Here is a 453,921-nt window from a genome sequence, read left to right on the forward strand (position 1 = left end):
GCCAGCGCTCTATGCCATTCTTGAGGATCTGGGCTGGGCCCGGAATAACGGGTCCTGACGCAAAAGGCCGGGTTCAATGCCCCGGCCTTTTGATATTGCTCAGGCGCCTACCAAATCCATCCCCGGCTTGCCATACCAATACCCATTACACGGCGGCGCTTCCACCAGCTGCAGCGGGTCGGTGGCTGGCACTTCCCCCCGGCGTACCTGGTCAAAGCGTCTGACTACCTCATCCATGCCCTGATGCTCCGGACTCAGGCGCACGGTGCTCACCCCCATGCGCTCCATATCCGGCAACTCCCTCATCAGGTCATAGCGGGAGCCAGACAAGGTAGAAATGCCGTTCAGGCGGAACAACTCCTGGCTTTCCCGGGAGCGCAGCTCCATACCATCGGGGTGCTCCAGGCAACGGAACTCACAGTTGTCCTTGGGCAGGTTGTAATGGCGGGCAGTGAAGCAACGGGACGACCAGGCCAGCGGCAGGAAGCCCCAGGAGAATACCTCGGCGGGCAGATCCAGGCCTTCGGCCTTCAACTCCCTGATCAGCTGTTCCAGGGTTTCCTTACCAAGCTCCACCGGCAGGTTCCAGCCTTGCAGTCCCTGTCTGGCCAGGATTTTCAGGGTGGCGGTGTTGTAGATGTTCATGGAGGGGCCGGTCACAAACGGAATGTTGTTGCGGATGGCCACCTGCAGGGCGCTCTGGTCGTTTGCCTCCACACGGAATTCATCCTGTTCGCAGAACCGGCGCAGGCGGCGCAGGTCGGCTTCGGATTCGATCAGCGTGAGGGTAGAAAGCACCACGTTCTTGCCGCAGGCTTTCAGGTCGCGGGCCAGGTCAAGCCAGTCATCCGGCTTCAGTTCCCGGCGACGGGAACAGACCACCTCGCCAAGATAAATGGTCTCTACCGGCCATTCAGCGGCCTTGGCGTAGAAGTCGAACACGGACTGCTTGGTCCAGAACCACAGAATCGGGCCAAGGGATAGTTTCATCATAATCAGCTGAACCTTATTTCCACTTGCGGTGATAGGCGCCAATGGTGGTCAGGCCACCTTCGGAAAGCCCGGCCAGCGTCTGATTCCACTGGCTCTCTACGGAAAACACGCCCGGTGTTGCTTCCAGCCGATCCAGCGCCTGGCGCCAGGTGCGGGCCACGTCGGCAATGTAGGCGGGGCTGCGTTGGCGCCCCTCGATCTTCACCGCGCTGATACCCAGCTCTTTTAGCTCTGGCAGCAGGTCCAGGGTATTGAGGCTGACCGGCTCTTCAATGGCGTGATAGACACTGCCCTCCACTTCAAAACGGCCCTTGCACAGGGTCGGGTAACCGGCCGACTCGCCCTGGCCATAACGGTCGATCAAGACATCGTTCAGGCGGGATTCGAGACCTTGCGGGGTTTCCTGCCAGCGCACGGCTTTGGCGGGCGAGCAGGCGCCTCGTGTGTTGGGAGACTCATCGGTGAGATAGGAAGACAGGTAACAACGGCCCTCCGCCATGATGCACAGACTGCCGAAGGCGAACACTTCCAGCTCCACCGGGCTGTGTTTGGCAACGCCCCTCACCTGATCAATGGACAGTACACGGGGCAGAACCGCCCGGCGGATATCGAAGTTGTCTTTATAGAACGAGAGGGCTTCGTGGCTGGTGGCAGAGCCCTGTACCGACAAATGGCGAGGGGTGTCCGGATATTTGCTGGCGGCGTACTCCAGCAGGCCCATATCGGCCAGGATGATGGCGTCCACACCCAGGTTCGCGGCGCGGTCCACCGCACCCTTCCATTGTTCCCAGCCATCAGGCTGCGGATAGGTATTGATGGCACAGAATACCCGGCTGCCCTTGGAGTGGGCGTATTCAATGCCCTCCCCTGCGCGCTTTTCGTTGAAGTTCAGACCAGCAAACTGGCGGGCATTGGTGCTGTCGCGAAAGCCGAAGTACACCGCATCGGCGCCGTTATCGACGGCGGTTTTCAGTGCGGGAAGGCTACCGGCGGGGCAGACAAGTTCCATGGTTTTCTCCGCTGAAAGACGTGCCGGCACCATACCCGCCATGCCACTAAGGCACCTTGACCTTTGTCAGCGGAGCGGGCGATAACCGCCTTCTACCCCAAAAGCAGTACTCTACGCAGTTGCCCGTACAGGACCATTTTTTCTAACCAGGCCATACAGATAGCATTACTTTACAGGCACTTACAAAGCCCAACCTACCCCATCAGCTACCCCGCTTCGTGAATACCCTCGGCTGCTACACTTGCCCACAATGGACGAATTAATTCAGTGAAGGGGATCTTCCATGTCATTCCTTAATAACCTCTCCATGCGGGGCAAGCTCATTACCCTGGTACTTCCGGCCCTGCTGGTCATCGTTTTCTTTGCCGCTTTCAGTATCAGCCGTAACGCGGATGAGCTAGGCAACATGCGCCAGTTGCAGGCCATGGTGAACCTGGCAGAGCTGGCTGATCCTTTGATTGAGTCCCTGCAAAAGGAGCGCGGCCGCTCGGCCGTTCTGCTGTCGAGCGCGACAGGTTCCAGCGGCGAGCAACAGTCAAAGCGCGACCTGGATGCCCAGCGCCAGGATACAGACCGAAGCCTTCGAACCTATCGCGACGGGCTCCGAGTCCTGGTGTCTGACACCGAATTTGATGGCGTGATCAAAGCCAGTATTGACCGCCTTGAACAGCAACTGTCCGGCCTTGGCAGGCTTCGCCAGGGCATCGACAACCGCAACATCAATAGTGCCGACTCTGCCAGCCAGTACACCACGATGATCATGGAAATGGTTGACCGGGTTCCCCTGCTGGTACGCCGCTCAACCGACGCCGACCTGAGCCGCCAGATCAACGGCTATTTTGCATTGGCGGGAGCTGTGGAAATGGCCGGGCGGGAGCGCGCTAACGGCGCGGCGCTCATTCGATCCGGGGACTTTGACCTGCCAACGCTCGGGCGGGTAACCGGCATGAGCGGTCAGCAGGATGCCTACCTGAATTCGGCCATCAGTATGTTGCCGGGCGATTCGGAACTGCGGGGAGACATCACACAGCTGGCAAACCTGCCGGTAAGCCGGGAATTTCGGAACCAGCGTGAAACCCTGCTGAGCAGTCCGTCTGGCATGTATGCCCTGGACCCCGGCGAGTGGTTCACCGCAGCAACCAGACGAATTGAAGCCATCAACCGTATCCGCAGCCAGATGCTGGCCCAAGTGGAAGCCGCGGCTACCGAAGCGGTAGGTGATGCCCGCAAGGCACTTATTGGCGCCTCTACGATTGCAGGCGGTGCCATCATTATCGTGATCTTGCTGATGCTGGTGATCATCCACGCCATCCATAACCAGGTAGCCGCATTGTTGTCTGGCGTTCGTTATGCCATGGACAACAAAGACCTGACACGGCATATCCCGGTGTCCAGCCAGGACGAAACCGGCACTATTGCCAAGGCGGTCAACGAACTTTTCGGCCGGTTCAGCGAAGCCCTGATGCAGATCGATAAGGCCAGCGTGCAACTGGCCACCGCCACCGAGGAAACCAGCTCCACCGCGGGCCAGAATTCCGGCCAGATCAAGAACCAGCAACAGCAGATTGAGCAGGTTGCTGCCGCCACCGAAGAAATGTCCGCCACCTCGGAGGAAATCTCCCAAAACACCCAACAGGTTGCGGACGCTTCCAACAGTGCCATGGAGAAGAGCCGGACCGGTGAGCAGGTACTGCACTCAAGCGTTGAGCAAATCCGCACCCTGGCGCAATCGGTTCAGGAAGTGAATCAGGTGATCGAAGAACTGGAGGAACGCAGCGGCACCATCAGTGAAGTGGTGGATGTCATACGTAAAGTGGCGGACCAGACCAACCTTCTGGCTCTGAATGCTGCCATCGAGGCGGCACGGGCTGGCGAGCACGGTCGCGGCTTTGCAGTGGTGGCCGATGAGGTACGGACCCTGGCCCAACAAACTCATCAATCGACTACCCAGATTGAAGACATCATCAACGGCTTCAAGAACATTACCGACAGCGCCAGCCGATCCATTGTTGCCAGCCACAAGCTCGCCAACCAGACCAGCGAACAGGCCTCTGAGATGGAAAAAACCTTCGCGGACATCCTGACGGACGTAAATAGCATCTCCGACATGGCCACCCAGATTGCCACTGCATCGGAACAGCAAGTCGCGGTGACACGTGAACTGGCAGGCAGTATGGAGACGGTCAGCGAAGCGGCCATTCTGACGCTGACCGGATCAGAGGAGATTAATCAAGTGACTCAAGAGCAGGCCAGGCTTGCCCGCAAACTCCAGGACCTGGCCAACGAGTTCAAAGTGGCTAGCTAATTCATCGAGTCAAACCAACAAGGGCTGCCATTTGGCAGCCCTTGTTGGTTCTGTTTATGGGAAATCAGATCAGATAATCCGCGAGAACCGCTGGCTGGCACCTTCCTTGCGGTACATATCGAAGATCTGGCAAATCGCCCGGATCAACAACCGGCCGGCAGGTTGAACTTGCAGCACGCCGCCATCGTCGCCAATCAGTTCATCCTGGATCATCGGCTTCAGGCGGTTCAGTTCATCCGCGAAGTACCGATCGAAGTCTTCGCTCCATTTGTCTGCAAACAGTTTGCGATCCAGGCGGAACTGGCAGATCAGCTGGCCGATCACCCACCGGCGAATCCGGTCATCCCGGCTCAGGCCCACGCCACGAACGATCGCCAGTTGCCCCGCATCAATGGAAGCTTCCCAGGACGGCAAATCATGGTTGTTCTGGAAATAGGCATCGTCAGTCTGGCCGATGGCAGACACTCCCAGAGACACCAAATCGCAATCCGAATGCGTGGTGTAGCCCTGGAAGTTCCGGTGCAGCCGGCCTTCCCGCTGGGCCACGGCCAGGCTGTCGTCCGGCTTGGCGAAGTGGTCCATGCCGATGTATTCGTAACCGGCTTCCAGCAGGCGGTTGATGGTGTTATGCAGAATGGTCAGCTTCTGCTGCGGGCTTGGCAGAGTGTCGGCCTGAATCCGGGTTTGCGGGTAGAAGCGGTCCGGCAGGTGCGCGTAGCTGAACACGGAGAGCCTGTCCGGGGACATCTCGATCACCGATTCCAGGGTTTGTGCAAAACTTTCCGGGGTCTGGTACGGCAGGCCGTAGATCAGGTCCAGGTTAATGGAACGGAAACCAATGCGACGGGCTTCGTTCAAAACCGCCTCGGTCATGTCCTTGGGCTGAATACGGTTAACCGCCTTTTGCACTTCCGGGTTTACGTCCTGAACGCCGAGGCTGATGCGATTAAAGCCCAGCTCCCACAGGGTCGACAGGGTATCCTGGTCCACTTCCCGAGGGTCAATCTCGACGCTGTAATCCCGCTCATCGCCAGACTGCAGGTTAAACAGATCAGCGTATCCGGCCATCAGGTGCTGCATCACATCCCGGGGCAAGAACGTTGGCGTGCCGCCGCCCCAATGCAACTGTTGCACCGGGCGGTCCGCCCCGAACAGTTTTGACTGGATAGCAGCTTCTTTCAGCACTCGCTCCACGTAAGGCATGGCCTTATCGCGCTTTTTGGTGATCACCTTGTTGCAGGCACAGTAGTAACAAAGGTGCGCGCAGAACGGCAGGTGCGTGTACAAAGAGATAGGGCCACCAGACGCCTTGCTACGGCCGGCCGCTTTCACCATGTCTTCTATGCCGTACTTCTGGGTGAACTCGACCGCCGTGGGGTAGGACGTATAGCGGGGACCACTGAGGTCGTAGCGGCGTATCAGTGCCTCATCCCAGATGAAGGCGGGCAGGTTGTTTTCTGCAGCGTTGTTGGAAGCCATAGTTAAAACTCTGTCGTCAGAAAAGGTCGGCAAGCCGGAAAGCATCCATTATGCCCTATCGGCCCCGAGCATCAGTTGATGCGTATCATCTGGAGTCTATCAGCATAGCCACTGAACCACCCTTGCGCCCATGGCGTATTCAGCCTACCCCTTTGGGATAATGCCTACACCGGAGCCGATGCCATGGCCAACCTGATTCTGATTCTCGGCGACCAGCTGAGCCACCAGCTTTCTGCACTCGAAGGCGCAGATAAAGACAACGATCGGGTGGTGATGGCGGAAGTCCATGACGAGGCCAGCTACACCAATCACCACAAGAAAAAGCTGGTGTATATCTTCAGCGCCATGCGCCACTTCGCCGGGGAACTGAAGCAGCAAGGCTGGCAAGTGCATTACCAGCGCTACCATCCGGATAACCCGGAAAAATCCCTGGAAGCGGTCATTTCAAAGCTCGCCGCAGAGCACAAGCCCGAGAGACTGATCACCACCGAGTGCGGTGAATGGCGGCTGCACTCGCAGATCAGCCAGTGGCACGAACACCTGGGTATTCCAGTGGAGATTCGGCCAGACACCCGCTTTGCGTGCCGCAAACAGGAGTTCGCCGACTGGGCCAAGGGTCGCAAACAACTGCGCATGGAATTCTTCTACCGGGAAATGCGCAAGAAAACCGGCCTGCTGATGACGCCTGAAGGCAAACCGGAGGGCGGCCAGTGGAATTTCGATTCCGACAATCGGAAGAAATGGTCCGGCAAACCGCCCGCGCCGGCACCGTTTCGCGTGGAGCCAGATTCGGTTACCCGAGAGGTAATCCAGGTGGTAGAGGAGTACTTTCCCGACCATTTCGGCACCTCAGAGGACTTCCATTTTGCCGTCACGGCGGACCAGGCCCAGGCAGCTCTGGAACACTTTATCGACTTCGCCCTGCCCTGTTTCGGTGACTATCAGGATGCGCTGTCCGACCACGAAGACTGGTTGTTCCATTCCATCCTGTCCCCCTATCTGAACACCGGATTACTGGACCCGACGGACGTTTGCCAGGCGGTGGCACAAGCGTGGTATTCCGGGCGGGCGCCACTGAACGCGGTAGAGGGGTTTATCCGCCAGATCATCGGCTGGCGCGAGTTTGTTCGCGGCATTTACTGGCTTCTGATGCCGGGTTACGCCAAAGAGAACCGGCTGAACAACCAGCGCAGCCTGCCCTGGTTCTACTGGACCGGTGAAACCAAAATGCGCTGTATGCACAAAGCCATTGATGCCACCGCCAGAAACGCCTACGCCCATCACATCCAGCGCCTGATGGTGACCGGCAACTTCGCCCTGCTGGCCGGCATACATCCGGAGGACATCTGTGACTGGTACCTGGCAGTCTACATCGATGCCTTCGACTGGGTAGAACTGCCTAATACACTGGGCATGGTGATGCACGCCGATGGCGGCTATCTGGGCTCCAAACCCTACGCCGCCAGTGGCAAATACATCCAGCGCATGTCGGACCACTGCCAGAACTGCCATTACCGGGTGCAGGATGCCACCGGGGAGAGGGCCTGCCCGTTCAACGCCCTGTACTGGCATTTTATCGACCGCCATCGGGATGACTTTGCCAACAATCCGCGCATGGCCATGATGTATCGGAACTGGGATAAACAGCCAGATGAGCGGCGCCGTGCCATTCTCAGCCGCGGGGAGTGGCTGCTTGCCAACCTGGAGCATCTGTAATCTGACTCAGCTAAACGGCTAAGGGATAATCGGCCGATTGGCTGCTATGCTGTAACATCAGTAAATTGTCAGCAACAAGGACGCTGGAGAGCGGCATGTCTATCAGGCCCCTGACAACAGCACTTTTTCTCGCCTTGATCCCCCTGGGCGTTTTTGCTGATCATGAAACCTTCAGCCTGTATACCTTTGATTCCCCACCCTATCAGCAGGCAAGCGCGTCACCCGGGGGCCAGGAAGTTACCGGCGAAACCGTCGATACCGTCCGATGCGCTATGGTGCATGCCGGCGCCCAGGTGCATGTTCGCTTGATGCCCCAGAATCGCGCCCGCTTTGCTCTCCAACGCCATCTGGTTGACGGCTACTTCGCCGTGGACCCATCACAGGAGCTGGATGAAGCAGCCGTGATCAGTCACCCGGTGGCGCTGGAAAAATGGTACTGGTTTTACCTTGGCACACGCCCTGACCCAGCAACCGCAAAAATAGGCGTTGTCAGCGGCAGCAACGAAGAGGTCTGGCTTAAACAAAATGGCTTTGAGCCCTTTGTCACTGTGAGCTCCACAGAACAGCTGCCCGCCTTGCTTAAACGCCAACGGATTGACATAGCACTGATGGACCAGCGGGTGATGGAGATTCTACAAACCGAAACCCCGGCACTCGGCCAAACCTTGAGCCGGGAGTTCCTCCGCTACGCGCCGCTGCATTTGTATCTGAACCCCAGATTCGTCAGTCAGCATCCGGGATTTCTGGCCCGCTTCAACCAGCAGCTGCCAGAGTGCATGGACCAGCACACACTCTTATCTGACGACGAGTATCAACACATCGCTGTGCAAGCGCGCAGGTTGATCGCCTCGCTCGGTCAGCGTATTAACCTGGCCCAGGCCATTCACCAGGGACCGAGGTTTGACACCTTCACGGAAATTCTGACTCAAGACACCCTCTGGCAGGCGCTGGCACCGGAGCAGGAAACGCCCTTGGCCTCCGAGATTCAGGCTTTGCCCGCCTCACAGGCATTGAAGCAGTGGAAAGTTGAGCAAGACGGGCTGGTCACGGAACTTCTGTTAACGGACAACCGAGGCGCTCTGGTTGCCATGAGCCAGCTGTCCTCCGATTACTGGCAAGGCGACGAACCGAAGTATCAGGAAATAGCTGAAGAAACGGAACATGGCGTGAAGCGGAAATCCGATTTGTGGATATCACCCATTCGCTACGATGCGTCTACCCGCCAGTTCCAGATTACGGTCAGCGTACCCATTCCTCTGCAGGAACCGAACAATGGCCTCGAGGGCATTCTGGCCATTGGCCTCGCCATCGAGAAGGCCTTGCACAACTACGAGCGACTGGCGCGGGCACGCTGGGAGACAATCCCCTTTGAGTTACCCGCAGAGGAGTAACACCCTCAGGCCGGACCCACCTCGCACGCCAGCACCAGCGCCCAGAACTCGGAAAAGTCATTCACCACCACGTCCGGTTTGTCCGGGTGTTTGTGAGTGCCCGGAAAAATCCGGTTCAGCCAGGGCAAGTCCCACTGGGCACCGTTGAAGAACACCGACGTCATACCTGCCCGCTTCGCGGCAATCACATCGGTAGTAGAATCTCCCACGTACCACACACTCGGGTCCGGCGGGTAATCCAGTTTCTGCACCGCCAGCAGCAGCTGGTCCGGATGCGGTTTTCTGAGCGGGGTATCATCGCCGCAAACATCCACATCGAACAGGTGGGTCCAACCGGTGTCTTCCACGGCGGCCAGCTCGTGTTCAAAGAACTCCCTATCCCGGTTGGTGATCACGCCCACCTGCATACCCAGTCGTCGCAGCCCCTCCAATACTTCCCGGACTTTCGGCTCGAAGGCCTTCACCGTGCCGTAGTGATTTCGGTAGTGATGGTTAAACGCCTTGTGGGCAACCTGCTTGGCTTGCTGATCGTCCCCAAACAGCACCTCGAAAATATCGGTGCGGGAGATTTTCCGGTCTGCCTTTACTTTCGGATGCAGTTTGGCGAATTCACGAACGTAAGCCACCAGGCGGGCATCTTCCGGAGTTTTACTGTCTTCCGGCGCCACCATACGGCTCATCAGCCCCAGAGTATGGAAATCCGGCAGCATATCGTCCACCGCGTGGTACATGGCATCCAGGGTGTCCACCAGGGTGGCATGCCAGTCGAACAACACCACCGCCGGGCGAATCAGCTTCACCAACGCCGGGTGCCAGTCCGGCTCAATGCGTGGCTCTGGCCGCTCGGGTGGCGGGAAGGGCTTCGGGCGCACTTCCGCAGGGCTGGCGGCGAACGCCTCAGGCTGTTCCCGCTCCAGCAACGCCAGCAAATCCATCAGGTCTTCAAAACTGTCGAGCACCGCCGCCGGTGCATCCCGGGAGGTGAACCAGCTCGAAATCCGGTCCGGCTCCCAGCAGGCACCGTTATAGAACACGCCGGACACACCGGCACTGTGGGCGGTGAGCATATCCACGTAGCTATCGCCCACATACCAGGCCCGGGCATCGGCCCGCAGCCCCAGCTTCTCCAGGGTTTTGAGAATCACCTGCGGGTCGGGCTTGTATTCGGTCACATCATCCGCGCATACCGTTGCATCGAACAGATGATGCCATCGGCCCTCATCCACCGTTTGAAGTTCCTTGTCCAGAAACTCCCGGTTGCGGTTGGTCGATACCGCCAGCTTGATGCCCATGGCTTTCAGCGCGCACAGGTACTCATAGGCGCCGGGCTGAAAGGGTTTCACCTGGCCAAAATATTTCCGGTAAGCGTTGTTGTAGGCTTTGTGGGCAACCAGCTTGGCCGCTTTGTTATCACCGAAGATGGCGTTGAAGATGTCGGTTCTGGACACCCGCCGCTCCGCAAGAATCCTCGGATGCAGGCGCCGGAAGATACGGATGTAACGCACCAGCCGGGCATCGTCCTGCGTGCGGCATTGCTCCTCAGGCAGCAACTTTTCCACCAGCCCCAGATCTTCCAGCTGCGGCAACATGTCTTCCATGGCGCTGAACATGGCATCGTGGGTGTCTACCAAAGTGCCGTGCCAGTCAAAGATCAGAACCGAGGGGGGTTGAATGCCTTCGTTCAGTGTGGTCATAACAAAACCTTCGCCGTTTCAGTCACGTATATCTGCCCACATTCATTCAGTTAAAACCAAAAGTCGCGAATGCACAAAAAACCACACTTGCCCGAGAAAACCTGCCCGGTGTGCCAGCGCCCTTTCAACTGGCGCAAGAAATGGGCAAAAGACTGGGACCAGGTTCGCTATTGCAGCGAACGGTGCCGCCGTAACCGGAGCCCGCAGCCATGACCACCGTGGTCTGGTTCAAACGGGATTTGCGCACCCGCGATCACGCCCCATTGGTGGCTGCCGCCAATCTGGGGGAGCCGGTTATTGCACTGTACGTGATTGAAGACGACTACTGGCAGCAACCGGATACCAGCGGGCGGCAATGGTGTTTTATCCAGGATTCCCTGGATGACCTCGATAAGCAGCTGCGCAAAGCGGGCAACCAACTGGTGGTCCTGCGAGGGTCCGTCATCGCAGCCCTGAGAGAGCTCAAGGCAAGCCATGCCATTGAGCGTGTGTTTTGCCATCAGGAAACCGGCGGGCAATGGACCTTCGAGCGCGACAAAGCGGTTATCCAGTGGTGCTCCGACAACCAGATAGAGTTCAGGGAGTGGAACCAGTTCGGGGTGGTACGCCGGCTCAAAGACCGGGACATATGGGACAAAGCCTGGACAGAACTGATGCGGCAGCCCGTACTTGAGGCACCTGGCTCCGTGCCGTTTGCCGGCGCCATCCAAGGTGTAGCCTGGCGCGGTATCGAACCCGGCACCACCGCAGCAGACCGGTGCCCGGATCGACAAACCGGCGGCAGCATTCGCGGCGAAGCGTTACTGGCGTCGTTTCTGGAGCGCCGCTGCGTGGGTTACCAGTACAATATTTCCAGCCCCAATACCGCCGTGCGCGCCTGCTCCCGGCTGAGCCCTCATATCGCCTATGGCACGGTCAGCCTCCGAGAAATTTACCAACAGGCCAAGGCTGCCGGCCATCACCGTAATACCCTGCCCCGGAAACAGAAAAGCCTGACCAGCTTTCGCTCGCGGTTGCACTGGCATTGTCATTTTATCCAGAAACTCGAAGACGAACCGGAGCTGGAATTCCGCGCCATGCACCGGGAACTGGAGGGCATGAAAACCGGGCCGAACGATTCCGAACGGCTGCAGCGCTGGCAGCAAGGGCAAACCGGTTGGCCTCTGGTGGATGCCTGCATGCGCAGCCTGCAACACACCGGCTGGCTCAATTTCCGAATGCGGGCAATGCTGATGGCGGTAGCCAGCTACCAACTGTGGTTGCACTGGCGTGAACCTGCCCTTCACCTGGCGCGACTGTTTACCGATTTCGAGCCGGGCATTCACTATTCCCAGACCCAGATGCAATCCGGCCTGACCGGCATCAACGCCCTGCGCATCTACAATCCGGTACTGCAAAGCCAGAAGCTGGACCCGCACGGCGAGTTTATCCGCCGCTGGATTCCGGAACTGGCCGGGGTTCCCGCTGAAATGATCCACACCCCCTGGTTAATGACGCCCGCCCAGAAAGCGAAGTTCGGTGGCAACACCTACATTGCGCCGGTATGCGATCACGAACAGGCCGCCCGGGCGGCGCGCAAAGCGGTGGGAGACTTCCGAAAACAACACGTCAGCCGGGAAGAGACTGGCCGGGTACTGCAGCGCCACGGCAGCCGCAAGGGGCCGCATCAAACACGGCCGAAACCGGCAAGCCAGCCGCCGCCGGACAACCAGCTATCGCTATTTGACTGAACGCCAGGCCAGCGCCGCGATAACCGTGGCCGCCAGAATGGGCCAGAACAGGCTCCAGGCCTCATGAACCATGGTGGCTAGCCAGGCTTTATCCGGCACGGCCCCGGGCCAGGGCAACCACCAGAACAGTACCAGGCTGCCAGCCGTGGCCAGGCCCCAACCCAGACACATAAACGCAGGATTGCTGCCAACACTGGCAGCTGCCCGCTGCACCCACAAAAAACGCCATACCAGCAACATGGTGGCCACAGCCCCCGCGCTCATCAGCATGGGCAGGTAGGGCGCCATCGCAAACTCGAAGTTGCCCGGCTTGAGCAGTTCCTTCATGGCCAGCTTGCTGGCAGCGCCACTGGTAAACGGCAGCCCCGCCAGCGACAGCCCCGGCAACGCGATCAACAGCCACAACAGCCATTGACCACCCCGTCCCGCCGGCAACGCCATGGCAGTAGAGAGGAACAAGCTACCTTTGGCCAGGCCATGATGCAGCACGTACAGCGCCATCACCGCAAACAGCGGGCCCGCATACTCGGTATTGGCCAGCGCTGCGCCCACCATCAGTGTCATCAGGCCCATCTGGCTAATGCTGGAATAGGCCAACACGGTTTTCGGGCGCCGCTGGCGCACACCCAGCACAGCACCACCCAGGGAACCGACAGCGCCCAGGATCACCAGCGCATTGCCCCAATCCGGCAAAGACACCTCACCAAACGGCAAAGTGACCAGCCAACCCAACAGGCCGGCTTTGATCATGGCGCCACTGAGCACCGCACTGGCTGGCGTCGGCGCGACCGGGTGCGCCAGGGGCAACCAGAAATGCAGCAGTGGCAGGCCCGCCTTCACCCCGAATCCCGCCAACAACAGGAACATGATCAACCAGCGCCGGTCGGCCTCCGCCACGGCGGCCGGCAGATCGGCCAACAAGCCACTACCGGCCTGTTGTGCGGCCATCAGAAGGCCCGACAGAATGGCCATTTCACCCACCACCGCCATGGCCAGGTAGACGCGCCCCGCGTGGTTGGCCTCTCCCGTTCCCTCGTGCACCACCAGGCCATAACCGGCAAAGGTCATCAGGGCGAAGAAGCTATAGAAGCTGGCAATATCCTGGGCCATCACCAGCCCCAGATTGCCGGCCAGGGTGAGCGCCCAGAACACACAGAAACGCCGCAGGTAATGTACCTTCAGATAGCCGACGGCGAAGACACCGGCCACCAGCCAAAGCGTTGCCGTCAGAACCAGGAATACCTGGCGCAGCTCATCCAGCCCCCACAGGCCGCCTAACAGCAGCCCAGGCAATTCAAGGGACGCGTCTGGCCCCAATGTCAGGCCCGCCAACAAGGCGGGCAAGGGCAACAAGGGCAAACAGTAACGATAAGCCTGCTGCCAATCGGGTCGCAGCGCCAGTAACAACGAGGCCAGCGGCAGGATAATCGCCAACAACAGCAAGAGGTTTGACGCAAACATCACAGCGCCACCTCCCTTGCCACAATCAACTCAGCCCAACTCAGGGGGCTGAATGGCAGGTTGGCAATCAGCCCGGCTACCAGCATAAGAGCGGCAGTAATCAACGGCGGCCATAGCAGCCAGGCGCTGGTTTCAAGGCGTCCCCAACGGCGCTCGTGGGGCCACGGCTCGCACTGTTCGGCAAACCAGAGCCGGTGCAGTATCGGGAGAAAATACGCCGCATTGAGCAGGCTGCTGATCACCAACACCGCTACTACCCAATCCATACCGACCGCGAGTGCACCGCTGCCCATGGTCCATTTGGTAATAAACCCCGCCAACGGTGGGGCACCAATCATGCCAAAGGCGCCCAGTGTAAACGCCACCGAAGTGCCCGGCATGCGTTTGCCTGCGCCGTCCAGTTCATCGATGCGGTGCACTCCGAGAGTTTCAGCGTAATTCCCGGCGCAGAAAAACAGGGTGATCTTCATGATGCCCTGATGCACCAGATGCACCAGGCCACCGGCCACGCCCACGGGCCCGAACAGGCACAGCCCCAGCACGATGTAGGACACCTGGCTGACCGTTGAAAACGCCAGTCGACGTTTCAGGTCAACCTGGTACAGGGCACGGGTGGAGCCATAGATAATGGTGAAGGCTGCCACGACCGAAAGCCCGGCCAGCAGCCCCATGTCTTTGGCCGCTTCCAACCCGTAGATCTCAAAGACCACGCGGATAATGCCAAAGGCACCAGCTTTCACCACCGCCACGGCATGCAACAGGGCACTGACCGGTGCCGGCGCTACCATTGCCTGGGGCAGCCAGCCGTGGAATGGCACCAGGGCTGCTTTTACCCCCAGTCCGACAATCATTAGCACGAAAATGATCGTCAGAGGCCCCTGCATGGATGGGTCAATGTCTGAGAAGTAGCCCCCTTCCTGGAACCTGAGATCCCCCACCAGTCCGTGCAGCCAGGCAATGGCAAACAGCAAAACCGCACCACCGGTCAGGGTGTAGATGATGTAGTTACGCCCGGCTCGTAGCGCTTTGGTCGTGCCACGATGGACCACCAGCGGATAGGTGGACAGGGTGAGCATTTCGTAGAACAGAAAGAAGGTGAACAGGTTGCCCGCCAGGGCAATACCCATGGTGCTGGCCACACACAGACTGAAAAACCCGAAGAACCGGCTCCGGTTCGGGGAGTCCTCCAGATAACCCACAGCATAGATGGTGGTCAGTAACCACAGCAGGGCAGACAACCCGGCAAACAACATTGACAGCGCATCGGCCCTCAGCACGAATTCCACACCGGGTACCATGGTGAACGCGGCCTCGTACTCGCGCCCCTGGGCCACACCCCAGATCATCACACCCACCAGGGCAATCTTCAGAATGGCGGCTGCCAGGTTAATGATGGTTCTCAGACGATGCCCTTTCTCCGGCAGTGCGAACAGAACCACCGACGCCAGCAACGAAGTCATCAGCGCAAAAACCGGCATTAATACACTCAGGGTCATCGGCTGCCCCCCTCAAACGGCAAGGACATCACCGACAACACCGGCTCCGCCACCAGGCCAAGGCCAAGCGACAGCAACGCAAGAATCATCGGTATCACCTCCAGGCTCCTGGACGGGTGATAGAACTGGTCCGTGTCTGTCGCTTCAATGAACGACGCCCGGTAAACCCGGAAGACATAGGCGGCAGAAAGCAAGCCGCCGGCCAGCAGAACCCCCAGCCACCACCATTGGCCACTGGCCAGGCTGGCCTGGAGGAGCAACCACTTCGCAGCAAAGCCCCCGGTAGGCGGCAGCCCCATCAACGACACCCCGGCCAGCCCGAAAGAAAACAGCGAGAACGGCAGGAACCGGCTGACACCCGCCAGGGCATCCACCCGGTTGCTGCCTACCGACATGATCAGATTGCCGGCGGCCAGGAACATCGCGGCCTTGGCCAGGGCATGGCTGACCACCTGCAGGGTAATGCCCTGTTGCGCCTGCTGGGATATGGCATCGGTGACGCCCCAGGTGAGCGGGAACAGCAAAAACAGATAGCCAATCTGCGCCACGGAGGAATAGGCAACCACCTGTTTCAGTTTGGCCTGCCGGAACGCCAGCCAGCTACCCCAGATAACCGCCAAACTACCCAACACGCCTATCAACTGAGCCAGGGCGTAGCCACCCAGGTCGCCTCCCAGGTCCAGCCAAAGCCTGGCGGCAATGTAGAACGAGGCTTTGACCACTAACGCAGACAACAGCGCACTGACCGGCGACTTGGCGATGCCATGGGCCGGCGGCAACCAGCCGTGCATCGGGAACAGCGCGGTTTTCAGGGCCAGGCCCAGCAGCATCAGAATCAGCGGGAAGGTCAGGCCCGACTGAACATCACCGCTATTCATCAGCTCGGTCACGCCTGCCAGCGACAGCGTGCCAAACTGGCCGTAAATCAGGGCCACACCAAGCAGGTACGCCAGGGAACCCAGCAAAGCCGCCATCAGGTAGCGAATGGCAGCCCTGAGTGCATCCGCCTGGCCGCCCAACGCCACCAGCCCCACGGCGGCAAGGCTGATCAGCTCCAGCCCCACATACAGATTGAACAGATCGCCGCCCAACCAGACCGCATTCAGCCCGGCCCACAGAAACCAGAACAGCGGCCAGAAATATCGGTGCCACGGCTTGCCAGGGTCCAGGTAGATGCTGGCGTGCCAGCCGCAAGCGGCCGCGACCAGGGCCGTCAGCAACACAAAGGTTACCGCCAGGCCATCCACCCGCAGCTCAATGCCCAGGGGCGCCTGCCAACCGCCAAGCAGGTAAAGAAACCCGCCGTCGCTGGCCACGGCGGCCCACAAGCCCAGAGACACCAACACCTGCACCAGGATTCCAAGCCAGGTCACCACCCGGCCTTTGCTGAAATCCAGCAACAGGGTCAGCACCGCCCAGGCCAGGGGTGTGAACAACAATCCCGCCATTAACCACAAGGTCATTCGGGAGCACCCTCCCGGTTCACAGCCCGAGCCTTGGGCCTGGCATTTTGCCGGGCCGGCTCAGCCAGCGTAGTCTGGCCTGACAAATGGTAGTACCGGCGGATTAACACCACAGCCAGTGCCGTCGCTGCAATAGCCACCACAATGCCCGTGAGCACCAGGGCCTGGGGCACAGGATCTGGCTGACCGTTGCGCTGGGCGAGACCCACCATGATCAGGAAGACGCCGGAACCGATCAGGTTAAACGCCATCAACTTGCGCAGCAGGTGCTTCAGGCGCAGAAACCCGAACAGGCCAATACCACACAAGGCAACGCCAGCGAATGCATACAACAGGGCCGAGGTCATCCGCGCCCCCCTTCTTCCGGCTCTACAGCGCCGTTTACCGGTGCCGACACAAACAGAGCCAGCAATACCATCGCAATGGAGAAGGTCAGCACGGTTTCGATGACCAGAATCAAGGGTTTGTTAAAGGCTTCCGGGTACGCCAGGAACGCATCGCCGGCCAGGGCACTGGCCACCGCCACCAGAAGGAATACGGAAAAGCCCAGGGCCAGCCCCAAACGCAACAACACGCCGGGGCGCAGAAACTCCATCGGGATCCCGCCAAGGCGCATCATCACGCCCGATGCCGCCAACACGGCTCCGGCCTGGAACGCTCCCCCGGGGCGGTCGGAACCCGCCCACAACAGGTAGCCGGCAAGTACCAGCATCAGCGGCACAAACCAGCGCTGCAGGGCATACAACAAGGAATCTGAAGTGCGCAGGAGAGGATCTTCCAGGGACGTCGTTTTCGCCATGGAGATACCCGCAATCCCGGCGATGACCAACACGCCGATCTCAAGCAGCGTGTCGTAACTGCGAAAGTTCAACAGCACAGCGGTGATCGGATGCTCTACCCCACTGGCCTCCAGGTTCTCCACCAGCAGTCCGGGCAGGTCGACCGGCGCCTGGGTACCGGAAATGTGCCAGACCGTGATCATCAGGGCACCGGCAAAGGCCAGACACACGGCGGCGAGGATGGTAACGCCAAAAAAACGCCTCATCCCGACGCCCCGCCCTGGTCATTGCCTTCACCACCGCAACGCCGGTTGTAGCCCAAATGCCTGGCCGCATCCAGCAGCAACACGCCGGTCAGGCCGGCACCGATGGCGGCTTCTGCCAGGGCAATGTCCGGGGCCTGAAGGCGAACCCAGGCCAGTGCCATCAGCAGGCCAAAGGCGATAAACATCACCACCGCCCGAAACAGGTTTGCAGACCACAACACCCCGATCGCGGTCGACAACAGCGCCAGCACCAAGATGGAGTCCACCAGCCAGTCAATCATCAGCTGCCTCCTGAACCGCGGAATGCTTCGGGCGCACATGAACGGCGCGGGCAATCAGGTGCGCAGACGTTGCGCTGGCAGCCAGAGCTGCGGCCCAGATCAATACCATTTTTACGCCACCCGCCAGCGACGGCGCCAGTGGCAAAAGCGCCAGCACAATAAAGCCCAACCCGAGGTTGTCCACCTTGGTCAGGGCATGGATACGAGTCAGGGTGTCGGAGAATCGGAACAGGCCGAGGGTGCCCACGGCAAAAAACAGACAACCGAGAACCAACAACACCACCTGAACCGCAATCACGGCAGAATCAATCATGGCGGCCTCCGTCATCATCCACGGGCTGTTCGATGCGCACCACCCGGGTCACAAACGCCACGATCGCGAGTACCGACAACACCGCCAGTGTCAGCGCCACATCCATCAGTGCGGGCATGGATTGGGCATAGGACAGCACCAGTAACATGGCCACGCCGGTTGTGCCAAACAGTTGTGATGCCAACATCCGGTCCGCCGGCTCCGGCCCCCGCCAGATGCGGATCAGAGCAATCAACAGGGTCAGCAACAGGAAGGCCGCAACGGCATTGAGTATCAGCGTCACTGCACCGCCCTCCCGATGTCGTTCAGGGAGAGCCCGAAAACCCGCGCCACCTGCCGCTCAGTCTCCCGCACGTCCTGCTCTACTGGCTCTCGGGTATCCAGGCAGTGCAGGGTCAATTGATCGCCCTCAAGCAAAGCGCTCAGGGTGCCGGGCATAAGGGACAGGGTGTTGGCCAGCAGCCAGCGAGGGCTGCCCTCGGGCAAGTAAAGGGTCAGGGTGATTTCACCGGGGTGAACCGGCAAGGCCGGTGACAGCAAACGCCGGGTGACATCCAGACCGGCCACCACCGAGCGGCTGAGAAAATAGCCGAGAAACAACATCAGCCCGAGGGGCCGGAGGTGATAACCGGATGGGGGAAACAGGCGTACCGACAGCCAGGCCACGAGGGCGGTCACCCCCAGGCCAAAACCCAGGGCAGACGTTTCACCGAGCGTTAGCGCCCACCAAACCACCAATAACGCAGCGCCACGAAGCAACAAACTGAGGGCGGGTAACGATGGCGCTGACTGCATAGGGTCTCCTGTCCCGGGGTTCAACAGGGTCTTGGTTCGCTAACTCCCTGTTAAAGTTCCCAAAAGCCTAACACAGTCTGCCCGCCGGCCAGAAAACAAGCCCCGCAGGTAGCCCAGTCACCTGTCCACTACCGCCGGCTTACCAGCTGTAGACGCCCCGGTTCAGACCATCACGAAAAGCACTGATCACCTTGGCACCACGAAGCGTTGCGCCGGTGTAGCCGTCAATATCATCCACCACGTTCTCTGGCTCATACAACCGGAAAATCGCCTCCATCGGCTCGCCTTCCAGGCGCTCCGTGATCTGCTGATACTGACGCAACACCGGGTAAAGCTCGGCGGAACTGTCCATCTTCAAATAGTCTTCATCCCGATAGAACAGGTGGCGGTAGGACATCCCCTTGATTCGCCCGCCTTCAAGCCGGAACTGCAGGCTTACCTGAATCAGCCCACGGTCGATAAAGTTGCCACGGTAGGTGCCATCCAGATAATTACCCGGTGCTAAACCCAGCAGCATTCGGCCAAGGCGGTCGTCGCCAGTGGCGGGCTTTGTGGCCGAATCTGCGGTTTCAACCGGCGCTGGTGCCGGGGCGCCGCCTTCAATCACGCCTATACGATAATCCTCCAGCCGGGCAGCGGCCCGTGGGCTGTGGGGCCGGCCGTTGCCCTTATCGAGCCAGGCCGACGTTGCTTCTTTGCCGCACCAGCGGGTGAAGACCTCTTCCTCCGTGGGGTGATTCGGCAGGTACTCGGTGAGGTCGTATACCACACCGTCAATCACCTTCCAGCAGCTGCCGGCATGATTGTGTTCAGCCACATCATCGAGCCGGAAAACCGACTCACCATTTGCGTTCTCAGCGGTACCACCTGCTGTGGGTTCGGGGTTGCCCTGAACCAGGTTAACCACCACCAATGTCAGCACCACGCTGACAAAGGCAACAAATCCTGTATAGGCAATTCGGTTGCTGGTCATAGGAAATCAAACGCCTCCGTGTGAATGCGATGGGCGGGCACTCGTTCGTGCCTGAGCAGGGTTTGCAGGTGGTTGATCATACCCGGCGGCCCGCACAGGTAGATGTCCCGCGCGGCGAAATCCGGGCAGCGTTCGGCCAGATAATCCCGGGTGATCACACCGTGTTCGTTCATGTAGTGCGTGTGAACCTCAAAGCCATCACAGGCCTCGGCAATGCGGACCAGCTCGTCCAGGTAATAGGCTCGTTCCGGCCGGTTGGCCAGGTAGAACAAACAGGCATCTGGCCCCTGAGCCACAGTGTTCCCGACCCTGTCCCGGGCGCCAGCAACAAACGGCGTAATGCCGATACCGCCGGCCAACCACAGTTGCTTGCGCGGCTCACCTGGCAGGCCAGTACCCTTCTGCGCCAAAGCCGCATTCTCAAAAAAGGTCCCGTAAGGGCCTTCGATTCGCACCTCTGCCCCCGGCTTGATGTCCAGCAACGCCCGAGTGGCATCGCCGACCGCTTTAATGCCGATTTTTAGTTCATCATCCCCGGAGCCCGAGGCGATGGTGTAAGGGTGTTCTTCCCCATAACCGGCCAACAGCGAGCGGTCCATCGGTGTCAGATACACAAACTGACCAGCCCGCCAGCGAATCCCCTTGCCCTTCGGGCGCAGGCGAAGCTCCACCACATCCCGGGCAAGTTTGTCGATGCCGTCTACCACATAGGGTTTCCTGGCCAGCCGGGGTGACAATAACTTACGCCAGGCGATGGCCGCCAAAGCCAGGGCCGAGAGCAACCACCAGACCCAGGCTGTAGCTGAAAGCATCAGGGTATGCACCAACGCCAGCACCAGTGCCGGCGCCGACAGCAGGTGCAGGCGTTTCCAGTTTTGATAGTGCAGAGTGCCAAAGAACCCCAGCGTGGGCGCGATGAAAACCAACATGGTGAGGAAGGCGGCCCAGCCAACCCAGACCTCCCAATGACTCAGGGGCGGGAACAGCGTGGCAACGCTGGCGCCAACAGACGCCGGCAAGATGGCCAGTGCCAACAACAACACATGAGCCATCACCAGCATAAAGGCCGAGAACCCTAGCCAGCGGTGAATGGTCCATAGCCGCACCAGGCCACCAAACCAGGGATCCATACCGGGAACACGGGCCGACAAGATACCCGCCAGCAGAAACGCTGACAGGGCAAACACCCCGGCTAGCTCCGCCAGCGAATACAGCCAGCCCTGACTGCCCCAGGGCAACGCCGGAGCAACAACAACGACAGGCAGTAAAAAGAGCCCCAGCAACAACAGATCGCCAGGGTATTTTCTAAGGGTCATAAACGCTCCATGTCAGTGAGCTATTTAACGTCCTCTCTGGCCCTGCGCCTGGTGCTCCAGCATTTGCTCCATCATCATCTGCATATGCTCCAGGCGCTGTTCCATCATTTCCATTCGCTGTTCCGGCTCCATACCCGCGCCACCCGAACGAGGCCCTTTGCCGCCGGACTGACCTTTCGGCTGGTTACCCATGCCCTGGCCACCGCCCATCTGGCCCTGGTGCTGCCCCATCATGCCCTGCCCTTGGCCCTGGCCCATGCCCTGCCCCATCATGCCACCACGCATCATCTGCATGTGCTGCTGCATGGACTCCATGTGCTTCTCACGAATACGCTGGCGCTCCGCATCCGACTTGGCGTTGCGCATTTCCTGCATCATTTCCTGCATCTGCGACATGTTCTGTTGCATCTGCTGCATTTGTTCCTGGTTCATCATGCCACCCCGCGGCATTTGCCCGGAGTTGCCCTGGGCAAACACCAGAAGGGGTGCGGAAACGAGAACGGAACATGCGATTAACCTTGTAAACCTGTTCATGACATTCTCCTTTTCATCACAGTTGATGAGTGTCTACTACAGTTAAGACCATAAAACTGAATCGAACCTGAAATAGCGGCCAAACCTACAACCTCTCTTGGCAAGAATTGACGCAGGTCATCGGTGCGCAAGGCCCCTTCGTTTCCAGAGGTAGAACAATACGGGAATGACCAACAATGCCAGCAGCATAGCACTGACCATACCACCCACCATCGGGGCTGCGATGCGCCCCATTACTTCCGAGCCCGTCCCGGTGCCGAACATGATGGGTAACAGCCCAATGATGATGGAACTTCCGGTCATCATGATCGGCCGAACCCGCAACCCGGCACCATGCAGAACGGCATGCCGGAGAGTTTCACGCCTGGGCTCAAGACCTTTTTGCTCGCAACTCTCAAGCATCGCCTGGTAAGACTGGTTAAGGTACACCAGCATGATGACCCCGATCTCTACGGCAACCCCCGCCAGGGCAATGAATCCCACTCCAACGGCAACCGAAAAGTTGTAACCCAATAGATACATAAACCAGACTGCGCCCACCAGAGCAAACGGCAGTGTGCCCAGGATCATCGCCACCTCAGCAATGCGGCGGAAGCTCATAAACAACAGTATGACAATGATCGCCAGGGTCAGCGGGACCACATAGGTCAGCCTTTCCTTGGCCCGGAGCATGTATTCATATTGGCCGGACCAGGCCACGGAGTAGCCTGCCGGCAGCTGCAGTTCATCATTTACAGCCGCCATGGCCTGTCCTACGTAGCTGCCAACATCAACACCCTCGATGTCCACAAAGGTCCAGCCATTAAGCCGGGCATTCTCACTTTTTATTGCTGGAGGGCCGTCCTCAATCCGAATGTCGGCCACATCCGCCAAGGCAATGCGTTGGCCGGATGGTGTCACGATCGGCAGCTGCCGGAGCTTCTCGGGGGAATCGCGGTAATCCTGAGGGTAACGAACATTGATAGGGTATCTTTCCAGCCCCTCGATGGTTTGAGACACGTTAATCCCGCCCACCGCCGAAGCGATCACCTGCTGAACATCGGCAATGTTGAGGCCATACCTCGCCGCCCGTAATCGGTCGATATCAGCCTGAACATAACGGCCACCGGCAACGCGCTCCGAATACACAGATGCCGTACCGGGAACCTCCGAAAGAATGGCTTCCAGTTGCTTGCCCACTGCCTCGATGGTTGCCAGCTCAGGCCCGGCCACCTTGATGCCAACCGGCGTTTTTATCCCGGTCGCCAGCATGTCAATCCGGGTAATGATCGGCATCACCCAGGCGTTGGTAACGCCGGGAAATTGGATAAGGGCGTTCAATTCCTGCTTCAGTTTTTCGGTGGTCATGCCCTCACGCCACTGGTCGCGTGGTTTGAGTTGAATAAACGTTTCAATCATCGTCAACGGGGCAGGATCTGTCGCGGTCTCTGCCCGGCCAACCTTGCCAAACACCGTTTCCACTTCCGGTAGCGAGGCAATCAATCGATCGGTCTGTTGCAGCAACTCCCGAGCCTTGCCGATGGAAATGCCCGGGTAGGTGGTTGGCATGTACATCAGGTCACCCTCATCCAGAGGCGGGATGAATTCGCTGCCTATCCTGGAGGCAGGCCACAGCCCTACCGCCAGAATCAGAACCACCGCGACCAGGGTTGTCGACGGATACTTAAGAACGCCCTTCAGCATTGGCAGATAACCCGCCACCAAGAACCGGTTCACCGGGTTCTTGTGTTCCGACAGCACCTTGCCACGGATGAAGTAACCCATGAGCACTGGCACCAGCGTGACCGCCAGAGCGGCACTGGCCGCCATGGCATAGGTTTTGGTGTAGGCCAGCGGCGAGAACATTCGGCCTTCCTGGGCTTCCAGCACGAACACCGGGACAAAGCTGACGGTAATGATCAGTAATGAGAAAAACAGCGCCGGCCCCACTTCGGCCGATGCCTTTGCCACCACCTGCCAGCGGTTTTCACGGGTCAGCGGTGTACGCTCCATGTGTTTGTGCATGTTCTCGATCATCACGATGGCACCGTCAATCATGGTGCCTATGGCAATGGCGATACCACCCAACGACATGATGTTGGCATTGATGCCCTGCCAGTACATTACGATGAAGGCTGTCAGGATGCCGACTGGCAGGCTGACCATCACCACCAGTGACGAACGCACGTGGAACAGGAAGATCACGCACACCAGCCCCACAACGAGAAGTTCTTCCAGTAATTTGTTCCAGAGGTTGGTCACAGCGCGATCGATCAACCCGGAGCGGTCATACACCGTGACCACCTCGACGCCGTCCGGCAGGCTGCTCTGCAAAGACTCCAGTTTGGCTTTCACCCCCCTTATGGTCTCCTGGGCGTTTTCACCAAAACGCATCACAATAACGCCGCCGACCGTTTCGCCCTCGCCATTCAACTCGGCAATGCCCCTGCGCATCTGCGGCCCAACTTCTACGCTGGCCACATCCTTTAACAAAACGGGCGTGCCGTTGTCGTCGAGCCCCAGCGGGATCGAGAGCAAATCTTCCCGGGACTGGATATAGCCCGAGGCCCGCACCATGTACTCGGCCTCTGCCATCTCAATCACCGAAGCCCCCACTTCCTGATTGCCGCGTTTTATGGCGGTTTCAATGTGGGACAAGGGAATCCCCAGGGTACGCAGCTTTTCCGGGCTCACCTGTACCTGGTATTGCTTGACCATGCCACCCACAGTGGCCACTTCCGAAACGCCGGGTACCGTCTGCAGCTCATACTTCAGGAACCAGTCCTGAAGGCTTCGGAGCTGGCTCAGGTCGTGCTGCCCAGTGCGGTCTACCAACGCGTACAGGTACACCCAGCCCACACCGGTAGCGTCAGGCCCCAATTGCGGCCGGGCCTGCTCCGGCAGGTTCGGCGCCACCTGCGACAGGTATTCGAGCACCCGTGAGCGGGCCCAGTACATATCGGTGTTTTCGTCAAAGATCACATAAACGTAGGAGTCACCGAAGAACGAATAGCCTCGAACGGTTTGCGCCCCCGGCACCGAAAGCATGGCGGTGGTCATCGGGTAGGTAACCTGATCTTCCACCACCTGAGGCGCCTGCCCCGGGTAGCTGGTTTTAATGATGACCTGGACATCCGACAGGTCCGGCAGTGCATCCACTGGCGTGTTCTTCAGGGAGTACAGTCCCAGACCGGTCAGCAGCAGTGCTGCCATGACAACCAGAAAACGGTTACGAACCGACCAGTAAATCAGCGACGCGATCATCAGTGGCCCCCTTCATGCTGCATGCCATGGGCGCTGTGATCCATCTCCGTCGGTCGGGGCGACATACGCAGAAAGTCAGAGGTTTTGCTGGATTCTGAATCGATCAGAAACTGCGCCGAGGTGACCACCGTGTCGCCGGGGCTTACCCCCTGCAGAATTTCCACATACTCCTCACCTACGCGCCCAACATCGACGTTAACCGATTTGAACGCTCCTTTTTCCAGAGCCAGCACCAAACGGTCACTCTGGCCGGTACGGATCACGGATTCCCGGGGCACTAACATTCGCCGGTCACCACGCTCTCCCTGTATGTTCAGCCGGGCGAACATACCCGGGCGCAAGGCACCGTCGGTGTTATCAAAGCGCAGTCTGACCCGGGCCGTGCGGGTTGTTGTGTTGATCTCCGGATAGACGTAATCCACCTGCCCCCGCCACTGCCGGTCCGGCATATAATCCAATGTCATCACCGCCCGATCACCGGGCTTAACTGCGGCAATCTGGCTCTCGAACATCTCGCCCAGAACCCAGACCTCGTCCAGCGAGGCAATGGTCACCACCTGGTCGCCGGGTTTGATGAACATCCCTTCGCGCACATTGAGACTCTCGATAACCCCGGTCGCCGGTGCGTAGACCGTCAGTGTACGGCGCACTTCGCGGGTATCCTTCAGGCTCCGTACCAGGCTGGTTGGAACATTCAGCGCCAATAGACGCTGCTCTGCAGCACGGACCAGATTCTCGTTGCCCCGGTTCAACGCCAGAACCAGTTCCTCCTGAGCGTTAACCAGGGTGGGCGAATACAACGAGTACAAGGCCTTGCCCTGTTCAACCGGCTCCCCCTCCGCCTTCACATACAGCGCCTCAATCCAGCCCTCAACACGGGGATGCACATGGGCCATGGCGTCCTCGTTATACTGGACGTGCCCGACGGTGGTGATGTTTAGTGGCAGGCGCCCCTGGATAACCGTGCCGGTCCTCACACCCAGGTTGTTGGTCACGGCGGGCGATATCCGGACGGTGCCCGCTGGGTCATCCGCGGCTCCGCCGTCCGCATAAACCGGCACAAGGTCCATCCCCATGGGCGACTTGCCCGGTTTGTCCCTTCTGAAATCAGGGTCCATGGGGGCCACCCAGTAAAGCGGCTCCTGGGCCTGTGAATGTGCAGGATCAGCGGTGTGATCCATGCTTGCGCCAGCCGCCAGCCACCAGCTAATGCCGGCACCGGCAAAACCACCCAGCACGAGAAAGCCCAGAGGGCGAATGAAATTGGCCATAGTTGTCAGTCCTGATAACGAGTTGATGAAATGAGGGGGGCGTTATCCGCGCCGGCGGTGACGTAATCGAAACTGGCTTGCGACCTGGCGCGCTCGGCCACCATCTGAACCAGCTCGATGCGGGCATTCAGCTCGGCAATACGCGCACGCACGGCTTCGGCAAAATCACCATCGTCAGAGTTGTAAGCACTCAGGGCGGCTTCGGCCTGCTGCTCCATCTGAGGCAGCAGGGTTTCCCGGTAACGTGTAATGCGCTCATCCAGGCGCTCAATGCGCGCCAGTGCACTGCGGGCTGACGCCTGCAACTGGCGCAGCTGCAGCATACGTTCGGTTTTAACGGTCTCTGCCCGGGCCACGGAGGCTTTGAGGTTCCGGTCTTGGCGGTTACTGGTGAATAGTGGGAGATCAACACTGATACCGACGGAGAAAAGGTCGGCCCTGTCCTGGCCATTGGGGGCTCTATCGCGGTATCCGTACTGTGCAGACAGTGACCATTCCGGTTTGTAGGCCTGTCTCGCCAGGTCCACCTCCAGAGTCCGCACCTCAATCAGTTCATCCGTGGCACGAATCATCGGGTGGTCGATCGCCAGTGCGCTATCGACCTTCGGACTGCCGTTCGCAGACAGTGCTGTCAAATACGGCGGTATGGTGTCGTCAACAGCGAGGAGGTCGGCACGGATTCCAGCTTTTTCGTCAACCCATGCTCCCACCCACTCCGCCAGCGCCTCACGGCTGGAACTGAGCTCTGCTGACAGCGCGGTTAGCCGGTCGTCCAGCCGGGTCAGCTCGACGGATGCGCGAATCACGTCCTGCTGCCGAGCGCTCATTGTGGCCGAGCGGTAGCCCGCCTGGGCAACGTCTTCCAACTGCTCGAACAGGCCACGACTGCTCTCGATCAGCTGCACACTTTGCTGGGCGCGCCAGACATCGAGCCACAGGTGGGTGACTGTTTCGGTCACCTTGAGTTCACGATTGTCTCGCTGGCGGGGTTGTATTGACGCCATCTGCAGTACCCTGGCTTTGGCAATCCGGCGGCTGTCCCCCCGGGGAAAGCGCTGGGTAATGCCAACGGTGGTCTGGGTCATTGCCTCTTGCCCGAGATCGAAAGTGTCTGTGGGCAGGTTTGCCAGCCCGAGCGTCAAGCGGGGGTCAGGCAGCGAGCCCTGTGCCACCGCTTCTTCCCTGAGGGCCTGTTCCTGATAAACGCTGCCTTGCAGCCAGGGGTCATTCTGTATGGCGATTTCAATGGCCGACGTCAGGCCCAGCTCCTGCTGGGCCACTGCAGGCAAGGCTGAGATGGCCAGCATTGTGGCCATGCCCAGTTTTGGAAGGTGTCTGAGATAACGCAAAGTGAATTCTCCGCAAAAGGCTGTTATGCGGAGAATGCTAGAGGGGCAACCTGAACTGTGACTGAAAGATTTATCCTAAATAATGGATTTTTTGATCTCGCTCAAAACAATCAGACACGTGCTCTGATCTGGCTATTGAATTTACATCAAACCAACGCCGAATCGTTTCATTACAAATGCCAGGGAAACAAAACAGATCATAGTCAGCACGGCACTGACCGCCAGCGACAACCAGAATCCCAAACGGGGTAACAGGAACGGAAACAACAAGAACATCGGCAAGGTGGGCAGCACATACCAGAAAGTGTACCAGGCATGGTTGGCAATCTTGTCTACCGGCTGATGCTCAACATACATCCAGACCATAGCCAGCACAGTCACCATGGGCAGCGCGGCAATCAGTGCGCCGAGTTTATCGCTGCGCTTGGCGACTTCCGAAATCAGTACCACCAGGGCGGCGGTGATGGCGTATTTGGTTATGAGCCATGTCATTGCAGTTATCTCCTTTATTACCCGCCGAGAGGCCAAATAGCCAGAACCAAACTACCGCGACAGTGAACATTTTTCACATTTAATTTCCAATCAGGAAAGCGAGCAAGGTATGGTCTTCGACCGTCGAATCAAGCCGCACAAACAAAAAGGCAAATCACAGGAGTCACTATGTGCTCAACCTTACTTGCTGATCGCAAGCATGTGCTCAGAGCTTCCCCCACATACCGTCTGTTCTGGATTTTTCTGACCTTCGGGCTGTTCGGCATGAGCGCCGATGTGCTCGCACATGCCGTCGCCGAAGGCGATAAAGGCTATATCCAGGAGATCACCGGGGTTAACCTGATAGCCTTCATGTATCTGGGGGCCAAGCACATGGTCACCGGCTATGACCACCTGCTGTTCCTGCTGGGTGTCATCTTCTTCCTCTACCAGATGAAACACATCGCGATCTATGTGAGCCTGTTTGCGGTAGGGCACTCCACCACCATGCTGCTGGGGGTGTATTTCAACATTGGCATCAACAGTTACATCATTGATGCCATTATCGGTCTGTCCATCGTGTACAAGGCGCTGGACAACATCGGTGCCTATCAACGGTGGTTTGGTTTTCAGCCGAACACCAAGGCCGCCACGCTAATCTTCGGGTTCTTCCACGGCTTTGGCCTGTCTTCAAAAATCATCGAATACGACATCTCACCGGACGGCCTGGTGCCAAACCTGCTGGCGTTTAACGTCGGGGTGGAAATTGGCCAGCTCATCGCCCTGGCCATGATCCTGATCGCCATCAGCTTCTGGCGTAAAACCGACGGCTTTTTCCGCCACGCCTACACCACCAATGTAGCCATGATGAGCGCGGGCTTCCTGCTCTTCGGTTATCAGCTCACCGGTTATTTTGTCGCCTAATTCTGGAGATTCGTTATGTACAACACCGATAGACCAAACCGTGAAGAACTACCCTCCACCGCCAAACTGGTTCGATCAACCATCATCGCCGCTATTGTTGCACTGGTGCTGCTGGTGACGGTGGTCATGCCCGCCGAGTATGCGCTGGACCCGACCGGTGCCGGCCGGGTTCTGGGCCTGACCGAAATGGGTGAAATAAAGCAACAGCTGGCCGAAGAAGCGGCCGCCGATGCCGCCGCGCAAATGGTGGCAGTGCAAACCCAGACAGAAGCGCCAGCGCCAGCATCGGTTGAGCCCGCCGCCACTGCCGAAGCAGCTCCGGAAGCCGAGCCTGCGCCGGAAGAGCCGGCTCCAGCAACCGCCGACGAATCCGAATGGAAAGATGAGGTTCGTTTTGTGCTGACGCCGGGCCAGGGTACGGAGTTCAAGCTCACCATGAATGAGGGTGCCATCGCCCGGTTTTCCTGGGAATCCGAAGGTGGCCCGGTTAACTTTGACACCCATGGCGATGGTGGCGGCCGGTCCATCTCTTACGAAAAGGGCCGGGGCGTTCCGGAGGATGAAGGCGAACTTGAGGCCGCCTTTACCGGCAACCATGGCTGGTTCTTTCGGAACCGCAACAACAACGATGTGACCGTGGTACTGCGCACCGGCGGTGATTACGGTGAACTGAAGAAAATGCTGTAAAAGTACGCACCACTGCGACAGCCTCAGGGACGAGGCACAAATAAACGATATTGAATAATGTAATCAAGGAAAAGGGCTAATGAGTGAAGTTTCTTTCAGGGAAGCGCTGATAGTCTGGATTAGGATCGGTCTTCTCAGCTTCGGCGGCCCGGCAGGGCAGATCGCGTTAATGCACCGGATTATTGTAGACGAGAAGAAGTGGCTGGATGAGTCTCGATTTCTACACGCCCTGAACTATTGCATGCTGTTACCCGGGCCTGAGGCTCAGCAACTTGCCACCTACATCGGTTGGCTAATGCATGGTGTGAGGGGCGGGGTTATTGCAGGCCTGCTGTTTATCATTCCTGGGGCCCTGGCAATTTTCCTTTTGTCCTGGGCGTATGTCACCATCGGTGACCTGACTCTTGTTGAAGGTGTTTTTTTCGGCCTGAAAGCGGCGGTGCTCGCGATTGTTGTTCAGGCCCTGATACGAATCGGCAAACGAGCACTCAAGGGCACTTTGAGGCCGTTCCTCGCCGTTGCCGGTTTTCTGGCTTTGTTTGTTTTCAGCGTACCGTTTCCGATCGTGGTTCTGACGGCGGGCATTGCGGGCTACCTGGTAGCACGTAGACTTGGGCCGGACAATACGGAGGCCAATCATTCGTTGGTCACCACAGAAACCGTTGTACGCCCCGGCACCCGGCGTGCAGCCCTAACCTGCCTGGTACTTTGGGCACTGACCGTGTTCGGGTTGCTGGCCGCCCTGGGCTACGGCCATGTGTATTCGCAGATTGCCGTGTTTTTCTCAAAGATGGCGACAGTCACCTTTGGCGGCGCCTACGCAGTGCTGTCTTACGTGGCCCAGCAAGGGGTTGAGAACTATCAGTGGCTCCAGCCCGGTGAAATGTTGGAGGGCCTCGGCCTGGCGGAGACAACGCCAGGGCCCCTTATTCTGGTCACACAGTTCGTTGGATTTCTCGCAGCCTACCGCGATGCTGCCGGCGAGTCTGCGCTCCTCTTCGCCTCTATTGGCGCCCTGCTGACCACATGGGTGACGTTTCTGCCCTGCTTTCTGTGGATCTTTGCCGGTGCGCCCTACGTGGAGAAACTACGCGCAAACCAAGCCATTTCTTCCGCCCTTGGGGCCGTCACTGCCGTCGTCGTTGGAGTGATTGCCAACCTGGCACTTTGGTTTGCGATCAGCGCACTGTTCGCCGAGCAATTCCTCTTCTCGGAGTATGGTGTCAACATGCAACTGCCCCATCTTGCCAGCGTAGATGTGCCGATGCTGACACTCTCAGCCGTGGCGTTTCTCTGTGCGTTCCAGTTCAAAATGGGGGTTATCCCCCTGGTGAGCACATTGGCCAGCCTTGGGGCCGTCTGGATGCTGATGGCGGGCTAACCCAAGCTCGCTGCTGACAACGACAGCGGACGCCCCGGTGCAGCCTCCGGACGGAACCTGTTCAAAGGAATCCATAACGATGTGACTGTGCAGCGTCATCGTAAACGCATCGCCTTTATGATCACGAGGACAGAGAACAGAAATAAGCGAACACAAAGTCCCTATGTACTTCCGATAGGTCAGTTCAAGCCCCTTACTTCGTATTGTTCGGCGACACAGCCTATTTAACAATAAAATAATTATATCCGCATACCCCTCGCACAACCCAATCAATTTTCGGCCGTTGACAAATATCAAAAATATATTTTTTATATTTCAGCTTCATTTCAGAAACTAATGATTAACTGCATTCACCAACCAAACAGGAGGTGTAATTATGAAAAAATTATTTGTGTTTGCAGCAGCAGTTACTTTTTCAACATCCGTACTTTCAGGCAACATGTCAGACAATAAGGATATGAAGGCCACGCACAACCAAATGATGGATACAAAATCCGTTGAAAACATTCTTCAGAATGAAGATATGCAGCGTTTGCACAGGGACATGACGCGCCATGCTATGTCCGAGGTTGGTATGGAGGCTCGCCTGAAAATGATGACGAAAGAGGGTCGTGCCTATCATAAGGCACTAGAACAAAGGGAGAAAAACACCGCAGGGTAACCCCTGCGGGAAAGTCAACTCGCGGAGACACAAGCACCGGCTAACTCAAATGTTGAGCAGTCGATGCCCTGATCGCGGACAAGTAAAACACACAAACCTGAAACCGAGCTGAATTACTGAGCCTGTTTATGGCAAGAAAGGAAAATATCATGAAGAAAGCAATTATCGCTGCTGCAGTCACTGCCTTATTTTCAACCATGGCTACTGCCAACTCGGGCTTGGCGGATCGTATCAATGAAGCACGCAGTTACCCGAACAAAACAATCAGTGCAGAAAAACCTAAAATGATCTGCACACAAAACAAAACCAATCACCGGAATATTAGTGAATCAGCTGTGAAATACGAAGAAAGTGAATCAGGCAACAAAGACATGGATCACACTCATTCTTGAATGAAATTTCAGAATTAGCAAGTCAAACAAATAGTCGACCACTTATTATAAAAGGTGGCCGACTATTTATTGCGCATTAAATATATAAAAATTTGCTTCCCCATCTCACCATTATCACTCTTTCATTTGTCTCTCAAGATCAACCATCCAAGAAACATCCATTTGACAACCAATACTGTTAACAACGGCAAGAAAACCCATTGGGCGAGAGGCAGTACATCGGTGCCTGTCCATGTGACCACCGGCATTAACTGGCAACCATGGCTGGTTTTTTCGCAACCGCAACAATAATGATGTGACCGTGGTGCTGCGCACCGGTGGTGATTATGGTGAGCTGAAAAAGATGCTTTGAGCAGGCCCTGAGCTGTAGAGGAGTAGCCTGAAAAAGTGGAAAACCTCCCGGCAACAGCATCCGGGAGGTTTTTAACGTTTCAGATCGCCTGAACAACCTCAGAAAGCATATCCCTGACCTTGCCGGCAACCTGCTTGAGTTCGTCATTATCAATGGCGGACATGGACACCACGGGGTCGATTGCGCTGACCTCCACACCCTCCGACACCTCACGGAGAGTTAGGAATATCGAGATTCTTTGTTTTTTTATTAAAATTCAGGGTCATTTCAGAAACCGATGTTTCAATAGAGCCATCAAACAACCCGGAGGTGTAATAATGAAAACGTTATTTGTATTTGCAGCAGCCGTCACGATTTCAACATCCGTACTTGCAGGCAACATGTCAGACAATAAGAACATGAAGGCCATGCACAGCCAAATGATGAACACCGAGTCCGTTGAAAAGATTCTTCAGAATGACGATATGCGGCGTTTGCACAGGGACATGACGCGCCATGCCATTTCCGAGGTAGGTATGGAGGCTCGCCTGCAAATGATGACGAAAGAGGGTCGCGCCTATCATAAGGCATTGGAGAAAAAGCAAAAAAATACCGCAGGGTAAACCATGCGGCAAAGTCAGCTCGCGGAGACGCAGGCACCGCCTGACTCGAATGCTGAGCAGCCGGCGTTCTAACGCCAGCAAGTAAACCATACCAACCTGAACCTGACTTGAATTACCGAGTCAGCTTATAGAAAGAGAGATCAACATTATGAAAAAACTAATTATCGTTACTGCAATCATGGCTGCATTTTCAACCATGGCCACGGCCGGCGGCTTGGCCGATCGCATCAATGAAGAACGCAGTTACCCTAACAAAACAGAGCGTACTAAAAGCATGCACATGCACTGTATGCATGAGAAACAAAACCATGGGATGGTAAAAAAATCTCAGGCAAACCAGGATGAATCACGCGAAGTTAATTACGGAAAAGAACAATCAGAGAGAGCGCCTATTAACCATAATCATCACTAAATCGGTGCAGCGAACATCATGTTAAAACATAGCCGGTCATCTTACGAAAAGATCATCGGCTATTTATCATATAATTCCTAACTATATGTTCAGAAAAACCATTGTAACTCCATTAGCCCGACCGGCTCTAATCTCCCATATTCGCTGTCGTCGTCACCTCCGAACCACTGGGCTCCTGCCGTGAGATAAATTTCCCGTTTGAATGGCAGCGTCCATGTGGACCGGGGGTAAAGTACCCAACTGGCATCATCGGCATTGCGGATGACCACCACGCGATACTGCCAGAACGGATTTATATCCTGCCATGCCAGCAGCCCGATATAATGGCGCCCGGTATACAGTGGGCGGGTGGAAACCAGCCTCAAAAGGTCCAGGTTTCCGGGCCGTGCGGGCTGACCGTTGTAGAAATACTCCAATGCCAGGTTAAAGCCGTTGCGATACGCCCAGTTCAGATCTGCCACGCCCTGCCAGTAACCATCGCCAGTATCTGCTTCGCTCCAGACGAGTTCAGTACGCCAACCGGTGCCGGCCACTGAGCTACTGCCGCTGACACCCGCTTTGGTCGTGCCTGCAAAATCGCCGATCATCACACTGGCATCGACCCCGGCAACAAAACGCTTGGCCCTCGCCGCCGTGCTGGCCTCCTTGTCACTGTGTTGCAGTGCATGAACAGCGCTGATTCGGCCGGTTGCCCCCCAGGGGCTGTCCCATAACACGGCGTCCACGCCAATCCGTTCATCAGGTTCAAGGTTGAGGGGGCTGACAGGATTGAGAATGTCCATGGGGTTCCAGACGCAGGCGGGTAAGGTTCGAGAAGTAACGATCCTCATCAACCAGCGAGCGCGACCCGGCACTGAGATTCTTGAGCGATCCGGAATGGCTGAAATCAGCCGCAGCGTTCGAAGCCAGCATCAGCCAGGCCAGGCCCACCGCCACCAGTGGAGTGCGATCAACCATGCCGAATGGCCTCAACCGGGTCCAGTCGTGAGGCCCGCCACGCCGGGTACAGCGCTACCAGCACGGAGCACAGGAACAACAGCAGGCTGGGAAGCCAGACATGATCGAAAATCAACACCGGATAGATGCGGTCGATGATACCGGGGATGGCTTCCAGAGAGCGACTGACCGAGGACAGATCAATACCGGTCTGGCCAAGCCAGAACACAAGCAGGCCGCCAACCACCGTTCCTGCCACCATACCCAACACCGCAAGAAAGAATGCCTCAAACAGAATCGTCAGCTGTAATTGTCCACCTCTCGTACCCAGTGCCAGCATGACGCCCAGTTCCGGGGTACGCTCCATCACCGACATCACCATGGTGTTCATGACGCCAATCGCGACCACCACAAAGACCACCGACAGAATGAGGTAGAAATCCACCTGGCTCATTTGCACCATCTGCACAACCACCGGCAGCAAGGTTTCCCAGTCCTGGGCCACCAGCCCGTGGTTGGTCAGAGGCGACGACTGGTTCAGGGTCTGTGCCAGGGCCACACTGTCTGAGCGATCTGACAGCCTCAGCACGATCCGTGAAACTTCGTCCTCCTGCAGGCCGCCCAGTGTTCGGGCTGTATTGATATCGATGAATGCATACTCTGTGTCGAACAGGTCACTGCCGGTGCGGTAGATGCCGCGAATGGTCTGGGCGCTGGAGGCAAGATCTCCACCAGCCAGCCCAGGACCTCCACATTGCGTTCCTGCAGCTGCTTCCGCAGGCTTCCAACCACCGCTTCGAGCTGGTCAGAGTCCTCTACGCGGGCCGCAATCTCGGTAAACCGACCTTCAAAGGCATACAGCGTCTGGGCGGATGCCAGGGGCATCTGGGCTACAAATCCATCAATACGTTTGATGCCGGTTTCGAAAACACCCACCACCTCGAACCGGTCTGCGCCAATGGAGCCGTCCGCTGCCTGAACCACCAGCACCAGCTCATCTCCCGGGGAGGTACTCAGGGCACTGGCGGCGTCCACGCCCATAACGATCTCATTGTCCCCCTCCAGATAGCGGCCGCGGATGATCGACCGATCAAGCCGGGTTACCTGCGGCTCTGTTGTGCTGTCGACCCCCATCACCTGCAAGGCCCGTGACTGGTCGGCATGGCTGGCCAACGCATTGCCCGTCACCCTGGGAGTGGTCGCCGCGACACCGCTTACGGAGGACATTTCCTGAGCAAGGTTCCAATGCTCGGCAACGGCAATGTTCATTTCCCGGTCGTCGTGAAATCCGCGCTGGTGCACTTTCAGGTCGCCGGTTACATAACCGGTCATGTTGTTGATCATCTGGGCATTGATGCCATCGATAAAAGCCCAGAGAAACACCAGACCTCCGACGCCCACGGCCACCGACAGCAGCGTGATGCCGGTACGCCGACGATTGACCCGAAGATTGCCGAACGCCAGTCGCAGCCACGCGATCACGGTCGCAGCTCCTCACGCTCGACACCGCCATCCCGCAGATGAATCACCCGGCGCGCTCGCTCCATCACCATCGGATCGTGGGTGGAAAACACAAAGGTAATACCGTGCTCCGAGTTCAGACCCCGCATCAGGTCCAGCAGGGCCGCACCGGTTGCGGAGTCGAGATTGGCGGTTGGCTCATCGGCCAGGACAATCGCAGGCTTACTGACGATGGCCCTGGCCACCGCGACACGTTGTTGCTGGCCGCCGGAGAGTTCATGGGGCAGACGCTGTTCCATCCCCTGCAGCCCGACCTCCGCGAGAATGCGCCGGGCCTCGGCCCGTCGTTCCCGAAACGGAATGCCGCGAAGCATCAGCACATACTCCACATTCTCCTGAGCCGACAAGACGCCGATAAGGTTGTATTCCTGAAACACAAAACCGATTTTCCACAACCGCAGAATGGTGCGCTTCTTGCGGCTGAGCCCGGTGATTTCCTCACCCGCCACCTGAATGCGCCCCGTATCCGGTTCGTCCAGGGCCCCGATCTGGTTCAGTAGGGTAGTCTTGCCCGAACCCGACGGCCCCACCAGCGTTGTGAACTCACCGGGCTCGATCACCACGGATACATCGTTCAGCGCCTTGACGGCGATTGAGTCCTGCTGATAAATCCGCGACACGTTCTGCACATTGACGATGCTCATAGCGGGGTCTCATTCCGGGTTGCGCAGGCGACGCAATGAGAAAAGCGCCTCGTCTACAGGAATATCGAATTCGATGGATTCAATGCGGATGACCGTGCGGGATGCAGGATTATCCGCGCCAACCATCGTCCAGCGAGTAGGGATCCGGCGCCCGCCCAAGGTTTTGACCTGGTCATAGGTCAACCGTTTGACGACTTGATCCCGCTCCCCGTGGTAGGCCACCGACACGGGAATAGCATCCGCGCGAATTTGGAATTCAAGCTGACTCCAGACAACCGGCGCGTCGGGCCGTGGCGTTGAGACGACCCGGTACACCGGCACCTCGCCAGAATCATCTACCCCGGCAACCTCATGGGTGTAGTCGTCGACAAATGAACTTTCCTTGACCAGATCATCGTTGCTGAAGTTGGACCCCATCCATGGCTGTAGCATCATTGACGGTGGAATCTTGATCGTGCGATCAACTTTGGGAAGGTAATTCCACATGGCATCGCCAATTCTCAGCGAACCAACTCCAGCCTCTTTCTTGGGCGAGTGGATCCGGATCAAGGTGTGATCCGGCCGATCCATCCAGGCTTCCAGCTGCAGTTCCCGAGTCCAGTAGTCACTCTCGATACGCATGGTGGAGCGGCCGTGACTTGAGGTGGACCAAAGCAACTGCTCCATGCGTTCAATTAAAGAAACCGCCGAAGGCGTGCTCGCCAGAAGAGGGGCAGAAAACAAAACAATTAGAAGAAAGCAGGAAAGCCTGTAATGAATCACAGATCGTCCATCCGTCCTATTTGCCGGGCCAGGCGCATAGACTCGTTCGTTTCCATCTCCAGTAGTCCTTCCAGCAACTCTCGAGCTTCCGGGATTTCCGCTTTACCCAAAAGATTCTTGTACAGATTCATGACTTGCTCATGGAAATCCATAACCTCGCGGTAGATTCCCTGGAAATCCAGTTTGGCGTATGGCTCGTCGCAGGTGCGGTGTGTTTCTATCGGATTGTGTCTGAGGTAGTCATAGACCCGTGTTTCCAGTGTGTTACTGGCACTCTGACCCTCAAACTCTTCGACGATCCGTGCAAGTTCCGATTCGTGAGATGCAAGATACTCCAATAACGCTCCTGCCCTTTCCTCCTCATGCTGCGTGGCGCAGTGCCCGAGACACTGGGCCAGATGCGTGTGCAGGTCTCGGGTCCACTCGATCAACTCACCAAAGCTTTTGATATCCATGATGGCTTACTCTCCTTAAGTTGAACGCACGTCGTTGCGATGCCAATTCAGCGCCCTGGCCATGAAGCTAAATCCGTTGTCGAAAATCCCGGAAACTTGGGATAAACCGTGGTGTTTTAGCCGCATAGTCGCGCCACGCCTCCCCAAACTCTTTCTCGATATCTTTCTCCTCATGAATGGACAAACGTGAGTACATCCATAGGAGTACCGGAAACATTGCCAGGGTAAGCAGCGTCGGCCATTGCAGGAGAAAGCCAAACATGATCAGTGCAAACCCGACATATTGCGGATGACGAACCCAGGCATAAAGCTCACTGGTGGCGAGTTTGCTCTCTTTCTGAGCGGTGTACAGTGTGCGCCAACCGGCCGCGATCAGATAAAATCCACCCGCAATGAAAGCGGTACTCAGCAAATGGAATGGCCCGAAGTGGGGAGAACCCTGCCACCCAAACAACATTTCCAGTAAATGCCCGCTGTCATGGGAAAACCAGTCAACATCTGGGTAGCTGCTTTGTAACCAGCCCGCAAGGAAGTAAATAGTTAACGGGAAACCGTACATTTCAGTAAACAACGCGACCAGAAACGCACTAAAGGCACCAAACGAGCGCCAGTCGCGCTTAGTTTTAGGCTTGAAAAAGCTGAACGCAAAAAAGATAAAAACAGCAGAGTTCAGGACGACGAGACTCCAGAGCCCGTAGTCAGTTGCTTCATTGCTCATGGTGATCTTCCTTTTTCGGACCATGTTGATGTCCGGAATGGCCTCCGTGCATAAATATATGCATTAGCGGGCACAGCAGGAGAATCAACCACGGCAGTGCGCCGAGAATATGAACCTTGTGCTCGCCCCAAAGGAGAACCAGAGCAATCACACCGAAGAAAGAAAGCGTAATCCAATATCGACGGCTAAATTCCATAACGAATTCTCCTGAAGCTGTGACAAGCAATTTTTACTTACCAGCTCCTAAACCCAAGTGATAAGTCTAGGTAATCACAGAAGTCTGAATTCAAACTGAACACTTCAGTCAGCTTGGAAAAAGAGTTGATCTCAATCAATTCCTGGACGAACTTCGCGCACCCTCCCGCCTTCGCCCGGTGCTTTCATGACGATAATCAGACCAATAATTGTGATACTAATGCCGGTGATTTCCACAACAGTGAAGGTTTCCCCAAACCACAGTAGCCCGATAACAACACCTATGGCCGGCGTAAGAAAGGTAAACGAATTGAGACTGTTCAAAGGAGCGCTTGCCAGCAGGGCATACCACAACACGACCATCAGTGCCGTAGCGGGAATGGACAGCATTAAAGCAGCGGTGGCAAACGACCAGGTCCAGTTAATGTCCATGCCTTCGCCCAGGATGACAGAAGCAAAACCCAGAAAAACTGAACCAATTACAAGCTGAATGCCCATTGACCAGTAGATATCATCGCTGCCGGCCTGGTATTTAAGCAGTACGTTTCCAATGGCAGTACCAACGGCGCCACCAAGAATATAAACCGATCCTATGAATCTGGAGTTACTTACTTCCATGTCAGGCGCTGCGAGCACCACAACACCGATAAAGCCAATGAGTAATCCGGCAAACAGACGCCCGCTCACAACTTCCCTGATGAAAAAATAGGACAACACAGCTGCAAAAAGTGGTTGTGCGTTTGCCAAAACGGTTGCAAGCCCGGGGCCCAATTCTCCGGCTCCGAGAAACATCCCGCCAAGCCCCATACCCGTGTAACTGAAGCCGATAGCCGTCAACAAAAAAAACCGTCGGGGGGAGTATCGGACGCGACCGCCCCTTGCAAGGGCGATCAGAACCAGGCAGATACCCGCCAGCAATGCCCGTAACGCCGCAAAAAGCAAGGGTGGCGCGTCTGGAAGACCCACCACGATAAAGGGAAAGCAGATTGCCCATAACACCGTGACAAGCAACATGCCGACAATTGATCGTATCGACATCAACTGACCCGACGCCAACCACGGTTCACCATGTTAGCGGCGCACTTTATCGTAACGCCGACGCAGCAACATCGAATTACCAATGACGGACAGCGAGCTGGCGGTCATTGCCACCACACCGATCATCGGGTGCAACAGCCCCGCCGCGGCGATAGGAATAGCCGCAGCGTTGTATCCACTGGCCCATAGGAGGTTCTCAACGATCTTTTTGAAGGTCGCACGTGACAGCACCATGGCGTCAACAACACCAGATAATTCGCCACGGACCAGGGTAACGTCAGCAGCTTCGATAGCCACATCCGCACCAGCGCCTATGGCAATGCCTACGTTAGCCTGTTTGAGTGCCGGGGCGTCGTTAATGCCATCACCCACCATGGCAACATGATTGCCGTACTTTTCCTGCAGTTCCCGAATGGCATCCACCTTGCCTTCCGGCAACACCCCGGCGCGAACCTCGTCAATGCCCACTTCACGGGCAACGGCGTTGGCTGCACGCTCGTTGTCACCAGTAATCATCACAACATACAGTCCTTGCTCGTGCATGGCCCGAATGGCGGCCACCGATTCGTCCTTGAGCGTGTCGGCTACCGCGACAATGCCGCAGGCCTGACCGTCGCGGGCGACAATGACGGCGGTTCTGCCCTTGCCCTCCAGGTCCTGAAGCGCCTGGTCCAGGGCGTCCAGCCCTTGCACACCGCTTTCTTCCAATAGCAGACGGTTACCGATCAGCACCGTCTGACCCGCCACGGTTCCGGACACGCCCCGGGCACCGGTGGAGCGGAAGTCAGATACATCACCGGGCTTTACGCCCCGCTCCCGGGCGCCGTCGACGATCGCTCGGGCGATGGGGTGTTCAGAGGCATTCTCTACCGCAGCCGCAAGCTCCAGCAGTTCGGTTTCCGTTATCCCCGTGGCGACGACGGTTTCCGTGAGTTTTGGCTCTCCCCGGGTAATTGTTCCGGTTTTATCCAACACCATGACCTTGATGTCCTTGAAGGTCTGGATAGCCTCTCCCGAGCGAATCAGGATGCCGCGCTCGGCACCAATACCTGACCCCACCATCAGGGCCGTTGGCGTTGCCAGTCCCAGGGCGCACGGGCAGGCAATCACCAACACCGCAATAGCCGCCAGGATAGCCAGCACCGGCGTGGCCGCCGTCGGGTCCACCCACGGCAGGAAAGCGGCGCCCCATTCAAGGATTGGTCGGAGTGTATCGCCTGCAAACAGCCAGACCACAAGACTGCCCAGGGCAATAACAAGAACCAGCGGCACGAAGCGACCGGTCATGCGGTCAGCAAACTCCTGGATTGGCACCCTGGAGCCCTGAGCCTCGTCGATCAGTTTCACCACCTGGGCCAGGAAGGTATCACCACCAACACGGGTAGCCTTGACTCTCAGGCGACCTTCCTTGTTGATGGTGGCACCAATAACCGTGTCTCCCGTGCTTTTGTATACCGGGACAGACTCGCCAGTGGCAATGGATTCATCCAGATGACTCTCACCATCCACCACTTCACCATCAGTGGGCACCTTGTCACCGGGCCGGACAATCATGATGTCGCCTGGAGCCAAATCCTTCACGGGAATTTCGACCTCTTCCCCTTCCCGTTCCACGCGCGCGGTCTTAGCGCCGAGGGTGAGCAATTTCCGGATGGCCTCCGAGGCCTTGCCCTTGGCTTTTGCTTCCAGGTACCGACCAAGCACATGGAAGGTCATGATGGTGGCAGCCATCTCGATGAAGGAGGTCATCGGATAGACAAAGCCCACCAGGCCAATGATGAACGGTGGCAGGCTGCCCATGGATATCAGCACATCCATGTTGAAGGTGCCGTTCTTCAGGGAGCGCCAGGACGCCTTATGGGTAGCGGCACCGCCGAAGAGAAACACCACGGGGAATGCCAGCACGACGACAATCGCCAGATAGCCCGGGATGGGCTGCCAGAACATATGCGGCATCATCAGCAGCATGATCAGCGTGGTCGGTACCGCAGCAATCCAGAGCCTTCGCAAGGCAAGCTTGAGGTAAGCCTCCTCGACGGCTGAGTCTTCTTCCTGGTTGGTGTCTCCCTCCAGCGCAACAGCGGCAACGTCGTATCCGGCGCCCTCGATCAGCTTCTTCAGCTCCTGCTCTGCAGGACCCGCCGGGCCGACCACCACGCTTACGGTGTGGTTGGCGATATTGGTTGAAATGGTCTGCACGCCGTCGTGTCGCCCAAGTGTGCTTTTGATGATGCCTGCGCAGTGATCAGACCCCATCCCCGGAACAGTCACCTTGAACGTTCTGGTGCCAACCTCTCTGACGGAAGCCACATCGTAGCCAGCCCCCTCCACTGCCTTTCTTACAGCATCTCCGTCAGGGCCCGACGCAAGGGAGCGAACACTCACCTTATGTTTGGCAATGTTAGTCTCTATCTGGTCGATTCCGTCCAAGCGGCCAATCGTTTTGTTGATAATGCCGGCGCAGTGGTCTGACCCCATTCCCGGCACAATCAGCTCAAGGTCCCTTTGCCTTTGCGGTGCCTGTGTTTTCGTACTGTTCATCAAGATCTCCCGTCATTGTTTCTGTTGCTTGGCCAGTCACTGAACGCAATGAAATAAAGTAATACGAGATTGACGATGGGAATCAGTATCAGGATGCCCATCCAGCCCGGATATCCCGTGCGCTGGCAAATGCGCCAGGCCGGAATGACAACAACGATGGCAATCACCAGCATCCACAGCCAATGCCCTGCCCACATGGTGTGGCCAAACATATTATCTTCCATCATGGTCCTGCCCTCCTCGTTGTATCCTGGTTATTAGTGGTTATGTTCATGAGGCTTCTCATGTCCCGATTGCCGGGAATTCTCAGACTTTTTCAGGAAGATCTGCTCGACTACCGCGATTGCAATCATGGTGACAACTGCCACGCCGATAACGAACGGATCGGTATTCAGTTTGACCCAGACAAAGCCTCCAAGGACGAGCAAATCCAGCAAAATGGCGATAGCTGGCACCCACGCTTTGGCCTGCACATCTTCGCGCAAATAGCGAAGTACGCCCCAATGGATGGCTATGTCCATGATCAGATAGAACACAATGCCCAGCGCCGCGATGCGGGAGAGGTCAAAGAATGCGGTCAGAATCAGCCCCAGAGCTACAGTGTAGACCAGTGTGTGCTTCTGGATGCTACCCGGCATGCCGAAATGCCGGTGAGGAACCAGTTTCATTTCCGTCAGCATCGCGAGCATCCGGGATACCGCGAAAATGCTGGCCAGAATACCTCCGGCGGTAGCCATCATGGCAATGGCAACGGTGAACCAGACAGCGTATTCCCCCAGTGCCGGGCGCGCGGCAGCGGCAAGGGAGTAGTCTCGCGTTTCGATAATTTCAGCCAATGACAGGTTGCTGGCGACAGCAAATCCGACCAGCGTGTAAATCACCACGCAGGCCGCAATGGAAATAACAATGGCGCGCCCCACGTTTCGCTTCGGGTCTTTAACTTCCGAGCCACTGTTGGTGATGGTGGTGAAACCCTTGAAAGCCAGAATCCCGAGCGCAGTAGCTCCCAGAAAATTACCAGCAGCTCCAGCGTCGCCCGGGCTCGAGAAATCGACCGAAATGCTGTCGGCAATCCACAAACCAACCAACCCAAAAATCAATATGCCGCCGATTTTCAGGACCCCGATAAAGGAAGCCACGCCCTGAATCATCCGGTTGCCCTGAAGATTGACAAGAAATGCCACCAGAATCAGTGATACCCCCAAAATGGGAACCATTCCCCCGCTTTCATCGCCTCCGAAAAGCTGCATGGTGTAGGAGCCAAACGTGCGCGCGAGAAAGCTCTGGGCAATCACCATGGAAAAATACATCAGCAAGGCATTAAACGCGGTTGGCAGCCGATTGCCGTAGGCCTTGTGCAAGTACATGCCAATACCGCCCGCAGACGGCCAGGTATTGGAGATTTTAATATAGGAGTAGGCGCTGAAGCTGACAATCACCGCCGCTGCAAGGAACGCGAGCGGGAACAGAGCACCCGTCATTTGTGCCATTTGCCCGGTCAATGCAAAAATACCGGCGCCAATCATGACACCGGTACCCAGCATGACCGTACCCGCCAGCGTGAGGCTGCCTTTTTTGTAGCGAGTGACTCTGTCCTGTTCCTTGCTCATTTAGCCTCCGGTCACTTTTTCATCGGTGGCATTTTCGAACAGCAGACAGGTACATGCTTGGCATTGGCCCGGACGTTTTCATCTGTAAAACGATATCCAGCCAGTTTCCGGCGAGTCCACCACCCGGGCTTCAGGCCGCCGCCATGAGCCCCAATCAACTCAATCAACTCGTCAGTAGAGTAATGTGTGCCATCATAGGTGACATGCAACTGGTTGCCGGATTTGCGCTCGGCAAAATCGACGCCGGGGTTATTGTTGAGCTCTTGGATGAGCTCTTCCCACTGCCGCTCGCCAAGGCCTTGTACTGTCAGTTTCCTGTGCATCAGAAACTGTTCTTGACTGGTTGCTTTGTGTGTTTTTGTCATCGGGCTGCACCTCTACACCAGGTTAATTCCTTTTATTACAGCACCCCAACCTGAACTAAAACTGAAAAGAGACGAAGGATTTCGATGGAACTGACATACATCAAATAGTAGATGGAAAACGGGCTCCAGGAATTCCCGGAGCCCGTTAAAACGGTGATCAGAAGGCCAGTCTCGCCCCAACCACCGCGAACCAGTCTTCGGTACCTCCGCCACTGGCGCGAGCGAAATCGGCGGTGTCGCCGTATTTACGCTCATGGACCACGCCCACATAAGGCGAGAAAGAGCGGTCGATCAGGTCGTAACTCAGACGCAAACCGACTTCTGTCGAGTTGATCCCTTTACCCACGCCGATTTCCCGGTCTTCAGAGAACGCCAGCAGGGTTTCAAAGGTAGCGGAGACAATCCAGTAATTGGTGATCAGCAGCTCGTACTCAGCCTCAAAATCCACCGAGGCGTCGCCTTCATCACTGACATACAGGTTGGTGTCGATCTCGAACCAGTACGGCGCCAAACCAGTGAGCCCGATCACACCGTAGACCCGGTCCGGGCCTTCCGGTGTATCGATGCGAATACCGGCCTTGGCATCCCAGAACTCACTGATCGGTGTCTGGGCCAGAAACTGGTTTTCCAGAGTTTCCCAGGCGTTGTGGGCTTCCTCCCACTCCCCCGTGAACTGCCACCGAAACTTCAGTTCGTCGCTGCCATACCAGGCATCGGATTCAATCACTGCCAGTTTTTCATCAGAGTCGCTGTAGCGGTACTCGAATTTTTCAGCACTGACACCCCAGAACGTGTTAACGCTGTTCGCATCAATCGCCTCGTCTGCCAACACGACGGCAGGCCCCATCAGCGTCAAAGCAGAAATCCGGGCGAGCCATTGGTTACGCGTTGTCATACGTCACCTCCCTTGGCCCGTGCATCGCCAGAGGCGACTTCTTCATCCGGACCGCCCTCAACCACAATCTTGCGGAACATGCCTGCCGCTGCGTGATAGGACAGATGGCAATGGAACGCCCACTCACCCGGTGCATCCACCTCGGTTTCCATATACACCGTGGTTGCCGGCGCCACGCTGATCACGTGCTTGATCGGATTCCACTTACCGGCCCCGACATCGAGGATCGACCACATGCCGTGCAGGTGCATCGGGTGTGTCATCATGGTTTCGTTCACAAACTTGAACCGGACCCGCTCTCCGTATTGCAGCACGACCGGGTCGGCGTCTTTGTATTTCACGCCATTGATGCTCCACTCGAAGCGCTCCATATTTCCGGTCAGGCGCATTTCAATTTCGCGGGTCGGCTCACGCTCCTCATAGAGCGGGCTTTGAGCCCGCAGATCGGAGTAAGACAGGAACTTACCGCCATTGCTGGCCGTTGGCAGCAAGCCACTGCCGCTTGCGTAGAAGGGGTCTTCCGGCATGCCAGCACCGTGGGCCGAATGATCCATGCCACCCTGACTCATGGAGTCGTGGTTCATGGACCCGTGATCCATGCTCCCGTGATTCATGTTGCCGTGGTTCATGTTGCCATGATTCATGCTGCTGTGATCCATCGCCCCATCGCTCATATTGCCATGGTCCATACCGCCATGATTCATCGAGCCGTGGTCCATATCGCCATGGTCCATGTGGCCAGGCATGTCTGCCATGGTCAGCATCGGCGCTTTGCGCAGTTCCGGCACTTCAGCCACCATGCCCTCGCGGGGTGCCAGCGTGCCACGGGCATAGCCGGAGCGGCCCATGGACTCGGCGAAGATGGTATAGGCCTGCTCATCACGGATGTGCACAATCACATCGTAGGTTTCTGCCACACCAATCCGGAACTCGTCCACATTCACCGGCTGGACGTTATTACCATCGGCCTGGACCACCGTCATCTTCAAGCCCGGAATGCGGATGTCAAAGTAGGTCATGGCAGAGGAATTGATAAACCTCAGGCGCACCCGTTCACCGGGCTTGAACAGCCCCGTCCAGTTCTGTTCCGGCCCCTTACCATTGATCAGGCCGGTGAAGCCCTGCACTTCGTCAATATCCGCTTTCATCATGCGCATCTGCCCCCACATCATTCGATCACGCAGGGTTGCCATAAAGCCTTGCTCACGGGATTCGGTAAAGAAATCCATCACCGTTTGCTGTTGGCGATTGTAGTAGTCAGGCGACGACTTCAGGTTCCGCATAATGCGATCACCGGAATGCGGGTGTTTATCGGTCAGTTGCACCACGTACTCGCGGTCATATCGGAACGGCTCCCGACCTTCGGGCTCTATGATGATGGCCCCGTAGGCGCCATTCGGTTCCTGGAAACCGGAGTGGCTGTGGTACCAGTAGGTGCCCGCCTGCACCACCGGGAATCGGTAGGTAAAGGTTTCACCCGGCTTGATGCCGGGAAAACTGATGCCCGGCACACCGTCCTGCTCAAACGGCAGGATCAGGCCGTGCCAGTGTATCGAGGTTGTCTCTTTCAGGTTGTTGGTGACGTTGATCACCACGTCCTCGCCCTCCTTGAACCGGAGGGTCGGGCCCGGCGAGCTGCCGTTGTAGCCAATGCCTTCCTTAACGAAGTCGCCGGTATCAATTTTGACCCGGTCAACCGTCAGGTCATACTCCCCTGCCATACCGATGGCTGGCAAAACCAGCGCCAGGGCGACCGCTATCAGACGTCTCGTCATATCTCTACTCCTGTTACTGTTGGAACCTTACATCACCGTACATGCCTGCCTGGTAATGGCCGGGCACGTTGCAGGCGAACTCCAGGGTGGTGTCACCGGAAAAGCGCCAGATCAGTTCACCGCTCTGGCCCGGCTCCAGCAGTACGCTGTTCGGATCGTCATGCTTCATGGAGTGCCCGCCCCCCATATCCATTTCCATCATCTGGTGGTTGATGGTTCCACCCTGGATAACCCCGTGCTCCACCATCATGACCATTTCTTGCTGATGGGCTTCGTGCATATCGGCCGTTCCGATGTTGAACTCGTGCACCAACTGGCCGTGATTTTCCACCACGAAACGCACCACCTCACCTTTCTGAATGTCGAGGGTTTCCGGCTCGTAGTAGTTGTCATACATAGCCACCGTGACGGTGCGAGTGGCTTCCGAAGCGTTTGCCGGTTCACCAATGGCAGCGCCAGAGCCGTGTCCATGCCCGTGGCTGTGCCCATGGGCGCCGGCGCCAAAGGCGGTAGCAGAAAGTGACAAGGCGGCCGCCGCAGTAATGAACTTTGTTATTCTCATCAGAGTGTCTCCTGTATTGTGACTGGTGGAATGCGTGCCGATAGTGCGCAACATTCCGATGCAGAGTGAACAGGCGATACCATGGCCCACCAACCTGAATTCTTTCTGAAAAAGCCGATGAATTGCTGTTCAGGCTGAATTCAGGCTACTGCGGCATAGTACTTCGGGGTACAACAGGAACCGCTGCAAACGAGGCGAGTGAGATGAGATTACTGTTGGTAGAGGATGACCGCTTATTGGCTGATGGCCTTTCACGTCAGCTCGAAAAATCAGGCTTCAGTGTCGATACCGCGCAAACAGCGAAAGAGGCTGGCATTCTCGGCTCACAGGAGAGCTATCGCGTGTGTGTGCTGGATCTGGGCCTGCCAGATGGCAATGGTTTGACGGTGCTCAAACAATGGCGCGCTCACCGCATCAATTTTCCAGTGCTGATTCTGACCGCCAGAGGCGATTGGCAAGATAAGGTTGACGGCCTGAAAGCCGGTGCCGATGACTACCTGGCCAAGCCGTTCCAGACGGAAGAGCTGGTCGCCCGCCTTAATGCAATTATCCGGCGCGGCGATGGACGTGTTTCCTCTACCGTTAAAGCTGGCCGGTTTGAGCTGGATGAAAACCGTCAGAGCCTGAAAATGCAGGATGGCACCGAACACTCGCTCACGGGTACCGAGTTCCGCCTGCTCCGATGCCTGATGAACCGCCCGGGGCATGTCTTTTCCAAAGACCAGCTCATGGAACAACTCTACAGCCTTAACGACAACCCGAGTGACAACGTCATCGAAGCCTACATCCGCCGATTGAGGAAACTGGTGGGCGCTGAAACCATTGCGACCCGGCGGGGCCAGGGATATCTTTTCAATGATGCCGATCACTAAACCCCTGTCCGTCAGGACCACCCTGCTGACGCTCCTGTTGCCATCAGGCATTGTGTTGATGGCACTGGCATGGATAGTCCATGGCTTGCTGTTAGACCGTATGTCGCGGGATTTCGTGGAGGGCAGATTGCACGACGAAGTTGCCTTCCTGGAACTGCAGGTGCGTCAATCCGGAGGCCAACTGGACGCCCTGCAGACCGGGGACTATTTCGAGGAAGTTTTCCACCATGCGTTCGCGCTTCATTCCCCCACCGTAACCACAATTTCTCCGGAATCCTGGCGCCCTTTACTGGAGCCTCTACTGGAGACCGAGCAGCAAGGGAGCATCCGGGTTCAGGGCTCCGGAGCCGCCGGTGCACCATCAGACATACTTGCTTATCGCCGACAGATTGCGGTTGATGGCGTGCCCTATGTCATCATCGTGTCAGAAGACATGGACGCGCTCAGGTCCAGCCAGGCGGAGTTACACGCATGGACGGCCATCGTATCGATTCTGCTCATTCTGTTACTGGTTGCCGTCATCTGGGTTGGTATCGCGCTTGCCCTGAGGCCAGTGGCCTCGCTGCAGTCTGCGCTGACACAATTGCAGGGTGGCACCATTTCACGCATTGATGTTCGGGCGCCAGAAGAATTCCGGCCCCTGGTAAACCAACTGAACCAGCTGTTAGATTCGCTGGATCAGCGCCTGGAGCGCTCCCGGGACGCCCTGGCCAACCTCTCCCACAGTGTCAAAACCCCCATTGCTGCGGTCCGCCAAATACTTGAGGACGACAGCCGCCCCCTGGATACGGCCTTAAGGGACGAAATGGCGCGCCGGCTCAGCCACATCGACAAGCAGCTTGAAACCGAGATGCGCCGGAGTCAGTTTGCCGGGCCGCAGGTCGGAAAAAGTGCATTACCCGTCAAGCAGGCCAGGGATTTGTTGTGGATGCTGGGCCGCTTGTATCCTGAAAAATCGTTTGAGCTGACGACGGATTTAACAGACGAACACCGTTGGCCGGTTGAAGAGCATGACCTGAACGAAGTGTTCGGCAACCTGCTCGATAATGCCGGTAAATGGGCCACTCACAGCATAGAGCTGTCGCTCGGTGAGTCAGCAAACACCGTGAGGATGGTTGTGACCGATGATGGCCCGGGGGTCGCTGCGGAAAACCTGGATCACCTTGGCAGCCGAGGGCTCAGGCTGGATGAGCAAACACCCGGCCATGGTCTGGGGCTGGCCATTGTCCGAGATATCGTGCAGCGCTACGGTGGCCGGATAAACTTCAGCGATGGCACAAAAGGCGGCCTGCGCGTTGAGGTTGATCTGCCACGTAAATCCTAGGGGGCTGAAATTGAAAATAGGTGAACTATCAAAGACAGCGGGCCTGCCGGTAGAAACCATCCGCTATTATGAAAAGATCGGCCTGATGCCGAGCCCTGAGCGCAGCGCCAGCGGCTATCGCCAGTACCGCTCTGATCATCGTGACCGCCTGTTGTTCATCAAACGCTGCCGCAATCTGGACATGACCCAGGACGAAATCCGGGAGCTGATCCAGCTTGCCAACCAACCAGAGGCAGACTGCTCAGAGGTAGACGCCTTGCTTGCCCGACATCTGAACCATGTGCGCGAGCGTCTCGCGGAACTGGCCCGGTTGGAGAAGACGCTGGAGCGATTACAAAAGGCCTGCTCCCGGGGGAGAAGCGTCAGCGAATGCGGGATTCTGGATGGTCTGAACTCAGAGATCGGGCAGCTTGAGGGTACCCATCACGCTAACCACGTTCCCGGCACCCACGGAAAATAATCTCGCCTGAAGCGTTGACCCTGTAGTAGCTTCAGGCTTTTAAATAGAGACAACCTGATTCAAAGGAGGTCTCTGATGGCATGCAGCTGTTCCGCACCGGAACCCCAAGGCCCGGCTCCGGGCTTTCGCAAAGCGCTCTGGATTGCCCTGTGGGTGAATCTCGCCATGTTCTTCGTGGAAGGCCTGGCAAGCCTTCAGTCTGGCTCCGTGGCACTCATGGCGGATGCCATCGACTTCTTCGGCGACAGCGCCAACTATCTGCTTTCCCTGACCGTTCTCAGCATGGGCATGCTCTGGCGTGGGCGGGCAGCTTTGGTCAAAGGATTAACCATGGCCACCTTTGGGCTAGTAGTCTGGGGCCGTGCCATCTGGGTGCTCCAGAGCGGCGTGACACCAGAGCCACTGACCATGGGGCTTGTCGGGTTGCTGGCCCTGGCGGCCAACGTGGGTGTGGCGGTTATGCTGTTCAAGTTCCGGGAAGGCGACTCTGATATGCGCTCAGTCTGGCTCTGCAGCCGCAACGATGCCATCGGCAACCTGGCGGTGATGGGCGCAGCGCTGGGGGTGTTTGGCACCGGCTCCGCGTGGCCGGACTTGGTCGTGGCGGGCATCATGGGCACCCTGGCCCTGACCGCCGGTATCAGCGTGGTTCGGCATGCCCGGTCTGACATCGCCAATGCCCGGGCCGCGAACCGGCTGGTCGCCCAGGAAAACTGAGTCGATCAGTAGGCCTGGAAGTCGGTCAGCCGATAGGAAAATTCATCATCAGCGATGAACGGGCTATAGTCGACTTCCAGCGATGCCGGAAAGCCATAGTGCGGGTCATATTCCACCAACAGTTTGTCGGCACTGCCCCGGGCCTGCTCTACCAGGTCCAGCAAACCTTCGATGGTGAGCCTGCGCTCATCCAGAATGTCCGGGTGGTTGAGGGGTTGCTGCAGCCCCTCAATGTCGATCACCTTGCCCTCCCTGACCGTCACGCGCATCGGTTGCAGCAGGTCTGGCGGGCAGAAACAGGTTTGTTCGATGGTGACTTCGTAACCCTTAACCCCCTGGGCCTGCCAAAGCGATTTTGCCTCCTCAATGCTGCTTGCAGGACTGGCGTCTTTGCCCGCACCCGCACAACCCGCCAACAACACGGATAGAATTACTGCGACAACGATCGGTTTCATGCCATCCTCCCGCGCTGGCGCCATTTCAGAGCACCGGCTGCTGCGGCCAGAACCAGCCAGCCAAGCCCCATGCTGCCACCACCGCTGCTGCCGCCAGAATTTACTGAGGCGTTATTACCTGTCTGGTCCGGGTCGGCACGAACGATTGTGCCGCCGTCACCCGTTTGCTCACCGCCGCTATCCGGCTCTGATTCAGTCGCTGGTTCCACGGTGAATCGGGTCTCAAGCCGGTTATTCTCCGGGCGGACATCCAGCACCTCGCCGTTCAGGCTGATGAGGGCTACCCGCTGGGAAATCACCAGCTCCCCACCGGTGCCGGACACGCCCTGAATAACCAAAGCCATGTCGCTGGTGCCGGGAATAATGTCTTTGCAAAGATACGTGCTGCCGTCCGTTTCACAGGCAGCGCCATCAATGCTCACCAGTTCAAACGCCGCACCGTCGCCCTCGATCTCGCCGGAGACTTCCAGCCAATCCGCGGATTGGGAGGCTTGCTCGTAGGCCACCTCAAAGTAGGTAACAAAGTTCTCGGAGGCGGCCAAAGCCTCAGGATTCGATTCGCTCTCCGCCATGGATGCATCGGCCGGGAAATTGAAGCACTGCTCGAGTGCGGTGCGATTGTTGATGGTGGATATAAAGCTGGATTCTGAGCAGGAAGAAAAACTCGTGGCGTTCTTATTGGCCCAGGAACTCATGATGTAGCCGCCCTCACAACTGTTGCCGTCACCGTCATGACCAGAACCCAGGTTGTGTCCAAGTTCATGGGCCACCACCACGGCCGTCAGCACATTCGAGTCAAAGGCATTGGTCACCCCGGTTCCATAGCCATGGGCGCTGCACAAGGTGCCGACCCAGGCCAAACCAGCCGTAGAGCCATCGAAATCGCGGCCACTGATCAGATGAAACAACGCCCGGCGGTTCTGCTGAAAAGGCAGACTACCCTCAGCAACCTTGGCCTGAACATCAGTCAATAGTTCGTTGGCGCTGGTTGAGGTCGTGAACACTTCCGACTGCAGAAACGTCATGCTAAGGGTATCCAGCCCAATTCCCAGTTGCTCGAAATAGAACCCCTCTACCATGTTCAGAATGCTGAGCGCGCGGTCCTGGTAATCCCCAGGGAACCGGTCCTGAAACTGCCGATCAAATGCCACTTCCAGCTCGAGCAGCAGGCAGGCGCCCGCCACCCGGTTTTCACACAGGCTGTCGTAACTGGCAGACACCGCCTGCGCCATCATCGGCGACATGATCGAGTCCGGGGAGATTTCCGCCTCGGTGTGGGCGTGGTCCAGGCCGCACTGGGGAACGCTCTGGAAGCTGAAGCTCTGGTTCGCCAGCTGGTTACGGGCGGAGTCACCGCCAACCGCGTGCATTCGCCCGAAGACATAGGCCAACCCCTCCCAGCCGCCGTCGAGGCGGGAGACCCGAACCCAGCTTTGCGGGTCTTCGGCCACCTGCCCCCGATAGTGATGCCCTTTGGTCTGCTGCGCCAGAGCCGAGGCCAGCCGCTCATTGCTGGTCAGGGCCACATCGTAGCTCTGGCCATCAATCCACAATTGCAGTGAATCGGTTGATTCTGCATTGGCCGGCAAGGCCATCAGCAGGAGCACCATGGTGGTCATCAAACGGAACTTACGTATCACGGGGAGGATCCCTTTCTGTTCAGACTTCAAGATTTCGCGCAAACTAGAGACAGTAGACCCGGCAGGCCAGCCAGTTACCGTAACGGTCTGTATTTATGAGGAGTGTGTCCCACTTGGGGTATCGAACGGTTAACAAGCCCGCACTGGCACTGATGGCCCTGCTGGCCATTCTGTTCCTTGCGCCGGCCAGCTGCCTTGAGTGGCAGCCAGACGTGGCTCATTCCGGCGAATGGTGGCGACTGGTCACCGGCCATCTGGCTCACCTGAATGGCTGGCACCTGGTGCTCAACCTTGCGGGGCTTGCCGTGGTGCTGGCCCTCTACCCGCGCTTTCTGCCACTGTTAACCCTGTCCATCGCCCTGATCTGGCTGGCACTTTTTATTTCCCTGGGGCTCCTCGTTCTGCTACCGGAGCAGCCCGGCTACCGGGGCTTTTCCGGCTGCCTGCACGGGCTGGCTGCGATCCTTGCTATCCGTGGTTTCAGGGAAGATCGGGTGTTGTCGGCCAGCATTCTTGTCTTGCTGGCCGGCAAACTGGTGATGGAGTCCGCCGGGCTAGGCCTTGCCGATACCGCCAGCTTCATCGGGGGGCCGGTGGTCTGGCAGGCTCATGCCCTGGGTTTCGCTGGCGGGATAGTATTCGCTGGGCTTAGCCTGCTTACGCCCCGAACACCAAGGCAATCATCACCGGAATAAAACCGAGCGCAAACAGCGTACTGAGCAGGGTCGTACCGGCCGCCTGTCTTGGGGCTGCATCCAGTAAAGTCGCAATCACTACCGTGTTTGCGGCAATCGGGGTGATGGAAATCAGGAAAATAGCCTGGTGCACCGCCAGGTCGTAAATGCCCAGCACCTGGGCATCCAGCCACCAGAAGGCCAGCGCCAGCGCCGGCCAGCTGACGAACTTGCCAAAAAAGGCCAGGCCAGTGAACACCGGATTGCCGGCCAGGCCCCGGAAACTCAGAATGCCCATCCCGATGATCATCATGCCCAGAATGCTGTAGGCGCCGCGCAGATTATCGAACAACGGCACAAACGCCTCCGGAATCGACACTCCAGACAGATTCAACGCCACTGCCGCGGCAAAAGCATACACCGACGGCAGTCGTGCCACGCGCACCAGTGCGTCGCGAATGCTGTACTTGCCCCTTGCCGCCAGATAGAAGCCCACCGAATTCTCGAACAGCGTGGTGCCCAGCATGCACACGATATAGAGGGCCAGCCCCTGCTCTCCAAACAACAGCAAAGCCACAGGAATACCGAAGTAACCCGTGTTGCCGGTACCCACCGATAACGGGATAACGGATGCACTGCCGTCGGTCAGTAGTTTGCGGGCAATGGCCAGGTGAATCAGGGCAATCAGGGTGCAGAAACCGAATACCAGGGCGGGCAACAGAATGACCTGAGGCGTCAGCGGTGCAGCCATGACTCCTGAGAACACGACCGAGGGCGTCACGATGTAAAGCATGATCCCGGCGATATGTTTTCCACTGGCCTCCAGGTAGCGCCCGGCAACCCAGCCCAGAGCAACGGTGACATACAGGGGAAGGAGTTTTACAAACAAAACCAACGCGGCCGCCATGGCGCCTCCAAAAGACAATCTTTCACCTCAAGCGCAGCAGTCTAACACCTACCCATGAAGAGGTAACTCCCCGGCGCAATGGAGAAATCGGCGATCTTCTTTGATAATCATCAATAGCATTATTAATACATCTTTATATCCTAGCAGGGCAGTCAGGTATTCCAACAAGCAAGGAGTGAGACCAATGGCCGAGCGCTTTACCAAAAGCATGGCCAGGAACATCTATCTGGGAGGAAGTGCATTCTTCGTCCTGTTGTTCCTGGCCCTGACTTTTGACACACAGGTCCGGGCTATGCCCGAGCGGGATAACCGCGATCAGCTCACCGAAGAGGTGGTGCGCGGTAAACACATTTGGGAGAACAACAACTGCGTGGGTTGTCACTCCATCATGGGCGAAGGTGCCTATTTTGCTCCGGAACTGGCCAACGTGTTTGACCGCCGTGGCGCGGGAGATACCGAGGTCTTCAAGTCCTACATGCGGGCGTGGATGAACGCCATGCCTACCAACATCCCGGGCCGCCGCCAGATGCCGAACTTCAATCTGAGCGATGAAGATATCGATGCGCTGTCTGCCTTCCTGGAGTGGACATCCAAGATCGACGACAACAACTGGCCACCCAACATCGAAGGCTGAGGGAACAAGCATGAAATACGAATCGCAATGGGTGTCCATGCCCTACTTCATCTTTGCCCTGATCCTGTTTGTCGGCCAGATTGTGTTCGGCCTGGTTCTGGGGCTCCAATACGTAGTCGGTGATTTCCTGTTTCCGGAAATCCCCTTCAACGTGGCCAGGATGGTTCATACCAACCTGCTGATTGTCTGGCTGTTGTTCGGCTTCATGGGCGCCACCTACTACATGGTGCCGGAAGAAGCACAAACCGAACTGCACAGCCCGTTGCTTGCCTGGATACTGTTCTGGGTGTTTGCCGCTGCCGGCACCCTGACCATTCTTGGCTACCTATTCGTGGACTATGCCCGCCTCGCTGAGCTGACCTTCAACGAATACTTCCCCACCATGGGGCGGGAGTTTCTGGAGCAGCCCACGCTCACCAAGATAGGCCTGCTGCTGGTGATCCTTGGCTTCCTTTATAACGTCATCATGACGGCTCTCAAGGGCCGCAAGACCGTGGTCAATATCATCCTGATCACCGGCCTTATCGGCCTGGCCGTGCTGTGGCTGTTCGCATTCTACAACCCCAGCAACCTGGCCACCGACAAGTACTTCTGGTGGTTTGTCATTCACCTTTGGGTAGAAGGCGTGTGGGAACTGATCATGGGCGCCATCCTCGCCTACGTGCTGATCAAACTGACCGGTGTAGACCGTGAAGTGATCGAGAAGTGGCTGTACGTGATCGTTGCCATGGCGCTGATTACCGGCATCATCGGCACCGGCCACCACTTCTTCTGGATCGGGCCGCCGGAGTACTGGCTGTGGCTGGGTTCGGTGTTCTCGGCACTGGAACCGCTGCCATTCTTCATGATGGTGGTGTTCGCCTTCAACATGATCAACCGTCGTCGCCGAAATCACCCGAACAAGGCCGCTATGCTCTGGGCCATGGGCACCACCGTGATGGCGTTCCTGGGCGCGGGCGTGTGGGGCTTCCTGCATACCCTGGCACCGGTGAACTACTTCACCCACGGCAGCCAGATTACTGCAGCCCACGGCCATATGGCCTTCTACGGCGCCTATGTGATGATCGTACTGACCATCATTTCCTACGCGGTGCCCATCATGCGTGGCCGTCCCTACGGCAACAGCAACACCGCGCAGGTGGTGGAAATGTGGGGCTTCTGGCTGATGACCATCTCCATGGTGTTCATCACCCTGTTCCTGACCGCCGCAGGCGTATTGCAGGTGTGGCTGCAACGCATACCCGAAAGCGGTGCTGCGCTGTCCTTCATGGCCGGCCAGGATCAGATTGCCCTGTTCTACTGGATGCGATTCGTCGCTGGCGCCTTCTTCATGGCAGGCCTGGTCGTGTACCTCGGCAGCTTCTTCATCAAGGGCCAGGCAAGCCCGGAAGAGGAAGTGCGCGGTCCTGCTACGGCTGACGCCTGACCAAGGCTGATCGCCGGGGCCTTCGGGCCCCGGCAAATCCTCCGAACCCCTGGACAACCCAAGTGCATGCGCAAACCGTCAATCCCATAGACACCCTTCAGCAGAAGCGGCTGATCACCCGCACCGCCTTTTTCCTGCTGTTCCTGCTTGCGCCTGCCCTGAACATTTTCCGATACGACCTGACCGAAACCCGGTTTATTCTGCTGGGCTTTCCCCTGTCGTTTAACCTGAATCTTGATTGGGTGGCCCAAAGCACCCCGGCCGAAGTGGCTGGTCAGATCCTGTTCTGGTTTGTGCTGCCCATACTGACCCTGGTACCTCTGGTACTCTGGATTTCCCTGAAGTGGGGGCGAATTTACTGCGGCTGGCTTTGCCCGCATTTCTCGGTGGTTGAAATCATCAACAAAAGGATGACTAGGATTACCGGCCGCCCTACCCTCTGGGAAGCCCTGAAAAAAGGCAACACCGGCAAAGCCCTGCACTGGGCGGGCCTGACTCTGGTGTGTGCCGCCATCGGCTTCTCCTGGGCCTTGGCCCTGCTGTCTTACCTGTTACCGCCGATCCCTTTGTACCTGGACCTGATAACCGGCCAACTGAGCCTGTACCCGGCCATCTTCCTGGCGGTTGCCACCGCCATCTTCACCTTTGATTTTCTCTTCGCCCGGCACCTGTTCTGCAAATACGGCTGTGCTTTCGGGTTGATTCAAAGCATTGCCTGGATGGCCAACGGCAAAGGGCGGGTGGTGACTTTCGATACCGAAAGGGCCGCCGCCTGCCGGGATTGCACCAAGGCCTGCGATGAAGCCTGCCCCATGCGCCTGCCTACCCGCAGCCACAAGCGAGCCAAGTTCTCCTGCACTCAGTGCCTGCAATGTGTGAGCGCCTGCCGTGAGGTGCAAAAAGACAACCCGCAAGGTTCCCTGCTGACCTGGGAACCCGGAACCCCTGGCAAACAAACCGTGCTGATTCCGGTACGCCAGATACATTCCCCTCCGCGCCAATCCCGCGCCTGATTCAGGAGTCGATATGGAAGAGTGGGTCGGATTAAAGTGGCACGAATACGTAACCCGCCAGGCCATGGGCGAGTTCCCCGAACACACTGTGCACCTGAAAGACGAAGCACGCACCCTGGGCGTGCTGTTCCGCGCCCTGGGCGGCGACCCGGCCCTGAGCCTGGTGACAGCCGAGCCCCGGCATTTCCAGATTCGCCGGCGGTTCGTGCAGAAACTGGCCGGCACCCACCGCAAGTTTGAACTGGCCTGGCGGGATGAAGAAAGCCTGCGCCTGCCGGAACAACTGGCCCTGTTTCCATCCCGAAAGATCAATCGGGAACTGTACCTGTGGCTTGCCGCCCTGGCCTCACTCGGAGAAATCCATCACCACAGCTGGCTGCAGGGCAACCAGGCCATGGTTCAACAATTACTTGGCCAATGGCCGGGGCTGGAACCCATGTACCAGCGGCTGGTTCGCCACACCCTACACTGGCGACCTCGCCCGGACACACTCCGGGGCAACGAAGCGGAGCGTGAAAAAGCTATTCGCCAGGCCCTGATTCATCCCGGCAGCGTGACCGACCTGCCCGATGCCCTCACCGACCCATGGCCGGTGGTGCTTTGGCTATACCCGATACTGGGGCGCGGCAAACTGAAAGGCCAGATCAGTGGCGACGACAACACCCAGTCCAAATCCGGTGGCCTGGCCAAGAAACGCAAGCGCCGCCGGGCCGAACGGGTGGATGCCTTTGATAAAGACCAGGGCATCATGCTGTTCCGGCTTGAAAGCCTGTTCTCCTGGTCCGAGTTCATACCCGTGGACCGCGCCGGGGACGACAGCGAGGAAGACGATGCGGAGTCCGTGGCCGATGACATGGACATGATCTCCATTTCCATGGACCGCCGGGAAGCGTCTTCTGCCATCAAATTTGACCTGGACCTGCCGTCTGAGGAAAACGACGACTTGTTTCTGGGCCCGGGCATCCACCTGCCCGAGTGGGACTGGCGCCGTCAGGGTTTCCGGGAAAAGTTTTGCTGCCTGCAGCCCATGCTAAGCAGAGAAGCAGTGCCCTCGCCCCTGCCCGAGCGCCTGAAAAATCCGGCGCAAACCCTGCGTCGGCAGTTCAGCGCCCTGAAACCCCTGCGCCAATGGGAACGACGGCAACGGGAAGGCGAAGAGCTCGACCTGGATGCCTGCCTGGAGCGGGTGGTCCAGCAACGGCGCGGGGCCGGCGACCTGGACCAGAAGCTGTTCCGCCAGTGCAAACAAAACCAGCGCGACCTCGCGTGCCTGGTACTGGCCGACATATCCCTGTCGACCGACACCTACATCAACAACAATCAACGGGTGATCGACATCGCCCGGGATGGCCTGCAATTACTCAGCGAAGCCCTCACCGCCAGCCGTGATCCCTTTGCACTGTTTGCGTTCTCCTCACGGCGACGGGACCACATCCGCTTCCATCACATCAAAAGCTTTGATGAGCCCTACAACGACACCAGCCGCGGGCGCATACAGGCCCTGGAGCCGGGTTATTACACCCGAATGGGGGCTGCTATCCGCCAGTCCACCAAACTGCTGCAAGCAAGACCAGAACACCAGAAGATCCTGCTGTTGCTGACCGACGGTAAACCCAACGACCTGGACCTGTACGAAGGCCGATATGGCGTGGAAGACACCCGAATGGCAGTACAGGAAGCCCACAAAGCCGGCCTGACCCCGTTCTGCGTCACCATTGACGAAGAGGCCAACGAGTACCTGCCCTACGTGTTCGGCAGCACCAACTACGTGGTCATCAAAGACCCGACCCAACTGCCCGCACAGCTGCCCAAGCTGTACCTGAACCTGACCCGATAACGGAGGATTTGATGGCTCGCAGTCAGGCCGCCCGATCACCGCACCTGCCCGGCGACCTCGCCGCGTGGTTCTTCATCTTCGCGGAACTGGCCGTGTTCGGCATTCTGTTCATCGGCTACGGCGTCGCCCGCAGCCTCGACCCGGCCACCTTCGCCGCCGGCAAAGAAGCCCTGCACCCCTGGACCGGCCTGATCAACACCATCGGCCTGATCACCGCCAGCTACTTGGTTGCCCTGGCCGTTCACCGCCTGCGAGACCGAAAACCCGGCGTAGCCGGGCTGCTGTGGGCCGGCATCGCCGCCTCCTGCATCTACACCTTCTTCCACTTCATGCACGTGGTTCTGGGCCAGATCGTCCTGGTGGTATTGGCGGTAAAAGTGAAAAAAGGCGAGTACAACGGCGACGACATGAATGGCATGGAATCCGGCGCATCCTACTGGCATATGGTCGACCTGGTATGGCTGGTGCTGTTCCCCATGTTGTACGTGTTGGCGTAAGGAGACCAAACCATGTTCGCGGTTTACATCATCCTGATGGTTTGCACCATGGCACCGGTGATCGCCATGCAGATGGGCGCTGATGTCTCAGCTCTGGTTTGGCTGGTTTTCGCGTTGGTACTTGTCAAAGCGCTGTTACTGGTTGATCACTTTATGGAGATGAAGCACGCGCCCTTCGGGTGGCGATTGGCGTCGCAGGGCTGGGCGGTTGTGGTTGTTGCGGTGCTTGCGGGGATTCATTTTGTTGCGTGAATTTCGTTGAACTTTCGAGGAAGCCTCAGGCCGGTGGGATAGACTTTCCAAAACACGCTGTGACTGCGCGGAATACCATGAAAATGTTGACAGGAGCGGCCGGGTAGGCCTTTCCAAAACTGTGCGGAGCCATGGATGGCGGAGCCCAAGCGCCACATGGATGTGCCGCAAGGAGCGTGTTTTGGAAAGGCCTACCCGGCTGCGACTCGCTCCAAACCTAGATCTTCACAACAGGCGCCGCGGAAAATAAGGCGGCTTATCACCAATAGCCTGCGCCAAAGCAATCATCCCCCAAAGTACAAACGATGTGTGGAGAACGATGGCCCAGACGATGGCGAAGGTCCAGAAGCTGCCGGTATTGCCGTGTATCAGCCAGGCAATCAGGACACCAGAGCTGATCAGCACGGCGCCCAGTATGGACATATAGACACCCGCCTTGCTGTGAGCACGACGTACCGGATTATCTTCCCCGGACTTCATCGCAATCGAAAGCAACACTAGAAAACCAATAACCGGCAACGCCAGCAAATTCAGCAGGTACCAGATCACCGGGGCCACCGCCCCCGGGGTTTCACTCTTCTGACTGGCCGAATAAGGCATACACCACCTCCATGAGTGCATTGACAGTCACCGCGTCGTCCGACAACGGTTCGATGAGACCGGCGCGGCAGGCTTCAACAGCCGGCACGCCGGAGCGGATCAGATAGGCCGTGTGGATCAACAACCGGGTCGACGCCGCCTCCTCCAGGTCGTGATCTTTCAGCTTGCGCAGAGACGCCGCCAGGCTCACCAGCTGCTTCGCCAGATCAGCGTCACAGCCGGCTTCTTCCTGCACAATCGTCTGCTCAATTTCAGGCTTCGGATAATCAAAACTCATGGACACAAACCGCTGCCGGGTGCTCGGTTTCATGCCCTTGAGCAGGCTCTGGTAGCCCGGGTTGTAGGACACCACCAGCATGAAGCCTGGCGCTGCCTGCAGCAGTTCACCGGTGCGTTCAATGGGCAGTTCCCGGCGATCATCGGCCAGCGGGTGCAACACCACGGTGGTGTCTTTTCGGGCCTCCACCACTTCATCAAGGTAGCAGATGCCACCTTCTCGCACCGCCCGGGTCAGGGGGCCGTCCTGCCAGTAGGTGCCGTCCGGGCCGATCAGATGTCGGCCCACCAGGTCTGAGGCGGTGAGGTCGTCATGGCAGGCGACGGTGTACACCGGCCGGCCCAGTTTTTCGGCCATGTAACGGACAAAGCGTGTTTTACCGCAGCCCGTCGGGCCTTTAATCAGAACCGGTAAGCCATTATCGGCAGCGGCTCTGAACAGTTCCACTTCATTGCCTACTGGCTGGTAGAAAGTCATGGAGCACTATCCTTTTCTTGCGTGGATTCGGGTGGCACAAAACCGGACACCCATTCCGGGAATAACTGAAACATCTGCCTGTCATCGGATCTCTGTATCCGGGTCAGCGCCGCCAGGCAAAGATCGAGCTGGCTAGCCGATCCCTCCAATGCCGATTGATACCAGCCGGCACCCTCTACAGGTTGGCCTTGCCAGGTAACCGCCAACCCTTGCGATTCCAACAACCCCGACACAAACCCCAGTTCCGAAACCGCCGCATGGGTGTTGTTGTGCAGCAACAGGCCAAGGGCGGAACTGTAATCTGCCGCAACATAACGCTGGCCCCGGGTGGGCGTAACGCCCTGGCCCGCCAACGCCTGTATAGCTGCGGTTCCGCCGACCGGATCCGCGCCCGCCACCAGGGATACATCCCGACCCTGCAGTTCTGCCAGCGAGCGGACTCCCGACGTTTTCCGGGTTACCCACACCGGCACCGGGCTTTGCCCTATCGGGTTGACAGCCTTGAGGACCCGTTCACCCCCAACAGACTGTGCGGAGAAAACCAGCTCTGGGCGCAGGGCCCAATCCTCGAATTCTGCTCCCGGCGCGGGCTCGCCCAACTCAACGTTTATGCTTGCCTCGCACCCTTGCCGGTCGAGATATGCCTGCAAACGCTTTTGCGCCACGGTGTACGACGCCAACTCCGAATGCACTCGCAACTCCAGCGCTTCAGCGCCCAAAGCAGGTGCCACAGGCACAAAGCCGGCGGCGACCAACGCCGCGCACCAGCCCCATTGGAATTTACAGCCCCAGCGCATGGGCCCGACTGGTAAAGAAAATACCCGACGGCTTACGGGCCGGCAGGGTGGCCACTTCCTCCAGCGTGCGGGTGCTGTAAACGGTTATCCGGTCGCTGTCCCGGGACGACACCCAGACTTCCTCACCACGGGGCGTGAACTCCATGTGCAGAACAGACTTTCCGGGTTCCAGGCTTCGAATGATCTCCCGTGTCTGGGCGTCAATCACCTGCACCACATCGTTATCCGGATGGGCAAAGCTGACCCAGATCTGGCGGTTGTCCGGGCTCGCCATCACAAACACTGGCTGACCTTGCACCGGAATGCGTTGCACCATGCTCCAGTCATCCATTGTCGCCACCAGCACTTCATGGCGACCAACCGCCGGCACAAACGCGTGGCCATCGGCGATGGCCCAGCCTTCCAGGTGGGGCATCTTGTACACCGGCAGGCGCTGTTCGCCCTTGCCATAATCCGGCAGAATGCTTCGCACGCCCTGCTCCGGTGCCCAAAGGTCCATCATGGACAAGCCGTCTTCACCAAACAGGCCGGCAATGTAGTAACGGCCATCGGGAGTGATCAAAGCATCGTAGGGTTGTTTGCCCGCCGGGTGGCGGGAGACGACCGGCGGCTGCGAAACCATATCCACCGTCCAGATTTCGCCGGCTTCAAACAAGCTGAAAACAAACTGATTGCCCGGTGCGTCCACCAACCCTACGGTTTTGGACTGGTCCTGCTCACCGCTGGCGTTGGTATAGGTTGCCGGCAGGGTCAGTACGTTCTCCAGGGTGCGGCTATCAAAAATGTTCACGCCGCCAGGTTCGTAATTAGACACCGCCACATAACGGCCATCCTGTGAAATGGCGCCGCCGATGCTGTTGCCAGACTGAATCACCCGGTTGACGATGGTCTGGGTCAGCAGGTCGACTTTGGTGAGCCCACCATCGCGACCGAACACATAGCCATAACGGGCATCACGGGAATACACCACCGAGGCATGGGACAAATCACCCAAACCCTCAACCCGGCCGAGAATTTCGTACTCGGAATGGTCAATGACCAGAACGGAGCCTGTGGCCCGTTCAATGATCAGGCCCAGGTCACCAGTGCCCCGCAGATTGTCCGCCGGTGCGGTGGCCACAGACTGGCAACCGGTCAGCACGGCCAACATCAGCAGCGGGAGCGTTAAACGAAACAATGCTTTCATGGCAGTTCCTTGGTTAGTGACGAAGGGCGGTTTCGCGCTTCGTCAGTCACTCAGTAAAGCACCTGACTTCAGCTGCTGGCTTATCCAGTCAATCTCATCGTCCGTCAACAGGGCTTTCCAGGGCGGCATTGCCGTGCCGGGCACCCCTTCGCGGATGATGGCGGCAATCGCAGCTTCCGGCAGCTGGCTCAGATCTTCCGGCCGTAACGGAGGGCCCAGGCCTCCACGCATGGTCAGGCCGTGGCAGGATCCGCAATCCTGAATGACAAAGTTGGTCAACTCCTCCTCGCTGGCGGGCTGCGCGACAGCAACCGGAAGCGCCAACCAGAGGAGCACGGCAACCGGCACTTTCCTCACCCCCGAGGGCCACAAGCTGTTCATCTCGACATCTCCTGTAACCAGGCCTTCATGCTGCGGATACGCCTCATTCATAACCTTGATATTGATTAAACTTTTAACTCACTGCCAGAGATCTTTGGGCATACCCACCTAGGGGTACTCTCTTGAAAAGATGTAAACCCGTGACATTAATCAATGTTCAGAAACAGCAACAAGAGAAACCTAGTAAGCACTCTTGAATACCAAGGAGAGAACCTGATGAGAGTGACCGACATGATGATCAAACCTCTGGCCGTTGCCGTGGCCATTACGTCTATGGGCGTGATGACCGTGCAGGCACAGCCACACAAGAACGTTGATGAAGCCTCCGTAGCCTACGAGGGCACCCCAAGCTCAATCGATGCCGCGTCTGCCAAAGTCGTCCGCACCCCTGGCGCGCCTGACCTGACCGACGAAGAGTTCGCCCGCGCCAAGCAGATTTACTTCGAGCGCTGCGCCGGTTGTCACGGTGTGTTGCGCAAAGGTGCCACGGGCAAGCCGCTGACCACCGACATCACCCAGGAACGGGGCATGGATTACCTGAAAGCCCTGATCAGCTATGGCTCCCCAGCCGGCATGCCGAACTGGCTCACCTCCGGTGACTTCGACGAAGAAACCGTCGAGCTGATGGCCAAGTACATCATGCACGAGCCACCCCAGCCTCCCGAGTTCGGCCTGGCCGACATGAAGGCCACCTGGGAAGTGGTGATCCCGCCCGAGAAGCGCCCCACCAAGCAGATGAACAAGCTGAACCTGGAAAACCTGTTCAGCGTGACCCTGCGTGATGCCGGTGAGATTGCCCTGATCGATGGCGACACCCATGAAATCGCCAAAATCATCAAGACCGGTTACGCCGTGCACATTTCCCGCATGGGTGCTTCAGGACGCTATCTGTTCGTGATCGGCCGTGACGCCCTGGTGAACATGATTGACCTGTGGATGGAAGAGCCGGAAACCGTCGCCAAGATCAAGGTCGGCATGGAAGCTCGCTCGGTTGAAACCTCCAAGTTCAAAGGCTGGGAAGACAAGTACGCCATCGCCGGCACCTACTGGCCACCCCAGTTCGTGATCATGGACGGTGAAACCCTGGAACCCAGGAAAATTGTCGGCACCCGGGGCATGACCGTGGGCGACCAGGAATACCATCCGGAACCCCGTGTTGCCGCTATCGTGGCCTCCCACGCGCATCCAGAGTTCATTATCAACGTCAAGGAAACCGGCAAGATCCTGCTAGCCAACTACGAAGACCTGGACAACATGACCATCACCTCTATCGATGCGGCCAAGTACCTGCACGACGGAGGCTGGGACGCCAGCATGCGTTACTTCCTGACCGCCGCCAACAACTCCGACAAGATCGCCGTTGTGGATGCCCAGGACCGTAACCTGGAGGCTATCGTGGACGTTGGCAAAATCCCCCACCCGGGCCGTGGCGCCAACTTCGTGGATACCGAGCATGGCCCGGTCTGGGCGACCTCTCACCTGGGTGACCCGACCATTCAGTTGATCGGCACTGACCCGAAAAACCATCCAGACAAAGCCTGGAAAGTGGTTCGCACGGTCAACGGCCAGGGCGGTGGTTCCCTGTTCGTGAAAACCCATCCCAAGTCCAAGAACCTCTGGGTAGATACCGCCCTGCACCCGCTGGAAAGCATCAGCCAGAGCGTGGCGGTGTTCGACATCAACAACTTTGATGCCGGCTACGAAGTGCTGCCCATTGCCGAATGGGCAAATCTGGGTGAAGGACCAAAGCGGGTGGTTCAGCCTGAGTACAACGTGAAGGGTGACGAGGTGTGGTTCTCTGTCTGGAATACCCAGGACAAGAAATCCGCCATCGTGGTGGTCGATGACAAGACCCGCAAGCTGAAGAAAGTCATAGACGACGAACGCCTGGTCACACCAACCGGCAAGTTCAACGTCTACAACACCCAGCACGACGTGTACTGATCCCGGCCCCGGCCCGGAGGAGCTATCTGATGAGACTGGACACGGCAGACAGACAACTGATCGACAGGTACCAGCGTGACCTGCCCGTCAGTGAACGCCCCTACGAGGACATGGCCCGAGCACTGGGCCTGACCGAAGAAGAGGTTATCGAAAGACTGTCTGCCCTGCAGGAACAGCAGGTGCTCAGCCGGGTTGGACCGGTGTTTGAGCACAGCCAGGCGGGCGCCAGCCTGCTGGCTGCCGTGGCGGCACCCGATGAACAGATGGATCTGGTGGCCGCCCGGATCAACCGTGCCCCGGGGGTAAACCACAACTATGCCCGGGAGCACACCTACAATCTCTGGTTCGTGATGACAGCACCCAATGACGACATTCTGGAAGAGCGTCTGGACGAACTGGAACACCATTTGAAGCTACCCATGCTAAGACTTCCAATGGTTGAGGGTTATCACATTGATCTTGGCTTCGATATCGACTGGGAGGCGCTGCCATGAACCTGCCCGCCACCCGCCAGGATCAGAACTACCTGTTTGACACCCAGTCCATCAGCGCCTGGGGCTTACTCAGGCTCCGGGAGCAACTGGAAAACGGTCTGCCATTGACCCCAAGACCTTACCTGACCCTGGCCGAGCGCACCGGCCTGACCGAACAGCAAGTTATGCTGGCCGTCAGCCAATGGCAGCAACAAGGACTGATCAAACGCCTTGGCCTTGTGGTGAAACACCGCACCCTGGGGTACCGCGCCAATGCCATGGCCGTCTGGAATGTACCAGACGAACGGGTATCCGAACTGGGCAAAGCACTGGCCGCCTCACCGATCGTTACCCTGTGCTATCAGCGCCCACGGCGCCTGCCAGACTGGCCCTACAACCTGTTTTGCATGATTCACGGCATTGACCGAAACCGTGTTCAAAGCCAGCTCGAACAGCTTGTTCTCGAGCACGGTCTGGAAGGCATCCCCCATGCCGTTCTGTTCAGCAACAAAGCCTACCTCCAGCGCGGAGGACGCTATGTCAGCGACCGCTGAGCAACGCAGCCCTATCGAAGTCCCGGATTTCACGCCGGTCGAGAGGGCAATCATCAACCGACTGCAAACGGGGCTGCCGTTAACCAGAACGCCCTATAAAGACGTGGCCGAGGAAATCGGCATGACCGAACAGGACTTGCTGGACCACCTCAAGGCTCTGCTCGCCAACGGCACCCTGACCCGCTTTGGCCCCATGTTCCATGCCGGCGAAATGGGGGGCGGCCTGACCCTCGCCGCCATGCGCATTCCCGAACAGGACTTTGAACGGGTAACGGAGCAGGTAAACCGCTTTGACGAAGTGGCCCACAACTACCGGCGGGAGCATGAGCTGAATATGTGGTTTGTACTGGCCACCGAAACTCCGGAAGCGATTGCCGACACCATCAGCCAGATTGAAGACCTCACCGGCTACCCGGTTTACAACATGCCCAAGGAGCAGGAATTCCATGTCCACCTCCACTTCCCGATCTGATCACCAACTCTGTGACCGGGATCGGGAACTGATCCTGGCCACCCAGGGCGGGCTGCCTCTGGTGCCCGACCCCTGGGCCGAACTCGGGCACCAGCTCGCTATGCCCGCCGACGAAGTGCTTGCCCGATTCCAGCGTATGCAGGAAACCGGAATTATTCGCCGGGTGGCAGCTGTGCCAGACCATTACAAACTCGGATACCGTTTCAACGGCATGACCGTATGGGATGTCCGCGACGAGGCCATCACTGAACTCGGTGAAAAAGTGGGCGAGTTGCCGTTTGTCAGCCACTGCTACCGGCGCCCCAGGCACCTGCCCTACTGGAGCTATAACCTGTTTGCCATGGTCCACGGCACCAGCCGGGATGAAGTGGAAAACAAAGCACAGCAGATTCGGGAACTACTCGGGGCAAGCTGTTCGGGCCACACCATTCTCTACAGCTCCGCCATCCTGAAAAAAACCGGATTGCGGTTGAGGAAATAGGGAGCAACACCATGTTTCGCATGACCCGCTACATCAAGAGCCTGATGAACCCGGCACCGGTGCGCCCGCTGCCCAAACCCAGTGGCCCGGTGGTGATCTGGAACCTGATCCGCCGCTGCAACCTCACCTGCAAACACTGCTACTCGATCTCTGCCGATATCGATTTCAAGGGCGAGCTGAGCACCCGGGAAGTCTACGCCGTGATGGACGACCTCAAAGCGTTTGGGGTGCCCGTGCTGATTCTCTCTGGCGGTGAGCCCCTGATGCGCCCGGATATTTTCGACATCTCCCATCGCGCCAAGGAAATGGGGTTCTATGTGGGCCTGTCCACCAACGGCACCCTGATTACCGAAGAGAACATTGGCAAGATCAAAGACGTGGGTTACGACTATGTGGGCATCAGCATCGATGGTCTGGAGGCCACCCACGACGAATTCCGCCAGAAAAAGGGTGCCTTCAGGGAATCCATGCACGCCGTGGCCCTGTGCAAGCAGGTTGGCATCAAGGTAGGCCTGCGCTTCACCCTGACCCAGGACAACTACCCGGAATTGCCGGCCATGCTGGAGATGCTCGACGAGCACCAGATCGACAAATTCTACCTGTCGCACCTGAACTACTCCGGCCGCGGCGGTCGCAACAAGAAGCGCGACGCCTGGTACGACATGACCCGCGACGCCATGAACCTGCTGTTCAACCATTGCCACGACGAACTCAAGCGGGGCATCGAGCGGGAATACGTCACCGGCAACAACGACGCCGACGGCCCCTTCCTGATCGAATGGGCCAAGGAACACTACCCGGACCAGGTGGCTGCCCTCACCCAGCGGCTGACCAACTGGGGTGGCAACTCCGCCGGCGTGAACATTTCCAACATCGACAACCTGGGCGTGGTACACCCGGACACCTTCTGGTGGGACCACAACCTGGGCAACGTGCGCCAGACTCCGTTCTCAAAGATCTGGTCTGAAACCACCGACCCGCTGATGCAGGGCTTCCGCCAGCACCCGCGCCCGGTGAAAGGCCGCTGCGCAGACTGCAAATACCTGAACATCTGCAACGGTAACACCCGGGTACGGGCCTATAACGTGTCCGGCGACTTCTGGGAGGAAGACCCCGGCTGCTACCTCACCAATGACGAAATTGGTGTGGTTGGAGACCTGCCACGAAGAGTGGCCGCACCGATTGTCGAAATCCCGGTTCACAACCTGTAAGGAACACGCCATGAACACACATCCACGGAAAAAATGCCTGGTGGAATTCCAGCTGGCGGAACAACCCTTGCGGGCGGGCGAAGTGGCCATTGTCGGCGCCGGCCCCGGTGATCCGGGACTGCTGACCTTGCGGGCCCTGATGCTGATCCAACAGGCCGATGCCATCGTCTACGACCGGCTGGTCTCACCCCAGATCATGGAACTGGTCAACCCCCGGGCCGAACGTATCCATGTGGGTAAGGCCAGTGGTTGCCACTACGTGCCCCAGGAAGAAACCAACGAATTGCTGGTGCAACTGGCCATGAAACAGCGTCGGGTGGTTCGCCTGAAAGGTGGCGACCCCTACATCTTCGGCCGCGGGGGCGAAGAGGCCGAGTTCCTGGTGGAGAACGACATCGACTTCCAGGTTGTGCCCGGCATTACCTCGGCAGCTGGCTGTGCCTCCTACTGCGGCATTCCCCTGACCCACCGGGACTATTCCCAGAGCGTGACTTTTGTCACCGGCCACCGCAAGGCCGACCATAGCCTGGAGCTGAACTGGCAGGTACTGGCTGCGCCGGGCCAAACCCGGGTGTTCTACATGGGGTTGCACAACGCCCCCACCATTGTCCGGGAACTGACCGCCCACGGACTGTCCGGGCAGTGCCCGGTGGCCCTGGTAGAACGGGGTACGACTCCGCTTCAGCACATGACCGTCACCACCCTGGACAACCTGGTGGAGACCATTGCCCGGGAAGACTTCCAACCACCCACGCTGATTATAGTAGGGGAAGTGGTACAGCTGGCGGAAAAACTGGCCCGCCCGGCGCAAGCCGGCTGGAACAGCGCCCTGACCGGCCCGGCGGCAACCGTCGCCCGCCGGCCGGCCTGAGCACCTTATTCTGAACAATCTGGACCGGGAGCCGTTGCTGGTGAATCTCAACAAACCGCGCATTCAACTGACCAAAGCACTGGTGATTGCCGCCGCTCTGATAGCAGGCCCGGCGGCCAGCGACACCGTGGATACAGACACCCTGTACCTGCAACACTGCGCCGCCTGCCATGGTACCGACCGCCTCGGCGGCATGGGCCCGGCCCTGTTGCCGGATAATTTGTCCCGGCTCAGAAAAGCTGACGCCGAAAACGTCATTCGCAAGGGCCGGGCCGCCACCCAGATGATGGGCTATGAAACCGTCCTGAACGACCAGCAGATCACCGCTCTGACCGAGTTCATGTACCAGGCGCCAACACACCCGCTGAAATGGGGCGAAGCCGAAATCCGCAATAGCCGGGAGGTTATCCACCCTGAAGGCGCCTTACCCGACGACCCGGTATTCGAAGCCGACCTGATGAACCTGTTCCTGGTAGTAGAAATCGGCGACCACCACGTCACCCTGCTGGATGGCGACAGCATGGAACCGATTCACCGCTTCCCCAGCCGCTTTGCCTTGCACGGCGGCCCCAAATACAGCCCGGATGGCCGCTACGTGTACTTTGGTTCACGGGATGGCTGGATCACCAAATACGACATCTACAACCTGAAAGTGGTGGCGGAAGTCCGCGCTGGAATCAACATGCGCAACATCGCTGTCTCGGCTGACGGCAACTACGTGATGGCCGCCAACTACCTTCCTCACACCCTGGTATTGTTTGATGCCGCCAATCTGGACATGCTGGATCTCATCCCCGTCGACAACGACGCCGGTGAAACCTCCCGGGTCAGCGCCGTCTACACCGCGCCACCACGCGGCAGCTTCATCGCCGCCCTGAAAGACATACCCGAAGCCTGGGAAATCACCGTTGAAAACCGCAAGGCCAACGTGCGCCGGATGACCACCGACACCCTGCTGGATGACTTCTTCTTCGACCCCGGCTACCAACACCTCATTGGCGCCGCCCGCGACGGCAAGCACGGCGTAGTCATCGACCTGGACACCGGCAACACCACCGCCGAACTGCCACTACCGGGCATGCCCCACCTGGGCTCCGGCATCACCTGGGAACACGAAGGCCACCGCGTAATGGCCACCCCCCACTTCCGGGCCGGCGCCATCGCCATCATCGACATGGACACCTGGCAGGTGATCAAAACCCTGGACACCGAAGGCCCGGGCTTCTTCATGCGCAGCCATGAAAACTCCCGCTACGCCTGGGCAGACGTATTCTTCGGCCCCAACGCCGACAAGGTCCACATCATCGACAAACAAACCCTGGAAATCGCCAAAACCCTGCAGCCGGAACCCGGCAAAGTCGCCGCCCACGTGGAATTCGACCGCCATGGTGAGAAACTGCTACTAAGCATCTGGGACGACGACGGCGCCATCATTGTTTACGACGCCGACACGCTCGAAGAAGAAAAGCGCATTCCAATGAAAAAGCCGTCCGGTAAGTACAACGTGTGGAACAAGATTAATTACGAGGAGGGAACCAGCCACTAAGTGGCTCGCTAATTACCTAGCCTTCAAGGTTGTGCCTTTGCCACAGGTGGGGAGGCTCTTTCCGAAACACGCTCCTTGCGGCACATCCATGTGTCGCTTGGGCTCCGCCATCCCTGGCTCCGCACAGTTTCGGAAAGAGCCTCCCCACCTGTGGCATCCAGCATCGGCAATATACTTATCGATTTCATCAAATAAGCTTAATTATATAAGTCATTTTGGATGTTTGTTTTATGGTAGGATAATTGACCTACGCCAATGTCGCGAAGGTTAGATTATGAACAGCAGTTTCAGGCCACCCATGGCCTCCGCACCCTGCTTGCTGGGGGATGAAACCAACGACATCATCCGCTACGACACCGCCCCTGCGGAAGTGGCCCTGCTGAACGGCCTGAGCCATGCGTTCGGGATCTGCCTGAATGAAAAACAGGACACCCCCGAAGCCCTGTTCCTGAGTGACCTCGCCCGCCTGTTCCACCAAAAACGCATCGACGCCGAAACACCACTGGAAAAACACGACCGTCCCTGGGCCAACGTGTACCTCATCCAGTACGGCATCCTCCGACTGTTCAGGGAATCCCCGACCGGCAAAGTGGCCATTCATCACTTCTTCACCGAAGGCGACCTGATCTGGCCGGTGTTCGGGCGCAGCCGCACCGTGCGCAATACCCTGTGCCTTACCAGCGTGCTGCCCGCCACCGTTTGGGTTGCCGATTTCGCGGCTTTCCGGTCAGCTATTCAGAGCCACGGCGACGGATTGTGGGCCAGATTTGCCCTGGTACTGACCGAGGAAATGGCAGAGCTCACCAGTATGCGGGAATATCGCAAGCACACTATGTCTGCCAAAGAACGCTACGCCCTTCTGGTGGACGAATACCCGGAACTGATCAAACGGGTACCGGATAACCAGCTTGCCTCGTGGCTTGGTGTTGTACCCGCCACTTTCTCCCGACTGAAAACTGCAGCAAAGGCTTGAACCGGCCAATTTGAGACATCACGCACAAAGCTGCCCAATGACCGCCATGCCAAGGGCCTGAGACCCGTCAACGTGCAAATTATGCCATTTTGACGCGGCCCTTTGCTGATCAGGCCAATAAACCTCTCCGCCACATACGTAACATCCTGTTCCGTTCCGTAAACAAATACGAAAAGTCGTAACATGGGGTGTTGCACAATGAAGTTGCAGTCAAGCCGTCTGCCGGTTGCTTCGATGAAAGGATTACTGGCAAGTTCCATTGCCATCATGCTGACCGGGTGCCTGAGCACAGGAGGTGAAGCCACCTCCAACGATGCCACAGGCGCCGGCAACGGTTCCGACGGTCAGGATGGGCGCGCGTTTTCCACAGTGAACGTGGCCTTCGACCCGGCGAACCAGGTTCTGCCGTTTCCCACCAACCTGCTGTTCGAAGCAGATGCCAGTGCGCCGAAAGACGGCACCATCAACGCGCCGGTAGCAGACCCGGAAGCCTCCTCTGCCGCACTGGTTCAAGGACTGAACGAGCTGGATGGCTTCTCCACCATCGCTCCCTGGCGCGTCGCCTTTACCGGTGATGTGGATGCGGCCAGCTTGCAGGCAGGCAACACAGTTCGCGTGTTCCGGATGACCACGGCCGCCAACACCTACCCGGAGCGGGTTCAACCCACCGCCGTCGACCGCGAGCTGGTACCGGAAACCGATTACCGTGTGCAGTACAACGCTGAAGCCCGCGAGCTGTTGATCGTTCCCACCCGCGCCCTGGAGAAAGGCACCAGCTATACCGCCGTCATTACCAAAGGCGTGCTGGACCCTGACGGCGCGTTGGTTGGCAGCCCGTTGCAATGGTCCATTGCCAAAGGCACTAACCTGCTGGACCAGTGCGACAGCCCGGACCGCTCCGACCCAGCCCTGTTGCAGTGCACCACCAACCCGGCCATCGCACCGTTGGTGGAGGACAGCCGTTTCGGCCTGAGCCGGGATGATCTGTTGCTGGGCTGGGGTGTGACCACGCAGCAACAGGACGACACCTTCCTGGCAGCCGCCCAGGCCATCAAGAACAACCAGCTTTCGATGCCCGGCAATGGCAGCACAACCTGCCAGACGGCCATCTGTTTTCTGACCATCGGCTCGCTACTAGGCCAGGATGCTCCGAAGGCTCCGGGCGACAAAGCCATCATCTACCCGGGAACTATCCAGCTGCCATCGTTTATCGCAACACCTGATAACGTGGATATCTGGGGCAACAGCCCGGCGACGGACGAGGTTGTACTTTCAACCAAGTGGACCTGTGAAGCTGGAAGCTGCAACTCGGACGATGCCCGCGGCCTAAGCAACGGTGGTGAAGCCCAGATGCCCCAACTGACAACCTGGAACACCGTTCCCGTGGTACTTGCCGTGCCAGACCCGAGCGCGTCCGGGGTGCCCGCGCGCCCTGCGGGTGGTTATCCCCTGGTGATTTTCCAACACGCCATCCAGCAGGACAGAACCAATGCCCTGGCCATTGCCTCCGAGCTTGCCCGGAAAGGATTCGCAGTGATTGCCATCGACATGCCCCTGCACGGACTGGTGCGCAGCCAGTTACCGACCGACGACAGCCGGTTGGCCCTGCACGCGGCCAACCTGAACGACCAGCTCTATAACTCATCGCTGAACGCCGCAAGGGACATCATTCCCCTGAAAATCGAGCGCACCTATTATCTGGACCTCGTTGGCGGTGACGACGATACTTCCGATGGCATCATCGACGGCTCCGGCGCGCACTTCCTGAACCCGTCACAACCACTCACCCAGCGCGACACCTTGCGCCAGGGCGGCCTGGATCTGGTTTCGCTTGCCCATTACATTCGCAGTGGCCAGATGAGCCAGTGCGGTATGGCCGACGCCCTGTTCGGCGAGGCGGGTTTGCTGAAAACCTGCAATGCCAGCCGCTTTAACATCAATCTGTTCAATCACGTCAACTTCAACGAACTCCACTTCCTCGGCCATTCCGTGGGCAACATCGTTGCCGCACCGTTCCTGGCCCAGGCCCCGGACATTCGTTCCGTTGCCATGCTGACCCCCACAGGCGGCATCATGGAAACCCTGGCGGCCTCTGACACCATCGGGCCACAACTGGCTTCAGGCTTGGCGGAATCCGGCGTGTTTCCGGGCACCGAGGACTACTTCCGATTCTTTGCGGTGGTGCAGGCCGCCATTGATTCGGTGGACCCGCTCAATCACGCACAGGCCATCGCCAACCCGGTGGATGCCAATGGAGAGAGTTTCGCCCGCCCGGTATATCTCTCGCAGGTAGTCGGCAATGATGGCACCGAGGCCAGCCCGTCTGACCTGGTGTTGCCACCCTCGGTGGGCCAGAACGCACCGCTTGCCGGCAGCACCCCGCTGGCTAACGCCATGGGGCTGGAGTTTGTCCGCCAGGGCAACCTGGACAACGGCAAGGTAACTCCCTCAACCCAAGCCGACGGCACCACGCCACAGGGCCTGCAAATTGCCGTGCCTTTCCGCTTCGGCGCGCATTCCTCGCCGCTGCTGCCAGACACCCTGGTAGACGACCCTCGCAGCGATGAACCCGATGCCACCGTGGCGCTGCCAAACGGAGAAGAAGTCCACTTTGAAATGCAGATGCAGGTGGCGGATTTCTTCAGCACCCCTTCTGAACTCACCGTTATCGAAGAATTTATCGACGTTCGTCTGTGACCCGTTAACAGGACAGTATTATGTTTTCTGCAAACACTCCGCTGCGGGCATGGCTGCCCGTAGCCATCATGGCTGCCTCATCGACTGCACACGGCGCCGGTCTGGAACTGACCCAGCACGGCACCAAGGAAACAGGCCATGGCTTTGCCGGCACTGCGGCCCTGCTGGAAGACGCTTCGGTGGTTGCCCACAACCCGGCAGGCCTGCTGCGCTTGAGCGGCACCCAGACCAGTCTTGGCGTGAGCGCCATCTACGCCGACCTGAACTACAACGTGCGCGTGCAGCGGGAAAAAATCGAGCTGCCCTATGGCCTGGATCCAACACCGGTGAGTGGTCCGGGCAACGCCACCAGTAAGGAAGTGTCCATCGCGCCACATCTTTACCTCGCCCACAGGATCAGCGACGACGCCGCTGTGGGCGTCGGCATCTATGCACCGTTTGCCTCGGGCAGTGACTTCCCCACAGGTTGGGCTGGCCGTTATCACTCCGAGGAAACCTCCCAGACTACAGTGAACATCAATCCGGTGTTCGCGTTCCGCGTTACCGACACGGTGACGGTTGGTTTTGGTGGTTTCATCCAGATGTACGACGCCAAGCTCACCAACCAGATTGATACCGGTTATCTGGTTGCGGAAGCCCTGGTGGATCGAGTTCGGGAACAGGAAGGCGAAGCCGCTGCCCGCGCCACGGCGGAAGATGCCGTCGCCCGCATTGGCTCACAGTTCGATATCGAGAACGACATTGAAATTGACAGCATGGCCTTCGGCCTGAGCTTTGGCTTGTTGTGGGAATACAGCGACCGAACCCGTTTCGGGCTGAATTACCGCAGCCGCACCGAGCACGTGGCCACCGGCCAGGCCACGCGAAAAGAAGTGTTTGACCCGGAGTTCCGGGAACGCCTGGTACAAACAGTTCAGGGCTTCGCCAACATCACCGAGGAAGATGCCCGGGATGCCGTTGCCTCCGCGTTCGATGAGCGTGGCGCCCTGGGCGGCGACCTGGAATCCACCATCACCCTGCCCGATGTACTGACGCTGAGCGCCTTCCATCAGTGGACAGACCGCATAGCGGTGATGGGCAGCGTCACCTACACCAACTGGAGTGTGTATGACGAACTGCGTTTATCGTACGTAGACACCTCTGCCCGGGGTGGCTCAGACATTACCGAAAGCGGTGACGATGTGCGCCGGCGCGACCTGGTTCAACCTCTGAAATTCGAGGACAGCTATCGCGTTGGCGTGGGTGCCAGCTATGCCTGGGATGACCGCCTGACCCTCAGGACCGGCGCCAGCTTTGACCAGAGCCCCCTGCGCAACTCGGATTTCCGCACCCCGAGGGGGCCGGATAACGACCGTTACATCGTCGGCCTGGGGGCCAGCTATCAGTGGTGGGACAACCTGTCGGTTGATCTGGCCTACTCCTGGATTCGAATCACTGAGGGTGATGTAACCGCAGTGGAGAACCCGGCGGGCAGCAACCATCGGGCTATTGGCACCAGTGAGGGCACACTGCACAACCTGGCGGCCCAGGTGAACTATCGGTTCTGATGGCGCCGCAATAAAAACCGACAGAAACAACAAGGGCAGAGGTCACCCCCTGCCCTTGTTCGCGTTTAACGAATCACAAATCCGTCAATCAGCCATGCAGCTTTACTGCCAGCTCCGCCACATGCTTGCCCTGATAGCGGGCAATGTTGAGTTCTTTTTCACTGGGCTGGCGTGAACCATCACCACCAGCAATGGTGGAGGCGCCATAGGGCGTGCCGCCATTAACTTCGGAGATATCGAAGAAGTCCGGAATGCCGTAACCAAGAGGCACGATCACCATGCCGTGGTGCGCCAGCGTAGTCCAGAAGGAGCTGATCGTGTGCTCCTGCCCGCCACCGGTGCCGGTTGAGGTAAACACACTCGCCACTTTTCCGTGCAGCTTGCCTTCGGCCCACAAGCCGCCGGTCTGGTCCAGGAAGGTGCGCATCTGGCCGGCCATATTACCGAACCGGGTCGGGGTGCCGAAAATGATGGCGTCATAATCCGCCAGCTCAGCCGGCGTGGCCACCGGGGCCGCCTGATCGGCCTTGCCGCCGGCATTCAGGAATGTCTGGTCTGCCATGGTCTCCGGCACCCGCTTCACCACCACATCGGCACCTGAAACACTTTTTGCACCCTCAGCCACGGTGTTCGCCATGGTTTCCATGTGGCCATACATTGAGTAATAAAGAACCAGTACTTTTGCCATCGGATAATCTCCTTGTTCGCTATGAATGATCACAGCGTAACGGGCCGGGGCAAATGGTTAAAACGGAAGATTTCCGACAGGTCATTCAGTTTTTCTGAACATGGTCACAGGATGTTCATGGCATTTATTTGCGTACACGTGTACGCTGAGCTGCATTATACTTTCCGTTCGTACAGACAACCGCAGATGAACATCCCGATGAACCAGGCCCAGACCACCGCAGAATCCCTCCACAACCGCATCGAGGAATGGATTAACAGCGCTACCCACGGCCTTGGCGCTGTTCTCAGCGTTATCGGAACGGTCGCCCTGATAGTCGGTGCCAGCCAGATGGGGGATGTCTGGAAGATTGTCAGCTTCAGCGTGTTCGGGGCCTCCCTGATTCTGCTGTATATGGCCTCTGCGCTTTACCACGGCACCCGCCATCCAAAACTGAAAACCGCATTCAAAACCCTGGATCACTGCGCCATCTTTCTGTTGATCGCTGGCACCTACACACCTTTCCTTCTGGTCAATCTGCGCGGCACCACCGGCTGGACTTTATTTGCAGTCATCTGGTCCCTGGCGCTGACCGGGGTGGTGCTGAAAGTAATCTTCAAGAACCGATTCAAGCTGGCCAGGGTGGGCATTTACGTGGCCATGGGCTGGCTGATCATCTTCGCCTCATCCGATCTGGTTGCCAATCTCAGCCAGACCGCGCTGTATCTGACCATTGCCGGGGGCATTGTCTACACCGCCGGCGTGGCGTTCTATCTGGCTGACCGTATTCCCTACATGCACGCCATCTGGCACCTGTTTGTCATCGGCGGCAGTGCCTGCCATTTCAGCGCCATCTATTTCGGTGTTCTGCCTCATACAGTCTGAGTTGATCCAGCTGCGGTGGCACCATCTATCAGAATGCCCAGACGAGTGCCATCAGAATTCCCCAGGCCAAAACAGATGCCGCCATGATCGTGTAAGTCGCCGACATGGTGACCACATCATTGTCGCCACGATGGCACAACGAGCGCACGCCCTGATAGACCAAGGCACAGGACAAGAACAATCCAGCCATCACCGCCACAACGCTGACCGCCAACACTGGCACCAGTAGTGCCAGTGAAGACAACCACAGAGGCAAAGGCGCTATGGCGGCAAGCAGGTACGCATCCTGATACTCGATATCAAGCTTGTGGCCATGAAGAACCGACCGGATCAACCACCCCATCACGAAAAAGGTGAGCAACTCCGCCAAAAACAGAATCGTTGTAATAAAGCGCCACTCTTTTTCGGCAAATCCACTGATGAAGCTGTCGCCATAATGGGTACCGGCGTAGTACAGCAACACCGGGGGCAAAAACGACATCGGAACAACAATTACCCACGCCAGAAAAGGCACAGACAGGTCCATTCGTTTCAAATCCTGCCAAACTCCGTTACCGGAGAATGGCAAACTCAGAAGCTGGGTTATGTTCATGGCACCCCTCATGTCCTGAACGATTTTAATAACATTTAATACCCCAATCCTCGCCGGGCATAGTCAGGCTCATGACCTGGATCATCTTCCAGAAGTGCCAACCAAGGTTAAGCTACCGGCACAACCGTTCTCCAACACCCACTAGACGCCCACCGCATGAATGCTTCTCAAAGACACAAGCCAATGCATGCTTTCTGGCTTTTCTTTCCCGCTGCCGCATTATGGGCAGCCCTGGTTGTACCGCTGTCGCTTTTTTCAGTCTTGTCCGGAACCGGCTGGCCACCGGGCCTGTTGGGCGCCGGCCATGGGCACGAACTGATTTTTGGCTTTGCCCTGGCTTTGATTGCCGGTTATACCCTCGGCCCGCAACCCTGGAGAATACTCGCGCCGCTGTTCGGTCTCTGGCTGGCTGCCCGGCTCAGCTGGCTGCTTGTTCCAGAGTGGCTGGTCAGCCAGCTGCTTAGCCCGGCCTTTGCCCTGTTGCTGGCCTGGCAGGTAGTGCCGCGCTTTCAGGCTGCCAAGAAATGGCGCAACAAAATGGCCGGACCACTGATTCTGGCTCTGTGCCTGCTGGCATTGGCCTATGCCTTGGCTGAGTGGATGCCAGTGGCGCTGAACCAAAGAAGCCTGATGGAAGTCGCCATTCTGGGCCTGCTGTTGCTGATGACATTCATGGGGGGCCGAATCATCGCGCCGGCGGTGGCTGGCACGCTGGAGAAACAGGGCATTCCTCTGGAAGCCAGGGTCCAGCCAAAGATTGAAGGCGCTTTGCTGATCGTGCTCCCCGTGGCCATGGTTTGCCTGCCGTTTCCGGGCACCCGGCCGGTTTCCGGCGCCCTGCTGTTGCTGGCCTCTGTGCTGATCCTTGTCCGAACTGTCCGGTGGAAGCTCTGGCACTGCACCGGCAGGCCGGATCTTCTGATACTGGCTCTCGGCTACCTCTGGCTGGCCGTGGGGGCCGGCGTTACCGGGGCACACCTGCTTGCTGGACGTTCATTAGTTCCAGCCCTGCACCTGATCACCGTTGGCGCCCTGGGCACCCTGTCTGGCAGCGTCATGCTGAGGCTGGCCTGGCAACGGGCATGCCGTACCTTCCCCCCAGCCTGGCAGGTACTGGCGCTGGCGGGTGCCATGGCACTCGCCGCCATCAGCCGCTATCTCACCGGCGACGCGCCCTATGGTCACCCGGTTTTGCTGTGGCTGGCCAGCGGCGTCTGGGCCCTGGCTTTTTCCGGTTTGGCTTATCAGTTACTGATGCTATTCCAACGCAGTAAACACAAGGCAAACCACGCCTGACAAGGCCTGGAAATGATTGGCTACCTCTACTGCACCAATTGCCTCCGGGCCTACCACCGATGAAGTACTACCACCCCAACCCTCTGTTTTTAATAAATTTATAGAGGGCCCAAACATCATCAACACAGGGGCGATTTTCAAAGCACTCGCGCGGCATATTTTCCCTGACATTTATCAAGAATGGTTCCACGCCTTCGTTTGCACAATAGGCGCATCGCCCGTAAACCACGACGACCGTGGCTCCGGCATGTTGTCACCAAGGAGCAAACACCATGGCAAAAACCAACGCAGACATTGAACACTGGGATGTCGAAAACGAGGAATTCTGGGAACGGGAAGGCAAGAAAGTCGCCTCCCGTAACCTGTGGATCTCCATTCCCAGCCTTTTGATGGGCTTCGCCATCTGGCTGATGTGGGGCATGATCACCACGCAGATGGCCAACCTGGGCTTTTCTTTCTCCACCGATCAGCTTTTCCAGTTAACGGCAGTGGCCGGTCTGGCAGGGGCTACCCTGCGTATTCCCGCCTCATTCATGATCAAGATCGCCGGCGGCCGTAACACCATTTTCCTGACCACCGCATTGCTGATGATTCCGGCTTTCGGTACCGGTGTCGCCCTGATGAATCCAGACACTCCGTTCATCGTCTTCCAGGCGCTGGCACTGCTATCCGGCATTGGTGGCGGTAACTTTGCCTGCTCCATGAGTAACATCAGCTCGTTTTACCCGAAGAGCAAGCAAGGCTATGGCCTGGGCATGAATGCCGGCCTGGGTAACTTCGGCGTAACCACTATGCAAATCCTGATTCCGCTGGTAATGACGGTTGGCGTCTTCGGCGCCCTCGCCGGCGGCCCACTGGAACTTCAAAGCGCCAGCGGCACCCTGATCGGCCGTATTGAGGCAGGTACCGAAACCTGGATTCAGAACGCGGGCTTCATCTGGCTGGTCTTCCTGATCCCGCTCGCCTTTGCCGGCTGGTTTGGCATGAACAACCTGAAAGTCGTCACACCGAATCCCGGCTCACCCATTTCAGCGTTCGGCAAGATTCTCGGGTTGTATGGCGTTGGCATCCTGACGTCCATCGTTGGCGTCTGGGCACTGTCCATCATGAGCATGTGGGTCGCGTTGCCTCTAACCATCGTCCTCACTGTTGTGCTTCTGCGTCTGATCCCGGGCGACATCAAGCCCAACATCAAAAACCAGTTTGCCATTTTCAGCAACAAGCACACCTGGTCCATGACCGTGCTGTACATCCTGACCTTCGGCTCATTCATCGGCTTCTCAGCGGCCTTACCGCTGTCGATCAGCATTATTTTCGGTAACATGATGGAAGTGGCGGCCGACGGCACGGTTACCCGGGTAAGCAATCCTGACGGTCCCAGCGCCCTGACCTGGGCCTGGATGGGCCCATTTGTTGGCGCTTTGATTCGACCGGTTGGCGGCTGGATTTCTGACAAGATGGGCGGTTCTATTGTTACCCAGATCATCTCTGTGATCATGGTGGTCGCGTCCGTTGCTACCGGCTATGTGATGATGCTGGCTTACAACTCAACGGATCCCAACGCTTACTTCCCGCTGTTTCTGGGCCTGTTCATTCTGCTGTTTGCCGCCTCCGGCATCGGTAATGGTTCTACCTTCCGCAGCATTGGCTTTATCTTCAATCAGCAGCAGAAGGGCCCGGTTCTGGGCTGGACCTCAGCGGTTGCCGCCTATGGTGCGTTCATCGCTCCGATTGTAATGGGTCAGCAAATCAAGGCCGGCACACCCGAAGTCGCCATGTACGGTTTCGCCGTGTTCTATGCCGTATGCCTGGTGGTTAACTGGTGGTTCTACCTGCGCAAGAACGCCTACATCAAGAACCCGTAATTGCACCAACCAACGCGTTAGACCTCTGCTTGCCGGCCCCACAAGGGCCGGCTTTTTTGGTGCGCCCATGCCGGGCGCACCAAAAAAGCCCGCCAGGATTGCTCCGTGGCGGGCTTGGCTTGCTCCAGTTTTAAGGCGTTACTTTGCCCCAAGCAGTGCCGCTCTCTGGCGCTCTTCCTCTTCAATCTGAAGGTCCACAGAAGACACATGGTACTCATCAGAAAACGCGCTCTCAGGCTCCTTCAGCCAGAGGATACACAGCACCCAGCTGATGAACGCCCCGGCAGAGATAATGAAGAAAAACTGAGACGGTGTCACGAAGGTGAAGATGGTCAGGTAGACCACCGCCCCAACGTTACCGTAGGCCCCGGCCATACCAGAAATCTGCCCCGTCAGGCGGCGCTTGATGGACGGAATGATACCGAAGGTGGCGCCCTCTGCACCCTGTACGAAGAAGGAGGTGAATACGGTGATTCCCACAGCGATAATCAGCGGCCAGTTGGAGTTGAGCAACCCCATCAAGGCAAAGCCCAGACCAATACCAAACATATAGCTGAGCATGACAAACCGCCGATTGCCCATACGGTCAGACACCAAACCACCCATCGGGCGAGCCAGCAGGTTTACGAAGGCAAATGAGGCAGCAATCAGGCCAGCGGCCGTCGCACTCAGGCTCCAGGTTTCCTCGAAGAACATTGGCAGCATGGAGACCACCGCCAGCTCGGCACCGAAGTTAGCGAAGTAGGTACTGTTCAGGGCAGCCACGCTGCTGAACGGGTATTTATCGTCTTCCGGAACACCTTTTTTCAGGATCGGAATGTTAACCCGCAGAATCTGAATGATCTGATAGCAAACAATGGCGAAGATCACGGCGTAGCAGATAGCGGCACCCATGGGGCTCAGGTAGCCCAGGTTCTGGATGCGCCACACCAGGATGGCCAGCACGCCGATCAGTGGAATAGTCCACAGGATCAGTTTAACCAGGTCTCCCCAGCTACTGACTTCCATGGCAGACGCCTTGCGGGGCTTGCGGTGCACGGTGCCTTCCGGACCATCGGTAATGGCAAACCAATACCAGATGCCGTAACCGGCCATCACAATGGCACTCTGGGCAATCGCCCAGCGCCAGCCATCATCGCCACCGTACATGGTGATGGCGATGGTCGGCAGAGACATCGCCGCCGCCGCAGAACCGAAGTTACCCCAGCCGGCGTAAAAGCCTTCGGCAAAGCCGATGTCTTTGGGCTTGAACCACATGGCAGTCATGTGGATACCCACCACAAAGCTGGCACCGATAGAGCTCAGCACCAGACGACTGATCAGCAGCTGAGCCATGGTGTTACCGAAGGCAAACACCAGGGCAGGAATGGCCATCAACACCATCAGCACCGAGAACACCCGGCGCGGCCCAAAGCGGTCCAGCGCCATGCCGACGATGATCCGGGCCGGAATCGTCAACGCGACGTTACAGATGGCAAACAGGCGCAGGTCGTCTTTGGTCAGCCAGTCGACGCTTTTGAGCATACTGGATGCCAGGGGCGCCATGTTGAACCAGACATAAAAGGTAATGAAGAATGCAATCCAGGTCAGGTGCAGGGCCCTGATCTCCGGATTGCGGACGCGGAAGACGTCAGCGACTTTCATTTTGAGCCTCCGGGGCTAGCAACAAGGGGAAAAATAATCCCAGCCACTTCAGCGGCTGGGTAGAATCAGGAGTGGGCACTGGACACGGCGAGCCAGGAAGGAGCTGACGCTGCCGAAGGTCATGTAGTCCAGTTCGTCCACGAAATAGGTCAGGGAGCGGGCGATAAAGCCGCCGTCGGGTTCATGGCTGTGGCGGGCCAGCACCAGCATGTCCGGCCGTACTTTTTTCTCGGCGGCGAACAGCAGCATCTTGCGGGCATCGCCATCCAGCAGCATGGTTTCTGCTTCCACGCCCTGGCTCTGGCATACTTCCAGGGCCTCCTTGAGGTGGCCCTTGAGCTCACTCACCTCTTCCTGGAACAGGTCTTCGTTACTGGATGTGATATCCCGGGGATTTTCTGCCACCGCCACCAGAGTCAGCCTGGGGGACAGTGCGCGAAACATGGTGATGGTCTGGGCCAGGGCCAGCCTGGCGTTTCTGGAACCATCGTAGGCAATCATGATGTTCATGGGGTTCTCCGAGGCATTTGCTGCCGGCGGCACCCGGCAAGACTTTGACTTTCCTCAGCATTACCCCACAGCGCGCGGGCCCCATAATTGACGTACATCAAGAGGCTCTGCGGGTACCCCACCAGAGAAACCCCGCAGCTATCCCCTTCCGCGTTATAGCCCCGGAACCCGTACCACCACTGCACCCAGCAGGAGGTACCTCCAATGCACCAGAAGCCAAACCAACATATTTGATATCGTTTACCTGAAGCCATTCACACCGTTCGAGAGCGGCCATGACCACCACTCCGACACCCAAAGACCAGTACCGGGCGCTGGGTTTATCCACCTTTGCGTTCACCCTCTGCTTTGCGGTCTGGACCATCTTCTCCATCATCGGCATCCGTATCAGCGAAGAGCTGGGCCTGACTGACACCCAGCTTGGCCTGCTGATGGCCACCCCGATTCTGACCGGCTCTATCAGCCGTCTTTTTCTGGGCATCTGGACAGACCGTTACGGTGGGCGCTGGGTATTCGGCATTTTGATGCTGACAACAGCGGCCTGTGTTTACCTGCTCACCTTTGCCACCACCTACCCGATGATGCTGCTCGGCGCCCTGGGCGTGGGCCTCGCCGGCGGCGCGTTTATCGTGGGGGTCGCCTACACCGCTGCCTGGTTCGAGTCCTCCAGGCAAGGCACGGCACTGGGCATATTCGGTGCGGGTAATGTGGGGTCGGCGGTTACCAACTTTGGTGCGCCTTTCTTACTGGTTGCCTTCGGCTGGGAAAAAACCGCCCAGATCTACGCCCTGGTACTGGCGCTGATGGGTGTGTTTTTTATTGTGTTCGCAAAAACGGATCCGCTGGCCCAGGCACGGGCCAATGCCGAGCAAAAATCCTTTGCTGAACAGATGGCACCGTTGAAAGAGCTCAGGGTCTGGCGTTTCGCGCTCTACTACTTCTTTGTATTTGGCGCCTTTGTCGCGCTTGCGCTCTGGCTGCCCCACTACCTGATTGGCGTTTATGGGCTGAACATCCAGACCGCCGGCATGATTGCTGCCATGTACACGGTGCCCGCCTCCCTGTTCCGCATCCTCGGCGGCTGGCTATCTGACCGCTACGGCGCCCGCCGGGTGATGTACTGGACCTTCACGGCCTCAGTGATATGCACCTTCCTGCTCAGCTACCCGCCAACGGAGTACGTTATCCACGGCATCGAGGGCGACATCCGCTTCAGTTTCGAGATCACTCTGGCGGTGTTCGTTGTGCTGACCTTTGTGCTCGGTTTCTTCATGTCTTTAGGCAAGGCGGCTGTGTATAAACACATCCCGGTGTACTACCCTATGCACGTTGGCGCGGTTGGTGGCGTGGTCGGTATGATAGGCGGGATTGGCGGCTTCCTGCTGCCGCTGGCGTTCGGTGTGTTGAACGACATAACCGGCATCTGGCAGAGCAGTTTCATGCTGATGTTCATCATTGTTGCAACAGCCCTGGCCTGGATGCACTATGCCATCCGCAAGGCCGAGAGGGCCGAGTGGGCCGCCCATGAAGAACGCACAGACCTGCCGGAACTGGCATCGCCGCAACTGTTCTACCCACTCAGCCGGCAGCACCAGGAAACACCACTGGTGAAGCCGCCACAGCAGCCCTGACAACGAGAGACCTTGCCCATGGCCAAGTGGCTGGTAAAAACGGAACCTTCAGAATGCAGTATTGACGACTTTGCTGCCAAGTCCGGCGGCAGCATTCCGTGGGATGGCGTTCGGAACTACCAGGCACGCAATTTCATGGCACAGATGGCAGAAGGTGATGAGGTGTTTATCTATCACTCCAGCTGCAAGCACATTGGTATTGCCGGCATCGTGACCATCACCCGGAGCGCTTACCCAGACCCCAGTCAGTTTGACCCGAAATCGCCCTACCACGACAGCAAAAGCACGCAGGAGAAACCCCGCTGGAAGGCAGTGGATATGGCCTTTGAGCGTAAACTACCGCGCCTGATCCCACTGGATGAACTGAAAGACCTGCCGGGGCTCGACAACCTGCCGCTGGTGAAGAAAGGCAGCAGATTGTCGGTCATGCCGGTCAGTGATGAGGAGTGGCAGATCATTCTGCAACAGGTGGCGTAGCCACCTGTTGCAGTGAATGGCCGTTCCTCACTCGTCGTGAGGAATTGGGTCCGGGCTTCTGTCCCAGCCCACCAATGCCAGGGTAGCCACAACACCCAGAAGCAGGCCTTGCCAGGGCTCAAAGAACGCCAGGGCCGCGCCAATCAGCACTACGGTACCCCGTGAGGCGTTATCCCTCGGGATCGACATGGCAATGTAAGCACAGGCGAAGCCGGTGAGCACCAGCGTCAGGGACAGCGCCACACCCAACAGGGGCTTGAGCCCGGTCAGTAATGGCAACAGGAAGTAAATGAACGGCAGCCCCATCAGGTAATAAGACGCCAGCCCACTGTGCAGGCTGTTCATGGACTTGGGGCCCTGCTTCCATCGCTGGACCACGATAACGTGCACCCCGGTCCACACAGCACCCTGAGTCGGGAAGAACGGCGCCACAATGCCCATAATGGCGTTGCGAATCGACAGGGAGAAGTGAGTACGGTTGAGGTTAATGTCAATGTGCTCGTCCTTGCGGACTTTCAGGCCTTCCCGCAGTACTTCGTTACCGGTGACCAGGTCACCGAACAGGATGATGTAGGCAATCAGGGCCAGCGGAATACTCTGGATGATCATCTCTTGTGACGGCCAGCCATTCACCAGCGGCGATGCCTTGGCCAGTGCCTCTCCCAAAGGCGGCACCACAAAGCCCCACTGGATATCAAAGCTCACCTCACCCACCAGCGGCCCGATAATCGCGGCTGCCAGAAAGCCCGGCAACAGCCCCAGCGCACCCAGGATGAAGAAGAACCGGCTTCGCGCCTTCAGTTTTTGCATCGGCACCGAGAAGGTGAAAATCAGGCAAATGGCACAAGCCAGGCCAGTAGCAATCGGCTGCTCCAGCAGGAAACGTTCGGCATCATCCACGAACACCCGTTTGAGTGCGGCGATGGACGCACCCAGAATAATGCCTGCTTTCAAGGTATCCGGCAGCCAGATGATGAATCGCCGACCCAACCCGGTAATGCCCAACATCAGAACCAGAGCGGCAAACACCAGGCTCAGCGCGGTCATGGCCTGAAACCGGCTGACCGGGTCGTCGTAGCCACCAATCACAAATGCAAGAATTAACGGCAAGGCAGGCGTAATCCAACCGCCGGCGTAGGGTTCGCCGAAAACGATGACTGCCGAAGCAATCAACGAAGCGTGAATCATGGAAAGCGCAACCGCCTCCTCAAAACTCAAACCGAAGAAGGCTGTCATCACCGGTATCAAAGCCAGGCCGGTCGCCGCAGAGACAAAGAGCCCCTGCAGAAACTCCGACCAGCATAACCGGGTATGGTAGAACGGCACGCGGAAGGTAAACGGGCCCCAGCGCCAGCCGGCTAACTCAGGTCTTTCTGCCATGGGAAGTCACTCTCTTGTATTTGTTGTGAGTCACCTGATTATGGAAACCCTTTCCTCATAGCACGAATGAATAATTCTGATCATGTGAAATAAGCACTGTTTATAAAATGCACGCATCCCCCCACATGCCATTGCTGATCAACATTCAGGCTACCCAATACCCTCTCAGCGCTTTAGAATCCGGCTCCTCGCGAATTTTCTGGAGTCTTTGTCTGCCATGTCCTCCGAACTAAGCCCTGTTTCCGGTTTTGAACAACTGCGCCGCATTGAGTCCAGCAAACTCTTTCAGGGCGCGGTGATTGCCATCATTATCCTTTCAGCGCTGACCATCGGTGCCAAAACCTACGATGTCCCGCCACTGGTGGAGCGAAGCCTGAGCGTGCTGGACAATGCCATCACCCTGTTCTTCCTGGTGGAGATCCTGTTCCGCTTTGGCGTCTGTCAGAACAAAAAACGCTTCCTGTTCGATGGCTGGAACCTGTTTGATACCCTGGTGGTGATCGGCAGCCTGATTCCGCTGGATAACGCCGAAGCGGTGCTGCTGGGCCGCCTGCTGCGAGTGTTCCGGGTGCTGCGACTGGTTTCAGTGGTGCCTGAGCTGCGCTTTTTGATCAATTCTTTGCTCAAAGCCATCCCCCGCATGGGCTACATCGCCCTGCTGATGTTCATCATCTTTTACATCTATGCGGCCATGGGCTCCATGTTCTTTGCCGATATTGACGAGTTCCTGTGGGGGGATGTGTCCATTGCCATGCTAACCCTGTTCCGGGTAGCCACCTTTGAAGACTGGACAGACGTGATGTACGACACCATGGAGGTGTATCCATTAAGCTGGATTTACTACCTCACCTTCATATTCCTGACGGCGTTTGTGTTTCTGAACATGATGATCGGGGCAATACTGGAAGTGATGGGCGAAGAACAGAATGCCAAGGAAGCCGAGAAAGCCCACGACGAGCGAGACGAAATCGCCCGCCAGCTCCAGGCTGTCCAACAACAGCTCCAGGAACTGACCAGGCAGATCAGCGAGAGGAAATAAGGCGTTTTAGCCGAAGAACGGTTTGGCCATGGCCAGGTGGAGAATGGCGAGCACCTGGGCCAGGGCCACAACAGAAGCGACAATCCGCACCGGCTTGGCCACGGTGGTTTTCAAGGCAAACACGCCGGCAATGATGTAACCAATCAGCAGCACGATCTTGGCGATCAGCCAGCCCGGCATGGCGTGGATGTAACCAACCACAAACAACAGGGAGATGGCAGACACCAGCAAAATGGTGTCGTTGATGTGCGGAATGAAACGCAACGGAGTTTGACGCCAGCCCGGTCGACCCGCCGCATCAAGAACCAACCGCAGGGCGAACAGAATAATCGTCAGGTAGGCGGTGGCCATGTGCAGCATCTTCAGCAATACGTAGGCACTCATAGAACATTCCTTTCCTAATCAAAATGATGCCTGCATTGTACGCAAAATACCCCCAAGCAGGTATGGTTTCTCAACCTCATCAGCTTTAACATATACTGCATATACATGTATTTGGGAGATTAGTTATGCAGTCCATTCCAACCTCTCCTGAGCGCGCCTCCGCCAGCGTCAGCCAGCTCTTCAGTTACCCGTTCCGGATTTTCTTTCTGTCTATGACCGTACTGGCTATTGTCGCCATCCCCCTTTGGGTGCTGGAAGTGACCGGTACGGTACGACTGCCCCTGGCCATGCCGGGCCTGTTCTGGCATCAGCATGAAATGCTGTTCGGTTTCCTGTCTGCTGCCATTGCTGGCTTCTTGCTGACCGCCGTGTGTGTCTGGACCCAAACCGACCGAACCCACGGAGCGCTTCTGGCAGGGCTTTGGGGCGTCTGGCTGGCTGGCCGCCTGCTCCTGGCCTTTGGCGGCAACCTGCCGGAGTGGCTGGTACAGGGCGTTAACCTCGCCTTCCTGCCACTGGTGATGATCGATGCCGGCTGGCGCGTATGGAAAGCCCGGCAGAAACGGCAGGTGATGATTCTGGTAGTACTGGGGCTGCTCTGGCTGATGCAGATCGGCTTCGTAACCCGGCTGGATATGGCCTTCAGCTATGGCGCACTGATCATGGCCATGGCCCTGATCAGCATCATTGGCGGGCGCATCACACCAGCCTTTTCCGCCGGCTGGCTGCGCCAGAGAGGAGGCAACGCCGAGGCCGTCAAAATGATTCCGGCCCTGGATATGGCGGCGGTGTTCTCCATGATCCTGTTGATGGTTTCGCTGGTTACCGGGTGGCAAACGGTAACCGCCATACTGGCGGTGGTGGCTGCCGTGCTGATGCTGGTTCGCCTGGCAAACTGGAAAGGCTGGCTGGTGCGCAGTGAACCCTTGTTGTGGATACTGCACCTGTCCATTCTCTGGGTACCGGTGGCCTTGCTGTTACTCGCTGGTTCTTTGCTGGCAGGCTGGCCAAGCAATGCCTGGACCCACGCCGCGGGTACCGGCGCCGTTGGCTGCCTGATTCTGGGCGTGATCGCCCGGGTCTCCCTGGGTCACACCGGCCGCCCACTGATTTTACCCAAAGGCATGGTTCTGGCTTTTGTGGCGGTTCAACTGGCGGCGGTTATTCGAGTTATCACGGCTTTCGATGTCATTCCCTGGCACCCGGGCATCGGCACCAGTACCGCGCTGTGGGTGATCGCCTACGCTATCTTCCTGATTCGCTACACCGGTGTACTGGCAAGCCCCAGGGCCGACGGTCGCGAAGGTTAATTCCGGCAATCCTCACCAAACAACAAAAGCAGGCCCGGGCCTCCGTCCCGGGCCTGCTTCTTAAATTATTTACGAACCTGGGGGAACTTCACGCCGACCATCATCCACTAAAGGTCAATAGCTCTTCTGGCGATAGGCGCTAAAGTAGAAGAAATGATTCTGCAACAGAGACACAGGCAATATGTATCCTGATCACTTTGACAAAGAAGACCTGATCCGCTGCGGTCACGGCGAGTTGTTCCCGGGCGACATGCGCCTGCCCATCGATGAGATGCTGATGGTAGACCGCATCACCCACATTGCGGCAGACGACGGTGAATTCGGCAAAGGCAGCCTGGTGGCCGAACTGGACATCAACCCGGACCTCTGGTTCTTCAAAGTGCATTTTCAGGGCGACCCGGTGATGCCCGGCTGCCTGGGCCTGGACGCCATGTGGCAGCTGGTGGGGTTCTTTCTGGCCTGGACCGGTGGCGAAGGCAAAGGCCGCGCCCTGGGTGCCGGCGAAGTGAAATTCTTTGGCCAGGTGTTGCCGACCAACAAAAAGGTTACTTACCGCCTGGACATCAAACGCCTCATCCGCCGTAAGCTGACCATGGCAATTGCGGATGCCCGTATGGAAGTCGACGGCCGGGAAATCTACACCGCCAAAGACCTTCGGGTTGGCCTGTTCACATCTACTGATGACTTTTAGGAGTTAGCACGATGCGTCGCGTTGTTGTAACCGGCATGGGGATTGTCTCCAGCCTCGGAACCAACCAGAAAGAAGTAGCCCAGTCCCTTCGGGAATCCCGCTCCGGCATCGCCTTCAGCGAAGAGGCCAGGGACAACGGCTTGCGCAGCCACGTTGCGGGCAAGATCGACCTCAACCTGTCGGAACTGATCGACCGCAAGATCTGGCGCTTCATGTCGCCGGCGGCTGGCTACTGCTACCTGTCAGCCAAAGAAGCCATCGAACAGGCAGGCCTGACCGACGAACAGATTCGTGCCAACAGCACCGGTGCGGTATTTGGTACTGGCGGCGCCTCCACCGTGGAGCTTCTGGACGCCATCGACACCCATCGCGACAAAGGCATTCGCCGGGTTGGCCCTTATCGGGTGCCCCGCACCATGGGTAGCGCGATCAACGCATCCATTACCACCGCGTTCGGTATTACCGGCATCAACTACGGCATCACCTCTGCCTGCGCCACCAGTGCCCACTGCATTGGCCACGCGGCAGATCAAATCGCCCTGGGCCGTCAGGAAGTCATGCTGGCTGGTGGTGGTGAGGACATTCACTGGACTCTGAGCCTGATGTTCGACGCCATGGGCGCGCTATCCACCAAGTACAACGACACACCGGAACAGGCCTCACGCACCTACGATGCGGACCGCGACGGCTTCGTTATTTCCGGCGGTGGCGGTGCCTTGGTACTGGAATCCCTGGAGCACGCAGAAGCCCGCGGCGCCACCATCCTGGCGGAACTGGTTGGCTTTGGCGCCACCTCAGACGGCGCCGACATGGTCGCCCCGAGCGGTGAAGGTGCGGTTCGCTGCATGAAGCAGGCCATGGCGCAGGCCGGCGGTGAGATCAAATACATCAACACCCACGGTACCAGCACCCCGGCCGGTGACATCACCGAGCTGAAAGCCCTGAAGGACACCTTTGGTGACAAGATTCCGCCACTGAGCTCCACCAAACCCCTGTGTGGCCATGCCCTGGGTGCCGCTGGCGTGCACGAAGCCATCTACACCCTGATCATGCAACGGGAAGGCTTTATTGCTCCGTCTGCCAACATCCAGAACCTGGACGAAGGCGCCGAAGGCTACCCCATCGTCCGGGAACGCCAGGACAACCAGAATCTGGACCTGGTGATGAGTAACAGCTTCGGCTTTGGCGGCACCAACGCCACCCTGATCTTCAAAAAAGTCTGATCAGGACAGCCTGAGCGAGCGATATTCAGCCGGCGGAGTGCCCATCCAGCGCTTGAACGCCCGGCTGAATGCGCTGAGTTCCGAGAAACCAAGCTGTTCGGCAATCTCCACCAGCGGCTTGGTTTTATCTTTCATGTAGGTAATGGCCTGCTCACGGCGCACCTGCTCCAGCAGCGACGCAAACGTCAACCCCTCTTGCCGCAGCTTCTTGTGCAACGTGTAGCGGCTCATATTCAGCTGCCCTGCCACCGTCTCCACACCCACCTTGCCACGCGCCAACTGAAGCCGGATCAGCACACTGACCCGATTACTCAACGAACGCTTTGAAACCTCAGGCCCCAGAGGCTCCGATGCCATGCCAATTCCCCCTGCCATTCTGTTTTAATCCACTGTGAAAGTTTGTCAGCGTACACATGTTAGCCGAGATCAATCAATACGACCTTTGAGCAAGATCAATGGCGCTGCACTCAGTTTGGGGCAAAATCCACATTTTTCATGATGCCCTTCCTGCAACCACTGATTACCAGAACCACCCGGAGCCCCCATGACCACCCCGGAACTGCTCGCGCCTGCCGGCACCCCCGAACACCTTGAAACCGCTTTCGCGTACGGCGCCGATGCCGTCTATGCCGGCCAACCACGGTACTCGCTGAGAGTAAGGAACAACAGTTTCAAAGACATTGCAGCCCTTGGCGCGGGCATTGAACGGGCTCAAGAACTGGGCAAACAGTTCTATCTGGTCTCCAACATTGCCCCCCACAACGACAAGGTACGCAGCTACCTGCGAGACCTGGCGCCAGTGCTGGAACATAAGCCCGACGCCCTGATCATGTCCGACCCGGGCCTGATCATGCTGGTGCGGGAACACTGGCCGGACCAACCGATCCATCTTTCAGTCCAGGCCAACGCCGTCAACTGGGCCACCGTCGAATTCTGGCGCCGCCAGGGCATCAACCGGGTCATCCTGTCCCGGGAACTGGCCCTGAACGAAATCCGCGAAATCCGTGAAAAAGTCCCCGAAATGGAACTCGAAGTCTTCGTACACGGCGCGTTATGCATGGCCTACTCCGGCCGCTGCCTGCTGTCCGGCTACATGAACCACCGCGACGCCAACCAGGGCGCCTGCACCAACGCCTGCCGCTGGAACTACAAACCGGTACAACACAGCCACGACCAGACCGGCGACCTGATCGCCACCTCCGCCAACGCCGTGGAAACATACGAACCCAAAGAAATCCTCCTGGAAGAACCCAACCGCCCCGGCGGCTTCATCCCCGCCTACGAGGATGAACACGGCACCTACATCATGAACTCCAAAGACCTCCGCGCCGTCCAGCACGTCGCCGAACTGGTCAACATGGGCGTCCACTCCCTGAAAATCGAAGGCCGAACCAAAAGCACCTACTACGTGGCCCGCACCACCCAGGTCTACCGCCAGGCCATCAACGACGCCCTCGCCGGCAAACCTTTCGACATGCACATGATGAACGAACTCGAAGCCCTCTCGAACCGCGGCTACACCGAAGGCTTCCTCCGCCGCCACGCACCCCAGGAATACCAGACCTACGAACAGGGCTCCTCCTACCTCGGCACCCAGCAGGTGGTAGGCACCATTACCGATGCGGATGACCGATGGCTCACCATCGACGTCAAAAACAAATTCGCCCCCGGCGACCAACTCGAACTCATCACCCCGGCCGGCAACCTGCGCTTCAGCGCCAACACCATGGAAAACCGCCACGGCGAAACCATGGACTACGCCCCGGGTAGCGGCCACATCGTTAAAATCCCCAGGCCAGATAACTTGCCGGAGAAGCTGGACTTCACTTACCTGACCAAGATTTTCCCTGATAGCCCAGCGAGTTAAAGGTAAGCGTAGTGGCGATCCGAATAATGTCGACGGAGTCGGGCGGGTAGGGCCTCCCAAAACCTTGCGGAGCCAGGGATGGCGGAGCAGAGCGTACAAGGACGTATTCACAGCGTGTTTTGGGAGGCCCTACCCGCCCGACGCCCTGCACCACAAAAGCAGGCCAGCAGCGCCACTCTCCAGCACCAAAGTCTATCAAGGCAATAACCGCCCCCTTAGTGCCCCGAGGGCCGATTAAGGTATAATCCCTACACAACCGATTTAATACCTGACTAAATTACTCTGGTATTGTATAATCGCTCGCCAGAAGCAACGGGAAAACGGCCAAAGAAGCCCACCCCTTCATCCAAAAACCGATTGCAGGGCGTACTCAAGGACACGAGCGACCACTGCAACGCCAGCAAACAGATGACATCCGCCGACACCACCCAGCCAAAGGTATGCTCGGCGAAACACAGGGCACCATGCCCAAGATGAGAGAATTACGGAGCGACGATCATGGCGACCACCGACAACGAGGTGAAAGAGCTGATCAAACGGGAATACGAGCACGGATTCGTCACTGAAATTGAATCCGACACCTTCGAACCCGGCCTCAATGAAGATGTAATCCGCCGCCTGTCTGAAATCAAACAGGAACCGGAATTCATGCTCGAATGGCGCCTGAAAGCCTATCGTCGCTGGCTGGAAATGGACGAGCCGGAATGGGCCCACGTAGATTTCCCGAAAGTGGACTACGATTCCATCTCCTATTATTCCGCGCCCAAGAAAAAAGAAGACATGCCCCAGAGCCTGGACGACGTTGATCCGGAGCTGCTGCGCACCTACGAAAAACTGGGCATCCCCCTGCACGAACGGGCCAAGCTGGCCGGCGTTGCGGTTGATGCCGTGTTCGATTCCGTCTCAGTAGCCACCACCTTCAAAGAACCGCTGGAAAAAGCCGGCGTGATCTTCTGCCCCATCTCCGAAGCGGTGCAGAAATACCCGGAACTGGTGAAAAAATACCTGGGCAGCGTTGTCCCGGCTGGCGACAACTACTTCGCCGCCCTCAACTCCGCCGTGTTCTCCGATGGCTCCTTCGTGTACATCCCGAAGGGCGTTCGCTGCCCCATGGAACTGTCTACCTACTTCCGGATCAACGCCGCCAACACCGGTCAGTTCGAACGCACCCTGATCATCGCCGAAGAAGGCAGCTACGTGAGCTACCTGGAAGGCTGCACCGCCCCCATGCGGGATGAGAACCAGCTGCACGCAGCAGTGGTGGAACTGGTCGCCCTGGACGACGCCCAGATTAAATACTCCACCGTACAGAACTGGTACCCGGGCGACGAAAACGGCAAAGGCGGCATCTACAACTTCGTCACCAAGCGCGGCGCCTGCATCGGCAAAAACTCCAAGATCTCCTGGACCCAGGTAGAAACCGGCTCTGCCATCACCTGGAAATACCCGAGCTGTGTGCTGCGTGGTGAGAACAGCGTCGGCGAGTTCTACTCCGTCGCCCTCACCCACAACTACCAGCAGGCCGACACCGGCACCAAGATGATCCACCTTGGCAAGAACACCAAGAGCACCATCATCTCCAAGGGCATTTCCGCCGGCCGCAGCTCCAACGCCTACCGCGGCCTGGTGAAATTCGGCCCGGGTGCAGAAGGTGCCCGTAACTTTACCCAGTGCGACTCGCTGCTGATCGGCGACCGCTGTGGCGCCCACACCTTCCCGTACATCGAAAGCAAGAACAAATCGGCCATCGTGGAACACGAAGCCACCACCTCCAAGGTCAGCGACGAGCAGATGTTCCTGTGCCGTCAGCGTGGTATCGACCCGGAGCAGGCAGTGTCCATGATCGTGAACGGCTTCTGTAAGGAAGTGTTCAAAGAGCTGCCGATGGAGTTTGCGGTGGAAGCCGGCAAGCTTCTGGAAGTCAGTCTTGAGGGTTCTGTGGGCTAATCTTTATGGCCCCGCTGGCCTTGGTGGGGGTCAGCAAGCCGGGTGGTACTTTCCGGGACACGCTGTGAATACGTCCCTGTACGCTCCGCAAAAACATCCATGTTTTTGAGGGTCCCGGAAAGTACCACCCGGCTCGCTGCCGCAGACATCAGGCGGGCACTACGACAATTAAAGCAGTTGAAGTTAGGTAGGACGGCAAATAAACAAGTTTCGCGGAAGCCCTCGGGCAAGCCCTTCCGGGATCGTCAAAATCATGGATGATTTTGACGAGCGATGACCGCCAGGGATGGCGGGAATGCAGATTTGGCAGGAGCATTAATCTGCCAGGGACGTATTCACAGCGTATCCCGGAAGGGCCTGCCCAACGGCTGACTCACCCATGGTCAGGGCTACCGTGAGAGGGTGGGGCAAAGAATTCAGACAGTTAAAAAGAGAGAAGCGTACAAATGCTGAGCATCAAAAACCTGCACGCCTCCGTTGAGGGCAAAGAAATCCTCAAAGGCATCAACCTGGAGATCAAAGCCGGGGAAGTTCACGCCATTATGGGCCCGAACGGTTCCGGTAAGAGTACCCTGTCACAGGTTCTGGCAGGCAACGACGCATTTGAAGTTACCAGCGGCGAAGTCACCCTCAATGGCGACAACCTGCTGGACCTGGAAACCGAAGAACGCGCCCGCGAAGGCATCTTCCTGGCATTCCAGTACCCGGTGGAAATCCCCGGCGTAAGCAACCTTCAGTTCCTGCGCACCGCCGTAAACGCCATGCGCAAGCACCGGGGCGAAGAAGAAATGAACGCTGCCGAGTTCATGAAGCTGGCGAAGGAAGTCTCCAAGCAGGTAGACCTGGACCCGGCTTTCCTGAAGCGCGGCGTGAACGAAGGCTTCTCCGGTGGCGAGAAAAAGCGCAACGAAATCATGCAGGCGCTGCTGCTGCAGCCGAAACTGGCCATTCTGGACGAAACCGACTCCGGCCTGGACATCGACGCCCTGAAAGTGGTGTCCGATGGTGTTAACGCCCTACGCTCAGAAGATCGCGCCATTTTGATGGTGACCCACTACCAGCGCCTGCTGAACCACATTGTGCCCGACTACGTGCACGTGCTGGCCGGCGGCAAGATCATCAAGTCCGGCGGCCGTGAGCTCGCCCTGGAACTGGAAGAGAAAGGTTACGGCTGGCTGGGCATCAAAGACGAAGACACCAGCAACTGATCAGGAGGTCGCGGAATGAAATCAGTACCCACGCTTTCCAGCGCCTTCCTGCACCCGGCCGGGCAATCTTTGCCGGAGCCGTTGCTGGCGCTGCGTAAACAACGGGCCAGCGCACTGGTGGACATGCCACTGCCGACCCGAAAAACCGAGAACTGGAAGTATTCCAGCAAGTACCTGAAGCTGGCCGACGATATGGCCATCTCGTTGCCCGCTGAAGGCAAAGGCGGCAACAGCCTCGCGGTGCCGGGTTACAAGGTTGTTTTCAATAACGGTGTAATGATCCCGGAAGCCAGTGAGTATCCGGACCTGAACGGCATAATCATCCAGAGTTTCAGTGACCTGGATGAAGACGATGCCAAGGCGGTGTCACTGCAATTAGGCAGCACCCTGGACCACGATCAGGCGCAGTTTGCCCGCGTGAACGGCGCCCGTTTTGAGGACGGCCTGTTGATTCGCCTGAAGCCGGGTGCCGTGCTCGACCAGCCGCTGTTTGTGATCCATGAAACCACCGCTGATGCCAGTGGTTCGGCCTATCCGCGCATCTACGTGGAAGCCGGCGCCAACAGCCAGATGACGCTGGTGGAAGAATACATTTCCAGTGGTGACGCAAGCGCCCTGGTTAACACCGTTACCGAATTCAACCTGGCCGATGGCGCCAACATCACCAGCATTCGCCTGAACATGGAAGGCGAAAACGTTCAGCACATTGGCGCTACCGGCGTTCTGCAGCAACGCAGCTCCCGGTTCGAAAGCCACTGCGTGGGCTTCGGCGGCCCACTGCGTCGGCACGACCTGCAGGTTCGCCTGGAAGGTGAAGGGGCCGAAACCAAGCTTAATGGTGTGGTGGTTACCCAAGGCAAACAGCATTACGACAACCACACATCCATTGACCATGTGGCTGCCCACTGCAACAGCGAAGAGACCTACCGCAATATTGCTGCGGACCAATCCCACGCTATCTTCAACGGCCGGATTCATATCCACCAGGACGCCCAGAAGTCCAACGCGGATATGAACAACAAAAACCTGCTGCTGTCTAACGGTGCAGAGATCGATACAAAGCCGGAACTGGAGATCTATGCGGACGACGTCAAGTGCGCACACGGCGCCACCATTGGCCAGCTGGATGAAACCTCGGTGTTCTATCTGGTATCCCGCGGCATTGGCCGCCGGCAGGCCAACGTGTTGTTGACCATGGCGTTTATCAATGAGCTGGTGCAGCAGATTCCGGTGGAAGCCGTGCGCGAAACTGCCCAGGCGCGGCTCAACGATTTCTTTGAGCAAACCTTTCAGGAGGCCTGAGGGCATGACTGACCTGTCCGTGGTAAAGAACACCAACTCCCTGGCGTTTGATGTAGAAGCCATCCGCCGAGACTTCCCGATCCTGGCACAGGAAATCAACGGGAAGCCGCTGGTGTATCTGGACAACGGCGCTTCGGCCCAGAAGCCGCAGGCGGTGTTGGATGCCATGGATCGTTACTACAGGGAAATGCACTCGAACGTGCACCGTGGCGCCCATACCCTGGGGGACCGCGCCACAACGGCTTTCGAAGGCGCCCGGGAAATCGTGCGACACTTCCTGAACGCTCCCAGCACCAAAGAAATCATCTGGACCCGGGGCACCACGGAGGCCATCAACCTGGTGGCCAACGGCCTGGCTCCGCGCCTGAAAGCCGGCGATGAGATCCTGGTCAGTCATATGGAACACCACGCCAACATCGTGCCGTGGCAGATGATCGCCGAGCGCACCGGCGCCAAAGTGGTCCCTGTGCAGGTTACCCCCGAAGGCGAGCTTGACCTTGATTCATTCAACAGCCTGCTGAACGAGCGCACCCGAGTATTGGCCCTTACCCACGTGTCCAACGTGCTGGGCACAGTAAACCCGGTGGCGCCACTGATCGAACAGGCGAAGAAACAGGGCGTGATCACACTGATTGACGGCGCCCAGGCCGTGCCCCACTTCAAGCCGGATGTGCAGGCGCTGGGTTGCGATTTCTACGTGTTTTCATCCCACAAACTGTTCGGCCCCACCGGCATCGGTGTGCTGTATGGCCGTGCAGAACTGCTGGAAGAAATGCCTCCCTATCAGGGTGGAGGCGAGATGATTGAGCGGGTGTCGTTCGAGCGCACCACCTGGAACGTTCTGCCCTACAAGTTTGAAGCTGGCACCCCGGCAATTGCCGAAGCCGTCGGCCTCGCGGCTGCGATAGACTACCTGGACAGGCTGGACCGCCAGGCCATGGAAGCGGCAGAAAATGCCCTGCTTATCCGTGCCAACGAGCTGGTAGAGATGGTTCCGGGCATGGAGATTATCGGCACCGCGAGGCAGAAAGTACCGGTAATGTCCTTCAAGATTGCCGGCCTGCACCCAAGCGACATCGGCACCCTGCTGGACCAGCAAGGCATTGCCATCCGCACGGGTCACCACTGCGCGATGCCATTGATGGATTTCTACGGAGTACCCGGTACAGCCCGGGCTTCATTTGCGTTCTACAATACGCTGGAAGAGGTCGAGAAACTGTTTACCGGCCTGCAAAAGATCCAGCGCCTGTTTGCCTGAGGAGGTGGAAACATGTCAGCCGAAGTCTTCACCCCAAATGATGTGAACGTGACCATGACTCCGACGGCGGTCAAACACGTTCGCAAACAACTGGATAAAAAACCGGAAGCCAAGGGCATTCGCCTGGCCATCAAAAAGAGTGGCTGCTCCGGCTTCAAGTATGAAACCCAGTGGGTGGAAACCCCGGAATCCGACGACCGTATTTTTACCATCGACGGCGTGGATGTATTCGTAAAACAGGAACACCTGCCCCTGGTAAACGGCATTGAAATCGACTTTGTTACCGAGGGCGTGAACTCCCTGTTCCGCTTCCGCAACCCCAACGCGACAGCGGAGTGTGGTTGTGGTGAGAGTTTTACGGTGGCATAAACAGAGGTCTTACAGAGCATGCAAGAACGGGAAGTTGTTCTAACCAAGCGCGAAGTGGAGGCCCGGCTGGTGCCTTCCGGTACGGAAATCATGATTCCGTCGGACACCTTCGTGACCATCACTCAGTCCCTCGGTGGCACCTTTACCGTCGCGGTGAACGGCAACCTGGCTCGCATTGAAGGTCACGACGCAGACGCCTTGGGCAAACAGCCCCTGGAAAGCAGCTTTGAGACCCCGGAAGACGGCACCATCAACGAAAACCAGGTGTGGGAAGCCTTGCGCAACTGCTACGACCCGGAAATCCCGGTGAACGTGGTGGACCTGGGCCTGATCTACAACTGCAAAATCGAGAACGGCACCGAAGACGGCAACCACATTCACATCACCATGACCCTCACCGCCGCTGGCTGCGGCATGGGCCCCGTCATCACCAACGATGTGCAAACCAAGGTGGAGCATGTCCCCAATGTCGACAAGGTAACGGTAGAGCTCACCTTTGATCCGCCCTGGAACAACGATATGCTCACCGACGAAGCCAAACTCGAACTGGGAATGCTATGACCGCCAGCAAGGAACAATTTCTCGACAACCCTCTGGGGGTAAAAACCACCCTGGAAGACGTTCTGGATGCCTTTGAGTTTCTGGACGACTGGGAAGAGCGCTACGCCTACATCGTGGACCTGGGCAAACAGTTGCCGGCGTTCCCGGATGACGAGCGGACAGAAGAGAATTATGTGCATGGCTGCCAGAGCCAGGTGTGGCTGGTTCACCATCACGACGAGGACAGCGGCAAACTGTTCCTGCTGATCGACTCAGACGCCATCATCGTGCGCGGTCTGGCGGCCATTATTCTGGTAGCCCTGAACGGCAAGACACCCCGGGAATTGCTGGCCACCGACATAGATGAACTGTTCGAACAGCTGGATCTGTTCCGCCATATCTCCCCGACACGGGGTAACGGCCTGCGGGCTATGGTCGGGAAGATCCGGGACATCGCGGCGGCCGAAGCCGCCTGATCTCACCAGATTATAGCAATATCGTCCCTCTGGATATTCGCCTGGCCACCGGTCACCGGCAGGCGACCGGTGCTGAAATCCGGGTGGACGTTATCCAGGGTAATGGACACCTTCGCATCCGTCAGCTCGGGTGTACCATCCAGTGAATCGAAATAACGCTGACTACGGTAGATATTGAGCTCGTCGCCCGGCCGCAATCCGGCTGTCGCGCCGGAAGCCAGGGTCACACGATTGCTCTCCACACGGGTCACCCGGGCCATGAACGGTTGGCACGCCAACGCACTGTTAACGGCTACAGCCATATCATCAATCACGCCAGTCACCGCCTGCCCCCACTCCGATTTTTCAAAGCCGGCCGAAGCAAAGCCACCAGTGCCTGCGCCTTTCGGATCCCAGCGAGCAGAGGTTTCAAAGCGCTGACGAAACACCGGGGAACCGCTGAAGCCATCGAACACCATCACTTCTGCTTCAAACCGGCGACTGGTATCCACCAGCCCGATCCCCCGCTGCATTCGGTTCACGATGGAACTGCCCCAGGCATTAGGGTCAGCCACACCGATATCCCTGATGACGCCAGACACCACAAACTGCGCGCCGAGCTCCCGGGCCAGTTGGACCACATTGGTCAGATGATTCGCCGCCAGATTCTGGCGCGAGGTCGGGGCGTCTGGCAAATCGCTGAAAAGTTGCAACGAGGTAGAGCCCAACACCTGCATTCTGCCCTGGGACTGCAGGCGGGCAATCAGTGCCTGCGGCAGTTTCTCGCCGGCATCATCAAGCCCCGGGTTACCTCCCTGCTGTGGCCGGACAATCGGAAATCCTGTCACCGCAACTCGCTTGCGCAGCCCGGAGGCTTCCCCGGCCTTACAGCTTTCGGTACCGGAAGCATCCGCCATCTCGGCCCGCACCACCACCCGCAAAAGGTTGCCGCTGCGGTATTCATCCACGATGGTGGCGTTACGTAACTGGGCGGTGGCCGAAAGCCGCGTTCGGGACTGGGTCAGCTCACCGTTTTCAAGCGTATCCTGGGTGCTTACGCTGGCCTCATACTGCAAGGCGAGATCACGCATGGCCGCCTGCCGGGCCTCGGCGCGGGCCTGGTCCAGATTGTTCTCCCGGATATTGGCATGGCCCACCCCCTCAAGCACGGCAGCACTGACCACGCCCGAGCAGGCCCACAGCAACAATAGAACAATGGCTTTCATACTTCTCCCGCATTCCGCCAAGGCATCAGCGGATTAATCCAGATAATAGAGTGACTGGGTGCGCCGGGTTTCCACATCCCCTACCCGGTCGTTCTGACGCGGCATGGGGATCATGCATTGATCCCGAACCTGATCATCCACCACCCGTGAAACGCACTCGCGAAACCTTGGTTCCAGCTTGAGCTCCATCACTGTCTCAATCACACCATCGCTGTGCTCGTTCACCGCCACCATCCGTGCACCGCGTATATAACTGTCTACATAGGTGCGGAAGTTGTCATTGTTAACGACAAAATCATTCACCGTGGAGCTGCCGTAAATCACCGTACCGTATACCCGCTCAGCCAGGTTCCGATAGGCATCCAGCTGCGAAGCACGCCTGGCCATCAACCGCTTTCGAGGATTTATGCGGTCCTCACGAACATCCTGGTAGGTGCCAAAACCACTGACCCGAACGGTGATGGGTTCAAATTCGGTACGGGTATCCTGCGAGCTGTTCTGATAGCTGCCCACCGGCGCGCAGGCTGCCAATGTAAAAACCAGAACAGGCACGAGAGTCCATCGCAGTGTCATTATCTTGTCTCCGGAAAACACTTTTGCAGTATCCATGAAAAAATCACGCCAGCATCAGCAACCCAATGATGTTACTTGCTTTTTCAAAATCAACGATCTCTCTCCCTTGGGAAAGCGGCAACAGTCTGCCTTCGTTTACAGTTCGGGAACAAACCGTTACCCGTTGTGAGCTGCTTCACGGATTAAACTCGTCTAACCTTTCAAGTACTTAATTGTTTGTACCTGCATATAACAACTCAGGACTGTTCATGAAAACAAACCGCCTTTGCAAATTGTCCCTGGCCATCAGCCTTTCCATTGCCACCACCTCTGCCCTTGCGAGCCCGCAGGCACCCATGTCTGCGCGCTCCTTCGCCATGGGCGGGACTGGCGTCGCCGTAGCACATCCCTCTGCTGCCCCCTTGGCCAACCCGGCCATGATGGCGGCACCCCAGCACGACTGGGCGGATGATTTCGGCCTGATGCTGCCTTCGGTCAATGCACGATTTGCGGATGAAGAAGAAGTTGTTGATCAGATTGATGATATTCAGGACACAATTGACGAACTCGAGCAATCCATCAACAGCCTGAATCAGGGATCTGCCCAGGATAATGCCGGAAAGCTGCGTGAGCAGCTTCAGAATTTCGACCGTGATACTGTCCGAGTGAATGCCGGTCTCGGGTTGGCCGTTGCTCTTCCCGGGCCTAGCCTGTCGGTTGGAGTGATGGCGAACGGCAACCTAACCGCAACAGTTCGAGGCGAGTACAGCGAAAACGATGACGCCCGATTGGCAGCTGTCGAAGCCGGAATCCTGACACCTGGCATTACCGACGAACTGGAGTCCAGAGGCAGCATCCTTGCCTCTGCAGTTGCAGAGGTTGGTTTGAGTTTCGCCAGATCCTTCGAGCTCAATAACGGCGAGCAGCTTCAGCTAGGCATAACCCCCAAATACATCGAACTCCGAACCTTCCAATACACCGAACGAGTCTCAAGATTTGACGACGATGATTTCGACGGTGACGAGTTCGAAACCGACAAAAGCGGCTTCAATCTGGACATTGGTGCCGCCTATGCCTTCGGCGAAAACCGCGAGTGGAATGCGGGCATTGTTGCCAGAAACCTGATACCCATGGAGCTGGACTCTGCCCAAGCTCGAGGTGAAGAGAAACGCACCCTCGAACTCAACCCCATGGTTACCGCCGCCATCGCCCACAAGAGCGACTACCACGTAGTCACCGCCGAACTGGACCTGACCAAGAAAAAGGCCTTCGGCTTTGAAGACGATACCCAATGGCTGGCGGTCGGTGCCGAATTCGACGCCTGGCGCTACGCCCAGCTGCGCGCCGGTATCCGCCACAACCTGGCCAGCAACAGCGACAACGACGGTATTGAAGAAGATACCCAATTCACCGCTGGTCTGGGACTGAACGTTCTCGGCGCGCGTCTGGATATTGGCGCCCTGTACAGCAGCGCTGATGTGGGTGCCGCGATCGAGCTTGGCACCTCCTTCTGATATCGCCGTAGTTCCAGAGCCCGGCCTGCCCCGCAAGCCGGGCTTTTTTTCTGCCTCACCGCGTCCTTGCCGCTCAAAGTCACGGTTGGGGTTTGCCTACGGCAGACTGTGGCCGGATAATCTACCGATCTGCACCCACACACCAAAGGAAACCCCAGCTCCATGCAAACCTATCTGGTAGGCGGCGCCGTTCGGGACAAACTGCTCGGCCTTGAGGTAAAAGACCGTGACTGGGTGGTGGTCGGCAGCACACCAGATGAAATGCGAGCGAAGGGTTTCAAACAGGTAGGGGCCGATTTCCCGGTTTTCCTGCACCCGAAAACCGGCGAGGAATACGCCCTGGCCCGCACCGAACGCAAGCAGGGCCGGGGCTACCATGGGTTTACCGTATACAGCGCCCCGGATGTCACCCTGGAGCAGGATCTGAAGCGCCGGGACCTGACCATCAACGCCATGGCAGAAACCGAAGATGGCGAGTTGGTCGATCCTTTCCACGGTCACGGCGACCTCGAGCAGAAAAAGCTTCGTCATGTGTCCGAAGCCTTTGCGGAAGACCCCCTGCGCATCCTGAGAACCGCACGGTTTGCCGCACGCCTGCAACCCATGGGTTTTACCGTATGCCACGAAACCAGGGCCCTGATGCAACAGATGGTCCGTGAGGGCGAACTGGAGGATCTTGTCCCGGAGCGCGTATGGCAGGAGGTTCAGCGAGCACTGCATGAGAAAGCGCCCGGTGTCTTTTTCGATGTGCTCAAAGACATTGGCGCCCTTGAGGTTCTAATTCCAGAGCTCGCCAGCCCGGGCATTCTCCAGCACGGGCTTCAGGCACTGCATTGCGTGCACCGGAAAAACGGCAACACGGCCCAGCGCTTCGCCGCATTGCTGTGCGCCGTGCCGGAACCCGCCGCTGTCGCTCGCGCAAAAGCCATGAAAAGCCCGAATGACTGCAAAGACATGGTCCACCTGGTCTGCCTTTATATGGAGCACCTGGGCGATCAGGGCCCGAAGGCCCTTGCGCCGGAGCAAGCGTTGGAGCTGCTGGAGAAAGCCGACCTCTCGCGCCGCCCGGAGCGTTTTCTCCACTTGCAGGAAACCCTTGCCTGCGCCGTCAAACCCGGCCAGTCAGACAGACTTGACCGGCTCAACCTGGCCGCACGACACGCCTCAGCGGTCAACCCGCAAGACCTGATCAAACAGGGCCACAAAGGAAAAGCCCTGGGCGATGCAATCCGCAACGAGCGGCTGGCACGTATCAAACAGGCATTGACCAACTGACCAGAGGAATTCTTTATGGCAGCTCCTGTTGTTCTGATCACCGGCGCCGCCCACCGTCTCGGCGCCCGTACCGCGGAGGTCCTGCACGCCCGGGGCTGGAATGTGGTCATCCACTATCGTTCGAGGGCGGACCAAGCGGCCGAACTGATGGAAAAACTGAACCGGGAACGGTCTGACTCAGCCACCTCGATACAGGCAGACCTGACAGACATGGAACAGGTTGCCAGGCTGGCCAAAACCGCCTGCCAACATTGGGAGCGGCTGGATGGCCTGGTCAACAACGCCTCAGTCTTCTATCCCAGAACCACCGAAGACTCCGGTGAAGACGACTGGAACGCCATCATGGGCGCCAACCTGAAAGCGCCATTCTTTTTGCTCAAACACTGCCTGCCTGAGTTGAAGAAGAACAATGGGGCCGTGATAAATCTGATCGACATCTACAGTGAGAAACCGCTGAACGATCACCCCCTGTACTGCGCCAGCAAAGCGGGCTTGGCCGCCCTCACCCGATCCTGGGCCAAAGATCATGCCCCAGAGATCAAGGTAAACGGTGTATCGCCTGGCGCTATCCTCTGGCCAGAGGGCGATGCCGCGATTGATCCAACTTATCAGCAGGCCATTCTGGACAAAACACCCCTGGCCCGTACCGGCAACCCCGACGACATTGCCGGTGCCATCGCCTACCTGCTGTGTGATGCGCCCTTTGTGACCGGTCAGATTCTCTCCGTCGACGGCGGTCGCAGTCTGAATATGTAAATCACTCCCGGCAGGCTGAATCAACCCATACCTTGGTTGTTTTGGCCGAGCCAGGCTTTCCCGCTACAATGCTTGCCATCTTGTATTCACACGCCGGCAGGCATCGTCCTGATCCTGCCCTTTGCAACGGAGAATTCCCATGCGTGATGTCGTGATTGTTGCCGCAAAACGTACTGCTGTTGGCAGCTTCGGTGGCGGTTTGTCCACCCTGCGGGCCGACCAACTCGGTTCCGCCGTGATCAAGGCGCTGATGGAAGAAACCGGCGTGGCCGGCGAGCAGATCAATGAAGTCATCCTGGGCCAGGTACTGACTGCCGGTTGCGGTCAGAACCCTGCCCGCCAGGCAGCCATCAATGCCGGCCTGCCAAGCTCCACACCAGCGATCACCATCAACAAGGTATGTGGTTCCGGCCTGAAAGCGGTTCATATGGCGGTGCAAGCCATTCAGTGCGGTGATGCCGAGATGATTGTCGCTGGTGGCCAGGAAAGCATGAGCCAGGCGCCACACGTTCTGCCCAACAGCCGTAATGGCCAGCGCATGGGCAACTGGAGCATGGTCGACACCATGGTGAACGATGGCCTGTGGGATGCCTTCAACGATTATCACATGGGCATCACCGCCGAAAACATCGTGGAGAAGTACGGTATCAGCCGGGACGAGCAGGACGAATTCGCCGCTGCCTCCCAGCAAAAAGCCGTAGCGGCCCAGAACGCCGGCTATTTTGACGGCCAGATTGTTCCGATCACCATTCCCCAGCGCAAAGGCGACCCGCTGGTGATCAGCAAAGACGAATGCCCCCGCGACGGCGTGACCGGAGACAGCCTTGGCAAACTGCGCCCGGCGTTCAAGAAAGACGGTTCCGTGACCGCGGGCAACGCTTCATCCCTGAACGACGGTGCCGCCGCCGTGATGGTGTGCAGTGCCGAAAAGGCCAAAGAACTGGGGCTGACCCCGCTGGCCACCATCAAGGCCCACGCCAATGCTGGTGTTGACCCCACCATCATGGGTACCGGCCCGATTCCCGCCAGCCAGCGCTGCCTTGAGCGGGCCGGCTGGACGGCCGCAGAGCTGGACCTGATCGAAGCCAACGAAGCCTTCGCGGCCCAGGCCATCTCGGTCAACCGGGACATGGGCTGGGATACCAGCAAGGTCAACGTTAATGGCGGCGCCATTGCCATTGGCCACCCGATCGGCGCTTCCGGCTGCCGTATTCTGGTTACCCTGCTGCACGAAATGTCACGCCGCGACGCCAAGAAAGGCCTGGCGACTTTGTGCATCGGTGGCGGCATGGGCGTTGCCCTGGCAGTGGAACGCTAAGCCCGGTGCTGCACGTTGTACTCTATGAGCCGGAGATACCGCCCAATACCGGCAATATCATCCGGCTCTGCGCCAACACCGGCTGTCAGCTACACCTGATTGAACCGCTGGGGTTTTCCCTGGAGGACAAACAGATGCGCAGGGCCGGGTTGGATTACAGCGAGTACGCCACCGTGAAGATCCACCCGGATTACGCCAGCTTTCTGGAAACCGAGCAGCCTGCGCGACTGTTCGGGCTCACCACGAAAGGCAGCCGTCATTATCACGAGGCCGCTTTCCAGGATGGCGACTACCTGATGTTCGGGCCAGAAACCCGAGGGCTGCCGGCAGACGTTCGGGAAGCCTTGCCAGAACAGAATCGGCTGCGGGTACCCATGCGCCCGGAGAGCCGAAGCCTGAACCTGTCCAATACCGCCGCCCTGGTGGTTTACGAGGCCTGGCGGCAGACCGGATTCAACGGCGCAGTCTGAGCACTCCCGCTGGCAAGGGGAATGACCAGCGGATAGCCCTCAGGGAGTTGAATAACCCGAGTCCGATAGCCGTAAACCGCTTTCAATAGTGACGGCGTCAGGACCTCACTGGAGCCCCCTTCATGAAAGCAGCGGCCAGACTTCATGACCACCATTCGGTCTGCAAACTGAGCCGCAAGATTGAGGTCGTGGACGATGGCCAGCACGGCCACCCCGTGCTCCCTGGCCATTGCGCCTACCAGCTCCAACACCATCTGTTGGTGCGCGGGGTCCAGCGCCGACGTACACTCGTCCAGCAATAACAGTCGATCCTGTCGGGTATCCCATATCTGCCCCAGCACTCTTGCCAGCTGCAACCTCTGCTGTTCCCCGCCGGACAATCCCGGCACCAGTCGATGCCGCAAATGCTTGATCTCCAGGGCTTCCATCAGGATTTCTGCCCCGGAATCCGCGCATCGGCGGGTTGCGGCCGGACGACCAAGGGCCACCACTTCCTCCACCGTTAGTGGGAAGTTAACCTCAACACTCTGAGGCATAATCGCCCGATGGCGTGCCAGCTCACCCGGGCACCAGCCACCAAGTTCGCGGCCGGCAAGTCGGATCCGGCCCCGGTACGGCAATTCTCCAGCCAGTGCTTTCATAAGCGTTGACTTACCCGCACCATTCGGCCCCAGCAGCATCAATACTTCACCAGCAGACACCGTCAGATTGATATCGCTGACAATCTCCGTTCCCGCTAGAGATACACTCAAGTTCTGAATTTCCAGGACCATCACATCACCTTTCTCCGCATGAGCAAACCCAGAAAAAACGGACCTCCGATCAGAGACATCATCAGCCCGATGGGCAACTCGGCGGGTGCAACAACAACTCGCGCGATGGCATCAGCCGCAACCAACAGGGTTCCCCCCATCAGCGCACTGACTGGCAACACCACTCGATGACTCGCTCCCAGCAGCTGCCTTACCAGGTGCGGCACAACCAATCCGACAAAGCCGATCAGTCCGCTTACGGCCACGGCTGCGCCAACACCTAGCCCGACAACCAGTATCGCAACCTTCTTAACGGTGGCTGTTCGATACCCCAAGTGGCCCACTACCGATTCGCCCAACAAAAACGCGTCCAGCGGTCTGGCCAGCCAGGGTGCTGCCAGTAAAGCCAGGATCATGAAAGGTGCGCCCAAAACAAGATCGTCCCAGGCAGCGTGGCCAAGGCTCCCCATTGTCCAGAACGTCAGGGATCGTAACTCCTCATCGCTTGCGTAGAACGTCAGCAAACCGGTTGCTGCGCCCGCCACTGCGTTGATGGCAATACCCGCCAATAGAAGCGTTGCCACAGCGGTCTGGCCAGCACGACTGGCAATCCGCCAGGCCAGAATGACGGTGCCACTGCCGCCGGCAAATGCAGCCAGAGGTAACGCCCACTGTCCCGCCAGGGTCACCCAACCACCAAGGGCCGTCCCGCCAAGAACGATAACGGCAATGGCTGCCAGTGACGCACCAGCAGAGACACCAATCAGGCCAGGATCTGCCAGGGGGTTTCGGAAAAGCCCCTGTAGGATCGCGCCGGAAACCCCCAATACAGCTCCAACCAGAAAGCCGAGCAGAAACCGGGGTAACCGGACTTCCAACACAACCATAGCCGCTACCGGATCCGAAGCTTCCCGGCCAGCAACCACCTTGAGAATATCCATCAGTGCAAGGTCGTAGGCACCACTACCTATCGATGCCAGGGCCGCAACCGCCAGGAGAGCTCCCAGCAACAAGAGCGCCGGCGCCAACGGCAAACGACCGGAATGGTCACGGATCATTGGCGGCTATTTCCCTTTGGCCGGGCAAGGCATCGTTAAGCGCCGCCATAGCTTCCGGCAAGCGAGGGCCGAAGCCGAGCAGGAACATACTGTCGGCCACCAGCCGATGCCCGGACTGCCATGCTTCAAGGCGCTCAACCTCTGGCCACCCCGCAATGTCGAACTGGCCCGGAGTGGATTCCGCAATCACCACCGCATCGGGGCGGGAAGCAAGAATCGCCTCCCGGTTGGCCGGTTTGTACCCTTTAATACCCTGGGCAGCATTTTCGGCCCCGATCAGTTCAACCAGCGCATTCGCTGCAGTATCCGACCCGGCCAACATGACCGAGTGGTTGCCCGCAGCGAGGATGAACAGAATTCTGGGCTGGTAATCACGGTTTCCGGTGTTCTGTTGAATCCGGCGGATATCCGCCTCTACGCCAGCCACCAGAGCCCGCGCTTCCTCGGTTGCCCCGAGCAGCTCGCCAACAGACAATATGCGCTCCAGCGCTGCCTCCGCGGTCCACCGCGACGGCAGTTGCGCAACCCGAACCCCGGCGCGCGCGAGGCGCTCAAGATTCCTGGCGGGCGCAGCCTGCTCTGAGGTAATCAGCATATCCGGCTTCAGTGCCAGAACGCCCTCGAAAGGCAAAGCGCGCAGATAACCAACTTTGGGCAACTCAGCCGTTTGCTCCGGATAACCGCTGGTGGTATCCACTCCAACCAGGCGCGACTCCTGCCCAAGGCGATAGACGATTTCGGTGATGGCTCCGTCTGCAGTCACCAGACGGCTCGGTTCGGCAAACACCGAGCCCGATGCCAGCGACAATCCAATCAGAATGAACAGGAGCCACCGCAGCCTCATGACAAAGCCTCAAGCGTTGCGACCTGTTCACGCCAGAGTTCGGATTCCGGAATGCCGGGTTTACGTTCACCAAAAACCGTCAGAACCAGTTCTCCGTCTCCATTGAAAGCTTCCACAGAGGTGATCAGGCCATCGGTGGACGGACGTCGTACCAACCACCAGCGTTTGATACCGTCGGTGTTAGCGTGCAGATTGAAGCCCGGATCCAGTACGTTCATCCAGGGGCCAGTGCGGCGAACATTTGTGACACCCCCGGTAAAGATCTGGACAATCCCGGGATTGCCGACAAAGAACATCGCCGGGCATTGGTTGTCTCTCAGCAATCCCAGCAACCGATCCAGCACATTCTGATCCCCTGACTGGAGCTCCGTGGCCCACTCACCACGCACCAGCTCGAGCGCTGTCAGGCGGTCAGCACCGGCACGCTTTAACAGGGCTCCAAAATGATGGACATCCTTGAGTTTCTCCCAGCCGGTGCGCAGCGCATCAACATCCACGGTTTCCGGGGACGAACGCTTCAATGTCTCTCGCCGGCCTACCGGTTTAAAGGCTTCCTGGCGGGCTGCTGTAAAGCGTTCGACCATGTTTTCCCAGGCATCAGCATCGGTCGTGTCCACTCGATAAATCTTGTGAATGGCCGTGCCGTACTGGTCGAAAAACTGAAGGCTCTCCCGTAGCCCAGACCGCACCTGCTCCAGTACCCGGTAGCCCCAGGCCCAGTGTTTGAAAAACACCCGTATGTCAATCTCTCCAACCGCCAGCCCCATAGCTCCAGAGCCGCCGACCGTGAAGTCTCTGAAGCAACCGGTAACTTCATGAACTACCTCGTTGTTGCGGGCAAGAATCATCACCGGTCCGACCTGCTCCAGGGCCCCAAGGATCTGACTAAACTCATTTATGAGTGGAACGACGGCATCACGCTCCCGGAGCCGTACAAGCTCCATTTCGCTGACCCCAAGCCGGTCTGCGACCTGGCGGATCCTGAGATTTGGCTCCTGTTGTCTTATGGCTTCCCATCGTGCCGGCAGGTTGTCCGGCACACCTACTGAATCGGTTATTGCCTGTTGCATGACTTACTCCTCGGCTTGCTGAAGTTCCACCGGCAACCAACGCACCGTAGGCTGTCCGCTGGTTCCGTTCTGGTCGTAGTATCCGACGATCTGCAACGCCCAGACCGTGGACTCAGGATCATCAGCCTCAGCCTTGATCAGGAAGGTTCGGAAGTTGGGCCAGATCTTGTGTTGGTTGGTCAGGTTGTAGGCGTACCAGGTGTTATCCGTGAATACCCCGCCGGTTGAGTCCGTGTTGTAGAGCTGGGGTACACCTGGATCGCTGTCATTGGCGGCAAGTTCGCTCCAGGTCATCGGGTCGGAGGCCCCGCCTTTCCCGGCGCCAGACACACCGCTGTTGGATTTCAGGTACCAGTCCCGACCAGAGAAGCCGACCTGGACATCCCAGTTGTCGCTGGTATCACAATCAACAACGGCGTCTGAGTCAAAATCGAAGCATACGTCGCCGCCTTCATAGCCTGCAGGGGGCGTGAAAGTGACTGGTGTGGCACTGAATTGCGACGCGCCAGAGGCCTGCACGTCAAACTCCAGTGTGAAATCTTCAATACCTTGTCCTTCGCGGGTCGGGAAATTGAAGTCGACAACCCGCATTCGGGCATAGCTATTTCCCTCGGCAGAACGCACCAGATAACCAACATCGTCTGCCTCGCTGATCACGCCCGTGGCGAAATCATATTGAGACCAGGTATCTGAGGCCCCAAATGCACTGGCAAAGGCATCCTCCTGCCAGCTAGCCGGCTCTTCAAGAATGCCCAGCAAGTGCTCCTGCTCTGAGTTGGCGGTGGCGTTGATGAACACATTCGCGATGGGGTCGCCATTACCATCGTAAAAATCGTCCTGGGCAATAGCCAGAGCGCCGACAACGCTTCCGCTTCCGGAAGCACCGCTGTTCACCTTGAAGCTCAAGCGGTTGGCGGCAATGTGCCAGTCGCCACCGTCTTCCACCATCGCTCCGGTTTCCAGATTGAGGTAGACGGTCTCCGTTGCCGCGGGCAGCAACTGCTCGGAAAAATTGCTGACATTATCTGTATCGTCCTCCGCGATGGAGTTGTCACTACCTCCACCGCAGGCCGTCAGAGCCAGGGTGGCCAGCACAACGGCCAGAGGCCTGTTATCGAAAATTTCCATGGATGTCTCCTTCATATGTTTTTCGGGTGTTCGGGCATCATTGGCCAAAGGAAACCGTCAGCCCGGCGTAGAGGAAACGCCCGGCAACCGGTCTGAAATCTTCACTGGCATTGGAAAAATCACGCTGTTCGCCGGTGATGTTCTCGGCACCGGCGAACAATCGAAGCTGGTCGGAGAACCGGTAGTTCAGCTTCAGGTCGGCCGTTGTATACCCCGGGGACTCGGTTCCCGAGGCCGCATTCACGAACTCTTCACTCTGGTACCGAAGCCTCGCACTCCAGGACAGTCCGGGCAGCCGAAACGGACCATCCAGCCCGAGGCGCGCCTGATGCCTTGGGTGGCGATTAAGCTCATCGCCTGTTGCCACGTCTTCGGTTCTGGTCAGTGTATAGCCGGCGGTGAGTCGCCAGTGCTCGGAGGGTTCCCAGCCAGCCGTGGTCTCGAATCCCCAGGTCCTTGCCTCGGCAAGGTTTTCATAGGAGAAAACCTGAACTCCGTCGTTCCGCGCCTCGGTAGCCTCGGCATCCGGCGAGGTCTGGATCAGTTGCTCGATATCATTAAAGAAGGCGTTCGCTTCCAGCCATGCAGACCTGTTCCAGGACAGGCCTCCTCCAAACTGGTAGCTGACGGATTGCTCCGGCTCCAGATCAGGAGTCCCCTGCACGATGTAGCCAAGCTGGCTGTGGTCAAAAGTGAAGTGTCTCTCCTTGAGATTCGGCACCCGATATCCGGCGCCAACGCCACCTCGGAGGAAGCCGGTCAGGGAATCGGTCCGGATCAGGTCGTAGCGTGCATTGATCTTCGGGGCGGTGTGGGTTCCGAAATCGGAGTCATTCTGGAAACGGACGCCGGGCACCAACTCAAGATTCGCGGTGGGCATCCAGGTGTCCTGAACCCAGACCTCCTGGCTCCCACGCTGTCGGCGAGGCTCAGCACCCAGCTCGGAAGCGCCGTCCTTGGTCTGCTTGAGGGTTTCGCGGTTAACATCGACACCAGCCTGCAAGTGATGACTGAGCCCCACCGGCTTGCCCAAATGGGCCGAAAAACGGGACAGAGTAGATTCGGCACGACGGTCATCAAAGACACTGCTGGCCGTGTATTTCAAGGTATCGTCGTTGAGGGTCTCATGGACAGCGGCCCAACCGGCACGCAGATCTGAATCGCGACCATGGTCGCCAGCCAGGGTATAGCGGGTGCGAGTGACCGTTTCATCCTTACCCTGATTGATAACAAAAGGCGGGTTGCGTTCGGTAAACCGTGACCCGGACTCCTCTTCGAATCGGGCGACCGCAGCGCTCAGCCGGTGGTTGCTGTTTGGAGACCAGTCGGTGCGGAAGCTGAGATCGGTTCGGTCGTATTCATCGCCCGGTCGGGCCCAGGTCTCTGGCTGCGGGTCGATGCCATCGGAATGCTGGTGTGATGCGGATAACCGAAGGGCCAGCTGTTCATTGCCACCCTGAACCGAGGCTCGGGCCGAATAGCGCGCGGGGTCGGCGTCACTCCCAGAAGGGTTCTGATCGCCATAGCTACCGGCGTCGGCGGTGAAATGACCGGAGAACCCGGACACCGGCGGACGGGTGATGATGTTAACCACCCCACCGATACCGGCACTGCCGTATTGAGCAGACACAGCTCCCTTGACTACTTCGACACGCTCGATATCAAGGACTGCCAACTGACTGACATCAACGGATGAACCCGTCGTCGCCGTCATCGGCATACCATCGATCAGCACCAGAACCCGGTCAGCCTCAACTCCCTGCAACCAAACCTCATACCCGGGTTTCCCGTGAACCTCCCTCAGCTGAACCCCGGGCACGTTCTCCAGCGCTTCTTTCATGCTCCGGGCGTGAGTTCTCTCAAGCTCCTTCGCGGTGACAACCTCGGTGCGCACAGGAGTGTCCAGCAACTGACGCTCCGTTCTTGTTCCAGTGACAACCAGCTCATCCAGGTAAAAGGCCTCGGCAACCGTGTTACCGGAACCTCCCAAAAGCAAAAGGAACAGCGACCACCGCTGGAGATCAGCTTTCGAATTCAACATATCACTCACCAATAATCGTAATGCGAACGATTATTATTTTGTTTACATAAAAGATCAACCCTTCAATTGATGAATATCAAGCGCGCACAAAAAAACCGGCCTCAGCCGGTTTTTTTAATCTCTTCAGAAAACCAAACGATTAGTGAGTCTGCTCTTCCTTGGCTTCGCCTGCCGCCTCTTCCTGCTTGCGCTTCAGCGCCTGGGCATAGATGGCGTCAAAGTTCACCGGCGCCAGCATAAGGGCCGGGAAGCTGCCCTTGTTGACGATGCCGTCGATGGCTTCGCGGGCGTAGGGGAACAGAATCGTCGGGCAGTACGCGCCCAGCATCTGACCCAGCTGCGGGCCTTCAATACCAGACACCATGAATACGCCGGCCTGCTGGATTTCAACGATGTAGGCAACTTTCTCGCCCACCTTGGCAGTAACGGTCAGCGACAGAACAACTTCATACTGATTATCACTGATCTTGTTATGGGCGGTATTCAGATCCAGGTTCACCTGCGGCTTCCACTGCTCCTGAAACACCAGGGGAGCATTCGGGGACTCAAAAGACAGGTCCTTCACATAAATGCGCTGAAGGGCAAACTGGGGTTGGTTCTGGTTTTCGGTGCCTGCGGCTTGCTGATTCTCAGCCATGATCAGTCCTTTCGTTCTGGTAAAAAGGGCAACAGCCCGTTGTTATGGTCACGTGAGCCGAAACAGTCTACTGCGTGGTCCCGGCAGGTAATGTGAAACAGTGCGACAGATCGGCAATCAGATCAAGCCCTGTTACTTTTTCACCAGCGGCAGATTGCTGGCTCTCCAATCGGTGATACCTCCATTCAGGCGCACCACATTGGCGTAGCCCTCAGCATTCAGCTGCTTGACCGCCATGGCCGAATGCTGGCCCATTTTGTCCGCCACAATAATCTGCTTGTCTTTGAACTTGCTTAACTCATTGGCGCGGCTCTTGAGGCTGTTCAACGGGATATTGATGGAGCCGGTAATGCGACCTTCGCCAAATTCCTTGCGATCCCGGATATCCACCACTACCGCCTCATCCTTGTTGATCAAAGTAACGGCACCCTGAGCCGAAATTTTGGTGCCACCCCGCCGGGATTCCAACACCAGAATGGCCACCAGGAATGCCACGAACAGTGATACCAGAATGTAATGATTGACTACGAATTCAAACAAGCGGTCCATGAAACTACCCTGAAAATTTGATTTGGCGGGATTATACACACCCGTAACGACTCAAAGAAGGCAAGCGTCTTCGCCGGCAGGCTGCAAGCCCCGAGCCTCAAACCATAGTGCCAATGCATGATACCGATGTGCGCCCTTACGTGGCCTGCGCAAATGAAAACGGTTACAATCTGACCCACTTCAAATCCGTTACTTTCGCAATCAACCGGACGAAATGATGACCGAGACGCGCAAGCCCACTGCACTGATTATTCTCGACGGCTGGGGCCACCGGGACCCGGCTGAAGACAATGCCATTTCCAACGCCCAGACTCCGTTCTGGGACAAGCTCTGGCAGAATCAGCCCAAGGCCCTGATCAACACCTCAGGGATGTTTGTGGGCCTGCCCCAGGGCCAGATGGGCAACTCCGAAGTAGGCCACATGAACCTGGGTGCCGGCCGAGTGGTCTATCAAAGCCTGACGCGTATCGACAAAGACCTTGAAGACGGCAAGTTCCAGAGCAACGACGCCCTGTGCAACGCCATTGATAAAGCCGTAGCCAATGGCAAGGCCGTTCACATCATGGGCCTGTTGTCCCCCGGCGGCGTACACAGCCACGAGGACCATATGCTGGCTGCCGCAGAGGTTGCCGCGGCCCGTGGTGCCAAAGAGGTGTACATTCATGCGTTCCTGGACGGCCGCGACATGCCCCCGCGCAGTGCTCGCCCGTCCCTGGAAAAAGCCGCAACCAAAATGAAAGCCCTGGGCGTTGGCCGGGTGGCGACTATCGTGGGCCGCTACTTTGCCATGGACCGCGACAACCGCTGGGATCGGGTGGAAGCCGCTTACAACGCCATGACGTTGGGCGAGGCGGAATTCACGTTTGAAGATCCGCTCACCGCGCTGGATCAAGCCTATGAGCGGGGCGAAAACGACGAGTTCGTAAAAGCCACTCACATTCGCGCCGAAGGCCAGCCGGAAGGCACCATCAACGACGGCGATTCGGTACTGTTCATGAACTTCCGGGCCGACCGCGCACGGGAAATGACCCGCACCTTCGTGGAACAGGACTTCGACGGCTTTGACCGCCGAAAGCACCCGGCACTGGCCGACTTTGTCATGCTGACCGAGTACGCGGCAGACATCAAAACCTCCTGCGCCTACCCGCCGGAGCAGCTGAGCAACGGCCTGGGTGAATATATGGCCGCGCTTGGCAAGACCCAGTTGCGCATCGCTGAAACCGAAAAGTACGCCCACGTCACCTTCTTCTTCAACGGCGGCCTGGAAACCCCGTTTGAAGGCGAAGACCGCATTCTGGTGCCGTCCCCGAAAGTCGCCACCTACGACCTGCAGCCGGAAATGAGCGCACCGGAAGTCACCGACAAGCTGGTCGAAGCCATCAAGAGCGGCAAGTACGACCTGATCGTATGCAACTACGCCAACGGCGACATGGTTGGCCATACCGGCAAACTGGACGCCGCCATCAAAGCCGCTGAGTGCCTGGACCAGTGCGTGCAGCGGGTGGTGGAAGCTTTGGACGAGGTGGGCGGTGAAGCGCTGATTACCGCCGACCACGGCAACTGTGAGCAGATGACCGACCCGAACTCAGGCCAGCTGCACACCTCCCACACCATCGGCCCGGTGCCGCTGGTTTATACCGGCCACCGCAAGGTCACTCTCAAGGATGACGGCAGCCTGTGCGATATTGCACCGACCTTGCTCGCCCTGATGGGCGACGAAAAGCCAAAGGAAATGTCCGGGCACAGCCTGGTCGATTTCAGCTGATCCGGCTGCCGGAATACGTGTTCACGCGGCTCGCCATACTGGTAGTGGCCCTCATGCTGGGGGTCACGCCACTGCACGCCCAGCAGGAGGTCACGCCGGCCCAGGTCGAAGCGCTTAAAAAGCGTATCGCCACTATCGACAAATGGCTGGTCAGCGCCGAGAAGAACCGGTCCGACCTTGAAAAGCAGCTGGTTGCCACCGAACGCAGAATCAGCGACCTGACCCGTGAGCGCCGCGAACTTCGGGCCCGGGCGGATGAACAGCAGCAACGGCTTGGCGAACTGCAGACGCAGGAAAACGAACTGGCCGAGACCCTCGACAAACAACGGGACAGCCTGAAGAAACAAATACGCGCCGCCTGGATGGAAGGCGATGCACCAGCCCTGAAAGTTCTTCTTAATGAAATCGAGCCGGGCATGATCGCCCGCACCCTGACCTACTACGAATATCTCAGCAAAGATACCGTTGAACGGCTTGAAGCCTTCCTGGCCAGTCTTCAGGAACTCAAAGCCGCCCGCGCGGCTGTCCAGGCCAGCCGGGTGGAATTGGCGAAAACCGAAAGCAACCTTGAGCAGCGCCAGAAGCAACTGGCGGACACCCGCAAGGAGCGCGAGCAAACCCTGGCGGCCCTGAATGCCGACATCCGCACCCGCCGCGGCGAGCGGGATGATCTGGAGGCAGACCGCAAACGTCTGGAGCGGCTGCTGGAAGAGGTTCAGGAAGCCATTGCCAGCATTCCCGCCCCCAACGAGTCGCGCCCCTTCAAATCACTGCGTAACCGCCTGCCATGGCCGGTCCAGGGCCGGGTTGTGAGTAACTACGGTGCAACCTACGCCGATGGCAAGCTTCGCCGTAATGGCCTCATCATGAACACCTCGGAAGAAGCCGAGGTCAAAGCCGTGCACTACGGCCGCGTCGTTTTCGCCAACTGGCTTCGCGGTTTTGGTCTGATGACCATCATCGACCACGGCGACGGATATATGACATTGTATGGTCATAGCAGCAGCCTGTTCACCGCCCCCGGGGACTGGGTAGGTGCTGGCGAAACCATTGCCCTGGCCGGGCGCACCGGAGGCACGGAAGATCCGGCGGTGTATTTTGAAGTGCGCCAGAACGGCAAACCGGTCAACCCCCGCAGCTGGCTTGGCAAACCCTGAACCAAAGGGCTGACAAACACCGCGCCGGGCGCCATACTGTCGGGAGCCTAGCTGGTCCAACTTGCGGAAACACAACAGGATATGTGAATGAAACGGGTTAGAAGTACTCTCCAGATCTCACCACTACGCGCCATCGCACTTGCGACCTGTTGTCTGGCCGCCCCCGGACTGGCCCTGGCACAAGACCAGGAAGCCCAGACCCAGCAGATTCTGGAAGGCATCCAGAACGGCGAGCGGGTACAGATTCAGCTCCCTGACCCGGAAGAACAACTGCCCCTGGATGACCTGAGGAAGTTCACCGAAGTCTTCAGCCGCATTAAAGCCGCCTACGTGGAAGAAGTGTCAGACCGCAAACTCCTCGAAAGCGCCATCAAAGGCATGCTGTCTGACCTGGACCCCCACTCCACCTACCTTGCCCCCAAGGATTACGAGGAACTGGAAGAAAGCACCTCCGGTGAGTTTGGCGGTCTGGGCATTGAAGTGGGTATGGAAAACGGCTTTGTAAAAGTCATTGCACCCATTGACGACACCCCCGCTCACAAAGCCGGCGTACTGGCAGGTGACCTGATCATCAAACTGGACGAAAAGCCGGTCAAAGGCATGTCGCTTGAGGAAGCCGTGAAACTCATGCGCGGCAAACCGGGCACGGTACTGACCCTGACCATCATGCGGGAAGGCGAGAGCGCCCCGATCGAGATCGACGTTACCCGCGATGTCATCAAGGTAACCAGCGTTAAATCCCGGATGATTGAAAACGGTTACGGCTATGTGCGGATTACCCAGTTCCAGGCCGAAACAGGACGGCAGTTCCGCCAGGCCCTGACCAAACTGGAAGAAGAATATGGCGGCGACCTGGATGGCCTGATTATCGACGTTCGCAACAATCCCGGCGGCGTATTGCAGGCAGCCGTCGAAACCGCAGACGCCTTGCTGGATGAAGGGCTGATTGTTTACACCGAGGGGCGCATCCAGAGCTCGCGGCTTCGCTTCAGCGCCAAAGCCGGCGACATTATGGAAGGCACCCCCATCGTTGTTCTGATCAACGGTGGCTCGGCCTCCGCCTCCGAGATCCTGGCCGGTGCGCTGCAGGACCACGGCCGTGCGGTGATTATGGGCACCAAGTCGTTCGGCAAGGGCAGCGTGCAAACCGTTATCCCGCTGGACGAAACCCACGCTATCAAGATGACCACCGCCCGCTACTACACACCGGAAGGCCGCTCGATCCAGGCCACCGGCATCAAGCCAGACATCGAAGTTCGCCCCGCCGAGCTGACCGAACTTGACGGACGTCCCTTCTTTACCGAGGCAGACCTGAGCGGCCACCTGCAAGGTCAGGATGAAGAACAGGAACGCCTGGAACGGCAACAGCAAGCCGAAACTCCGGCTTCTGCAGCTGAGCGCGATTACCAGCTGCGTTCCGCGCTGAACCTACTGAAAGGCATGAACATTCTCAACCGGCGGGATCAGGGCAAAAATCAGTGAGGCTATTGAAAACCGTTATTCTGCTGGCCGGCTTGATGGTCGGGCCGGCAGTCTTTGCCGCGAGCCCCGGGGGAGATCAGTATCCCCCGACGATTGCTATTATCATCGATGATATGGGCCATAACCTGTACGAAGGGCAGCGGCTGGCGCAGATGGAACAGCCGCTGACACTGGCCTTCCTGCCCTTCCGCAAACACACTACCTCTCTCGCCAAGCTCGCCTATCAGCAGAACAAGGAAATCATGCTGCATGCGCCGATGGCCAATACCCGGCACTTTGGGCTGGGGCCCGGGGGGCTGACACCGGATATGGACGAAGCGACCCTGACCAAAACTCTGAGGCGCTCGCTGCAGTCCATTCCCCATGTCAGCGGGGTGAACAACCACATGGGCAGCCTGCTTACCCAGCAATTGCAGCCTATGGACTGGGTGATGAAGGAGCTTTACCGATACCCGGTGTATTTTGTTGACAGCCGTACCATCGCCAACTCAATCGCAGGGCAAGTGGCACAGGCCTACCAGATTCCCAGCCTGACCCGGGACGTATTCCTGGACCACGAACAAACCGAAGAGTTTGTGGACCAGCAGTTCCAGCTTCTGATCAAAACCGCCAAAGAAAAAGGCACGGCCATCGGCATCGGCCACCCTCACAAAGTGACTGTGGATTATCTGGAGAAGCACTTGCCGAAACTGGATGAACAGGGCATAGCCGTCGCGACCGTGAGCGGCATCTGGGCCATGCGTAATGGCAACCGGGAGATGTTTGCGGAAGGCGAGAAGCAGGCCATTCGGCCTGCCTACGCTAAAGGGGATTAATCCCGAACTTCGATACCCTGTGCCTTCATAAAGGCCTTGGCCTCGGGAATGGTGTGCTGACCGAAGTGGAAGATGGAGGCTGCCAGTACCGCATCGGCACCACCCTGAGTAACACCATCCGCCAGATGCTGCAGCTCACCCACACCACCTGAGGCAATCACCGGCACCGCCACGGCATCACTGATGGCTCGTGTCAGCCCCAGATCAAAACCGATCTTGGTGCCGTCGCGGTCCATGCTGGTCAGCAGCAGTTCACCCGCCCCCAGATCCACCATCTTTTTGGCCCATTCAACGGCATCCAGGCCGGTGGGCTTGCGGCCACCGTGGGTGAAGATTTCCCAGCGGGGTTCTTCGCCTTCTGCACTCACGCGCTTGGCGTCAATGGCGACCACGATGCACTGGCGACCAAAACGCTCGGCAGCTTCTTTCACGAATTCCGGATTGAAGACCGCAGCCGTGTTGATGGACACCTTGTCGGCACCAGCATTCAGCAGCTTGCGTATGTCGTCTACGGTGCGCACGCCGCCGCCCACGGTCAGCGGGATAAACACTTCTGCGGCCATGCGCTCTACGGTTTCGTAGGTGGTGTCGCGGCTTTCACTGCTGGCGGTGATGTCCAGGAAGGTGATTTCGTCCGCGCCCTGTTCGTTGTAGCGTCGGGCCACTTCAACAGGATCGCCGGCATCGCGGATATCCACGAAGTTGACGCCTTTAACCACGCGGCCTTTGTCGACGTCCAGGCAGGGAATGATGCGTTTTGCCAGTGCCATGATCTGTCCTCAGTTTTTCAGGCTGTCGCAGTAGGCTTGCGCTTCGGCCACATCCAGGGTGCCTTCGTAGATGGCACGGCCGGTGATGGCGCCGATCACGCCTTTGTCCGCTACGGTGGCCAGGCGCTTGAGGTCGTCCATGTTGGTGACGCCGCCGGAGGCGATCACCGGGATGCCGCCCTCTTCCGCCAGTTTGGCGGTGGCTTCCACATTCACGCCCTGCATCATGCCGTCGCGGGCGATGTCGGTATAAACAATGGAGGATACGCCGTCGTTGGCGAAGCGCTTGGCGAGGTCTACCGCCATGACTTCGGAGACTTCAGCCCAGCCGTCGGTGGCGACGCGGCCGTCTTTGGCGTCCAGGCCGACGATGATGTGGCCCGGGAATTCTTTGCACATTTCGGTGACGAATTCGGGCTCTTTAACGGCCTTGGTGCCGATGATGACCCACTGCACGCCGGCCTTGAGGTAGGCTTCGATGGTTTCGGCGGAGCGGATACCGCCGCCGATCTGGATGGGCAGGTTCGGGTATTTTACGGCAATGGCTTTGACAATTTCGCCGTTGACGGGTTCGCCGGCGAAAGCGCCGTTCAGGTCGACCAGGTGCAGGCGGCGGGCGCCGGCGTTGACCCATTTGGTGGCCATGTCTACGGGGTCGTCACCGAATACGGTGGAGTCTTCCATGCGGCCCTGGCGCAGTCTTACGCATTTGCCGTCTTTTAGATCGATAGCGGGGATGATTAGCATTTTGTTCTTCCTAATTAGAAAGCTGGACAAGGAGTTTGGCGCTCGCACTCTGGAGCAGGAAGGCCTTTCAGGGACACGCTGTGAATACATCCCTGTACGCTTGACTGCAGCATCCCTGCTGCAGACAGTCCCTGAAAGGCCTCCCTGCCCCAGAGCGCTACTATGTGCTTGCCTGCTTACTTTCCAGTCCAGTTCGTGAAGTTTTCCAGCAACTGCAGACCCGCCCGGGCGCTTTTTTCCGGGTGGAACTGCACTGCAAATATATTGTCTCTCGCCACCGCTGCCGCCAGGTCGACACCGTAACGGGTGCGGCCGGCCATGTCGGCGTTGCCTTCGGCTTCGGCGTAGTAGCTGTGTACAAAGTAGAAGCGGTCGCCGTCCGGGATGTTGTGCCAGAGCGGGTGGTCTACGGTGTGGTACACCTGGTTCCAGCCCATGTGGGGCACTTTCAGGCGTTCGCCGCTTTCGGTGAGGTTGTCACCGAAGTAGCGGACCTCGGACGGGAACAGGCCGATGCCTTCTACGCCGCCATTTTCTTCGCTGCGGGCCATCAGGGCCTGCATGCCGACGCAAATGCCGAGGAACGGACGGTCCTGAGAGACTTCTCTGACAAGCTCAACCACGCCCAAACGGTGCATTTCGGCCATGCAGTCACGGATGGCGCCAACGCCGGGCAGGATTACCCGGTCGGCTTCGCGGATTTTGGCGGCATCGTCTGTGACCAGTACGGTGCAGTCCGGGGCCACGTGCTCAACGGCTTTGCGCGCGGAGTGCAGATTGCCCATGCCGTAGTCGATGATGGCGACGGTCTTCATGGTGTGTCTGTTCCTTACGATGACCGTTTACAGGGAGCCTTTGGTAGACGGGGTGATGCCCGCCATGCGCTCGTCCATTTCAATCGCCATGCGCAGTGCGCGGCCGAAGGCTTTGAACACGGTTTCGATCTGGTGATGGGTGTTCTTGCCCTTCAGGTTGTCGATGTGCAGGGTCACCAAGGAATGGTTGACGAAGCCCTGGAAGAACTCTGCAAACAGGTCTACGTCAAAGCCACCCACGCTGGCGCGGGTGTAGGGTACATCCATAAGTAAACCGGGACGGCCCGACAGGTCGATCACCACGCGGGACAATGCTTCGTCCAGTGGCACGTAGGCATGGCCGTAGCGACGGATGCCTTTTTTGTCGCCAACAGCTTGTTTGAAAGCCTGACCAAGGGTGATGCCAATGTCTTCCACGGTGTGGTGGTCGTCGATGTGCAGGTCGCCCTTGCAGGTGATGTCCAGGTCTACCAGGCCGTGGCGGGCAATCTGGTCCATCATGTGCTCAAGGAAAGGCACACCGGTGTCAAAGTTGGCTTTGCCGGTGCCGTCGAGATTAATCTCGACAGTAATCTGGGTTTCAAGGGTATTGCGCTCTACCCGTGCCTTGCGTTCGGCCATGGAGACTCCGTCTAGAAAACAGGCTTGCTACTGTGAAAGTTCAATCCGCAGATTATACCCGTTAACACAGCCGGAGTCCCGCAACCGCGTCAATCGTCCTGATAGCTCAGAACGCCTTCTTCAGGTTAGCCATATAGGTGTCTACAAGGCTGTTAAACTCGTGCTTGATGACCGGGCTGATGGCCAGTTTGAGCAGGCTGGGCAGGGGCACCGTCAGCTGGGCGCTGGTCTGGAAGCGCACTTTGGTCGAGTTGTCGCCGTTGGCAGTGAGTGTCCAGGCACCGCTGACCACGCCGTTGCCTTCGCCTTTTACCGGCTCCCAGGTGATCTTGCCGTTGTCTTTGTCTGCGTGATAGGTACAGGCATACACAGACTGTATGGCATGCTTGTCGACACCCACTTTTTCCATTTCCCAGCGGTAGGCGTTACCACCGAGATCAACCAGCTTATCTACTTTCGGGAAGTGGCTGGCAGATTTGGGGACGTCTGCCAACAGATCGAATACTTCGTTATAGCCTGCCGGAATCTCCAGGTCCCGGTTCAGCTCAATCGATACGGTAATGGCCACAGCCGACTCCTTCTTGTGCTTATTTATCTGCCGGGCGTTCGCGCCGGCCTCGGAAAAGAGGGTATTTTGAACCAAGACTAACGCATTGTCATATTCCTGCACTGTTAATTTACTAACCCTGCGTTATCCTTTGGGTTATTCATCCGTAATAGTCAGGTACCACACCCTGCCGGGAAGACAAGGAACTCGTACCATGAAAGTTATTCGCTATGCGCTTTATGCCGTGATCGCCCTGATTGTGCTGGCGGTCGCCGCTGTTGCCATTGCCGTTGCCGTCATCAATCCGAATGATTACAAGCCCCAGATTGAGGCTGCGGTTGAGAAACACACCAACCTGGATCTAATTCTGGAAGGCGACATTGGCTGGTCTTTCATTCCTCTGGGCCTTGAGCTGAACGATGTCGAGGCCACTCTGGAAGGCGAGCGGCTGGTTGCGCTGGAGCGATTGGTTGCCCAGATCGATTTCTGGTCGCTGATTGCCATGGCGCCGCGGGTGAATACCTTCCTGCTGGACGGCCTGGATGCGCGACTGGTGGTGAACGAACAGGGCGAGGGTAACTGGACGCGAATCATGCCCGAAGGTGAACCCGCCGAGGCGCCTGAACCGGCGGCAGCGGAGCCAGACACAGCATCCGAGGAAGCCGCGGGCGGCGAGATGCTCGACTTCAACGTTGAAAACATCGAAATCACCAACGCCCGGATTCACTACAACGACCTGGGCACCGGCCAGTCTGTGACCCTGGAAGATTTCACGGTTTCCGCCAGCAACATCACCCTGGGCTCCGAATTCCCCCTCGATATTCGCTTCAAGGTCGAAACCGCCCAACCGCAATTTGCCGTTGATGGCAGTATCAGTGCCCGTGTGAATGCCAATCAGGCCCTGAACGAATTTGCGGTATCCGGCCTCAAAGCCGTCTTTGACATGAACGGCGAACCGTTCGGCGGCAAATCCGTGAAGGCGGAAGTGGCCGGCTCTCTGCAGGCTAACCTGGAGGAAGAAACCGCCTCTCTGAACGATTTCACTGCCAGCCTGGCTAACCTGAAGCTGAGCACCAACCTGAATATCAGGGGTTTCGGCGATCAGCCAGCACTGAATGGCCGCCTGGACATTGCCAGCTTCTCGCTCAAGCAACTCATGAGCAATCTGGGCCAGCCGGCAATAGAAACCGAAGATCCGGATGTGCTCAAAGCCATTGCACTGACCACCAACCTGGGCGGCCAGCCGGGCACCGTTGCCCTGAGCGACCTGAAAATCACCCTGGATGACACCACCTTCAACGGCGGCGGCAGCTACAACCTGACCAACGGCGGGCTGACCTTCAACCTGCAGGGCGACAAGATCAACGCCGACCGCTACCTCCCGCCAGCTACCGATGAAGATGAAGCGGCACCGCAGCAAACCGCCGAAGCGGGCCCGGAAGGCGACCTTCTGCCACTGGAAACCCTTCGTGACCTGCTGCTGGATATCGATTTTGGCCTGGGCGAGCTGATCATCAGCAACCTGACCATCAACGAGATCAAGGCCAGCACCACCGCCAAAGACGGCCTGCTGCAAGTGGATGAGTTCAGCGGCAAACTCTATGACGGCAGCTTCGGCGCCAACGTCACCATCGATGCCCGCACAGACAATCCGAAATGGCGGGTTCGTTCTAATGTGACCAATGTCAAAACCTTGCCGTTGCTTACCGACCTTGCCGAAGTAGACATGCTGTCCGGCGCGGCCAACCTGAAAGTGGCTGTCGACACCAACGGCAACCGCGTCTCTACCATGCGCAACAACGCCAAGGGCGAGATCAGCTTTAATCTGGCCGAGGGCATGCTGCGCAACATGAACCTGACACGCATGGCCTGCCAGGGCATTGCTCTGGCCAACCAGGAAACCCTGGGCACCACCGACTGGGGCACCCACACACCCTTCAACGATATGCGCGGCACCCTGAAAATTGATGGCAACACCCTGAACAACACCGACCTGGTTGCCGCACTCGCCGGTATGCACCTGGAAGGCGATGGCACGGTAGACATGGAGCAGAGCCAGCTGGATTACGAACTGGGACTCAGAATTGTCGGCGAGATTCACCGTGACAATGCCTGCCGGGTTACCGAATACGTTCAGAACGTGGTGATTCCGGTTGAATGCCGCGGCAATTTCGTTGAGAACCCCGCAGGCCTGTGCTCATTCGACGGTTCACGTTTCCGTGACACCCTCAAAGACATCGCCGCCAATGCGGCCCGAGCAAAGGTTCGGGAAGAGACCGATCGCGCCAAGCAGCGGGCCGAGGAGAAGGCTCGCGAGGAAATCGACAAGCGCCTGGGCGAAGATGGTGAGCGTGTGCGGGATGCCGTTCGGGGGCTGTTCAACCGATGAGCGACCGGTTCGCCGACCAGCTACTGGCGTGGTACGACCAACACGGCAGGCACAACCTCCCGTGGCACCATAACCGCAACGCCTACCGGGTGTGGGTCTCTGAGATCATGCTTCAGCAGACCCAGGTCACCACTGTCATCCCCTACTTCGAAGCTTTCATGGCGAGCTTTCCGGACGTGCATGCCCTGGCCGCCGCGCCAGAGGACGATGTGCTCAGCCACTGGTCCGGCCTGGGCTACTATGCCCGCGCCCGCAACCTGCACAAAGCCGCCAAACAGGTGGTTGAGGAATTCGGGGGCGAGTTCCCCTGCAACCAGGAGCAACTCGAATCCCTCACCGGCATTGGCCGCTCAACCGCTGCGGCCATCATTGCCCAGGCCTTCGGAAAACGGGCCACCATTCTGGATGGCAATGTAAAACGGGTTCTCGCCCGCTATCACGCTGTACCCGGCTGGCCCGGGCAAACCCAGGTGCTCAACACACTCTGGGAACACGCCGAAACACATACGCCCGATGACCGGGCCAGAGACTACACCCAGGCCATCATGGACCTGGGCGCCATGGTGTGCACCCGCAGCAAACCCGCCTGCGACTCCTGCCCGATCAGTGATGGCTGTGCAGCCAGGGCGCGCAATGAGGTAAAACTTTACCCAGGCTCAAAGCCGAAAAAAGCCAAACCGGAAAAAACCACCTGGATGCTGATTTTGGAAGACGGCGAAGGCCGCATCCTGCTGGAGCGCCGGCCACCCAGCGGCATCTGGGGCGGTCTGTGGAGCCTGCCGGAGCTGGACCCGGCCTACGGCTCAGAAGAGCTGCAGGACGCCTGTGAGAAAGAATTGGGTATCACCTGCCAGGACCCGGACCTGATCAGCGGCTTTCGGCATACGTTCAGCCATTACCACCTGCACATCCAACCCGCGCGACTGCCAGTCATAGACGTATCCGGCATCGCCGATTCCGACAGGCACCGCTGGCTGCATCGTGATGAAGCATTGTCTCTGGGCTTGCCTGCCCCTATTCGCACCCTGCTGACAGAACCGGAGCAAGCCGCCCTGCTCTGACCCCAGCAATTGCCGATGCTCAAGTCACACCCGGAACTGATCTGTTATCATTCGCCAAACTGAACATCAACACAGGAGCCGCCATGAGCCGCACCGTATTCTGCCGCAAATACCAGAAAGAAATGGAAGGCCTGGCCATGCCCCCCATGCCCGGCCCCAAAGGCCAGGAGATCTATGACAACGTCTCCAGGCAGGCCTGGGAAGAATGGCAGAACCAGCAGACCATGCTGATCAACGAAAAGCACCTGAGCATGATGGACCCGAACAACCGGAAATACCTTCAGGCACAGATGGAACGCTTCTTCAACAACGAGCCATTCGACAAGGCCGAGGGCTACGTTCCACCGGAAAAATAGTCAAACTGATCAAGGCCTGAACAACCGGAAAAGATTCTGAAAATTTTTGCCGGGCGGCCTTGACTACCCAACCCTAAACCGGTTTAATAGCGCCCCGTTGCAGCACATAGCTCAACACGCCCGGATAGCTCAGTTGGTAGAGCAGGGGATTGAAAATCCCCGTGTCGGTGGTTCGATTCCGCCTCCGGGCACCAAGATTCAACGACTTAGCCCGCCTTGCGCGGGCTTTGTTGTTTCTGGTGTCCACGAAGTGTCCACGCGACTCATAACTGGCGGATAAACTTAATATCCTCACCGGTCAACCTCTCGTCCTCTCGGAGATCTTCCAACGAATATTCACCTAGATAGGCGAACTTTAATATGGTGGCGAAAACGTGCTCTTGATTATCAGCAATGTCGTTATCCAGGGAATAATCAAGAACTAACGCCCTTATCGGAAGAGAAGCCCGAACGCTGAGAGATGCCACTCTCAGTGCATGCTTGGTAGCTGATAAATGGTGCTTATCTATAACTCGCTCCCTAGCTTCTTTCGCAGCATGAACTGCTGATGCCAGGGAATCCAGATCACTCCAATTTTCATCTATCCAATCGGAATTGAATTCACCGCTTTTACAAACCTCCCTGACCCGACTGCATACTGAATAAATATGACTCAGGAAATACTGAACGTCACTAAGCTGGTCTCGAGACGAACTGTCAAAGCCTTGGCGAATCATGCCGATACTAGCTACTACCACCGCAAAAGCACTTAAAACACTGGCCTGATAAAATCGATAATCGTCGACTGTCGAAGCGCTCATAGCGAAATAAAACACGACACCGAGAAAAGGACCAAACATGATAAAGAAAAAAACGGCGAAAAGTGCGACCATTCTCTTTGCGTAAGTAGAGCGCTCCAAACCATCCTCCAAAGCTAAAAAACTGTGTACTCAAGCACTTGCATAATGTGCTCTTGCGAAAGGTGAGAATACCTCATTGTCAGCTTAATGTCTGAATGTCCTAGTATTTTTTGCAGAGTCAGTATGTCTCCACCCTTCATGACGAAGTGACTGGCGAAGGTGTGACGGCAGACGTGCGTGAGCTGGCCTCTGGGAAGGTCAATTTCCGCTCTCTCTATGGCTTTCCGAAATGCAGCGCTGCAGCTGACGAAGGGCACTTCTTCTATTAACTCTTCATAGAGCTGCTTTGAAATAGGAACGCTCCTGGACTTGCCGGATTTCGTGTAGTTGTAGGTCACCCGGTGTGGCGTGAAATTCGACTTCGTGACCCCTTCTGCTTCTGACCACCTGGCGCCAGTTGCGAGAGCCAATCGGGTGACATGGTAGAGACTGGGATTTGATGATGCCTGGCATTCTTCCAGAAGTCGTTTTATCTGTTCCTGGTCTAGAAATGACAACTCCTGTTCGTCCAACTTGAACTTACGCAGTTTCTTTAGCGGGTTCTCATGGCTCCACTCACCCTGCCGGATCAGCTCATTGAATACGGCACTCAGGTAGGTGTGCTCATGGTTGAGTGTGTTCTCCCCTACTCCGTCGTTTTCCATCCTGATTCTTCGATAGGTGGCGAAGTCCGACACTTTGAAACTGGTTGCCCTGGGATTTCGCAGGCGTTGCGCTATGTCATCCAGCTTCTTTTTCCGGCTGGCACCGTCTTTCAGGGTATGTCCATGAGAGTCGTACCATTGCTGAATCAGATCTGTAAGGCGCCGGCGATCCTTTGAAGGATTCCAGACCTGGTCCTCAGATTTCCGTAGCAACAAATGTTGTTCATAGCGCTTGGCTTCGGCCTTGCTGTCGAAACTCTTTCTGATGCGCTTTGAGCCGCGTCCATCCTGTCGAATATCGACCTGCCATCGTCCTGAAGGTAGCTTTTTGATCATGCTGCCACCTTGGTCAATAGTCGTCGTTTGGTGAGTCTGTCTTGGACGAGCTGGAAGAGTTCGTTTTCGTAGATTTCCCGTCGTCGGTAGTAATTACACAAGTCCTCCCAGAGTCCGGATTTCTTGAGGCAATCCCAGGCCTGTCTGGCGTTAAATCGGTTGCGCGCATAGATGCTCAGGAGATTGCCGAAGGCCAGGGAGACGTTCTTTTCGTTGCCGCAACCGGGTTCCTTTTTTGCGCGTTTGTAGAGCAGATCCGGGGCGCTGTAACCAAAGCCAATGTCGTCGCGGAGTTTCGTCCAGATGGGGTGGCACCATTCGCGTTTGACTTCGTAGCGGTTGGATTTCAGGGCGTACTGCCACAGGCCGGTGAGGTGCGGTACCGCGTCCATGAAGGTGTAGATGGGTTTCATGCCACTGGTACCCTGGGAGATCTCGTTCACGATGCGGTGATGGAACCGGATTTCCAGGCGCCAGACCGGAATGGTTGGGTCATAGCAGGTGTCCGGGAAGGTGTCTTCGTTCACGGCGCATTCCCAGATGTTTTCCATGAAGGCGCGCTTGTCGCTGACGTCGATTTCTTTAGATTTGTCGTAGAGGCACACCTGCAGGCTGTTGGCTTTGCCGAAGGTGTAGGTTTCGCCGCGTCCGTTGATGGTGGCACCGTCGAGGCCTTTGAATACCAGGTCACTGAGGCCGTTGTGGACGCTGATGGTTTTGGCGCGGGTGACGAAGTGGCTGGCAAAGTCTTGGGGTGGTTCCCAGCCCTGGAAGTCGACGGCCAGGTGTAGGGCGATGCCGACGGGTTTGATGCCGGTCAGGAAGTACATGCCCCACTCTGCCAACTCGTCGTGTATCTGCTGGCTGGAGCGTTCATAGAGCCATCTGGGGGAGGTTTCAATTTTAACGTGGGTGCCGGGGTTGTCGGGTTCGGCGTAGAAGTTCTGCAGGAGGATGGTCAGGCCGTATTCCCGGTTTTGCAGGATGTATTTGAAGCCACCGCGTCTGCCGGACTGGACTTTGAACTCTATGTCTTTGACGGTGATGGTGGCGTCGTAGCTTTCGTTGTAGGCCTCGACGATCTGGGCCAGGGGTTCGGGTTTGAGTCTTCCCTCAAACAGTTGCCTGACGGTGTCTACGCCGGTCCAGAGTACGTTAACGTCCTGCAGATTGACCTGCTGACCTTCCGGGCCGATGAACAGATCCCCTTTGCCGATTTCTCCGGTTCGGATGTCCATTCTTTCAAAGTCTTTGATTTTCATCTGTGGCCTTCTGTGGATGTCTGTGGTGTTAAATCGACTGTCGTCGTTTTCTATGAGACGTGTTACAGGGACGTCTCTGGGGCTTCGCCCCGGCAGCGCCTTCGCGCTTGCTCCTCGCGCATCGTCGCTAGCGCTCCGCCGCTGCCGGGGCTTGTGTGGTGCTAATCAGGGGCGGGAACATCGCCGGTTCAACGGTTGGCCGTGGTTCAGGCTCATGGCTGCGCATTCGTTGGCAGTACAGCTCCTGGACGGGCTCTCCTTCCCACCAGAGCTGGCCATGACACCGCCTGAGGTACAGGACGCGGTAGCCGTAGCTGGCCAAATCGTGTTGGGTGAGCGCAAATTCACCTTGCAGGTCTTTGCCCTGGAACAGGTAGAGACGGTTAACGCTGCCGGAGATGCGCAGCTCAACATCGGCGAAGGGGTGTTCCAGGTGCTGGCGTGAGTCCGGTGCGTTCTGTTGGTAGGGGGTGTTTCGTCGGCTCTGGGCTGAGTTCAGAGTACGCTCAGGCGGGCGATCAGTCGGAACGCGGCTCCCATCAAGACCATCAGGGTCAGGGCGACCATCAAGCGTATCAGTCTGTGGAACAGCCACCGGATCACCGGAGAAGCGCGCTTTTTCACGCTCAATGATAGTGTTCGCAGAGTAGCCGAGATAACCAAGGCAAATGACGATAGTAAGAACGACCATCTGTAGCTTTCGATCCGCAAGCATTGAATGACCCCCGACCACCCCTTTGGCCTTGCCGGTTTTGGTCGATTGGTAGCATTGGAAGACGCGGAGGTCGACCTTGTACTCTTTTGGGACACCGATGCTATGGGAGGTAGCTTTTCCGCTGTTTTCAGGGTCATGTTCGAGTTCCCTCCATCTGTTTTTCTTCCAGGGCACGATGTGCCCCATTTGCCAGTGTCGAAATGCCTGTTGGGCGCTTTGGCGTATTTCTTTGTGGATCTTGGCAATGTTGGGGGTGCATAAAAAGAGGTCCCAGTTGTAGTGCCGGTGCATGTCGAAGGCCAGGAGAACGTCGGCGGGGCGGTTGTCGCGTTGGGCAGCCTCTTTGCCGCCGGGGTAGTCCAGGTGTTCGATTTTGAAATCCCGTCGTGCAGCCGGGTACACGGCCTGGGCTTCGTCCAGGACGATCAGGGCGCCGATCGGGGCCCAGTGGAACCACCTTGCGGCGTATTCGAGGGCGTCCCGGGTTTCGGTTTCGAGGTTGATGATTCGGGATTCGGGGCCGCAGGTGACGCCAAAGGCTTCTTCTACCCGTTCGATGGAGTCCAGGCCACGGATGTTGGTGACGACGCAGCGGCCGTCGGGGTAATCGCTGTCTTCGCCGGTCAGGGCGGGGATAACGTAGCGCTGGACGACGCCGGCGGATTTGTAGGAGCCGGGCGGGCCGTGGTGGATGTTGATGGTCATTTAAACACTCCCATGACGTACCGGGTCAGGTGGGCGTTGAGGATGATGTTGAGGGCCTCGGGGATTTTAAAGAAGGTCAGCGCGCCCATGACTTTGGAGTCGATGGAGCCCCAATACTGGTTGATGGTGGCGGAGATGTTGAGTTGGTTGAGGACTTCCTGGGCCACTTCCCAGGAGAAGCCAACGAAGTAGATTTTGGCTTTGGTGACCCAGATGACGTACCACGCGGAGACTTTGACGAGTATGTCGGTGGCAAAGTCGGAGAGGCTTTCGAAGAAGATCCAGATTGAGTCGAAAAAGTTAGCGATGAATTCCATCAGTCTTTTGCTCCCATGATGATGCCGAGTGCCAGGAATGTCGCCGCAAACAGGATGATCGTTCCAATGATGGAAAGATCCGCCCCGAACCTTGACAGTCCAGCGTTGAAGGTATGGCCAAACAGGGTTATTTCGTTGTCTTCAAGGCCCCCTGATCCGGTAAAGGAGCCAAAAGCGGCGCTCATTTCGGCGCGGATGTTGGCGATGAGGTTTTCGTATTCGCCCTGGATGGCGTTGAGTTCTTCGAGGCCGTCGCCGACTTCGAGGGTAATGGGGTCGCCGCTCCAGGTGACGGGGTTTTCTTGTTCCCCATCGCCATCACCGTTGCCATCTCCGTTGCCGCCACTGCCTCCCCCACCGCCGGGGATGTTGCCGATGGCGTCTTTAATGGCGCCGGTGCCGTCCTGGATTTGTTTGCCGATGCCTTTGAGGGTTTCGTTGATGTTGTTGGTGTTGTTGTTGCCTCGGTTCAGCAGTTCCTGGATTTTGCTGAGCTGGTTGGTGATGCCGGTGATGTCGCCTTCTCCATCTCCGTCACTGTCGCCGTTCATGGCGTCGTGGAGGTCTTCGGGGGTGGCGTCGGGGTTGCGGATTTCACCACACTGGAAGGAGATGCCGTTTTTGCCCATGATCACGGCGGAGCCCCCAGGGCATTGGGGCGGGTTGGTTTCGGCGGGGAAGCAGGAGGCTTTGTAGCTGCCGTCGCTCTGTTCCATGAAGCCGTAGGAGGAGCCGGTGGGGCATTGGTTTTCGGGGGTGCCGCAGACCAGGGCGGCTTCTCCACCGTAGCCGATCACGCCTTTGAATTCGGGGTGGTCAGGGCCGCATTCGGGTTGTTCGGGGTCTTCGGGTTCGATGTCCAGGAGGCATTTGCTGTCAAGGGAGCCCTGGGCGCATTCGTTGACACAGTAGGCGCCCTGGCTGGTGGTCACTTCGTATTTGTCGAGGTACTGGCATTCGTTGGGTTCGCGGTTGCGCATGCATTCGAAACCCGCCTCAAACGGCTGACCTAACGCGTAGGGTCCCTGGGCTCTAATGTAGCCGGCATAGCAGGTTCCGCAGACAGGGCCGTCGATAGAGCCACCTGGTTCGTGAGTCAGTACCTCTTCGCAAACCGGGAAAGGCGCATGATAGACACGATAATTGTTTGTTTTGGTGAAGCTGCCCTCTTCTTCAATAATCTGATAACAATACCGGTCAGGCCGGCTTTGCTGGCAAGACGATAGCGCAGAATCCCAAGGTGGCTGATAGACGCCGGGGCTGCAGCCAGAGACTTGGCACGTGTAGGCTGTCGTCCACAAAACGGAGCCGTCAAGTTTTTCGGACTCCTGACCGGCATAAGATAGCAGCGGAACACTGAGCAGTAGCATCAAACGTAATTGGGCGGATAAACGCATAGCCTTCACCAACTAAAAAGGGCCGGAATCCGGCCCTTACACAGTCCGGTAGCCGGACACAAGACAGCCTACCCAGAGGCAGGCTATCAGGACGCTGGTCAGCATTTACCGGTTCATGAGGCGCAGGACGATGCCTACACCCATGACTACGGCTGCCAGGGCAATGACGGCGGCTACCGCTGCTCCGGCGTTGGTGATGCCGTCCTCTTTCGCTGCGTCGATGGCAGCGCTGTGGTCTGCCGCAAAGGCCACCACGGAGGAGGTGGCTGCGGAGAGCGCAACGCCCACTTTGGCGACGCCTTTGCCGAAGCGCGAGCGGGCCATTGCCCAGGTCTTACCTTGGTTTTGCTTTTCCATTTCGATAACTTCGTTCATGTTGAATACCTCACGTTTTACGCATTATTTGAACGACCCTTCCGGCACTGACTCCAATGACGAATAAGGTCAGGGCTACTCCTGACACGACTCCGATGATGGCGGGGTCGGGGGCCAGGTATTCCTGAAACAGGACGTCTACGTCCTGGTAAGGAATGCTGTGTAAGGTGCCAGTGCATTCAATGCCCTGGGCGCCTTGTATCCATTCACCTTCGCAGGTGATGACGTTCATGGCCGGTTACCCAGCGGGTGTCCGGCGTCGATGCCGCTGGCCTGTTCCGTAGGGCAGCCGTGGTGTTCCAGGTAGGTGTCCACGTTCTCTGCAACGAGAAACGTCATGACTGCCATTCCGCAGAAAAGGCCCAGTACGAAAACTGCTAGGAGTTTTCCGGCCCAACTGAGGGTGAGAAACCTGTCCACGGTGCCCTACTCCTTACGCCGCCGGCTTTTTGGTTTGGTCCTGGGGCCGCAGCTCCAGGGCTTTGAAGGTGACTTTTCCGCCCTGCCCGGCTTTCATCTGGGCTTTGACGGTGAACATGGCCGGGAGGCGGTCAGCGTGGTTTCTGAGTTGGTCGATGTGCTTGTAGTCGCAGGCGATTTTCATGACTTCGTTACCAACGCGGTTGTCGTCGTCTGCTTCTGCAGGAGCGTATGCCCACAAGGAGCCGCCTTTATTGCCGTCGATGTCGTAGCGGGTGGCGCCGATGACCATCAGGTTCAGGTGGTTTTCCATGGTGTTTGTCCTCTTGGTTTCGTTTGGGTGTTGCTTTGGTTGCGTTATCCGGCTGGGCCGGGGGTTTACTTCGGTTACTGACGTTTCGGGTTCTGCTTGGGAAAGGTCAGTTGATTCTGGTTTGCGACCCCTTCGGGGCGGGCTCTACTCGCTGCGCTCCTGGACACTAAGGTGTCCACCCTTACGGGTGACGATCCCTGTCGCCTCCGGTCACTGCAGTGACCTGCGCACTCCGTTTGCCGCCTTTGCTCATGGTTCGGAATCAAGGGGCGGCCGTCCTCCCCCGACATCCTCACCACTCTGGATGCGCACTGTGGGCCACTCACTGACCGCCACAAGGCCAGGGGGCCTTTGGCCCTGGCGCTGCGCGCCAGCCTTGCAGCGCTCACTGAGCGTCCCCCTGTTCGTGCGCGAGTGGTGACGATGACGGGGGCGGACTCGAGGGCTTTTCAGGGGGTTGGGCCTGAGTGCCAAAGTTCGGGCAGCCGGCCTCTAACCAGGCGCGTAGGACGGAACCTCCGAGGGTCCACAGGTCAGTGCCGCGCTGGATGGCTTCTTGCTGCAGTTGCAGGTAGATGGAGGACGGGGCGCACACGTAGAAACGGCGCTCTTTGTCTTCTACCTGGTCCTGACGGGGAGGTATGGGGCTCATTGGTCGGTCTCCGTGACGTTGGGAAGGTCCAGTTGGCCGCAGTCCCAGGCGTCCCTCAGTTGAATGAGGCGGTCAAACGCGGGGCTGTGGTGGCCGCGGGCTTCCAGTTCGTGGATCAGGGCGTCGGTGAAGCTCGCTTTGCAGCGGGCCATGTAGTCGCACGGGTAGTCAGTGCGTACTTCCTGCAGGTGGCTGAGACGCTGCAGGAGGGAATCAAAAAGGCCTTCCAGGGTGTCTGGGGTGAGTGCAGAGGACGGGCGTGGGCCCTGGAAGGCGAAACTGGCGGCCTTGATGGCCGGTGATAGGGTCATGCCGTGCCCCGGCTTCTGGTATCGAGTCTTAATCATTGGATGCTGGCCTCCATGCGTACGGTATGCATGAACGGGCTGATCGACCGGGATTGCGCATAGGTGATGAAGGCGGATTCAGCGAGCTTGGCGTAGGCACAGAGCACGTTATCCAGCTGTTCGAACGCGGCCATCATGCCCTGAATCTTGATCAGGCATTCGAAGGCGGTTTCCCGGTCGCCGTTGTCCAGCAGCTGGATGGCGACGTTGAACAGGGTGCGGATCTGATGCTTTTTGAGTTCGCGGATGGAGGGAGTCATACGTAGGCCTCCAGGCGCACACCTTTATAGACTTGTCCTGGAAGTACACCGCAGGCACTCAGTTGTTCACGGCGAAGTACCACGACAGCAGGCAGTACGCCTTTGCATTCCTGGTAGTAGTCCAGGTAGGCGTCCAGCCTGGAGCGGATCTTCAGGGACTTGGCGTTGTCGTTGAAGCGGACGGCGTCACCGTCAATGGCTGGTTGGTCGATATAAGGAGAGACGAAGGCCCAGCCAGCCGCACCGTTGACGTGGTCACCACCGATGGCGATCCACTGGCGGCCAGAAGCGCTAACGGCCACTGTGCCTGGGGCCACCATACGGGCCGGGCCAAGGCGTTCAGAGGACGCAACGAACTCATGGCCGTTAAAGAAGAAGACGGTGCAGGACAGCGTACGGCCTTTCTCATGGGCCACCCGAACGATGGTTTGGGCTTTCTGTCCGACTCGGTTCAGGTGCTTCATTGCCAGTCCTCCTGATCCAGTGCGCGCTGCGACAGGGCGGCGATGTTCACCATCCTCACACGGCCAATCTTGAGCGACGGCAGGTGGCCCTTTTCGATCTGGCCCCTTACCTGCCCTTCCGTGAGCCCGGTGAGTTGGGCGTAGCGCTCCTGGCTCATTACCGGCGTGGCTATCAGAATGATCTGTTTTTGCTCGTCCACTGTTTTGCACTCTGCTACACTGATTTGCACATATTCACTCAGTAACCCTGACTAAGTACTGAGTATATACTACTTACTCTAGCATAGTGAGTACATTTTACTATTTTAAGTTAACTATGATCAGAGAACGGATAATAGAAATCTTCGATGTGCTCGACCTGACCTCTAAGCGAATGGAGGAGCTGACTGGGATCGACAGGTACAAGTGGGGCAATATCAGAGGAAGAAAACAGAAGGTGAACGAGGACTACCTGGAAGCACTAAACCAGGCGTTTCCTCAGTTTTCGTATTGGATAATGACAGGGCAAACGATTCCGGAAGCTGGTCAAATCAGCCCAGAGATGGACAAAGCCCGCTCAGAGAACAGCCTGAAAACAGGATAGGTTTCTGCCTGGCTGCACGTATCGCCCAGGCTTGGTATGGAGACCGACGAGGGGAACCACAAGAACAAAAGGGCTGGCCGTCGTAGTGTGTGGTGGCGGTTTCAGGTTGACATCCTTCATTCATTTTTTAGAGTAACCATTAAAAATGGATCAACATGACATCCTAATAAACCTAAAATATATAAATGATCTGACTCGCCAAGCCGCAAATGAAGTTATAGAAGAAAGGGCTCCCGAAACGTTTAGAGCATTGGTCAAAACTTATGAGGAGCATTGGGAAAAATTACAGAATGCTATAACCAAAAATGCGTCTGCAGAATCCCTGAGAAGTTCAATTAACTCCACACTCATTAGAGCAGCTGTTGTTGCTGACGCTATAATCAACTCCGATTTCTCCACGCCCAAAAGCCTGGAAATATCTAAAAACATATCAAATACCGTAAAAATGATTTCAGGTGACATGAACAATAAAACTTCCTCATCAATAGATAGCGGAAAGTTTTATATACCGGGAAACTCCGATTTCTTTGACTCCGAACACGAAAATCTAGAAAAGCGCCTGAAAAAGACAATAAACGAGTTTGAAACGGAGAGGAAAAGAAACTCGAACTCTCTTGCAAAGATTCAAGATCAGATCGAATCCCTTGATCAAAGAAGTGAAAACATATCGAAAAAAATTGCCGCAGAAATTGAAAAAATACAAACAATATATACAGAAACAGAGAACTATTTAGCGAATAGAAAGATAGAGGTAGACTCACTAACTGAGTCAATTTCAAAGGACGTATTTTCAGGAAACTACGAAGAACGCGCTGCAAAGGAAGAACAGGTTGCCGATCAACTTAGAAAATATTCGGTAATATCAATGGCAATTGCGATTTCCATAATTGCAATAACAGTTATTGACTCATCGTTTCACGAATACAACTGGGCAAGTTCAATTTTGAGAGTTGGGTTAATATTCGCTGTAACCTTACCCGCAGCCTATTTTGCAAAAGAATCAAGCAGACATAGAGAAAAACAAAACTCATACCTAGAGAAATCGTTGGATTTAAAGGCAATATCGCCATTCATATCCTCGCTTGACAAGAGCGACCAGGATAAAATAAAGGTACACCTGTCTAATAGACTATTTGCAGTAACACGCATCACTGACGAAGACCAAAAAGAAACACCAATGAATACTGCAGAGATCCTACTCGAAATTTCCGATAAACTAAAAAGAAACAATTAAAATAAAACAGCAGAGATCAGCTTTTAATTAAACGGATTCAGACAATTCGGAATGACGGCGTTAAACCGACAATTGACAACAAGTAGCATCTATCAGAAGAAATTTCTAGCGCTGACTTAGAGCACCTTTAGCTAACCAGAAAAGCAGTTTAGGCAAGGAATGACTTATGAGCGACTCACAACATCAAGAAGAAAACGTCAAAGATGACACTGTGACACTGGATTTTGCGTTAGAGGAATTAGTTTTCTCGAGCGGAACGCGAATACCAATAGAAGAAAACGAAACGATCTTTATCGTAGGCCCCAACAACTCGGGGAAAAGCGCAACACTAAAAGAAGTTGAGTCACAATTACGATCCCACTCAGCAGCAAAAACGGTATTGCAAGAAATAAAATATAGATTCAACTCCGATTTAAATGAAACAACAAAATACGTGAAAGAAAAATGTTCAAAAATCCTGAACCAAAACAAACAACTGGTATATCAAATCGGAAACGCAGGACTTGCCGAAAGCAACATAAGACAAGTGTACAATCAACGTGGAACAGGCTTAGGTCACCTTACGGGGCTTGTTTGCAAGTACTTAAATACAGAGTCACGGCTTACGGATTCTAATCCTGCAACACGCATTGATTTCAAAAAATCTCCAATGTCACATCCAATCCATTTTCTGGAAAAGTTTCCCGACAAAGAAGATGAAATCTGCAATCTTTTCGAAAAGGCGTTCTCACAGCCAATCTATATAGATCGAAATGCTGGGAATGTCACACCAATTACTATAGGTTCAGTCTACGAAAAGAGCTATAAAGAAAAAAGATTCGATACAAAAATCATGGAACGTATTGGGGAACTCCCTCGCCTTGAAGAGCAAGGTGATGGAATGAGAAGTTTCGTTAGTATTTTATTAAGCACCAAGATTAATCAAAGAAAACTAGTACTAATAGACGAACCAGAAGCATTTCTTCATCCAGTTCAGATAAGGCTTTTGGGTGACAGCCTGACGAATCGAGACAAAGAAGCCTTTCAAACTTTAATATCGACGCACAGCGGGGATTTGCTTAGATCTGCAATATCAAAGAACGACAGGCAGATAAAAATCATAAGACTGGAAAGACAGGGAACGATCAACATTCCAAAAGTTCTTCATAAAGATGACATATCAAATTTATGGAATGACCCGTTACTTAGATATTCCAACATTCTAGATGGCATATTTCACAGCACCACAATCATTTGTGAGTCCGATTCCGATTGCAGATTCTATTCAGCCATACTTGAAGAGATATGTTCAGCTAAAGATATCTCTCCGGACGTTCTATTCACCCATTGTGGAGGAAAACATAGAATCAAGACTGCTGTGGCCGCACTCAAAAGACTTGGCGTAAAGACTAAAGCCATTTGCGACATTGATCTATTATGTGAAGAGAACACTTCAAGAGAACTTCTTGAAGTCGCTGGCGGCGACTGGAATCACGTAAAAGGAGATTGGAGCGCCCTGAATGGCGCAACCAAAGTTGATGGTACTAGAATAATGAAAGATAAAGCTCTTTCGGAAATCGAAGCTTTGATTCGAAACGAAGAGTCGAAATATATCACAAAGAGAACAGAGAGAAGGATAATTGAAACAATAAAAGCCAAGTCAGTTTGGAAGCAACTAAAAAAAGGTGGCTTGGACTCAGGAATTTTGAAAGGAGATGTCTACAAATCCACCTTAAACATCATCAATAAATTCAAAGACGTTGACATCTATATAGTACCGGAGGGTGAAGCCGAATCATTTGTAAAAAGTGAAAGCGACCACGGTCCGGAATGGGTAGGAAAAGTCTTATCCAACTACAATCTCGCTGGCCCAGAATTACTGAAAGCTAGAGATTTCATCGAAACAGTATGTTCAGACTTTCTCTAACAGGAGATCGACAAAGAAGGAATTTACTCACAAAGCGCTTGGATGCTGGCACATTTTCTTGACGCTTAATGCTGCCCGCCCCCCGCCGGTGCATCGATAGGCATGGTGACGTTTTTGCGTTTTGTCTTAATCCCACGTGAGACTTTTCCTACATTTCCCTTTCTGTGATACCAGTCAATCCGGTTCGATTCGTACTACCTGGCCGGTTTGTTCCAGGGTGGCGGGTGACTTTATGGGCTGTACTAGCAAAGGTTGCCGGATTCGGGTTTTGAGCAAGTCCTGGAATGGGTCTGTGTTGGTCAGGCTTGGGTCCAGCCACATGTCGAAGTCTTCCCGGTTGAGCATGAGCGGGATGCTTTTCGGGTGGATGTGGCTGAACCTGGGGTGTGGTGGCAGGGTGATGATGGTGAACGACGGTACCACTTCTTCCTGGAAGTCCCACAGCTCATACAGGCCGGCAAAGGCTATGGCGCTGTCGGCCGGGTGGATGTTGTAGCACTGTTTGTGGCCTTTCTCGCCTGTCCATTCATGGAAGCCGCTGGCCGGTATGATGGCCCGCTGGCTGTGAAAGCGTTTCTTCCAGAGTGGACTGGTGCCCAGGCTGCCCGATCGGGCGTTGAAGGTGCTGTACTTTGGTGAGGGGCGGTAGCCGGTGCCGTCTGGTTTGCATTCTATGAGTAGTGACCAGATGGCGTCCTGCAGGGTGCGGCTCTGGTGGGTTTCGTAGACGATCTGGGCTTTAGCTCCGGGAGCGATGTTAACGCGGGGTTCTATCCGGAGCGGGATGCCGAGTTCTTCCAGGAGGCCCTGGACTAGGGGTCGTCGGATACGTTGAATCGGCCGCACATGAAGCACCTCAGAGACGGCAGGTTTTCTACAGTTTAGAACACGCTGAGTCTCTGTAGGCTTTGTTCATATCTGTTGGTGACTGTTGGTACTGCTGGCGCCAGAAGTTGCACGTTTCGGCGTTGATACGCTGTGCGTTTTGCTGCCGCTCCCTCAGTGTCTGTTGACGACGGGCTTGGGCTTCTCTTTCCAGGCGTTGTTGCTTCAACTTTTCGTTCATAGCCCGAACGGCTTCAGGGTCTGGCGCGGTTTGTGTTGAACCGAACGTAACGTGACCACCAAACATTCGATCCTGAACAGCTGACATGGTCATATTCATAGCGCTTGCGAACAGGAAGGTGGAAACCAGGAAGCCGATAACGGCTGTGGCGAGGTTCGCGGCAAGGACTGCAGAGAAGATTTTTAACCAGGACATCATTCACTCCTTTGAAAATGGTTATGTGAAGATTACCCAATGCGGTTGTTAGGTAGCAACACAACACAGGAATTTGGCGAACAGGCAAGGATACGACCTCTATTTAGGTCTTTTTTTGGGTCTATTTTTTGGTATTATGGGTGGGTGCCCAGATAATGACGAGATGCCCTGAGTGATGCCATGTGAAGGCTACCGATGATGAGCGGGCCAAGACGAACGAGTGCGGCACAGGAGAGATTAGAGATGAGAAGCCTATTTGCGAGGCTTGCGGCCACTATTTCGGAGCTGAAGGCTAATCCGAATGAGGTGCTCAACCAGGCTAATGGCGAACCGATTGTGATCCTGAGTCACAACAAGCCAAGAGCCTATATGGTGCCTGTCGAGACATTCGAACAGATGCAAGAGCAGCTTGAGGATTACCGATTACTCCAGGAGGCTCGCAAGCGTATGGATGATGAATCAATACCGGTGAGCATTAATGAGCTACGAGCTGGAATTCAAGAAAAAAGCGCTCAAGGAGTGGAACAAGCTTAACCCTACAATCCAGGCAGAGTTTCTGAACATTCTGGAACGCCGCCTGGAGAATCCGAGAATCCCGAAGCACCAGCTCAAGGGTTCTTCGGATTTCTACAAAATCAAACTGCGATCCCAAGGCTTTCGCCTGGTCTACCATGTGGACGATGGGAAAGTGGTCGTTACGGTGATCACCGTCGGCCGGAGAGACACCGTTTATCAGTCATTCTAGGTGTCAACGAAGTGTCCACGTAATTGCGGTTTTATGTGGGCACAAGTGGTCTTTGATTATCGTAAGCGTTTGATTGTGCAGTTATGCGGCGTTATGAGGTGCTTGTGACACGGATTGAAAATCCCCGTGTCGGTGGTTCGATTCCGCCTCCGGGCACCATTAAGAATTCAGACAGAACCCGCCTTGTGCGGGTTTTGTTGTTTCTGCCCTCTCCGTTTCTTCCTGACTATCTCACCACATCCCCCAAAAGCGACAACTCCGCCGCTATGTAATGGCCAATCATACTCGCCAGTCCGTCCGCCATTTCATCGAAACTGACCATCGGGTCCGGGTCCGACAAATGGCGGATAACGGCGAATATGCCGCCATTAATTCCAATGTAGGTGATCGCTGGAATGCGGCTAACCCGAAGGGTTTCCGGGTGCTCCATCAGGTAGCGCATGATGACGTTGTTGAGCACCTTGTAGAGCGGGTCCAGGTGGAGTTCAAAGTCCACCGCCATGGCGTATCGCACACACTTGAGGTACCGGCCATCGTCCTGCTCAAGAAAACTCCGGAACTGGTTCAGCAATGTGCGAATCGCCTCATCAATGGGCATCTGTACCAGTGTTGGCGTTAACGGCTTGATCATCGCCGCTGTGTCGGAGATGAAGCGTTGGCTCATGGCGTTGAAGATCGCCTGTTTGTTCTCGAAGTATTCATACAGCGAACCTACCCCCACGCCTGCTATTTCAGCGATGTGACGTGTTGTGGTGTCGGCAGGCCCCCGCTGACTCAGGGCAATAAACCCGGCTTCAACAATCGCATCCACCGTGGCGCGCGAGCGATCCTGTTTTGGTTTCCTGGGCATAATTTTCCGAATTGAATCCGAACAAGCGTTCGCTCTAATCTGCAGTCAGCTGGGCGCGAACACAAGCAGGGCAAGGCTTTCAGGCCTATTCGGCACTGGTTTTGTCCCTTTCGGGCGGCACAAGCCCTGGCAGCGTCACACTTACGTCAAAACTGCGGAAATCCTCATGCTTAAAAACTCTCTGACTAAAAATGCCCGTGCAGTCATCACTGGCAGCGGCAGCGGCATCGGCAAAGCGCTGGCATTGGAACTCGCCCGGCGCGGGGGCCTTGTGGTGTGCTCTGACATCAATCTGGACGCCGCGGAACAAACCGCCAGCGAAGTCCGCCGCCTTGGTGGCCAGGCCTGGGCGGTCGCCTGCGATGTCAGCAAGCTGGAGGAGGTACAGGCGCTGGCTGATAAAGCCGACGAGCTGCTGCCAGAACCGGTCAACCTGGTCATCAACAACGCCGGTGTTGGCGTAGGTGGCAAAACCATCGGCGAAACATCGATCGAAGACTGGGAGTGGACGGTCAACATCAACCTGTGGGGCGTGGTCTATGGCTGCCACGTGTTCGCCCCCCGGCTGCGCCTGCAGGAGCAGGCCGGCATTATCAATGTGGCCTCAACCGCCAGTTTCTCCGCGGCACCGCTCATGGGCCCCTATAACGCCACCAAGGCCGCCGCGCTGGCGATATCAGAAACCCTGGCAGCGGAGCTCTCGGGCACCGGCGTCAGCGTCACCGCGCTGTGCCCTACCCTCGTGAAAACCAACATCTCGGCCAACGGCCGCATACAGGGCGAATCCAATGACCTGTTTAACCGCTTGATGGACCGCATCGGCATGTCCGCCGACAAGGTTGCTCGCATGGCTCTGGATGGCCTGGATAACAAACAGCTTTACGTTATGCCACAGGTCGATGCCCGCATGATCTGGCGAATCAAACGTCTGCTGCCGAATTCCTATGCGGCGATTACTGGGCTTATTAATCGCCGGATGACGTCCAAATTCGTCTGATGACAGGCCTTAACACTCCCCACAAGCCAGGAGACTGACATGGCAAAGATTGATCTCGATAACATGCTGGAAAAGATCAAAAACACTCAGTGGAGCCTGTCGGATGTCGACTGGGATGCTCCGGGCGCTGAGCTGATTACCCCTGAACAGTGGCCAAAACTGAAAGCCTTCATGGCAGACCTGATGTGGATCGAGCACGTGGGTGCCAGGGCCTTTGCCGCCATGGCCAAGAAAGCGCCGGACGACACTCTGCGCCAGATCTACACCTATTTCCACGCTGAAGAACAGCGCCACGCCAACGCCGAAATGGCGTTAATGAAACGCTGGGGCATGCTGGAAGATGGCGAATTGCCGGAGCCGAACAACAACCTGAGGCTGGTCATCGAGTGGCTGGACAGGTTTGCCGATGATCAGCCGGTCTATGTGTTAGGCACCGTGGTACCCATGCTGGAAATCGCGCTCGACGGCGCGCTGTGCAAGTTCCTTCTCGATACGGTAGACGACCCGGTGTGCCATCAAGCCTTCGAACTGATCAATGGTGATGAGGCCCGCCACCTTGGCGTGGGTTTCACCGTGATGGAAATGCAGGGCCATGGCAAAACCTACATCGAGCTTATTCGGATGACCGCGCAGCTGATGGACCCGAGACTGATTCTGGGCATTGCCTCTTACTTTCCGCTGCTTAACAAGATGCGGGACAACATTGTCGAGATGGGCTTGCCTGAGGAGAAGCTGTACGAGGCCATGCGCAAATTCGAAAAGATCGGAGGGCGCACTGGGGACGGCCGAAGGAACCCCTGGTTCCAGATCATCAAGCACCACGGCCGGTTCGTGGTCGACCGCAAAAAACGCTTCTACCACGCGCCCATTGATGCCCTGGTGAAGGTGGCTGACGTCATTCCAAGGAAGGCGTTTCCGGCCGTACCCAGCTGGGTCAAAGAGATCACCTATCACCCGACCGCCTGACCACCGTTTACGAGATTACCTGATGAAGAACAACCAACCGCTTGCTCAACAGCAGCCGCCCGCCGATGCATTGATTATCGGTGCCGGCTTTGCCGGCCTGGGCACCGCCATTCGCCTGCAACAGCAGGGCATTCGCAACATCACCATTCTGGAGCGATCAGACGATGTTGGAGGCACCTGGCGAGACAATCAGTATCCGGGGGCTGCCTGCGACATCCCCTCCAATCTCTATTCTTTCTCGTTCGCCCAGAACCCGAACTGGTCCCGAAGTTTCTCGGGAAGCCGGGAAATTCTGGAGTACATCCATCACCTGGTGAATCACTTCAACCTTCGGCAATACATCCGGTTCAACCAGAATGTCAGCAACCTGGCCTGGGACCAGAACAAAGGCCTCTGGCAGGCAACGACCACGAATGGAGATGTATTTTCAGGGCGCACCGCCGTGATGGCCCAGGGGCCGCTGTCCAACCCCGGTTGGCCCGGCATCGCCGGCCTGGACGAGTTTGAGGGCAAGAAGATACACAGCGCCGCCTGGGATCATGATTACGACCTCAAGGGCAAACGCATCGCGGTGATCGGCACGGGTGCCAGCGCCATACAGATCGTACCGGAGCTGGCCAAATGCGCCGGCAAGCTGACGGTTTTCCAGCGCACTCCGCCGTGGATTATGCCACGGCCGGACTTCACCACACCGGACTGGAACAAGACGCTGTTCCGCAAAGCGCCCGTGAGTCAGACCGCCGTCCGCAAGGCACTCTATCTGGCCCATGAGTCCATGGCGCTAGCGGTTATCTGGAACTCGCCGCTGACCCGTTTTGCCGAGCGCCTTGGGCGGTGGCACTTGCGCAAACAGGTACCGGACCGCTGGCTACGCCGGCAACTGACCCCGGACTATCGCCTGGGCTGCAAGCGCATTCTGGTATCCAACGACTACTACCCGGCCCTGCAGAAACCGAACACCAAGCTGATCACCTGGCCGATAGACCGGATCAGCCAACACGGAATCCGCACAGTAGAGGGCATCGAGCACCAGTTCGACTGCATTGTGTTTGCCACCGGCTTTGAGGTGAGCAACGCCGGTACACCGTTCCCGATTACCGGCATCGGCGGACGCTCACTGAACGAGGAATGGAAGCGAGGCGCCCAGGCGTACAAGAGCATCAACGTGTCGGGCTATCCCAATCTGTTTTTCACCTTTGGGCCAAACTCCGGGCCAGGCCACAATTCTGCGCTGGTCTACATGGAATCCCAGATGGATTACATCGTCCGGAGCATTCGCACCATCAAGAGCCTCAAGCTCAAAGCCCTGGATGTTCGGCAATCAGCCCAGGACGACCACAACCGAAGCATCCAGAGCCGGCTGGCCAAAACCAACTGGAATTCCGGATGCCAAAGCTGGTACCTCACCGAGGATGGATTCAACGCGACGATGTACCCCGGCTTCGCAACACAATACGCAAAGCAGATGGCCGATCTGGAGCTAAAGGATTACCGCCTGCTGGCAGAAGAGGCCGCGAGCGAGACCGTTTAAGGCCGCCCGACAGCCTCCTGAGCCCGGGTACCCGGATACAACCAGGCTATCAGCAAACTGACCAGGCTCGATGCCAGCAAGGCGCCAAGGAATGGCGCCAGCGTCGGGATGCTGTCCGGAAAGCTCGCCGCCAGAGCTCCTGCGGTGAAGCTCCCCTGGCTCACCCAGCCGGGAAGCACGGCACCGAGCAACCCGGCCAGACCACCAGTCACCGCTGCCAGCGGCGACATACGGCGCCACAATCCCAGCAGCACCGGCACCACAATCGCCGCACACAGCAAGTCTGCAATCAGGAACAGCCGCAGTACTGAGAAGCCCTGAAGCGCCACCCACACCACCGGCACCATCAGTATCACCGTCGCCCAGCGGGCAGCACGCACTGACAGGCCACGTCGTCCGGAACTGGCCACCGCCATGGAAGCAATAGCGTTCTGCAAGGTATCGACACTGGAGGCCACCAGCGTCACCGCCAGAACCAGCGCTGGCAGAGCAAGCCAGGCCGGGGCGGCGGAAAGTAATGCGAAGAATGGAATGGGAGGCTCGCCCAGCGGTAAACCATGCATGGCCGCCAGCATCCCCAGACTACCAATGGCCATCACCACCAGAAACGTGCTGATGCCACCCAACACCGCGCCGCGCCCAAGGGCACTATCCGTTTCAGCTGCCCACACCCGCTGCCAATAGCCCTGGTGAAACAGGTTGGCGGCGGTCACCGCAATCACCAGAGTGAGCGCCACAGACAGCGCACTGCCAACAGGCACAGAAGGCATGACCGCCTCCGCTGGCATGGAGGGCAACCAGTACCAGGCAACACCACCCACAAGCAGCAACAAGGCCAACAACAACCAGGCCTGCCAACGGTCTGTGGCCAGGCTTGCCCTCAAACCACCAACAGAGGTATAGATCAGCGTGACCAGCGCCACACCGAGAATCACCAACGCAGGTGGTATATCGGAGAGCAGCGCGGCAATGGCGCCAATAGCGGTGAGTTCCGCCGCCAGGAAACACGCCATGTAGGCCACTGAAACCAACGACACCCAGCGTCGTACCCCGGCGCCATAGCAAGCCTCGGCAAACTCGCCGATACTGCGGCCTGCCGGTAAGCGCTTACGGATGGCAGGGCCATAGAACCCCAGCACCAGAAACGGCAACGCGGAGCCGACCGCATAACCCGCCAGCGCCACAGGCCCCACAAACGCACCAATTTCCGGTGGTGCAAAAAGAATCCACGCCCCCATGCCCGAAGCCAGGAACGATAGCCCGATGGCCTGTGCACTCTGAGAGTTTCGAGCGGTGACATAGTCATCCAGCAGACCGTCCGCCCGTCTTGCGCGTAGACCAAGAACCGCAAAACCAAGGAGTGCCGCGCTGAGCACGGCAACCGTTAGATAGAACAAGTCGCACTTCCTCCGCCGGTATTAACCGGATCAGGTTCCGGGGTCGGCACTTGGCCCACTCACTGGCGCATGGCTTTGAGCGCATCCGCCCACTTGGCCAGCTCCGCCAGCATACTGCCCCCCGAACTGGTGTGGTGGTCTGCCGGCTGGAATCTGCGATTATCATCCAGCAGTTCCCAGGGCATCTGCACCATCACGCTCTCAACCATGGGCATCATCTTCACCGTCGTAACCAGTTGTTTGGCCATCTGCGCGGAACGCAGGCCGCCGGAAACACCTCCATAACTGACAAAGGCACAGGGCTTGTAATTCCACTCGTTGTACACATAGTTGATCGCGTTCATGAAGGAGGGTGGCGGGCAGAAGTTGTATTCGGGAATCACGAACACGTAGGCGTCCGCCTTGGCGACGCTCTCAGACCAGGCCTTGGTGTGGTCGTGCTGGTACTTCTGCTGGCGGGGGTGGTTAGGTTCGTCATAAACCGGCAGGTTAAACTCCGCCAGGTCAACCAGTTCGCTGGAAAAACTGCCCTGCTCATTGGCAAAACCGTTAAACCATTCGGCGATGGATGGGCCAACACGGCCAGGGCGGGTGCTGCAGATGATGGTTTGTAGCTTGAGAGGCATACCGGATTTCCTTCTTCAGTCATTGTTCAGTTTTGCTGATACGCCGGGATTCTTATCGCCCATCTTCACCAGAAAGACGGCGGTCAACCCATCGATGGTAGAGTCGAGCAAGCGCGGGACGAATGACCGGCAAACCAATTACCCAAGCCAACGGCTTAAGCACCAACACTCGGGACATCAGCAGGATATACGCATCCAGCTCCCGATGGATATTGCCCTCACCGTCTTTGACGTGAAGCTCTCTCAGAGCCTTGTCCGGGTCTATCCCCTGCTGCCGCAGCTCTTCGTCACGGCCGGTGATATCCAGCCACTCTACGGACTCACCGGTCCGCCCGGCCAGCTTCTCATACCAGCGGCGATCCTTGATACAGGCAGGGCAGGAACCGTCATAGAATACCAACAATTTGTCTTGGGCATGCGTCATAACGCCTCCCTTTTGTTAAAACTATGGCAACGCCCGGGGCTCACGCCCCTTACTTTCGTTCCGAGGTGAGTTGGAACAGAAACCTGTCCAAATCCCTCACCTCCTCCAGACAAAGGCTATGTTCCATACCATAGCAGTAATACTCCGGCTCATACCCGAGATCCTGAAGCTTTCGCTGCGCCGCCAGCCCCAGGTGCTCTGCCACAATCGGATCAAATCGGCCGTGCCCGATAAAGATCGGCAGTTTCCGATTGGCGTCGCTTAATCGAATGGAGTCCGCAGTGGCAAAGTAGGTAGACAAGGCAAACAGGCCGCCCAGCCGCTCCGGGTAACTCAACGCCAGCTCATAGGCCACCGCGCCACCCTGGGAAAAACCACCCAGAATGATGTTCTCGCTGGTGATGCCCCGCTCCCGTTCCTGCTGGATAAGCTCAGCCACCATCCCGGCAGAAGCGCGCAGTTGCGTAGTATCCACCTTACGGTCCACATCCATGGCCAAGATGTCGTACCAGGCAGGCATGACCATGCCGCCGTTGATGGTTACTGGCAACTCCGGTGCGTGCGGAAAGATAAAGCGAACGGGCTGCTCCCGGGAGAAACGAAACTCCGGAACAACGGGTTCGAAATCATGGCCGCTGGCGCCCAGGCCATGCAGCCAGATGATGGTGGTTTGGGGGTTCTCGCCGGTATCAATTTGCAAGGTATTCAGGGCTGTCATCGGGCCTCCGGAAGTCAGGTGAAGTCCGGCGACTTTAACACTTTCCCGGTCAGCGAGCCCAAAGATCCTTCCGGACGCTCACCCACAGCTTACGAAACTCGACAGCGGCCGGGCTATTTGGCGCCAACAGTTCCAGCGGCTGGCCCTCCTCTCCCATCCGCTCAACCACACTGGCATAAGGAACAGCTGCGTTTACCGGGGCGCCAAGCAACTCAGCAGGCTGAGCCAGTATCTCCCGATGCAGGTTCTTGCGCCGGTCCACCATCGAGAAAAACGGCCGCAGTTTCTTGTTACCCAACTTCTTGTCTTTCACAAACTCCCGTAACTGGTTCCAGCTGTTGAGTGACAACCAGGTAGGCACCACCGGTACATAGACTTTGTCGGCCATTTCCAGAACCTGTTCGGTCAGGCGCGAGAGCGTGGGCGGGCAGTCCAGAACCACCAGACTGGTGTCTTCAGACAACGGCGCCAGTAGGTCTTTCAGGACGTTGTGTCCTTCGTCGTGTTCAAGCTTGATATCGAAGTTACGGAAGCTGCTATGGGCGGGGATAAAGTCTAGATTGGGGTATACGTCTTCATGGATGAAGCGGGCGATGGGAGATTTGCCTTCCAGCAGCTTGGAGAGTTTGCGGCCTTTGACCACTTCCGCACCCGCCAGGTAAAAACTGGCAGCCCCTTGCGGGTCGAGATCCCAAAGCAATGTGCGGATGTTCTCGCGGCTGGCCAGGTAGGCCATATTGACGGCCGCTGCGGTTTTACCCACGCCACCTTTGGGGCTGTAGAAGGCAATAATTCTCATGACGGGGGCTCCTGCCGTGTCTGGTGTCAGAAAACACTACAGGATAACAGCCACCCGCCAGGCTTCTATGAAGCTTTTATGACAGAGCAATAGCTGAAACGGGGGTGTCGCGAGTATGAAGGGCTTTCGTAAAACCACGCTCACGCGGCTTTGCGGAAGCCCTCCATCCGCACAGTTTTGTCCCGATTGCGCTTGTACTTGGTTTTGTCTTCAACCACGCGCATCTGGTACTTTGGTGTTCTCAGTTCCCGTTGCACAGCGCTGTGCTGTGTGGCTTTCGCCTTTTTTCTGGCCATCTCGGTTTCTCCTTTGTTGGCCTACATTCAATCTTCACTATTATATCACGTTCCCAAATTCCAAGAGCGTAAGCAATGACACTCACGGTGTGGCTCACATTTCTGGTCGCAGCGGCCCTGACAGCGCCAGGCGTCCTGGAAAGACCTTTTGCTCATAGGTAGTTCTGTGTAATTGTGCGGCCACCGCGATTGCCGTCAAATACTCCGACATTAACCAGGGAGCCACTAACGTGCTGATTGCTTCTCTCGCCATTCTTGCCGGTCTCGCCCTTCTGGTCTGGAGCGCGGATCGTTTTGTGGAAGGCTCGGCTGCGACGGCTGGTCATTTCGGCATGCCGCCTCTATTGATTGGTATGGTGGTAGTTGGCTTTGGTACGTCTGCACCTGAAATGGTGGTTTCAGCCTTGGCTGCAAGCCAGGGAAATCCGGGTCTGGCGTTGGGTAACGCTTATGGCTCCAATATCACCAACATCGCCCTGATACTGGGGATTACTGCATTGCTTGCGCCCATCGCCGTGCACTCTCAGGTCATGCGCAAGGAATTGCCAATTCTGGCTCTTGTTACCCTTGCGGCGGCCTGGCTGCTGTTTGATGGTGAACTCAGCCGGCTGGATGCAGCCGGCCTGCTGGTGCTGTTTGCGCTGTTGCTGGGATGGAGCATCTGGTCTGGCATGAGAAAAAACGATGATGCCTTCGCCACTGAAATGGATGCCGAGCTTGCCGCTCATCCCATGCCCATTCGCAAGGCAATTCTCTGGCTGGTGGTGGGGCTTCTCCTGCTGATTATCAGTTCCCGCATCCTGGTCTGGGGAGCCGTCGACCTGGCTACCCGCTTCGGCGTCAGTGACCTGGTCATTGGCCTGACCATTGTTGCGATCGGCACGTCGCTACCGGAACTCGCTTCCTCCATCATTGCGGCCCGCAAAGGTGAGCACGACCTGGCACTGGGTAACATTCTGGGCTCCAACCTGTTCAACACTCTGGCGGTGGTGGGCATTGCCGGTACCATTGCACCCATGGCCGTGGCGGACGAGGTATTGATGCGTGACATTCCCGTGATGGTAGGCCTCACCCTTGCCCTGTTTGTACTTGGTTACGGTTTTCGAGGCCCCGGGCGTATCAACCGGCTGGAAGGCGCCGGATTGCTGGCCGTCTTTATTGGTTACACGGTCTATCTGTTAACCACCGCCTTTTAAGACAACAACTCGGGGGTCAGCAACCATTTACTGACGCCCGGATACTGCGTCAGATCCAGCACAAACTCCTGCCCCCGTGCCGCGCACTTCAGGCGACAGTATTCCGGGGAGCCATCCGGGCGCCAGCGCTCCGGTTTTTGGTGATAGCTCAGCGGCACGCTATCGGCTCCTGGCATGAAAGCCGCCGGCAACCGCCAGTCAGTCACGTTTGCCGCTCCCGCCGCCGTCAATCGATGCTGATCCGATGGAACAGTCACCACCCCGGCGGCGGGCAAGTCCCCATTCAGACCTGGAATCTGCAGTCTGTCACCACTGACATACAGGCAGTTGTGAGCGGATCGTGTGCCGTGCAGATGCGGGTGGTAGGCCGCCCATTCCGGCATGGGCGCCGCCTCGTAAACTGGCCAGACTTGCCCCACCTGCAACCAGCCCCAAATGGCGTGAAACGGCCGGCTTTGCGGCACAAAGCGCCAGCGCCGGCGATACCGCTCCACCTGCCGGAACAAAGCAAAGAACAGAAACAGATCGCCGGGCCCCACACCGTGGTTGGCCAGATGAGCCTGGGCCGAGCCGTGCTGACCGAGTACCGGGCGCCAGCCTGGCAGCCGGGAATAGGCACCCTCGATCAGATCCGGGTCCAGGTGGGCGCCTGTTCGAGAGAAGCCAGAGCGGCCGGTTAGCTGGGATACCAGGGGGCCAATGCTTTGGCCATCGTGCTGAATCTGGCTATACCGGATAGGCGACTGACCATCCGGTATCGGAAGTGCCAGAGCACGTCCGTCCGGAAACACAGGGTTCGGGCAACCACCGGCAGAACTGTCGAAGCCTTTGCGGCTCAGGATAAGTTTCATAGCGGCACATTATTATCGAAAGCCACACCAACAAAAAGGGCCTGCCAGATGTCTCTGGCAGGCCCTTTTTTGATTACCACATTGGCAGACATTAACGGACTGCGTCGACAACCTCATCCACCTGCAGGCGAACACTCTGCAGGCCACCACCTGAGAGGTACCAAAGGCCCGGGTTCAGAACCACCACCCTGGTCGAGGCGCCGGCCTGGTTCAGAGCAGATTGCAAAGCCTGCGGCGCCAGCGGTTCACCACCAATAGCGGCACTACGATCGACCACCAGCAGGGTATCCGGCGCCATCTCAGCCAGAATGTCTGCTGTCACCGGGTAGAAGGTGCGTTCGCCTCGCGTGACCGGTTGTACAGCATCCGGAACGGTGGCGGAGGTCAGTTCCAGCAGCTCATAAACAACGGGCTCGCTGCGCAAGGACAGATTACCGTCGTTGTGGGTAACCACTGTCACGGTTCTGCCTGCAGGCACGGCAGCTTTCTGTTCAGCCACATGCTGCCAGAGTGCATCCAGTTTGATACCGGCGTCCGCCTCCAGGCCGTAGTAACCGGCCAGGCTGGTGACCCGTGCACTCACTACTTCGCGATAATCACCTTCGGGGAGGGTGACATCCCGCACCGGGGCCAGCCGGGCCACTTCCACCTGCAACTCTGCCCCTTGGCGAGCGGTCATCAGCACCAGCCCCGGGGTCAGTTGGCCTATCAGTTCCTGGTCTGGCAGTTTCAGACTACCGGCGTCAGGCAGCCTGGCCTGCATGCTCTCCAGGTAATCCGGCAGGCCCTGATGGGGCAACGCAAGAATCTGGTCATCCACACCCAACTCAAGAAGGGTGTCCAATGCGCCGTGGTCGTAGCTGATGACCGTGGGGCCATTAGCATTGCCACTTGCCGCACAACCCGCCAGAGCAAGGGCAGCAACAGTCGCAGTCAGTATCGTTACAGGGTTGGTCATGGTCGTTCCTGAAATCTATTGGCCTTGAATTCCTGCAAGGTATTCAAACCCAGGGCGTTATGGGAATGGTTATCAATTTCAGGAAAGTTACCACAGGCCCGTACTTCAAGTACCGGCATGATGCGTTCCGGTTTCCGGAACAACCGGAGGCTTAGCCAACTCCCGGAGCCATTCATCCGGCACGTTTGCTCGCAGGTGAGCCATGAACGCCCTCACCCTTCTGGGCAAATGACCGTGAGGATACAGCAGGGTGACTGGCAGCACCGGCCCTCGCCACTCAGGCAGGCACAGTCTGAATTGCCCCGGGTGAGCTTCCAGCCGGCGCTCGGCCAACCAGTGAGGAATCAACCCCAGGCCTCGGCCAGCCGCTATGGCATCGCCCTGAACACACGACTGATCAACGGTAAACGTCCGTACAGGCATGGCGAGTGGGTAGGTTCCCAGCTTGGGATGACGCAAAACCAGACCCGGCCCAGTGCCTCCAAGCAGGTCAACCCACTGGTGGCCATCAAGCTCGCCGGGAGACGCCGGCACGCCATACCGCTCGAAATAGTCCGGGCTGCCATAGATACCCTGGCTAAGGCTCCCCAAATGCTCCTGTCTCAGGGTGGTTTCTCCAACCTCTCCGAGCCATAAACAAACGCCATCTTCCAGCTCACCGGGAACCGTCTGCTGGGTACCAATAGCCACCCGCACATCGCCATGCTGTTCGAGAAACGATCGCACCACACCGGAAAACCAACCACGCACAAAAGCTTCATGGCACCGGAGCTCCAGTGTTCCGCTGACATCCTCCTTCAATTCATCCAGCGCCTCCCGGCCCTGGGACACCAATTCAAGAATCTCAACGCTGTAACGGTAGAACACGCGCCCCGCCTCGTTAGGCACAATGCGCCGGGACTGCCTCAGCAACAGTGGCTGCCCTACGGCTTGTTCCAGCTGGCGAACTTTCCGGCTGAGCGTTGATTTCGGCAGCCCCAGGTCTCTGGTACTGGCCGTCAGGCTGCCTGTTCGCACCACTGAGACAAATGCTTCCAGCTCTGAGAGATCGTACATCTTCTCGTTCCACATTCTGAAACCTACCGTCCCAATTTATCACTTTAAAAATGTAATGCGAACCATTATCATTAATTTCCAGCTTGCTTTGCAAACTATCTTTTGTCCGGAGCCGCAGCACAATGAGCCAACACCCGCCGATGAAACGCCGTCTCACAGCTGCAATCGCCATACTTGGCGCCCTGGCCCTGGGCCCGGCCAACGCAGAGTCGCGCAGCGTGGACACGGCCTATGGCGCAGTCACCATCGACGGTCAACCACAGAGAGCGGTCACACTTTACGAAGGTGCTCTGGACCCTGCCCTGGCGGTAGGCGCCAATGCAGTAGGCGCTGTGATCACCCGAGGCGGCAATGACGTGGCCGAATACATCAAGCCACGGGCCGGTGACATTGCCATCGTGGGCGCCCCGGCGGAAACCAATATTGAAGCCGTGATTGCAGCCCGGCCGGATATCATCCTGGCGCCCGCGCAAACCAACCAGCAGCAGTATCAACTGCTGTCCCGAATTGCCCCGGTGGTGGTGTCGAACGTTCCTATGTTCCAGGCAGACAGCTGGGAACAGGAAACCCGGCTATTTGGCCGGGCACTGGGGCGCGAGGAAGCCGCTGAAAACGCCATTGAAGACGTCAAAGCCCGCATTGCCGAAGTCGCCGCTCTGGTAGAAAGAACGGTGCCTGAGGATCAACGGGATGCCACGCTTGTGCGCTGGATGCCGCAAGGCCCGCTGGTGATGGCAGAGGGGCTGTTTTCCGCCACGCTGCTGCAGGCGGTCGGTTTTGAGGTTACCGATAACGGCCTGGTGAGCGACGGCCGCCCCCACAGCCAACCCCTGAGCCTGGAAAATCTGGCCCGCATGGATCAGAACTGGGTGTTCCTGGCCACCCTGAATGCCGATGGCCAGCAGGCACTGGAAGCCGCCCGCCAGACACCGGCCTTCAGCCGCCTGAAAGCCAGCGGCCAGAACCAGGTGGTCGCCGTTAACGGTCAGCTCTGGAGCAGCGCCAGCGGCCCCTTGGCCGCCAAAGCCATTCTTGACGATATTGAGGCGGCGCTGGCCAAGCTTGCACCGTGAACGCCCCGCTGACTGCCCCGGCAAACCCGCGAAACGTTGTTGCGTCTCGCTCCTTACTCCTGCCGCTGGTTGCGGCAGGGCTTTTTCTGTTGCCGGTAATCATTGGCAGCCTGATTTACGGCGCCGGCCCGGTAACCCCTCGGGAGGCTCTCGCTGCACTGGCTGGCACGGGTTCTGATGAGGCCTGGTTTGTCATCCGTGAACTGCGCCTGCCGCGAACCCTGATTGGCCTGGCCACCGGCCTGGCTCTGGGCATTGCCGGTGCCCTGCTACAAGCCATGACCCGTAACCCCCTGGCCGAACCGGGGCTGCTTGGCGTCAGCGCCGGTGCGGGATTTGCCGTGGCCGTTGCCATCCTGTTCGGCGCCAGCACGGCCACACTCACTACCCTGATTGCCCAGGTCGGTGCACTTGCAGGTTGCTCTCTGGTGATTGCCGCCACCCGTGTGCAGGGGCTGGGCAACGATCCGGTTCGGCTGGTACTGGCAGGGGCAACCCTGAGCGGCTTGTTGCTGGCACTCACCTCCATGCTGATGCTGATGGATCAACGGGCAGCAGACGAAATCCGCTTCTGGATTACCGGCAGCATTGCCGGCAAATCCCTGGCAACCTTTCAGGCCACCCTGCCCTCTCTGATCATTGCACTGGCGCTGGTCGTCGTGGTGGCCAGACCGCTGGCTGCCATGGCACTGGGTGAACGTGCAGCCGTGGGGCTTGGCCACCATCCCGGCCGCATCCGTTTTTTGATCACCGTTACCGTTGCCCTGCTGGTCGGCGCTGCCACGGCTCTGGCCGGGCCGCTGATCTTTGTCGGCCTGGTGGTGCCGTTTATCGCCCGCGCCTTTTCCGGGCCCGACATCCGAAAAACCCTATGGCTGTGCCTGCCCATCGGCCCCGCTGTGGTGCTGGCAGCCGATGTGGTTTCCCGTTTGATGGCGGCACCGGCGGAAATGCCTCTGGGTGTGGTTACCGCCCTGATCGGCGCCCCGGTGCTGCTGGCGATTGTTCGCGCCGGCCGGATGCCTTCACTGTGATGCACAGAAACGCGCTCACCATGCCCGACTCCCGCACGTTGGTTGCCAACGCCGTTCTTCTGTTGCTGGTCGCCGCGGCCGTGATTATTTCGCTGTCCATGGGTACGGTGCAGATTGCGCCGGCTGAAGTCATCCGCGCTCTGATCGGCACCACCGAAGATCCTATGGCGGCCTTTGTGATTAACGAACTGAGGTTGAGCCGAGTTGTGGCGGGCATGCTCAGTGGCGCAGCACTGGCCCTGGCTGGCTGCCTGATGCAAACCCTGGCTCGCAACCGGTTGGCCACGCCCGGCATCATTGGTATCGACAATGCAGCCACCGCCTTTGCTGTGGCATCCGTGGTGGGTACCGGCATAGCGATCGCGCCTTCTGCCATGGCATTGGCTGGCGCCGCCACTGCCACCGCCCTGGCTTTTGGCCTGGCCGGGGCCAATGGCACCCGAGGCTATCGCTTTATTGTCGCCGGCCTCGGCATCGGCGCCATTGCCGGCGCCGTCACCCAGGTCATGCTCAGCCAGGTAGCCATAGACGACGCCAATGCCGCGTACCCCTGGACGGTGGGCAGCCTGAATGCCCGCTCCGGTGCCAGTGTTCAGGTTCTGGCCCTGGGGCTGGCCGCCAGTTGCCTGGTAATGGTGGCCATTGTCCGTGCACTGAACACCCTTCAGTTCTCAGACCCCGTCGCCATTGCTCTGGGCACTCGCCTGCGCCGCACCCGAGTAGTTGGCCTGGGCCTGTCGGTCTTGCTGACCGGGCTGGCCGTGTCGGTGTGCGGCCCGGTTGGCCTGGTGGCACTGTTAGCACCGGAACTGGCCCGCACCGTTTGCCGGCCAGGCAGGATTCCACTGACGGCTGCCGCCCTGGCCGGAGCCGCTTTTATGGTGATCGCCGACTTGCTTGGCCGAACCCTGTTCTCGCCCCTGGAGATTCCGGTGGGCATTATTACCGCCATTGTCGGCAGCCCTTACCTTCTCTGGATTCTACTGAGACCTTCAACACGGAGCCTGACATGAGCCATTCCAATACGGCCACTCTGGCCGCCGACCGGATAACCCTGGCGCACCGGCGTTTTACCGTGGCAGAGAATCTGAGCCTGACGCTGCCATCCGCCAGAGTCACTGCCATTGTCGGCCCGAATGGCTGCGGCAAATCCACCCTGCTGAACGGCCTGGCCCGAATCCATGCCCCGGCAGCCGGCGCGGTACTGCTGGATGGCAAGGACATTCACCGGCTCCCCTCGAAAGACGTTGCCCGCAAACTGGCCCTGCTGCCCCAGGAAAATACCGCGCCAGAAGGCCTGACCGTCGGAGATCTGGTGCGCTTTGGCCGCCAGCCCCACCAGGGTTGGATGAAGCAGTGGTCACAGGAAGATCAGCAAGCCTTTGACCGGGCGGTGCAGGCGGCTGACGTAAAGGGCCTGGTCAACCGGGCGCTGGATACCCTCTCTGGAGGCCAACGCCAACGAGCCTGGATTGCCATGGCGGTGGCCCAGCAAACGCCACTTCTGCTGCTGGACGAACCCACCTCTGCACTGGATCTGGGGCACCAGATTGAAGTGTTCGAGCTTATCCGGAACCTGAGGGAGCAGGGTAAAACCATCGCCATGGTGGTCCATGACCTGGCCAGTGCCTGTCGTTATGCCGACCACATGGTCGCCATGAAAGACGGCAAGATTATCGAGGAGGGCAGCCCGGCAGAGATTGTCTCGCCGGAGCTGGTTCAGGAACTCTAAGGTGTAAGCTGCGAGCTGCTGCACGATCCGGCCACAGGCAGCCCGCTGCTGGTCAATGTCCGGCGCAACAACCGCCAGCTCGCCTGATGCTCAGGCCGCTTGTTCTGCGGCCTTTTCCCGGGCTACGGCTGCCGGCGCTCCTAATGACAACAAAACCGCACCCACCGAACAGGCCAGCATACTCAGGGTAATAGGCAGCAGAGCCTCGCCACCATAGGCCGACGACAAGGCACTGATCGCACCGGCCAAAGTGAACTGGGACGCCCCCAGCATGGCCGCGGCCGTACCCCCCATGTGGGGAAAGAATTCAAGGGCGTTGGCCATATTGTTCGGCACAATCCCACCCTGGCAACCTACCGCCGCGATAATAAATCCGGCTACCGCCCACAAGGGCCCATCCAGCAACACCACTGATACCAGACCCACTAGCATCACGAACTGGATGATGACCTGCACCCTTAACAGCACCACGGAAGAAAAGGTGCGCAGCAGAGGCCGGTTAATCAGGTTGAGCGCTGCCATCACTCCGATATTGGCGGCAAACAGAACGGAGAACGTGCTGTTCGACAGCCCGAACCACTCCTGATAGATAAACGAAGAATGGGTGATAAACAGCATCATGCTGCTGAAACACATCACCTGGATGCCGACAAAACGCATGGTCGTGCGATGCTTGAGCACCAGCACATAGTTGGTCACCAGGGTTTTGACCGGCGTGGTTGCCCGTGGCCGGGGTTTGAGCCGAGGAAACAAAGCCAGTTGCAGGACCACGGCCAGGAAGAACGCGTAGGCCGCCAGAAATACGTAGATCCAGTGCCAGTCACCCAGCGCAAGCATCAGGGCGCCAAGAGACGGAGCCGCCGCAGGGGCAATAAACATGATCAGCCCGATCAATCCGAACAGTCTGGCTGCTTCTTGGCCACCCACCTGGTCCCTCACGATAGCGGGCACCGACACCGCACAGAATGCGCCGCCAATACCCTGGACCACCCGCCAGGCAATCATGCTGGACAGGTTATCCGCCAGCGCTATCATCAGGCTGGCCAGAGCAAACACCGCCAGTCCGATAAACAGGATGTTGCGGCGGCCATAACGGTCAGACAACGGCCCGCCCACCAGTTGGGCCATGCCCAGAGTTGCCACATAGGCGCTCAGCGTTAGGCCTACATCGGCATGGGGAATGGCAAAATCCCGGGCAATGGCCGGGAACGCGGGCAGGTAGGCATCCAGGGCCAGGGGCCCAAGTGCGACAGTCATACCAAGCAGAAGTGCAAGCTGAAAATGCGACAAGATCTACCTCCAGAGACAAGGTAGATAGCTAACAATATTTATGGCCGCCTGGCAATCAGCGCTTTCCGAAAGCCGCTTAATTCAGCACACACTCATGGCTATAGGTCTGGCTCAGTTCCCGGCGCCGCTGCCGCAGACTGTTGCCCCGATCGTTGCCGTAACCGGCGCGAAGTCTCGCCTGTAAACGGTCCAGTTGCTTGCGGTACTGCTCGCACTGCCGAGTACGGGCTTCCTCCGCCTGCTGAGATTTGGCGTAACGATTCTTGCTGTTAGGCGAGAGTAGCTGGTCCAGCTCTTTGCGGTTCCGGGTTACCCGGTCAGACTGCCGGATATTCTCTGCCATCGGCATGGTGGTAGTCGGCCGCACCTGCACCCGATGGTGCTCGTCCAGCATCGGCGGCGTATCGGAAAAGTGAATGGAGCCGTTGGCATCGGTCCAGCGATAGATTTCCGCCTGAGCCGGCAGCGAGAGGAAAAGACATAGGCAAAACGGCAGGGCCTTGATCCTTGGCATAGGTTCACATCCTGTGAAGTTGTTGGTGCTCGAGTGTGCCGGTGCCAGGCAGAAACCTGACACCGGGTCAGACTATAACCGATGACGAACGGTTTTGCAGGAACCGTGTCACCGGTCCAGCAGCTCGATCCAATGCTGAACGGGCACGTCTGAGCGGGACTCCAGATGCAGCTGGCAACCGATATTGGCGGTTACAATTCGTACTGGATCATCAATGGTCAACGCTTCCAGCTTGTTACTCAGCAGTTTCTGGCTCATCTCCGGCTGGGTGATCGAATAGGTTCCCGCCGAACCACAGCACAGGTGCTTGTCTTTCGTGGCGGCCAGGTCAATGCCGGCACGGGTCAGCACCTGCTCCACCACGCCGTTCTGCTTCATGGCGTGCTGCAGGGTACACGGGCAATGGAAGGCCACTTTTCCCGCCTGGGTACTGGCTTTCAGGGGCTCCAGATCCTCCTTCAGCATAAAGGCGCCCAGATCGGTGCACAGTTCGCTCACTTTCCGGGCCTTGTTGGCGTAGACCGGGTCGTCCCTGAGCAGATGGCCGTAATCCTGTACCATGGCTCCGCAGCCGGACGCTGTCATCACGATGGCTTCCGCCCCCGCCTCGATGGCCGGCCACCAGGCATCGATGTTTCGGCGCATCTGCTCCAGGCCGCGCTCGTGCTCAGACAGGTGGTAATTCACCGCGCCACAACAGCCAGCCTGGGGCGCTTCCACCAGGGTAATGCCGAGTTTATCCAGTACCCGGGCTGTCGCCGCATTGGTGTTGGGGGCCGCCGAGGGCTGCACGCATCCGGCAAGCCCCAGCACAATGCGGTTGTGGCTTGAAGCTGGCCAGGGGCTGGCCTGCCGGCGCGGCGGCACCTTGGTGCGGAGCTTTTCCGGCAGCATCGGCCGGAATGCCTGCCCGGCCCTCAGCAGCAAGCCGAACAACCGGCGATGGGGTAACACCCGGGTGAGCGCCCAGCGCAGCCATTTTTCTTTCGGCTTGCGGGGCAGCTCCTCTTCCAGCAAGCCACGGCTGATATCCACCAGACGACCATACTGGACACCTGAGGGGCACGTCGTCTCGCAGCTGCGGCAAGTCAGGCAGCGGTCCAGGTGCTCCCGGGTCTTCTCTGTCACTTCCCCGCCTTCCAGAAACATCTTCATCAGATAGATCCGGCCACGGGGGCCGTCTCGCTCGTCGTTCAGTTCCTGATAGGTGGGGCAGGTTGCGGTGCAAAAACCGCAGTGCACACAGGCCCGGAGGATCTCTTCCGCCTCCTGGCCTTCGGATGTATTGGCAAATTGCTGAACCAGATTCGTTTGCATGATTACAACCAACTATAAAGGCGGCCGGGATTAAACAGGCCGTCGGGGTCAAACGAGTTTTTTACGCGGCGCTGGATGGTTTTCAGCGCTTCTGGTGGCGATTGCATCACCTCACCCTGGCGGTCGCCGCCGCGGAACAGGCTGACCTGGCCACCCGCTGACCGCGCCAGCTTTTCCATGTCGGCAAGCGAGGCGTCACCCCGATACCAGCGCTGGCCACCCACCCAATCCATCAGCCAGGGGCCGGGCAGATCAGCGGCGGGCGCAGTTGATCCCACTGAAAAACGCCAGAGGGGTGCCTCGGCATCGGAGAAGAACCCATGCTGCATATCCCGGATCTGCTGCCAGAAGCGGTCACCGTCGTCCAATACATCGCCAGACCATTTGTCGGCGGTGGCCTCAACAGCCGAACGTGCGCCAGACAAACGCAGGTACACCTTGCCATCCACCCAGCAGGCGCCGGTGATGGGCTTAGGCTCGCCGGCCCGGCGGTTCATGTAGTCGATCACCTCATCCATGGCCATATCCTGAACCAGGGTGACGGACGCCGCCGGTTTCGGCATCACTTTCAGGCTGATCTCGGTGATTAAGCCCAGGGTGCCCATTGCGCCAGCCTGCAACCGGGACACATCATAACCGGCCACGTTCTTCATCACCTGGCCACCAAAACGGAGGTGTTCACCCTTGCCGTTCAGCAGCCGAATGCCCAGCACCTGATCCCTCACCGATCCTGTCCAGGGGCGGGCGGGGCCAGACAGGTTACAGGCAAGCGTGCCGCCAATGGTGGATGACTCAGTGAAACGAGGCGGTTCAAAGTGCAGACATTGGCCTTCTGCCGCCAGCGCTTCTTCAATATCTTTAAGGGGTGTGCCGGCCCGCACCGTCAGCACCAGCTCAACCGGGTGATACTCCACAATGCCCGTGTGGCCGGCCAGGCTCAGGGTGTCGGCGTCTGCGCTTGGCTCACGGCCCATGAACGCCTTGCTGCCACCGCCAACAATATTCAGCTTGTTTCCGTTCTGCCGGGCCTGAAGCACCTGCTCCTGCAGTTGTTGAATCTGATCAGCCATGGCTGGCACCCGCCTGTTCGTGGTTGTGTTGCTTATGTTCGATAGAGCGATATTCCTGACAGAACCGCAGCGTCGGCACGCCCTTGCCGGGATTCAGGATGCCGGTGGGGTCGAAGGCGGCCTTTACATCGTGGAACTGCTGCAATTCTTCGTCGTTGAACTGCACGGCCATCTGGCGGATTTTCTCCACACCCACGCCATGTTCGCCGGTTATGCAGCCGCCCACTTCCACACACAGAGACAGGATGGCGCTGCCGAAAGCCTCGGCACTCTCGAACTCACCGGGCACATTGGCATCAAACAGAATCAACGGGTGCAAGTTGCCGTCGCCGGCGTGGAACACATTGGCCACCCGCAGGCCAAACCGCTCGGACATGCTCTCCATTTCCAGAAGCACCTTGGCCAGGTGTCGGCGCGGAATGGTGCCGTCCATACAGTAATAGTCAGGCGAGATTCGACCAACCGCCGGAAACGCCGATTTACGGCCTTTCCACAACAGCGCACGCTCCGCCTCGCTGGAGGACGTGCGGATGGAGGTAGCGCCCAGTTTCCGGAACACCGCTTCTGCCTCGGCAATGTGTTCGTGCACTTCTTCTTCGGTGCCATCCACCTCGCACAGCAGCAAGGCCTTGGCGTCTCTCGGGTAGCCCGCCTGGCAAAAATCATCAGCAGCAATAATGGCGTGGCCATCCATCATTTCCAGACCACCGGGAATGATGCCATGGGCGATGACACCACCGACCGCATCGCCAGCTTTCTCAACACTGTCGAAACCGGCCATGATCACCTGCGCCACTTCCGGCTTGGGTAACAGTTTGACCTTCACCTCCGTGACCACACCCAGAAGCCCTTCGGAGCCGGTCAGCAGTGCCAGCAAGTCCATACCACAGCTGTCGAGCCCGTCGCTGCCCACTGTTACCCGGTCACCTTCGGCCGTGACGATTTCGACACTCAGCAGGTTATGGACGGTCAGCCCGTACTTCAGGCAGTGCACGCCGCCAGAGTTCTCCGCCACATTACCGCCAATGGTGCAGGCAATCTGGGATGACGGGTCCGGCCCGTAATACAGGCCGAACTGGGCGGCCTCTTCGCTGATGGCCAGGTTCCGCACGCCCGGTTGCAGCCGGGCCGTCCGGGCCAGCGGGTCAACTTCCAGAATACGGTTAAACTTGGCCAGAGACAGCACCACGCCCTCTTTGTGGGGCATGGCTCCTGCGCACAAACCTGTACCGGCGCCGCGGGCCACCACGGGCACGCCCTGTTCGTGGCAGATTCGCATGACCCGCTGCACCTGCTGTACGGTCTCTGGCAGCACCACCAGCATGGGCATTTCCCGGTACATGGCCAGGCCATCGCACTCATAGGGTTTGAGGGTTTCGTCATCGGTAATGACAAACTCCGGGTCGATAAAGGCCCGGAACTGTTCAGCCAATTCCGTTTTAGTTAACCCCGATTTGGTGGCATGTGATGTGGTTGTCATAACTTTCTCTGATTGTTATTGGCGCTGTTGTTCAAAGTAGTCGATACCCGCCTGGGCACAATCCATGTCCTGTTGCGGGGTGCCTGAACTCAGACCAATCCCGCCAACCACCTCGCCATTCACCAGCACTGGCAAGCCCCCGCCCACCGTGCTTAAACGGCCACCCACTTCGGTATGAATACCGAAAGCCAGATTGCCCGGCACGTTGGCCGCGTTGTATTCGTGGGTGGCTTTGCGGGCGGCGGCGGCCGTAAAGGCTTTGTCCTGGGCGATAATGACACTGGTGGTTTTGCCACCGTCCATGCGTTCAAACGCCACCAGGTTGCCGGATTCGTCCACCACCGCTATACACATGGGAACACCGATGTCGCGGGCCTTTTCGCTAGCGCCTTTGATCAGGAGCCGGGCATCTTCAAGATCCAGGCGATGGATGGTTAACATGGCTTCAACCTCGCTGACGTACAATTTCAGAATCTACAAACCTCAGAATACTCGCCATCAGCGCAGAGATCGTCTATCGTTTTAGCAACTGGTCCTACCAGTTTGTTAAATCCCGAAACATGGAATAATTCGTAACCTCCCGCCATTCATGAAGTTTGGCGGCACAGGCAGCCTCAGCAAAAACGGATCCGTACAACCCGAAACTGGTCAGACCAGCAATAAGATCATGGGCATATCCAAAGAAATTTCCTACAAGCTTGAGCACCTGATTCTGGAAGGCGGCCTGGCGCCAGGGCAGAAGATCCCGTCGGAACGGCAGCTCTCAACCAAACTTGGGGTATCCCGATCGGTGGTGCGCGAGGCACTGCATGAGCTGCAGGCCCGGGGCGTCATTGAAACCCGCCACGGAAAGGGCTCGTTTGTTGCCAGCATCGTGCCGGAGTCCGGCGCACAGGGCGCTAACAGCCCGTTGATGTACCTCTATCAGGGCCATACCCGCACCCTCTATGACCTGCTGGAAGTGCGGGAGCAACTGGAAGGCCAGGCAGCTTTTCTGGCGGCACAGCGGGCCACCAATCTGGACCGGCACCGGCTTACCCGGGCGTTCCGCGCGCTGGAAAGCACAGACCCGCTGAGCAACGCCCGACCGGACCACGGCTTTCACCATGCCATTGTGGAGGCCTCCCACAACCCGATCCTGGTGCACATCCTGAGCGGCTTGAAAAACATGATGCTGCTGACCGTTCAGGCCTCGGTTTCTAACCTGAACCCGAAAGAAGACATGCGCCGGAAAATCATGGGCCAGCACCGGCAGCTCTACGAGGCCATCATGGCCGGTAAACCTGACCAGGCACGCAAGGTAGCCACCGCCCACGTTCGTTTTGTGCGGCAAACCATGAAAGAAATGGAGAAAGAAGGCGATGAATTGCTGCGCATCCCCGCCCCGGAAGATCTCGCCGATCTGCTGAACGATTCAGGCTCACCGTGAGGTGTAAAATTGTTTGCATTGATCATTGATTAGGCCAGAATGACCAACAGGCAAGTGCTTCGATTTTCACCAAAATCCAACAAAGCGGTATTGATTTCCACGGCAACAGTCCGTAAAACATGCGCCTTTGTATGACAGCCCCAGGAGTCACCCCATGGCGGAATCAGCGCCTCTGATTTGCAGGGACATCCACAAGACCTTTGACAAACTCGAAGTCCTCAAGGGCATTTCTCTGGAAACCCGCAAAGGCGACGTGGTCTCGCTGATCGGCAGTTCAGGCTCTGGCAAGAGTACCTTCCTGCGTTGCATCAACCTGCTCGAAACCCCGACATCCGGCGACATTATCGTGCACGGTGACCCAATCCGGTTCAAAAACAACCGCAAGGGCGAGCGAATTCCGGCAGACAATCGCCAGGTGGAGCTGATCCGCGCGCGGCTGTCCATGGTTTTCCAAAGCTTCAACCTGTGGTCCCACATGACTGTGCTGGAGAACATCATTGAAGCACCGGTAAATGTACTCAAGATCCCCAAGAAAGAAGCCATTGAGCGGGCCGAGGCCTACCTTAACAAGGTGGGCATCTACGAACGCAAAGATTACTACCCGGCCCAGATGTCCGGCGGCCAGCAGCAGCGCGCAGCCATCGCCCGTGCCTTGGCCATGGAACCGGAAGTGATGCTGTTTGATGAACCCACCTCGGCGCTGGACCCGGAGCTGGTGGGTGAGGTTTTGAAGGTTATGCAGAGTCTGGCCGAGGAAGGCCGCACCATGATTGTGGTCACCCACGAGATGGCGTTTGCAAGGGATGTGTCAACTCAGGTCCTGTTCTTGCATCAGGGCGTGATTGAGGAGCAGGGTTCGCCGGACAAGGTCTTTGACCATCCGGAATCCGAACGCATGAAGCAATTTCTTGCTCCCAAGTTCTGAACTCCGGTGCTATCTTGAAACCGGAGACGGAATAGAAACTTCCATAAAGAATAAAGCCCTAACGGCAACTTACTGGAGAAGTGACACATGAAAAAACTGATTGTTGCAGCAAGCTGTGCCCTGGCCATGATCGCCGGCACCGCTCAGGCTCAGGACCGGAACCTGCGCATCGCATTCGATATCCCCTACGAGCCGTTCGAATACCGAGACGAGAACGGCGAGCTGACCGGTTTCGAAGTGGAACTGGCTACCGCCATGTGTGAAGAACTGAACGCCAACTGTGAGTTCGTCATCCAGGCGTGGGACGGCATGATCCCGGGCCTGCTTGCCCGTAAGTTCGATCTGATCATGTCATCCATGTCAATCACCCCTGAGCGCGCCGAGCGTGTACTGTTCTCCGAGCCGTACTACATCACTCCAGGCGGCTGGTTCGGCCCTGACTCCTTCAACACCGACGTAACCGACATGGACGCCATGAAGGGCAAAACCGTGGGCGTTCAGCGCGGTACCACCATGGACACCTACGTAACCGAAAACATGGGCGGTGTGGTTTCCATCAAGCGTTACACCACCGCTGAAGACATGGTTCTGGACCTTGAAGGCCAACGACTGGACGCCGTCTTTGTGGACTACCCGGTGGGCGAGCAAACCATCCTTAACCGCGAAGGTTACAAGGAAGTCGGCGAGTCAGTAAAACTCGGTGACGGTGTGGGCGTTGCCATGCGCAAGCGTGACACCCAGCTGGCCGAAGATATCAATGCCGCGCTCAAGAAGCTGAAAGAAGATGGTACTTATGATGCCATCATGGAGAAGTACTTCAGCTACGACATCAAGATTTAAAAAGACCCCGGGAGCAGCCTGTTGGCTGCTCCCCGCTTTCCGGAACTTCCCATGCTTGATCTGAAAGGCTACGGCCCGGCCCTCGCAGAGGGGGCGGTGGTCACCATTGAGCTGGCCTTCCTCTCGCTCGCTCTCGCAGTCACCCTGGGGTTGCTTGGCGCCTCGGCCAAACTCTCTGGCAACCGGGTACTGACCGGCGTGGCAACCGCTTACACCACCCTGATTCGCGGCGTGCCCGATCTGGTGATGATGCTGTTGTTCTACTATGGCGGCCAGGTGGCGGTGAACGCGCTATCCGATTATTTATGGGAAACCCGGCAAATCGACTTTTTCTTCCAGTTCGATCCGTTCATCTCTGGCGTGGTGACCATCGGGCTGATCTTTGGCGCCTATATGACGGAAACCTTCCGGGGCGCTTTTCTGGCGGTAGACACCGGCCAGATCGAGGCCGCCAAGGCCTACGGCTTTTCTCGCTGGCACACCTTCCGCCGGGTGATGATTCCGCAGATGCTGCGCCATGCCCTGCCTGGAATCGGCAATAACTGGCAGGTGCTGTTGAAGACCACCGCTCTGGTGTCGATCATCGGCCTGACCGATATGGTGCGGGTGGCGGAAGAAGCCGCCAAGGCTGAGCGCATGCCCTTCCACTTCTTTATTCCGGTGGCGGCGGTTTATCTGGCACTGACGGCAGGCTCTGAGTTGTTCATCAAATGGCTCGACAAGCGGGCCAATGTCGGCGTGGTTCGGGGGAATTGAGGATGCCTGATTTCATTGCCGAATGGTTGAACACGAACGATATCTTCAATGCCATGACCATGATGGAATACTGGGATGGCATGGTGACCACTGTGCAGCTGGTGTTTCTGTCGCTGGTGATTGGCCTGGTGGTTGCAGTTCCCCTGGCGATTCTGCGTACGGTGCGCAATCCGTTTGTGTCTGGCCCAATCTGGCTGTACACCTATTTGTTCCGGGGCACGCCGCTGCTGATTCAGCTATACATTATCTATTACGGTGTGGCGCAGATTCCGGGCATTCACGAGACCTTCTGGTGGACGATTTTCCGGGAGCCTTTCTACCCTGCCCTGCTGGCGTTTACGCTGAATACGGCGGCCTATACCACGGAGATTATCCGGGGGGCGATTGTTGCTACGCCCAATGGTGAGATTGAGGCGGCGAAGGCGTATGGCATGAACTGGCTGTTGCGGATGCGGCGGATTATTCTGCCCAATGCGGCGCGGCGGGCGGTGCAGGCTTACTCGAATGAGGTGATTTTTATGCTTCATGCGAGTGCGATTGCCAGTGTGGTGACGATTGTGGATCTTACGGGGGCGGCGCGGAATATTTATTCGCGGTTTTATGCTCCTTTTGAGGCGTTTATTTTTGTGGCGCTTTGCTACATGGCTTTGACGTTTATGCTGGTGTTCGTTTTCCGCAAACTTGAGAACTATTTGTTGCGGCATCAGCGGCCGGCTAACTCCTGAGTTCTGGCTTTTGGTGCAGGCCCCGCTAGCGGCGTTTATATTGAATTTTGGTGGATGGTCAGCCGGCGGGGCAGGCTTTCCGGGAAACGCTACAAGCACATCCCTGTGCGCTTCGTTCCGGCCATCCATGGCCTCCAAGATTCCCGGAAAGCCTGCCCCGCCGTCTGACCCCAAACTCATTACGGGGATTCGAGTCTTACCCTTCTTTGCGGGGAGTCTATGAACGTTTCCAACTCACTCTTTGACTTCCACCCCGACTGGCTGGCCCATACCCTCGCCAGCGCCTCTTCCGATTTACCCGAAACCAAACACCAACTCCCGGACGGCACGCAGGTTTCCCGCAAGGCCAATGGCGTGCTGTGGCTGACACCGCCAAAGGGGCGGGAAAACCCGAACAAAGAGGCGTTGATTATCTCTGCCGGGGTGCACGGTAACGAGACGGCGCCTATTGAGGTGTTGAACGGGTTGGTGTCGGAGTTGTTGGCCGGGCAGTGGACACTGGCTTGCCCTGCGTTGCTGATGCTGGGGAACCCGGCGGCGATGGTGGTCGGAGAGCGGTTTGTGGATGTGAACATGAACCGGCTGTTTAACGGGGCCCACAGCAGGCCGGAGTACAAAGGCCTGCCGGAGGCGGCTCGGGCTCGGTTTCTGGAGGAGATGTGTCGGCAGTTTGCGATGGCGCATCAGGGGCTGGCGTTGAGTCATTATGATTTGCACACGGCGATCCGGCCGTCGAAGCGGGAGCGGTTTGCGCTGTATCCGTTTGTGGAAGGTCGGTCGGTTCCGGCGGCGCAGTGTGAGTTTCTGCTGGAGGCGGAGGTGGAGACGCTGTTGCTGCAGCATCGGGAGTCGACGGTGTTTTCGTCGTTCACAGCAACGCTGCTGGAGGCGGAGAGTTTTACCGTTGAGCTGGGCAAGGTGGAGCCGTTTGGCAAGAATGATTTGCGGCGGTTCAGGGGGATTGATCGGGCGCTTCGGCGGCGGTTTCGTGGCCAGCCGGCGCCTGCGGTTCAGGCGCCGTTCGATCATCTGACGGTGTTTGAGGTGGTGCACGAGATCCTGAATACCGGGCCGGCGTTCCGGTTTCATGTACCGGATGATGTGGCGAATTTTACCGAATACCAGCCTGGTACGGTGATCTGGGAAGACGACGAAACCTGTTATCAGGTGGGCACGGCGCCGGAAGCCATTGTGTTTCCGAATCCGGCGGTGCCGGTTGGCCAGCGGGTGGGTTTGATGATTCGGGCTAAGGGTAGTTTCGGGGCCAGGTAGTTCGCTACCCGGCCCCGGCCAGGCCTAGGCCGGGGCGTTTTCCGGTTCGGCCACTGGCAGTTTGATCAGCTTGGTGCACACAGACGGTATCACCAGCAGGGTCAGTACCGTTGACGCCAGCAGGCCGGAGATAATGGCCCAGGCCATGGGTGGCCACAGGGTGGAGCTGGAGAATGCCAGGGGCAGCAATCCGGCAACCGTGGTGGCCGTGGTTAACAGGATCGGCCGGGTTCGGCGCTCCACGGCGGTACGAACCGCATCGCGGATGGCCCTGCCCCGCTCCAGTTCCCGGTCCATCACATCCAGCAGCACGATGGCGTTGTTCACCACAATCCCTACCAGTGCTATCACGCCCAGCAGCGACTGGAACCCGAACGGCGAGCCGGACAACACAAGCCCGGGGAATATGCCCACGGTCGCCAGCGGCACGGTCAGCAGAATCACCCCCACCCGTCGGAACGAGTTGAACTGCAGCAGCAGGAAGAACAACAGCAACAACATGCCGATGGGCGCGGCTTTCAACAGTGCTGTGTTGGCGTCGTTGGAGCCTTCGGCATCGCCCCCCATTTCCAGCCGCGTGCCGGCGGGCAACGGCTGATTCTCAAGAGCTGCATTCAAGCCATCCAGGGCCTGGCTGAAGCTGTAGCCGTCTTCCAGGTTAGCAGTCACAGTGTTCACCCGAACGCCGTTGCGCAGGTATCTCGCAGCCGGCTCCCAGGTGGTTTCCACGGTGGCGACAGCGGATAACGGCACAGCATCGCCCCGGTTGTTGTATATGTTGACGGACAGCAGCCGCGACAGCGACAGGGAGGTCCCCTCGCGGGAACGCAGGACCATGGGAATCGGGTCGTCTTCCTGGCGATAGCGCTCGGCCACCGCACCGAAACTCTGGCCGTAGAGGCTCTGGGCGACATCCGCCCGGCTCAGGCCATAACGGGCGGCAGTGGCGTCGTCCACGTTAATGGCAATGCTGGGCACACCGATATCCAGGTCGTTACGCACGTCCACAGTGCCGTCAATACGCCTCAACGCGGAGAACACCTGCTCCGTCGCCCGGGTGCGGGTGGCGTCGTCGGCATGGTATACCCGGACTTCCACCGGTGCTGTCCGGGGTGGCCCCTGGCCCAGAATGCCGGCCGAGATGTCCACTTCCGGCATGGTTGTCGCCGCTTCATCTCGCACCCAGTGAATAAGCCCGGTGGTGTCGGCCAGTGTCGGCGTGCGGATAACCAGCCTGGCCCGGTTGGGCGACTGGGGCGAGCGCTGAAGGTTGTAATAGAACGCCGGGCCTGTGAAGCCAACGAACCGGTGCACCTCCAGTGCTTCCGGCTGGGTGCGGATGGCCCGTTCCAGGCGCTCGGCAATTTCCGCCGTGCGGGCCTGGTCGGTGCCCTCCGGCATGTACAGCTCAACAATCACCCGGGGCCGGTCCGCATTGGGGAAGAACTGTTGCGCCATGAACGGGGTCATGGAAAGACTGATGGTCACCAGCCCTGCGCCGAGGATAATCAGGCGACCGGGATACCGGAACACCAGCCCACCCAAAAAGCGGGCGAGCCCGATCAGTCGATCACCCTGCACGTTTTTGCGGGGCTTGAGGAAACGGGCCGCCAGCAGGGGCACCGCTGAAATGGCCAAAAGGTAACTGACCGACAGGGTGAGCATGATCATCACCGGCACACCCCGGGTGAAATCCGCCGCACCGCCCTTGGCCATCAGCAGGGGTGCAAAGGCTGCCAGTGTGGTACCAGTGGACGCACCGAGCGGGCCGGCCAGCTCGCCAACCGCTTGTTTCAGGGCATCAAGGCGACGCATGCCCTCGTCCAGGTGGCCCTGAATGTTCTCAACAATGACAATCGCGTTGTCGATCAGGATGCCCAGGGAAATCACCATGCCGATCACGGCAATCTGGTGCAGCACTCCGCCGCCCAGGTCGTACAGGCCCACGCTGATCAGCGCCACCATCGGCAGTATCGAGGCCACCAGCAGGCCCATGCGAATGCCCATACCGGTGAACACCACGGCAACGATAATCAAAACCGACAACACCAGGCTCCAGGCCAGGTTCACCAGGCGTTCGGCAACCTTGTCTGGCTGGAAGAACATCTCCCGGATTTCATAGGGTTCGAAATCGCCCCGAACCTGCTCTACCCTCTCGCGGATACGCTCGCCAAAGCGAATCGCGTCGGTACTGCCCTCTTCCATGATGATGGACAACAGCACCACTCGCTCACCATCAAACCAGGTTTCCGGTTGACGGGGCTCCGCCGGGCCTCGCCACACTTCGGCAGCCGCGGCCAGAGGCACCTGGGAGCCGTCCGGCAGTTCGATGGGGGTAGCGCGAATATCATCTATGTCAGCGAATTCGGTGTTGGGCAACACAGACAGCCGCTTGCCATCCACCACCACAAAGCCGCCGGGAATGGTCTGGTTGCGCTGGGCCAGGGTGTCCAGCACCCGTTTCGGGGAAATGCCCAGGCGGAACAGCGCGGCGTCGTCCAGGGCCAGGGTGATCTGTTCGTCGGCATCCCCCTCAAGCTCGATGCGGGAAATGCCGGGAATATCCGACAGGTTCTGTTTCAGGCGTTCGGCCACTTTCGAAAGTTCGGTTACCGAGGGCGAGCCACCCACGGCAATCACCACGGCGGGAATATCAATCAGCCGATCATCCAAGGTCATCTGGCCAACATCGTCCGGAAAGTCCTGCCGGGCCCGCTCCATGGCCTGGCGTACCCGATCCCAGGCGGGGTCGGTATCGTAGATATGGTCCCGGAGTTTGAGGCGGGAAAGCGCCACGCCGGTGCGAGCGGTACCGAAGCTGAAATCCAGCTCTTCCACCTGGCGCAGTTCATCGGTCAATGGCCGCAATACCAGGCGCTCAACCGCCTCGGCACTGGCACCGGGGTAGCTGACCGTAATCATGCCGGCACGATAGGGAAACGAGGGGTCTTCCTGCCGGGGCATGGTGCTGTAGGCCGCGATGCCCAGCAGGCACAGCATCGTCACCACCATGCCCAGCAGGCGTTGATAGTTCAGCAGTTGGCGGGCCATCAGCGGATCTCCACCCGGTCACCGTCTACCAGGCGGGTGGTGCCGGCGTAAACTACCTGGTCACCCGCCTGCAATTCGCCCGGGTGCACCATCACCCGCTCACCAATCACTCGGTCGATTTTAACCGGCACCTGCCGCGCAGTGGCGTCATCCACCCGGAACACGCTGGTGCCCGAGTCGTTTCTCACCACGGCCAGCAAAGGCACGGTCATGGCAGAGGCCCGCACCGGTGTGATACCCACCTCGACCGGTTCACCAGAACCCAGGGACTGGGGCGGCAGGCTCACCAAAACCGGGTGCAGCTCACCCCGGATGGAACTGCCCTGGGCGATCTCAATCACGGTGCCGGTTTCCGCGTCCCGGTTGCGATCCTGCACGGACCAGACCGGCAACTCCTGCCCCACGCGTACGTGGCTGAGCAAATGAGCAGGCACACGCACCTCCACTTCCCGCCCCAGCGGTGACGACAATCGAATCACCGGCTGGCCGGCAGATACAAATTCATCACGCTCCACCAGCAAGGCTTCCACCTGACCGGCAAACGGCGCTTTCAATACGCTTTCTTCCAGCAAGCGGGTGGCTTCTGCCAGTGAGGCTTCCGCTGTGGCCATACTGGCTCTCAGGGAGTCCCGACGGGCGGCGATCTGTTCCAGATTCTGTTCCGACACCACACCACGCTGGTGCAGCCGGCTGGAACGCTCCCACTCCCGCTGAGCCTGATCAAACTGGGTTTTCAGCTCTTCCAACCGTGCAGCGGCAGAATCACGGGCCGGTTCCAAGGCGGGATTGTAGAGGCGTGCCAGCACATCCCCCGGTTTCACATTCTGCCCCAGCTCTACCGGGCGCTCCCGGAGGGTGCCGCTGAGCTGGAACGTGAGGGTGGCCCGTTGGGCAGCCCGGACAATGCCGGAGAACCGTAAGGGGATTTCTTCCACCTGTCCGCCGGTCACCTCCGCCACACGCACAGACACCGCAGCCTCCGAGGGGGCATCGGCAGTGCCACCACGGCAACCAGAGAGAACCAGAACCACCAGCGCCAGGCTGGCAAAGGAGAATGGCGCACCGCGCTTGATGAGAGACATGATATTCAGCCCCTTTCCCTGAAAAGATTGATTGTTGGCCTCCGTTCCTTCGGAAACCGCCGATTGTTTTCCGACATCATGTCATTCTTTGACAAATTGTCAATAATCGGTTTCCATTCACTTTCAGGTATCATGCAGCCATCGCACAGGAAGCCGGGAACACCATGAACGAACCCCTGAAGTCACGACGGGAACGGGAAAAACAGGCAAGGTACGACGCCATTCTGAATGCCGCTGAGCTGGTGTTCTCCGAGAAGGGTTATGAGCGCACTTCCATGGACGACATCGCACGCACGGCAAGTCTGAGCCGGGCGCTGCTGTACGTCTATTTCAAGGACAAAGCGGCCATTCAGCGCGGGATCATGCTGCGGGCAGGCCAAAGCCTGGTAACGCGTTTCGAAAACGCACTTGGTTCAGCCGGGACAGGTCTGGCGCAGATCCGCGCCATGGGAGAGGCCTACTATCGCTTTTACCTGGAAGAACCGGATTATTTCTCGGCGCTCACCAAGGCGTCTACCGCCATCGCCGATGCCGACGAAGAGCAGACCCGGGAAATGCTCTGCTCCAAGAACGAGCTGATGCAGTTGATGACCGCCGCTATACACACCGGCCTGGAAGACGGCACCATGAGCCGGGAGCGCATCAGCTCACCGGCACAAACGGCCCTGTACCTGCGGGGCGCCCTGCACGGCGTGATCATGCTGTGCCAATCGGAAGCCACCCAGGCCGGCAGCTTTCCCGCCGATGCCCTGATTCGCCACACCATGGATATGCTGACCCGTTCCATCGCCAGCCAGTAGCGGGCCGGCCACAGCCCCGCTGTTCACAGTTGGAAATCGTAAATAGAACCCAGCCCCAGAATACCGGTGAGCTCGTCCAGGGCCTTGCGGACCTCCTCCAGCAGCATCGGGTCTGCCAGATCCTGTTGGTCGAGCTCACTCCGGTAATGGGCGTTCACCCAGGTTACCAGGCGGTCGTAGAGTGCATCGGTCAGGATCACGCCCCGATTGATGGCATGCAGCTCCTCATCGTTGAGCACCACCCGCAAACGCAGGCAGGCGGGCCCGCCTCCGTTTCTCATGGACTGTTTCACATCAAACACTTCCACGCTGGTGATGGGGCCATCGCCTTTGACCAACTGATCCAGGTAACGGCTTACCGATGGCACTTCCCGGCACTCACCGGGCACCGCCAGCAACATACCGTCCGGGGTATTCAGCAGCTGGCTGTTGAACAGGTACGAGGCCACGGCATCTTCGATGGGCACCTCATTGGCAGACACCCGAACGGCCTCAAGCGCAGCCCCGGTCAGCCGGTCGCTCAGTTCCGCCAGCACCCGGTCTTCCTCCAGAAACGCCAGTTCGTGGTAGAACAGGCAGTTGCCGTTGCCCACCGCAATCACATCGTTGTGGAACACGCCGGCATCAATGGCGGCTGGGTTCTGTTGTGCAAACACCGCGTGGCGGTCACTCAGCCCATGTAGCCGGGCAATAGCCCTGGAGGCTTCCAGGGTTTGTCTCGCCGGGTATTTGACCGGCGCCGGGGCCTGCTCGTTGAAGGCTATCTGGCCATACACAAACAATTCCACACCGGGTTCACCATAACGGCTGCACAACCGGGTATGGTTGGCCGCCCCCTCATCCCCGAAGTGGCTGACCGAGGGCAAGGCCGGGTGGTGAGCAAAGTAGCTTTCGTCAGTAAAAATGGCTTTCAGGGCGCGGCCGGTCACCCGGTGCTCGATGGACCGATGAAACTTGGCGCTCAGGTTAGCCGGGGTGAAATGTACCCGATGGTCTTTGGTATCGGCACTGGGGGACACCGTCGCCGCATTGGCGGTCCACATGGCAGACGCCGACGACACCGCAGCCAGAATGGAGGGGTCTGTACTCGCGGCCTGCTCCAGCACCTGCCGGTCATTACCGGTAAACCCGAGGGCGCGCAGTGTCGGCAAGTGTGGCCGCTCATGGGGCGGCAACACGCCCTGAACGTAGCCCCGATCGGCCAACTGCTTCATCTTGGCCAACCCTTGCAAGGCAGCCTCTCTGGGATTGGCCACCGAGTTCACGTTGGATTTCGAGGCCACATTCCCCCAGGACAACCCTGCGTAGTTATGGGTGGGACCCACCAGCCCGTCAAAATTCGCTTCAACCGCGTGTTTCACCATAGCAGGCTTCCTGTCAGTCAAATGTCAGGCCGGGCGCCAGGGTATCTGGCATTTCACTCTTGCCAGACTCCAGCGAGGCCATGGGCCAGGCGCAGTAGTCCGCCGCGTAATAGGCACTGGCGCGATGGTTGCCGCTGGCGCCCACACCACCAAACGGTGCCGCACTGCTGGCACCGGTCAGCGGCCGGTTCCAGTTCACGATGCCGGCGCGCACCTCTTCCACCAGCCGGTTATACAACTTGCGGTCGTCACTCAGAATGCCCGCCGACAGCCCGAAACGGGTGTTGTTGGCCAGCTTCAGGGCGTCGTCAAAACTCTTGTAGCGGTAGACCGTCAGCAGCGGGCCAAAGAATTCCTGATCCTTCAGCTCCACATCCGTGGCATCGACAATACCTGGTGACAACAAGCCTGTGCCAGGCTTCAGCTGTTTCATCTCCAACAGGGAACTGGCGCCCTTCTCCAGCATATCGGCCTGGGCCTGCAGCAGCATCTCAGCCGCCCGGGCCGAGATGACCGAGCCCATGAACGGCTGGGGCTCAGCATCAAAATCGCCCACCTGAATATGGGAGGCAACGTCCACAAGGCGGGCCAGGAACTCATCCCCTTTCTTGCCTTTGGGAACCAGCAGACGGCGTGCGCAGGTGCAGCGCTGGCCCGCCGACAAAAACGCCGACTGGATGGTGTGATGAACTGCACCGTCTACATCCGCCACGTTCTGCACAATCAGCGGGTTGTTTCCGCCCATTTCCAGCGCCAGGATTTTCTCCGGCTGGCCGCCAAACTGTTCGTGCAGCAGATGACCAACATTGGAGCTGCCGGTGAAGAACAGACCGTCGATCATCGGGTGGCGGGCCAGGCATATGCCCGTATCAGCCCCGCCCTGGACCAGGTTAATCACGCCATCCGGCAGGCCCGCCTTTTCCCAGAAACGCACGGTCATTTCGGCAACGCCCGGTGTCAGCTCACTGGGTTTGAACACCACGGTGTTACCCGCCAGCAGGGCCGGCACAATATGGCCGTTCGGCAAATGGCCAGGAAAGTTGTAAGGGCCGAACACCGCAACCACGCCATGGGGCCGGTGCCGCAGTACCGCGTGTCCTCCGGCCACATCCGACTCTGAGTGCCCGGTACGTTCGTTGTAAGCCCGGATGGAAATGGGCACCTTGCCAATCATGGCCGCCACCTCGGTGCGGGATTCCCACAGCGGCTTGCCGGTCTCCAGGCCAATCTGATGCGCCAGGGCCTCTTTGTTGGCCTCCAGCTGCTGGGCAAACGCCTCCACCACCGCCTGGCGCTCGGCAAAACTCTTCCGCCGCCAGGCTGCAAATGCAGCCCGGGCCTCGCGAACGGCGGCGTCCACATCTTCGAGGTTAGCGCCGTTGCCGTCCCAGACAGTCTCACCCGTGACCGGCTGTAACGATTCAAATGGCTGCCCGTGGCCCTGAATCCACAGCCCGTCTATAAAAAGATTGCCTGACAGGTTTGCCATTGTTCCTCACCTCCAATTAGGGAATTTGTCAGCGGCTTCAGCGCTAATCCTGACCATGCCGGTTACGATAATGGCGTACCCGGTTGAGAATTTTCTCGTCCTCACTTTCCTGGCCCTTCAGTGTATGAATGGGTGACAAAGCGCTTTCCTTCAAGGGCGCAAGGCGAACCGGGTCTCCGGACTCGATCAGCAGAGCTTCCGCCACGTCGCGGGGAATGCTCACGGTATCTGGCCCGATACATTCCATGGGCAGGGTGGTGACCCTGAAGTCCCGAAACGCTCGGTTTGAAATCATCACGCGCTGTTCCGGTGGCACGTCCAGGTTCATGGGTTTATTGACCACCATGGCGTGGCGATTGATAGATTCCCGAACGGTTCGGATGTTGTTCACGAACGCCTCCACCGCCGGCCCGCCATCAAAAATATCCACCATGCCGTTAAAGTTGAAACCTTCTGCCTGCAACATTTTCAATGCCGGCCGGGTATTATCATGCACCATGCCGATGACCGCCCGCGCCTCTTCCGGCAGCATCGGCAGGTAGATCGGGTACTTGGGCATCAGCTCGGCAATGAAGGACTTGTTGCCAAGGCCAGAGAGCATGTCCGCCTGGCTGAATTCCATATCAAAGAACTTACTGCCAAGGGCATCCCAAAGCGGGCTGCGACCGTCTTTATCAGACACGCCACGCATCTCGGCAAAGACTTTTTCCGAGAAGTGCTTGCGGAAGTCATCGAGGAACATGAACCGGCAGCGGGATAACAACAAGCCATTGCCTCCTCCCTGATAACCTCCGGCCAACAACAGCGAACAGATTTCGGTGGTGTCCGTCATATCGTTGGACAGGTGCAAGGTGGGTGTACGCACATGCACTCCCAGCTCCCGCGAGGCATTCACCGTAACGCTCAGCCGGTAATTGTAGAACACCTCTTCCAGCCCCACGCGGGCTTCAATGCCGCTGATGCCAACCGTTTTTCGGCTTTGGGTCTCTTCCAGGGCAAAAAGGTACAGCCCGGCCTCCGGGGCACAACGCTGGTTAAAGGATTCCCGGGTACGCTTGATCTTGCGTTGCAGCAATTCCCGGTCTGCCGGCAGGGTTGTCAGCCCTTTACCGGCGTTCTGGGCCATGCCATAAAGATCATCAAGATCGTTTTCCTGCAACGGGCGAATCAAAAGCATGTTACGCCCTCCCCTGAGCTGTATTGATCATAATGGCGAGACCCTTACCCGGTCACCGGCGCTCCGGCCCAATGCATGCCAGGTGCTGACCGGTACCTTTACGTCGTCCGCCAGGGTCTCAGACACCGGAGTCAGCAGGCAGCGGAAGTCTTGCCCTTCTCCGGCTGACATCAGGCAGGTTTCCCCATCCAGACCTTCACTGCCATGAAGCGTTTTCGGTTGGCTGGTCACAACGGTTTTCAGAGTGTCGGTTCGGGCTTCCAGCACCGGGCCGCCATCAAAGATATCCACGTAGCAACCGGGCAGGAAACCTTCCCTTTGCAGCAGGTCGTAATTGGGTTTGGTCAGCGGGTGAGGTTCGCCCAGTGCTTGTTGAGCCGCCTCACTCAGCAGCGTGACATAGATGGGGTTCGGGGGCATGAGTTCGGCAATGAAGGTTTTGCTGAGCTGGCCGGAGTGCTGGTCGGCGGTTTCGAAATCCATGTTAAAGAAGTGGCGGCCAAGGCTGTCCCAGAAGGGCACATCGCCGTTTTCGTGCTGTATACCCTGGATCTCCACCACGGTGCGATTGGTGAACCATTCCCGGTGGCTGGCGATGAACATCATGCGGGCGCGGGAAAGCAGCTCAAAGGCCGGGGTGTTTCGCAGGTCCGGTTTGAGGGTGAAGGCGCACAGCAGGGTGAGGTCGGTGAGGGCGTGGCTGGGGTACAGCACTTCTACGCGCCGGGAGACGTTGAGTTCGTGGGAGGCGTGGATAAGGTAATCGCGGCGGTAGTTGTAGAACGGTTGGCCGTTGCCTGCCCGGGTGTCTATGCCGGCGGTGCCGGCGAGTTGGCCGGTGTCTGTGTCTTCCAGTACGAAGAGGAGTCGGCGTGGGGTGTCGGTTTCGTTGGCGAAGCTGGCCTGGGACTGTTCAAGTTTTTTGGTCAGGGCGGCTTGGGTATTGGGCAGGGTGGACGACAGCCGGCCGCTCTGGGCGTTGGTCAGGTCCAGAATCTGTTGCAGGTCATCCAGTTTGGCTGGTCTTACTTGCCACATGCTTTACTCCTGCTGGCGTTCGGCGACCGGCACTGCACCGGGAACCCTTTTCCGGAAACCGCTACGAGCACATCCATGTGCGCTTCTCTCAGGCCATCCTTGGCCTTCGAAATTTCCGGAAAAGGGTTCCCGGCCCAGCGCCTACTCTTGTGGCAGCCGTCAAAAAACTTCTTATGAAACGACTTTCTTTACTGCCGCCTCAAACCGCTCCAGGGCTTCATCAATGTCCGATTCCGGAATGATCAACGAAGGCGCCAAACGAACCACGTTCGCACCGGCGACCAAAACCATCACGCCCTCATCCAGGCCAGCGTTGAGGAAGTCTTTGGCTTTGCCCTGCCATTTTTCGGTCAGCACACACCCCAAGAGTAGACCAGCGCCGCGCACTTCGGAAAACACGCCGTAGCGTTCGCCGATGTCCATCATGCCTTTGCGCAGTTTGTCGGAGCGGGCTTTGACGCCTTTCAGGATTTCCGGCTGGCTGACGGTGTCGATCACTTTCTGGGCCACCGCGCAGGCCAGGGCGTTGCCGCCATAGGTGCTGCCGTGGGTGCCTACGCCGAGGCTTTTGGCGGCTTCGGCGGTGGTGAGCATGGCGGCTACCGGGAAGCCGCCGCCCAGGCCTTTGGCGCTGGTGAGGATGTCAGGCACGACGTTGTACATTTCATAGGCGTACAGGTGGCCGGTGCGGCCGACGCCGCTTTGTACTTCGTCGAACACCAGCAGGGCGTTGTTGTCGTCGCAGAGCTGGCGCAGGCCTTTGAGGAATTCAGGGTCGGCGGGCATAACGCCACCTTCGCCCTGGATGGGCTCAACCACGATGGCGCAGGTTTTTTCTTTGGAGACCAGCGCCTTTACCGAGTCCAGGTTATTGAATTCGGCGTGGTGGATACCTCCCGGGGCCGGTTCGAAGCCTTCCAGGTATTTCGGCTGGCCGCCGACGCTGACGGTGAACAGGGTGCGGCCGTGGAAGGAGTTGGTGAAGGAGATGATTTCATGTTTCTCCGGGCCGTAGTGTTCCCAGGCGTAGCGACGGGCCAGTTTGAAGGCGGCTTCGTTGGCTTCGGCACCGGAGTTGGCGAAGAACACCCGTTCTGCGAAGGTCTGGTCGCACAGGGTTTTGGCCAGGCGCAACGCGGGTTCGTTGGTCATCACGTTGGACAGATGCCAGATTTTTTCGGCCTGTTCCTGTAACACGCCCACCAGGCCCGGGTGGCAATGGCCAAGGCTGGTGACCGCAATGCCGCCCTGTAGGTCCACAAACTCTCGCCCTTCCTGGTCCCACACGCGGGAGCCCTCGCCTCGCACCGGGATGATGTTACCGGGGGCGTAGTTGGGCACCATTACTTCATCAAACAGTTCGCGGGAGACAGGTTCTCTGTTCATGGATCTCTCTCAGTGACTCATTGCTAAGTGACAGGGTGAATGCCCCCATAATACGCCACTCACGGCATAAGAACAGCCGGTTGCGTCAAAGGTGGTAGTTCGATGATTCGATACGGCTTTTTATCGCGGCCCAGCAGGGCTTTGACCAGCAGTTTGTAGGAGTCGAGATCAAAGGTGACGGGGTCAGACCCCGGTTCAAAGTCGTTCAGTTCCTCCTCGCCGTGCAGGGTGGCGATGTGCACCCAGTTGTAGACAACCAGAATATCGGTGCGGTCGGTGTCGCGGTTCTCTTCCACCAGGGCGACGGGCCCGGGCCAGGGCCAGGTTTTCAGGCGCAGGCTGTGGAAGGCGATCTGCATTCTCAGGTTGTATCGGGTGTTGTCTTCTGCGCCCTCGCAGGCGCCTTTGCATCTACCCAGGCTGCGTTGGAAGCATGGGCCCGCACCGGCTGGTTCCAACCCGAGCAGTTTGCCGCACAGGTCGTTCTTGCCGGCAATGCCGCGAATGGCGCCCAGCGCATCGCGTTTGCTGCGGAACAATCCGAAGTAATCCCCGAGCTGGTCCGGCACCACTTTTCGCGCCAGTTCCGCCTGCAGATAGCCCTCTTTATTAGTCGTCAGTGCGATGCTGACCAGGTTCTTGGCAGCACGGGAGCGGCGGTTGTAGAGCGGGTTCAGGCTTTTGATCTGTTTCAGTTCCAGCAACAAGGCGCCCAGCTCACCGGCGGTTTCCGTAAACTCCACCCGGCGCAGACTTTCTGACATGCGTAACCCTCGGGTGGACTGGTGATCACCGGCAAAATGCGAGGCCACCCGTTGGGCAATGTTGGTGCTTTTGCCCACGTACAGCAGCGCATCGTTGTCACCGTAAAATCGGTAAACACCCGGCCCCTGCGGCAACTCCGCTAAGATCTCTGGCGGCACATTAGAAGGCGTACTCTGGCGTTGAAGCAGTCGCTGGATGGCCTGGTTCACCGTGTCGGTGCCATGTTCAACCAGAGTATGCTCGAAGAACGCCAGCATGGCGGAAACGTCGCCCATGGCCCGGTGACGCTCCACCAGCGGCAGGTTGTGGCGGTTGATCAGGGCATCCATATTGTGGCGGCTGTGTTCAGGATAGAGCACCCGGGACAGCCTGACCGTGCACAACACCCGGGCGCTGAACGCTCGCCCCAGTTTGCGGAATTCAGATTTAATGAAGCCGTAATCGAAGCGGGCGTTATGGGCAACAAAGATCACGCCAGCCAACTGACTCTCCAGCTCATCGGCAATATCTGAAAACAGCGGGGCATCCTCCACCAACTCGTTGCTGATGCCCGTCAGCCTTTCAATAAAACCGGAGATCCGCACCTCCGGGTTCAGCAGGGTTTGCCATTCCCCCACCACCTCTCCGGCCCGCCAGAACCGGATACCGATCTCGGTAATCCTGTCTCGCTGCGGATTGCCGCCGGTGGTTTCGATATCAAGGAAAGCAAATGTTTCGTTACTGAGAAGCACAGGTTTCTTTGTCATCTGAGGTATTACGACCATTTGGTAGGGCCGGATGCCAGCATTGCCGCACCAATGAGCTATAGACATTCGTCTAAATAACCACCAATTATGTTTGAATTGTCACAGATTCGTAACTACCTTGTTTTTGGGTCCAACAACAATAAACGTGTGGAGACAACAACGATGCAAAGCAACAAGTTAAGAATGGCAATCCGTGCAACGGCGGCAGTGGCTGCGATCGGCATGAGTGCCCAGGCCAGCGCGGTCAACTTCAAGGCGGGGGATTACGATTTAACGCTGTACGGTTATGGCCGCCTGAATGCGTCTTACGACGTTGACAGCAACCAAGCGCTGAGTACGCGCTCAGGCTCATACGCTGACCTTGCAGGAAACGATAATGCTGCGGATGGTCACTTTGGCGCGGACGCTTTCCAGAGCCGAATCGGTTTGACGACCGTCTCACCAGAAGGCGTCAAAGTAAATGTAGAGGGTGACTTCCGCGGTGGCGGTGGTGGCTCCTTGCGACTGCGTCACGCCTATGGTGAGTACAATGGCGTGTTGATGGGCCAGACCTGGTCTAACTTCAACAGCTTCGTCGGCAATACCTCAACCCTGGATTTTGACTCTCTGCCTGGCCTGGCAGGCCTGCAAGGCCGTGTGGCCCAGGCTCGCTATACCACTGGTCCGCTGTCGTTCTCTCTGGAACAGCCGCAGAACTCGATTGTCTTTTTCGATCCCGTAGAAGCTGAGTTAGATGATGCGGAGAAACGAGACGGCATGCCAGCATTCACTGCGCGCATGCAAGACTCTCAAGGCGGGCTCAGCTACTCCGCCGCTGTTTTGGCGCACCAACTCACCGTGGACGACGGCACTAATGACGACAGCGCATTTGGCTTCGCCACCTTCGTTGCCGCCAAGATGGCTCTGACTGACATGATCACCATTCAGGGCACGCTGACCTACACCGACGGTGCCAACAGCTACCTGTACCGCTCTGGCGAGAACTTCGGCGCCGCCAGTGCCTACGTTGATGGCAGCGGCAGCGTCGAAACCCTCTCCGGCTACGGCGGCTCCATTGGTGCCGGCATCAACCTGGGCGGCGGTCGCAGCGTCAACATCGGCTACGGCTATGTTGAAGTTGACTGGGATGATGCAGTAAGTGATCTCGGCGCGGCCGCAGTTGCTGATCAAAGCGAAAGCAACCAGGCCATCATGGCCAACTACCAGTGGACACCGGTCAAAAACGTCATGATGGGCGTTGAGTACCAGTTCCTGAAGCGTGAAAACGTTGATGGTACCGACGGTGATGCCAGCCGCATCCTGTTCGCTGCGCAGTACAACTTCTAACCCTTCCTGTTAGAAGTTAACTCAGAATGACCCCGGCTTCGGCCGGGGTTTTTCGTTCCAGGTTGGTGCAGTTTGCACCGCCATGCATCACTGCACTCACTTGCCCCGAATTGCGCTTCACATCAACCTTTAAAATTCAAAAAGTTAGCCGTTTCCGCACCTTTGGCACGTCTGATGCAAAGTTCTGATTGCAAAGCCGGCCTCCGCAACACTGCCGGCCTCTTCTGTCGCAACCCGATGAGGTGACACCATGAAAATAGCCCAAAACCAGTCTGTTCTGTTCGAACTTACCCAGCCTTCTGAAGCCATTGCCATGCAGGATCTGCACGACTATTTCGATTGGATGTTCTTTGCTAACTGATCAAACCAGCCGCAGGCCAGCGGCCAAGGCCCTGGCCTGCGGCTGAGGAACTTTATTAGCCCGCCCGTAATCGGGTGCGAACACCCCGGGTGGTCATCACACCCAGCACCTCCATTAGCGACAGAATGCCCCGGTCATGCTGTTTCGGTGCCTTGCCACGGGCAATGCGGCCGATCTGCCGTGTGTACCAGCTCACTTCCATCAAAGCCATATCGTCAATCAGGCGAATACCGGTTTTAATGGGTTTCACGGCGCTGGTGACCTGATTGCCGGCCATGATCCGGTTTGGCAGATCCGGCTCAACCACTAATGGTCGGGCCAGGCCTACCAGGTCTGTTGCGCCGGAGGCGATGGCCTGGGCCATGCCGGTTTCGGTACGGAAGCCACCGGTCACCATCAACGGCACGTCGGTCAGCTCACGCACTTTCTCTGCGAATTCCAGGAAGTAAGCCTCCCGCGCCAGGGTGCTGGCTTTTACCTCGCCATCTTCCGCACCCTTGGCCATGGCCGGGTTCTCGTAGTTACCGCCGGAGATTTCCACCAGGTCAATCCCCTCCGCCACCAGCGCCTTAATCACCGCCAGCGATTCGTCCTCGGTAAAACCGCCGCGCTGGAAGTCTGCGGAGTTCAGTTTGATGCCGATATTGAACGCTTCACCGCAAGCTTTCCGGATAGCCCGGTACACCGCCAGCACAAAGCGGCGGCGTTTCTCGGCAGAGCCACCCCACTCGTCTGTGCGCTGGTTGTGATGGGGCGACAGGAACTGGCTCACCAGGTAGCCGTGGGCACCGTGAATCTGCACCCCATCAAAGCCCGCCTTCTGGGCAACAGCAGCACTGCGGGCAAAACGCTGAATGATGTCTTCGATTTCCGGGCCGGTCAGGGCGCGGGGTGTGGCGAACATGCTGCGGAGTTCTTTTTTGAATGGAATCGCACTGGGCGAGACCGGGTCTTTGTTCAGCATTTTGGGGCTTTGCTTGCCGGGATGGTTCAGCTGCATCCAGATCTGCTTGCCTCCCTGTTGCCCGGCCTTGGCCCAGGCGGTCAGAAGCTCGAGATCGCTTTCATCCTCGAGAACCACGTTCTGTGGCTCCCCGATGTGCCGGCGGTCGATCATCACGTTACCCGTGATCGACAGCCCGGTGCCGCCCTCTGCCCACGCACGATACAGGGTTGCCAACTCTTTGGTGGGATGGTTATCAATGGTGCCCAGGGTCTCGCTCATGGCGGACTTGGCAAATCGGTTGGGGATAACAGAGCCGTTTCGCAGCTTAAGCGGGGTGGAGAGCAGTTTTGCGGGGTTCATGGGAGCCTCATGTCATTGTTCTCAATGTTCATGAGGCTGATAGTGGATGGCTGGCATCGGTTCGGCATTGGCCGAGGCGACAGGCTCAGAAGAAAGCCTGAATCCCTGTCTGAGCCCGGCCAAGAATCAACGCGTGGACATCGTGCGTGCCCTCGTAGGTGTTCACCACCTCCAGGTTCACCAGGTGGCGGGCCACACCAAATTCGTCGCTGATGCCGTTACCACCAAGCATGTCCCGGGCGAGCCGCGCCACGTCCAGCGCCTTGCCGCAGGAGTTGCGTTTCATGATGGAGGTTATCTCCACCGCCGCCGTGCCTTCGTCTTTCATCCGGCCCAGGCGCAGGCTGCCCTGCAGTGCCAGGGTGATTTCCGTTTGCATGTCCGCCAGCTTTTTCTGGATCAACTGATTCGCCGCCAGGGGCCGGCCGAACTGTTGGCGGTCCAGCACATACCGGCGGGCAGTATGCCAGCAGTCTTCCGCCGCACCCAGTGCACCCCAAGCGATGCCATAGCGGGCGGAATCCAGGCAGGTAAACGGACCTTTGAGGCCGCGCACCTCGGGAAAGGCGTTTTCTCCCGGCACAAACACATTATCCATCACGATTTCGCCGGTAATGGACGCCCGCAGGCCCACCTTGCCATGAATGACCGGGGCGCTCAGGCCCTGCCATCCCTTCTCCAGCACAAACCCCCGAATCTTGTCGTCATCATCCTTGGCCCAGACCACAAAGACATCTGCAATCGGGCTGTTGGTGATCCACATTTTGCTGCCGGTCAGGCGATAGCCGCCATCCACTTTGCGGGCCCGGGTAATCATGGAACCAGGGTCTGAGCCATAGTCCGGCTCGGTCAGGCCAAAGCAGCCAATCCATTCGCCGGAGGCCAGTTTAGGCAGATACTTCTGGCGGGTTGCTTCGTTGCCAAATTCGTAGATGGGCACCATCACCAGTGAGGACTGCACACTCATCATGGAGCGATAGCCGGAATCCACACGCTCGATCTCACGGGCAATCAGGCCATAGCTCACATAATTGAGACCACTGCCGCCATATTGCTCCGGCAGAGTAGCCCCCAGCAGGCCGTTCTCGCCCATTTCGCGGAATATAGCAGGATCGGTGTGTTCGTTACGGAAGGCCTCCACCACACGGGGGCGGAGTTTCTTTTCAGCAAACTGCCGGGCGCTGTCGCGCACCATGCGTTCGTCTTCGGAGAGCTGCTGATCCAGCAGCAGGGGGTCTTCCCAGTTGAAGCTTGGTTTGTTGGCCATGGATAATGTCACTTTAACGGTATTGTTACGCCCACTATCGCTTTAGCCCGGCCCGGTTTCAAGCTGCCGGAGGGCCCGCAACACATCACAAATTCCGGAACCGACAGGCGCGGCAATGTGACATCACCATCCGTGGCATATAAAATTCCGGACTATTGAAGCAAGAAGCTTCTCTCAGCCATTGATAAGGAACGTCACCATGAGCAATCTGGCCCATAGCCGCCTTTCAGACGGCCCTCCCTGCACCTTCTGTGATTTCATCGTTGCTGTGCTTGGCAACAGTCATAGCCAGGGGCAACGCCCGGTGGTTTTTCAGACGGCAGAAGCCCCCTTCCCCGGGATTGAACGGCGCCTGCCGGATGGTATCCAGAAAAGTTATCTGCGCGAGGTCAGCAATGCGGAATCCGCCCTGCACATCTGGCCCTGGCGCAACCAGCCCGCCAGCCGGGCGGTGCTGGAAGTGGATGCAGAATCCGGCGCGCCGATTCACCTTCCGCTCACAGATGCCCCGGCGCCCGAAAGCATCCAGTCCGAAACCACCGCCAATATCCTGATGCCAACCGTGCCCATGGCCTGGGTACGGGGAATGAATCACGAAGGCAAACACCTGACCTGGCCGGCTCTCGCCCGCCCCGGGTTTCTGTATCTGTTCCGCAACGGCTCGCTCTGGCGAGAGCTGCAAATCGCCTGGGAAGGCAACCGGCCGCAATTCCGCGACGTAAGGCTCGCGGACCATCGCACGGAAGACGGACAATTTACCGAAGACCGTCGCCCCGCCGTGGGTAAACCGCTGGCTGATGTGTGGGTACCCGTGCGCCTTGACGGCCAGGATCAGTCCCTTGAAGCCGCCTTCAGCGAATCTCCCCTCTCTGCGGCACGGCTGAATGGCCTGCAGAGCGATTCCGGGCTTCGACATTACCGGTGCAGCCAGTTCCGGGACCTGTACCCCGCCGACCAGCCCCAGATGGGCTTTGCTCGCTGGCCAGATGCCGCTAAACGAACCGTATTCCGATTGGACAAAGTTGAAGCACAAAGGCCCAGGGCACCCGCCAAAGAATGGCAGTTTGAGCGGCCCTGGGAGTACCTGGCCGATACCACCGGAACCTACGCCGGCAAAGCACTGGATATGGCGGCCAGCCTTTATGAAGAGTGGAATGCCGGTGAGCGCACCGGGCCCCTGGCCCCCTTCGAACACCCCGAGCCGGCCGCGCTCGGCATTGCGATTCAAAAAGATCTGGACCGCGCTAGCGAAACCCCAGCGAAGCGACCATTCAGCTACGATGAGTGGCGAACCAGCGATTGCCAGACAGACGCCCTTGAGGATTTGAGAAACCGGGGCGTGTGCGGCCTGCGCATTGAAGATCATTTTTACGAGATGCGGCACCAGCAAGCACGCATCAACACGGCGCGCCATCTGCTGGAACTGTGTGCCGAAAAAGCCCGTAAAAATCCGCAACTGGAAAACGCCCTCCTGGTAAACCAGATCATCCTGCCGGGCCGGATCGGTCGCCAGAAGAACCCGCTGTTCAAATACAGCCTGGCGTTGCCCTCCAGCGGCCGGCAAAAGATTCGCCGGGTGCTGATGACCGAAGAGCGCACCCTGGGCCAACACTACCTGACCCTGGCCCAGACCGAACTGCTGCAGTGCCTGAAACGCCAGCCCTATCAACAAGCCCTGGCGGACCTGTTCAGCACCGAAGGTTTCGACTATGCCGGTGCTTTCCGTTGCGCCGGGCATTTTATCAGCGACACCCTGGAGCCCGCCTGCAAGCAAGACCCACTGGACCCGGAACACAGCCAGCCCAGCCCGGACAGCGACGGCAAGGCCTGGGTAAGGTCGCTGTGTACCGAACAGGCCGCCGCCAGTGCCTCGCGAGAGGAAGTCTCTCTCGCCCGCATGTTGTGGCCGCAAACCACACCAGACAGCCAAACCGAACCCTACCAGCCCCCGGAAACGCCCGAACCCAACGATGGCACGGGTGTATTCCGGGGCGCAGCGCTCGCCGCCCTGGAAAAGCTGGATTTGCCGGAGGATGTCAGTGACCTACTGACGGTGGAAGGCCTCCGGCTGGCCGAGGATATCCAAAGCGGTGCCTCAAACACGCTGATGCTGGCAGGTATGCGATCAGGCATGAAAGCATTGGACAGTGCTCATAGAGAACTGCACCAGTCCATCCGTTCCGCCATGGCCGCGCTGGAGAACAACGACAGACAACTCCAGAACCTGACTGACGAACAAACCCGCCTGGCCCAGCGCCGCGCAGCCCTGAAAGCCGAACACGACTCGGCCAGCCGCGAATGGATGAATCGCAACAGCGACCAAGCATTCAGGAAAGAACAGGCCGCCGCCAAAGCCCTCAAAGACTTTGATGACGCCAGTGCCCGGTTGGAACAGCAACACGCCCAAACCCGGCAAGCTATCCAGCAGCGCCTGATGGCCCAGCGCATAGCCGCCATGACGAACCCCATGGAAGGCATACGCCGGGCCATGCCTGAACTGTTACCCGATTTGAGGCAAATGCCCCTGAGCGACGCCATTGCCCAAGGCAAATATGTACTCGGCCTGGAAGACCTGGGGCCAGATGGCGCACGCTATAACCCGGAAACACCCGCCGCAGGCAAGGCCCTGGTTTGGGTTCTGAGCCGGGACAAGCCCACCACCCAGGCTATCCAGGCACTGGCCCGGGCCGAGAATCAGTTGACCCTGGCACGCCGGGCCCTGGCCGAAGCCAATGGCAACCATGAAGAACTCAGGGCGAAGTTGCAGGCGGCCCAGAGCCGTTACAATCAGGTGGTCGACGAACTGAAACAGACCGGCGGCCGGATTCGGGATATCAACGCGGAGATTCGCAAGCTGGAGGGCGAAGCGAAGGCGCACCGGGTGGACCTCAACGCTGCCGAGCGAAGCCGGTTGCACCGGGTGCTGAATACTCCGGCATTGCCATTGGTGGTGTTGGCTATTGAGGCGGTTAATGTGGCGAATGCCATATCGACTCGACAGAAAGTCTCTAGAGAAAGAGGAGCTTTTAGATCTCTCGCCGGTATGGGTATGTCGGGCTATGGTGCAGGACTCGCTTCAATGCTGCTCGCGGAAAGATTTGCAAACAACACCGTGCGACACGGAATTGCTGCAGCTCTTGGATATGAATTTGAGAATCAAGCTGCCACCGCTATCGCCCAATTCTTCGGTGCAAAAGCGTTGACCGTAAAAATGCTGCTCGGCGGTATTGGAGGGTTGGCCCTCACAGGCGTCAGCCTGTCAGACACCATTTATGCAATAAATACCGGCGATCAGGCAGCACTCGGGCATGGCATCGTAACTTTAGGGGGAGTTGCAACAACGCTATCAGCTATGATTCCAGCCCAACTCACTCTACTGGGCATGGGGCCTCTGGGCTGGGCCGGCCTCTGCCTGATCCTTGGGGGTGCGGCACTTGTTGCACTCTACGAAGACGAACCGATAGAGAACTGGCTGAAGAATGGTCCTTTCGGCGAACACGACGGACTGCCGCATCTGCAAGGCGACAACAACGCACTGGAAGCTTGGTACCGGCTAGTCTACCTGCTCTCTCAGGTGCAGGTATCAATATACCCGATTCCGGAAATCACCCGAGTAGCGCTGAAACGCCAGGGGTTAGACAATCATGATCTTGCCCAGGCAACACACCTCATCCGGCTTCAGAGCAACCTACCAGGCATGACCGGCTTCACGGAACAACAAATGACGTTCAAGCTTCAACTACTCAGCCACCGAGTTAAGCAAGACAGCAACCACTCGGTTCCATTGGCCTCTCAGCCTGTTCCAGACACCGAAATGCAAAGCCACGTTCTCCGGGAAGGCGCCACGCCGGATGGCTATGAATACATCGTCAGGACGCCCTCTCCCCATACGGAAACGACCAAGTTTCTTCGCATACCGCTCAGCACTCGCAATGTGAGCTATACCTGGCAACCAAAAGCCCAAATCCGTGTGGAAACTGGCATCCGGGAACTCGCGTTTCCGGCACCGCCACCCAAGGATTCAACCTATTTCGACGCCAGAGACAATGAGCATACGGAGCCGGACTTCAGCGAAAAAAAGCAGCTTTTCTGGATTAATGAATTCAGCAACCCGGGAGCCACGGGATGACAACCGATAAAGCTGCATCGGGATACTACGGCCCGAAGGCCTATGATTCCGGACATCTCCCCCAGCAAAAGCGCCCGGCACCGGGCGCCAACCCGGCACTGCCCTGGTTTAACCGAAAAGCCGACCGAAAACTGCCTTGGGGGCACACAGAGGATGTCGTGCCACAGATCATTCGACGGCGAAATCGTCCCGAAGTGCTCCGGCAGTTCGAGAAAAACCCGACCCCGTTCGGAGACCTGCAGAGCCATCAACGCATTGACCATGAATGCTACCGAGCTGCCAATGCTGCCTTGAGAACTCGAATTCTGTTGTTCATCAATGCTTTTGGCAATCCTGTAATCATTGGTTTCGTAGCCATACCCATGCTCTTCACTTTGGGAGTTTATTACTACGATAAGCCCGCAAGTGTGGGCCATCTTAATTATCTAGCGGACTGGGCCTATTTCGCGGCATGGGTATTTGGCCCACTCATCGCCTGCAACCTCATCCCCACCGCCCTGTTCAAACTCTTCCCCCGGCAGCTCATCAAGCCGGACAAAGGCCCGCTGTGGGAACTCAATCGTCGCACTGGCCTGGTAACGGTGTTTCATTACGACAAAAAAGGCGCCTGGGGCAAAACCGGGCAGCCAGAAGAAGAGTCCGCCCCGTTTTACGAGTTCGATGCCTACACCTCCAACGAGCTGATCCACGGCGGCGGGGTGGTGCACACCCTGTACCTGGCCCACCGGTACCGCAACATCCTGATCCCCATCGGCACCCTGATCGGCAAAACCAACCCCGAGGAGTGCTACGCCCTGTGGGACATGTTCCAGAACTTCATGGACACCAGCCGGCCGCTGCCGGACATTCCCCTGTGGGAAGAACATCGCGCCAATGACCCGGTTACCGCCGAACACGACCGGCGAACAAACCGGCCACCCCGTTACTGGCGGGATATGGCTAACCATACCTGGAAAGAAAAGAACGACGAGATGGCGCTTCAGGTGCTGCGGCTGAACACCCCAGGGCGGCTGGATATCATGAGGAATAGTTGGGCGCACTCACCAAGGACACGCCGGCAACGCAAGGCTTCAGCAGAGTAGATACCTTACGCCAGCCATAAACGGCGGCCCCGCAGGGGCATCCGTCGGAGGCCGAAAGTCAGAACGAGCCTGATGCAGCAAATTGGTAGAGATTTGGCCAGGCTCAATGCAAAGACGAGAAAGCCGCCCCGCAACTAAAAAGCTACGGAGCGGCCCTCGACTCAGGACTACAACAGCAGGGTACGAATATCCCCCAGCAGCTGCGCCAGCAGGTTGGTAAACCGGGCTGCGTCCGCCCCGTTCACCGCCCGGTGGTCGTAAGACAGCGACAGCGGCAGCATCAGCCGAGGCTGGAATGCCTTGCCGTCCCACACGGGCTTCATGGATGCCTTGGAGACACCCAGGATGGCCACTTCCGGTGTGTTCACAATGGGCGTGAACGCGGTGCCGCCAATGCCACCCAGGCTGGTGATGGTAAAACAGGCGCCCTGCATTTCTGCCGGCTTCAGCTGTTTGTCCCTCGCCTTCTGGGCCAGTTCGGCGCTCTCGGCGGCCAGTTCCCACAGGCCTTTCTGATCAACGTCCCGGATGACCGGCACCATCAGGCCATGGGGTGTGTCCACCGCAATGCCGATGTGGATGTACTTCTTGCGCACCACCTCTTTGCGTTCCATGTCCAGGGACACGTTGAATTGAGGCAGTTCCGCCAACGCGGCGGCGCAGGCTTTGAGCAGGAACGGCAGCGGGGTCATTTTCACGCCACGCTTTTCGCCGGCCGCTTTCTGGGCCTTGCGGAAGTCTTCCATCTCGGTGATGTCGGCATCGTCAAACTGGGTGACGTGGGGCACGTTCAACCAGCTGCGCTGCATGTTGGTGGCGGTAGCCGCCATCATGCGGGACATGCCTTCGCGCTCCACGTCACCAAACTGGCTGAAGTCTGGCAGTTTCACGCCCGGAATGCCGGAACCTGTCGCCACACCCGTGCCCTGCTGGGCCTGCTGAAGCTGGCTCTTCACATAGGCGTGCACGTCGTCCTTCAGGATGCGGCTTTTCGGGCCGGAGCCTTTCACCCGTGTGAGGTCTGCACCCAGCTCCCGCGCCAGTTTGCGCACGGCGGGGCCGGCATGCACCTTGGTGCCCGGCGCCGGTGGTTCGTAGGTGGACCCCTGGGGCTGGGGCGCGGCTTCCTGTTTGTCGGCTTTTGCTTCGGGCTTGCCGCCCTGGCTGTCAGCCTTGGCGCTTTCACCGGAATCTGACGTTTCTTCCTCGTCGCCACCATCCTCTTCGATGGTCATTTCCAACAGGTCAACGCCTTCAGAAAGCTTGTCACCTTCCTTCACCAGAATCTTGCCGATCTTGCCGGCGTAGGGTGACGGAATTTCCATGGTGGCCTTGTCGGACTCCACGGTGACCAGCGGATCATCCTCGCCAACGGTGTCGCCTTCCGCCACGTTGATTTCAATCACCGGCACGTCATCAAAACCATCCAGCGACGGAACCTTCACCACTTCGGTGCGGGAGCCGCCGGATTTTTTCTTGGGCGCCGGTTTGCTGTCTTCGGATTTGGTCTCGGTTTTACTTTCTGCCTTCGGCTCGGGCTCGTCGGATTTGTCGCTGCCGTCGTCGTCAGAGCCGCCGGCACCACCTTCCATCATGCCGATCACATCGCCTTCCTTGACCTTGTCACCCACCTTCACGGTGATTTTGGTGATCTTGCCGGCGGCGGGCGCCGGCAGTTCCACGGAGGCTTTGTCGGATTCTACGGTCAGAATCGGATCTTCTTCTTCAACGGAGTCCCCTGCACTGACGATGATTTCGATGACCTCGACTTCATCAGCACCGCCGAGATCGGGAACCTTGATTTCCTGTTCACTCATGGCGGTCTCCTTAGCTCAGCACCGGGTTCGTTTTGTTGCGATCGATTCCGTACTTCCGCATGGCTTCGAGAACCTGTTCAAGCTTGATCTCACCATCTTTGGCCAGGGCAGACAGGGCGGTGACGGTGATGTAGTAGCGATCCACCTCAAAGAAGCTACGCAGCTTCTCGCGGGTGTCGCTGCGGCCGAAACCGTCTGTGCCCAGGGTCATAAAGGTTTTCGGGATAAAGGCCCGCAACTGCTCGGAGTGCAGCTTGATGTAATCGGTGGCAGACACCACCGGCCCCTGGGCCTTCTCCAGGCACTGGGTAACATAGGCCTGGCGCGGCTTGTCGTCCGGGTGCAGGTGGTTCCAGCGCTCTACGTGCTGACCGTCACGGGCCAGTTCGTTAAAGCTGGTCACGCTCCACACATCGGAGGCTACACCCCAGTCGTCTTTCAGCATCTGGGCGGCTTCGCGTACTTCGTTCATGATCGCGCCGGCACCCAGCAACTGAACCCTCGGGCTCTTCTTGCGGCCCTTGGTTTCCACCGATTCATACTTGTACATGCCCTTGATGATGCCGTCTTCGCAGTCTTTCGGCATGGCAGGCTGTTCGTAGTTTTCGTTTTCGATGGTCAGGTAGTAGAAGACGTTTTTGTTGTCTTCGAACATTTCTTTCATACCGTGGCGAATCACCACGGCCATTTCGTAACCGTAGGCCGGGTCGTAGGCCTTGCAGTTCGGAATGGTGTTGGCCAGTACGTGGCTGTGGCCATCCTGGTGCTGCAGGCCTTCACCGTTCAGGGTGGTACGGCCGGCGGTACCGCCAATCAGGAAGCCGCGGGCCTGCATGTCGCCGGAGGCCCAGGCCAGGTCGCCCACACGCTGGAAGCCGAACATGGAATAGAACACGTAGAATGGAATCAGCGGGTAGCTGTTGGTGCTGTAGGACGTGGCAGCGGCCATCCAGGTAGCCATGGCACCGGCTTCGTTGATGCCCTCCTGCATGATCTGGCCTTTCTTGTCTTCCCGGTAGTACATGATCTGGTCACGATCCTGGGGAACGTACTTCTGGCCTTCGGAGGTGTAGATACCGAGTTGACGGAACATGCCTTCCATACCAAAGGTACGGGCTTCGTCCGGCACAATGGGCACCACGCGTTTGCCGATGCGCTTGTCTTTCACCAGGGCGCTCAGAATGCGTACAAACGCCATGGTGGTGGAGATGGCACGGCCATCAGAGCCTTCCAGCACCTGCTTGAAGATATCCAGGTCGGGAATCTTCAGGGGCTGGCAGTCCTTGTTGCGCTTCGGATAGAAGCCACCGAGGTCTTGGCGGCGCTTTTTCATATACACCAGTTCCGGGCTGTCTGGCGCCGGACGGTAGTAAGGCACCTCTTCCAGCTCGTCGTCTTTCAGGGGCACGCCGAAACGGTCCCGGAATTCCTTCAGGGTATCGATGTCCAGCTTCTTCAGGGAGTGCGCGGTGTTCTGGGCTTCGCCCGCCGCGCCAAAGCCGTAGCCTTTGATGGTGTGAGCCAGAATGACCGTCGGCTTGCCGTTGGCCTGGTTCACCGCCTTGTGATAAGCGGCATAGACTTTGTAGGGATCGTGGCCGCCACGGTTGAGTTTGCTGATCTCTTCATCAGACATGTCCTCAACCAGCTTCGCCAGCTCCGGGTAACGACCGAAGAATTCCTTTCGGGTGTAAGCCGGGCCCTTGAAGCTGAAGTTCTGCAGGTCGCCGTCGCAGATTTCATCCATGGCACGCTGCATGGCGCCGTTTTCGTCTTTAGCGTAGAGCGGGTCCCAATGGCGACCCCATACGACTTTGATCACGTTCCAGCCAGCACCACGGAACACGCCTTCGAGTTCCTGGATGATCTTGCCGTTACCCCGCACCGGGCCGTCCAGGCGCTGCAGGTTGCAGTTAACCACGAAGATCAGGTTATCCAGGTTCTCGCGGCCAGCCTTGGAAATGGAGCCAAGGGTTTCCGGCTCATCGCACTCGCCGTCACCGATGAACGCCCAAACCTTGCGGTTGTCCATATCGGTCAGCTCACGGCTGTGCAGGTACTTCATCACGTGGGCCTGGTAGATGGCCTGAATCGGCCCCAAGCCCATGGAAACCGTGGGGAACTGCCAGTAATCCGGCATCAGCCAGGGGTGCGGGTAAGAGGACAGGCCTTCGCCGTCTACCTCTTCGCGATACTTGTCGAGCTGTTCTTCGCTAAAGCGGCCTTCCAGGAAGGAGCGCGCATAGATACCCGGCGCTGCATGGCCCTGGAAGTACACCAGATCAGATTCCCGCTTGTCGTCGCCACCGTGGAAGAAATAGTTGAAGCCCACGTCATACAATGTGGCGGCAGAAGAGAAGGTGGAAATGTGGCCACCCAGATCGCCCGGGCGCTTGTTGGCACGCACCACCATGGCCATGGCGTTCCAGCGGATCAGTGAGCGGATGCGCCGCTCCATGAACAGGTCGCCCGGCATCTGCGCCTGCTTGGCCACTGGAATGCTGTTGCGGAATGGCGTGGTGATGGAATACGGCAGCGCGGTGCCATCGCGGCTGGCGCGCTCAGACAGGCGCTCCAGAATGTATTTGGCCCGATCAACGCCTTCGTTCTCGATCAGAGATTCCAGCGCATCAAGCCATTCACTGGTTTCAATGGGATCATCATCCTGGTACATCAAACCCTCCCCTTGGACTCAAAAGGTGCCTCGTGGGCCACGATCAGCAGCCTGTCACGGTGCAAACTTGAAATGCTGCGATAACCTGCAGTTTTATTGTGGATACATCAGCTTGCGAGAAATGCTTAATAGCGCGTTTGACCTCTCTCAAGCATAGAACAGCTTTCACATTTTTCCTGCCGCGCGGGCCGGCTGCGGGCGGAGCTTTTGGCCCCGAATTTCCCGACACCGGCGGCACTGAGCGCGCCGCATGCCAAAACTTTCGTACTTTTACTACAAAATGAGCCAGAAAAACAAACAAACAGCCGTTTGAAATGCTAAAACAGCCGCTTTATTTAGATTAGTTACGCAATAATGTCCGGTTTCGATGACTTTCACAACCAGGCATCAGACCAATGTATGAGCGCATTGGTACTTACGAATTGCATCGCCATGCTAAACACCTGAACCTTAAACAAATCTGAGATTTTCGGACTATTTCGCCTTAAATTAGCGACATTCGGCGAACTTAGACGATGAACTCAACCCACAAGCACTGAATTATTAATTAGACCTGAAAATGAATTTCGATTTATGTATACTTGCCTGCCCGTTTTTTAACCAGTGAAGGAGGTTACTAACCCTCCTTTTATCTTTGGCACCTAATCAGAGGGCGATCTATGAACTCCATCGTCACCTTTCCGAACCGCATCCCGGTTCAGGAATTCGAGGAACGCCGGTTCAAGGTTTTTACCGACCGCCAGCTCGATAAAATTGAGGCGATCCAGAATCTCCCCGAAGAGACCCTGTTCGAAATGAAAGTGGTGGCCAGCGTGCTGCCATTCCGGGTCAACGAATATGTGATCAACGAACTGATCAACTGGGACAAGGTACCGAACGATCCCATCTATCAGCTCGTATTCCCTCAAAAGGGTATGCTCAAGGACGAACATTACGAACAGATGGCGAAGCTGCACCGCGAGGGTGCCGACAAGAAGGACATCCAGGCTGCCGCGAAGGTTATCCGGGACGAACTGAACCCGCACCCGGCCGGCCAGATGGAAATGAACATGCCGGAACTGGACGGCGAGGTGCTGGACGGCGTGCAGCACAAGTACCGCGAAACCGTGCTGTTCTTCCCGTCCCAGGGCCAGACCTGCCACAGCTACTGCACCTTCTGCTTCCGCTGGGCGCAGTTTGTGGGCGACAAAGACCTGAAAATGGCCAGCACCGATGCCGAGAAGCTGCACGGCTACCTGCAGGAGCACACCGAAGTGACCGACCTGCTGGTCACCGGTGGCGACCCCATGGTCATGAAAACCAAGAACCTGGTGCAGTACCTGGAACCGCTGCTGCAGCCGGAGTTTGACCACATCCAGACCATCCGCATTGGCACCAAGGCCCTCACCTTCTGGCCGTACCGTTTCGTGACCGACAAGGATGCCGACGAGCTGATCGAACTGTTCGCCAAACTGGTTGATGGCGGCAAGCACGTGGCCATCATGGCCCACTACAACCACTGGCAGGAAATCACCACCGACATCGCGGAAGAAGCCATCCGCCGCATCCGTGCCACCGGTGCCGAGATCCGCGCCCAGGGCCCACTGATCAAACACGTGAACGACAACGCCGACGACTGGGCCAAGCTGTGGAAGCGCGAAGTGAAGCTGGGCATCATCCCCTACTACATGTTTGTAGAACGGGACACCGGCGCCAAGAACTACTTTGAAGTGCCCCTGGCCGAGGCCTACCACATCTACCGCGAAGCCATGAAAAAGGTCAGCGGCCTGGCCCGCACCGCCCGCGGCCCCAGCATGAGCGCCGGCCCCGGCAAGGTGGAAGTTCAGGGCATTACCGAAATCAAAGGCGAAAAGGTGTTCGTACTGCGCTTCCTGCAGGGCCGAAACCCGGACTGGGTACAGCGCCCGTTCTTTGCCAAGTACAGCGAAACCGCCACGTGGCTGCACGAGCTTGAGCCTGCCTTCGGGGAAGAGAAGTTCTTCTTTGAGGATGAGTTTGAGGCGATGAAGCAGGGGAAGGCGTAACCCCCTGGTAACAGGCCCGCTGCGGCGGGCCTGCTCATCTCCCCTTCTTCGGCACAAACCCCGCAGGCTTATCCCGAATCCATTCCACAAACGCCCTCACCTCCTCCAGTTCCAGCAGCTGTTCCCGCGTGTTGAAGTGCAACCCCAACTCATGCTCCGAACGCGCCCGATGAATGGCATTGTGGCATGGCCGGCACACCCACAAGGTGCGGGTGATCAGGTCCTCTTTACTGAACAGTTTCTGAAACCGCTTTTTGCGGTGCAGGTGTTTGGGTATAAGGTGATGGCGGGTGAGCTTGGGCACGGCGCGTTCGCAGAGTTCACAGTTGTCAGGCTGGGGCGGGAGTTTTAGCATGTTACTCGGTTCGCTGCGATAAAACGGTTGCGCTGCCTTGCGCTGCTCTAAACCAGAATACGTTGTTTGGGGGATTCGGGATGTATCAATGGTTCAAGCCGTGGCGAATGCTGGCCCTGCTGGCCGCTTTCCTGTCTACGCCCAGTCTCCAGGCGGGCGAACTGGTGCGCATCGCGGCGGCTTCGGATTTGCGCTATGCCCTGGACGACATCATTGAGCTGTATCGCGAGGCCAACCCGGCCGCCAATGTGCAGGTGGTGTATGGTTCCTCCGGCAAAATGACTACGCAGATCATTAACGGTGCGCCCTACGACATTTTCTTTTCGGCCGACATTGCGTTTCCCAAGCGTCTTGAGCAGGAGGGGCTGACAGCTACCCCGCCAGCGGTCTACGCCATTGGCCGCATTGTGCTCTGGAGCAACACCCTGGACGCCGGCAGCCTGACCCTCAACGATCTGACTTCGGATTCCATTACCCGCATCGCCATCGCCCAGCCGGCCCACGCACCTTATGGCCTGCGCGCCAGGGAAGCCATGCAGGCGGTCGGCGTATGGGAGGCCGTGCAACCCAAGCTGGTGTTTGGTGAGAACATTGCCCACGCGGCGCAGATGGCCGCATCTGGTGCCGCTCAGGTGGGTGTGATTGCACTGTCTCTTGCGAAGTTTCCGGAACTGGCTTCCCACAGTCACTACCTGATCGACGACAACCTGCACAATCCGCTGACCCAGGGCTATGTGGTTACCCGGCGTGGCGGCAACAAGCCAGAGGCCATGCACTTTGCCGATTTCATGGCCACAGAGCAGGCACACTCTATAATGGAGCAATACGGATTTGTGATGCCCTGACCGGCGCACGGCCAACCGGCATCTTCACCTGAAAGGACCCCAATGTTTCAACTCGGCCCCGCAGAGTGGCAGGCCATTGAAGTCACCTTCAAGCTCTGCCTGTATACCACCATCATTCTGTTATTGCTGGCCACACCTTTGTCCTGGTGGTTGGCGCAAGGGCGTAACCAGTTCCGTACCGTAGTGCAGGCCATTGTGGCGCTGCCACTGGTGCTGCCGCCCACCGTGCTGGGGTTCTATCTGCTGATCACTCTGGGGCCCCGGGGCGTGGTTGGGCAAACCTTGGAGGCGTGGGGCTTCCAGCACCTGGCGTTTTCGTTTGAGGGGATTCTGATCGCCTCGGTTATCTATTCCATGCCCTTTGCCGTGCAGCCGCTGACGGAAGCCTTTCGCAACCTGGGCCGGCGCCCGGTCGAGGTTGCCAGCAGTCTGGGCGCCGGCGCCTGGGACCGGTTCCGAACGGTGATATTTCCCCTCAGCCGGGGCGGTTTTGTGGTGGCAGCTACACTGACCTTCGCGCATACCCTGGGAGAGTTCGGCGTAATTTTAATGCTCGGCGGCAGCATTCCGGGTGAAACCAAGGTGCTGTCGGTTTTGATCTACGATCACGCCGAGGCCATGAATTACGACGCCGCCCATAGCCTGTCACTGATGCTGCTGATCTTCGCCTTTGTCACCCTGTTTGTGGTGTACAGCATTAACCGCCGGTTCGAGGTCGCCAAGCTATGACCCTGTACCTGCAGGCACACCTTCGCCACGGCAAGGACTTCGAACTCAAGGTCAACCATGAGCTACCGCTAGAGGGTGTCACCGCGCTGTTTGGCCGCTCCGGTTGTGGCAAAACCACCCTGCTGCGCATTATCGCCGGCCTGGAACGGCCACGGGGTGCGGTGGTGCGCTTTGGCGGGCAGCACTGGCAACGGGGCCGGCAGTTTCTGCCCCTGCACAAGCGCAGGATTGGCCTGGTGTTTCAGGAACACAGCCTGCTCCCTCACCTGTCCGCTCGGGAAAACCTGCTTTACGGATACCAACGAACACCGCCGGAGCAACGTCGGCTTCACCCGGATGAAGTAACCGCCATGCTGGGAATTGAGCACCTGCTGGACCGGCGGATTGATCAACTCTCCGGGGGCCAGCGCCAGCGATTCTCCCTTGGCCGCGCGTTGTTGATCAGCCCCCAGTTGCTGCTACTGGACGAACCCATGGCGGCGCTGGATACCCAGACCAAACGGGAAATCATGCCGTTTCTGGCGCGCATGGCAGCAGAATCCGGGGTGCCGATTGTCATGGTCAGTCATTCCCCGGATGAAGTCACCCGCCTGGCAGACCGGGTGGTGTTCATGCAGAACGGCCAGATTCAGAACGTGGAAACCTTGCGGGAGGCCCTGGCCCGGCCAGACTCACCGTTGTTCGATGATGCGGGTGCGGCTTCAGTTCTGGAAGGTACTTTGGGTGAAGCGGGAGAAGATAACGCCCGGCCTTTTGGTCCGCCGGAGGCTCGCCTGTGGTTAACGAGTTCTGCGCTAGCAGCCGGGATGAACAGAACCCGGATTAGCATTCTTGCCCGGGACGTCAGTTTGTCTCTGGTAGACCCTCAACACATCAGCATTCAGAACCACCTGCCGGTGACCATTGAACGCATAGACCCGCCCAGGGACAACCGGTGCGTGGTGGCCTGCCGAACGGCGGACGGTCAACTGCTGTTGGCGGAAATCACCGCCCGGGCCGTCCAGCAACTGGGGCTGGCAACGGGCAAGCAGGTGTACGCGCTGATCAAATCGGTGGCGTTGCTGGCCTGACGTTGACAGCCAGGCCAGCCACCGGTTGTCAGTGCATCAGGGTGTAGAGTTTACGGCGGTAGGTACGCACATCCGGATTGTTGTTGCCCAGCTTCTCGAACAACTCCACCAGCGTGGTCTTGGCGATGCCGTCTTTGTAGGTGCTATCTGATTGCATCAGGCGAATCAGCAAATCCATGGCTTCGGCGTTTTTGTCCTGCAAAACCATGTGCAGGGACAACTGGTGCAGGGCCTCTGGATCTTTCGGATTGGCATCCAGTTTGGCTTCCAGTTCTGCCTGCGGCGGCAGCTCGCCGGACTGCTTCAAAAACTTCACCCGCGCCGCCAGCTGTTTGGCCTTGTGCTGCAGTTTCTCTTCCGGCGGAAGGCTGTTAAGCACCTGCTCGGCGGTGTCGAGATCGCCTTGCTCGGCTTTCAGCTGGGCCAGGTCAATCAGTACATCCAGGTTCTCAGGGTCTTTCTGGTTCATCTCGGTAAGGATGGCCAGGGCACCGTCCACATCACCGGCTTCCCAAAGGGCGTGGGCTTTCTCGTAGGGGTCTTCAGACGGCGCGTCGATGTGCTTTTCCAGCACCTTGCGGATCTCGCTTTCCGGCAGGGCACCGTTAAAACCATCCACCGCCTGGCCGTTTTTCACCAGAATCACCGTGGGCAGGCTGCGCACACCCAGGGAAGCCGTCAGCTCCTGCTGCTCGTCGGCATTCACCTTGGCCAGCTGAAAATTCCCCTGATACTCCTCCGCCAGCTTCTGCAGAATCGGCATCAGCTGCTTACAAGGCGCGCACCATTCGGCCCACACATCCACCAAAATAGGTGTAGTGGCGGAGGCTTCCATCACCTTTTGCTGAAAGTTGTCGGCGGTGGCGTCAAAGATGTACGGCGAAGCGGTCATATATTTACCCGGTTAATAAGACATGGATTACGATCGGTAATGGGGTCGGGCAACGAAAATTCAAGCCGGGCGCACACGGCTCATGGCTGCTGGCCCGCCACACGTTGTTTCAGGTAGTCCCGAGGCGAACACCCTGCCCAGCGCCGGAAGGCCCGGCTGAAGTTGGTAACGTCAGAGTAGCCCAGCAAGTCAGACACCTCTCCAATACTTTTCTGATTGAGCAACAACAGCCGCTCCGCATGGTGCTGGCGAATGCTCTCCACCAGCTGGCGAAAAACCACGCCTTCAGCCTGCAAACGGCGCTGCAGCGTGCGCGGGGTGATATTCAGTTTCTCCGCCACCTCTTCCATAGACGCGAAACCCAACTCTTCGTCAAACACCAGGTCTCGCACCTGCTGAACCAGCGAACGCCCTCCACCCAACCGGCCCAGCTCTTCCTTGCACTGCTCCCGGGCAATCCGGGCGGCGACAGGGTCTGACATCACCAATGGATACTCAAGAATCGACGCATCAAAGATAAAACCGTTGAAGGCTCCGTCGAAATGAAGCTTGCCGGCAACCAGATGGTCATAGCGCTCCATGTAGGAAGGGCGGGGGAACCGGATCACGCCCTCGCCTTTAAGCTTGCGGCCGGTCAGGGCTTCCGCCATGGCGGCAAACCCGGTCAGCAGAAACTGTGCGCCGACTTCGCTCAGCCGATAGCGTTCATCTCGTTCCCCCAGGCTAAGCCGCACCATGTCGCCCTCATGCCCTGCCTCACGCTCAATGCGCAACTGAAGGTCCGAAGAGGGCATATCAAAGTAGGCCCTGGCAATCTCCAAAGCCTCTCCCAGAGTGCGCGCGACCATCGCGGCCTGGCCAATGATCCCGTGGCAGGACACCCGCATCTGCAGGCCGAGCAAAAATCCGATACCCGGCTCCCCCGTCAGGCTGATCGCCCGCTCTATCAAGTTGGCGAAGCTGTCTCTGGGCAACCGGAAACCACTGCGCAAACAGTCTTCCGGCTGCAGGCCTTCCCCCGCCAGCAGTTTGTCTGCCGATATGCTCCAACGTTCGGCCACATCGATCAGCAGCAGTACGTAGGTGCCCGGAACGGTCGGTTGGCTGGAAACGATAGAAACTGTTGTCATTGTCGTTGTCGTCTAATGATCGTTTTTTGTCGTCTGATCATACCCGGTTCGGGCACCACCTCGCCCACAATAGCAACTGAAGATGCCAGGATCAGGTACCTGGATGCCGATAACCCCCGTTAAAAGGGTCAAACCATGTCTTTAGATCCAAGCACCATGACCGACGCCGAGAAAACCGATCACATTCGCAAGACTGTACTGGAGGAGGGCCGTGCCCTACGCCGCCGGCACCCTTGGCTTGAGAAGCACCAGAATCTGATTGGCGCCTCCATTATGGTGGTATCGCTGTTGGGTATGATTGCCAGCGGCACGCTGTATGTTATGGACATCATTCCCTGGTGGCTGTGCGTTCCCGTGACCGCCATTTTCGCTTCCTTTATCCATGAGCTGGAACACGATCTGATCCACCTCATGTACTTCAAAAACCGCCCCTGGGCAAACAATCTGATGCTGGCCGTTGGCTGGCTGGCACGGGCAAGCACCGTCAGCCCGTTCGTACGCCGCAATCTGCACCTGCACCACCACAAGTACAGTGGTACCGAAAGCGATCTGGAGGAGCGCGGCATCACCAACGGTGAGCGCTGGGGACTGCGACGGCTACTGATGACCGGTGACAACATGATGGCGGTGCTGCTGCGCCCACGGACCACAGTGCGTGCAGTGAAAGCCTATATCCGCTCCCAGAAGCCGGAATCCAGGGGCGAGGTTCAGAAAATGAGACTCCAGCAACTGCTGGCCTATGCGCCCCTGGGCAACCTCTACTACCTGTTGTTTCATGGCTGGATTGCCATCCATGTGGTGCTGTTCTCGGCACAGGCGCTGGGCTCGCCGATTACCCTGACCAGTGAATTCGCCAGCGTGCTTGGGGTTCTGAATACCTTTGCCGTGGTCTACATGCTGCCATCATTCCTGCGCACCTTCTGCCTGCACTTCATCAGCTCCAACATCCACTACTATGGAGATGTTGAAGCCCGCAACGTGATGCAGCAATGCCAGGTTCTGAACCCCTGGTGGCTGGTTCCGATGCAGCTGTTCTGCTTCAACTTTGGCAGCACCCATGCCATTCACCATTTCGCCGTACGCGAGCCGTTTTACATCCGCCAGTGGACTGCACCGACGGCCCATAAAGTGATGAAAGAAATGGGTGTGCGGTTTAACGACTACGGTACGTTTTTCCGGGGCAATCGCTTCTACAAACAGAGCGTCAGCAGCGAAACCCGCGCGGCCTGATCGTCGAAACCGATAGCATTAAAGCTCAGGGCCACACCCTCCAGATGTGGCCCTGAGCCTCTCCTCTCCGCAATACCTCACATTCAAACGCCGGCCACCCCCGATACCATCCGCCTTGCCGCAACTTGAAAATCCCGCCAATGCCGTTACATAGGTCTTTAACCACTCAGCCTTGAGAGCAAACGGTATGAATGACGAGAACCGCAAAGACTCCCTGGAAGAATTTGAAGAAGATGTGACCGAGTACATCGGCAAAGACGAGAACAGCAAAAGCCTGGTCTTGCCTCAACAGGCCAGGCCGCGGCGTATGTATGTGTTGCCGGTGTCGAACCGGCCGTTCTTTCCGGCCCAGGTGCAGCCCGTGGTGGTGAACCAGGACCCCTGGCAGGAAACCCTGAAGCGGGTGGGCGAAACCGACCACAAGGTTCTGGGCATCTGCTTTGTGGAAGATCCGGAATCCGACACCGGTATTCCCGCCAGCGATGAGCTGGAAACCATGGGGTGTGCGGTGAAGGTTCACCACGCCCAGAGCGAAGGCGGCAAGGTTCAGTTTATTGCCCAGGGCATGCAGCGGTTCCGAATCGTTCAGTGGCTGCGCCGCCGCCCACCCTACCTGGTGGAAGTGGAATACCCGGAGGAGCCGGAGGAGCCGGCGGATGAACTCAAGGCCTACACCCTCGCTATTATCAGCGCCATCAAGGAGCTGCTGCGCACCAACCCGCTGTATGGCGAGGAGGTGAAGCAGTATCTGTCCCGCTTTGGCCCGGAAGACAGCTCGCCGCTGGCGGATTTCGGCGCCTCGATGACCAGCGCCCCGGGCCGGGAATTGCAGGATGTACTGGATACCGTCCCCCTGCTCCGGCGCATGGAGAAAGTCCTGCTGCTCATGCGAAAAGAGCTGGAGGTGGCCCGCCTGCAATCCGAGATCAACGAGGAAGTGAACGAGAAGGTGCAGAAGCACCAGCGCGAATTCTTCCTGCGCGAGCAGCTGAAAGTCATCCAGCGGGAGCTGGGCATTGCCAAGGATGACAAGACGGCGGACGTGGAACGCTTCGAAGAGCGAATGGCCAAACTGAACCCGCCGGAAGCCGTGCAGGAGCGATTCAAAGATGAACTCCAGAAACTGCAGGTACTGGAACAGGGCTCGCCGGAGTATGGCGTTACCCGCAATTACCTCGACTGGATTACCCAGGTGCCCTGGGGTGTGCATTCCGAAGACCATTTTGACCTGGCCGAAGCCCGTCGCATCCTCGATCGGGACCACGACGGTCTGGACGATGTAAAAGACCGTATCATCGAGTTCCTGGCTGAAGGTACCTTCAAGGGCGAAGTGAGTGGTTCCATACTGCTGCTGGTCGGCCCGCCGGGGGTGGGCAAAACCTCCATCGGCCGCTCGGTGGCCGATGCTCTTGGTCGGGAGTTCTACCGTTTCAGCGTGGGCGGCATGCGCGATGAAGCCGAGATCAAGGGCCACCGCCGCACCTACATCGGCGCCATGCCCGGCAAGTTCGTTCAAGCCCTGAAAGACAGCAAGGTGGCCAACCCGGTGATCATGCTGGATGAGATCGACAAGATCGGCAGTTCCTATCAGGGTGACCCGGCCTCTGCCCTGCTGGAAACCCTGGACCCGGAACAGAACAAGGAATTCCTGGACCACTACCTGGACGTGCGCATGGACCTGTCCAAGGTATTGTTTGTGTGTACCGCCAACCAGCTGGACACCATTCCCCGGCCGCTGCTGGACCGGATGGATGTGATTCGCCTGTCCGGCTACATCGGCGAAGAAAAACTGGCCATCGCCAAGCACCACCTGATGCCGCGGCTGCTGAAACGGGCGGGCCTGCTGAAGAAACAGCTCAATATTACCGATGCCGCGCTCCGTCAGGTGATCGAAGGCTATGCCCGGGAAGCAGGCGTGCGGAACCTGGAAAAGCTACTGCACAAGATCATCCGCAAAGGCATCGTAAAACTGCTGGAAAACCCGGACAAGCCGGTGAAAGTCGGCGTTGCAGACCTGCAGGACTATCTGGGACAGCCCGCGTTCCGCAAAGAGAAATCCATGAAGGGCACCGGCGTGGTCACCGGCCTGGCCTGGACCGCCATGGGCGGCGCCACCCTGAGCATCGAAGCCTCCCGCATCCACAGCAGCCAGCGGGGCTTCAAGCTCACCGGGCAACTGGGGGATGTGATGAAGGAATCGGCGGAAATCGCCTACAGTTACGTCTCCTCCAACCTGAAACGCTACAAGGGCGACCCGACCTTCTTCGATAAATCCTTCGTGCACCTGCACGTACCCGAAGGCGCCACTCCGAAAGATGGCCCCAGTGCCGGTGTGACTATGGCCACCGCCCTGCTCTCCATCGCCCGCAAAGAAGCCCCGCAGCAGAACATCGCCATGACCGGAGAGCTGACACTAACCGGGCAGGTGTTGCCGGTGGGTGGTATTCGGGAGAAGGTGATCGCGGCGCGGCGGCAGAAGATCAATAACCTGATACTGCCGGAAGCAAACCGCGGGGATTATGAGGAATTGCCGGAGTACCTGAAGGAAGGGATATCGGTGAATTTCGCCAAGCACTACAACGATGTGTTTCAGGTGTGTTTTGGGAATAAGCCCAGGCAGGGGTCTAGTGTGCATTAGCAATAGGGTCTGTCCCCGAACGGGGACTGACCCACTTTTGCCCGTCTAAAGCACCCAACTAGAACCCATGGGTCCAAGATGGGTCAGTCCCCATTCGGGGACAGACCCCTAGCCAAACTCAAACCCATGGGTCCAAAATGGGTCAGTCCCCATTCGGGGACAGACCCTTAGGACAAGCCCCAGTCAGGCTTTTTCCTTCCAGCCATCATCCTTGAGCACAGATCCAACGGTCAGCACCGGTGAGGCATCAATGTCGTCGGCATCCATCATGTTCGCTACTCGCTGCAATGAGGCCAGGATCATGGTCTGCTCCCATTCGGCCAGGCTCTGGAACTTGGCAATAAAGTCTTCCTGCAGCGGGTTGGGGGCGCGGGCGAGTATCTCGGCGCCTTCTTCGGTCAGGTGCGCGTGTACTTTGCGTTTGTCCTGGGTGCTGCGCACCCGGTACACCAGTTTGCGCAGCTCCAGGCGGTCCAGGATGGTGGTTACGGTGGCCTGACTAAGACTGACATTTTCGGCGATGGTGCCAATCGTCACCTCTCCGAGGTCCCGGATAGTGCGCATGATCAACAGCTGTGGCCCTGTCAGCCCGGCGTGCTTGCTCAACCGCTTGGAATGAAGATCGGTCGCCCGGATAACCCGCCGAAGCGCCACCAACACCTGCTCGTAATTGTTCACACCACTGCTCCAGAATCAACGCGTTGTTTATACCTCTAATAATTAGAGGTCTTTGCACTGGTAATTGCAAGTGGGCATTATCACCTAGCTTACGTCCTATATTGCTCAGCATGCCGCGCACCAGGTATGCGGCATTTTTTCTGGTGGCCATTATGCTATGGTCATCAGCTTGCCACTCACCCGAAAACGGATAACGGTTGATGATCAGGTTTTTCCTCACACTCGTTTTTGCCATCACTTTCGCCAGCGCCTCCATGGCCCAACAGCAACCGGCTGAGTCGGCCCAGCAAGTGACGGACGAAGACGTTGAAGAGCGAATCGATGAATTGGAAAGCCCCCTGTACAATCCATTCGTGGAGCGCTACCTGCTGGATGAGGTGAAAGCATTGCGGCAGGAGATGCAGAACACCCGGGCCGAGTTAATTGAAAAAGTGGTCGACAAGGAATTGTCGGTTGCCGACAAAACCATGTCCTACGCCACCGACACGGTCACCTACTTCTTCTACCTGATTGCCGGCGCCACCTCCATTCTGGTGGTGATTGGCTGGAACTCGATCCGCGACATGCGCAACCAGCTCACCAGCCTGGCCGAGAAACGTGTGAACGAACTGGTGGTGGAGTACGAACAGCGCCTGAAGGCCATTGAAGAGCAACTGCAGCAGAAGTCCGAGATCATCCATCAGAACCAGGCCGAGATTGAGCGCACCAACGAGGTGCACGCGCTCTGGTTGAAGGCAAGTCAGGAAACCTCCCAGCAGAACAAGATCGCCGCCTACGACCAGATTCTGGACCTGCGCCCTGATGATGTGGAAGCCCTGAGCTACAAAGCCGATGCCGTGCTGGAAATGCGCGAACCTCTCTGGGCCATCAGCTTGTGCCAACGGGCACTGAAGCTGGCTCCGGATAACGGCCATGCCCATTACCAACTGGCCTGCGCCTACGCCGAGATTGGCCGCTGGGAAGACGCCGTCAGCACCCTGGAAAAGGCCATCGACATCTCAGAAGCCTACCGGGACGATGCCTCCGTCGACCCCAGTTTCGAGCCACTGCACGATCACGAAAGTTACAGGACTCTGGTCTTCACCGATCAGGACGACAGCACGGACGCATAACATCACAGAGACCGGCACAGAGCTTGCTAATCCAAACGGAGAAAGCGACGCTGTGTTCCAGAGCAAACCCTGGCCCGATCTGCTTGACAAGCAGCTGGCTGTGGTGTTTGTTAAAGTCTCTGAGAACATAACAATAACCCTGACAAACAGGAACATCACGATGAAAATGTCCGTTAAGAAACTCGCTACCGCTGTAGGCGCTTCTGTTGCCCTGATGGCCGCCGGCCAGGCCGCCGCTGAAATCCGAATCGGTATTGCCGGCCCGATGACCGGCCCCGTTGCCCAGTATGGTGATATGCAGTTTTCTGGCGCCCGCATGGCCATTGAACGCATCAATGCTGCCGGCGGCGTTATGGGCGAACAACTGGTAGGCGTAGAGGTAGATGACGTGTGCGACCCCAAGCAGGCCGTCACCGTTGCCAACCGCCTGGTCAACCAGGGCGTTCAATACGTGGTGGGTCACCTGTGTTCCAGCTCTACCCAGCCGGCGTCTGATATCTATGAAGACGAAGGCATACTGATGATTACCCCGGCCTCGACCAGCCCGGAAATTACCCAGCGTGGTTATGAGTTGGTATTCCGTACCATCGGCCTGGACAGCATGCAGGGACCGGTCGCCGGTGAGTACATCGTCAGCCAGAACCCGAATAAGGTCGCCGTCATCCACGACAAACAGCAGTATGGTGAGGGCATTGCTACTGCGGTACGAGACACCCTGCGCAATGCCGGTGTGGAAGTGGCCATGTTTGAAGGTATCACCGCCGGTGACAAAGACTTCTCGTCACTGGTTACCAAGATCAAACAGGCCAACGTGGATTTCGTCTACTACGGCGGCTACCACCCGGAGCTTGGTTTGATCCTTCGCCAGGCACGCCAGGCAGACGTGAACGCGAAGTTCATGGGGCCTGAAGGCGTTGGCAACAAAGACATCAACACCATTGCCGGCGAAGCCGCCGAAGGCCTGCTGGTTACCCTGCCGCCCAGCTTTGACGAGAAAGAAGAGAACCAGGATCTGGTAGCCGCCTTCGCTGACAAGGGTGAAGACCCATCCGGCCCATTTGTTCTCACCTCCTATACTGCTGTTCAGCTGGTTGCCGACGGCATCGAACAGGCCGGCACCAAAGATCCGTTTGAAGTGGCCAAGGCCCTGCGCTCCGGCACTTTCGAAACGCCCATCGGTACCGTTCAGTACAACCAGGCGGGCGATATGGAGTCCTTCGAGTTTGTCGTCTACGAATGGCACTCTGACGGCAGCAAGACTCCGGTCAACTGAGCCAACATCGTTTACAGACGGTCATTATGAGAACACCTTCCCGCCGTAACCCGGGGGAAGGTGTTTTTCTGGGCTTCTGCTGACCCGCTTTGCGACCAGGCGACCAACCCGTCAAAGGGACAAGGAGTGCGGGCAGCAGGCATTCGGAGTTCCACACAGATGCAAGACCTCCTTTATTTCTCACAGCAGCTCATTAACGGGCTGACGATCGGCAGCACCTATGCCCTGATCGCCATCGGCTATACGATGGTTTACGGCATCATCGGCATGATCAACTTCGCCCATGGTGAGATCTACATGATCGGTGCCTACACCGCGCTGATCGCCATCACTGGCCTCGCCACCCTGGGCATCGCCTGGTTACCACTGGTGCTGATCGTCGCGCTGATCTGCGCCATGATCGTATCCAGCTCCATGGGCTGGGCGGTGGAAAGGGTAGCCTACCGGCCAGTGCGCGGCCGGCACCGGCTGATTCCACTGATCTCCGCCATCGGCATGTCTATCTTCCTGCAGAACTACGTGCACCTGGCGCAGGGTTCCCGCAACATTGGCTTCCCGGCGCTGATTGATGGCAGTTTCCGTTTTGGTACAGGCGAAGGCTTCCAGCTGTCGATTTCCTACATGCAGATCACCATCTTCATCACCACCCTGGTCTGCATGACCATCCTTTCGCTATTTATTGCCCGTTCGCGCATCGGCCGCGCCTGCCGGGCCGTATCCCAGGATCTGGGCATGGCCAACCTGCTGGGCATTGATACCAACCGCATCATCTCCGCCACCTTCGTGATCGGCGCCGCACTGGCGGCGGTGGCTGGCCTGCTGTTGGGCATGTACTACGGCTCGGTTGACCCGTTGTTCGGTTTTATCGCCGGCCTGAAAGCCTTTACTGCGGCGGTGCTCGGCGGCATCGGCAGCATTCCCGGCGCCATGCTTGGCGGCCTGATTCTGGGGGTGGCAGAAAGCATGACGTCCGGCTACCTCAGTGGTGAATACAAAGATGTGGTGTCGTTCAGCCTGTTGATCCTGATCCTGCTGTTCAAACCCACCGGACTGCTGGGCAAACCAGAGGTTGAGAAGATCTGATGGCAGCACACAACTTCAAACATGCCTTGTTCTGCGCGGTGGTCACCATGGTCATCGCCTTCCCCATCCTGGGCCTTAACCTGGTGGCCCGGGGCACCCGGGTCGGCCTTGAAGGCGCTGATGCCAGCACCATTATTTCGGTGTTCGTAGCCGCCGCCATTGTGTTTTTCTTCCAGCTGTATCGCGACACCATCAGGGGAAATCTCGGCAAACTGCCGGCACTGAACCCACTGTCAGGTCGTGAACCCATGCCCCAGGCCAAGCGGGTAAAACTGGAATCCTGGGCGCTGACCGGCATCATTGTGCTGGCCCTGTTCTGGCCGTTCTTCGTGTCCAGGGGCTCGGTGGATCTGGCAACGCTGGTGCTGATCTACGTCATGCTGGCGCTGGGCTTGAACGTGGTCGTTGGCCTGGCCGGGCTACTCGATCTTGGCTACGTCGCTTTCTACGCCGTGGGTGCCTATACTTTTGCCCTGCTGTCCCAGTACATGGGCATTTCGTTCTGGATGGCCCTGCCCATCGGTGCCCTGCTCGCCGCCCTGTTCGGCCTGGTACTGGGTTTTCCCGTACTGCGATTGCGGGGCGATTACCTGGCCATCGTGACCCTTGGTTTCGGGGAAATTATCCGGATTCTGCTGAATAACTGGACCTCCATCACCGGCGGCCCAAATGGTATCGGTGGCATTCCCGAGCCCACTCTGTTCGGTATGGAATTCGGCCGGCGCGTTAAGGAAGAAGGCAATACCTCGTTCCACGAAACCTTTGGCATTGCCTACAGCGGCGAGCACAAGGTGATTTTCCTGTACCTGATAGCCCTGGTACTGGCGGTGATTACCGCTCTGGTGATTCGCCGCCTGATGCGCATGCCAGTGGGCCGCGCCTGGGAAGCCCTGCGGGAAGATGAAATTGCCGCCCGCTCACTGGGCCTCAGCCGCACCGCAGTAAAGCTCTCGGCGTTCACCATTGGCGCGTTCTTTGCCGGCTTTGCCGGCACCGTGTTTGCCTCCAAGCAGGGCTTTATCAGCCCGGAGTCGTTCGTGTTCCTGGAATCCGCCATCATTCTGGCCATTGTGGTGCTCGGCGGTATGGGCTCGCAAATCGGCGTCATACTCGCCGCCATTGCGGTCACCATACTGCCGGAACTGGCCCGTGAGTTTGCCGACTACCGTATGCTGGTGTTCGGTGCAGCCATGGTGTTGATGATGGTGTGGCGGCCACAGGGCCTGATGCCCATGCGTCGGATTCACATTGAACTGAAACGGCAGGAGTGACAGACATGCTGGATGTAAAAAATCTGTCCATGCGCTTCGGCGGCCTGCTGGCAGTCGATCAGGTCAGCCTGGATGTGCAGGAACACGAAATCGTTTCCATCATCGGGCCAAACGGTGCCGGCAAAACCACGGTGTTTAACTGCATCAGTGGGTTCTACAAACCCAGTGGTGGCAAGATCCTGTTCGAAGGCAAAGAGGTGCAAGGCAAGCCCGACTACAAAATCTCGCGGCTGGGCATGGTGCGGACCTTTCAGCACGTTCGCCTGTTCAACAAAATGACCGTGGTGGAAAACCTGCTGGTGGCCCAGCACCGGCACCTGAACACCAACCTGCTGTCCGGACTGATTAAAACCCCCAACTACCGATCACGGGAGCAGAAATCCCTGGACCGGGCAGCCTACTGGCTGGAGCGGGTGGGCCTGCTTGATCTTGCCAACCGGGATGCCGGCAATCTGGCCTACGGCCAGCAACGGCGCCTGGAGATTGCCCGCTGCATGGTGACCGAACCCAAGCTGCTGATGCTGGACGAACCGGCCGCCGGCCTGAACCCGGCAGAAACCAAAGACCTCAACCAGCTGATTGTCAGCCTGAAGTCCGACTACAACGTGTCGGTACTGCTGATCGAGCACGACATGAGCCTGGTGATGGACATTTCCGACCGGATAACCGTCATCAACCAAGGCCGCCCCCTGGCCAGCGGCACCCCGGCAGAAGTCCGCCAGAACGACGATGTGATCAAAGCCTATCTGGGCGAGGCCTGAGGAAACACTATGCTGGTACTGGAAAATGTTCATACCCACTATGGCAAGATCGAGGCCTTGCACGGGGTGTCTGTGGAAGTTAACAAGGGCGAAATTGTCTCCCTCATCGGAGCCAATGGCGCAGGCAAAACCACCCTGCTGATGACGGTGTGCGGCAGCCCGCAGGCCAGCGCCGGGCGGGTGATCCTGGAAGGCCGGGATATTACCAATGAAGCCACCTCCAATATCATGCGCTCCGGTATCGCTATCGTGCCTGAGGGCCGGAGGGTCTTCTCCGGGCTGACCGTGGAAGAGAACCTGGCCATGGGTGGGTTCTTCAACACCAAGGCCGAGATCCGTAAAAGCCAGGATCACGTGTACGAGCTGTTCCCCCGCCTGAAAGAGCGGGAACACCAGCGGGCCGGCACTATGTCTGGCGGCGAGCAACAAATGCTGGCCATCGGCCGGGCACTGATGAGCAAACCCCGGATGATCATCCTGGATGAGCCGTCACTGGGCCTGGCGCCGATCATCATCAAACAGATATTCGAGATCATCGGCCACCTTCGGGAGGAAGGCATCACCGTGTTCCTGGTAGAACAGAACGCCCACCAGGCCCTGAACCTGGCCGACCGGGGTTATGTGCTGGAAACCGGGCGCATTCGGCTGCACGATACAGGTAAAAACCTGTTGGCCAATCCGGAGGTGCGGGAGGCTTATCTGGGCGGGTGATCGTTACCCGCCGCCGACAACGACAGAATTCGAAGTGACAGATATCAATAACCCTTTGATCCGTCAGTTTGTATTCTTCCCAAACACGGGTTTTCATCTATACTGAACCCAACGGTCACACCAATCACCGGTAACCATATCGGGGCCGTTAGCTTGCAGCCGATTCAGGACTTACAGGTTGCAGGGTATGCGACGAAAGCAAAAAACCACATAAAGGAGTGGATAATGAAAAAACTGATCGCAGGTGCAATTCTTCTTGGTGCTTCCTCCATGGCATTCGCTCAGCCTGGCTGTGGCGTAGGCGCCATGATCTGGAAAGGACAGTCCGGCGTTGCGCCGCACGTACTGGCCGCCACCACCAACGGAACCTTCGGTAACCAGACTTTCGGTATGACTACCGGTACCCTCGGCTGCCAGACTAACCAGTCTGTTCAGTCCATGGCCATGTACATGGACAGCAACATCGACAAGGTTGCCCGTGACATGTCCCGTGGCTCCGGTGAAAATCTGGAAACCCTGGCGGTACTGCTGGGTGTAGACGCGGCTGACCGTGAGGCCTTCCGCAAAGTGCTGCAAGACAACTTCGCCAGTATTTTCCCGAACTCTGACACCACCTCTGGTGAAGCGGTAGATGCTATCGTTTCCCTGCTCGAGCAGAACGAGTCTCTGAGCAAGTACGTGGCTGCGTAATAACGCATTCCCAAAGGATTGACGCGGCGCCACGGATGGCGCCCTCCTGCACCCAATCGCAATCCGGACTCTGATCTCCCCTATGGGTAACATCTTGCGCCCCCGGCAGGCCGCTCTGTGGCTTGCATGCTCACTCTCGGCCCAGGCCGCCCTTGCCGTTGCACCCGATGAACTTCACCAGCACCCGGTATGGCTGACCCTTGGTCACTACCAGCCTGATCGATTTGGCGCCGGCTACACCAGTCAGGCAGACGACTCTGCGTTTTTTCTGAGCGAGAACGGCAAAACCTCACCCAGGGAAGAGCTGGAGGCGACCCTTGCCGCAATCCAGCAACCCGGCGAAGGCGACGATCACGCCCGATGCCGTTTTCCGGCCCGGGATGCCTGGCTTCGGGAACAGCTCGACCTGCCCGCTGATCCTGTCGTTTGCCCCGCTTATGACGAGTGGGCGGCCGAACTGAACACCGAGAAGGTCACATTGGTATTCGCCGCCTCGTATCTGAACAGCCCATCGTCCATGTTCGGCCACACCTTCCTGCGACTGGACCCACCCCAGGAAGATGAAGAAGCCGACCTGCTGCTGGCCAATACCATTTCTTACGCAGCGGACGCCGCCGAGCACGACAGCGAGCTGCTATTCGCCTATCGGGGAATTTTCGGCGGCTATCCCGGAATTACGTCCATCCGGCCCTATTACGAGATGATCCGGCTGTATAACGACATCGAACACCGGGACCTGTGGGAGTACACCCTGAACCTGACCCAGCCGGAAGTAGACACCATGCTGGCCCACACCTGGGAGATTCAGGACAAAAACTTCGATTACTACTTCTTTGACGAGAACTGCGCCTATCGCCTGCTGGCACTGATTGATGCCGCGCGCCCGGGCACCAACCTGCTGGGAGAAGTAAGCACTCACGCAATCCCATCCGACACAGTACGCTGGGTTCGGGATGCAGACCTTGTAGAAAGCATTCATTACCGGCCTTCGGCCGCCACAGCTGTTAGCCACAGCCTCGATACCCTGCCCCGTGACCATCAAACCCTGGCCGCAGCCATCGCCAATGGTTACGTGCAGGTGAATGGCCCTGAGATGCAACAGCTCTCGACACAGGAAAGAGCCTGGGTACTGGACGCCACCTACGATTACGTGCGCTATCAAAGCGAAGCCCGTGGCTGGCCAAGGGAATTTTCCGCCCCCCTGTCGCATCAGCTACTGATTTCACGCAGCCGGATAGACGACGCGCAGGAGATACCTGCTGTCCCGGAGCCCGTGGTTCGCGACGACCAGGGCCACGACACTTTTCGGGTAAGCCTCGGCAGTGGCCAACTGGACCACGCCGAATTCACCCAGCTCACCCTGCGCCCCGCCTACCATGACGTACTGGACCCGCCAGAAGGTTATCGCTCCGGTGCCCAGCTACAGTTCCTGCGGCTGGACGCGCGGCTCTACCATGACAATGACGAACTGCAGGTGGAACAGATTGTGGGTGTGGAGATCCGATCCCTGAGCCCTCGCAACCAGTTCTTCTCTCCCATTTCCTGGCAGGTAGGCTTCGGCGGGCGGCGCACAGACACCGGCACACAGCGAGTGCTCACGCCCTACCTGGAGGGCGGTGCCGGTGGAAGCTGGAGCCTGAACTACAACACCCAGGCCTTCGCCGTCGCCACCGCCGACCTGGAAATCGACGATGACATCCGCCGCGGCTACGACTTCGCCCCGGGCGCTGACCTGGGCCTGCTGCACCAGAACAACCGGTTCAGCCTTCTGGCCGGCGCCAAAACCAAGGCCTGGATCATCAGCAGCCAACACCGGCAAGACCAGCTGTACGTTAAAGGCAATCTGCACATAGGCCGGGAATTCAGCCTGTTTGCCGAATTCACCCGGGAAGATCACTTCAACAGGTACCAAAGCATATGGCAGGCTGGCATTCACGCGTATTTCTGACGCTCTCCAGGCTGGACAAGCGGCCGGCAACACTCACCCTGCTGGCCTTGCTCGCTCTGCTGCAAACCGGCTGCAGCAGCGTGTTCTTCTACCCGGACAAGGTAACCTACATCACCCCGGACCGCCTGAACCTGGAGTATGAAGACATCTACCTGGACACCGCCGATGGCGAAACCCTCCACGGCTGGTGGCTGCCCGCCCTCACAGAAGAACCCGCCAAAGGCACGGTCTATTACCTGCACGGCAACGCCCAGAACGTCAGCGCCCACATCCTCAACGTCGCCTGGCTGCCGGAGCAAGGCTACAACGTATTTGCCATAGACTACCGGGGCTACGGCCAATCCACCGGCGCGCCAGACATAGAAGGCGCCCTGCATGACACCGAAACCGGCCTGCGCTGGCTCGCCGACCGCCACCCCGAAAACAACCATCCCCTGTTCCTCCTCGGCCAAAGCCTCGGCGGCGGCCTCGGCATCGCCCTGGCCAGTGAATGGGTGCAACGCAGCGAACAACCCCAGCTCAGCGGCGTGATCCTCGACGGCACCTTCTCCGGCTTCCGCCTGATCGCCCGTGAAAAACTCGGTGAGTTCTGGCTCACCTGGCCGTTTCAGATCCCCCTGAGCTGGAGCATCACCGACGACTATGAAGGTGTAGACCGCATCGCCAACATCGCCCCGGTCCCCGTCAAAATCATCCACAGCGCCCGTGACGGCATTATCCCGTTCCACCACGGCATGCGACTGTATGAAGCCGCAGAACAGCCCAAAGACTTCCTGAGGACCGACACACCCCATGGCGCGACGTTTGTTCTTCCGGCGTATCGGGAGGCGGTACTGGAGTTCATGGACGGGGCTTTTTAGCCACGGACGACACGGACACTCACGGACGAAAAGACACGAGACTCCCCGAACAATGTTTAAGCAGGGGTTGGGAGAGCCTTTTCAAAAGTCTTGAGGGCCATGGATGGCCCGAACGAAGCGCACAGGGAAGTGCTCGTAGCGTCTTTTGAAAAGGCTCTCCCAACCCCTGCAGGGCACCATAGTCCGAGGCCCAGAAACGAGAAAACCCGCCATAAGGCGGGTTTTCTCACTACTGACTAACTGAAAATCAGTCAGCGAAGTCAGTCGGCTGCTCGCCTTCCTTAACTTCCTTCATGGACAGCTTAACGCGACCACGGTTGTCCACATCCAGCACCTTCACCAGAACTTCCTGACCTTCGCTCAGCTCGTCAGTCACGTTCTCGATACGGCGCTCGGAGATCTGGGAAATGTGCACCAGACCATCCTTGCCAGGCAGGATGTTAACGAAGGCACCGAAGTCCACAATGCGCTCAACGCGGCCCTTGTAGATTGCGCCCACTTCGATCTCGGCGGTGATTTCCTTCACCCGATTCACGGCGGCTTGTGCGGCTGCTGCGTTATCGGCATAGATCTTCACATTGCCATCGTCGTCCAGGTCAATAGACGCACCGGTCTCGTCACAGATAGAACGGATCACAGAACCGCCCTTACCGATAACGTCACGGATCTTGTCCGGATGGATCTTGATGGTGGTGATGCTCGGTGCACGCTCAGACAGCTCGGCACGCGGCGTGGAGATCACCTTGTTCATCTCGTCCAGGATGTGCAGACGCGCAGCGTGGGCCTGCTCAAGGGCGATTTCCATGATCTCGTCGGTGATGCCCTGGATCTTGATATCCATTTGCAGGGCGGTAACGCCCTCTTTGGTACCGGCAACCTTGAAGTCCATATCGCCCAGGTGGTCTTCGTCACCCAGGATGTCAGTCAGAACGGCGAACTTGTCACCTTCCTTGACCAGACCCATGGCGATACCAGCCACCGGTGCCTTGACCGGAACACCCGCGTCCATCAGTGCCAGAGAAGAACCACACACGGAAGCCATGGAGCTGGAACCGTTGGATTCGGTGATCTCGGAAACCGCACGAATGGCATACGGGAACTCTTCAATGGTCGGCATAACCGCCAGAACACCACGCTTGGCCAGACGACCATGACCCACTTCACGACGGCCCGGAGTACCAACGCGGCCGGCTTCACCTACGGAATACGGAGGGAAGTTATAGTGGAACAGGAACGGGTCTTTGCGCTCGCCTTCCAGTGCATCAATGATCTGCACATCACGGGTGGTACCCAGAGTGGCGGTTACGATGGCCTGAGTTTCACCACGGGTGAACAGGGCAGAACCGTGAACAGACGGCAGAATGCCAACTTCCACTTCGATCGGGCGTACAGTCTTGTTGTCACGGCCGTCGATACGCGGCTTGCCATCGATAACCTGCTGGCGAACCACAGACTTCTCAACCTTGCCGAAATACTTCTTCACCAGTTCTTCAGAAGGCTGACCTTCTTCTTCACCGGCCAGTTTTTCAACGGCGGCAGCCTTGATCTCGCCCAGACGCTCGTAGCGAGCCATCTTGTCGCGCACGGCGTAAGCTTCTTCGATGGCACCACCGAATTCGGATTTGATGGCATTCAGAAGCTCGGTGTTTTCGGCTTCAGGCTGCCACTCCCAGCGCGGCTTGCCGTGTTCAGCGGCAAATTCCTTGATGGCGGTAATGGCCGCCTGCATTTCCTGATGGCCGAACAGTACGCCACCCAGCATCTGGTCTTCGGTCAGGCCTTTGGCCTCGGACTCAACCATCAGTACGGCGTCTTCGGTACCGGCAACCACCATGTCCAGATCAGAGCTGGCCAGCTCTTCAAAGGTGGGGTTCAGGAAGTAGCCTTTATCGTTGGTGAAACCAACACGGGCGGCACCGATAGGACCATCGAACGGGATACCGGAGATCGCCAGCGCAGCAGAGGCCGCCAGCATCGCCGCGATGTCAGGATCGTGGTTCTTGCTGGCAGACATGACGGTACAGATAACCTGTACTTCGTTCATGTAGCCATTAGGGAACAGCGGGCGGATCGGACGGTCGATCAGGCGGGAAGTCAGCGTCTCTTTCTCGGACGGACGGCCTTCGCGCTTGAAGAAACCACCGGGGATTTTGCCGGCCGCGTAAGTCTTCTCGAAGTAGTTAACGGTCAGCGGGAAGAAAGGCTGACCAGGCTTGGCTTCTTTGGCGCCGACAACGGTACCCAGCACAGCGGTATCGCCGGTAGACACGAGAACGGAACCGGTTGCCTGACGGGCAACACGACCCGTTTCCAGGGTGAAGGTTTCGCCACCCATTTCAAACGTTTTCTTACGTGGTTGCAGATCCACAATAAACTCCTGCTCTTTTCAACGGTTAATACCTGGCCGGGTGACACTCACCCTCGCCAGGTTTTCTTTACCACCGCAGCAGTCTGATCTGTGAACCGAAAGGCAACCCGTCTGAAAGCTAACAGGCTGTTGCAAAACCCCGGTGTGGCGAGCGGCCAACTGTCTGCGGCTCCCGGGCTTTTCAACAACCTGCTATCAATATCGGCTTTCCATTAGACAGAGAAAATCCTTCGGTTTCACTGACAAATCAACTGCAGCATAAACACCGTCTGGCATCCCCTGAGCGGGTACACACAGACAGTGGGAGAGAAGCGCGGCTGAACCCGGGCAACCCCGGGCCAGCCTTCAGGTCGCTAAACCGGATTAGCGACGCAGACCCAAGCGCTGGATGAGCTCCAGGTAACGGTCAGCGTTTTTACGCTTGAGGTAGTCCAGCAGCTTACGACGCTGGTTTACCATCCGGATCAGGCCGCGGCGGGAATGGTGATCCTGCTTGTTGGCCTTGAAGTGATCCTGCAGCTTGTTGATGTTGGCGCTCAGCAGTGCAACCTGAACTTCAGGAGAACCGGTATCGCCTTCAACTTGCTGAAAATCCTTAACGATCTGAGCTTTCTCATTGGCAGACAGTGCCATATTACACCTCATGGTTTGCGATGCTGATAAATCCGGCCGAACCGCGCATCTCTACAGCCCGGCTAATCAGCGGCGGTGTTACCCGCCACTGTTCTTCACCAGACGGCGCGGCACCAGTTTGGTGTCATCGCCCTCCGGCATAGCTTCTGCCAATCCCACGAAGTTACGATCGCCGTAGACACGCACGAAGCCTTCAAGGGACTGACCCGGTATTCTAACCGGTTGTCCGTTCAATATCGATACCAGTGCCGAGCCAGAAAGCCGGTACTCGGGAAACATCGTCAGCGCGCTTTCCGGCGGCAGCAGCAAGCCGTCCAGGCTCTCACCGCGCTCACGCATGGCTTCCAGGTCTTTGACATCGTGAGCATTTTCCAGCGTGTAGCCAGAGGCCAGGGTACGCCGAAGTGCACTGACATGGGCACCGCACCCAAGTACCGCACCAATATCTTCAACCAGTGAGCGTATATACGTACCCTTGGTACAGGTCACCGCCAAGTCAAGCTCCTGCTCGCGAACCGCCAACAGGGTCAACTCGTAGATGGTGACAGGACGCGCCGGGCGCTCGATCTCAATGCCTTCGCGGGCATACTCGTACAGTGGCCGGCCTTTGTGCTTCAGCGCGGAATACATCGACGGTACCTGCTGGATATCGCCCCGAAACCGCTCTAACACCGCTTCCACCTGGGCTTCGGTCAACGCTGGCACCGGTTTTTCTTCAACCACTGCGCCTTCGCTATCACCGGTTTCTGTCCGTATGCCCAACCGCGCGGTAGTGATATACGCCTTGTCACTGTCGAGCATGGTCTGGGAAAACTTGGTGGCTTCGCCAAAACACAGCGGCAAAACACCAGTAGCAAGTGGATCAAGGGCACCGGTATGGCCGGCCTTGGCCGCCCCATACAGGCGCTTGATCTGCTGCAGAATCCCGTTGGAGGTGACACCCTGGGGCTTGTCGATCACCAGGATGCCATTTACGTCACGGCCTTTACGTCTTCGGCTCAAGCATCACGCTCCGGATTATCAGAAACCGGATCGTCGTTATCATCGCGAGGAACAGCGGGCTGATCCCCCACGGCTTCCCGAATCAGACGGTCCATCTTGCGACTCTGGTTAAGCAGGCTGTCGAAGTGGAAACGCAGGTGGGGTACCACCCGCAGCTTCATCGCCCGCCCGACCTGACCTCGCAGGAATCCCGAGGCCTTGTTGAGCACCGCCAGGGAATCCTGAACTTCCGGAGATTGCTCGGTAAGCTCTTCGGTCGACAACAGGGAAACGTAAATATCGGCATAGCCCAGATCACGGCTGACCTTGACGGCATTCACCGTGACCATGCCAACGCGAGGGTCTTTGACCTCGCGCTGGATGAGTTGGGCCAGTTCACGTTGCATCTGATCGCCGATACGATCTATGCGACTGTATTCCCGCGCCATCAGGCCCCCGTTGATTCGAGCTGACGCTCTACGCGAACGCGATCGAACACCTCGATCTGATCGCCCACTTTCACGTCGTAGCCTTTAACACCGATACCACACTCCATACCGTTGCGGACTTCCGGTACGTCATCCTTGAAGCGACGCAGGGATTCCAGCTCGCCCTCGAAGATAACCACGTTGTCACGCAGTACGCGGATCGGCTTGTTACGGTATACGGTACCCTCGGTCACCATACAGCCGGCCACCTGGCCAAACTTCGGTGAACGGAACACGTCCCGTACATCGGCGATACCCACGATGTCTTCCCGGAATTCTGGCTTGAGCATACCAGTCAGGGCGGACTTAACATCATCAATCAGGTTATAGATGATGCTGTAGTAGCGCAGATCCAGACCTTCCTGCTCCACCAGGCGCTTGGAAGCGGTATCCGCACGCACGTTGAAACCGAAGATAACCGCGTTAGTGGCCATGGCCAGGCTCACGTCTGTCTCGGCAATACCGCCGACACCAGACGAGACAATCTTGACCTGAACTTCCTCGTTACCCAGGTCCTGCAGGGCCTTGGTGATGGCCTCCAGGGAACCACGAACGTCGGTCTTGAGAACAACGTTAAGGGTTTTGACTTCGTCTTTACCCATGTTCTCAAACATATTCTCCAGCTTGGCGGCCTGCTGGCGCTGCAGGCGCTGCTCGCGCTCGCGGGTCTGGCGGAATTCGGCCAGTTCTTTGGCCTTCTTCTCATCAGCCACGGCGAAGAACTCATCACCCGCATCCGGTGTGCCGTTCAGGCCAAGGATCTCGACCGGAATGGACGGGCCAGCTTCCTTGACCTGCTTGCCGGCTTCGTCGGTCATCGCCCGAACCTTGCCGTAGAATGAGCCAGCCACGACCATGTCGCCCTGGCGCAGGGTGCCGTTCTGAACCAGAACGGTCGCAACAGAACCCCGACCACGCTCCAGGCTGGATTCAACAACCACACCACGGGCGGAGGCATCCGGTGACGCTTCAAGTTCCAGAATCTCGGCCTGCAGCAGGACGGCTTCCAGCAGATCATCAATGCCAAGACCGGTATGAGCCGACACAGGCACAAACTGTACATCGCCGCCCCAGTCTTCCGGAATCACATCCAGTGCGGACAGTTCGTTCTTGATGCGGTCCGGATCGGCCTCTTCCTTGTCCATCTTGTTGATGGCGACCACCAGCGGCACACCAGCAGAGCGTGCGTGCTGAACCGCTTCCTTGGTTTGCGGCATAACGCCGTCATCTGCGGCCACAACCAGGATTACGATATCCGTACACTGGGCACCGCGTGCACGCATGGCGGTAAAGGCTGCGTGGCCCGGGGTATCCAGGAAAGACACCATACCGTGATCCGTTTCTACGTGGTAAGCACCGATGTGCTGGGTGATACCACCGGATTCTCCAGCCGCAACCTTGGTGCGACGAATATAATCCAGCAGGGATGTCTTACCATGGTCAACGTGACCCATCACGCTCACTACCGGGGCGCGCTTGATCTTTTCTTTGCCTTCGTGCAGCTCGGTAATCTCGCTCAGCACTTCTTCTTCAAAGGCATCTTCGCTGACTGCCTTGGGCTTGTGGCCCAGCTCTTCAGTCACCAGAACCGCAGTTTCCTGATCGAGCGCCTGATTGATCGTGGCCATTACGCCCATTCCCATCAGGGTTTTAATGACATCAGCGGCTTTGACAGCCATGCGCTGGGCAAGATCACCGACGGTGATGGTTTCCGGAATCTGTACTTCTCTAACCATGGGCTTGGTTGGCCTCTCGAAAGCATGACGCTTTTCTTTCGGTTTCTTTTTAGCCCGCAGCTGCTTACGAGGAAGGCTTTCTTCCTCGTCTTCGGAAATAACCAGCGGTTCTTCAACCGGACGGCTGCGAGGGCCGCGATGGCCAGCCTGCTTCTTCTTCGGCTTGCCTTCTTCGATATCGTCGCCGCGCTCGCGTACCTTTTCTTTCTTTTTCTTTGGCTTGCGATCCCGACCTTCGTCTTCAGGCGGAGGCATGGGAATGTCCTCCGGCGCTGTTTCCAGTTCGGGTTCGGACTTTTCTTCCTGAACAGGCTCAGCCGCCGCCGGCTCTGATGGAGCGGCGGTTTCTGCTGGCTGTTCCTGCTGCTCTGCAGCCACTTTTGGTGCTTCATCGACCACCGGGGATTCAGCCACAGGCTGTTCCGCTACCTCTTCCGGCTTCGGTGCTTCAACCTCTGGTTCCGGCTGCAGTTCCGCACGCTTGATATAGGTGCGGCGCTTGCGCACTTCCACGTTCACGGTCTTGGCCTTGCCGGCCTTGAGCGTGGTGGTGGTTTTACGCTTCAGGGTGATCTTGTTCGGCTCTGCCTGAGCTTCACCGTGGGTCTTTCTCAGATAGGTCAGCAACTGCTGCTTCTCATCACTGGTGACAGCGTCGTTCTCACTGCGGGCTTTCAGGCCCGCTTCCACGATCTGCTTCAGCAAACGATCCACGGGAGCGCCTACATCTGCGGCCAGTTGTTTTACCGTTACATCAGCCATACTGGTCCTCCTCTCCCGAATCAGGCCTGGTCTTCAAACCAGGGGGCACGCGCGGTCATGATCAGCTGACCAGCACGCTCTTCATCCATACCTTCAATTTCGAGCAGTTCGTCAATTGACTGCTCAGCCAGATCTTCCATCGTACGCACGCCCATACCGGCGAGTTTGAACGCCAGTGAACGGTCCATGCCTTCCATGTTGAGAAGATCTTCGGCGGGCTCTGCGCCCTCCAAGGCTTCTTCACTCGCCAGCGCCTGGTTTAACAGGACGTCTTTGGCACGACGGCGCAGCTCTGTGACGGTTTCCTCGTCAAAGCCATCGATGGCCAGCATTTCTTCCATCGGCACGTACGCCACTTCCTCAATCGAGGTAAAGCCTTCGTCGATCAGGACACCGGCAAATTCCTCGTCAACGTCCAGGTGCGCGGTAAAGTGCTCAACCAGGCGAGAGTATTCCTGCTCCTGGCGCTCGCCGGCTTCTTCCTCGGTCATTACGTTCAAAGTCCAGCCGGTCAGCTCAGTGGCCAGACGAACGTTCTGGCCGTTACGGCCGATGGCCTGGGCCAGATTGTCTTCGGCGACGGCAACGTCCATGGTGTGGCGGTCTTCATCCATCACAATGGAGGCAACCTCGGCCGGCGCCATGGCGTTGATGACCAACTGGGCCGGGTTGTCGTCCCACAGCACAATATCAACACGCTCGCCGCCCAGTTCGTTGGACACGGCCTGGACCCGAGAGCCCCGCATGCCCACGCAGGCACCCACGGGATCAATACGGCGATCGTTGGTCTTCACGGCAATCTTGGCACGGGAGCCGGGATCACGGGCTGCACCACGGATCTCAATCAGGTCCTCAGCAATCTCCGGCACTTCAATGCGGAACAGCTCAATCAGCATCTGCGCGTCGGTACGGCTCAGGATCAGCTGCGGGCCCCGATGATCGGTGCGAATCTCCAGCAACAGGGAACGCACGCGGTCGCCCATGCGGAAGGTTTCCCGGGGAATCAGATGCTCACGGGGCAGAAGTGCTTCGGCATTGCCACCCAGATCCACAATAACGTTGTCCCGTGTCACCTTCTTGACCGTTCCGGAAACCAGCTCGCCAACGCGGTCGCGGTAGCTGTCGACGATCTTCATGCGCTCAGCTTCGCGAACCTTCTGGAAAATAATCTGCTTGGCAGCCTGGGCACCGATACGTCCAAAGGCGACTGATTCCACTTTTTCTTCGTGGATGTCACCCGGCTTCAGGTCTGGACTGATCTCTTCGGCTTCCTGGAAGGTAAGCTCTGTACCCAGCGCTGGAACGGCGTCGTTGTCCACCACCAACCAGCGGCGGAAGGTCTCGTACTCTCCGGTGCGGCGGTCAATGGCAACCCGGATGTCCGCTTCTTCATCTTCATAACGCTTCTTGGCAGCGGTCGCGAGCGCCAGCTCGATCGCCTCGAAAATCACGTCTTTCTCGACACCTTTCTCGTTCGAGACGGATTCTACTACCAGCAAGATCTCTTTACTCATTGGATTGCCCTGCCCTCAATATAATCGATGCATCCACAGTCTTGTTCGAATGGGTCATTCAAAAACCGGTACGATGTTGGCTTTCTCAATACTGTCAAAAGGCAACAGGTATTCGTGGTCATCAACAACCACGATGACTTCATCGCCCTCTATACCTTTGATCAGGCCTGTAAATTTGCGCCGGCCTTCAAACGCCATGCGCAGCTTGATCTGAACCTGATGGCCAACGAATTCCTGATACTGCTCGAGACGAAACAGTGGCCGGTCCATACCCGGCGACGACACCTCCAGGGTGTATTCACTCTGGATGGGGTCTTCCACATCCATCACGCCGCTTATCTGACGGCTGACTTTCTCGCAGTCTTCAATGCTGATGCCATTTTCCGCATCATCAATAAACACCCGAAGCATGGACTGATAGCCCCGGGAACGGTATTCGATACCCCAGAATTCATACCCGAGCCCTTCCACTACCGGGCGCAGAATGTCTTCCAGTTGTTTAAGCTTGGCTGACAAGTGTCGCCGCCTCCGTATTCAGATTTTCGGACTACAAAAACAAAAAAAGGGCTGTTGATCAGCCCTTTTTATGCACCAGGGCCCTTTGCGCCAGGCCCCTTAATCAAAAAGCCCCTATGAATGGGGCCTTTTGTTGCAAGAATTCGCAGAAAGCTAACCCAACTCTGCCCTCTGCCGACAGACACCTGGCCTGCCTGGACACTACAACGCCGTTGCAAGGTCCAATATCCGCCGGAGTATAGAGACGCCGCGCAGACTGGTCAAGGACTGACCAAAAAAAACGGCCTGGAACTTCCAAGCCGTCTTACTCAAATATGGTGCCCGGGGCCGGACTCGAACCGGCACAGCTTTCGCTACCACCCCCTCAAGATGGCGTGTCTACCAGTTTCACCACCCGGGCAACATTCTTTACTCGAGGTCAGGGAGCTGAGACTCCCCACCCTCGCTTTCGCTACCTGCAGATTCTTCGATACCCGGCGCAGCTTCAGCTGGCGCCTGACGGGATTCCTGAACTGTCGGAATACCGGCCTCACCTGCCACTTCAGCACGCTGCTTGGCGAAGATTGCCAGCGAAAAACTTGTCACAAAAAACACAACCGCCATAAACGTGGTCAGACGGGTCAGAAAGCTGCCACTACCCTGACTACCGAACACGGTCTGGGACGCACCGCCACCGAAAGCAGCACCGGCATCTGCACCCTTACCCTGCTGGATAAGGACCAGACCCACCAGAGCCACGGCGATCACGACGTGAACAACGACTACCAGTGTTTCCATCCAATCCATACAGACTCTCGTAAACGTTTTGGCTTACGCACCCACCGGAAACGCACGGCAGATACTTACAAAATCTTCAGCCTTAAGGGAAGCACCACCTATAAGACCGCCATCAATATCGGGCTCTGCAAACAGAGCGGCCGCATTATCCGCTTTTACACTGCCGCCGTAAAGTACTGAAATCGTCTCAGACGGCGCACCCATCTCTGCAAGCACCCGGCGAATATCCGCGTGCATGGCCTGGGCATCTTCTGCAGTCGCCGTCTTTCCAGTGCCTATCGCCCATACCGGCTCGTAGGCAACCACAATTCTCGACCACTGGTCACCAGCCACCGACGCCAGACCTTGCTGAACCTGGCTGGCCACTACCCGCTCAGCCGAACCGGCATCGCGTTCTTCCAGAGTCTCACCGACGCAAAGTACTGCCGTCAGCCCGGATGCCAGAACACGCTCGATCTTCCTGGCAACCACTTCGTCGGACTCACCAAACAACTGGCGACGCTCGGAATGACCAACCAGGGCGCACTGACACCCCAGATCTTTCGCCATATCAGAGGACACTTCACCAGTGTAGGCACCTGACTGCCACTGACTGACGTTCTGCACGCCAGCAACCAATTCAGAGCCACAAAGCGCAACCACAGAGTCAACATAAAGGGCAGGAGGTATGATAACCACCTCTACTCTGGCATCAAGACTGGCAACCTGCTCGCGGACCTGACCGACCAGCTGCTGCACCAGGTCTTTCGACCCGTTCATCTTCCAGTTTCCAGCTACGATCTTGCGACGCATACCAAATCTCAATCGTCCCGACCTGAGGGAGGGCGAACTATACAGCAGACATTTGTCTCGCACAACCCGCCCTATTCCACAAAATCAGGGTGTTGAACGCTCCACGACGAGGGCCAGCTGCTCGGCAACCCGGGCAATGTCATCGGCATTCTGACCTTCTGCCATCACCCGAATCAGGGGCTCCGTTCCCGACGCCCGCAACAGGATTCTGCCGGCCTCGCCCAGGTCAGCCTCTGCCCTGCGCATCGCCTCAACGATGTCTGACCGGCTGAGCGGATCAAATCGCTGGGCCACCCGCACATTCACCATCGTCTGGGGCAACTTGGCCATACCCTGACGTAGCTCTCCCAGGGTCTTGCCAGACCGGCGAACCGCCAACAGCACCTGCAACGCAGAGACAATACCGTCGCCGGTACTGGTGCAGTCACGAATCACCATATGGCCGGAGCCTTCTCCGCCAATAATCCAGTTGTTGGCCAGCAGCCGCTCCATCACATAACGGTCACCCACATTGGCACGCTCGAATTCGATGCCAATCTCGCGCAGCGCCAGCTCAACCCCCAGATTGGTCATCAGGGTTCCAACCACGCCACCGTTCAACCGACCTTCAGCATGACGCTGGGAGGCCAGAATAAACAGCAATTCGTCTCCATCCACCTCGGAGCCGTCCCGGTCCACCATCAGCACACGGTCACCATCGCCATCGAAAGCAATGCCCAGATCAGCCTGCTTCTCAGCAACGGTTTGTTTCAGAGCATCCAGGTGGGTCGACCCCACGTTGAGATTGATATTCAGCCCGTCCGGTTCTGCGCCAATCACCGAAACCCTGGCTCCGAGCTCTTTAAACACCTTGGGGGCAACGTGGTATGTGGCGCCATGGGCACAGTCGAGCACGATATGCAGTCCATCGAGGGTAAACTCATTGGGCACCGTACTCTTGCAGAACTCCACGTACCGGCCCGGAGCGTCGTCGACACGGCTTGCCTTGCCCAGCTCATTGGGCTCGCACACCTGAATCGGCTGCTCGAGCCAGCGCTCGATCTCAGCCTCCAGGGCGTCATCGAGCTTGGTGCCGTTAGCCGAGAAGAACTTGATGCCGTTGTCGTGGTGCGGGTTATGAGAGGCACTGATCACAATGCCTGCAGATGCCCGAAACGTTCGGGTCAGGTAGGCAATGGCCGGCGTCGGCATCGGGCCAAGCAACTTCACGTCCACCCCCGCAGCAGACAATCCCGCCTCAAGTGCGGATTCAAACATGTAACCTGACAAGCGGGTATCCTTTCCAATCAGCACGCTGTTTCGCTGGCCCTGCCTCTTGAATGCCTGGCCTGCTGCCCACCCAAGGTGCAACATAAACTCCGGGGTAATCGGACTTTCGCCCACTCTCCCCCGGATTCCGTCGGTTCCAAAATACTTGCGCTGGGACATCAGATTGCCTCCTTAACTGCCGTCACGACCTTGACGGCGTCCACCGTCTCCCGCACATCATGCACCCTGAGGATGCTTGCGCCTTTCATGGCGGATATTGTCGCGGCAGCGAGGCTTGCCGGCAACCTTTCGTTGACGTCTCGGCCGGTAATCGCTCCGAGCATGGATTTCCGGGACACCCCGATCAACAACGGATGCCCCAGCAAATGCAACTGCTCCAGAGTCGCCAACAACTGGATGTTGTGCTCAACGGTTTTCCCGAAGCCAAATCCCGGGTCCAGGATGATGTTTTCCGGCCGCACGCCGGCTTTTTCTACCACCCGCATCCGTTCGGTCAGAAACGAACTCACGTCGCGCCGGACGTTATGGTATCGGGGATTATCCTGCATGGTGTCCGGCTCACCCTGGATGTGCATGATGCAGACGGGTACGCCGGCTTTGGCCGCCACTTCCGGTGCACCCTCTCGCTGGAGCGCCCGCACATCGTTGATCAAACCGGCGCCGAGCCTGACCACCTCCTCCATCACGGCGGGGTTGCTGGTATCCACTGAAATCACGGTATCCAGCTCACGGGCAATGGCCTCCACCACGGGGCAAACCCGGTCCAGCTCTTCCTGGGTCGATACCGGCTCCGCTCCCGGCCGGGTCGATTCACCACCAACATCGATAAAGGATGCGCCGTCTTCCACCATGGTCCGGGCACGAACAAGCGCTGCATCGGCGGTCGTGAACCGGCCGCCATCTGAAAAGGAATCAGGCGTAACGTTGAGAATCCCCATTACCTGGCACCGGGACAGATCCACCAAACGGCCAGCAAAATTCATTTTCATAGCAGGTATTCCGAAATTTTCTGTTCAGGGGTAACAAAAACAAACGCCGCCCGGAGGCCGGGCGGCGCTGTATTTGACTAGGCCTTGTGCGGGCGATCAGTGCTCGCCGGCAGGCCTGCCTACTCCGGGCTGACGCCCGTCATCCGATGACCGGGGCTCCGGAGCTGGCTCTTCAGCTTTCACTCCGCCGGTGGGACCACTATCGCCCCAGTTTTTCGGGGGCCGCGGCTCTTTGCCTGCCATGATGTCATCGATCTGATAGCGATCAATGGTCTCGTACTTCATCAGGGCCTCAGCCATCAGGTCCAGTTTGTCACGGTTCTCAATCAGGATCTGCTTGGCCGTGGCATAACACTCATCAATGATATTCCGAACTTCCTCATCAATCCGCTGGGCGGTCTCCGGAGAGTGATGGGAGTGCGACTGGCCGGCAGAACGACCCAGGAACGGCTCTTCGCTGTCGGTATCGTACTGCAGGGGACCCAACTTTTCCGACAACCCCCACTTGGTGACCATGTTGCGGGCCAGGCTGGTGGCACGCTCGATGTCGTTGGAGGCACCGGTCGTCACACCGTCAAAGCCAAGCGTCAGCTCTTCGGCAATTCGGCCACCGAACAGACTGCAGATTGAGCTGGTCAGGTAGCGCTTGGAGTGACTGTACTTGTCCTCTTCCGGCAAGAACATGGTCACACCCAGGGCGCGCCCTCGGGGGATGATACTGACCTTGTAGACAGGATCATGTTCAGGCACGAGGCGACCAACAATGGCATGGCCAGACTCATGGTACGCGGTGTTCCGCTTTTCTTTCTCGCTCATCACCATGGATTTGCGCTCGGCGCCCATCATGATCTTGTCTTTCGCCAGTTCCAGCTCTTCCATGGAAACCAGACGCTGGTTACGACGCGCCGCGAACAGGGCAGCCTCGTTTACCAGGTTAGCGAGGTCAGCACCGGAGAAGCCAGGCGTACCGCGAGCGATAACCGCCGGATCAATACCGTCGGCCAGGGGCACTTTCTTCATGTGCACCTTAAGAATCTGCTCTCGACCAAGAATGTCTGGCAGGCTCACCACCACCTGGCGGTCAAAGCGACCCGGACGCAGCAGCGCAGGGTCCAGAACGTCCGGACGGTTGGTAGCAGCGATCACGATGACGCCTTCGTTGCCTTCAAAGCCGTCCATCTCAACCAACAGCTGGTTCAGGGTCTGTTCACGCTCGTCATGGCCACCGCCCATGCCGGCGCCACGATGGCGGCCGACCGCATCAATCTCATCGATAAAAATGATACAGGGGCTTTGCTTCTTGGCCTGCTCGAACATGTCACGAACACGGGAAGCACCCACGCCCACGAACATCTCTACGAAGTCAGAACCGGAGATGGAGAAAAACGGCACTTTCGCTTCACCGGCAATGGCTTTTGCCAGCAGCGTCTTACCAGTACCCGGCGGCCCCACCATCAACACGCCTTTCGGGATTCGGCCACCCAGACGCTGGAATTTGCTCGGGTCACGCAGGAAGTCGACCAGCTCTTTAACGTCTTCCTTCGCTTCATCAACACCGGCGACGTCGCCAAAGGTGGTTTTGATCTGGTCTTCACTGAGCAGGCGCGCCTTGCTCTTGCCAAAGGACATGGGGCCTTTGCCGCCGCCACCGCCCTGCATCTGGCGCATGAAGAACACAAACAACGCAATAATGATCAGAATCGGGAACGCGGCCACCAGCAACTGCGTCCACAGGCTCTGGCGCTCAGGCTCCTTGCCGATCACTTCGACGTTATTGGCGAGCAGATCATCCATCAGCTTGTTGTCAGAGACCTGCGGGCGAATGGTCTGGAACTGGGACCCGTCACCACGGACACCCTGCACCTGAAGACCATCAATGGTCACTTGCCGGACCTGGCCCTGCTGGACCATCTCCACAAACTGGGAATAGTTGACTTGTTGGCCGGTGGTGGTGGGAGAGAAATTCTGAAACACCATCAACAGCACGGCGGCTATGATTAGCCAGAGAACCAGATTTTTTGCCATATCGTTCAAGGATCATCACCTGTGAATTGCGGGGCTGCAGCCATGTGGCCATCAACCCTTTTCCGACACCTTACACCAATTATACGCCTGTCCACCAGAAACGGCCCATCCGTATCGACCACAGACCCGCTGACTGACCCGGCAAAAACACAACCTGAGGACTGTAACCAGCACCACTTGAGATTTCGTGAAACCTTTGACCCTGACCGTACAGGAAGGTTCCAGCCGACAACCGGTAGGGCGCTAAGGCCCGTCATCCCGCACGACACCGCGCCAGTGGGCGCGACTGTAGGTGATTACGACCATTTGTGGCGGGAATCTATCTGTTACAATTGCGAAATTATACGACGTCGTCAGCCATTTCGCCGCTGACCTTTTGTTAATTGCACCGATAAAGAGATTACATCATGAGTCTTTCACCGGAACAGCGCCGGGAATACCGGGCGATTGCCCACAATCTGAAGCCCGTCATTATTGTTGGCGATAAAGGCCTGTCTGAGGGCTTGCAGGATGAGCTTGAGCGCGCCCTGAACGATCATGAGCTGATCAAGATCAAGGTGGCCAGCACTGATCGCGAAGCGCGCCAGGAAGCGATTCAGGCGTTGTGCGAGAGCTCCGGGGCGGAGCTGGTGCAGACGATTGGTAAGATTGCGGTGATTCTGCGGCGGGCTAAGAAGCCTAATCCGAAGTTGTCGAATTTGTTACGGAATAAGTAGTTTTTCGCCAGGGTTGATATAAAAAGCCGCGCTGGATAGTGCGGCTTTTTTTGTTTGGCTTGGGAGATCGGCGGGGTAAAAGGGGGTCAGTCCCCGTTCGGGGACAGCCCCGTAGGACAGACCCTTTGACGCTAGATGTATTCTACTTCGGAGATTTCGTATTCTACGGTGCCGGAGGGGATGCGGATGGCGACTACGTCGCCTTCGTTCTTGCCTACCAGCGCACGGGCAATCGGTGAGGATACAGAAAGCTTGCCGGCCTTGATGTCGGCCTCGTCTTCACCGACGATCTGGTATTTAACCTCTTCGTCGGTATCCATGTTCACCAGGTGTACCGTGGTGCCGAAGATCACCTTGCCGGTGTTCTCCATGGTGGTCACATCGATCACCTGGGCTACCGACAGCTTGCCTTCGATTTCCTGAATCCGGCCTTCGATGAAGCTTTGCTGCTCACGAGCGGCATGGTACTCGGCGTTTTCCTTGAGATCACCGTGCTCCCGGGCATCGGCGATTGCCTGAATTACCCGGGGACGATCTTCGGACTTCAGCTTTTTCAGCTCCTCGCGCAGGCGGGCTTCGCCCGCCTTGGTCATGGGTACTCTGTCAGCCATAGTCTTACTTTCCTGCGTGTAGATCCTGGAGGCGACGTACTGTGCGCTCCGGGCCAAATTTGATGGCCCGACAGAAGGCTTCGCCGCCTGCCAGTGTGGTTGTGTAGGTTACCTTGGTCTGCAGGGCGGACTGGCGAATCTGGGCCGAGTCGGAAATCGCCTTGCGACCTTCAGTGGTATTGATAATCAGCTGAACCTGACCATTCTTGATGGCGTCAACAATGTGCGGGCGACCCTCGCGAACCTTGTTTACCCGCTCCACGGCAACACCTTCGGCTTCCAGCGCCTTGGCGGTGCCGGTGGTGGCAATCACCTTGAACCCGGCCTCAACCAGGTCACGGGCCACCTTCGCCGCACCGGGCTTGTCGACATCCCGCACAGACATGAACGCGGTACCCTGGGCAGGCAGGCGCTCACCGATGGCCAGAGCCGCCTTGGCAAAAGCTTCGTCGAAGCTGTCGCCCAGCCCCATCACCTCACCGGTGGACTTCATTTCCGGCCCAAGGATCGGGTCTACCGCCGGGAACTTGTTGAACGGGAATACCGATTCTTTTACCGCATAGTAAGTCGGCACGATTTCCTGGGTGAAGTTCAGTTCTTTCAGGGTCTTGCCGGACATTACCCGGGCCGCCACTGCCGCCAGGGACACACCAATGGCCTTGGAGACAAACGGCACGGTACGGGAGGCGCGGGGGTTGACCTCAATCACGTAGATTTCGCCATCCTGCCACGCCAGCTGCACGTTCATCAGGCCGATAACGTCCAGCTCGATGGCCATCTTCCTGACCGCTTCGCGCATTTCATCCTGCACCTCTTTAGGCAGGCTGTATGGCGGCAGCGAACAGGCGGAGTCACCGGAGTGAACACCGGCCTGCTCAATGTGCTGCATGATGCCACCAATGACCACATCCGTGCCGTCGCAGATGGCGTCAATATCCACCTCAACAGCGGCATTCAGGAAGTGGTCCAGCAGCACCGGGCTGTCATTGGACACCAGCACCGCGTTACGCATGTAACGCACCAGCTCGGTTTCGTCATAGACGATTTCCATCGCCCGACCACCCAGCACGTAGGACGGGCGCACCACCAGCGGGTAGCCGATTTCGCGGGCCGCCAGGATGCCTTCCTCGTGACTGCGCACAGTGGCGTTTTCCGGCTGCTTCAGCCCCAGGCGCTGGATCATCTGCTGGAAACGTTCACGGTCTTCGGCACGGTCAATGGCATCCGGGCTGGTGCCGATAATCGGCACACCGGCCGCCTCAAGACCACGAGCCAGTTTCAGCGGAGTCTGGCCGCCATATTGCACGATCACGCCCTTGGGCTTCTCAACGTGGATGATTTCCAGCACGTCTTCCAGGGTGATCGGCTCAAAATACAACCGGTCGGAGGTGTCGTAATCGGTGGACACGGTCTCCGGGTTACAGTTGATCATAATGGTTTCGTAGCCGTCTTCACGCATGGCCAGGGCCGCGTGCACACAGCAGTAGTCGAACTCAATGCCTTGGCCGATCCGGTTCGGGCCACCACCGATCACCACGATTTTCTCGCGATCGCTGGCATCTGCCTCGCACTCTTCCTCGTAGGTGGAGTACATGTAGGCGGTGTCTGAGGCAAACTCGGCGGCGCAGGTGTCGACGCGCTTGTAGACCGGGCGGATACCCAGGTCGTGACGCAGTTTGCGCAGGCTCACCTCGGAAATGCCCAGCAGTTTGGCCAGGCGAGCGTCGGAGAAGCCCTTGCGCTTGAGACGGAACAGGGTGGCCTGATCAATATCCGCTTTGCCCGCGGATTTCAATGCAGCCTCTTCGCGCACCAGATCTTCAATCTGGACCAGGTACCAGGGATCCACCTTGGTGTGCTGGAACACTTCTTCCACGGTCATGCCGGCACGGAATGCGTCGCCGATGTACCAGACGCGGTCAGCGCCCGGCACGTTGAGTTCGCGGGTCAGGGTTTCCCGGGAATTCTCGGAATCCAGGTCGTCCAGCTTCTCATCAAAACCTTCAGAACCTACTTCCAGCCCGCGTAGCGCTTTCTGCATGGACTCCTGGAAGGTGCGGCCAATAGCCATGACTTCCCCCACAGACTTCATCTGGGTGGTCAGGCGAGCGTCGGCCTGGGGGAATTTCTCGAAAGTAAACCGGGGAATCTTGGTGACCACATAATCGATGCTCGGCTCGAACGAGGCCGGAGTCACGCCACCGGTGATTTCGTTCTGCAACTCATCCAGGGTATAGCCAATCGCCAGCTTGGCCGCTACCTTGGCGATCGGGAAGCCGGTGGCCTTGGAGGCCAGGGCCGAGGACCGGGACACCCGCGGGTTCATCTCGATCACCACCATGCGGCCGGTGTCCGGGTTGATGCCGAACTGCACGTTGGAACCGCCGGTTTCCACACCGATTTCACGCAGTACCGCCAGCGAGGCGTTCCGCATGATCTGGTATTCCTTGTCAGTGAGGGTCTGGGCCGGTGCCACGGTGATGGAGTCACCGGTATGCACGCCCATGGCATCGAAGTTTTCGATGGAGCAGACGATGATGCAGTTGTCGTTCCTGTCGCGAACAACTTCCATCTCGTACTCTTTCCAGCCGATCAGAGACTCGTCGATCAACAGTTCGTTGGTCGGGGACAAGTCGAGACCACGAGTACAGATTTCCTCGAATTCATCCTTGTTGTACGCAATACCGCCGCCTGAGCCGCCCATGGTGAAGGACGGGCGGATGATACACGGGAAGCCAATGTCTTCGGACGCTGCCCAGGCTTCGGCCATGGAGTGAACGATGGTCGCGCGCGGGCATTCCAGGCCGATCTTTCTCATGGCCTTATCGAAGCGGTCACGGTCTTCGGCCTTGTCGATGGTGTCGGCATTGGCACCGATCATTTCGACGCCGTGCTTCTCCAGCACGCCGTGCTTTTCCAGATCCAACGCACAGTTCAGTGCGGTCTGGCCGCCCATGGTGGGTAGCAGGGCGTCCGGCTTTTCTTTCTCAATGATCTTTTCGACCGTCTTCCAGGTGATGGGCTCGATGTAGGTGGCATCGGCCATGGCCGGGTCGGTCATGATGGTGGCCGGGTTAGAGTTCACCAGGATAACCCGGTAACCCTCTTCGCGCAGCGCCTTGCAGGCCTGGGCCCCGGAGTAATCGAATTCGCACGCCTGCCCGATCACAATGGGACCTGCGCCCAGGATCAGGATGCTTTGGATGTCTGTACGTTTTGGCATGTCTCGGTAAACCTGTCAGCAACTTTTGAATTCTTTCAGCGCGTACGATGCGCCAGTGAGCTATCTGTGATGGCCTTGCCCTCAGGCAGATCGCGCTTCCATCAGCTGGATAAACTCGTCGAACAGGGGCGCCACATCATGGGGGCCCGGGCTGGCTTCCGGGTGACCCTGGAAGCTGTAGGCCGGCTTGTCTGTGCGGCGAATACCCTGCAGAGTGCCGTCAAACAGCGACTTGTGGGTGGCCTCCACATTAGCCGGCAGGGTTGCTTCGTCTACCGCAAACCCATGGTTCTGGCTGGTAATCATCACGGTGCCTTTGGCAATGTCCTGCACCGGATGGTTAGCACCGTGGTGGCCGTGCCCCATTTTCATGGTTTTGGCGCCACTGGCCAGAGCCAGCAACTGGTGACCCAGGCAGATGCCGAACACTGGAATTTCGGTTTCCAGGACGTCCTGAATGGCTTTGATAGCGTAGTCGCACGGCTCCGGGTCGCCGGGGCCGTTGGACAGGAAGATGCCGTCCGGATTCATGGCTAGCACTTCCGAGGCCGGAGTTTGCGCAGGCACAACGGTGATGTCGCAGCCACGGGCGGCGAGCATGCGCAGGATGTTGAACTTCACACCGTAGTCCCAGGCAACGACCTTGAATTTGGCGGCGGCCTGGTCACCATAACCGTCTGAGATATCCCACTCGGTCTGGCTCCACTGATAGGATTTCTCGCTGGTGACTTCTTTAGCCAGATCCATGCCCTTGAGGCCTGGGAAGGCTTTCGCCAGTTCCAGGGCGCGCTCGGCGGTGGCGTTCTCGCCAGCGATGATGGCACCGTTCTGGGAGCCTTTGTCGCGCAGGATGCGGGTCAGGCGGCGGGTGTCGATGTCCGCAATGCCAACAATGTTGTTGCTTCGCAGGTACTCGCCCAGGCTCTGCTGGTTACGCCAGCTGCTGGCGACCAGGGGCAGATCGCGGATGATCAGGCCGGATGCGTGGATGCGGTCGGATTCTACGTCTTCTTCGTTTACACCGGTGTTGCCAATGTGGGGATACGTCAGGGTGACGATTTGGCGTGAGTAGGACGGGTCGGTCAGGATTTCCTGGTAGCCGGTCATGGCAGTGTTGAACACTACCTCGCCGCTGGTTTCTCCGTCTGCGCCGATGGCGGTGCCGTAGAAGAGGCTTCCGTCTGCGAGTGCAAGGATTGCTGGTGTGCTCAAGGCTTGTATCCTCATCGAGTGGCGTAAGTTCGTCACGAACAGGAACGCAAGCGCAAATTCAGGTTGCAAAAAAGCGAGACAAGGTAAAAACCCGGTCCCGCTTTCTTATAAACTTTTCAAAGGTACGCTTGGTGCAGTCAAATCGCCTTATTGTAAGCTGTTTTGGCGTTTTCTGTCCACGTTGAATTCTTGCCGGGAGTAAGGCGGTTGTCCGGCAGGAGTGCTGGATCACCTTCCCGAAAAACGCTACGAGCACATCCCTGTGCGCTTCGCTCCGGCCATCCATGGCCTCCGAGATTTTCGGGAAGGTGATCCAGCCCTCCTACCTCAGAGTCCGCCGCTCAGAACTCTCTCGCTCGGGGTCAACTGTTCAAGAGCACATTCAGTCCTTCAGATTCAAGACATCCTGCATGTCATACAGTCCAGCGGCCTTCCCTTCCAGCCAGAGCGCAGCTCGCATCGCCCCTTTGGCGAAGGTCATCCGGCTGCTCGCCTTGTGGGTGATTTCGATGCGCTCGCCTTCGGTGGCAAACAGAACGGTGTGGTCGCCCACCACGTCGCCGGCGCGGATGGTTTCGAAGCCGATTTCCTTGCGGGTGCGTTCGCCGGTGAAACCTTCGCGGCCGTAGACAGCGCATTCTTTCAGGTCGCGGCCGAGGGCGTCAGCCACGACTTCGCCCATGCGCAGGGCGGTGCCTGAGGGGGCGTCTTTTTTGTGGCGGTGGTGGGCCTCGATGATTTCTACGTCGTAGTCGTCACCCAAAGTAGCCGCTGCGGTGCGCAGGAGGTTGAGGACGACGTTGACGCCAACGCTCATGTTGGGTGCGAAGACCACTGGGGTGGATTCGGCGGCCAGGGCCAACTGTTCTTTTTCGGCGGCGGTCATGCCGGTGGTGCCGATGACGATCATTTTGCCGTTGGCGCTGCAGAACTTTGCGTTTTCCAGGGTGAGGTCCGGGAAGGTGAAGTCCACCAGTACGTCGAAGTCGTTTTTGACGTCGTCGAGGCTGCCGGCCATTTTGATTCCGGTTTTGCCGATGCCAGTCATTTCGCCGGCGTCGGCGCCAATCAGGCTGCTGCCTGGCTCGACGATGGCAGCACCGAGTTCGAGGCCTTCGGTGCCGTCTACGGCTTCGATCAGCACTTTGCCCATGCGCCCGGCGGCGCCGATGATTGCTACCCGCATCTGTTATGCCCTCAGAATTTCATTTCGTCGAAGAAGCTTTTCACACCCTCAAACCAGGAGGTTTTCTTCGGAGCATGATGGGTGCCGTTGTTGCCGCTCAGGGTTTCCTGGAACTCTTCCAGCAGCTCTTTCTGGCGCTTGGTCAGGTTGACCGGTGTTTCCACCATCACGCGGCACAGCAAATCGCCGGCAGGGCCACCGCGAACGGGGCTTACGCCTTTGTTGCGCAGGCGGAAGAGTTTGCCGGTCTGGGTTTCTGGTGGAATCTTGAGTTTGACCCGGCCGTCCAGGGTCGGCACTTCCAGTTCACCACCCAGGGCTGCATCTACGATGCTGATCGGCACTTCGCAGTATAGATTACGGCCGTCACGGGTAAAGATGGAATGCTCGCGCACGGCAATCTGCACATACAGGTCACCTGGCGGCCCGCCATCAACGCCCATCTCGCCCTCACCTGAGAGACGAATGCGATCGCCGGTATCCACACCGGGTGGCACTTTCACAGACAGGGTTTTTTCCTGCCTCACGCGGCCCTGGCCGTGGCACACTTTACAGGGATTCTTGATAACCTGACCGGAGCCCCGGCAGGTCGGGCATGCCTGCTGCACGGTGAAGAAACCCTGCTGCATGCGAACCTGCCCCATACCCTGGCAGGTACCACAGGTTTCAGGACGGGAGCCTTTTTCAGCACCACTGCCATCGCAGGCTTCACACTCTTTGTGGCCAGGAATGTTGATCTTGACGGTTTTGCCTTTGACGGCCTCTTCCAGATCGATTTCCAGGGTGTAGCGCAGGTCGGAACCGCGAGTGTTGCGGCCCCGGCCACCGCCACCGAAAATGTCACCGAAGACATCACCAAAGATATCGGAGAAGCTGGCACCACCGCCGCCAAAGCCTCCGCCGGCCTGGCCATCCACGCCGGCATGACCAAACTGGTCGTAGGCCGCACGCTTGCTGCCATCGGCAAGAATTTCGTAGGCTTCGCTGGCCTCCTTGAACTTGTTCTCGGCGTCTTTGTCGTCCGGGTTACGGTCCGGATGGTATTTCATCGCAAGCTTTCGGTAAGCCCGCTTTATGTCCTTCTCGTCCGCGTCCCGGGAGACCCCGAGTACTTCGTAATAATCGCGCTTGGCCATGCTTAAAACCCTGTTGCTATAACGCGGAAAACGCGGGGCTTACCCCCGCGTTTTCCAACTACCTGATGTACTTAGGATTTACTTCTTGTCGTCGTCTTTGACTTCTTCGAACTCGGCGTCCACCGCATCGTCAGCCGCCTGAGACTGGGCACCTTCCTGCCCGCCAGCCTGCTGCGCCTGGTCTGCCTGATCCGCGTACATCTTCTGTGCCAGCTCGGAAGACACTTCGGTCAGTTTCTGAGTCTTGGCTTCGATGGCTTCCTTGTCAGAGCCGGTCAGGGCTTCTTCCAGATCCTTGATGGCCGCCTCGATAGACTCCTTTTCACTGTCAGAAACCTTGTCGCCGGCTTCGGTCAGGGTCTTGCGCACGGCGTGAACCATGGCATCACCCTGGTTGCGAACCTGAACCAGCTCTTCGAACTTGCGATCTTCCTCGGCGTTGGCCTCGGCATCGCGAACCATCTTCTCGATCTCGTCGTCGTTCAGACCAGACGAGGCCTTGATAACGATGGACTGTTCTTTACCGGTGGCCTTGTCTTTGGCAGACACGTTCAGGATACCGTTGGCATCGATATCGAAGGTGACTTCGATCTGCGGCACACCGCGCGGCGCCGGCGGAATATCCGCCAGGTCAAAGCGGCCCAGCGACTTGTTCTGGGAAGCCTGCTTACGCTCACCTTGAACCACGTGAATGGTTACGGCCGTCTGGTTGTCATCCGCTGTTGAGAACGTCTGCGACTTCTTGGTCGGGATGGTGGTGTTCTTGTCGATCAGCGGCGTTGCCACGCCACCCATGGTTTCAATACCCAGAGTCAGCGGGGTTACGTCCAGCAGCAGCACGTCTTTTACGTCACCGGAAAGAACAGCCGCCTGGATGGCAGCACCCATGGCCACGGCTTCGTCCGGGTTCACGTCTTTACGGGCTTCTTTGCCGAAGAACTCTTTTACCTTTTCCTGCACCAGCGGCATACGGGTCTGACCACCCACCAGGATAACTTCGTCGATTTCAGACGCCTTCATGCCGGCGTCCTGCAGTGCGACTTTACAGGGCTCCAGGCTGCGCTGAACCAGATCTTCCACCAGGCTTTCCAGCTTGGCGCGGGTCAGCTTCACGTTCATGTGCTTGGGCCCAGACGCGTCTGCAGTGATGTACGGCAGGTTCACGTCTGTCTGCTGGCTGCTGGACAGCTCGATCTTCGCTTTCTCACCGGCTTCCTTCAGGCGCTGCATGGCCAGGGAATCGCCGCGCAGGTCGATGCCACTGTCTTTCTTGAACTGGTCTGCCAGGTACTCGATGACCTTCAGGTCGAAGTCTTCACCACCCAGGAAGGTGTCACCGTTAGTGGCCAGAACCTCGAACTGATGCTCACCGTCGACATCGGCAATTTCAATAATGGAGAGGTCGAAAGTACCACCACCCAGATCGTATACAGCAACTGTGCGGTCACCGCTCTTCTTGTCCAGGCCATAAGCCAGGGCAGCTGCGGTCGGCTCGTTGATGATCCGCTTCACTTCCAGACCGGCGATCTTGCCCGCATCTTTGGTGGCCTGGCGCTGGCTGTCATTGAAGTAAGCCGGCACGGTAATCACTGCTTCCGTTACCTTCTCGCCCAGGTAGTCTTCTGCAGTCTTTTTCATTTTCTTCAGAACTTCTGCAGAGATCTGGGGCGGTGCCATCTTCTGGCCCTTTACTTCAACCCAGGCATCGCCGTTGTCGGCCTTGGTGATCTTGTAGGGCACCATCTTGATGTCTTTCTGAACCACATCGTCCTCAAAACGACGACCGATCAGACGCTTGATGGCGTACAGGGTGTTATGGGGATTGGTGACCGCCTGGCGCTTGGCGGACTGACCAACCAGGGTCTCGTTATCGTCGGTGTACGCGATAATGGAGGGAGTAGTACGATCACCCTCAGCGTTTTCAATAACCTTTACCTTGTCGCCATCCATGATGGCCACACAGGAGTTGGTGGTTCCCAGGTCGATACCAATAATCTTGCTCATCGAATCACTCCAAATCTTTCTGAATGCTGTCCCAGGGAGGTTTGCCCTGACTGTCGCTGTTTAATCGCTATATTGGCGCTTTAATCGGCTTTTCAAGCCTGCTCGTCGATTTTTGGTGCATCTTCGGCCTTGGCCACAACCACCATGGCGGGACGAACCACGCGACCGTTCAGCAGGTAGCCCTTCTGCACCACGGCAACCACGCTATTCGGCTCGGCATCTGGCGCGGGCACCATAGACATCGCCTCGTGCTGTTGCGGATCGAACGGTTCACCCACCGGGTTCACCTGTTCAACGTTGAATTTCTTGAGGCCGTTCATGAACAGGCCCAAAGTCATTTCCACGCCTTCGCGAATGGAGCCAACCAGCTCACCGGCGTTTTCATGTCCTTCAGTGCTTTCCACTGCCTTTTCAAGGCTGTCCGCCACCGGAAGAAGCTCTTTCACAAACTTTTCCAGAGCGAACTTGTGGGCCTTTTCCACATCAATTTCGGCTCGACGACGCACATTCTGCATCTCAGCCTGGGCCCTCAGCGCCTGGTCCTGGTATTCCTGCAACTGCGCCTTCAGCAATTCCAGTTCGGAACCTTCTTCAGCACCGGCGGTTTCTGCTTCGCCCTGCTCTTCTGTGGCGTTTACTGCCTCGTTCAGCTCGTCTACTTGTTCGTTGCGCTTATCGTCAGCACTCATGACAACTCCTGATGACTTTCCCTGGGCCCGAGGGCCTGCGGCTAAATGAGCCCCGCCTTGCACAGGCAGGAAAATACGACTTTGCGAACGGATATGGGGCCCGCCCCTCAGGTTTCAACCTCAAACGATGCATTCTTTCAGATTTTCACGATTCGATTGTTTGCAATCAGGAAAAAGGCTGTATATATTCACAGCAACTGTATAGATCAACAGTGTCCAGACAATTTTCAGAGAGTCTCCAATTCTGAGCGGAGGTTATCGGCATGCTCACACAACTTATGGTCTCCAACTACGCCATCGCCGAACGGGTCGACCTGCATTTCAGCAAAGGCATGACGGCCCTGACCGGTGAAACCGGCGCAGGTAAATCCATTGTTCTGGATGCTCTCAGCCTGGCCATGGGCGGCCGAGCAGATGCCGGAGCCGTGCGCCACGGCGCCAAACGAGCCGATATCACCGCCAGCTTCGACATCTCACGTATTCCGATTGCCCGACAATGGCTGGAAGAACACGAACTGGATGACAAAGACGACTGCATCCTGCGCCGGACCATCAGCAAGGATGGTCGTTCAAAAGCCTTTATTAATGGCCAGCCCTGCCCACTCTCCCAGCTCAAGGACCTTGGCGGCCTGCTGATGGATATTCACAGCCAGCACCAACATCAGTCACTGCTGCAAAAAGACACTCATCGGAAGCTGCTGGACGAATTCTCCGGCGCCGAAGACCTGGCAGAGCAAACCCGGGATGCCTGGAAAGCCTGGCATAGAACCAGTCAGAAGCTGGAACAGCGGCGCCAGAACGCCGACGAGGCAGAGGCAAAACTGCAACTGCTCCGGTACCAGGTGGAAGAGCTGGACCGGCTTGCCCTGGGCGATGGCGAACAGGAAGCGCTTGAACAGGAACAAGCGCAGCTGAGCCAGGCCGATGCGGTACTGCATAGCAGCCATCAGGCTGCCCTGCTGTGCACTGAGGACGAAACCAGTGCCGCCGACCTGGTGCGTCAGGCACTCCAGCAACTGGAGCAACTCCCAGTGGATGTTCCGGCACTGGCTGACACCATCCAGATGCTGACCGAAGCACAGATCCAGATTTCAGAAGCCGGGGACAACCTTCGGCACTTTGTTGAAGACTACGAAGCAGACCCCGCACGGCTGGCCGAGGTCGAGGAACGCCTGAGCGCCATTTATCAGATGGCTCGAAAGCACCGCATCACACCGGAGGAATTGCCGGAACTGCACCAACGCCTGTCGAACGAACTGGAAGAACTGGACGGCGGCGAAGGCAGCCTCGAGCAGCTTGAGGCAGAGCAGCAAGCCCTGCGCAAACGGTTTGATGAACTGGCCGGGCAATTAACGGCCAAGCGGGAGCAGGCAGCGGCGGAACTGGATCAGCGAATTGCTCAGGAGCTTGCACAGCTGAGCATGCCGGCCGTCCAGTTTGTTACCAAACTGGGCCGCAACAGCAATGACGAACCGGCCCCCCACGGTATGGAAGATGTCGAGTTCCTGGTCAGCGCCAACCCGGGGCAACCCGCACGCCCACTGGCCAAGGTGGCCTCCGGGGGCGAACTGTCTCGGATCAGCCTTGCCATTCAGGTAGTGGTCGCCCAGACCTCAACCACCCCCACCCTCGTGTTTGACGAAGTGGACGTGGGTATTGGTGGCGGCACAGCAGAGGTGGTCGGGCGTTTGCTCCGGTCTCTGGGCAGCAACGGCCAGGTGCTGTGTGTCACTCACTTGCCCCAGGTGGCAGCTCAGTGCCACCAGCACCTGTTCGTCAGCAAATTCACCGAACAGGACGCAACCTATTCACGCATTGAAACGCTGGATGACCAGGGAAGAATCAGCGAAGTGGCAAGAATGCTGGGCGGCGTAGACATGACAGAGCACACCATTGCCCACGCCCGGGAGATGTTCGTTAAGGGTCAGGCGACCCATCACTGAATCCCCCTCTCGATTCGGAGAGCTGTTGGGGCCGGCGCTTGCTGGCCCCTTTTTTTTGACTTATTTCTTGGAAGAGCCCAAAGGCTTAACGTAGAGGATCAGGCTGTGATCAACGATCTCATAGCCGTGCTCCCTGGCGATCTTCTGCTGGCGCTCTTCGATGATATCATCCACAAACTCGATCACTTCTCCGGTTTGCGTGCATACCATGTGGTCATGGTGATCATCGCCCGCCATTTCGAAGACGGCGTGGCCACCCTCAAAGTTATGGCGCAACACCAGGCCTGCGGCCTCGAACTGAGTCAGCACCCGGTAGACGGTTGCCAGCCCCACGTCATCTCCCTGATCCAGCAGCTTCTTGTAAACATCCTCGGCACTCAAATGGTGCTCTTCGGCGTTCTCCAGAATATTGAAGATTTTGACTCTCGGGAGAGTAACCTTCAAACCGACCTTTCGTAATTCGGCGTTTTCAGATGACATGTTACTATTCACTCTTTGGTGTGCCTTACGGCTTCCGGTATGATGAAGCCGCCGTTCAACGGACTACCCGTTTCACACCTGCTTGATGCAGGCGATTTCAAGATAGAGGATTTCCCCCGGCGATGCAAAAGCTCACCGCTATCGTTCTTATTAGCATTTTATCCTTGTCCGGTTGCGCATTCCCTGGCGTTTACAAAATCAACGTGCAACAGGGGAATATCGTGACCGAAGACGACCTCAAGAGCCTCTCGCAAGGCATGGCCCGCAGTCAGGTTCATGCGGTTCTCGGGTCGCCGCTGATGCTCAATCCGGTGGACCCCTCGCGCGAGTACTATGTGTACACCTTCCAGCGCCGGGGTGGGGATATCCTGGAGCAGCGCATAATCGTCTATTACGAAGGCGACGAGTTCAGCCATTACGACGCACGACTGCTGGAAGAAACGCCCGCTTACTGATTGTTCAGGCTTTCTTTTTGGCCCGGTTCAGCCGGGCCTGCTTGGGATCTATCTTTAGCGGTCGGTATAGTTCAACCCGGTCTCCCTCGCGCAGCTCATGGCCCGCGGGGTCTTTAATGACTTTGCCAAACACGCCCATATCCGTTGCGTCCGGATCGATTTCCGGGAAAATATCCGTTATTCCAGACAGTTTCACGGCCTCGATGGCCGTGGTTCCCTCAGGCACTTCAATCGCCACAATTTGCTGCTTGTCTGGCCGGGCATACGCTACCTCTACCTGCATCAAACCGTCCCTCCCTGATAAATCTGGTCTGCCCGACGGCAAAACGCATCCACCATGGTATTGGCAGCCTGATTGAACACCGGACCAAAAGTCATTCGGGACAGTGAGCCCGAAAACTCAAACTCCAGGGTCAGGATCACCTTACAGGCCTGCTCGTTGAGCGCCTTGAAGTGCCACCGCCCCCGCAGATTTTTCAGCGGTCCATCCACCAGGCTCATCTCGATCGCCTCGGGCATCAACAGCTGATTACGCGTGGTCAGGCGATGGCGCACACCGCCCTTGGCAATCTCCAGTGACGCCATGATCTCTGCATCCGTCTGTTCGTGCACCTCTGCCCCGGCGCACCAGGGCAGAAACTCGGGATACCGTGCAATATCATTGACCAGATGGAACATGCGCTCTGCGGAGTGCATGACCAATGCCGTCTTATCAATCTGATGCGCCATGAAAACCGGGATTCCTGCGTTTTTACAACAAAAGAGCCGACTGGCCCGCGAAGGCCAACTACACACTATGATAAAGGATATCGTCCCCGTTGGGGGCGTTTTCCGCCGGCTGGCTTTCTGCGCCCTGACCAGACGCGTTACCTTCTGGCCCCGGGCCCTCACTTTGCGGGCTTGCAGGCAAACCGTCACCGTCATCGTTTGCCGTCGCAGGCATCGGTTGTTCCGGCGCGCCATCTTGTGCGCACCAAATGGCGGCGCTGCCGTTATCACACAGGTTTGACAACGAGAATACTGTGTATTGTATGCCAATCCAGGCCACCAGAACCGGCAGAACAAGGCGCATGACCCAATACCAGATCTTGCGAATAGCCACCGGGGTGTTACCAAGAATCCTTGCGGCATAGCGCCGGGTCAGGCACCAACCGGCAAAGGTGGCAATCAGCAAGGCCACCAGCGGAATCAGGATGCCGCCCGTCGTCAGCTCCAGCCATCGAAACAGGGTGGCACCAGCAAACCGGTAGTCCTCCCAGAGATTGAAGGAGAATAGCGAACCCAGGCCGGCAGCCCACACGGCAACACCGGCAATAACCGCAGACCACCCTCTGGGTGCGCCAGTCCACTCACGAAACCAGCCCACCACAGGCTCCAACAGCGATATGGCGGTCGCCCACACGATCATGAGCACCAGCAGGAACACCGCCGCAATGATCAACTGACTGTGGGGCAACTGGGCCAGCGTGACCGGCAGGGAGACAAACAACAGCCCGAAGCCTCGCTCACCATCAAGACTGGCACCATCCAGCGCCACCGAGAACATCATCAGCCCCGCCAGGATGGCCACCAGAGTGTCCATCAACACCACCGCCAGCAATGACCGCTTCAACCGGGTATGTGACGTGCTGTAAGCGCCGAAGATCGCCCACACCCCCATCCCAAGGCCAAGGGTATAGAAAGCGTGAAAAAAGGCCGCCTTGACGCTATTGAAACCAACGTCGTCTGGCCGCAGCGCCAGGATGTGTTCAATACCCGAATCCAGCCGCCCATGACTGGCCGACAAGGCAAATAACCCCAGCATCAGCAGCAACGCTGCGGGCACCAGAAATCGCAGCGATCGCTCCAACCCCTTCACAACGCCCTGGGCAGATACCCACACCACGAGAACCATGAAGAACGCGTGCCAGGCCATAAACTCCCGATGCCCACCCGGCCTGGACACCAGATCCGTCAGGATACCGGTCGCCGCCTCGGGCGTCGCTGCCCTGAAACTGTCTGTCGCTCCAAAGAAGACATAGGCCAGCACGATGCCACCGAACACCGCAGTGAATGACAACACCAGGAACGCGGCAAGCACACTCAACGGGCCCGCCAGGCGCCACAGCGGTGAACAGCCTGCGTCTTTCACCATGCCGTCCATCGCCAGCACGATGCCATGGCGTGAGTGCCGCCCAAGAACCGCCTCGGTCACCATCAGAGGCAGGGTTACCAGGAGCAGGCAGGCGAGATACAGGAAAATGAACAACCCGCCACCGTGCATACTGGCCAGGTATGGAAACTGCCACAGATTGGCCAGGCCCACGGTTGCGCCCACCGAGGCCCAGAAAAACGTGGATTTTCGGGTAAATGACCCGATGGACGTGTGATACTTGCTCGCCATGGCGATCCCTGACAGTCAAATGCGCCCCATTGTAGCCGAAGGCGGCATCCCGGAACGACTGGATCTACAAGCCCGGCGGTGAAATCGTGACCCGTCTGGCAGTCCTGGGCTACAATGCCCGATTTACCGGCCAACAGTCACCCGGCCGGGACACACATTCTTCCGATCCCGGACAGGATTCATGAGCAAGAAGAAAGCAAACGGACCAACCAGCAACACCATTGCCCTGAACAAGAAGGCAAAGCACGAATATCATATTGAAGAACGCTTTGAGGCCGGCCTTGCCCTGCTGGGCTGGGAAGTGAAGTCGCTGCGGGCCGGCAAGGCTCAGCTGGTAGACGCCTACGTACTTCTGAAAAATGGTGAAGCCTGGCTGTTGGGCGCGCATATCACGCCGCTCAACACCGCCTCCACCCATGTGATCGCCGACCCCACCCGTACCCGCAAACTGCTGCTGCACGCGAAGGAGATTGCCAAGATTATCGGCCAGGTCAATCAGGCCGGGCATACCTGCATACCGCTCGCCCTGTACTGGAAAGGCAATAAAGTGAAATGCGAAATTGCCCTGGTGAAAGGCAAGAAGCTGTTCGACAAGCGTGCCACCGAAAAAGAGCGTGACTGGAACCGCCAGAAACAGAGAATCATGCGCGAGGCCAACACCTGAGCCTCGCTCGCACTGTCGCTTTTACCGCCTCTTTCCCGGCCTCGGAATCCCTCCTATACTCAGGTGTTCACACCTGCTCCGACCCCACAGGCAGTACCTGGAGCCCCTGTTAGTTGGCAAACAGCAAAGGGAGGGCTTATGTCATCTGAACGGACGGCAATGACGTCAGTCGACCGATCCTGGCTGCGTATGGACACCCCGGAGAACCCCATGATGATCTCCGCGGTGCTGATGTTCGAGCAACCAATTCCGATCAAACGGCTAAAACGCACACTCGAAGAACGATTTCTGAGATTCAGGCGCTTTCGCCAACGGGTGGTTGAGAAGGGCGACAAATGCTACTGGGAAGACGATCCCAACTTTGATCTCGACAACCACCTGCACCGCATTGCACTGCCAGGACAAGCCAGCAAGAAAGAGTTGCAGGAACTGGCCAGCGACTTCAACAGCACGGCGCTCGACTTTCGCCGGCCACTCTGGCAAATCCACTACATCGATAACTTCAACGGCGGCTGCGCCCTGCTGATCCGCATTCACCACTGCATTGCCGATGGCATTTCACTGGTTCGGGTTCTGCTATCGCTCACCGACCGGACACCAGAACCCAAACTGGAGCGCATCGCCAAGAAAGTCACCATTCCCAAACCCCAGGGCAACGCTGCCACCCGGTTTTTGCACCGTTTGGTGGACAGCAGCCAGGCTGGCTGGCAACAGGCGCAACTGTTCCTGGATTCCGTTCGGCAAGAGCCCAATTACCCCCTGAAACTGGCGCGGACCGCCGGCGGCATCGCCATGGACCTGGCGAAACTCGGGCTGGCCCCGTTTGAGCCGAAAACCAGCCTGAAAAGCCAGTTGGTAGGCCGAAAGAAAGTGGCCTGGGCGGAGCCCCTGGCCCTGGATGACGTAAAACACTGCGCCAGGACCCTGGGTGGAACGGTCAACGACGTATTGCTATGCGCCGCCACCGGCGCCCTGAGCCGGCACTTTACCGAACACAAGCAAACCATACCCGATTGCGGTATTCGCGTTGCGGTGCCGTTCAACCTTCGGCCCCTGGACCAACCCATAGAATCATTGGGCAATCAGTTTGGCCTGGTTCTGGTATGCCTGCCTGTGGAAGTGCATGACCCACTAATGTGTTTCCGCCAGGTGCAGGAAAATATGAATCGGCTCAAACAGTCCTATCAAGCCCAGGTAACCTACAGCCTGCTGGACCTGTTTGGCCGGGGCCCGGATATTCTTGAGCGCCGGGCCCTGGACTTGCTCAGTAACAAGGCCTCTGCAGTACTGACCAACGTGCCCGGCCCACGGCATCCGGTTTACCTGGCCGGCAGCAAACTGGTGCAACCCATGTTCTGGGTGCCCCAGAGCGGCAACATCGGCATTGGCATGAGCATATTCAGCTACGCCGACACCGTGCAGTTCGGCATCACCGTCGACAAGGGCATCCAGGCCGACCCGCAAGCAGTAATGACCTACTTCCGGGACAGCTTCCAGCACCTGTACGACGCGGCCATGTCTCACGCCCATGGCCTGCACATTGCACAGGCCTCGTGAACAGGATAAGTACAAATAGTGACAAACAAGCCTTGAAGTCCGGCAAACCGGACACATATACTGATCATAAGGGGACGACATGGCTTCGACGCTGGTGGCGAACCCTTGGGTGCATGTCGAGATGGCAGCCAATCTCGTTAATCCAAAGCTGCAACGCAATAGTCGCAAACGACGAAAACTACGCACTAGCAGCGTAAGCTGCTAGTCGTCCTGACCGGGTCGCCCGTAGCCCGGAAGCAACATCTCAGGACGTCATCGCTTACGGGATGCTCCTTTATCCAGAGCTCACTGGCTAAAGGCTAAGATTTAAAGAGCTCGCCTCTCGCACCCTGGCCTTCGGGTCGCAAGAGGTTAAATTAATAGAAGGACACTAAACATGTAGATCTCAAGGCCTAGTGCTGGCGGACGCGGGTTCAATTCCCGCCGTCTCCACCAACTTCCAAGAGAAAAGCCCCTGATTTCAGGGGCTTTTTTCGTTTCTATGACTAGGCCTTTGCTTCTACCAAGGTGTCCGGTTTAAATGGGGGCTACTACACCTTCTCATTAATACACCAAAGTGAGGATTCTTCGATCTTCTTAGATGCCTCTGAATAATCACTTGGCCGATTAGCGTTAGGCCTTATGACTCCAGTCTTACCAAACAATTTTCATAATTAATTCCATCAGTCGGTGCACCCGTGAGGACAAATCCACCTCCCATGCCATCGTATGAGACCCTATCAGTATCAAGACAGAGCGCTCCCTCCGCAGTAACGTCATACGGCGTTCTTACGATGGATTCCGCACCCTCAGGGAAGCCCTCAGGCAAACGGCGGCTCTGCAGATCGAACTCAATATGCCCATCAATGTTAGCCACATCTTCGCCGTCAACACGAGGAGTCAGTTCGTAGGTGGTGTGGGTTAAAAGCTGGGTCGTATGCAGTGCAGGAGAGACACAGTTGGCGTTATCAAACGCCTGAAGGTATTCGCGCAATTGCCCATTATCGGCGAACGCAATCACCGAGCGACCGTAAATGAGTGAGGTCTGGTCGTCATCATTAACAACCTCACACTCCGAAGCCCAACACCCAGCCAGCTCGGTTGCTGTGTCGGTACAATCTGGCTCAGCCACATGCTCAGTCTTCAGTTCAGTGGTTTTCTCAAGGCTGGCCTTGTCTTCGTCGCTACCTGATCCGCCGCAACCGGAAATCACTGCAGACATAAACAGACACGTTACTACACTAGCGTTGCGCATGGTTCGCTCTTCCCTGAAAAGCTGAATATTGGAAAGGTGTTGGACTTTACTACCAACCGCATATAGGGAAAAGACCTTTGCATCCTAATCAAGAAGGTGTCCACAAAGTGTCAACGCAACTGGGGTTTCGAGTGGTTATGTGTGGAATGAAGTTTTTGTAAGCGGCTGCTTTATTGGCCCTGTCACCAATTGATACAAACCAGTGAAACCCTGCATCACAGCAAAGCTGCTACTATTGCTACAGATGAATTCCAACTTCTACAGAACGGCTCCTCACCGAAGGGGCTTTTGTGTTTGCAAGGATCCTTTTGTATGTCCAGCAAAGCGAAGCAGTCCCAGAAACTCCTGCTGTTCCGCCTTTTCGGATCGCGCCTTTTTGGTCTGGGTACGCTCAAGATTCGGGAAATCCTGCCCTTTCAACGGCTGACCAAGTTGCCCCATAGTCATCAGGCGGTTATTGGCACTGCTACGTTCCGGGGTTCAGCGGTTCCTGTTATTGATATGTCGGCTGCGGTTGGTTATCCGGCGCTGACAAAAGAAGAGCAGGCCAAGGGCTCCATCATCGTGACCGACATTCAGCGCCAGGAGATCGGCTTTCTGGTGCGCAGCGTTCAGCAGATTATCGAAACCGACTGGAAGAGTGTGATGCCGCCACCCAAGGCGCTGGGCACCAATGCCTTCATCACGGGCCTGCTGGATGTGGAAGGCGACATCATTCAGCTGCTGGATGTGGAGCTGCTGCTGGCGAAGGTGTACCCGGAGTCTCTGGACGCCGGCGAGGTGGTGCTGTCAGATGTTCAGAGTGAAACCCTGCGGTCCCTGAACATTCTGCTGGTGGATGATTCACAGGTGGCCCGCAAGCAGCTCAGCGATGTGCTGGACAGCAAAGACATTACCTACCATGTGACCACCAACGGTGACGATGCCCTGCAGGTGCTTCTTAGTCAGGACGAGCGAGGTACTCCGATCGACATCCTGGTCAGCGATATCGAGATGCCAGGGCTGGACGGCTACGAACTGACGTTCAATGTTCGCGACAATAACGCCCTGAAACAACCCTACATTATTCTGCACACGTCCCTGAACAGCGAGATGAGCCTGAGCTATGCCAACCAGGTGGGCGCCAACGAGGCGCTCACCAAGTTTGATGCCGAGGAACTGATGGAGGCAATGCTGAGAGGGGCCGAGCAAGCCAGTTAAGGCCGAATGTCTTCGATGAAGGCTTCGGCGTCGGCCCGCATTTCGGCAAGTTTTTCGTTCAGCTCTTCCTGATACCGGTTGAGCGTTTCCCGGCTGAGCCGGCTGAAGCGCTCAGCGGTTTCCGCAATGGTGCGGCTGGCATTGGCCAGGGCCTCGAGGGTGGGCTCGCTCAATTCGTCTGCCTGCCGCCCAAGGTCCCGTGCGGTCTGCTCCATGATAGCCTGGTCGTCGGCGGATTCAGGTTGATCATCCTTGAGTGCCTCGTCAAGCGAACGCTCAAGGGCGCGCATGGATTCCTGCAATCGCCGGGCAAAATCCTCCATTGCGCTCTCAGCCCTTCGGCTCATCTCGTCAGAGTAGGTTTCCAGGTCTCTGGCCAACTGCTCCATTTTGTCTTCAAGCTCGCTGCTTGAAGAGGAAAAGGTCGCACTGAGCCTCTGCCCCAGCCGGCTCAACTCACCCATGATGTTACTGAACGGGGACGGGTTCAGTATGGCCTCCCCTGTGCGCTGATAGTCCACCAGCCACTGGTCCTGCTCCCGCACCAGATAGGTGGTCAGTTCCAGACGTTCTCCGCCGGAGCGCTCTTCCGCCGGTAGGCGGGTAACGATCGTTGCTTCACGCTCATCAATAACAACCCGGCCAAAGGAAGGAACGGCGTTGGCCCAGCTTCGCTGGTAGCCGTCAACGTCACGGGGGTCGTCCAGTGTGGAGAATCTCACCACCTCACCTGCGTCGTTGTCGGCCATGGCCTGCCAAAAAGCCGCTGCCACTTCCTGGGGCGTTTCAGGCTTGCTGCAGCCGGTTATCACCAGCACAACGAGCGCCATCAAAAATCCATGAACACCAAGACGAATCATTCATCAGCACCTTGCATACAATACTTTCTGGCATCATACACGCGTCACAGCCGACAGGTCAGTTCCGCCAGTTCCTCATCAAACACCCTCCGGTTCTCACTGTAATCCACTGGCACATCCACCAGGTGGACACCGCCCTCGGCCAGGGCGCTTTCCAAGGTAGGGTGAAGGTCCTCTGTCCGGGTTACGCGGTGCCCTTTGGCGCCGTAGGACTGGGCATAGGTGACAAAATCCGGGTTGCGGTAATCCAGGCCATAATCGGCATAGCCTTCCTGGCCCTGCTTCCACTTGATCATGCCATAGGCGCTGTCATTAATGATCAGCACCACCAGGTTAAGTTTTAGGCGGACTGCAGTCTCCAGCTCCTGGCTGTTCATCATGAAGCCGCCGTCACCGCAGATGGCCATCACCTTCAGATGCGGGTACAGCATGGCCGCCATCATCCCGCTGGGCAGGCCGGCTCCCATGGATGCCAGGGCGTTGTCCAACAGCACGGTGTTGTTGTCGTAGGCCGGATAGTTTCGGGCAAACCAGAGCTTGTACATGCCATTATCCAGGGCAATGATGCCGTCGTCGGGCATCACCTGGCGCACATCGTGGACAATCCGCTGGGGAATCACTGGGAACCGGCCATCTTCCGCCCGTTCCTGCAAATGCGCATCCACAGCCTTTTTGACCTCCATCAGACCGGCGAAGTCATGGTTCGCACACTGGCCACAGTGCTCGGCCAGATACTCGACGCTGTTTGCAATATCGCCGACCACTTCATGCTGGGGAAAGTACACTGGGTCGACATCCGCAGCACTGAAATTCACGTGGATGACTTTTTTGCCGCCGGGGGTCATAAAAAATGGCGGCTTTTCTACCACATCGTGGCCCACGTTGATCACCAGGTCAGCCCGGTCTATGGCGCAGTGCACAAAGTCACCGGCAGACAGCGCAGCGTTGCCCAGGTATCCGGGGTGGCGTTCGTCGACCACGCCCTTGCCCATCTGGGTGGTGAAGAAGGGAATGCCGGTTACGTTCACCAGGTGCAGCAAGGCCTGGGATACCCGTTTGCGGTTGGCGCCGGCACCGATCATGATCAATGGGTGTCTTGCCTCGCGCAGCATGTCGCAGGCCATTTCCAGGCTCTTCCCGCTGGCCGAGGGCCGGCGGGCGTCACTGGGCTGGAAGATGTGGGTGTCGCGGGCCGGTTGCTCCGCTGCGATGTCCTCGGGTAACTCGAGATGAACGGCCCCTGGGCGCTCTTCAGAGGCAAGACGGAAGGCCTCCCGGACTTTCGCGGGAATGGTATTGGCATTGCTGATTTGCCGGGTGTATTTGGTCAGAGGGCGCATCAGGTCCACCACGTCCAGAATCTGGAACAGGCCCTGTTTCGACGATTTGATCGGCTTCTGCCCGGAGATCATCATCATTGGCATGCCACCCAATTGGGCATAAGCAGCGGCTGTCACCAGGTTCGTGGCGCCTGGGCCAAGTGTGGACAGGCAAACGCCCACCTGCCCGGTAAGCCGCCCGTAGGTGGCCGCCATAAAGCCTGCGGCCTGTTCATGGCGATTGAGCACCAGTTCGATGCTGGAGTTCCTGAGGGCATCCAGAAAGGCCAGGTTTTCCTCACCTGGCACGGCGAAAATGTACTTAACGCCCTCGTTTTCCAGCGCGCGGATGAACAATTCAGCGCCATTACCGACGGGTTGTTGCTCTTTAGCCATGCTCGCCCTCGTGATCAGTGGGTTTCTGGATCAATCGGTTCTCGGTGGTTCCGCTTGCAGGGTATCTGCGGGCACCCGGTCTACTCCCCAACTACGGTACACTCCGTCTATTACGCGACCGAGCTCGTCGTCGTTCACTTCGGCAGGCTCACCGCGCTCCAGTGGGTCGTAATGGTAGATGTACAGGCGAGAAGTGAACTGTTCAAACGGCAGCGAAGATTCCCCGAAGCGCTCACCAAAGCCAGAAGTGCTGACCTGCACACCGTCGCCCCAGTTCTGGCCGCTGTCGTTGTTCGGATTAAAGAAATACACCCGCATCTCACTGTCCGGGTCCAGCGCAACCCGGAGAATGGTAATTGCATGCCAGCCAATGAAACGGGCTGCGCTGTCGGTAACCGCGATACCGGCCGGCTGAGGGTGAATCAATGGCTGGTTGCCGTTGTAGTACGGGTGATAACTGGCATAGAAGTAGCGGATAAAGCCTTCGAGGTCGGTCAGTTTTCCGGTGGCCACGTCGACGTTGATGGCAAAGCCCCGGCCAGCGGACCAACCATGAAATTCCGGGTTAACCCACTTATGGGGGTCGCCTTCACGGCCTATGCATAGCCGCCCCATTTCGGCGTATATGCGGTCAAGATGCGGCACAACAATCAGAGACACCGGGTCCAGATCCAGAGTCACCTCTGACGCCACGCCCCCCAAGCTCTGGGCGGATGACACCGGCTGCCCCTCAAAGTGCATGACAATCTCATTGTCCCGGGCGGCCCAGGCCACCATCTGCAGCAGGTAGTCCGGATCATTGTAGGCCCACATGGACAATGCCCGGGCAGACTGGCAGGTAGGATTATTACCCTGCCCGACCCCCAACGGCTGGCCCAGCATGTTCAACACGCCCTGAATCAACCAGGCTGAGGGGTTTGGCTGATAGCCATAGGCAAATTGCAAACGCTCGTAGGCTTGTGGGCACAGCGATAGCCGTAACTGGCGCCAGAGCGCCGGTGCCACCGGGGGCTGGTATAGAATGCCTCGCTCAAGCAGCAGTGCCAGGCCATACAACCCCTGGGCGGTCTCAGGAAATGCGGACTCGAGGATCAGGGCGTGCGCCAACTCCCGGTAGCACAGCAGGCAATCGCGGCCAGTGCTGGATAACCCCAGCGCGTCGCTCAGCAATGAATCCTGACCGTCCAGAATATAGCGCACGAAAACCGCGTGGTAAGGCGAAACCAGCCCCGTGTCATGCATGGAGCGCGCAAACCCGGTCGCTTCGTTCTGCAAGGCCGAGTTGTCCATCGTCTCCAGGCGCTGCTGGTAGATCGTGATGCCGGGGTCTTCGCTACAGGCCCGGGTTGGGCCATAGAGACTGGAAATCAGCCGATCCGCCCCCCGGCCTGCGGTTCCCAGATCAGCATTGGGCTCTGCCCGGCAGATGGCAATCTGGGTAATCATCCTGCGCACGTCGCTGACGCGGATCGGCCGCTGCTCGAGTATCCGCCAGATCTCTTCGATCAGGCTGTCGATCACATGCTCATAACCGATGTGTCTGGCCACATATTGAACCAGCGCCTGCGCAATGAGAGCCAGTTTGCCCTGTTCGCGCTCGGCTTCGCCGGTCATTCCAAACAGCAATCCAAGATTGATGGCCAGCACCTGGGTCAGGTAATGATGCGCTTGTTCCGCTGACACGCCCGTATGCTGATAATCTCCCTTGGCCACGGCCAGCAGGCGCAACTCGCTCAGAGCTTCGATAACCACCGTGTCGGCGTTCGGGCTTTGCAGGGAATAGGTGGTCAGCGAAGGTAACAAGATGGAGGGATCGGCCCAGTCAGTGCCTGCGAAAACCCCGGCCTGTTCGAGCTTCCGGGATCGCGCTTCAATGACCTCACAACCACCCGGTTGCAGCAGTACCCGCCGGGCAAGGTCGAACAGCTTCGGGAGCTTGCCGGCCTTTGCAAACGGCCGGCTCTCCTCGAGAGCCACAATGGACTCGTCCAGTTTTTGCACCAGCCTGTCTATATTGACGGTTGGCACCTGGCTGGCCGGTTGGTGATCACTCAAACGAGGTTCCTCAGGGCCTGCATCAAACCCTTTCCGTTAATGCATTCCTTGATTATACATAGAAATCGAGCTCTTCCTGATGTTTGAGCAGATCCCTCAGAACATAGGGATCCTCACCGAAGAAATACACCAGACCCCAGTGGGTACCAAAGGCTGTGCGTTTGGTCACCGTTTCTTCGAGCGGTGGCGTCAATTCGTGGGACTCGAAGTAGTCGTGGCTTTCGGTCTCCTCCGGGATCTCCAGGCGGCTGACCACACGGCGGCGTGGGTATACCCCGAAGCAGCCGGCATAGCCCTTGGCGTCCACCACCTCTTTCGGGAAGAAGGCTTTGATTTCCTCTTCCGTGGTTTTCGGGTCAAAGGCCATGATCAATCCTTGATAGGCATTGAAGCCATAGGCACGCTCAAGCAGTTCGAACACTTTGAAGCCAGGGGGGCGGTAGGCCACTTCGCCAAAGTACATGGTGCCATCACTGGTCACGAAGTATTCCGGGTGGACAAAGCCGAAGTCGATATCGAAGGTTTTGATCAGCTTTTCGATTTCTGCCGTGATCTGTGCCCGGTATTTCTCAAGGTCCGGTGTGGCCGGAACGAACACAGAATAGCCGAGCGTAACGTACTCGGAAATATTAAGAAAGCAGATCTTGCCGTTGTGAATCCAGGCCTCGACGGCAAACTCCCAGCCGTCCAGGTGAGACTCCATCAACACCGGAAATTCTTCATCAGGAATGGTGTCGACCTCATCAGGGGTCCGAATAACCCGATGGCCCAGGCAGCCCGCTTTATCAAAGGCCTTGAGGTGGATGGGGTCGTTGGGATCGCCGTCCAGTTTTAGCAAGGTCTGGTTCACCCGTTTCAGGAAACGGACCACATCATCACGGTCGTGGGCTTCTTCGAAAATACCCACTCGTATCCCACCGAGCTGGGCACGCCGCTTCATCAGGGCTTTATCCCGCAACAGCATGGCCTGCCCGAACAATCTCGGGTTATCCAGAAGTACGGAGTTGATAGCGCCAGCCCACTCCACCGTTTCTTCAAACAGGGGGATGGCTACATCAACGCCCATTTTCTGAAGCGTTTGGGCAATTTCAAAGGAACGGTCGTTCAGGCGTTCAAAGTTCCAGGGAACGTATGGAATGTTGTGTTCTGCACAATAGGCTTCTGCCCAGTCTGGCGCCACCACCACGTAACGGCGGTCAAACTTGTCTGCCGCTTCGACGGCATTCAGGCTCCAGCCCAGCAGGGCGACATACCCTTTGTCGGGATTATAGTTCTGTTCAGTCACAGCGCTCTCCTCGTCAGGGTTGGCCTTTCAGCCTGCACCTGTTAGCTGAAAATCGCAACTTTTGGGCAGAGCGACGTCAAACAAAAACGGGCGCCAGAACCAAATCTGGAGCCCGTTAAAGAGACAGCCTGAGTGTATCAATCGGTGCCGATTAACCCAGCTTCAAAGTCGAGAGCGTGCGCTCTCGAACCCGGTTGAGCAGCTGTTCATCGTTCACCAGAGATTGTCCGTAGGAAGGCACCAGCTCCTTCATCCGCTCCTGCCACTGGTCCGTCTTCAACTTCTCCGGGAAGCAACGTTCAATCACGTTCAGCATTGCGTTAGCCGCTGTCGATGCGCCAGGAGACGCGCCCAGCAGGGCCGCCAGCGAACCATCCTTTGCTGCCACGATCTCGGTACCAAACTCCAGCTTGCCGCCCCCTTCCGGGGTTTGCTTGATGATCTGTACCCGCTGGCCAGCCATCTGCAGCTTCCAGTCGCCTTCCCGGGCATCCGGGAAAAAATTGCGCAAAGATTCAACCCGGTCGCCATGGGACTGGAACACCTCACCAATGAGGTAACGCGTCAAATCCATATTGCTTTTGCTCACCGAGAGCATCGGTCTAAGATTGGTGGCGCGAACGGAACCGAACAGATCAAACACCGAACCCTGCTTCAGGAAGCGGGTGGTAAAACCAGCGAACGGTCCGAACAGAAGTGCAGGTTCACCGTTGATGATCCGGGTATCCAGGTGCGGAACGGACATCGGCGGCGCGCCAATGGGCGCTTTACCGTATACCTTGGAATCATGTTGCTCAACAATGTCCGGCTTCTGGCACACCAGCCACTGGCCACTGACCGGGAAGCCGCCGTAACCGCGGGCTTCATCAATGCCGGATTTCTGCAACAGCGGCAGCGCGCCGCCACCGGCACCCAGGAACACAAAGCCGGCCTCCAGTTTGGTCAGCTCGCCGGTCTTCTGGTTCTTCACCCGCAACTTCCAGCGGCCATTGTCCCGCTGATCGATGTAATGCACCGGGCTGCTGAGCATCAACTCAAAGTTGGGCTGGGTTTCCAGCCATTCGACCATGCTGCGGGTAAGGGAACCGAAATCCACATCCGAACCGTGCTTGATACGGGTTGCCGCCACACGCTGCATCGGGTCGCGATGCTTGACCACCAGCGGCATCCACTCGGACAGATCGTCTGGGCTCTCGGTATATTCCATCTCGCGAAACAGATGGTGTTCTTTCAGGCGCTCGTAACGACGCTTTAGGAAAGCGACGTCTTTCTCGCCCCAGACAAAGCTCTGGTGTGGCGTGCGGTTAATAAAAGTAGAAGGCTCCGGCAGAATGCCCTGCTCTACCAGGTACGACCAGAACTGCAGTGACACCTCAAACTGCGCATTGATTTGCAGTGCTCTTGCAATTTCAACGTCGCCATCGTCGGTTTCGGGGGTGTAGTTGAGTTCACAGTAGCCGGCGTGGCCGGTACCTGCGTTATTCCATCCGTCTGTGCTTTCATGGGCAACGTGGTCTAAACGCTCCACCATGACGATATCCAGTGACGGGTCCAGCTGCCTGAGCATCATGCCGAGGGTTGCGCTCATGACGCCCCCACCGACCAGCACTACGTCTGCCTGTCTAACGGCCATTGGTTTTCACCCTAGCTAGTGTTGAGCCTGTTGCCACTCCACGATCAGCGAAAGCGGCCTGTCGGAAGCCAGCGGGGCGCGAGGTAGACGGCGCTGCTGTATGCCTCCGGTCTGAAATTGGGCGCATTATCCCGATTTTTGCCGGAATAATAAATTGCGATTGTCAATCGATGTGTGTCGGGCTAACTATTATGGTTTGCCACGATTTTCGCGCGTTTTGTTAACAATATCAGCGCCACTTTAGTCTGATACCCCTTTCCTGATAGTGCGGATCAGTGCCAGTAACAAAAAGTTCGTTGCCAACAGGGCTGACCTGAATCCACCACTTGCGGTATCTTGTGCGCCACCCGTTCCCCACCGGCAGTCCTGCGTGGGGGCCACTACATTTTGATTGAGGTCTATTCTATGCTGATGGCGATAGGTGCCATTCTTGCTGGTCTTGTCCTGCTGGTCTGGAGCGCTGACAAATTTGTTGATGGCGCAGCAGCCTCCGCCAAGCATCTGGGCGTACCGTCACTGCTGATCGGCATGGTGATTATCGGCTTCGGCACCTCGGCACCGGAACTGGCGGTATCGGCGATGGCCGCCTCCGATGGCAATCCCGGTCTGGCACTGGGCAACGGCTACGGTTCGAACATCACAAATATTGCCCTTATCGTCGGTTTGACGGCCATCATAGCCCCCATCACCATGCGCTCCCAGGTCATACGCAAGGAATTACCACTGCTGGTGGTATTGACCCTCATCGCTGGGGCCCAATTAATAGATGGTGAACTAACGCGACTGGATGGCTGGGTGTTACTGGGCGTTTTTGCAGCGGTGATGGGCTGGTCAATCTACCAGGGCGTCAAGAACAAAGACGACCCACTGGGCAACGCTGCCGATGCCGAGCTGATCGAACATCCCATGCCGCTAAAGCACGCCATCATCTGGCTGATCATCGGGCTGGTTCTGCTTATTGCCAGTTCCAGATTGCTCGTTTGGGGAGCCGTCACCGTGGCCCAGGCTCTTGGCGTAAGCGACCTGATCATCGGGCTGACCATTGTGGCCATTGGCACGTCGCTACCGGAACTGGCCTCGGCCATCGCAGCGGTGCGCAAGAATGAGCACGATCTGATTCTGGGCAACATCCTTGGTTCGGGCATCTTCAACACCCTGGCCGTGGTTGGCCTGGCCGCTGCCATTCAGCCATTATCCGTAGACCCGGAAGTGCTTTACCGGGACTGGACTCTGATGCTGGCACTCACCGTTGGCCTGCTGTTGATGGGCTTCGGCCTGACGGGCTGGCGCAAGCTGGTCTCACGGGTGGACGGCACAATACTGGTGACAGTGTACTTCGCCTACACTGGCTACCTTTTCTACACCGTGGTGGCCGCCAATACAGGCGGCTAGAAAATACAGAGCCCGGTTACTCGGGCTCTCCGTCACCCAACAGTTGTTCCAGGCTCTGGCGTACATCTGACATGATCTGCGCCAGGTCTTCCTTGCTTTTACCCGCTGTTTCAATGGGCGTTCCGACTCGAACGTCGACCGGCTGACCAAGATTGATTTGCAAGCTCCGAGCCGGTAGCACCTGATGTATACCGCGAATGGCTACCGGCACAATCACCGCCTCAGTATCCAGTGCCAGGTGAAAACAGCCTTTCTTGAACGGCAACAGTGTGCCGTCGGAGGAGCGGGTGCCCTCCGGAGCCGCCCAGAGCACAATACCGCTTTCCATCATCTGCTTTGCCCGCTCCAGGTCCCGGACGGCGCGGATACGATTAGACCGGTCGATAGAGGGAAACTCCGCTGCCGCCATCGCCTGCCCCAGCAGGGGAATCCGGAAAAGTTCCTTCTTGGCCAGCATCCGGATGGAGCCTGGCAAAGACACAAAACTCACCGGAATATCGTAGTGGCTGGCATGGGTACTCATGATGATGTAGCGACGCCCGTCATTGAAGTCCGGAACCTCGCCCCGCACCGTCAGGCTTGCCCGCACCAGCTTCAGCAGCGCGGCAGACCACTCCCGGCAGTATTTGTCGACAATCGGCCGATTCAAACGACCAAACAACGCCCTCAGTAGCACCAGCGAGGAGTAGATGGCGGTAAGCCCTACCGAGCCCAATACAACAGCGGCACGTCTTAGCAGCGTCGCAGACTCCGTCAGGGGGCTCAAGTTCAATCGTTTCATGCACACGTCCTTTCCGCTATGAGCCGGGCCACGATGGGACCGGTGTAACTGGACCGAATTATAGCGGTTCGACCGCCCTGTGAATAACGGCCAAACGTATTGCTCAATTCTTGACCAGCGACTATAAGTAATAAAGTTATAACCTGCCCATACGGGCAGCACACCGTCCAACGACAATCCCAATAAGGAGACGGAACATGAAACAGCAGCAAGCCCTTGCACGGGGGCCCAACGATCCTGGGCTGGAAAACCCGACACGCCGAAACCTTCTGGTGGGCAGTGCCGGTGCCATGGCGGCGGTCAGTCTGCTGGGCATAACGCCCCTGGCCAAAGCCAGTGAGCCGAAATCACTCCCCGACTACGCCGCCTGGAAGGATCGCACTGCGCTGATCGTTCACAGTGCCAACACCATGGAAACCGAGAGGGGGGCCATTGGCAATGGTGTGATCACCGCCAGCGACCGGTTGTTTGTGCGCAACAACCTTCCAGCGCCACCCTCATCCATCACCGACAATGCCGATGCCTGGGAGGTTCGCATTGAAGGTGTTCGTAATCCGCGCACCCTCACCGTAGGCGAACTCAAAACCATGGGCGTCACCACAGTAGCCTCCGTACTCCAGTGTTCCGGCAACGGGCGTGCCTTCTTCCCACACGGCGCAGGCGGAACACAGTGGAAAACCGGCGCGGCGGGTTGCGTGATGTGGACCGGCGTTCCCCTGAAAAACGTGGTTGAAGAGCTTGGCGGTATGGCCGATGGTGTCCGATACATCACCGGCACAGGCGGCGAATCCCTGCCCGATGGCCTGGACCCCAAGAGCATCATGGTGGAACGTTCGGTACCCACAAGGGCCCTGGACACCGCACTTCTGGCCTGGGAAATGAATGATACGCCGTTGACGCACACCCATGGCGGGCCACTACGGCTGGTGGTGCCCGGGTACTACGGCGTGAACAATGTGAAGTATGTGAAGAACATTGCCTTCACCGAAAACCAGACCGACGCCAAGATCCAGGCCTCAGGCTATCGGGTTCGGGAGGTTGGCAAACCCGGTTCCCCGGATCAGCCCTCCATGTGGGAGATGAACGTCAAATCCTGGGTGACCGCACCCCTGGAAACAGGCCGCAGTGGTCGAAACATGATATACGGCGTGGCGTTCGGCGGTGTGACCGCACTGGAAAAGGTTGAAGTGTCCATAGACGGTGGCAAAAGTTGGAAACAGGCCCGATTCCTGGGGCCTGATCTGGGCCCTTATGCCTGGAGACCATTTGTCATGGCCACTGAACTGACACCGGGGGAGCACCGCATTGTCAGCCGAGCCACTGATGCAGAAGGCAACAGCCAGCCCGAAGGCCGGGTTGATAATGAACGTGGCTATGGCCATAACGGCTGGAGTGACCACGGAGTAACGGTCACCGTCAGTTGAACCATGACAGGGCGAGCGGTGGAGCCCCACTCGCCCTGGCTAAAACGGAAACAACAAGATGCGAAAAACTGCAGTACTCGCAGCCCTGGCCGGACTGAGCCCCTGGGCAATGGCCGACAATACCGACCTGGGTAAGGAAGTCTTCACTCAGACAGCACAACCCTCCTGCACTATCTGCCATGCTCTCGCCGATGCTGGCTCGTCCGGCGCCATCGGCCCGGACCTGGACGAGCTAAAGCCAACCCGGGATCAGATCGTCAACGCAGTGCTGGGCGGCGTGGGTGTCATGCCGGCATTCGAAGATTCACTGTCTTCCGAACAGATTCAGGCGCTGGCCGACTACATCCTGTCGGTCACGTCTGACCAGTAAGCCCACGAGAAAAGCCCCTTGGGCTTCACCCCTGCTCCTCAAACACCATGGCGATGGAGTTCAGGCAATACCGCTGACCGGTGGGCGCCGGGCCGTCCGGGAACACGTGCCCAAGGTGGCTATCACAGCGCGGGCAGCGGATCTCGGTGCGGCTCATACCCAGGCTGTGGTCTTCAATGTACCGGATATGCTCCGGGGCGAACGGCTGAAAGAAACTGGGCCAGCCGGTTCCGGAATCAAATTTGGCATCCGAACTGAACAACGGGAGATCACACAGCCGGCACAGGTAAACTCCGGCTTTCTTGTTATCCAGCAAGGTGCCACAGAACGGGTGCTCGGTGCCGTGATCCAGCAGTACCCGTTTTTCCTCAACGGTCAATCCCGCTGCCCTTTCCTCAACCTCTGCTTTCGTCAGAGGGGTCAGGTCATAGCCTTTTGCCGATACCGTCATTGGGAAACTCCTCAGGCCAGATCAGGATCATCGTCACTGAATTCAGGTTTCAGGTGGTCTGGCCAGGTGCTGACCAGCTTGGCCATCTTGGGTGCTGCCACCGCCAGAATGTATGGCTGCCTGGGATTACGAGCCGCAAAATTCTGATGGTATGCCTCCGCAGGGTAGAACGCGGTGAGCGGCTCCAGGCGGGTAACAATCGGATCGGAATACACGCCGGCGGCATCAAGCTGGCGAATGTACGCCTCGGTCACCTGCCTCTGATCATCCGTTTCGTAGAACACCGCTGAGCGATACTGGCTCCCAATATCGTTACCCTGGCGGTTCAGTTGGGTGGGGTCGTGAGCCACCGAAAAGAACACTCTTAGCAACTCGCCAAAGCTGACCTTCGCCGGGTCGTAGTGAACATCCACCACCTCCGCATGGCCGGTGGTCCCGCTGCAGACAGCCTCATAGTTGGCCGCTTCGGCCGCACCACCGGCGTATCCGGATTCCACACGGATGACACCGTCAATCGCCACCAAAACCGCTTCAACACACCAGAAACAACCTCCAGCCAGAACCACCCGGGATTCACCCGCGGGCTCGTGCAGGTCTTTCTCAGGTGCCGGAAACCGGCTACGAGGCACGGTCAGTCCTGGAATGTTGCATGCGTCACTCATCAGATTGCTCCAGTGGGTTCGGTTTATTCGATTGTGGCGGTTCTGGTTCGGAATTCCAAACGGGGAGTTCACGCTTTTATACGTACGGGTGTTACAAAAAGACCGCTCCGAGCAGCGCACTGGCGGGTGCCAGCAGCCATACCGGCACCCGAACGATGACCAGTGCCAGCCAGAACACCAATGCCAGAGCGAAATAGCCGGCACCGTGAATGGCCGACGTCCAGACCGGGTCGTACAGCGCTGCAAGGAGCAAGCCCACCACCCCGGCGTTGACGCCCGCCAGTGCCGCTCGTGCTTTCTCGTGCTCACGTAACCACTGCCATAACGGTAGACCGGCGAACACCAACAGGGTTCCAGGCAGAAACACCGCAACCACTGCAATCAGAACGCCCGCGATGCCGCCCTCGGCCCCCCCGAGAAACGCAGAGAAACTGAACAGTGGCCCCGGCACCGCCTGCGCGACACCGTAGCCAGCCAGGAAGGTATCGGCCGACATATTACCGGAGACCACAAAGCCCTCCTGGAGCCATGGCAACACCACGTGACCGCCGCCAAATACCAGGGCGCCGGCGCGATAAAGCTCCGCACCGATCCAGGCCAGGGATCCCGTTACCTGGGGAACAAAGGACAGTGCCAGCAACACCAAAAACAGCAGGGCAAACATTCCCGGCTTTCGCGATTGCAACGGCACCTGCAAGGATTCTTGCTTATTTTGCGAGGGCAATCCCAATGCCGCTCCTGCAACGGCTGCCAACGCCAGAACCAGTACCTGCATCCACACGGCACCAGCCAACAGCAGAACAACCGCCACCAACATGGCAATGACGATGCGAGGCCGATCAGGGCACAGCGACTGCCCCATCTGCCAGACGGCCTGTGCCACCACCGCCACCACAAAAAGCTTCAGGCCGCTGACCCAGCCACCCTCACCCAGGTCCGGCCAGAGCGTAAGCCCGAAGGCAAACAGCGCCATGACCAGTACCGAGGGCAAGGTAAAACCCACCCAGGCCGCCAAGGCACCGCCATAATGCCCCCGCAGAAAACCAATGGTCAGCCCGACCTGGCTGGACGCGGGGCCCGGTAACAGCTGGCAAAGCGCCACTACCTCACCGTAGGCGCTGTCTGACAGCCACTTCCGGCGCTTGACAAACTCATCATGGAAATACGCCAGGTGAGCTGCCGGGCCACCAAAAGACGTCAGCCCCAGCCGCAGAAAGATCAGGAATACCTGCCAGCTGCCTAATCGCACCGGCTTGTCGGATTCAGTCATTACTCGTTGTCTCTCCTGGATTTGCGGTGCATCAGTAAAACATGAACATTGTGTCTATCCGGTTGCACTACCCCGCTGACCATCCATAATGAGTGAAGGAATCAAACATAAGATTCCGCTCGGCATCAGGACGATTCACATGACCGCAAGGGTTCGCGCACCAGAAGATCAGAACGAACTTCTCCAGTACCGACTCAGCCTTCGGCTTGGCCCGGTGCATGCCCGCCAGCGACTGGGCATCGAACAGGAAGCCGAGGCCCGGGTGTTCGGGCGCGATCGTCGCTCGTTCCACCTTGAGAATGTCGCCAACGCGCCAAGGCTGATTCGGTTTTGCCTGCAAGCCATTGGCTTGTTTGGCCGGGCCCGGGAGAACAGCCGCAAGCTGACCACTGCCCGGAACACTTTTACCCTGCCCGATTTGCCCGAGGCGTTCGAGGGTTTTCGCATCCTGCACCTGACCGACCTTCACGTTGATATGGATGAACAGAACCTGAATGCAGTGATCGATCAGATCACGCCTCTGGACTATGACCTGTGTGTATTGACCGGCGATTACCGGAAGCTCACCTGGGGGCCGATTGACGCAGCCCTTGAGGGCATGGCCCGCCTGCGCCAGGCCATCCGGGGCGATGCCTACGCGGTACTGGGCAACCACGACAGCGTGCGCATGGTACCTGCCCTCGAAGACATGGGCTACCGGCTGCTGATGAACGAAATGGCACCCATTGCCCGCGGAGCAAGCAAGCTCTACCTGTCCGGCGTGGACGATGCCCATTACTACAAGGTTCACAACCTGCACCGGGCCGGCGATGATATTCCTCCCGGCGGCATCAGCCTGCTGCTGAGCCACACGCCCGAGATCTGGCGGGAAGCAGCCCATGCCGGATACGACGTGTTTCTGTGCGGACACACCCACGGCGGGCAACTTTGCCTGCCCGGGGGCGTTCCGGTCACCCTCGACTCCGACTGCCCTCGCCGGCTTGGCCGCGGTTTATGGCAGGTTAACGGCATGCAAGGCTACACCTCGCCAGGCGCTGGCACATCTGTGCTGAATGTCCGCCTGAACTGCCCGCCGGAGGTTACCTTGCACACCTTGTCCCGGGGGCCGGGATAGCTTACTCAATGGGGCTGTTTGCGGATACCCAGACGATAAAGCACCGGGGAGAACAGCATATTGCTGAGCGCAAACAGCAGCGCCACGGCAACCGCTTCCCACAACGGCAAGGATAACCAGAGCCACGCCATGGCCATGGGTAGCAAGGCCTCGGGCAACTGGTCCAGCCATAATGCCCGGGCACTGGACTCGAGACCCTTCCGGCGTTTGATAAAACTGCTGACAAGGTCCCCCAGCAGGGCTAGCAAACCGAACAACGCGCCAAACAACCAGCCCAGCCCAACCCAGGCCGAAAACAGCAGACAAGACACCGTGCCCGCGACCAACCCTCGCCAGGTCTTGCTGGGGCCTAGCACCGGGCGACCGTCCCGCCAAACCCGACCGCCATCCACAGGCCGGTTGCCGGTCTGATGCAACAGCCTGGCCACGACCACCGGCGAGCCATTGGCCAGAACCAGCATGACAAACAGCTCCAGGGACAGCAGCAAGAATGACTCCTCCGGTCTTGCCCGCTCAGGTCAACCCGCCACGGGTGAGCTTGAGCGGATCCATCAGTTTTTCCAGGTGTTGACGGCTGAGACCGCTGCGCTCCTCGGCCACATCAATCACCGGCCGACCGGTGCGGTAGGCTTCCTTGGCGATATCCGCCGCCAGGGTGTAGCCAATCTCTGGATTCAACGCCGTCACCAGTACCGGGTTACGCCCGACACCGGCATTCAGATTATCGGCGTTCACCGTAAAGCCTTTCATCGCTTTGTCCGCGAGGATAGCGGAGGCCCCGGTTAACAGACCGATCATGTCCAGCAGGTTGCCCCCCACCAGAGGCAGCATCACATTGAGCTGAAAGTTTCCGGACTGGCCGGCAATGGCCACCGCATTGTCCAGCCCCATCACCTGGGCGCCCACCATGGCGACCGACTCCGGAATAACCGGGTTCACCTTGCCCGGCATGATGCTACTGCCAGGCTGCAATGCCGGCAGGCTGATTTCTGCCAGCCCGTGAATCGGACCGCTGTTCATCCAGCGCAGATCGTTGGCAATTTTGGTGAGCACCACCGCCACACCCCGCAGTTGGCCTGACAGGGCGACAGGCGCATCCACAGCACTTTGACCAACAAACTTGTGCTCCATGGAACGGAACGGGTAGCCAGTGTTGCTGCGCAGGAACTTGATGAACTGACCAGAGAATTCAGACGCCGCATTCACACCGGTGCCCACTGCGGTGCCGCCCTGGGGCACATCCGCCAGTTCATCCATTGCCTGCTCAAGACGTTTCTCAGCCAGGGCCAGCTGCTCCCGCCATGTCCGTAATTCCTGCCCCAGGGTCACCGGCATGGCGTCCATCAGGTGAGTACGACCGGTTTTGACCTGGGCATTCAGTTCCGCTTCCCGCTCGTAAATGACACCCCGAAGGTGCGACAGGGCCGGCAGCAGTTGCTCTTTTACGGCTAATAGCGAACTGACGTGGATAGCCGTTGGTATCACATCGTTGGAGCTCTGGCTCATATTAACGTGATCATTCGGGTGGACATCGACACCCTGTCTCCGGGCAATCGCCGCAATCACTTCGTTCACATTCATGTTGGTGCTGGTGCCGGAGCCGGTCTGATACCGATCCACCGGAAACTGGTCCGCGTGTTCGCCCTGGATCAGTTGATCACAGGCTTCGGCAATAGCGTCCCGCAAACGGGCATCCAGCAACCCCAAAGACGCGTTGGCCTGGGCTGCCGCCCACTTGATTTGCGCCACCGCCACAATGAACCGGGCCGGCATCGGCTGACCACTAACCGGAAAGTTATCGATGGCCCGTTGGGTTTGCGCGCCCCACAGGGCATTCGCGGGCACCTTCACGTCACCCAGGCTGTCTTTTTCCGTTCTGAACTCACTCATTGCGTCCTCCCTTTTTGCTTGCCAGGCGGGACACTAAGCCCCTCGGTCCTGCGATCTTAGCCTGACATGGTCGCAAATGCCGGTTACTTGCTCAAAATTGAGAATCAGTGTGTGGACGGTGTTGGTGTAGGTGTCATGCAGATGAAATTTGTAACGGCGCTGTTTCTCACCCTGCAGGAAGGCATCGTATTCGCGGACAAGCTCCCGCACGTCGCCGCCCTCATCCTGGCTCCAGGTCGCATTGAATGGGCCAAGCACAGCTCCGCCGGCCAGGCAAACGGTGACTTCATGGTTGGTAAGGGAATGCTCGGTGTGGCTCATGACGGTCTCCTGAATCAAGGACTGGTTCAGGAATAAGTGTAGTCGTAAAGCGCAAGCGCGTGGGGTCAGGTTGACTGCGCGGCAAGACTCGCCAGCAGCGCCCGTAAGCGGTTGGGCTTGACCGGTTTGTTAAGGATGGGCAGGTACTGGGCCCTAAGCAGCGTGCGCACTTCATCACTGCGATCAGCAGTGATGATGGCTGCCGGAACATCATGGTCAAGTGCACGGCGAACGGCGTAGACAGCCTCACAACCGGTTGCGTTATTGTCCAGGTGGAAATCCGCCAGAATCACGTCGGGGAGCAGGCCCTCGCTCAGCATGTCCAGGGCACTGGATTCGCCGTCGGCGGGAAACACCTCACAACCCCAACCTTCGAGCAACGCTGCCATGCTTTCAAGCACCGCCGGCTCGTTGTCGATCACCAACACCGCCAGTCCGTCAAAGTTTCCATGGATGGCACCGCCGGCTGGAGCCTGGCTGCGCGAGGCCTCAATTACCCGGTGCTCAAGCGGGATCGACACCTCAAATCTCGAACCTCGGCCGGGCCGTGAGGTCACCCGGATTCCGTAACCCAGAACCCGTACCATGCGCTCCACAATGGCCAGTCCCAATCCGACGCCCTGGCGACCGCCGGTGCCCTGGGGCAGTAGCTGGTGGAATTCGGTGAAAATATCCTGCAGCTTGTGGGATTCGATCCCCACGCCGGTGTCCCAGATTTCAATGGCCAGCCGATCCCGACGTTGCCTGACAGACAGCATCACGCCGCCCTCACGGGTATAGCGGAAGGCATTACTCAACAGGTTACGGACAATCCGTGCCAGCATTCGGGGGTCGGTCCGAAGTGATACCGGTGGCACCCGGAGCCGGAACTGCAATCCGGCATTGGCAGCCACCGCCTCAAACTCTTCGCCCAATCCTTTCAGCATGGCAGCCAGATTGAGACAGGTCAGATCCGGCTTCATGGCCTGCTGGTCAAGTTTGGAAATATCCAACAGATCGGCCAACAAATCCTCGGCACCTTCCAGGGCCCTGTGCACCTGATGCACCATCCGGTTTTCCGCCTCAGGTAACTGGCTGTCCTGCAGGGCCGAAATCATCAGCCTGGCAGCATTCAGGGGTTGCAGCAGGTCATGACTGGCAGCCGCAAGATACTTGTCTTTACTGCGATTGGCTTCTTTGGCAGCGTTCACCGCCACTTTCAACTCCTGCTCAACCTTTTCCCGCTCTTCAATCTGATAACGCAGGTCCACATTGACGTTTTGCAGCGCCTCGGTACGTTCCTCCACGCGTTTTTCCAGTTCGGCATTCAGCTGCTCCAGTTTCTGCCGGGCCTGCACCCGCTCGGTTATGTCGGCAACGAAGGTTTCCACCACTTCCGGCCCAAGATCCGGCCGGCGGAGCATGGTTAGTGCGACATACACCGGGGTCTGGTCTGCTCGCCGAAGACGGGTCTCGCGGGCGCTCAGGCTGCCATGGTCGAGCAGTTCCTGGCGAAGCTGATCGAACTCTGCGGCGCTGCAGAACAGCTGCTCCCTGAGTCGAATCACTTTTTTCTGCAATTGCTCCGGGTTGTCATAGCCGCAGATTCGGGCCATGGCGGGATTGCAGGCCAGAAAACCACCACGCAGGTTGGCCTGGAAGATACCGTGCAGAGCGTTCTCAAACAGCCATTTGTAGCGGTTGCGCTCCTGCTCCAGTTCCTCCAGGCGCTCCTGCAACGCGGGGTAATAGCTTTTTCGGGCAGACTGGCTGCTGAGCCCCAAAAGATCGCCGATGTCGTAACCGGTGCTGGTTGAGTCAGAGGGCTTCTTCATAGACCACCTGAACATCCCGAAGTGACGACTTCCTTGGGTTGGTCAGTATGCAGGGGTCCTTCAATGCATAGCCGGAAAGGTAGGGAATATCAGAGGTGGTGACGCCGAGCTCCTTGAGCCGCGCCTCAAGGCCAACGGTCTTCTTGAGTTCAATAATGCGGGTCATCAACCGTGCCTTGACCTGTGCCCCGTTCAAACCCCGGGTATCAATCGCCATGGCCTCGGCAACCCGGCGGAACCGGTCCTCGGCGGAGGGGAAATTGTAGGCCACCACATGCTCCAGCAGCAGTGCATTGCAGAGGCCGTGGGGCAGATCCAGGAAACCGCCCAGGCTGTGGGACATCGCATGGACAGCCCCCAGAATGGCATTGGAGAAGGCCAGCCCCGCCTGCATGGACGCCAGCATGATCTGCTCTCGCAACACCGGGTTTGACGGGTTTGCCACCAGCGCTTCCAGATTGCCGTTGATCAGTCGTATCGCTTCCAGAGCATGGGTATCGGTCAAAGGCCCGCTGCCGGTAGAAACAAACGCCTCGATGGCGTGCACCAGGGCATCCACCCCGGTACAGGCGGTGAGGTAGGCGTCCATGGTTTCGGTTACTTCCGGGTCGATCAACGAGACATCCGGCACCACCGCTTTGCTGATGATGGAAAACTTGAAGCGCCGGTTGGGGTCCGAAATGATGGCAAACTGCGAGACGTCCGCTGACGTACCGGCGGTGGTGGGAATCAGGATCAGTGGTGGCGAAGGATTACGGATGGTATCCACACCCTCAAATTCCAGGATGCTGCGGCCATGGCTGGCCACAATGCCGATACCCTTGGCGCAATCCATGGGGCTGCCGCCGCCGATCGCCACGATGACATCGCATTCGCTGGCCCGGTAGAGTTCGGCGCCGGCCATCACCTCATCTACTTTGGGATTGGGCGACACCGCTGTAAACGTGGTACAGCGCAACCCCGCCTCAACCAGCAGGGTTTCAACTTCTGCAACCCATCCGGCGGCGACAACACCAGGATCAGACACCAGGAACACATGGCGGGCACCAAAATTACTGGCAAAGTTAGCCACCGACCGGCGGGACCCGGCACCGAAGACAATCTCGGGAGAGACAAACTTGCGCAGCGCGGAAATATCGTAGCTCATGACGCTCAGGGACAACCGTTTTGTTGTTATAGGAATAGTTGAGAGTTTAACTCAGTTTGTGCGCTGGTTCATTGTCCTTTTGGCGTATCTTAGGGTTGTCTGAGGCCAGGCTTCCATAAAATCGGTACAGCGATTCGAGCATGTGCGCCTGATTTTCTGCCCTCTGAAACCCGTGGCCTTCATCCTCATACCAGTGCAATTCCACCGGTTGGCCCCGGTCCTGAAGCGCGGCCACCATCCGCCGGGTCTGCTCAGGCACCACGACGGCATCTTTCCCACCCTGAAAAAAAATAGCAGGGCAGCTTATTTGGTCAGCCTGCAGGGCCGGAGTACGTGCCTGCCAGCGGGCACGATTGGACTGCGGATTCCCCAGCAGCCAGTCCAGGTAACCGGATTCAAACCGATGGGTTGCAGCACGAAGCCGCAATGGATCGGTCACGCCAAACAGGCTGCCAACGGCTTTGAAGCGGTCAGTCTGCACCGCCGCCATCAGTGCAGTAAAACCCCCGGAGCTTCGGCCCTGAATGAACACGTTGTCGGCGCAGACCAGCCCTTGTGCCGCCAGGTAATCGGCGCAGCGCACCATGTCCCGTGCATCCGCTTCGCCCCACCGGCCGGCCAGACGAAGGCGGAAATCCCGGCCAGCACCGGTGCTGCCGGTGTAATTCACCTCCGCAACGGCAAAGCCCCGCTGACACCAAAACTGAACCTGGGGGTTGTAGACCGCATAGGCGGCTGACGTTGGCCCACCGTGGGCGATCAGGATGACCGGTGGTGCCGCGGCGGATGCGGATATGGGAGGATATAGAAACCCTTGAACGGGGAGAGTGTCGGGCGCTTCCGCATCCACTACAAAAGCGACGGGCGCCACCGGCGCCATGATTGAGCGATCCGGCACTTGTCCGCCAGCCAGGATAGTTGCCGAGCCGGAGTCCGCACACACCTTCAGAACTGCATCGTGCCGGTCGGCAGCGCGCCCTATGCACACAAGGCCGTCGGCTGACGGACTCAGATCCCGGAAATCCGTCCAGCCCTCAGCCACTCTCTGACATTGGCCGGCCCGCTCCAGCCAAAGTTCACCGATACCCTGACGGTATTGCACTCTGGCCCAACCACCCTCACGCAACGGGCAACTATGCCGCTCACCCAGTTGCCAGGGCGCGTTGGCATGATCGAGCATGGGCGCCGTGCTTTTCAGCCACTGGTCGCGGCCATCCCGGCGCGTTACCCGCCAGGGCTGCCACCAGCCCTCATGGTCGGATATGACCCACAGATGCTCACCGACAAACTGCGGTTGCTGAACCGAACCAGAAACCGGCGGGGACTGCCCTGACGCACCTGCAACATCACCGTCAGCCGTGACCGTTGCCTGCCAGAGCGTTGACTGCAACCAGGGCATATCCGGCAGTTGCCAGCTGCACCAAGCCACGCGGGAACCGTCCTGGCTGACCGCCGGCGCGCCGTAGAAGTCCAGCCCCTGGTGCAACACCCGGACTTGCCCCGTAGCTTCCAGGGCCATCAACGCCTGCTGTTCATGCCGTTCACGCACCGCCAACACCCGCTCATGTTGCGGGTCTGCCACCAAGCCTCCCCAGGTAGCGTCAACCTCCGGCACCAATAAGGTTCGTCTACCTGTCACTCGGTTGAGCTGCCAGACGCGCTGATCCTCCGCTACCCAGACCACTCGCCCCGGCAGTACCGCATAGGCACCACCACCGTAGCCGTTGAGGCGACTTCGGATACTGCCCGGGCCGGTGTTGACCCGACAGATGCCGGAGTTGTCCGCCTGCCAAAGGGCAACAGAACCGGTTTCCGGCTCAGACGCAAGCCAGAAAATGCTATCGCCGCACACTCTCAGCTGCGCATACTGGGAAAAACCGGCGCAGGCAGCATGCGCCGAAATCGGCTCAGCCACGGTAGAGTAACTTGGAATTCCGGGCATTGCGGTAGACAAGGTCACCCAGCCCCGCTGTAGCGTGATCCGCAGCGGTGCGGGCGGCCAGAATTCGATCGTGATGGGGCGATTTGGAGCAGACCGGGTCGGCGTTATCGGCATTACCGGTCAGCAGATAAGCCTGGCACCGACAGCCGCCAAAATCCTTGTCTTTTTCATCACAGGATCGACAGGGTTCGGGCATCCAGCTGTCACCACGGTAATGGTTGAAGCCGGGGCTGTGATACCAGATGTCGTTCAGGGACTTGGTTTGCACGTTGGGAAAATCGATGGGTAACAGGCGGGCGCTGTGGCAAGGCAAGGCGGTGCCATCGGGTGCCACGGTCAGGAACAGGTTGCCCCAGCCATTCATGCAGGCCTTCGGGCGCTCCTCGTAGTAGTCCGGGGTTACGAAGATCACCTTCATGGGGCGACCACGAGTACGGAGATCGTGCCGGTAGTCATTTACCTCCTGTTCTGCCTGGACCAGTTGGGCTTTGGAGGGCATCAACCCTTCCCGATTTTTGAATGCCCAGCCATAGTACTGGCAGGTGGCCAACTCCACGTAATCGGCATCCAGGTTTTCACACAGGGCCAGAATGTCGTTCATCTGGTGAATGTTATGGCGGTGGATCACAAAGTTGAGCACCATCGGGTAGCCGGCCGCCTTGACCGCCCGGGCCATAGCCAGTTTCTGCTCGAAGGCTTTGCGGGAACCGGCCACGGCGTTGTTGAGTTCCGGGTCTGAGGCCTGAAAGCTGACCTGAATGTGGTCCAGCCCCGCCTCGGCAAACGCCTGCACTTTTGCTTCAGTCAGCCCGATGCCGGAGGTAATCAGATTGGTGTAATACCCCAGATCCCGGGCCCCGGCAATCAGCTCCGGCAGGTCCTGGCGCACCAGCGGCTCGCCGCCGGAGAAGCCCAGTTGGGCCGCCCCCATGGCTCGCCCCTGGCGCAACACATCCAGCCATTGCTCCGTGGACAGTTCCTGTTGCTGGCTGGCGTAGTCCAACGGGTTGGAGCAATAGGGGCATTGCAGCGGGCAGCGATAGGTGAGCTCCGCCAGCAACCACAGCGGCGGCCCTACCCGTGCTTCTGCGGCCGCCGTCATGACCACTCAATCCACTGTTGCTGAACCGCGTCTGCCAGAAACGCTTCCACATCGGCCGCCAGCGGACCTGCATCCGGGAACTGCTGTTCCAGGGACTGGATAATATCGTGTACCGGGCGAACGCCATCCACTTCCGCCAGGATGGCACCGGCGCTGCCGTTGAGCTTGACCATACCCTCCGGGTACAGCAACACATGGCTTTGTTGCACCGGCTCCCACTGGAACCGGAAACCACGGCGGAGCCTGGGTGTTTTCTCCAAAGTCATGGTAACGCTCCTTACAGGCCCCGATGCCAGACCGGCTGATCGGTGACCGTATGGTATGGCGGTGTCTGGTGAACGTAAGCCATGGTCAGGGCATCCAGCAACGACCAGAGAATGTCCAGCTTGAATTGCAGAATCTCGAACGCCCTTTGTTGCTGAGCCTCGGTGACAAAATGGTCCAGGGTAATGGCCAGGCCGTGCTCCACGTCCCGTCTGGCCTCCGATAGACGTTTACGGAAATAGCGGTAGCCATTCTCTTCAATCCACGGGTAATGCTGTGGCCAGCTGTCGAGCCGCGACTGGTGGATTTCCGGCGCAAAAAGCTCGGTCAGTGACGAGCAGGCGGCTTCTTGCCAGGTTGCCCGGCGCGCAAAGTTGAAATAGGCATCCACAGCAAACCGGACACCGGGGAGTACGTGGCGTTCGTCGATCACCTCTTCCCGGCTCAGCCCCACGGCTTCGGCGAGCGTCAACCAGGCCTCGATACCGCCCACATCCCCTTCGTGACCATCGTGGTCCAGAATGCGCTGCAGCCACAACCGCCGAACCCCAGCATCCGGGCAGTTCGACATGATGGCGGCATCCTTCTGTGGAATCCGCACCTGGTAGTAGTATCGGTTGGCGACCCACCCACGAATCTGTTCCGGCGTGCACCGGCCGCTGTACATGGCTCGATGATAAGGGTGGTGAATATGGTAGTAGGCGCCTTTATCTCTGAGGGCCTGTTCGAAATCCTGCCGGTTCATGGCGGTGTTGGCTTTGGCGTTCATGGTTGCCCCGTCAGTTCAAAATGCATTCCGTCCCGGGCGACTTCGATGCCATGGGCCGTGAGCTCTGCCCGTTCCGGCGAGTCTTCGTCGAGAATCGGATTGGTGTTGTTGATGTGGATCAGCACCTTGCGCTGGGCCGGCATGCTGTCCAGTAACTCGATCATGCCACCGGCGCCGGACTGGGCGAGATGCCCCATGGCCTGGCCGGTTTTGCTGCCCACTTCCTGACGGATCATCTCGTCGTCGTGCCAGACGGTGCCATCTACCAGAAGCAAATCCGCCCGCTGCATCCAGCCGCGAATGCGGGCATCGGGTTGCCCCAGGCCGGGCGCATAGAGCACGGTCTGCCCGGTGCGGGTATCTCGAATGAAAAGACCGATGTTGTCACCCGGATGGGGATTATCCCGGCGCGGGGAGTATGGCGGGGCGTTACTGAGCAAGGGAATGGCCGTCAATTCAAGGGAGGGCGCGCAGGGCAGACTGAATGGTTGCTGCTCATCGGCCGGAATCTCGCGCCAGTTAAGCCCGCCATTCCAGTGGCTAAGCATTGTGAACAACGGAAACCCGGAACTCAGGTCGTCGTGCACCTGGCGAGTACACCAGACATCCATCGGTAACCCCTCACGCAGAGACAGAAGCCCCGTGGTGTGGTCAACCTGGCTATCCATCAAGACAACCGCGGCGATGCCCGTATCCCTGAGCGCCCGCGCCGGCTGCATGGCAGGAAAAGCAGCGAGTTGAGCACGAATATCCGGAGAGGCATTGAACAGAATCCAGCGTTCGCCATCCTCAGAGATGGCAATCGACGACTGGGTGCGGGCATGAGCATTCAGCGTTCCGGCGCGGAAGCCGGCACAGTTTCGACAGTTGCAGTTCCATTGAGGGAACCCGCCGCCAGCGGCCGACCCCAGAATGTGCAGGTGCATCAGCAGATCTCCCGAGCGGGAACGACCAGCCAAAGGGCTGGCCGGCCAGGGCTCACCGGTTGGCGAAGTACATGGTTACTTCAAAACCGATCCGCAGGTCTTCATAAGCTGGCTTGGTCCACATGATGCTCACCTCTTGTCGTGATTATTAGTGCGTTGCATGGTGGTGCGAACGGGCGTTTGCCAGATGCACACAATCATCGTAATCACAGACGCTGGCACCCCATATGGTACTTTGGAACTGTTTTCCGCCGGCTGAAAGTAGCAATCGTTTGCCCCCGAGGTTGAATTGAGCCCAACCCCCAGCGGCCTAGCATGGGAGAAGGACAATAATAACTTCAGGAGACCACCATGGCCGGGCGCTTTCTGCTCTCGCTACTGCTTTGTTGTCTGGCTGCAACGCCCTTGCGGGCAGAACTTTCCGACGACACCCGGCAGATCATCCAGGATCTGTTTCCCTCGGCCACCGTTATCGAAGAGCAACTGGCGGATTTCCCGGTGTATCCGGTTTACCAGCTCCAGGAACTGCTGGGTTACGCCTACGTTTCAACAGACTTCAGCAAACTTCCGGGCTTTGCCGGCAAGCCGATTACCATGATGATCGGCCTGGATACACGGGGCCGGTTCACCGGCGTGCGGGTACTGCATCACCACGAGCCGGTATTCCTTCATGGCCTGGGGGAGGAATCACTCTACGAATTTGTCGATCAGTACAAGGGGCGCGCACTGACGGAGCAGATTGTGGTGAGTTCCTCGGGCCGTTCGGGCCGGACTTCCTCCGGCAATGTGGTGTACTTTGATGGCGTCAGCAAGGCCACGGTGTCGGTTCTGATCATCAACGATTCGGTGCTCTCCTCGGCCTTGCAGGTGGCCCGCAACAAGCTCGAGGGCTTCGCCCAGGCTGCACCCACCCGGGCGCGCCAAGACCTGTTCGAACCGCTCACCTGGGAGCAACTGCTGGAGCGGGGTTACGTCACCCGCATCGAGGTCACGGCCGCGGATGTGGAACAGCAATTGGGCCGACCGCTGTCGGACTATCCTGGCAACCTTGAGCCCGATCCTGGCGAGGCTTTCTCGGAACTCTACCTGGCTTATATGAACTCCCCCATGGTCGGTCGCAACCTGCTGGGCGACGATCGATACCAGGCCTTCAGGGAGCGCCTTGGCGACAACGGCAAGGTGATGTTGGTGATGTCTCGGGGCCGTTACCCCCACATTGGCGCGGACTTTGTGCCGGGCAGCACTCCGGACCGGTTTGGTCTGAGCCAGAATCAGCTGTCTGTCGAGATGCGAGACCTGAACTGGCTGGAAACCGGCCAGAGCTTCGCCGCTGCCGGGGTGCCGGAGATGACGGCGGTTAACCTGTTCCGGGTCGGTGGCAACGCCGGTTTTAACCCCGGGGTCGAATCCACACTGACTCTCAATACCGTGTTGGCCCGCAACCATCTGGTGGTGGACACCGCCCGTTTCGAGCTGCCCGTTGCCTTCCCGGAGGAACTGTTTGAGACGGTAGACATTGCCGCCGGGCCGGAGCAGTCACGGGCGCCCATGTGGGTCGGGCTCTGGAAGGAGCGCTGGTGGCAAATTACCTTGTTGGTGCTGAGCCTCACGGTGCTAACGATTTTCTTCGCCCGCCAGAAAACCCTGACCCGACACCCGAAGCTGGTTCACCGGTTTCGCTGGGGCTTCCTGTTCTTCACCCTGTTCTTTATCGGCTTCTACGCCCAGGGCCAGTTGTCGGTAGTGAATATCTACACATTGCTGCTGGCCATCAGGGATGGTTTCAGCCTGAACATGTTCCTGCTGGACCCGGTGATTTTCATCCTATGGACGTACACGTTCGTCACCCTGTTCATCTGGGGCCGGGGGGTGTTCTGCGGTTGGCTGTGCCCGTTTGGCGTGCTGCAGGAGATGGCCGCCTGGCTGGGCCAGAAACTCCGTTTCCGGCAAATCAAGGTACCGGAGCGCTGGCACCGGAAGCTCATCCTGATCAAATACCCGGTGCTGCTGGCCATCGTTATTGCATCGTTTTATTCGCTGACGCTGGCGGAACAGCTGTCTGAAGTGGAACCCTTCAAAACCAGCATTACATTGTTCTTCGTGCGTTACTGGCCGTTTGTGGTTTACGCCGTGGCCCTGCTGGCGGTGGGCATGTTTATCCACAAATTCTACTGCCGCTACCTGTGCCCCCTGGGGGCCGGCCTGGCGGTGCTTGGCAAATTCCGGATCTTCAGCTGGCTGGAGCGGGTTGACCGTTGCGGCCAGCCCTGCCAGCACTGCAAGAATGCCTGTGGCATCAATGCCATTCGCAAGGATGGCCGGATTGATTACGACGAGTGTATCCAGTGCCTGGAGTGCGTGGTGATTCTCCGCGACCAGAATCAGTGCGTGGATGCTATTGTCCGCAACAAGCAGCAACAAAAGCAGGCACGGATTCTGGCCACGGACGCCGCCGGGGCCTGATTCAGCCAGCTACGGGGATAACGATACGGCCGCGGATCTTGCCGTCCATGAGACGGCTGGCCGCATCAATGGCATCATCGAAGGCGACTTCGGTGATCATGCTGTCGAGCAGCTCCGGGGACAGGTCTTCGGCCAGTCGTTTCCACGCGTATAGGCGGTCTGCTTTCGGGGCCATCACACTGTCGATACCACACAGAGTCACGCCACGCAGAATGAACGGGGCGACGGTGGACGGGAAATCCATACCGGCGGCCAGGCCGCAGGCGGCGACCACACCGTGGTATTTCATGCCGGCACAGACATTGGCCAGCACCTGGCCGCCAGCCACATCCACCGCGCCAGCCCAGGTTTCGCGGGCCAGAGGCTTACCCGGCTCGCTCAGTTCAGCGCGATCCAGTATCTGTTTTGCGCCCAGTGACTTCAGATAGGCTTCCTCTTCCTTCCTGCCGGTCACGGCAGTCACGGAGTAACCCAGCTTGGCCAGAATGGCGACCGCCACACTGCCAACACCACCGGTGGCGCCGGTCACCAGAATGTCGCCAGACTCCGGCTTCACGCCGTGCTTCTCCAGGGCGATGACACACAGCATGGCGGTGTAACCGGCCGTACCAATGGCCATGGCCTGACGAGCCGTGAACGGAGCCTGTAAGGGAATCAGCCAGTCGCCGGACAACCGGGCTTTCTGGGCCAGGCCGCCCCAGTGTTTCTCGCCCACACCCCAGCCGTTCAGGACCACTTCGTCTCCGGCCTTGAAGTCGGGATTGGACGATTCCGTCACCACACCGGCCAGATCGATGCCCGGCACCATCGGATAGGTCTTGGCAATGGGCGCACGACCGGTAATGGCCAGAGCGTCCTTGTAGTTCAGGGTGCTGTATGCCACATCCACAGTCACATCGCCTTCCGGTAACTGCGCTTCGTCTATGGACTTCAGGGACACCTGCTGGTCGCCCCGGCTGCCTTCGATCAGAATACCTTTGAACATATGCCCTCCTCGAATCAGGTGCCAAGGTAAACGCCGGAGCACCGGCACTCAGCCTCAGCCAGAAAACAATTTACGAAGTCGCCCTCACTGTAGCGTAAACGGCTGTAAAAATAGAGGAATAAAAAAGGCCCTGGGAAGGGCCTAAGGAGAGTGTAGAAAGATCCCGCGCTCCGCGAAGGAGCTACCTGACAAATGCCAGGCCAACAATGTGCACCGTCCCTGTGCGGTCACACGAAACGGGGCCCGTGTGGATGGGCCCCAACTGCCACTTGCAGATCAGAAGAACCCGAGCGGGTTGGTGTCATAGCTGGTCAACATGCACTTGGTCTGCTGGTAATGCTCCAGCGCCATCTTGTGGGTTTCACGGCCAACACCGGACTTCTTGTAACCACCGAACGCGGCATGGGCCGGGTACGCGTGGTAACAGTTCATCCATACCCGACCGGCCTGAATGTTGCGGCCCATCCGGTAAGCAAGATTAGTGTCGCGGGTCCAGACGCCGGCACCCAGGCCAAACTCGGTGTCGTTGGCGATGGCCAAGGCTTCTTCCTCAGTCTTGAAGGTGGTGACACCCACCACCGGGCCGAAGATTTCTTCCTGGAACACACGCATCTTGTTGTCGCCCTTGAACAGGGTCGGCTGGATGTAGAAGCCGTTGTTGAATTCACCTTCCAGATGCTCACGGTCACCACCGGTCAGCACAACCGCGCCCTCCTGACGGCCAATCTCCATGTACGACATGATCTTGTCGAACTGTTCCTTGGACGCCTGGGCACCCACCTGAACGTCGGTATCCAGCGGGTTGCCACGCTTGATGGCCTTGGTGCGCTCAACCACTTTCTGCATAAATTCTTCGAACATGTCTTCCTGAACCAGCGCCCGTGACGGGCAGGTGCAGACTTCGCCCTGGTTGAAGAACGCCAGCACCAGACCTTCCACGCACTTGTCGATGAACTCCGGCTCAGCCTTCATCACGTCAGAGAAGTAAATGTTCGGTGACTTGCCACCCAGCTCAACGGTAGACGGGATAATGTTTTCAGCCGCGCACTTGAGGATGTGGGAGCCCACCGGGGTGGAGCCGGTAAAGGCGATCTTGGCAATGCGCTTGCTGGTGGCCAGAGCCTGGCCGGCTTCAATACCGTAGCCGTTAACAATGTTGAGCACGCCCGGCGGCAGCAGGTCGCCGATGAGTTCCATCAGTACCAGAATGCTGGCAGGGGTCTGCTCGGCGGGCTTCAGCACCGTGCAGTTACCGGCCGCCAGGCACGGGCCCAGCTTCCAGGCCGCCATCAGCAGCGGGAAGTTCCAGGGGATAATCTGGCCAACCACACCCAGCGGCTCGTGGAAATGATAAGCCACGGTGTTGTGGTCGATTTCGCCCATATGGCCTTCCTGGGCACGCAGGCAGCCGGCGAAGTAACGGAAGTGGTCCGCCGCCAGGGGAATATCGGCGTTCAGGGTTTCGCGAACGGCCTTGCCGTTGTCCCAGGTTTCCGCCACCGCGAGCTTCTCGAGATTGGCTTCAATGCGGTCAGCAATTTTCAGCAGGATGTTGGAACGCTCGGTGGGAGACGTCTTGCCCCAGGCCGGCGCTGCTTTGTGGGCGGCGTCCAGCGCCAGCTCGATGTCTTCAGCGGTCGAGCGCGGAATTTCACAGAAAGCTTCGCCAGTGACCGGCGTTATGTTCTCAAAATACTGGCCCTTAACCGGCGCTACCCATTCACCGCCAATGTAGTTCTCATAGCGGGATTTAAAAGAAACAACGGAGCCGTCCTTTCCTGGTTGTGCGTAGATCATGATATCGACCTCTTTGTTGTGTTTGTCGCATGGCAACGCGGCCTTTCGCGTTTACTCATTCAATGTAGACCCCATGCCGGATTCCGTGAATGCGTCGTTGGGGGCGAAAAACTCGTTCCTTGGTAGTAGGTGACCCCGCACCAAAACAGGGCGGATGCACGATAGCGATTCACGCCGCTTCTGAACGCAAGCAAAACAACCAATAAAAACGGACAGTTAGGTTTTGGCACAAACTCTGCAATGATCTTTTCACGCAACGAGAAGTCGGTGATTGAAGCCACCATCGAAGCGCAACAATCTGACCAATGGTCAACTAGGGTTCCGGTCTGCCGGTTAGTCGCGCAGACGCCTGGTCCGAGAGTTGACGACCTTTTCCAAGGTTACACGGCGGGACAAAAGCCCGGGAGAATCGTTCAGTGACTGACGTCTCTCGTTTTTTGACACCCGACCCAGAAGGAAAAGGTTATGCTCGAAACAGCAGCCCCCCTCTACGATGATCTGATTCCCGGCGGATCCCACTGGTCATTCATCATGCGCCGAGGCCATGTGCTACGGCTGATTGACGAAACCGGCGGCGCCAACGTCGGCATGTTGATGTACAACCCCGAGAATCCCCTCGAGCGTTACAACATGCCCGACACCCTGAAGAACCAGCACACCTTCCTGCTCACCAAAGGCCATGTTCTGCTCTCGGACATGGGCCGGGTGTTCGCCTCCATCATCCGTGATGACCTGGGCTGGCACGACACCGTGGCCGGCACCTGTCATGCCGACCTGGTGGAACAGCGCTGGGGCAGGAAGACCTATCAGGAAGCCCACAACCACTACCATCGCAACGGCGTCACCAGCTTCCTCAACGAACTGGCCAAGTATGGCCTGGGCAAGAAAGACCTGACCGCCAACCTGAACTGGTTCAGCAAGGTAAAAACCGATGACGACGGCAACATGGCCTTTGCCGAGAACCACTCCCACGCCGGTGCCACCATCGATCTGCGCTTTGAGATGGATACCTTGGTGGTTTTGCACACCTGCCCGCACCCGATGAACCCTGCCACGGAGTATCCACGCAACCCGGTGCGCTATCAGCTGTTTAAAGCGGCTCCGGTGACGGATGCCGACCTGTGCAAGACCTCGTCGCCGGAGGCCACCCGCGCCTTCGCCAACAACGCTCTTTACCACCTGTTCCAGTAACGGAGGCCGGACATGATCAAGCAAAGTGCATTGACCCCAGACAACGCCGCCTTCCGCGAAACCGTCCCGGCAGGTGAGTATTTTCTGAAAGTGATAAAAGCTGGCGAAACCATCCGGATTCTCGATCTGGAAGGCAACCAGGCCGCAGACACCTTGTTCTACAACGCCCACAACCCCACCGAGCACTACAGCGCCGTGGACACCATCCGCGAGCAGGGCAACGTTTACCTGACCGCCGGCTCGAAGCTGATGTCCTCTGAAAACAACGTGATGCTGGAAATCACCGCCGACACCTGCGGCCGTCACGACACCCTGGGCGGTGCCTGCGCCGCAGAGAGCAACACCACCCGTTATGCCCTTGAGAAAAAGTGCATGCACGCCTGTCGCGACAGCTGGCTGGTGGCCGTCACCGAGCATGAAGAGCTGGGCATGACCAAGCGCGACATCACCCACAACATCAACTTCTTTATGAACGTACCGGTCACCGCCAATGGCGGTCTGACCTTCGCCGACGGCATTTCCGATGCTGGCAAATACGTGGAGCTGGAAGCGAAGATGGACGTGCTGGTGATGATCTCCAACTGCCCTCAGCTCAACAATCCCTGCAACGGCTGGAACCCGACGCCGATCGAGGTGCTGGTATGGAGCTGAACCGAACATTCAACAAGGTTCTGATTGCCAACCGGGGCGCCATCGCCTACCGAGTGATCCGCACTCTGCGGGACATGGGCATGACCTCGGTGGCGGTCTACGCCGAGGCGGATGCGGATTCGCTGCACGTGCGCCAGGCCGATGAGGCCTATTCCCTGGGCGAGGGTCCCGCGGCAGCCACCTACCTGGATCAGGACAAACTGTTTTCGGTCATCCGCGAGAGCGGAGCCGGCGCCATTCACCCCGGTTACGGCTTCCTCAGCGAGAACGCCGATTTTGCCCGGCGCTGCGATGCCGAGGGCGTGGTGTTTCTTGGCCCGACACCCGAGCAGATGGAACAGTTCGGCCTCAAACACACTGCCCGGGCGCTGGCCGAGAGCGCCGGCGTACCGCTGCTGCCCGGTACCGGACTGCTGACTGACCTGGAGGATGCCCTGCAGACCGCCGAGACCATCGGCTACCCGGTCATGCTGAAAAGCACCGCTGGCGGGGGTGGCATCGGTATGTCCCGCTGCTATGGGCCGGAAGACCTGAGCAAAAGTTTCGAGTCGGTGCAGCGTCTGAGCCAGAACAATTTCAGCAACAGCGGCGTGTTCCTGGAGAAGTTTGTGGAACACGCCCGCCATGTTGAAGTGCAGCTGTTCGGTGACGGAGAGGGCCAGGTGCTGGCCCTGGGCGAGCGGGACTGTTCGGCCCAGCGACGCAACCAGAAAGTGATTGAGGAAGCCCCGGCACCAGGGCTGACCGACAATGTCCGCCTCCGCATGCACGCCACCGCCCGCCAGCTGGGCGAAAGCATCGGCTACCGTAGTGCCGGCACCGTCGAGTTTATCTACGACCCGGACACGACCGAGTTCTATTTCCTGGAAGTGAATACCCGCTTACAGGTGGAACACGGTGTTACCGAGCAAGTGTTTGGTGTTGACCTGGTGCGCTGGATGGTGGAACTGGGTGCCGGCACCCTGCCCGACCTGGCGACACTGGCCAGCGACCTGTCGCCGACCGGCCACGCCATTCAGGCCCGAATCTACGCCGAAGACCCCAACAAGGATTTCCAGCCCGGTGCAGGCCTGCTTACCAACGTAGCCTGGTCTGACGAAGATGGCCTGCGCATCGACACCTGGATTCAGCCAGGTACAGAAGTGTCGCCGCTTTACGACCCCATGCTCGCCAAAGTGATCGTACACGAGCCAGATCGCGAATCGGCCCGCCAGGCACTGATGCGCGCCCTGGACGATAGCCAGCTGTACGGCATTGAGACCAACCTGAAGTACGTTCGCCAGGTGCTGGACGATCCGCGCTTTGCCGAAGGCCGCCTGTTCACCCGCACCCTCAACGAATTCGAATACCGCCCAGCCACGGTGGATGTGCTCAGCGGTGGCACCCTGACCACCATTCAGGATTACCCCGGCCGCATCGGCTACTGGGAAATCGGCGTGCCGCCGTCCGGCCCGTTTGACAGCTATTCGTTCCGCCTCGGTAACCGCCTGCTGGGCAACCCGGAAGGAGCCCCCGGGCTTGAAGTTACCCTCAAGGGCCCCGTGCTTACCTTCAATCGTGCCACCCAGATTGCCCTCACGGGGGCGCCGATGGACGCCACGCTCAACGATGAGCCGGTTGAGTTCTGGCAGGTGATTGATGTGCCCGCCGGCGCCACTCTGAAACTGGGTGCCACCACCGCCGACGGCGCACGGGCCTATGTTCTATTCCGCGGCGGGCTGGATTGCCCGCAATACCTGACCTCCTGCAGTACCTTTACCCTGGGTCAGTTTGGAGGCCACTGCGGCCGGGCACTGCGGGCTGGCGATGTGTTGGCACTGGCAGACGCTGAACCCACCGGCCCGATCACCCTGCCCGCCGACCTGAAACCGACCATTGGCAAGACCTGGAAGCTGCACGTTACCTATGGCCCCCACGGAGCTCCAGACTATTTCACCGGTCAGGACATCGACACCTTCTTCGCCAGCGAGTGGGAAATTCACTACAACTCCAGCCGCACCGGCGTGCGCCTGATTGGCCCGAAACCGGAATGGGCGCGCAGCGACGGCGGCGAGGCCGGCATGCACCCCTCCAACATTCACGATAACGCCTACGCCGTAGGCACCGTGGATTTCACCGGTGATATGCCGGTGATTCTGGGGCCCGATGGCCCGAGCCTGGGCGGCTTTGTCTGCCCGGCAACGGTGATCAGCGCCGACCTCTGGAAATTGGGCCAGCTCAAAGCCGGCGACAAGGTGCAGTTTGTGCCGGTGAGCCAGGATCAGGCGGTAGCCCTGCGAGAAGCCCTGGACGAATCGGTCGTCACACTGACTGCCGCCACCGCCCGCATCACCCCCATCAAACCAATCACTCCGATTCTGGACTCGCTGAGCACCAACGAACACGAAACCGGCGTGGTTTACCGGGCCGCCGGCGACAACTATGTGCTGGTGGAATACGGCCCGATGGAACTGGACATCCGCCTACGGTTCCGAGCCCACGCGTTGATGCTCTGGCTGCGCGAACAGAATCACGACGCCATTCTGGAACTGACCCCCGGCATCCGTTCCCTGCAGGTGCATTACGACAGCCAGACACTGAACCAGCGCACACTGCTGGACCTGCTCATTCGCGCCGAAAAGGAGCTGGAAAAACAACCGGAGTGGGACGTGCCGGCGCGAATTGTGCACCTGCCCCTTTCCTGGGATGACGAGGCCTGCCAGACGGCCATCGCCAAGTACATGCAGTCAGTTCGCAAGGATGCGCCCTGGTGCCCGAGCAACCTGGAATTCATTCGCCGCATCAATGGTCTGGACAGCATCGACGAGGTCAAGAAGACCGTATTCGACGCCAGCTACCTGGTGATGGGCCTGGGCGACGTTTACCTGGGTGCGCCGGTGGCCACGCCCCTTGATCCGCGCCATCGACTGGTGACCACCAAGTACAACCCGGCCCGTACCTGGACCGCAGAGAACTCCGTCGGTATCGGCGGGGCCTACCTGTGCATCTACGGCATGGAAGGCCCCGGCGGCTACCAGTTTGTCGGCCGCACCCTACAGATGTGGAACCGATACCGCACCACAGACTTTTTCGAGGAAGGCAAACCCTGGCTGCTCCGCTTCTTTGACCAGGTGCGTTTCTATGAGGTCAGTGCCGAGGAACTTCAGCAAATCCGGAAAGACTTCCCCAACGGGGATTATCCGATCCGGGTCGAGCACACCCGCTTCAACCTGAAGGACTACGAGCAGTTCCTCGCAGACAACCACGACGAGATCCAGACCTTCACCGATCAGCGCAAACAGGCCTTTGACGAGGAACTGCAACGCTGGATCGAATCCGGCCAGATCAACTTCAGCTCCGAGGCGCCCATCGAGGAAACCGGGGAAGACGACATCGCCAATCTGCCAATTGGCCATCACGCCGTGGAGAGCCACATCGCGGGCAATGTCTGGGAGTGTCTGGTCAAACCGGGAGACATGATTGCGGCACAACGCCCAGTGGCGGTGGTGGAGTCCATGAAGATGGAGATTGAACTGCTGAGCCCGATTGCCGGCAAGGTCATTGAAGTGCGGCGAGAGCCGGGCCAGGCGGTCGCCCCGGGAACCCCCGTGGTGATCGTGGAAGAAATCACCGAGTAATCAGGAAACGTGACAAACCGAAATAATATCGAACCCGAAAACACGGGCATGACCCGAGGAGAGACACCATGAAAACACGTACTTTTACAAAACGTCTTGCAGCCGGTCTGATGACCGCCTCCCTGTCTATGGGTGCCCTGGCCCAGGAGAAAGATTCCTTCAGCATCGCCTGGACCATCTACGCCGGCTGGGTGCCCTGGCAGTACGCCGAAGACTTCGGAATCATGAAGAAGTGGGCAGACAAGTACGATATCGAGGTGGATATCGTGCAGGTGAACGACTACATCGAGTCCATCAACCAGTTCACCGCCGGTCAGTTTGATGCCGTGGTAGCCACCAGTATGGATGGCCTGTCGATTCCTGCCGCGTCCGGCATCGATACCACCGCACTGATTGTGGGCGACTATTCCAACGCCAATGACGGCCTGGTGTCCAAAGACGCCAAAAGCATCGAGGATTTGAAGGGCGAAACGGTGCACCTGGTGGAGTTGTCGGTGTCCCATTACCTGCTGGTGCGGGCTCTGGATACAGTCGGGCTGGAAGAGCGTGACATCCGGGTGGTGAATATCTCGGATGCCGATCTGGTATCGGCCTTCCAGACCAACGATGTGCGCCATGTGGCTACCTGGAACCCGCTGCTGACCGAGGTGGCCAATTATCCCGGCGCCACGCCGTTATTCGATTCCAGCCAGATTCCGGGGCACATCAAGGATCTGACGTTGGTAAACACCAAGACCCTGGAGGATAACCCGAAGCTGGGCAAGGCGATGGTAGGTGCCTGGTATGAGACTATGAGCATTCTGGCGTCTGACTCTGAGCAAGGTCAGGAGGCACGGGCGTTTCTGGGCGAGATTTCCGGGACCGATCAGGCCGGTTACGAGGCGCAACTGGCGGGTATGAAGATGTTCTGGAAGCCGGAGAATTCGGTTGAGTTTATTCGCAGCGACGAGGCCCGGGAGGCGATGGATAGCGTTCGTGAGTTCTCGTTTGATAAGGGCTTGCTGGGCCAGGGGGCGATGAGTCCGGATTTTGTCGGCATCGAGTTTCCGGATGGTTCGATTATGGGCGATTCCAGCAATGTGAAGTTGCGGTTTAACGACAGCTACATGCAGATGGCGGCGGATGGCGAGATCTGAATCCGTCATTGCTTGCCTTAAAAGGCAGCCGAGGGCACGATTACTCGTGCCCTTTTTTGTTGGCTTTCGAGTAGGGTTGGTGTCGGTTGGGCTCTCCAAAACAGGCTCCTTCGGCACATCCATGTGACGCTTGGGCTCCGCCATCCCTGGCTCCGCACAGTTTTGGAGAGCCCAACCGACACCACCCCCAAACTTCCGAGTAAGCCGGAGAGAAAAACCACACATGCGTCGTACCAAGGAAGATGCGGAGAAAACCCGCCAAACCGTTCTCGAAGCCGCACTCACCCTGTTCAGCCGGGACGGTTACTCCCTGACAACCCTGAGCCGTATCGCCAAGGAAGCCGGTTGCAGTCGCGGGCCGATTTACTGGCATTTTCAGAACAAGGACGACCTGTACGAGGCGGTGCTGGGCTACTCTCAGGAACCGCTCGAGGTGCTGGTTGCCGAGTGTGCGGCGATGCGGGATACGCCGATTGAGGCAATGGACCGGTTTATCGAGCAATGGCTGAGCCTGTTGGCCAACAACCGGCAGTATCGGCAGTCGTTTGAGATTCTGTTGAACAAGACCGAGCTGACCGATGCCATGAGCCGCACGCTTAAACGTGAGCGGGCGTTGACCAAGTCGATTGTCGGGTTGTTTCAGGATCTGGTCGGGCAGGCCATTGAGGATGGGATGATCTCGACGCAGGAGGATCCGAAGGATCTGGGCTTGCTGTGTTACACCTATCTGATGGGGATTACCCAGACCTGGCTGTTCGCGCCCAAGTTGTTTTCCCTGAAAAAAGAAATGCCGTTTTTCCAACGGCAGTTCTGGACTCTACTGGGAAGGAAATCTCAGTAAAGCATTGTGAGATTGGCGCTGCAGCAGCAGGCAACACCTGCGTAGCGATGGTGAGTGGGTAGCCTGTCAGGGACTGTCGAAAACAGGGATGTTTTCGTCAAGCGTACACGGACGTATTCACAGCGTGTCCCTGACAGGCTACCCACTTGCCAGCGCGGGCGCCTGTCTCAAACCATGAGGTAGTATTCAGAACATTTTAAGGTAACGCTTCACCTCCCACTCAGACACGTGGTTCTGGTAGCTCTCCCACTCCCCTTTCTTGTAGTCGACAAAGCTCTTGAACATCGCCCCACCAAATACTTCTTTGGCCAAAGGATCTGCTTCGAAAGCTTCCACCGCCTCACCCAGATTCCGGGGCAGGTACTCGATGCCCCGTTCGGCGATCTCCGCATCGCTGTAGTTGTACATGTTCTCGTGGTGCGGGGCGCCAGCGTCCAGGCCTTCGCGGATCCCTTCCAGGCCTGCGGCCAGGATCAGGGCGCTGCCCAGGTAGGGGTTGCAGGCAATGTCCGCTGCGCGGCATTCGATACGACCACCTACGCCTGGGATTCGAACCATGTTGGTGCGGTTGTTGGAGCCGTAGCACATAAACACTGGCGCCCAGGTCGAACCAGACATACTGCCCTGGCGCACCAGGCGTTTGTAACTGTTAACCGTGGGGGCAATCACGGCGCTGATGGCGGCTCCGTGTTTCAGCACGCCGGCGATGAAGTGATAGGCAATCTTGCTGATGCCGCAGCTGTGCAGGTCGTCACCGTTTGGCTCGAACAGGTTCTCGCCGGTTTTGATGTCCGCCAGCGACATGTTGTAGTGGGCACCGCTGCCGGTGCGGTCGGCAAACGGCTTGGGCATGAAGCTGGCGAAGGCGCCGTGTTTGCGGGCGATTTCGTTGGCCATCATGCGGAAGAATACCAGGCGGTCTGCCATGGTCAGGCCGTCGGCGTATTTGAAGTCGGTCTCGAACTGGCCATTGGCATCTTCATGGTCGAAGGAATACACATCCCAGCCCAGCTCGTTCATTGCCTCCACCAGCTCGTCCATGATGGAGAAATTGTCCATCAGGGTACGCGGGTCGTAACAGGGTTTGCCCAGGGTGTCGCGGTCGCTGAGCGGGGCGAAACCACCATCTTCAGTGTCCTTGAACAGGAAAAACTCGGTTTCGATACCCAGATTGAAGCGGTAGCCCATGTCGGCCGCCTCCTCCAGCTGCCGGCGGAAGATGTTGCGGGAGCAGGCTTCAAACGGTTTGCCGTTCAGGTACAGGTTGCCGGGAAACCACGCCAGCTGGCGGTTCCAGGGGCAGATGGCGACGCCACTGGCGTCTGGCATGGCGGCCACTTCGTCGTCGGAGATGTCCTGGGGCACGCCGTCCAGGGCGGCGCCGGTATACAGCTCCGAGCCTTCCATCATCTGGCCGAGGTGGGCCACCGGCACGAACTTGCCCTTGGTAATGCCATGGATATCCACGTAACTGGCGATGGCGTATTTCACGCCGGCGTCGGTGAGTTGCTGCTGCAGGGCCCGGGTGTTGGTCAGGTCAGTCATCTTGATTCCTCTTTTGCCCGTTAACACGAGCGTTTGTTGAGTGTTCTGGCACGTTTCTTTCTTCATTTTTACCATTCAACATACATGCCAGCGTGTATATATAGATCTGGAAAGGTTGTATTCGAGACCTGGCAACAACACCAGACAGGGAACCAAAATGACTGAAAACCAATGGGTTAAAGAAGAGTTTGAGGCTGGCGATCTGCCGCTTTCCGGTGGCGACACTCTGTATTCAGCCCGCCTGCACTACCATCAGATCGGCCAACTGAATGCACCAAGAGACAACCTGATCCTGTTGCCCACGTACTATGGTGGTGCAGCTGAGGGCAATCATCCCTGGGTGGCGCCAGGCAGCCCCCTTGATCCCGGCAAATACTGCATTGTGGTCCCCGCCCTGCTCGGTGCCGGTGAATCATCTTCCCCCTCCAACACGCCAGGGCTGCAGGCCGGCGCCGGCTTCCCGGCCATCAGCCTGTACGACAATGTAATGCTGCAGAAACGCCTGGTAGACGAGGTGTTCGGCGGCGCCAGCCTGGCCCTGGTGATGGGCTGGTCCATGGGGGGCATGCAGGCACTGCAATGGGGTTGCCTGTTTCCGGAGCAGGTCCGCGCCGTGCTTGCCACCTGCTGTACCGCCCGCTGTTACCCGCACAACCGGGTATTTCTGGAGGGCGTAAAAGCCGCGCTGACGTGCGATCAGAGGTTTCGTGAGGGCCATTATCAACAGCCGCCAGAACGAGGTCTCCGGGCCTTTGGCCGGGTCTATGCCGGCTGGGCATATTCCCAGGCTTTTTTTCGCCACGAGCGCTGGCGTGAGTTGGGGTTCGAATCCATTGAAGCATTGCTGCACTGCTGGGAGGAGGACCACCTGGCGCAAGATGCCAATAACCTGCTGTCGGTTCTCAACACCTGGCAGCAGGGCGATATCAGCGATAACCCGGTGTTTCAGGGCGATTACAGATTGGCACTTGGTGCCCTGACCATGCCGACACAACTCATGCCGAGCAGCACCGACCTATACTTCACACAGGAAGATGCTACGCAGGATGCCCGGCAGATGCCCGGGGCCGGGCTTGAGGTACTCGATTCCGAGTGGGGCCACATTGCCGGTGGCGCGGGGCGTGAAACCAGAAGCCAGCAGGTGATTCTAGCGGCCGCCTCGGGCTTGCTCTCAAGCCAGGCACCGTAGTGGTGCGCCATGTCTCGCCACGCACCGGGACAGCGCAGCTTGGCTGCTCTAACCGCGCCGGATCACAACGGGGGCAAGGCATTTCCGGATCTGGCATGCCATCTGCAAAGGTAAGACAGGGAACGCAAGCTTGCATGATGCACGAGCAACCGTTTCTACAACCCAGTCCGTTCACAGCAACACCGCAACACGTGCGGCGACACAACGAAGACCAATGGGTGACTAGGGTTCCGGTCCTGGCTGTTTTCAGCAACAGCCAGGATGGCTGGTCCGAGAGTTACCGACCTCTGGGAGGTTACACGGCGGGACAAAAGCCCGGGAGACCGAATCGCAAGGGGTGCCAACCCGCGATCACCTTGCCGTGCTGTGTGACCAGAGGAGACTAATTATGCGATTGATCAACCGCCACCCCGGGCGTTTTTCAGCCATCCTGCTGGGATTACTGCCGTTTTTGTTGATCATGCTGATCTACAGCCTGGCCTCCCAGCAGCGCCTGGCCGACAACCCCAACGATAAGCTCCTGCCCGGCCTTGAACAGATGACGGCCGCAGTTGACCGCATGGCCTTTCAAGAGGATCGGCGCAGTGGCAATTACCTGATGTGGGAGGATACCGCCGCCAGCCTTAAACGGCTGGGCATGGGTGTGGGCATTGCTGCGTCACTGGCGCTGGTGGTGGGCTTGTTGAACGGCATTCTACCGCTGGTGCGGGCCAACCTTGCGCCGCTGGTTTCAGCACTGTCCATGGTGCCACCGCTGGCGATACTGCCCATCCTGTTTATCGTGTTTGGCCTCGGCGAGCTGTCCAAAGTGATGCTGATTGTCATCGGCACAGCGCCGGTCATGATGCGGGATGTCGCACAAAGAGTCCGGGAACTGCCGGGCGAACAGCTGATCAAGATCCAGACCCTGGGTGCCAATTCCTGGCAGGTGATCACCCGCATGGCCCTGCCCCAGACACTGCCCCGCCTGATCGATTCGGTTCGGCTCAGCCTGGGGCCTGCCTGGCTGTTCCTGATTGCAGCTGAAGCCATCGCTTCAACCGAAGGCCTTGGTTATCGGATCTTCCTGGTGCGGCGCTACCTGGCCATGGATGTCATCCTGCCCTACGTTATCTGGATCACCATCCTTGCCATCGTCATCGACCAACTACTGCGCCTTGCCAATCGCAAATTATTCCCGTGGTACAACGCCGGAGGCCACTGATGAGCTTTATTACTGTCAACAATCTCTGGAAAGAGTACGGTGACCAGGTGGTTCTGGAGAACCTCAACCTGTCCGTCAAACAGGGTGAATTCTGCACGCTGGTGGGGGCTTCCGGATGCGGAAAATCCACTTTCCTGAAAATGCTGCTGGGGCAGGAAACCCAGACCCGTGGCGAACTGCTGCTTGATGGTGCCGCCTTTCCAGCCGAACCCGATCGTAACCGTGGCATTGTATTTCAGCGCTACTCGGTTTTCCCCCATCTGACCGTTCGACAGAACGTACTGATGGGACTGGAACTGGAGCAGAAGCCGTTACTCGGCAAGCTGTTCGGCAGCGCCCGCAAGGAAGCATTGGCGCGGGTAGACGCCATGCTGGAGTCGGTCGGCCTGAGCCCGTCGGCCAACAAGTGGCCCCATGAGCTTTCCGGTGGTATGCAACAGCGCCTGGCCATTGCCCAGTCCCTGATCATGAGGCCCCGCGTGCTTCTGCTGGACGAACCTTTTGGCGCACTGGACCCTGGCATTCGCAGCGACATGCATAACCTGCTGCTTAAACTATGGCAGGAAACGGGCACCACCATCTTCATGGTGACCCACGATCTCAAGGAAGGCTTCTATTTGGGCACTCGGTTACTGGTCTTCGACAAAACCCGACACGACCCACATAGCCCCAGCGCCTATGGCGCCACCATCACCTATGACTTGCCGATCGGCAAAACCGACCGGGCGGTACTTGAGGATATTGACCACTCTGTGGCAAGAACCGCGCGCTATCAGGCGGCCTGAATCAAAAAGGGCTGCCCGGAGGCAGCCCAAAGGTCGATCGACAACTTACTTGGCAGCCACCCGGTCTTTCGGCAGCTTGAAGGTCCAGACCATACCGCCCTGGTTGAAGTCTTTGACCACCCTGGCCACTTCACCGCCCCACAGCGGCACCGCACCACCCCAACCGGAGGCAACGGAGACGAATTGCTCGCCGTCCATTTCCCAGGTTACCGGGGTACCAACCACGCCGGAGCCGGTGTTGAACTTCCAGAGTTCTTTGCCGGTTTTGGCGTCAAAGGCCTTCAGGAAACCTTCCGGTGTGCCGGTGAACACCAGACCGCCAGCGGTCGTCATTACGCCACCCCAGAGCGGAGCCGGGTTATTCTGGCGCCAGACTTCTTTGCCGGTTTTCGGGTCCATGGCCCGCAGAACGCCGATAAAGTCGTCGTTAGCCGGCTTGATGGTGAAACCTGCACCCAGATAGGCAGCGCCTTTCTTGTAGGACACCGGCTCGTTCCAGATGTCCATGGACCACTCGTTGGAGGGCACATAGAACAGTTCGGTATCCGGGCTGTAAGCCATCGGCATCCAGTTCTTGCCGCCCAGGAAGGCCGGGAAGGCGACAACGGTTTCACCCTTCTCCCCATCCAGGTCCGCCGGGTTACCCGGGCGACCGCCTTCTTTCAGGATCGGGCGACCGGTTTTCGGGTCCAGGCCGGTTGCCCAACTGATGGTGTCGACAAACGGGAAACCGCGAATGAACGAGCCATCCTCACGGTTGAGCACGTAGAAGAAACCATTACGGTCCGCCGTGGCAGCAGCTTTGATGGTTTTTCCTTTTTCTTTCAGATCAAAGGAAATCAGCTCATTGACACCATCGTAATCCCAGCCATCATTCGGGGTAGTCTGGAAATGCCACTTGATGCTGCCGTCGTTCGGATCGATCGCAACCCGGGACGCGGAGTACAGGTTATCCCCAGGGCGCAGGTGCGAATTCCAGGGCGCCGGGTTACCAGTACCGAAGAACAGGGTATCGGTTTCCGGATCGTAGGTGCCGCCCAGCCAGGTTGCCGCGCCGCCGGTCTTCCACATGTCACCAGGCCAGGTCTTGCCGGCCTCGCCACCGGAAATACCGTTCTCGATCTTCTTGCCGTCCTTGTAGACATAGCCCATGTGGCCTTCAACCGTCGGGCGGGTCCACACCAGGTCACCGGTGTTGGCGTCGTAGGCTTCTACCTTGCCCACAATACCGAATTCACCACCAGACACGCCGGTAATCAACTTGCCGTTGACCACGATGGGTGCGGCTGTGATGGCGTAGCCCTCCTGATAATCGGCAACCTTTTTAATCCAGACCACCTTACCGGTGTCTTTATTGAGCGCGACCAGCTTGGCATCCAGAGTACCGAAGTAAACCTTGTCACCATAAATGGCAGCGCCCCGGTTGATCACGTCACAGCAGGGCATAATGCCATCGGGCAGGCGGGCGTCGTACTGCCACAATTCCTGACCTGTCCGGGCGTCTACTGCCCACATGCGGGAGTAGGAACCGGTCACGTACATCACGCCGTCTTTGATCAGCGGCTGCGATTCCTGGCCACGCTGCTTCTCTCCACCGAAGGAGAACGCCCACGCTGGCTGGAGATATTTAACGTTTTTGGTGTTCAGGGTTTTCATAGGGCTGTAGCGCTGACCCTGATAGCCCATGCCGTAGGTAACGACACTGTCGATGCTTTGATGGTCGTTCAGCAGGTCTTGGTCGGTGACCGCGTGGGCCCCGAAGGAAACAGCTAATGCCAGGGCACTGGCCGCAAAGGCCTTGCCGATCGCGATTGATCTCATGGTTGCGTTCTCCAATTCTCTTGTTTTCAGATTCGATGGCGAACCGGGAACTTTTCCCGCCTCTCTACCCATTCTTGTTGGCCTCCGCATTTGCAACAATTAACCCCACGCACAGGTTTTCTCATCACTTGGTAGTAAGACTCCGCCAGAAACGAAAAAGCCCGCACTGGGGCGGGCTGGATTCGGTCCACAAAGGCTACTCGGCTTCTTCCGGCCCGAGAATCGCGTCATAGTATCCAGGGCGGCTAAAGGAGAGCCCATGCCGCTGATACAGCTGGGCCACTTCGCCATTGCGGATCATTCGGTCCACAGCGCCTTCAACGGCGTATCCCAGGGCACGATGGGTGTGCCGTATGGCGATGCCGACATCCCAAACCGGTTTACTGATACCAGGAAAGCCGTTGCTGGCTTTTTTGAAGGGACGGTCCGGATAAGACTTCAGACTGTGTTCCAGCTCCGCGCGCATGCCCATGACGGCGCTTACCTCACCGCTTGCCATCGCCTCGAACGCCTTGGCGACGCTCATGTAGTGATGCACCTGATCACGCATGCGACCGCCAAACGAAGAGGTCATGTAAGTAGCCGGCAGGGTGTCGATCTCCACACCGATCGGGTGGTACTGGAATTTGGCGACGGTATTGATTTCATCCAGCTTGTCGGCATCGAACACAATCTGCCAACGCTCCTGCTGATAAGGCGCCACAAACACCACCTGCTCATTGATCATCTCGCCGGTTGAGTCGCGCATGTACTTGAACACACTGTCGTAGGGCACTCGCATCATGATGTCGGCCACACGTGTTTTGGACAGGTAATGGCCTTTCCAGATGTGGTTGCGAAGATCGTCCCCCAGGTTTTCATCCGGAATGATCCAGTAGGGCCGGAATTCCACACCCAGTGCCTCGGCGATCTGACGACCGAGATCCGCATCCACGCCCCTCACCTCACCATTTTCCTCGTAGGAGTAGGGCGGAAAGTCCTTATACATGCCGACGTTCAGAAAACCCGAATCCTGGATAATATCCAGGGTGCGATCCGGAATGAGCAGGCGCGGCTGTTGGCCATGCGCCACCGCCGCCAGCATCGCAAACACCACAAGCAATACACGAAACGCAGCTTTCATCACTCACCCTCCTGACGAGAAATCGTTTCCAAACCGGATTATTCCGGCTTGGGCAGCGACTCAACGTAGGTGCGAATGGCCCAGATCGCGGTTTGATCCAGATTGTCCTTGAAGGAGGGCATACCGCGGCCGGTGCCGTTGGTGACTCGGCCAATGAAGTATTCGTCGTCCCACTCTTCCAGTTCACGCAGGTCCGGCGTCAGGCCACCAGACATGGCCTCGATACCGTGGCACACAGCGCAGTTACCGGCATAGCCACTGCGACCGATTTTGATGGCTTCTTCGTTGAGTGAGCCGTGTTCGTTGCCCTCACGGAACGGATTTTCAGCTCGTAGCTCCTTGCCCAGGTCAGGCAAGGCACCGGTATCAACCGGTTGCGGTGTCACATCCCCGTGAGACCAGGCGGAGGAAGCGCCAACAGACAAAGTGGCAGCGAGCAGGGTTCGAGTGAAAACGTGTGTCAGCATGGTTAGACCACCTCTTGTTTTGAATCACGATGGCTGGCGCTGTTTTTGTGTGACGTCAACCAGCAGCTTTCCACAAGTATGGTGAGGCCGCGCTAGCGATAGAATGCCACTTTCGCTTTCAGACACTAGTTCCTTAGTAGTAAACGCTGAGAGTCAACGCCAAAGCATGAGTTTCCGCATTGCCCATGGAGAACGCCCGGTTTTTCATGATGATGGCCATACCCTGGGAACTTTTCCCGATTCCTGTTGGTTTCATCCCATTGATCCGATGCTTTTTTCCGTCGCCACAACGTCCCCCTAAGCCAATACTCGTGGCGTCGATGCCTTGAGCAAGACGATGGGTACAACAAAAAACAAGGGGAAAGACAATGAACATCAAGACACGCAAGCGCCCGCTACTACGGGGGATAGGACTGGCTCTGGTACTCGGATCAGCGGTAGGTCTCACCAGTCATGCAAATGCCGGAAACGTAACCTGGGAAGATATCGCCAATGATGCGCAAACAACCGAGAACGTGCTGGGCTATGGCATAGGTCCCAAGGCCCAACGATACAGCCCGATGACCACCATCAACCGGGACAACGTGGAGCGACTGGTTCCGGCCTGGTCATTTTCGTTCGGCGATGAAAAACAACGAGGGCAGGAATCCCAGGCACTGGTTCATGACGGTGTTATCTATGTCACCGGCTCCTACTCTCGCCTGTGGGCCCTGGACGCAAAAACCGGAAAACGGCTATGGGAATACAGTCACCGGCTGCCAGAAGGCATTCGCCCCTGTTGCGATGTGGTCAACCGTGGCGCTGCCATTTTTGGCGATAAAGTCTTCTTCGGTACTCTGGATGCTGGCATTGTTGCCCTGAACAAGGATACCGGTAAGGTCGTCTGGCGAAAAAAATTCGGTGACCATGAAGCCGGCTACACCATGACCGGCGCACCCACGCTCGCGAAGGATCAGAAGACCGGCAAAGTTTTGCTGATTCACGGATCCTCAGGTGATGAATTTGGCGTTGTAGGCAAGCTGTTTGCCCGAGACCCAGATACCGGCGACGAAATCTGGATGCGCCCGTTCGTCGAGGGCCATTATGGCCGTCTCAACGGTAAAAAAAGCACGCCAACCGGTGATCCTCGCGCGCCCAGTTGGCCCGACGACTCCTCCCGTGACACCGGCAAGGTTGAAGCCTGGAGTCATGGCGGCGGAGCCCCCTGGCAAAGCGCCAGCTTCGACGCAGAGACCAACACCATCATCATCGGTGCCGGCAATCCCGCACCCTGGAACACCTGGGCCCGCACATCACCGGGTGGCAATCCTCAGGATTATGACAACCTCTATACGTCAGGACAGGTTGGCGTAGACCCCACAACAGGTGAGGTGAAGTGGTTCTATCAACACACACCGAACGATGCCTGGGATTTTTCCGGTAATAACGAGCTTGTGCTGTTTGAGTACACAGATGACGGGCGTGAGGTAAAAGCCACCGCGCACGCTGACCGCAATGGCTTTTTCTACGTGGTCGACCGCACGAACGGCAAGCTCGAGAAAGCGTTCCCATTTGTTGACAACATTACGTGGGCCAGCCACATCGACCTGGAGACAGGCCGCCCCGTGGAAAGAAAAGGCCAGCGCCCACCACCCGTCCCGAAGGGTGAAACCCGTGGCGAATCCATCGAAGTCTCTCCGCCCTTCCTGGGTGGCAAAAACTGGAATCCTATGGCTTACAGTCAGGACACCGGACTGTTCTACATACCCGCCAACCACTGGAAAGAAGATTACTGGACCGAAGAAGTTACCTACAAGAAAGGGGCTGCCTATCTGGGACAAGGCTTTCGAATCAAGCGTATGTATGAAGACCACGTAGGCATCCTTCGAGCCATGAACCCGCTCACCGGCGAGATCGAATGGGAACACAAAGAGCGGTTGCCACTTTGGGCCGGCGTTCTGACCACCAAAGGCGGCCTTGTGTTCACAGGCACTGGAGACGGCTACCTGAAGGCATTCGACGCCAAGACCGGTGAGGAACTTTGGAAATTCCAGACCGGCTCGGGAATCATCTCTTCGCCGATCACCTGGGAGATGGACGGCGAGCAATACATAGGCATCGCCTCCGGCTACGGCGGTGCAGTTCCGCTTTGGGGCGGCGATATGGCCGAACTGACCAAACCTGTCTCCCAGGGCGGTTCGTTCTGGGTATTCAAGATGCTCTCCTGGGCACAGGCCTCCCGCTAACGTTCCTCCGGACTGGGCCTGGCAGTTCGCCGGGCCCTTTTTTCTGCCTATGATTCAGAGGTGAAATCATGAAACCTGTTATTACCGCCTCATTGTTACTGTTCACCGCATCGGCACTGGCCAGTGACTATATGGCCGATATGGATCAAATCCCCGTCATCAACGGCTGCAAGCTGGAACGCAAAGCTAGTTGCGCCGGCGCTGACCTGCAGGGGGCGGATCTGTCCAATATGGACCTTCACTCAGCCAACTTGCGCGGTGCCAACCTGTCTGGCGCAAATATCAGCCATACCAGCCTCCGAGGTGCCAACCTTGATGGGGCGAATCTCGACAATGTTACCGGCTATCGACTCCAGGCCTACCGGGCCAGCATGAGGGGCGCGTCACTGAAGAATGCCCAGTTACAGGGTATGCAGGGCGAGTATCTGTTCGCCCAGGGAGCAGACTTCAGTGAGGCAGACCTGACCGGAGCCAACTTCGACTTCTCGCGTTTTTCCGGTGCCACTCTGGTGAACGCCACTATGCCCTTCAGCAGCTTCGAGATCTCCTGGATGCCAAAGGCAAATCTGGAGGGCGCCAACCTGAGGGGAGCAAACCTTCAGGAAGCGAAGCTGGGGCTGGCCAACCTGGCTGATGCCGACCTGACCGGAACCCGCATTCACTACGCCACGTTCGAGGGAACCCATATGGAGGGCTGCACAGCCTGCCCCTTTGACTGGTGACCCAGGGCGGGCTCAGACCCGCCTTGCTTCCTCCAGCTGACCATAGCGAACAAGGCCAGCATCCACTGCCAGATGGATCAGCTCCACTGACGAGGCAACCTGAAGCTTGCTCTTCAGGCCCGCCAAGTGGTTAGACACGGTCTTGTTGCTGACGCACAATCGCCCAGCGATACCTGAAACACTCTCACCCCGGGCATACATCAGAAGAACCTCCATTTCCCTTTGGGTCATATCCCTGAGCCGATGGTCTACCGGCCGCTCCTGGTTCATTGCCAGACGGGTCGCAATCGGATGCTCGATGTAGGGCTGGCCAGCAGCGACCCGTTTCACCGCTTCAGCCAACTCCTCCGGGGCGCAGCTTTTTGAGACAAACCCCAAACCACCAATATCCAGAGCCTGCCTGACCATGGGCAGCTCATCGTGCATGGTGAAGAAAAGAATGGCCGCCCCACGCCAGCGCTGGCGCAGTCGGCGCCCAACCTCCAAACCAGAGATATCGGGAAGCCCCATATCGAGCAGCACCACATTTGGCCGCAACCCTCCATAGCAAGCGACCGCATCCTCGCCGTTGTCGACTTCGGTGATCGCCACCGCGGGCAGCATTGAACGCAGGAGATTCGCAATCCCCTGGCGAACGACCTGATGATCATCCACAATCATGAGCTTCACACGATGCTCCCCGGGATTGGGCACAGCCGGGTAAGCGGGACGGCAAGCCGGATTCGGGTGCCCTCGCCCATTCGACTGAAGAACTTTACTTCACCACCCAGGCATCTGGCACGCTCACGCATGGACCGCACACCCAGGCCGGCGTTGTCGGGCAGACAATCGTTTCCGACGCCATCATCACGTACCTCAATGCTCAGTTCCGTGGCGTTAAGGGCTACCGCCAATGTCGCGCAGGACGCATTGGCGTGACGGGATACGTTGTTCAAGGCCTCCTGGAGAAACCGGTACAGGTGTGTCTGCTGCTCACCGGTGAATTCTGGCAGGCGGTCGTCCATCGCAAGGCGACACTCCAGGCCGCTAAGCTGTTGCCATTGTTCGGTCAGATGCCGGATTGCGCTGCCCAGCCCCAACTGCTCCATCACCAGCGGATGCAAATCCTGGAGCAGGTGACGGAAATGCCTCTGGATGGTCTCACAGTTTTCCGCCAGGTCACTGGCCTGTTTCTTCTGCCGATCATTCAGGCCGGGATCGTAGAGCAGGCTTCGCGCCTGGGCACGAATACCTGTCAGGTATTGCCCCAGGTCGTCGTGGAGTACACGGGCGATATGTTCGCGCTCCCGGTCCTGCAACCGAAGCAGTTCGTTGAGCAGACGACTGACGGTCTGCTGTTCCGACTGAAGCGCCTCGGCCATGGAATTGAAACGGCAAATCAGAGAGTCCAGCTCTTGTTCTTGCTGACGCGGTAGCCGGGAAGTGAGTTGACCCGCCGAGATTGCCCCCATGGCTTCAGAGAGGCTGGCGAGGGTACGCATGCCGCGCCTGACCATAACAAACAGCGCGAGGAAGCACAGGCAGGTACCAATCGCGTAGGCACCGGAAACCAGCAGGAACCCTTCCCAGATTTCCTCAACCTCATCGGCGGGATCAACCTGCCAGCCATTAACCACTGGCCGGTGGAATTCTCTGGCAATCAGTGCTGAGAACCAGGCAGGCACATCCCTGCTTACTCCAGAACCTGTATCACCCGCCGGCGTCAGGTGACGCATGCCGCTAACGACAGATTCCGGGAGACTGTCAGGGCTTTCCAAACTCTGCGCAAGGCCGGCAACACCGTCAAGTTCCCGCTGGACATCATGGCGGGCCTGCTGGATGTAAAACAGCGCTCCGAGCAGATAGATGAGCAGAAAAACCGCCAGCATCAATAGAGATATCTTCCGATATACCGTCATTGTTTTTATCCATTGCGGGTAAACAGCCTGTCCACTCTCATGCTAAACCCGCCAGCTTTAACCGGAATAGTTCTTTAGTACTGGCACTTTCCTACTTTCTGAATATTTCACCGGCATTGCCCCTTCTCTAAGCTGGAATCACAACAACAAACCGGAGAATCCAATGTCTTTGCTTTCCAGGACAGCGGCAGCCACCCTGCTCACCATGCTCAGCGCAGGTCCTCTGTACGCGGAGGCGCTCGACGTTCGCATCGGCTACCTGCAGTGGGTGCCAGACAAAGGCCCCGTGTTATCCAATATCATTCCAGAGCCCGAGGATGCGGGCCTGCGAGGAGCCGAGCTGGGACTGGCTGACAACCAGACCACTGGCCGATTCCTCGGGCAGAACTATGAACTGGAAACTGAATTAACGGGTTCCCATGAGGAAACCCTGGCGGCGTTTGAAGCCATGCATGACAAGGGTACCCGGCTGTTTGTCATCAATGCGCCAGCGCAAACCGTCCAGGCCATCATGGGCCGGGCAGGTAACAACACACTGGTCTTCAATGCCGGCGCCAAAGACGATGCGCTTCGCACCGCCGAATGCCACGTTAACCTGCTTCACACCGTGCCCAGCTACGCCATGCTGACCGATTCCCTGGGCCAGTGGCTTAATATGCGGCGCTGGAACGACCTGTTCCTGATTACCGGCCCGACCGAGGAGGACAAGGCCTGGGCCGATGCGTTTCGCCGGTCTGCCAAGCGCTTTGGTCTGAAGATTGTCCAGGACAAGCCCTGGACTTTCGACGCCGACCTGCGCCGCACTGCGGCCAAGGAACTGCCAGCCTTTACCCAGGCCCGCGCCTACGATGCCGTCGTTGTGGCCGATGTGCGCGGTGATTTCGGCGAATACGTTCCGTTCAACACCTGGCTGCCCAGACCCGTGGTCGGCACCCAGGGCATGGTGCCGGTCACCTGGCACCGGGTGGTCGAAGCCTGGGGTGCCGCGCAGCTTCAGAACCGGTTCCGGGCCCTGGCCGAGCGCGACATGAACGGCGACGACTACGCTGCCTGGGCCGCTGTCCGTTCCATCGGTACCGCGGTAACCGACCTGAAGGTGGCCGACGCCAACGAGATTCGCGACTTTCTGTTTACCGACAAGTTCCAGCTTGCCGCCTTCAAGGGGCGCAGCCTGAGCTTTCGGGACTGGAACGGGCAGCTGCGCCAGCCAATCCCGCTGGTCCATCCCAGAAGCCTGGTCGCACAGGCCCCCTTTGAGGGCTTTTTGCACCCAAATACCGAAATGGACACCCTCGGGTTCGACAAACCCGAGAGTCAGTGTCGCATCAACGGCTGACCCTGAACGGCGCCAAACTGAAAACAAGAAGGAGCAACACCATGAAATCATTGTTTAAACACGCTGCTCTAGCGGCCATGATCGGCCTGTCTGGGCCAGCCATGGCCAGCCTGGCTTATGTTTCCAACGAGAAAGACAACACCCTGTCGGTGATCGATACAGAAACCCATCAGGTGATTGACACCATTGAGGTGGGCGCGCGCCCAAGGGGCATTCTGCTGTCCAAGGACTTCACCAAGCTCTATATCTGCGCCAGTGACGACGACACGGTGCAGGTGCTGGACCTGGCCACCCGGAAGATCATCGACACCCTGCCCTCCGGCGAGGACCCAGAGCAGTTCGCCCTGCATCCGAACAACCGGCACCTGTATATCGCCAATGAGGACGATGCCATCGTGACCGTGGTGGATGTCCAAACCAAGGATGTGCTGGCGCAGATTGATGTCGGCATCGAGCCGGAAGGCATGGCAGTCAGTCCCGACGGCAAGTGGGCGGTGAACACCAGTGAAACCACCAGCATGTTGCACTGGATCAACACCGAGACTTTTGAAATCGAGAAGAACGTGGTCGTTGGCCAACGCCCCCGCCATGTGGAGTTCAGCAAAGACAGCAAGATTGCCTGGGCCTCAGCCGAAATCGGCGGCACCGTGCACATCTTTGACGTCGACACCATTGAAGAAATCAAACTGATTGATTTCAAGATCCGCGGCGTGCCCCAGGACCGCGTTCAGCCGGTTGGCATTCAGCTGACCTCGGACGGCAAGTACGCCTTTGTGGCCCTGGGGCCGTCCAACCACGTCGCCGTGGTGGATGCTCAGACCTATGAGGTTCTGGACTATCTGCTGGTTGGTTCCCGGGTATGGCAGCTGGCACTGGATAAGGATGAGAAGTTCCTTTACACCACCAACGGTGTCTCTGGCGATGTCTCGGTGATTGATGTGGACCAGCTCAAGGTCATCAAATCCATCAAGGTGGGCCGCTACCCCTGGGGGGTGGTGATCGATCCGACTTCATGACCATTGAAGCCCGGGACATCAGCTTCCGCTACGGAGACAAAGCGGTTCTGAAGGAGGTCAGCTTCGCGCTGACCTCTGGTCGTTTCCATGCACTTCTGGGCCCAAACGGGGCAGGCAAATCCACCCTGTTTGGCTTGCTCACCCGACTACTGGCCTTGCAGCAGGGCAATGTCTTGCTGGGCGGCCGGTCACTCAGAAAACAGCCCGCAGAGGCGATGCGGAAAATCGGCGTGGTGTTTCAGCAGAATGCCCTGGACCTGGACTTGTCCGTTCGCCAGAACCTGCACTACCACGCCGCGCTGCATGGCCTGTCCCGCAAAGAAGCCCGGGCCCGTGGTGACCGTGAGCTGGCCCGGTTTAAGCTACTCGACCGGGCCGACGACGCGGTTCGCCAGCTCAACGGGGGGCACCGGCGGCGGGTGGAAATTGCGCGTGCACTGCTTCATCAACCCTCCCTGTTACTTCTGGACGAGCCCACCGTAGGCCTCGATGTCGCCAGCCGGCGGGCACTCAACGAACACGTTCGGACCCTGTGCGAGGAAGATGGGCTGACCGTACTCTGGGCCACGCACCTGATTGAAGAGGTCCAGGAGCAAGACAACGTGTTGATTCTGCACCAGGGCCGCTTGCTGGCAAACGGCACCGGCCAGGTGATCTGCGAGGAACAAGGTGCGCAGAACCTGGCGGAGACCTTCCACAAACTGACCGGAGCCGGCTGATATGAAAGCCATTGATTACTGGCACTGTTTCCTGGGCATTCAGACCCGGGAGTGGCTCAGGTTCTGGCAACAGCGCACCCGCTTTGCCAGTGCGCTGGTGCGGCCCCTACTCTGGCTGGTGGTATTTGCCGCCGGGTTCCGGGCGGTTCTGGGCATTTCCATTATTCCCCCCTACCAGACCTACATCACCTATGAAACCTATATCGTGCCCGGGCTGTGCGGCATGATTATCCTGTTCAACAGTATGCAGGGGGCCCTGTCGATGGTGTATGACCGGGAACTGGGCAGCATGCGGGTGCTGTTGACGAGCCCCCTGCCCAGGCCGTTTCTGCTGATTACCAAACTGCTGGCCATGGGTTTCGTGTCAGTGGCCCAGGTTTATGTTTTTCTGCTGATCGCATGGCAGGTTGGCGTAGAGCCACCCCGCTGGGGGTATCTGGCAGTTCTGCCGACGTTGATCCTCACCAGCCTGATGCTGGGCGCACTGGGATTGCTGATTGCCACCTGGATAAAACAACTGGAGAACTTCGCGGGGGTGATGAACTTTGTCATCTTCCCTATGTTCTTTATGTCTTCCGCCCTGTATCCGTTGTGGCGCATGAACGAAGCCAGCCCGTGGCTTTACTGGATCTGCCAGTTCAATCCGTTTACCCACGCAGTCGAAGCGATCCGGTTTTCACTCTACCTGGAATGGAATCCTCTGGCCGTCGGAATCACCGCCGGCGTGACCATCGTGCTTTCGCTGTTCGCTACCGCGGGTTTTCGCCCCCAGCGGACGAAAATCCTGGGGAGCAAGCCCGCCTGATCCGGCCGAGCGTCAGGAGCCCACTCTATCCAGCCGCCTCAGCTGCTCCAACAACTCGCGAACGGCTCCCGACTCCACCACCCGGTCGTCCCATTGCAACCTTGCCGGCTTACCATCGAGGTACCAGAGCCGGTTTGCCAGTAACTCTGCATCACCGCTGTCGTGGGTCACACAGATCATGGCCATATCCGGGTTTGCGTCCAGTATGCCGGCAATCAGCTGTTTCAGATCTCCCGCCATAACCGGGTCGAGCGAGGCAAAGGGCTCATCCAGCAGTAACAGGTCCGGCTTGACCGCCAGGCAGCGGGCCAAAGCAGCACGGCGCGCCATCCCCAGTGAAAGCTGATCCGGCAGGTAATGGCCATAACCGGCCAGACCAACCTGTCGCAACAGGTGTTCAGCCTTCTCATCGCTTGCGCCCACCAGCCGGAGGTTGGCTTTCAGGCTTCGCCAGGGCAACAGCCGATGCTCCTGAAACAGGTACCCGACTCGCAGTGTTTCACGACCCACCACCGCGCCGGCCGGCATTGAGTAATCCAGGCCGGCGATGGCATTGATCAGCGTGGTCTTACCGATGCCGGACGGCCCCAGCAAGCAGATGCGGTCACCACGCTTGATGGTGGCAAACACTTCGCCCAGTACGGGCTGTGCATAGTCGCGACCGCGTATTCTCAGCTCAAGCATGGGCCTGCTCCGGCTGTCGCCAGCGATTGGCCCGCCTTTCCACAGGCTGTAACAGCCCCAGTTCAATCAGTTGCACAACGCCGATGAACGCCAGGCTGTAGGCCAGAATGGCTGCAACGTCGAACACCTGGAACGCCAGGTGCAGCTGAAAACCAACGCCACTGGAACGCCCCAGCAGTTCAACCACCAGAACGATTTTCCAGATCAGCGACAGTCCTCCCCGGGTGGCCGCCATCAGATAGGGAAAGAGCTGCGGCACCCAAACCTCACGGAGCCGCTGCCAGCGGGTAAATCCGTACACGGTAGCCATCTGTTCCAGCCGGTAGTCCAGGCTGCGGGCACCTTCTCGCACTGTGACGGCGACGTTCGGGATCTTGTTGATAACAACCGCCATCACTGCCGCCGCCTCCACCAGCCCGAACCAGACATACATCAGTATGATGGTGACCAGCGCAGGCAGGTTCAGAAGCAACACCAGCATGGGATCAAACAGTGCATTGGCGGTGCGCGACCGTCCCATCGCGATACCAATAAACGTGCCCAGCAGCATCGCCAGGGTGAACGCCACCGCGACCCGCGCCAGTGTGGCGCTCAGGTGGAACCAGAGCTGACCACCCCGCGCCTCCTCCATCAGGGTTTCCAGCACCTGCAATGGTCCGGGTAACAACGGGGATTCCAGGTGCCAGGCAAATAGCCCCCAGAACACAATAAACAGGGGCAGTACCAACCAGTAGCTCCAGACCGGCGGGCGACCTGCCTGGCTGCTCACGGCGGGCTCCGGTAGAACAGGGATTCGGGCATCAGAGTCTCGGTATCAGCGCCTGTGAGTACCAGCAGCCGCTGGAGGTCGCCACGGCGTTGTTCGGTCAGCGGCGCCGGGGTACCCGCCACAAAGCCATCCCGCAGGGCTTCGAACACGGCGTCTGTGGACTGTCCCATCAGAGGCCGTAACCGCTGCCAGTGCGATGGTTCCCCGGCCAGCTCGGATTTTGCTTGTTGCAGCGAACGGGCAAAGCGTTCAATCAACCCGGCATGCTGTCGCGCCCATTCCGAAGGAAAGACATAACCCAGTACCGGCAGGTTCGGGTCCAGATCCAGAGCCCTGAGCAGGTCCGCCATCCCGAAAGCCGAACGCCAGCCGCCCTCGCCTCTGAGCCGGGCAGAGAAGTGCCAGTAGGTGACGATGGCATCAACCTGGCCACGCTTTAGCGCCTGGTTCAGTAGTGGCGGGGCGGCAAACTGCACCCGGGCATCTCGAGCCAGATTAATACCCTGTCGCTCTGCCACCTTGGTCAGCAGCACCCAGCCCTTGCTGTCCGGCCCGCCGGCTACGCCGATGCGTTTGCCTGCCAGGCCAGCCACCGAGCGAATCGCAGACGCCTCCGGCACGACGATATCCCCGATCTGGCTTGAGAAGGGCACATACAGGTAGGGGGTGCCGGCTTTGAAGCGCGACTGCGCCCAGAGCAAATCAGCCACCGCGCCATCCACAGAACCACTGGTGACTGCTAGCCGTGACGCCGGCAAATTCGCCACCAGTTTCAGATCAAGCCGATAGCCGTTCTTCTGGTCCAGCTTTCTGTGTTGCAGATGATCCAGCTCCCAGTGGGCGGTACCGAACTGAAGCACGCTGATGTTGAGAACGGGCAAGCCTGCCGGTTCCTGCGAATAGCCGTTGTCCGGTGTTACCAGAAAAACCACGGCAAACACCAGGCTGAGTGCGCGAAAGCCCCGTGAGAACCACCCCTTGAGGCCCGGGTGTACGGCTTGAGTTATTCTTGTGTGATGCGTCATACCATCACGATACGAAGCCCCCAGCCCTTCAAGAATAGTACTTTGGTGCCTGTTTTTTGGTGCGATGGTCGCATTCAACCCAAGGCCAATATGGCGTGTAATGAAATCATCACAATAATAAACAGAAGGTGATCGCACCCATGCGGACACCTTCTGCACAGGAGGCCGCCATGTTAACCGAGCTTGATGCCGCACTCTCGTCGGAAAAACGCTATGATGAATCCGACACCACTCCCGAAGACGACAATAAACAGGCAGAAACATCCATGGAGCCGGCGTACAAGATTCTGATTGCCGACGACCACCCCCTGTTCCGGGAAGCGATCAGCAGTGTGATCGCCTCAGGATTCCAGGGCAGTGAGATTATCGAAACCGATGATCTGGACAGCGCACTGGAAATCACCCGCGAAAACGACGATCTCGACCTCATCCTGCTGGATCTGAACATGCCAGGTATGCACGGCCTGAACGGCCTGATCACCCTGCGCAACGAGGCGCCGACCATCCCGGTGGTGATCGTTTCCGCCGAGGAAGACAAACAGGTGGTTCTGCAGGCGATCACTTACGGCGCGGTGGGCTTCATCACCAAATCCTCACCCCGGGCCCAGATGACCGAAGCCATCCAGCAGATCCTGAATGGCAACGTATACCTGCCCTCCGACATCATTCGCACCGGCAAGGAAAGTAACAGCCGCAGAGCCCGGCACGAGGACAACCCCATTTCCCCGGAACTGCTCAACTCCCTGACCCGTCGCCAGTTACTTGTGCTGGAAAGAATGTCCAAAGGCGAGTCCAACAAGCAGATCGCCTACAACCTGAACATTGCAGAAACCACCGTAAAAGCCCACGTTTCGGCCATTCTGAGGAAGCTCGGTGTGCACAACCGGGTGCAGGCCATTCTGTCGGCCAGTGATGTGGATTTCAGCCAGTACCTGAAGCGTTGACCAGTCTTGAGGGGCTCAGCCCCTCAAGACATGATTGAGCACCGATCTTAATTTCAGCGGCTTGACCGGCTTGTTCATCAGCAGATACCCCAGCTCGCGGATGTGCTGTTTCAGCTCGTTGGTGTAATTGGCCGTGATCATCAACACCGGCGCCGGCTGACTGCGCCGGCCATTGATCTGGGCAACCGCATCCACACCGTTCTCATCGTTATCCAGATGGTAATCCGCCAGGATCAGGTCCACCGGTGCGCTGGCGATATCCACTTTGGCGTCCAGATCAGGCACAGAGACGGCGGTCACCACCCGGCAGTCCCAACCCTCCAGCAGGGTTTTCATCCCCTCACAGATGGCCAGATCGTTGTCGATAACCCACACCCTGGCGCCGGACATGCCGTGATCCACTTCGACCTTCTGGATGTCCGTGGTCGCCGCCGGCGAGGGCTGCAACTGCCCCAGCGGCACCCGCACGCTGAACACCGAGCCTTTGCCCTCAGTCGACGCCACAGACACTTCATGCCCAAGCATGCGGGATATCTTGTCGACGATCGCCAGCCCCAGGCCCAGCCCCTTGTCGGCCTGGGAGCCACTGGGGCGAATACGCTTGAACTCCTGGAAGATCTCGGTCAGCTTGTCCTCGGGAATACCCGGGCCGGTGTCCCATACCTGCAGTAACACGTGATCATGCCGGCGGCGAACACCGAGCAGGATGCGCCCCTGACCGGTGTAACGGATCGCATTGGTCAGGAAGTTTCTCAGGATTCTGGCCAACAGCTGGGAGTCAGACTGCACCACCGCCGACGATGGCACGAAATCCAGCCGCAGCCCCTCTGCCAAAGCCATCTGACGGAATTCCCGGGCGATGTTGTTGAGCAGATCCCGCAGATCAAAGGCGGTCACGTCCGGTTTGATCACCCCGGCGTCGAGCTTGGAAATGTCCACCAGCGTGCCCAGCAGGTTCTCGACGTCATCCAGCGAGGTGCTGACCGAGCGCACCAGGCCCTCGGCCCTGGGGCCGAAGCTTTGCTCCTGCAAGGCGCTGGTGAACAGACGGGCAGCATTGAGCGGCTGCAGCAGATCGTGACTGACGGCGGCCAGAAACTTGGTTTTCGACAGATTGGCCCGCTCAGCCTCCAGTTTGGCCTCCCTGAGGCGCGCCTCAACCGCTGCACGCTCGGAGATCTCCTGACGAAGCTGGGCGTTGAGGCCGGTCAGTGCCGCTGTGCGCTCCCGTACCCGCTTCTCCAGGTTGTCATAGGCCTGCTCCAGCGCCAGCGCGGTTTTTCGGCGATCGGTAATATCACGAATCAGCACGAAGAAGCCGACCACTTCGCCATTGTCATCGACGTTGGGCACATACGATCTGAGCATGTACCGCTGCTCACCCCGGACACCGGTTTCGTCAAACTCGAATGTCACGCTGTGGCCGTCCATGACCTCCAGAATCTGGGGTAGCAGCCGCTGGTAAAATTCAGGCTCGTGCACCTCGTCCAGGCGCATACCCAGGGGCGACTGCCCGGGCTGGCCATACCAGGCCTGGTACACCTTGTTGCAGAACTGCACGGTCAGATCAGCGCCCACGTAAGCAATCAATGCCGGCACATGGTCTGTCACCACGCGAATCCAACGCTCGCTTTCTTCCAGCGCCTTGATACGGCGAGCCATTTCGCTGTTCTTGACGTCGGTGATATCGGAATACAGCACCACAAGCCCGCCTTCCCGCGTGGGCCTTTCGGTCATCTGCACCCAGCGACCGTTGGACAGCAGGAACACCGTGCCCTCGGCATCTTCGTGGCTGTGCTCTTCCACGACCAAGCCGGAGGTCAGTGCTTTCGATTTCACTTCGTCTATCGGGGTGCCCGCACCGGGCACCGGCACACCGGCATGGCGCCAGTAACTCCGGAAACGGCTGTTGGTCTGAATCAGGCAGTGGTTGTGGTCGAACAGCACGAAACCATCGGCAATGCTTTCAATGGCATCGTTCAGGCGCTGGCGCGAGGTCTCCGCCTCTTCCCGGGCACGCATCAGGGCTTTGTTACTGGCCTTGAGTTCTTCCATGGTCAGGTTCAGGGCTTCCGTGCGCTCACGGACCTGCTCAGCCAGTATCACCGAGTGTTCGAACGCCGCGTAGGGCTCCGGCTTGTGGGCAGAGCCAGACTCCACCCGAACAATCAGCGCGTCCCGGATGTCACGCAGGCGCCGGTTTTCAGCCTCCAGCTCTGCAATGCGTTGGTCCTTGGCGGACTCGCCGGAAGATTCGGGGAGATCAGGTACTGAACTCAGGCTGGCCAATGACCACCCCCGTAAAGGTCTGATTAATGTGCATACCGTTGAATTGCTCCCCATAGGTGTTGAATCCCACCACACGGTGCGCTTTGAGAAATTCGGAAACGGCGTCACTTTGGCCGGTCAGCTCGGCTTCGAGCCGGCGTAAAAAGCAGTCGCACCCCAGTGTCACCAGCGGTGTGCCGACCACCCGCTCGGAGGCTTCAATCTGGGTTCGTACACTGTCCAGGAGCGAACCCGGCGCCATGGCGGTCATCACAATGCCCGTCTCCACTGCGCAATAGAACGTGAGACTGCGATCCGGATTGACTCTCTGGATAGAGCGAACGAAATAGTTCCCGCCCACTCGAACGCCCAGGGGCCGCAGGGCAAACACCTTGCGGTCCAGTTCATCCAGCGATACGCCCACCGCCCGGGCATAAACCTCGGCTGCCGGCTCCGCGTTCAACTCGTATACCGTCCGGCTTTGCGGGCAAGCCCGGGTAACCACCAGTTTTTCATCCAGCGGTTCCATGTGGTGGGTCGAGAACACCCGGAAATCCAGCGGGGTATTGACCAGCATGACGGTGGCCGCCCCGCAGTGAAATTCCCCATCGTAATAAACGTGGGTATCGGCCAGGCGTTCGTCGTCCCCCGCAGAACCACCAAACTGAGGGATTGTGCCTAAAGCCGCGTTGAGGGTCGCCAGCACCAGCTCTTCCCGGCTGGAAAGCCCGTCCAGTAAGGTAATCGCGAAAGTATTACCCTTGACCGGCGCCAGGTTGGCATCCCGGCAGGTGGTCAGCATCTGGTCAATGACACCCTGGGCGTCCTGCAGGGTGAATCGATCCAACTGCCGAATCAAAGCACAATCGATGGCGAAGTAACGGGCATCAAACCCGATGGCGCTGATGCAGCCCCGGTCGTATCCCTGCTCGGTAATCTCACCGGCCGAGGTGCAACCGTAGACACGCACACCAGAGAAGGCTTTCTGCAGAGCAGGGCCCAATTTCTGCAGGTCATATTCAACAGAGCAGAAGAACAGCACGCAACCCAGGTTGTCGTGCACAAGCCGCTTGGCAAGCTCTGCGGCGGCCAGCTCGGGCTTGCGGACGCTGGAACTGGCGACTCGCACTGCGGGTAACTGACTGACTGGCTTCATCGGTAGCCTGCTCGGAATACGGGAATCTGATACCGATTCTACGCCTCCTGAACCACCAGCCAATGCGACTTCAGTGCACTTTGTCGGCGCGCCAAATCTTCCGTAAGCCATTGATTATATTCCCCTTGAATCAATGTCCGGTGACGCAGCCAGGTTTTGGCAAGAGCAAACCGGCACTTTAGTCTGAGACGGCCATCGCAGGCGCACCGGCTTCCTGCCGGCTACCTGCAAGGCCATAGACAGGAGCGAAGCTCCTCAGAACATCACAACGGCACCCAATGCCAGAGTGTTGGCGTCTGCGGTTTTCACACCTGTAGACTTGGTTTCCTGCTCGAACATGTTGTATTCGGCCACCAGCTTGAAGTTACTGTTAACGTCGTGGAACACGGCCACCGACATATTCTCGGTCTCGAAATTGCCCTGATCGGAATCGGTTTCACCGTAAGACAGCACAAAGCGGTTCGCCCCCAGGGTGTAGGAAGCCTGAACCAGGTAGCCATCGGCGTCTTCTTCAGAGGCCAGAGCCCCATCAGTAATCAGAACGGGCGCGTCGCCTTTGGAAGTGAAGCCTGAAGCCGTCAGGGACAGACCCGCCACAGCCGCTTTCACACCATACCCAACACCCCGACTATCGATCTTGGTAGTGGCGTTTTCGGAGCTCTGATGACGACCGTTCACCCACCCCGTCAGGGCCACGCCGTTCAGGTCAGCGCTGTAGGTGACTTCCGCCTCAAAACGCGGGGCGGACTGCTCAGACTGGGCGCCCGGAGTGGTGTTGGCAGGCTCAAAGATACCCGCCGCAACGTTCAGGCCACCCATGTCCGGTGTGCGATAGGTGATCTGGGCTGACGGATTTGGGTAAGGGTAGCCAGTGCGGATATTGCCGAAAGACACGCCTGTGGCTGCACCCGGAGAACCAAAACCCATCAGGATCTCATCCAGGAATATATTGGAACGGGCGTACAGGCCAAAGTCTTTACCAATCAGGACCTGACCAAAACTGCCATCCACCGTTGCGTACAGTTGACGCACATCGATTGCGGTGTCGGTCGGCGACTGCAGGCTGTCGTTGATGGTGCTCCAGAACGATGAACGGCCACCCAGTGTCAGGTCGCCCATCTCCTTACTGAAATTGAAGCCGATGGTGTTCGGCAAAAAACCCATCTTGACGTCGGAATTGCGCACGTCAGCGACTTTGTCATCACGGTTCACGTAAAACGCATTGAAGTAGCCATCCACCGAAAAGCTGGTGCCGTCCTCATTGTACAGTTCAATGGCCGCATTGGCTCCGGCACTGGCTCCCATGGCCGCCATCATGGCAATGGCCAACCCTGACTTTCTGAAGTTGTTGTTTTTCATACATCCCCCGGTTGTTTTTTGGAAATCTGGGATAAGAGGACCGGTTATCCGATCGCTCCAGGCGAGGTCTGACGCCTGATTTCCATGGTCGGTGATGCAACAACAGGGGGGAATGCTTCCAGCGAGCAGGTTTTCTGCTCATTTGGGAGGCACTTGAAATGAAACTTTGGAAGTACGACTACGTGGAAAGACCACCCGGGAACTGGTCCAGTTCAGACAAGCAGTCATCAAGAAACTCATGAGGGTTGGCCAAAATGGCCTCGTCTGCCACGACACCAAACTGCACCTGACCGGCGTAGCTGACGATACTCACACCCAGCCCGATATCGCCGGCCTGAGGCACCCAGAACATCTGTTCGGTGATGGCGCAACCGGCGAGGTACCGGGTCTCCGGCGTGCCAGGTACATTGGAAACCACCGCCGAGGCCTTGCGGAAAAACAGATCAGCCAAAGGTTTGCGCCCCACCTCCGGCAACAGCGCTGCGCTGGCCGTAAGCCCCCAGGCGATCCCCGGCTGCCAGCTCTTCTTGAGCTTGCGGGTTTCATGCTTGATGCGGAACAGCCGCTCCAGAGCACTGGCACCATCCACCGGCATGGGCACGAACACCGTGCCAAAGCAGTTGCCGGGCTCGCCGTCTTCCGGCCGAACCCCCTCCGGCATCCGGGACCGGATATCCACCGGCACCGCCGCATGCATGACCGCATCGTCCAACTGTTCTGGTGACATCCCCAGGCGTGGGCGCACAGCAGCCGCCACACAGGCCAGTAACACATCGTTGATCGTAGTATGGGTGGCCGATGCGACTGCACGAAAACGGTCAAGCGCCACCGGTTCAGACCACCGACAGCTGCGCCTGCCCAGCAATGGCCGCCGAAGCTCCGAGGGCGTATCGGCCGGTTCCACCAGAAACTCGCTGAGCTCATGCACCATCCGGGCACTGGCCTCCAGAGCCCGCCCGGCGTGCCCCGCCCCTTTGGTGGGACCATCATCCGGTATCGCGCCGGAAACCTGGCCTGCCTGGGCAGCCATATTCCCCAACCATTGCCTGGCGTAGGTTGTCCACCGTTCCAGCTGCGGCAACTCGGCGGCGCCATAGATGGCCGGGTACTGCCGGGGCGACGGCGGGCAAAGTGTTGAGAAAATGCCCAGCAGGGACAGGCCGTCGGCGTAACAATGATGCAGGCGCAGCAGCAAGGCCGCACCACCCTGGGCGTTGGGCGCCAGCCAGAACTTCCAGCCCGGGCGATACCGCGGCAGCGGCTCGTTCAGCCGCGCCGACACCCAGTCCTGCAACTGATGCTGATCAAACCGATCTATCACCACATCAAGGTGATGGGAAACGGAAAACGTGGGGTCTTTCTGCCAGTACCAGGCCGGCGCCTTCCAGACCGGGCGACAGAGAAAACGCTCCCAGGCAGTCCAGTACACATCCAGAAATTCCCGGAACCGGCCGGCCGTCAGGCCGTCAACCCGGAGCATGATGGTGATGGTCATGGGGTTTTCCGGCCGTTCCAAAGCCAGCCAGGCCGAATCCGAAGGCAGCATGAGATGCGATTGCTCCTGGTTCAAACCTGATAGTCCCCGATGAATAACGTGCCCGATAAGTAAAAAGCCAATCCCGCATTGTGCCAGAGTCCTTTACGGGGCTCCATCACCGTGCGTCGCCCACGGCGTTACAAAAAATTACCTGCAAGTAACCCTTCGGCTCTATACTGGTTATATGTAATGATGCAATGGTTATAGAGAAGGACCACGATGCTGCGCGATTGGCTACAGATCTCCGAAAATCTCGGCGGTAGTGCCACTAACTCGCCCAGCCAAACGCGGTACAAATGAAAGACCGGCACAACCAAAACCAATAACAGTCCATTGCAATGCCGGGGGAGATGAATCATGAAAGCCAGTCATGTTCGCAAACTGATCAAGCCTATCGAGAGCGCCTATTCAGAGATGTTCTCAGGCCGGGTTTACCGTGTTGGTAAAGGCGCCGTATCGGTGCGTAATCATAGCGGCGCTGCGGAACATACCGTCATCGGTGTGCACGGCTTTCTGGAGAATCACTGCTACTTTACCCAGGCGTACGATGGTCCAACCACCGAACTGATTCTTCTCACCTGCAGCAATTACCATATTCCAGTAAACGGTGTAACGCCGGAGAACCCGGGCTGGGAAGTGCCCATAAAGCACCTGGAAGGTACCATTGAGTATGATGCCTGCATTCTGAACCAGGCACTGCAAAACCTGCCCAGCACCCGCAATATCCGGATCCACGGCCACTCCAGGGGTGGTGCGGTGATTCTTGAAGCCATCAAGCAGTGGCCAGAGCTGTACGAAGATGTCGAAATTGTGCTGGAAGCGCCAGTGCTGCCCCAGGGCAAATTGCACGCCCTGGTGACCACGCTGCTGGAGCCGGTCAGCCACGGCATGTGGCCCTGGCTGATCCGTCTGATCAACAGCGCGCCGCAATCCGCCTACGGCCAGACATTCTTTGGCAAGATGAACCCGAGAAAACGGCAGCTGCTGAACAAATTGTTCTATGCCACCAAGGATCATCTGACCATCGTGCGCAACATTGAAAACATCATGGAGTGGATGGTCCGCACAGACACCTCGGTGTACCAGCATGTGCGCCATGGCACGTTCCTGATACCTGCAACGGATCGCATCCTGGATCGCAATGCCATGCTGGCCAGTGCCCGTACCAGCCCGACCAACATGCGCATCATCGAAACCGAAGCCCCCAGCCACTTCATCACGCTGGACAGCAAGGAATGGGTACCCGGCCTGGAAACTCTGCCTATTGCCGCCGAGGGCTGAACCTGAACAGGTGCAGCCCGGTTTCCGCTTCGCTAAACTGAGCGCCTTTTTCTGAGGCCATGCCTCTTGTCGCCGGTTTTATTGGAGCCCCTGCATGTATCGTGAGCGCCTGGTCACAACGGACGTGAATTCAGAAAACGCCCACCGGCTTAAACGCCTGCTACTGGAATACCACGACTTTCGCCAGCTCAAGTCAACCCACCCCTTGCTGGAAGACACCCGCCGCATCGCCGACTGGCAAGCGGAACGGCTAAAAGCCACGCACCAGGACCTTTACCAGAACCCCGGCTACCACACCGGCCTGGAATTCTTGCTGACAGACCTTTACGCCCCTGCCGGCATGACCCAACGGGACGATAACATCGACCGGGTCTTCCCGAAGATGGTGAAGTGGCTACCAGACCACCTCTTGGGCACCTTTGCCGGGCTGGTTGAACTGAATCTGGTCACCCAGAGCCTGGATCTAGAGCTGGCACAATGGTTTGACCGACACAACCTGAGTACCGCCTCAATCACCACCAGCGACTATTGCGACGCTTATCGGGCCAGCGGCCAGTTGAGCATCCGCAGCCGGCAACTGGAACTGGTGGCCGACACTGGCCAGCAGTTGGACCGCTACGTGCGCAACCGCACCCTGGGCTGGCTGCTGTCGATGAGCCGGGGGCCGGCGGAAATGGCCGAGCTGGGCGATCTGCACAGTTTCCTGCACCGGGGCTACAGCGCATTCCGGAAGATGGAGGATGTCGACGTACTGATTGAACGGCTGATCGGTCGGGAAAGACAGGTGATGGAGAACATTCTGGCCTGCCACCCGGAACCCTTTTCGGTACCGGGCAACCTTTAACCAGGCTCAGGCCGTGAGAATCTGGTCCAGTTGCGAGTGAATTTCCTGCTCGATACGGGATTTGAACGGGCGCAGCATCAGCCCCAGTTCCAGGCGGATGTGCAGATCACTGTCAGAGAGGTCCAGGTGGCCTTTCACCCCACTGCGCTTGAACGTGAGCAGGTCGCCCTCCCACTGGTAATTGACATCGAACTGCTTCGACAGGTCCTTGGCCAGGGTTTCCGCCGCTTCACGGGCGTGGGCTTTGTCCAGGGAGTGGGCGCGATGAATATCAATGACAGACATGGATCATGTTTTCTCGGTTGTTTGGAGACAGATTTACAGTGTAAGTCGGCAATAAACTTGTAGCCAACCCCTCAAAGGTTAGAATACCAACCTGAGATTCTGACAGGACCAACACCCATGAGCGAGCAGCAAGCACCGGGCACCCCCGGCAACGGCCAGGACGACGTAACCCACTTCGGGTTCCGCAATGTACCCAAGAGCCAGAAAGCCAGCCAGGTGGCCGAGGTTTTCCACAGCGTGGCCGGCAAATACGACCTCATGAACGATTTGATGTCGATGGGCATTCACCGGCTGTGGAAGCGCTTCACCATTGAGCTCAGCGGTGTTCGCCAAGGCCATCAGGTACTGGATATTGCCGGTGGCACCGGCGATCTGACCATGAAATTTTCTGACCTGGTCGGCCCCACCGGCAAGGTGGTGCTGGCCGACATCAATGCCTCCATGCTGCAGGTGGGCCGCAGCCGGCTGACAGACCGGGGCTACGCAGGCAACATCGAGTATGTGCAGGCCGATGCCGAGCACCTGCCGTTCCCGGACAACAGCTTTCAGGCCGTGTCCATCGCCTTTGGCCTGCGCAACGTCACCGACAAGGATCAAGCCCTGCGGGACATGGCCCGGGTACTGAAGCCCGGCGGCAAGCTGATGGTGCTGGAATTCTCCAAGCCTACCAATCCGCTGCTGAGCAAAGCCTACGACACCTATTCCTTTACCGCCCTGCCGTTGATGGGCCAGCTGATTGCCGGCGACAGTGAAAGCTACAAGTACCTGGCCGAGTCCATCCGCATGCACCCGGACCAGGACACCCTGAAAGGTATGATGGAACAGGCCGGTCTGGTGAACTGCAAGTACTACAACATGACCGGCGGCATTGTCGCCCTGCACGTGGGAATCAAACCCTGATGTTCCCCGGCCCGACCCTTTTGTCCGCTGCCAGCGCCATTGTAGAGATCGCGCTGAACCGGGCATTGGAGCTGGACACAGCGGGCCGGCAGGCCTTGCTGGACGCCCTGACCGGGCCGGCACAATTCAACATCAGCGCACCGGTCCCGTTAACCTGGACCCTGGAGCGTGTGGGCGAACGGGTTCAGGTGCGCAGTCAGCCCGCCGATGCCCCCGAGTTGGTCATTACCGGCCGCCCCATGGCCTTTGTTGCCCTCGCCCTCGGCGATGATCAGGTGTTTGCGGACAATCGGCTGGGCGTGCAGGGCAATACCGCCCTGGCCCACCAACTGCAACGTGCCCTGAACCAGCTGGAACCGGACTGGGAAGCAGCCATGGCCCGACATCTTGGCGACCTTCCGGCACATTTTCTGGGCAAGCGCATCCGCAGTGCTGTGCAGTGGAGCCGGCATGCTGCGAATGCCATGAACGCCAATCTGGAAGAGTACCTGCACGAAGAGAGCCGGGCCCTGCCCGGCCGCAGAGAGCTGGAGGCCACCTTCCAGGACATTGACCAGCTCAACCTGCGTACTGAACGCCTGGAAGCCCGGCTGACACAGCTGGAGAGTTCCGGTAGCGACAACGATACGGAGACCTTGTGACCCGCCTGCAACGCCTGTTCCGAATTGCCTGGGTATTCTGCCGCTACCGGCTGGACACGTTTCTGCCCCTGGCGGAACTGCCCACGCCGCTGAAGATCTTCTTCCTGCTGGCGCCCTGGCACCTGTTCCCCCAGCCGAAACTGAGCCGGGGCGACCGGCTGCGACTGGCGCTGGAAGAACTCGGCCCGGTGTTCGTCAAATTTGGCCAGATTCTCTCCACCCGGCGGGACCTGCTGCCCGACGACATGGCCGAATCCCTGAAACAACTGCAGGATCGGGTGCCGCCGTTCCCCAGCGACCAGGCCCGGGGCATTATCGAGAAATCCCTCGGTGCACCGGTATCGGAGCTGTTCGCCGAGTTCAGCCCGGACCCGATGGCCTCGGCCTCCGTGGCCCAGGTACACGCCGCCACTCTGCCCAATGGCCAGAGAGTGGTGGTCAAGGTGCTGCGGCCGGGTATCGACAAGGTGATCCGCCAGGACCTTGGCCTGATGTACCTGATGGCCGGCCTGCTGGAAAAATACTGGTCTGAAGGCAAACGGCTGCACCCGGTGGACGTGGTGGCCGATTACGACGCCACCATCCACGATGAGCTGGACCTGCAGCGCGAAGCCGCCAATGCCAGCCAGTTGCGCCGCAACTTCGACAACTCACCGCTGATCTACATCCCGTTCATCGACTGGGACTACACCCGCAAATCCGTGCTGGTGATGGAGCGCATTCACGGCATCCCCATTGCCGACGTAGACAGCCTGAAAGCGGCCGGCGTCAATATGAAAGTGCTGGCCGAAAAAGGCGTGGAGATCTTCTTCACCCAGGTGTTCCGGGACAGCTTCTTCCACGCCGACATGCACCCGGGCAACATCTTTGTCGACGTCTCCAACCCGGCCGACCCGAAATACATCGCCATCGATTTCGGCATTGTGGGCACCCTGGCGCCAGATGACCAGAGCTATCTGGCCCGGAACCTGCTCGCGTTCTTCCGTCGGGATTACCGCCAGGTGGCCCAGCTGCACATACAGTCCGGCTGGGTGCCGCCGGACACCCGGGTGAATGAATTCGAGGCGGCCATCCGTACCGTGTGCGAGCCCATCTTCGAGCGGCCACTGAAAGACATCTCCTTCGGCCACTTCCTTCTGCGGTTGTTCCAGACCGCCCGCCGTTTCAATATGGAAGTGCAGCCGCAGCTGGTACTGCTGCAGAAAACCCTGCTGAACGTCGAGGGCCTGGGCCGCCAGCTGTACCCGGACCTGGACCTGTGGAGCACCGCCCAGCCGTTCCTGGAGAAGTGGATGCGCCAGCGCATCGGCCCCGCCGGGTTGATCAAATCGCTGCAAACGCACCTGCCGGCCTGGCTTGAACAGTCGCCGGAGATGCCACAACTGGTTCATGATGCACTATTGCAGCTTCGAAGCAGCGGCCCAACGGAAGAACAGAATCGCGCTACGCTTGAGTTAATGAAAGAGCAGCAACAGCGCAGCGACCGCCGGTGGCGCCGGGGATTCATTGCCGCCGTACTCGCCGCCGCAGCCCTGGCGGGCACTCAGGAGCAGGCCACGCAGCTGGTGGCCAATGCGCCACTTTGGAGCTGGGCCTTGCTCGCCCTTGCCGGCGCGGTCATGCTCCGGGGTAGCCGTTAAACGATTGGATTTATCAGGATTCACAAAAATGCAAGATTCCCCCGCTAACGTCGTACAGCCTGACTGGCTCAATGAGATTCGCTGGACAGAAGACGGTCTGGTACCGGCCATCGCTCAGGATGCCGACAACGGCGATATCCTGATGATGGCGTGGATGAATGCCGAGTCGCTGAAGCTGACCGTTGAGGAAGGCCAGGCAGTGTACTGGTCCCGATCCCGGGGCAAACTCTGGCGTAAGGGCGAAAGCTCCGGGCACCAGCAGGTACTTCGGGATATCCGGCTCGACTGCGATGCCGACGTCATTTTGCTGAAAGTGGAACAAAAAGGCGGTATTGCCTGCCATACTGGTCGGCGAAGCTGTTTTTACCGGACCCTGAAAGACGGCCAATGGGTCAGCGCCGAGCCGGTGCTGAAAGACCCGAACGCCATCTACGGCAGTGATTGAGGAGCAGACACCGTGAGTGATGTACTGGAACGCTTGGCCCAGGTCCTGGAAGCCCGAAAGGAAGCCGACCCGGAAACCTCCTACGTGGCCAGCCTGCACGCCAAGGGGCTGAACAAGATTCTGGAGAAGGTGGGCGAAGAGTGCACCGAAACACTGCTGGCCGCCAAAGACGCTGAACACTCCGGGGACACCCGGGATGTGGTGTACGAAACGGCCGATCTGTGGTTCCACAGCATGGTGATGCTCTCCCGGCTTGGGCTCGGACCAAAAGATGTGATTGATGAACTGGCCAGTCGTTTCGACCTGTCAGGCCTTGAAGAGAAAGCGTCGCGGAACTCGTAAAAGAGGTACCCCTAACGGGGATTTCCGGGAACGGTCGCCGTTGGCGTACAATGTCATGGAACAGCAACAATTGAACGAGGAACCCTCATGGGTATCAGCATCTGGCAACTTTTAATCGTACTCGGCATCGTCATCCTGTTGTTCGGAACCAAGAAACTGCGCAACATCGGCAGTGATCTGGGCGGCGCAATTCGTGGCTTTAAGAAATCCATGAGCGACGAAGAAGAAAAATCCGCTGATCAGAGCACGCTGGAAGGCCAGCAGGCTGAGAAAACTGAGGCCCCGGCCGAAGAGAAGCCCCGGGAAAAGCAAAGCTGAGTACCACCTGAATGTTCGATATTGGCTTCATTGAGCTGCTGATCTGCGGCATCATCGCGCTGCTTGTACTTGGGCCTGAGCGCCTGCCTACCGCTGCCCGGGCTGCGGGCCGGTGGATTGGCGGCGCGCGGCGCATGGTGGGCCAGTTCACCTCGGAACTGGATCGCCAGCTCAAGGCAGAAGAGCTGCGGGAAGAGCTCCGCAAGGCCGGTGACGTCGGCCTGGACGACATGGAGAAAACCGTCCGCGGCGCCCTCGATGAAGCCAAGAAATACGAACACATGATCCTGCCAGACAGCGAGACCCGCAAACCGCGGCCCGCACCGGCAACCCGCCGGCTTGCCGGCGAGGAAAGCACCAATCAGTCCACCGCCGAGTCTCCGCAACCCGCTCCGCAAGGCGACAACGCCGATCAGGAAGCCAGCGGTGAAGCCAGCAGCACGACACCAGAGCGGCCATCGGATAATCGTTCATGAGCGACCCAGGCAGTAACCCGATACCTCCTGAACAACAGGAGATGCCCCTGATCGAGCACCTGCTCGAATTGCGCAACCGGCTCCTGAAAATGGTGCTGGCCGTGATTGTGTGTTTTGCCTTTATCTACCCGTTCGCCAACGACCTTTACCTCTGGCTGTCGTTACCACTGCGTGAGCTTTTACCGGTGGGCCAGACCATGATCGCCACCGACATCACCTCGCCTTTCTTTGCGCCCCTGAAACTGGCCCTGGTGCTGGCGGTATTTGCCGCCATCCCGGTGATCCTGTATCAGCTCTGGAGCTTCGTAGCACCGGGCCTGTATGCCCATGAAAAACGCCTGGCGTTTCCCCTGCTGTTTACCTCAGTCATCTTGTTCTATGCCGGCGCGGCCTTTGCCTATTACGTTGTTTTCCCCCTGGTCTTCGGATTCTTCACCGCCATCGGGCCCGAGGGCATTGTCGAGCTGCCAGACATCAGCAGTTACCTGAACTTCGTGCTGAAAATGTTCTTTGCCTTCGGCGTGGCCTTCGAGATTCCCATTGCCACCGTACTCCTGATCCTCACAGGTGCCACTACACCCCAGGATCTGGCCGCAAAACGCCCCTACGTGGTGGTGGCCTGCTTTATCATCGGCATGCTGCTGACCCCGCCCGACATTATTTCCCAGACCCTGCTGGCGGTGCCCATGTGGATTCTGTTCGAATTCGGCATCCTGTTCGGGCGCCTGGCATACCGACGTGTCGATGACGCCTCTGAGGGCGAGTCCGACTCCGCATGAATCTGGCGCTGCTGTTCGACGAAGACTTCACCGGCACAGACCGGGTGCTGCTCCGCGGTCGCCGCCTTGAACACCTGAGGACCGTACTCAAAGCCAGTACCGGCCACCAGATTCCGGTCGGCCGGGCCAACGGCGCCATGGGCACCGGTGAGATTCTGACCCTGACAGACTCCGAAGCGGAGCTGAAAGTAACGCTCAGCCAACGCCCACCACAGCCCCTGCCACTGACCCTGATCCTGGCCATGCCACGGCCAAAGATGTTCCGCCGCGTGCTGCAGACCTGCGCGTCCTTGGGGGTGAAGGATATCTGGCTGATTAACAGCTACAAGGTGGAAAAAAGCTTCTGGCAAACTCCGTGGCTGTCAGACGACAACCTTAAGGAAAACCTGACGCTGGGCCTTGAGCAGGCTAAAGATACGGTGATGCCACAGGTGCATATCCGCAAGCTGTTCAAACCCTTTGTGGAAGACGAACTACCGGCCCTGCTGGCAAATAAAATCGCACTGGTGGCGCATCCCGGCACCACCGCACCCTGCCCGGTTCACCTGAACGAGCCGGCAGCCCTGTGCATCGGGCCGGAAGGTGGTTTTACCGATTACGAAGTGGGCAAACTGGAAGAGGCCGGATGCCAGGGCGTGCATCTGGGGCCCCGCATTCTGCGGGTGGAAACGGCCGTGCCAGTGTTGATCAGCCGGCTGTTTGATGCCTGCGGCTGAGCTACCCGCAAAGCCGTCTCTTATTCCGTGATACCCATGGCCTCGGCCGCCACGCGATTCTTCAGCATGGGCAACTGGTTGAGCCAGCGCATACCGGTATTCCGTAACCAGCGAACCGGCAGCTCGTCCCGGGCAAACAGCTGCTTGAAACCTTCCATCGCCGCCATCATGGTGAGATTTTCCCCTTTCCGGCGCCGCTGATAGCGGGCCAGCACCAGGGCATCGTCCGGGGCCAGGTTGCGGGCTTTTGCCCGAGCCAACTCTTCCAGCAGGGCCCGCACATCCCCATAGCCCAGGTTGGCACCCTGGCCTGCCAGCGGGTGAATGGTGTGGGCGGCATCCCCTACCAGTGCCAGGCCGTCGGTAACATAGTCCTTGGCATGTCGCTGGCGCAGCGGGAAGGCAAAACGCTCGGAGACCTCCAGCACCTCACCCAGTTGCTGCTCGATGGCAACACCCAACGCCTGCCTGAACGCCTCGGTGTCCAACGCCATCAGACGTTTTGCTTCCAACGTATCCTGGGACCAGACAATTGAGCAGAAATGGTCATCGCCGGCTTCATTCAGCAACGGCAAAAAGGCCAGGGGCCCTGTTGGCGAAAAGCGCTGCCAGGCGGTGTAGCGGTGCGATTGGCGGGTGCGGACCGTACATACAATTGCCTGCTGATCGTAATCCCATTCCCGCGTCGCCAGGCCACTCCATTGCCGCAAGCGAGACATGGCGCCATCGGCTCCGACCACAAGGTGGGCATTCAGGCGCCGACCGTCTTCCAGCTCAACACCGTCGCGGCCATGCCAGGCCTTCACCCGGACGCCATCAAACAGTGTTACTTCACTGTCAGCGAGTTCTTCAAACAGCGCGCGCACAATGTTCCGGTTCTCAACAATGGTGCCCAGTGAGCTGGCGTGCAGCTCCGCTGCATCAAAATGGATACGCCCGGTGCCGTCACCGTCCCACACCGTCATCTGCCGGTAGCCACAATGGCGACTGTCCTGCACCCGCCGCCAGGCACCCAACTCATCCAGCAGGCGCTGGCTGGCCAGGGAGATAGCGCTGACGCGGGGCTCAAAGGCGTTCACGTCGGTTGCCGGGGCCGCCGGTGCAACCAACTCCGCTGCCGGGGCACCTTCAATCAACCCGACCTGCCAGCCCTGGCGGGACAGCCCCAGGGCCAGTGCTGAGCCAATCATGCCGCCACCCACAATCAGGATATCCATCTGCGAATTGCCGGAATCACTGGTCATTGCGGGCAGGCTCCTTCGAACAATCGGCACGGGAAACAATGGGTTTACGGCCACCGGTGCCCATGGCTTTGCGGGCAAACCAGCGCTTGGCGCCGGGTACCAGATCCAGGCCCACCAGGCCCGCGTCCCGGGCGGCCGCCAGAGGTGGCAATGATTGCCCGAATACACGAATCAGGGAATCCGAAAACTGCACGGTTTGCTGCCAGTCCTGCCGGTGCAGGCGCTGATACTCACCCAGGATCGACAGATCACCCAGCGGCGTGCCTTCGTCCACCGCTCGCCGGAACTGCTCCACCAGGGTCATCAGCCCGCGCAGGGCCAGGTTAAACCCCTGCCCGGCGACCGGGTGCAACGCGTGGGCCGCATTACCGACCAACGCAACGCCCGGGCGCACGGCTTCATCCACCGTGGTCAGTTTCAACGGGTAATGATGACATTCCCCTATCCGGGTAAAGCGCCCCAGGCGCCAGCCAAAGCGTTCCTGCAAGGCCTGGCATCGCTGGTCATCGGACAGTGCCAGTACCTGCTCCAGCGCACTGTCGGTGAGCGTCCACACCAGGGCGGACTGGTTTTTCGCCGTCACCGGCGAGCCATGGGGCAGCAAGGCCATAGGGCCCGCCTCGGTGAAGCGTTCAAAAGCGGTAAATCCGTGTGCGTCACTGGTGGAGACGTTGGCAATCAGGGCATTCTGACCGTAGTCTTCGGTGCGGGTCACAAACCCCAGCTGCTCCCGCAGGCCAGAGCGGCCGCCATCAGCCACCACCAGGCACTGCCCGGTCAGACTGTATTGGTCGTCACCCTTGCGAATCTCGACACGAACGCCACCAGGCATCGGCGTCATACCGGTGACTTCCGCCGGTGCCTGCCAGCTCACGGGGGTGTCCAGCAGCGCCCGCATCAAGCTCAGGCCCATCCAGCGGTTATCGGCAACATAGCCCAGGGCGGCCTGACCATGATCCTGCGCATGCAAACGGGTTGCGCCAAATCGCCCCCGGTCCGACACGTGGATGTGGTGGATTGGCGTGGCATGTTCCGCCAGTACCTGCCACAGCCCAAGGTTTTCGAAGATCAGCCGCGAGCCCCAGGCCAACGCCGTGGAGCGTGCGTCGTAACTGGGCTGGTAGTCTTCGGGCAAGGCATCTGGCGACAGTGGAAAGGTTTCAACTACCGTTACCCGTAACTCCGGCACCACGCGCGCCAGCGCCAGCGCCAGAGTGGCCCCGGCCAGGCCGCCACCGGCAATGATCAGATCGGTATCGGTGCGGGTGTCTGTCACTGTGTCAGTCCGCCATCAGCGCTTCAATCTCGGAAATGGTCTTCGGAACATCGCCAGTGAGAACCCGACAACCTTCCTTGGTGACCACCACATCGTCTTCAATGCGAATGCCAATGCCTCGCCATTTGGCGTCTACATTGGCATTGTCCGGCGCGATGTAAAGCCCGGGCTCCACCGTCAACGCCATGCCCGGTTCCAGTTCGCGCCAGGCATCACCCACCTTATAGTCGCCCACATCGTGCACATCCAGGCCCAGCCAGTGACCGGTCCGGTGCATAAAGAAGGGCTTGTAGGCCTCGCTGGCGATGGCGTCATCGAGCGAACCAGAGAGCAGCCCCAGGTCAATCAACCCCTGGGTAAGCACTTTCAGTGCCGCCTCGTGAGGATGGTTCCAGTGATTGCCTGGCCGCACGGCGTCAATTGCCGCGTACTGGGCCGCCAGCACCACTTCGTACAGGGCTTTCTGCTCCGAACTGAAACGGCCGCTGACCGGGAAGGTACGGGTGATATCCGAGGCGTAGCATTCCAGCTCGCAGCCGGCATCAATCAACACCAGATCGCCCTCTTTCAGGGGCGAGCTGTTTTCGATGTAATGCAGGATGCAACCGTTGGCACCGCCACCCACGATGGAAGGATACGCCGTTGAACGGGCACCGTGTTCCATGAAGGTATGGATCAGCTCGGCTTCCAGGTTGTATTCGTAACCGCCCCGGCGTGCCCGCTTCATGGCACGGCAATGGGCTTCGGCGCTGATCTGTCCGGCCTTGGCCATCACTTTCACTTCAGCGGCGCTTTTGTACAACCGCATGTCATGCAGCAGGTGTTCCAGGGCCACGAACTCGCCGGGAGGATGGGCGCCTGCGCGCACCTTGCTGCGGATAACCTTGACCCAGTCCATCACCCGGTTATCAAAGGCGTGGTCCTTGCCCAGCGGGTAATAGACCCGGCTGCGGCCTTCAATCATTCCGGGCAGGATGTCGTCGATGTCGGAAATCGGAAAGGCATCGTCCATACCGAAGCGCTCAATGGCGCCTTCCGGCCCCACCAGGAAACCATCCCACAGTTCTTTCTCCGGGTTCCGCTCTTTGCAAAACAGCACGGTTTCACCGTGCTCACGGCCGGGAATCAGCACCAGCACGGCCTCGGGCTCGCCGAAGCCTGTCAGATACTGAAAATCACTGTCCTGGCGAAACGGATGCAGCACATCCCGGTTCCGGACCCGTTCCGGGGCCGCCGGCAGGATCGCGATGCTGTCTGGCGCCATACGGTCCATCAACTTGCGCCGGCGCTCAGCAAACTCTTTCACGGAAATCATTGAGGTCATGATGTCTCCAGGTCAATGCAGGGTCGGGGTGTTGGCCGGCTTTTCCGGTTCGTTGAACTCGGTAAATACCGCCAGGGCACCCAGCCGGATGTATTCGGTTATCTCCAGCAACTGCTGCTCGCTTTCTTCATCCGATTCTTCATCTTCCGACAACTGGCTGATAGCCACCATGTCTTCAATCAGCTCGCGAATCTCGTCCGGAGCCTGCCCCAGGGATGCTCCGGCCGCCAGTGCCATGCCTTCCAGGAAACCCCGAACCCAGGCCACCAGTGCCTCAAGGCGCTGATCAATGGCGTAATCATCATCCGGCAGCAACGGGTGAAAACTGAGGTCTGACGACTGCAACTGCGCGAGCGCCGTCTGGTAGGCGCCGTTCATAAATGGCGCCAGATCCCCGGACTCTTCCATGGCCTGAGTGGCAAGCCCCATCTGTTCACAAACCATGGCCAGCCATTCGTCTTCCTGAATACGGGAACCAGCCGCCAATCGACCACACAATGCACCATGCAGCTCAGAGGGGTGGCTGAACGCCTTGTGTGTGGTGTAAACGTTGGCCCAGCGTTCAAATTCAGCGGCGCGGGCAGCACCTGTACTATCGGTGTCAGACATGAAACCCTGTGTTCCTGTGTCAGGGGAGCCTGGCCGTTCTACCAGCCGGGTTCCGTATACATTTGAGCAAGCCTCTATCCTAGCATTCCGGCAGACAAGTGGCACTTCCGGGTACCGGCAGGCTTGCTTTTGCACTGGCAAAAATCAAAAATGTTATAACGTATCAAAGCTGCGAGAGGTACCAACCATGTTTTACCCACGCGCATCCGCACGTTCAACAACCCTGCTGCTATCACTCAGCCTGGCCGCATGGCCGGTTCTAGCCTCCGACAACCCGGGCGCGCACCAGCATGGGCACGCCGACCTGCAAATGGCGATTGATAACGAGCGGGTAGATCTACTGCTTCTGTCACCCGCCTACAACCTGATCGGTTTCGAGCACAAGCCCCGCACGGATGAACAGCGCCAACGGGTGAACGACACCGAACAATGGGCCAGTGAAACCGCCATGATCAATACCGTGGCCGGCAACTGCACTCTGGTCTCCAGCGCCATGCACGTGGGCTGGGGTGAAGCAAAAGGAGACCACCACAAGCATGACCATGGTCACAGCCATAGTCATAGTCACGACCATGACCACGATCATGACTCTGGTCATGCAGACATAGAAATCACCCAGACACTCAACTGCCCGGGTTTATCGGAGTCAGCTCAGTTCGAAACCGGCCTGATGGCCCGCTTCCCTGAACTTGAGCATCTCAATGTGCAGTGGGTCGGTCCCCAGGGGCAAGGCGCCACGCGCCTGTCGCCGGGTACCACCCAGTTCCGGCTGAGCCGCTAGCAGCCGCTACTCGCTGTAGGGTTTGACCGACGTCGCTACCAGCGAGTAGGAGGACGTACCGAGATCATTCTCGGTACGTTCGATCACCAGTTCGCCTTCTATCCACACCGGGTCATACAAAGCCCGGAGCGTGAATCCTTCTTCATATTTGACGTGAATAATCTGGTTCGGCGGTGGCGGTGGCACATGAATACAGGCGCCATAATAGGGAACCAGGAAGAACTCGAGGATGCGCATGTCGTTGGTGACTTTCAGGGGCACGACAAAACCCGGAATCCGGCCTTCTACGTTACCCATCTCCGGAACAACCCGGCCGGTCATGATTTCGTCCGGCAACAGGACGGGGCCGTCTCCTTCGTGCTCAATTTCCGGCATACTCTCCAGCAGCGCCAGATCTTCCGGCGGCATCAGTTCCAGCCAGTCGATCTCCCGCGGCTCTGCCAGGGCAACGGATGAAACCATCAGCAGTAACATCGGTCCAAGCCGCGCAAGCAGGTTCCGGATTTGCAAGGTATCGAACATGTACAACCACTCCCCATGGGGTCAACCGTGTAACGGACGCCATCATACAACGGCAAAGACAATACGGATATGAGCACCGAGACAGCAAGAAACCAATCCGGTTCCAGTATACCGGAACCTGCGATCGTGACACGCCAACTGGCCTTTCGATGGCCCGGCCAGACAACCGCCACGGCCTTCCCCGATATCCGGCTTGCCCAGGGAGAGCATCTGTTCCTGCATGGCCCCAGCGGCACCGGCAAGAGTACGCTGCTGGGATTACTGGCGGGTATGCTGGCCCCGGAGTCTGGCACCATCGAACTTCTGGGACAGCCGGTGTCCAGCCTGAAGGCCGGCACTCGCGACCGGTTCCGGGCAAATCACATGGGCGTGATCTTCCAGCAGTTCAACCTGGTGCCTTACCTGAGCGCGCTGGCCAACGTGACCTTGCCCTGCCGCCTGTCTGCGGTGCGCCGCACCCGCACCAGCCCAGACCCCGAGACATCGGCAGCGGACCTGCTCAGGCAGCTGGCGATCCCGGACAACCACTGGCACAAAGGCGTGACCGAACTCTCCGTTGGCCAGCAACAGCGGGTGGCGGCTGCCCGGGCACTGATTGGCGCACCGGAAATCATCCTGGCTGATGAGCCAACCTCGGCACTGGATGCAGACAACCGGGACCGTTTTCTGGACCTGCTACTGGCATTGGCTGAACAGCGGCGCAGCTCGGTTATCTTTGTCAGCCATGACCGCGCACTGGCCAGCCACTTTCATCATCAACAAGCTTTGGGAGCGACGCCATGAGCAAAGTAAAACTTGCCCTCTCCCTCGCTACCGCCAGCCTCTGGTATCGCCGCCGGGTGCTTGCTCTGGTCTGCCTGACACTGACTCTGAGCGTGTCCCTGCTGCTGGGCATCCAGTACCTGCGCACCGAAATCCGCCAGTCTTTCACCAGCACCATCAGCGGAACCGACCTGATCGTCGGCGCCCGGAGTGGCCAGCTTAACCTGCTGCTGTACACGGTGTTTCATATTGGTGATGCCACCAACAACATCCGCTGGTCCAGCTTCCAGAAGCTAGAGCAGGATCGCCGAATTGATTGGGCCATCCCCATTTCACTGGGGGACAGCTATCGTGGCTATCGGGTGGTCGCCACCAACGACCAGTTTCTGGCCCGGCTCCAGTTCGGCAACAACCAGTCTCTGGAACTGGCCCAAGGCGAGTGGTTTGACGACCTGTTCGACGTGGTCCTCGGCGCCGGTGTTGCCAGGCAACTCGACCATCACCTCAACGATGAGATCGTGTTGTCTCACGGGGGCGGTCGCACCAGCTTCTCCAATCACACCGACCTGCCCTTCAGGATATCCGGCGTGCTTGCACCCACCGGGACGCCGGTCGACCAGGCCGTCTATATCAGCCTCGATGCCATGGAAGCTATCCATGTTGGCTGGGAATCCGGTGTCGCCATCCCTGGCCGGGGTTTATCCCCGGACCGCGCCAGAGCCAGGGACTTTACACCAGACTCCATCACGGCGGCCTTTGTCGGCCTGAGTCAGCCCATCCTCACGTTTCAGGTACAACGGGAACTGAACCAGTCCCGGGACGAGCCGTTATCCGCCATTCTCCCCGGTGTCGCGCTGAGCGAGCTCTGGCGCATGATGGGGCAATTTGAAAAAGCGCTGCTCGGAATCAGCGCCTTCGTGGTTGTTACCAGCCTGATCGGACTGGTGGCGGTACTGCTTACCTTGCAGGCTCAACGCCAGCGTGAAGTGGCGGTTTTAAGGGCTACGGGCGCCTCCCCCGCGCTGATCGCGTCACTTTACAGTTTTGAGTGCGTAGTATTGGCCCTCACCGCCTGCCTGCTCGCCCTGATTGTCGGGGCTGGCGCAATTGCCGGTCTGAGCCCCTGGCTGCTGGAGCAGTTCGGCATTCAGATCAGCCTGCGCCCGCTGAAACAGGACGAATGGTTACTGCTGGCTGCCGTTCCGGTGTCAGCCCTGCTGGTATCACTGGTACCGGCCACCAGCACCTGGCGAAAGAGCCGGAAACAGGGATTTGGTGCCGCCGATACAGACTGAACCCGCGCCGAAGGTGATGGCCATCACGGGAATCCGCGCCATGACAATGCGTTAAATTGACCGGTTTGGCGTCGGCACTTATAGTTACTCACACTTACATCACCGTTGTTGGGCACGTCATGGAACAGTCCGAAGTACAGGCATTAGCGGACAAGCTGGACAAGCTGATTGAACGCTGCGAAAAGCTGGAGAAGGATAACGCCCTGTTGCGCGAGCTGCAGGACGACTGGAATCGGGAACGAGCCCAGCTAATGCACAAGAACGATCTTGCCAAAAACAAGATTGAAGCCATGATAGGCCGCCTGAGGGCGCTGGAGCACCACTGATGTCAAAGTCATCAACCACCGTTGAAGTCAGAATACTCGACAAGGAATACCTGGTGGCTTGCCCGCAGGAAGAGCAAGAGGCCTTGCTTCGTGCGGCCCGGCATCTGGACAACAAAATGCGGGAAATCCGCTCCAGTGGCAAAGTGTTCGGAACCGAGCGCATTGCCGTGATGGCCGCGCTAAACATTACCCACGAACTGCTGGAGCGCGATACCATGTCTCACGCAACCAGCAATTTGCTCAGAGCCATGGACAACCGGCTGGACGAAGCCCTCGGAGAATCGTCCGGAAATTGATTTCAGAAAGATTCCGGGAAATGGGGTTGCAATCGGCCCCGACCCTGCCCGTATAATGGGATCAACTTCCTGGGCTGTTCGCTGGTCGGGTACGTCCTCGAGCCGATGCGCACTACCCAGGTGGCCACTTCAGGGCATTGTGAGCATGTCCCCCAAGGGGGAAAGCCTAATATGTCACAGCGGCCACCGACCTTGAACTTTGGGTTCAAGGGCTACATCCGATAACGGCAGCCCGGGAAGCTTTATTTTGAGTCATTTCCACTCCCCCCAACCGTTTGAATCCCATCCGGACACCCTGTCCAGGACGGAGCTCCGCAGGCACCTCCGGCAAAAACGCCGAGCCTTATCCTTCGAACAGCAACAGCAAGCCTCGGAACGACTGGCACTGAACCTTCTGAAGCACCCCGACCTTTACCGTGCCAGGCATATTGGCATCTATCTGCCCAATGATGGCGAGATCGACCCAAGCCTTTTCATTGATCTGGGCCGGCGCAAAGGCATTCGGTTTTACCTGCCAATTCTGCACCCGGTGTATCCGGGCAAACTGGTGTTCAGTCCGTACTTTGACGGCGTTGAACTGACCGCTAATCGCTTTGGCATCCCGGAACCGGCATTTCCACGCTCAAGGCGCAGACCGGCCTGGGCACTGGATGCGGTACTGTTTCCGCTGGTAGGTTTTGATGAGCAGGGGGGAAGGCTCGGCATGGGCGGTGGGTTCTATGACCGCACGTTCGCCTTCAGCCGGATAAGACCGGCCATGGCGCCCAAGCTGATAGGGCTGGCCCACGATTTTCAGAAAGTCCGTGAATTACAGATAGAATCCTGGGATGTGCCCCTGCACGGCGTGGTTACGGACCAGCGCTGTTACCGGTTCAGGCCCTGATTGGCAGACTGGATAAACCCGACCGCTGGCGCAGCCGCTCGGTCGGCACGTTTGTCTTCTGAGGCCTGGATGGAAGTGAAGCCGGTAATGACAAGGCCGACAGCAAAGATGAGCACGATGGCGCGGATGATGTCAGGCTTGTTACCCATTACGTATTTCCCGTTTTTTCTTTGAGTTAATTAGTTGGAAAATCAGCTAGCTATTCTCGGGTCCGAGAATTAGACGAAAGACTAACACGTAACTTCAATTTTACAATTTTTGACTCGTTACAGTTATGTAAGGGTTTTTGGCACTAACAGGCCGAATCGGTCCTGGGTCCCCGAATCAGGGGGTGGATGGGCTTTCCGAAACACGCTCCTTCGGCACATCCATGTAACGCTTGGGCTCCGCCATCCATGGCTCCGCACAGTTTCGTAAAGCCCATCCACCCCCTGATTCTACTTGGGTGGTTTGGCCCGGTTTCTACTTTTCGTTTGCGCTTCCGTTACCCGCGCCCAGGAACAGCCGGTAGGCTTCGTTATCGGTCATGTTTTCGTAGCGGAAACCCACCTTCTCCAACATTTTTTCGAAATCCGGAATTTCCGCTTCGTTGACCTGTGCTCCCAGCAGCACGCGGCTGTAGGCGGCGCCGTGGTTGCGGTAGTGGAACAGGGAGATGTTCCAGCGGGTGCCGAGGGACATCAGGAATTTCAGCAGGGCACCCGGGCGTTCGGGGAATTCGAACTGGTACACCACTTCGTTATCCACCGATGGCGCATGGCCGCCGACCATGTGGCGGATGTGTTGTTTGGCCAGGTCGCTGTCGGTGAGGTCGATCACAGAGTAGCCGTTTTCGCGGAGTTCCTGCACCAGGTCTTCCCGGCCGTGGCCGCCGGCCTGGATCTGGATACCGACGAAGATGGTGGCGTCGTCAGAGTCCGAATAGCGGTAGTTGAATTCGGTGATGCTGCGCTTGTGCAAGGCGTTGATAAAGGTCTTGAAGGCACCCGGGCGTTCCGGGATGGTGACCGCCAGGATGGCCTCGCGCTTCTCACCGATTTCGGTGCGCTCTGAAATGTAACGCAAACGGTCGAAATTCATGTTGGCGCCGCTGAGCGTGGCGATCAGATTTTCATTTTCGATCTGTTCACGCTCGATGTATTTCTTGATACCGGCAACACCCAAAGCCCCGGCGGGCTCGGCGATGGAGCGGGTGTCTTCGAACACATCCTTAATGGCTGCGCAGATTTCGTCGGTGGAGACGGTGATCACTTCGTCCACGTAATCTTTGCAGATTTCCCAGGGGTATTTGCCAACCTGCTTGACCGCCACACCGTCGGCAAAGATGCCCACTTCGTCCAGGACCACCCGTTCACCGGCCGCGAGCGCTGCTTGCAAGCAGTTGGAATCTTCGGGTTCAACACCGATTACCTTGATCTCCGGGCGAAGGTATTTGATGTAGGCGGCCATACCGGCAATCAGGCCACCGCCGCCCACGCAGATAAAGATGGCATGGATCGGTTGGCTGAACTGCCACATGATTTCCATGGCGACGGTGCCCTGGCCGGCAATCACATCCGGGTCGTCGTAGGGCGGGATGTAGGTGTAGCCATGTTTCTTGATCAGTTCCTGGGCATGGGCCGCGGCTTCATCAAAAGCATCGCCTTTGAGCACTACCCGGGCACCGTGGTCCCTCACCGAGCGCACTTTGATCTCCGGGGTGGTCTGGGGCATCACGATCACTGCCTTGATACCCAGCTTCTTGGCCGCCAACGCCACGCCCTGGGCATGGTTGCCAGCGGAGGCACAAATCACCCCTTTGGCTTTCTGCTCTTCAGAGAGTTGGGCAATCCGGTTGTAGGCGCCGCGAATCTTGAAGGAAAACACCGGCTGAAGGTCTTCACGCTTGAGCAGAATATTGTTGCCAAAGCGCTTGGAGAGGCTACGGGCTTCAGTCAGGGGTGTTTCGATGGCGACGTCATAGACCCGCGCATCGAGAATCTTCTTGATGTAGCGTTGCGGCATGATGGTTCCGGTTGCTGGTGATTGGCTTGGAAAAACCTACAGTGTAGAAACTTTGCACGGCAGCCGTCTATAAGCAGAGACACTGGGCGCGTATAATGCGTGAAAAATCATCTTTTTTCTCCCGGAGCTCACCATGACGCAGGACGAACTCAAACAAGCCGTTGCCAAAGCAGCCGTGGACTACATTGCCCCGAAACTGGAACGCAGCAGCATTGTCGGCGTGGGCACTGGCAGCACCGCCAACTTTTTTATCGACTTCCTGGCCCAGTACAAAGATGAATTCGACGGCGCCGTGGCAAGCTCCGAAGCCACCGCAGAACGCCTGAAAAAGCACGGTATTGAAGTCTATGACCTGAACAGCGTCAGTGAGATGGAGTTTTATGTCGACGGTGCCGACGAAACCAACGCCAACCTGGAGCTGATCAAAGGCGGCGGCGCCGCGCTGACCCGGGAAAAAATCGTAGCGGCGGTAGCCAAAACCTTCATTTGCATCGCTGATGGCTCGAAAATGGTGGACATCCTTGGCGACTTCCCGCTGCCGGTGGAAGTCATCCCCATGGCACGCAGCCATGTTGGCCGGGAAATCGTCAAGCTGGGCGGTGATCCCGTGTACCGTGACGGTGTTACCACAGACAACGGCAACATCATCATCGACGTCCACAACCTGGATATCTCCCGCCCGATCCAGATGGAAGAAAAACTGAACAACATCGTGGGCGTGGTCACCAACGGCCTGTTCGCCCGCCGCCCGGCGGACCTGTTGTTGCTGGGCACCAGCGAGGGCGTGAAGCGTATCTCCCGTAACGGCGCCTGACAGGCCACGGACTACCTGCGAAAGCTGGCCAATCGGGCCAGTTTTTTTGTGCCCAGAGAATTACAAACCAAGCGCTTGCTTGGTGACGGAGATTGCGCGACACTCGTCCCATCGAATAACAAGTACACCGGGAGCGAATCCGTGTCTGACTACTTCAACGAAACTCACGAACAGGTGCGCCAGACCGCGCGCAAATTCATCGAAACCCACGTACGCCCTTACATAGACGACTGGGAAGAAGCCGGCGAATTCCCCCGGGAAATCTACCAGCTCGCAGGCGACGCAGGGCTTCTGGGCATTGGCTTCCCTGAGGCTCTGGGCGGCATCGCTGAAGGCGACATTTTTATGAAAGTGGCGGTTTCCGAGGAACTGATGCGTTCCACCTCCGGTGGCTTTGTGGCCAGCATCGGCTCCCTGGACATTGGCCTGCCGCCGGTGGCCAAGTGGGCGAAGCAGGAAATTCGGGAACAAATCGTACCGCCGGTACTACGCGGCGAGAAAATTGCTGCACTGGCCGTTACCGAACCCGGCGGCGGCTCCGACGTGGCGAACCTGAAGACCCGGGCGGTAAAAGATGGCGATCACTACATCGTCAACGGCAGCAAAACGTTCATCACCAGCGGCATCCGCGCCGATCACTACACCGTGGCCGTGCGCACCGGAGGCGAGGGACACGCCGGCATCAGCCTGCTGCTGATCGACCGCGACACACCGGGCTTCTCCACCGGCAAGAAACTCAAGAAAATGGGCTGGTGGGCCAGCGACACCGCCGAACTCTTCTTCGAAGACTGCCGGGTACCGGCAGACCGTCTGATTGGCGCCGAAAATGCCGGCTTTATCGCCATCATGAGCAACTTCCTGGCCGAACGCCTGAGCTTGTCCGTCATGGCCTACATGACCGCCCAACTGGCCTACGAGGCGGCCCTGGATTACACCAAACAACGCCAGGCCTTCGGCCGCAACATCGCCGGCTTTCAGGTCACCCGCCACAAGCTGGTGGACATGGCGACGCAGATCGACATCGCCCGGGAATACACCTACCGCTGCGCCGCGCTGATGCAGGCCGGCAAGAACCCGATCAAACAGGTGGCCATGGCCAAGAACTTCTCGGTGGATGTGTGCGAAAAGGTTACCCGCGAAGCGGTACAGCTGTTCGGTGGCATGGGCTATATGCGGGAATCCGTGGTAGAGCGGCTGTATCGGGATGCCAAGCTTCTGTCCATTGGCGGCGGCACTACGGAAATCATGAAGGAGCTGATTGCCAAACAGATCAGGCTTTAAGCCTGGTCTGTTTGGTCTTCAGTTTTCAACCGGCACGATATCCTAGGTATCCACCCACAATTGAGCCCAGAATAGCCAATGCAGGCAGTGTGAAAACAACAGCATTCAGATTGCCACCAAAAAAATCACCGGACCTTTTTAGTGAGAAAAGACTGTTAAACGTATCGATGACCACCGGTGTCAATCCGACGAACCAGCCCACCACAGCGCCAATAAATAAACCGAAAACAATTCCAATGAACACCATAAACCACTGCATCACAACCAATCCTTGTCAAAACGATAATATGTGGCGCTAACCAACTACCTCTTAACATCCAGCATGGCGTATGGCCGGACCTGGATACTCTTGAGCAATCCCACGATCACGTCCGTGCCTTTCATCGGTGCCATCTCCGGGTAGTCCTTCATCTCGATGGCGCCTTCAATAACAAAGTGGCCGTTCTTGAAGCTGTTTACCTCGCTATCAGTCGCTATCCACCGAAACTCCCGCTCCGTCTCGCTGTACTTGCCGTCGCTGATGAACAGCCGGCCCTTGCGGCCCGCCACTTTCATTTTGCTGGAAGCCAGGAAGGCCAGCATGCCGCTGGCTTCCTTCTGCACCTCTTTCAGCCTGCCTTCGCTCGTGTAGGTGCCACCCATCAGCAAAAATCTTGAACGTTTGCCATTATAGAACTCCATGGCATACCCTTCCCGCTCCGGGGCCAGGGTATTCACCACCACGAACTCCCGGTCCAGGCAGACGCCCGCCTTCTTGTGGGGCCAGGGATGGTATTCCACCTGGGCCGCCCGTTCCTGCATCCGGGCCAAGCGTTCACGGTAGATGGCTTTGTAATCGGATTCATCCCGTTTAATGTTGCCATTTGCTTCCTGCCCCTCTACTGCAATGGCCTTCTCCACATCAGGGAAGTCTCTGAGCATAAACGCTTTAAAGCTATGCCACGCGTCCGGATCTTCACTTAGTCCCGGCATCTTGCGATAATCTGCGTAGTAAACCAGTGTTTTGAGACTACCTTCCAGCCCTTTATGCACGTAGCCGGTTTCAACAATTTCCTTCTGCCGCTGTGCTTCCACCCGGGCCTGCCAATCCTCTACACGCGACTCACCCCGGTAGGCGGTGTCGTGGACCTGTTCTTCCGGCGGGTACACCGACGTCATAATCAGTTCATCGTTGTAGCCGCTGTCGATTAGCTTCATGTCCGCCGGCAACTCCAACTGGTAGCGACCGGCGCAGTGTTCCGTAAACTCGAATTCCGGCGCCTCTTCCTCTCGCACGTCCGTCTTGTTCATGGCCATTCCTTGTGTTGTCTGTGTCAGTATTAGCAGCCCCATCAGGGTGTTGCGGATAACCGGCGCCATTCAGCCTCCCAGTTTGCGGTGTATATCCGGCAGCAGGGTTTGCAGCTCGCCCACGACCAGGTCCCGTACGTCGGGGCAGTTGAAGAACGTCTGGTGCTCCTCCGTGGCTGGCAGGGCCAGGCGCTTGAGCCCGCCGGATGCCTGCGGGTGGTCGCCGGCACCGGCGTGGACAGTGCCGTCCCCCGGGGCGGATTCCGGCTTGAGTTTGTAATCTGCCGTGTTGGCTCTAGGCGGTGGCGGCGGATGGTATTCGTGCCGGGCTTGCTGCATCCACTCGTCGAAGGCGGCCTCGTGCCGCTGCTTTTCCTCCGGCCCGTACAGGCTGACTGTGCCGTCGCCGAAAAAGACGGCGTGATTCTCGTGGCGGTACACTTGCCACTCGTCGCGGCTGCCATCGGAAACCTCGTCACCCTCCCACACGCAGCGATCAAAGGAGAGGTCGTTGTCATTGTTGCTGTAGACGAGTGTGGTGGTGTTGTGGAAGTTGTCTGCTAGCCCCTGATGAAAAACCGTATTCGCGCTCAATCTCATCCGCATCGCCCGCTTATAGGATTCCAGTTCGCGTTCCTCCAGTGTCCTCGGTTCCTTCTCCGGAGCCAACAACTCGGGCTGAATCATCCGATACCACACATCAAACCGGGAATAGAAATCAAACACACCCTCTCCGTTCCCGATATCCACTACCTCCGGAGCTTGCTCGCCAGTCTTGAGATATAGCCATTCCGGCTGGTTGTCTACCGTGCGGTACAGCTGGTTCGGCAACAACTCAAGCCCACCCTGGCAGAAGCCAAGGATGGCTGTAACGTCTGCTGCGTTCTTGCCCAGCAGGAACTTTGGCATTCCAGATTCCCCCGCGCGGAATTTCTTGTAAGTTGCCGGGCTGCCATGGGTGGGCATGGCACCGTGGATCACCGCCTCTACCTCGCCTTCCAGCCCCGACATGGTAAATCCGGCCCTGGAGGCATAGCCGCCCATGGAGTGGCTTATAACCAGGAACTTGACGTCTGCCGGCCCTATGCCGCGCTCATCCTCGTGCACTACCTGTTGGCGGAACTCCGCCAGACGCTCCTTCAGGCGCTCGCCGGCTGCCTCGTTACTCAGCATCCAGTTATAGCCCACAGCGAATACCGGAAAGCGCAACCCCGGGTATAGCCGCGACAGAGTCTGTCCCTTGTTCTCCAGATGCTTCAGGAAAGGGCCGTAGCTGTCCCAATGAACCTCGCCCCAGCCCTTACCGCGTTTTTCCTCCACTTGCGAGGGTGGTACAGCGGTATAGATGCGGAAATAGTCGTCGGTGCCTTCGTCAATCTCCAGCAGGTCGTCTTTTCGATCAACAATAGATGCTCCCTCCCTCTTGGTTTCGTCGTTAACCAACAACTGCTTGCGCTTCACCGGCCCGGCAAACATGAAGTCACTCACGCGGGGAATCACGCCGGCGTATCGGCGGGCCGCGCGGCCCCGCTCAACAACGCTGTCGCCACGCTCTTTAACACCAATCCAGCGGCGCTGGAACCATTTTCCAATAGCTTCCCAGGCGCCATCTTCTTCGTCGGCCTGGGCTTCTGCCATTTCCTGTTCGCGTTGTTTCTTGATTTCGATGGCCGCACCACTTGGGCCCTCATATTCCATTCCAGCAGCAGGATCCCAAACAGAGCTCCCGCTCCTGCGGTTTTTTCAACCTCGTACCCATAATCCCTGGCACAAACACCAGAGCCACAACGCCCGGGCGGCATTGGCAATCCTCATGACAACTCATCCACATTCTCCTTGTGCTGCTTGTGCTCCCTTGCCCATTCCAGTACCCGCTCTGCCCGAAACTGCTCGAGCGCTCCGGAATGTAGATAACCTTGTACCGCCGTATTCTCGAATGCGTCAGGCACGTAGTGCAACGCTTCCAGCAGCAGCGTGACCGCCAGCAGGCTCGTGAATCCAGCTTCTGCCGCGAGGGTCAGGCCTGTATCCAGTTGCGCCTTGCATTCGGGCCAGTCTGCCGGTGGATCGGGCAAATCCAACAGGTGGCGCGCCAACGCATATTGGCGAACTCGTTGCTGTTGGCTGGGCATGCGGTCAAGCTCTTCCTGAGTCAATGTCCATGCCATCATCAAGCCACCGTGACTGCTGGATCACCTTCAAGCACAACACCGCCGTGAGCCGTAGCGCTCCCCTGCAACACAACTGGCACGCCGTTCACGGTCAACCCGGGAGTACCCTGGCTCAGGGTGTCGGGCCCGCCGACTTTGCAGTTGCACTTATGGCCCTGCAGGGCAACCGGCGTACCGTTGACGGTAAAGGCCCCATCGCCCTCGGCAATGCCGCCACCAACGTGGGGTGTGTTACCCGAGAACATCGGGCACATGTGGTAATGACCTTTCAATGAAACGGGAATACCCATCAGATTTCCTCCATGAACGACAGGTGACGACGCACGAAACTGTCTCCGGCTTCGTTTCGCTGCCAAAGCTGATAGTGGTATGGGTGCTGGTACGGATTGAGATCGGCATGAATCAGCGTATCAAAAGGGGCCAGGAACTCATCGCGGCGAGGAGGCGGCGAATCTTCCAGGTAGGGGCTAAGTACTCGCGGGTCGTACCAGCGAAACCGCGTTGTTTCTCCTCCGGGCAAACGGGCATACAACCGCGACCGCAAGGCATCCGCCAGATGTTTATGGCCAAAGGAGCTCGAAATCCAAAGGCTGGCGTGGCCCAGCGGATCTTTCCGCAAACACACATCGATTGCCCCGGGTTCTCCGTCAACTGCAATGAGCCAGGGGCCGCTGTCGGCGAGCTCTTCGTCCTGCTGGCGGAACAGGGAAAGGGTATCCAAGCCAGCACCACGGGCAAACCACAGGGGTTCGGGACAGGCGGCGGCGTCCAGTATCAACCACTGCACGCCCCGGCAGACCAGCGCATGCTGTCGCTTGGCGTTACTCATGCACCGTCTCCACACGCGGAGCAGATATCAACCAGCGGCGTTCCCTCCCGAGCCGCGCTTTCCAGGGTTTTGATCTGCGAGACCGCGCCGGTTGAGACCGCCACCGGCCCGTTCAGCTTGATGGACGGTGAATCAATGGTCACGCCACCTGAGCCAATGGTGATCTTGCCCCCCGGGCCCTGGATAACCACGCTTTCGCTGCCGGTGAGCGTCAGGTTCCGTGTATGGATCAGCGCGCTTTCGCCGGCCTCTACCAGTACCTTGCCCTGCACTTTCTGGGTGTAGTGTCCACCCACTTCCAGATCATGATTGGCGCGGCTGAACTCGTGGCGACGATCGGCCACTTCCAGGCGATAGTGGCGGCCAATGTTGGTAAACCGGTCACGGCCAACCTCCAGGGTCTGATCCTGCCCGATGGAGGCCTTCTGGTCGCGGCCAATGTCGACCTGTTCGTCCCGGGTTACGTTAAGGCGCTGGTCGTTGCCGATGTGTTTTTCACGATCGTTGCCGACGGAGTACTTCTGGTCGTTGTAGATCTCCAACTCATGGTCTTTCTGCGCCCGAAGATAAACCAGTTGTTTTTCCTTTTCGTCTTCAAAACTTAATTCGTTGTAGCCGCCACCCTGGTGGGTCTGCGTCCTGAGCACGGTTCTGGTTCGGTTTGTGGGCAGGGTATAGGGTGGCGTGTTGGTCGCATGGTATGTCCGGCCGGTGATGATGGGTTGGTCTGGATCACCGTCCAGGAAGCTGACAATCACCTCGTGGCCTACACGGGGTAGCGCCATGAAGCCATACTGGCCGCCGGCCCACCCCTGGCTGACTCGTAACCAGGCGCTGCTGTGTTCATCGTCCGTGCCATAGCGGTCCCAGGGGAACCATACCTTGACCCTGCCGTGGTCGTCGCAATAGATTTCTTCCCCGGCCGGACCGGTCACTCGGGCTATTTGAGGGCCATCCATTACCGGGCGGCAACGGTCGTTCCGTGGTCGCCAATTTACCGTTGCCGGTATAGCGGTGAACCCATTACCGTAGGTAGTGGGCTCCCCTCCTGCTTCCTCCTCCAGCACCTGAGGCTGTACACCATGATGCGTCACGCTAATCAACAACCATTCACTATTGGCGACGTCATCAAAATGGCCCTCCAACTGAAAACGAGCCCCGGCTGTAAAATCAGCCCGATTACTTTCTCCGCTGGCGGTGCTTGCGCCCTGCCGGAGGCTATCAAGCCGTGCACGGGCGAAGGGCTCGCCGCTGGCGTCCTGCTTGTACCGACCAGGATAATCGTAGTGTTCGTAGTCTGGCCGTTGGTGCTGCAGGTCTGACGCCATTTCCACATGGTCGAGCCCATAGGCGGGGTTGCGGAAGGTGTAGTCTTTCATGGTAACCCCGGCAACACCCACTCGCTCGGTGGTATCGAACCGGTATACACAGCTTTGCCGACTGCTCCCTCCAGCCGTGGCATTGTATGGGGCATTTTCCAGTTTCAATGAATCCCGATAATGATCTGCGACGATAAACTCAGAACTCTGCCTGCCATGCTCCACCCTGAAGTGCCAACCTTCTTCAGCCGCCAACCGTTTCAGGAAGGCGAGATCTGACTCTCGGTATTGCACGCAGTACTCACGCTCTTCCGGTTTCCGGTTCAGGTCGAAACGTGTGCCTACTACCGCGTATTCCTCCAGCAACTCCCGGACAATGACTTCGGTATCTTTATGTTGGAATATCCGGCTGTTCCGGCCTATGCCGAGGCGCCAGAGTGGAGGCCTAACGATCATCTCGTACCGGGTTCGGTGGTTGCCCGCTGTACCACGGGAAAACTCGGCCACCACACCTCTGAACTGCCTCAGCAACTGCTCATCCTGGTATATCCGAAGGATTATCTCTTGCTCCAATACCTCCGATGGCGCAATGTGACTGGCCTTACTGAAGGCTGTAAGGTCAAGGGTAAATACCTCTGAAAGAGCTTCAGTAATATCGAACTCATACACACTGAAAGTGTCGTCGGGCAGTTCACCAACGCTTATGGTGAACTGTAAGCCTGTGGAACCCAGCATATGCAACGTCCTATGTCAGTGGATCAACACTCGATCATTGAGTATCAGGGGAATTGGGAGGAAAGGCGTTCGGGGCGGCAAGGGGAGACGCCGAAGTGAGAAGAGCCCGGATTACCCTCAAACGTTATCGAGAGCCCGCTTTCGTGCCAAACCTGGCAAGCCGTTAGATCAATCACCCGACCATTCCTTTGTTCCATTGTCTCTCATATCCCTTGAGAATGGATGAAATTTCACCACTTCTATACCGAAAACTACCAAAGCCCCGAGCCAGCGGCAACCTGTTGCGAAAGCTTACAGACCAACGTTTAGTTTCGGTCCACACCATTGTCCCGTATAATTACGCCCACTTTTTGAACGCAGTTAAACGCACCTCAACGTAGCAGGAAGGATCGCACATGCAATTCGACAACATCCCCGCTGGCAAGAACCCGCCAGAAGACATCTACGTAGCCATCGAGATCCCGGCTAACAGCTCCCCGGTCAAGTACGAGCTGGACAAAGACATGGGCGCCCTGCTGGTTGACCGGTTCATGGCCACCCCCATGTTCTACCCGGCCAACTACGGTTTCATCCCCCACACCCTGGCTGATGACGGCGATCCCATCGATGTGCTGGTTGTTACCCCTTACCCCATTCAGGCCGGCTGCGTTATTCGCTGTCGCCCGGTAGGCGTGCTGAACATGGAAGACGAGGCCGGTGGTGATGCCAAGCTGGTTGCGGTACCCCACGACAAGCTGACCACCACCTACCACGATGTCAAAGAGATCGACGACCTGCCGGAGCTGCTGCGCAACCAGATCCGTCACTTCTTCGAGAACTACAAGACACTGGAACCCGGCAAGTGGGTGAAGGTACAGGGCTGGGGCAACGCCGCCGAAGCCAAAAAAGCCATTGAAGATGCGGTTAACGCCTACAAAGGCTGATCGCACTTCGGGTAAAAAAAGCCGGGCAGTCATCACGACTGCCCGGCTTTTTTGTGCGCGAGATCCGGACTCTTAGCCCCTGGACAGCAGATCCCGCATATCACTGATGGCCGCGTTCGCCCGCGACAGATAGGCCGCCATGGTGAGTGAGTGATTCGCCAGCACCCCGAAGCCGCTGCCGTTCAGAATCACCGGGCTCCACATGGGCTGTTGCGTGCCCTCAAGCTCAATAATGATCTGCTTCACGCTGGCCATGGCATTCTTGTCCTGCAACACCTTGCGGAAATCCACCTCAATGGCCTTGAAGATGTGCAGCAATGCCCAGGCGCTGCCCCGGGCCTCATAGAAAACGTCATCAATTTTGGTCCAGGGCGTTTTCACGTCATCACCACCGGTGTCTTCCGCCAGCGGATCATCCGGGTTCAGGTTAGCCAGAGCTTCCGAAACCGAGGCTTTCCCAACACTCTCGCTGAGCGTTCGTGACAGGCTGCCCAACCGGGTTTCAAGGTCTGCCAGCCAGTTATTGAGGTTGTCAGCACGGGCAAAGAACTGAGCGTTAGGCTGCTCCGGGTGAGACAGCCGGTCCAGGTACCGTTTCAGCGCATTGATGCCCCGGCGGTACTCCCGCTCCGTGGAGGGAATGGCCCAGCTACCGCTGTCAAAATGAAACTGCGGTTCGGCGATGATCAGGTCCGCGTCTTCAGCAGACTGGCTCTGGGAGCGGCTGATGTCCTTACGCATAGCTCTGGACAGATCCCGCAACTGCACCAGCACACCAAACTCCCAGTTGGGCATGTTGTCCATCCACAACCCGGGTGGGAAGATATCGTTGGAAATGTAGCCACCGGGTTTGTCCAGCAAGGTTTCGGCAATCTTGATCATCGTGGCCGTGGTGGCAAAACCGGTCACCGGCTCCCGGCCCATGTCACTGGCGAGGGCACGGGTGTGCTCTCGCACAGAAAAGGTATCTGGCTCACTGCTCCAGTACATACCAAGAATGGTGGTTACAAGCAGATATACCAACAGGATCGCCAGAACAAACTTGCCAATGACACCGTTGCCTCCGGTGTAATCCTGCATATCGTCTTTCTTGTCCCTGAAGTACTGTGTGATTTTGCCCGGCATAAGGCTGCAAGTCTCCCGTCAGTTGTCAATCAGCGGCAAATGGCCTGCCAAGATGGTATCCCATGGCTCCATCAATACCCAGTTTACAGAGTACCGAGTATTCTGCTGCCGTTTCCACTCCTGTCGCAAAAACCTTCACGCCCCGGCTGCGCGCAATGGCCAGCACGGACTCCAGCCAGAAACGATTTTCATCATGGCTGTCCAGGTTATGGATGAAGCTGTTATCGATACGCATGGCCCGGAACGGCAGATTCTTCAGGTAGCTGAACGGCACGCCCCCCACCCCGAAACGATCCACCAGAACCGGCACCCCGAGCCGGACGAGCTCTCGAACCAGTGTGCTGACATCCTTGCGGTGATGGTGAATGGTCTGCTCGGCCACACCAACCCAAAGACGACTAACCAGAGGCCCTGCCTGCCCAAGACTCGCCAGCAAATCACTCCGGAACTCCGGGTCAGCAACAGACGCACTCCCCAGGGATACCGCCAGGCGCTCCCCTGGATGGCTCGCCAGGCGTTCCAGAACCCGCTCGATCAGCAGCCGGTCAATGTCCTTGATTAGCCCAAGGCGCTCGGCCACAGGTACAAACAAACCTGCCTTGAGAACCCCTTCAGGACTGTTGATACGGGAAAACACCTGATAGTGAACCACCGACTGTTCACCGCCCTGCACCATGGGCTGCAACCACAGCGACAAACTGCGGTCACGTATCGCCTGGCTGATGATCACCCGCCAGGTTTCCATGTTGTGGTGGTTCTCCAGGCCGGTTTCGGACAGCCAGCAGCAGGATTCATCCCGCTGCTGGGCCGCCACCAAGGCCTCATCGGCAGCTGCCAGCAGGTCCCGGCTACCCAGCCCTTCGGCCGTCACAGCAAGCCCCGCATGCACGATGGTATCCATCGGTGCGGCATGATCCGCATAAAGCCCGTCAAGTTCCGCCACCAGTTCTTCCGCCCATACCCGGACATCTGCCGCGGATGCGCCGGGCAGGAAAACCGCGAATTCGGCCCCGGTCCTGCGCCCGGCGAAAGATTCAGTGTGCCGCTTAACAAAGCGCTGCAGACAGCCTGCAATCTGCTTCAGGAGCAGGTCGCCCTCGCTGCGGCCATAGGCCCTGTTGTAGTCAACGAAAAAGCCGAGCTGGATCATAATCAACACGCCCGGGGCAGCCTTTTCCTCGGATTCAAGTTCAGCCCGCAGTCGCTGATCAAAGGCACTCCGACTGGCCAGGCCGGTCACGGGATCTTCGTTATTCACCTTGCGCAAATGCTGGATCAGCTTGCCTTGCCCCTCAAACAACTGGCCGAGGTCATCCGCCATCTGATTCATGGCTTCGGTAACCTGGTTCAGTTCCCGGGTTGACTTGATGTCGACCCGTTTCCGAAAATCCCGCTGCCCCAAAGCCCTGGCCTGAGCTTCCAACGCTTTCAGCGGGCTGAGTATTCGCCCCAGCAACAGGTGCAGGACGACCAAACCGGCACCGCCGATGGCCAGCACTCCCACCAACAGGCCCACGGTAATGCGCCAGAGGTCGTCGTAAGCCCGGCCCGGATGACTGACCACACGAACCTTGCCCAGACGGCTCCAGCCACGCACGACTTCGGCCTCAGCCATTGGCCGCGGCAGGGAGGTCAAACGGATAAACCAGCCAGGAGCGGCAGTACCCTGAAGCGGCATTCTTCTGCCCGCAATCAGGCTGTCACTGTGATCAAGGTATTCCACGGACAAGTACCGGCCGCTGTCGAACACGGCATCAATCAGCGACGCAGCGGCCACCGGATCTGAGCCATCAATGGCATTCGACAAGGATAAGCCCGTGGCCGTGGCGCCGTCCCGGGCATGATCACCGAGCTGATCGGCTACGTAGCCCCGAAAATAGCCGAAACTGGTGATGAACGCCGCCGTGAGAATGAGCACCAGCAAGCCACCGGTAAACACCAGTAATAGCCCCTGAAGCGTAATCACGCCGTGCTGCTGATCTCTCTTTCCAAGCATCCCCGCCATAGCTGCTGGGGCTCCGGTCCGATAATTGGTTTGATGAGTGTCTGTGACCTGTACCGCAGAGTTGACAAACATTTACATAGCGCAACCTACGCCGACAACATTAAACACTATAGACTCTGCAAAAGGACTAAGGTTAAAAAGTTAGTCCTGCCGGATCGGACCATCAAAAAATGAAAACAGACAGGCCGGAGCACAATGAACGACGAAAGCCAGAAAGAAAAACTCAGGCAGCATTTCGCCCGCCGTGTGACCACCCAGGCCAGGGTGGTTCTGGATACCTGGCAGAAGATTCGCGAAGACAGGGATCAAGCCGCGGCTTACCGCGATGAGCTGGTCTCGGCAACGGACAAGCTGGTCCGCTATGCCAAACGGTTCGAAATGGAGAGCCATGCCGCCGCTGCGGAGCACATCCTGGGACTGCTTGAGCACTGGCACCAGAGCTCCCCCCTTGAGGATGACCAGGCACGACAACTGGAAGATGCCACCGAGACTCTGCGCCATTGCACCCAACGCCGTACCGACCAGGAAACCTCCGACACGCCCCAGCAATACCGACGCACACCGGTTTACATTGCGCTGTCCAACGGTGAAATGGCCGCCCGCCTGATCCGCCAGCTGGAATTTTTCGGGTTCCGGGCCTCCGCGTTCAGCAGTGCCTCTGACCTGATTGAAGCCTGCGCCCTGAGCAAGCCGGAAACCATCCTCATGGATGTCAACTTTGGCGGCGACACCAACAGTGGTATTGCCACTGTGGAGCAGCTACAGGAGCAGCACGACACGCCCATACCGATCATCTTCATGAGCGATGAAGACGGCAGCATTGAAACCCGCCTGCGAGCATCCCGGTGTGGCGGCGAGGAGTTTTTCTACCCGGCGGTGGACCCCGGGCAGCTGATCGAAAAGATCGAAACCTACACCCACGGCAATACGGTCGAGCCCTACAAGGTGCTGGTTCTGGATGACTCCCGGGCCCAGGCCAAATACATGGAAACGGTGCTGAAGAAGGCGGGCATGACCGCCCACATCATCACCGATCCGATGCAGATTATTCACGCCCTGGAAGAGTTTTCGCCGGAAATCATCATTCTGGACATGTACATGCCCGGCTGCACTGGTATGGAGATCGCCCGGGTGATCCGTCAGCAGGATCGCTTCCACAGCGTTCCCATCATTTACCTGTCCGCGGAAGAAGACGTCAGCAAGCAGCTGCACGCCATGAGCCTGGGGGGCGACGACTTCCTGACCAAGCCCATCGACCCCAAACACCTGATTGCCACCCTGCACAACCGTGGCCGCCGGGCCCGGTCATTGCTGGCACTGATGATTCGCGACAGCCTCACCGGACTGTATAACCACACCCATACCCTGCATCTGCTGGAGCAGGAAATCGTGCGGGCCCGGCAGAAAGACCAATCCCTGTGTTTCGCTATGCTCGACATCGATTACTTCAAAAAGGTAAACGACACCTTTGGCCATCCCATTGGCGACCGGGTGCTGCGAAGCCTGTCGATGTTTCTCAAGCAGCGACTGCGAAAATCCGATCACATCGGTCGTTATGGTGGTGAGGAATTTGCGATCATTCTGCCCAACACACGGCCCGGTGACGCCCGCAACGTGTTGAATGAAATCCGCGAGCGCTTCTCCGAGTTGGTACAGCCGGCCGGCGACCGGGAATTCAACGTCACCTTCAGTTGCGGCATCTCCGCCTGGCAGGGTGACAGCGCCCAGTCCCTGTGCGAGCGCGCAGACCGGGCGCTTTACACGTCCAAGGAACATGGTCGCAACTGCGTTACCACTGCAGAAGACTAAACCCCGGACATCAGGCAGCGGGCTCCACAGTCAGAAATACCGCTGTCTGATTCAGCAGCTGATAGGCCACCTCACCGAAGGTAATCGGCCCCGTCAGCTCGGCAGTGGTCCGACCTTCCAGCTCCGAGTATAGGTAGTTGAGGATACAGTTACAGCCAAACACCAGATTACCGGCATGGTCAGGCATGGCGGCGAGAAACGCGGTCGGGTAATCTTCCACCGGCCGGGCAAAACGATAACTCACCCCCTCGAAAACCGGTGCATAAAGGTTTACCACTCCGGCCTGCTCGTCGACAGACTGAATGCTTACGTTGACCATTGCGCCACAGTAGTCCGCCACCAACGGCAGCTTCTGATGACGGCCTTCGCGCAACACAAGATCGGCGAAGTTGTGAGGCTGGCCATCCACCCGGCACCGACCTACCGCACGACTCGTTGCCTCGAACGTCAGCTCAGGGCCGGTGCCTGCTTCAAACAGATTGACGATATGAACAACCGCGGAGAGGCTGTCGTCCAGAGGCACATGGAGCACCACCGCCCGGTCACTGAAACACTCCCCGCTCCGACCATCAAAAACAACCGCTTTGCCCTGAGCCAGCTCATCGAGATGCACACCAGAGACCCAGCCTACAATCGGTTTCAGGTACATGTCGGGAAACTCCGGCGCATGGTGCGCATAGGCTTCCAACACCTTACTACCGGCAGGCAAAATTATGATCGAATAGCCATTCTCAGGGGCATCTTCCAGAACATTGCGCAGCGTGATTTCGTCGTAGTGGTTCACGCTGGCGTCCCCGTCACCGAGATCTTGCACAAACAGCCTGTCGCGGCAACACTGGCCACCATCGCCAGTCATGAAGTATGGCGTGCTCCCTCCCACCCAGGTACCCCGGGGCAGAGTGGCCAATAACGCCTCATCACCGGCAATGGCCAAAGCCCTTCCCGCCTTGATCAGCTCGGCTGCCTCCGTTGGGGTCATCATCCCCGCCTGCGTGGTTTTGCTCACGAGTCTATCCCCTCAGCGCTCTCTCGAAATGTCGCCAACTGGGCGATTTCATGACCAAGCTGTTTTTCGTGCTTGATAAAAAATCGTCTGAGCGTGTTCACCCTGAGAATCTTCGCATCGTGACTGGTCAGGCCCGAAAACTCCTGCCGACTCCGGGCCAGCAGTAGCTTGAGACTCAGAAGGCGAATATCCATCGGTGTGTCAGAGGCCAATAAATTGAACCACACGGGATCACCGGTCGGCGGAATAACCTGCCGGGCAGCGCCCGGCGAAGCACTTTCAGCCAAAGCACCTTCAAAGCCATGATCGGTACCATGCACGCCTTCGCTGATGGCATGGCGTATCTGCCAGGCCAGGTAAACGTCAATGTCGAGCAACCTGCACACTTGTCGATACCCCAGCCCGGCGTTCAGGCACTCAATCACCTTCTGGGCCAGACCATGCGTATAGTCATCACCGGCAGGGCCAAGAAACGGTACCGTCTCAGGCGGCTCTGCGCCCTGCTCCGGCAAACTGGCGTGGATGTAGGTTTTTAAAGGGCCCACATTGGCATGGCGCCAGCACGATTTCGGCTGCACAAATGCCGGCCGACCAAACCAGGACTTTCCGGTTCTGAGGTAGGCATGAAGCTCCCGACGCTGCGCATCCACCTTGATGCGGTCCACAACCCACGGTTCTTTCAATTCAAGTAACTGACGGCAGATCTCGGTGTCTCGCACGATACCTCCCTGGTAATCCCTATGCCTTGAAACACCCAGTCTGGCAGCATATTCCCGGGCCAGACAGCCGACTATCGCATCAATCGGCCGGGACTTAAGACCCAAGCCTACTGGGCACAAAAAGTACTGAACCTGAACGTATCGCTCAGGCATCACCTCGTGCCCGCCGTTTTGTCGGCGCTGCATGAAACCAATGTCGAATACCGGCATGGCTCACCTTCATCGACAATGATTGTCATCAACGAAATGTCATCGCGCTTACAGCGATTGCTGTGTAACCTTTTTAAGACCAATGTACGACAGGCAAGATTGTCAAAAAGTGTTGATCTGAGGCTAACAAGTACGCACCATTGAGGTAACGTGCCGTTATCTTCGGCGATCCTGTAAAACACCAAGGCAGACAGAACCATGTCGACCATACTTGTGCTCCATGGCCCTAACCTCAACATGCTCGGCACCCGGGAGCCCGAGGTCTATGGCTATGAAACACTGGCCGATATTGACGACCGCTTGCACCAGAAAGCGGCCGAGCAAGGTCACCACCTGCTGCATTTGCAATCCAATGCAGAGTACGAATTGATTGAGCGGGTACATGAGGCCCGGGGTGAGGGAGTGGATTTCATCATTATCAATCCTGCCGCCTTTACCCATACCAGTGTCGCCCTGCGGGACGCCATGCTGGCCTCCGGCATACCGTTCATAGAAGTGCATTTATCAAATGTGCATGCGCGGGAACCTTTCCGCCATCACTCCTATTTTTCAGATATCGCCGAAGGGGTTATCTGCGGGCTGGGCAGCCAGGGCTACGACCTTGCCCTGCAGGCTGCACTGCAACGAATTCACCGATAGACCAGAGACAACGGGACTGGAACAGTTATGGATATTCGTAAAATCAAGAAACTGATTGAACTGCTCGAGGAGTCAGACGTCGAGGAGCTGGAGATTCACGAGGGTGACGATTCAGTTCGTATATCGCGCCGTCGGGAACAGGCCTCCGGTGGCCAATACGTGAGCCACTACTCAGCACCCGCGCCCCAGGCTCCGGCACCGACCCCAGCACCCGAGGCAGCGCCGGCTGAACAAACCTCTGCACCAGCCGCCATCAATGGCCATGCAGTGAAATCTCCGATGGTGGGCACCTTCTACCGCTCACCGTCCCCGAGCGCTGCAGCGTTTGTCGAAGTTGGCCAGAAGGTAAACGTTGGTGATGTCATCTGCATTGTGGAAGCCATGAAGATGATGAACCAGATCGAGGCTGACAAGGCCGGCACCATCACCGAAATCCTGGTCGAGAATGGCCAGCCGGTGGAGTTTGACCAGCCCCTGGTCGTCATTTCCTGAATTCGGTGATTGTTAACCATGGCCATGTTAGAAAAAGTTCTGATCGCAAACCGCGGTGAAATCGCCCTGCGAATCCTCCGCGCCTGCAAAGAGCTGGGCATCAAGACGGTAGCCGTGCACTCGCAGGTTGATCGCGACCTTATGCACGTTCGTCTCGCTGACGAAACCGTCTGCATCGGTCCCAACAGCGCGACGGAAAGCTACCTGAACATCCCGACCATCATCAGCGCTGCAGAAGTAACGGACTCCGTAGGCATTCACCCGGGTTACGGCTTCCTGGCTGAAAATGCCGACTTTGCTGAGCAGGTCGAGAAAAGCGGCTTTCGCTTTATCGGACCGAAGGCGGAAACCATCCGCCTGATGGGCAACAAGGTATCTGCCATTGAGGCCATGAAGAAGGCCGGCGTGCCCACCGTGCCCGGGTCTGACGGCCCGCTGACGGACGACGACGAGCGCACCCTCCAGGTGGCCCGCCAGATCGGCTACCCGGTCATGATCAAGGCCGCTTCCGGTGGCGGTGGTCGTGGCATGCAGGTGGTGCATTCCGAGGCTGCATTGCTGAAAGCGGTGCAAATCACCCAGACCGAGGCCAAGAACGCTTTTGGCGACCCGACGGTCTATCTGGAGAAGTTCCTGGAAACACCACGCCATGTGGAGATTCAGGTACTGGCGGACATGCACGGCAACGTGATCCATCTTGGCGACCGGGACTGCTCCATGCAGCGGCGGAACCAGAAAGTCATCGAGGAAGCCCCGGCCCCGAATGTTGACCCGGTATCCCGGGAACGCACGCTCAAGGCCTGCGTCGACGCCTGCAAGGAAATCGGCTACGTGGGTGCCGGCACCTTTGAATTCCTGTACCAGGACGGCGAGTTCTATTTCATCGAGATGAACACTCGAGTACAGGTTGAGCACCCGGTCTCCGAGATGGTGACCGGTGTTGATATCGTCCGTGAGCAGCTGCGCATTGCCAGCGGCCTGCCGCTGCAATACAGCCAGGACGAAATCCATATCTCCGGCCACGCCATCGAGTGCCGGATAAACGCCGAAGATCCGAAAACCTTCGTGCCCAGCCCCGGCAAGGTAAAACATTTCCATGCCCCCGGTGGCAATGGCATTCGTGTCGACTCCCACCTGTACAGCGGCTACACGGTACCGCCGTACTACGATTCCCTGGTGGCCAAACTGATCACCTGGGGCGATGACCGGGAGATTGCACGCCGGCGCATGAAGAACGCGCTGGACGAAATGCTGGTCGAGGGCATCAAGACCAACCAACCCCTGCATCGAAAACTGGTACGCGATGGTGGCTTTAAACAGGTAGACTTCACCATCCACTACCTTGAGAAACTGATGCGGGATTAACCATGCCCTGGATACAACTCCAGATTCCAGCTGATCCGGACACCGCGGATCAGCTGGAAGACCTGTTAATGGAAATGGGCGCAGACGCCGTTTCCATGGAAGACGCAGCCGACCAGCCCCTGTACGAACCCGACCCTGGCACTACCCCCTTATGGAGCCAGACCACGGTTACCGGCCTGTTCCAGTCCGACCGCAACACCGAGCAACTGTTAGCGGATATCCGCGACGCCTGGCATCAGCAAACCCAGCAGTCCCTACCCGAAATCGACGTTACCCTGGTAGAAGACAAAGACTGGGAACGGGCCTGGATGGACGACTTCCATCCCCTACAGTTTGGCAAGCGCCTGTGGATTGTCCCCAGCTGGCACGAAGCGCCAGACCCGGATGCGGCCAACCTGCTGCTGGACCCGGGCCTCGCCTTCGGTACCGGCACCCACCCCACCACGGCGCTGTGCCTGGAATGGCTTGACGGCCAGGATGTCGCAGGCAAACAGGTGACAGACTACGGCTGCGGTTCCGGCATCCTGGGCCTGGCCGCCCTGCTGCTCGGCGCGGACCATGTCATTGGCGTGGATACCGATCCGCAAGCGCTGGAAGCCAGCCGGGAAAATGCCCGTCGGAACGGCGTGGAAGACAACCGCCTGGATCTCTACCTGCCCGGCAAGGATCCGGACACCCGAGCCGACATCATGCTGGCCAATATCCTGGCCCAACCGCTCATCGGCCTGGCTCCGAGACTGGCGGAACTGACCAGGCCCGGCGGGGATCTGGTACTGTCCGGCATCCTGTTCAATCAGGCCCGGGAGGTGATGGACGCCTACGAGCCCTGGTTCACCATGGACGAGCCGGAACAGAAAGAAGACTGGATACGCCTCACAGGACGGCGCAAGGACGGATGACGAGCCCGGGCTTTACGACTAAACTGCCTCCTTTGTAGTGACAGATGTAGTGATAGATCAATGATCGAGAATCGATCTATCCGCGATCAAGCTTTCAGGAACGAAGCATGACCCAAAGCAGCCTGCAGACTCAGTGCCCTAATTGCGAAACCCGTTTCCGGGTGACTGACGAACAACTCAGTATCGCCGGGGGAAAAGTCCGTTGTGGCAGCTGCCTGAAAGTTTTCAACGCCATTGAGCACCAGGTCGTCAAATCCACCGGCAGCGCTGCGCCAGCCGCCACAGGTGGCAAAGCAGCAGGGGAAACCCCTCCTCCGCCCGCAGACACCCACGCAGGGCACGATGAAGAAGACTTTATCTTTGCCGACAACCCGGAAGAAGATGCCACAGAAGGTCGCTATGCCGGCAGCAAGCTGACGTTTTCCGATGACGAACTGAGCGACAGTTTCCGCTCATTTGATGAACCGGAAGAGTCCGGCTACCACGATGACGACCTGACCCCGGAAAAGCAGGACGTTGACGAAAGCTGGGCGGAAGCCATGCTGGCGGACGATCAACCGGCACGGGCGCCGAAAGCACCGGCCGAACCTGAACCACAAACGCCAGAACCGGAAAACAAACCTGAGCCGGATCTGCAGCTGACACCCCAGGATTCGCCATCATCCGGGACACCTGACGCCGCCGACAGCCAAGAAACACCCGAGCCGCCAGCGCCAGGCAAAAGCAAGTCAGCCAGCCCTGCAACCACTCCCGAAGAGCTTACGCTGGCGGCAACCGATGACGACCGGCCTGCGGCCCCGAAAGAACCGGCGCGCAGGGCAGACCAAGCGACCGACACCCTGTATCGGGATCTGCGCCGCGACCCAGTATCGGTTGGCCAGGGCCGCAGTCGCCTGAGGGCCGCCCTCTGGACGCTCGTCGTTGTAGCCTTACTGGGCGCGCTGGTTGCCCAGGTAACCTGGTTCCAGTTTGATCGGCTGTCTGCCATTCCCCAGCTCCGGCCATTCTACGAGAAAGGCTGTGAACTGGCGGGCTGCCAGCTGAAACCGCTGATCAACGTAGAAGCCATCCAAAGCAGGAAACTGGTAGTCCGGACCGACCCTGACAACCGCACCCAGCTGATTGTCGACGCCGTCATCATTAACCGGGCCACCTTCGAACAGCCGTTCCCGGCCATCGCCCTGACTTTTTCCAATCTTAACGGCGATGTGGTTGCGCAAAGCACCTTTACCCCGGCGGAATATCTTGCCGGTGAGGCAGAATCTCTCAGCGCCATGCCCTCTGAGACCCCGGTACGGATTGCGATCAGTATCCGCGATCCGGGCCGCGACGCGGTCAATTACAACCTGAGCTTTCGGCCCTGGACACCCTGATGAGGGGCCGGGGCGACAGTTGACAGCGCAAAAGTCAACCAAAAAGCACGAAAAATAATCAATTTTTTCAGCACTTTTCCCCTTCAATCAGACCCCCTCCGGCGGTATCATTACCGCCCTTCGGAGACTGAAGCGGTCATAATTTAACCAGCCGCTTCTGGCCGAATCTTGCTTAAATCGCTGTGACACGGACTCAGATCATGCTGCCGACGGCAAAAATCGGGCCGTATACCCTGCCCAACCCATTGATAGTTGCACCCATGGCCGGTGTAACCGATCGACCCTTCCGGCAGCTTTGCCGGCGGATGGGAGCGGGCCTGGCAGTATCAGAAATGGTCATAGCAGACAGCAAACTCTGGCATACGCGGAAATCCCAGACTCGCCTGAACCATCAGGGCGAACCGGAACCCCGGTCTGTTCAGATTGCCGGTGGCGATCCGGACATGCTGGCCGATGCGGCGCGGCAGAATGCCGCCTTCGGGGCCCAGATCATTGATATCAATATGGGCTGCCCTGCCAAGAAGGTCTGCAACAAGGCGGCAGGCTCCGCCCTGATGAAAGACGAAAAGCTGGTCAGGGCCATTCTGGAAGCAGTGGCCAGCGCGGTGGACATTCCGGTCACGCTGAAAATGCGCACCGGTTGGGATCAGGACAACCGGAACGCGCCGGTGATTGCAAGAATGGCCGAAGACGCAGGCATCCAGGCCATCGCGGTTCACGGTCGCACCCGTGCAGACAAATACAACGGCGACGCGGAATACGACACCATCGCAGAGGTGAAGGCCAGCGTTGGCATTCCAGTCTTTGCCAACGGCGACATCACCACGCCGGAGAAAGCCCGGCAAGTGCTGACGCACACCGGCGCAGATGGTTTGCTGATCGGCCGAGGCGCACAGGGGCGACCCTGGATTTTCCGGGAAATCCTGCACTACCTGGAAACCGGTGAACACCTGCCAGAACCACCCCTGAATGAGGTGGAGCAGATCCTGTCAGAGCACCTGGCAGAGCTGCACGGCTTTTATGGCGAGAAAATGGGCGTGCGAATCGCCAGAAAACACGTGGGCTGGTACCTGCAGTCACACGACCAGAGCAAACAGTTCCGCAAACGCTTCAACGCCATCGACGATGCGCTGGAGCAGAAAGACAGCATCGAACAGTATTTTTCAGGCTTACGAAATGGAGAGGTATTCGCAGCATGACCGCTGAGACTTTGGCAAACGACACCCTGAGCACACCGGCAAACGATGATCTGCATCAGTTGCATACGGTAAACAACAGCGGCAACACCGTCACCCTGCGTGACAGCGTGGAAGTGGCCCTGAAGAACTACTTCGCGCAGCTGGATGGCGCGCCGGTTTCCGACGTCTACCAGCTGGTGTTGTCGGAAGTGGAAGCCCCGCTGCTGGAGCAGGTGATGAAATACACCCGCAACAACCAGACCAAGGCTTCGACCATGCTCGGTCTCAATCGCGGCACCCTGCGCAAGAAACTCAAGCAGTACGGTCTGCTATAATCAGACTTGTCCCTGAAGGGCCTCCCGGATGCGTTCGCGAGGCCCTTGTTCTTTATATCCAGGCTATCCCCGGCTTATCTGAACAGCGAAGAAAGTGACCCATGGCAAACCAGGCTAACACCCCCGTCCGTCGCGCCCTGATCAGCGTGAGTGATAAAACCGGCATCGTCGATTTTGGCCGTGCCCTGACTGAACGCGGCGTTGAGCTGCTCTCCACTGGCGGCACATTCCGCCTGCTCAAGGAAAACAACGTACCGGTCACTGAAGTGTCCGACTACACCGGTTTCCCGGAAATGATGGACGGCCGGGTAAAAACCCTGCACCCGAAGATCCACGGTGGCATTTTGGGCCGTCGCGGTACCGATGATGCCATCATGGGCGAGCACGGCATTAACCCCATCGACATGGTGGTGGTGAACCTGTACCCGTTTGAAGACACCGTGGCCAATCCGGATTGCGATCTGGCCACCGCCATTGAGAACATCGACATCGGCGGCCCCACCATGGTCCGTGCTGCGGCCAAGAACCACAACGATGTCGCCATCGTAGTCAACGCTTCCGACTACAGCCGGGTGTTGAAAGAGCTCGACAGCAACGATGGCCAGCTCTGCTACAACACACGCTTCGATCTGGCGGTAAAGGCCTTCGAACACACCGCCGGTTACGACGGTGCCATCGCCAACTACCTGGGTGGCCGCACCCCGGACAACGACAACGCCGACTTCCCCCGCACCTTCAACGCGCAGTTCGTGAAGGTCCAGGATATGCGCTACGGTGAAAACCCGCACCAGCGTGCCGCTTTCTATGCCGAACGCAACCCGAAAGAAGCCTGCATCGCCACGGCCAAGCAGCTGCAGGGCAAGGAACTGAGCTACAACAACGTGGCCGACACCGACGCCGCCCTGGAATGCGTGAAGCCCTTCGCCGATCCGGCCTGCGTGATCGTCAAACACGCCAACCCCTGTGGCGTGGCCATCGGTACCGATATTCTGCAGGCCTATGACCTGGCCTTTGCTACCGACCCCACCTCGGCCTTTGGCGGCATTATCGCCTTTAACCGGGAACTGGACGCCAAAACCGCCCAGGCCATCGTTGACCGCCAGTTCGTGGAAGTCATCATCGCCCCGAGCGTGGCGCCGGAAGCGGTTGAGATTGTCGCCGCCAAGAAGAACGTACGCCTGCTGGCCTGCGGCGAGTTCGACGGCGAGCGCGCCCAGACCATGGACTACAAGCGCGTGACCGGCGGCCTGCTGGTGCAGGACCGTGACCTGGGCATGGTCGCCATGGAAGACGTGAAGGTAGTCACCGAGCGCCAGCCCACTGAACAGGAACTGAACGACCTGCTGTTCGCCTGGGAAGTGGCCAAGTATGTGAAATCCAACGCCATTGTGTACGCCAAAGCCGGCCGCACCATCGGTGTAGGCGCAGGCCAGATGAGCCGCGTCTACAGCGCCAAGATTGCCGGCATCAAGGCCGCCGACGAAGGCCTGGAAGTGAAGGGTTCGGTCATGGCCTCTGACGCCTTCTTCCCGTTCCGGGACGGCATCGACGCTGCGGCAGCGGCCGGCATCACCGCCGTCATCCAGCCGGGCGGCTCCATGCGCGACCAGGAAGTGATCGACGCCGCTAACGAGCACGGCATTGCCATGGTCTTCACCGGCATGCGCCATTTCCGTCACTGATCAAAGAATTCAGGAGCAACACATGAACATTCTGGTTATTGGCAGTGGCGGGCGTGAACACGCCCTGGCCTGGAAAGCCGCGCAATCCCCGCTGGCAGATAAAGTCTTCGTAGCGCCGGGTAACGCCGGTACCGCCCGGGAACCGAACCTGGACAACGTCGACCTGGACGTGATGGACCTGGACGGCCTGGCCAACTTCGCCGAGCAGAACAACGTGGGCCTGACCATCGTCGGCCCGGAAGCCCCGCTGGTGGCCGGCGTGGTGGACAAGTTTGGAGCCCGCGGGCTGCGCATCTTTGGCCCCAGCGCCGGTGCCGCCCAGCTGGAAGGCTCCAAGGCCTTCACCAAGGACTTCCTGGCGCGCCAGAAGATCCCGACCGCCGACTACGCCAATTTCACTGATGTCGACGAAGCCCTCGCCTATGTACGTGAAAAAGGCGCGCCGATTGTGGTCAAGGCCGATGGCCTGGCCGCCGGTAAAGGCGTAATCGTCGCCATGACCCTGGCCGAAGCCGAAGACGCCATCCGTGACATGCTTGCGGGCAATGCCTTTGGCGATGCCGGCAGCCGCGTAGTGGTTGAAGAGTTCCTGGACGGCGAAGAAGCCTCCTTCATCGTGATGGTCGACGGCAAGAACGTGCTGGCCATGGCCACCTCCCAGGACCACAAACGAGTGGGCGATGGCGACACCGGCCCCAACACCGGCGGCATGGGCGCCTACTCCCCCGCTCCGGTGGTCACCCCGGATGTGCACCAGCGCATCATGGACGAAGTGATCTACCCCACCGTCAACGGTATGGCCGCCGAAGGTCACCCGTACAAGGGTTTCCTGTATGCCGGCCTGATGATCGACACCAACGGTGCACCCAAGGTCATTGAGTTCAACTGCCGCTTTGGCGACCCGGAAACCCAGCCGATCATGCTGCGCATGAAGTCGGACCTGGTGGAACTGTGTCAGGCTGCCGTGGATGGCAAACTGGACCAGTGCGATTCCGAGTGGGACGACCGCGCCTCTGTCGGCATTGTGCTGGCTGCCGGTGGCTATCCTGCTGACTACAGCAAGGGTGATGTGATCTCCGGCCTGCCGGAAGGTGAAACGGAAGGCGAGAAAGTATTCCACGCCGGTACCAAACTGGATGGTGACAACGTGGTGACTGCCGGTGGCCGGGTGCTGTGCGCCACCGCTTTGGGCAACACGGTGACCGAAGCCCAGCAGCGTGCTTACCAGCTGGCGAAGACCATCAGCTGGAACGGCATGTTCTACCGGAACGACATTGCCTACCGGGCCATTGCCCGGGAACAGTAGAGCTGCCTGCTAGCGAATCACAACCCGGCCCCGCGCCGGGTTTTTTTATGGTCGAAAGCCAATGGGAACTTCAAATCTACATCATAATAATTACTTGTTGTTAACGCTTATCATTTGTATAGTTGCAACCCTTATTCAATAACACCTGCACAGGATGCGATTATGCAACAACGTTTTACCCGCCGTTTTATCGTAGCCGCCATCATGGCCGCCTCCCTTCCTGCCGTGGCCCAGGAGCACACACTGAAGGAGCTGGTAATCATCGGGGACGAGACCTCAGCCGCCAGCCTGCCGGGCTCAGCCCATGTGGTAACAAACGAAGACCTGGAAACCATGAAGTACACCGACGTGCACCGAGTGGTAAAGGAAGTGCCTGGCGTTTATCTGCTTGAAGAGGAAGGCTACGGCCTGCGTCCTAACATCGGTATTCGCGGCTCCGGTTCCGGGCGGTCCGGCAAGGTTACCCTGATGGAAGACGGCGTGCTGATGGCACCTGCGCCCTACTCTGGGCCAGCCGCCTACTACTTCCCGTCCTTCGGCCGCATCAACGGCGTTGAAGTGCTGAAAGGACCAGACCTGCTCCGTTACGGCCCGGCCACCGTTGGCGGCGCCATTAACCTGCGTTCCACGCCGATTCCGACCAAGACCGGCGGCCGGGTAACGGCGGAAATTGCCGAAGATAACGGCAAACGCATCCATGCCTGGTATGGCGCCAACAGCGAACAGGCCGGATGGCTGATCGAAACTCACCAGCATGAAAGTGACGGCTTCAAAGACATCCGCCAGTCAGACCGCGAAGCCGGCTTCGACAAGCAGGATTATGTCGCCAAGCTCCGCCTGAACACACGCCCGGACGCCGACATCTACCATCAGCTCGACCTGAAAGTGGATTACAGCGAAGAGCTGAGCCTGGAAACCTACCTCGGCCTGACCGACGCGGACTTCAATGCCAACCCGGACCAGCGCTACTTCGCCTCTGAACGGGACAACATGGACACCCAGCGCACCGGTTTCATGGCCCGGCACCTGGTGGATTTCAACAACGGTGTAACCCTGACCACCACCGCCTACCGCAACGAATTCAAACGCAACTGGTACAAAGCGGCGGGGCTGAACTCCCTGATCAATGCTGCCAATGGTGGTGACGCCCTGGCCCAGCAACAGCTACGCGGTGAGGCAGATCTGGCCGGCATAGAGATCAAGAACAACGCACGTGAATACGAATCACAGGGCATCGATTTTGTGGCAGATTGGGGCCTTGACCTGGTAAGCATGCGCCACGACCTGACCTTTGGCCTGCGCTACCACGAAGATGAAGTAGACCGCCTGCAGCCGGTCGATACCTTCGACCAGGTGATCGTGAACGGTAGACCGGTTCTGCAATATGTGTCCACCACCTCGGGCACCGGCATCAATGGCGGCAACAACGCCATTGAAAAAGCAGAAGCCTGGAGCACTTATATCGCTGACCGCATTACGGTCAACGATCGCCTGACCGTCACGGCACTGCTGCGTTACGAAGACATCGAAACCAATCGTGTACGCTATCAGCAAGAAGCCCGCACCGATGTGCAAGACCGTGCCTCAAACAGCACCGGTGAACTTCTGCCAGGCCTGGGCGCAACCTACAAACTGGATGGCGGTGTCACACTTCTGGCCGGTGTTCATCGGGGCATGGCTCCAGCTGGAGCCGGCAGCACCGATGTTGAGCCCGAACTCAGCACCAACTACGAGCTCGGCGCCCGGATTCAGCGCGGCGCTGGTCGCTATGAGCTGATCGGCTTCTACAGTGACTATGAGAACACGGTCCAGAACTGCTCGGTGGCTACTCCTTGCGCTGGCGGCCAGGACACCGGTTCGGTCAGTCAGGGTGAAGCCCGTATTCAGGGCATTGAAGCCCTGGCAGGCTACGAGTTCGCCCTGACCAACGGCCTGTCTGTTCCGGTTGAAGCCACCTGGACCTACACCGATGCCGAGGTCACCAAAGACAGCGATTCCGGTAACGTTCTGAAGGGCGACAACCTTGTCTACCTGCCGGAAAACGTCCTGAACCTGCGTGCCGGACTTCGCGCCGGGAATCAGTGGGACGCTTACCTGAACGTGTCATACGTCGACGAGATGTGTATCGACAACACCTGCGATCGCAGCGGCATCGACAACACCTTCAGAAAGACCGAGTCGCTCACTGTAGTTGATCTTTCCGGCAGCTACCGCGTTGCCGAAGGCGCCCGCGTCTTTGCCAAGCTCGATAATGTGTTCGATACCCAGAAAATCATCGCTCGCTCACCCGATGGCGCCCGGCCGAATCTGCCGCGCACCGCTTCCCTGGGCGTTACCGTCGATTTCTGATCGACGTCTCCACACAAAAGGCTGACGGACCAGCCTGACTCAGGAAAACTTCAGCCCGGCCATTGACCGGGCTTTTTTCTGGGTTAGTGTTAGCGTTCACAACGACCACAAAGAAAAGGAGTTCTCCGTGCACCGCAACGCGCTCAATCTTGCCCTGCTGCTCGTCACCACCCTTCTTATTAGCGCCTGCTCCAAGCAGAGCATCTACGACAGCGCCATTGGCTGGGAGCGCTCCAGCGCCGGCCTTGAGACTGCGGAGGTCACGGTTGGCGAGCTGGACATCGCCTACCTGCGCAGCAAAGAGACTGTAGAAGGTGACACTCTGGTGCTGATACACGGATTCGGCGCCAACAAGGATAACTGGACTCGCCTGGCCAAGGAGTTCAAAGGCGAGTTCAACGTCTACGCCATCGACCTGCCCGGCCACGGCGACAGCAGCAAACCCCTGGGCATCGGCTACCGGTTTGAAGACCAGGTGAACTACCTGAGCCAGATCCTGGCTGAACTGGGCGTAAGCCAGTTCCACATGATGGGCAACTCCATGGGCGGCGCGATCACCGCGCTTTATGCCGCCACCCATCCGGAGCAGATTCAGACCGCAGTACTGTTCGATCCCGCCGGTATCTTTGAGTATGAAAGCGAACTGGTAGATCGGGTGCTGGATGGTGACAACCCGCTGATCCCGAAAAAAGAAGGCGATTTCGATCGTCTGCTGGACTTCGCCCTGGAAAAGCGCCCGTTCGTACCCTGGCCGATTTTTGATGTAATGGAAGAAAAAGCCATCGCCAACCGGGAAGTGAACGAGGTTATCTTTGCCGCCATTCGCGACACCGGATTTGAGCCAGACTTCCGCGACGCCATTACCCGGATTGAAGCTCCGGTACTGGTGGTCTGGGGCAAGCTGGACAGGGTAATCGACTACCGCAACGCCGATGTGTTTGTTGAGGCTATCCCCAATGCTCGCAAAGTGCTCCTGGACGACGTCGGCCATGCGCCCATGGTTGAGGTTCCGAAAGAATCAGCACAACTGTTCCGGGAGTTTCTGGCCAACTAACACCCCTGACACCAAGCGCTACTACATTTGACACAGGAAAAAAGGTAGGCTTCCGGCTGCCACTTCAACACTCGACAAGAACTGGTTTATGCCTGAAGCCATCTGGATCACCTTCGCCTTTGTCCTTGGACTGCTTGTAAAAGCTGTTGGCCTGCCGCCTCTGGTGGGCTATCTGGCGGCCGGCTTTGCCTTGAGCGGCATGTCGGTGATGACTGGCATACCGGTGGAGGAAACAGCGGTTCTACAGCATATTGCGCACCTTGGCGTCTTGTTGCTGCTGTTCACCGTTGGATTGAAACTCAAGCTCAGGTCCATCGTCAGTCCGGAAGTGATCGGCGGCAGCTTGCTGCATTTTTCGATTACCTGCCTGGTTTTTACCCCCGGTCTGTACTGGCTTCTTGACCTGGACTGGACCACGGCGCTGATGCTGGCCATCGCGCTGTCGTTCTCCAGCACCGTGCTCGCCGCCAAGGTTCTTGAAAGTAAACGGGAACTTAGAGCCTTCCATGGTCGCGTTGCCATTGGCATCCTGATCATGCAGGACCTGATCGCCTTGGTGGTGATGAGTATTGCCGCAGGCAAGTCACCTTCCGAATGGGCCTTGATGATTTTTGGCCTGCCGCTGCTTCGGCCACTCCTGTTCAAACTGCTGGATGCCAGCGGCCACGATGAACTTCTGGTGCTGCTTGGTCTGTTGCTGGCTCTGGTTGTCGGGGGGCTGGGCTTTGAAGCCGTTGGGCTCAGCTCTGAACTGGGCGCCCTCATTTTCGGAGCCATGCTGGCCAACCACCCGCGCTCCCAGGAGCTGGCCAAGTCACTGTGGAGCGTCAAAGAAGTTTTTCTGGTGGGTTTCTTTCTGCAGATTGGCATTGGCGGCCTGCCAGACCAGCAAGCCCTGATGTTTGCCGTCGTCACCGCACTGGTTCTGCCACTCAAGGGCATTCTGTTCTACTTCTTGCTGCTGCTCTTCCGCTTGCGGGCTCGCAGCAGCTTTTTGACTTCTTTGTCGCTGACCAATTACAGCGAATTCGGCCTGATCGTCGCAAGCGTGGCACTACCACAGTGGCTGGTTCCACTGGCCATCACTGTCTCGCTGTCATTTGTCATTTCAGCCCCGCTTAACCGGTTTGCTCACGGCATCTACGAACGCGTCGCACACCGGATCGCCGGCTTTGAAAGCCATAAACGCCACCCGGATGAGCAGCCAATTTCACTGGGAGATACGAAAATTCTTGTTATGGGGATGGGGCGAACAGGAACAGCCACCTATGACTGGCTGCTGCCTCATGAGTCCCGCCTGATGGGACTGGATTCCGACCCGGCCAAGGCGGAGAAACACCAGCAAGAGGGCCGTAACGTGGTATTCGCCGATGCCGAAGACACCACCTTCTGGGAAGGCTTGCATATGCCCGATCTGGAATCCGTGGTACTAGCCATGAACGATATCGAGGGCAAACTGATCGCCGCCAGGATGCTGCGCAAACTCGGCTTCAAGGGCTACATCGTAGCCCACACCATGTTCGCCGATGAGGCCGAGAAAATCCGCGAGGCGGGCGCCGACGACGCCTACCTGACCATGAGTGAAACCGGGGTCGCACTCGCCAGCCACCTTATGGAGAACACCGCGCTTCAGCCTGCGCAGGTGCGAAACCCGGTATAAACGTCACTGCGGAACGGCAGGTAAGCCTGCCGGTAGGTGCCACGAATCAGGTTGGATGATGTGGCACAGCTGCCACCCTTGGTAACCTTGTGGGTGGCAAACTGCAAGGTGGACATAAACGGGTACATGTCCACCTTGAAACCGTCATAGGGCAAGAAGTCGTTGGTGGTCCACTCCCACACCGAACCAATCATCTGCCGACACCCAGACCAACTGTCTCCGGCGGAATAGTCGAACACCGGATTCCGAGCCATGCTGCGGCCATCCAGATCAGCTCTCAAGGCATCCGGTGCCTGATTGCCCCAGGGATAACGGCGGAACGTGTCCCCGGGCCGGTTGCCCAGCGCAGCCACTTCCCACTCATATTCCGTCGGCAATCGACGCCCGGCCCACTTGCAGTAGGCTTCCGCCTCCCAGTAGGTGACATGGGTAACCGGCGCATCTGGCTCCAGGGGTAACCACTGGTCAAACACCCGCTCCTGCCAATGGCCGTCGTGCCAGCGCCAGTACAACGGGTGCCGGGGTGAGTGCATCAACGGCCCTTTTACCCCGTGCACCAGACTGACATCCTGCTCTGACTCCAGCCACTTACTGCCCCCGAAAGACCACAGCTCCGGACGCTGGTAACCACAATCGTCCACAAACGCCTGAAACTCCCGATTGCTCACCAACGTGCGACTGATAGCAAATGCCGGCAGCTCAATCTCGAACCTGGGTTTCTCGGCATCGAAGGCAAAGTCGTCTGTCGCATAGTGTTCAGACTCGCCGGGCATACCAATCACCCAACGCCCGGCAGGGATTTCCACATCCCCGGTGATCGCCTCACCGGGGGCTGGCCGGTCTCCCTTGAAGTCCACAGGCGCCGGATACCCCACCGTCTGCCGGCACCAGATCAGTGATTCAATGTGCATGTTCTGGTGGTAAATCGCGTAGCGGTAGAGGTACAGCTCCCGCTCGGTCAGTTCCCGGCTCTTGATGCGCTCTGCTACCCGGTCGTAAATGGTATTGAAATACGTGAGGGTTTCTTCCCGGCCGGGAAACAGATCCCGCCGCCAGCGATCCGTATGTTCGACATGGAAGGAGTCCCAGAGATCGTCCATGGATGGATCGAAGCTGGGCGTGCCATCCAACAGGTTGAACACGAAGACCTCGTAGAAGAACGCAGAATGCCCCATTTCCCAGAGAGGCGGGTTCACACCAGGGTGGTAGGGAACATCCAGTTGCTGCTCCGGCAGCGTGCAGATCAGCTGTTTGGTGCGAGTCCGAGCCAGTTCCAGATCTTCCAGGACCTGTATTTTCTTGTCTTCAGCAACCATTTGTTCTAACTCCAGAGCGTTTCACTCCCACAGTCTGGGGATCAGTGATGGGGAGGGGCTTTCTGAAACCTTGCGGAGCCATGGGTGTAGAGCGAACAGCTCTTCACGGGCTAGCCATGGACCATTGGCGCGACGCAGGAGCAATTAGCGCCAAGGGGCGGAGCAGAGCGTACACGGATGTATTCACAGCGTGTTTCAGAAAGCCCCTCCCCATCACTGATTCCTGCACTCAAACAGAATAACAAAGAAAAAACCGCCGGGGGCAGAAACCCGCGGCGGTTCAGTCGCTATCAATACGATAGGCACAGGAAATCAGGCCACCTCAGGCAGCCTTCTTGCGGTCGCGCCGCCAATCGGCCAGATCTTCGATCAGCTTGTAGAACAGCGGCACGAAGAACAGCGCCAGGGTACTGGCTGCGAGCATACCGCCCACCACCACCGTACCGATTTCCTGACGGGAAACCGCACCGGCACCGGTACTGAAGGCCAGCGGCATCGAGCCCACGATGAAGGTCAGTGCCGTCATCATAATGGCCCGGAAGCGCTGGCGTGCAGCGGTGCTGGCAGCTTCAAATGAACTCATGCCGCTTTTACGGTTCTGGGCGGCGAATTCGACGATCAAAATCGCGTTCTTCGCAGCCAGGCCAATCAGCACCAACAAACCCACCTGGAAGTAGATGTCGTTGGGGAAGCCACGGAGCAACGAGGCCAAAGCAGCACCGAATACCCCGAACGGTACTGCCGTCGCCACGGCCACCGGCAAGCCCCAGCGCTCGTACTGGGCGGCCAGGATCAGGAATACCAGAAGCAGCCCCATACCAAAGGCGAGAATGCCGGAATCGGCCGAATCCTGTAGCTGGTAGGCTTCACCGGTCCAGCCAAGCAAGGTGTTGCGATCAAACTGGTCCGCAGCCACCGCCTGCAGGGCCGTCAGGGCATCACCGGTGGTGAAGCCAGGCGCGGGATCAGCCAGCAGCTTGGCTGCCGGGTACACGTTGAAGCGGTTCAGGATGTCCGGGCCGCTGACCCGCTCCAGCTCCACCAGGGAGCTCAACGGAATCATCTCGCCGTAGTTGGACCGCACAAACACCCGGCGCAGGTCGTCCGGATGGCTGCGGAACTCGCCCTCAGACTGAAGATTTACCTGCCAGTTGCGGCCCTGCAGGGTGAAGTCGTTCACGTACAGGCCACCAAAGGTGCTCTGCATGGTGGTGAAGATCTGGTCAATAGGAACTCCGGCGGCCTGTGCTTTCTCCCGGTCTACGTTGGCCTGGTACCGGGGAATACCGGTGTCCAGGGTTACCCGCACATTCTGTAGCTCCGGTCGCTCGTTGGCGGCCTGGGTGAACTCGTCCGCCATGTCCTTGATCTCGGCCGGGGTGCGGCCACCGCGGGCCTGTATATAGCCTTCAACACCACCGGTGGTGGACAAGCCCTGAATCGGAGGCGGGGTAAAGGCAATCACGAACGCTTCCGGCATACCAAAGCCAATACCCATGACCTTGTTCGCAATCTCGGCCGCACTCTGGCCTTCACCTTCACGCTCTGCCCAGTCTTCCAGGGTCACAAAGGCTACACCACTGTTGGTCCGCAGGGCACTGGAGATAATATCGAAGCCGGCAAAGGCCACAACTTCCTTCACTTCGGGTAGCTGCATCATCTGCTCAACCAACTGGTCGCGTGTATCCTCCGTCCGGCTCAAGGCCGATGTGGGAGGCAGCGAATAAGCCGCCAGCACAAAGCCCTGATCTTCCTGGGGCACAAGGCCCGACGGCATTTTGTTCAGTAGGAAGGCGGTTGCGCCAATCATGGCGGCAAACAACAGCACACCAATGATCGCGTGGCGTAGCAGCCAGTCCACTACGGCAGCGAAACCGTTGGTGAGTTTGTCGAAGCCGGCATCAAACCAGCGGAACACGGTCAGCTGTTTGCCTTCATGGCCCAGCAGCAAGGCACACATGGCCGGCGTCAGCGTGAGCGCCACTACGCCCGAAATCACCACGGAAACGGCAATGGTTATGGCAAATTGTCGGTACAACTCACCACTGAGCCCACCCAAAAAGGCTACCGGCGCAAATACCGCCACCAACACCAAGGTAGACGACACCACCGCCCCAGAGACTTGCTGGACCGTCGCCACTGCCGCGTTATAGGCGGACATGGCCTGCTCTTTCATCAGGCGCTCGGCGTTTTCCATGATGATGATGGCGTTATCCACCACCACCCCGATGGCCAATATCAACCCGAACAGGGTCAAAAGGTTGACCGAGAAGCCCAGCGCCTGCATGCCGGCAAAGGTACCGATCAGGGACACTGGAATCGCAATGAGCGGAATCAGGGTCGCATTAAAGTGTTGCAGGAACAGGAATGTCACCAACACCACCAACAACACCGCCACAATGAAGGTGGAGATCACCTCCTGAATGGAGATATCAATGAACCGGGTAGTGTCGTAGGGTACGTCGAATTCCAGCCCCTCCGGGAAACGCTCTGAAATTTCCTGCATGGCAGAATTCACTGCATCCGCAGCGTCCAGGGCGTTTGCTCCCGGTTGCAGATACACCCCCAGAGGCACGGTGGTGCCGCCGTTATAAACAGCTGCAAAGTCATAGTTCTGGGCGCCCAGCTCGATGCGGGCGACGTCTTTCAGGCGAAGAGATGCACCCTGGTCATCACTGCGCAGGATCACCTCGCCGAACTCTTCCGGGCTGGTCAGGCGGCCCGGCGCCGAGACACTGAAGGTAAACGCCTGCCCTTCCGGTGCCGGTTCTGCCCCGATACGGCCCGCAGCAAACTGGGCATTCTGGGCACGCAGGGCGATGGCCACATCATTCGGGGTTAGCTCGTACTGCGCCAGTTTGTCAGGCCGCAGCCAGATCCGCATCGAGTAATCCTGGGCGCCGAACAGCGAAGCATCGCCAATCCCCGGCAAACGCACCAGCTCATCAAGCACGTTGAGCAGGGCATAGTTGGAGATTTCCACCACGTCCATAGTGTTATCCGGCGACGACAGGGTAATAACCTGCAGGATTGACGTGGAACGGGCCTCCACCTTCAGACCCTGGTCACGGACCGGTTGTGGCAAGCGGGCAAGGGCCTGCTGTACCCGGTTATTAACGTTGATGGTGGCCTGATCCGGATCAGTACCGATCTCAAACGAAACGGTTACCCGAAAGCTGCCCGAGTCGGTAGCGTTGGATTCCAGGTAAATCATATTGTCCACGCCGTTGATTTCCTGCTCCAGTGGTGCCACCACCGAATCGGAGATCACGTCCGCGCTGGCACCCGGGAACCGGCCATCCACCACCACCTGGGGCGGTACCACGTTCGGGTACTGCTCAACGGGCAGGCCAATCAGCGCCAGAATACCGCCCAGTGTAATGATGATAGAAACGACCGACGCAAAGATCGGCCTATCGATAAAGGTACGGAGCATCAGTCAGTACCTCCCTCGTCTTCCTCATTGGTCACGTTCACCTCGGCACCGTCCCGCAGGTTGACCAGGCCGCTGACAATGTATCGATCGCCGGCTTCCAGGCCACTGAGAATAATCTGGCGGCCACCGCTCACCGGGCCAAGCTCAACCTGGCGGACCTCCGCGGCACCGTCTTCACCAACCACATACACCACAGGCCCGTCTGGCCCCTGGGTCACCGCCTTCTCCGGAATGGCGATGGCATCTTCAAAGCTTTGCAATTCAACCCGCACGCGCACGAACTGGCCAGGCACAATCACATTCTCGGGGTTGGCAAAGATCGCCCGGGCCGACACGGTACCGGTACGAGGATCCAGGGTGGATGCGGTGAAGTCGATCTGGCCATCCAGCTCGTACTCCTGGCCGTCTGCCAGGACCAGCCGTGCAGCCACTTCCTGCTTGGCGGTGCCGCGCATGCCCTCACGGGCAACCCGGCGAATATTGGCGTCGTTCTCCGGCAGGGCAAAGCGCACGTGAATCGGGTCAAGCTGCACAATGGTGGTCAGCAGCGTGCCCGAACTGATCAAGCTGCCTTCCGGCAAATCTTCCAGGCTGGTAACACCGCTGACCGGAGCGGTCACCGAGGTATAACCAAGATCCAGCTCCGCCTGGGCAACCCCGGCATTGGCCACGGCCAGATTAGCCTGAGCCAGTTCCAGCGCTGACTGGGCAGAATCGCGCTCGCGCTCGCTCACCGCGTTGCGCTGGAACAGTGATGATATCCGGTTCCACTCCCGCTCGGCCTGGCGCAGGTCCGCCTCTGCCACCTGGCGCTGGGCCTGTGCTCTTTGCAACGCAGCTTCCGCAGGCTTGCGGTCGATCCGGAACAGCGGCTCGCCTTCCTGGACCATCTGGCCCTCTTCGTACAGGCGTTCCTCAAGGATGCCCTGAATGCGCGCCCGTACTTCCACCTCACGGGCGCCCCGTGCACGGCCGGCGTAGTCCTGGCGCACGCTTACATCTTCCGCCACGGCCCGTTCAACCACTACAGCCGCCGGCGGCATGCCTCCGCCCTGCTGGCTGCCGGCATCATCGTTGCTGCAACCACCCAGAATCAACAGGGATGACAAACCTGCAACCCAAAGCCCCTTGCGGGCCATCAGCCGGTGAACGTTATCAATGCGCATGGCGCGGTCTCCTGAAAACTGGTTTAAAGACGTAACGCGAGCCGCGATGAGACTGCGGGCCCGAGATGATCCATAAAGTTAGTAGTTCGCTAAAATACATCCGTTGATGTATGTATGTAAACCGTTTTAAATTATACTCCGGACCTTTACGACCAGATCAATGTGATGAACCATGGCCCGCAAAACAAAAGCCGAAGCTGAAGCCACCCGGGAAGCCATTCTTGACGCAGCGGAATGCGTTTTTATGCACAAGGGCGTGGCCAAGACCTCGCTGGAGGAGATCGCTCGCAAAGCCGGGGTTACCCGGGGCGCGGTCTACTGGCATTTCCGCAACAAGGCAGACATTCTGGACGCCATGCTTGAGCGGGTACGGGCGCCCCTGGGAGAGATGATGGATGAAACGGCGGAAGCAGACCAGGGGATTGAAAGCCTGAAAAACCTGTGCATTGTCGCACTGCGCAAACTGGCCCAGGACACCCGCTACTTTCGCGTGTACATGATCCTGTTCCATCGCAATGAGTCTGACCAGGCCATCGCCAAACACCGGGAACTGGCACGGGAAGCCAAGGAATTTGTCACGGAAATTCTGGAGCGCCCGGAAAACCGTATAAGGCTGCACCCGGAACTGACACCTGCACATGCCGCCTGCTTGTTGCACACTCAGATGCTGGGTCTGTTCTTTGACTGGCTCGCCGCGCCTGACAGCTGGCCCTTAGCCGAGACTGCCCCCCTCTTTGTGGAAAGCAGCTTCCGTGGCATCCTGGCGCAGCCCTGAGACCTGGCGGGCGCGTGTGCTCGCGCTTTGCACCCTGATGGTGTCTGGGTGCGCCCTGCCCGTTGTGCAGCAGAAAGCCGAACACACCCTGGTGGCTGACCATATCACCGCTGAGACCCGCCTTGGCCGCGCCTGGCACCCCAAGCGCCTAGCCCACCCGGGCTTATCCGGCATTCATCCCCTCGCTGATGCCCGCGATGCATTCGTGGCCAGGATCCTGCTGGCTGAAGCCGCCGAGACAACCCTGGATGTCCAGTACTATATCTGGCACAGCGATATTACCGGCACATTACTGCTGGAATCGCTACTGGCCGCCGCCGATCGGGGCGTTCGCGTGCGCCTGCTGCTGGATGACAACGGCATTCGCGGCCTCGATGAAACGCTGTCTGCACTGGCCGACCACCCCAACATCCACATTCGCCTGTTCAACCCCTTTGTGGTGCGCTCCCCGAAATGGCTTGGCTATATCACCGACTTCTCCCGGCTGCACCGGCGCATGCACAACAAATCCTTCACCGCCGACAACCAGGCCACCATTATAGGCGGCCGCAATATCGGCGATGAGTACTTCGGCGCAACCGACGGGCTGCTGTTTTCTGACCTCGATGTGCTGGCTGCCGGCCCGGTAGTGAACGAGGTTTCTACTGATTTCGATAAATACTGGAACAGCCGGTTCAGTTATCCGGTGCACACTCTGCTACCGGCCGTGACCACCGACGCCGCAGAGATTCTCCGGCAGCTCAGGCAGCGCCAGGATGCCGCCTCGGCCCGGCAGTACCTGAACGCGCTGGAAAACTCCGGCTTACTGGAGCAGGTCGTCACCGGCAACCTGTCTCTGCTCTGGGCACCAACCCGAATGATCAGCGACCCGCCCAACAAAATCGCGGACAAAGCCCCCGAAAAAGCGATGCTCAGGCACCAGTTGCGCAAAGCCATAGGTGAGCCGGAACGCTCCCTGACCCTGATCTCACCCTACTTTGTGCCAACCGCCGAAGGGCTGGAGTATTTTCAGGAGTTGGCCCGGCAAGGTGTTCGGGTCCGTATCCTGACCAACTCTCTGGAAGCCACGGATGTGGTCGCGGTGCATTCCGGCTATGCCCGTTACCGCAAACCGCTGATCAAAGCCGGGGTGGAACTGTTTGAAATGCGCAAACTGGGCAGTGAGCCCACAGAACCCCACGAATCAGCGGGTCCCTTTGGCAGCTCCGGCTCCAGCCTGCATGCCAAAACGTTTGTGGTGGATTACAACGATATCTTTATCGGCTCGTTCAACTTCGACCCTCGGTCGATGAACCTCAACACAGAGCTGGGCTTTATCATTGAAAGTGAAGAACTGGCCGCAACCATGGAGGACGTGATCAGCTCCCTGCTGCCCAGCAGCAGCTACCGGGTGCGGCTGGATTCCCGCAACCGTTTGTACTGGGTTGAACAGAACAGCGGTGGCAAGACCATCCACAGCAAAGAGCCACACACCTCCGCCAGCCGACGCGCAGGAGCTTTCCTGATGTCGCTGCTGCCGCTGGAACCGCTGCTCTGATCAGGCCCAGACCCAAAGGATCATCGGCACTGCCACCGCCGTCACGACCACAGACAGTGGCAAGCCAAGACGCCAGTAATCACCGAACCGATAGCCTGCCGGCTCCATCACCAGCGCGTTTGACTGGTGCCCGATGGGCGTCAGGAAGGCGCAGGAAGCACCAATCGCCACCGCCATCAGGGTAGCGTCTGACGCCAGCCCGAGCTGTGAAGATACCCCCAGGGCAATCGGCGCCACCAGAATCGCTGCCGCAGCATTATTGACGATATTCGACAACAGCATGGAACCCACCAGAATGATGGTCAGCACAATCCAGGGCGACTGACCTTCGCCAATAGCCAGAATCTGCCCCGCAATCAACTCAGCCCCGCCGGTAGTTTCCAGCGCCTGGCCCACGGGAATCATTGCCGCCAGCAGTACGATCACCGACCAGTCGATGGCCTTGTAGGCTTCACTGGTATCCAGCAAACCCGCCAGTACCATGGCCACGGCACAGGCCACCAGGGCCACAGGCGGGGCCAGCCAGCCGGCCACAATCACCACAATAGCCGCTGCAAACAGCCCGCCCGCTAGAGCCAGATTTTTTTCCCGGCCGAATGTCAGGCCCCGCTCAGCCAAGGGCAGGCAACCGAGGTCCTGCAAGGTTCCCGACAGGCTGGCTTCGAACCCCTGTACCAGCAGGATATCGCCAGACCGGAACCGGATATTCGCCAACCGCTGCTTCAGCCGGTGCCCCTGACGAGCCACCGCAACAATGTTCACACTGTATCTTTCCCGCAGGTTAAGGTGGTTAGCCGTGCGCCCTACCAGCCTTGAGCCCGGTATAACCACCGCTTCTACCAGCCGGACATCTCCAGCTTCCAGATTCTCTTCGGCATCTTTCCGGCGGGCCGCCTGCTTCGAGTACTCTTCGCTGTCATCGTCCGGTTTATCGTCAGCAACCGTTGTGGCCAGGGCCAGGCCGGTGTGCTCGATAAATTCCTGCAGACTGTCGGTGTCCGCCACCACCAGTAACACATCCTGCTCCCGCAGCACCGTGTAGGTGGAGGGCGCCGGCGTGGTTTTGTCACCCCGAATCAGCGACAGCACCACCGGGTTCTGCTGACTGTCACCGGCCATTAACAGGTTGTGCAGTGTGCCACCGGCGTAGTCCGAACCCTCCGGCACCTTCAGTTCGGTCACATACTCGCCCACCGTAAACAGCTTGTCGCCATTGGCCGGGTCGTCACGCTTCGGCGTTAACCGCCAGCCAATCAGCCCGATAAAAAGCACACCGGCGACCGTGATGGCCAGCCCCACCGGCGCGAAATCAAACAGCCCGAACGAGCCCGCTTCGCGGTAACTGGCAATGATGATATTGGGGGGTGTACCAATCAGGGTGATGGTGCCGCCCAGCAAAGACCCGAAGGCAAGCGGCATCAACAGTAAGGACGGAGAGCGGCCGGACTGCCGGGACATCCAGATGGCCACCGGCATCAACAGCGCCAGCGCCCCAACGTTATTGATAAAGCCGGAACACAAGGCCACCACCAGAGTCAGGGTGATGACTTGCAGCACGGCGTTGCGCCCAACCTTACCGAGCAATCGGGCGACCGCATCCACCACGCCACCATTTACCAGCCCCTGGCTGATTACCAGCACAGCCGCCACGGTAATCACTGCCGGGTGGCCAAAGCCGGTGAACAATTGGTTAGGGGCAACCAGACCAGTAACAGCAACCGCCAGCAAAGCCAGCATAGCCACGATATCAAAGCGCAGGCGGTTCCAGACGAACAGAACCAAGGCCAGGCCCAGTATCAGAAACACCGTCCATTGATCAGTCAACATGAAACCACTCCACTCCTCGGCCGGTGATGGTGGCACGCTGGTACCGACAGGCGCGGATGAGTTAACTCTGGAGCAACAATCGGCGATCCTGCACTTTCTTCAGGACGGCTGGATCGAGCCTGTCGGCTTCAGCCGGCTACGATGTGGGCACTCGCAGCATTGTCGAAGTAGTTGACGGAGAGCGAACTATTACGAAGCCCTGCAAAACTTCGCCAACGCCCGTTACGACTGCGTTCTCAACACCGTGAACCTTGAACAGTCCACCGGCACCCCGAGCTCCCAGGATCTGATTGAAATGAACAACTGGCTCAGCGCATCAGCCTCTGGCATCGAAGCTCTGGGAGAGGATGATGAAACGATTAAAGACCCGACTGAAGACTAAAGACATCTCAATTGGATTGCTATCCGTATTCTTTGTCGATTCCGTTTTCTTCGCCAATAAAGGGGCCGCCTGATGTCACTGAGAAAGTTTGTCCCGACAACTCTTGCCCTATCTCTGGCAGCCGTCAGCGCCGATGCATTTGCTGCCGCTGACGGACAGAACGCAATGACCAGCTCAGACTGGGATGGCAGCATTGGCGTAGGAGCCTTTTACGCGCCGGACTATCTGGGCAGCGACGATTACGAGACACGGGCCTTGCCCAACCTGAACCTGCGTTATGGCGATCGATTCTTCCTTAACATTCGGGATGGCCTGGGTCTGAACGTCATCAACAGGGAAGACTGGAGACTCTCAGCATTTATAGGTTATATCGCTGGCCGCGACAACGAAGGTGATCTGAGGGAACTCGATAAGGTAGACAGCGGGGCCGCTGTAGGCCTGCGTCTTACCCTGATGGATGGTGCGTTCAGTTACAACGTTTCAATCAAGACACCCGTCACCGGCGACGTCGAAGGTTACCAGATTAGCCTCCGGAGTGCCTGGCGTGCTCCATTGGCAGAAAACATCTTCCTGTCCTTGGGGCCAGGCCTTACATACAGCAGCGAGCGCTGGACCGAGGAAAGGTTTGGCATTTCCGATGCCGAAAGCGCCCGCTCTGGTCTGGATGCCTACGATGCCGACAAAGGGTATTTGCGTCTTCGCTTCGGCGGTGCCCTGACCTATAGCCTGAGCACTGACTGGTCACTGACCGGCCTGGCCGGGTTAATCTATCTGACCGGCGAGGCCAAAGACAGCCCTATCGTTAAAGACATCGGCGATGAAGTTCAGGGTTTTGGGGGTGTATCGGTGAACTATCGCTTTTAATACCTGCAGCGGGCTGATATGACAGGCGCGATTAATGACGCACATACAGCTCGCGAGCGCCGGGACCGGAGCCGGGGCGTGCAGATTCAAAGGTAAACCACCTGGCCACTACAAAAAGCCCGGGGGCTTGCTTGTGGCCAGCGCCTGCGCATCCTGGCTGATCACACCATCTATGGTGATCCGCCAGATAAAATCGCCAATAGCATCGAGTGTGTGGGCACCCTTCGGATCGAACCACGTTGCCACCCAGTTGAGCGCCCCAAGGCCAATCAAGCGAAGCAGCCGTCTATCAACACCTTTCTGAATTACTCCCTGCTCCATCATCGTTTCCAGGATACCGGCCCAAAGGGACTCGTACTGATCCCGCAGTTCGATGATTTCCTCTCGCGCCTCAGGGCCTAGCGCACGCCATTCAAACAGCAGTACGTACACCGTGTCTGAATCAACCAACAAAGCGCGCAGATGCGCATTGATACAGAGGCGCAATCTCTCCACCGGATCATCCGAGCTGGTTAGCGCCAATTCCACCTCTGCGGTCACCAGGTCGACTCCCCGTCGCATCAGCTCGACAAGGAGTGCTTCTTTGGTGCTGTAACGGTAGTAAAGGCTCCCGGGTAGCATGTCACAAGCCTCGGCAATTTCCTTGAGAGACGTCTTCTCGAAACCTTTCTCACGAAAAAGCCGGGCCGCATTGGACAAAACATGGCCCTGCTCGTCCAGCTTGCGTACAGGTGGAACCTGTCTGTGAACCATGGTTTTAACATCTCCTCGGCAGGCCAGTGCATTGTTCACCAGGGCGGCGTCTGTCAGACCCTTTGCGCCGATAGTACGCCATTATGCGGGTAGCCGCTATTTGCGCCCAATTCGCTCTTGACTTTTAGTTGGTCAACCAACCAAACTCAAGTGGCCATTTTCTTACCGAAAAAAAACAAAAGGGCGATCACCTATGATCAAAAACCGCTCCCAGTCGCCAACACATGCTCAGAACGGCAGCCAGGCTGCGCAGTTCCGATGACTGAGTCGAACAGGTTCCAGCACAGTGACTCGGTAAAGACTGCGTGGCAGTTCACCGAGCAAGTGCCCCACGGCAAGGACCTGGGCATGAAGGTCGTCCATGTGGAGGGCAACCAAGCTAGCATGCGCCTCTCCCCGCAGCCGTGGATGTTTGCAGACGATGGCGGAGGGGAAATTTGTACCAGCGTGCTTTACTCACTAGCCGACTCAGCCAGTGGGCTGGCGGTGTTCGCTGAGGCTCAGGAGCTGACCCCGATCGCCACGCTGGATTTGCGTATGGATTATCTGCGACCTGCTGGCGGCAATCGTGACCTGTTGGCGGTTGCCACTTGCCGACATTTAACGGAAGAGATTGCATTTATCCATTGTGAGGTCTTCTGCAATGGCGATAGTAAGCCGGTAGCAACCGGCAGCGCCACGTTCGTGCGAAACATCGATGGACAAAGCTTCCAAGCGGTCGCAGGAGAAAAGTAAGCCATATGACCACCAGCGCCAATTCAACGATACCAGATTCCGGGCTGACCCAGAGCAGGGACGCAAGTAGGAGCTATCAGGACCTTCTGGACCGCATCCCCTACGCTCGACATCTTGGCCTTGACATCCCGAAAGACTCGGCCGGTTTAATTGTAAGCCTGCCTTTTCATGAAGCTCTGATCGGCAATTTCATGCTGCCCGCCCTTCATGGCGGTGTCCTGGGAGCGCTAATAGAGATCACCGCGCGCATTGCTGCGCAAAGCGAAGATGCGAAAGCACGTTGCCCGCGCATTCTGGACAGCAACATCAATTACCTTCGCTCGGCGCAGGCAAAACACACGCTCGCCAGCGCCGAGATTATTCGCCAGGGTCGCCGCACCAGCTTAGTGCAGGTAACCTGCTGGCAGGATGAAAAAGACCGACCGATCACCAGCGGACGGGTTCAGCTACTATTCGCAAAAACGGATACTAACCACCAAGGTGATCATGAAGGGTAAGCAGAGCATAGCCGAACGCGACGGATTCAGGGCCCCGGATGGCCAGGAAATCACACTGTGGCGCTGGCCCCAATGTTCGGGACAGCCAACTCTGCATTGGGCTCATGCGACGGGTTTCCATGGCCGCCTTTACACTACGTTGCTTGAGAACCTGACCGGCTCGTTTAATGTTGTTGCCTGGGACATGCGAGGGCACGGCGCCAGTGCCGAGGCGGCAAAAACTGCGACACTACAAAGCTGGGAAATATTCTATCGGGACCTGACCGAATTTCTGGATAGCCTGGATGAGCCGATCTGGCTTGCTGGCCACTCCATTGGAGCCACCACCAGCATCATGGCGGCCGCCCGACGACCAGACAAAGTGCGCGGTTTGATCCTCGCAGAGCCCGTCATTATGGATGCCTGGCAGGGCGGAATGCTGTGGTTGGCCAAGCGGCTACGCCGGTCTCACCGGTTTGCGTTGGCGGCCGGGGCCGCACGTCGGCGCAGTGTATTTGAGTCGCACGCTATGGCCGTGAGCAATTATCGTGGCCGCGGCGGCTTCAAGACCTGGCCCGATGCATGGCTTGAAGCCTACGTTCAGCATGCCTTCGTGCCACAGGGCGATCAGGTTCGCCTGGCCTGCTCACCGGCCTGGGAAAGCGCCATTTTCGCCAATACAGAACACAACCCCTGGCCCGGTATTAGCGAGGTGAAGTGTCCAGTTATTGCACTGGCCGCAGAACACTCATCAACCTTTTCTCCAGCAGCGCGCAAACGCCTCCGCACCCTGCTGCCTTCAGCTGACGTGCGCGCCCACTCCGGAACGACCCATTTCCTGCCGATGGAGCGACCGGATGCAGTTTGCGATGCCGTTTTGCAGGGTTTATCGACCCAATAGCATCCGGTTTAACTGTTTTTGTTCAACCAGGTGGGAGTTTTTGTCGATGCATACTAAAGTTCGTATCTTATCATCGCGTCTCTACCCTGCATTTGATCGAGGTCAGCATGCAGCATTCGCTCTGCTGATTGCGAAAAAGGGATTCTTCAGCTGCGGCAAGGTCTTTTTGTTGAAAAGATGATGCCGTGTTCGAATAACATAGTTCATCACGCAGCCTTAAACTTAGCCCCGACGACTAAACATGGGGATTACATAAAGCAATGAGTGTTCGTGTCGCTTAACAAGCGTCCCAAAACACGAGTTTACCAGGCAATTAAATATAAACTCTTGCTCTTAACGAGGAAACATTGCTTGAGACTGGCTATTTTTCTCCTTACTCTCTCGCCGACTATAGCCGCGGCAAGCTCTGGGGTCCTGAGCATCTCCTGGGACAACGACCTGCTGACGGGAACCGACAAAGGCTATACCAATGGCGGCCGCCTATCGTACCTGAGCCCTTCCGCCGAAAGAGATGATGATTGCATGCTGTGCCTCGCAAAAAACGCCCGAAACTCATTGGAATGGCTGCCGGTCATCGGTCAACCCGGCAATTCGCATACAGTGACCATCAGCCTGACTCAGTTGATGGTCACCCCGGAAGATATTGAGGCGACAGAGCCGGTTTTCGACGACCTCCCTTATGTCGGTTATCTGTCCGGATCTGCAACACTCTGGAGCATGGGCACCGGCTCTTTGACCGGATTTGGCGTTGAGCTGGGAGTCGTTGGCCCAGATTCCGGCGCTGAGGCCACTCAAAAATGGGTTCATAAACTGACCGGCAGCACCGACCCGAAAGGCTGGGACAACCAGCTCGGCTCTGATGTAACGGCTGGAGTTCACGCCTTCCATGCCAGAAGGTTATTCCGCCGTGAAATGAAAAGCGGTATATCCCAGGATGCCGCCTGGGTGGCCAGCAGCCGGCTGTCGAATTTTATCACCAGCGTAGACCTGGGTCTGTCATGGCGTATCGGCACCAACTTGCCCGCCAACCTTATTCCCGATTATGCAGGTGCCTCCTCAACCATCGGGTTGCCGGGGTCGCTAAAGTCCACTGGCTCCGGATGGGCCGCCTTTATTGGCGCGGGTATCGAGGCCATACCCTACACTTACCTGGAAGAGCAATCGGGCCGCTATAGCTACGATCAGCGCCCTCTGGTCGGCCTGGCAGGGGTTGGTGTAGGCTGGCATGCGCCCAGCTTTCAGTTCTCGATTACCCTGAGAGCAACCACCAGCCAGAACGAAACCAACAAGGCTGCATTGTCTTTTGGGACGATTTCAGCGGGATGGCGCTATTGAGATCAAAGCGCCTGATAAAACACGGTCTCATAGGAAACACCGAATCATTCATGGATAGCCAGGAGACCCACGAAACATGAAAATGGCCTGGGACCGCAGCCTTGCTGTCTCAGCCATCAATAATCACGCCTACAGAGTTTTCTCCAGTGACATGAACTCCCATCAGACACAAAAAGGCCCCGCAGATATTAATCTGCGGGGCCTTTTTGTGGGCGACTCCCGGCGAACCGGAAGTGACAACTGTTATCTAACTAAACCTCGATCAGGACTGTGCTTAGAACTGGTTCATGGTGTTGTCTTTACCACCGGCCTTCAGAGCCGCTTCACCAGCGAAGAACTCTTTGTGGTCATCACCGATGTTGGAACCGGCCATGTCCTGGTGCTTCACAGTCGCGATGCCCTGACGGATTTCCTTGCGCTGAACACCTTCAACGTAGGCCAGCATGCCTTCGTCACCGAAGTAGCCCTTGGCCAGGTTGTCGGTAGACAGAGCCGCAGTGTGGTACGTCGGCAGAGTGATCAGGTGGTGGAACACACCCGCTTCACGGGACGCATCACGCTGGAAGTTACGGCACCACTCGTCAGCCAGCTGGCCCAGCTCAGTGTTGTCGTACTCGGCGCTCATCAGCTTGGCGCGGTCGTAAGCAGACACATCCTTGCCTTCTTCCTTCATGGCATCGAATACCTGCTGACGGAAGTTCAGGGTCCAGTTGAAGGACGGGCTGTTGTTGTAAACCAGCTTGGCATCGGGCACCACTTCCTTGATGCGGTTAACCATGGCAGCGATCTGACCAACGTGCGGCTTCTCGGTCTCGATCCACAGCATGTCTGCGCCGTTCTGCAGGCTGGTGATACAGTCCAGAACAACACGGTCTTCGCCAGAGCCCGGCTTGAAGCAGAACAGGCCAGAGGCCAGACGCTTCGGCTTCAGCAGCTTGCCGTTGGACTTGATCACAACGTCGCCGTTCTCGATCTGGGACGCGTCTTCGATGTACTCGCCGTCCAGGAAGCTGTTGTACTGGTCGCCCAGGTCACCCGGCTCGTTGGTTACAGCGATCTGCTTGGTCAGGCCAGCACCCAGGGAGTCAGTGCGGGCGACGATAACACCGTCGTCCACACCCAGCTCCAGGAACGCCAGACGAACCGCGTTGATCTTGGACAGGAAGTCAGCGTGCGGAACGGTTACTTTACCGTCCTGGTGGCCACACTGCTTCTCGTCAGATACCTGGTTCTCGATCTGGATACAGCAAGCACCGGCTTCGATCATCTGCTTGGCCAGCAGGTAAGTCGCTTCAGCGTTACCGAAACCAGCGTCGATGTCGGCAATGATCGGCACAACGTGAGTTTCGTGGTTGTCGATCTGCTTGATCAGTTCAGCCGCCTTGGCGCTGTCACCAGCGTTTTCAGCTTCTTCCAGGGCGCGGAACAGGTGGTTCAGTTCCCATGCATCAGCCTGGCGCAGGAAGGTGTACAGCTCTTCGATCAGGCCAGATACAGCAGTCTTCTCGTGCATGGACTGGTCAGGCAGCGGGCCGAACTCAGAGCGCAGGGCAGCAACCATCCAGCCAGACAGGTACAGGTAACGACGCTTGGTGGTACCGAAGTGCTTCTTGATGGAGATCAGCTTCTGCTGGCCGATGAAACCGTGCCAGCAACCCAGAGACTGGGTGTACTGGGAAGAATCGGCATCGTACGCAGCCATGTCTTCACGCATGATCTTGGCGGTGTACTTGGCGATGTCCAGACCAGTCTTGAATTTGTTCTGGGCGCGCATGCGGGCAGCGTGCTTCGGGTTGATGGCATTCCAGGTCGGGTTCTGCTTCAGGATGGAAGCGATTTGGTCGACGTCTTGTGCGTAGGGCATGATCTCTATCCTTTCTACGTTTGTGTTCAAAAGGTGCGGAAACGCTGCTGCCAGGCAGCATCCGAAGCCAACTGCCTGCTCAAAAACCGGGCAGGAGCTGACGTTGGGCGTAACTTTAGTGCTTTCCGATTTATAATTGAAATTTATATGGTGTATTTTCGGCATTTTTCTGGTGAATACCAGATCACCCCATGATTGCTTTGAGTTGAGCGGGATCATGGTTGTCATGATCGGACATGCTAGTATTCAAGGCATCCATGACATTTGTCATACGCTGGCACCGACCCGGGACAACAGGATTCCTCTGTGTTTTACCTGAAATCTTTTGGCCACTCCCTGCTCCACGCACTCAAGAACCTGCTACCCATCGTGGTAGTGGTTGTCTTCTTTCAACTGGTCATTCTGCAGCAGGTTCCCGATAACCTGGGCAGCATGACCATTGGCCTGCTGATTGTTGCGATCGGTGTCGCGCTGTTTCTCCAGGGCCTTGAACTCAGCATCTTTCCCGTCGGCAAAAGCCTGTCCAACCAGTTCGCAAAGCGCGGCTCCGTGGCCATACTGTTGAGCTTCGGCTTTGCCATGGGCTTCTCCGCCGTGATTGCCGAGCCAGCCCTGATCGCCGTCGCGGAGCAGGCCCAGAGCATCAGTGAGGGCCGGATTGATGCTTTTACCCTGAGGATGCTGGTGGCCCTGTCTGTAGGGCTGGTTGTAGCTCTCGGTATCTTCCGGACTATTTTCGGATACCCCCTGCACTGGTTCATGATCATCGGCTACATCACTGTGGTGATCGTTACCTGGTTTGCGCCTGAAGAGATTGTCGGCCTCGCCTACGACTCCGGCGGTGTAACCACGAACGTGGTAACCGTGCCGCTCATCGCCGCCCTGGGCATCGGCCTGGCTGCTTCCATCCGGGGCCGCAATCCTCTGACGGATGGCTTCGGGCTGGTTGCCCTGGCGGTGATGGTTCCGATGATTACCGTCCAGATCTATGGCATGGTGGTATACACCGGTAACACGGACAGCGGCGAGCTGATTCTCGCCAGTGACAGCGACACCAAAGCCCCTTCAGGCGCTGTCGCCATGCTGATGGATCTCGCGGAAATGGTCCGGGATGTCCTTCCGATTATCCTGACCGTGGTTATCTTTCAGTACCTTGTACTTCGCAGGAAACTGAGCAACCCACGCAAAGTCATCTTTGGTTTTGTATTGGTCATCCTCGGTTTGTATGCCTTTGTTGTTGGCCTGAAAATGGGACTTTTCCCGATCGGGACCAGCATGGCTGAGCAACTCACAGCAAGAGACAATTTCACCTACATTTACCTGTTTGCCTTGCTGATCGGCTTTGCCACAACCATGGCGGAACCCGCCCTTATCGCTATCGGAAAACAAGCTGAAGAAGCCGCCGGGGGTGCGCTCAACGGGAATATTATCCGCATCCTCGTAGCTGTCGGGGTCGCCATCGGGATTACCATCGGTGTCCACCGCATTATTACCGGCGACTCCATTCACTACTACATCATGGCTGGCTATATTCTGGTGATCCTGCTCACCGTACTGGCACCCAAGTACATTGTCGCCCTGGCCTACGATCTTGGCGGGGTAACCACCTCGGAAGTAACGGTTCCGCTGGTAACGGCCCTGGGTATTGGACTTGCTTCCAGCATCGAGGGCAGGAATGTGTTGATTGATGGTTTCGGGCTGATTGCTTTTGCGTCCATTTTCCCCATCGTTACAGTGATGGCATACGCCATCGTTTCTCAATATCTTTCAGATCACAGGAAGGCAACCCAATGAAATTTTCGGCACTGGTGGCAATCGTTCCGGAAGATCTTGAACAGGAATGTATTGATGAAGCCCGCGAACTGGGCGCCGGCGGCATCACCGTGATGTCCGGCCGGGGAATCAGCAACACCGCAAAGAAAACCTTTTTCGGGCTCACTTATGACGGCAGCCAGAGCGTGTTGCTGATGGTTCTGGAAAAGGGCCTGTCGCTGGAGATACTCAAAACCCTGCAAAAGGTGGTCATGCCCGACCCCAAAGACTCCCAGGGTCTGATCTTCACCGTGCCTCTGGAACATCTCGGGGGCATCGATATGGCCCAGGTCGAAAAGTTCGAACAACACCTGAAAGATTCACTCTGATCGGAGCGCTGCAATGAAACTGGTCAAAGATGTAATGGTTACCGAGATCATCAAGACTTCGCCCTTCTCGACACTACGCGAGGCGCTGTCACTGATGAAACGCCACAATGTAAAGTCGCTGGTGGTGGAACGCCAGAACGAGCATGACGCCTGGGGGCTGATCACTTACACCAACGTGCTTAAGGCCGTCATTGCCGAAGACGGTGATATTGACCTGCTGAATGTTTACGACGTGTGCGCAAAGCCGGTGATCAGCGTCGGCGAGAGCCTCTCGCTCCGACACGCCGCCAGCCTTATGACAGAGCATCGGGTAAAGCGCCTTCTGGTCCTCGCTGATAACGAACTGAAAGGTTTTGTCGTGATGGACGACATCATGCAGGCACTGCTGGACACCATCGATTGATCGCCACATCACAAGGACTTCAGTTCCTCGCGAGCACCAGCAACTGGTCACCCTCACCGAGGTCCAGATAGTGGTTCCGGGGCGGATTCATCAACAGGTGACGACCACGTTCATCGGCAGCCTTGCGATAGAGGCCGAGCGCAATCTCACCTTTGTCCGCAACGATTTTCTCAAGTAGCTGGAAATCCGTGCTGGCCGGTAGGGGATAATCGTGAGGATCGCGAAACTGAATCTCCGCGCCCCCCACGGTGAACAGTTCATCCAGCACCACCCGAAGCTCGCGACGCAAGGCCACCTGAGCCAGAACATGGCTCAGAATCATTGGGCTGATCAACATCTCACTCTGGTGGCCATAGAGCAGCTGGCGGTTGTTGGGATCACTCAACTCCATAATCACCTGCGGGCGCTGGGGTGTCTCGGCCAGAATCTCTTCCAGCTGCAGGTAACCAACCATGGCCCGGGCATCGGCCTCTTCCCCGGAGCCAAGGCGGTCACTGCTCAGCAGAATGACTGTATCGTAGCTAGCCGGATTCAGCTTTCGCAGCTCGTCTTCCACCATGTAGTCAGCTTCCAGCAACTGACCGTTGATGACTTCAAGATCAACGCCGTAGCGGGCAATCTCTCGCTGGCGCTCCTTTAACGGGGTGGCCGACACCATATCCAGCATGAATTTACGCCCTTTATAGCTGCTAAACTCAGCCGCCAGACTGGGTACCCGGCGGTTCCAGCCCAATATCAGCACCCGATGAGTCCCCGAACCGCCAGTCGCGTGGTGCTGCGCCGCGCCCCTTTCAATCACAGGCAGCGGTTCAGCTTTCGGGCTTGCCCCTGTATGTTCGTAATCACTGGCCAACAACACCACACGATCTTCACGGCAAATCACCGTGTCTGACGGTGCCAGCAGGTTGACCTTCCAGCCGCTACCGGCGGGCTGCAACAAACCAAGAACAATGGCATTCGGGCGCTGGGCCGCCAGTTCGCCCAGGCTCAAGCCTTCCGCGGTTTCACCGCCCCGGACAAAAATTTCACTGCCTTCTCCGGCGGTCAGCAGTTCGTTATAGACCTCAGAAAGATGGGGATGCAGTACGTTCTGCACCATCAGCCTGCTGATGGTGACATCGCCAGCCACCACCTCCACCGCTCCCGGATAGGCACGTTCAATCACCGACAGTTTGCGCATGTCCTGAATCTCAGCCACGACAAACGGAAGCGGAGCGTTCAGATGGCGAGCCTGGGCAGCAATGGACAGCAAAGCCTTGACGGTTTCTACGTCTGACGTCACCAGGCTTCCGGCATCGTGAACCTGACTCGGCACAATCACCGCAGCGGCATCCAGGCAGGCTACCCGGTGCAAGGCGTCGGGCTGGATAGCCGAGCCACTGCGAAGAATCACCTCCCGGGCCCGGCGCCCAACTCCGGGTTCATTCCCCAGCTCGTGAGCCTGCTCTGCACTGGCTTCTTCGGCCAGAACTACCAACCGTAACTTCTGGGTGTCGTGCTTCTCCAGAAAACGCTGCATTCGACCGGTAGAGCCGAACAACTCCGCCACCAATGGCGGTGTTTGTGCCGTCCAGCCAAGCACCACAAAATGGTTCTTCAGGGTGACCGGTGTCAGGCCTCGCTCCAGCTCTGCCATCTTGGCAATCAACCAGCGGGTGAGAATGGCCACCAGGGTGCCCATGAACACCACATAACCAAGAACGGTCAGCAAGGTTGAAACAACCCGTTGCCAGGTGCCCACATCGTCGCCCAGATAACCCGGGTCGGTCAGCCGCAGAAAAGCCCACCAGACCGCCGCGCCAGGATCATCAAAGTCGCCTCCCTGGGGCACCACCAGCATTCCGCCAATCAGCGAAATCAGCCCGATAAAGAAGCCAACAACCAGTAACTGAAACCCAGCCCCTTTGACGAGCTGGCGCTCTACGATGAACTTCAGGCGATCAACAACCCGGAATGGCAACATGGTGGTCCTTTTTTGCGAATCGTCAGTGTTGAACATAGGATAGAACAAAGCCTTTCAGGAAGGTGACCTCAATCCATGACGAAAACCTCAACCCGACGCCCTGCTTCGCGCTGGATGATCCTGGCCCTGGCATCCACCCTGGCCAGCACCGCAAGCGCCAGCAATGGCCATATCCCGCAACCCTGGCGCTCCGATGCGGTGGTTCTGGGCCGGGATGAGGCATACAACACCGAACGTTTTCTCCACGAACTGACGTTTGATCACCGTCAAACCTTGCCAGGCGCAACCGATAATGGCATCCGAGGTACCGGGGGCAGCGTCAGCAGTCGCCGGCTGTATTTCGACTTCCGCTACCGCCAGGACTTTGGTTTTCGCGATGATCAAAACGGTTTTCTGCTCGACATTCAACGGGCAGAAGATCTGGACGGCCCCTATCAGCGGCAGTTGGTGGGCTTTCGGCAGAATCTTGGCGAGCGCTCCGAGGTGTGGCTGCAGGGGGATGTGTATTCCGACAAGGCAGAATCCGATATTTATCTCAGCGTTCGCCATCACCTCAGCAGCCAGAGTTGGCTGCACGCCAGCCTGATACTGCCGGATTACTACTTTAACGAAAAAACCGATACCGACGACCGCTTCGACAAAAAGCCCCGGTCCTATTTCCTGCAATGGCACCAGAAAGGGGCCTCTGACGTGGAGGGGACGACGGTTTCGCTTAATCTCTCCCCCGAATCCCGCTTCATCAGCCAGCGGCAGGAGCTGACCGTGGGCAACGAAACCCAGCGCGGGGCCATCAGCCATCGCCAGCAGGCCGGAGACTGGCTGATCGGGTTACACCTGGAAGGTGAGCGAACACGGCGGGATTACGCGCTTCAGCGGAGCGATGAAAACAGGGCCACCGGATTCGAGCGGGATCACCTGAAGGCCCGAGGCTCCGCTACTCTGACGCCTCACCGGCTTACCCCCACCATTGGCGTGGCCTGGCTGCAACTGGATGAAACCGGATATTTCGGGCGAGAGCTGAACGATGAGGGGCGCATTCGGCGCCGGGAACCCACGGTTTTCGCCGAGATCACCTTGAGCGCCACCCAGCACACCAGCATCAACCCGGGCATCTACCTGAGTGCGCCCGAGATCCGGCAAACGTTTGAACAGGCGGAGGAACAACGCCGGCATACCGGCTTTACCGGCAAGCTGGCCGTGCCTATTGAAACCCGACTGAGCGCCAGCAACCAGGCCGTATTAACCCTGAACCCCACCTTCTATCTGCACAAATTCGGGTTTGGCGGCGGCAACCTGCAGCTGCACTGGCCGCTGTAAGCAGATCAAACCATCTGTGGGGCGCTGCGGCGGGAACTGAGGGTTTCCAGGGCGGCAGCCAGCGATGGATAAAAGCTGCTGACGCCGGGTTCCGGTGCTAGCCCTGCCCGAGCTAAGGCCCGAAGGGGCTGAAACTGAAGGTCAGCGATCATGATTTCGGTACCGTTTTTCCGGCACTGGTCAATCAGTTTGTTCAACGCCGCCAGGCCGCCGGCATCCAGCACGGTCACGCCGTCCATATACAGGACGAAGCCCCGGGTCTCCCGGGAGAGATCTGCCAGCTCACCGAATACGCGGTCTGCGGCGGCAAAGAACAGTGGGCCATTGATCTTGAACACCCGCCAGCCTTTCGGCAGCCCGGCCTGCACTACCCGTTTGTTATCGCTGATGTCTGTCACCTTGGTCATCTGAGCCATTTCACGCATGAACAGCACCGCCGCCAACAAGACACCGGTGGTAATGGCAATGACCATATCCAGCGCCACGGTCAGGCCAAAACAGGTAAAAAACACCAGCACATCGCTGCGCGGGGCGGTTTTCAGCAGATGCACGGCCTTGGGGGCCTCGCTCATGTTCCAGGCCACCATGATCAGCAGCGCAGCCATGGCTGGCATGGGCAGGTATGCCAGAATACCGGCCAGCGACACCAGCGCCAGCAACACCACCAGGGCATGCACCATAGCAGCCACCGGTGACTGGGCCCCGGCCCGATAGTTGGCAGCTGAGCGGGCAATGGCGGCGGTGGCGGTAATACCGCCGAAAAACGGCACCACAATGTTGCCGATGCCCTGCCCCATCAGTTCGCTGTTGGCGCTGTGGCGTTTGCCGGTCATGCCATCCAGCACCACGGCACACAGCAAAGACTCGATAGCTCCGAGCATGGCAATAGCAAAGGCCGCCGGCAGCAGCTCGCGGACCATATTCCAGGACAGGCCCACCGGCTCGCCCTGGGCATTCAGTTGCTGCCAGGGCCAGGCAAATTCGGGAAGAAACGGTGGAATGCCGGCACCGGTACTGCCATCGGGCAACAGGTAACTGAACCGGGAACCGATGGTCTCTATGGCCGCTCCATTGGCATTGAACCAGATCGCCAGCAGGCTGCCGATAATCACCGCAGGCAGGTGCGGCGGCACCGGCGTTTTCAGCCTGGGCCACAGCAACATAACCGCCAGGGTAGTGGCGGCTATCAGTGTGCTCATGGAATCCAGGGCCGGTAACTGCTGGGCCAGCACCGCCAGCTTGTCCCAGTAATGCTCCGGCATGGTCTCTACCGACAGGCCAAAAAAGTCTTTCACCTGCAGGGTGGCGATCACCACCGCAATACCGCCGGTGAACCCCAGGGTGACGGATTCCGGGATATACTCGATAAAGCGGCCCAGGCGCATCACCGCCATAATCACCAGCAACACCCCGGACATCAGGGTGGCCAGCAGCAGGCCACCCAGGCCGTAGCTCTGGGCAATGGGGTACAGAATCACCACGAACGCCGCCGTGGGGCCGGAGATGCTGTAACGGCTGCCGCCGAACAGGGCAATCACAAAACCGGCAATGAAGGCGGTATAAAGGCCATACTGGGGGGCAACGCCACTGGCAATGGCCAGCGCCATGGCCAGGGGGATAGCAATAATGCCGACGGTGACGCCGGCCATCAGGTCTTTCAGGAAGCGGCCGCCGGTATAACGCTCATCCACACAGGCTTCACGGAAGGCGTGGGCAATCCTCAGAGAAAACAGATGAGCGCGGTGCGACATGAGGCACTTCCCGGTTGCGGCTATAGCTCAGTCATTATATGCTCACGCCGATTACATTCAATGTTAACCTGATTAACATGCCATGAGCACTACCACTTATGACTAAGGAAAACCGAACAGCCCGATTGACGCTACTGATCGATCCGGAGAAGAAAGCGGTCTTTGAGGAACTGTGCAAAGCAGAGGATGTCACTCCGTCACAGAAAGTCCGCCAGTTTATCCGCGAATACGTCGAGCAGAGACTGGGCGAAGACTGGCGCGAACGGCGCACCGACAAACCTGACTGAGCATCGCCGATGGCCTCACCTGAACGCTTTCGCCTCCCTGTTCTGGCGCTCAGCCTGGCGCTAACGACCGGTTGTGCCCAGCTACCCAAACCGTCCGGCACAGAGTCCGCGCAACCACAAACCCTGTATGACAGCGTACTGGTCAACAGCCATTCAAGCCAGCCAGTCACCATCGACAACCTGGCACGAGCACTGACCAGCACCGATGTGGTGGTGATTGGCGAGTATCATGGCCACCAGGCCTCGCACCTCCTGCAGGCCCAATTGCAACAACGGCTTTACCAACAGCGTCCGCGCCAGGTGTTGACCCTGGAGCAGTTCAACCTGGATTATCAGCCGGCGCTGGACAGTTATCTGGCGGGCATCACCGGCGAAACCGAAATGATCGAAGACGCCAATGCCTGGGACAACTACCGGGCTTCTTACCGGCCGCTGGTGGAATTTGCCCGGCGCCATGATCTTCCCGTTGTTGCCGCCAATGCCCCTGCCGATGTGGTTCGCTGCGTGGGCCGCACCGGCCCGGACTACCTCGAGCGCTTGCCCACCGACCAGCGGCAAACGCTGCCTGAGCAGCCCTTCCGGGACACGCCGGCCTACCGGGAAAAGTTTGTCGAGGCCATCAGCGGCAGCCACGGCCAGGGCGATCCCTCCATGGCCGAGCGCATGGATAACACCTACAACGCCCAACTACTGCGCGACAACACCATGGCCATGCGCATCCTGCAAGCCCATCAACAACACCCGGACCACCAGGTAGTGCACCTGACAGGCACCTTCCACAGTGAGCAGGGGCTGGGCACCGTGGCGTTGCTCAAACAACAGGCGCCGGAGCTTTCTGTGGTGGTGATCAGTCCAGTGTTCTGGCCAAACGAGGAACGACAAGCACCGTTTGCCGACAACCTCGACAAGGGCGATTACCTGTATCTGATCCAACCCTTGCCGCCGGAATTCCGGGACACGGATCGGCGGCAGAACGCCATGCGGGAACGTTTTAGCAGTGGACCAGCGGTCCAGTGCATCACAGAATAGGCACGTTGATTCACACAAGGGACTGAACCATGAAAGTTGTTGTTGCCATTATCCTGGGCATAAGCCTGATTCTCTCTGCGTTGTTATTGAAAGAAGGGCTCACCGGCCTGAAAACGTCGGATCGATACGTCACCGTCAAAGGCGTTGCCGAGCGGGAGGTGCAGGCCGATCTGGCACTCTGGCCGATCCGATTTGTCGCCACGGGCAACACCCTGGAACAAGCGCAGGAAAAAGCACGCAGTAGCCGCGAAGCCATCTATGCGTTTCTGGAGTTACAGGCGATCGACAAGAACGCCGTTGAGCTGCAACGGCTGGATGTCACCGACACTCGCGCCAACCCCTATCAGGGCGAGGGCGAACAGAAGTTCATCATCAACCAGACCTTAATGGTACGCAGCACCCAGATCGACCGCATTCGCCAGGCGGCCCAGAACGTCAGTGAACTGGTGGATTCCGGCGTACTGCTGACCACCGACTACGGCCCCGGCGGCCCCACTTACCTGTTCAGTGGCCTGAACGATATCAAGCCAGCGATGATTGCCGAAGCCACCGCAGCCGCGCGGGAAGCTGCCCAGCAGTTCGCCCGGGATGCCAACGCCAGTGTTGGCGGTTTGCGCCGGGCCAATCAGGGGGTGTTCCAGATTCTGGCCCGGGACCAGGCACCAGGGATTTCTGAGCAACAGCAGCCCGTGAAAACGGTACGCGTTGTATCGACCGTCGACTATTACCTCGAGTAACGTCCGCCTACTGGGTTTGAACCATCTCGTCCGTCACCTGATAATCACCGGCCAGCCAGCGCAGAATCTCGTTGGCGGCCGGGTGATCAAAGGCATCGTAGGTGTGGATCAGTGCCTGCTTCTTTTCGTCACTGACCCGCTCCAGCCCGGCATCCTGCAGCACCAGCAGATCGGTTTGTAGCTGATTGGCAAGGTCTACCCCCAACAGTTCCCGGGCGGCATGATGAAACGCCTGGCCATACTGATAGTTCGGCCCCTGCCGGTAAGATTCCGCCAGAGTGAGCGCGGGTATCGCCGTCAACGCCGGCTGTAGTGCCGGATTGATGGCGTGGCCGGCCAGATGAGCAGCATTGTTCGCGGGGCGGCCGGTAAAGGCCCGCAGGTGCAGATGCCGGGACATCCGGTCACCATCATTCACCGGGTAGTTATCCCACAGCACCGGTTTGCGGCCCAGGCGGTCCCCAACACGCTTCAGGTGCCCTGGCGAGATTTCCCGGGAACAGACTTCCTCTCCGGTCCAGAACACCCTGACCTCTTTCGGCAACTCGGCGCCCAGGGTTTCCAGATAGTCCGCCGGGCGTTCGCCGAACACGCGGTCCAGCACCGGGTCGTCGGAATAGTAGGTAGGGCACATGCTGATGGTGGTGGCCTTGGAGTTATCCCGAATCCAGCGGACAATCTCCGCCTGGGTGCGGGCCAACTCCGGCACTTCAGAGCGCATGTCATCAAACAGGATGGCCAGCTCCTGAATACCCGCCTTGTCGAGCATCCGGAGCTTGGCCGCCAGTGCCTCCCGGGCGGCATCGTCAAACCGGTTGAAAATCTCGAACGGGCTCAGGCCTACCCCGAAACGTACGCCTTCGCGCCGGCACAACCGGGCAAAGGATTCCAGCTCGGCGGCCTGGTCTGCCGGATGGGGTTCCTGCCAGCGACGGCGCAGGTAGGGGTCCGCCTTCGGGGCATACAGGTAAAAGCTGTAGCCATGGGCGGCCAGCGAGGTCATCAGGCGCCCCCGCTCTGCCCAACTCCACATTGGGCCATAGAAACCTTCGATAACACCCAGCTCAACTGTCATGACCTGCTCGCTCCCTGATTACTGCGTTCTCTCTTCGTATCCTCAAGTGTACTCCGGATCGGGCGAATCACCATGAACGAAACGTCAGTGGCCGGCAAGGCAATCGTATACTCCGGCGATAGGCGACTGACGGCGGGCAGGATAGACTGTCCGCTCGCTCACAACGGAACCCGGCTGATCATGCCAGATGCCCAAAATCGCCTGACCGCCCTGGACGCACTACGTGGACTTGCGGCTCTGGGCGTTGTCCTGTTCCATTACCTGCCCTATTACGACCGGCTGTATGACCACTCTTTCAGCAGTCCCGGCTTCCTGGATTTCGGGCGCTACGGTGTGCACCTGTTTTTCATGCTCAGCGGCTTTGTCATTTTCATGACTCTGGAGCGTACGCGCACTTCCGGTCAGTTCGCCCTGGCCCGTGCCTTTCGACTTCTACCCGCCTTGTGGGCAGGCATTGCTCTCACCTATCTGATGGTCCACTGGCTCGGGCCGGAGGATCGTATGGTTAGCATCGATGCGGCACTGATGAACCTGACGCTGTTGCATGAGTACCTGGGCTACCCCCACGTTGACGGTGCCTACTGGAGCCTGGTGATTGAAGCGACCTTCTACGTGTGGATTGCGTTGCTGTTCTATGGCCTGGGCGATTGGCGCAGGATTCGGACGGTACTCTGGGCCTGGGTGCTGGTCAGTTATGCCGGTGTCATCTGGTGGAAGGCCATTCCGGACGCCCTGGATTTTCTGCTGAAAGATTTGCTCTTTGTTCGCTACGCGCCACTGTTTATCAGCGGCATGCTGATCTACCGGGCCTATCGCGACCGCCGCTTGCCCGCCCTCGATATCTCCCTGCTGGCCCTCAGCATCGGCCATTGCCTGGTCGCCTACAAAGCACCATTCAGTATCTTCGTGCTGGCCTGCTACGGCATTTTCGCACTGGCGGTCGCCGGCTACCTGAATGTGCTGTCACGCCCCAGCCTGCTCTGGCTGGGAAGCATTTCCTACACGCTGTACCTGGTTCATCAGAACATTGGCTATGGGTTGATCGACCTCACTTATCAGGCAGGCCTTCCGGGACAACTGGGGGTGATGTTGGCGCTGGCGGTGGCGATTGCCCTGGCCGCTGTCCTGCACTACGGCATCGAGAAGCCCGCCCTGGCTTATTACCGACAATGGCGCGCCAACCGCGCGACACCGGCTACCCTGCCAGTCAGTGCGACGGAGCGCCCTCAAGAATGATTTCGACGCGGCGATCAGCCGGGCCCGATCAGGAAAACCGCTGACAGAACTCCCAAAGCAAGTGCCGGCATGGACCAGACATGGAACGCCAACCACAAGCCCTGCACCCGAGCCAGCCGCAAGGCGATCAGGTTGGCCAGCGACCCGATAGCCAGGCCGAACCCGCCCACGGACACACCCCAGGCTAACGCTCGCCAATCATCGGTGAACGGCGCGAGAAAAATCGCCGCAGGAACGTTCGACATCACTTGGGACATCAGGACAGAGGCAGTCAGCACCCCTCCGGGCAAGGCCAGCAACCACTCCACCAGAGCCTCAGCCGCTGGCAAGGTGGCCAACAACCCGAGGTTCACAAACATCAGCAGGAACACCAACAGCAGCAACCAGTCGACACCCCGCAGGACCGACCGGAATACCAGCCCATACAACACCAGTATCACCAGCGCGGCGGCGATTACGCCACCCGCCTCAGCCGCCAGAATAAACACCGGGTACAAGAGGCCAGACACCAACAACAGCCTTGGTTTAGCCAGCCTGGCCACCAGGCTGACGCGGACAGGCCTCGAAGGAAACGCCAGGGCTGTCGCCAATCCCAGCGCCAACGATAACCAAAGCACCAGCGGCAGCATCGCGCTGACAAATTCGATGAACCCCAACTCCCGGGTTTGCCAGATAAACAGGTTCTGGGGGTTACCTATGGGGGTCAGTGCCGAGCCCACATTCACCGCCAGGGCCTGGAAGATCACCAGCCGGCCCAGAGGAATGTCGACAACCGACGCCAGTGCCACGGTCAGCGGCACCACAATGAACAGGGTCACGTCGTTGGTGACCACCGCCGACAACGCCATGGAAAAGCCCACCAACGTCAGAGCCAGGGCACGTTCGGTGCAGAATCGCGCTACCAGCCAGACCCCCGCAAGCGCCAGGGCTCCGCTGTCCTCCAGCCCTCGACTCAGTACCAGGAACCCGGTCAACGCTGCCAGAGTTTGCCAATGCACCAGTTCAACCAGCTCATTCAGCTCTGGCGAGGTGAACCACAACAAGGGCAAAAGCGACAGCACCAACGCCAATAACAGGTAATCTTCCGTCAGCCGGGTCAGCAAAAAACGAAAAGGTTTTGAAGGATTCATCAAGCTCCTGATCCCGATCAAAAGACCGCCAACATGGAAGGTGGAAAATATCGTCTAGACTTACAGAAAATTGTTGAACCACTTCATTTTGAAGGGAGTTTACCTGTATGGAAATCAAAACCTTCGCAGATCTGATCGACTGGACCCGGCAGCTGCACGCCCACCTTGCCCGCTGCCTGCACGAATCGGCGGCCCTGAACCAGGATGAGCGAGCCAGCGCCCTGTTGGATTACATCAGCCGCCACGAAGACCTGCTGGCAAAAGCCGTAGCAGAGTATGAAAAACAGGCGGACTCGAAAGCCATGAACACCCGCCTCTACGACTATGGCGTGCACAAACCTATCGAGAATGAACGCACCTGCGACACCCACTACAACGATCTGGATTTTGCCGGCATTGCCCGTGAGATTTTCGATTTCCACGACCAGGTAATGAACCTGTATGACAACCTGATCGGCAAAGCCGAGATTCCCGAGGCCAAAACCCTGCTGGAAGACCTGAAATCCCTCGAGGAACACGAGGCCATGCGCATGGCCAGCCAGATCGGCCGCATGCAGGATGTGTGAACTTCTCACCTCCCAACGACCTTAGACCTATGTCGTACATAGGTTATTTTTTGCTGTAGAACGGCCGCGGTAGTTGCTAATCTGAACTAGACTGTCCGGACGGTGGTTTCCTACAGGGAACCGGGTCCATCGAAAACGACAAATACAATAAAACCAGAGGATAGAAGAGCAATGAAGATCCGTTCTGTTCTTTCCGCGGCTGTGCTGGCTGTGGCAACTACCTTTGCCGCCACTCAGGCGCTCGCCCAAGACACCTTCACCCTCAAACTTGCAGAAACCTGGGGACCTAACTTTCCGATATTTGGAGATGCCACCAAAAGCATGGCCCAGATGGCGGAAAAAATGTCCAACGGCCGGCTGAAAATCCGGATCGATTCTGCCAACAAGCACAAAGCCCCGCTCGGCGTTTTTGACATGGTCAAAGCCGGTCAGTACGACATGGGTCACTCTGCCTCCTATTACTGGAAAGGCAAGGTACCCAACACACTATTCTTCACCAGCATGCCCTTTGGCATGACAGCCCTTGAGCAATACGCCTGGTTCTATTATGGCGATGGCATGGACCTGATGCAGGAGGTGTACGAACCTCACAACATGCTGTCCTTCCCCGGCGGCAACACAGGCAACCAGATGGGCGGCTGGTTCCGCAAGGAAATCAAATCACTGGACGACCTGAAAGGTCTGAAAATGCGTATTCCAGGCTTTGCCGGAGAGGTGTTTGCGGAAGTAGGCGTTAACCCCACCAATATCGCTCCCGGCGAACTCTATACAGCCCTTGAGCGCAACACCATCGACGCCCTGGAGTGGGTAGGTCCAGCACTCGATCTCCGTCTGGGCTTCCACCAGATCGCGGACTATTACTACACTGGCTGGCATGAGCCTGCCACCGAACTGCAGTTCCTGATCAACAAGCGTGTCTGGGAGCGGCTGCCAGCAGACCTGCAGGAAATCCTGCGCGTTGCCATGCGTACCGCGGCCTACGATATGCTGATTCATTCTCAGCATGAAAACGCCAAGGCGTGGGCTAACATCAAGCAGGACTATCCCAACGTACAGATCAAGAATTTCCCAGACGATGTTTTCCAGGCCATGTATGACGCCAATCAGAAATTGCTCAAGGAAGCCGCCGGCAACAATGAGCAGGCTGCGCGTATCGTAAAGTCTCTTGAGGACTACCAACGGGATTCCCGAGCGTACACTCGCATTTCTGATAACGCCTATCTCAATACCATGGCTGAAATCGAGTAAAATTGAGGCCTTCAAGTAACAGAGCCGGGATCGCTCAACGCAGTGATCCCGGTTTTTTCGTTTCACAGATACGCATCCGCTTTGCGGAGGACGAAGTTCCATGTACTGGATAATCAAACTCGACAAGAGCCTGGCCTGGCTCTCGAAACTGTGCGGCGTGATTGCCTGCCTGGCCATGATCCTGATGGCCGTGAACGTTTTCTACGATGTCGTTGCCCGTTACGTCTTCAACGATGTGTCCATCGCCATGCAGGAAATGGAATGGCATCTATATTCCGTGGTTTTTCTGCTGGGTATTCCCTACGCCCTGCGCACGGATGGCCACGTTCGGGTAGACGTGTTCTATACCCGCTGGAGTAACAAGACCAAGGCCTGGGTCAATATTCTGGGTGCGCTGATTTTTGTCATTCCCTTTGCCTACCTGATCGGCCGTTACGGTTACAGCTTCGCCCTGGATTCCTACCAGATGGGCGAAGGCAGTGGTGACCCAGGTGGCCTGCCTCACCGCTGGGTGATCAAAGCGGTGATACCATTGAGTGCCGTATTCATGGCCACCGCCGGCCTGAATATGGTGACCTATGCCATTCGGGTGCTGGCGGGCGAGAAGGAATACGTGGGCGAGCATAGCGCGGGAGGCCTGGCATGATCGGTATGATTATGTTCGGCGTGGCCCTGATCATGCTGATGTTCGGTTTCCCCGTGGCCTTTACGTTTGGTGGTGTGGCTCTGGTGTTCGGTATCTATGCCGAGGGCATGGATCTGTTTGCCTTCATGCCGTACCGCATCATGAGCGTGATGCAGAATACGGTTCTGATGGCGGTGCCCTTGTTCATTTTTATGGGGGTGGTGCTGCAACGCACCAAATTGGCTGAGCAACTGCTCACCTCCATGGGTCGCCTGTTTGGCGGTTTGCCGGGTGGTTTGGCCATTTCCACCATTCTTGTGGGCGCGCTCCTAGCCGCTTCGACCGGTGTGGTGGGCGCCAGCGTGGTGGCTATGGGCCTGATTTCTCTGCCGGTCATGCTTGCGCACAAATACGACAAACGGCTGGCAACCGGCACGATTTGCGCTTCTGGCACCCTGGGGCAGATAGTTCCCCCCTCCATCATTCTGATCATTCTAGGCGATGTACTGGGGCTGCCCGTTGGCGACCTGTTCAGGGCTGCCGTGGGACCTGGTGTGCTTCTTATCGGCCTGTACATTGTTTACATACTTATCCTTACCCGGTTAAAGCCGCAGACCGCACCTGCAATGCCCAAGGATGACGACAGCATTAGCCGGGGCAAAGAGATACGCGATGCCCTGCTGGCAATTATCCCTCCGCTTGCATTAATCATCGTGGTGCTTGGCTCCATCTTCACCGGCATTGCCACCCCCACTGAGTCTTCAGCCCTGGGCGGTATCGGCGCGGTGGTACTGGCGCTGATCTACCGGCAGTTCTCGTTCAAGATGGTCTGGGATGCAGCAAAGGACACGGTCAGCGTGACCGCCATGGTCTTTGCCATTCTGATTGGGGCCACGGCATTCTCGATGGTGTTCAGTTACACCGGTGGCGACTACCTGCTTGAAGAGTGGCTGCTGATGCTGCCGGGCGAGCAGTGGGGCTTCATCATTCTGGCCATGCTGGTCATCCTGATTCTCGGCTTCTTCATCGACTTCGTGGAGATTTCGTTCATCATCGTGCCCATCCTGGCGCCGGTGGCGGAAGCGCTGGGCATCAACATGCTGTGGTTTGCCATTCTGGTGGCCATGAACCTGCAAACCAGTTTCCTGACACCACCCTTCGGGTTCTCACTGTTCTACCTTAAAGGGGTGGCACCACCGAATGTCCGAACGATCGATATCTACAAAGGCATTGTGCCATTCATACTGATCCAGATTCTGGTGCTGGCGCTGATCGTCATCTTCCCGGAATGGTTCGGCATGAGCTCCACCTACTGACCTTTCAGGCAGGGTCGGGTATGCAACCCGCCCCTGCCTCCTGTCCTTTTTGCCCCCAAACCTGACAAACCCTGATCATTTTCTATACTAAGTCAGAAACGCGACTCTCAGTGATGCATTCGGGAAAACGCCGGAGAATGAACGCGAAGGGAGAGAAGTTTCATGGCACAGGGCACAGCTCCAAAGACGGACTATTCTGACAGCAACACCAAAGCACATGTTCTTAGCCTGCCATTGGAAAACAGTCAGGCTGATCGCGAACCACACAGCTATGAACGCTGGCTGATCGCCAAGTTGATGCGAATGGCCGGCTCACCCGCCATACGCTTCCAGCTATGGAATGGCGAGGTCATCGAGCCAGAGCAAGGGCCCGCCCGCTTCACCCTGCACCTGAAGGATCACAAGGCACTCTACTCCCTCGTTGCCAACCCCAACCTCGCCTTCGGCGATCTGTACAGCGCTGGCCGCCTGGAGATCGATGGCGACCTGCCTGATCTGATGGAAAGCCTTTACCGATCAGTCCACGCCGCCCGACAGAAATGGCCAAAATGGCTGGATGCGCTTTGGAAGAATCACAACCCCAGAGCAACCGGCATTTCCGAAGCCAAGGAAAACATTCACCACCACTACGACCTGGGCAACGAGTTTTACCAACTCTGGCTGGACAACGCAGAAATGCAGTACACCTGTGCCTATTACGAGCACCCCGGTAACACACTGGAGCAGGCACAACTGGCCAAACTGGAGCATGTGTGCCGGAAGCTTCGCCTGAAGCCAGGCATGACGGTGGTGGAAGCCGGCTGTGGCTGGGGCGGCCTGGCCCGTTATATGGCCCGCAACTACGGCGTGAAAGTTCACTCCTACAACATATCCCGTGAGCAACTGGCATACGCCCAGGCCGAATCTGAACGCCAAGGGCTCGATGGTCTTATTACCTATGTGGAGGACGACTACCGCAACATCACCGGCCAGTATGACGCATTCGTCTCTGTTGGCATGCTGGAGCACGTTGGCAAGGAAAACTACCGAGCCCTGTCGGAGCTGATCAAGCGCAGCCTGAAACCCAACGGCATAGCTCTGCTCCACAGCATCGGGCGCAACCGGCCCATGCTAATGAATGCCTGGATAGAGAAGCGGATCTTTCCCGGCGCCTACCCTCCCAGTATCGGCGAGTTTATGGAAATCTGTGAGCACAGCGACTTCTCGGTGCTGGATGTGGAGAACCTGCGGCTGCACTATGCCCAGACCCTGAGCCACTGGACGGAGCGCTTCGAGGCCAATGCCGAGCGCGTTACCGAGATGTACGACGAACACTTCACCCGGGCCTGGCGACTGTACCTGGCCGGATCTATTGCGGCGTTCCGGGCCGGTTCGCTGCAGCTGTTCCAGGTGGTGTTCACCCACGGTGATAACAATCAGTTGCCCCAGAGCCGGCAGGACCTGTATGCCTTCCCAGCAACACCGGAGGGCAGTTGATGGAATACTACGACGCGATTATCGTAGGTGCCGGCCCGGCGGGTGCGACGCTGGCGCGGTCCTTGGAGAATGCAGGCAAAAATGTGCTGGTCATCGACAAAGCCGACTTCCCGCGTGATAAAACCTGCGCCGGCTGGGTAACGCCGGCCGTGATGGACAGCCTGGACATCGATCCGGACGATTACGGCCATGGCCGGACCCTGCAGCCCATTCGTCGTTTCCGCATCGGCATGATGGACCAGCCTGCGGTGGAAAATGATCACCAGGGTATCGTCAGCTACGGCATCCGCCGTTGTGAGTTCGATGCCTTTCTGCTGAACCGTGCAACCTGTGCCAAACAACTGGGCACAACGGTTAAATCCATCGTGCGCAGCAACGGCAACTGGACCATCAACGAACAATGGCAGGCTCCGCTATTAATCGGTGCCGGGGGACACTTCTGCCCGGTTGCCAAGCTGCTGGGCAATGGCCCCGGCAAACACGAAACGGTGGTGGCCGCCAAGGAAGTCGAATTCGAGATGACTCCGGAACAGGCCAGCACCTGCGAAGCCCGGGGGGACACCCCGGAGCTCTGGTTCTGCCGGGATCTCAAGGGTTATGCCTGGGTATTCCGCAAAGGTAATTTCCTGAACATTGGCCTGGGGCGGGAAGACAACCACAGGCTAACGGATCACCTGGAGGCATTCGTAGACGATATGAAGCACGAAGGGCGAATACCCGCGGACCTGCCGGGGCGATTCAAAGGCCATGCCTACCTGCTGTACGCCCATGCCGATCGGCCCCTGGTAGACGACGGCGTACTACTGATCGGAGATGCAGCGGGCCTGGCTTACACCCAGAGCGGTGAGGGTATCCGCCCTGCCATTGAATCTGCCCTGATGGCGGCCGACGTCATTCTTAACGCCGCAGACTTTTCCGCGGTCTCACTCCAGCACTACGGTGAGCGCATTGCGGAACGCTTTGGCAACCGAGCAGCCGAACAGCAACCCGGCTGGGAACTACCGGAATGGCTGAAACAGCCGGTCGCCAGCACGTTGATGCGTTCGCACTGGTTCACCCGCAAGGTGGTGACCGAAAAATGGTTCCTGCATCAGGATGTGCCGCCACTTAAAGCCGCCGGCTGAAACGCAAAAAGCCGGGCCCTTGCGGGGCCCGGCGAAGTGACGCGACATGAAAAGGGTATTACATGGAGAACTTGTGATCGAAGCCGATACCGAAGGTGGTGTCTTTGTCTTCGCTCAGGTCTTCCTCTACCTCGGTCAGGAACGCATACACCTTGCTGTTTTTGCCAACCTTGTAATCAGCACCCAGCGCCCACAAGCTGCGCTCTTCATCTGTCAGATCACCCTCGGTCAGACCATACTGGGCCTTCAGCTTCAGATTGCCGGTCTTAAACGCACCGCTAACCAGGTAGCTGGTGTCTTCCATGTTGTTGTTGGCGCCTTCAGCCAACTGGTACAGGAAACCGGCTTCAAATGCGCTGGTGTTGACGCCCGCCACAAAACGAAGGATATCGTTCTGCGGATCCTGTGCACCGCCGTCAGAATCCACAAAGCGGCGGGGAGTGCTGCTACCACGGGTACGAGTAGTCGTTTCAGAATCGTAGGCAATCGCACCGTAGAAGATGTCTTTCTGGAACGTCAGTGAGGCGGAAATCGCATCTGCTGGGCCGTCATTGGCATCCGGGTTAGCAACGTCATCAAACTCTTCGCCCGGAATAAACGCAACGTTCAGGGTCAGCATGTCTGCCAGTTTCGGGGTGCTGTACTGAATGATGTTGGTTGCACGCAGCTGGCCGGTCATCAGGAAATCGATGTCGCCCGGGGTATCGTTGAACTGGTCAACGCTCATCTCGGCACGCTTGAGCGGGGTGTCAAAGTTACCGGCAATCAGTGTGCCCGCGTTGGCGTGTTTGAAACCACCAAAAATGTTGCGCTGGCTGAAAGGTGTTCCGCCATCATCAACGTTGATCTGGTATTCCGCCTGGTAAACAGCAACCACGTCTTCAATGTTCAGGTCCAGCTCACCTTTTACGCCAAGACGGGAAGCGTTGCTCTGCAAACGCCAGGCATCGTTAGAGAAAGAGGCGCGATCACGATCCTGATTCTCATAGGAAACGTTCACTTTACCGTAAACAGTCGGGCCCTTGTCAGCCATCGCCACAGACGGCGCGACAACCATGGAACCGATAGCCAGTGCCAGCAATTGCTTTTTCATTACGTTCTTCTCCATCAGTGATCATTCTTGATCGGTGTTGAATTTCGTGATGTCACTATGGCGATGGTTTATGAACGATTTGTTAACTATATATGTCAGTTGTGTGAAACCTGACTTTCAGCAAAGGGTTGCGATGCACAAAGACAAACCCCGCCTCACGGCGGGGTTGTTTTAACAGACTGCTTTGGCGGATTACTCGGCGTATTGCAGGACCACCTTATACACAGCAGTTGTGCCACTCACTTCATTACCGGTAAGCAAGAGCACGTCGCCATTTGGTGACTGGTTCGCGGGTATCACAGTGATGTCCTCAATCCCCAGGTCACCGGCGATAGCCAGGTTGGTTTCCGGGTCCAACACCCATTCCTCTCGGGTGTTGAGGTAGTCCACAATCGACGGCGACTGCGGATTGGTGATGTCAAACACCATGACACCACCCATACGTTCAAGACCGAGGAAGGCGAACGTGCGATCACCAAAGGTGGCCGCTGTTACCGCTTCCGGCTCTGGCCCCTTGTTATCCGAACGGTTCAGGAACGAATCACCGGCACTGTGGTTCGAGTTGAAGAACTCAGCACAGGGGATATTTCGCTGCGACCCGGCAAGGCAGGCATCACTGGCCAGATACTGCTCAACCATGTCGCCGGAATCCCACACCAGATCACCATCAGCCGACCAGATCGCCATGGAACGGCCACCAAAAGCGTAAACCGCGTCATACATCAGGCGGTCACCTGCAGGGTCCTCAACACCGGCGGTGTTGAACATCACGGGGTCACCGTTTTCATCGGTGCGGTAGCCCATGGTCCAGGTCACGGTGAGGCGGCCCAACTGTTCATCTTCCCGGCAGCCGCCCGGCTCACCGGCACTGGCGCCGCAGTAGTCGAACACCTCGGGGTTCAGCAGCGCCCCCTTGGCCAGATCGTAGAGCTGTGGCGGCATGTCATCGCCCAGGCGGCGCTCAAAACCGTTCCTGTGGAACAAGTGCTTGAATCGTATTTCCTCGACAAAGCCCTGATTGGCATCACCACCAAAGGCAGGGTCTTCCGAATCTTCAGGCCCCCAATAGGCTGGGTTATCCTCACCCCAGGCCCGGGCATCACCCTCGTTGGCGGTCAGGATGTATGTCTCGCCGTTGCTGCTGAAGCTGGCGATGGCATCCGGATGGTACATACCGAGAATCCCCGGCCAGGGTTTGATGCCGATTGCATCGTTGCTATCGCTGGCATCCAGACCCTGACCTTCAGCACCATGATCCTTGTAGCCCAGCGGCAGGATCTCCGTGATGGTGGCCGAGGCGATGTCCACTTTCGCCAGTGCGTTGTTCTCCTGCAACGCCACCCATGCAGTGGTGCTGTCGGCGTTCACTGTAATGTACTCCGGCTCCATATCCTGGGCGACACTGGCACCCGGCCCGAATACCCGAACACCATCCGCCACCAGCTGCGCTCTCTGGCTATTGAAGGCGGTAAAATCTGCCGTTCTGACTTGCAGGTTGTCAGGGTCAGTCACATCAATGACTGAAACAGAGCCTTCCGGATCAATCTGGTAGTCGTCACTCGGTTCGCCCTCATTGGCGACCAAAAGGTATTTGCCATCAGGCGTGAACGTCAGCATATCCGGCTGCGCACCAACCTCGACCGAGCCACGCAGCGACAGCGTTGCGGCATCGTATATGGCGGCGAAGCCCGGTTCCGTTTTGGGTGACGCCTCGATCGCGACGGCAACGAGTCCGTTCTGGACCGCGACACTGTTAACAACCGCATTATCAGCAATGTCACCAACCATCAGGGTATCAAGCAGGGTTGGTGCTGATGGGTCATTCATATCCAGCACGTTCAGTACGCCTTCCTTGGCGTTCACCACAAACGCTCTGCGGCTGGCGGCGTCATATCCCGTAATTTCTGCGGCACTTTCACCAAAAACGCCAGAGCTGTATCGACCAACGAACTCAAGTGTCAGGCCAGTGACCGCCGGGGGCGCCTCCACGGGTGGTGGGTTATTGTTGTCCGAAGACAGGCAGCCGCTCAGCAACACGGCCGAGACACTGATGGCCAGCAGTGATGGTTTGAAAATGGTTTTTGGGTTTTGCACGGAACGCTCCTTTGCTTTGTTAGAAAACTAACTCGGTAGCAAAGAAACCTATTTCACCGCTGTTACAGGATCGGGAAGGAAATAAGACAGGACAATGACATATTAATGAAGGGCACATGGCGGCCTGATGCCGCCATGTGCCCTTTAGGCCGTGTTATGACTACTTACTGGCCAAGGTAACTCCGGTACATCCACACCGTTTTCTCCTGCTGGGAGATGTAGTCACTCATCAGGGCAACGGTGCCTTCGTCCTGAGCCTCGCCCGCCAGATTCAGCAGATCACGCTGCTTGGCGATCAGTTTCCCGAAGCTCTCTACGATGTTGCCCACGGCTTCTTTGCCATCAGACACATCCTTGCGCTCGGGCACATCGGATTTCTCGATGTAGGTGCTGTATGCGTGCGCCGGGCGGTGGCCCAGGGTCAGAACACGCTCGGCGATCTCATCAATCTTCAGCAACAGATCGTCATAGAGCTCTTCAAACTTGGCGTGCAGCTCAAAGAAATTGTCGCCCTTGATGTTCCAGTGATAGCCACGAACGTTCATGTAAAAAATCTGGTAGTTGGACAGCAACTCGTTAAGCGAGTCTGCCAGTTTCTGGGTCTTTTCCGTGTCCAGACCAATAAAGTTCTTACCCATATTGAACCTCCTGATTCGCGTTTTGGGTTTATCTGCCAACCACTCTACTCAGTCGTCGGCTATAGCTGAAGTTTAGTTCTTCAATACTTGCGATAGCATGAGATTATATTAAAAACCAAAAACCCATAGGCCGATGCTATCGACGATAATCACAAGATCTATTTGGAAATAATTCTCGTTTGATCTTCAATACACACATAGACCCTAAGAAAACGGAGTTGATCATGAGCGCGCTGAAACTGTTCGTTCACAACCACAGTGCCAACGGTGACCAGTCACTGTTAAAAACCATCACCTTTGCAATCACGCACTTCGTGGTGGCGTTCTCCGTAGCCTATCTGCTGACCGGCGACATTCTGATCGGCAGCCTGATCGCCATGGTTGAGCCGACCATCAACACCGTTGCCTACTTCTTCCATGAGAAGATATGGGCACGGTATCAGCGGAATGCAACCGCCAGGCCCTTGATCGTACGGCACAACACGCCCTGAAACGGCTGACTCAGATCAATTACGAATATAACAGAAGCGGGCCGCCTCAGACGCCAGGCCCGCAATCCATACAACCCTCAGCGGGTTCAGGCCCCAGCCTGAGGTTTCTGTTAAGGTTTTTCAGGGCGGTCCTCAACCCTTCCTCAATCACCGGGTGATAGAAAGGCATTTCGAGCATTTCACTGACGGTCATTCGCTTTTGGGCGCACCAGGCCAGCAGGTGTGAGATGTGTTCAGCCGCCGGCCCGAACATTTCCGCACCCAGGAACAAGCCACTGCCATGCTCACCATAGACTCTGAGCAAGCCACGGTTCTTACCAATCACCTTGCTACGGCCCTGGTTTTCAAAGCTGACTTCCCCCACGGCAAAGCAACCCTGGCACTTTTCATCCACCTGATGCACGGTCAGCCCGACTGAGGCAATCTGCGGATCTGAGAACACCACGGCCAGTGGTGTTTTCCGCAGCCCGGTTCGTACCTCCGGCCAGGTACCGGCGTTATCCCCGGCAATACGCCCCTCATCCGCTGCTTCGTGCAGCAAAGGCCGATGATTGTTCACGTCGCCGGCGATGAAAATATGGCTGTCGCCACAGCGCAGTGTGAAGGGATCAAACTCCGGCATGCCCCGGTCATCCAGCTCAATGCCGGCATTCTGAATATCCAGGTTATCCACATTGGGGCGGCGGCCGGTGGCCGCCAGCAGGTAGTCATAGGTTTCCTGATGCTCCTGGCCATTCTCAAGCCAGGTAACGAGAACACTATCGTCCGTACGTTCGACCCGGCGGGTCTCGGCTTTCAGGCTCAGTGTTAGCTCTTCTCCAAACACGCCCTTCGCATAGTCTCGGATTTTCTCATCCCGCAGACCGCCGATGCCGCCGCTAACGCCAAACAATCGCACCCGCACGCCCAGCCGGCTCAGTGCCTGGCCCAGTTCCAGGCCGATGACACCGGGGCCGAATACCGCTACAGATTCCGGCAGATCCTGCCAGTCAAACACATCGTCATTAACGATTAACCGATCCTTGGCTTCTTTCAGGATACCCGGCACGTTAGGCCGGGAGCCGGTGGCAATGATGATGCGATCGGCGTGCACTTCGGTATGGTCGCCCACCACCAACCGGTGGCTGTCGACAAACCGGGCATGGCCCATCAGCCGGTGCTCCTCCGGCAGTTTTTCCATGGACCGAATCACCGGCGCCACAAACTTGTCCCGCTCGGCCCGCACCCGCTCCATCACCAGCCGGCCGTCGATACGGACATCACCCGCCAGCACCCCGAAGTCGTCGGCGGTTTTCAGGTCGTGGGCTCTCTCGGCAGCGGCAATCAGCAGTTTGCTGGGCATGCAGCCCACCCGCGCGCAGGTGGTGCCGTACTGCTCCCCCTCGATTAAAACCACTTTGTCGGTGGCTTTGCGAACCCGCTGGTACGCCACCATGCCGGCAGTGCCGGCACCGATAATGGCCACATCCACTTCACGCTTGTTCATTTTGCCTCCCGATAAGCTAGAATTCGGCGGTTAAACTGAAAGTATAGAAACCTTATCAATGCCTGACAGGTGAAGCTGGCAAAAAATCCTCAGCAGTGTGCAGGTTTACCTTCAGTACGTTCGTCTGGCAATGACTATACCCGGAGATCTCAGGTGCAGAATTACTGGCTGGAATTTATGACGGTGGCACTGGTTCACTTACTTGCGGTGGCAAGCCCGGGCCCGGATTTCGCGATCGTTTTGCGCCAGGCGCTCACCCAGTCCCGACGTAATGCCTTGCTGAGCGCAACCGGCATTGGCATTGGTATCTTGCTGCATGTGGGTTATTCGTTGTTGGGCATTGGTTTCATTATTCAGCAGTCGGTGATGCTGTTCACCGTACTGAAGGTGGTGGGTGCCCTGTACCTGTTGTGGATTGCCTGGCATTGCCTGCGAGCAAAACCCGGCGGCATTCATGTGGATGCCAGGGGTAGCAACGAGCAAACCGGTTGGGCGGCGTTCCGGCTCGGCTTCCTGACCAACGTGCTGAACCCCAAGGCCACATTGTTTTTCGTATCTCTATTCTCGGTCATCATTAACCCCGGCACCCCGGTGCTGCTGCAGGCGGGCTACGGCCTTTATATGGCTTTCGCCACCGGCCTCTGGTTTGCCCTCGTCGCGATATTCTTTACCCACCCCCGTGTCCGCCGGGGTTTCAACCGGTTCGGACACTGGCTCGACCGGGCCATGGGGGGCATCCTGGTGCTGCTGGCCGGGCAGCTGTTGCTGTCTACAGTGAGCGGATCAGAGCCTCCGTCTGCTCCCAGCCCAGGCACGGATCGGTAATCGAGCAGCCGTAGATCAGCTCTTCACCGTCATCCTGCCTGCCGAATTCCAGGAAGCTCTCCAGCATCAGCCCCTTGATGTGCCGGTTGCCGCTGCGCTTCTGGGCCATCACCTCCCGGGCGATATCCACTTGCCGCTCAGCCTGTTTGCAGGCGTTGTCGTGGCTGCAGTCCACCATCACTGCCGTCGACAAGCCGGCTTTCTCCAGTTCCGCCACCGCCTTGGCGATGCTCAACTCATCGTAATTGGTCACGCCCCGGCCACCGCGGAGCACCAGGTGGGTGTCCGGGTTACCGGAGGTAGAGATCATCACCGGCGCGCCGTTATGGGAAATACCCATATGGTGGTGTGGGTGCGAGGCAGACTTCATGGCATGGCTGGCCACGGTAATGCCGCCATCGGTACCGTTCTTGAAGCCGGTGGGCATGGGCAGGCCGCTGACCATTTCCCGGTGGATCTGGGATTCGGTGGTGCGGGCACCGATGGCGGTCCAGCTCACCAGGTCACCCAGGTAATCCATCATGAACGGGCTCAGGGCTTCCGTCGCCAGCGGCAAACCCAGCTCAGACAGCGCCAGCAACAACTTGCGGGAACGTTCCAGGCCCTGCTTCAGGTCGCCCTGGCCGGTGCGCTCGGGATCGTATAAAAGGCCTTTCCAACCCACCGTGGTGCGTGGTTTTTCGAGGTAGGCGCGCATTACTATCAGGAAGCGATCACTCACCTCGTCCGTCAGGGTTTTCAGACGGGTAGCGTAATCCAGGGCGGCCTGTTCATCGTGAATCGAACACGGACCCATCACAATCAGGGTTCGGTCGTCCTGACCGTGCAGTACGGCGCGGATCTGCTCACGGTAACTGGCAATGGCCCGAACCAGGTGCTCACCGGCAGGAAACTGCTGGCGCAACTCGCCCGCGGTGGGCAGTGTGGCTTCCTGTCGGTGCTGGCAGGCACTTGCGATTTGCTCGCCCAGCGTTTCGAATTTCAGCGGCATGTTCATGTCTGTGTTCCCGTTTCCCTGTGTCAGAATCAAAAAAGCCCCGGCTGGGCTACCAGTCGGGGCTTTTTCGAGTCCGGTGGCAGCCTGGGTTGCTTGCCGGGCTGCCTTCCTCGTTAAATTCGGTCGATGAAGATCTTACGGGCGGCCCGGGCTCTGGCTAAAATAAAAGCCATAACCAAACCACCAAAAATACACAGCAGAACCTGCGGCCTTCAGTTTCTCACCGAAAGCTTTCAAAACATTCAATTGACAGGCTGCGTGTGTGGTCTTCATGCTTTTCACTATAACCCCGCGGTTTTCAGATTGGCAACCCGCAATCCGGAATATTTTTGGCGGGTATGTGTAACGGCTCCGGAGGCCCCGATGACTGAACGCACGACCCACTCCATCACAACCAGCCTGTTGGCACTGGTGTTTGCCCTGTTTTCAACCCTTGCCCTCGCCCAGGAGTCTCGCGTTTACCAGCTCAACAACCGCACCTCTGCTGACGTTGCCAACCAGATTAAAGAACTCTATCAGCAGGCTCCCGTCTCAGTCTCCGCCCGGGGACAGCAACTGGTGGTTCGTGGTGAGCCGGGATTGCTGGATGAGATTGGCATGCTGATTGAATCCATCGACGTACCACCCGTGCAGATGCGTATCAGCGTTCGCTACCGGCAGGACATCGGCGGCAAGCAGTCCGGCGGTGGCGTGACGATTTCCGACAACCGGGCCGGCGCCAATGTCGAACGCCGCACCATAAGCACCAATTCCAGCACTGAACGGCAACTGGTGGTCCAGGATGGCCAGTCCGCCCACATCACCTCCGGCAATGTGCGCACCATACCGTTTGCGGTACAGGGCGGGCGCAACCCGGCGGCTATTCTGGAGCAGGTGGAAACCCGCAGCGGCTTTATCGTGACGCCCCAGGCCATCTCAGACCAGACCGTGGAACTGAACATCGTATCGTTTGAAGAAGATCCAGCCAGTATTCAAGGCTATGAAACCGAAGCCCTGATGACCATTCGCCGGGTTGAACCTGGCCAGTGGGTAACCCTGGGCGGCACCAGCACGTCCCAGAGTCATCGCCAGGATGGCATTACTTACCGGGTAACCGGCAACCGCTCTGAAAACCAGTCGGTGGACGTGAAAGTGGATATTCTGCCCTGATTACGCTGCCCGTTTACCGAGCAGCAGGTCCCGGGCCTCGTTGAGCTTGGCCGCCAGGTAATCGTTACCACCCCGGTCCGGGTGTACCTTGAGCATCAGCCGCCGGTGGGCCGCGGTCACTTCTTCCCGGCTGCAGCCGGGCTTTACTCCGAGGATGTCGCAGGCTTCCTGTTCGGTCATCGGGCCCTGAGCCACGGCTTGAGCTCCGGCATTTGACGTTCCACCCGGCGCTGGCCCTTCGTTATCGCCCATCGCCCGGCGCACCAGAGGCGCAAACTTCAACAGCGCCGGCAGCTTGCGCAGCAAGGGGATGATCGCCGCTACCGCCGCCGTCAACACATGGACCCGACCGGTCAGCACCATAAACAGCAGCAGGGCGCCACCCACCACCAGAACGGCCTTCCATATGGCGGCTTTCTGGCCTTCCGGTGACAAGGCACCCCATTTTTTCAAAATGATAAACACGGCAGCCGCCAGGGCCAGGCCGAGAATTAGCTGCATTCCATCCTCTCACCCGTTTCTATCGTGACTGGATCATAACAGATACACATCCGCGCCATTATGTATGTGAAACTGCGGTTTTACATCCGTAAAGGGCCAGCAACGTCATCGTAGTTTCATCGCAGTATATATACTGAGATTTCAAGGCAAACTGGTGACAAACAGGAGTGCTTTTTGTAGCATCCTATTGGTTATCGTTAAGCCGACGCATTCTCAACAAGCGTCCGCCTGTCGCCGCCCCCTGATGCGCAAGGAAAGCTGTCAGCCTTCCCATCCCGGCGACGTTATCCGTTTAAAGAAACCTAGCCCAGGAACAGACCTATGCGTACCGCATCCCGTTTTGTCATCGTCATCATTTTTCTGGGTGTCGTCCTCGGCGGCATCTTCGGTTACAAGTTCTATGAATTCGGCCAGATGCAGGAGATGTTCTCCCAGCCACAGCCCCCAGCCATCATTTCCGTGACCGACGCCACCACTGAAAACTGGCAGCCGAGTATCAAGGCCGTGGGCAGTGTGAACGCCATTAACGGTATCGAGGTGGCCAACGAGGTGCCGGGGGTCATTGAGTCCATTAACTTTGAATCCGGCGATACCGTGCAGAAAGGTGACGTACTGATTCGCCTGGATGCCGCCATCGACGAGGCGGCGCTACGTACCCGCCGGGCAGAAGCCCAACTGGCTGGGCAGGAGTTCAAGCGGGTGTCTGACCTGCTGCCCAAACGCGCGGTATCACAATCACAGTTCGATGAGGCCAAAGCCAACTACGACGCCGCGAGGGCGCGGGTAAACGAAGCCGAGGCACAACTGGGCAAAAAGGTGATCCGGGCACCGTTTGACGGCACCCTCGGTATCCGCATGGTCGACCAGGGTCAGTACATCCCTACAGGTACGCCGATTGTCGAGATCAATATGCTGAACCCGATCTACGTGGATTACACTCTGTCCGAGAAGTACCTGCCCGAGGTTGACCGGGGTTACCCGGTAACGGTCACGGTGGCCGCGGTGCCGGATGAGGCATTCAGTGGTGAAGTCAGTGCCATCAACACATCGGTCAACCCGGAGACTCGTACGGTTCGCATCCGCGCCACCCTCAACAACGAAGATGGCAAATTGCGCCCGGGAATGTTCGCAACGATTCAAACAGGCCAGCCCAGGGACAACGAAGTGGTCACGGTCCCCAGGACCGCCATCTCCTATAACACTTACGGCAACTTTGTGTTCGCCGTGAAGGAGAATGATGACGGCGAACTGGTCGTTGAGCGCCGTACCGTCACCACGGGCGAGGTCCGGAACGAACGGGCTGCGGTTCTTTCAGGCCTTGAACCCGGCGAGACCGTGGTCTCGAAGGGTCTGCTGCGGTTGCGGGCAGGCCAGCGGGTAGAAATCCAGGACGAGTCCGGGCAGGAGGCGTCTGAGTAATGAAATTCACCGACATTTTTGTCCACCGGCCGGTGCTGGCCACCGTGGTCAGCCTGCTGATTCTGCTGATCGGTGCCCGGGCAGCCATGGAAATGGAAGTCCGCCAGTACCCGAAACTGGAAAGCACCACGGTAACGGTCACAACCGCTTACCCCGGGGCCAGTTCTGACCTGATCAAGGGCTTTATCACCACGCCCCTGCAACAGGCCATTGCTGAGGCCAGCGGCATCGACTATCTGACCTCTACCAGTTCCCAGGGCGTGTCAACGATTCAGGCCAAGATGGTTCTGAATTACGATGCCAACGACGCCCTCGCTGAAATTCAGGCCAAGGTTGCCAGCCAGCGCAACGTGCTGCCCGGCGATGCAGAAGACCCGGTGATCACCTCCACCACCGGTGACGACACGGCCCTGATGTATATTGCTTTCTACAGTACCGAGCTGGAAGTCCCCCAGATTACCGATTACCTGACTCGCGTGGTTCAGCCCAAGCTGCAGGCGCTGTCTGGCGTTGGCAAGGCCCAGCTGCTGGGGCGTACTTTCGCCCTGCGAGTGTGGCTGGACCCGGAGCGGCTGGCCGCGGTGGATCTGACTCCGGTCGAAGTGGCAGACAAGCTGCGAGCCAACAACTATCAGGCCGCTGTCGGCACCACCCGGGGCCAGTACACCGAGATTGCCCTGACCAGTGATACCGACATTGCCGATCCGGAAGCCTTCCGTAACCTGGTGGTCAAGCAGCAAAACGGTACCCTGATTCGGTTGCGGGACATTGCCGAGGTGGAGCTTGGCTCTCAAACCTACAATCAGCTGGCGCTTTATAAGGGCGAGCCAGCCACCTATGTCGCCATCGAACTGGCCCCGGGGGCCAATCCGCTGACCGTCGCCGGCCTGGTAAAAGACGAGTTACCGGACATCGAAAGCCAGCTACCCAGCGGCCTGAATGTGCGCCTGGCCTACGATGCCTCCGACTTCATTGAAGATTCCATCAACGAAGTCATCCGTACCCTGCTGGAAGCCATGCTGATTGTTTTGGTGGTGGTGTTCCTTTGCCTCGGCTCGATTCGAGCGGCCATCGTGCCGTCTGTGGCAGTGCCGCTGTCGCTGATTGGCGGCGCGTTTATCATGCTGATCTTCGGTTTCTCCCTGAACCTGCTGACCCTGCTATCCCTGGTGCTTGCCATCGGGCTGGTGGTGGACGATGCCATTATCATGGTGGAGAACGTGCACCGGCACATTGAGCAGGGTGAATCACGGTTTGACGCTGCCCTCAATGGCGCCCGTGAAATGGCCACACCCATCATTGCCATGACCACCACGCTGGTGGCGGTGTATGCGCCCATCGGGTTTATGGGCGGCCTGGTGGGCTCGCTGTTTACTGAATTTGCCTTCACCCTGGCGGGTACGGTTGTGATCTCCGGCATTGTTGCCCTGACACTCTCACCCATGCTCTCCGGCAAGGTGCTGAAACCCCATGGCAATCCCGGGCGCTTCGAGGTGCTGGTTGAAAAAACCTTCAATGGCCTCGCCAATGCCTACAAAGCTGCTCTTACCTCGTTGATGCAGACCAAGTCGGTGGTGGTGTTCTTCGCCGTCGTGGTATTGGGTTCGATCTATTTCATGGTAATGATGAGCCAGAATGAGCTGGCCCCCACCGAGGATCAGGGCATCCTGTTTTACCAGGGGCTGGGGCCGCAAACCTCGACGCTGGAGTATCTGTTTGATCATGGCCAGGAGGTTCAGGAGCGGATGTCCGGCGTACCCGGCTACAACGAGGATTTCATGATTCTTGGTATCACCAGCCCGAACGCCGTGTTTGGTGGTTTCAAGCTGGCACCGTGGAGTGAGCGGGAGATCAGCCAGTTCGAGGTACAGCCCGTGCTGGATTCCGAACTCAAAAAAGTGACAGGCCTGCAAACGGCGGTGTTCCCATTACCGGCCCTGCCCGGCTCGGGTGGCGGCCTGCCGTTCCAGTTTGTGGTGACCACCGGTGGCACCTACGAACAGTTGAATGAAGTCGCCGACGAACTTCTGGGCAAAGCCATGCAGAGTGGCAACTTCATGTTCCTGCAGAAGTCCATCAACTTCGACAAGCCCGTTACCCGCATCAACGTAGACCGGGACCGGGTGGCAGACCTGGGCCTGTCCATGCGTGATGTCGGCCAGTCGCTCGCCAGTATGCTCAGCGGCGGATACATCAACCGCTTCAATATGGAAGGCCGCTCCTATCAGGTGATTCCGCAGGTGGGTAATGACTTCCGCGCCAGCCGTGAAGCACTGGACGAATATTACATCCGCGCCGGCAATGGCCAACTGGTGTCTCTATCCAGTGTGGTCAGCTTCAGTGAAGAGGTGGAGCCTTCCAACCGGACCCAGTTCAACCAGTTGAACTCGCTGACTCTCGAGGGCGTTATCATGCCCGGCGTGGCGGCTGGCTCCGCCATGGACTTTATGGAACAGGCCGCAGCCGAGGTATTCCCGCAAGGCTTCAGCTTTGACTATACCGGCGAGTCGAGGCAGCTGGCCACCCAGGGCAGCGCTCTGATGGTAACCTTCTTCCTGTCGTTGCTGGTTATCTACCTGGTACTGGCGGCACAGTTCGAAAGCTGGCGCGATCCGTTCATCATCCTGGTGTCGGTGCCCATGTCCGTCGCCGGTGCCATGGCGTTTATCGTGCTCGGCTTTGCCTCCATGAACATCTACACCCAGGTGGGCCTGATTACCTTGATTGGTGTGGTGTCGAAGAACGGCATCCTGATCGTGGAGTTCGCCAACCTGCTGCAGAAAGAGCAAGGCCTGAACAAGGTGGATGCGGTGATTGAGGCTGCGGCCATTCGTCTGCGCCCGATCATCATGACCTCCCTGGCACTGATCTTCGCCATGGTGCCGCTGCTGATTGCGGTGGGCCCGGGGGCCGAGAGTCGGTTTGCGATTGGCCTGACCATCAGTGCAGGACTGGGTATCGGCACGTTGTTTACCGTATTCGTACTGCCGGCCTTCTACATTCTGCTGGCGCGAGACCATCATGGAACTGCGGCCGATGAGTATACGGAAGCTGACAACAACGACGGGGCTCCGGCCACATCCAGCAGCCATTAAACGCTGACTGATGTTAACACATAGCCCGCACCGGTCATCCGCTGCGGGCTATGTGGCGTCAGGTCATGGCAAAGTCGGCGGGTTCCATCACTGGCTCAACCAGCAGCCGCCGTCGCCACTGCACAGTTTCACTGGGTAGCTCGCCGAAGTGTTCCCGATACAGCGCGGCGAAGCGGCCCAGATGGGTAAAGCCCTCGTCAGCGGCATACCAGGAGATGTGTGGCACGTCGCACTGGCAATCCACCAGGCGTTTACGCACGCGTATCAGACGACAGCGCTGATAGAAGCGATAAGGGGTCATGCCGGTTTCCCGCTTCATCAGGTAATACAGGTTACGTTCGCTGGCCCCGGAATGGTTGGCCAGCTCCTGCAGATCAAAATCCCAGTCCCGTTCGCTACGAATTTTCTCAATCACCCTCGCCAGCCTCCGGTCCAGTACTGGCAGCTCTTCGGGCAGTTCTACCCTGCCCGTTGCCAGTTGCCGTTCCAGGCGTTCAAACAGAGCGAGTGTCTCCCGGCTGGCATCCTGATGATCCTGAAAATAGTCCGCCTTCATTAGAAAACGATGGATATGACCAGCCAACGCCCCGTCCAGGCCTGGCCGGGGCCATACTGGAACCAGCTCACTCACCGGATACACCAGTACCAGCCGACTGTTCTTACTGATTCTCAAGCTAAATGTTTGGCCAGCGGGAATCATGATCAACGGAAAGGCGGATACACCAGGGCCACCTTCCGACGATATCTGCGCCGACCCGTGAATGGTGGCTACCAGAAGCCTCTGAGGCATACAGCAGTCGGCAAGCAGCATATCCTGAGCGACATCAAGTACACAGACCAAACCAGCCTCTACATCAAGGGCTGACAACGAACCCACCAATCCCTGGGGACGAGTCAGGCCACAGGTTATTCCCCGGCACCCGAGCAGTTCTGTCATGGCGGCCAGCCACTCTCCACAACCTGCACCGCTCAATCGCAGGTAGGCTTCCAATTCCGGTTTGGCATTCAGAGTTCGCATATAGCTCAAAAAGGCAATTAATGAGCCTGCCGTTTTAAAGTAGCTGCGGACAAAGCCCTAGCCAAATCTTGCAAAATGCGCAAAAGCTGAACAAAAGTTATGTTTTTATTGATAGTTGTCAAAACTGCAGAAGCAGTCAGGCCAATGACAGGTCGGCCAGTGGCGTCGGCCTTGCCAACAGAAAGCCTTGACCACGATGGCAGTTCAGTTCCCGCAGCCTGCGGCGCTGCTCTTCCGTTTCAATACCTTCGGCAACGACCTCCAGATCCAGCGCCTCGGCTATGGCTAGAATGGCTGACACGATGCGCGAGTCGCGACCATCCGGCCCGAGACGCTGGACAAACTGACGGTCGATCTTCAGAACATTGACCGGCAAGGCATGCAAGTAAGCCAGAGATGAGTAGCCGGTACCAAAGTCATCAATGGCGACCATGATGCCCCGGTCCACAAACGACTGGAGCTTGGCGAGGCAGCGGCGCGACAGATTCATCAGGTTGGTTTCGGTAATCTCGATTTCCGGGCACCACCCCCGGGCCTCCAGGCTTGAGAACAGCGGCTCCAGCATCGGCTCCAGCCGCCCGTCCGAAATCTGCCGGGCGGAAATATTAATCGCTAGCCGACGCCCACTACCCCAACCGACTTCACATTGCTGAAGGTCCGCTATGATGTGCCGTACGAGTTGTTCCGTAAGCTCATGTATGTGGCCACGCTGCTCTGCCACCGGGACAAAATCCGCCGGCGATACTGCGCCGAGTTCAGGGTGGTGCCAGCGCAACAGGGCCTCCAGCCCCACCATGGAGCCGCTTGCCAGGTCGTACTGGGGCTGGTACACCACGGAGAACTCCTCCGGAGCGACCTTGAGCGAAGCAATCAATGCTTCAGACAAGCGCTGATGGAACTGCCCCTCTTCACCGTCCACGGCGCTGTAGATTCGATAACAGGCGCGGCCTGAGAGCTTGGCCGCGTGCATTGCACGATCAGCATTTTGCAGCAGGGCCGAAGCCGTTTTCCCATGCTTTGGAAACACCGCAGCCCCCACAGAGGCCGACAGGAAATGCTCCCGGTGCTCCACCAGCATTGGCGCCTGGAATATCCCGCTCATGCGCTGGCAAACCACGGGTAACTCAGACTCATCCTCCAGCTCAACAATGGCTGCGAACTCGTCTCCGGATAGCCGGGCAACTACATCCCCATCTCGAAGCACACTCTTCACGCAGGCCGCCGCCTGCTGAAGCACTCGATCACCACAGTCGTGGCCATGCAGATCATTGACTGCTTTGAAGAAATCCAGATCGATGTAGACTACGGCGAAACAGCCGTTGCCTGCCTTGCGTTGTCCGACCCTTGCTTTCAGAAACTCCTGGAACAGCGAGCGATTTGGCAGCTCGGTGAGCGGATCATAGTAAGCCAGAGACGCCAGACGCTCGTTACTGGCAGTCAGCTCACCAACATCCATGAAAACGCCGGCAAACAGCCTCTGTCCCTGGTAGTCTACCGGGTAGATATTGAGCCACTGCGGATAGTTCTCGCCATTTTTGCGCCGGTTCCAGATCAGTCCCTCCCAGCATCCGGTCTGGTTCAGGCTGCGCCACATGGTCTGATAGAACTCGTGCGAATGCAGCCCGGAGCTAAGCACCGATGGCTTCTGCCCCACGACTTCTTCTGCCAGATAGCCGGTCACCGCCTGGAACATAAGGTTGACGTAGGCAATCCGGGCATCGGGTGTTGACAGCATGATGGCCCTCGGGTGGTTGTCCACCAGGGCCTTGAAGTCTTGTTCTTTCAACACCTGCATTGTCTGTCCCCCATCCATACCGGGCCCGCCGAAACCAAACACGTTTGTTTCCAGCATAGGGACAAACTGTCGTAAACCTATCCATATCCTGCAAAAGAAACCAGCCTTTGACCAAAGGAGTAGAAAAATGTGACTCGTATTTGGCGATTTGCAATATTGGGATACCCCGCACACGGCGACAGGTCGATAGTGTTTCAGCGAGTTCGATAAAAAGATCCCAGGAGCGACCCATGCGCAGAAACGAACCGGTTACCGACGAACAGTAATTTCCCGAGGCGGCGCAATAGGGTAGTCTGGCGATCTGTCGGCTGGTGAAACCAGCCCAACCCACAAAAGCTCAGGATCGCCAGCACCTTGACCCTCGGAAATCTTTTCTGGCTGTTTGTCGCCGGTTTTGCCATCTGGTACTGGTGGAAAGCCAAGGACATCAAAGACTTCGTGCTACAGGCCGCACACCGTTACTGTAAGACCATGGATGTGCTGTTACTGGATGATGCCGTTTACCTGCGCGGACTCTGGTTCAAACGCGACCGCAACGGAAAACTCCGGGTATGGCGCCGCTTCCTGTTTGATTTCACCACCACTGGCGAAGAACGCTATACCGGGCGCATCATCATGCTCGGCCGACAGATTGAGCACATGGAACTGGAACCCCACCGGTTCTGAGCCCAGCACACGTACACCCTTTCACCTCACCCAAATGGGCGATTACGCCAGACCCGACCGCCGGGCAATACTCCTCGTTGCATTACGACAACCAACAAAAACAACAGGAGTCTTTTATGCGAATTGCCATGCCTTTCCGGCTGATGGCCGCGGCCCTCATGCTGGTCTTCTCAATGGTGAGCCACGCCAGTTACACCCAGACCCGCCACCCGATTGTGCTGGTTCACGGTGTGACCGGTTTCAACACCATCGGTGGTCTGGTCAACTATTTCCATACCATCCCCTGGAACCTTGAGCGCAGTGGCGCAAAGGTCTACACCGCCAGTGTTTCGTTTGTGAATAGCAGTGAACAGCGCGGACAACAGCTGGCCAACTACGTCAACAGTCTTGGTCACTCCAAGGTCAACCTGATGGCCCACAGCCAGGGCGCGCCCACCTCCCGGGTAACCGCCTCCCTGATTCCCCACCGCATTGCCTCTGTTACCTCCATCAATGGTGTTAACAAGGGGTCGAAAGTCGCCGATGTCATCCGGGGCATACTGCCTCCCGGCAGCTACGTGGAAGGTGGGGTGGACGCCATCGCCAATGCTCTCGGCGGACTGATCAACGCTCTGTCCGGTTCCAACAACCCGCAGGATGGCGTGGCCGCGCTGGAAACCCTCACCACCCCGGGCACCACCAGCTTGAACAACGCCCTGGGCTGGAAAGGGGTTAACCGAAATGCCTGCGCTGGCACCGATGAGGACGTCTGGATCAACGGCAACCGGGTGAAGTTCTTCTCCTGGACCGGGCGCGGCATCTGGACCAACGTGTTCGACATCACCGATCCGTTCCTGGGAGTAACCTCTCTCGCCTTCGGCAGTGAGCCTAGTGATGGCCTGGTGGGCGTTTGCTCCACCATGATGGGCAATGTGATCGGCACCCACTACGACATGAACCATGTCGATGCCATCAACCACCTGCTGGGTGCACGCTCACTCTGGACCAATCCGGTCAGCCTGTACCGCAGCCACGCCAACCGTTTGAAGAACCGCGGATTGTGAGAACAGTATGACGAACAAACCCATCGCATTGCGTCGATGGGTGCTTCCCGGGGCGCTGCTGGCCGTTGTGGCCGGCAGTGGCCTCTGGTGGGCACTGACGCCGCAAGCAGATACGGGCACCGCCAACACAACACCTCAGCAGGCAACTGAAAAGGCCGCTCAGCAGTCTGGTTCAACCAGCCTTGCCCCGACGGCCATTGTCGCCCCCAGCGCACCGGTTGCTGAAACCCGAACCCCGGAGTCCCTGGGTCCCAACCCGTTTGCGCCCTCACTGCAGGGTACCGATATAGACGGCGTTCTGCAGGCGGACGACAACGGTCAGCTGATCGTGAATCTGGAGGTCAGGGATTTCTTCGATTATTTCCTGAGCACCGTCGGCGAGGTATCACCGGAAACCGCCATCGGCCAGATTCAGCAAATGGCCCGCCAACACCTGCCAGAACCCGCCGCACAGCAAGCCCTGGCCCTGCTGGATCAATATCTGGCTTACAAACAGGCTTCTCTGGAAGTCATGCAAACCGAACTGGACCCGGCCCGCCAGCATGAACCGGCCTATCAGCTTTCTGCTCTGGGTAATGCCCTGGCTCAGCTGAAGGGTCTGCGGCAACAAACCTTCGCACCCGACGCTCATCAAGCCTTCTTCGGCATGGAAGAAGCCTACAGCGAATATACCCTGGCCACCCTTGCCATTCAGCAGCGGGCCGACCTGACCGATCAGGGCAAACAGGCCCTGGTGGAATGGCACCGCAACCAGCTGCCAGACACCCTGAAATCCACCGAACAACGGCTGGAAGCCAGCGCACAACAGCACCAGGAACGGGTTCTTGCGGTGGAGTCGGCCACCTCCCCGGAAGCGGCGGGACAACGACTCACCGAGCTGGGGCTTGATCGCCAGAGCGTTGACGGCGTGGTCAGTTACCTCCAGCAACAGGAAGCCTTCCAGGCTCGGTTCGAAAGCTTCCGGAAGGACCTGCAAAGCAGCGTTGCCGGCGGTCTCGTGGACGCCGAACAACAGCAACATCAGGAACAATTGTTACAGCAACACTTCCAGGATGAACAGGAACAGACCTGGGCAAGACTGAAGCTGCTGGATCAAAGCTGATCATAATGTGCGGAAGCGCCTGAACTCGGCGCTGCCGCGTATTACAATCGGGCGAAGACGCAGTAGGACCCGATATGAACGCTGAACAAATCCAACAACAGCAAGCGCTGGGCTTCAGGTCTCTGAACTTTACCCCCAGGCTGGAGCCCGTTTACCGGGAATCCAGGTCAGCCATGATTCGGCAACGGGCAAGGCCGGTGTCGATTGCCGGCCTGGCCCTGTACCTGGTCTATGCGATCGTAGACATTCTCACCCTGCCTCCGGAGCTGGCCAGTATAACCGCCGGGGTTCGCCTGGCCGTGGTCTGCCCGATAATCATCCTGGTGCTCATCCTCGCCTATCAGGACAAGCCTTCAGACCAGACGTTCGAGAAACTGTATACCGCCGCCTACCTTGTTGGTGGTGTCGGCGTGATCGCCATCATCCTGGCGGCCCGAAAACAGGACTATCCGCTGCCCTATGAGGGCATGATCCTGATGCTCATGTTTGGCTATTTCGCCATGGGCCTTCCTTTCAAAACTGCCGCTGTGGCCTCCAGCCTGCTGGTCATCGCCTATCTGAGCACAGAGGCCTTTGCCGGCACGCCCACCCCCGCCGTCCTGAGCAATGGCTTCTTTCTGTTGACCGCAAACGCCATCGGCATGATTGGCTCCTGGGTCAGTGAATACCGGCATCGCGCGCACTTTCTGGACCGCCAGCTATTGGACGTGATGCACCAGGCCACTGAAGCTGAAAGCCGGCGGAAGACCGAACTGATTACCGCCGCCAGCCACGATCTGCGCCAGCCATTGAATGCTATTTACATCACCCTGGAAAATCTGAAACCAGGCGAACAGGATGGCCATCAGAGCTCGGTCATTGCTCAAGTCAAAGATATGGTAGCCCAGCTACGCCGCCTGCTCGGAACCGTGCTCGACAGCGCTCGCCTGAGTGAAGGGATGATCCAACCAGAAATAGTGCCGGTCAGCCTCGAAGCCATGGTTCAGGAACTACACGACCTGATGAACGAGACGCTCGGCCAACGCAATATCACTCTGACCATTGAACCACAGCCTGCCGGTTATCCCGTTCTGGCTGACCCGGGCCTGTTGCTGCGTATACTGCAGAACCTCGTGATCAATGCGGCCGACCATAGCGGTGGCAATACCATCACCGTCAGCAGCCAATGCCAGGACCACAGGGTAAGGCTACAGGTAGCCGACAACGGCAAAGGGGTGGCGCCGGAGCTGGGGGAGCAGTTGTTCCAGCCCTACGTTCGTGGCACCAGCCCGGCGACCTGCCCGGGGCTTGGTTTGGGGCTGACCATCGTCCGGGAATTCACCGGCCTGATGAATGGCCGGTGCGGTGTCGACTCCCGGCCTAAACAGGGTAGCGTGTTCTGGGTTGAGCTACCGGCCACTACAACCAGCCAAGCGCCCGGGCCTTGTTAACGCACTCTGTCCGGTTGTGAACACCGAGCTGGGTGAAGATCGCCTTCAGGTGGGTTTTCACGGTGTGTTCAGTCAGGTCCAGGCTTTGGCAGATGCGTTTGTTGGGGAAACCCTGAGCCAGCAGGGCCAATACCTCCCGCTGCCTTGGCGTCAGGGGAAGGTCGTCAGTAGCGAAAGCCGTCAGGCCACCGGGGAAGTAGCTCTGCCCCTGTCCCACTGCTCGCATCATTCGCACCAGTGATGCCCTGCTTGCGGATTTGGCAAGAAAACCTTTGGCACCGGCGGCCCTGGCGGCCCGCACCGTCCCTTCGTCATCGCTGCTGGAAATGATGACAATGGGCGGTTTGGCACTCTGACCAGACAGCCGGGCGAACAGAGATAGCCCCACCTCACCGTTGAGGGCGACATCCAGCAGCACCAGATCAATGTTGTCATCGTGCCTGAGGGCATCGGCAGCTTGTTCAACCGACGAGACAATGTTCACCTGCGCTGCCAGCATCTCCTGCTGAATCAGACCCGCCAGTCCTTGAGCAAACAGCGCATGGTCGTCCACCAACAGCACCCTCCCGAAGAGTGATACTGCCGATGCCGGGGCGGATTCGGCACCCCGACCAAGCGTTGTCGCAATCATTCACAGTCTCCCGCACTGTTTATTTTTGTTTCCGGGGATACGCCACTATAAGCCAGCCAGACCAATCACTCAGCGGCCTGCTTAACACTTTATTACATAGGTGCCTGTTCTTATCCGCTCACTGCAACCGACTGAAACACAAATGTCATAATTCTGAAGCATGCTTCCCCTTACTCAACCATCTGTTATAAATAGGTTTTTCAACTAATGGCGAAACCACCAAGGAAGTTTTTCACTCTCTGCCTGTTCGTTCTCGCGGCGGTCATGCTGTCTCCGGCATCCGCCCATGAGCTTGAAATTCACGGGTCGAACACCGTTGGCGCCACACTGGCCCCCATGTTGGTCTCCGGGTATCTACAGCAGCTGGGCGACGACAACCCCAGCAGCCGGCCCACTGGTGAGGAAAATGAACAGATCCTCAGTGCCAACGCCGGCGGCCGCAATCTCAGTGTTCTGGTGGCGGCGCATGGCTCGAGCACCGGCTTTCGAACCCTCGCCAGCGGCCGGGCCGGCATCTGGGCATCGTCCCGACCGGTAAAGCCATCCGAGGCCGACCAAGTGCGCGCGCAAGCCGATCTCACCGCGCTGGAAAGCGAGCATGTGATTGCCATTGATGGCCTCGCCATCCTGGTGCACCCATCCAATCCGATCAATCAACTCAGCATCGACACCATTGGCCAGATCTTTGCCGGTGAGATTCGCAACTGGTCAGAGCTCGGAGGCAGTAACCGGGCTATCACCCTGTACGCGCGGGACGACCGCTCCGGTACCTGGGACACCTTCAAATCCCTCGTGCTGGGCAAGAAATACCCGCTGGATCCTTCGGCAATGCGTTACGAATCCAATGATCAGCTCTCTGATGATGTGTCCCGAGACCCGGGTGGAATCGGTTTCTCAGGCCTGGCCTCGGTGCGCAACAGCAAGCTGTTGGCAGTTTCCGACGGCAACGCACCGGCCCTGAAACCGAACCAACTGACCGTCGCCAGTGAGGACTACCCGTTGTCCAGGCGGCTGTTCATGTACACCATGGGTGATCGCACGCCGGAATTGGCCGCCCAGTTGATCGAGTTTGCCCTGGGCACCAACGGCCAGGCCCTGGTGGCCGAATCCGGGTTTATTTCCCAGAACCCGATTGCGGTGAAGCCGGACTTCGATGCCTCCGTGCCGCTCACCTTCCGTCGCCTGACCGAGAACTACCAACGGCTGACCGTAAACTTCCGGTTTGCCGAGGGCCGCACCAAACTGGACAACAAGGCACAACGGGACCTGATGCGAGTGAAGCATTATCTCGAAGCGCAAGGACGCTCAGCGGAAGACCTGTTGCTGATCGGCTTCGCCGACACCCAGAGCCATGAACTGAGGGCCCAGATGATCTCCGAACTGCGGGCGCTCTCTGTACGCAAGGCGTTAAACGAGGCAGGCCTGCCCCGGGTCGCCTACACTGGTTATGGACACTATATGCCGGTGGGCGGCACCGGCAATCAACGTAACGGCCGAGTGGAAGTCTGGATCAAAGACCGATAGCACCGGATAGACAGGGGGTTCGACGAAAGTTTCGCCCGAGCCTTCGGCAATCCCCTATCCGCACTGGTATCACAGATATGTTTGGGTTTCCTATACTGCCGTTGTCACCACCAACCAACAGACCGGGACAATGGACATCAAAAAAGACCACCGCTTCGCCATCAACCTGAACGTTCGTGGCATTCAGCCCTCTTCCACCCTGCGGATCAACGAGCTGAGCAACCAGCTACGTTCCGAGGGCAAGGACATCATCAAACTTGGCTTGGGCCAGTCGCCATTCCCGGTGCCCGAACGCGTGGTTGATGCCCTCAAAGAGCACGCCCACGAGAAAGATTACCTGCCGGTGAAAGGCCTCAAGGGCCTGCGCGAGGCCATTGCCGGTTACATTAACCGGGCCGAGCGTATGCGTTGCACCTGGGAAGACGTGCTGATCGGCCCGGGCTCGAAAGAGCTGCTGTTTATCCTGCAGCTGGCCTACTACGGTGACCTGCTGATTCCGCGCCCGAGCTGGGTATCCTATGCACCCCAGGCCCGCATCATCGGCCGTTCGGTACACTGGCTGCCCACCCACGCAGAAAACAACTGGCAGCTGACCGCGGAAGAGCTGGACATCATTTGCCGGGACGATCCGTCGCGCCCGCGTATCCTGATCCTGAATTACCCGTCCAACCCTACCGGTTGCACCTACACCGACGACCAGTTGCTGGCCATCGCCAACGTGGCGCGCAAGTACAACCTGATACTGTTGTCGGATGAGATCTACGGTGAAGTGCACTTTGAGGGCAAGCATAAATCCATCGCCCGTTATTACCCGGAAGGCACCATCATCAGCACCGGCATGAGCAAGTGGCTGGGTGCCGGCGGCTGGCGCCTTGGTGCCTTCATCTTCCCTCCGGAACTGCGCCCGCTACAGGATGCCATGGCCATCATTGCCAGTGAGACCTTCACCTCCACCGCAGCGCCCATCCAGCATGCCGCCATCACCGCCTTTGACGGTGGTGAAGACATCGACGAGTACCTGAAACAGTCCCGTCGGGTGCTGAAAGTGGTGGGTGAATACGTTTACACCCGTTTGAGCGCCATGGGTGCCGTGGTGCAAAAGCCGGAGGGGGCCTTCTACCTGTTCCCGGATTTCTCCAGCTTCAGCGACAGACTGGCCCGGAGGGATATCAAGACCGCCCAGGCGTTCTGCACCGCTCTGCTGGAGGACACCGGCGTGGCCATCCTGCCCTCCAGCGACTTCGGCTTCGTACCGGACCACCTGGGCGCGCGCCTCGCGTTCGTCGACTTCGACGGCACCCAGGCCCTGGGCCTGGCCGGTGGTGACTACGCCGAGCAGGCGCTGGGTGACGATTTCGTCAAACAGGCCTGCCCGCGCATTGTGCTGGCCATGGACAAGATGGAGAAGTGGCTGAGCAGCCTGTAAAGCCGCGCCGTGCTAAACTGGCACCCTCACGTTGTTCAACTGGGGGTGCCATGTCTGATTCCGTTTCTCTGCGCGAAATCACCGATTTTGCCGAAGCCCTGGCCAGGGAGGCCGGCGAGCTGATCCGCCACGAGCGCCAGGAAAACACCCTGCGCACCGACTACAAGCAGCAAACGGAACTGGTTACCCACGCTGATGTGATGGCCGACGAATTCATCACCGGCGCCATCCGCGAACGCTTTCCCGATCACCGCATCCTGTCTGAAGAAACCATGCCGGACCTGTCCCAGGCAGAAGAGCTGGACACGCCGCTGTGGATCATCGACCCCATCGACGGCACGGTAAACTACGCCTACGGTCACCCGCAGGTGGCGGTGTCCATTGCCTATGCGGAGCGCGGCCAGGTTCAGGTGGGCGTGGTGCACGCGCCTTTTCCGGGCGAAACCTTTCGGGCCACCAAGGGCGAAGGCGCTATGTTAAACGGCCAGCCCATTCGCCACAGCGGCGCAACGGAACCCCGGCAAAGCCTGTTTGCCACGGGCTTCCCCTACACCAAGGACAACCTGGAACCGCTGGTAAGGCGGCTGGATGCCATGATTCACCAATGCCGGGACCTGCGCCGCATTGGCTCGGCGGCCCTGGACATCTGCTGGGTGGCCTGTGGCCGTCTGGATATCTACTACGAGAACGTCAGCCCCTGGGACTTCGCCGCCGCCCGCCTGATTGCCTGGGAAGCCGGCGCCACGGTGGGCCACTTCGGCGACGTGCCCGATGACTACCCGGCCGACCTCTGGGGCCGCGATATCCTGATCTCTGCACCGGCGGTATGGGAACCCGTGCGGTCCATACTCCGTTCTGCTTCGGGTTATGACTGAGGCCGTTTTTTTGTTTCTGCCGGTTTGGGTTGGGAGTTTAGATCTGCCTAGCCTGCGATTTTGCGCGGTTAGGCACTGGCTGGAGGCCCTTTCCCGAAAACGCTACGAGCACATCCATGTGCGCTTCGCTCCGGCCATCCCTGGCCTCCGAGATTTCGGGAAAGGGCCTCCAGCCAGTGCCTTTCGAACTTCACGGGAATCGCATTAACAGCGCCACTTTTCTCTGTAAACCAGCGATAAATCCAGTTCGGTTTCAGTGAATTGGGTATATCACCGAAATCCGATCGTTGTGGGCGGGGTTTGCCTTCGCAGAATCTCGAAGGCCAGGGATGGCCGGAGCGAAGCGCACACGGACGTGCTTGTAGCGTTTCTGCGAAGGCAAACCCCGCACACAACACTCCCAAATTCGACAGGCTAGGGGTAGACGAACCCCAAGCCTCAACCCCAAACAGCTTCGGAAACCAAGCTCCAAGCCTCGTCGAAATCAGCCGAAGGCAAACGGGAGAATGAGGAACGAACGAACCGCTGGATGCGGCCTTCGAGGAACACCATCACAAAATCTGCACCGCGAGCCGCGCTGGTTCGAGGCCGCAGGCTCTGGCGGATCTCGCCTTCTTTCAGGGTCTGGCGGAACTGGGTTTCCAAACGCTCGAAGAACTGGGACGCACGCTTGCGCAGTGTCTCATCCTCGCCCATCAGGGCATCGCCGGTAAGCACGCAACACAAACCCGGGTTACGCTCTGCGAACACCAGCACCAGATGCACCAGCTGCTGAAGGCGAACCCGCACATCTTCCTGCTCCTGAAGCACCACCTGGCAGCGGGAGAACACCGCCTCCTCGGCAAATTCGATCAGGGCCTCGAACATTTTGCGTTTGCTTGGGAAGTGCCGGTACAGGGCCGCTTCGGTAACGCCCACGGTTTTGGCCAGGCCGGCGGTGGTGATCCGGGCCCCCGGGTCATTTTGCAGCAATTCAACAAGGGCCTGCAGGATGGTCTCCCGCCGGCTGGGTTTCTGAGTGGTCATATCAGTACTACAGCGCTCTGTTTTTTTGGCCACCGACAACACGGACCTGCTCGGACACTGGGATTATCTTTCTACCCGTGTCAGTCCGTGCCGTCCGTGGCTAAGGTTTTATATTTTTTAGAAGAAAGTGCCGTCAATCGGTGACGACGCACTGGCGTACAGCTTCTTTGGCATACGTCCAGCAAGGTAGGCCTCGCGGCCGGCTTCGATGGCCAGGCGCATGGCGTTGGCCATTTTGATCGGGTCTTTGGCCTGGGCAATGGCGGTGTTCATCAGCACGCCGTCGCAGCCCAGCTCCATCGCGATGGTGGCATCCGAGGCGGTGCCAACACCCGCGTCGACCAGCACCGGCACCTTGGCGTTCTCAACGATCAGCCGGATGTTGTAGCGGTTCTGGATGCCAAGGCCTGAGCCGATGGGCGCACCCAAGGGCATGATGGCCACGCAGCCCATTTCTTCCAGACGCATGGCCAGCAGCGGGTCGTCGGAGCAGTACACCATCACCTTGAAACCGTCTTTGATCAGCTCTTCGGCGGCGGTCAGGGTTTCCGGCATGTTGGGGTACAGGGTTTTGTGTTCACCCAGCACTTCCAGTTTCACCAGGTCGTGGCCGTCCAGCAGCTCCCGGGCCAGCTTGCAGGTGCGTACCGCGTCTTTGGCGGTGTAGCAGCCGGCTGTGTTGGGCAGGATGGTGTAGGTGCTCGGGGAAATGACATCCAGCAGGTTCGGCTCGTCCGGGTTCTGGCCGAGGTTGGTACGGCGCACCGCCACGGTCACAATCTCGGCACCACTGGCTTCGATGGCGTGGCCGGTTTCCATCAGGTCGTGATACTTGCCAGTGCCCACCAGCAAGCGGGACTGGTACACCTTGCCTGCAATTTCCAGGGGTTTGTCTTCGGGGAGCTGGATTTCCGGGGTATCTGTCATAACCTACCTGAGTTCAGTGAAAAGAGGGGGCGCGTTCAGCTGAACGCAAACTTAACCGCCGCCGATGGCGTGCACCACTTCCACCCGGTCGCCATCGCTCAGGGTGAAACTCGGGTGCTGACTGCGGGGCACAATATCTTCGTTGACCTCAACCGCGACCCGTTTTCCGGCCAGCGTGAGATGCTCAATCAAGGTCGCAATGGTTGCTCCACCGGGGAGTTCCATGTGCTCACCATTTACCTGAACCTGCATGGTTCGGATCACCTCCGTTACTTTTTCAGGGCCGCCGCAACCAGCAGGGCCCAACCAATCATGAAGCAGACACCGCCAATGGGCGTAACCGGCCCGAGCCAGTGATGGCCGGATAACACCAGCAGATACAGGCTGCCGCTGAACAGCACAATGCCTGCGAGCCAGAAGCCGCAAGCGATGCCAAGCAACCGCCGGGACAAGCCGAGGGCCGGCATCAGGCTCGCCGCCACCAGTATCAAGGCATGATACATCTGGTAACTGACGGCGGTCTGGAACACTTCCAGGCCCCGCTCGCTCACCACGTGGCGCAAACCGTGGGCTCCGAAGGCACCCGCCATCACCGCCAACAGGCCGGCCACAGCACCCATCACCAAAGCCCAGCGAATCACCATTTCTGAGGGTTTAAGCGCAGTCACAGTGAATCAGCTCCCCGGAATCCAGGTTCATCAGGGTCAGGGCGCCGCCCCAGACACAGCCGGTATCCAGGCCGATAAACCGGTCACTGCCGGTGTTGCCTTCCAGCGCAGCCCAGTGGCCGAAGATCACCTTTACATCGTCTTGCCGGGGGTAGGTAAACCAGGGCGCGAAGCCCGGCGGTGCATTATCCGCCGACTCCTTGGTGGCCAGCTCCAGGCTGCCGTCTTCGGCGATAAAGCGCATCCGGGTGAAGTAGTTGGTGATCACCCGCCAACGGTCCATACCGGTGAGGGTATCACACCAGCGCTCCGGCTGATTGCCATACATTTGGCTGAAATAGTCCTGCGCCTGGTCGCCCCGGATCACCACTTCTACTTCCCTGGCGCAGGCCACTGCCTGGTCCACGCTCCAGATATGAGGCAGCCCGGCATGGGCCATAACCAGGTTACGTTTCTCGTCGTGCACGCACAGATATTGTTGACGCAGCCAATGGATCAAGCGGTCATGGTCCGGTGCATCCAGGATATCGTGCAGGGTGTCTTTGCGCTTCGGGCTGTGGCCCCCCAGGGCAACCGCCAGCAAGTGCAAATCGTGATTCCCCAACACCACCACGGCAGCGTCGCCCAGGCTTTCAATGTAACGCAGGGTTTCCAGTGAGGCGGGCCCGCGATTAATCAGGTCGCCCGCCACCCAGAGCCGGTCCCGGGAGGGCGAGAAATCCACTTTCGCCAGAACATCCCGTAACCGGTCATAGCAGCCCTGAATATCGCCAATGGCGTAGTCAGTCATTACTTACCTCATCCACCTCGACATTAAGCGGGCCTGCGTCCGCCAGCAGGTCGGCAATCTTGACGTAGTCGGCCAGGCTCAGATTTTCCGGCCGCAGGCCGTCGTTGATGCCCACAGACTGCAACTGTTCCACCGTCACCAGGGCCGCCAGTGCCTTGCGCAGGGTTTTCCGGCGCGCGTTGAAGGCGGTGCGCACCACGGCCTGAAGGGTCTTGAGGTTCTTGGCCGGGTGCGGCAATTCTTTGTGAGGGACCAGCCGGACGATGGCGGAATCCACTTTCGGAGCCGGCCGGAAAGCCCCCGGGCCCACTTCAAACAGCGGCTGCACCTTGCAGAAGTACTGGGCCATGATACCCAGTCGGCCATAATTATTGTCGCCCGGCGTGGCCGCCAGCCGCTGCACCACTTCTTTCTGCAACATGAAGTGCATGTCCTGAACCACCCCGGACTGCGCCAGCAGGTGGAAGATCAGCGGCGTTGAGATGTTATAGGGTAGGTTGCCGACGATTCGCAGTGGGCGACCATCCACCACCAGCTGGCTGAAATCGAAACTCAGGGCATCGGCTTCGTGAATCCGGAACTCGGGATAATTGAAGAACTTGGTGCGCAGCACCGGAATCAGGTCCCGGTCCAGCTCCACCACCTGCAGGCGCGGATTAACCGCCAGAATCTCTTCGGTGATCGCACCGAGACCAGGACCAATCTCGACGATGGCATCGTCCGGTTTCGGATTGATCGACCGGACAATCTTCTCGATCACGCCCGGATCATGAAGGAAGTTCTGGCCGAAACGTTTACGGGCCTTGTGGCCCGGATGGTTACTCATGATGACTCTCCGGCAATAGCCGCCCGGCGGCAGCGGGCCATGTGTTCGCCTACGCGAATGGCGGTGTGCAGGCTGCCGGCGTCGGCCTTGCCGGTGCCGGCCAGGTCCAGGGCGGTGCCGTGGTCTACCGAGGTACGGACAATGGGCAGGCCCAGGGTGATGTTAACGGCCCGGCCAAAGCCCTGAAATTTCAGTACCGGCAGGCCCTGGTCATGGTACATGGCCAGCACGGCATCAGCGTTATCCAGCCAGTGTGGGGTGAACAGGGTATCGGCCGGCAGCGGGCCGGTCAGTTTAATACCTTCGGCCCGGAGTTTATCCAGGGTCGGCTCGATCACCTCGATTTCTTCCCGGCCCAGATGGCCACCCTCGCCGGCGTGTGGGTTCAGCCCAGCCACCAGGATCCGTGGTTTTTCAATGCCAAAGAAGGTTTTCAGGTCGGCGTTGAGAATGCGCGTTACCTGGGTCAACCGTTCGGGGGTGATGGCCGCAGATACGTCCTTCAGGGGTAAGTGGGTGGTTACCAGCGCCACCCGCAATTCCTCAGTAGCCAGCATCATCACCACCCGTTCAACACCGCAGAGTTCCTGCAGAAACTCGGTGTGGCCGCTGAACGCGATTCCGGCTTCGTTGATCACGCCTTTGTGAACCGGCGCGGTCACCATACCGTCAAAATCGCCGTTCAGGCAGCCCCTGGCGGCGGTGGTCAGGGTATCGAGCACATACTGACTGTTGCCGGCGTGTAACCGGCCCGCGACTGTAGACGCGCAGCCTTCCACATGGCACACCGACACATGGCCAGCCCGGGTGTCCGGCGTCTGGCCCGGGTGCCAGTCGTGTAACTCTACGACCAGACCAAGCTGCCGGGCACGGTCTGCCAGCAGCGTTTTGCAAGCCACCACCACGATACCAGCCTGGCGCGGTTCAAGCGCCAGTTGCAGGCACAGTTCCGGCCCGATGCCCGCTGGCTCGCCGGCGGTCAAAGCCAGAATCACCGGTGTCGTCATGACGCGTTGTTTTCCTCACTGGTCGGGTTCAGATCGGCGTAGTCCCCTTTGAACTCGACAAAGGCTTCATCGCGAATTTCCCTGAGCCAGTTCTGAAGTTCGGTTTCAAACTTGCGCTGGTAGATAGCTTGCCGGGCCTGGGACTCCCGGTTTTCAGCAGTCACGTCCTGTTGCCGGCGCTCTTCTACCTGAAGAATGTGCCAGCCAAACTGGGACCGCACCGGCCCGTAAATCTCGCCCACATCGGCCTCCATCATGGCCTGCTCGAAAGCCGGAACCATCTGGCCGGGGCTGACCCAACCCAGGTTGCCGCCATCAGAGCCGGACACCGGGTCATCCGACAACTCCCGGGCCAGGGCCGCAAAGTTCGCGCCGTCCTGCAATTGCTGGTAGATATCGCGAATGCGGTTTTCAGCCTGGGTTTCGGTTACCGCTTGGGAGGGACGAATCAGGATATGACGCACCCGGTGCTGCTGGATCACCGTCAGCTGTTCGCCACCACGCTTGTCCATCACCGTCACCAGGTGAAAACCGCTGTTGTTCTCAAGCACCTCTGAGGGCACGCCTACTTCCATGTTCGGCACCACCGGCGCAACCAGGGATGGCAACTGGCTCTCTGTACGCCAGCCCATATCGCCGCCTTCAAGGGCGTTTCCGGCATCCGATTCGGCAACCGCGACTTCCCGGAAGTCGCGACCATCGATGATCTGCTGGCGCAGGTTTTCCGCTTTTGCGCGAGCCTGCTCAACGGAATCCTCGTTACCGGGGTCATCTACCTGGATAAAGATATAAGCCAGGCGGTATTCCTCAGCATCCGGCCCCCGGCCGGCCTGGGCCTGCAGGTAATTCTCAACCTCCCGGTCAGTGATACGGACCCGGTTGCCAACCCGGCGCTGCTGCACCCGGCCAGACAACATTTCATTACGGATCTGTTCCCGGGCCTGCTGGTAGGTAACGCCCTCTTCCGCCAGTTGCTCTTCAAACTGCTCCAGGCTCAAGCCGTTACTACGGGCAATATTAGCCAGGGTCTCGTTCAGCTCGTTATCGCTGATGCGCATCCCCATCTGGTCCGCCATCTGCAACTGAAGAGACTCGGAAATCAGCTGTTCCAATACCCGCTCTTCCAGCAGTTGCCGGGGCGGCAGGCCGGTGCCCTGGGCGCTGAGACGGCCAACAATGGTATTCACCCGCGCATCCAGTTCGGTCTGGAGGATGACATCGTCATCCACAATGGCAACCACCCGGTCCAGCACTTGTCGCTCGGCGTGGGCAGAAACCGACACAGCCAGCATGGCCATGGTCAGCAGCAGTGTCAGTCCGTGGCGTAACGTCGCCTTCATAATCACCTCTTGATGTGTACATTCCCAGCCAGGCCTTCGGAACAGGCTGGCTGATGACATTGGTTCGTTTTAACGGCGCGGAGTTCCAAAACGGCGGCGCTCGCGTTCGTCATAGCCGTAGATGGCATCAGAAATATTGTCGGAAGCGCCACCACTACCCCCGAGCCCTTTCAGTTCAATGCGGAACAGCACACGGTTGTCCAGCTGTTCATCGTCCGTCAGGTAGTTCTGGTGAACCACCTGAACACTCCAGCAGCAGTTGTTATATTCAATACCCGCCAGGGTACCAACCGTCCGGTCCAGGCCGGAATCATAAACCCAGCGGCCGATCCCGCTGACGCGGTTGGTCACTGGGAAAACAACACCAACATCACTCTGTTCCAGCTCGTCTGGTCGGCTGTAGGTGTGGCCCAGGGTGGCCAGGTAACGATAATCCTGTGAGTGGTAGATTAGCTGGCTTCGGCCTTCTTCAGTTTGCTGGGTGTCGGGGTCCCACAGGCCGGCACTGCGAATCTCCAGATTCTCCAGCGGATTCAATACCAGCTCACCGGCCAGCGGTGAGCTGCTTCTGTCGGAGGCACCCTGGCCGAACAGATCCACTTCCCGATCATCGAAATAGCGCACCTGCCCGATGCTGACCCTGGCACGCTCCGCCCCGGTCACCAAGTCATTGAACCGGCTGGTCAGGGCGACGGTCAACTGGTTGGCGTCACCCACCCGGTCACCGCCGGTGAAGCGATCCCGCTCAAACAACTGGTCGAAGCGGAAACTCTTGAGCCCGGTATCAAAGTCCGGGATGTGATTCTGGTCAGCATCGGCATCGGCCCAGGCGTAATAAAGCCGGGGCTCCAGGGTCTGGTTGTACGGCACATCGAACAGGCTGGAGCGGCGATCGAAATACAGCCCGTTATCCCACTCAAACACCGGCACCGTTCGGTCAAAGCTGCCGCTGCCCTGGGTGTAATCTTCCAGGTCATAGCGGGTGTAATCCAGACTGACCGACGGCCGGGTGAAACCCCAGAGCCTGCGCAAAGGCAGGGCCAGTTCCGGAATGGCCCGAACCCGCTGGCCGTTGGCCCGGTCCAGGCCGGTCAGATTCTCGTTGTCGCGATAGAACCAGGTGTACTGGCTCTCGAGATTGGCCTCGACGTGCCCGAATTCGCCGGTTCCGGCGTAGAGAATCTCCGGCAACTGGGCGTAGGGCTTATCGACATCGGCGATCCGGTCCCGGATGGTCTGGTAACCGTTCAGGTAGGCATCGAAATACTGGTTATTGCCGGAATAACGCACACCCCCGCGACGTTGCAGGTGCGTTGCCTGATCGATTTCCAGGGAGCGGTTGAGGTCACTGAGGTAGTCCTGGTCAGAGACCACCGAGTAGTCCCCGTAACCGGTCCAACCCCCGCCAAACCGGGCCCGGGTGGTGAAATCCAGTGCCCAGCGATCGCCACCCTCGCCTGGATTGTCAGCCTTGAAGGCGGAATCGTTGTCGATATAACCCAGTTGCAGGACCGATTCACCAAAGCGGCTCAGGTAACGCCCTTCTACTTCGGTAAACAGCCCACGACCATGAATGTACTGGGGTGTCAGGGTGGCATCGTAATGAGGTGCAAGGTTCAGGTAATACGGTAAGGCCAGATAGCCGCCACTGCCGGCGCTGGAGGAACCGAACTGGGGGTACAGGAAACCGGTCTTGCGGCGGTCATCAATGGGAAAGGTGATGTAGGGCCAGTAAAACACCGGGGTATCCAACACTTCCAGGCGAACGTGGCGGGCGGTGCCAAATCCTTCCTCCTGATCCAGGGCAATATCGGAAGCGACAATAGACCAGTCGTTCTGATGAGGCCCGCAGGTGGTCAGCATGCCATCGGTGATCAGCACCTGGTGCTCCCCCACCCGGGACAACGACGATGCCCGGCCCCGCATCTCGGCGTCATGCAGCAGGAAGGTGGCGGTGTTGATGTCCAGTTGCCCGGACTCCACCGAGTAACGGGCGCTGTCGCCGGTCAGCAAAAACCCGTCGCCACGGCTGACCAGCGGACCGACAAGGTCCAGCTCCCCCGTTTGCTGGTTATAACGGGCTTCAGAACCTGTAGCCTGGAATTCACCCTGGCGCAGGCGCACATCGCCCTGCAGGAACAACTCGGAATTCAGCTCATAGCGGGCGTTCAGGGCGCTGGCCTCCAGCGGTGCCCCGCCGGTCTCCGCTCCGGACAGCAAGGGCATCTGGCCGCCAGCCGACGACGATAGCAGGTATCCGCCTTCACAAAATACCGGTAATCGATCCCTCACCTCGGGCGGCAGCTCACTACGAGGGCGCCAGTCGATTTCCGCCGCACTGGGAGCCTGCTCCTGGGCGTTTGCTACTCCGGAAACAGGCAAAAGCGCCATTGCCAACAGGAGCCTGGCAAACCGGTGCTGGGGCCACGACAGGTAACGGTAACGGCTGGGCACGGTAGCGAAGTTCCTGTTCCGGGTGAATGGGGCTTGAAGAAAAACAGCTGCCTAGTTTACACGCGCCCCACGGGCTTGTTAACGGAAACACCGCTGCAAATCCGTTTTACGCTCTTTATACTGCTCTGCTAACGTTTGCACTCAGTCATCGAACTCAGGAAGCGCAGCATCATCATGGATATCCGCCTGCAACGGCTGACCGAATGGGTCAGGCACATACCCGGTTTTGAAACTGCCAGCCCTGAGCCGGTTTCCGGTGACGCCAGCTTCCGCCGGTACTTCCGGGTTTGGCAAAGCACCACTGGCAAAACCCCGGTGCCGTTTATCGTTATGGATGCCCCTCCCGAGCACGAAGACTGCCGGCCGTTTGTGGCCATCGCCCGACACTGGCGCCAGCAGGACATTATGGTCCCCGCCATTGCCGCTGAAGACCTGGCCCTGGGCTTCCTGCTGCTGGAAGACTTTGGCGACCAGCTGATGCTGCCGGCCCTGGCCCAGGCCAACGCCGAGACACTGTACCGGCAGGCACTGGATGAGCTGGTCAAGATCGGTCAGGTGTCCTCGCCGGGCGATTACCCGCTGCCACCTTACGATGAAGCGCTTCTGGACAGGGAGATGGCGCTGTTCCCCGACTGGCTGCTGGAGCAACACCTGCAACTGACACTGAGCAACCAGGAACGGGCACTGCTGGACACCACCTTTGCGCTCCTGAAGGAGAGCGCCCTGGCGCAACCCGAGGTCACGGTGCACCGGGACTACCATTCCCGGAACCTGCTGGTACTGGCTGGCAGCAAGCGCCCAGGGGTGATTGATTTCCAGGACGCGGTGCGCGGACCGGTCACCTACGATGTCGTTTCCCTGCTGAAAGACTGCTACGTGCGCTGGCCCGAACACCAGATCGCCGACTGGCTCGAATATTTCCGCACAGCCGGCCTCGCGGCCGGCCTGCATCGCGCAGACCCGGATACCTTCCGGCAATGGTTTGAGCTGATGGGCATGCAACGGCACCTGAAAGCCGCCGGTATCTTTGCCCGCCTGGCAATCCGGGATGGTAAAACCGGATACCTGGACGACATCCCCCGCACCGTTTCTTACCTGCGAGATGCCAGCGCCCGGCAACCGGCGCTCCGACACTTCCATGAATGGCTGTGCGACCGCGTACTGCCCGCCATTGAACAGCGCATTGGCCCCGTTCCCGGGCAGGAGAGCAGCCAGCTGTGAAAGCCATGATCCTGGCCGCCGGCAAGGGCGAACGCATGCGCCCGCTGACCCTGACCACCCCGAAACCACTCCTGGTCGCCGGCGGCAAGCCGCTGATCGTTCATCACCTGGAACACCTGCGTGACGCGGGCTTCCGCGATGTCGTCATCAACCACGCCTGGCTGGGTGAGCAGATAGAGCAGCAATTGGGCAATGGCAAGCAGTTTGGCCTGAGCATTCGCTACTCGGCCGAGGGCGAGCCACTGGAAACCGCCGGCGGCATCGTCCGGGCGCTGCCGTTGCTTACCGACCGGGGAGACGACTGGTTTCTGGTGATCAATGGCGACATCTGGAGCGATGTCTCGTTATCGGACCTGCAGCCTCCGGAACAGGATAACTGCCTTGCCGTTCTGGTGATGACGGATAACCCCGAGCACCACCCGGAGGGGGATTTTCACCTTGAAGCCGATGGCGCCCTGATCACAAGCGGCGGCAGCAAACTCACATTCACCGGTATCAGCCTGCTGCATCGAAAGCTGTTCGATGGCCTGGATGACACATCCGGCAAGCTGGGCCCGGTGCTTCGCAAGGCCATGGCAAGCCATCAGGTTCGGGGCCTCTATCATGGTGGCCGCTGGGTGGATGTTGGTACCCCGGCCAGACTGGCCAAGCTGGACAGGCAACTCGCCGACGGCAGGCACCAGGCATGAGCAAACCCAGCACGCCACCGTTACCCGCGAGACTGGAGTCGGTGTTCTCCGACCTGCTCAAAGAGCTGTCCAGTTGCGGGCACCAGGCCAGCACCCTGATGGAGAGAGCAAGGCTGCCGCGCTGGTGCCGCAAACCCCTGTTCTTTTTCCTCGGCTACATTGCCAAGGCCGACGGCCGGGTGATGGAAGCAGACATCCGTTACGCCGAGGCCCTGATGAAAGCCCTTGGCCTTTCCAACCGCCAACGCAAGAAAGCGATTGATCAGTTCCAGCGGGGCAAGGCCGCCAGCCAGCTACCCCTGAGGCAGGGCCTGCTGTTCCGTTTGCTGGCAGCGATATGGCCCGGACCAGCCCTGAAGACTGCCATCTGCCTGTGCCACGGTGCCCAGGTACTGGGCCAGCCCGGCAAAGCCCGGCGCTACCGCTGCGAAGATGCCATCGACCACATAGGCCTGCCGGTGGCGGTCAGCGACGACATCTTTGAAAGTTACGCCAGCAAAGTCTGGATCCGTAACGCCGGCGCTATCGCCAAACCGGATACCTATGAACAGGCCTGCCAGATCCTCGGTGTGACCCGACGGGACGACCTTGAATCCATCAAACGGACCTACAGAAAGAAGGTGTCCGAATGTCATCCGGACAAACTCGCCCAGCAGAAACTGACACCATCAGAACTGGCCATGGCCAAGGACCGACTGCTTCGCTACCAGCAGGCCTGGGAACTGATCAAACAACGCCACCGCCCACTATAAGCCGTCGCCGCAGCCGCCGGACCGTTCAGCGATTCATCCAGGCCTGAATCCGGCTAGCCACCCGCTCTGCATCGGCCCGTTGCGGCGGAGTTGACAACGCCATGGGTTGACGCCGATAACCACTGACCTGCTCCCGCGCCAGGGCAGCCGCCCGCGCAACCGCCGGATGCCGGCCGGCGTCATCCATGGCGTGCAGGTCGAGAACCCGCCACGGCCTGTCTGCCGACAACATCGCGGGCAATTCCGGCAACCTGTCACCGGAGAAACGTGGCGCCAGCCAGATCACCCCGGACAACGCCCCCTGGCCCAGTGCCCAGGCCGTCACATAATCGGCCGACCAGCCAATACCCGACACCGCCGGCCGCTCGTATCCGCGCCGCTCCAGCTCACCGGCGGCAGCATCCAGCAGCTCGCGGATAGAGTTGCGGTAGTCTGACATCACCTCCTCCAGGGCTTCTTCCTCAGCCACGTCAATCATCACCGAGGATTGCAGCTGGTCATCCTCAGGCGGAGCTGTCTCCTGCGGCTCTGGCACTAGCCGTTGTTGCCGGCGCCGAACCACACTTTCCGGAGGCGGCCGAAGCCCCAGTGTCATCACTGCCACGCCACGCTCCGCCAGGGTATCAAGAAGCCCGCCGGCCAGACCTTCAGCCGCTGTCTGCCCCTCGTCTGCCAGCACAATCAGCGCGCCACGTGCCGGTGTTTTCAACTCTGGCTGGAACAACGCCAGTGCCCGGCTATCGTCATCCAGATCCAGCCATACTGTTCGCTCAGGGAACTGTCGGGCCAACGACCACTCACCCAGGCCCGTCAGCGCCGTCGCCCTGCGCTCCATAGCGTGGGGCGCGCCCTGGTCCGGCTCCGGCTCGTTCTCCTGCGCCGATACCGTCAGCGCCAAACCGGCCAACAGCAACCAGAGAACCCCAATACCTGCTCGACCTGTGATCAAAACCGCTTACCTCACGCTGCGAAAATGCCTGGCAAACTGATAGACTAGCAGGGTTCCTGTGCCGCCGATAATTCACCTGATCAAGAGAGCCTTTGATGAACCCTTACCTGATTGCCCCATCCATTCTCTCCGCTGATTTCGCCCGCCTGGGCGAGGAAGTCGACAACGTTCTGGCCGCTGGTGCCGACGTGGTTCACTTTGATGTGATGGACAATCACTATGTCCCCAACCTGACCATCGGCCCCATGGTGTGCGAGGCCCTGCGCAAGCACGGTGTGACTGCACCCATCGATGTGCACCTGATGGTCTCCCCGGTGGATGACCTGATCCGCATGTTCATTGACGCCGGTGCCAGCTACATTACTTTCCATCCGGAAGCCAGCAACCACGTAGACCGCTCCCTGCAACTGATCCGCGACGGCGGCTGCAAGGCCGGGCTGGTGTTCAACCCCGCCACGTCCCTGAGCCACATGGATTACGTGATGGACAAGCTCGACATGGTGCTGTTGATGTCGGTGAACCCGGGCTTCGGTGGCCAGAAGTTCATCCCCGGCACCCTCGACAAGCTCAAGGAAGCCCGCAAGAAGATTGATGCCAGCAACTACAACATTCGCCTGGAAATCGACGGCGGCGTAAAAACCGACAATATCCGGGAAATCGCCGAAGCCGGCGCCGACACCTTCGTGGCCGGCTCTGCCATATTCAACACCCCGGATTACAAGGCCACCATCGACGCCATGCGCGAGGAACTGGAGCAGGCCCGCAAGGTGATTGGCGGATGAGCCTGAAAGGTCTGTTCAACGCCCGCTGGCCGGGCGTGGCCCTGTTTGATCTGGACGGCACCCTGGTGGACAGCGCCCCCGACCTGGCCGCTGCGGTAGACCAGATGCTGGAACACCTCGGCAGGAGCCCGGTCGGGCTTGAGAAAGTGCGCAACTGGGTTGGCAATGGCGCCCCGGTACTGGTGCGCCGTGCCCTTGCCGGGAAAACCGACTGGGAACCCGCCGCGCCCAAAGATGACGCACTGTTCAAAGACGCGCTGGCGATCTTCTACCACGCCTACGGACAACTGAACGGCCGCCATGCGGTGGTGTTTGACGGCGTCAACGAATGCCTTGAGCACCTGAAAGGCCTGGGCTGCCGGATGGCCGTGGTGACCAACAAGCCGGACCAGTTCGTTCAGCCACTGCTGGAGAAAACCGGCCTGGACCGGTGGTTTGAGCTGTCGGTTGGCGGCGACACCCTGCCAGTGAAGAAACCAGACCCAGCGCCGCTGCTGCACGCCATGGAACAACTGGGCGGCACCCGTGGTACCACGGTAATGGTTGGTGACTCCAAAGCCGACGTAAAAGCTGCCCTGGCGGCGGGCATCCCATGCGTAGCCGTGCGGTATGGCTACAACTTTGGCGGGCCGGTAGACAGCCTCGGCGCAGACGCTGTTGTTGATTCGCTGGCCCAGCTTTTGTAATCTCACAAGGACGTTTTACTTTGAACACATCCATTCGGGAGATTCCTGCCGTGCAGGGACTGAATCTGACTGCAGCGCGAGGCATCCTGACAACCCGCGCAACACGATGGTGGCGATGGCGCACCGGCTGAGCAAGCCAAAGGGCGCCATGGCGCATGCCTGCTTGCCCGCACCACCGGTCACAGCGGTGTAACACCGTTCTGACAAAACGCAGATCAGATTTCAGGAAACCGAACCATGACACCCGAGCAATTCCACGAGCTCGCTGAAGCCGGCTACAACCGTATCCCCGTATACCGCGAAGTACTGGCGGACCTGGACACGCCCCTCAGCACCTATCTGAAACTGGCCAGTGGGCCATACTCCTACCTGTTCGAGTCGGTACAGGGCGGAGAGAAATGGGGCCGTTATTCCATTATTGGCCTGCCGAGCCGGGAAGTGCTGAAAGTTTTTGACCACCGCATTGAGGTCAGCCGCCACGGCGAGGTGGTTGAACAGGCCGAAGTGGACGACCCCCTGGTTTTCGTGGACGACTACCAGCAACGGTTCAACGCCCCGGACCTGCCGGAACTGCCCCGTTTCAATGGTGGCCTGGTGGGTTACTTCGGTTATGACACCGTGCGCTATATCGAGAAACGCCTGCGCCACAGCTGCCCGCCCGACAAAATCGGCACCCCGGACATCCTGCTGATGGTGTCCGATGAAATCGTGGTGTTCGACAACCTGCGGGGCAAGCTGCACCTGATCGTGCACGCCGACCCATCGGTTGAAGGTGCTTACCAGAAGGCCCAGGCCCGCATCGACGACCTGGAAAGCCAGCTGCACCGCCAGACGGCCAACGCGCCCCGCACCCCCGAACATCTGCGCGGCAAGGTGGTGGATGAAAGCGACTTTATCTCCGGCTTCAGCCAGGACAAATTCGAAGCGGCGGTGGACAAGATCAAGGGCTACGTACTGGACGGCGACGTGATGCAGACCGTCATCTCCCAGCGCATGTCGATCCCGTTCGAGGCACCGCCGCTAAACCTGTACCGTTCGCTGCGCGTGCTCAACCCATCGCCGTACATGTACTTCCTGGATCTGGAAGACTTCCACATTGTCGGCTCGTCTCCGGAAATCCTGGCCCGGGTGGAAGACGAGGAAGTCACCGTTCGTCCTATTGCCGGCACCCGCAAACGCGGCGCCACCGATGCCGAAGACAAGGCCCTGGAAAAAGAGCTGCTGGCCGACCCGAAAGAAATCGCCGAGCACCTGATGCTGATCGACCTGGGCCGCAACGACGCTGGCCGGGTGTCGGAAACCGGTACCGTGAAGTTGACCGACAAGATGATCGTGGAGCGCTATTCCCACGTCATGCACATTGTCTCCAATGTCACCGGCCGCCTGAAACAGGGCACCAGTTGCCTGGACGTGCTGCGCGCCACCCTGCCAGCGGGCACCCTCAGCGGCGCCCCGAAAATCCGCGCCATGGAAATCATTGATGAGCTAGAGCCGGTCAAGCGTGGCGTCTACGGCGGCGCCGTGGGCTACCTGTCGTTCAACGGCAACATGGACACCGCCATCGCTATCCGCACTGCGGTGATCAAGGACAACACCCTGCACATCCAGGCCGGCGCCGGCGTGGTGGCAGACTCCATTCCCCGCCTCGAATGGAAAGAAACCATGAACAAGGGCCGCGCGATTTTCCGTGCCGTGGCCATGACCTACAACGACTACGACCATTGAGGCGGAGGAACAGATTATGTTGCTGATGATCGATAACTACGATTCCTTCACCTACAACGTGGTGCAGTACCTGGCGGAGCTGGGTGCAGACGTGCAGGTATACCGGAACGACGAAATCACCATTGAGCAGATTGAAGTCCTGAAACCGGAGCGACTGGTGATTTCCCCGGGCCCCTGCACGCCCAACGAGGCGGGCATCTCCATGGACGCCATTCGCCACTTCGCCGGCAAACTGCCAATCCTGGGCATCTGCCTCGGCCACCAGGCCATTGGCCAGGTGTACGGCGGCGACATCATCCGCGCGGGCAAGGTGATGCATGGCAAGGTGTCGGCGGTGTACCACAATGACGTGGGCGTGTTCCGGGGCCTGAACAACCCCCTGCAGGCCACCCGTTACCACAGCCTGGTGATCGACAAGAACACCCTGCCGGATTGCCTGGAAGTCACCGCCTGGACCCGCAACGACGATGGTTCCGTTGAAGAAATCATGGGCGTGCGCCATAAGACCCTGCCCATTGAAGGCGTGCAGTTCCACCCTGAGTCGATCATGACCGAACAGGGCCACGAACTGCTGCGCAACTTCCTGAGAACATAACAAGAGGCCCACCCCATGGACATGAAACAAGCCCTGAACCGCATTGCCTCCAACCTGGACCTGTCACGGGAAGAGATGAAAGATGTGATGCGCATCGTGATGAACGGCGAGGCCACCGACGCCCAGATCGGCGCCTTCCTGATGGGCCTGCGCCTGAAAAGCGAAACCATCGATGAAATCACCGGCGCCACCGAAGTGATGCGCGAGCTGGCCACCAAGGTCGCCGTCAACGCCAGCCCGCTGGTGGATATCGTCGGCACCGGCGGCGACGGCGCTAACCTGTTCAACGTATCCTCTGCCGCGTCGTTTGTAGTGGCCGCCGCTGGCGGGTATGTGGCCAAGCACGGCAACCGGGGCGTGTCCTCCAAAAGCGGCAGTGCCGATCTGATCGAGAAGGCCGGCATCAACCTGAACATGAAACCGGAGGAAGTGGCCCGCTGCGTAGAGCAGATCGGCGTTGGCTTCATGTTTGCCCCGGCCCACCACGGCGCCATGAAACACGCCATTGGCCCACGCCGGGAACTGGGCTGCCGGACTATCTTCAATATTCTTGGCCCCATGACCAACCCGGCGGGCGTGACTCGTCAGCTGATTGGCGTATTCTCTCGGGAACTGTGCCGGCCCATGGCGGAAGTGCTGCAGCGCCTGGGTGCAGAGCACATTATGGTGGTGCATTCCAAAGATGGCCTGGATGAAATCAGCCTGGCGTCGTCCACCCATGTGGCGGAGCTGAAAAACGGCGAAATCACCGAGTACGATCTGACCCCGGAAGACCTTGGCATCAAGAGCCAGTCGTTGGTGGGTCTGTCTGTGGATGGTGCCGATGCATCTCTGAAACTCATTCGCGCCGCTTTCGGCCGCAGCCACGACGAAACCACCGAAAAAGCCCGAGACATGATCGCCCTGAATGCCGGCGCAGCCATTTATGTCGCCGGCCTGGCCAGGACCGCCAAAGAGGGCGTCGACATGGCACTGGACGCGATGGGTTCCGGCCTGGCTGCCGGCAAGATGTCGGAGCTGGCGGATTTTTCACAGTGCTTTTGATCACGCGCCTTTAACTTTGCTGCTGGGCGACCGGCTGCGGGGAGGCTTTCCAAAACTCGCTGTAGCCATCCCTGGCTACAGAGAGTTTTGGAAAGCCTCCCCGCAGCCGGCCTCGCATACCATATACGGGCCTGCTATGACTGACAGACATTTGGACAAAACTCCTACTATTCTTCGGAAAATCGTTGACCGGAAATGGGAGGAAATAGACGAACGAAAACCAAAGGTTTCGATTAGCGATCTGAAAGCCATGGCCGGTGATCAGGCGCCCGCCCGAGGTTTCGCCAATGCCCTTCGGAAACGGATCGACGCACAACGGCCTGCCGTGATCGCTGAAATCAAGAAGGCATCTCCCAGCAAAGGCATCCTGCGCGACCCTTTTGAACCGGAACGCATTGCCGAAAGCTACGAAAAAGGCGGTGCAGCCTGCTTGTCCGTGCTTACTGACAAAGATTTCTTCCAGGGCCACGAGGACTACCTTGAAGCCGCCCGCGCGGCTTGCAGCTTGCCAGTGATCCGCAAGGACTTCATGGTGGACCCGTATCAGGTCTACGAGAGCCGCGCCATTGGTGCTGACTGCATCCTGCTGATCGCCGCCTGCCTGACCAAAGCGCAGATGCAGGAACTCGAAGGCATTGCCCACGAGATTGGGCTGGATGTTCTGGTGGAAGTGCACGACGGCGAGGAGCTGGACGATGCCCTGACCCTGAGCACGCCGCTGGTAGGCATCAATAACCGCAACCTGCACAACTTCGAGGTGTCGCTGGACACCACGTTTGACCTGCACCAGCGCATTGGCCACGACCGGCTGACCATCACCGAGAGCGGCATCATGACCCGCGCCGACGTGGACGCCATGACCAGCCGGGGCATCTACGGGTTCCTGGTGGGCGAGTCGTTCATGCGCGCGCCAGATCCAGGTGAGAAACTGCAGGAGCTGTTTGGCTGATTCACTGAGGTAACGGGCAAGCGAACGATGGACGCAGATACCGGTAAGGAATCCGACAACCCTATACTGACCGGCCCCTTCTGGCCGGTGTTTTTCCGCTATGCCCTGCCCTCGGTGGCGGGGCTGTTGGCGCTGACCACCGCCAACATTGTTGATGGCATTTTTATTGGCAACTTTGCCGGGGCCGAGGCGCTGGCGGCGCTGAACCTGCTGATTCCCTGGCTTACCTTTCTGTTTGGCATGGCACTGGCCCTCGCCATTGGTGGTACGGTTCGGGCTGGCCGGTATCTGGGCGAAGGCAGAACGGAAGCCGCGTCTGCGATCTTCAGCAAGTGCCTGATGGCCACGCTGGCCCTCGCCATAACCGGGGCCCTGGCGGGGTTGTTGTTCCACGATGCGATCTATCGAGTGCTGGGGGCCTCCCCGGACATCTACCCGCTGATGTCCGAGTATTTTCTGGTGATCATCTGGGTGCTGGTGGCTCAGCTTGTCACCATGGTGTTGTATTACTTCGTGCGGGTGGACGGTTTCCCCGGGCTGGCAACCACGGCCCTGGTAACGGGGGCCGCCGCCAATATCCTGCTGGACGCCCTGTTGGTGGGCTATCTGGATTACGGTTTGCGTGGCGCCGCCATCGCAACTGGCCTGGCCCAGGTGCTGCAGTTCGGCGTTCTGGCCCGTTATTTTCTCAAGCCGGAGCGCAAGCTGCGCTTCGGGCTTTATCAAAAACACTGGCGGGAAGTGCCCCAGGCATTTGCCAATGGCGTTTCGGAGTGGATCAACGAGCTCTCGGTGGGGCTGGTCATGCTGCTGATCAACTGGCTGCTGATGACCACTCAGGGTGTGGCCGGGGTAGCCGCCTTCACCGTCGTGAACTATCTGATTTTCCTGAGCCTGATGGTGTTCTACGGCATTTCAGATGCCATGCATGTGCTGATCAGCCACAACCTGGGGGCCGGCAACGCCGAGCGTATCCGGCGCTTTATGGGCTGTGGGGCAACCGTCATCCTGAGCCTGGCACTGGCGCTGGTGGCCACGGTCTGGCTGTTCGGAAACCAGGTGGTCCGGCTGTTTCTCGACACCGCCGCAGACCCCGCCACCGCCGAACTGGCCGACCGGTTCCTGACCATCCTCTGGCCGTTATTCCTGGTCAACGGTATTAACGTACTGTTGTCGGTTTACCTGACCGCCATGCACAAACCCATCCCCTCCGCCCTGGTGGCCTTTTCCCGAAGCCTGATTCTTCCTGCGCTGTTACTGATAGGCATTGCCCAGTTCGCGCCACAGTGGCCGCTACTGGTGGCACTGCCCCTTGCCGAATGGCTCACGTTCGGGCTGGCCGTGGCGCTGTTTTTGCGTTTCCGTCCTCAGAGGGTGATCAACGCACCAAACCAAATGTAAAAAATGTAAAAATATTTCACCTGCACTCGATTCTCATTTAGATTTACTCCAAATTCTGGAATCGGAGTGTCGACATGGGACCGTCTGCCCGGGCGATTGCCGAACAGGCAAGTTTTCAGGCCTTCCTGCATGGCTACCTTCAGGAAATTGATCCCGGCCACTGGCTGGCCGCCAGCCAACGCCTTCATGACCCCGGCAGCTGTTTCTCCGGCTCATGGGTGTGCGAACTGCCCCTGAACACCCAGCGGGCCCGGCTTGCTGTCGATATACTTTACCGTTCCCCCGTCGGCCGGCACCGCTATGGCAAGGTGCGCCAGTGGCTAAACGGTCGTCATTGCTGGTCAGACATCGAACCGTTCCAGGCTATGTGTCTTCTGGTACGCGAGCTCTATGCACTTTCCGGCGGTATGGTTCCGGAGCTTCGTAAACTCCGGGAACTGGAGTTCCTGCACCGACTAACAGACAGCTACGGGGTGATGACCCGTTACCTGGAACAGCGCCGCCACGACCCCCGGCTTTTGACCAACCGATTCATCGATTCAGAACAGTCGTTGTTGTTTGGCCACGCCACTCACCCCACCCCCAAAAGCCGCCAGGGCATGTCGGAATGGCAGCAAACGGCTTATGCGCCCGAGCTGAGCGGGCGATTCCGGCTTCATTATTTTCTGGTCCATCAAGACTACGTGGAGCAAGACTCGGACGGTCCATTGCCCGCCAGCACCATGGCGGAAACCCTTTTGAACAGTGGCCATGCCTCCCTGAACCTGCCAGACAATCATACTCTGGTTCCGGCACACCCACTTCAAGCGCAGTGGTTACTTGCACAGCCGTCGGTGCTGGTCGCCATCGAGCAGGGGCTGATCCATCCGCTCGGCGCTCTGGGGCCGGAGTTCTCTGCCACGTCTTCCGTGCGCACGGTTTACAGTGAACAGGCAGAATGGATGTTGAAGTTTTCCATTCCGGTGAAAGTGACCAACTCGCTCCGGGTCAACAAGGCTCACGAGCTGAAAGCGGGTGTGGTGATGTCCAGACTGATCCGACAGACCGGGTTCGCGGAGTCTGAGCCCGGCTTCCGCATCCTGCAGGACCCGGCCTATCTGACGGTTTCCCTAC

Annotated in this window: 428 protein-coding genes, 2 tRNA genes, 2 other RNA genes, 1 pseudogene and 2 riboswitches (2 of these 435 cut by a window edge); of the genes and pseudogenes, 209 read left to right on the plus strand and 224 right to left on the minus strand. The window is 58.2% G+C overall.

What is annotated here, in order from left to right; translation table 11 throughout:
* On the plus strand, positions 1–58 hold the 3' portion of the coding sequence (locus ACNSOI_RS15420; RefSeq protein ID WP_420194461.1) for an efflux RND transporter permease subunit. 3,035 nt of this gene lie to the left of the window's left edge; 58 of the gene's 3,093 nt are visible here — the last part of the coding sequence; its start codon lies beyond the left edge, outside the window; it ends in the stop codon at positions 56–58.
* 41 nt (positions 59–99) lie between these two features.
* Here ACNSOI_RS15420 and ACNSOI_RS15425 read toward each other — a convergent pair whose 3' ends face one another.
* Positions 100–993: a U32 family peptidase gene (locus ACNSOI_RS15425; protein WP_420194462.1), complete on the minus strand. Its 894-nt coding sequence runs from the start codon at positions 991–993 to the stop codon at positions 100–102.
* A gap of 13 nt (positions 994–1,006) precedes the next feature.
* Positions 1,007–2,002: a ubiquinone anaerobic biosynthesis protein UbiU gene (ubiU, locus tag ACNSOI_RS15430; RefSeq protein WP_061333221.1), complete on the minus strand. Its 996-nt coding sequence runs from the start codon at positions 2,000–2,002 to the stop codon at positions 1,007–1,009.
* A gap of 283 nt (positions 2,003–2,285) precedes the next feature.
* Between ubiU and ACNSOI_RS15435 the strand changes: the two genes are divergently transcribed.
* Positions 2,286–4,307 (plus strand): methyl-accepting chemotaxis protein, encoded by a 2,022-nt coding sequence (locus ACNSOI_RS15435; RefSeq protein ID WP_420194463.1) that lies wholly within the window; start codon positions 2,286–2,288, stop codon positions 4,305–4,307.
* A gap of 69 nt (positions 4,308–4,376) precedes the next feature.
* Here ACNSOI_RS15435 and hemN read toward each other — a convergent pair whose 3' ends face one another.
* Positions 4,377–5,786: an oxygen-independent coproporphyrinogen III oxidase gene (hemN, locus tag ACNSOI_RS15440; RefSeq protein ID WP_420194464.1), complete on the minus strand. Its 1,410-nt coding sequence runs from the start codon at positions 5,784–5,786 to the stop codon at positions 4,377–4,379.
* A gap of 183 nt (positions 5,787–5,969) precedes the next feature.
* On the opposite strand from hemN, the gene ACNSOI_RS15445 reads away from it, so the two are divergent.
* Together ACNSOI_RS15445 and ACNSOI_RS15450 are read left to right on the plus strand one after the other, a co-directional pair.
* A complete protein-coding gene (locus ACNSOI_RS15445; protein WP_420194465.1) occupies positions 5,970–7,502 on the plus strand; it encodes a cryptochrome/photolyase family protein in 1,533 nt (510 codons plus the stop codon).
* 95 nt (positions 7,503–7,597) lie between these two features.
* Entirely contained in the window at positions 7,598–8,893 is a 1,296-nt protein-coding gene (locus ACNSOI_RS15450) for a transporter substrate-binding domain-containing protein (RefSeq protein ID WP_230713866.1), read from the plus strand.
* Positions 8,894–8,898: 5 nt separating this feature from the next.
* Here ACNSOI_RS15450 and ACNSOI_RS15455 read toward each other — a convergent pair whose 3' ends face one another.
* The gene (locus ACNSOI_RS15455; protein ID WP_230713868.1) at positions 8,899–10,587 is read right to left on the minus strand and encodes an HAD family hydrolase; all 1,689 of its coding nucleotides are present in this window, start codon (positions 10,585–10,587) and stop codon (positions 8,899–8,901) included.
* A gap of 69 nt (positions 10,588–10,656) precedes the next feature.
* On the opposite strand from ACNSOI_RS15455, the gene ACNSOI_RS15460 reads away from it, so the two are divergent.
* Both ACNSOI_RS15460 and ACNSOI_RS15465 read left to right on the plus strand, forming a co-directional pair.
* Positions 10,657–10,800, plus strand: coding sequence for a DUF2256 domain-containing protein (locus ACNSOI_RS15460; RefSeq protein ID WP_072676429.1), 144 nt, complete (start codon positions 10,657–10,659; stop codon positions 10,798–10,800).
* Positions 10,797–12,317: an FAD-binding domain-containing protein gene (locus tag ACNSOI_RS15465; RefSeq protein WP_230713870.1), complete on the plus strand. Its 1,521-nt coding sequence runs from the start codon at positions 10,797–10,799 to the stop codon at positions 12,315–12,317. The genes ACNSOI_RS15460 and ACNSOI_RS15465 overlap by 4 nt, the downstream gene beginning before the upstream one ends.
* On the opposite strand, the gene ACNSOI_RS15470 is transcribed toward ACNSOI_RS15465, so the two are convergent.
* The 16 genes from ACNSOI_RS15470 to ACNSOI_RS15545 form a co-directional block, all read right to left on the minus strand.
* Positions 12,306–13,778 carry a complex I subunit 5 family protein gene (locus tag ACNSOI_RS15470; protein ID WP_230713872.1) on the minus strand — a complete coding sequence of 491 codons (1,473 nt, stop codon included), beginning with the start codon at positions 13,776–13,778 and terminating at the stop codon, positions 12,306–12,308. The two genes, ACNSOI_RS15465 and ACNSOI_RS15470, sit on opposite strands and share 12 nt — an antisense overlap.
* Positions 13,778–15,274 (minus strand): complex I subunit 5 family protein, encoded by a 1,497-nt coding sequence (locus ACNSOI_RS15475; protein WP_106694708.1) that lies wholly within the window; start codon positions 15,272–15,274, stop codon positions 13,778–13,780. Before ACNSOI_RS15475 ends, ACNSOI_RS15470 begins: the two co-directional genes overlap by 1 nt.
* Positions 15,271–16,737 (minus strand): complex I subunit 5 family protein, encoded by a 1,467-nt coding sequence (locus ACNSOI_RS15480; RefSeq protein WP_212749084.1) that lies wholly within the window; start codon positions 16,735–16,737, stop codon positions 15,271–15,273. The genes ACNSOI_RS15475 and ACNSOI_RS15480 overlap by 4 nt, the downstream gene beginning before the upstream one ends.
* The gene (locus tag ACNSOI_RS15485) at positions 16,734–17,084 is read right to left on the minus strand and encodes an NADH-quinone oxidoreductase subunit K (RefSeq protein ID WP_230713874.1); all 351 of its coding nucleotides are present in this window, start codon (positions 17,082–17,084) and stop codon (positions 16,734–16,736) included. The genes ACNSOI_RS15480 and ACNSOI_RS15485 overlap by 4 nt, the downstream gene beginning before the upstream one ends.
* Positions 17,081–17,782 carry an MnhB domain-containing protein gene (locus ACNSOI_RS15490; RefSeq protein WP_230713876.1) on the minus strand — a complete coding sequence of 234 codons (702 nt, stop codon included), beginning with the start codon at positions 17,780–17,782 and terminating at the stop codon, positions 17,081–17,083. Before ACNSOI_RS15490 ends, ACNSOI_RS15485 begins: the two co-directional genes overlap by 4 nt.
* Positions 17,779–18,063, minus strand: coding sequence for a Na(+)/H(+) antiporter subunit B (locus ACNSOI_RS15495; RefSeq protein ID WP_072676423.1), 285 nt, complete (start codon positions 18,061–18,063; stop codon positions 17,779–17,781). The genes ACNSOI_RS15490 and ACNSOI_RS15495 overlap by 4 nt, the downstream gene beginning before the upstream one ends.
* The gene (locus ACNSOI_RS15500; RefSeq protein WP_072676422.1) at positions 18,056–18,376 is read right to left on the minus strand and encodes a cation:proton antiporter; all 321 of its coding nucleotides are present in this window, start codon (positions 18,374–18,376) and stop codon (positions 18,056–18,058) included. Before ACNSOI_RS15500 ends, ACNSOI_RS15495 begins: the two co-directional genes overlap by 8 nt.
* Positions 18,369–18,659: a monovalent cation/H+ antiporter complex subunit F gene (locus ACNSOI_RS15505; RefSeq protein WP_420194466.1), complete on the minus strand. Its 291-nt coding sequence runs from the start codon at positions 18,657–18,659 to the stop codon at positions 18,369–18,371. The genes ACNSOI_RS15500 and ACNSOI_RS15505 overlap by 8 nt, the downstream gene beginning before the upstream one ends.
* Positions 18,656–19,171, minus strand: a complete 516-nt coding sequence (locus ACNSOI_RS15510; protein ID WP_058092660.1) for a Na+/H+ antiporter subunit E — start codon at positions 19,169–19,171, stop codon at positions 18,656–18,658. Before ACNSOI_RS15510 ends, ACNSOI_RS15505 begins: the two co-directional genes overlap by 4 nt.
* A gap of 139 nt (positions 19,172–19,310) precedes the next feature.
* Entirely contained in the window at positions 19,311–20,144 is an 834-nt protein-coding gene (locus ACNSOI_RS15515; protein WP_420194467.1) for a cytochrome b5 domain-containing protein, read from the minus strand.
* A complete protein-coding gene (locus tag ACNSOI_RS15520) occupies positions 20,141–21,460 on the minus strand; it encodes a ferric reductase-like transmembrane domain-containing protein (protein ID WP_420194468.1) in 1,320 nt (439 codons plus the stop codon). The genes ACNSOI_RS15515 and ACNSOI_RS15520 overlap by 4 nt, the downstream gene beginning before the upstream one ends.
* A gap of 24 nt (positions 21,461–21,484) precedes the next feature.
* The gene (locus tag ACNSOI_RS15525) at positions 21,485–21,994 is read right to left on the minus strand and encodes a hypothetical protein (RefSeq protein WP_058092657.1); all 510 of its coding nucleotides are present in this window, start codon (positions 21,992–21,994) and stop codon (positions 21,485–21,487) included.
* Positions 21,995–22,111: 117 nt separating this feature from the next.
* The gene (locus ACNSOI_RS15530) at positions 22,112–25,237 is read right to left on the minus strand and encodes an efflux RND transporter permease subunit (RefSeq protein ID WP_420194469.1); all 3,126 of its coding nucleotides are present in this window, start codon (positions 25,235–25,237) and stop codon (positions 22,112–22,114) included.
* Positions 25,237–26,508: an efflux RND transporter periplasmic adaptor subunit gene (locus ACNSOI_RS15535; RefSeq protein WP_152438960.1), complete on the minus strand. Its 1,272-nt coding sequence runs from the start codon at positions 26,506–26,508 to the stop codon at positions 25,237–25,239. Before ACNSOI_RS15535 ends, ACNSOI_RS15530 begins: the two co-directional genes overlap by 1 nt.
* A gap of 5 nt (positions 26,509–26,513) precedes the next feature.
* Entirely contained in the window at positions 26,514–27,857 is a 1,344-nt protein-coding gene (locus tag ACNSOI_RS15540) for a TolC family protein (protein WP_228703903.1), read from the minus strand.
* A gap of 141 nt (positions 27,858–27,998) precedes the next feature.
* Positions 27,999–28,349 carry a DUF3147 family protein gene (locus ACNSOI_RS15545; protein WP_420194470.1) on the minus strand — a complete coding sequence of 117 codons (351 nt, stop codon included), beginning with the start codon at positions 28,347–28,349 and terminating at the stop codon, positions 27,999–28,001.
* 168 nt (positions 28,350–28,517) lie between these two features.
* On the opposite strand from ACNSOI_RS15545, the gene ACNSOI_RS15550 reads away from it, so the two are divergent.
* The 7 genes from ACNSOI_RS15550 (at position 28,518) to ACNSOI_RS15580 (ending at position 33,739) form a co-directional block, all read left to right on the plus strand.
* Entirely contained in the window at positions 28,518–29,252 is a 735-nt protein-coding gene (locus ACNSOI_RS15550; protein WP_072676416.1) for a HupE/UreJ family protein, read from the plus strand.
* 15 nt (positions 29,253–29,267) lie between these two features.
* The gene (locus tag ACNSOI_RS15555; protein WP_420194471.1) at positions 29,268–29,939 is read left to right on the plus strand and encodes a hypothetical protein; all 672 of its coding nucleotides are present in this window, start codon (positions 29,268–29,270) and stop codon (positions 29,937–29,939) included.
* A gap of 79 nt (positions 29,940–30,018) precedes the next feature.
* Positions 30,019–31,320, plus strand: coding sequence for a chromate efflux transporter (gene chrA, locus ACNSOI_RS15560; RefSeq protein WP_072676414.1), 1,302 nt, complete (start codon positions 30,019–30,021; stop codon positions 31,318–31,320).
* A gap of 376 nt (positions 31,321–31,696) precedes the next feature.
* Positions 31,697–31,981, plus strand: a complete 285-nt coding sequence (locus ACNSOI_RS15565) for a hypothetical protein (protein WP_420194472.1) — start codon at positions 31,697–31,699, stop codon at positions 31,979–31,981.
* Positions 31,982–32,130: 149 nt separating this feature from the next.
* Positions 32,131–32,373 carry a hypothetical protein gene (locus ACNSOI_RS15570; RefSeq protein WP_420194473.1) on the plus strand — a complete coding sequence of 81 codons (243 nt, stop codon included), beginning with the start codon at positions 32,131–32,133 and terminating at the stop codon, positions 32,371–32,373.
* A gap of 669 nt (positions 32,374–33,042) precedes the next feature.
* Positions 33,043–33,327, plus strand: coding sequence for a hypothetical protein (locus ACNSOI_RS15575; protein ID WP_061333250.1), 285 nt, complete (start codon positions 33,043–33,045; stop codon positions 33,325–33,327).
* Between the two features lie 148 nt (positions 33,328–33,475).
* On the plus strand, positions 33,476–33,739 hold the full coding sequence (locus ACNSOI_RS15580) for a hypothetical protein (protein WP_420194474.1): 264 nt from the start codon (positions 33,476–33,478) through the stop codon (positions 33,737–33,739).
* 89 nt (positions 33,740–33,828) lie between these two features.
* Here ACNSOI_RS15580 and ACNSOI_RS15585 read toward each other — a convergent pair whose 3' ends face one another.
* The 17 genes from ACNSOI_RS15585 to ACNSOI_RS15665 all read right to left on the minus strand — a co-directional run bounded on the left by ACNSOI_RS15585 (position 33,829) and on the right by ACNSOI_RS15665 (position 47,756).
* The gene (locus ACNSOI_RS15585; protein WP_420194475.1) at positions 33,829–34,521 is read right to left on the minus strand and encodes a hypothetical protein; all 693 of its coding nucleotides are present in this window, start codon (positions 34,519–34,521) and stop codon (positions 33,829–33,831) included.
* Positions 34,484–34,696 carry a hypothetical protein gene (locus ACNSOI_RS15590; RefSeq protein ID WP_420194476.1) on the minus strand — a complete coding sequence of 71 codons (213 nt, stop codon included), beginning with the start codon at positions 34,694–34,696 and terminating at the stop codon, positions 34,484–34,486. Before ACNSOI_RS15590 ends, ACNSOI_RS15585 begins: the two co-directional genes overlap by 38 nt.
* Positions 34,689–35,264 (minus strand): ABC transporter permease, encoded by a 576-nt coding sequence (locus ACNSOI_RS15595; protein ID WP_152438965.1) that lies wholly within the window; start codon positions 35,262–35,264, stop codon positions 34,689–34,691. The genes ACNSOI_RS15590 and ACNSOI_RS15595 overlap by 8 nt, the downstream gene beginning before the upstream one ends.
* Positions 35,258–36,157: an ABC transporter permease gene (locus tag ACNSOI_RS15600; protein ID WP_420194477.1), complete on the minus strand. Its 900-nt coding sequence runs from the start codon at positions 36,155–36,157 to the stop codon at positions 35,258–35,260. Before ACNSOI_RS15600 ends, ACNSOI_RS15595 begins: the two co-directional genes overlap by 7 nt.
* Positions 36,154–36,840, minus strand: a complete 687-nt coding sequence (locus ACNSOI_RS15605) for an ABC transporter ATP-binding protein (RefSeq protein ID WP_342631093.1) — start codon at positions 36,838–36,840, stop codon at positions 36,154–36,156. Before ACNSOI_RS15605 ends, ACNSOI_RS15600 begins: the two co-directional genes overlap by 4 nt.
* Positions 36,841–36,849: 9 nt before the next feature.
* Entirely contained in the window at positions 36,850–37,461 is a 612-nt protein-coding gene (locus ACNSOI_RS15610; RefSeq protein ID WP_420194478.1) for an outer membrane lipoprotein-sorting protein, read from the minus strand.
* A 137-nt stretch (positions 37,462–37,598) separates the two neighbouring features.
* Entirely contained in the window at positions 37,599–38,057 is a 459-nt protein-coding gene (locus ACNSOI_RS15615; RefSeq protein WP_342631095.1) for an ATPase, read from the minus strand.
* 67 nt (positions 38,058–38,124) lie between these two features.
* Positions 38,125–38,775, minus strand: coding sequence for an isoprenylcysteine carboxylmethyltransferase family protein (locus tag ACNSOI_RS15620; RefSeq protein WP_420194479.1), 651 nt, complete (start codon positions 38,773–38,775; stop codon positions 38,125–38,127).
* A complete protein-coding gene (locus ACNSOI_RS15625; RefSeq protein ID WP_058091913.1) occupies positions 38,765–38,971 on the minus strand; it encodes a DUF2933 domain-containing protein in 207 nt (68 codons plus the stop codon). The genes ACNSOI_RS15620 and ACNSOI_RS15625 overlap by 11 nt, the downstream gene beginning before the upstream one ends.
* 131 nt (positions 38,972–39,102) lie before the next feature.
* The gene (locus tag ACNSOI_RS15630) at positions 39,103–40,008 is read right to left on the minus strand and encodes a DMT family transporter (RefSeq protein WP_342631096.1); all 906 of its coding nucleotides are present in this window, start codon (positions 40,006–40,008) and stop codon (positions 39,103–39,105) included.
* A gap of 33 nt (positions 40,009–40,041) precedes the next feature.
* A complete protein-coding gene (locus ACNSOI_RS15635) occupies positions 40,042–42,549 on the minus strand; it encodes a heavy metal translocating P-type ATPase (RefSeq protein ID WP_420194480.1) in 2,508 nt (835 codons plus the stop codon).
* Complete coding sequence (locus tag ACNSOI_RS15640) at positions 42,549–42,776, minus strand: hypothetical protein (protein WP_072676409.1); 228 nt, start codon at positions 42,774–42,776, stop codon at positions 42,549–42,551. The genes ACNSOI_RS15635 and ACNSOI_RS15640 overlap by 1 nt, the downstream gene beginning before the upstream one ends.
* 30 nt (positions 42,777–42,806) lie before the next feature.
* Positions 42,807–44,159 (minus strand): APC family permease, encoded by a 1,353-nt coding sequence (locus tag ACNSOI_RS15645; protein WP_152438968.1) that lies wholly within the window; start codon positions 44,157–44,159, stop codon positions 42,807–42,809.
* Between the two features lie 11 nt (positions 44,160–44,170).
* Entirely contained in the window at positions 44,171–44,524 is a 354-nt protein-coding gene (locus ACNSOI_RS15650; protein ID WP_058091910.1) for a hypothetical protein, read from the minus strand.
* 157 nt (positions 44,525–44,681) lie between these two features.
* Positions 44,682–45,419 (minus strand): copper resistance protein B, encoded by a 738-nt coding sequence (locus ACNSOI_RS15655; protein ID WP_420194481.1) that lies wholly within the window; start codon positions 45,417–45,419, stop codon positions 44,682–44,684.
* Positions 45,416–47,194 (minus strand): copper resistance system multicopper oxidase, encoded by a 1,779-nt coding sequence (locus ACNSOI_RS15660; protein WP_420194482.1) that lies wholly within the window; start codon positions 47,192–47,194, stop codon positions 45,416–45,418. The genes ACNSOI_RS15655 and ACNSOI_RS15660 overlap by 4 nt, the downstream gene beginning before the upstream one ends.
* 13 nt (positions 47,195–47,207) lie before the next feature.
* A complete protein-coding gene (locus tag ACNSOI_RS15665; protein ID WP_138435415.1) occupies positions 47,208–47,756 on the minus strand; it encodes a cupredoxin domain-containing protein in 549 nt (182 codons plus the stop codon).
* A 203-nt stretch (positions 47,757–47,959) separates the two neighbouring features.
* On the opposite strand from ACNSOI_RS15665, the gene ACNSOI_RS15670 reads away from it, so the two are divergent.
* From ACNSOI_RS15670 to ACNSOI_RS15685, 4 genes are all read left to right on the plus strand, one after another.
* Entirely contained in the window at positions 47,960–48,628 is a 669-nt protein-coding gene (locus ACNSOI_RS15670) for a response regulator transcription factor (protein ID WP_420194483.1), read from the plus strand.
* Positions 48,612–49,952, plus strand: a complete 1,341-nt coding sequence (locus ACNSOI_RS15675) for a sensor histidine kinase (RefSeq protein ID WP_420194484.1) — start codon at positions 48,612–48,614, stop codon at positions 49,950–49,952. Before ACNSOI_RS15670 ends, ACNSOI_RS15675 begins: the two co-directional genes overlap by 17 nt.
* 10 nt (positions 49,953–49,962) lie before the next feature.
* Entirely contained in the window at positions 49,963–50,412 is a 450-nt protein-coding gene (gene cadR / locus ACNSOI_RS15680) for a Cd(II)/Pb(II)-responsive transcriptional regulator (RefSeq protein ID WP_420194485.1), read from the plus strand.
* A gap of 75 nt (positions 50,413–50,487) precedes the next feature.
* Positions 50,488–51,129, plus strand: a complete 642-nt coding sequence (locus ACNSOI_RS15685) for a cation transporter (protein ID WP_420194486.1) — start codon at positions 50,488–50,490, stop codon at positions 51,127–51,129.
* Between the two features lie 5 nt (positions 51,130–51,134).
* On the opposite strand, the gene ACNSOI_RS15690 is transcribed toward ACNSOI_RS15685, so the two are convergent.
* Complete coding sequence (locus ACNSOI_RS15690; RefSeq protein ID WP_420194487.1) at positions 51,135–51,584, minus strand: DUF6174 domain-containing protein; 450 nt, start codon at positions 51,582–51,584, stop codon at positions 51,135–51,137.
* A complete protein-coding gene (locus ACNSOI_RS15695) occupies positions 51,581–53,224 on the minus strand; it encodes a M12 family metallo-peptidase (protein WP_420194488.1) in 1,644 nt (547 codons plus the stop codon). Before ACNSOI_RS15695 ends, ACNSOI_RS15690 begins: the two co-directional genes overlap by 4 nt.
* 113 nt (positions 53,225–53,337) lie before the next feature.
* On the opposite strand from ACNSOI_RS15695, the gene rrtA reads away from it, so the two are divergent.
* Positions 53,338–53,919: a rhombosortase gene (gene rrtA / locus ACNSOI_RS15700; RefSeq protein ID WP_420194489.1), complete on the plus strand. Its 582-nt coding sequence runs from the start codon at positions 53,338–53,340 to the stop codon at positions 53,917–53,919.
* Here rrtA and ACNSOI_RS15705 read toward each other — a convergent pair.
* The gene (locus ACNSOI_RS15705) at positions 53,882–54,805 is read right to left on the minus strand and encodes an AEC family transporter (RefSeq protein WP_420194490.1); all 924 of its coding nucleotides are present in this window, start codon (positions 54,803–54,805) and stop codon (positions 53,882–53,884) included. The genes rrtA and ACNSOI_RS15705 overlap by 38 nt on opposite strands.
* A 184-nt stretch (positions 54,806–54,989) precedes the next feature.
* Between ACNSOI_RS15705 and ACNSOI_RS15710 the strand changes: the two genes are divergently transcribed.
* The 6 genes from ACNSOI_RS15710 (at position 54,990) to ACNSOI_RS15735 (ending at position 60,464) form a co-directional block, all read left to right on the plus strand.
* On the plus strand, positions 54,990–55,439 hold the full coding sequence (locus ACNSOI_RS15710; protein ID WP_072676399.1) for a c-type cytochrome: 450 nt from the start codon (positions 54,990–54,992) through the stop codon (positions 55,437–55,439).
* A gap of 10 nt (positions 55,440–55,449) precedes the next feature.
* Positions 55,450–56,865, plus strand: a complete 1,416-nt coding sequence (locus ACNSOI_RS15715) for a cbb3-type cytochrome c oxidase subunit I (protein ID WP_420194491.1) — start codon at positions 55,450–55,452, stop codon at positions 56,863–56,865.
* A 62-nt stretch (positions 56,866–56,927) separates the two neighbouring features.
* Positions 56,928–57,878, plus strand: a complete 951-nt coding sequence (locus ACNSOI_RS15720; protein ID WP_420194492.1) for a 4Fe-4S binding protein — start codon at positions 56,928–56,930, stop codon at positions 57,876–57,878.
* Between the two features lie 13 nt (positions 57,879–57,891).
* Entirely contained in the window at positions 57,892–59,715 is a 1,824-nt protein-coding gene (locus ACNSOI_RS15725; protein ID WP_420194493.1) for a nitric oxide reductase activation protein NorD, read from the plus strand.
* A gap of 11 nt (positions 59,716–59,726) precedes the next feature.
* Complete coding sequence (locus ACNSOI_RS15730; protein ID WP_420194494.1) at positions 59,727–60,212, plus strand: cytochrome c oxidase subunit 3; 486 nt, start codon at positions 59,727–59,729, stop codon at positions 60,210–60,212.
* Between the two features lie 12 nt (positions 60,213–60,224).
* A complete protein-coding gene (locus ACNSOI_RS15735; protein WP_420194495.1) occupies positions 60,225–60,464 on the plus strand; it encodes a cytochrome C oxidase subunit IV family protein in 240 nt (79 codons plus the stop codon).
* Between the two features lie 225 nt (positions 60,465–60,689).
* Here ACNSOI_RS15735 and ACNSOI_RS15740 read toward each other — a convergent pair whose 3' ends face one another.
* Genes ACNSOI_RS15740 through ACNSOI_RS15760 form a run of 5 tightly spaced genes read right to left on the minus strand, consistent with a single transcriptional unit; the run spans position 60,690 to position 64,182 of the window.
* Positions 60,690–61,064, minus strand: a complete 375-nt coding sequence (locus ACNSOI_RS15740; RefSeq protein WP_420194496.1) for a hypothetical protein — start codon at positions 61,062–61,064, stop codon at positions 60,690–60,692.
* A complete protein-coding gene (locus ACNSOI_RS15745; protein WP_420194497.1) occupies positions 61,036–61,818 on the minus strand; it encodes a CbbQ/NirQ/NorQ/GpvN family protein in 783 nt (260 codons plus the stop codon). The genes ACNSOI_RS15740 and ACNSOI_RS15745 overlap by 29 nt, the downstream gene beginning before the upstream one ends.
* Positions 61,815–62,615, minus strand: a complete 801-nt coding sequence (locus tag ACNSOI_RS15750; protein WP_420194498.1) for a hypothetical protein — start codon at positions 62,613–62,615, stop codon at positions 61,815–61,817. The genes ACNSOI_RS15745 and ACNSOI_RS15750 overlap by 4 nt, the downstream gene beginning before the upstream one ends.
* A complete protein-coding gene (locus ACNSOI_RS15755; RefSeq protein WP_420194499.1) occupies positions 62,599–63,801 on the minus strand; it encodes a cytochrome D1 domain-containing protein in 1,203 nt (400 codons plus the stop codon). Before ACNSOI_RS15755 ends, ACNSOI_RS15750 begins: the two co-directional genes overlap by 17 nt.
* Positions 63,802–63,843: 42 nt before the next feature.
* On the minus strand, positions 63,844–64,182 hold the full coding sequence (locus ACNSOI_RS15760) for a c-type cytochrome (RefSeq protein WP_420194500.1): 339 nt from the start codon (positions 64,180–64,182) through the stop codon (positions 63,844–63,846).
* A gap of 216 nt (positions 64,183–64,398) precedes the next feature.
* Here ACNSOI_RS15760 and ACNSOI_RS15765 point away from each other — a divergent pair, with 216 nt between their 5' ends.
* The 11 genes from ACNSOI_RS15765 (at position 64,399) to ACNSOI_RS15815 (ending at position 76,951) form a co-directional block, all read left to right on the plus strand.
* The gene (locus ACNSOI_RS15765) at positions 64,399–66,126 is read left to right on the plus strand and encodes a cytochrome D1 domain-containing protein (RefSeq protein ID WP_420194501.1); all 1,728 of its coding nucleotides are present in this window, start codon (positions 64,399–64,401) and stop codon (positions 66,124–66,126) included.
* Positions 66,127–66,155: 29 nt separating this feature from the next.
* Positions 66,156–66,620 carry an AsnC family transcriptional regulator gene (locus ACNSOI_RS15770; protein WP_420194502.1) on the plus strand — a complete coding sequence of 155 codons (465 nt, stop codon included), beginning with the start codon at positions 66,156–66,158 and terminating at the stop codon, positions 66,618–66,620.
* On the plus strand, positions 66,617–67,153 hold the full coding sequence (locus ACNSOI_RS15775) for an AsnC family protein (RefSeq protein ID WP_420194503.1): 537 nt from the start codon (positions 66,617–66,619) through the stop codon (positions 67,151–67,153). The genes ACNSOI_RS15770 and ACNSOI_RS15775 overlap by 4 nt, the downstream gene beginning before the upstream one ends.
* Entirely contained in the window at positions 67,137–67,625 is a 489-nt protein-coding gene (locus tag ACNSOI_RS15780; RefSeq protein WP_420194504.1) for an Lrp/AsnC family transcriptional regulator, read from the plus strand. The genes ACNSOI_RS15775 and ACNSOI_RS15780 overlap by 17 nt, the downstream gene beginning before the upstream one ends.
* Entirely contained in the window at positions 67,600–68,106 is a 507-nt protein-coding gene (locus ACNSOI_RS15785) for an Lrp/AsnC family transcriptional regulator (protein ID WP_420194505.1), read from the plus strand. Before ACNSOI_RS15780 ends, ACNSOI_RS15785 begins: the two co-directional genes overlap by 26 nt.
* 11 nt (positions 68,107–68,117) lie before the next feature.
* The gene (nirJ, locus tag ACNSOI_RS15790) at positions 68,118–69,317 is read left to right on the plus strand and encodes a heme d1 biosynthesis radical SAM protein NirJ (protein WP_420194506.1); all 1,200 of its coding nucleotides are present in this window, start codon (positions 68,118–68,120) and stop codon (positions 69,315–69,317) included.
* Between the two features lie 10 nt (positions 69,318–69,327).
* Positions 69,328–70,188: a uroporphyrinogen-III C-methyltransferase gene (gene cobA, locus ACNSOI_RS15795; RefSeq protein WP_106694676.1), complete on the plus strand. Its 861-nt coding sequence runs from the start codon at positions 69,328–69,330 to the stop codon at positions 70,186–70,188.
* 40 nt (positions 70,189–70,228) lie between these two features.
* Positions 70,229–71,734 (plus strand): cytochrome D1 domain-containing protein, encoded by a 1,506-nt coding sequence (locus tag ACNSOI_RS15800; RefSeq protein WP_420194507.1) that lies wholly within the window; start codon positions 70,229–70,231, stop codon positions 71,732–71,734.
* A 274-nt stretch (positions 71,735–72,008) separates the two neighbouring features.
* Entirely contained in the window at positions 72,009–72,707 is a 699-nt protein-coding gene (locus ACNSOI_RS15805) for a Crp/Fnr family transcriptional regulator (protein WP_152438993.1), read from the plus strand.
* A 198-nt stretch (positions 72,708–72,905) separates the two neighbouring features.
* Complete coding sequence (locus tag ACNSOI_RS15810) at positions 72,906–75,404, plus strand: hypothetical protein (RefSeq protein ID WP_420194508.1); 2,499 nt, start codon at positions 72,906–72,908, stop codon at positions 75,402–75,404.
* Between the two features lie 20 nt (positions 75,405–75,424).
* Entirely contained in the window at positions 75,425–76,951 is a 1,527-nt protein-coding gene (locus ACNSOI_RS15815; protein WP_420194509.1) for an OmpP1/FadL family transporter, read from the plus strand.
* Positions 76,952–77,039: 88 nt separating this feature from the next.
* Here the strand turns inward: ACNSOI_RS15815 and wrbA are convergent, their stop codons facing one another.
* Positions 77,040–77,639, minus strand: a complete 600-nt coding sequence (gene wrbA / locus ACNSOI_RS15820) for an NAD(P)H:quinone oxidoreductase (protein ID WP_152438996.1) — start codon at positions 77,637–77,639, stop codon at positions 77,040–77,042.
* 186 nt (positions 77,640–77,825) lie between these two features.
* Between wrbA and trhA the strand changes: the two genes are divergently transcribed.
* Entirely contained in the window at positions 77,826–78,503 is a 678-nt protein-coding gene (gene trhA, locus ACNSOI_RS15825) for a PAQR family membrane homeostasis protein TrhA (RefSeq protein WP_420194510.1), read from the plus strand.
* 28 nt (positions 78,504–78,531) lie between these two features.
* Here trhA and ACNSOI_RS15830 read toward each other — a convergent pair whose 3' ends face one another.
* Entirely contained in the window at positions 78,532–79,095 is a 564-nt protein-coding gene (locus ACNSOI_RS15830) for a YIP1 family protein (RefSeq protein WP_138435437.1), read from the minus strand.
* A 183-nt stretch (positions 79,096–79,278) separates the two neighbouring features.
* On the opposite strand from ACNSOI_RS15830, the gene ACNSOI_RS15835 reads away from it, so the two are divergent.
* Positions 79,279–80,391, plus strand: coding sequence for an NnrS family protein (locus tag ACNSOI_RS15835; protein ID WP_420194511.1), 1,113 nt, complete (start codon positions 79,279–79,281; stop codon positions 80,389–80,391).
* A gap of 272 nt (positions 80,392–80,663) precedes the next feature.
* Positions 80,664–82,256: an antiporter gene (locus tag ACNSOI_RS15840; RefSeq protein WP_420194512.1), complete on the plus strand. Its 1,593-nt coding sequence runs from the start codon at positions 80,664–80,666 to the stop codon at positions 82,254–82,256.
* A gap of 138 nt (positions 82,257–82,394) precedes the next feature.
* On the opposite strand, the gene ACNSOI_RS15845 is transcribed toward ACNSOI_RS15840, so the two are convergent.
* Entirely contained in the window at positions 82,395–83,900 is a 1,506-nt protein-coding gene (locus ACNSOI_RS15845) for an MFS transporter (RefSeq protein ID WP_072676378.1), read from the minus strand.
* A gap of 48 nt (positions 83,901–83,948) precedes the next feature.
* Positions 83,949–84,410, minus strand: a complete 462-nt coding sequence (locus ACNSOI_RS15850) for a universal stress protein (protein WP_061332956.1) — start codon at positions 84,408–84,410, stop codon at positions 83,949–83,951.
* A 275-nt stretch (positions 84,411–84,685) separates the two neighbouring features.
* On the opposite strand from ACNSOI_RS15850, the gene ACNSOI_RS15855 reads away from it, so the two are divergent.
* Positions 84,686–86,041 carry an MFS transporter gene (locus ACNSOI_RS15855; RefSeq protein ID WP_420194513.1) on the plus strand — a complete coding sequence of 452 codons (1,356 nt, stop codon included), beginning with the start codon at positions 84,686–84,688 and terminating at the stop codon, positions 86,039–86,041.
* Positions 86,042–86,059: 18 nt separating this feature from the next.
* A complete protein-coding gene (locus ACNSOI_RS15860) occupies positions 86,060–86,518 on the plus strand; it encodes an EVE domain-containing protein (protein ID WP_420194514.1) in 459 nt (152 codons plus the stop codon).
* Positions 86,519–86,545: 27 nt separating this feature from the next.
* On the opposite strand, the gene ACNSOI_RS15865 is transcribed toward ACNSOI_RS15860, so the two are convergent.
* Positions 86,546–87,898 (minus strand): hypothetical protein, encoded by a 1,353-nt coding sequence (locus tag ACNSOI_RS15865; RefSeq protein WP_374787459.1) that lies wholly within the window; start codon positions 87,896–87,898, stop codon positions 86,546–86,548.
* 217 nt (positions 87,899–88,115) lie between these two features.
* Here ACNSOI_RS15865 and ACNSOI_RS15870 point away from each other — a divergent pair, with 217 nt between their 5' ends.
* Positions 88,116–88,937, plus strand: a complete 822-nt coding sequence (locus ACNSOI_RS15870) for an ion transporter (RefSeq protein WP_106694665.1) — start codon at positions 88,116–88,118, stop codon at positions 88,935–88,937.
* 6 nt (positions 88,938–88,943) lie between these two features.
* On the opposite strand, the gene ACNSOI_RS15875 is transcribed toward ACNSOI_RS15870, so the two are convergent.
* A complete protein-coding gene (locus ACNSOI_RS15875; protein ID WP_420194515.1) occupies positions 88,944–89,321 on the minus strand; it encodes a SirB2 family protein in 378 nt (125 codons plus the stop codon).
* A 125-nt stretch (positions 89,322–89,446) separates the two neighbouring features.
* Between ACNSOI_RS15875 and ACNSOI_RS15880 the strand changes: the two genes are divergently transcribed.
* The 3 genes from ACNSOI_RS15880 to fabB all read left to right on the plus strand — a co-directional run bounded on the left by ACNSOI_RS15880 (position 89,447) and on the right by fabB (position 92,545).
* On the plus strand, positions 89,447–90,631 hold the full coding sequence (locus ACNSOI_RS15880) for an NnrS family protein (protein WP_420194516.1): 1,185 nt from the start codon (positions 89,447–89,449) through the stop codon (positions 90,629–90,631).
* Between the two features lie 181 nt (positions 90,632–90,812).
* Complete coding sequence (fabA, locus tag ACNSOI_RS15885; RefSeq protein WP_061332961.1) at positions 90,813–91,322, plus strand: bifunctional 3-hydroxydecanoyl-ACP dehydratase/trans-2-decenoyl-ACP isomerase; 510 nt, start codon at positions 90,813–90,815, stop codon at positions 91,320–91,322.
* 11 nt (positions 91,323–91,333) lie between these two features.
* Entirely contained in the window at positions 91,334–92,545 is a 1,212-nt protein-coding gene (gene fabB, locus ACNSOI_RS15890) for a beta-ketoacyl-ACP synthase I (RefSeq protein ID WP_152439004.1), read from the plus strand.
* Here fabB and ACNSOI_RS15895 read toward each other — a convergent pair whose 3' ends face one another.
* Positions 92,546–92,902 carry a helix-turn-helix domain-containing protein gene (locus ACNSOI_RS15895; RefSeq protein ID WP_072676369.1) on the minus strand — a complete coding sequence of 119 codons (357 nt, stop codon included), beginning with the start codon at positions 92,900–92,902 and terminating at the stop codon, positions 92,546–92,548.
* 187 nt (positions 92,903–93,089) lie between these two features.
* Between ACNSOI_RS15895 and yegQ the strand changes: the two genes are divergently transcribed.
* The 8 genes from yegQ to ACNSOI_RS15935 all read left to right on the plus strand — a co-directional run bounded on the left by yegQ (position 93,090) and on the right by ACNSOI_RS15935 (position 101,512).
* Positions 93,090–94,412: a tRNA 5-hydroxyuridine modification protein YegQ gene (gene yegQ, locus ACNSOI_RS15900; RefSeq protein ID WP_420194517.1), complete on the plus strand. Its 1,323-nt coding sequence runs from the start codon at positions 93,090–93,092 to the stop codon at positions 94,410–94,412.
* 498 nt (positions 94,413–94,910) lie between these two features.
* Complete coding sequence (gene sufB, locus ACNSOI_RS15905; RefSeq protein WP_152439006.1) at positions 94,911–96,359, plus strand: Fe-S cluster assembly protein SufB; 1,449 nt, start codon at positions 94,911–94,913, stop codon at positions 96,357–96,359.
* 446 nt (positions 96,360–96,805) lie between these two features.
* Complete coding sequence (gene sufC, locus ACNSOI_RS15910) at positions 96,806–97,567, plus strand: Fe-S cluster assembly ATPase SufC (protein ID WP_072676366.1); 762 nt, start codon at positions 96,806–96,808, stop codon at positions 97,565–97,567.
* 15 nt (positions 97,568–97,582) lie between these two features.
* Positions 97,583–98,869: a Fe-S cluster assembly protein SufD gene (gene sufD, locus ACNSOI_RS15915; protein ID WP_072676365.1), complete on the plus strand. Its 1,287-nt coding sequence runs from the start codon at positions 97,583–97,585 to the stop codon at positions 98,867–98,869.
* Between the two features lie 4 nt (positions 98,870–98,873).
* Positions 98,874–100,127, plus strand: coding sequence for an aminotransferase class V-fold PLP-dependent enzyme (locus ACNSOI_RS15920; protein ID WP_420194518.1), 1,254 nt, complete (start codon positions 98,874–98,876; stop codon positions 100,125–100,127).
* A gap of 12 nt (positions 100,128–100,139) precedes the next feature.
* Positions 100,140–100,496: a HesB/IscA family protein gene (locus ACNSOI_RS15925; RefSeq protein WP_061332969.1), complete on the plus strand. Its 357-nt coding sequence runs from the start codon at positions 100,140–100,142 to the stop codon at positions 100,494–100,496.
* A gap of 18 nt (positions 100,497–100,514) precedes the next feature.
* Positions 100,515–101,057 (plus strand): putative Fe-S cluster assembly protein SufT, encoded by a 543-nt coding sequence (gene sufT, locus ACNSOI_RS15930; RefSeq protein WP_152439009.1) that lies wholly within the window; start codon positions 100,515–100,517, stop codon positions 101,055–101,057.
* Complete coding sequence (locus ACNSOI_RS15935) at positions 101,054–101,512, plus strand: SufE family protein (RefSeq protein ID WP_058090504.1); 459 nt, start codon at positions 101,054–101,056, stop codon at positions 101,510–101,512. Before sufT ends, ACNSOI_RS15935 begins: the two co-directional genes overlap by 4 nt.
* 2 nt (positions 101,513–101,514) lie before the next feature.
* On the opposite strand, the gene ACNSOI_RS15940 is transcribed toward ACNSOI_RS15935, so the two are convergent.
* Entirely contained in the window at positions 101,515–102,717 is a 1,203-nt protein-coding gene (locus tag ACNSOI_RS15940; protein WP_286251767.1) for a flagellar assembly protein T N-terminal domain-containing protein, read from the minus strand.
* A gap of 33 nt (positions 102,718–102,750) precedes the next feature.
* Positions 102,751–103,290 (minus strand): LPP20 family lipoprotein, encoded by a 540-nt coding sequence (locus ACNSOI_RS15945; protein ID WP_061332971.1) that lies wholly within the window; start codon positions 103,288–103,290, stop codon positions 102,751–102,753.
* Positions 103,291–103,538: 248 nt separating this feature from the next.
* Here ACNSOI_RS15945 and traF point away from each other — a divergent pair, with 248 nt between their 5' ends.
* The 5 genes from traF to trmL all read left to right on the plus strand — a co-directional run bounded on the left by traF (position 103,539) and on the right by trmL (position 108,602).
* The gene (traF, locus tag ACNSOI_RS15950; protein ID WP_106694655.1) at positions 103,539–104,783 is read left to right on the plus strand and encodes a conjugal transfer protein TraF; all 1,245 of its coding nucleotides are present in this window, start codon (positions 103,539–103,541) and stop codon (positions 104,781–104,783) included.
* A 162-nt stretch (positions 104,784–104,945) separates the two neighbouring features.
* On the plus strand, positions 104,946–106,058 hold the full coding sequence (locus ACNSOI_RS15955) for a multifunctional CCA tRNA nucleotidyl transferase/2'3'-cyclic phosphodiesterase/2'nucleotidase/phosphatase (RefSeq protein WP_420194519.1): 1,113 nt from the start codon (positions 104,946–104,948) through the stop codon (positions 106,056–106,058).
* A gap of 15 nt (positions 106,059–106,073) precedes the next feature.
* Positions 106,074–106,814 carry a pteridine reductase gene (locus ACNSOI_RS15960; RefSeq protein ID WP_106694653.1) on the plus strand — a complete coding sequence of 247 codons (741 nt, stop codon included), beginning with the start codon at positions 106,074–106,076 and terminating at the stop codon, positions 106,812–106,814.
* Between the two features lie 139 nt (positions 106,815–106,953).
* A complete protein-coding gene (locus tag ACNSOI_RS15965) occupies positions 106,954–108,132 on the plus strand; it encodes an acetyl-CoA C-acetyltransferase (RefSeq protein ID WP_420194520.1) in 1,179 nt (392 codons plus the stop codon).
* 5 nt (positions 108,133–108,137) lie between these two features.
* Complete coding sequence (gene trmL, locus ACNSOI_RS15970) at positions 108,138–108,602, plus strand: tRNA (uridine(34)/cytosine(34)/5-carboxymethylaminomethyluridine(34)-2'-O)-methyltransferase TrmL (protein ID WP_061332976.1); 465 nt, start codon at positions 108,138–108,140, stop codon at positions 108,600–108,602.
* Here the strand turns inward: trmL and ACNSOI_RS15975 are convergent.
* From ACNSOI_RS15975 to ACNSOI_RS16010, 8 genes are all read right to left on the minus strand, one after another.
* Complete coding sequence (locus tag ACNSOI_RS15975; protein ID WP_420194521.1) at positions 108,560–109,375, minus strand: heme ABC transporter ATP-binding protein; 816 nt, start codon at positions 109,373–109,375, stop codon at positions 108,560–108,562. The genes trmL and ACNSOI_RS15975 overlap by 43 nt on opposite strands.
* Entirely contained in the window at positions 109,375–110,412 is a 1,038-nt protein-coding gene (locus ACNSOI_RS15980) for a FecCD family ABC transporter permease (protein WP_138435454.1), read from the minus strand. The genes ACNSOI_RS15975 and ACNSOI_RS15980 overlap by 1 nt, the downstream gene beginning before the upstream one ends.
* A complete protein-coding gene (locus ACNSOI_RS15985; RefSeq protein WP_068351437.1) occupies positions 110,402–111,256 on the minus strand; it encodes a heme/hemin ABC transporter substrate-binding protein in 855 nt (284 codons plus the stop codon). Before ACNSOI_RS15985 ends, ACNSOI_RS15980 begins: the two co-directional genes overlap by 11 nt.
* On the minus strand, positions 111,253–112,326 hold the full coding sequence (locus tag ACNSOI_RS15990; protein ID WP_420194522.1) for a hemin-degrading factor: 1,074 nt from the start codon (positions 112,324–112,326) through the stop codon (positions 111,253–111,255). The genes ACNSOI_RS15985 and ACNSOI_RS15990 overlap by 4 nt, the downstream gene beginning before the upstream one ends.
* Positions 112,327–112,329: 3 nt before the next feature.
* Entirely contained in the window at positions 112,330–113,454 is a 1,125-nt protein-coding gene (locus ACNSOI_RS15995) for an HmuY family protein (RefSeq protein ID WP_420194523.1), read from the minus strand.
* A gap of 37 nt (positions 113,455–113,491) precedes the next feature.
* Positions 113,492–115,495, minus strand: coding sequence for a TonB-dependent receptor plug domain-containing protein (locus ACNSOI_RS16000; protein WP_420194524.1), 2,004 nt, complete (start codon positions 115,493–115,495; stop codon positions 113,492–113,494).
* A gap of 139 nt (positions 115,496–115,634) precedes the next feature.
* Complete coding sequence (gene secB, locus ACNSOI_RS16005; protein WP_058090491.1) at positions 115,635–116,132, minus strand: protein-export chaperone SecB; 498 nt, start codon at positions 116,130–116,132, stop codon at positions 115,635–115,637.
* A 132-nt stretch (positions 116,133–116,264) separates the two neighbouring features.
* Positions 116,265–116,681, minus strand: a complete 417-nt coding sequence (locus tag ACNSOI_RS16010) for a rhodanese-like domain-containing protein (RefSeq protein ID WP_106694646.1) — start codon at positions 116,679–116,681, stop codon at positions 116,265–116,267.
* 217 nt (positions 116,682–116,898) lie between these two features.
* Between ACNSOI_RS16010 and gpmI the strand changes: the two genes are divergently transcribed.
* The 4 genes from gpmI (at position 116,899) to ACNSOI_RS16030 (ending at position 121,900) form a co-directional block, all read left to right on the plus strand.
* A complete protein-coding gene (gpmI, locus tag ACNSOI_RS16015) occupies positions 116,899–118,446 on the plus strand; it encodes a 2,3-bisphosphoglycerate-independent phosphoglycerate mutase (protein WP_420195730.1) in 1,548 nt (515 codons plus the stop codon).
* A 53-nt stretch (positions 118,447–118,499) separates the two neighbouring features.
* On the plus strand, positions 118,500–119,603 hold the full coding sequence (locus tag ACNSOI_RS16020) for a murein hydrolase activator EnvC family protein (protein WP_106695143.1): 1,104 nt from the start codon (positions 118,500–118,502) through the stop codon (positions 119,601–119,603).
* Positions 119,604–119,690: 87 nt separating this feature from the next.
* Positions 119,691–121,085, plus strand: coding sequence for a S41 family peptidase (locus tag ACNSOI_RS16025; RefSeq protein ID WP_106694644.1), 1,395 nt, complete (start codon positions 119,691–119,693; stop codon positions 121,083–121,085).
* 35 nt (positions 121,086–121,120) lie between these two features.
* Positions 121,121–121,900 carry a divergent polysaccharide deacetylase family protein gene (locus ACNSOI_RS16030; RefSeq protein WP_152439683.1) on the plus strand — a complete coding sequence of 260 codons (780 nt, stop codon included), beginning with the start codon at positions 121,121–121,123 and terminating at the stop codon, positions 121,898–121,900.
* Here the strand turns inward: ACNSOI_RS16030 and hisF are convergent.
* From hisF to ACNSOI_RS16055, 5 genes are all read right to left on the minus strand, one after another.
* Positions 121,897–122,670: an imidazole glycerol phosphate synthase subunit HisF gene (gene hisF / locus ACNSOI_RS16035; RefSeq protein WP_072676352.1), complete on the minus strand. Its 774-nt coding sequence runs from the start codon at positions 122,668–122,670 to the stop codon at positions 121,897–121,899. The two genes, ACNSOI_RS16030 and hisF, sit on opposite strands and share 4 nt — an antisense overlap.
* A gap of 9 nt (positions 122,671–122,679) precedes the next feature.
* Positions 122,680–123,417: a 1-(5-phosphoribosyl)-5-[(5-phosphoribosylamino)methylideneamino]imidazole-4-carboxamide isomerase gene (hisA, locus tag ACNSOI_RS16040; RefSeq protein WP_152439019.1), complete on the minus strand. Its 738-nt coding sequence runs from the start codon at positions 123,415–123,417 to the stop codon at positions 122,680–122,682.
* Positions 123,418–123,593: 176 nt separating this feature from the next.
* Positions 123,594–124,232: an imidazole glycerol phosphate synthase subunit HisH gene (hisH, locus tag ACNSOI_RS16045; RefSeq protein WP_420194525.1), complete on the minus strand. Its 639-nt coding sequence runs from the start codon at positions 124,230–124,232 to the stop codon at positions 123,594–123,596.
* Positions 124,233–124,259: 27 nt separating this feature from the next.
* Positions 124,260–124,853, minus strand: coding sequence for an imidazoleglycerol-phosphate dehydratase HisB (hisB, locus tag ACNSOI_RS16050; RefSeq protein ID WP_420194526.1), 594 nt, complete (start codon positions 124,851–124,853; stop codon positions 124,260–124,262).
* 106 nt (positions 124,854–124,959) lie between these two features.
* A complete protein-coding gene (locus tag ACNSOI_RS16055; RefSeq protein ID WP_420194527.1) occupies positions 124,960–125,421 on the minus strand; it encodes an SRPBCC family protein in 462 nt (153 codons plus the stop codon).
* A gap of 193 nt (positions 125,422–125,614) precedes the next feature.
* Here ACNSOI_RS16055 and ACNSOI_RS16060 point away from each other — a divergent pair, with 193 nt between their 5' ends.
* From ACNSOI_RS16060 to ACNSOI_RS16075, 4 genes are all read left to right on the plus strand, one after another.
* Positions 125,615–127,789 carry an AsmA family protein gene (locus ACNSOI_RS16060; protein WP_420194528.1) on the plus strand — a complete coding sequence of 725 codons (2,175 nt, stop codon included), beginning with the start codon at positions 125,615–125,617 and terminating at the stop codon, positions 127,787–127,789.
* Positions 127,786–128,850: an A/G-specific adenine glycosylase gene (gene mutY / locus ACNSOI_RS16065; RefSeq protein ID WP_420194529.1), complete on the plus strand. Its 1,065-nt coding sequence runs from the start codon at positions 127,786–127,788 to the stop codon at positions 128,848–128,850. The genes ACNSOI_RS16060 and mutY overlap by 4 nt, the downstream gene beginning before the upstream one ends.
* An 83-nt stretch (positions 128,851–128,933) precedes the next feature.
* Positions 128,934–129,206 carry an oxidative damage protection protein gene (locus ACNSOI_RS16070; protein ID WP_061332992.1) on the plus strand — a complete coding sequence of 91 codons (273 nt, stop codon included), beginning with the start codon at positions 128,934–128,936 and terminating at the stop codon, positions 129,204–129,206.
* Between the two features lie 118 nt (positions 129,207–129,324).
* Positions 129,325–129,400 (plus strand) — tRNA-Phe (locus ACNSOI_RS16075).
* A gap of 69 nt (positions 129,401–129,469) precedes the next feature.
* Here the strand turns inward: ACNSOI_RS16075 and ACNSOI_RS16080 are convergent.
* The 14 genes from ACNSOI_RS16080 to ACNSOI_RS16145 all read right to left on the minus strand — a co-directional run bounded on the left by ACNSOI_RS16080 (position 129,470) and on the right by ACNSOI_RS16145 (position 138,512).
* Complete coding sequence (locus ACNSOI_RS16080; protein ID WP_420194530.1) at positions 129,470–130,105, minus strand: hypothetical protein; 636 nt, start codon at positions 130,103–130,105, stop codon at positions 129,470–129,472.
* A 14-nt stretch (positions 130,106–130,119) separates the two neighbouring features.
* Positions 130,120–131,085: a phage integrase gene (locus ACNSOI_RS16085; protein ID WP_420194531.1), complete on the minus strand. Its 966-nt coding sequence runs from the start codon at positions 131,083–131,085 to the stop codon at positions 130,120–130,122.
* Positions 131,082–132,347, minus strand: coding sequence for a hypothetical protein (locus tag ACNSOI_RS16090; RefSeq protein WP_420194532.1), 1,266 nt, complete (start codon positions 132,345–132,347; stop codon positions 131,082–131,084). The genes ACNSOI_RS16085 and ACNSOI_RS16090 overlap by 4 nt, the downstream gene beginning before the upstream one ends.
* A 127-nt stretch (positions 132,348–132,474) precedes the next feature.
* Positions 132,475–133,767, minus strand: a complete 1,293-nt coding sequence (locus ACNSOI_RS16095; protein WP_420194533.1) for a zonular occludens toxin family protein — start codon at positions 133,765–133,767, stop codon at positions 132,475–132,477.
* The gene (locus tag ACNSOI_RS16100; protein WP_106693793.1) at positions 133,764–134,084 is read right to left on the minus strand and encodes a DUF2523 family protein; all 321 of its coding nucleotides are present in this window, start codon (positions 134,082–134,084) and stop codon (positions 133,764–133,766) included. The genes ACNSOI_RS16095 and ACNSOI_RS16100 overlap by 4 nt, the downstream gene beginning before the upstream one ends.
* Positions 134,084–135,064 (minus strand): hypothetical protein, encoded by a 981-nt coding sequence (locus ACNSOI_RS16105; RefSeq protein WP_420194534.1) that lies wholly within the window; start codon positions 135,062–135,064, stop codon positions 134,084–134,086. Before ACNSOI_RS16105 ends, ACNSOI_RS16100 begins: the two co-directional genes overlap by 1 nt.
* 522 nt (positions 135,065–135,586) lie before the next feature.
* A complete protein-coding gene (locus ACNSOI_RS16110) occupies positions 135,587–135,856 on the minus strand; it encodes a hypothetical protein (protein WP_106693791.1) in 270 nt (89 codons plus the stop codon).
* Positions 135,857–135,866: 10 nt separating this feature from the next.
* Positions 135,867–136,088, minus strand: a complete 222-nt coding sequence (locus ACNSOI_RS16115) for a hypothetical protein (protein WP_106693790.1) — start codon at positions 136,086–136,088, stop codon at positions 135,867–135,869.
* Positions 136,089–136,289: 201 nt separating this feature from the next.
* On the minus strand, positions 136,290–136,589 hold the full coding sequence (locus ACNSOI_RS16120) for a hypothetical protein (protein ID WP_106693789.1): 300 nt from the start codon (positions 136,587–136,589) through the stop codon (positions 136,290–136,292).
* A 385-nt stretch (positions 136,590–136,974) separates the two neighbouring features.
* Positions 136,975–137,241: a hypothetical protein gene (locus ACNSOI_RS16125; protein ID WP_420194535.1), complete on the minus strand. Its 267-nt coding sequence runs from the start codon at positions 137,239–137,241 to the stop codon at positions 136,975–136,977.
* Entirely contained in the window at positions 137,238–137,588 is a 351-nt protein-coding gene (locus ACNSOI_RS16130) for a hypothetical protein (RefSeq protein WP_420194536.1), read from the minus strand. The genes ACNSOI_RS16125 and ACNSOI_RS16130 overlap by 4 nt, the downstream gene beginning before the upstream one ends.
* Complete coding sequence (locus tag ACNSOI_RS16135) at positions 137,585–137,848, minus strand: hypothetical protein (RefSeq protein ID WP_420194537.1); 264 nt, start codon at positions 137,846–137,848, stop codon at positions 137,585–137,587. Before ACNSOI_RS16135 ends, ACNSOI_RS16130 begins: the two co-directional genes overlap by 4 nt.
* The gene (locus ACNSOI_RS16140; RefSeq protein WP_420194538.1) at positions 137,845–138,312 is read right to left on the minus strand and encodes a hypothetical protein; all 468 of its coding nucleotides are present in this window, start codon (positions 138,310–138,312) and stop codon (positions 137,845–137,847) included. Before ACNSOI_RS16140 ends, ACNSOI_RS16135 begins: the two co-directional genes overlap by 4 nt.
* Positions 138,309–138,512 carry a hypothetical protein gene (locus tag ACNSOI_RS16145; protein WP_014420425.1) on the minus strand — a complete coding sequence of 68 codons (204 nt, stop codon included), beginning with the start codon at positions 138,510–138,512 and terminating at the stop codon, positions 138,309–138,311. The genes ACNSOI_RS16140 and ACNSOI_RS16145 overlap by 4 nt, the downstream gene beginning before the upstream one ends.
* A 149-nt stretch (positions 138,513–138,661) precedes the next feature.
* On the opposite strand from ACNSOI_RS16145, the gene ACNSOI_RS16150 reads away from it, so the two are divergent.
* The 3 genes from ACNSOI_RS16150 (at position 138,662) to ACNSOI_RS16160 (ending at position 142,035) form a co-directional block, all read left to right on the plus strand.
* A complete protein-coding gene (locus ACNSOI_RS16150; protein ID WP_420194539.1) occupies positions 138,662–138,895 on the plus strand; it encodes a DNA-binding protein in 234 nt (77 codons plus the stop codon).
* Between the two features lie 145 nt (positions 138,896–139,040).
* Positions 139,041–140,129 (plus strand): hypothetical protein, encoded by a 1,089-nt coding sequence (locus ACNSOI_RS16155; protein WP_420194540.1) that lies wholly within the window; start codon positions 139,041–139,043, stop codon positions 140,127–140,129.
* 166 nt (positions 140,130–140,295) lie between these two features.
* Positions 140,296–142,035 (plus strand): ATP-dependent nuclease, encoded by a 1,740-nt coding sequence (locus ACNSOI_RS16160; protein ID WP_420194541.1) that lies wholly within the window; start codon positions 140,296–140,298, stop codon positions 142,033–142,035.
* Between the two features lie 174 nt (positions 142,036–142,209).
* Here the strand turns inward: ACNSOI_RS16160 and ACNSOI_RS16165 are convergent, their stop codons facing one another.
* The gene (locus ACNSOI_RS16165) at positions 142,210–142,881 is read right to left on the minus strand and encodes an SOS response-associated peptidase (protein WP_420194542.1); all 672 of its coding nucleotides are present in this window, start codon (positions 142,879–142,881) and stop codon (positions 142,210–142,212) included.
* 28 nt (positions 142,882–142,909) lie between these two features.
* Complete coding sequence (locus ACNSOI_RS16170) at positions 142,910–143,299, minus strand: hypothetical protein (protein ID WP_146136800.1); 390 nt, start codon at positions 143,297–143,299, stop codon at positions 142,910–142,912.
* 240 nt (positions 143,300–143,539) lie between these two features.
* Between ACNSOI_RS16170 and ACNSOI_RS16175 the strand changes: the two genes are divergently transcribed.
* On the plus strand, positions 143,540–143,830 hold the full coding sequence (locus ACNSOI_RS16175; RefSeq protein ID WP_011786787.1) for a type II toxin-antitoxin system Phd/YefM family antitoxin: 291 nt from the start codon (positions 143,540–143,542) through the stop codon (positions 143,828–143,830).
* The gene (locus tag ACNSOI_RS16180) at positions 143,775–144,041 is read left to right on the plus strand and encodes a type II toxin-antitoxin system RelE family toxin (protein WP_420194543.1); all 267 of its coding nucleotides are present in this window, start codon (positions 143,775–143,777) and stop codon (positions 144,039–144,041) included. Before ACNSOI_RS16175 ends, ACNSOI_RS16180 begins: the two co-directional genes overlap by 56 nt.
* Positions 144,042–144,267: 226 nt before the next feature.
* Here ACNSOI_RS16180 and ACNSOI_RS16185 read toward each other — a convergent pair whose 3' ends face one another.
* On the minus strand, positions 144,268–144,891 hold the full coding sequence (locus ACNSOI_RS16185) for a TetR/AcrR family transcriptional regulator (RefSeq protein ID WP_106694097.1): 624 nt from the start codon (positions 144,889–144,891) through the stop codon (positions 144,268–144,270).
* Positions 144,892–145,057: 166 nt separating this feature from the next.
* Between ACNSOI_RS16185 and ACNSOI_RS16190 the strand changes: the two genes are divergently transcribed.
* The 3 genes from ACNSOI_RS16190 to ACNSOI_RS16200 are packed head-to-tail and all read left to right on the plus strand — an operon-like array spanning position 145,058 to position 148,385.
* The gene (locus ACNSOI_RS16190; protein WP_420194544.1) at positions 145,058–145,888 is read left to right on the plus strand and encodes an SDR family NAD(P)-dependent oxidoreductase; all 831 of its coding nucleotides are present in this window, start codon (positions 145,058–145,060) and stop codon (positions 145,886–145,888) included.
* A 39-nt stretch (positions 145,889–145,927) separates the two neighbouring features.
* On the plus strand, positions 145,928–146,854 hold the full coding sequence (locus ACNSOI_RS16195) for a reductase (protein WP_106694099.1): 927 nt from the start codon (positions 145,928–145,930) through the stop codon (positions 146,852–146,854).
* Between the two features lie 22 nt (positions 146,855–146,876).
* Positions 146,877–148,385 (plus strand): flavin-containing monooxygenase, encoded by a 1,509-nt coding sequence (locus ACNSOI_RS16200; protein ID WP_286251807.1) that lies wholly within the window; start codon positions 146,877–146,879, stop codon positions 148,383–148,385.
* Here ACNSOI_RS16200 and ACNSOI_RS16205 read toward each other — a convergent pair.
* From ACNSOI_RS16205 to ACNSOI_RS16230, 6 genes are all read right to left on the minus strand, one after another.
* Complete coding sequence (locus tag ACNSOI_RS16205; RefSeq protein WP_286251808.1) at positions 148,382–149,782, minus strand: sodium:solute symporter; 1,401 nt, start codon at positions 149,780–149,782, stop codon at positions 148,382–148,384. The genes ACNSOI_RS16200 and ACNSOI_RS16205 overlap by 4 nt on opposite strands.
* Before the next feature lie 59 nt (positions 149,783–149,841).
* Positions 149,842–150,408: an NADPH-dependent FMN reductase gene (locus ACNSOI_RS16210; protein WP_058090471.1), complete on the minus strand. Its 567-nt coding sequence runs from the start codon at positions 150,406–150,408 to the stop codon at positions 149,842–149,844.
* Positions 150,409–150,460: 52 nt separating this feature from the next.
* A complete protein-coding gene (locus ACNSOI_RS16215) occupies positions 150,461–150,832 on the minus strand; it encodes a thiol-disulfide oxidoreductase DCC family protein (protein ID WP_420194545.1) in 372 nt (123 codons plus the stop codon).
* Between the two features lie 49 nt (positions 150,833–150,881).
* Positions 150,882–151,550 carry an alpha/beta hydrolase gene (locus ACNSOI_RS16220; protein WP_138435473.1) on the minus strand — a complete coding sequence of 223 codons (669 nt, stop codon included), beginning with the start codon at positions 151,548–151,550 and terminating at the stop codon, positions 150,882–150,884.
* A gap of 49 nt (positions 151,551–151,599) precedes the next feature.
* Positions 151,600–152,349 (minus strand): ParA family protein, encoded by a 750-nt coding sequence (locus tag ACNSOI_RS16225; protein WP_374813654.1) that lies wholly within the window; start codon positions 152,347–152,349, stop codon positions 151,600–151,602.
* Positions 152,350–152,489: 140 nt separating this feature from the next.
* Positions 152,490–152,645 carry a hypothetical protein gene (locus ACNSOI_RS16230; protein WP_167392879.1) on the minus strand — a complete coding sequence of 52 codons (156 nt, stop codon included), beginning with the start codon at positions 152,643–152,645 and terminating at the stop codon, positions 152,490–152,492.
* Positions 152,646–152,875: 230 nt separating this feature from the next.
* On the opposite strand from ACNSOI_RS16230, the gene ACNSOI_RS16235 reads away from it, so the two are divergent.
* A complete protein-coding gene (locus ACNSOI_RS16235) occupies positions 152,876–153,841 on the plus strand; it encodes a calcium/sodium antiporter (RefSeq protein ID WP_286251811.1) in 966 nt (321 codons plus the stop codon).
* Here the strand turns inward: ACNSOI_RS16235 and ACNSOI_RS16240 are convergent.
* From ACNSOI_RS16240 to ACNSOI_RS16250, 3 genes are all read right to left on the minus strand, one after another.
* A complete protein-coding gene (locus tag ACNSOI_RS16240) occupies positions 153,838–154,692 on the minus strand; it encodes a hypothetical protein (protein ID WP_286251812.1) in 855 nt (284 codons plus the stop codon). The two genes, ACNSOI_RS16235 and ACNSOI_RS16240, sit on opposite strands and share 4 nt — an antisense overlap.
* A 91-nt stretch (positions 154,693–154,783) precedes the next feature.
* Entirely contained in the window at positions 154,784–155,650 is an 867-nt protein-coding gene (locus ACNSOI_RS16245) for an ABC transporter substrate-binding protein (RefSeq protein WP_286251813.1), read from the minus strand.
* A gap of 105 nt (positions 155,651–155,755) precedes the next feature.
* Positions 155,756–156,721: a LysR family transcriptional regulator gene (locus tag ACNSOI_RS16250; RefSeq protein WP_286251815.1), complete on the minus strand. Its 966-nt coding sequence runs from the start codon at positions 156,719–156,721 to the stop codon at positions 155,756–155,758.
* Positions 156,722–156,828: 107 nt separating this feature from the next.
* Here ACNSOI_RS16250 and ACNSOI_RS16255 point away from each other — a divergent pair, with 107 nt between their 5' ends.
* From ACNSOI_RS16255 to ACNSOI_RS16270, 4 genes and pseudogenes are all read left to right on the plus strand, one after another.
* Positions 156,829–157,779 carry an ABC transporter substrate-binding protein gene (locus ACNSOI_RS16255; protein WP_286251817.1) on the plus strand — a complete coding sequence of 317 codons (951 nt, stop codon included), beginning with the start codon at positions 156,829–156,831 and terminating at the stop codon, positions 157,777–157,779.
* 89 nt (positions 157,780–157,868) lie between these two features.
* Positions 157,869–158,813, plus strand: a complete 945-nt coding sequence (locus tag ACNSOI_RS16260; RefSeq protein WP_286251818.1) for a FecCD family ABC transporter permease — start codon at positions 157,869–157,871, stop codon at positions 158,811–158,813.
* Positions 158,813–159,826: a FecCD family ABC transporter permease gene (locus tag ACNSOI_RS16265; RefSeq protein WP_286255724.1), complete on the plus strand. Its 1,014-nt coding sequence runs from the start codon at positions 158,813–158,815 to the stop codon at positions 159,824–159,826. The genes ACNSOI_RS16260 and ACNSOI_RS16265 overlap by 1 nt, the downstream gene beginning before the upstream one ends.
* A pseudogene (locus tag ACNSOI_RS16270) lies at positions 159,823–160,632 on the plus strand (ABC transporter ATP-binding protein). The gene ACNSOI_RS16265 and the pseudogene ACNSOI_RS16270 overlap by 4 nt, the downstream one beginning before the upstream one ends.
* 3 nt (positions 160,633–160,635) lie before the next feature.
* Here ACNSOI_RS16270 and ACNSOI_RS16275 read toward each other — a convergent pair.
* The 6 genes from ACNSOI_RS16275 to ACNSOI_RS16300 all read right to left on the minus strand — a co-directional run bounded on the left by ACNSOI_RS16275 (position 160,636) and on the right by ACNSOI_RS16300 (position 166,657).
* Entirely contained in the window at positions 160,636–161,835 is a 1,200-nt protein-coding gene (locus tag ACNSOI_RS16275; RefSeq protein WP_138435726.1) for a multidrug effflux MFS transporter, read from the minus strand.
* A 76-nt stretch (positions 161,836–161,911) separates the two neighbouring features.
* Positions 161,912–162,349, minus strand: a complete 438-nt coding sequence (locus ACNSOI_RS16280; RefSeq protein ID WP_208622803.1) for a DUF4124 domain-containing protein — start codon at positions 162,347–162,349, stop codon at positions 161,912–161,914.
* A gap of 108 nt (positions 162,350–162,457) precedes the next feature.
* Positions 162,458–163,666 (minus strand): glycolate oxidase subunit GlcF, encoded by a 1,209-nt coding sequence (glcF, locus tag ACNSOI_RS16285; protein ID WP_286251827.1) that lies wholly within the window; start codon positions 163,664–163,666, stop codon positions 162,458–162,460.
* 2 nt (positions 163,667–163,668) lie between these two features.
* Positions 163,669–164,736: a glycolate oxidase subunit GlcE gene (glcE, locus tag ACNSOI_RS16290; RefSeq protein WP_286251829.1), complete on the minus strand. Its 1,068-nt coding sequence runs from the start codon at positions 164,734–164,736 to the stop codon at positions 163,669–163,671.
* Positions 164,729–166,216 carry an FAD-linked oxidase C-terminal domain-containing protein gene (locus ACNSOI_RS16295; RefSeq protein ID WP_061330593.1) on the minus strand — a complete coding sequence of 496 codons (1,488 nt, stop codon included), beginning with the start codon at positions 166,214–166,216 and terminating at the stop codon, positions 164,729–164,731. Before ACNSOI_RS16295 ends, glcE begins: the two co-directional genes overlap by 8 nt.
* Before the next feature lie 15 nt (positions 166,217–166,231).
* A complete protein-coding gene (locus ACNSOI_RS16300; RefSeq protein WP_058090460.1) occupies positions 166,232–166,657 on the minus strand; it encodes a GlcG/HbpS family heme-binding protein in 426 nt (141 codons plus the stop codon).
* 226 nt (positions 166,658–166,883) lie between these two features.
* On the opposite strand from ACNSOI_RS16300, the gene ACNSOI_RS16305 reads away from it, so the two are divergent.
* From ACNSOI_RS16305 to ACNSOI_RS16330, 6 genes are all read left to right on the plus strand, one after another.
* Positions 166,884–167,645: an FCD domain-containing protein gene (locus ACNSOI_RS16305; protein ID WP_061330932.1), complete on the plus strand. Its 762-nt coding sequence runs from the start codon at positions 166,884–166,886 to the stop codon at positions 167,643–167,645.
* Positions 167,646–167,799: 154 nt separating this feature from the next.
* Complete coding sequence (locus ACNSOI_RS16310) at positions 167,800–168,570, plus strand: ABC transporter ATP-binding protein (protein WP_354446198.1); 771 nt, start codon at positions 167,800–167,802, stop codon at positions 168,568–168,570.
* An 87-nt stretch (positions 168,571–168,657) separates the two neighbouring features.
* A complete protein-coding gene (locus tag ACNSOI_RS16315; protein WP_420194546.1) occupies positions 168,658–169,410 on the plus strand; it encodes a transporter substrate-binding domain-containing protein in 753 nt (250 codons plus the stop codon).
* A gap of 51 nt (positions 169,411–169,461) precedes the next feature.
* Complete coding sequence (locus tag ACNSOI_RS16320) at positions 169,462–170,166, plus strand: ABC transporter permease (protein WP_106694115.1); 705 nt, start codon at positions 169,462–169,464, stop codon at positions 170,164–170,166.
* Positions 170,167–170,168: 2 nt separating this feature from the next.
* On the plus strand, positions 170,169–170,891 hold the full coding sequence (locus ACNSOI_RS16325) for an ABC transporter permease (RefSeq protein WP_420194547.1): 723 nt from the start codon (positions 170,169–170,171) through the stop codon (positions 170,889–170,891).
* Positions 170,892–171,110: 219 nt separating this feature from the next.
* The gene (locus ACNSOI_RS16330; protein WP_420194548.1) at positions 171,111–172,163 is read left to right on the plus strand and encodes a succinylglutamate desuccinylase; all 1,053 of its coding nucleotides are present in this window, start codon (positions 171,111–171,113) and stop codon (positions 172,161–172,163) included.
* Between the two features lie 24 nt (positions 172,164–172,187).
* Here the strand turns inward: ACNSOI_RS16330 and ACNSOI_RS16335 are convergent, their stop codons facing one another.
* On the minus strand, positions 172,188–175,214 hold the full coding sequence (locus tag ACNSOI_RS16335) for an efflux RND transporter permease subunit (protein ID WP_342631160.1): 3,027 nt from the start codon (positions 175,212–175,214) through the stop codon (positions 172,188–172,190).
* Positions 175,214–176,296, minus strand: a complete 1,083-nt coding sequence (locus tag ACNSOI_RS16340; RefSeq protein ID WP_072678127.1) for an efflux RND transporter periplasmic adaptor subunit — start codon at positions 176,294–176,296, stop codon at positions 175,214–175,216. Before ACNSOI_RS16340 ends, ACNSOI_RS16335 begins: the two co-directional genes overlap by 1 nt.
* 164 nt (positions 176,297–176,460) lie before the next feature.
* Between ACNSOI_RS16340 and ACNSOI_RS16345 the strand changes: the two genes are divergently transcribed.
* Positions 176,461–177,096: a TetR/AcrR family transcriptional regulator gene (locus ACNSOI_RS16345; RefSeq protein ID WP_342631161.1), complete on the plus strand. Its 636-nt coding sequence runs from the start codon at positions 176,461–176,463 to the stop codon at positions 177,094–177,096.
* A 23-nt stretch (positions 177,097–177,119) separates the two neighbouring features.
* Here the strand turns inward: ACNSOI_RS16345 and astB are convergent, their stop codons facing one another.
* The 6 genes from astB to ACNSOI_RS16375 all read right to left on the minus strand — a co-directional run bounded on the left by astB (position 177,120) and on the right by ACNSOI_RS16375 (position 185,061).
* Positions 177,120–178,460, minus strand: coding sequence for an N-succinylarginine dihydrolase (astB, locus tag ACNSOI_RS16350; RefSeq protein ID WP_420194549.1), 1,341 nt, complete (start codon positions 178,458–178,460; stop codon positions 177,120–177,122).
* A gap of 13 nt (positions 178,461–178,473) precedes the next feature.
* On the minus strand, positions 178,474–179,949 hold the full coding sequence (gene astD, locus ACNSOI_RS16355; RefSeq protein WP_420194550.1) for a succinylglutamate-semialdehyde dehydrogenase: 1,476 nt from the start codon (positions 179,947–179,949) through the stop codon (positions 178,474–178,476).
* A 43-nt stretch (positions 179,950–179,992) separates the two neighbouring features.
* The gene (astA, locus tag ACNSOI_RS16360; RefSeq protein ID WP_420194551.1) at positions 179,993–181,126 is read right to left on the minus strand and encodes an arginine N-succinyltransferase; all 1,134 of its coding nucleotides are present in this window, start codon (positions 181,124–181,126) and stop codon (positions 179,993–179,995) included.
* A gap of 27 nt (positions 181,127–181,153) precedes the next feature.
* On the minus strand, positions 181,154–182,164 hold the full coding sequence (locus ACNSOI_RS16365; protein ID WP_420194552.1) for an arginine N-succinyltransferase: 1,011 nt from the start codon (positions 182,162–182,164) through the stop codon (positions 181,154–181,156).
* A gap of 171 nt (positions 182,165–182,335) precedes the next feature.
* Positions 182,336–183,550, minus strand: coding sequence for an aspartate aminotransferase family protein (locus ACNSOI_RS16370; RefSeq protein ID WP_058090447.1), 1,215 nt, complete (start codon positions 183,548–183,550; stop codon positions 182,336–182,338).
* A 59-nt stretch (positions 183,551–183,609) separates the two neighbouring features.
* The gene (locus ACNSOI_RS16375) at positions 183,610–185,061 is read right to left on the minus strand and encodes an exonuclease domain-containing protein (RefSeq protein ID WP_420194553.1); all 1,452 of its coding nucleotides are present in this window, start codon (positions 185,059–185,061) and stop codon (positions 183,610–183,612) included.
* Between the two features lie 162 nt (positions 185,062–185,223).
* Between ACNSOI_RS16375 and ACNSOI_RS16380 the strand changes: the two genes are divergently transcribed.
* A complete protein-coding gene (locus tag ACNSOI_RS16380; protein ID WP_420194554.1) occupies positions 185,224–186,387 on the plus strand; it encodes a DcaP family trimeric outer membrane transporter in 1,164 nt (387 codons plus the stop codon).
* Between the two features lie 416 nt (positions 186,388–186,803).
* Here the strand turns inward: ACNSOI_RS16380 and ACNSOI_RS16385 are convergent, their stop codons facing one another.
* Positions 186,804–188,054, minus strand: coding sequence for an NADH:flavin oxidoreductase/NADH oxidase family protein (locus ACNSOI_RS16385; RefSeq protein WP_286251860.1), 1,251 nt, complete (start codon positions 188,052–188,054; stop codon positions 186,804–186,806).
* Between the two features lie 85 nt (positions 188,055–188,139).
* On the minus strand, positions 188,140–189,321 hold the full coding sequence (locus tag ACNSOI_RS16390) for an acyl-CoA dehydrogenase (RefSeq protein ID WP_420194555.1): 1,182 nt from the start codon (positions 189,319–189,321) through the stop codon (positions 188,140–188,142).
* Between the two features lie 199 nt (positions 189,322–189,520).
* Here ACNSOI_RS16390 and ACNSOI_RS16395 point away from each other — a divergent pair, with 199 nt between their 5' ends.
* Both ACNSOI_RS16395 and ACNSOI_RS16400 read left to right on the plus strand, forming a co-directional pair.
* On the plus strand, positions 189,521–193,450 hold the full coding sequence (locus ACNSOI_RS16395; protein ID WP_420194556.1) for an ABC transporter permease: 3,930 nt from the start codon (positions 189,521–189,523) through the stop codon (positions 193,448–193,450).
* Positions 193,447–194,532, plus strand: a complete 1,086-nt coding sequence (locus tag ACNSOI_RS16400; RefSeq protein ID WP_342631172.1) for a hypothetical protein — start codon at positions 193,447–193,449, stop codon at positions 194,530–194,532. The genes ACNSOI_RS16395 and ACNSOI_RS16400 overlap by 4 nt, the downstream gene beginning before the upstream one ends.
* A gap of 167 nt (positions 194,533–194,699) precedes the next feature.
* Here ACNSOI_RS16400 and aceF read toward each other — a convergent pair whose 3' ends face one another.
* Both aceF and aceE read right to left on the minus strand, forming a co-directional pair.
* The gene (gene aceF / locus ACNSOI_RS16405; RefSeq protein WP_420194557.1) at positions 194,700–196,349 is read right to left on the minus strand and encodes a dihydrolipoyllysine-residue acetyltransferase; all 1,650 of its coding nucleotides are present in this window, start codon (positions 196,347–196,349) and stop codon (positions 194,700–194,702) included.
* 10 nt (positions 196,350–196,359) lie between these two features.
* The gene (gene aceE, locus ACNSOI_RS16410; protein ID WP_420194558.1) at positions 196,360–199,023 is read right to left on the minus strand and encodes a pyruvate dehydrogenase (acetyl-transferring), homodimeric type; all 2,664 of its coding nucleotides are present in this window, start codon (positions 199,021–199,023) and stop codon (positions 196,360–196,362) included.
* A 659-nt stretch (positions 199,024–199,682) separates the two neighbouring features.
* On the opposite strand from aceE, the gene ACNSOI_RS16415 reads away from it, so the two are divergent.
* Positions 199,683–201,047, plus strand: coding sequence for a KamA family radical SAM protein (locus ACNSOI_RS16415; RefSeq protein WP_286251863.1), 1,365 nt, complete (start codon positions 199,683–199,685; stop codon positions 201,045–201,047).
* A gap of 34 nt (positions 201,048–201,081) precedes the next feature.
* Here ACNSOI_RS16415 and ACNSOI_RS16420 read toward each other — a convergent pair whose 3' ends face one another.
* On the minus strand, positions 201,082–201,402 hold the full coding sequence (locus ACNSOI_RS16420) for a hypothetical protein (protein WP_420194559.1): 321 nt from the start codon (positions 201,400–201,402) through the stop codon (positions 201,082–201,084).
* 80 nt (positions 201,403–201,482) lie between these two features.
* Here ACNSOI_RS16420 and modA point away from each other — a divergent pair, with 80 nt between their 5' ends.
* From modA to modC, 3 genes are read left to right on the plus strand one after another with little or no spacing between them, the layout of a single operon-like run.
* On the plus strand, positions 201,483–202,247 hold the full coding sequence (gene modA, locus ACNSOI_RS16425; RefSeq protein WP_420194560.1) for a molybdate ABC transporter substrate-binding protein: 765 nt from the start codon (positions 201,483–201,485) through the stop codon (positions 202,245–202,247).
* Positions 202,248–202,289: 42 nt separating this feature from the next.
* Positions 202,290–202,976 (plus strand): molybdate ABC transporter permease subunit, encoded by a 687-nt coding sequence (gene modB, locus ACNSOI_RS16430; protein ID WP_354446156.1) that lies wholly within the window; start codon positions 202,290–202,292, stop codon positions 202,974–202,976.
* The gene (modC, locus tag ACNSOI_RS16435; RefSeq protein ID WP_420194561.1) at positions 202,973–204,046 is read left to right on the plus strand and encodes a molybdenum ABC transporter ATP-binding protein; all 1,074 of its coding nucleotides are present in this window, start codon (positions 202,973–202,975) and stop codon (positions 204,044–204,046) included. Before modB ends, modC begins: the two co-directional genes overlap by 4 nt.
* A gap of 28 nt (positions 204,047–204,074) precedes the next feature.
* Here the strand turns inward: modC and trxA are convergent, their stop codons facing one another.
* Both trxA and ACNSOI_RS16445 read right to left on the minus strand, forming a co-directional pair.
* Positions 204,075–204,938, minus strand: a complete 864-nt coding sequence (gene trxA, locus ACNSOI_RS16440; RefSeq protein WP_420194562.1) for a thioredoxin — start codon at positions 204,936–204,938, stop codon at positions 204,075–204,077.
* 80 nt (positions 204,939–205,018) lie between these two features.
* On the minus strand, positions 205,019–206,068 hold the full coding sequence (locus ACNSOI_RS16445) for an AraC family transcriptional regulator (protein WP_420194563.1): 1,050 nt from the start codon (positions 206,066–206,068) through the stop codon (positions 205,019–205,021).
* A 135-nt stretch (positions 206,069–206,203) separates the two neighbouring features.
* Here ACNSOI_RS16445 and ACNSOI_RS16450 point away from each other — a divergent pair, with 135 nt between their 5' ends.
* Both ACNSOI_RS16450 and lon read left to right on the plus strand, forming a co-directional pair.
* Positions 206,204–207,298, plus strand: a complete 1,095-nt coding sequence (locus ACNSOI_RS16450; protein ID WP_420194564.1) for a fatty acid desaturase — start codon at positions 206,204–206,206, stop codon at positions 207,296–207,298.
* Positions 207,299–207,485: 187 nt separating this feature from the next.
* On the plus strand, positions 207,486–209,936 hold the full coding sequence (lon, locus tag ACNSOI_RS16455; protein ID WP_420194565.1) for an endopeptidase La: 2,451 nt from the start codon (positions 207,486–207,488) through the stop codon (positions 209,934–209,936).
* Between the two features lie 183 nt (positions 209,937–210,119).
* On the opposite strand, the gene ACNSOI_RS16460 is transcribed toward lon, so the two are convergent.
* Positions 210,120–210,614 (minus strand): MarR family winged helix-turn-helix transcriptional regulator, encoded by a 495-nt coding sequence (locus tag ACNSOI_RS16460; RefSeq protein ID WP_106694135.1) that lies wholly within the window; start codon positions 210,612–210,614, stop codon positions 210,120–210,122.
* A 254-nt stretch (positions 210,615–210,868) separates the two neighbouring features.
* Here ACNSOI_RS16460 and ACNSOI_RS16465 point away from each other — a divergent pair, with 254 nt between their 5' ends.
* The 9 genes from ACNSOI_RS16465 (at position 210,869) to ACNSOI_RS16505 (ending at position 220,323) form a co-directional block, all read left to right on the plus strand.
* Complete coding sequence (locus ACNSOI_RS16465; protein ID WP_420195731.1) at positions 210,869–211,726, plus strand: TPR end-of-group domain-containing protein; 858 nt, start codon at positions 210,869–210,871, stop codon at positions 211,724–211,726.
* A gap of 160 nt (positions 211,727–211,886) precedes the next feature.
* A complete protein-coding gene (locus ACNSOI_RS16470; RefSeq protein WP_106694137.1) occupies positions 211,887–212,999 on the plus strand; it encodes a branched-chain amino acid ABC transporter substrate-binding protein in 1,113 nt (370 codons plus the stop codon).
* Positions 213,000–213,158: 159 nt separating this feature from the next.
* Positions 213,159–214,082 carry a high-affinity branched-chain amino acid ABC transporter permease LivH gene (gene livH / locus ACNSOI_RS16475; RefSeq protein ID WP_230715466.1) on the plus strand — a complete coding sequence of 308 codons (924 nt, stop codon included), beginning with the start codon at positions 213,159–213,161 and terminating at the stop codon, positions 214,080–214,082.
* Positions 214,082–215,353: a high-affinity branched-chain amino acid ABC transporter permease LivM gene (locus tag ACNSOI_RS16480; RefSeq protein ID WP_420194566.1), complete on the plus strand. Its 1,272-nt coding sequence runs from the start codon at positions 214,082–214,084 to the stop codon at positions 215,351–215,353. The genes livH and ACNSOI_RS16480 overlap by 1 nt, the downstream gene beginning before the upstream one ends.
* A gap of 5 nt (positions 215,354–215,358) precedes the next feature.
* The gene (livG, locus tag ACNSOI_RS16485; protein WP_420194567.1) at positions 215,359–216,114 is read left to right on the plus strand and encodes a high-affinity branched-chain amino acid ABC transporter ATP-binding protein LivG; all 756 of its coding nucleotides are present in this window, start codon (positions 215,359–215,361) and stop codon (positions 216,112–216,114) included.
* A gap of 9 nt (positions 216,115–216,123) precedes the next feature.
* Complete coding sequence (locus ACNSOI_RS16490) at positions 216,124–216,825, plus strand: ABC transporter ATP-binding protein (RefSeq protein ID WP_420194568.1); 702 nt, start codon at positions 216,124–216,126, stop codon at positions 216,823–216,825.
* 225 nt (positions 216,826–217,050) lie between these two features.
* Positions 217,051–217,515, plus strand: coding sequence for a DUF3015 domain-containing protein (locus tag ACNSOI_RS16495; protein WP_061330628.1), 465 nt, complete (start codon positions 217,051–217,053; stop codon positions 217,513–217,515).
* Between the two features lie 82 nt (positions 217,516–217,597).
* Positions 217,598–219,463, plus strand: a complete 1,866-nt coding sequence (locus ACNSOI_RS16500) for a DUF4105 domain-containing protein (protein WP_420194569.1) — start codon at positions 217,598–217,600, stop codon at positions 219,461–219,463.
* Complete coding sequence (locus ACNSOI_RS16505; protein WP_420194570.1) at positions 219,433–220,323, plus strand: alpha/beta hydrolase; 891 nt, start codon at positions 219,433–219,435, stop codon at positions 220,321–220,323. The genes ACNSOI_RS16500 and ACNSOI_RS16505 overlap by 31 nt, the downstream gene beginning before the upstream one ends.
* Before the next feature lie 247 nt (positions 220,324–220,570).
* On the opposite strand, the gene pnp is transcribed toward ACNSOI_RS16505, so the two are convergent.
* The 13 genes from pnp to ftsH form a co-directional block, all read right to left on the minus strand.
* On the minus strand, positions 220,571–222,685 hold the full coding sequence (gene pnp, locus ACNSOI_RS16510; protein ID WP_286921902.1) for a polyribonucleotide nucleotidyltransferase: 2,115 nt from the start codon (positions 222,683–222,685) through the stop codon (positions 220,571–220,573).
* Positions 222,686–223,054: 369 nt separating this feature from the next.
* Entirely contained in the window at positions 223,055–223,324 is a 270-nt protein-coding gene (gene rpsO / locus ACNSOI_RS16515; protein ID WP_058092554.1) for a 30S ribosomal protein S15, read from the minus strand.
* Between the two features lie 78 nt (positions 223,325–223,402).
* Positions 223,403–224,326 carry a tRNA pseudouridine(55) synthase TruB gene (gene truB / locus ACNSOI_RS16520; RefSeq protein WP_286920456.1) on the minus strand — a complete coding sequence of 308 codons (924 nt, stop codon included), beginning with the start codon at positions 224,324–224,326 and terminating at the stop codon, positions 223,403–223,405.
* Positions 224,323–224,754 (minus strand): 30S ribosome-binding factor RbfA, encoded by a 432-nt coding sequence (gene rbfA / locus ACNSOI_RS16525; protein WP_061330634.1) that lies wholly within the window; start codon positions 224,752–224,754, stop codon positions 224,323–224,325. The genes truB and rbfA overlap by 4 nt, the downstream gene beginning before the upstream one ends.
* Entirely contained in the window at positions 224,754–227,291 is a 2,538-nt protein-coding gene (gene infB, locus ACNSOI_RS16530; RefSeq protein WP_061330635.1) for a translation initiation factor IF-2, read from the minus strand. Before infB ends, rbfA begins: the two co-directional genes overlap by 1 nt.
* A gap of 20 nt (positions 227,292–227,311) precedes the next feature.
* Complete coding sequence (gene nusA / locus ACNSOI_RS16535; RefSeq protein WP_152439077.1) at positions 227,312–228,805, minus strand: transcription termination factor NusA; 1,494 nt, start codon at positions 228,803–228,805, stop codon at positions 227,312–227,314.
* A gap of 54 nt (positions 228,806–228,859) precedes the next feature.
* Positions 228,860–229,321, minus strand: a complete 462-nt coding sequence (gene rimP, locus ACNSOI_RS16540; protein ID WP_058092549.1) for a ribosome maturation factor RimP — start codon at positions 229,319–229,321, stop codon at positions 228,860–228,862.
* A gap of 315 nt (positions 229,322–229,636) precedes the next feature.
* Positions 229,637–229,721 (minus strand) — tRNA-Leu (locus ACNSOI_RS16545).
* Between the two features lie 8 nt (positions 229,722–229,729).
* The gene (gene secG / locus ACNSOI_RS16550) at positions 229,730–230,107 is read right to left on the minus strand and encodes a preprotein translocase subunit SecG (RefSeq protein WP_061330637.1); all 378 of its coding nucleotides are present in this window, start codon (positions 230,105–230,107) and stop codon (positions 229,730–229,732) included.
* A gap of 24 nt (positions 230,108–230,131) precedes the next feature.
* The gene (tpiA, locus tag ACNSOI_RS16555; RefSeq protein WP_420194571.1) at positions 230,132–230,890 is read right to left on the minus strand and encodes a triose-phosphate isomerase; all 759 of its coding nucleotides are present in this window, start codon (positions 230,888–230,890) and stop codon (positions 230,132–230,134) included.
* Positions 230,891–230,974: 84 nt separating this feature from the next.
* Positions 230,975–232,318: a phosphoglucosamine mutase gene (glmM, locus tag ACNSOI_RS16560; protein WP_152439080.1), complete on the minus strand. Its 1,344-nt coding sequence runs from the start codon at positions 232,316–232,318 to the stop codon at positions 230,975–230,977.
* The gene (gene folP / locus ACNSOI_RS16565; protein WP_420194572.1) at positions 232,318–233,148 is read right to left on the minus strand and encodes a dihydropteroate synthase; all 831 of its coding nucleotides are present in this window, start codon (positions 233,146–233,148) and stop codon (positions 232,318–232,320) included. The genes glmM and folP overlap by 1 nt, the downstream gene beginning before the upstream one ends.
* Positions 233,149–233,244: 96 nt before the next feature.
* Positions 233,245–235,182 (minus strand): ATP-dependent zinc metalloprotease FtsH, encoded by a 1,938-nt coding sequence (gene ftsH / locus ACNSOI_RS16570; protein WP_171039986.1) that lies wholly within the window; start codon positions 235,180–235,182, stop codon positions 233,245–233,247.
* Positions 235,183–235,580: 398 nt separating this feature from the next.
* Here ftsH and yhbY point away from each other — a divergent pair, with 398 nt between their 5' ends.
* Positions 235,581–235,889, plus strand: a complete 309-nt coding sequence (gene yhbY, locus ACNSOI_RS16575) for a ribosome assembly RNA-binding protein YhbY (protein WP_058092544.1) — start codon at positions 235,581–235,583, stop codon at positions 235,887–235,889.
* Between the two features lie 131 nt (positions 235,890–236,020).
* Here the strand turns inward: yhbY and greA are convergent, their stop codons facing one another.
* The 7 genes from greA to grpE form a co-directional block, all read right to left on the minus strand.
* On the minus strand, positions 236,021–236,500 hold the full coding sequence (gene greA, locus ACNSOI_RS16580) for a transcription elongation factor GreA (protein WP_076657186.1): 480 nt from the start codon (positions 236,498–236,500) through the stop codon (positions 236,021–236,023).
* A gap of 4 nt (positions 236,501–236,504) precedes the next feature.
* Positions 236,505–239,723 (minus strand): carbamoyl-phosphate synthase large subunit, encoded by a 3,219-nt coding sequence (carB, locus tag ACNSOI_RS16585; RefSeq protein ID WP_106694149.1) that lies wholly within the window; start codon positions 239,721–239,723, stop codon positions 236,505–236,507.
* Between the two features lie 81 nt (positions 239,724–239,804).
* Entirely contained in the window at positions 239,805–240,935 is a 1,131-nt protein-coding gene (carA, locus tag ACNSOI_RS16590; RefSeq protein WP_228263779.1) for a glutamine-hydrolyzing carbamoyl-phosphate synthase small subunit, read from the minus strand.
* Positions 240,936–241,317: 382 nt separating this feature from the next.
* Positions 241,318–242,121 (minus strand): 4-hydroxy-tetrahydrodipicolinate reductase, encoded by an 804-nt coding sequence (gene dapB / locus ACNSOI_RS16595; protein ID WP_374813720.1) that lies wholly within the window; start codon positions 242,119–242,121, stop codon positions 241,318–241,320.
* Positions 242,122–242,132: 11 nt separating this feature from the next.
* Positions 242,133–243,257: a molecular chaperone DnaJ gene (gene dnaJ, locus ACNSOI_RS16600; protein WP_058092540.1), complete on the minus strand. Its 1,125-nt coding sequence runs from the start codon at positions 243,255–243,257 to the stop codon at positions 242,133–242,135.
* A gap of 78 nt (positions 243,258–243,335) precedes the next feature.
* Positions 243,336–245,261: a molecular chaperone DnaK gene (gene dnaK / locus ACNSOI_RS16605; protein WP_061330644.1), complete on the minus strand. Its 1,926-nt coding sequence runs from the start codon at positions 245,259–245,261 to the stop codon at positions 243,336–243,338.
* A gap of 92 nt (positions 245,262–245,353) precedes the next feature.
* Positions 245,354–245,950, minus strand: a complete 597-nt coding sequence (gene grpE, locus ACNSOI_RS16610; RefSeq protein WP_061330645.1) for a nucleotide exchange factor GrpE — start codon at positions 245,948–245,950, stop codon at positions 245,354–245,356.
* A 263-nt stretch (positions 245,951–246,213) separates the two neighbouring features.
* On the opposite strand from grpE, the gene recN reads away from it, so the two are divergent.
* Positions 246,214–247,893, plus strand: coding sequence for a DNA repair protein RecN (recN, locus tag ACNSOI_RS16615; protein WP_072676285.1), 1,680 nt, complete (start codon positions 246,214–246,216; stop codon positions 247,891–247,893).
* Positions 247,894–247,953: 60 nt separating this feature from the next.
* Here recN and fur read toward each other — a convergent pair whose 3' ends face one another.
* Positions 247,954–248,373: a ferric iron uptake transcriptional regulator gene (fur, locus tag ACNSOI_RS16620; protein WP_286920591.1), complete on the minus strand. Its 420-nt coding sequence runs from the start codon at positions 248,371–248,373 to the stop codon at positions 247,954–247,956.
* Between the two features lie 122 nt (positions 248,374–248,495).
* On the opposite strand from fur, the gene ACNSOI_RS16625 reads away from it, so the two are divergent.
* A complete protein-coding gene (locus ACNSOI_RS16625; RefSeq protein WP_286920592.1) occupies positions 248,496–248,828 on the plus strand; it encodes an outer membrane protein assembly factor BamE in 333 nt (110 codons plus the stop codon).
* Between the two features lie 4 nt (positions 248,829–248,832).
* On the opposite strand, the gene ACNSOI_RS16630 is transcribed toward ACNSOI_RS16625, so the two are convergent.
* The 3 genes from ACNSOI_RS16630 to ACNSOI_RS16640 are packed head-to-tail and all read right to left on the minus strand — an operon-like array spanning position 248,833 to position 251,211.
* Positions 248,833–249,111 carry an RnfH family protein gene (locus tag ACNSOI_RS16630; protein WP_058092534.1) on the minus strand — a complete coding sequence of 93 codons (279 nt, stop codon included), beginning with the start codon at positions 249,109–249,111 and terminating at the stop codon, positions 248,833–248,835.
* Positions 249,111–249,557: a type II toxin-antitoxin system RatA family toxin gene (locus ACNSOI_RS16635; protein WP_058092533.1), complete on the minus strand. Its 447-nt coding sequence runs from the start codon at positions 249,555–249,557 to the stop codon at positions 249,111–249,113. The genes ACNSOI_RS16630 and ACNSOI_RS16635 overlap by 1 nt, the downstream gene beginning before the upstream one ends.
* Positions 249,558–249,615: 58 nt before the next feature.
* Positions 249,616–251,211: a sodium-dependent transporter gene (locus ACNSOI_RS16640; RefSeq protein ID WP_286920593.1), complete on the minus strand. Its 1,596-nt coding sequence runs from the start codon at positions 251,209–251,211 to the stop codon at positions 249,616–249,618.
* 181 nt (positions 251,212–251,392) lie between these two features.
* Here ACNSOI_RS16640 and smpB point away from each other — a divergent pair, with 181 nt between their 5' ends.
* The 3 genes from smpB to ssrA all read left to right on the plus strand — a co-directional run bounded on the left by smpB (position 251,393) and on the right by ssrA (position 253,867).
* On the plus strand, positions 251,393–251,875 hold the full coding sequence (smpB, locus tag ACNSOI_RS16645) for an SsrA-binding protein SmpB (protein ID WP_058092531.1): 483 nt from the start codon (positions 251,393–251,395) through the stop codon (positions 251,873–251,875).
* A gap of 138 nt (positions 251,876–252,013) precedes the next feature.
* The gene (locus ACNSOI_RS16650) at positions 252,014–253,432 is read left to right on the plus strand and encodes a wax ester/triacylglycerol synthase family O-acyltransferase (RefSeq protein ID WP_420194573.1); all 1,419 of its coding nucleotides are present in this window, start codon (positions 252,014–252,016) and stop codon (positions 253,430–253,432) included.
* Positions 253,433–253,502: 70 nt separating this feature from the next.
* Positions 253,503–253,867, plus strand: a transfer-messenger RNA (tmRNA) gene (gene ssrA, locus ACNSOI_RS16655).
* A gap of 184 nt (positions 253,868–254,051) precedes the next feature.
* Here the strand turns inward: ssrA and ACNSOI_RS16660 are convergent.
* A complete protein-coding gene (locus tag ACNSOI_RS16660) occupies positions 254,052–254,633 on the minus strand; it encodes a hypothetical protein (RefSeq protein ID WP_420194574.1) in 582 nt (193 codons plus the stop codon).
* A 345-nt stretch (positions 254,634–254,978) separates the two neighbouring features.
* Here ACNSOI_RS16660 and ACNSOI_RS16665 point away from each other — a divergent pair, with 345 nt between their 5' ends.
* Complete coding sequence (locus tag ACNSOI_RS16665) at positions 254,979–255,866, plus strand: chemotaxis protein (RefSeq protein ID WP_420194575.1); 888 nt, start codon at positions 254,979–254,981, stop codon at positions 255,864–255,866.
* Here ACNSOI_RS16665 and ACNSOI_RS16670 read toward each other — a convergent pair.
* From ACNSOI_RS16670 to mqo, 5 genes are all read right to left on the minus strand, one after another.
* Positions 255,863–256,726 (minus strand): hypothetical protein, encoded by an 864-nt coding sequence (locus tag ACNSOI_RS16670; RefSeq protein WP_420194576.1) that lies wholly within the window; start codon positions 256,724–256,726, stop codon positions 255,863–255,865. The genes ACNSOI_RS16665 and ACNSOI_RS16670 overlap by 4 nt on opposite strands.
* 44 nt (positions 256,727–256,770) lie before the next feature.
* Complete coding sequence (locus ACNSOI_RS16675; protein ID WP_286251892.1) at positions 256,771–258,441, minus strand: acetolactate synthase large subunit; 1,671 nt, start codon at positions 258,439–258,441, stop codon at positions 256,771–256,773.
* Positions 258,442–258,471: 30 nt separating this feature from the next.
* A complete protein-coding gene (locus ACNSOI_RS16680) occupies positions 258,472–260,496 on the minus strand; it encodes a hypothetical protein (protein ID WP_286251893.1) in 2,025 nt (674 codons plus the stop codon).
* Between the two features lie 52 nt (positions 260,497–260,548).
* On the minus strand, positions 260,549–261,781 hold the full coding sequence (locus tag ACNSOI_RS16685) for an ATP-grasp domain-containing protein (protein ID WP_286251894.1): 1,233 nt from the start codon (positions 261,779–261,781) through the stop codon (positions 260,549–260,551).
* A 151-nt stretch (positions 261,782–261,932) separates the two neighbouring features.
* The gene (gene mqo, locus ACNSOI_RS16690) at positions 261,933–263,414 is read right to left on the minus strand and encodes a malate dehydrogenase (quinone) (protein WP_420194577.1); all 1,482 of its coding nucleotides are present in this window, start codon (positions 263,412–263,414) and stop codon (positions 261,933–261,935) included.
* Positions 263,415–263,819: 405 nt separating this feature from the next.
* On the opposite strand from mqo, the gene ACNSOI_RS16695 reads away from it, so the two are divergent.
* On the plus strand, positions 263,820–264,806 hold the full coding sequence (locus ACNSOI_RS16695) for a calcium/sodium antiporter (RefSeq protein WP_420194578.1): 987 nt from the start codon (positions 263,820–263,822) through the stop codon (positions 264,804–264,806).
* Positions 264,807–264,822: 16 nt separating this feature from the next.
* Here ACNSOI_RS16695 and ACNSOI_RS16700 read toward each other — a convergent pair whose 3' ends face one another.
* Complete coding sequence (locus ACNSOI_RS16700; protein WP_106693821.1) at positions 264,823–265,587, minus strand: lysophospholipid acyltransferase family protein; 765 nt, start codon at positions 265,585–265,587, stop codon at positions 264,823–264,825.
* A gap of 197 nt (positions 265,588–265,784) precedes the next feature.
* Here ACNSOI_RS16700 and ACNSOI_RS16705 point away from each other — a divergent pair, with 197 nt between their 5' ends.
* Entirely contained in the window at positions 265,785–267,011 is a 1,227-nt protein-coding gene (locus ACNSOI_RS16705) for a sulfite oxidase (RefSeq protein ID WP_286251902.1), read from the plus strand.
* Positions 267,012–267,069: 58 nt separating this feature from the next.
* Positions 267,070–267,381: a c-type cytochrome gene (locus ACNSOI_RS16710; RefSeq protein WP_286251904.1), complete on the plus strand. Its 312-nt coding sequence runs from the start codon at positions 267,070–267,072 to the stop codon at positions 267,379–267,381.
* A gap of 25 nt (positions 267,382–267,406) precedes the next feature.
* On the opposite strand, the gene msrB is transcribed toward ACNSOI_RS16710, so the two are convergent.
* The 3 genes from msrB to chrA (ACNSOI_RS16725) form a co-directional block, all read right to left on the minus strand.
* The gene (gene msrB, locus ACNSOI_RS16715) at positions 267,407–267,832 is read right to left on the minus strand and encodes a peptide-methionine (R)-S-oxide reductase MsrB (protein ID WP_420194579.1); all 426 of its coding nucleotides are present in this window, start codon (positions 267,830–267,832) and stop codon (positions 267,407–267,409) included.
* Positions 267,833–267,843: 11 nt separating this feature from the next.
* Positions 267,844–268,494: a peptide-methionine (S)-S-oxide reductase MsrA gene (gene msrA / locus ACNSOI_RS16720; protein WP_420194580.1), complete on the minus strand. Its 651-nt coding sequence runs from the start codon at positions 268,492–268,494 to the stop codon at positions 267,844–267,846.
* A 91-nt stretch (positions 268,495–268,585) separates the two neighbouring features.
* Entirely contained in the window at positions 268,586–269,764 is a 1,179-nt protein-coding gene (chrA, locus tag ACNSOI_RS16725; RefSeq protein ID WP_106693824.1) for a chromate efflux transporter, read from the minus strand.
* 139 nt (positions 269,765–269,903) lie between these two features.
* Between chrA (ACNSOI_RS16725) and ACNSOI_RS16730 the strand changes: the two genes are divergently transcribed.
* Positions 269,904–270,878: a metallophosphoesterase gene (locus tag ACNSOI_RS16730; protein WP_420194581.1), complete on the plus strand. Its 975-nt coding sequence runs from the start codon at positions 269,904–269,906 to the stop codon at positions 270,876–270,878.
* 5 nt (positions 270,879–270,883) lie between these two features.
* On the opposite strand, the gene ACNSOI_RS16735 is transcribed toward ACNSOI_RS16730, so the two are convergent.
* The 11 genes from ACNSOI_RS16735 to pqqA all read right to left on the minus strand — a co-directional run bounded on the left by ACNSOI_RS16735 (position 270,884) and on the right by pqqA (position 281,177).
* On the minus strand, positions 270,884–271,366 hold the full coding sequence (locus tag ACNSOI_RS16735) for a CDP-archaeol synthase (protein ID WP_106693826.1): 483 nt from the start codon (positions 271,364–271,366) through the stop codon (positions 270,884–270,886).
* Positions 271,367–271,391: 25 nt separating this feature from the next.
* Complete coding sequence (locus ACNSOI_RS16740; RefSeq protein WP_420194582.1) at positions 271,392–272,768, minus strand: class II fumarate hydratase; 1,377 nt, start codon at positions 272,766–272,768, stop codon at positions 271,392–271,394.
* 33 nt (positions 272,769–272,801) lie between these two features.
* Positions 272,802–273,089, minus strand: a complete 288-nt coding sequence (locus tag ACNSOI_RS16745; RefSeq protein WP_061330666.1) for a hypothetical protein — start codon at positions 273,087–273,089, stop codon at positions 272,802–272,804.
* 65 nt (positions 273,090–273,154) lie between these two features.
* A complete protein-coding gene (locus ACNSOI_RS16750) occupies positions 273,155–274,903 on the minus strand; it encodes a NahK/ErcS family hybrid sensor histidine kinase/response regulator (protein ID WP_420194583.1) in 1,749 nt (582 codons plus the stop codon).
* Positions 274,887–276,050 (minus strand): alcohol dehydrogenase-like regulatory protein ErcA, encoded by a 1,164-nt coding sequence (ercA, locus tag ACNSOI_RS16755; protein WP_106693829.1) that lies wholly within the window; start codon positions 276,048–276,050, stop codon positions 274,887–274,889. The genes ACNSOI_RS16750 and ercA overlap by 17 nt, the downstream gene beginning before the upstream one ends.
* A 46-nt stretch (positions 276,051–276,096) precedes the next feature.
* On the minus strand, positions 276,097–277,965 hold the full coding sequence (locus tag ACNSOI_RS16760; protein WP_420194584.1) for an alpha/beta hydrolase family protein: 1,869 nt from the start codon (positions 277,963–277,965) through the stop codon (positions 276,097–276,099).
* Positions 277,958–279,094, minus strand: a complete 1,137-nt coding sequence (pqqE, locus tag ACNSOI_RS16765) for a pyrroloquinoline quinone biosynthesis protein PqqE (protein WP_420194585.1) — start codon at positions 279,092–279,094, stop codon at positions 277,958–277,960. The genes ACNSOI_RS16760 and pqqE overlap by 8 nt, the downstream gene beginning before the upstream one ends.
* Positions 279,091–279,360 (minus strand): pyrroloquinoline quinone biosynthesis peptide chaperone PqqD, encoded by a 270-nt coding sequence (pqqD, locus tag ACNSOI_RS16770; RefSeq protein WP_152439111.1) that lies wholly within the window; start codon positions 279,358–279,360, stop codon positions 279,091–279,093. Before pqqD ends, pqqE begins: the two co-directional genes overlap by 4 nt.
* Positions 279,361–279,371: 11 nt before the next feature.
* Positions 279,372–280,127 (minus strand): pyrroloquinoline-quinone synthase PqqC, encoded by a 756-nt coding sequence (gene pqqC, locus ACNSOI_RS16775; protein ID WP_061330671.1) that lies wholly within the window; start codon positions 280,125–280,127, stop codon positions 279,372–279,374.
* A complete protein-coding gene (pqqB, locus tag ACNSOI_RS16780; protein WP_420194586.1) occupies positions 280,124–281,053 on the minus strand; it encodes a pyrroloquinoline quinone biosynthesis protein PqqB in 930 nt (309 codons plus the stop codon). The genes pqqC and pqqB overlap by 4 nt, the downstream gene beginning before the upstream one ends.
* A gap of 52 nt (positions 281,054–281,105) precedes the next feature.
* A complete protein-coding gene (gene pqqA / locus ACNSOI_RS16785) occupies positions 281,106–281,177 on the minus strand; it encodes a pyrroloquinoline quinone precursor peptide PqqA (RefSeq protein WP_007153157.1) in 72 nt (23 codons plus the stop codon).
* A gap of 227 nt (positions 281,178–281,404) precedes the next feature.
* Between pqqA and ACNSOI_RS16790 the strand changes: the two genes are divergently transcribed.
* Entirely contained in the window at positions 281,405–283,516 is a 2,112-nt protein-coding gene (locus tag ACNSOI_RS16790) for a 4Fe-4S binding protein (protein ID WP_420194587.1), read from the plus strand.
* 1 nt (position 283,517) lies between these two features.
* Here the strand turns inward: ACNSOI_RS16790 and ACNSOI_RS16795 are convergent, their stop codons facing one another.
* Both ACNSOI_RS16795 and ACNSOI_RS16800 read right to left on the minus strand, forming a co-directional pair.
* On the minus strand, positions 283,518–284,501 hold the full coding sequence (locus ACNSOI_RS16795) for an MDR family oxidoreductase (protein ID WP_106693834.1): 984 nt from the start codon (positions 284,499–284,501) through the stop codon (positions 283,518–283,520).
* 276 nt (positions 284,502–284,777) lie between these two features.
* Positions 284,778–286,298: an aldehyde dehydrogenase family protein gene (locus ACNSOI_RS16800; protein ID WP_420194588.1), complete on the minus strand. Its 1,521-nt coding sequence runs from the start codon at positions 286,296–286,298 to the stop codon at positions 284,778–284,780.
* Between the two features lie 302 nt (positions 286,299–286,600).
* A riboswitch (guanidine-I (ykkC/yxkD leader) is annotated at positions 286,601–286,707 on the plus strand.
* A gap of 56 nt (positions 286,708–286,763) precedes the next feature.
* On the opposite strand from ACNSOI_RS16800, the gene ACNSOI_RS16805 reads away from it, so the two are divergent.
* The 5 genes from ACNSOI_RS16805 to ACNSOI_RS16825 all read left to right on the plus strand — a co-directional run bounded on the left by ACNSOI_RS16805 (position 286,764) and on the right by ACNSOI_RS16825 (position 293,734).
* Positions 286,764–287,489 (plus strand): urea amidolyase associated protein UAAP1, encoded by a 726-nt coding sequence (locus tag ACNSOI_RS16805; protein WP_420194589.1) that lies wholly within the window; start codon positions 286,764–286,766, stop codon positions 287,487–287,489.
* 12 nt (positions 287,490–287,501) lie between these two features.
* Positions 287,502–288,140 carry an urea amidolyase associated protein UAAP2 gene (locus tag ACNSOI_RS16810; protein WP_420194590.1) on the plus strand — a complete coding sequence of 213 codons (639 nt, stop codon included), beginning with the start codon at positions 287,502–287,504 and terminating at the stop codon, positions 288,138–288,140.
* Entirely contained in the window at positions 288,131–291,757 is a 3,627-nt protein-coding gene (uca, locus tag ACNSOI_RS16815) for an urea carboxylase (RefSeq protein WP_420194591.1), read from the plus strand. Before ACNSOI_RS16810 ends, uca begins: the two co-directional genes overlap by 10 nt.
* 68 nt (positions 291,758–291,825) lie before the next feature.
* Positions 291,826–292,893 (plus strand): putative urea ABC transporter substrate-binding protein, encoded by a 1,068-nt coding sequence (locus tag ACNSOI_RS16820; protein ID WP_286922131.1) that lies wholly within the window; start codon positions 291,826–291,828, stop codon positions 292,891–292,893.
* A 223-nt stretch (positions 292,894–293,116) separates the two neighbouring features.
* Positions 293,117–293,734 (plus strand): TetR family transcriptional regulator, encoded by a 618-nt coding sequence (locus ACNSOI_RS16825; RefSeq protein ID WP_420194592.1) that lies wholly within the window; start codon positions 293,117–293,119, stop codon positions 293,732–293,734.
* Between the two features lie 186 nt (positions 293,735–293,920).
* Here ACNSOI_RS16825 and glnT read toward each other — a convergent pair whose 3' ends face one another.
* Complete coding sequence (glnT, locus tag ACNSOI_RS16830; protein ID WP_420194593.1) at positions 293,921–295,279, minus strand: type III glutamate--ammonia ligase; 1,359 nt, start codon at positions 295,277–295,279, stop codon at positions 293,921–293,923.
* 157 nt (positions 295,280–295,436) lie between these two features.
* Here glnT and ACNSOI_RS16835 point away from each other — a divergent pair, with 157 nt between their 5' ends.
* The 3 genes from ACNSOI_RS16835 (at position 295,437) to ACNSOI_RS16845 (ending at position 298,457) form a co-directional block, all read left to right on the plus strand.
* The gene (locus tag ACNSOI_RS16835) at positions 295,437–296,468 is read left to right on the plus strand and encodes an alpha/beta fold hydrolase (RefSeq protein ID WP_420194594.1); all 1,032 of its coding nucleotides are present in this window, start codon (positions 295,437–295,439) and stop codon (positions 296,466–296,468) included.
* Between the two features lie 211 nt (positions 296,469–296,679).
* A riboswitch (guanidine-I (ykkC/yxkD leader) is annotated at positions 296,680–296,792 on the plus strand.
* 64 nt (positions 296,793–296,856) lie between these two features.
* On the plus strand, positions 296,857–297,672 hold the full coding sequence (locus ACNSOI_RS16840; protein ID WP_286922134.1) for an ABC transporter permease: 816 nt from the start codon (positions 296,857–296,859) through the stop codon (positions 297,670–297,672).
* A complete protein-coding gene (locus tag ACNSOI_RS16845; RefSeq protein ID WP_286922135.1) occupies positions 297,672–298,457 on the plus strand; it encodes an ABC transporter ATP-binding protein in 786 nt (261 codons plus the stop codon). The genes ACNSOI_RS16840 and ACNSOI_RS16845 overlap by 1 nt, the downstream gene beginning before the upstream one ends.
* A 45-nt stretch (positions 298,458–298,502) precedes the next feature.
* Here the strand turns inward: ACNSOI_RS16845 and ACNSOI_RS16850 are convergent, their stop codons facing one another.
* From ACNSOI_RS16850 to ACNSOI_RS16865, 4 genes are all read right to left on the minus strand, one after another.
* Positions 298,503–300,278 (minus strand): PQQ-dependent methanol/ethanol family dehydrogenase, encoded by a 1,776-nt coding sequence (locus ACNSOI_RS16850; RefSeq protein ID WP_420194595.1) that lies wholly within the window; start codon positions 300,276–300,278, stop codon positions 298,503–298,505.
* Positions 300,279–300,474: 196 nt separating this feature from the next.
* Positions 300,475–301,401 carry a substrate-binding periplasmic protein gene (locus ACNSOI_RS16855; RefSeq protein ID WP_286251922.1) on the minus strand — a complete coding sequence of 309 codons (927 nt, stop codon included), beginning with the start codon at positions 301,399–301,401 and terminating at the stop codon, positions 300,475–300,477.
* A gap of 38 nt (positions 301,402–301,439) precedes the next feature.
* A complete protein-coding gene (pedF, locus tag ACNSOI_RS16860; protein ID WP_286251924.1) occupies positions 301,440–301,868 on the minus strand; it encodes a cytochrome c-550 PedF in 429 nt (142 codons plus the stop codon).
* Positions 301,869–302,001: 133 nt separating this feature from the next.
* Positions 302,002–302,124 (minus strand): hypothetical protein, encoded by a 123-nt coding sequence (locus ACNSOI_RS16865; protein WP_267283736.1) that lies wholly within the window; start codon positions 302,122–302,124, stop codon positions 302,002–302,004.
* A 112-nt stretch (positions 302,125–302,236) separates the two neighbouring features.
* Here ACNSOI_RS16865 and ACNSOI_RS16870 point away from each other — a divergent pair, with 112 nt between their 5' ends.
* Positions 302,237–304,093, plus strand: a complete 1,857-nt coding sequence (locus tag ACNSOI_RS16870) for a methanol/ethanol family PQQ-dependent dehydrogenase (protein ID WP_420194596.1) — start codon at positions 302,237–302,239, stop codon at positions 304,091–304,093.
* 68 nt (positions 304,094–304,161) lie between these two features.
* Positions 304,162–304,815, plus strand: coding sequence for a pentapeptide repeat-containing protein (locus ACNSOI_RS16875; protein WP_106693847.1), 654 nt, complete (start codon positions 304,162–304,164; stop codon positions 304,813–304,815).
* A gap of 12 nt (positions 304,816–304,827) precedes the next feature.
* On the opposite strand, the gene ACNSOI_RS16880 is transcribed toward ACNSOI_RS16875, so the two are convergent.
* The gene (locus tag ACNSOI_RS16880) at positions 304,828–305,484 is read right to left on the minus strand and encodes a response regulator transcription factor (RefSeq protein ID WP_106693848.1); all 657 of its coding nucleotides are present in this window, start codon (positions 305,482–305,484) and stop codon (positions 304,828–304,830) included.
* The gene (locus ACNSOI_RS16885) at positions 305,481–306,713 is read right to left on the minus strand and encodes a histidine kinase (RefSeq protein WP_420194597.1); all 1,233 of its coding nucleotides are present in this window, start codon (positions 306,711–306,713) and stop codon (positions 305,481–305,483) included. The genes ACNSOI_RS16880 and ACNSOI_RS16885 overlap by 4 nt, the downstream gene beginning before the upstream one ends.
* A 163-nt stretch (positions 306,714–306,876) precedes the next feature.
* Between ACNSOI_RS16885 and ACNSOI_RS16890 the strand changes: the two genes are divergently transcribed.
* From ACNSOI_RS16890 to ACNSOI_RS16905, 4 genes are read left to right on the plus strand one after another with little or no spacing between them, the layout of a single operon-like run.
* Complete coding sequence (locus tag ACNSOI_RS16890) at positions 306,877–308,049, plus strand: ABC transporter substrate-binding protein (RefSeq protein WP_420194598.1); 1,173 nt, start codon at positions 306,877–306,879, stop codon at positions 308,047–308,049.
* Between the two features lie 41 nt (positions 308,050–308,090).
* Positions 308,091–309,065 (plus strand): YVTN family beta-propeller repeat protein, encoded by a 975-nt coding sequence (locus ACNSOI_RS16895; RefSeq protein WP_286251933.1) that lies wholly within the window; start codon positions 308,091–308,093, stop codon positions 309,063–309,065.
* Positions 309,062–309,784, plus strand: coding sequence for an ABC transporter ATP-binding protein (locus ACNSOI_RS16900; RefSeq protein WP_420194599.1), 723 nt, complete (start codon positions 309,062–309,064; stop codon positions 309,782–309,784). The genes ACNSOI_RS16895 and ACNSOI_RS16900 overlap by 4 nt, the downstream gene beginning before the upstream one ends.
* A gap of 1 nt (position 309,785) precedes the next feature.
* Positions 309,786–310,589, plus strand: a complete 804-nt coding sequence (locus tag ACNSOI_RS16905; RefSeq protein ID WP_286251935.1) for an ABC transporter permease — start codon at positions 309,786–309,788, stop codon at positions 310,587–310,589.
* Between the two features lie 12 nt (positions 310,590–310,601).
* On the opposite strand, the gene ACNSOI_RS16910 is transcribed toward ACNSOI_RS16905, so the two are convergent.
* From ACNSOI_RS16910 to ACNSOI_RS16920, 3 genes are read right to left on the minus strand one after another with little or no spacing between them, the layout of a single operon-like run.
* Positions 310,602–311,273: an ATP-binding cassette domain-containing protein gene (locus tag ACNSOI_RS16910; protein ID WP_420194600.1), complete on the minus strand. Its 672-nt coding sequence runs from the start codon at positions 311,271–311,273 to the stop codon at positions 310,602–310,604.
* The gene (locus ACNSOI_RS16915) at positions 311,266–312,042 is read right to left on the minus strand and encodes an ABC transporter permease (RefSeq protein WP_286251937.1); all 777 of its coding nucleotides are present in this window, start codon (positions 312,040–312,042) and stop codon (positions 311,266–311,268) included. Before ACNSOI_RS16915 ends, ACNSOI_RS16910 begins: the two co-directional genes overlap by 8 nt.
* Entirely contained in the window at positions 312,039–313,067 is a 1,029-nt protein-coding gene (locus ACNSOI_RS16920; RefSeq protein WP_420194601.1) for an ABC transporter substrate-binding protein, read from the minus strand. The genes ACNSOI_RS16915 and ACNSOI_RS16920 overlap by 4 nt, the downstream gene beginning before the upstream one ends.
* A gap of 266 nt (positions 313,068–313,333) precedes the next feature.
* Here ACNSOI_RS16920 and ACNSOI_RS16925 point away from each other — a divergent pair, with 266 nt between their 5' ends.
* Positions 313,334–314,011, plus strand: coding sequence for a response regulator (locus tag ACNSOI_RS16925; protein WP_106694070.1), 678 nt, complete (start codon positions 313,334–313,336; stop codon positions 314,009–314,011).
* 15 nt (positions 314,012–314,026) lie between these two features.
* On the opposite strand, the gene ACNSOI_RS16930 is transcribed toward ACNSOI_RS16925, so the two are convergent.
* From ACNSOI_RS16930 to ACNSOI_RS16945, 4 genes are all read right to left on the minus strand, one after another.
* A complete protein-coding gene (locus tag ACNSOI_RS16930; RefSeq protein ID WP_420194602.1) occupies positions 314,027–316,300 on the minus strand; it encodes a NahK/ErcS family hybrid sensor histidine kinase/response regulator in 2,274 nt (757 codons plus the stop codon).
* A complete protein-coding gene (gene nosP, locus ACNSOI_RS16935; protein WP_230714810.1) occupies positions 316,275–317,435 on the minus strand; it encodes a nitric oxide-sensing protein NosP in 1,161 nt (386 codons plus the stop codon). Before nosP ends, ACNSOI_RS16930 begins: the two co-directional genes overlap by 26 nt.
* Before the next feature lie 255 nt (positions 317,436–317,690).
* On the minus strand, positions 317,691–318,794 hold the full coding sequence (locus ACNSOI_RS16940) for a porin (protein WP_106693858.1): 1,104 nt from the start codon (positions 318,792–318,794) through the stop codon (positions 317,691–317,693).
* 178 nt (positions 318,795–318,972) lie between these two features.
* Positions 318,973–320,340, minus strand: a complete 1,368-nt coding sequence (locus ACNSOI_RS16945; protein ID WP_106693859.1) for a WS/DGAT domain-containing protein — start codon at positions 320,338–320,340, stop codon at positions 318,973–318,975.
* Between the two features lie 348 nt (positions 320,341–320,688).
* Here ACNSOI_RS16945 and ACNSOI_RS16950 point away from each other — a divergent pair, with 348 nt between their 5' ends.
* Together ACNSOI_RS16950 and ACNSOI_RS16955 are read left to right on the plus strand one after the other, a co-directional pair.
* Positions 320,689–321,612: an alpha/beta hydrolase gene (locus ACNSOI_RS16950; RefSeq protein WP_106693860.1), complete on the plus strand. Its 924-nt coding sequence runs from the start codon at positions 320,689–320,691 to the stop codon at positions 321,610–321,612.
* A gap of 94 nt (positions 321,613–321,706) precedes the next feature.
* Positions 321,707–322,456 carry an FFLEELY motif protein gene (locus tag ACNSOI_RS16955; RefSeq protein ID WP_420194603.1) on the plus strand — a complete coding sequence of 250 codons (750 nt, stop codon included), beginning with the start codon at positions 321,707–321,709 and terminating at the stop codon, positions 322,454–322,456.
* A 6-nt stretch (positions 322,457–322,462) separates the two neighbouring features.
* Here the strand turns inward: ACNSOI_RS16955 and ACNSOI_RS16960 are convergent, their stop codons facing one another.
* Positions 322,463–322,741, minus strand: a complete 279-nt coding sequence (locus tag ACNSOI_RS16960) for a polyhydroxyalkanoic acid system family protein (protein ID WP_061330695.1) — start codon at positions 322,739–322,741, stop codon at positions 322,463–322,465.
* Between the two features lie 117 nt (positions 322,742–322,858).
* On the opposite strand from ACNSOI_RS16960, the gene ubiE reads away from it, so the two are divergent.
* The 9 genes from ubiE (at position 322,859) to ACNSOI_RS17005 (ending at position 328,998) form a co-directional block, all read left to right on the plus strand.
* Complete coding sequence (gene ubiE, locus ACNSOI_RS16965; RefSeq protein ID WP_420194604.1) at positions 322,859–323,641, plus strand: bifunctional demethylmenaquinone methyltransferase/2-methoxy-6-polyprenyl-1,4-benzoquinol methylase UbiE; 783 nt, start codon at positions 322,859–322,861, stop codon at positions 323,639–323,641.
* Positions 323,641–324,282 (plus strand): ubiquinone biosynthesis accessory factor UbiJ, encoded by a 642-nt coding sequence (locus tag ACNSOI_RS16970; RefSeq protein ID WP_061330697.1) that lies wholly within the window; start codon positions 323,641–323,643, stop codon positions 324,280–324,282. The genes ubiE and ACNSOI_RS16970 overlap by 1 nt, the downstream gene beginning before the upstream one ends.
* The gene (gene ubiB / locus ACNSOI_RS16975; protein WP_286251950.1) at positions 324,279–325,922 is read left to right on the plus strand and encodes a ubiquinone biosynthesis regulatory protein kinase UbiB; all 1,644 of its coding nucleotides are present in this window, start codon (positions 324,279–324,281) and stop codon (positions 325,920–325,922) included. The genes ACNSOI_RS16970 and ubiB overlap by 4 nt, the downstream gene beginning before the upstream one ends.
* Positions 325,923–325,950: 28 nt before the next feature.
* Complete coding sequence (hisI, locus tag ACNSOI_RS16980) at positions 325,951–326,367, plus strand: phosphoribosyl-AMP cyclohydrolase (protein ID WP_058092481.1); 417 nt, start codon at positions 325,951–325,953, stop codon at positions 326,365–326,367.
* Between the two features lie 12 nt (positions 326,368–326,379).
* Complete coding sequence (locus ACNSOI_RS16985; protein ID WP_061330699.1) at positions 326,380–326,709, plus strand: phosphoribosyl-ATP diphosphatase; 330 nt, start codon at positions 326,380–326,382, stop codon at positions 326,707–326,709.
* 87 nt (positions 326,710–326,796) lie between these two features.
* Positions 326,797–327,027, plus strand: coding sequence for a Sec-independent protein translocase subunit TatA (tatA, locus tag ACNSOI_RS16990; protein ID WP_058092479.1), 231 nt, complete (start codon positions 326,797–326,799; stop codon positions 327,025–327,027).
* Positions 327,028–327,038: 11 nt separating this feature from the next.
* Positions 327,039–327,503, plus strand: coding sequence for a Sec-independent protein translocase protein TatB (gene tatB / locus ACNSOI_RS16995; RefSeq protein WP_061330700.1), 465 nt, complete (start codon positions 327,039–327,041; stop codon positions 327,501–327,503).
* Positions 327,500–328,282 carry a twin-arginine translocase subunit TatC gene (tatC, locus tag ACNSOI_RS17000; protein WP_072676241.1) on the plus strand — a complete coding sequence of 261 codons (783 nt, stop codon included), beginning with the start codon at positions 327,500–327,502 and terminating at the stop codon, positions 328,280–328,282. The genes tatB and tatC overlap by 4 nt, the downstream gene beginning before the upstream one ends.
* Complete coding sequence (locus ACNSOI_RS17005; protein ID WP_061330702.1) at positions 328,279–328,998, plus strand: 16S rRNA (uracil(1498)-N(3))-methyltransferase; 720 nt, start codon at positions 328,279–328,281, stop codon at positions 328,996–328,998. The genes tatC and ACNSOI_RS17005 overlap by 4 nt, the downstream gene beginning before the upstream one ends.
* 20 nt (positions 328,999–329,018) lie before the next feature.
* On the opposite strand, the gene ACNSOI_RS17010 is transcribed toward ACNSOI_RS17005, so the two are convergent.
* From ACNSOI_RS17010 to ACNSOI_RS17025, 4 genes are read right to left on the minus strand one after another with little or no spacing between them, the layout of a single operon-like run.
* Positions 329,019–330,242, minus strand: a complete 1,224-nt coding sequence (locus ACNSOI_RS17010) for an FAD-dependent monooxygenase (protein ID WP_420194605.1) — start codon at positions 330,240–330,242, stop codon at positions 329,019–329,021.
* Positions 330,232–331,518: a 2-octaprenyl-6-methoxyphenyl hydroxylase gene (ubiH, locus tag ACNSOI_RS17015; protein WP_420194606.1), complete on the minus strand. Its 1,287-nt coding sequence runs from the start codon at positions 331,516–331,518 to the stop codon at positions 330,232–330,234. The genes ACNSOI_RS17010 and ubiH overlap by 11 nt, the downstream gene beginning before the upstream one ends.
* A gap of 4 nt (positions 331,519–331,522) precedes the next feature.
* Positions 331,523–332,842: a Xaa-Pro aminopeptidase gene (pepP, locus tag ACNSOI_RS17020; RefSeq protein ID WP_420194607.1), complete on the minus strand. Its 1,320-nt coding sequence runs from the start codon at positions 332,840–332,842 to the stop codon at positions 331,523–331,525.
* A gap of 12 nt (positions 332,843–332,854) precedes the next feature.
* Positions 332,855–333,451 (minus strand): UPF0149 family protein, encoded by a 597-nt coding sequence (locus ACNSOI_RS17025; protein ID WP_061330706.1) that lies wholly within the window; start codon positions 333,449–333,451, stop codon positions 332,855–332,857.
* 187 nt (positions 333,452–333,638) lie between these two features.
* Between ACNSOI_RS17025 and ACNSOI_RS17030 the strand changes: the two genes are divergently transcribed.
* Entirely contained in the window at positions 333,639–334,232 is a 594-nt protein-coding gene (locus ACNSOI_RS17030) for a ZrgA family zinc uptake protein (RefSeq protein ID WP_061330707.1), read from the plus strand.
* 6 nt (positions 334,233–334,238) lie between these two features.
* On the opposite strand, the gene ACNSOI_RS17035 is transcribed toward ACNSOI_RS17030, so the two are convergent.
* The gene (locus tag ACNSOI_RS17035) at positions 334,239–334,754 is read right to left on the minus strand and encodes a DUF3299 domain-containing protein (RefSeq protein WP_106693869.1); all 516 of its coding nucleotides are present in this window, start codon (positions 334,752–334,754) and stop codon (positions 334,239–334,241) included.
* A 126-nt stretch (positions 334,755–334,880) separates the two neighbouring features.
* Here ACNSOI_RS17035 and ACNSOI_RS17040 point away from each other — a divergent pair, with 126 nt between their 5' ends.
* The 6 genes from ACNSOI_RS17040 to ACNSOI_RS17065 all read left to right on the plus strand — a co-directional run bounded on the left by ACNSOI_RS17040 (position 334,881) and on the right by ACNSOI_RS17065 (position 338,316).
* Positions 334,881–335,537 (plus strand): ATP-binding cassette domain-containing protein, encoded by a 657-nt coding sequence (locus ACNSOI_RS17040; protein WP_396631670.1) that lies wholly within the window; start codon positions 334,881–334,883, stop codon positions 335,535–335,537.
* A complete protein-coding gene (locus tag ACNSOI_RS17045; protein ID WP_138435826.1) occupies positions 335,534–336,811 on the plus strand; it encodes an ABC transporter permease in 1,278 nt (425 codons plus the stop codon). Before ACNSOI_RS17040 ends, ACNSOI_RS17045 begins: the two co-directional genes overlap by 4 nt.
* 119 nt (positions 336,812–336,930) lie before the next feature.
* Positions 336,931–337,137, plus strand: coding sequence for a TIGR02449 family protein (locus tag ACNSOI_RS17050; RefSeq protein WP_061330711.1), 207 nt, complete (start codon positions 336,931–336,933; stop codon positions 337,135–337,137).
* Positions 337,137–337,433 carry a cell division protein ZapA gene (locus ACNSOI_RS17055; protein WP_072676232.1) on the plus strand — a complete coding sequence of 99 codons (297 nt, stop codon included), beginning with the start codon at positions 337,137–337,139 and terminating at the stop codon, positions 337,431–337,433. Before ACNSOI_RS17050 ends, ACNSOI_RS17055 begins: the two co-directional genes overlap by 1 nt.
* A 63-nt stretch (positions 337,434–337,496) precedes the next feature.
* Positions 337,497–337,676: non-coding RNA, 6S RNA (gene ssrS, locus ACNSOI_RS17060), on the plus strand.
* Positions 337,677–337,680: 4 nt separating this feature from the next.
* On the plus strand, positions 337,681–338,316 hold the full coding sequence (locus ACNSOI_RS17065) for a 5-formyltetrahydrofolate cyclo-ligase (RefSeq protein WP_420194608.1): 636 nt from the start codon (positions 337,681–337,683) through the stop codon (positions 338,314–338,316).
* Here the strand turns inward: ACNSOI_RS17065 and ACNSOI_RS17070 are convergent.
* Entirely contained in the window at positions 338,298–338,465 is a 168-nt protein-coding gene (locus tag ACNSOI_RS17070) for a hypothetical protein (protein WP_167392875.1), read from the minus strand. The genes ACNSOI_RS17065 and ACNSOI_RS17070 overlap by 19 nt on opposite strands.
* A gap of 313 nt (positions 338,466–338,778) precedes the next feature.
* The gene (gene ilvA, locus ACNSOI_RS17075; RefSeq protein WP_420194609.1) at positions 338,779–340,320 is read right to left on the minus strand and encodes a threonine ammonia-lyase, biosynthetic; all 1,542 of its coding nucleotides are present in this window, start codon (positions 340,318–340,320) and stop codon (positions 338,779–338,781) included.
* Between the two features lie 133 nt (positions 340,321–340,453).
* Here ilvA and rpiA point away from each other — a divergent pair, with 133 nt between their 5' ends.
* On the plus strand, positions 340,454–341,134 hold the full coding sequence (gene rpiA / locus ACNSOI_RS17080; RefSeq protein WP_061330715.1) for a ribose-5-phosphate isomerase RpiA: 681 nt from the start codon (positions 340,454–340,456) through the stop codon (positions 341,132–341,134).
* A gap of 141 nt (positions 341,135–341,275) precedes the next feature.
* Positions 341,276–342,415: an acyl-CoA dehydrogenase family protein gene (locus tag ACNSOI_RS17085; RefSeq protein ID WP_420194610.1), complete on the plus strand. Its 1,140-nt coding sequence runs from the start codon at positions 341,276–341,278 to the stop codon at positions 342,413–342,415.
* Positions 342,416–342,440: 25 nt separating this feature from the next.
* Here ACNSOI_RS17085 and ACNSOI_RS17090 read toward each other — a convergent pair whose 3' ends face one another.
* The 7 genes from ACNSOI_RS17090 to ACNSOI_RS17120 form a co-directional block, all read right to left on the minus strand.
* Positions 342,441–342,677: a hypothetical protein gene (locus ACNSOI_RS17090; RefSeq protein WP_286251974.1), complete on the minus strand. Its 237-nt coding sequence runs from the start codon at positions 342,675–342,677 to the stop codon at positions 342,441–342,443.
* Positions 342,678–342,718: 41 nt separating this feature from the next.
* Positions 342,719–343,705, minus strand: a complete 987-nt coding sequence (locus ACNSOI_RS17095) for a hypothetical protein (protein ID WP_420194611.1) — start codon at positions 343,703–343,705, stop codon at positions 342,719–342,721.
* Positions 343,706–343,774: 69 nt separating this feature from the next.
* Entirely contained in the window at positions 343,775–345,403 is a 1,629-nt protein-coding gene (locus tag ACNSOI_RS17100; protein ID WP_286251978.1) for a hypothetical protein, read from the minus strand.
* 113 nt (positions 345,404–345,516) lie between these two features.
* Positions 345,517–345,876: a hypothetical protein gene (locus ACNSOI_RS17105; RefSeq protein WP_286251980.1), complete on the minus strand. Its 360-nt coding sequence runs from the start codon at positions 345,874–345,876 to the stop codon at positions 345,517–345,519.
* Entirely contained in the window at positions 345,876–346,166 is a 291-nt protein-coding gene (locus ACNSOI_RS17110) for a PAAR domain-containing protein (RefSeq protein ID WP_286251983.1), read from the minus strand. The genes ACNSOI_RS17105 and ACNSOI_RS17110 overlap by 1 nt, the downstream gene beginning before the upstream one ends.
* Complete coding sequence (locus ACNSOI_RS17115) at positions 346,166–346,705, minus strand: DUF4123 domain-containing protein (protein WP_420194612.1); 540 nt, start codon at positions 346,703–346,705, stop codon at positions 346,166–346,168. Before ACNSOI_RS17115 ends, ACNSOI_RS17110 begins: the two co-directional genes overlap by 1 nt.
* Entirely contained in the window at positions 346,702–348,759 is a 2,058-nt protein-coding gene (locus ACNSOI_RS17120; RefSeq protein ID WP_286251987.1) for a type VI secretion system Vgr family protein, read from the minus strand. Before ACNSOI_RS17120 ends, ACNSOI_RS17115 begins: the two co-directional genes overlap by 4 nt.
* A gap of 395 nt (positions 348,760–349,154) precedes the next feature.
* On the opposite strand from ACNSOI_RS17120, the gene ppa reads away from it, so the two are divergent.
* A complete protein-coding gene (ppa, locus tag ACNSOI_RS17125; protein ID WP_072676227.1) occupies positions 349,155–349,682 on the plus strand; it encodes an inorganic diphosphatase in 528 nt (175 codons plus the stop codon).
* Positions 349,683–349,754: 72 nt separating this feature from the next.
* On the opposite strand, the gene ACNSOI_RS17130 is transcribed toward ppa, so the two are convergent.
* Both ACNSOI_RS17130 and ACNSOI_RS17135 read right to left on the minus strand, forming a co-directional pair.
* Positions 349,755–350,807 (minus strand): DUF2333 family protein, encoded by a 1,053-nt coding sequence (locus ACNSOI_RS17130; protein WP_061330718.1) that lies wholly within the window; start codon positions 350,805–350,807, stop codon positions 349,755–349,757.
* 25 nt (positions 350,808–350,832) lie between these two features.
* Positions 350,833–352,812 carry an EAL domain-containing protein gene (locus ACNSOI_RS17135; protein WP_138435831.1) on the minus strand — a complete coding sequence of 660 codons (1,980 nt, stop codon included), beginning with the start codon at positions 352,810–352,812 and terminating at the stop codon, positions 350,833–350,835.
* 195 nt (positions 352,813–353,007) lie between these two features.
* Between ACNSOI_RS17135 and ACNSOI_RS17140 the strand changes: the two genes are divergently transcribed.
* Positions 353,008–354,621 (plus strand): diguanylate cyclase, encoded by a 1,614-nt coding sequence (locus ACNSOI_RS17140; RefSeq protein WP_420194613.1) that lies wholly within the window; start codon positions 353,008–353,010, stop codon positions 354,619–354,621.
* A 10-nt stretch (positions 354,622–354,631) separates the two neighbouring features.
* Here ACNSOI_RS17140 and ACNSOI_RS17145 read toward each other — a convergent pair whose 3' ends face one another.
* Both ACNSOI_RS17145 and ACNSOI_RS17150 read right to left on the minus strand, forming a co-directional pair.
* Positions 354,632–355,627, minus strand: a complete 996-nt coding sequence (locus ACNSOI_RS17145) for a DUF6976 family protein (protein WP_420194614.1) — start codon at positions 355,625–355,627, stop codon at positions 354,632–354,634.
* Positions 355,624–356,556 (minus strand): hypothetical protein, encoded by a 933-nt coding sequence (locus ACNSOI_RS17150; RefSeq protein WP_420194615.1) that lies wholly within the window; start codon positions 356,554–356,556, stop codon positions 355,624–355,626. Before ACNSOI_RS17150 ends, ACNSOI_RS17145 begins: the two co-directional genes overlap by 4 nt.
* Before the next feature lie 198 nt (positions 356,557–356,754).
* Between ACNSOI_RS17150 and aroQ the strand changes: the two genes are divergently transcribed.
* From aroQ to ACNSOI_RS17210, 12 genes are all read left to right on the plus strand, one after another.
* Positions 356,755–357,195, plus strand: a complete 441-nt coding sequence (aroQ, locus tag ACNSOI_RS17155; protein ID WP_061330721.1) for a type II 3-dehydroquinate dehydratase — start codon at positions 356,755–356,757, stop codon at positions 357,193–357,195.
* Positions 357,196–357,222: 27 nt separating this feature from the next.
* Complete coding sequence (gene accB, locus ACNSOI_RS17160) at positions 357,223–357,687, plus strand: acetyl-CoA carboxylase biotin carboxyl carrier protein (protein WP_420194616.1); 465 nt, start codon at positions 357,223–357,225, stop codon at positions 357,685–357,687.
* Positions 357,688–357,705: 18 nt separating this feature from the next.
* Positions 357,706–359,052: an acetyl-CoA carboxylase biotin carboxylase subunit gene (gene accC / locus ACNSOI_RS17165; protein ID WP_152439173.1), complete on the plus strand. Its 1,347-nt coding sequence runs from the start codon at positions 357,706–357,708 to the stop codon at positions 359,050–359,052.
* Between the two features lie 2 nt (positions 359,053–359,054).
* Positions 359,055–359,951 (plus strand): 50S ribosomal protein L11 methyltransferase, encoded by an 897-nt coding sequence (gene prmA / locus ACNSOI_RS17170; RefSeq protein WP_420194617.1) that lies wholly within the window; start codon positions 359,055–359,057, stop codon positions 359,949–359,951.
* Between the two features lie 107 nt (positions 359,952–360,058).
* A complete protein-coding gene (locus ACNSOI_RS17175) occupies positions 360,059–361,324 on the plus strand; it encodes a DUF3426 domain-containing protein (RefSeq protein ID WP_420194618.1) in 1,266 nt (421 codons plus the stop codon).
* A 200-nt stretch (positions 361,325–361,524) separates the two neighbouring features.
* Positions 361,525–362,523, plus strand: coding sequence for a tRNA dihydrouridine synthase DusB (gene dusB / locus ACNSOI_RS17180; RefSeq protein ID WP_138435836.1), 999 nt, complete (start codon positions 361,525–361,527; stop codon positions 362,521–362,523).
* Positions 362,520–362,837 (plus strand): DNA-binding transcriptional regulator Fis, encoded by a 318-nt coding sequence (fis, locus tag ACNSOI_RS17185; RefSeq protein WP_058092452.1) that lies wholly within the window; start codon positions 362,520–362,522, stop codon positions 362,835–362,837. The genes dusB and fis overlap by 4 nt, the downstream gene beginning before the upstream one ends.
* Positions 362,838–362,938: 101 nt before the next feature.
* Positions 362,939–364,519: a bifunctional phosphoribosylaminoimidazolecarboxamide formyltransferase/IMP cyclohydrolase gene (gene purH, locus ACNSOI_RS17190; protein WP_374786924.1), complete on the plus strand. Its 1,581-nt coding sequence runs from the start codon at positions 362,939–362,941 to the stop codon at positions 364,517–364,519.
* Positions 364,520–364,541: 22 nt separating this feature from the next.
* Positions 364,542–365,825: a phosphoribosylamine--glycine ligase gene (gene purD / locus ACNSOI_RS17195; RefSeq protein WP_420194619.1), complete on the plus strand. Its 1,284-nt coding sequence runs from the start codon at positions 364,542–364,544 to the stop codon at positions 365,823–365,825.
* 162 nt (positions 365,826–365,987) lie between these two features.
* The gene (locus tag ACNSOI_RS17200) at positions 365,988–368,174 is read left to right on the plus strand and encodes a TonB-dependent receptor family protein (RefSeq protein ID WP_420194620.1); all 2,187 of its coding nucleotides are present in this window, start codon (positions 365,988–365,990) and stop codon (positions 368,172–368,174) included.
* Between the two features lie 127 nt (positions 368,175–368,301).
* The gene (locus ACNSOI_RS17205; protein ID WP_420194621.1) at positions 368,302–369,228 is read left to right on the plus strand and encodes an alpha/beta fold hydrolase; all 927 of its coding nucleotides are present in this window, start codon (positions 368,302–368,304) and stop codon (positions 369,226–369,228) included.
* A gap of 88 nt (positions 369,229–369,316) precedes the next feature.
* Positions 369,317–370,888: a cation:proton antiporter gene (locus ACNSOI_RS17210; RefSeq protein WP_420194622.1), complete on the plus strand. Its 1,572-nt coding sequence runs from the start codon at positions 369,317–369,319 to the stop codon at positions 370,886–370,888.
* Here ACNSOI_RS17210 and senA read toward each other — a convergent pair.
* The 3 genes from senA to ACNSOI_RS17225 all read right to left on the minus strand — a co-directional run bounded on the left by senA (position 370,858) and on the right by ACNSOI_RS17225 (position 376,806).
* Entirely contained in the window at positions 370,858–372,204 is a 1,347-nt protein-coding gene (senA, locus tag ACNSOI_RS17215; RefSeq protein WP_420194623.1) for a selenoneine synthase SenA, read from the minus strand. The genes ACNSOI_RS17210 and senA overlap by 31 nt on opposite strands.
* Before the next feature lie 322 nt (positions 372,205–372,526).
* Positions 372,527–375,640, minus strand: coding sequence for an efflux RND transporter permease subunit (locus ACNSOI_RS17220; protein ID WP_420194624.1), 3,114 nt, complete (start codon positions 375,638–375,640; stop codon positions 372,527–372,529).
* A complete protein-coding gene (locus ACNSOI_RS17225) occupies positions 375,640–376,806 on the minus strand; it encodes an efflux RND transporter periplasmic adaptor subunit (RefSeq protein WP_420194625.1) in 1,167 nt (388 codons plus the stop codon). The genes ACNSOI_RS17220 and ACNSOI_RS17225 overlap by 1 nt, the downstream gene beginning before the upstream one ends.
* Before the next feature lie 172 nt (positions 376,807–376,978).
* Between ACNSOI_RS17225 and ACNSOI_RS17230 the strand changes: the two genes are divergently transcribed.
* Positions 376,979–377,581, plus strand: a complete 603-nt coding sequence (locus tag ACNSOI_RS17230) for a TetR family transcriptional regulator (protein WP_420194626.1) — start codon at positions 376,979–376,981, stop codon at positions 377,579–377,581.
* Entirely contained in the window at positions 377,559–379,118 is a 1,560-nt protein-coding gene (locus tag ACNSOI_RS17235) for a phospholipase D family protein (protein ID WP_420194627.1), read from the plus strand. Before ACNSOI_RS17230 ends, ACNSOI_RS17235 begins: the two co-directional genes overlap by 23 nt.
* On the opposite strand, the gene ACNSOI_RS17240 is transcribed toward ACNSOI_RS17235, so the two are convergent.
* A complete protein-coding gene (locus tag ACNSOI_RS17240; protein WP_420194628.1) occupies positions 379,119–380,945 on the minus strand; it encodes an SLC13 family permease in 1,827 nt (608 codons plus the stop codon).
* 244 nt (positions 380,946–381,189) lie between these two features.
* On the opposite strand from ACNSOI_RS17240, the gene ACNSOI_RS17245 reads away from it, so the two are divergent.
* Positions 381,190–381,327, plus strand: a complete 138-nt coding sequence (locus tag ACNSOI_RS17245; protein ID WP_420194629.1) for a hypothetical protein — start codon at positions 381,190–381,192, stop codon at positions 381,325–381,327.
* A 72-nt stretch (positions 381,328–381,399) separates the two neighbouring features.
* Positions 381,400–382,191, plus strand: a complete 792-nt coding sequence (locus ACNSOI_RS17250) for a MipA/OmpV family protein (RefSeq protein WP_420194630.1) — start codon at positions 381,400–381,402, stop codon at positions 382,189–382,191.
* Between the two features lie 108 nt (positions 382,192–382,299).
* Here the strand turns inward: ACNSOI_RS17250 and ACNSOI_RS17255 are convergent, their stop codons facing one another.
* Positions 382,300–382,944, minus strand: coding sequence for a TetR/AcrR family transcriptional regulator (locus tag ACNSOI_RS17255; protein ID WP_420194631.1), 645 nt, complete (start codon positions 382,942–382,944; stop codon positions 382,300–382,302).
* A 258-nt stretch (positions 382,945–383,202) separates the two neighbouring features.
* On the opposite strand from ACNSOI_RS17255, the gene ACNSOI_RS17260 reads away from it, so the two are divergent.
* From ACNSOI_RS17260 to ACNSOI_RS17275, 4 genes are all read left to right on the plus strand, one after another.
* The gene (locus ACNSOI_RS17260; protein ID WP_420194632.1) at positions 383,203–383,679 is read left to right on the plus strand and encodes a PaaI family thioesterase; all 477 of its coding nucleotides are present in this window, start codon (positions 383,203–383,205) and stop codon (positions 383,677–383,679) included.
* Between the two features lie 5 nt (positions 383,680–383,684).
* Positions 383,685–384,176 (plus strand): PaaI family thioesterase, encoded by a 492-nt coding sequence (locus ACNSOI_RS17265; protein ID WP_420194633.1) that lies wholly within the window; start codon positions 383,685–383,687, stop codon positions 384,174–384,176.
* Entirely contained in the window at positions 384,166–385,056 is an 891-nt protein-coding gene (locus tag ACNSOI_RS17270) for an alpha/beta fold hydrolase (protein WP_420194634.1), read from the plus strand. Before ACNSOI_RS17265 ends, ACNSOI_RS17270 begins: the two co-directional genes overlap by 11 nt.
* Before the next feature lie 351 nt (positions 385,057–385,407).
* Entirely contained in the window at positions 385,408–386,391 is a 984-nt protein-coding gene (locus ACNSOI_RS17275) for a lipid A deacylase LpxR family protein (protein ID WP_420194635.1), read from the plus strand.
* A 274-nt stretch (positions 386,392–386,665) separates the two neighbouring features.
* Here ACNSOI_RS17275 and ACNSOI_RS17280 read toward each other — a convergent pair whose 3' ends face one another.
* Positions 386,666–388,255 carry an isocitrate lyase gene (locus tag ACNSOI_RS17280; RefSeq protein ID WP_420194636.1) on the minus strand — a complete coding sequence of 530 codons (1,590 nt, stop codon included), beginning with the start codon at positions 388,253–388,255 and terminating at the stop codon, positions 386,666–386,668.
* A gap of 306 nt (positions 388,256–388,561) precedes the next feature.
* On the opposite strand from ACNSOI_RS17280, the gene ACNSOI_RS17285 reads away from it, so the two are divergent.
* From ACNSOI_RS17285 to ACNSOI_RS17295, 3 genes are read left to right on the plus strand one after another with little or no spacing between them, the layout of a single operon-like run.
* Positions 388,562–390,049, plus strand: a complete 1,488-nt coding sequence (locus tag ACNSOI_RS17285) for a DUF1538 domain-containing protein (protein WP_420194637.1) — start codon at positions 388,562–388,564, stop codon at positions 390,047–390,049.
* On the plus strand, positions 390,046–390,396 hold the full coding sequence (locus ACNSOI_RS17290; RefSeq protein WP_420194638.1) for a transcriptional regulator: 351 nt from the start codon (positions 390,046–390,048) through the stop codon (positions 390,394–390,396). The genes ACNSOI_RS17285 and ACNSOI_RS17290 overlap by 4 nt, the downstream gene beginning before the upstream one ends.
* Positions 390,397–390,409: 13 nt before the next feature.
* On the plus strand, positions 390,410–390,799 hold the full coding sequence (locus ACNSOI_RS17295; RefSeq protein WP_420194639.1) for a CBS domain-containing protein: 390 nt from the start codon (positions 390,410–390,412) through the stop codon (positions 390,797–390,799).
* A 19-nt stretch (positions 390,800–390,818) separates the two neighbouring features.
* Here ACNSOI_RS17295 and ACNSOI_RS17300 read toward each other — a convergent pair whose 3' ends face one another.
* Positions 390,819–392,762, minus strand: coding sequence for a CASTOR/POLLUX-related putative ion channel (locus ACNSOI_RS17300; protein ID WP_420194640.1), 1,944 nt, complete (start codon positions 392,760–392,762; stop codon positions 390,819–390,821).
* 75 nt (positions 392,763–392,837) lie between these two features.
* Between ACNSOI_RS17300 and ACNSOI_RS17305 the strand changes: the two genes are divergently transcribed.
* Complete coding sequence (locus tag ACNSOI_RS17305) at positions 392,838–394,079, plus strand: hypothetical protein (protein ID WP_420194641.1); 1,242 nt, start codon at positions 392,838–392,840, stop codon at positions 394,077–394,079.
* Between the two features lie 5 nt (positions 394,080–394,084).
* Here the strand turns inward: ACNSOI_RS17305 and dauA are convergent, their stop codons facing one another.
* Positions 394,085–395,830, minus strand: a complete 1,746-nt coding sequence (dauA, locus tag ACNSOI_RS17310) for a C4-dicarboxylic acid transporter DauA (RefSeq protein ID WP_420194642.1) — start codon at positions 395,828–395,830, stop codon at positions 394,085–394,087.
* A gap of 98 nt (positions 395,831–395,928) precedes the next feature.
* Between dauA and ACNSOI_RS17315 the strand changes: the two genes are divergently transcribed.
* Genes ACNSOI_RS17315 through ACNSOI_RS17325 form a run of 3 tightly spaced genes read left to right on the plus strand, consistent with a single transcriptional unit; the run spans position 395,929 to position 397,883 of the window.
* Positions 395,929–396,117, plus strand: a complete 189-nt coding sequence (locus ACNSOI_RS17315; RefSeq protein ID WP_072676199.1) for a CopG family transcriptional regulator — start codon at positions 395,929–395,931, stop codon at positions 396,115–396,117.
* 9 nt (positions 396,118–396,126) lie between these two features.
* On the plus strand, positions 396,127–397,146 hold the full coding sequence (locus tag ACNSOI_RS17320; protein ID WP_420194643.1) for a ChaN family lipoprotein: 1,020 nt from the start codon (positions 396,127–396,129) through the stop codon (positions 397,144–397,146).
* A 29-nt stretch (positions 397,147–397,175) separates the two neighbouring features.
* The gene (locus tag ACNSOI_RS17325; RefSeq protein ID WP_420194644.1) at positions 397,176–397,883 is read left to right on the plus strand and encodes an SIMPL domain-containing protein; all 708 of its coding nucleotides are present in this window, start codon (positions 397,176–397,178) and stop codon (positions 397,881–397,883) included.
* Between the two features lie 7 nt (positions 397,884–397,890).
* On the opposite strand, the gene ACNSOI_RS17330 is transcribed toward ACNSOI_RS17325, so the two are convergent.
* On the minus strand, positions 397,891–398,958 hold the full coding sequence (locus ACNSOI_RS17330; protein ID WP_420194645.1) for a beta-N-acetylglucosaminidase domain-containing protein: 1,068 nt from the start codon (positions 398,956–398,958) through the stop codon (positions 397,891–397,893).
* 72 nt (positions 398,959–399,030) lie between these two features.
* On the opposite strand from ACNSOI_RS17330, the gene ACNSOI_RS17335 reads away from it, so the two are divergent.
* Entirely contained in the window at positions 399,031–400,194 is a 1,164-nt protein-coding gene (locus ACNSOI_RS17335; RefSeq protein WP_420194646.1) for an acyltransferase family protein, read from the plus strand.
* Between the two features lie 14 nt (positions 400,195–400,208).
* Here the strand turns inward: ACNSOI_RS17335 and ACNSOI_RS17340 are convergent, their stop codons facing one another.
* The gene (locus ACNSOI_RS17340; RefSeq protein ID WP_420194647.1) at positions 400,209–401,324 is read right to left on the minus strand and encodes an SLC13 family permease; all 1,116 of its coding nucleotides are present in this window, start codon (positions 401,322–401,324) and stop codon (positions 400,209–400,211) included.
* 107 nt (positions 401,325–401,431) lie between these two features.
* Here ACNSOI_RS17340 and ACNSOI_RS17345 point away from each other — a divergent pair, with 107 nt between their 5' ends.
* The 6 genes from ACNSOI_RS17345 to ACNSOI_RS17370 all read left to right on the plus strand — a co-directional run bounded on the left by ACNSOI_RS17345 (position 401,432) and on the right by ACNSOI_RS17370 (position 407,679).
* Positions 401,432–401,890 carry an ATPase gene (locus ACNSOI_RS17345; RefSeq protein WP_420194648.1) on the plus strand — a complete coding sequence of 153 codons (459 nt, stop codon included), beginning with the start codon at positions 401,432–401,434 and terminating at the stop codon, positions 401,888–401,890.
* A gap of 171 nt (positions 401,891–402,061) precedes the next feature.
* Positions 402,062–403,138 carry a TRAP transporter substrate-binding protein gene (locus ACNSOI_RS17350; RefSeq protein WP_061330748.1) on the plus strand — a complete coding sequence of 359 codons (1,077 nt, stop codon included), beginning with the start codon at positions 402,062–402,064 and terminating at the stop codon, positions 403,136–403,138.
* Between the two features lie 100 nt (positions 403,139–403,238).
* Entirely contained in the window at positions 403,239–403,784 is a 546-nt protein-coding gene (locus ACNSOI_RS17355; protein ID WP_106693907.1) for a TRAP transporter small permease subunit, read from the plus strand.
* A complete protein-coding gene (locus tag ACNSOI_RS17360) occupies positions 403,781–405,079 on the plus strand; it encodes a TRAP transporter large permease (RefSeq protein ID WP_061330750.1) in 1,299 nt (432 codons plus the stop codon). The genes ACNSOI_RS17355 and ACNSOI_RS17360 overlap by 4 nt, the downstream gene beginning before the upstream one ends.
* Positions 405,080–405,241: 162 nt before the next feature.
* Positions 405,242–406,555 carry a class I SAM-dependent methyltransferase gene (locus tag ACNSOI_RS17365; protein WP_420194649.1) on the plus strand — a complete coding sequence of 438 codons (1,314 nt, stop codon included), beginning with the start codon at positions 405,242–405,244 and terminating at the stop codon, positions 406,553–406,555.
* Positions 406,555–407,679: an NAD(P)/FAD-dependent oxidoreductase gene (locus tag ACNSOI_RS17370; protein ID WP_420194650.1), complete on the plus strand. Its 1,125-nt coding sequence runs from the start codon at positions 406,555–406,557 to the stop codon at positions 407,677–407,679. Before ACNSOI_RS17365 ends, ACNSOI_RS17370 begins: the two co-directional genes overlap by 1 nt.
* A gap of 58 nt (positions 407,680–407,737) precedes the next feature.
* Here the strand turns inward: ACNSOI_RS17370 and ACNSOI_RS17375 are convergent, their stop codons facing one another.
* The 3 genes from ACNSOI_RS17375 to ACNSOI_RS17385 form a co-directional block, all read right to left on the minus strand.
* Positions 407,738–408,772 carry a porin gene (locus ACNSOI_RS17375; RefSeq protein WP_420194651.1) on the minus strand — a complete coding sequence of 345 codons (1,035 nt, stop codon included), beginning with the start codon at positions 408,770–408,772 and terminating at the stop codon, positions 407,738–407,740.
* A gap of 192 nt (positions 408,773–408,964) precedes the next feature.
* Positions 408,965–410,866, minus strand: coding sequence for a choice-of-anchor I family protein (locus tag ACNSOI_RS17380; RefSeq protein WP_420194652.1), 1,902 nt, complete (start codon positions 410,864–410,866; stop codon positions 408,965–408,967).
* Between the two features lie 164 nt (positions 410,867–411,030).
* Entirely contained in the window at positions 411,031–411,504 is a 474-nt protein-coding gene (locus ACNSOI_RS17385) for a Dps family protein (protein WP_072676187.1), read from the minus strand.
* Positions 411,505–411,728: 224 nt separating this feature from the next.
* Here ACNSOI_RS17385 and ACNSOI_RS17390 point away from each other — a divergent pair, with 224 nt between their 5' ends.
* Positions 411,729–411,995, plus strand: coding sequence for a DUF2061 domain-containing protein (locus tag ACNSOI_RS17390; RefSeq protein ID WP_197463799.1), 267 nt, complete (start codon positions 411,729–411,731; stop codon positions 411,993–411,995).
* A 46-nt stretch (positions 411,996–412,041) separates the two neighbouring features.
* On the opposite strand, the gene ACNSOI_RS17395 is transcribed toward ACNSOI_RS17390, so the two are convergent.
* On the minus strand, positions 412,042–413,481 hold the full coding sequence (locus ACNSOI_RS17395) for a dihydrolipoyl dehydrogenase (RefSeq protein ID WP_420194653.1): 1,440 nt from the start codon (positions 413,479–413,481) through the stop codon (positions 412,042–412,044).
* A 153-nt stretch (positions 413,482–413,634) separates the two neighbouring features.
* Between ACNSOI_RS17395 and ACNSOI_RS17400 the strand changes: the two genes are divergently transcribed.
* Positions 413,635–414,306 carry a LysE family translocator gene (locus ACNSOI_RS17400; RefSeq protein ID WP_082780480.1) on the plus strand — a complete coding sequence of 224 codons (672 nt, stop codon included), beginning with the start codon at positions 413,635–413,637 and terminating at the stop codon, positions 414,304–414,306.
* On the opposite strand, the gene ACNSOI_RS17405 is transcribed toward ACNSOI_RS17400, so the two are convergent.
* Positions 414,251–415,303, minus strand: a complete 1,053-nt coding sequence (locus ACNSOI_RS17405) for a 3-deoxy-7-phosphoheptulonate synthase (RefSeq protein ID WP_420194654.1) — start codon at positions 415,301–415,303, stop codon at positions 414,251–414,253. The genes ACNSOI_RS17400 and ACNSOI_RS17405 overlap by 56 nt on opposite strands.
* A 363-nt stretch (positions 415,304–415,666) precedes the next feature.
* On the opposite strand from ACNSOI_RS17405, the gene ACNSOI_RS17410 reads away from it, so the two are divergent.
* Positions 415,667–416,452: a secretin N-terminal domain-containing protein gene (locus ACNSOI_RS17410; protein WP_106693914.1), complete on the plus strand. Its 786-nt coding sequence runs from the start codon at positions 415,667–415,669 to the stop codon at positions 416,450–416,452.
* Here ACNSOI_RS17410 and ACNSOI_RS17415 read toward each other — a convergent pair whose 3' ends face one another.
* Positions 416,453–416,953 (minus strand): DnaJ domain-containing protein, encoded by a 501-nt coding sequence (locus ACNSOI_RS17415; RefSeq protein ID WP_420194655.1) that lies wholly within the window; start codon positions 416,951–416,953, stop codon positions 416,453–416,455.
* Between the two features lie 321 nt (positions 416,954–417,274).
* Here ACNSOI_RS17415 and ACNSOI_RS17420 point away from each other — a divergent pair, with 321 nt between their 5' ends.
* Both ACNSOI_RS17420 and ACNSOI_RS17425 read left to right on the plus strand, forming a co-directional pair.
* Positions 417,275–418,372: an efflux RND transporter periplasmic adaptor subunit gene (locus ACNSOI_RS17420; RefSeq protein WP_061330759.1), complete on the plus strand. Its 1,098-nt coding sequence runs from the start codon at positions 417,275–417,277 to the stop codon at positions 418,370–418,372.
* A complete protein-coding gene (locus tag ACNSOI_RS17425) occupies positions 418,372–421,467 on the plus strand; it encodes an efflux RND transporter permease subunit (RefSeq protein ID WP_420194656.1) in 3,096 nt (1,031 codons plus the stop codon). Before ACNSOI_RS17420 ends, ACNSOI_RS17425 begins: the two co-directional genes overlap by 1 nt.
* A gap of 58 nt (positions 421,468–421,525) precedes the next feature.
* Here the strand turns inward: ACNSOI_RS17425 and ACNSOI_RS17430 are convergent, their stop codons facing one another.
* Both ACNSOI_RS17430 and ACNSOI_RS17435 read right to left on the minus strand, forming a co-directional pair.
* Positions 421,526–422,485 carry an AraC family transcriptional regulator gene (locus tag ACNSOI_RS17430; protein ID WP_286921353.1) on the minus strand — a complete coding sequence of 320 codons (960 nt, stop codon included), beginning with the start codon at positions 422,483–422,485 and terminating at the stop codon, positions 421,526–421,528.
* Between the two features lie 136 nt (positions 422,486–422,621).
* Complete coding sequence (locus ACNSOI_RS17435; protein WP_420194657.1) at positions 422,622–424,280, minus strand: putative bifunctional diguanylate cyclase/phosphodiesterase; 1,659 nt, start codon at positions 424,278–424,280, stop codon at positions 422,622–422,624.
* 354 nt (positions 424,281–424,634) lie between these two features.
* On the opposite strand from ACNSOI_RS17435, the gene ACNSOI_RS17440 reads away from it, so the two are divergent.
* The 4 genes from ACNSOI_RS17440 to ACNSOI_RS17455 all read left to right on the plus strand — a co-directional run bounded on the left by ACNSOI_RS17440 (position 424,635) and on the right by ACNSOI_RS17455 (position 428,521).
* Positions 424,635–424,946, plus strand: coding sequence for a DUF3301 domain-containing protein (locus tag ACNSOI_RS17440; protein ID WP_058091449.1), 312 nt, complete (start codon positions 424,635–424,637; stop codon positions 424,944–424,946).
* Positions 424,947–425,062: 116 nt separating this feature from the next.
* On the plus strand, positions 425,063–425,989 hold the full coding sequence (locus ACNSOI_RS17445) for an esterase/lipase family protein (RefSeq protein WP_061330763.1): 927 nt from the start codon (positions 425,063–425,065) through the stop codon (positions 425,987–425,989).
* A gap of 7 nt (positions 425,990–425,996) precedes the next feature.
* Positions 425,997–427,091, plus strand: a complete 1,095-nt coding sequence (locus ACNSOI_RS17450; RefSeq protein ID WP_420194658.1) for a lipase secretion chaperone — start codon at positions 425,997–425,999, stop codon at positions 427,089–427,091.
* A gap of 74 nt (positions 427,092–427,165) precedes the next feature.
* Entirely contained in the window at positions 427,166–428,521 is a 1,356-nt protein-coding gene (locus tag ACNSOI_RS17455; RefSeq protein ID WP_286921358.1) for a sensor histidine kinase, read from the plus strand.
* Here the strand turns inward: ACNSOI_RS17455 and ACNSOI_RS17460 are convergent.
* Positions 428,490–429,152, minus strand: coding sequence for a response regulator transcription factor (locus tag ACNSOI_RS17460; protein ID WP_106693921.1), 663 nt, complete (start codon positions 429,150–429,152; stop codon positions 428,490–428,492). The genes ACNSOI_RS17455 and ACNSOI_RS17460 overlap by 32 nt on opposite strands.
* Positions 429,153–429,359: 207 nt before the next feature.
* On the opposite strand from ACNSOI_RS17460, the gene ACNSOI_RS17465 reads away from it, so the two are divergent.
* The 3 genes from ACNSOI_RS17465 to ACNSOI_RS17475 all read left to right on the plus strand — a co-directional run bounded on the left by ACNSOI_RS17465 (position 429,360) and on the right by ACNSOI_RS17475 (position 432,977).
* Positions 429,360–430,676 carry a substrate-binding domain-containing protein gene (locus tag ACNSOI_RS17465; protein WP_228263786.1) on the plus strand — a complete coding sequence of 439 codons (1,317 nt, stop codon included), beginning with the start codon at positions 429,360–429,362 and terminating at the stop codon, positions 430,674–430,676.
* A 130-nt stretch (positions 430,677–430,806) separates the two neighbouring features.
* Positions 430,807–432,102, plus strand: a complete 1,296-nt coding sequence (locus tag ACNSOI_RS17470; RefSeq protein WP_138435865.1) for a pyridoxal phosphate-dependent aminotransferase — start codon at positions 430,807–430,809, stop codon at positions 432,100–432,102.
* A 50-nt stretch (positions 432,103–432,152) separates the two neighbouring features.
* Positions 432,153–432,977 carry an inositol monophosphatase family protein gene (locus tag ACNSOI_RS17475; protein ID WP_420194659.1) on the plus strand — a complete coding sequence of 275 codons (825 nt, stop codon included), beginning with the start codon at positions 432,153–432,155 and terminating at the stop codon, positions 432,975–432,977.
* A gap of 438 nt (positions 432,978–433,415) precedes the next feature.
* Here the strand turns inward: ACNSOI_RS17475 and slmA are convergent, their stop codons facing one another.
* The 9 genes from slmA to ACNSOI_RS17520 form a co-directional block, all read right to left on the minus strand.
* Positions 433,416–434,003 (minus strand): nucleoid occlusion factor SlmA, encoded by a 588-nt coding sequence (gene slmA, locus ACNSOI_RS17480; protein WP_061330769.1) that lies wholly within the window; start codon positions 434,001–434,003, stop codon positions 433,416–433,418.
* A gap of 117 nt (positions 434,004–434,120) precedes the next feature.
* The gene (locus tag ACNSOI_RS17485) at positions 434,121–434,930 is read right to left on the minus strand and encodes a thiazole synthase (RefSeq protein ID WP_058091455.1); all 810 of its coding nucleotides are present in this window, start codon (positions 434,928–434,930) and stop codon (positions 434,121–434,123) included.
* Between the two features lie 51 nt (positions 434,931–434,981).
* Entirely contained in the window at positions 434,982–435,182 is a 201-nt protein-coding gene (gene thiS / locus ACNSOI_RS17490) for a sulfur carrier protein ThiS (RefSeq protein ID WP_058091456.1), read from the minus strand.
* A gap of 17 nt (positions 435,183–435,199) precedes the next feature.
* Positions 435,200–435,574, minus strand: coding sequence for a DUF423 domain-containing protein (locus ACNSOI_RS17495; RefSeq protein ID WP_420195732.1), 375 nt, complete (start codon positions 435,572–435,574; stop codon positions 435,200–435,202).
* Positions 435,575–435,584: 10 nt separating this feature from the next.
* Entirely contained in the window at positions 435,585–436,388 is an 804-nt protein-coding gene (locus tag ACNSOI_RS17500; RefSeq protein ID WP_420194660.1) for a symmetrical bis(5'-nucleosyl)-tetraphosphatase, read from the minus strand.
* Entirely contained in the window at positions 436,381–437,214 is an 834-nt protein-coding gene (gene rsmA, locus ACNSOI_RS17505; RefSeq protein WP_286921363.1) for a 16S rRNA (adenine(1518)-N(6)/adenine(1519)-N(6))-dimethyltransferase RsmA, read from the minus strand. The genes ACNSOI_RS17500 and rsmA overlap by 8 nt, the downstream gene beginning before the upstream one ends.
* On the minus strand, positions 437,211–438,221 hold the full coding sequence (gene pdxA / locus ACNSOI_RS17510) for a 4-hydroxythreonine-4-phosphate dehydrogenase PdxA (RefSeq protein ID WP_106693928.1): 1,011 nt from the start codon (positions 438,219–438,221) through the stop codon (positions 437,211–437,213). Before pdxA ends, rsmA begins: the two co-directional genes overlap by 4 nt.
* Complete coding sequence (locus ACNSOI_RS17515) at positions 438,218–439,561, minus strand: peptidylprolyl isomerase (protein WP_420194661.1); 1,344 nt, start codon at positions 439,559–439,561, stop codon at positions 438,218–438,220. The genes pdxA and ACNSOI_RS17515 overlap by 4 nt, the downstream gene beginning before the upstream one ends.
* A 69-nt stretch (positions 439,562–439,630) precedes the next feature.
* Complete coding sequence (locus tag ACNSOI_RS17520; protein ID WP_420195733.1) at positions 439,631–441,952, minus strand: LPS-assembly protein LptD; 2,322 nt, start codon at positions 441,950–441,952, stop codon at positions 439,631–439,633.
* Between the two features lie 237 nt (positions 441,953–442,189).
* Between ACNSOI_RS17520 and ACNSOI_RS17525 the strand changes: the two genes are divergently transcribed.
* From ACNSOI_RS17525 to ACNSOI_RS17535, 3 genes are read left to right on the plus strand one after another with little or no spacing between them, the layout of a single operon-like run.
* On the plus strand, positions 442,190–443,236 hold the full coding sequence (locus tag ACNSOI_RS17525; RefSeq protein WP_420194662.1) for an aminoglycoside phosphotransferase family protein: 1,047 nt from the start codon (positions 442,190–442,192) through the stop codon (positions 443,234–443,236).
* Positions 443,233–443,925 carry an N-acetylmuramate alpha-1-phosphate uridylyltransferase MurU gene (gene murU, locus ACNSOI_RS17530; protein ID WP_061330775.1) on the plus strand — a complete coding sequence of 231 codons (693 nt, stop codon included), beginning with the start codon at positions 443,233–443,235 and terminating at the stop codon, positions 443,923–443,925. The genes ACNSOI_RS17525 and murU overlap by 4 nt, the downstream gene beginning before the upstream one ends.
* Positions 443,922–444,677, plus strand: coding sequence for a DnaJ domain-containing protein (locus tag ACNSOI_RS17535; RefSeq protein ID WP_138435873.1), 756 nt, complete (start codon positions 443,922–443,924; stop codon positions 444,675–444,677). The genes murU and ACNSOI_RS17535 overlap by 4 nt, the downstream gene beginning before the upstream one ends.
* Before the next feature lie 25 nt (positions 444,678–444,702).
* Here the strand turns inward: ACNSOI_RS17535 and ACNSOI_RS17540 are convergent, their stop codons facing one another.
* Positions 444,703–445,626, minus strand: a complete 924-nt coding sequence (locus ACNSOI_RS17540; protein ID WP_420194663.1) for a DUF3530 family protein — start codon at positions 445,624–445,626, stop codon at positions 444,703–444,705.
* A gap of 95 nt (positions 445,627–445,721) precedes the next feature.
* On the opposite strand from ACNSOI_RS17540, the gene rpe reads away from it, so the two are divergent.
* The 8 genes from rpe to ACNSOI_RS17580 all read left to right on the plus strand — a co-directional run.
* Entirely contained in the window at positions 445,722–446,408 is a 687-nt protein-coding gene (gene rpe / locus ACNSOI_RS17545) for a ribulose-phosphate 3-epimerase (RefSeq protein WP_061330778.1), read from the plus strand.
* Complete coding sequence (locus tag ACNSOI_RS17550; RefSeq protein WP_420194664.1) at positions 446,405–447,094, plus strand: phosphoglycolate phosphatase; 690 nt, start codon at positions 446,405–446,407, stop codon at positions 447,092–447,094. The genes rpe and ACNSOI_RS17550 overlap by 4 nt, the downstream gene beginning before the upstream one ends.
* Positions 447,095–447,331: 237 nt before the next feature.
* The gene (trpE, locus tag ACNSOI_RS17555; protein ID WP_420194665.1) at positions 447,332–448,819 is read left to right on the plus strand and encodes an anthranilate synthase component I; all 1,488 of its coding nucleotides are present in this window, start codon (positions 447,332–447,334) and stop codon (positions 448,817–448,819) included.
* Between the two features lie 16 nt (positions 448,820–448,835).
* On the plus strand, positions 448,836–449,414 hold the full coding sequence (locus ACNSOI_RS17560) for an aminodeoxychorismate/anthranilate synthase component II (RefSeq protein WP_061330781.1): 579 nt from the start codon (positions 448,836–448,838) through the stop codon (positions 449,412–449,414).
* Positions 449,415–449,429: 15 nt separating this feature from the next.
* The gene (gene trpD, locus ACNSOI_RS17565) at positions 449,430–450,458 is read left to right on the plus strand and encodes an anthranilate phosphoribosyltransferase (RefSeq protein WP_420194666.1); all 1,029 of its coding nucleotides are present in this window, start codon (positions 449,430–449,432) and stop codon (positions 450,456–450,458) included.
* Between the two features lie 136 nt (positions 450,459–450,594).
* Positions 450,595–451,407 (plus strand): indole-3-glycerol phosphate synthase TrpC, encoded by an 813-nt coding sequence (gene trpC, locus ACNSOI_RS17570; protein ID WP_420194667.1) that lies wholly within the window; start codon positions 450,595–450,597, stop codon positions 451,405–451,407.
* Positions 451,408–451,434: 27 nt separating this feature from the next.
* The gene (locus ACNSOI_RS17575; RefSeq protein ID WP_420194668.1) at positions 451,435–452,808 is read left to right on the plus strand and encodes an MATE family efflux transporter; all 1,374 of its coding nucleotides are present in this window, start codon (positions 451,435–451,437) and stop codon (positions 452,806–452,808) included.
* A 74-nt stretch (positions 452,809–452,882) separates the two neighbouring features.
* A protein-coding gene (locus ACNSOI_RS17580) for an IucA/IucC family protein (RefSeq protein WP_420194669.1) crosses the window boundary here: on the plus strand, positions 452,883–453,921 show its 5' portion. The gene runs 794 nt beyond the window's last position; 1,039 of the gene's 1,833 nt are visible here — the first part of the coding sequence; the start codon lies at positions 452,883–452,885; its stop codon lies off the right edge, out of view.

The sequence above is a fragment of the Marinobacter sp. GH_1 genome, assembly GCF_048595985.1.
In the GTDB taxonomy this organism is placed as follows: Bacteria; Pseudomonadota; Gammaproteobacteria; order Pseudomonadales; family Oleiphilaceae; genus Marinobacter; species Marinobacter shengliensis.

What these genes read in the sequence shown, in the direction of transcription:
- ACNSOI_RS15425 (WP_420194462.1), bottom strand. Translation starts at nt 993, where the DNA reads ATGATGAAACTATCCCTTGGCCCGATTCTGTGGTTCTGGACCAAGCAG.
- ubiU (WP_061333221.1), bottom strand. Translation starts at nt 2,002, where the DNA reads ATGGAACTTGTCTGCCCCGCCGGTAGCCTTCCCGCACTGAAAACCGCC.
- ACNSOI_RS15435 (WP_420194463.1), top strand. Translation starts at nt 2,286, where the DNA reads ATGTCATTCCTTAATAACCTCTCCATGCGGGGCAAGCTCATTACCCTG.
- hemN (WP_420194464.1), bottom strand. Translation starts at nt 5,786, where the DNA reads ATGGCTTCCAACAACGCTGCAGAAAACAACCTGCCCGCCTTCATCTGG.
- ACNSOI_RS15445 (WP_420194465.1), top strand. Translation starts at nt 5,970, where the DNA reads ATGGCCAACCTGATTCTGATTCTCGGCGACCAGCTGAGCCACCAGCTT.
- ACNSOI_RS15450 (WP_230713866.1), top strand. Translation starts at nt 7,598, where the DNA reads ATGTCTATCAGGCCCCTGACAACAGCACTTTTTCTCGCCTTGATCCCC.
- ACNSOI_RS15455 (WP_230713868.1), bottom strand. Translation starts at nt 10,587, where the DNA reads ATGACCACACTGAACGAAGGCATTCAACCCCCCTCGGTTCTGATCTTT.
- ACNSOI_RS15460 (WP_072676429.1), top strand. Translation starts at nt 10,657, where the DNA reads ATGCACAAAAAACCACACTTGCCCGAGAAAACCTGCCCGGTGTGCCAG.
- ACNSOI_RS15465 (WP_230713870.1), top strand. Translation starts at nt 10,797, where the DNA reads ATGACCACCGTGGTCTGGTTCAAACGGGATTTGCGCACCCGCGATCAC.
- ACNSOI_RS15470 (WP_230713872.1), bottom strand. Translation starts at nt 13,778, where the DNA reads ATGTTTGCGTCAAACCTCTTGCTGTTGTTGGCGATTATCCTGCCGCTG.
- ACNSOI_RS15475 (WP_106694708.1), bottom strand. Translation starts at nt 15,274, where the DNA reads ATGACCCTGAGTGTATTAATGCCGGTTTTTGCGCTGATGACTTCGTTG.
- ACNSOI_RS15480 (WP_212749084.1), bottom strand. Translation starts at nt 16,737, where the DNA reads ATGACCTTGTGGTTAATGGCGGGATTGTTGTTCACACCCCTGGCCTGG.
- ACNSOI_RS15485 (WP_230713874.1), bottom strand. Translation starts at nt 17,084, where the DNA reads ATGACCTCGGCCCTGTTGTATGCATTCGCTGGCGTTGCCTTGTGTGGT.
- ACNSOI_RS15490 (WP_230713876.1), bottom strand. Translation starts at nt 17,782, where the DNA reads ATGAGGCGTTTTTTTGGCGTTACCATCCTCGCCGCCGTGTGTCTGGCC.
- ACNSOI_RS15495 (WP_072676423.1), bottom strand. Translation starts at nt 18,063, where the DNA reads ATGATTGACTGGCTGGTGGACTCCATCTTGGTGCTGGCGCTGTTGTCG.
- ACNSOI_RS15500 (WP_072676422.1), bottom strand. Translation starts at nt 18,376, where the DNA reads ATGATTGATTCTGCCGTGATTGCGGTTCAGGTGGTGTTGTTGGTTCTC.
- ACNSOI_RS15510 (WP_058092660.1), bottom strand. Translation starts at nt 19,171, where the DNA reads ATGCAGTCAGCGCCATCGTTACCCGCCCTCAGTTTGTTGCTTCGTGGC.
- ACNSOI_RS15515 (WP_420194467.1), bottom strand. Translation starts at nt 20,144, where the DNA reads ATGACCAGCAACCGAATTGCCTATACAGGATTTGTTGCCTTTGTCAGC.
- ACNSOI_RS15520 (WP_420194468.1), bottom strand. Translation starts at nt 21,460, where the DNA reads ATGACCCTTAGAAAATACCCTGGCGATCTGTTGTTGCTGGGGCTCTTT.
- ACNSOI_RS15525 (WP_058092657.1), bottom strand. Translation starts at nt 21,994, where the DNA reads ATGAACAGGTTTACAAGGTTAATCGCATGTTCCGTTCTCGTTTCCGCA.
- ACNSOI_RS15530 (WP_420194469.1), bottom strand. Translation starts at nt 25,237, where the DNA reads ATGATCGCGTCGCTGATTTACTGGTCGGTTCGTAACCGTTTTCTGGTT.
- ACNSOI_RS15535 (WP_152438960.1), bottom strand. Translation starts at nt 26,508, where the DNA reads ATGGCCAATTTCATTCGCCCTCTGGGCTTTCTCGTGCTGGGTGGTTTT.
- ACNSOI_RS15545 (WP_420194470.1), bottom strand. Translation starts at nt 28,349, where the DNA reads ATGACATGGCTCATAACCAAATACGCCATCACCGCCGCCCTGGTGGTA.
- ACNSOI_RS15550 (WP_072676416.1), top strand. Translation starts at nt 28,518, where the DNA reads ATGTGCTCAACCTTACTTGCTGATCGCAAGCATGTGCTCAGAGCTTCC.
- ACNSOI_RS15555 (WP_420194471.1), top strand. Translation starts at nt 29,268, where the DNA reads ATGTACAACACCGATAGACCAAACCGTGAAGAACTACCCTCCACCGCC.
- chrA (WP_072676414.1), top strand. Translation starts at nt 30,019, where the DNA reads ATGAGTGAAGTTTCTTTCAGGGAAGCGCTGATAGTCTGGATTAGGATC.
- ACNSOI_RS15565 (WP_420194472.1), top strand. Translation starts at nt 31,697, where the DNA reads ATGAAAAAATTATTTGTGTTTGCAGCAGCAGTTACTTTTTCAACATCC.
- ACNSOI_RS15570 (WP_420194473.1), top strand. Translation starts at nt 32,131, where the DNA reads ATGAAGAAAGCAATTATCGCTGCTGCAGTCACTGCCTTATTTTCAACC.
- ACNSOI_RS15575 (WP_061333250.1), top strand. Translation starts at nt 33,043, where the DNA reads ATGAAAACGTTATTTGTATTTGCAGCAGCCGTCACGATTTCAACATCC.
- ACNSOI_RS15580 (WP_420194474.1), top strand. Translation starts at nt 33,476, where the DNA reads ATGAAAAAACTAATTATCGTTACTGCAATCATGGCTGCATTTTCAACC.
- ACNSOI_RS15585 (WP_420194475.1), bottom strand. Translation starts at nt 34,521, where the DNA reads ATGGACATTCTCAATCCTGTCAGCCCCCTCAACCTTGAACCTGATGAA.
- ACNSOI_RS15590 (WP_420194476.1), bottom strand. Translation starts at nt 34,696, where the DNA reads ATGGTTGATCGCACTCCACTGGTGGCGGTGGGCCTGGCCTGGCTGATG.
- ACNSOI_RS15605 (WP_342631093.1), bottom strand. Translation starts at nt 36,840, where the DNA reads ATGAGCATCGTCAATGTGCAGAACGTGTCGCGGATTTATCAGCAGGAC.
- ACNSOI_RS15610 (WP_420194478.1), bottom strand. Translation starts at nt 37,461, where the DNA reads ATGCGTATCGAGAGTGACTACTGGACTCGGGAACTGCAGCTGGAAGCC.
- ACNSOI_RS15615 (WP_342631095.1), bottom strand. Translation starts at nt 38,057, where the DNA reads ATGGATATCAAAAGCTTTGGTGAGTTGATCGAGTGGACCCGAGACCTG.
- ACNSOI_RS15620 (WP_420194479.1), bottom strand. Translation starts at nt 38,775, where the DNA reads ATGAGCAATGAAGCAACTGACTACGGGCTCTGGAGTCTCGTCGTCCTG.
- ACNSOI_RS15625 (WP_058091913.1), bottom strand. Translation starts at nt 38,971, where the DNA reads ATGGAATTTAGCCGTCGATATTGGATTACGCTTTCTTTCTTCGGTGTG.
- ACNSOI_RS15630 (WP_342631096.1), bottom strand. Translation starts at nt 40,008, where the DNA reads ATGTCGATACGATCAATTGTCGGCATGTTGCTTGTCACGGTGTTATGG.
- ACNSOI_RS15635 (WP_420194480.1), bottom strand. Translation starts at nt 42,549, where the DNA reads ATGAACAGTACGAAAACACAGGCACCGCAAAGGCAAAGGGACCTTGAG.
- ACNSOI_RS15640 (WP_072676409.1), bottom strand. Translation starts at nt 42,776, where the DNA reads ATGATGGAAGATAATATGTTTGGCCACACCATGTGGGCAGGGCATTGG.
- ACNSOI_RS15645 (WP_152438968.1), bottom strand. Translation starts at nt 44,159, where the DNA reads ATGAGCAAGGAACAGGACAGAGTCACTCGCTACAAAAAAGGCAGCCTC.
- ACNSOI_RS15650 (WP_058091910.1), bottom strand. Translation starts at nt 44,524, where the DNA reads ATGACAAAAACACACAAAGCAACCAGTCAAGAACAGTTTCTGATGCAC.
- ACNSOI_RS15655 (WP_420194481.1), bottom strand. Translation starts at nt 45,419, where the DNA reads ATGACAACGCGTAACCAATGGCTCGCCCGGATTTCTGCTTTGACGCTG.
- ACNSOI_RS15660 (WP_420194482.1), bottom strand. Translation starts at nt 47,194, where the DNA reads ATGACGAGACGTCTGATAGCGGTCGCCCTGGCGCTGGTTTTGCCAGCC.
- ACNSOI_RS15665 (WP_138435415.1), bottom strand. Translation starts at nt 47,756, where the DNA reads ATGAGAATAACAAAGTTCATTACTGCGGCGGCCGCCTTGTCACTTTCT.
- ACNSOI_RS15670 (WP_420194483.1), top strand. Translation starts at nt 47,960, where the DNA reads ATGAGATTACTGTTGGTAGAGGATGACCGCTTATTGGCTGATGGCCTT.
- ACNSOI_RS15675 (WP_420194484.1), top strand. Translation starts at nt 48,612, where the DNA reads ATGATGCCGATCACTAAACCCCTGTCCGTCAGGACCACCCTGCTGACG.
- ACNSOI_RS15685 (WP_420194486.1), top strand. Translation starts at nt 50,488, where the DNA reads ATGGCATGCAGCTGTTCCGCACCGGAACCCCAAGGCCCGGCTCCGGGC.
- ACNSOI_RS15690 (WP_420194487.1), bottom strand. Translation starts at nt 51,584, where the DNA reads ATGAAACCGATCGTTGTCGCAGTAATTCTATCCGTGTTGTTGGCGGGT.
- ACNSOI_RS15705 (WP_420194490.1), bottom strand. Translation starts at nt 54,805, where the DNA reads ATGGCGGCCGCGTTGGTTTTGTTTGTAAAACTCCTTCCCCTGTATGTC.
- ACNSOI_RS15710 (WP_072676399.1), top strand. Translation starts at nt 54,990, where the DNA reads ATGGCCGAGCGCTTTACCAAAAGCATGGCCAGGAACATCTATCTGGGA.
- ACNSOI_RS15715 (WP_420194491.1), top strand. Translation starts at nt 55,450, where the DNA reads ATGAAATACGAATCGCAATGGGTGTCCATGCCCTACTTCATCTTTGCC.
- ACNSOI_RS15725 (WP_420194493.1), top strand. Translation starts at nt 57,892, where the DNA reads ATGGAAGAGTGGGTCGGATTAAAGTGGCACGAATACGTAACCCGCCAG.
- ACNSOI_RS15730 (WP_420194494.1), top strand. Translation starts at nt 59,727, where the DNA reads ATGGCTCGCAGTCAGGCCGCCCGATCACCGCACCTGCCCGGCGACCTC.
- ACNSOI_RS15735 (WP_420194495.1), top strand. Translation starts at nt 60,225, where the DNA reads ATGTTCGCGGTTTACATCATCCTGATGGTTTGCACCATGGCACCGGTG.
- ACNSOI_RS15740 (WP_420194496.1), bottom strand. Translation starts at nt 61,064, where the DNA reads ATGCCTTATTCGGCCAGTCAGAAGAGTGAAACCCCGGGGGCGGTGGCC.
- ACNSOI_RS15745 (WP_420194497.1), bottom strand. Translation starts at nt 61,818, where the DNA reads ATGACTTTCTACCAGCCAGTAGGCAATGAAGTGGAACTGTTCAGAGCC.
- ACNSOI_RS15750 (WP_420194498.1), bottom strand. Translation starts at nt 62,615, where the DNA reads ATGCGCTGGGGCTGTAAATTCCAATGGGGCTGGTGCGCGGCGTTGGTC.
- ACNSOI_RS15755 (WP_420194499.1), bottom strand. Translation starts at nt 63,801, where the DNA reads ATGAAAGCATTGTTTCGTTTAACGCTCCCGCTGCTGATGTTGGCCGTG.
- ACNSOI_RS15760 (WP_420194500.1), bottom strand. Translation starts at nt 64,182, where the DNA reads ATGAACAGCTTGTGGCCCTCGGGGGTGAGGAAAGTGCCGGTTGCCGTG.
- ACNSOI_RS15765 (WP_420194501.1), top strand. Translation starts at nt 64,399, where the DNA reads ATGAGAGTGACCGACATGATGATCAAACCTCTGGCCGTTGCCGTGGCC.
- ACNSOI_RS15770 (WP_420194502.1), top strand. Translation starts at nt 66,156, where the DNA reads ATGAGACTGGACACGGCAGACAGACAACTGATCGACAGGTACCAGCGT.
- ACNSOI_RS15775 (WP_420194503.1), top strand. Translation starts at nt 66,617, where the DNA reads ATGAACCTGCCCGCCACCCGCCAGGATCAGAACTACCTGTTTGACACC.
- ACNSOI_RS15780 (WP_420194504.1), top strand. Translation starts at nt 67,137, where the DNA reads ATGTCAGCGACCGCTGAGCAACGCAGCCCTATCGAAGTCCCGGATTTC.
- ACNSOI_RS15785 (WP_420194505.1), top strand. Translation starts at nt 67,600, where the DNA reads ATGTCCACCTCCACTTCCCGATCTGATCACCAACTCTGTGACCGGGAT.
- nirJ (WP_420194506.1), top strand. Translation starts at nt 68,118, where the DNA reads ATGTTTCGCATGACCCGCTACATCAAGAGCCTGATGAACCCGGCACCG.
- cobA (WP_106694676.1), top strand. Translation starts at nt 69,328, where the DNA reads ATGAACACACATCCACGGAAAAAATGCCTGGTGGAATTCCAGCTGGCG.
- ACNSOI_RS15805 (WP_152438993.1), top strand. Translation starts at nt 72,009, where the DNA reads ATGAACAGCAGTTTCAGGCCACCCATGGCCTCCGCACCCTGCTTGCTG.
- ACNSOI_RS15810 (WP_420194508.1), top strand. Translation starts at nt 72,906, where the DNA reads ATGAAGTTGCAGTCAAGCCGTCTGCCGGTTGCTTCGATGAAAGGATTA.
- ACNSOI_RS15815 (WP_420194509.1), top strand. Translation starts at nt 75,425, where the DNA reads ATGTTTTCTGCAAACACTCCGCTGCGGGCATGGCTGCCCGTAGCCATC.
- wrbA (WP_152438996.1), bottom strand. Translation starts at nt 77,639, where the DNA reads ATGGCAAAAGTACTGGTTCTTTATTACTCAATGTATGGCCACATGGAA.
- trhA (WP_420194510.1), top strand. Translation starts at nt 77,826, where the DNA reads ATGAACATCCCGATGAACCAGGCCCAGACCACCGCAGAATCCCTCCAC.
- ACNSOI_RS15830 (WP_138435437.1), bottom strand. Translation starts at nt 79,095, where the DNA reads ATGAACATAACCCAGCTTCTGAGTTTGCCATTCTCCGGTAACGGAGTT.
- ACNSOI_RS15835 (WP_420194511.1), top strand. Translation starts at nt 79,279, where the DNA reads ATGCATGCTTTCTGGCTTTTCTTTCCCGCTGCCGCATTATGGGCAGCC.
- ACNSOI_RS15840 (WP_420194512.1), top strand. Translation starts at nt 80,664, where the DNA reads ATGGCAAAAACCAACGCAGACATTGAACACTGGGATGTCGAAAACGAG.
- ACNSOI_RS15845 (WP_072676378.1), bottom strand. Translation starts at nt 83,900, where the DNA reads ATGAAAGTCGCTGACGTCTTCCGCGTCCGCAATCCGGAGATCAGGGCC.
- ACNSOI_RS15850 (WP_061332956.1), bottom strand. Translation starts at nt 84,410, where the DNA reads ATGAACATCATGATTGCCTACGATGGTTCCAGAAACGCCAGGCTGGCC.
- ACNSOI_RS15855 (WP_420194513.1), top strand. Translation starts at nt 84,686, where the DNA reads ATGACCACCACTCCGACACCCAAAGACCAGTACCGGGCGCTGGGTTTA.
- ACNSOI_RS15860 (WP_420194514.1), top strand. Translation starts at nt 86,060, where the DNA reads ATGGCCAAGTGGCTGGTAAAAACGGAACCTTCAGAATGCAGTATTGAC.
- ACNSOI_RS15865 (WP_374787459.1), bottom strand. Translation starts at nt 87,898, where the DNA reads ATGGCAGAAAGACCTGAGTTAGCCGGCTGGCGCTGGGGCCCGTTTACC.
- ACNSOI_RS15870 (WP_106694665.1), top strand. Translation starts at nt 88,116, where the DNA reads ATGTCCTCCGAACTAAGCCCTGTTTCCGGTTTTGAACAACTGCGCCGC.
- ACNSOI_RS15875 (WP_420194515.1), bottom strand. Translation starts at nt 89,321, where the DNA reads ATGAGTGCCTACGTATTGCTGAAGATGCTGCACATGGCCACCGCCTAC.
- ACNSOI_RS15880 (WP_420194516.1), top strand. Translation starts at nt 89,447, where the DNA reads ATGCAGTCCATTCCAACCTCTCCTGAGCGCGCCTCCGCCAGCGTCAGC.
- fabA (WP_061332961.1), top strand. Translation starts at nt 90,813, where the DNA reads ATGTATCCTGATCACTTTGACAAAGAAGACCTGATCCGCTGCGGTCAC.
- fabB (WP_152439004.1), top strand. Translation starts at nt 91,334, where the DNA reads ATGCGTCGCGTTGTTGTAACCGGCATGGGGATTGTCTCCAGCCTCGGA.
- ACNSOI_RS15895 (WP_072676369.1), bottom strand. Translation starts at nt 92,902, where the DNA reads ATGGCATCGGAGCCTCTGGGGCCTGAGGTTTCAAAGCGTTCGTTGAGT.
- yegQ (WP_420194517.1), top strand. Translation starts at nt 93,090, where the DNA reads ATGACCACCCCGGAACTGCTCGCGCCTGCCGGCACCCCCGAACACCTT.
- sufB (WP_152439006.1), top strand. Translation starts at nt 94,911, where the DNA reads ATGGCGACCACCGACAACGAGGTGAAAGAGCTGATCAAACGGGAATAC.
- sufC (WP_072676366.1), top strand. Translation starts at nt 96,806, where the DNA reads ATGCTGAGCATCAAAAACCTGCACGCCTCCGTTGAGGGCAAAGAAATC.
- sufD (WP_072676365.1), top strand. Translation starts at nt 97,583, where the DNA reads ATGAAATCAGTACCCACGCTTTCCAGCGCCTTCCTGCACCCGGCCGGG.
- ACNSOI_RS15920 (WP_420194518.1), top strand. Translation starts at nt 98,874, where the DNA reads ATGACTGACCTGTCCGTGGTAAAGAACACCAACTCCCTGGCGTTTGAT.
- ACNSOI_RS15925 (WP_061332969.1), top strand. Translation starts at nt 100,140, where the DNA reads ATGTCAGCCGAAGTCTTCACCCCAAATGATGTGAACGTGACCATGACT.
- sufT (WP_152439009.1), top strand. Translation starts at nt 100,515, where the DNA reads ATGCAAGAACGGGAAGTTGTTCTAACCAAGCGCGAAGTGGAGGCCCGG.
- ACNSOI_RS15935 (WP_058090504.1), top strand. Translation starts at nt 101,054, where the DNA reads ATGACCGCCAGCAAGGAACAATTTCTCGACAACCCTCTGGGGGTAAAA.
- ACNSOI_RS15940 (WP_286251767.1), bottom strand. Translation starts at nt 102,717, where the DNA reads ATGAAAGCCATTGTTCTATTGTTGCTGTGGGCCTGCTCGGGCGTGGTC.
- ACNSOI_RS15945 (WP_061332971.1), bottom strand. Translation starts at nt 103,290, where the DNA reads ATGACACTGCGATGGACTCTCGTGCCTGTTCTGGTTTTTACATTGGCA.
- traF (WP_106694655.1), top strand. Translation starts at nt 103,539, where the DNA reads ATGAAAACAAACCGCCTTTGCAAATTGTCCCTGGCCATCAGCCTTTCC.
- ACNSOI_RS15955 (WP_420194519.1), top strand. Translation starts at nt 104,946, where the DNA reads ATGCAAACCTATCTGGTAGGCGGCGCCGTTCGGGACAAACTGCTCGGC.
- ACNSOI_RS15960 (WP_106694653.1), top strand. Translation starts at nt 106,074, where the DNA reads ATGGCAGCTCCTGTTGTTCTGATCACCGGCGCCGCCCACCGTCTCGGC.
- ACNSOI_RS15965 (WP_420194520.1), top strand. Translation starts at nt 106,954, where the DNA reads ATGCGTGATGTCGTGATTGTTGCCGCAAAACGTACTGCTGTTGGCAGC.
- ACNSOI_RS15975 (WP_420194521.1), bottom strand. Translation starts at nt 109,375, where the DNA reads ATGGTCCTGGAAATTCAGAACTTGAGTGTATCTCTAGCGGGAACGGAG.
- ACNSOI_RS15980 (WP_138435454.1), bottom strand. Translation starts at nt 110,412, where the DNA reads ATGATCCGTGACCATTCCGGTCGTTTGCCGTTGGCGCCGGCGCTCTTG.
- ACNSOI_RS15985 (WP_068351437.1), bottom strand. Translation starts at nt 111,256, where the DNA reads ATGAGGCTGCGGTGGCTCCTGTTCATTCTGATTGGATTGTCGCTGGCA.
- ACNSOI_RS15990 (WP_420194522.1), bottom strand. Translation starts at nt 112,326, where the DNA reads ATGCAACAGGCAATAACCGATTCAGTAGGTGTGCCGGACAACCTGCCG.
- ACNSOI_RS15995 (WP_420194523.1), bottom strand. Translation starts at nt 113,454, where the DNA reads ATGGAAATTTTCGATAACAGGCCTCTGGCCGTTGTGCTGGCCACCCTG.
- ACNSOI_RS16000 (WP_420194524.1), bottom strand. Translation starts at nt 115,495, where the DNA reads ATGTTGAATTCGAAAGCTGATCTCCAGCGGTGGTCGCTGTTCCTTTTG.
- secB (WP_058090491.1), bottom strand. Translation starts at nt 116,132, where the DNA reads ATGGCTGAGAATCAGCAAGCCGCAGGCACCGAAAACCAGAACCAACCC.
- ACNSOI_RS16010 (WP_106694646.1), bottom strand. Translation starts at nt 116,681, where the DNA reads ATGGACCGCTTGTTTGAATTCGTAGTCAATCATTACATTCTGGTATCA.
- gpmI (WP_420195730.1), top strand. Translation starts at nt 116,899, where the DNA reads ATGACCGAGACGCGCAAGCCCACTGCACTGATTATTCTCGACGGCTGG.
- ACNSOI_RS16020 (WP_106695143.1), top strand. Translation starts at nt 118,500, where the DNA reads ATGCTGGGGGTCACGCCACTGCACGCCCAGCAGGAGGTCACGCCGGCC.
- ACNSOI_RS16025 (WP_106694644.1), top strand. Translation starts at nt 119,691, where the DNA reads ATGAAACGGGTTAGAAGTACTCTCCAGATCTCACCACTACGCGCCATC.
- ACNSOI_RS16030 (WP_152439683.1), top strand. Translation starts at nt 121,121, where the DNA reads ATGGTCGGGCCGGCAGTCTTTGCCGCGAGCCCCGGGGGAGATCAGTAT.
- hisF (WP_072676352.1), bottom strand. Translation starts at nt 122,670, where the DNA reads ATGGCACTGGCAAAACGCATCATTCCCTGCCTGGACGTCGACAAAGGC.
- hisA (WP_152439019.1), bottom strand. Translation starts at nt 123,417, where the DNA reads ATGCTAATCATCCCCGCTATCGATCTAAAAGACGGCAAATGCGTAAGA.
- hisH (WP_420194525.1), bottom strand. Translation starts at nt 124,232, where the DNA reads ATGAAGACCGTCGCCATCATCGACTACGGCATGGGCAATCTGCACTCC.
- hisB (WP_420194526.1), bottom strand. Translation starts at nt 124,853, where the DNA reads ATGGCCGAACGCAAGGCACGGGTAGAGCGCAATACCCTTGAAACCCAG.
- ACNSOI_RS16060 (WP_420194528.1), top strand. Translation starts at nt 125,615, where the DNA reads ATGAAAGTTATTCGCTATGCGCTTTATGCCGTGATCGCCCTGATTGTG.
- mutY (WP_420194529.1), top strand. Translation starts at nt 127,786, where the DNA reads ATGAGCGACCGGTTCGCCGACCAGCTACTGGCGTGGTACGACCAACAC.
- ACNSOI_RS16070 (WP_061332992.1), top strand. Translation starts at nt 128,934, where the DNA reads ATGAGCCGCACCGTATTCTGCCGCAAATACCAGAAAGAAATGGAAGGC.
- ACNSOI_RS16085 (WP_420194531.1), bottom strand. Translation starts at nt 131,085, where the DNA reads ATGATCAAAAAGCTACCTTCAGGACGATGGCAGGTCGATATTCGACAG.
- ACNSOI_RS16090 (WP_420194532.1), bottom strand. Translation starts at nt 132,347, where the DNA reads ATGAAAATCAAAGACTTTGAAAGAATGGACATCCGAACCGGAGAAATC.
- ACNSOI_RS16095 (WP_420194533.1), bottom strand. Translation starts at nt 133,767, where the DNA reads ATGACCATCAACATCCACCACGGCCCGCCCGGCTCCTACAAATCCGCC.
- ACNSOI_RS16100 (WP_106693793.1), bottom strand. Translation starts at nt 134,084, where the DNA reads ATGGAATTCATCGCTAACTTTTTCGACTCAATCTGGATCTTCTTCGAA.
- ACNSOI_RS16105 (WP_420194534.1), bottom strand. Translation starts at nt 135,064, where the DNA reads ATGCGCAACCGCGAACCCAACGAATGCCAGTACCTCGACAAATACGAA.
- ACNSOI_RS16110 (WP_106693791.1), bottom strand. Translation starts at nt 135,856, where the DNA reads ATGAACGAAGTTATCGAAATGGAAAAGCAAAACCAAGGTAAGACCTGG.
- ACNSOI_RS16115 (WP_106693790.1), bottom strand. Translation starts at nt 136,088, where the DNA reads ATGAACGTCATCACCTGCGAAGGTGAATGGATACAAGGCGCCCAGGGC.
- ACNSOI_RS16120 (WP_106693789.1), bottom strand. Translation starts at nt 136,589, where the DNA reads ATGGAAAACCACCTGAACCTGATGGTCATCGGCGCCACCCGCTACGAC.
- ACNSOI_RS16125 (WP_420194535.1), bottom strand. Translation starts at nt 137,241, where the DNA reads ATGAGCCCCATACCTCCCCGTCAGGACCAGGTAGAAGACAAAGAGCGC.
- ACNSOI_RS16130 (WP_420194536.1), bottom strand. Translation starts at nt 137,588, where the DNA reads ATGATTAAGACTCGATACCAGAAGCCGGGGCACGGCATGACCCTATCA.
- ACNSOI_RS16135 (WP_420194537.1), bottom strand. Translation starts at nt 137,848, where the DNA reads ATGACTCCCTCCATCCGCGAACTCAAAAAGCATCAGATCCGCACCCTG.
- ACNSOI_RS16140 (WP_420194538.1), bottom strand. Translation starts at nt 138,312, where the DNA reads ATGAAGCACCTGAACCGAGTCGGACAGAAAGCCCAAACCATCGTTCGG.
- ACNSOI_RS16155 (WP_420194540.1), top strand. Translation starts at nt 139,041, where the DNA reads ATGGATCAACATGACATCCTAATAAACCTAAAATATATAAATGATCTG.
- ACNSOI_RS16160 (WP_420194541.1), top strand. Translation starts at nt 140,296, where the DNA reads ATGAGCGACTCACAACATCAAGAAGAAAACGTCAAAGATGACACTGTG.
- ACNSOI_RS16170 (WP_146136800.1), bottom strand. Translation starts at nt 143,299, where the DNA reads ATGATGTCCTGGTTAAAAATCTTCTCTGCAGTCCTTGCCGCGAACCTC.
- ACNSOI_RS16175 (WP_011786787.1), top strand. Translation starts at nt 143,540, where the DNA reads ATGAGAAGCCTATTTGCGAGGCTTGCGGCCACTATTTCGGAGCTGAAG.
- ACNSOI_RS16180 (WP_420194543.1), top strand. Translation starts at nt 143,775, where the DNA reads ATGAGCTACGAGCTGGAATTCAAGAAAAAAGCGCTCAAGGAGTGGAAC.
- ACNSOI_RS16185 (WP_106694097.1), bottom strand. Translation starts at nt 144,891, where the DNA reads ATGCCCAGGAAACCAAAACAGGATCGCTCGCGCGCCACGGTGGATGCG.
- ACNSOI_RS16190 (WP_420194544.1), top strand. Translation starts at nt 145,058, where the DNA reads ATGCTTAAAAACTCTCTGACTAAAAATGCCCGTGCAGTCATCACTGGC.
- ACNSOI_RS16195 (WP_106694099.1), top strand. Translation starts at nt 145,928, where the DNA reads ATGGCAAAGATTGATCTCGATAACATGCTGGAAAAGATCAAAAACACT.
- ACNSOI_RS16200 (WP_286251807.1), top strand. Translation starts at nt 146,877, where the DNA reads ATGAAGAACAACCAACCGCTTGCTCAACAGCAGCCGCCCGCCGATGCA.
- ACNSOI_RS16210 (WP_058090471.1), bottom strand. Translation starts at nt 150,408, where the DNA reads ATGCCTCTCAAGCTACAAACCATCATCTGCAGCACCCGCCCTGGCCGT.
- ACNSOI_RS16215 (WP_420194545.1), bottom strand. Translation starts at nt 150,832, where the DNA reads ATGACGCATGCCCAAGACAAATTGTTGGTATTCTATGACGGTTCCTGC.
- ACNSOI_RS16220 (WP_138435473.1), bottom strand. Translation starts at nt 151,550, where the DNA reads ATGACAGCCCTGAATACCTTGCAAATTGATACCGGCGAGAACCCCCAA.
- ACNSOI_RS16225 (WP_374813654.1), bottom strand. Translation starts at nt 152,349, where the DNA reads ATGAGAATTATTGCCTTCTACAGCCCCAAAGGTGGCGTGGGTAAAACC.
- ACNSOI_RS16230 (WP_167392879.1), bottom strand. Translation starts at nt 152,645, where the DNA reads ATGGCCAGAAAAAAGGCGAAAGCCACACAGCACAGCGCTGTGCAACGG.
- ACNSOI_RS16240 (WP_286251812.1), bottom strand. Translation starts at nt 154,692, where the DNA reads ATGAAACTTATCCTGAGCCGCAAAGGCTTCGACAGTTCTGCCGGTGGT.
- ACNSOI_RS16245 (WP_286251813.1), bottom strand. Translation starts at nt 155,650, where the DNA reads ATGACCAACCCTGTAACGATACTGACTGCGACTGTTGCTGCCCTTGCT.
- ACNSOI_RS16250 (WP_286251815.1), bottom strand. Translation starts at nt 156,721, where the DNA reads ATGTGGAACGAGAAGATGTACGATCTCTCAGAGCTGGAAGCATTTGTC.
- ACNSOI_RS16255 (WP_286251817.1), top strand. Translation starts at nt 156,829, where the DNA reads ATGAGCCAACACCCGCCGATGAAACGCCGTCTCACAGCTGCAATCGCC.
- ACNSOI_RS16265 (WP_286255724.1), top strand. Translation starts at nt 158,813, where the DNA reads ATGCACAGAAACGCGCTCACCATGCCCGACTCCCGCACGTTGGTTGCC.
- ACNSOI_RS16280 (WP_208622803.1), bottom strand. Translation starts at nt 162,349, where the DNA reads ATGCCAAGGATCAAGGCCCTGCCGTTTTGCCTATGTCTTTTCCTCTCG.
- glcF (WP_286251827.1), bottom strand. Translation starts at nt 163,666, where the DNA reads ATGCAAACGAATCTGGTTCAGCAATTTGCCAATACATCCGAAGGCCAG.
- glcE (WP_286251829.1), bottom strand. Translation starts at nt 164,736, where the DNA reads ATGGCTGATCAGATTCAACAACTGCAGGAGCAGGTGCTTCAGGCCCGG.
- ACNSOI_RS16295 (WP_061330593.1), bottom strand. Translation starts at nt 166,216, where the DNA reads ATGACAACCACATCACATGCCACCAAATCGGGGTTAACTAAAACGGAA.
- ACNSOI_RS16300 (WP_058090460.1), bottom strand. Translation starts at nt 166,657, where the DNA reads ATGTTAACCATCCATCGCCTGGATCTTGAAGATGCCCGGCTCCTGATC.
- ACNSOI_RS16305 (WP_061330932.1), top strand. Translation starts at nt 166,884, where the DNA reads ATGGGCATATCCAAAGAAATTTCCTACAAGCTTGAGCACCTGATTCTG.
- ACNSOI_RS16310 (WP_354446198.1), top strand. Translation starts at nt 167,800, where the DNA reads ATGGCGGAATCAGCGCCTCTGATTTGCAGGGACATCCACAAGACCTTT.
- ACNSOI_RS16315 (WP_420194546.1), top strand. Translation starts at nt 168,658, where the DNA reads ATGAAAAAACTGATTGTTGCAGCAAGCTGTGCCCTGGCCATGATCGCC.
- ACNSOI_RS16320 (WP_106694115.1), top strand. Translation starts at nt 169,462, where the DNA reads ATGCTTGATCTGAAAGGCTACGGCCCGGCCCTCGCAGAGGGGGCGGTG.
- ACNSOI_RS16325 (WP_420194547.1), top strand. Translation starts at nt 170,169, where the DNA reads ATGCCTGATTTCATTGCCGAATGGTTGAACACGAACGATATCTTCAAT.
- ACNSOI_RS16330 (WP_420194548.1), top strand. Translation starts at nt 171,111, where the DNA reads ATGAACGTTTCCAACTCACTCTTTGACTTCCACCCCGACTGGCTGGCC.
- ACNSOI_RS16335 (WP_342631160.1), bottom strand. Translation starts at nt 175,214, where the DNA reads ATGGCCCGCCAACTGCTGAACTATCAACGCCTGCTGGGCATGGTGGTG.
- ACNSOI_RS16340 (WP_072678127.1), bottom strand. Translation starts at nt 176,296, where the DNA reads ATGTCTCTCATCAAGCGCGGTGCGCCATTCTCCTTTGCCAGCCTGGCG.
- ACNSOI_RS16345 (WP_342631161.1), top strand. Translation starts at nt 176,461, where the DNA reads ATGAACGAACCCCTGAAGTCACGACGGGAACGGGAAAAACAGGCAAGG.
- astB (WP_420194549.1), bottom strand. Translation starts at nt 178,460, where the DNA reads ATGGTGAAACACGCGGTTGAAGCGAATTTTGACGGGCTGGTGGGTCCC.
- astD (WP_420194550.1), bottom strand. Translation starts at nt 179,949, where the DNA reads ATGGCAAACCTGTCAGGCAATCTTTTTATAGACGGGCTGTGGATTCAG.
- astA (WP_420194551.1), bottom strand. Translation starts at nt 181,126, where the DNA reads ATGCTTTTGATTCGCCCGTTGCAGGAAAACGATCTTGATGATCTTTAT.
- ACNSOI_RS16365 (WP_420194552.1), bottom strand. Translation starts at nt 182,164, where the DNA reads ATGTGGCAAGTAAGACCAGCCAAACTGGATGACCTGCAACAGATTCTG.
- ACNSOI_RS16370 (WP_058090447.1), bottom strand. Translation starts at nt 183,550, where the DNA reads ATGAACAGAGAACCTGTCTCCCGCGAACTGTTTGATGAAGTAATGGTG.
- ACNSOI_RS16375 (WP_420194553.1), bottom strand. Translation starts at nt 185,061, where the DNA reads ATGACAAAGAAACCTGTGCTTCTCAGTAACGAAACATTTGCTTTCCTT.
- ACNSOI_RS16380 (WP_420194554.1), top strand. Translation starts at nt 185,224, where the DNA reads ATGCAAAGCAACAAGTTAAGAATGGCAATCCGTGCAACGGCGGCAGTG.
- ACNSOI_RS16385 (WP_286251860.1), bottom strand. Translation starts at nt 188,054, where the DNA reads ATGAACCCCGCAAAACTGCTCTCCACCCCGCTTAAGCTGCGAAACGGC.
- ACNSOI_RS16390 (WP_420194555.1), bottom strand. Translation starts at nt 189,321, where the DNA reads ATGGCCAACAAACCAAGCTTCAACTGGGAAGACCCCCTGCTGCTGGAT.
- ACNSOI_RS16395 (WP_420194556.1), top strand. Translation starts at nt 189,521, where the DNA reads ATGAGCAATCTGGCCCATAGCCGCCTTTCAGACGGCCCTCCCTGCACC.
- ACNSOI_RS16400 (WP_342631172.1), top strand. Translation starts at nt 193,447, where the DNA reads ATGACAACCGATAAAGCTGCATCGGGATACTACGGCCCGAAGGCCTAT.
- aceF (WP_420194557.1), bottom strand. Translation starts at nt 196,349, where the DNA reads ATGAGTGAACAGGAAATCAAGGTTCCCGATCTCGGCGGTGCTGATGAA.
- aceE (WP_420194558.1), bottom strand. Translation starts at nt 199,023, where the DNA reads ATGTACCAGGATGATGATCCCATTGAAACCAGTGAATGGCTTGATGCG.
- ACNSOI_RS16415 (WP_286251863.1), top strand. Translation starts at nt 199,683, where the DNA reads ATGAACTCCATCGTCACCTTTCCGAACCGCATCCCGGTTCAGGAATTC.
- ACNSOI_RS16420 (WP_420194559.1), bottom strand. Translation starts at nt 201,402, where the DNA reads ATGCTAAAACTCCCGCCCCAGCCTGACAACTGTGAACTCTGCGAACGC.
- modA (WP_420194560.1), top strand. Translation starts at nt 201,483, where the DNA reads ATGTATCAATGGTTCAAGCCGTGGCGAATGCTGGCCCTGCTGGCCGCT.
- modB (WP_354446156.1), top strand. Translation starts at nt 202,290, where the DNA reads ATGTTTCAACTCGGCCCCGCAGAGTGGCAGGCCATTGAAGTCACCTTC.
- modC (WP_420194561.1), top strand. Translation starts at nt 202,973, where the DNA reads ATGACCCTGTACCTGCAGGCACACCTTCGCCACGGCAAGGACTTCGAA.
- trxA (WP_420194562.1), bottom strand. Translation starts at nt 204,938, where the DNA reads ATGACCGCTTCGCCGTACATCTTTGACGCCACCGCCGACAACTTTCAG.
- ACNSOI_RS16445 (WP_420194563.1), bottom strand. Translation starts at nt 206,068, where the DNA reads ATGACAACAGTTTCTATCGTTTCCAGCCAACCGACCGTTCCGGGCACC.
- ACNSOI_RS16450 (WP_420194564.1), top strand. Translation starts at nt 206,204, where the DNA reads ATGTCTTTAGATCCAAGCACCATGACCGACGCCGAGAAAACCGATCAC.
- lon (WP_420194565.1), top strand. Translation starts at nt 207,486, where the DNA reads ATGAATGACGAGAACCGCAAAGACTCCCTGGAAGAATTTGAAGAAGAT.
- ACNSOI_RS16465 (WP_420195731.1), top strand. Translation starts at nt 210,869, where the DNA reads ATGGCCCAACAGCAACCGGCTGAGTCGGCCCAGCAAGTGACGGACGAA.
- ACNSOI_RS16470 (WP_106694137.1), top strand. Translation starts at nt 211,887, where the DNA reads ATGAAAATGTCCGTTAAGAAACTCGCTACCGCTGTAGGCGCTTCTGTT.
- livH (WP_230715466.1), top strand. Translation starts at nt 213,159, where the DNA reads ATGCAAGACCTCCTTTATTTCTCACAGCAGCTCATTAACGGGCTGACG.
- ACNSOI_RS16480 (WP_420194566.1), top strand. Translation starts at nt 214,082, where the DNA reads ATGGCAGCACACAACTTCAAACATGCCTTGTTCTGCGCGGTGGTCACC.
- livG (WP_420194567.1), top strand. Translation starts at nt 215,359, where the DNA reads ATGCTGGATGTAAAAAATCTGTCCATGCGCTTCGGCGGCCTGCTGGCA.
- ACNSOI_RS16490 (WP_420194568.1), top strand. Translation starts at nt 216,124, where the DNA reads ATGCTGGTACTGGAAAATGTTCATACCCACTATGGCAAGATCGAGGCC.
- ACNSOI_RS16495 (WP_061330628.1), top strand. Translation starts at nt 217,051, where the DNA reads ATGAAAAAACTGATCGCAGGTGCAATTCTTCTTGGTGCTTCCTCCATG.
- ACNSOI_RS16500 (WP_420194569.1), top strand. Translation starts at nt 217,598, where the DNA reads ATGGGTAACATCTTGCGCCCCCGGCAGGCCGCTCTGTGGCTTGCATGC.
- ACNSOI_RS16505 (WP_420194570.1), top strand. Translation starts at nt 219,433, where the DNA reads ATGGCAGGCTGGCATTCACGCGTATTTCTGACGCTCTCCAGGCTGGAC.
- rpsO (WP_058092554.1), bottom strand. Translation starts at nt 223,324, where the DNA reads ATGGCACTGTCTGCCAATGAGAAAGCTCAGATCGTTAAGGATTTTCAG.
- rbfA (WP_061330634.1), bottom strand. Translation starts at nt 224,754, where the DNA reads ATGGCGCGGGAATACAGTCGCATAGATCGTATCGGCGATCAGATGCAA.
- infB (WP_061330635.1), bottom strand. Translation starts at nt 227,291, where the DNA reads ATGGCTGATGTAACGGTAAAACAACTGGCCGCAGATGTAGGCGCTCCC.
- nusA (WP_152439077.1), bottom strand. Translation starts at nt 228,805, where the DNA reads ATGAGTAAAGAGATCTTGCTGGTAGTAGAATCCGTCTCGAACGAGAAA.
- secG (WP_061330637.1), bottom strand. Translation starts at nt 230,107, where the DNA reads ATGGATTGGATGGAAACACTGGTAGTCGTTGTTCACGTCGTGATCGCC.
- tpiA (WP_420194571.1), bottom strand. Translation starts at nt 230,890, where the DNA reads ATGCGTCGCAAGATCGTAGCTGGAAACTGGAAGATGAACGGGTCGAAA.
- glmM (WP_152439080.1), bottom strand. Translation starts at nt 232,318, where the DNA reads ATGTCCCAGCGCAAGTATTTTGGAACCGACGGAATCCGGGGGAGAGTG.
- folP (WP_420194572.1), bottom strand. Translation starts at nt 233,148, where the DNA reads ATGAAAATGAATTTTGCTGGCCGTTTGGTGGATCTGTCCCGGTGCCAG.
- yhbY (WP_058092544.1), top strand. Translation starts at nt 235,581, where the DNA reads ATGAGTCTTTCACCGGAACAGCGCCGGGAATACCGGGCGATTGCCCAC.
- greA (WP_076657186.1), bottom strand. Translation starts at nt 236,500, where the DNA reads ATGGCTGACAGAGTACCCATGACCAAGGCGGGCGAAGCCCGCCTGCGC.
- carB (WP_106694149.1), bottom strand. Translation starts at nt 239,723, where the DNA reads ATGCCAAAACGTACAGACATCCAAAGCATCCTGATCCTGGGCGCAGGT.
- dapB (WP_374813720.1), bottom strand. Translation starts at nt 242,121, where the DNA reads ATGCGGGTAGCAATCATCGGCGCCGCCGGGCGCATGGGCAAAGTGCTG.
- dnaJ (WP_058092540.1), bottom strand. Translation starts at nt 243,257, where the DNA reads ATGGCCAAGCGCGATTATTACGAAGTACTCGGGGTCTCCCGGGACGCG.
- dnaK (WP_061330644.1), bottom strand. Translation starts at nt 245,261, where the DNA reads ATGAGCAAGATTATTGGTATCGACCTGGGAACCACCAACTCCTGTGTG.
- grpE (WP_061330645.1), bottom strand. Translation starts at nt 245,950, where the DNA reads ATGAGTGCTGACGATAAGCGCAACGAACAAGTAGACGAGCTGAACGAG.
- recN (WP_072676285.1), top strand. Translation starts at nt 246,214, where the DNA reads ATGCTCACACAACTTATGGTCTCCAACTACGCCATCGCCGAACGGGTC.
- fur (WP_286920591.1), bottom strand. Translation starts at nt 248,373, where the DNA reads ATGTCATCTGAAAACGCCGAATTACGAAAGGTCGGTTTGAAGGTTACT.
- ACNSOI_RS16625 (WP_286920592.1), top strand. Translation starts at nt 248,496, where the DNA reads ATGCAAAAGCTCACCGCTATCGTTCTTATTAGCATTTTATCCTTGTCC.
- ACNSOI_RS16630 (WP_058092534.1), bottom strand. Translation starts at nt 249,111, where the DNA reads ATGCAGGTAGAGGTAGCGTATGCCCGGCCAGACAAGCAGCAAATTGTG.
- ACNSOI_RS16635 (WP_058092533.1), bottom strand. Translation starts at nt 249,557, where the DNA reads ATGGCGCATCAGATTGATAAGACGGCATTGGTCATGCACTCCGCAGAG.
- ACNSOI_RS16640 (WP_286920593.1), bottom strand. Translation starts at nt 251,211, where the DNA reads ATGGCGAGCAAGTATCACACGTCCATCGGGTCATTTACCCGAAAATCC.
- smpB (WP_058092531.1), top strand. Translation starts at nt 251,393, where the DNA reads ATGAGCAAGAAGAAAGCAAACGGACCAACCAGCAACACCATTGCCCTG.
- ACNSOI_RS16650 (WP_420194573.1), top strand. Translation starts at nt 252,014, where the DNA reads ATGTCATCTGAACGGACGGCAATGACGTCAGTCGACCGATCCTGGCTG.
- ACNSOI_RS16660 (WP_420194574.1), bottom strand. Translation starts at nt 254,633, where the DNA reads ATGTCTGCAGTGATTTCCGGTTGCGGCGGATCAGGTAGCGACGAAGAC.
- ACNSOI_RS16665 (WP_420194575.1), top strand. Translation starts at nt 254,979, where the DNA reads ATGTCCAGCAAAGCGAAGCAGTCCCAGAAACTCCTGCTGTTCCGCCTT.
- ACNSOI_RS16670 (WP_420194576.1), bottom strand. Translation starts at nt 256,726, where the DNA reads ATGATTCGTCTTGGTGTTCATGGATTTTTGATGGCGCTCGTTGTGCTG.
- ACNSOI_RS16675 (WP_286251892.1), bottom strand. Translation starts at nt 258,441, where the DNA reads ATGGCTAAAGAGCAACAACCCGTCGGTAATGGCGCTGAATTGTTCATC.
- mqo (WP_420194577.1), bottom strand. Translation starts at nt 263,414, where the DNA reads ATGGCCGTTAGACAGGCAGACGTAGTGCTGGTCGGTGGGGGCGTCATG.
- ACNSOI_RS16695 (WP_420194578.1), top strand. Translation starts at nt 263,820, where the DNA reads ATGCTGATGGCGATAGGTGCCATTCTTGCTGGTCTTGTCCTGCTGGTC.
- ACNSOI_RS16700 (WP_106693821.1), bottom strand. Translation starts at nt 265,587, where the DNA reads ATGAAACGATTGAACTTGAGCCCCCTGACGGAGTCTGCGACGCTGCTA.
- ACNSOI_RS16705 (WP_286251902.1), top strand. Translation starts at nt 265,785, where the DNA reads ATGAAACAGCAGCAAGCCCTTGCACGGGGGCCCAACGATCCTGGGCTG.
- ACNSOI_RS16710 (WP_286251904.1), top strand. Translation starts at nt 267,070, where the DNA reads ATGCGAAAAACTGCAGTACTCGCAGCCCTGGCCGGACTGAGCCCCTGG.
- msrB (WP_420194579.1), bottom strand. Translation starts at nt 267,832, where the DNA reads ATGACGGTATCGGCAAAAGGCTATGACCTGACCCCTCTGACGAAAGCA.
- msrA (WP_420194580.1), bottom strand. Translation starts at nt 268,494, where the DNA reads ATGAGTGACGCATGCAACATTCCAGGACTGACCGTGCCTCGTAGCCGG.
- chrA (WP_106693824.1), bottom strand. Translation starts at nt 269,764, where the DNA reads ATGACTGAATCCGACAAGCCGGTGCGATTAGGCAGCTGGCAGGTATTC.
- ACNSOI_RS16730 (WP_420194581.1), top strand. Translation starts at nt 269,904, where the DNA reads ATGACCGCAAGGGTTCGCGCACCAGAAGATCAGAACGAACTTCTCCAG.
- ACNSOI_RS16740 (WP_420194582.1), bottom strand. Translation starts at nt 272,768, where the DNA reads ATGAGTGAGTTCAGAACGGAAAAAGACAGCCTGGGTGACGTGAAGGTG.
- ACNSOI_RS16745 (WP_061330666.1), bottom strand. Translation starts at nt 273,089, where the DNA reads ATGAGCCACACCGAGCATTCCCTTACCAACCATGAAGTCACCGTTTGC.
- ACNSOI_RS16750 (WP_420194583.1), bottom strand. Translation starts at nt 274,903, where the DNA reads ATGAAGAAGCCCTCTGACTCAACCAGCACCGGTTACGACATCGGCGAT.
- ercA (WP_106693829.1), bottom strand. Translation starts at nt 276,050, where the DNA reads ATGAGCTACGATATTTCCGCGCTGCGCAAGTTTGTCTCTCCCGAGATT.
- pqqE (WP_420194585.1), bottom strand. Translation starts at nt 279,094, where the DNA reads ATGACGGCGGCCGCAGAAGCACGGGTAGGGCCGCCGCTGTGGTTGCTG.
- pqqD (WP_152439111.1), bottom strand. Translation starts at nt 279,360, where the DNA reads ATGACTTTGGAGAAAACACCCAGGCTCCGCCGTGGTTTCCGGTTCCAG.
- pqqC (WP_061330671.1), bottom strand. Translation starts at nt 280,127, where the DNA reads ATGAACGCCAAAGCCAACACCGCCATGAACCGGCAGGATTTCGAACAG.
- pqqB (WP_420194586.1), bottom strand. Translation starts at nt 281,053, where the DNA reads ATGCACCTGCACATTCTGGGGTCGGCCGCTGGCGGCGGGTTCCCTCAA.
- ACNSOI_RS16790 (WP_420194587.1), top strand. Translation starts at nt 281,405, where the DNA reads ATGGCCGGGCGCTTTCTGCTCTCGCTACTGCTTTGTTGTCTGGCTGCA.
- ACNSOI_RS16795 (WP_106693834.1), bottom strand. Translation starts at nt 284,501, where the DNA reads ATGTTCAAAGGTATTCTGATCGAAGGCAGCCGGGGCGACCAGCAGGTG.
- ACNSOI_RS16800 (WP_420194588.1), bottom strand. Translation starts at nt 286,298, where the DNA reads ATGATCTACGCACAACCAGGAAAGGACGGCTCCGTTGTTTCTTTTAAA.
- ACNSOI_RS16805 (WP_420194589.1), top strand. Translation starts at nt 286,764, where the DNA reads ATGCTCGAAACAGCAGCCCCCCTCTACGATGATCTGATTCCCGGCGGA.
- ACNSOI_RS16810 (WP_420194590.1), top strand. Translation starts at nt 287,502, where the DNA reads ATGATCAAGCAAAGTGCATTGACCCCAGACAACGCCGCCTTCCGCGAA.
- uca (WP_420194591.1), top strand. Translation starts at nt 288,131, where the DNA reads ATGGAGCTGAACCGAACATTCAACAAGGTTCTGATTGCCAACCGGGGC.
- ACNSOI_RS16820 (WP_286922131.1), top strand. Translation starts at nt 291,826, where the DNA reads ATGAAAACACGTACTTTTACAAAACGTCTTGCAGCCGGTCTGATGACC.
- ACNSOI_RS16825 (WP_420194592.1), top strand. Translation starts at nt 293,117, where the DNA reads ATGCGTCGTACCAAGGAAGATGCGGAGAAAACCCGCCAAACCGTTCTC.
- glnT (WP_420194593.1), bottom strand. Translation starts at nt 295,279, where the DNA reads ATGACTGACCTGACCAACACCCGGGCCCTGCAGCAGCAACTCACCGAC.
- ACNSOI_RS16835 (WP_420194594.1), top strand. Translation starts at nt 295,437, where the DNA reads ATGACTGAAAACCAATGGGTTAAAGAAGAGTTTGAGGCTGGCGATCTG.
- ACNSOI_RS16840 (WP_286922134.1), top strand. Translation starts at nt 296,857, where the DNA reads ATGCGATTGATCAACCGCCACCCCGGGCGTTTTTCAGCCATCCTGCTG.
- ACNSOI_RS16845 (WP_286922135.1), top strand. Translation starts at nt 297,672, where the DNA reads ATGAGCTTTATTACTGTCAACAATCTCTGGAAAGAGTACGGTGACCAG.
- ACNSOI_RS16850 (WP_420194595.1), bottom strand. Translation starts at nt 300,278, where the DNA reads ATGAGATCAATCGCGATCGGCAAGGCCTTTGCGGCCAGTGCCCTGGCA.
- ACNSOI_RS16855 (WP_286251922.1), bottom strand. Translation starts at nt 301,401, where the DNA reads ATGAAAGCTGCGTTTCGTGTATTGCTTGTGGTGTTTGCGATGCTGGCG.
- pedF (WP_286251924.1), bottom strand. Translation starts at nt 301,868, where the DNA reads ATGCTGACACACGTTTTCACTCGAACCCTGCTCGCTGCCACTTTGTCT.
- ACNSOI_RS16865 (WP_267283736.1), bottom strand. Translation starts at nt 302,124, where the DNA reads ATGAAACCAACAGGAATCGGGAAAAGTTCCCAGGGTATGGCCATCATC.
- ACNSOI_RS16870 (WP_420194596.1), top strand. Translation starts at nt 302,237, where the DNA reads ATGAACATCAAGACACGCAAGCGCCCGCTACTACGGGGGATAGGACTG.
- ACNSOI_RS16875 (WP_106693847.1), top strand. Translation starts at nt 304,162, where the DNA reads ATGAAACCTGTTATTACCGCCTCATTGTTACTGTTCACCGCATCGGCA.
- ACNSOI_RS16885 (WP_420194597.1), bottom strand. Translation starts at nt 306,713, where the DNA reads ATGACGGTATATCGGAAGATATCTCTATTGATGCTGGCGGTTTTTCTG.
- ACNSOI_RS16890 (WP_420194598.1), top strand. Translation starts at nt 306,877, where the DNA reads ATGTCTTTGCTTTCCAGGACAGCGGCAGCCACCCTGCTCACCATGCTC.
- ACNSOI_RS16895 (WP_286251933.1), top strand. Translation starts at nt 308,091, where the DNA reads ATGAAATCATTGTTTAAACACGCTGCTCTAGCGGCCATGATCGGCCTG.
- ACNSOI_RS16900 (WP_420194599.1), top strand. Translation starts at nt 309,062, where the DNA reads ATGACCATTGAAGCCCGGGACATCAGCTTCCGCTACGGAGACAAAGCG.
- ACNSOI_RS16905 (WP_286251935.1), top strand. Translation starts at nt 309,786, where the DNA reads ATGAAAGCCATTGATTACTGGCACTGTTTCCTGGGCATTCAGACCCGG.
- ACNSOI_RS16910 (WP_420194600.1), bottom strand. Translation starts at nt 311,273, where the DNA reads ATGCTTGAGCTGAGAATACGCGGTCGCGACTATGCACAGCCCGTACTG.
- ACNSOI_RS16920 (WP_420194601.1), bottom strand. Translation starts at nt 313,067, where the DNA reads ATGACGCATCACACAAGAATAACTCAAGCCGTACACCCGGGCCTCAAG.
- ACNSOI_RS16925 (WP_106694070.1), top strand. Translation starts at nt 313,334, where the DNA reads ATGGAGCCGGCGTACAAGATTCTGATTGCCGACGACCACCCCCTGTTC.
- nosP (WP_230714810.1), bottom strand. Translation starts at nt 317,435, where the DNA reads ATGAAGCCAGTCAGTCAGTTACCCGCAGTGCGAGTCGCCAGTTCCAGC.
- ACNSOI_RS16940 (WP_106693858.1), bottom strand. Translation starts at nt 318,794, where the DNA reads ATGAAAAACAACAACTTCAGAAAGTCAGGGTTGGCCATTGCCATGATG.
- ACNSOI_RS16945 (WP_106693859.1), bottom strand. Translation starts at nt 320,340, where the DNA reads ATGCTGCCTTCGGATTCGGCCTGGCTGGCTTTGGAACGGCCGGAAAAC.
- ACNSOI_RS16950 (WP_106693860.1), top strand. Translation starts at nt 320,689, where the DNA reads ATGAAAGCCAGTCATGTTCGCAAACTGATCAAGCCTATCGAGAGCGCC.
- ACNSOI_RS16955 (WP_420194603.1), top strand. Translation starts at nt 321,707, where the DNA reads ATGTATCGTGAGCGCCTGGTCACAACGGACGTGAATTCAGAAAACGCC.
- ACNSOI_RS16960 (WP_061330695.1), bottom strand. Translation starts at nt 322,741, where the DNA reads ATGTCTGTCATTGATATTCATCGCGCCCACTCCCTGGACAAAGCCCAC.
- ubiE (WP_420194604.1), top strand. Translation starts at nt 322,859, where the DNA reads ATGAGCGAGCAGCAAGCACCGGGCACCCCCGGCAACGGCCAGGACGAC.
- ACNSOI_RS16970 (WP_061330697.1), top strand. Translation starts at nt 323,641, where the DNA reads ATGTTCCCCGGCCCGACCCTTTTGTCCGCTGCCAGCGCCATTGTAGAG.
- hisI (WP_058092481.1), top strand. Translation starts at nt 325,951, where the DNA reads ATGCAAGATTCCCCCGCTAACGTCGTACAGCCTGACTGGCTCAATGAG.
- tatA (WP_058092479.1), top strand. Translation starts at nt 326,797, where the DNA reads ATGGGTATCAGCATCTGGCAACTTTTAATCGTACTCGGCATCGTCATC.
- tatB (WP_061330700.1), top strand. Translation starts at nt 327,039, where the DNA reads ATGTTCGATATTGGCTTCATTGAGCTGCTGATCTGCGGCATCATCGCG.
- tatC (WP_072676241.1), top strand. Translation starts at nt 327,500, where the DNA reads ATGAGCGACCCAGGCAGTAACCCGATACCTCCTGAACAACAGGAGATG.
- ACNSOI_RS17005 (WP_061330702.1), top strand. Translation starts at nt 328,279, where the DNA reads ATGAATCTGGCGCTGCTGTTCGACGAAGACTTCACCGGCACAGACCGG.
- ACNSOI_RS17010 (WP_420194605.1), bottom strand. Translation starts at nt 330,242, where the DNA reads ATGACCAGTGATTCCGGCAATTCGCAGATGGATATCCTGATTGTGGGT.
- pepP (WP_420194607.1), bottom strand. Translation starts at nt 332,842, where the DNA reads ATGACCTCAATGATTTCCGTGAAAGAGTTTGCTGAGCGCCGGCGCAAG.
- ACNSOI_RS17025 (WP_061330706.1), bottom strand. Translation starts at nt 333,451, where the DNA reads ATGTCTGACACCGATAGTACAGGTGCTGCCCGCGCCGCTGAATTTGAA.
- ACNSOI_RS17030 (WP_061330707.1), top strand. Translation starts at nt 333,639, where the DNA reads ATGTTTTACCCACGCGCATCCGCACGTTCAACAACCCTGCTGCTATCA.
- ACNSOI_RS17035 (WP_106693869.1), bottom strand. Translation starts at nt 334,754, where the DNA reads ATGTTCGATACCTTGCAAATCCGGAACCTGCTTGCGCGGCTTGGACCG.
- ACNSOI_RS17045 (WP_138435826.1), top strand. Translation starts at nt 335,534, where the DNA reads ATGAGCAAAGTAAAACTTGCCCTCTCCCTCGCTACCGCCAGCCTCTGG.
- ACNSOI_RS17050 (WP_061330711.1), top strand. Translation starts at nt 336,931, where the DNA reads ATGGAACAGTCCGAAGTACAGGCATTAGCGGACAAGCTGGACAAGCTG.
- ACNSOI_RS17055 (WP_072676232.1), top strand. Translation starts at nt 337,137, where the DNA reads ATGTCAAAGTCATCAACCACCGTTGAAGTCAGAATACTCGACAAGGAA.
- ACNSOI_RS17070 (WP_167392875.1), bottom strand. Translation starts at nt 338,465, where the DNA reads ATGGGTAACAAGCCTGACATCATCCGCGCCATCGTGCTCATCTTTGCT.
- ilvA (WP_420194609.1), bottom strand. Translation starts at nt 340,320, where the DNA reads ATGCCGCAACGCTACATCAAGAAGATTCTCGATGCGCGGGTCTATGAC.
- rpiA (WP_061330715.1), top strand. Translation starts at nt 340,454, where the DNA reads ATGACGCAGGACGAACTCAAACAAGCCGTTGCCAAAGCAGCCGTGGAC.
- ACNSOI_RS17095 (WP_420194611.1), bottom strand. Translation starts at nt 343,705, where the DNA reads ATGAACAAGACGGACGTGCGAGAGGAAGAGGCGCCGGAATTCGAGTTT.
- ACNSOI_RS17100 (WP_286251978.1), bottom strand. Translation starts at nt 345,403, where the DNA reads ATGGAATATGAGGGCCCAAGTGGTGCGGCCATCGAAATCAAGAAACAA.
- ACNSOI_RS17105 (WP_286251980.1), bottom strand. Translation starts at nt 345,876, where the DNA reads ATGATGGCATGGACATTGACTCAGGAAGAGCTTGACCGCATGCCCAGC.
- ACNSOI_RS17110 (WP_286251983.1), bottom strand. Translation starts at nt 346,166, where the DNA reads ATGGGTATTCCCGTTTCATTGAAAGGTCATTACCACATGTGCCCGATG.
- ACNSOI_RS17115 (WP_420194612.1), bottom strand. Translation starts at nt 346,705, where the DNA reads ATGAGTAACGCCAAGCGACAGCATGCGCTGGTCTGCCGGGGCGTGCAG.
- ACNSOI_RS17120 (WP_286251987.1), bottom strand. Translation starts at nt 348,759, where the DNA reads ATGCTGGGTTCCACAGGCTTACAGTTCACCATAAGCGTTGGTGAACTG.
- ppa (WP_072676227.1), top strand. Translation starts at nt 349,155, where the DNA reads ATGCAATTCGACAACATCCCCGCTGGCAAGAACCCGCCAGAAGACATC.
- ACNSOI_RS17130 (WP_061330718.1), bottom strand. Translation starts at nt 350,807, where the DNA reads ATGCCGGGCAAAATCACACAGTACTTCAGGGACAAGAAAGACGATATG.
- ACNSOI_RS17135 (WP_138435831.1), bottom strand. Translation starts at nt 352,812, where the DNA reads ATGGCGGGGATGCTTGGAAAGAGAGATCAGCAGCACGGCGTGATTACG.
- ACNSOI_RS17140 (WP_420194613.1), top strand. Translation starts at nt 353,008, where the DNA reads ATGAACGACGAAAGCCAGAAAGAAAAACTCAGGCAGCATTTCGCCCGC.
- ACNSOI_RS17150 (WP_420194615.1), bottom strand. Translation starts at nt 356,556, where the DNA reads ATGCCGGTATTCGACATTGGTTTCATGCAGCGCCGACAAAACGGCGGG.
- aroQ (WP_061330721.1), top strand. Translation starts at nt 356,755, where the DNA reads ATGTCGACCATACTTGTGCTCCATGGCCCTAACCTCAACATGCTCGGC.
- accB (WP_420194616.1), top strand. Translation starts at nt 357,223, where the DNA reads ATGGATATTCGTAAAATCAAGAAACTGATTGAACTGCTCGAGGAGTCA.
- accC (WP_152439173.1), top strand. Translation starts at nt 357,706, where the DNA reads ATGGCCATGTTAGAAAAAGTTCTGATCGCAAACCGCGGTGAAATCGCC.
- prmA (WP_420194617.1), top strand. Translation starts at nt 359,055, where the DNA reads ATGCCCTGGATACAACTCCAGATTCCAGCTGATCCGGACACCGCGGAT.
- ACNSOI_RS17175 (WP_420194618.1), top strand. Translation starts at nt 360,059, where the DNA reads ATGACCCAAAGCAGCCTGCAGACTCAGTGCCCTAATTGCGAAACCCGT.
- dusB (WP_138435836.1), top strand. Translation starts at nt 361,525, where the DNA reads ATGCTGCCGACGGCAAAAATCGGGCCGTATACCCTGCCCAACCCATTG.
- fis (WP_058092452.1), top strand. Translation starts at nt 362,520, where the DNA reads ATGACCGCTGAGACTTTGGCAAACGACACCCTGAGCACACCGGCAAAC.
- purH (WP_374786924.1), top strand. Translation starts at nt 362,939, where the DNA reads ATGGCAAACCAGGCTAACACCCCCGTCCGTCGCGCCCTGATCAGCGTG.
- purD (WP_420194619.1), top strand. Translation starts at nt 364,542, where the DNA reads ATGAACATTCTGGTTATTGGCAGTGGCGGGCGTGAACACGCCCTGGCC.
- ACNSOI_RS17200 (WP_420194620.1), top strand. Translation starts at nt 365,988, where the DNA reads ATGCAACAACGTTTTACCCGCCGTTTTATCGTAGCCGCCATCATGGCC.
- ACNSOI_RS17210 (WP_420194622.1), top strand. Translation starts at nt 369,317, where the DNA reads ATGCCTGAAGCCATCTGGATCACCTTCGCCTTTGTCCTTGGACTGCTT.
- senA (WP_420194623.1), bottom strand. Translation starts at nt 372,204, where the DNA reads ATGGTTGCTGAAGACAAGAAAATACAGGTCCTGGAAGATCTGGAACTG.
- ACNSOI_RS17220 (WP_420194624.1), bottom strand. Translation starts at nt 375,640, where the DNA reads ATGCTCCGTACCTTTATCGATAGGCCGATCTTTGCGTCGGTCGTTTCT.
- ACNSOI_RS17225 (WP_420194625.1), bottom strand. Translation starts at nt 376,806, where the DNA reads ATGCGCATTGATAACGTTCACCGGCTGATGGCCCGCAAGGGGCTTTGG.
- ACNSOI_RS17230 (WP_420194626.1), top strand. Translation starts at nt 376,979, where the DNA reads ATGGCCCGCAAAACAAAAGCCGAAGCTGAAGCCACCCGGGAAGCCATT.
- ACNSOI_RS17240 (WP_420194628.1), bottom strand. Translation starts at nt 380,945, where the DNA reads ATGTTGACTGATCAATGGACGGTGTTTCTGATACTGGGCCTGGCCTTG.
- ACNSOI_RS17250 (WP_420194630.1), top strand. Translation starts at nt 381,400, where the DNA reads ATGTCACTGAGAAAGTTTGTCCCGACAACTCTTGCCCTATCTCTGGCA.
- ACNSOI_RS17255 (WP_420194631.1), bottom strand. Translation starts at nt 382,944, where the DNA reads ATGGTTCACAGACAGGTTCCACCTGTACGCAAGCTGGACGAGCAGGGC.
- ACNSOI_RS17260 (WP_420194632.1), top strand. Translation starts at nt 383,203, where the DNA reads ATGACTGAGTCGAACAGGTTCCAGCACAGTGACTCGGTAAAGACTGCG.
- ACNSOI_RS17265 (WP_420194633.1), top strand. Translation starts at nt 383,685, where the DNA reads ATGACCACCAGCGCCAATTCAACGATACCAGATTCCGGGCTGACCCAG.
- ACNSOI_RS17270 (WP_420194634.1), top strand. Translation starts at nt 384,166, where the DNA reads ATGAAGGGTAAGCAGAGCATAGCCGAACGCGACGGATTCAGGGCCCCG.
- ACNSOI_RS17280 (WP_420194636.1), bottom strand. Translation starts at nt 388,255, where the DNA reads ATGCCCTACGCACAAGACGTCGACCAAATCGCTTCCATCCTGAAGCAG.
- ACNSOI_RS17290 (WP_420194638.1), top strand. Translation starts at nt 390,046, where the DNA reads ATGAAATTTTCGGCACTGGTGGCAATCGTTCCGGAAGATCTTGAACAG.
- ACNSOI_RS17295 (WP_420194639.1), top strand. Translation starts at nt 390,410, where the DNA reads ATGAAACTGGTCAAAGATGTAATGGTTACCGAGATCATCAAGACTTCG.
- ACNSOI_RS17300 (WP_420194640.1), bottom strand. Translation starts at nt 392,762, where the DNA reads ATGTTGCCATTCCGGGTTGTTGATCGCCTGAAGTTCATCGTAGAGCGC.
- ACNSOI_RS17305 (WP_420194641.1), top strand. Translation starts at nt 392,838, where the DNA reads ATGACGAAAACCTCAACCCGACGCCCTGCTTCGCGCTGGATGATCCTG.
- dauA (WP_420194642.1), bottom strand. Translation starts at nt 395,830, where the DNA reads ATGTCGCACCGCGCTCATCTGTTTTCTCTGAGGATTGCCCACGCCTTC.
- ACNSOI_RS17315 (WP_072676199.1), top strand. Translation starts at nt 395,929, where the DNA reads ATGACTAAGGAAAACCGAACAGCCCGATTGACGCTACTGATCGATCCG.
- ACNSOI_RS17320 (WP_420194643.1), top strand. Translation starts at nt 396,127, where the DNA reads ATGGCCTCACCTGAACGCTTTCGCCTCCCTGTTCTGGCGCTCAGCCTG.
- ACNSOI_RS17325 (WP_420194644.1), top strand. Translation starts at nt 397,176, where the DNA reads ATGAAAGTTGTTGTTGCCATTATCCTGGGCATAAGCCTGATTCTCTCT.
- ACNSOI_RS17330 (WP_420194645.1), bottom strand. Translation starts at nt 398,958, where the DNA reads ATGACAGTTGAGCTGGGTGTTATCGAAGGTTTCTATGGCCCAATGTGG.
- ACNSOI_RS17335 (WP_420194646.1), top strand. Translation starts at nt 399,031, where the DNA reads ATGAACGAAACGTCAGTGGCCGGCAAGGCAATCGTATACTCCGGCGAT.
- ACNSOI_RS17340 (WP_420194647.1), bottom strand. Translation starts at nt 401,324, where the DNA reads ATGAATCCTTCAAAACCTTTTCGTTTTTTGCTGACCCGGCTGACGGAA.
- ACNSOI_RS17345 (WP_420194648.1), top strand. Translation starts at nt 401,432, where the DNA reads ATGGAAATCAAAACCTTCGCAGATCTGATCGACTGGACCCGGCAGCTG.
- ACNSOI_RS17350 (WP_061330748.1), top strand. Translation starts at nt 402,062, where the DNA reads ATGAAGATCCGTTCTGTTCTTTCCGCGGCTGTGCTGGCTGTGGCAACT.
- ACNSOI_RS17355 (WP_106693907.1), top strand. Translation starts at nt 403,239, where the DNA reads ATGTACTGGATAATCAAACTCGACAAGAGCCTGGCCTGGCTCTCGAAA.
- ACNSOI_RS17360 (WP_061330750.1), top strand. Translation starts at nt 403,781, where the DNA reads ATGATCGGTATGATTATGTTCGGCGTGGCCCTGATCATGCTGATGTTC.
- ACNSOI_RS17365 (WP_420194649.1), top strand. Translation starts at nt 405,242, where the DNA reads ATGGCACAGGGCACAGCTCCAAAGACGGACTATTCTGACAGCAACACC.
- ACNSOI_RS17370 (WP_420194650.1), top strand. Translation starts at nt 406,555, where the DNA reads ATGGAATACTACGACGCGATTATCGTAGGTGCCGGCCCGGCGGGTGCG.
- ACNSOI_RS17375 (WP_420194651.1), bottom strand. Translation starts at nt 408,772, where the DNA reads ATGAAAAAGCAATTGCTGGCACTGGCTATCGGTTCCATGGTTGTCGCG.
- ACNSOI_RS17385 (WP_072676187.1), bottom strand. Translation starts at nt 411,504, where the DNA reads ATGGGTAAGAACTTTATTGGTCTGGACACGGAAAAGACCCAGAAACTG.
- ACNSOI_RS17390 (WP_197463799.1), top strand. Translation starts at nt 411,729, where the DNA reads ATGAGCGCGCTGAAACTGTTCGTTCACAACCACAGTGCCAACGGTGAC.
- ACNSOI_RS17395 (WP_420194653.1), bottom strand. Translation starts at nt 413,481, where the DNA reads ATGAACAAGCGTGAAGTGGATGTGGCCATTATCGGTGCCGGCACTGCC.
- ACNSOI_RS17405 (WP_420194654.1), bottom strand. Translation starts at nt 415,303, where the DNA reads ATGAACATGCCGCTGAAATTCGAAACGCTGGGCGAGCAAATCGCAAGT.
- ACNSOI_RS17410 (WP_106693914.1), top strand. Translation starts at nt 415,667, where the DNA reads ATGACTGAACGCACGACCCACTCCATCACAACCAGCCTGTTGGCACTG.
- ACNSOI_RS17415 (WP_420194655.1), bottom strand. Translation starts at nt 416,953, where the DNA reads ATGCAGCTAATTCTCGGCCTGGCCCTGGCGGCTGCCGTGTTTATCATT.
- ACNSOI_RS17420 (WP_061330759.1), top strand. Translation starts at nt 417,275, where the DNA reads ATGCGTACCGCATCCCGTTTTGTCATCGTCATCATTTTTCTGGGTGTC.
- ACNSOI_RS17425 (WP_420194656.1), top strand. Translation starts at nt 418,372, where the DNA reads ATGAAATTCACCGACATTTTTGTCCACCGGCCGGTGCTGGCCACCGTG.
- ACNSOI_RS17430 (WP_286921353.1), bottom strand. Translation starts at nt 422,485, where the DNA reads ATGCGAACTCTGAATGCCAAACCGGAATTGGAAGCCTACCTGCGATTG.
- ACNSOI_RS17435 (WP_420194657.1), bottom strand. Translation starts at nt 424,280, where the DNA reads ATGCAGGTGTTGAAAGAACAAGACTTCAAGGCCCTGGTGGACAACCAC.
- ACNSOI_RS17445 (WP_061330763.1), top strand. Translation starts at nt 425,063, where the DNA reads ATGCGAATTGCCATGCCTTTCCGGCTGATGGCCGCGGCCCTCATGCTG.
- ACNSOI_RS17450 (WP_420194658.1), top strand. Translation starts at nt 425,997, where the DNA reads ATGACGAACAAACCCATCGCATTGCGTCGATGGGTGCTTCCCGGGGCG.
- ACNSOI_RS17455 (WP_286921358.1), top strand. Translation starts at nt 427,166, where the DNA reads ATGAACGCTGAACAAATCCAACAACAGCAAGCGCTGGGCTTCAGGTCT.
- ACNSOI_RS17460 (WP_106693921.1), bottom strand. Translation starts at nt 429,152, where the DNA reads ATGATTGCGACAACGCTTGGTCGGGGTGCCGAATCCGCCCCGGCATCG.
- ACNSOI_RS17465 (WP_228263786.1), top strand. Translation starts at nt 429,360, where the DNA reads ATGGCGAAACCACCAAGGAAGTTTTTCACTCTCTGCCTGTTCGTTCTC.
- ACNSOI_RS17470 (WP_138435865.1), top strand. Translation starts at nt 430,807, where the DNA reads ATGGACATCAAAAAAGACCACCGCTTCGCCATCAACCTGAACGTTCGT.
- ACNSOI_RS17475 (WP_420194659.1), top strand. Translation starts at nt 432,153, where the DNA reads ATGTCTGATTCCGTTTCTCTGCGCGAAATCACCGATTTTGCCGAAGCC.
- slmA (WP_061330769.1), bottom strand. Translation starts at nt 434,003, where the DNA reads ATGACCACTCAGAAACCCAGCCGGCGGGAGACCATCCTGCAGGCCCTT.
- ACNSOI_RS17485 (WP_058091455.1), bottom strand. Translation starts at nt 434,930, where the DNA reads ATGACAGATACCCCGGAAATCCAGCTCCCCGAAGACAAACCCCTGGAA.
- thiS (WP_058091456.1), bottom strand. Translation starts at nt 435,182, where the DNA reads ATGCAGGTTCAGGTAAATGGTGAGCACATGGAACTCCCCGGTGGAGCA.
- ACNSOI_RS17495 (WP_420195732.1), bottom strand. Translation starts at nt 435,574, where the DNA reads ATGGTGATTCGCTGGGCTTTGGTGATGGGTGCTGTGGCCGGCCTGTTG.
- ACNSOI_RS17500 (WP_420194660.1), bottom strand. Translation starts at nt 436,388, where the DNA reads ATGACTGACTACGCCATTGGCGATATTCAGGGCTGCTATGACCGGTTA.
- rsmA (WP_286921363.1), bottom strand. Translation starts at nt 437,214, where the DNA reads ATGAGTAACCATCCGGGCCACAAGGCCCGTAAACGTTTCGGCCAGAAC.
- pdxA (WP_106693928.1), bottom strand. Translation starts at nt 438,221, where the DNA reads ATGACGACACCGGTGATTCTGGCTTTGACCGCCGGCGAGCCAGCGGGC.
- ACNSOI_RS17515 (WP_420194661.1), bottom strand. Translation starts at nt 439,561, where the DNA reads ATGAAGGCGACGTTACGCCACGGACTGACACTGCTGCTGACCATGGCC.
- ACNSOI_RS17520 (WP_420195733.1), bottom strand. Translation starts at nt 441,952, where the DNA reads ATGGCGCTTTTGCCTGTTTCCGGAGTAGCAAACGCCCAGGAGCAGGCT.
- ACNSOI_RS17525 (WP_420194662.1), top strand. Translation starts at nt 442,190, where the DNA reads ATGGATATCCGCCTGCAACGGCTGACCGAATGGGTCAGGCACATACCC.
- ACNSOI_RS17535 (WP_138435873.1), top strand. Translation starts at nt 443,922, where the DNA reads ATGAGCAAACCCAGCACGCCACCGTTACCCGCGAGACTGGAGTCGGTG.
- rpe (WP_061330778.1), top strand. Translation starts at nt 445,722, where the DNA reads ATGAACCCTTACCTGATTGCCCCATCCATTCTCTCCGCTGATTTCGCC.
- ACNSOI_RS17550 (WP_420194664.1), top strand. Translation starts at nt 446,405, where the DNA reads ATGAGCCTGAAAGGTCTGTTCAACGCCCGCTGGCCGGGCGTGGCCCTG.
- trpE (WP_420194665.1), top strand. Translation starts at nt 447,332, where the DNA reads ATGACACCCGAGCAATTCCACGAGCTCGCTGAAGCCGGCTACAACCGT.
- ACNSOI_RS17560 (WP_061330781.1), top strand. Translation starts at nt 448,836, where the DNA reads ATGTTGCTGATGATCGATAACTACGATTCCTTCACCTACAACGTGGTG.
- trpD (WP_420194666.1), top strand. Translation starts at nt 449,430, where the DNA reads ATGGACATGAAACAAGCCCTGAACCGCATTGCCTCCAACCTGGACCTG.
- trpC (WP_420194667.1), top strand. Translation starts at nt 450,595, where the DNA reads ATGACTGACAGACATTTGGACAAAACTCCTACTATTCTTCGGAAAATC.
- ACNSOI_RS17575 (WP_420194668.1), top strand. Translation starts at nt 451,435, where the DNA reads ATGGACGCAGATACCGGTAAGGAATCCGACAACCCTATACTGACCGGC.